Genomic DNA, 461,373 nt, shown 5'->3' with positions numbered 1-461,373 from the left:
TGGATTGTCGATACAGTGGAAAAATTCAATTTCGCCTAAAATTGTAAATGGACATTTTATTGTAACCATTAATGACATGGGCGTTGAGAATAATGTAACAGTAAAGCCATAATGACCGGCTTTAAAAAATAGAGGCATTTAAAGCCATAAATCTAACAAACACGTAATGGTAGTAGTGAATAATGAGTGAAGCTGTTCCCTCGGTTGTGGCGATTGACATTGGGACACACAAAGTTTCAGTTTTGATTGGCAAGGTACACGCGCCAGACAATATCCAAGTGATTGGTATGGCCACCGCTCGTAACCGAGGCATGAGTAAAGGGAAAATTGTCAGTCTCGATAAAGTTATTACTGCAATTAAAAATGCCGTTCAAGAAGCAGAAGATATGGCAGAATGTCGAGTACATTCTGCCTGGGTTTCTATTCCAAGTGCCGAATTAAAAAGCTTTTATGCATCGGGGCGTACCTCGATCGACAATAGCGAACATGCGATTACCACCAGCGAAGTGGTACGTGCACTGGAGTTGGCCAAAGCCAGTCATTTGACTTCAGACCATTATCTGGTCAGCGCTGTGCCTCTGGGCTTTGAGCTGGATGATTCACCGGAATGGGTGCTGAATCCGATTCGGATGTCGGCACATAGCATGACCGGACATTATCATCTGATGATGCTGCCGATCAGTACCATGCAGAATATTGACCGTGCCCTGAAAGGGGCCAATATCGGCGTAGAAAAAATGGTGGTGTCGAGTCTGGCCACCGCTGAAGCCAGCCTGCTCAAAGACGAAAAAGAATATGGCGTATGTCTGGTAGATATTGGGGCTGGCACGACCAATGTTGCAGTGTATGTAGATGGCCGTCTGGCCTTAACCCATACTTTCCAGCGTGGCGGTGAACATGTGACCCGTGATATTGCAGCAGTATTGCAAACCACAACCGAAGAAGCTGAACGTCTGAAATTGCTGTACGGCTGTGTTGACCTGAAAGTGGTCAAGCCTGACCATATGATTCAGTTCCAGGGCATTGATGGACCACAGACCATCAGCCGGATCGAGCTGACTGAAATCATTATGGCGCGTTATGAAGAAATTCTCGGACTGGTGCGTGATGAGCTGGTGAAAAACGGTGCTCTCCAGGGCTTATATCATGGGGTAGTCCTGACCGGGGATGCCAGTCATATTGAAGGAATGGTGAGTTTTGTCCGCCGTACCATGGGAGTCTCGGCGCATTTAGGTAATCCGCCGACTCAGGTGTATGCGGATGAACCTCATCAGGCCGCTTTGCGTCGTTCGCAATATAGCACTGTGGCTGGTTTGTTGATGTTTAGCCAGAGTGATACCCAGGACACGATAGTGGAGCAGGATGATGTAGAACGGTTGTCATTGGCTCAGCGGGTGAAAAGAGCCTGGTCTGGCTTTAACGACACCTTGAAATCCATCTTTTAAGTCGATTTTTATTGTGAATATTGTTGAGAAGATGTAGTTAATCGGGCTTGTACTTGACAAGTGAACGCATGAGCAGCATTCTTAAAAACAATTTTATCAAGATTAAGGCAGTATACGGGCTTAGTGACTGCCAATTATGAATTAGGAATTTTATAGGTCATGGCCTCATTTGAATTTTTCGAAGACGATCATAGCGATAGCAATGGTCAAGCCCGTTTCACTGTATTTGGTGTAGGTGGTGCGGGTGGTAATGCTGTACAGCATATGTTGCAGTCCGATATTCAGGGTGTAAAGTTTGTTTGTGCCAATACGGACAAGCAGGCACTGGATCGCATGGAAGCTGAATTTAAAATTCAGCTGGGCGAGCAGAGTACCCGTGGTCTGGGTGCCGGTGCAAATCCGCAAGTGGGCCAGACTGCAGCGGAAGAAAGTCGTGAACTGATCCGCCAGCAGCTTGAAGGCACAGATATGGTATTTGTGACAGCAGGTATGGGTGGTGGTACCGGTACCGGTGCTGCGCCAGTCGTAGCTGAAATTGCCAAAGAAATGGGTATCCTGACTGTAGGTGTGGTAACTACGCCCTTCAACTTCGAAGGTAAACGTCGTTTACAGTCTGCTGAAAAAGGTATCGAAGCCCTTGAGCAGCATGTAGACTCATTGATCATCATTCCAAACCAGCGGTTATTGAAAGTCTTTCGTGATATTTCAATGAAAGATGCATATAAAAAAGCGGATGATGTGCTACTGAATGCTGTACGCAGTATTTTTGATTTAGTGGTACGTCCAGGTCATATCAACCTTGACTTTGCTGACTTGAAAACCGCTATGAGCACACGTGGTTATGCCATGATGGGTGTTGGTCTGGGTCGTGGTGAAAACCGTGCCCGTCAGGCAGCTGAACAGGCGATCCGTAGTCCATTGCTCGATAACGTGACCATCATGAATGCCAAAGGTATTCTGATCAATGTAACCGGCGGCGATGATGTGACTTTTGGTGAAATTGAAGAAATTACCGATGTTGTCAACCAGATTGTCGATTTAGATGAAGGTCAGGTGTTCTACGGTACCGTTTTTGATCCGGATGCACGCGATGAAATCAGTGTGACCGTAATTGCAACAGGTCTCACCCGCCATGCAGCCGATTCAGTTGAGCCGACCAAACGTACCAATGTACAGGCAACTCGTCCAGCTGCTGCACAGGCCGTGGTTGAAGATGACGATGTGCCGGCAATTCAGCGTCAGCAGCATGAAACAGGAGCAGCAGCGAACCCGGCAGCAGCTTCAGTTTCCAGCCCGCGCCCAACGCCAATGAGTATTCAGGATTATCTTAAGAATCAACAACGTAAATAACATGTAACATGATGTGTTTACTTGGATTACACAGTAAAGGTGGCTTAAAAGCCACCTTTTTGTTTTTTATCAATGGCCAAATATGCTAACGTATAGCGGTTTTATAGATGAACAGATGATAAAAGCATGTTGAAACAACGCACCCTGAAACGTATCGTGAAAGCGAGCGGAATCGGTCTTCACAGTGGGCAGAAAGTCATGATTAACTTTGTGCCGCACCATGCCGATGGGGGAATTGTGTTTCGTCGTATAGACCTGAACCCACCAGTGGACATTCCGGCTGATGCCATGCTGATTCAGGAAGCCTTTATGTGCTCGAATCTGGTTCAGGAAAATGCCAAAGTGGGTACGATTGAGCATGTCATGAGTGCGATTGCCGGTTTGGGAATTGATAATCTGATAATTGAAGTCTCTGCCTCTGAAGTACCGATTATGGATGGCAGTGCAGGTCCGTTTATTTACCTGTTAATGCAAGGTGGATTACAAGAGCTGGATGCTGCCAAAAAATTCGTCAAGATTATTAAACCGGTTGAAGCACTGATTGATGACAAGCGTGCCGTTTTTAGCCCCCATCAAGGCTTCCAGCTTAATTTCACCATCGATTTTGATCATCCTGCCTTTAAAAAAGAACATCAGTCCGCCAGCATCGATTTTTCTACTGAAACTTTTGTTTATGAAGTCAGTGAAGCACGTACCTTTGGTTTTATGAAAGATCTGGATTATCTCAAAGCCAATAATCTGGCGTTGGGAGCCAGTCTGGAAAATGCGATTGGAGTGGATGAAACCGGGGTCGTTAATGAAGAAGGCTTGCGTTTCTCGGACGAATTTGTACGGCATAAAATTCTGGATGCCGTCGGTGATTTATATCTGCTCGGACATCAGATTATTGCCAAATTTGACGGTTATAAATCTGGACATGCCTTGAATAATCAACTTTTACGCAATGTGAAAAGTGATCCAAGCTGCTATGAAATTGTAACATTTGATGACGAGTCTAATTGTCCAATCATGTATGTGAATGTGACATAAGTCATTGTGTTTGTGTCTTTATGTTTTTATTACTGCGTTAATACTGTGATACAGGTCACATAATGGTTACTTTTTAATTTATTACATTTGATTGCTATGTTACTTTTTATTGCTTGCCAAACGTAGTAAAGCTTGGCTAAGCTTAGGGTCGCTTATAAAGTCAGCCGCACTACGAAGTAATTCCTGTGTTTCTGCATTTAAGGCTCTTTCAGGTGTTACTGGAGCAGGGGGCATTTGCGAAGGATTCCGCAAGCAAACTTGAATTTTAGTGAGATCTGTTAATTCATTTATTTGAGAGAGTTGTGAGATGTATTGCTTTTGAAGATAGGCCAGTTGACTGATCATGGCCTGGTTTTCACCAGTAATCGTTAACACACCATTTTGATAGCAAACAACTTGCCAGCGTTCCGGTTGGGGCAACAGCGGTTGTACGAGTTTCGTAAGTTTCTGCCAAGCGGCAACTTGTGATGAGAGAAACGAAAAGTTTCCTGTTTTTATCTGCTTTCTTGTTTGTTGAAAAACGTTGACAGGTTCAGACATACATTGTTCCTACATATTTATGTCTTAATCTTATGCGCTTCTTTTAGTGGATATCAAGGATAGAGATCTTCAAGAAACTCGATTAAAGCAGTTTAGAGAGGTTTTTTATGCATATGCGACGTATTTTGTTGGCATTTTCTTTGTCGGCTTCAGCTGCCTCGGTAGCGTTTGCAGATTTAGTCAATCTAAATCAAGAAAATGGTTCAACAGATCGTATCGAGCAATTGACACGGACTTTGGCACAGGGTGCATATACTCATCCAGATGATATGGATATCCCAGCGCAAACCAAATTAAATGTTCAACTGCGTGAGAAACCTGTTGAGCTTAACAATCGAACACTTGCTCAGAAGTATGCCAGTACTTCCTCTAACAAAGCGGCAGCAAACAGCACTTACTCTTGGTTGATTTCCCATCCTTTACCTAATTCTCGCATAAGTTCAAGTTACGGCGGGCGTACCATGGGTGGCCGTGCTGAAAATCATTCAGGCCTTGATCTCGCTGCACCAAGCGGTACACCGATCTATGCTACTGGTCCCGGTATTGTGACCAAGTCAGGTTGGGGTACAGGTTATGGCCAATATGTTGAAATCAATCATGGCAACGGCTATTTAACACGTTATGCTCATGCTTCACGACTTATTGCACGTGTGGGAGAACAGGTGCAAGCGGGTGATCATATTGCCAATGTAGGCTGTACTGGTCGCTGTACCGGTCCACACTTACATTATGAAGTAGTAAAAGACGGTCAACGTAAAAACCCATCGACTTATTTGGCCATGTTACCTTAAATATAGTCTGGGATAGCGAGATATATCTCTATACATAAATAATCTCCATTAAGCAGTTTTAAACACTTAATCTGAAAGCTCTTCAAATCAAATTGAGGGGCTTTTTATTTAATCGCTTTTAAATATCATATTATCACCAACTATTATAATGATTGTATAATAAATCGCCTTTATTGGCTGTTTTTTGTTATGTAGTGTAATTATACGTCACCAATCATTTAGTTCCTAAATAGTACTGCCAAATCGCATTCAGCTAGGGCCATACCAGCTGAGGTCTCAAATATGGTACATATAGGCTATTAGATTAGGCTTTTAGGAACTGTAGATTATGGCGTTTTATGGTGATACAGACGCGCAAGAAACCCAGGAATGGCAAGATGCATTTGATTCGGTTTTGCAGCATATGGGCACTGAGCGTGCAGCATTTTTATTAGAAAAACTTTATCAACGCGCAATCGCAAAGCATGTTCCTATTCAGCGTTTAAATACTCCCTACTTAAATACGATTTCTGTTGAAGAACAGCCTGCCATGCCGGGTGATCAGGATATGGAGCGTCGTATTCGTGCGCTGATCCGTTGGAATGCTCTGGCAATGGTATTGCGTGCGAATAAAACCGGTGATGACCTCGGTGGTCACCTGGCGAGCTTTGCTTCTTCTGCGACCCTTTACGATGTCGGCTTTAACCACTTTTTCCGGGCCAACAGTGACCACTTTGGCGGTGACATGATCTATTACCAGGGCCATTGTGCACCGGGTATTTACGCGCGTTCATTTTTGGAAGGCCGTCTGACCGAAGAGCATCTGAATAATTTCCGTCGCGAAGTCGGCGGTAAAGGTCTGCCATCTTATCCGCATCCTTATCTGATGCCGGACTACTGGCAGTTCCCGACTGTATCGATGGGTCTGGGTCCAATCATGTCAATTTATCAGGCACATATTCAAAAGTACCTGATGAACCGTGGCCTGATCAAAGAAGAAGACCGTAAAGTCTGGGCTTATCTGGGCGATGGCGAGATGGATGAGCCGGAAAGCTTGGGTGCAATTTCTCTGGCCGGTCGTGAAAAGCTCGATAACCTCATCTGGGTGGTGAACTGTAACTTGCAACGTCTGGATGGTCCGGTACGTGGGAATGGCAAGATCATTCAGGAGCTTGAGTCGCTATTCCGCGGTGCAGGCTGGCGTGTAATTAAAGTCGTGTGGGGCCGTCACTGGGATCCATTACTAGCGAAAGATAAATCTGGTGCACTGAAAGCAGTGATGGAAGAAGCGGTGGATGGCGATTTCCAGCGCTACCAGGTAAAAGGTGGTGCTTATGCACGCGAAAAGTTCTTTGGTAAATATCCGGAAGCCAAAGAGCTGGTGAAAGATTTAAGTGATGAAGATATTGATAATCTGAACCGCGGCGGTCACGATCCGTACAAAGTCTTTGCGGCTTATGCCGAAGCTTGTACTGCCAAAGGTCAGCCGACCGTGATCCTGGCGAAAACCGTGAAAGGTTATGGTTTGTCGGAAGAAATCGAAGCAGTTAATAAAACGCATCAAATCAAGAAGATGCAGATTAATTCTTTGAAATATGTGCGCGACCGTTTCAATCTTCCTTTCACTGATGAACAGCTGGAAGAAGTGCCGTTCTATCGTCCTAGTGAAAATTCTCCTGAAATTAAATATATGAAGGCTCGTCGTGAAGCGCTGGGTGGTTATCTACCTGCACGTCGCAAAGACAGCGAGCAGTTGGCAATTCCTGAGCTGTCTGTATTTGATTCGGTCTTGGCGGGTTCGAACGGCAAAGAACAGTCCACCACGATGGTGATGGTGCGTTTAATCTCGGCACTTCTTAAAGAGAAAGCGATTAAAGATCGTGTTGTGCCAATCGTACCTGATGAAGCACGTACTTTCGGTCTGGAGGGCATGTTCCGTCAGTTGGGTATTTATGCCGCGCATGGCCAGAAATATACTCCGGAAGACCAAGAACAGCTGATGCATTACCGTGAAGCCAAAGACGGTCACATGTTGCAAGAAGGGATTAACGAAGCCGGTGCCATGAGTGCATGGGCGGCATTAGGCACCAGTTATTCAACCAATAACCTGCCAATGATTCCGATGTACATGTACTACTCGATGTTTGGTTTCCAGCGTATCGGTGATATTGCATGGGCTGCAGGTGATGCACAGGCACAAGGTTTCTTGCTGGGCGCAACAGCAGGCCGTACCACACTGAACGGTGAAGGCTTGCAGCATCAGGATGGTCATTCACATATCCTGGCCAGTACCATTCCAAACTGTGTCGCTTATGACCCATGTTTCGGTTATGAGTTGGCAGTGATCGTGCATGACGGTTTACGACGTATGTATGTGAATCAGGAACGTGTGTTCTATTACCTGACCGTAATGAACGAAAACTACGAACATCCTGAAATGCCAAAAGGTGTTGAAGAAGGTATCAAGCGCGGTATGTACCTGCTTGAAGAAGATGAGAAAGCTACCGTTCAGTTACTGGGCTCAGGTGTGATTCTGCGTGAAGTGATCAAGGCAGCGAAGATCCTGCGTGAGGAATACCAGATCCACTCGAATGTCTACAGTGTGACCAGCTTCAATGAACTGGCACGTGACGGCATGGCATGTGAAGAATACAACCGCTTGCATCCGCTGGCTGAAGACGTGAAAGAAGCATGGGTATCGAAACAGCTCCGTGGTACTGAAGGTATTGTGGTATCTGCAACCGATCACATGCGTGCCTATAGCGAACAGATTCGTGCTTATCTTCCAGATAACCGTCCGTTCGTAGCGCTGGGTACTGACGGTTATGGCCGTTCAGATACACGTGGCAACTTGCGCAGCTACTTTGGTGTTGATGCTGCACATATTGTAGTGGCCACCCTGAAAAAACTGGCAGATGAAGGTGAAGTTGATCCACGTCTGGTTAAAGATGCGATCTCGACTTTCGAGCTTGATACCGATCGTCCAGTGGCTTGGGCACCGCAAGAAACTCCATCAGTACATGCTGTTGCTGACTACAAAGAGGAGAACTAAGCAATGCAAATTATGACTCCCGATATTGGTGTAGATAAGGCAACAGTGGCCGAAATTCTGGTCAAAGTCGGTGATACGATTGCGGTCGATGACAGCATCGTGTTGCTTGAATCTGATAAAGCCTCTGTTGAAGTGCCTAGCACTTCCGCAGGTGTGGTGAAAAGCATTCTGGTCAGCCAGGGTGATGAAGTGGCTGAAGGCGCGGTACTGATTGAACTGCAAGCTGAAGACGGTAGCGCTGATGTGGTCGAGCCACAGCAAGCAGATGCATCGCAAAAAACTTCAGAAAATACGCCAACCGCATTGCCTGATCAGGAAATCATGCAGGAAATCGCTTCACATCAGCCCAAAGCTTCTGCTGCTCCTGAAGCGCAAGCAGGCTCACAAGTGGTCGATGTGCAAGTACCTGATATTGGTGTAGAGAAAGCCACAGTGGGTGAAATCCTAGTCGCTGTCGGTGATGAAATCGAGGTGGATCAAAGCATCGTAGTGGTGGAATCAGACAAGGCGACTGTTGAAGTGCCAAGTACGGTTTCAGGTACGGTGGAATCGATCGAGATTAAAGATGGCGATACCATTAAAGAAGGTGTAGTCATTCTGAAAGTGAAAACCGCTGTTTCGGCAGCACCAGCACAGACAGAAGCACCTCAAGCACCAGTTGCTCAAGCGGCGGTCCAAGAGAAAGCAATTGAAGCATCACAAACGCCAGCAGCACCTGCGGGTGATGTTGAAATTGCCGTGCCTGACCTGGGTGTAGACAAGGCGGCTGTGGCTGAAATTCTGGTTCAGGTCGGTGATACGGTTGAAAAAGACCAGAGCATCATCGTGGTTGAATCAGACAAGGCGACTGTTGAAGTACCAAGTACTGCGGCCGGGGTGATTAAAGCCATTCATGTTGAACTGGGTCAAAATGTCTCTCAAGGTCTTGCACTGGTGACGATCGAAGCAGAAGCTGCTCCTGTTGCAGCCAAGGCAGAAGTAGCAAAAGCAGCAGAAGAATCAAAAGTGCCTGCTACAAAAGCAGTACCGGCACCTGCGGCATCTTCTAATCAGGCAGTCGCGACGTCGGATAATGTCGACAAGCTGACCAAAGAGCAGAATGCGGCCAACTCGAAAGTCTATGCCGGTCCTGCTGTGCGTAAACTGGCTCGGGAGCTTGGTGTCGTGCTGGCAGATGTCAAGGCCTCTGGTCCACATGCGCGCGTCATGAAAGAAGACCTGAAAGCCTATGTCAAATCGCGTCTTACTGCGCCGCAGGCGGCTCCTGTCGCCGCTGCTGCCCAAGTCGCAGGACTGCCAAAACTGCCAGACTTTAGCGCTTTTGGTGGAGTGGAAGAGAAAACCTTGACGCGTTTGCAACAAGTGTCCATTCCACAGTTGTCGCTGAATAATTTCATTCCGCAAGTGACCCAGTTTGATGCAGCAGATATTACGGAACTGGAAGCATGGCGTAATGAACTGAAAGGCAACTTCAAGAAAGACGGCATTGGTCTGACCATTATGGCGTTCATCATCAAAGCAGTTGCGCACTTGTTAAAAGAAGAGCGAGAGTTTGCCGGTCACTTGGCTGATGATGGCAAGTCAGTATTGTTACGTAACGAGATCCATATGGGTATCGCGGTCGCAACGCCAGATGGTTTGACCGTGCCTGTGCTGCGTCATCCAGATCAGAAGTCAATTAAACAGATTGCAGTTGAGCTGGGAGAACTAAGCCAGAAAGCGCGTGACAAGAAATTGTCACCGAAAGATCTGCAAGGCGCGAACTTCACTATTACTAGCCTGGGTTCAATTGGTGGTACGGCATTTACACCGTTGGTCAACTGGCCACAAGTGGCGATTCTGGGTATTTCACCTGCAACCATGCAACCGGTCTGGAATGGTGAAGGTTTTGATCCACGCTTGATGCTGCCGCTTTCATTGTCATACGATCACCGTGTGATCAATGGTGCAGATGCTGCTCGTTTCACCAACAAGCTGACCAAGCTGCTTAAAGATATTCGTACTTTGCTCATCTAAAACCTTATCTCTAGGCCTTTGTTTTTCTCTCTGGGAGAAAGACAAAGAGGATATAAAAAACCCTGCTTCGGCAGGGTTTTTTCTGCTGCATTGAAAAATAATCTATTTGATTCTATACTTGGCGCACTTCATTGGGGAGTAGCCGCCTTTTGCGCAAAGCAGAAGGGTGATGGTCAACATATTTGCTCAACCGGGCATGGTCATCATAGCAAAGAACCAAGTCAGCTTTTCCAAGCTTTCTTTTGTTGGCAAGACCTTTGATTTACCACTCTGCAGATTTTGGCTAGCAGGAGCGGTGAGTCATTGGTATTGGATGCTAGCCAGAGAAAAACCTCATGTATGAATTCCTACTGTCGACTGCAATCGTAGCACTGGCTGAAATGGGTGATAAAACCCAATTGCTGGCATTGCTGCTTGCCGCACGCTTTCGCAAACCTGTTCCTATTTTAGTTGCCATTTTATTGGCGACGGTGATTAACCACGGCCTTTCTGCGGTATTGGGACAATGGGTCACTACAGTGATTGGGCCAGAGGTACTGATGTGGATCGTTTCGCTTGGCTTTATCGCGATGGCTATCTGGATGCTGATTCCGGATGAACTCGGGGATGAAAATGCCAGCATCAATAAATGGCAAAAATTCGGGGTATTTGGTGCGACCTTTATTCTGTTCTTTCTGGCAGAAATTGGCGATAAAACCCAGATTGCCACAGTTGCACTGGCGGCACGTTTCGACAGCGTATTCTGGGTCATGCTTGGGACCACTTTGGGTATGATGCTGGCCAATGCACCTGCGGTCTTTTTAGGTGATAAACTAGCCAACAGATTGCCAATCAGCCTGATTCATAAAATTGGTGCGGCGATTTTCCTGGTGATTGGTGTGGCAACCCTGGTTCAACATTATTTCTTTTAAAGAATAAAATAATATTTATGTGAATCCTGAGCTAAAAACTCAGGATTTTTTATGCTTAAAATGCTGTCGAAATGTTGATAAATAGCATGATATGGTCAGTTCTATTGATTGTAAGTTTGACTAATTCCATATATTTTATACGGGTATAAAAGTGTCATTTTTATTATAAATTGGGGAATTTACATGGCTTTCGAACGCACCACATCGCAGGTTCTGTTTGATAACGGGACGCATAAATGCATCAGCTTTACCAGCCTGGTTAAAGGTGAAGGCGTTCAGGCAAACCAGTTTCTGATCATTGATCATGAACGTGCTGCGGTGCTCGATCCGGGGGGTGATTTAACCTATGTGCCGCTGACCATGGAACTGAATAAATATACCCGTTTGACCAATCTGGATTATGTCATGGCCTCGCATCAGGATCCGGATATTATTACCTCGATGCCACGCTGGCTGGTCTATACGGATGCCAAAGTCGTCGCATCCAAGCTCTGGGCACGTTTCTTGCCCCACTTAAACTCAGCTTTTATGAGTGACCGGATGAAAGGTAACTGGCTGGACCGCCTAGTAGAGCTTCCTGATCACGGTCAGATCGTTCCGCTCGGTCAATCTCATATTGTGGCGGTACCGGCGCATTTCCTACATTCGGTTGGGAACTTCCAGTTTTATGATCCGGTTGCCAAAATCCTGTTTTCTGGTGATATGGGCGCGTCCATGGTTGAAGATGCCGCAAAGCCACTGGAAAACTTTGCCGCGCATATTCCGAAAATGAAAAATTTCCATCAGCGCTATATGTGCAATAACAAGGTCATTCGTCTCTGGGTGCAAATGGTGCGCGGCATGGAGATCGAGATGATCGTGCCGCAGCATGGTACGCCATTTATCGGCAAAGAACAGATTACCCAGTTTCTCGACTGGATTGAAACGCTGCAATGCGGTACCGACCTGATGGATGAAACGGTTTTTACCTGTCCTGAATAGTTCATCCAAAAGATAAAATTTTTCTTGTATGGAAAAACAACATTTTTTATATTTCTTCTTCAAAAAATTTTTTTGATGACGAGAACTTATAAGAAATGTTGTCTCAAATTCCAACACCGGATGCGTGTTTAAGCTGTGGGGCGTGTTGCGCCTATTTCAGGGTTTCTTTTTATTGGGCTGAAGGGATTCATATGCCTGAGCACTATACTGAACCTGTTAATGCAGTTTATTCATGTATGGCTGGAACCAATCAAAAAAATCCACGCTGTATCGCACTGGATGGCACCATCGGCCAGCAGGTAAGCTGCGGTATGTATGAGCTGCGCAGTTCATCCTGCAAAGAAGTGCAGATTGCCGATCAGCAATGCAACAAGGCACGTGTGGCACACAATATGTTGCCCTTTGTTCAGATTGAAACTGATGAAGCCGAGAATGATGACAGTTTTGAATATGTCAGCTGAATCCATCCGTAGCAGAGCTTAGGCTCTGCTTTTTACAACAGTCTCGAAGGATCAGGGTATATTAAGTTAGGAAACTCGATTATTAAGCATAAGGGACTACCCCAGAATACAAATCGCTCTGCTGGTACAACGCTTGAAGAAAAAAATAATTTTGCAATTACAATGAAATTTAAGCCGATATTTGTTTATAATAGTGCACGGAAATTACCAGTGAGACTGTTATGTTGACCATCGTTCAAGACGCGTTAACCTTCGATGATGTCCTATTACTCCCTGCCTATTCTACTGTTCTTCCAAAAGATGTCTCCCTAAAGACACGTTTAACTCGTGGCATTAACCTGAATATTCCTCTTGTGTCCGCAGCAATGGATACGGTGACTGAGTCCCGTATGGCAATTGCAATGGCGCAAAATGGTGGTATCGGTATTTTGCACAAGAACATGGATATCGCTGTTCAGGCTGCAGAAGTGCGCCGTGTGAAAAAATTCGAAGCGGGTATGGTTAAAGACCCGATTACAGTCACTCCTGAAACCACAGTACGTGAACTGATTGCCTTGACTCAAGCCAATAACATCAGTGGTGTGCCAGTTGTGAAAGACGGCAAAGTGGTCGGCATTGTGACCGGTCGCGATACACGCTTTGAAACCAATCTTGAGCAGCCAGTCAGTAATATCATGACCGGTCAGGATCGTTTGGTGACGGTTCGTGAAGGCGAATCGAAAGAAAACATTCAAGCCTTATTGCAACAGCATCGTATTGAAAAAGTATTGGTAGTTAATGATCAGCAAGAGCTGAAAGGCTTGATTACGGTAACTGATTTCCGTAAAGCTGAATTGTATCCAAACAGCTGTAAAGATGATCTGGGTCGTCTGCGTGTTGGTGCTGCTGTCGGTACCGGTGCAGAAACGCCAAGCCGCGTAGAAGCCCTGGTTGATGCAGGTGTGGATGTGATTGTAGTCGATACTGCACATGGCCATTCTGCAGGTGTGATCGAGCGTGTACGTTGGGTGAAAGCCAACTATCCACAAGTTCAGGTGATTGGCGGTAACATCGCCACAGGTGATGCTGCATTGGCTTTACTGGATGCAGGTGCGGATGCAGTAAAAGTCGGGATCGGTCCTGGCTCAATCTGTACCACACGTATTGTGGCCGGTATTGGCATGCCGCAAATCTCTGCGATTGATTCTGTTGCCAATGCACTAAAAGACCAGATTCCTTTGATCGCGGATGGCGGTATTCGTTTCTCTGGCGATATGGCCAAAGCCATTGGCGCTGGTGCAAGTACCATTATGGTCGGTTCATTGATGGCAGGTACTGAAGAAGCACCAGGCGAAGTTGAATTCTTCCAGGGCCGTTACTACAAAGCCTATCGTGGTATGGGTTCATTGGGTGCAATGGCGGGTGCAACCGGTTCTGCAGACCGTTACTTCCAGGACGCTAAAGCTGGTGCCGAGAAATTGGTTCCTGAAGGCATTGAAGGTCGCGTACCGTACAAAGGTCCAATGGGCAATATCGTGCATCAGATGATGGGTGGCCTACGTTCTTCGATGGGTTATACCGGTTCTGCGACAATTGAAGACCTGCGTCAAAATGCCAAGTTTGTAAAAATCACTTCTGCCGGTATGTCGGAATCGCATGTACATGATGTGACCATTACCAAAGAAGCACCAAACTATCGTGTGGGTTAATCTCCTGTGATTTAAAATTTGAAAAAGCCGTCATGCAAATGACGGCTTTTTTATTTTGGTGTAAAGTGTGGCACAAGGAAAAAAATGGGTGATATCAATCATCCGCGAAGAAGTGAGATAAAGATGAGTTATTTTGGTACGGACGGTATCCGTGGAAAGTTTGGCGAATTGCCGATTACCCCTGAGTTTGCCCTGAAACTGGGATTTGCAGCCGGAAAAGTTTTAAAACGTCATAGCAAAAAATCCAAACCGCTGGTGGTTTTAGGTAAAGACACCCGTTTGTCGGGCTATATTCTGGAAGCGGCCTTGCAGGCAGGTTTAAATGCTGCCGGTGTGTATGTTCATCTCTTGGGTCCATTACCGACACCAGCGATTGCCCATTTGACTCGTGCTCTGCATGCCAGCTTGGGAATCGTCATTTCTGCGTCACATAATCCTTACTTTGACAATGGGATCAAGTTCTTTTCTGCGGAAGGCAAGAAATTGCCAGATGCTATCCAAGAAGAAATTAATCAAGAACTTGATAAAGAAATGGTCATTGAGGATACTGCGAATCTGGGTAAAAGTGTCCGGGTCAAAGATGCCAACGGCCGTTATATTGAGTTCTGTAAATCGACGTTCCCATATCACCTGGATCTGAATGATTTAACTATCGTGGTGGATTGTGCCAATGGCGCGGCCTATAACGTCGGACCTGCAGTGTTCCGTGAACTGGGTGCCAAGGTCATTGCCATTCATGATGAACCGACCGGTTTAAATATTAATGATAATTGCGGTTCCACCCATCCTGAAAGCTTGCAACAGGCAGTACTTGAGCATAAAGCGGATCTGGGGATTGCGTTTGATGGCGATGCCGACCGTGTGGTCTTGGTGGATCAATACGGTAAACTGATTGATGGCGACCATATACTGTATATCTTGGCAACTCAAAGCTCGAAAAAACCGGCTGGAATTGTGGGCACCTTAATGAGCAACATGGCACTGGAACTGGCGCTAGAAAAAGCGCAAGTACCATTATTGCGTGCCAAAGTGGGCGACCGTTATGTATTGCAGGGTCTGGAAGAAAATGGCTGGACCATTGGTGGTGAGCCTTCAGGTCACATTCTGACTCTGGACAAGAGCACCACAGGCGATGCGATCATTGCCGCCTTGCAGGTCTTAACGGTGATGGTGGAACAGAAAAAAGCCCTGCATGAACTGGTAGCTGACTTTAAACTGCTACCAAATGTCCTGGTCAATGTACGTTTAGATGCCATGTTTGATCCTTATTCAGTACCGGCACTGGCAGCTGAATTTGAAAAAGCCGAACAGCAGCTGAAAGGCCGTGGCCGTTTGTTGATTCGCAAATCAGGCACAGAACCAGTCATCCGGGTGATGGTCGAAGGTGATGATCTGGCTGAAGTTACCACACTTGCAAATAGCTTGGCAGATGCTGTACGTGCCAATGCTGCTTAACGGGAGCATAAATGATGAGTGATCTGATCAAGGATCTGAGTGAGCTACGCCTGAATTATGAAAAAGGCGAGTTGCAGGAACAGCAAGTCAATCCGAATCCGCATATGCAGTTCCTGCAATGGTTTAACCATGCACTGGAAGCGAAATCGCATGAACCCTATGCCATGTCACTGGCGACTGCCAATGCACAAGGGCGTCCGCATGTGCGTACTGTGCTGTTACGTGGAGCCACTGAAGCGGGCTATGACTTCTATACCAATTATGACAGTCAGAAGGGTCTGGATCTGGCTGAAAATCCGTATGCCGAACTGTTGTTTTACTGGCAGGATCAGGAGCGCCAGATTCGTATTTCGGGTCGTGTAATGAAAATCTCGGAAGAAGAATCTACCGATTACTATCATAAACGTCCACGTGATAGCCAGATTGCCGCACATGTCAGTACGCCGCAAAGCGGGGTGATTGGTAGCCGTGAAGAGTTGCAACAGCGTTTCTGGGATTTGCATCATCAGGTCGCGAATCAGCAAGAGCTGGACAAACCGGTCTTCTGGGGTGGCTATCGTCTCGAGCCAGATTATTATGAATTCTGGCAGGGTCGCCCCAACCGTTTACATGACCGTCTGAGTTATCGTAAAAGCGATGATGGCTGGACTTTAGAGCGCTTAATGCCATAACCATGCAAAAACTGGAAATCAAACAGCGACCTTTTGTAACTCGTCCTGAAAACTTATCGGGTGTTCCTGCATTTGTAGCCGAGATTCTGGCCCGGCGTGGGGTGGCATCTGGGCAGGAGCTGGAACTCAAGCTGAAGCATCTGCTGGCACCGACCATGAAAGGATTGCCTGAAGCCATTCAACTGATTGATCAGGCGATTGATCGTGGCCAGAAAATCGTGATTGTCGGTGATTATGATGCTGATGGCGCGACCAGTACTGCTTTGATGGTGCTGGCACTTCGGGATATGGGTGCAAAGGTCGATTATCTGGTACCGGACCGTTTTAAATATGGGTATGGACTGACACCCGCAATTGCAGACCTGGCCTTTGTCAATTTTACCCCTGATTTACTGATTACCGTGGACAATGGCATTTCCAGCCATGACGGAGTAAAACAGGCACAGGATCACGGCATGCAGGTGATCATTACCGATCATCATCTGACGACCAAGCCGACACCTGAAGCTGAAGCGGTGGTCAATCCCAATCAACTGGGTTGCGACTTTCCAAGTAAAGTCTTGGCCGGGGTCGGGGTGGCTTTTTACGTTCTTGCTAATTTGTCTACACATCGTAAAAAACTGGGAAAATCCACCACCTCAATTATTAACTATCTTGATCTGGTGGCGCTCGGTACTTATGCCGATGTCGCGAGTCTGGACTACAACAACCGCATTCTGGTCGATGCAGGTCTGAAACGGATTCAGCAAGGGCAGTGCCGCGCAGGAATCAGTGCGCTACTTGATATTGCCAAACGTGATCCCGCTGGTCTGAAAGCTCAGGATTTGGGCTTTGTGCTGGGCCCGCGGATTAATGCCGCTGGACGCATGGAAACCATGGACATCGGCATCGAATGTCTGCTGGCTCCTGATCTGGCCACGGCCTATCCACTGGCTGAACAACTCAATAAGCTCAATGTTGAACGCCGTCAGGTGGAAGGAAAAATCAAGCAGGAAGCGCTGCTTGAGCTGGATAAAATTCAGTGGGATGCAACTGAACTGCCTGCTGCACTGATCATGTTTGAACAGCATTGGCATCAGGGTGTCATCGGGATTGTAGCAGGACGTTTGAAAGAGCAGTTTCATCGTCCAAGTATTGTCTTCGCTGCTGATGAAGATGGCATTCATATTAAAGGTTCGGCACGCTCGATTGAAGGTATTCACATTCGGGATAGCATTGAACGGGTTGCGGAACAGTATCCGCATCTGGTCAGCCACTTTGGTGGACATGCATCTGCGGCAGGTTTGACGATAAAAAAACAGTACTTTTCTGAATTTAAACAGGTTTTTGAAAATCTCGTTGCACAGATGGATGAGGATTTATTCACTGCAACTTTATGGACAGATGGGGAATTGCCAAGTTCTGCTTTTCAGATTGAAACAGTCGACTTGTTGCAAAACTTAAGTCCTTGGGGGCAAAAATTTCCCCAGCCGACTTTTGAGGGTGTATTTAAAATTATGGACTATCGCTGGCTCAAAGATGTCCATCTGAAATTGCGCGTGGCTTTGGAGAATGGTCAGGTGGTGGATGCGATTGCCTTCAATGCAGCGGATAAATATAGTTTTGACCCAATGAAAAATACGCGGTTGGTCTATGAGCTGGATAAAAATATCTTTAACGGCAATGTCAGCCTGCAGATGCGGATTATTCATTTAGAACAGTAGCTAATAGGCCATAAAAAACCGCTCACTAGAGCGGTTTTTTCTTTTCAACGGAGAGATTAGAAGCGGAAAGTACCGTTAATTCCAAAAGAGTCAGCACCGTCAGTAGTCGTATAATTTACGCCAGCTGCAATAGCAGGGGTAAAGAATTTTTGTGCGCGTACTGAGAAGACAGTATCAAAATCTTCTAAAGTTGTATCGTTAATAGATACACCAACGCTTAACGTTGGATCAATATAAAGATCAGCAGCAACACCATATGCTGTTTCATCACCGAAAGCAGTTGACGCTTCAAAGTTAGCGTAGTGGTTGCCAATGAGAGTTACATATTTAGCACGTAGAGTAAAAGCAGTATCATCTGCTAATGCAGAAGCAGAGCTAAAAGTATTGATAAAGCCTTTTTTGCCTGCTTGATACGCATCGATATTTTCTTTTGAAACACCAACCGCTAAAAGTAGGCCATTAATCGGTAAATAACCAGCTTCAACAGCGTAACCTGTATTGTCATCAGACACTTTACCAAATTCATTTTCAACAGTTACTTCTGCACGGTTTAAGCTACCAGCAACGTAGAATTGCGAATCTGGAATAAAGAATTCACCATTGATGCCCACACTATCAATTTTAAGCTCAGCGCCTTCATCGTCAGTATTCGCATGAGCATAAGCTAAACCAATATTACTTGCTCTACCTAAAAAAGCTGCTTCAGCAAGAGGTGAATTTTTAACTTGCACTCCGTTTAAATAATATTTTCCACCAATAGAAAATGTATTTACATCATCACTAAAACCATCAAGATCTGTGTTCTCATATCCAGCATTGAGTTCAGCTTGATAAGCATGTGCAGTTCCTAGGCTAGCAATAAGTGCTGTAGTAAGAGCAAGTTTCTTAAGCATTTAGATTTCTCTCTTTGTTATAAAAATACAACTGTTTGATTAACAGTTGTAACGAATTGTACGGTTTATATTTGGTCCGTCAATGTGCAAAAAATACCTAAATGCCTGTTAAAAGTGCAATAAAAGAACCCATCCGAGGATGGGTTTTTTTTGAATGAAAAGTATCGTGGTTTAAATTAGAAGCGGTATTTCGCAGCTACACCAAATTTGTTGTAGTCATTATTTCCTACTTCACCAAAACCTACGCGACCTTCCAGGCTCACTTGCTGGTTAATGAACTTACGTGCACTGATACCAAATTCATTGGTATCTGCAAAACCATGATCTTTACTATAATAATCTACACCAACACTGAGAGTTTTATCGATGAAGTAGTCTGCTGCCAGATTCCATTCATCTAGATCACCAAATCCTGCACCTGCTTCCAGGTTAATGTCTTTACCATTGCTTAATGTAGTCACATATTTAGCGCGAAGTGTTGGATCTACGCCATCATCGTAGTCATTATCATAACCTTTCAGACCCGCAGCAATTAATAAGCCTGGTGCTGGAAGATAACCGATTTCGGCGCCATAGACAGTTTCATCAAAATCACGGCCGTTGTCGCGTTTGATATCATCACGACCCACGTTACCACTTAAATAAAAATCGGAATTTGGTACAAAATATTCAACGCCTACACCATAACGATGACGATCATCATCACCCACTTCATCATATTGGTATTGAGCGCTTACATTGCTAGCACGGTCAAGGAATGCCGCTTCTGCTAATGGGGCATTACGAGTTTGAACTGGATTGAAGTAATATGTACCATCAACACCGAAAGAACCGCTGGTTCCACCGTTGTCCGGATCAATTACTCCCGCTGATCCACCAATTTCAGCTTGGTAAGCATGTGCTGCTGTTCCAGTCATGGCTATTGCTGAAAGTAGTGCTGAAGCAATCGCTAATTTTTTCATGGTTAATACCCCTCAAATCGTGAGTTAAAATATTACACTTTTTGTTACAACTTTAAGTGTAGACCAATTCCAAAGATCGTCAATCACAGGAAAGTTACCGCAATGTGAATAGCGTAATCTTATGTAATTTTATCTAAATAAGTCACTGAATAATAAGGGTAAATTTATAATGTAGTGTTTTATTAAAACTGTGTAGATATTGTGGAATGTATTGAAATTGCTACTTTTTATTTTTTTTAGTATGCCTTTTAAAAAAGAAAAAAAGATCCACAGTCTTCAGAGACTAACTGAATAAATAGCAGCAAAAAATAATAGAAACCATTAAATAAAAAATAACTAATAAAGGGATTGTAGGGCGGTACTGAGTGCTACAAATAAGTCCTAAGAAATAATCATTTGAACTTTTAGCCAACATTGAGGACGCGCAAACTGCAAAAAAAGACTGTGCTATAATCGCGGGCTAAATAATTTGTGCCTAATTCTGATTGAGAGAAATTCACGTGGAAATTAATCCGTATCTAAACCAATTAAAAGACTTAAACGAACGTGGTCAGACACTACGGGGGTATCTTTGACTACGATCTGAAAAAAGAGCGTTTAGAAGAGGTCCTGCGTGAATTAGAAGATCCGGCCATCTGGAATGACCAGAGTCGTGCCCAAGCCATGGCTAAAGAAAAAGGCGAACTGGAAAACGTATTAAATGTACTGGACGGGTTAGAGACCCAGCTGGAAGATGCGCAAGCGATGCTTGATCTGGCTGTTGAAGCAGATGAAGAAGCCATGCTTGAAGATGTGCAGGCTGAGCTGAATGCTGCTGAAGAAGAACTGGCCAAACTTGAATTCCGTCGCATGTTTAGCAATCCGATGGACCCGAATCCATGTTATGTGGAAATTCAGGCAGGTTCAGGTGGTACAGAAGCACAGGATTGGGCGTCCATGCTGCTGCGTATGTACTTGCGCTGGATCGAACGTCATGGCTTTAAAGCTGAACTGATGGAAGAGTCTGACGGCGATGTAGCCGGGATCAAGTCTGCCACGATTCGTGTAGAAGGCGAGTATGCTTATGGCTGGTTACGTACTGAATCTGGCGTACACCGTTTAGTGCGTAAGTCGCCATTTGATTCGGGTAACCGCCGTCATACTTCATTTTCTGCCGTGTTTGTGTCACCTGAAGTGGATGACAACATCGAAATTGAAATCAATCCTTCAGATGTGCGTACCGATACTTATCGTGCCTCAGGTGCCGGTGGTCAGCACATTAACAAAACTGATTCTGCGGTGCGTTTGACCCATATTCCGACCGGGATCGTGGTGGCCTGTCAGAACCAGCGTTCACAACATGCTAACCGTGACCATGCCTGGAAACAGTTACGTGCCAAGCTTTATGAGCTGGAAATGAACAAGCGTAATGAAGCTGCTCAGGCGCTGGAAGATTCCAAGTCTGATATCGGTTGGGGTAGCCAGATCCGTTCTTATGTACTGGATGATTCACGTATCAAGGATTTGCGTACTGGCGTAGAAAATTCCAATACAGGTGCCGTACTGGATGGTGATCTGGACAAATTTATTGAAGCAAGCCTGAAACAGGGCTTGTAACAAGTCGTTTAAAGCTGGCGTAACAATGCTTTAACAGTTTGTGACTTTTATATCTAAATTTATCGATATATAAATCGAAAAAATACGATATAATGATTGCAGATGCTGAATGAAGTTTCGTTGCGCCACTGATTGTGATGTGCTTATGGATCTTGATCTAATTTTTAAAGCCTTGGCCAATCCGACCCGTCGGCAGATTCTGGAGTGGTTGAAATCTCCAGAACAATATCTGTCTGTGGAGGAGTGTGGCGGCTTTCAGCGTGGTGTCTGCGCGGGCCAGATTGAAAAATTAGGACAAGTTTCTCAATCCACCATGTCCAACCATTTGTCCGTGTTGCAACAGGCGGGTTTAATTACCGCCACCAAACATGGGCAATGGTCTTATTTCTCCCGCAATGAAGCTTTGATTCAGCAATTTATCGAACATTTACAACAACACCTTTAACCGGTGGGAGTAACGATGGCTGAATTAAATTCTCCTTTAACGCTCGGTGCGTTAGAACTCAAAAACCGTGTCATTATGGCACCGCTGACCCGTAGTCGTGCCACTGCTGACCGTGTGCCAACGCCAATGATGGCCGAATACTATGCCCAGCGTGCAAGTGCAGGTCTGATCATCTCTGAAGCAACTGTTATTTCTGAAGAAGCCAATGGTTATCTGAATACGCCAGGACTGTTTAGCGATGCCCAGGTAGAAGGCTGGAAACAGGTGACAAAAGCGGTTCATGAGAAGGGCGGCCTGATTGTTGCCCAGCTTTGGCATGTCGGCCGTGTATCGCATCCGGATTTGTTAAAAGGTGAAACACCAGTATCGGCGAGCTCGGTACAACAGGCTGGTCACGTCAGTCTGTTACGTCCAAAACGTCCATACGTCCTACCACGCCCATTAGAAATTGCTGAAATTCACGCAATTACCGAGCAGTATAAACAGGCTGCAGTTCGTGCCAAAGCAGCCGGTTTTGATGGCGTTGAGTTGCATGCAGCCAATGGTTACCTGATTGACCAGTTCCTGCAAACGAAGACCAATAAACGTGAGGATGAATACGGCGGTTCAGTTGAAAATCGTGCGCGTTTCCTGCTAGAAGTCATGGATGCACTGATTGAAGTCTGGGGTGCTGATCGTGTGGGTGTACATCTGGCACCACGTGGCGATGAGCATGATATGGGCGATAATGATCCACGTGAAACCTTCGGTTATGTTATGGAGCAGCTGGGCAAACGTCAGATCGCATTTTTCTTTACCCGTGAGTACTTGGCAGAAGACAGTATTTCCGAGTATATGAAACAGCGTTCACATGGCGTACCGTATATTGCCAATATGCGCTTGAGCCGTGAAGATGCGATTGAACTGTTAGCGTCTGGCAAAGCTGATGCAGTATCTTTTGGCAAAGCCTATATTGCCAATCCGGATCTGTATGAGCGACTGCTTGAAGATGCACCATTGAATGAACTAAAACTGGAAAACATGATCGGCAGCCAGGCAGCTGAAGGATATATTGATTATCCAACCTTGGCTGAAGCAGAAGCTTTAAGCATCGCAGAATAATCTAAAATTGAGCCACATTGATTAACATGTTGATGTGGCTCTGCTATATTCTGCCCATTGAATCTTTGGACAGGGGCGCAAAGTGGCCACTCCATTTTGGTACAACGCAGCCTTGGCGCTGGTTAAACCCTTATATCAATCGCGTATTCGTAAACGTACGACCGAGCCGGAACAATTACAACAAGAAATGACAGAACGTTTCGGTCCATTTCAATCCCCCAAAAACCTGCATGCCATCTGGTTTCATGTAGTGTCGGTAGGTGAAACCAACGCGGCCCAACCTTTAATTGAGCATTATTTAAAACTCGGTCATCCAGTGCTCGTCACCAATACCACCAAAACCGGTCAGGCCCGGGCCAAATCGCTGTTCTTAAAGCCACCTTACTTAGACTTATTTCAGGCCGTGTATTTGCCTGCTGACCAGAAAACACTGATTCAGGATTTCTATCGGAAATATCAGCCTAAGTTACTGTTGTTAATGGAAACTGAACTCTGGCCGAATCTGATTGATCAGGCACCAGATTTTAAGGTGCCCTGTTTACTGCTGAATGCCCGACTTTCTGAAAAATCCGCCAAAGGCTATGCCAAGGTCAAAGGTCTGACCCGTGGCATGCTGAAAAATTTAACTGGCCTTTTGGCACAGGATGCTGTTACCCGGCAACGCTATATCGAACTGGGAATTGCAGCGGGGAAAACCCAGGTTTTGGGCAATATCAAGTTCGATATTACTGCACCTGAGCACTTTATCCAGCAGGCAGATCAGTTAAAACAGCAATGGTCTTTAGCAGGTCGTAAAGTGATCACGCTGGCCAGTACCCATGCTCCTGAAGAAAAAGAAATTCTGAGTGCTTTAAAAGCTGCTTTAGAGGCTGATCCTAAGTTGGTCTGTATTGTGGTGCCGCGTCATCCGGAACGTTTTGATGAGGTGTTTCAGGCAACACAGTTACTAGGTTTAACAACCCGGCGCCGTAGTTTGGGGCAACATATTGAAGCAGATACCCAGGTTTATCTGGCCGACTCTATGGGCGAAATGTGGCTTTGGTATGCTTTGAGTCAGGCATGTTATGTTGGAGGTTCTTTAAATGAACCAGGTGGTGGACATAATATTCTGGAGCCGATTGCGCTGCATGTACCTACCATTTTGGGCAAGAACTATTTTAACTTCCAGACCATTGTGGGTGAGTTTTTAGAAGCTCAAGCTGTAGAAGTGGTCGAAAATGCTCAACAGGCAGCGACGACTTTATTGGAGCTTTTAAATACTCCAGAAAAGGCTGAAAGTTTGAATACGGCAGCGCAGCAAATTATGCAGCAAAATCAGGGGTCACTGACAAAGCATATTCAGGTGATTGATCAGTATCTTTAATTTACATTGATAAGTAACAGATATTGGATTTACCAAGACGGCAGGGATGCCGTCGTTAGGCTGTGATACAGGGAAGTGTCATCAGCCTAACAAAAGCGTTTTGCCTACTTTTGCGCTGTCAAAAATAGGGAGAAGCCTACACGATGATAAGTCGCTATAGCGCTTTATTTAAGGCTTGTCCCACAATAATCGAGATTCGATTTGACTTAGTATTTATTTTTCAAAGTGATTATCTTACTTTTGTCGGGCCAAAAGTAACAAAAGCCTTTTGCAGCGCTGAAGGGACGTCCTGTCCCTCAGCACTGCAGGCGACATCCCTGTCGCCACCCTCTAGCCAATAGAGGGATATATCATATTTTTTTGGTCTTCTTTTTTATGAACATCGTCCTGCTTGATCCACGTCAAACCGAAACTGAACTTTGGTCCATTACCTCAACTCGGCAACTGGAACATTTACAGCAACATCTACAGATTCAGGTAGGGGATACTTTAAAAGTCGGAATACGGGAAGGTCAGCGTTACCTAACTGAAATTGTTGAAATCTCTGAAAAATCAGTACAACTAAAACCGCTGCAAGAGGAAGCTGTTCCAGAAAAATTACCTGTGACCTTAATTGTGGCCTTGCCACGACCCAAAGTCCTGCGTCGTCTGATCATGGATGCTGTCACGATGGGAGTAGAAAAAATCATTTTACTGCACAGCTATCGGGTAGATAAAAGCTACTGGCAGACACCGTTTTTGCAGCAGCTGGATCATTATGTTGAACTGGGACTGGAGCAGGCAGGGGATACGCTCGCTCCAGAAATAGCGCTATATAAACGCTTTAAACCTTTTGTGGAAGATGTCTTGCCGGGTTTGATTAGTACGGATTGTCCAGCTTTTGTGGCACATCCTTATGCCGAACAGCCTATGCCATTTGCGCTTCAGCATCCTTGCAGTATCGTGATTGGCCCGGAAGGTGGTTTTATTCCCTATGAGATCGATCTGCTCATAAAAAACGGCTGCCAGGCAGTGAGCCTTGGCAACCGTATTCTGCGTACCGAGACGGCAATTCCTTATATTTTAGGTCGGCTGTTTAGCGCGAGCTGAGGCATCGTCATGACCATCCCCACGATAGACCTTCACTTCCTGAACGGGATAAGGAATTGAAATATTGTGTTCTGCAAAAGCTTGAATCACGCGTTCCTGCACCGCACTGATCGAAGTTCCGGTTCCGGTATCTGTGGTGTCGACCCACCATAAAGCTTTCAAGGTAATCGAGAAGTCTGCCAGTGCAATGACATTGACGCTAAAGGCAGGTTGACTCAGGATGGTTGGATCCTTATCCAGAATTGCAGTAATAATATCTTTGGCTTTCTGGATGTCATCTTCATAGCCAATACCGACCGAAAACTCACAGCGGCGACGGGTATAGGCGGTATTTACAGTCACTGCACTGGTGTAGACCGTGGCATTGGGAATGACGATACGCCGGCCATCTGGTGAGCGTAAAAAGGTCGCGCGAATCTGGATATCTTCAACTGTACCTTCCATGCCATTCACGATAATGTCATCGCCAATCTTGAAGGGTTCACCCAGTAAAATCAGTACGCCGGAAAGCAGGTTCTGGAAAATATCCTTGAAGGCGAAACCGATGGCCACTGAGCCAATTCCGAGGGCACTCATCAGCTGAGCCGGGGTAAAGCCAGGAATTGCAATCACCAGCCCGATTAATACACCGAAAAATATAATGAAAGTACTACCTACACGGTTCAGGACCAGCACCAGATTCTGCCGGGTATAAGAGCGGTTTTCTAAAGTCTTGCGAATAAAAAACTTGAATATTTTGGAGAGTAACCAGAAAATCGAAATCACCACCAAGGCAATACAGAAATAGGGCACACGCTCCCAAAAGCCTTCTATGATCTTGTCAATGGCACTATAAGCATCATTATACTTGGCGGTATGTTCAATTACAGTCTGTGCTGTTTTTTCAGTTGCCTCGTGCAACAGCTCAGTCGTGCCTTCAGTGACCTGATTCAAAGTATTTTCTTTTTCTGCCACGAAATTTCCCGCATTTAAATTTTGCCTATTTTGCCTGATGTTCAGCAAAAAATTAACCAGAGTTTGCCAGCATGGCCAGGTATTTCTCCCAAGGCTAAAGTCAATATTAGAAATATTTTGTGGTTTTCTGCATCATTTCTGCCGGAGTCTGCGGCTGTTCTCCACCACTCATATAACCGAATAAAGCCAGTGAACCCAACAGGCTAAGCAAAGTCAGGATAATCATCAGCCAGGCCAGGACCTTTTCCCAGAACAAGGTGATCCGTGCCGGACCATAGTGATTTATGCCACGATCACCCGAACCAAAGATTATATAAAGCCATACAAAAATGTTAATTACGGGGAGCAATAATAACAGCGCCCACCAGCCGCTCCTGTTTAAATCATGGAAACGGCGAACAGTAACGACTAAAGCAAAATACAGGTAGGCCAGAACGATGAGCAGTACACCAATGCTGCCCAAGCCTTGTAATGAAATCAGCCAGTTAGGATCCATTGAAACGGTAGCAATATTTACAATATCAATACTAAGGCCCAGTGCGAGCGTGCAACATAAAAAAATGAAATGCAGAAACGCCGACCAGGCAATAAAGCTCAAGCGCCCGAAACGCCCTTTCATCGACAGGGGATGATCTGCTATAGGCAGATCAGGCGGACTAAAGTAGGGAGATTCAGGCGATGTCATAAAGAGAGTGTCCTGCTAAACCAGACCCAATAACAATGAGAGGGCAATTTTATTTTAAAGGGAATTACTACAGATCATACACAGTTGTGTAGAAAATTCTGTACTGTAAGTTGTGGTTTATTTTGATTGAATTTGTATAAATAATCTACGACGAAAGCATGATTGCCGGATTTGAAATAAGCAGGCCATACTGCCATTATGCATAAAAAACAATCAACCACGCCGCATTAACCTCTCGTGATGAGATAGAACAAAATCAAGGAAGTGAATTATGCAAGAGATCTATCCAGTACCTGAAGAATTTAAAAAAACAGCACGTACGCTCGAAGAGCAGTATTTCGAGCGTTATCAGTATTCTATAGAACATCCAGATCAATTTTGGGCAGAGCAGGCGCAACGTCTGGACTGGATCAAACCCTTTACCCAAGTCAAAAATACCAGTTTTAACAAAGACGATTTTAAAATCGAATGGTTTGCCGATGGCCAGCTGAATGTCAGTGCCAACTGTCTGGACCGGCATCTGAAAGAACATCCCTATAAACCGGCGATCATCTGGGAAGGTGACCATCCTTCAAGGCACAAGATTATTTCCTTTGCCGAGCTGCATGATGAAACCTGCCGTTTCGCCAATGTGCTGAAGAAAAATGGCATCCAGAAAGGCGATCGGGTCATGCTGTATATGCCGATGGTCTCCGAAGCTGCGATTGCCATGCTGGCCTGTGCCCGGATCGGTGCGGTTCATTGTGTGGTATTTGGCGGTTTCTCGCCGGACTCCTTAGCCAGTCGGATTGAAGACTGTCAGGCCAAAATGGTGATTACCGCTGATTCTGGCATGCGTGGCGGTAAGGCCATTCCACTGAAAGCCAATGTCGACGAGGCACTGAAACTTGCAGGTACAGAGTCCATTCAGAATGTCATCGTGGTACATCGCACCGGTAACCCGATCGAAATGCAGGAAGGGCGTGATCTCTGGTATCACATGGAAATTATGTCAGTGAATGACATCTGTCCACCCGAACCGATGAATGCCGAAGATCCGCTGTTTATCCTGTATACCTCAGGTTCTACCGGCAAGCCCAAGGGAGTATTGCATACCACTGGCGGCTATCTGACTTATGTGAACTGTACCTTCCGTGAAGCATTCGATATCAAGCAGGATGATGTGTTCTGGTGTACTGCAGATGTCGGCTGGATTACCGGGCATTCCTATGTGCTGTATGGTCCGCTTTCAAATGGTACCACCACTGTGATGTTTGAAGGGGTTCCCCAGTATCCGAGCTGGGCACGTACCGGGCATATTGTCGATAAGCATAACGTGACCATTCTCTATACCGCGCCGACAGCGATCCGCGCCATGATGCGTGAGGGAGATGCTTTTGTACGGGAAAGTGACCGTAGCAGCCTGAGAATTTTAGGATCAGTGGGTGAGCCAATTAATCCGGAAGCCTGGAACTGGTACTACACCGTGGTCGGTGAAGGTCGCTGTCCAGTGATTGATACCTGGTGGCAGACCGAAACCGGCGGTTTCATGATTACGCCATTGCCGGGTGCGACTGCCTTAAAACCGGGTTCGGCGACACGGCCTTTCTTCGGCGTACAGCCGGCCATTGTCGATGCTGACGGCAAGGAACTGGAGGGAGAAGCCGAGGGTAATCTGGTCATTAAGGATTCCTGGCCGGGTCAGATGCGGACCATCTGGGGTGATCCCGAGCGTTTTATCGAAGCCTATTTCTCGACCTATCCAGGCACCTATTTTACCGGGGATGGGGCACGTCGTGATAAAGATGGTTATTACTGGATTACCGGCCGTGTCGATGATGTCCTGAATGTGTCCGGACATCGTCTAGGTACGGCAGAAATTGAAAGTGCACTGGTGGCGCATGAATCGGTGGCCGAGGCTGCTGTTATTGGTATGCCACATGATATTAAAGGACAGGGAATTTGTGCCTTTGTCACTTTGCAGGCCGCTGTAGTAAGTTCAGATGAACTACGCGGTGAGCTGGTGAGCTGGGTGCGTAAGACTCTCGGTCCAGTGGCTACACCAGATGCCTTGCACTGGGCACCGGCCTTGCCAAAAACCCGCTCCGGCAAAATCATGCGTCGGATCCTGCGAAAAATTGCAGCCGATGAGCTGGACAGTCTGGGAGATACTTCAACCTTGGCTGAACCGCAGGTGGTGGAGCATCTGATTGCAGAAGTACAGCGTAATAAAGTTTAAATTTAAGCGGTTCCAATACCGGCATTCTGCCGGTATTTTTATATCAGTCATAAGCTCTGCATGCTTTCGGATATAGGTCAGTACCCTGATCTGCTAAGCTGTTTCCATGCTGAACATGAGTTAAAATAATGAATGCACAATCCCCATATTTAAATCAGTCTCCTGTCGATATTGCCCAGAAACTTGCTGAAAATTTTGCTCTGACTGCCGCAGAGCGGGACAAACAGGGGGGTAATCCCAAAGCCGAGCGTGACCTGATTCGCCAGAGTGGCTTGCTTGGCCTGTCCATTCCAAAACAGTATGGCGGTCAGGAGGCAGATTGGCAGACCATTTTTAAAACCATTCAAATTATGGCCCAAGTGGACAGTTCACTGGCGCATGTCTATGGCTTTCACCATTTGCTGATTGCGACCGTGCAATTATTTTCCCAAGCGGAACAATATGGCCCGTGGTTTGAACAGACGGCCCAAAATAATCTGTTCTGGGGTAATACTCTAAATCCGCTGGACCGTCGCACCACAGCCACAAAAGTTTCAGAAAACGAATATATTTTTCATGGAGATAAAAGCTTCTGCTCAGGTTCGATCGATTCAGATATGTTGCTGTGTTCAGGCTATAACGATGCCGGAAAATTGCTGATTGGTGTGATTCCTACCCAACGCAAAGGAGTAAGTTTTCTGGGCGACTGGAACAATATGGGCCAACGCCAGACCGACAGTGGTACCAGTCATTTTGAGCAGGTCAAAATTCATCAAAATGAACTGCTGTTAAATCCAGGCCCATTGAGTACGCCGTATTCCAGCCTGCGTCCTTTGATCGCCCAGCTGATTTTCGTGCATCTGTTTTTGGGTGTGGCAGAAGGGGCATTTGACGTCGCCAAACAGACCGTACAAACCCAAAAAGCCTGGTCCAAATCACTGGTAGAAGATGCGGTGAATGATCCTTTTATCCAGAAGCATTTCGCTGAGTTTTATGTACAACTAGAAGGTGTACGCTTACTGGCAGATAAAGCAGTTCAGGCTTTACAGGCAGCCTGGGAGCTTGGGAATGATTTAAGTGCCGAACAGCGCGGTGAAGTCTCGGTTGCCATTGCCACCGCTAAAATTGCCGCAACCAATACCTCTCTCTATATTACCCAGAATATTTTCCAGGTGATGGGTGCGCGGGCTACCACGGCCAAGCTCAATCTGGACCGTTTCTGGCGCAATGTCCGCACCCAGACCTTGCATGACCCAATAGATTATAAGTATCAGGAAGTGGGGGAATGGGTGCTAACTGGAAAAGTGCCTGATCCAAGCTTTTATTCCTGATCTGAAAATAAAACAGCCTCTTTATCGGAGGCTGTTTTATTCGGGATGAAAAAGTTTGGTTTTAAATTTGCTTAAACGCTTCAATCGCTCTTACACGAGAGGCTTTTAAATCCACAATCGGTTTTGGATAATCCAGTGCAAGATCCGGATTTTTGGCATAAGGTTCATGAATAAATTTAGCATCCAGATGCCCCAGTTCCGGCACCCAGCGGCGAATATAATCCCCATTCGGATCAAACTTCTGTGACTGGCTGACCGGATTAAAAATCCGAAAATAGGGCACGGCATCCATGCCGGTCGAAGAACACCATTGCCAGCCGCCATTGTTCGCCGCCAGATCACCATCAATCAGCTGCTGCATGAACCATCTTTCTCCCAAGCGCCAGTCTATCAGCAGGTTTTTACATAGAAACATCGCAGTAATCATGCGCACCCGGTTATGCATCCAGCCAGTGGCTCGCATTTGCCGCATACCGGCATCGACAATCGGAATCCCGGTTTGTCCTTGTTGCCAGGCAGCCAGATCTTCAGGTGCATTACGCCATTGGATGTTATCGGTATTTTCCTTAAAAGGCCGATGTCTGGATACACGGGGAAAATCAAACAGGGTATGCAGATAAAACTCGCGCCAGAGCAGTTCATCCAGCCAGGTCTGCTGACCGATATCATCAATCTGGAAATAACCGTCGTTAAACAGGGGCTGCATACATTGACGGATCGAGAGAATACCGATATTCAGATACGGTGACAGGCGGCTGGTACCATCGACTGCAGGTAGATCTCGCTCGGTTTTATAGTGAGCCATTTTCTCCCCGATAAAATCATTGAGCAGCTCAAAGGCAGTTTGATCTTCTGCAGGCCAGAGCTGGGCAGCATGATCGACCTTATAATCAGCCGCAAATTTTTGCAGATCAAAGCTGGTCAGCTGGTCTGGTAATTCAAGCGGATCTTGAGTCTGAATGGCAGGATAGCAGCCCGGTATATTATGAATCAGTCGCTCATAGCATTTTTTCTTGAATGCGCTATAGACCTGATAGGGTTGATTGGACTGGTTACGGATACTGGTTAGTGGAAACAGGCTGCGATCATCATACAGCTCGACCCGGATCTGCTGCTGTTCCAGCATCTGCTGTACCTGTGCATCACGTTGCAGTTCATTCACGCCCACTTCAATATTGGCATGTAGCGTATCAATCTGCAGTTTTTGGCACAGGCTTCGCATTTCGGCAGGCAGGTCTTGCCATAAGGGAATATTTAAAATGATTAATGGAATATTCAGCTGCGTTAACTGCTGCTTTAAGACGTCGAGGCGGCGCAGATAAAAATCGATTTTAATCCGGGCATCCTGATGCAGCTTCCATTGTTCGGGAGAGAGCACCACCACTGCTATACAGCTGCCTTGCTGGGTGGCATGCCAGAGCGCGGCATGATCATGAATGCGGAGGTCTTGACGAAACCAGATCAGTTGCATTGTTAAAATTCTTGGAAAGTCGTTAGTGCAGAATTTTAAGGAATTGATGGTTTTAAACCTAGCCAGACAACAATTTTATCACATAAAAAATCCCCCAAGCCGAGCCTTGAGGGAGGGAGTGAATCTGCTGAGATTTATTGGAATGATTATACGGGCTCAGCTTCTTCTTGCTGCACAGGCGTTGCCTGTTGTGCTTCAAGCTCACGAACCAAAGGCAATACCTTCTGGCCAAAATATTCAATTTCTTCAATAAAATGCAAGAAACCTGACAGAATCAAATCTACGCCCACTTTTTTCAGTTCGATAATCCGTTCAGCAATCTGCTGCGGTGTCCCGATCAGATTGGTGCGGAACCCGTCATTGTATTGCACCAGATCTTCAAAGGTGGATTGGGCCCAGTTGCCTTCGCCTTCCTGACTTGCTGCGCCAGCTTCACGGGTCGCTTCACTAAAAGATTTCACCGCCTGCACATTGGCTTTGCTAATAATTTCCTGCAATACAGCCTGCGCTTCTTCTTCGCTATCTCGTGCAATCACAAAGGCATTTACACCAATTTTCACCGAGTGATGATTTGCCTTGGCTTTTTCACGAATATCATCGATCTGTTTTTTCAGTTCTTCCGGGGTATTGCCATTGGTGAAGTACCAGTCGGATACACGGGATGCCATATCACGTGCTGCCCGGGAACTGCCGCCCTGAAAGATTTCTATATGAGGCTTCTGCAATGGTTTAGGACTCAAGGTATAGTCTTTAAATTGATAATATTTACCCTCAAAATTAAAATTGTTCTGGGTCCAGACTCCTTTCAGGCTACGGATAAACTCTTCCGAACGGGCATAACGCTCGTCATGTTCCGGCCATTCTTCACCAATCGCATCAAACTCACCGCGGAACCAGCCACTGACCACATTGATCGCGATCCGGCCATTGCTCAGATGGTCAATTGTCGCCAGTTGTTTGGCGGCCAGTGCTGGCTTCCACGGACCCGGTAGAATCGCGGCAATGACTTTCAGGCGTTCAGTTTTGGCCAGAATGCCATGACTGAAGCTCACCGATTCATGCTGGTTTTCTGCGTTATAGCCGGCAGTAAAACGGATCTGGGTCAGAGCATAATCAAAGCCTGCCTGTTCAGCTGTTTGTGCCAGACGCACGTTATAATCATAGCTCCAGTCGGTGCGCTGCTCGATGTTACTGACCACCAGCCCACCACTGACATTCGGCACCCAATAGGCAAATACGATATTTTTATCATTCGACATGCTGATTACCCTCTGCGTGCATATTTAAGCCACTTGAGCCTTTGGTGCTTTCTTGCTGTGTAAACGCGATTCTGCTGCATCCAGGCTAGGTACTACTGCAGATGGTAATACTTCTTCCTGTTCAATCTGCTTGTTAATACCCAGATTTTGACTGGCCTGAATGGTTTTTTCTTTAATCACTTCAGCACGCTGTCCTTTAGCAGGCGCCCATTCCAGAATGGGTAATGCTCGCGCCACAGCCAGGGTAATCCGGTCACGTAGCAATTCACTGTGAATGGTATATTCAGGGGTGAAATCGCGGTCGGTGGCATAAACACCAATCGGCAAAGTCTGCGCCTGAAAGAAGCTGAATAAAGGACGCAGTTGATGTTCCAGAACCAGGGCATGACGGTCACTACCGCCAGAAGCTGCTAACAATACTGGCACATCGACCAGTGCCGTTTGCTCGACAAAGTCAAAGAAATGCTTGAACAGGCCGGTAAATGAAGCGCGGTAAACCGGGGTGCCAACAATCAGTGCATCTGCGGCTTCTACGGCTGCCAGATCATCCTGAATGCGTTGTGGCAGTTGATTGCGGTAAATCGCGCCGCCTAGCAGTGAACCAATTTCACTAAATTTAATGAAATGTACATTGATCGGTGTGGCTTCCCCCAGTTTATCCAGAATCGCCTGAACCAGGGCTTCGGTTTTTGAAGGAAGATTTAAACCGCCAGATACGGCCACAATATTTAAGGGTTTTTGCGCATTAAAATTAGACATATTTAGAACCTGAAAATAGGGTTAATCTCGGAATGTCCTTATTAATCCTGATTCAGCGCAGGACTGTAAAATAACGAAAAGCAGAAAAGTTATCTGATTTTTTGATATACAAAAAAAGCCTGATTTATAAGTAAAAAATATTTAATAAACCTATGATATTTATACTTATATTGAATAAATATAAGCTTTTTCAGTGAGGAATAAGATATATATAAAAAAGTGATGAGAATTAAATAATTATTGAAATACTGCAAAAATGGGCAGTTTAAAAAGAAAAACTGCATATTATTTTAAAAATAATAGTGTCTTGCATATCCTTAAACCGGGTTGTGTGGTTAGAATAGGGCCTACCGTGCCAAGATCTTTCTCACGTTGCCTATGAATATTTTAATCGTTGATGATCATCCACTATTTCGTCATGCCCTGATTCAGGCTGTACGTTATAGTCTGCCCCAAGCCCAGATTCATGAAACTGCGGCAGTCAATGAATTTTATGAACGTCTAGAAAATGGCCCTGAGCCTGATCTTGTACTCTTGGATTTAAACCTGCCAGGCGCATCTGGCTTTTCTGCTCTGGTGCATGTTCGCGCACAGTATCCGTCTTTACCGATTATCGTCGTGTCTGCACATGAAGAGGTCAGCATCATCCAGCGTGCTATTGCGCATGGTGCGATGGGCTATATTCCTAAATCTGCCCACCCAAGCCATATTGGTGAAGCGATTCGTGAAGTACTCGAAGGTGAAATCTGGTTACCACCCAATCTGTCGGCCAATATGAACTTTGATCCGCGTGCTGCCGATGAAACGGCTTTGGCCGAACGGATCCAGTCTTTGACACCGCAACAGTTCCGGGTGTTGATGATGGTAGCTGAAGGTTTATTGAACAAGCAGATTGCTTATGAACTGGATGTATCCGAAGCCACCATTAAAGCCCATGTCACGGCAATCTTCCGTAAGCTGGGTGTACAGAACAGGACGCAAGCAGTATTGGCCATTAATGCGCTGAATATTGAAGACCGCAAAATGTAAGCTCTGCATAGCTGAATTGAAGAAGACCTCCTAGGAGGTCTTTTTTTATAGGCGAAATCTGCAAAACTGAGTGCAAAGGCCTGAATCCGCTAGGCGATATAATCCTGTTTGCGAGTAAAATCATCACAAAACAGCGGATTTAAGGCACATTGCAGTTCATCAATCTGCTCTTCGGTGACATAACCTTTGGATTTCAGATATTCTGCCACGCGATCATCACGCAGACTCAGGAAGGTCGCGTCATATACCCCTAGATCTACAAACAGTGCCGCAGTTTCCAGACTGTTGAAACGGTCCAGATAAACTTCATTGTCATACATCAGGAAGATGTGATCGTCCGGTGCAGTCGGGTCAACATGTAAACGCTGTGCCAGCTCATGTGGGCAGGTTTTGATAAATAACAGATCAGATAGCTCGTCGAACTGGCTGGTATCCAGGCAATCTTCTTCATTTTTGACCTTGCCCAGCCACGCTTTAAATACCAGTACTGCACCACCACGCAGTAGCATGCTCCAGATCTGCTGCCGGGTTGCTGCGGGGAGATCCCTGGCTTCAGCTTCAAGAGACTGAATTAATTTATCTTCCTGTTCAGCAATCTTTTCAAATAAACCCAGACCTTGTGGCTTGTAGGCATAAGGTTCAAAGACATCAAAATGTAATTCATCAAAGACTTGCAGCGCCAGCGGGACTGCACTCTGATACAGCGTTTCCAGTGCCTGATACTGGGCATCATTCAGCTTGCTGTATTTAAAAATCTGTGTCCAGTCAATGTTTGGCAATAGGGCATTGGCACCATATTGACGGTGAAACTGCTGAGTCTGATTCAAGTCATGGTTTTGATCTATGTTCATGTGAAGAACTCCGATATACAGAAAAATAGATCAGCTGCCAAAGGAATCAAGGCATGTATATGAGATGGAAACTGATCGTTTCTTTTCCTCTATTTTTAAAGCCAAGTGCAGGGGATAAAACATACGACTAAAGTTATAGGAATAAAAAATCGATCTTTAATTTTTATAAAAAACATCAGCATAAATAATTGTAACTAAGTGTACACATGACCATTAATACATTCGTCAGTTTTTGCCATAGTGAATTGAAAAATGATCATTTTGGTCAATTTATTGAGCGATATTTTCGGAGTTTTTACTGCTTTTAGCACATTGGAATAAATTTTATGCAATTAAAGTAATTCTATGTAGCAGATGAGTATAAAAAATGCCCATTTCAGGAGCTGAAATGGGCATTGATCGCGGTCAAAATCTGCTCAGGTGTCAGAAATTTTCAGTCCGGATAGCCAAGAACGTAACGAGGCCGGTTTTAGCGGCTTTTTCAGCAGAACAATGTTCAGCTCTTTGAGACGCTGTGGCAGTTCCGGATCGGAATCGGCCGTAATCAGGGCGACCGGAATATCGCTACGACGATGTTCCAGAATAAAATCCAAACCAATTTTGTCTTGGTTAAGATGTTGATCTATCAACCAGACCTGAATATTCTCCTGTTCAATCAGCTGCTGTGCCTGTTCCGGTTCAGTAGCCTTGAAGACCTGATAGCCCCATTTACTTAATAAGGTGGACATGCCTTCGAGGATGGTTTCATCATTGTCCAGACACAGAATCCTAAAGGCTTTGCTCTTTAAAGGAACAGTCTGGATTGGTGCTGCCACAACTTTCGGTGCTTCAACCACAGGGACTTCAATCATAAAGCAGGAGCCTTTACCCAACTCGGAGAAGACATATACCGGATAGTCCAGCATGCTGGTCATACGCTGTACGATCGCCAAGCCTAAACCAAGACCCTGTTCACCCCAAGGTGAGGTATGGCCGCAACGCTCGAATTCCTGAAACAGCTTGATGCGCTGTTCTTCAGCAATCCCCGGTCCGGTATCCCAGACGCCAATGCGGATATGATCTGGCTTGCTACCCGAACGTAACACGCCGACCACGACTTTACCTTTGGCGGTATAACGCAGCGCATTGCTGACAAAGTTCTGGATAATGCGGCGAATCCATTGCGGATCGGTATCAATCCAGAACTGCGCATCATGCACACTGAACTGGATGCCACGCTGTGCAGCAATCGATTTGAACTGGAGTTCCAGATCGCGCAGCAGGTCATGCAGCGGATAAGCCTGACGTTTAGGCTGAATGGTGCCGCCTTCCAGTCGGGCAATGTCCAGCAGGGCAGACAGCATGCTTTCGGCACCATGCAAGGCACGATCCAGTTGTTGCAAGGTCTTGCGGTCTTCGTCATTCTGTACACTTTGTTCAAGTGCGGTACTGAACAGCCGCGCAGCATGCATTGGCTGCAACAGGTCATGACTGGCTGCAGCAATGAAGCGGCTTTTTGACATATTGGCCTTATCTGCCTGTTCCCGTGCCAGTTGCTGCTCGGACAGGGCATCGGCGAGCTGCTGGGTACGGTCCTGAACCCGCGCTTCAAGTACGGCTTCATTTTCACGGAAAGCGGTAATATCGGCAAAAGTGGTAACGAAACCGCCCCCTTCAATCGGATTACCGCGCATCTGAATCACCCGGCCATCTTTACGAATCCGTTCAAATTCATGGGCACTGCCGACCTGCATCCAGTGAATCCGCTTACGGACATGTTCTTCGACCGAACCCGGACCACATTCACCACGTTCAGCGTTATAACGGATCAGGTCAGCGATCGGACAACCGACATAGACAATATCGGTAGGATAATCAAACAGTTTCAGATACTGATTGTTCCAGGCCACCAGACACATGTTTTCATCGACCACGCTGACCCCTTGGGTCATGTGATCAATCATGGTCATGATCAGGTTCTGGTTAAAGCGTTGCCATTGTGAGGCCTGATCGAGAATATTGGCGACCTGACCTAAGGCCAGGCCATTATTGACCATGGCGGTAGTAAGCAGGGTACGTGCTGACGCTGCCCCGATGGTTCCGGCCAGATACTGTTCGGTAAAACGCCACCACATACCATTGGCACTGCTGTTTTCATTCAGCTCAACGCTATTTTGGGTACAGAACTGCTGGAAAGCACGTGTGGTTGGGCCTTCACCGGTAATCCGTTTGGCTAGGGTAATTAGGTCACCGACTTTTAAACGTGCGACATCCTGATGGGAATAGCTGACCTCGGTAGAAGGACTCTGTGAAGGCAAGGGCTTGGTTTCATAATAGAAGAAACTTTCAGCCTGAATCTGCTCGGCCACACTTGGACGGAAAATACGGGAAATCCAGATATACAGCAGGGTGTTTAAACCCAGCGCCCAGACCACCCCATGCGTCAGTGGGTCAAAAGATTCAAAACCGATCAGGGCTTCTGGTCGTAACCAGTTCCAGCCAAAAGGACCATGAGTGAGCAGGCTTTGGCTGAAGCCTTTATAGGCTTCAGGCAGGCTGCGCAAAATGGTTGGAAACAGCAAAGTATAGGCCCACAGGGCAAAACCAGTTAACAGTCCGGCATATACGCCCTGTTTACTGCCACCGCGCCAGTACAGGCCGCCAATCAGGGCAGGAGCGAATTGTGCCACCGCACTAAACGCCAGCAGGCCAAAAACCGAGAGCTGATCAATATCATTGAAGAAGTTGAAGAACAGAAAGCCCATCAACATTACACCCAGAATGCAGACCCGGCGGGTAAATTTCAGTACCAATGGTAAGCGCTTGTCATGCCGTGAAATCAGTTTTAAGCGCCATAATGCCGGCATAATCAGGTCATTGCTGAGCATGATCGACAGGGCTACGGAAGACACCAGTAGCATGCCGGTAGAGGCAGAAAAACCGCCCAAGAAGGCGAGTAAAGTGAGCCAGTCCTGATTATAGCTGAGTGGTAAAGACAGTACGGCTACATCCGGAATGGCCAGATATTGGGGGGCCGCATGCAATGCCCAGCTGGCAATTGGAATAATCGCCAGGGTAGTTAATATCAAATAAACTGCGAACCAGCGCCGTGCACCGCGGATATGTTTTTCATCGCGCAGTTCCACCACTGCCACATGGAATTGGCGCGGCAGGCAGATAATCGCCAGTGCCGCCAGCAGGGTTTGAATCCAGAAGCTTTGTGGTACGCCAAACAGTTGTACCTCACGAAAAGTGGTGCTGATATCATGACTGATCTGTGCCATATTTCCTGGCGCTTCAAACATGAAGAAACAGGCCACAGCCAGTAAGGCAAAGAGCTTTACAAACGACTCAAATGCTACGGCCAGCATCAGACCGCCATGCTGTTCAGTATTGGCAATCTGACGGGTACCAAACATCATGGCCAGTATTGCCAGAATACCGGTCAGGAAAAGCACGCCATTGGTGGTGCCTGTTACGCCTGCAGAAGGTTCCAGAATGACGGCGGCACTCAGGGCAATGGCACGTAACTGCAAGGCCAGATAAGGTATGATCGCCACCACGGCAAGAATGGTGACCAGCGAGGCGAGGGGGCCACTTTTACCATAGCGGGCAGCGACAAAGTCTGCGATTGAAGAAATAGCATGATGCTGCCGAACCCGTCCCAGTCGGCGCCAGATATCATAGCCAACAGCAACAAATAACAGTGGCCCCAGATAGATCGGCAGGAAAATAATACCTTCACGTACCGCCGCACCCGTGGCGCCATAAAAGGTCCAGGATGAACAGTACACTCCTAGAGTTAAACTGAACAATAACATGCGGCCGCGGGTACTTAGCCGGCTGGCATGTTTTTCCCCGTAAAAAGCGCAGATAAAGAGTAATGCGATATAGAGGGCAAGGATCCCTATGATGAGCCAACTGTTCATATAGCCTGATGTGTACTGAGCATGCCGCTATGATAGCGCATCACGAAAGCGACAGTTTAAATTGATCATTTTTTAACGACCAAAGTCTAAATTACAAGCACCTACGATTCTTGTTAATTTGTAACAGTGATAATTCGAATTAAAAAATAGTCGGCCCAAGGTTGGGCTACAGGAGTGTAATTATGGATGAGGTACAAGTAGATCGAATTCTACAGAATCCAAAATTCAAGGAAATGGTCCACAAGAAAAGTATGCTTAGCTGGACGTTGACCGGAATCATGCTATTTGTCTATGTAGGTTTCATGTTGCTGGTGGGCTACAACAAAGAATTTCTACTGTCTTCAATTTCAGGCGGTGTCACCACGTGGGGGATCCCACTAGGGTTAGGCATCATTGTCCTGTCGTTTATTTTGTGTGGTGTGTATTCGTACATTGCCAACAACAAACTTGATCAATTGACCGAAGAAGCGATACGTGAAGTCGAAGCGATTGCGCATGAAAAAGGACCACATTAAGATGAAATGGAATTCTCTTATTGCCTTGGTGACTACAACAGTCGCTTCAGGCATTGCATTGGCTGGTCCTGATCTGGGGGCAGCAGAACAGCAGGCAACCAACTGGTCTGCCATCATCATGTTTGTGATTTTCGTTGGGGCAACGCTGTTTATTACCAAATGGGCAGCAAAGCAAACCACCAATACCAAAGACTTTTATACGGCCGGTGGCGGTATTTCCGGTTTCCAGAATGGCCTGGCGATAGCCGGTGACTTTATGTCAGCGGCATCTTTTCTGGGTATTTCCGCGATGGTGTTCCTGTCCGGTTTTGATGGCCTGCTCTACTCACTTGGTTTCATGGTGGGCTGGCCGATCGTATTGTTCCTGATCGCAGAGCGTCTGCGTAACCTGGGTAAATATAACCTATCAGACGTGGTTTCTTTCCGGTTGCAGGAAAAACCGGTACGTACCCTGGCTGCTGTGAGTTCACTGGTTGTTGTTGCGTTCTACCTGATCGCACAGATGGTGGGCGCAGGTCAGCTGATCAAACTGCTGTTCGGTCTTAACTATAATATTGCAGTGGTCATTGTGGGCTTGTTAATGATGGCCTACGTAATGTTCGGCGGCATGCTGGCGACCACTTGGGTACAGATCATCAAGGCGGTGATGTTATTGTCTGGTGCAACCTTTATGGCTTTCATGGTCATGAAGGGCGTAGGCTTCAGCTTTACCAACATGTTCGAACAGGCCATTGATGTCTACGCAAAAGTGCATGACTTGAGCCTGGCAGATGCGACCAAGATCATGGGGCCAGGTAGTCTGGCGTCTAACCCGATTGATGCGATCTCTTTGGGTCTGGCATTGATGTTTGGTACGGCAGGTCTTCCACATATCCTGATGCGTTTCTTCACGGTAAAAGATGCGAAAGAAGCACGTAAATCAGTAGTGGTAGCAACAGGCTTTATTGGTTACTTCTACCTGCTGACCTTCATCATTGGTTTCGGTGCGATTCTGTATGTCTCGAATAACCCACAGTTCCTTGATGTTGCGAAAATGGCAGTGACTGGCAAGCTGGAGCTGGTCGGTGGTAATAACATGGCGGCGGTTCACCTGTCTGACGCAGTCGGCGGTGACCTGTTCATGGGCTTTATTTCTGCAGTTGCATTTGCCACGATTCTTGCAGTGGTTGCAGGCTTGACTCTGTCAGGTGCCTCAGCTATTTCGCATGACTTGTATGCCAACGTCCTGAAGAAAGGCCAGACTACACCTGCCTCTGAACTACGTATGTCTAAGATTGCGACTTTAGGTCTTGCGATCTTCGCGATGATTCTCGGGATTCTGTTCGAGAAACAGAACGTAGCCTTCATGGTAGGTCTGGCGTTCTCGGTTGCAGCATGTGCCAACTTCCCGGTACTGGTATTGTCCATGTTCTGGAAAGGTTTGACGACACGTGGTGCCGTGATTGGCGGTGTGGCAGGTCTGGTGACTGCTGTAACCTTGATTGTACTGTCTAAAGCAGTATGGGTAGATACTTTGGGTATTTCCGATACACCAGTGAATCCGTTCAATGGCCCAGCAATCTTCGCGATGCCATTGTCATTCTTCTGCTGCTGGTTGTTCTCTGTGACGGATAGCTCGGCACAGGCTCAGGCAGAACGCAAAGCCTTTGATGCCCAGTTTGTACGTTCACAAACCGGTCTTGGTATCTCCGGCGCATCGGATCACTAAGATTGGCGTTACACAAAAAAAGTCCCGTGAGGGGCTTTTTTTATGGAGGCATGATTATATTTCTTGTTAAAAGAAGTCCCGTATTGGAATGGATGAGCCAGATTTCTATAGTGTGCTATTTCAGTAATTTTCATACAAATCGCATATCTGCAAGCTGTTTTGAACATGCTATGTTAACGCTGCTTATAACAACAATGCGTTCCCTGCATGACAATAGCAACTAGAAGGTCATTATGAAGCAAACTTTACAGCAGTTCTGGAACAGCTTTACACAGCTGCCTTCTGCATGGCTGTTATGTCTGCAATTGCTGATCCTGATCTTGTCCGTTTTAAGTTATGAAAGTGTGTCTTACCGGGCGGGAACCTGGGTGCTTGGTGTGCTGGTATTACTGGTGATTGCTCGGGTCATTCGCCAGACCCCGATGTTTACTATTCTTGGACTCAGCTTTGTCGCCGGCGCGATTTTATTTTCCTCCCTGATTGTACTGGGGCTGCGTTATACCTGGATCCATGTTACCGCCAACCTGTTTGAAGCCGGGGCTTATTTCAGTGCAGCCTATGGCCTGCTGCGTTATATGTTTCATGATCGCTATCTGACCAAAGATGAACTCTTTGCTGCTGGTGCAGTATTTACCTTGCTGGCCTGGGGCTTTGCCTTCCTTTACAGTATTTGCCAGCTTCTGGTGCCCTACAGTTTTTCGGATCCTGACCTGCACGCCTATCAGCCTTGGCTGGACCTGCTTTTTCTCAGTTTCAGTGTACAGTCTGCAACAGGACTGTCCGATATGATGCCGGTCAGTCCGGTCGCCCGGATGCTGGCCATTGTCCAGATGTTTGTCGGGGTGATGTATCTGGCGCTGATTGTGTCACGCTTAATTGCCTTGCAATATATCTCGCGCCTGCCGCATAAAAATAACGTCAAAGACAGAGAGCACCCATCTGAACACTAAACCTTATATTTTTTATTTTATTTGTTACAGGAACTTAACGGCTTTATTTTTTCTAACCTCCTAAAATAACAGCAGATCTTGCTCTCATAGACTGAATCTGTTCCCGTATTTTAACTTTCTTAATAATTATTTGACGCTGTTTGTCGATCCAATTTTAAAAATGGAGGATGTATGCCTTCTGCGAAACCATCCTGGTTTGCCAATATCAATCCAAATGTTTTTATCAGTACTGTAAGTATTATTGCGATATTTCTAGCGCTGGTCATATTTGCGCCCGATGCTTTTTCACTTCTCACCCAGCAACTGAACCAGTGGATTACTACGTCCTTTAGCTGGTTCTATGTCTTGTCTGTGGCGATATTTCTGATCCTGCTCATTTATATTGCCCTGTCAGACATGGGTAAAATCAAGCTGGGACCTGACCATAGTCAGCCTAAATATAAAAATACCTCCTGGTTTGCGATGTTATTCACCGCAGGGATGGGGATTGGCCTGATGTTCTTTGGCGTAGCTGAACCGGTGATGCACTATGTCACGCCGCCGGCCGGAACGCCTGAAACGGTGCTGGCTGCACAGCAATCTATGCGGGTTACTTTTTTCCACTGGGGTCTGCATGCCTGGGCAATTTATACGCTTGTTGGCCTGTCGCTGGCTTATTTCGCTTACCGGCATCAATTACCCTTAAAAATCCGTTCGGCCCTATATCCGCTGATTGGTCAAAAAATCTATGGTCCGCTTGGAGATGGGGTCGATACGTTTGCCACCATTGGTACGGTATTTGGTGTCGCCACAACACTGGGTTTCGGGGTTACTCAGATCAATTCAGGTTTGAATTACCTGTTTGGTATTGAACAGGCACCTAGCACTCAGGTGATCCTGATCATTGTGGTGAGTGCCATGGCAGCGACTTCTGTGTTTTTTGGATTAGATAAAGGAATTAAACGCTTATCTGAACTAAATTTAGTGCTTGCACTACTGTTGCTGATCTTTGTCTTTGTGGCAGGTCCAAGTATTTACCTGTTGCAGACCACTATTCAGAATGCCGGACAGTATGTTTCAAATCTGTTCAGTATGACTTTTAACCTGTATGCCTATCAGCCAAGTGGCTGGATTGGGGGCTGGACCATCATGTACTGGGCCTGGTGGATTTCTTGGTCGCCATTTGTCGGCATGTTTATCGCCCGGGTTTCAGAAGGACGAAGTATTCGTGAGTTTATCGTTGGCGTACTGCTGATTCCCACTGGATTTACCCTGATCTGGATGGGTTTTATGGGCAATGCCGCACTTTACAGCATTATGCATGAAGCCAATACCAGCTTGCTAGAAGCAGTTCAGCGTGATTCTTCAGTTGCCCTGTTTGAGTTTCTCAGTCATCTGCCTTTCAGTTCAGTGACCAGTATCATTGCGACGGTGCTGGTGATGCTATTCTTTGTGACTTCTGCCGATTCAGGAGCATTGGTGACTGATTATCTGACAGCAAAAAGTGAAAATTCACCGACCTGGCAGCGTCTGTTCTGGACCGTACTCATGGCTTTACTGGCGATCATCCTTTTACTGGCAGGCGGCTTAGAGGCACTGCAATCGGCCACGATCATGAGTGCCTTGCCATTTACCTTCATTATGCTGCTGATGTGCTGGGGTTTAATCAAAGCTTTGCATCTGGATGTCACCAAAATGCATGCACTGCAAGCAGCACGGATCACCCCGCGTGCCATCCAGAATCCGCGTAGCTGGCAACAGCGCTTAGGTCTAATCATGCATTATGCGCATAGCCAGGGTGAAGTACGTGATTATATTGAGACCACGGTCAGCAAAGCATTTAGCAGTTTTCAGGCTGAACTGAAACGGCGGCAGATACAGGTAAAAATTGCTCAACTGGAGGACGGTCTTGAGTTGCGGGTCGATCATCAGGATGAAATGAACTTTATCTATCAGGTCATTGCTACGCAGACTGTAGTACCAAGTTTTATGCCGGATGCTGACTCTCCCCAGTCTTATCAGGCAGAAGTCTTTTTAAGAGAAGGCGGGCAGGGCTATGATGTGATGGAATGGACACAAGAAGATCTGCTTCAGGACATCATTGATCAGTATGAACGTCATCTGCATTTTTTAAGTCTGGTGCGCACACCTGAGTAAACAGCTTCATAAAACAATAAAAAGGACGCATATTGCGTCCTTTTTTACTTCAGTATCTAATCAGAAATTAGAAACGGAATTTCGCATTAAGCGCACCTAGGTGTGCATCATTCGCACCGTATTCACCATCAGCATAAACGTAGCTTGCGCCAAGTGATACTGCTGGAGTCACAAAGTAACTTGCATTCACGCCAACTGCAGAGGTCGGCACGGTAGAGCTCTTGTAGCTGCCATCTGTATAAGAAACACCTAGACCCAGTTTAGGCGTTACATAAAGATCTGTTTTCAGTTGATACATCGTATCTTCGCCAGAAACTAAACCAGCTTCAAAACCGATAGCCATGTCAGTACCATCGATTGGACCTACATATTTAGTTCGTGCGGTGACTGCATCTTTCTTTTCACGGATCGCGCGCGATTCCATAGTTGCACTCATCAGACCATTATTTAAAATGTTGAAAGTATCTAAGGATTCTGTAGCAGCAATATTGGTATAACCTACCGCCATCAGGAAGTTTGGTAAAACCATGGCACCCAGCTCTAGTGCATAACGATCGCCAGAATCATCATTTTGAATTAAAGCAGTGAAATCATTTTTAGCGTCAGTTTTAGAGTGGTTATAAGATGCGCTTGCATATACTGGCACAACACTTGTAGGAATATAGGCTTCACCCTTAATGCCATAAGTGTGTTGTTCTGCATCAAACTCTTCATTTATCGTAACTGAATTACCATTCACATTAACTGTGCGGTTAATATCGGCAGTCAGCTGGCCAAAATTGTAGCCAGCAGAAATGCTGCTTGCTTGATTCAGGAAAGCAGCTTCAGCTAATGGTCCTTTAGAAGCGTCGACATCTTTAAAATAATAAGTCCCTTGTACCCCAACGTTATAGTTACCATCGTTAAGTTCGGCATCGTAATAGCCTACAGTACCTTGTACTTCAGCTTGGTAGGCTTGGGCACCTGTCACAGCAAGTAATAATGCTGATGCTAAATAAACCTTTTTCATACGCATTCCAATTAAGTTAATGAAAAAACATTTGAATTTTCATGAATAAAAGTCAAAAGGTCAACCTTTAATCAGTAGTAAATTGCTAACAAAAAAGGACGCATATCGCGTCCTTTTTTATTTTCAGCATCTAATCAGAAATTAGAAACGGAATTTCGCATTTACACCGATCGTCTGTGTATCACGAACTTGAGCCGTTTGTGCAAGATTCGCTTCATAGTTAGCATTTACATAAGATGCGCCAACTGCAACAGCAGGGGTGATGAAGTAGTTAACGTTCGCGCCCCATGCTTTGTCTGGAGAACCCGTAAAGCTAGATTCCATATAAGAAGCACCTACGCTTAACTGCGGGTTAAGGAAAAGAGTTGTACCTAAGTTGTAGGCAGTGTCTTCGCCATAAACCAGACCGCTTTCAAAACCAACTGACATGTTGGTTCCGTCAATCGCGCCTACGTATTTAGTACGGGCAGTGATTGCATCCTGGTCTCCATTGATTGTTTGAGACTCTAAGCCTGCTTTAATAACACCGTTATTAAACATGTTGAACGCGTCATAAGACGTTTGGTCTGCGACGCTGGTATAACCAACAGCAACCAAGAAATTAGGAATCGGTAATACACCTACTTCTAATGCATAACGGTCGCCATTGTCATCCGCTTGACCACCTTTACCATCAGTAATGGTATGGCTATAAGATGCACTTGCATAAGCAGGAACAACTTGAGTCGGGATGTAAGCTTCACCTTTCACACCAAAAGTATGAGAAGTCTGGTCTTTGGCATCAGCGTCTACATCGTATTCGCCATATGTATAAGCAGCAGAAACGTTTGATGCCTGATTAAGGAAAGCAGCTTCAGCTAAAGGACCTTTAGTCGCATCAACATTTTTAAAGTAGTAAGTACCTTGAATAGCCCCAGTGAAATCTTTGTCATTTACAGTATTGTCGATGAACTCTGACTGACCTTGAACTTCGAATTGATATGCTTGAGCACCGGTCATGGCTAATAATAAAGCAGTGGCTAAACCGAGTTTTTTCATGATATTTACCGTTTTGTTACAAGATGTGTACAGCTTGGAACATATTGTATTGTAACAATTTATTAAGTCAATCTGGTCTGCGATAGCTAAATTTTTAAGCTAAATGATTGTATTATTTTTGTGTAAATTTCATGTTTTTGATGAATCTGCTATTTGTAGAAAAAATTCTTTTATAACAAAAGGTAAACTTTAAAATTAAAATCAAGTTCTAAAATTAAGGAGAAATTATGTTGATATTTTTATTTATTAATTCGATTAAATTTAAAATTTAGATTGATAAAAACAATTAATAAGAGGTGAAATTTTCCATAAATATGTCAACAAACTTAAACTATTTAGCTCATCAAATCTTTGATTGGGTTGATTATTTTTTAGCCTAAATAGGTCGGATGGCATGGTGGATGCCTATTTTTTAAGCCAAATAAGAATGTTTTATAATCTTGAGCGAAGCAATCGGCTTTACTTTTTTAAGAGAATTTTACATAATATAAAAATCAAGTTAGAGTTCACACTTTCAGGGTGATTTAGCCTGATTCTCCACAATTTTTTGTTTTATCGGCCCAGCTTTCCCCAAGGTTGGGCTTTTTTTTGCCCCGAATTTTTAATTTTAACGATCCTCGGTTCCTGAGTTAAAACACTCAAGACAAAAGCAGATATATTAAGAATTGGATGGCACTAAAATGGTGCAATTTGAAAAGTAAAAATAGAATGAAAAAACTTAATAGTTAAAAAAAACCCCAATTTTCATAGAAAACTGGGGTTTTTTCGCCAAAATTTGCGGGTAAACTAAAATATCTGCTGAGGAATAATTTAACTCGCCCTAATGCGGTGCATTATGCACCTCTTTGTTGCATGTGTAAATAGTGCAGAAAGCAAGTTTTTATATTTTTTTAACTATAAATATCTTCTTATTTTGATATGCGTTTATGTTGGGCTATAGATATAAAACTCTGCTGTATCGTCTGAAAGGAGCAATAGTACAGATTTTAAGAAGTTTAGATTAAAAAAATTATGAAAAACATAAGCTAACTAAGACTAAAGACTTTAAGAAAATCTGTTTTTATTTGTATAATAAACATTCTATTTGGATTTGTTTGTAATATTGGGGCGTAATACAACAGCATGAATACATTACGCTCTGAGTGGATCAGTAAACGTTTATACTGGTCGATGTCGATTATTATTTTGTGCTTACTCTGCATCTGTATTCCCTTGATCGTCAGTAGCAGTCAAAGCTATTTAAAATCCAGACAAACTTATCAACAACTGAATGCCTTGCAACAGGTCGCTGATCTGGCAAATAAAATTTCGCGTGAGCGCGCACCTGCCAATAAAGCCATGTCCAGTTCGGTGCAAGAATTTGCCAAGCATCAGCAAGAGTTAATCCGCTATCGGCAGCAGGTAGACCAGCAATTGTCCCTGACGACTGAAGTATTGGCAAAAGTCGGTTTTAACGATCTGAATCAGCAACTTTCACAGCTTGAAATCAGTCTGAAAAAAGGACGTGCACAGGTTGATGCTTATACCCGGATGCCACGTCAGCAACGTAATGCACAGGAAATGGATCAGGCAATTCTGGCGATGTTCGCTGCCTGGGAAAGTTGCCGCGAACTTTTGCGGGGTGTGGCAATGACTTCAGATAGCTCATCAACTCATCTAAAGAACTATATTAGCCAGATTCTATTTTTATCTGATTTGCGCGATCAGGCGGGGCGGGTTGCCTCGTCTGTCATGGCGCATGTGACATTTGACACCCCGCTCCCGACAGAAAATATTACCCGCTCTTTACAGACCCAGCATCAGGTGCGTTATCTGTGGTCATTAATTGATACCCTTCAACCTGCTCAAGATAAGACCGAGGAATTCATCCGTTTGCATCGGCGGGTAGAAACCGAGTTTATTCAGCAAGGTTTACCGATCGTCAGCGAGCTGATCGATGATAGTCTGGAGCAACGTGATTACCATTTAAGCGGAACCCAGCTGACTGAAGCGATCGTAGACAAATTTGCGACCGTGGTGGATCTGCAAAATTACCTGCTGCAATACAGTAGAGATGCAGCGATCCGGGAAATGAACAGCAATATGCAGCGTTTGACCTGGAGCATATTGTTGTCGTTGATTTCATTGCTGACCGCTATTTCTACCATGGTCTTTGCACGCAAACAGGTTTTTCTGCCGCTGATTCAGGCGCGTCGCCTGCTGTTGAATTTATCTAAAAATTCGGGTCGTCAAAAAATTGATATGCCGCTGCGTGACACGAGCCATTCGGATTCTCTATTTGCAGCCATTCAGAAATTGCAGCAGATGTTGCAGGAACGCGATGCCCTGGAATTTCGTTTAAAGAATATTGCCCACTCCGATTCTTTGACCGGATTATCCAACCGTTTTGCCCTGGAAGAATATATCCGCTTTCTGGAAAATCAGCCGGGTCAATTGAGCCAAACCTGTCTGATGATTATTGATATTGATCATTTTAAACAGGTAAATGATCAATATGGACATATTATTGGTGATCAGGTCATTCAGCTGGTGGCCGAGCGTTTAAAAGCCAATGTCCGTGCTACAGATTTGCTAGTGCGTTATGGGGGTGATGAGTTTCTGGTACTGATTGAAAATATCCAGATGCAGCAGGCACTGATTGTGGCTGATAAAATCCGTGCTGAAGTGGCTGAGCGTCATATTGTGACTGCAACAGGAGATGAGATTAAGGTTTCGGTCAGTATTGGCGTAGCGATTGGTGCTGGCTCTTGGATAGCTTTATTGTCAAATGCAGATGATGCTTTGTTTGCGGCAAAGGCCAAAGGACGCAATGCGGTGGCTGAGGTTTAAATACACTGAATAGAATATTTAAAATTAATGTTTTGAAAGCAATCATCCTTAGATTTGGTAATGATAAAAATAGAATAAGTATCGTCCATTTAAATGATTGAAAATTATAAAATTCAGAAAGGTTTAAAATGAGTGAAAATTGTATCTTCTGTCAGATTGTGAAAGGTGAATTACCTTGTCATCTGATCGATGAAAATGAGGATTTTTTGGCTTTCCTCAGTATTTATCCAAATACCCTGGGCGTAACAGTTGTTATTCCAAAACAGCATTATTCTAGTTATGCATTTGAACTGAGCAATCAGGTTCTGGCAAATCTGGTTCTCTACACCAAACAGGTGGCATTAAGGCTGGATCATTATTTTGAAGATGTGGGTCGAACCGGCATGGTATTTGAAGGTTTTGGTGTTGATCATGTGCATGCCAAGTTATTTCCGATGCATCAGACTCAAGGCCTGCATAAGAATTGGCAACCTGTGAATTCGTCAATCGATAAATATTTCGATGCCTATGAAGGATATATTTCATCGCATGATGCGCAAAGAGCAGATGATCAAGAACTGGCGCAATTGGCTAAAGCAATTCGTTCAATAGTCTAGTGAAAGATAAAAAACGGTGAACGAATCACCGTTTTAGCATACTTATTACCTGAATAAAAAATCTCCCTAGCCCTAAGTCCTATATGACGTCAGATAAAGAAGAAAAATCCCTCCTTTTTCAAAGGAGGGTTGGGGAGGATTTAAAAAATAAATCACTTCAACAACGGCTTCAAGAATTTACCTGTATGTGAAGCTTTGACTTTCACTACTTCTTCAGGCGTTCCTTCCGCGACAATCATACCGCCACCCGAACCGCCTTCAGGTCCCAAATCCACCACCCAGTCGGCGGTTTTAATTACGTCCAGATTATGCTCAATCACCACGATGGTATTACCCTTGTCACGGAGCTGATGCAGGATATCCAGCAGTTTGGCAATATCATGAAAATGCAGACCTGTGGTCGGTTCATCCAAAATATACAGGGTTTTACCAGTATCACGTTTGGCCAGCTCGCGTGCCAGTTTGACCCGCTGTGCTTCACCACCGGAAAGGGTGGTAGCAGACTGACCCAGACGGATATAACCTAAGCCCACCTGATTCAGCGTTTCCAGACGACGGTGAATCACTGGAATGGCATCGAAGAAATGCATGGCATCTTCAACGGTCATTTCCAGTACATCGGAAATGTTCTTGCCCTTATAGTTCACTTCCAGCGTTTCACGGTTATAGCGTTTGCCATGACAAGCATCACATGGCACATACATATCCGGCAGGAAGTGCATTGCCACCTTGATCATGCCGTCGCCTTCACAGGCTTCACAGCGACCACCTTTCACGTTAAACGAGAAACGACCGGCTGCATAACCGCGTGCCTTGGCTTCCTGCGTCTGGGAAAACAGTTCACGAATCGGGGTAAATAGACCGGTATAGGTTGCCGGATTGGAACGTGGGGTTCGTCCAATTGGACTCTGGTCAATATCCACAACTTTGTCGAGGAACTGTAAACCATCAATCGATTCAAACTTTTCCGAAGTTAAAGTGGTGGCACCATTGAGCTGGGTTGCCGCCAAAGGTAACAAGGTGCGGTTAATCAAGGTCGATTTACCTGAACCGGACACCCCGGTAACACAGGTCATAATACCTAAAGGAATGGTCAGATCGACTTTTTTCAGGTTATGCCCGGATGCACCCATCAGCTTGATTTGCTGTTCAGGCTTAGGCGGTTGAATCCGTTTTTTCGGGACTTCAATTTTTAACTTGCCAGATAAATACTTTCCGGTCAGCGAGTCAGGATTGGCCAGAATTTCGTCATAAGTTCCTTCGGCAATCACATGTCCGCCATGTACGCCGGCACCTGGACCAATATCAATAATATGGTCAGCGGCACGAATCGCATCTTCATCATGCTCGACCACCAAGACGGTATTGCCCAGATCACGAAGACGGATCAGGGTCTGTAACAAACGGTCGTTATCACGCTGATGCAGACCAATTGACGGTTCATCCAGCACATACATGACGCCCATCAAACCGGCACCGATCTGTGAGGCCAGACGAATTCGCTGTGCTTCACCACCCGACAATGTTTCGGCAGAACGCGACAGGCTGAGATAGTTCAGACCGACCGAAACCAGAAAGTGCAGACGTTCACGGATTTCCTTGAAAATCTTGTCGGCAATTTCACCCCGTGCACCTTCAAGATTTAGACCTTGATAGTAACTTTCTGCATCGCCGATCGACATGCGGGTAATGTCAGCAATGGTCTTGTCCAGAATTTTCACATTACGCGAAATTTCATTTAGACGGGAACCATCACAGGCATCACAGGCAGCATTGGATAAATACTGCGCCAGATCATCACGCACATAATTACTTTCAGTTTCACGATAACGGCGTTCCAGATGCGGCAAAATTCCTTCAAAAGGAATGACCCGATTGTGACGTCGGCCACGTTCATCGATATAACTCAGATCAATTTTTTCTTTGCCGGTGCCGTACAGAAATTTTTTCTTGGTATCGGCATCCAGTTCATTCCACGGCGTTTCTAGAGAAAAACCGAAATGCTCGGCGACTTTCTGGATCATGCTGTAATAGTAAGGACGCTGACGGTCCCAGCCACGAATCGCGCCTTGACTAACGCTGACTTCAGGATTAGGAATCAGTTTGTCGGCACTGAAGTGGCTGCGAGTCCCCAGACCGTCACAGACCGGACAGGCACCAAAGGGATTGTTGAATGAAAACAGGCGTGGTTCCAGTTCAGCCACAGCACGGTCACATTGCGGGCAGGAGTGCTTGGCTGAAAACACGCGATCGCTATGCTCGCCCTTCATCCAGGATAAAATCGCGATATCACCACCGAGACGTAGCGCGGTTTCAAAACTTTCGGCAATACGGTTACCCAGATCATCACGTACTTTAAAGCGGTCGACCACCACTTCAATGGTATGTTTTTTCTTTTTATCCAGCTCAGGTGGTGGATCAATTTCCATGATCTCGCCATCCACACGGGCGCGGACAAAACCCTGACTTTGTAGCTGTTCAAACAGCGCTGTATATTCGCCCTTACGTTCGCGCACGACCGGTGCTAACAATAACAGAGCAGTGCCTTCTTCCAGTGCTTTGACTGCATCGACCATTTCAGTGACTGTTTGTGCCACCATTGGCAGGTCATGTTCCGGACAATAAGGCGTTCCGACCCGTGCATAGAGTAGACGTAAATAGTCATAAATTTCGGTAATAGTACCTACAGTCGAACGTGGGTTATGACTGGTAGATTTCTGTTCAATAGCAATAGCTGGGCTTAAGCCTTCGATCGAATCGACTTCCGGTTTTTCCATTTGGGAGAGGAACTGGCGGGCATAGGCTGACAGCGACTCGACATAACGGCGCTGACCTTCGGCATATAAGGTATCGAAGGCCAATGAGGACTTACCTGAACCAGACAGTCCCGTAATCACCACAAACTTGTCGCGTGGTATATCAAGGTTCACATTTTTCAGGTTATGGGTACGTGCGCCTCGAATACGGATGTGGCTTTGGCTCATGCAAGAATCCTAGAATATTCATCAAAAACTCTTATATGATACCGGATGAAAAATGTTCAAGTGCAAATAAAAGTATTTTAAACGTCAAGTTATGTCGGTGATTGGTCAAAAGATCAGTATAAAAGCAACTATTTAGAAACGGATGATGTATTTTTCCATTGAAATTCTGGCCAACCTTTTTATCAAGACGTTTAAATATGGATTCGACCTCTGCAAAAGGTTGAGTGCATGGAAGTGCAGAGTATCAATCAAGATGAATATTAAAACTATTTTGCATTATTTAAAATTTTTTAGAAAAAAAGCCCTGTATTGAACAGGGCTAAATTTAGCTTAAATTAATCCAGACCAGGCCACTGGCGTTGCTCAAAGGCGCTGTCCCAGAATAGCCATTCCAGGCGCGCTGCATGGGTATAAGCTGCATGCATTTTTTCTAGTGTATCGGCATCGACACGCGCTGCCACCCGATCCACGGTTGCAATCACATTACGCACGGCGGTATGGAAATCTTCCCCGGCATAGGTATCAATCCAGGCCTGATAAGGATTATTTGCTGCAGCATTGTCGACAATATCCTTGCCGACTTCTGCATAAATCCAGAAACACGGCAGCAACGAAGCCAATACCACCGGATAACTTTCGGCCCAAGCCGTCGCCTGCAAATAAGAAGTATAATGATGGCATGCCAGCGTCAACGGTGTCTGCTCAAATTGCGCCTTGCTAATACCAAAATCCTGCATAAAGCCATCATGCAGGCTGCGTTCTACCACAATTGCAATTTTAGCTGCTTCACTAAACTGGATAACGTCATCTGCCTCAAAAGCTTTGGCTGCACAGACTACCAGCGCACGACCATAGGCCAGCAGATAATGCGCATCCTGAATCACATAATGGCTAAAGGCGTCACGGCTTAAGGTGCCCTGTGCCAGCTGCTGGTTAAAAGGCAATGCTAATGTCTTCTGATAAAGTTCGAGATTACGTTGCCATACATCTTGAGAGAAACTCATACTAAAATCCTGAGCAGTTGAAGTCTAAGCATGCAGCACTATAGCAAAGAACGCCCTGTTTAAAAGATCAACAACCTGGAAAAGCAGAAAATACTCAAATATGGCTCAGGAAGTGCTTTGGTTTAGATGACAAAAGTTTCATAATTGAGACAACTTCTGGTTTTAGTATTTCCCTGTAATTAAAGAAATACATTCAATGAAATTTATCTAAGGTCGATATGTATGTTGAAACATTTTGGTTTCTCAATTGCATTTTCGATTGTGTGTCTTGGTTTGTCTGCTTATTGGGGTTATACCCACGGTCCGGAAGCGGGCCTGCAAACCATGTTCACAGCACTGACCATCACCGCTATTCTGGCGATTATGGAAGTGTCGTTATCTTTTGATAACGCGGTTGTCAATGCATCTGTCCTTCGCGGCTGGGATCATTTCTGGAAAATGCTCTTCCTGACGGTCGGAATTTTAATTGCCGTTTTCGGGATGCGTCTAATCTTCCCGGTGGCCATCGTCGCGGTAACCGCAGACATGGGCTTTATGGAAGTAGTCCAGCTGGCCCTGAATGATCCAAAAGAATATTCGGCGCGTTTAATGGCACATCATCCTGAGATTGCAGCCTTTGGTGGTGCCTTCCTGTTGATGGTGTTCCTGAACTTCTTCCTGGACGAAGAAAAAGACACGCACTGGTTCAGAAGTGTAGAACGCCGTCTATCCAATATAGCCAGTGTTCCTGCAATGTCGGTCTTTATCGCCTTGGTGGCGCTGCTGATTATGGCGGCCAATGTGGTAGAGGCCAAGCGTCTGGTCGTGACGATGGCGGGGATCTGGGGTATTGTGATCTACATCGGGGTACAGGTCCTGAGCCATCTATTGGGTGGTGAGCCGGAAGTCGATGAAAATGGCAATGCAGTTCGTCATGACGAAAATGGCGTGCCTACTGGCGTGGTAAAAGCCGGTATCGGTGGCTTTCTCTACCTCGAAGTTCTGGATGCTTCCTTCAGTTTTGATGGCGTGATTGGCGCCTTTGCGATTACCTCGGATGTGGTGATTATCATGCTGGGTCTGGCGATTGGTGCGATCTTCGTGCGTTCCATGACCATTTATCTGGTCGAAAAAGGTACACTGGATGCTTATATCTATCTGGAACATGGCGCACATTATGCGATTGGTGCCTTGGCCTTTATCATGATCGCCAGCGGGACTGGCGTGCATGTGCCAGAAGTCGTGACCGGTCTGATCGGTGTGGCCTTTATTGTCTGGGCTGTGATTGCCTCGATCCAGTATAAAAAACGTCAGGCAGCTTTAGACAAATAAAATGTTGCTCTTGACTGAAAAGCGTGGCTCCGGCCGCGCTTTTTTATTTTTAGATCGGCATCATCTTTATTTCAACTAAAATTCTTGTCTTATTAATGAGCTGAATGTCCTATAATCTGGGCTCCAGATTAATTAACCCAATCGCCATAATTTATGATGAATGCTTTAGAACGTCGTTCAACCTTTGCCCTGAGCAGTATTTTTGCACTGCGCATGCTGGGGTTGTTTATGATTATCCCGGTATTTTCGGTGGCAGGGCAGGCATATCAATATGCGACACCTGCACTGATCGGTTTGGCGGTCGGGGTCTATGGTCTGACCCAGGCACTGTTACAGATTCCATTCAGCCTGATTGCGGACCGTTATAGCCGTAAGCCGCTGGTGGTTTTAGGGCTGCTTTTATTTGCATTAGGTGGGGCAATTGCCGCCATGTCGGACACCATTTATGGTGTCATTATCGGCCGTGCGATTGCTGGAGGCGGGGCAGTATCTGCTGTGGTGATGGCATTGCTGGCAGATGTGACCCGTGAAGAAAACCGTATGAAAGCCATGGCAATCATGGGGATGAGTATCGGTCTGTCTTTTGTGGTGGCCTTTAGTCTGGGGCCTTGGCTCACAGGTCTGGTCGGTATCTCGGGATTATTCTGGGTGACCACGGTGATGGGCCTGGCGGCGATTGCCATGCTGTTGATGGTGCCGAAAGTCACGCGCCATCATCAAAACTTTCAGCAGGGCTATCTGGCACAGCTGAAACAGGTACTCAAAATCGGTGATCTGAACCGGCTGCATGTATCGGTCTTTACCCTGCATTTATTGCTTACCGCCATGTTTATCTATGTGCCTTCGCAGCTGATCGAATTTGCAGATTTGCCACTAGCCAGTCATGGCTGGGTGTATTTACCGCTATTGGTGCTCAGTCTGTTTTTTGCTTTTCCAAGTATTATCCTGGCAGAAAAATACCATAAAATGCGCGCGATTTTTCTGGTCGCCATTACTGGCATTATTCTGGGTTTAATGGTGATGGCATTTGGTTTTGAATCCAAATATGTCTTGCTGACCGGTCTGGGCCTGTTCTTCATCGCCTTTAATGTGATGGAAGCCCTGTTACCATCCTGGTTATCGAAAGCGGCACCGATCCAGTCCAAAGCGACGGCAATGGGCGTGAATGCCAGCAGCCAGTTTTTAGGGGCGTTCTTTGGCGGTATGATTGGCGGACAATTGCTGCTGCTCAATAATACCTCAATGGGCTGGAGTATCCTGACAGGGATCGCGATAATCTGGCTGCTGATGAGTTTTGGTCTGGCTCAGCCGCGTTATCTGTCCTCATTGGTACTGCGATTGCCGGAAAGCAGACAAACTGACGAATGGACTTCTCAGCTTTTGGCGATTCGTGGTATTGAAGAGGTCGTGGTGATGTCTGAACAGCAAGTTGCCTATGTAAAAGTCGATAAACAGCAAATAGATGATGCTTCGCGACAACAATTAACGCACTTGTTAGGTAAAGAGGTAGCCATTTAATCATAACTCTTATAAAGTAAAATACAGAAATATATAGGAAGTAGACGGCAGATGCGTGGTGTAAATAAAGTTATTTTAGTGGGTACTTTGGGTAAAGATCCGGAAACCAAAACTTTTGCAAATGGTGGTTCTCTCACTCAATTTTCGATTGCAACCAGCGATTCGTGGACAGATAAAAGTACGGGTGAGCGCAAAGAACAAACGGAATGGCACCGTATCGTGCTGCATAACCGTTTAGGTGAAATTGCACAGCAATATCTTCGCAAAGGCTCAAAAGTGTATATTGAAGGTTCATTACGTACCCGTCAGTGGACTGACCAGAATGGTCAGGAACGCTATACGACGGAAATCCGTGGTGAACAAATGCAGATGCTAGACTCTAGCCGCCCTCAAAACGATCAGGGTGAGAGCAGCTTTAATCAGCCACGTTTTAATAATAATCAGGCCAACAACAACCAGGGTGGTTATGGCAATAACCCGCAATCCGGTTATGGTTCAGCGCCACAGCAAGGTGGCTTTAACAACAATAATCAAGGCGGTGGCTATGGCAACAATAATCCGAGTGGTTTTGCGCCGAAATCTGCACCTGCTCCAACAGCAGCGCCTGCAGCAGATCTAGATGATGACCTACCATTTTGATGTCTAACTCAAAAAGGTAAATCGTCATTAAAACCCACCTGAATATGGTGGGTTTTTTATATCTTAAAGATTTGTATTAAGTTTGAATAAAGCCCTGATTTATTAAAATATTAAGAAGTCTTAAAGCATGACGTTGCTTTTGATCAGAACAACTCTGCATCGAGAAAATAAATGAGATAAGCAATACCGATAGAAATTTATGATCTAAAAAAGCGATCATTTTTATAAAAACTTACGGTTTTACCTATTTGAAGATCTTTCGTATTCTAGCTTCACAACATAAGCAATCCCAGAAATAAGCGAGAGGAAATATCTCATGAGTTTAATCAATACTGAAATCAAACCGTTCAATGCAACTGCTTACCACAATGGTCAGTTCATCGAAGTTTCTGAGCAGGACCTGAAAGGTAAATGGTCAGTGGTGTTTTTCTATCCTGCAGATTTTACCTTTGTTTGTCCCACAGAACTTGCAGATTTAGCTGATCAATATACCGAATTCCAGAAAATGGGCGTAGAAATTTATTCTGTTTCTACCGATACCCATTTTACTCATAAAGCTTGGCACGATACCTCAGAGGAAATCCAAAAGATTCAATATCCAATGATCGGGGATCCGACCTGGACATTGTCTAAAAACTTTGAAGTATTGATTGAGGCTGAAGGTCTGGCAGATCGTGGTACTTTCGTGATTGATCCTGAAGGTAAAATTCAGATTGTTGAAATCAACGCGGGTGGTATCGGCCGTGATGCACAAGAACTTCTGCGTAAAGTGAAAGCAGCACAATATGTCTATGCACACCCAGGTGAAGTTTGTCCGGCAAAATGGAAAGAAGGTGAAGCAACACTTGCACCATCCATCGATCTGGTGGGTAAAATCTAATTCATACCTGCTTTTTTGCAGCAAAAGATCCAGCACAAGTTGCTGGATTTTTTAATTCTTAATTCAGCTATTTGCGCCTTATTTGAAGATAAATCAAGAAAGGTAGAGTTTTATTATCCGCCTTTCAAGTTACTTATTCCGGTTAATCAGGTGAGTCCAGTACCACGCTACGTGATTTATAAAGTATGAAAACAAAGAAGCCTCTGCTTTCGCAGAGGCTTTTATTTAAAAGGCGCTGTAGTTTCTTGTCGTTTTAAATAATTTTCGCATAAACCCATCTGAGTCTAAGCAGATAAGTTTAAGCTTTTATTATGCTGCGAATCATAGGTATTCTAAAAGTATTTGTCAACCAAAGGTTATAAAAATGGTTAACTAAATTATTTGTTTTTAAAGTGTATTTTTAGTCAATTAGGGAAAAATATGATTAAAATCCTAGATTTGATGTAACTGGGCTGATGCTAAGAAATAGATAAAAAAACAGCAGCACGTCAATCCAAAAGCTTTTACGAAAAACATATATTCTGGAAGATTTTAATAACCTGTTTGACTGGCGCATGGTACATAATTTCTGTAGTTTTTCAATGACGGATGATCAGTTTGGATATTGCAGTAATAGGTAGTGGCATGGCCGGACTGGCTACAGCCAGAATGCTCCAAGATGCGGGGCATCACATCACGATTTTCGAAGCACTTCCTGGTCGCGGCATGGACAGTCATAGCCTTGAATTTGAAGGGGGACTGATTGATGCACCTTTACGTGTGATGAACCCCTATCTGTGGAAAAACACCCTGAGTCTGGCCACACATCTGGGCATTAAAACTTATCCGGTGCGGACCTATATGGCCTGCAGCTGGTTATTTGAAGATAAAACTGAAACCTGGCTGACCACATCGCGCAGCCGTATTGGCAATATCCCGATTATCAACAACCGTAAAGGCTTGCAGCAGTATGGCTGGCGTCTGGTCAAAGGCCTGTTGCAGTTAAAAGTTGCATTGACCAAATTCTTTAAATCAAAAAATCAGGACATCAGCCTGGCAGAATTCATCAACCGCAACGAGATTGAAGAAGTATTCTGGCATGGTGCAGTGATGCCGGTGCTATATACCATCTGTACCTGCAATCCGAAAACTATTGGTGAATGGCCAGCTAAACCCTTGTTGATTTTCCTGCGCCAACTGACCGATGGCGATGCTTTACTGCGTCTGCAAGGCGGTACACCGGCGCTGGTCGACAAGCTGATTGAAGGCATTCAGATTGAAGATGGTTCAGCAATCACATTGGTACAAGAGCAAGGCGATCAGGTCAGAGTGGAAAATGCAGCCGGTTATTCAAAACTGTTTGACCGGGTGATTGTCGCGACACCGACCACCAAAATTGAGGAGTTCCTGGATCCAGAACAGTTTGCCAGTGAAATTGAGTTATTGAAAAAATTCAAATTCGAACAGGGCGAACTGGTGATTCATACCGATGCCAGCGTGATGCCGCCAAAACGTAAAGACTGGGCCGTACTCAGTTATATGATGGACCGTAAATTTACCCGTCAGCAATTTACCGTGTGGCTCAACTCGATTGAGCCTTCTCTGGTTGGCAAATCGGCCGTATTTCAGACCTGGCGTCCAGTGACTGACATTGATCCGAAGAAAGTGATCAAATCGGTAATGCTGACGCGTGCAGTTGTTGATGCCAATACGGTGGCACTGAATAAAGAATTGCAGCAACGTCATCTAGAAGCCAATCGTAAGGTCTTCTTCTGTGGCTCATGGTCATGTGATGGTTTACCGATTCTGGAATCGGCGGTGACCTCAGCGATGAAAATTGCGGAAATTTTTGGTGCACCTTTACCATTTCAGGGTTTAAAACCTGTGGTCGAGGTTGCCCCGCAACTGGGTTATTAATCCATGCAATGGCTTCAGGCACTGCGTCAGCGTCTTCCCCAGCACAAATATGCAATTGATGCCGCTGTGTTGGGTGATCATGCACAATTGCCCTGGAGCAATTTAGGGTATTGGCAAGCAGGTCAGCAGGATTATGCGGCTGCCTGTCGAATGCTCGCCGATCACCTTGCACAATCTGTAAATTTAAATTCAAAAGATAAACTGCTGGATTTAGGCTGTGGTCAGGGTGCCAGTTTGCTGTACTGGCAACAACACTATCAGGTGCAATATCTGGCCGGGGTTGAGCTGCAAGCTGCCTGTGTAGCCAATATTCAGCAATATTTACCAGAACTGAATGCCATTTATCAGGCGTCATTTTTGCGTTTAAAAGAATTGCCATTTTCCCGGCGTTTTGATGTGGTGTTATGCCTGGATGCAGCCTATCACAGTCCTGTGCCTGTATTCTTAGAGCAGGTCCGCAGTGTTTTAAATTCAAATGCGCGGATTGGTTTTCATCATCTGGTTTTGTCCGAGCGCTGGAAAACTTTAAATGCATTACAACGACGTAAGTATCAGTTCTTATTGAAATCTGCCGATGTGAATTTAAAAGATTTAATGACAGTAGGTGCGTTATATGCCTGTCTGGATCGTTTTGAATTTAAAAATATTGAGATTCAGGATCTGTCCGAACCGGTATTTTCCGGCTTTGCTGATTATGTGCAACAGACTTTGAATTCAAAGCCATCAGATGCTCAGGCTCAAGGCTCCAAACTGGATCAGTTTAAAATTCAGATGACAGTGAAACTGTGCCAGAAATTATATCAGGAAGGGATCGTGAGATATGTGCAAGTGACGGCACAATCGAAGCACTAGAAAGTGCAAGAAGGCTCAGTTCAAAATACCAAAACCCAGAAACATCAAAGCCTCACTAAAAAGCGAGGCTAAGATATGGTGCCGGCACACGGATTCGAACTGTGGACCTACTGATTACAAGTCAGTTGCTCTACCAACTGAGCTATGCCGGCATGGTGGAGTGCATTTTACAGATTTTTGATAGCCACGCAAGCCAAAAAATAACCGTTTAATCAGTTTCGGCAGAATTTGCTTATTTCAATCTAATGATTGAAAAGTTCTATGTTTGGGCATGTGTAAGGAAATTGCCCATATATCAAAATATGGGCGAGGGTGAAATTATAAGATTTGCTATGGATATGAGTTCGTTAAAAGGGTTATCTGTTTTTCAGGATGCGATCTAATTCTTGTGCACATTCCTCTAAAGTAAAGGCCATATCAAACTGCATTTGAGGTTTGAGTTCTTGAGCGAGGCTTCTCCACTGTTCGATGAGTCTTAAGGCTTTTTGAATTTTATGTTTATTGATGTCCTTGGCAATGGTTGGGGTATAACCGCCACGTTTTGCATTTTTAATCTGTTTTGCATAGTTTGCGCTGTTATTCATGTTCGCTCTCCGAATAGCAGTGTATCTATTTTTAACTTCAAATTTGAATGGCTTGGTTCACTTATTGATTTCTTTCTATCCTGTGGTTTTTATTCTCCTTTTAGATGATTTACCAGCAACATAACATAGCTTTGATGACAATGAAATTAAGCTATTTCTGTGCCAGTTATTTGCCTGAATACATAAATAACAGGCTGAAATAGATAAGGTATAGAAACTGTACGGTTCATTATATTTTGTAGCGGAGGGGGATGAAGATTCCAAGACCATCATTTCATTTTAAATGCTGATTCACTGTAGGCTTTTAGGAGAAAAAATATTTGTTATTTCAATAAGTTGGCTAGGATGAGTTATAGCTATATGTGATGCAAGAGCAGATAAGTTTTTGATTAATACAAGAATAATAGAAAAATTGAATACAAAAAAACCGAATCATGGGATTCGGTTTTTTAAAATTTTGGCGGTGAGAGAGGGATTCGAACCCTCGAAACGCTATAAACGTTTACACACTTTCCAGGCGTGCTCCTTCAGCCACTCGGACACCTCACCATAGGCCGAGGATAATAGCGAAAAAAACCAGCTATGCCAAGCTGAAACAATTGATTTGAAGAAAAACTTTTAACGTAGTGCTATGATTCGCAAAAATGCTTGTTAAAAACGAAGACAATTTATGCAAAGCACTGCACAAAAGGCAGCTCTTCCGGTCATTACACTGGCTGCGCTTGGAGTAGTTTTTGGAGATATTGGGACCAGTCCGCTGTATGCACTGCGCCAATGCTTCCTCACTGCACATCTCGCCATTAGCGAAGCTTCAGTACTCGGCATCCTGTCCCTGATTTTCTGGTGCATGATGCTGACCATCAGTTTTAAATACGTCACCATCATCATGCGTGCTGACAACAATGGTGAAGGCGGGATCATGTCACTCCTGGCATTGAACCTGCGTACCACACGAATTTCCGATCAAAAGAAAATTTTCCTGATCGCCTTGGGCTTTATCGGGGCATCACTATTTTTTGGTGACGGAATTATTACTCCGGCAATCTCCGTGCTCTCAGCCATCGAAGGCCTGAGTATTGCGACGCCCATTTTCAATCAATGGCTGGTGCCGTTATCGATCGGAATTCTGGCTGGACTGTTTATAATTCAGCGACATGGTACGGCGACGATGGGCAAGTTCTTCGGACCTTTAACCCTGCTCTGGTTTCTGTCCATTGGTGGCTTTGGTTTATGGAGCATTATCCAGACCCCATTTGTACTCTGGATGGTAAACCCTTACTGGGCTTATCACTTTGTGGTTGATCAGCCTTATGTGGCTTTTCTGACCATGGGGGCGGTGATCCTGACCATGACCGGCGGTGAAGCAATTTATGCCGATATGGGGCATTTTGGCCGTCTGCCGATTCGTCTAGCCTGGTTCATTATTGTCTTGCCGTGTCTATTGCTGAATTATGCCGGGCAAGGAGCATTGTTGCTGCGTAATCCTGAAGCACTAGAGAACCCTTTTTATATGCTGTTACCTGAGTGGGCCTTGTTCCCGATGATTGGACTGGCAACAGCAGCAGCGGTGATTGCTTCACAGGCAGTTATTACCGGGGTGTTTTCTATGGTCAATCAGGCCATTCAGTTGCGTTATTTGCCGCGCTTGTCGGTCAAACATACTTCGGCAGTGGAGCGCGGTCAGATTTATCTGCCTTTCATTAACTGGATGCTGTTTATCTCGGTCCTGATCCTGATTTTACTGTTTGAAAATAGTGCCAGTCTGGCCAGTGCCTATGGTGTTGCAGTGACCATGACCATGCTCTGCGGCACAATTCTGATCTCAATTCTGGCGTATGGCTTCTGGCGTTGGCCGGTATGGAAAGTGGCTTTATTTGCTGTGCCATTTTTGGCACTGGATTTGATCTTTGTTGCTTCAACTTCCTTAAAAATCGCTTCGGGAGGTTGGGTACCAATTCTGATCGGTGCAGTACTGTTTACAATTCTCATGACCTGGAAAGACGGGCGTGCTTTGGTGCTGACACGGCTTGAGCAGGATGCTTTGCCGATAGACTTATTTATTAAAAGTATCTCAATGGGGGACGGTACCAAGTTTGTACCAGGGGATGCTGTTTTCCTGACGGGCACACCCAATATTGTGCCGCATGCCATGCTGCATAACATTAAGCATAACAAAGTCTTACATGAAAGAAATATCATGCTCACGGTAATTACCCGCGACATTCCTTTTGTCGACAGACAAGATCGGATTGAGGTAGAAAAACTGAGTGAACACTTTTACCGGGTATTTATCTATTACGGTTTTAAGGATCAGCCCAATATTCCGGATGCGTTACAACAGGCCTATGAGCAATGGAATTTTGAATATGACCTAATGCAGATCAGTTTCTTTATTTCACGTGAACGGATTATGCATACTGTGGGTGAGGGCATGGCACCGTGGCGGGAAAAGCTGTTTATTTCCATGCAGCGTAATACTAGTCCGGTCAGTGATTTTTATCAGATTCCAACCAACCGTGTAGTCGAGCTGGGCACCCAGATCCAGATCTAAGTAAGATGAGAAATCAAAAAAACCAGAGCCATACTCTGGTTTTTTTATACAGAAAACAATAAACCGGCGAGTTTGGTTTATTGCTCAAGCTCTACCGCAGCTGGCATTTCAGGTGCCGCATTCAAAGGTTCTTCCATCTGTACTGGCTCTGCATCCGATTGCACCGCAACTTCAGCCTGTTCATTGCTTACCTCTGCTTCAATCACAGCGGCTTGCTGTTCTTCCTGTGCTGGTTGTGGTTGAGGCGCAGCCATAGACATGTTTGCCTCTACACCTGCCTCATTCATGCCAGGTTCTACCATAGCTGGTTGAGGAACAGTACCTGAATTTGGTGCCTGAGTCATTGCTGGATCATTAGACATTGGGGCGGGTGTATTTGGCATTGCGGGCTGTGGTGCCACTGTACGCGGGTCAACTAGGCGGATCTGGCCCGAATTTACCAAACTTTCTAAAGAGCCTTCCTGGCCATTCACTTTTGTACTGATTTTAGCTTTAGAGAGGCTTTCAAGTGTTTCACCCGGTTGAATGGTGGGTTCGGCAAATGCCCCTACGCTCATCACACTTGTAAATAATCCTAAACTTAATATTTTAGAGAATTTGGAATTCATAATTAACACCATTACTAATAATTGTACGAATTGGATAGGCGCTTAGCTTTACATACTCAGTCTATGAGGCCAAACAAAGCTACGTAAACACCGTGAAAATTCATTTAAAAAGAAATAAAAACCAGACAGTTTGTTACAACGAATGCGGTTTATACACAGTTATTGTTTATTTAGTAAACGAATAGTGGAGCCAAGATATACTTCGCTTATACAGCTTGTTAAGCTCAATTAAAGTCGGTGTTGATCTAAAAAGTACGTGTAAGAATGGCCAAGAAGCAGCGTAAATCCAAAAATTCATTTTTTCAGTTTTTAAATGATAATAGTATTAAAGTCATTCTGGGTGTAGTGGCTTCGAGCAGCTTCGCCATCGCTTTTGGTCAAGAAAAAATCAGTCAATGGGTATCACTGTCATCCTCTACCGATTCTGCCTGCCTGAACCAGTTTTACCGTGATGTACCCCCTTACCTGATGAGAGAGAGCCTGAAAAAAGACAGTTATTCACTGTGTTTTAATGGCTTTAATGTAGAGTATTCCGGAGTATCCAAGACCCCGCTCTGGGTGGCAGAAGCTTTAACGCCGGCACGCTTAAGCAAGAAAATTCCTCGTGAAGACAGTTTTCATGAAGAAGAGCGGGTTAGTGCGAAACATCGTGCCACATTGGCGGATTATCGCGGGTCGGGCTATGACCGGGGGCATATGGCACCCAATGCTGACATGCCGACTAAAGCGGCACAGTTTGACAGTTTTTCCTTGGCCAATATGGTGCCGCAGGCGCCCAAGAACAATCAGCAGGTCTGGCGTGAGCTGGAAGAGGCTACCCGTGCGATTGTGACCAAGCAAAAGCAGGATGTCTATGTCATCACCGGTCCGGTATTTGCAGGGAAAAAACTCAAAACCATCGGCAATGGTGTAATCGTGCCGACTGCGGTCTATAAAGCAGTTTATATGCCGAAAACCGGTGCCATTGGTGCCTACTATGCTCCGAATGATAATTCACTCAAAGTACGTATAGTCAGTGTCTGTTATCTGGAAGAACAGTTGGGAATTAACCTGTTCCCGCAGCTCACTGAAGAGCAGAAGCGCAATACTTATCGCCTGCCATTGACAGCCAAGGCAGTAAAAGCCAACCAGAAAATTGAATATTCGAACTGGGATGCGGAAAGCCAGTGTGCCGAAGACGTTTCCAAAGAAAACCTGCAGGCGCTGCAACGCCAGTTCAAATTTGCCTCAAGCGGCTCGACCTCACCTGCAGCTGGCAGTGCGATGGATAGCGCAACGCAAGATACTATCGTGAAACAGCTGATTGATGCCTTATTGCAATATATTTTGCAGCTGTTGAAATAAGTTTGCTGAAAAAACCGGAATTCAGGTAGCATCGATATCACAGCTTGATTAGAAAATAACAAAGACAGGTGAAAAGGATATGTTTAAAGCATTTGAAAATGGCAACGAATCCCATGCCATTCATGATCTGACTTTGGAAAATGATCTGGACTGCGTCAGCCTGTATGGTAACTTGCAGATCACCAAGGATCAGCAGGGGCTGAAAGTGGCCAAAGCCTTGCAGGCTTTTATCGATGATGTCGTGCAGCAGCTCGAGAACACACCTGACCTGCCAGAAAAAATTCAGCGTAATGACCTGGATGAAATTGAAAATCCATTTTTATAAAACGTGCAGCTCTGTTTTTCTGCACGTTCTAAGGGAAACATGCAGAAAATGAACTTATAAATTAGATAGAGATTTTTATATCTCTATCCCTGCAAGCACTAGTTTTTCTTTTCCAGCAGGGTCTTGTAAATCAATGCGCCAATAATGCCGCCAACTATCGGGGCAACCCAGAATAACCACAATTGACTCAATGCTGCAGTCTGTGCAAAAAGTGCTACACCTGTACTACGCGCAGGATTGACCGAAGTATTGGTCACGGGAATACTGATAAGGTGAATCAGGGTCAGGGCAAGACCGATGGCAATTGGCGCAAAGCCAACAGGTGCACGACGATCAGTAACTCCCATAATTACAATCAGAAAGATTGCAGTCAGTATAATCTCGATGATTAATGCCGACCCCATAGAATAATGGGCGGGCGAGAGTTCAGCAAAACCATTGCTGGCAAAAGCACCGGTACCGGTAAATCCTAGCTGACCTTGTACAATCACATACAGTAACCAGGCGGCCAGAATTGCACCAATCACCTGTGAGACGATATAGGGAAGCAGCTGTTTAGCTTCAAAACGTCCACCTGCCCATAAGCCCACACTGATCGCAGGATTAAAGTGTGCTCCCGAGATATGACCGAGGGCATAAGCCCCGGTGAGTACGGTTAAACCAAATGCCAAGGCGACGCCAGCGAAACCAATTCCCAGTTCCGGAAAAGCCGCTGCTAATATCGCGCTGCCGCAACCACCGAAGACCAGCCAGAACGTACCGATCAATTCTGCAATATATTTATCCATAGTGTATTCCTTTATTGTTTTTATTTGCTTTTTTTAAATTTTATATCAGTAAGCTGCAATAGGGAGAGCAGATTGCTGCTGTCTTTATTCGTGCCTGTCAGGGTTCACGACATTGAGATGCTTTCTAATCGCCATTGTTGTGGCGTCAGCTTGGTCCACTGCTTGAATGCCCGCTGAAAGGCACTCTGTTCAGAATAACCGAGTAACATTGCGGTTTCTTGCAAGCTCAAGTGTGGATCTTTCAGGTATTGCATGGCCATCATGCAGCGGATTTCCTGCATCCGTTGCTGGTAGGTTTTGCCCTGTTTCTGCAAATGGCGCTGTAACTGACGCACTGAAAAATTCATCTGCTCGGCAATATGCTCAATCTGGAACAGGTTTTTTTGCAGGCCAATCAGAATCGCCTGTTGCAGTTGCTGATCAATCAGGGTGGAGTGCGGGAATTTTTCTAACAGTGCGTTGGCCTGTTGCATCAACAGTTTCTGCAAGGTCTGGTCGCCCTGTTTCAGTGGCATGGAAAGTTCACTTACATGTACCAATACCTGATTTTTAGCTTGGGAAAAACGGACCTTACAGCGGAAATGCTGTTCATAAAGGGAAATTTTTTTGGGCATTGGATGCTGAAAATGTACTTCATATAACTGTACACCACGCGGATCCTGAACAATGGTCTTAATGAACTCGGTCATCAGTGCAATGGCGATTTCATCGGTCAATTGGGTATTCAAATTAAAAGGGACTTCGGCCCAGCCAATCGACACATAATCACCTTCCCACTGCAGCTGGAGTGGACCGCCATCATAGATCAGGCGATGATAATCATGATAGCGCATGAACGCCTCCCCCAAGGTTTCACTTGAGAGGGTCAGATAGCCAATGATCCCGAGATGTTTGACTTCTACCAGTTGGGCTATTTCCAGACCCAGAGCAGGTCGTTGCAGCTGTTGATCAAGTGTTGTTAACAGCTCACGCCACAGGACGAAATCGAAGCATTCGAGGTTTTGAATGGCCAATAATTTCTTAGGGACCTCAAGCTGTTTCAACTGATAATAGTCCAAAAGCAAATGTCCTAAACCCCCGTATACCGAGCCTACGTAGTCTTTTAGAACCAGCATTTTTAATTCTTTTATTTTGTCGTATTTTGTCAATCATATTGAATATTTTGGTCAATATCTAGTCCTTTATTTAGCCTATATTCAAAATAGACCAAGAGGTAAAAGATCATGTGGAAAGGTTTTCTGGTAGGACTCGTCGTTGCAAATGGGTTTGAATGGTTTGCGCATAAGTATGTATTGCATGGTGTTCACCGGCCGGGACAGAGCCGCTATAGTCCGGTGCCGGAAAGTATGCGCTCCCATTGGGAACATCACCGGGTTGTGCGCAAAACGGAATTTTCCGATTTCGGTTATGTAGAAGGACTGGATAACTGGCGTACCCGTAATGAAATAGCTTCACTTGCAGTGGTCGCAACCGTTTTTGGACTCAGTTTTTATCCTTTTTCCAAAGGCATGACACTGGCCGCCCTATATAGTGCAGGCAACTATTATTATTTACATCGCCGGGCTCATCTGGAACCGGAATGGGCCAAAAAGAAATTGCCCTGGCATTATGATCATCATATGAATAGCAATCAGGATGCCAACTGGTGTGTCACCAAGCCCTGGTTTGACTATCTGTTCGGTACCCGGGTGATTTCCTCGGCAGATTTGCAGGAGCAGAACCCTTTGGGTTTGATTTTACCTGCACCGATCTCGAAAAAACTGAACAGCTGGGCAGAGCAATATTTTCCGGTTAAATGGGCTGATGCCTCTAATAAAATGCTGCAAAAGACTACAAAAATACGGTAATAAAGCAGCTAAATACAGAGTCGGCAGACTAAAACTGGCCATTGTCGTGATTTGTCAATAAAAGGCAATTGTAGTGTCAATATTGTAGAGCTGATTTCACTTATATTTGCTCATGTCGGTGAGCAAAAGCCTCCTACTGATATGTTTCTGGGTGTAATGAGTTATTTTGAATACCAAGTGCTGTAGTCTTATCTTGGTTTTATAAGGAGTCGTAAGACTCCTTTTTTTTTGTCTTGTATTCGTCTGTCTGCTTGAGTCCACGCATAAAAAAAAGAGTGTTTATAAAAACACTCTTTAATCAAATCATCATCTGAAATGTCTTAAAGACGCATTTCAATCCCTTGGGCTGCCATATAGGCTTTGGCTTCCGGAATGGTATGCTGGCCAAAATGGAAAATTGAAGCGGCCAGTACCGCATCGGCACCACCATGAATAATGCCGTCTGCCAAATGCTGTAAATTACCTACACCACCAGAAGCAATAGTAGGAACCGTGACGCAGTCATTGATGGCACGCATCAGGGCAATATCATAACCGGCTTTGGTGCCATCAGCATCCATCGAGGTAATCAGCAATTCGCCAGCGCCGTAACTGGTCATTTTCACCGCCCATTCAATCGCATCAATCCCGGTTTCCTTACGGCCACCGTGGGTGAAAATTTCCCATTTATGGTCACCGGTTTTTTTGGCATCGATCGCCACAACGATACATTGTGCGCCAAAGCGTTGAGAGGCTTCCTGCACAAACTCGGGATTATAAATGGCTGCCGAGTTAATGCTGACTTTATCTGCGCCGGCATTGAGCAATAAACGGATATCTTCGACTTTACGGACACCACCCCCGACAGTCAGAGGCACGAATACAGATTCGGCCATACGTTCCACGGTACGGTAAGTCGTGTCGCGTCCATGATGTGTAGCGGTAATATCAAGGAATGTAATTTCATCGGCACCTTGTTCATTATATCGGCGCGCCACTTCGACCGGGTCGCCCGCATCACGAATATCAAGGAACTGGACACCCTTGACCACGCGGCCGTTATCCACGTCCAGACAAGGAATAATACGTTTAGCTAGCATAAATTTTTCCAATTATTACAGCCGATTATGAAACTCACCCACGCAAGCGCTACACCTTGGCAGATGGAAACGGTATTCTAGCAAAATTATGTAAGTTTTTTCGCAGGTTTTCTATGTCGGTTTATACCACTTTGACTTTAAAGGAAGTTCAGGATTTTGCAGCGCCTTATGGTTTAAAGGCGATTGATCTGATTCCCATTCAAGGCGGTATTCAAAATACCAACTATTTTTTAGTCTGCGAAGACCAGCAATATGTGCTGACCGTATTTGAAGATATGGATGAACAGGCAGCAGGCGAACTGGTTCCGGTTCTGGAACATCTGGGGCAGGCTGGGTTGGCTGTTCCGGTGCCTTTATCGCATTCAGGCAAAGCGATTCACAGTATTAAAGATAAACCGGCACAAATTGCACCGCGCCTGATGGGTGAACATCCGATGCCATCTACCATCGGACAAGTTGAAGCGATTGCAGTGGCTCAGGCGAAAATGCACGTGGCGTTACAAGACTTTAAACTGCAACGTAATTTCGTACGTGATCATGCATATTGGCTGGCAGTGTCTCAAGAGATCAAACCAAGCTTGAGTCCGGCAGATAAAGTCTTGCTGGGTAAACTGTTAGGTTTATATGAGGCTTTAACGGCGGTATATCCGGACCGTCCACGCGGTTTTATTCATTCAGATCTGTTCCGTGACAATACTTTATTTGAAGGCGATCAGCTGAATGGTATTCTGGATTTTTATGAGTTGAATCAAGATGAATTCCTGTTTGACATCGCGATTACGTTAAATGATTTCTGTACTGAATATCCTGACGTGGTCCTTAATAAAGAAAAGGCCAATGCCTTTTTAAAAGCGTATGAAACCGTTCGTCCCTTAACTGAGGATGAAAAATCCTGTCTGGAACTTTATCTGGCCATGGCGGCTGGGCGTTTCTGGATGATGCGCCTGCAGGTGGCACAGCGTAATGCAGCACTGGGTCGGAATGGCGAAGATATTTTGCAAAAAAATCCGGACGAAATGCGTAATATGCTGATTGAACGCTTAAAATTCGTCACTGCTTAAACAATCAGATTAAAAAGGATAGGGGATATGCGCGATCAGGGACGCTTAGTGGAATGGTTTGATGAACAGGGCTATGGTTTCATTCAGCCCAGTGACCCCGCCAAAGATCGCGTATTTCTGCATATCAAGGATTTTGCCAAGCCTGGCCCACGTCCAATCGTGGGCTGTGCGCTGGATTATCTGGTCGTTCTAGATGAACGTGGACGTTATCGCGCGCAGCAGGTGATGTACCTCAAAGCATCGCAAAGCAAAGGTCTGCAAGCCAAACTCAAGCCGTCCAAGCCGCAGCAGACACAGAAATTACAACCCATGCAAATTGCCTGTGTGGGTTATCTTCTGTTTCTGGTCGTTCTGACGCTGGCGGGTTTACTGAATGGATTGGTCTTATTGCTGGTCAGCCTGATGAATGCACTGAGCTACTGGCTCTACGCACAAGACAAGGAAGCAGGACAGCTGGGTAATCGCCGTATTCCGGAAAATACCCTGCATCTGGTGGCCTTCTTGGGCGGCTGGCCGGCAGCCTGGCTGGCACAGCAGAAATTACGCCATAAAACACAAAAACAACCGTTCCGGCAGATATATTTTTGTACCATAGGCTTTAACATCATTTTGATTCTATGGCTGATTTCCCCATTCAATAGCTTAAATATCTAGGGGAAAATACGAGGAGGGGATGTGAACTATTCCATTGATAAAGACCCAAACCGCACACTGACTTTTGCATTATACATTTTATATATCGTGGCCATTTTTAGTGCTGGCCTGCTGGCTGTTGTAGCCCTCATCATTAACTATGTAAAACGGCGCGATGTACGTGGTTCCATCTTTGAAAGCCACTTTACCTGGCAGATCCGCAGTTTCTGGTGGTATCTGTTCTGGAATATTATTGCTTTTGTTCCCTTCCTGTTCCTGTTCTTTACTCATGAAGATCCCGATCTATTTGCCGGCGTAACCTTTGGTGCTTCCGCTTTCTGTTTGATTGTCATTTTTGTTTCCTGGATCTGGATTGTCTATCGGGCGATCCGCGGTATCATGCGTTTAAATGACAACAAGCCGATGTATAACAAATAATTTTAGCCGTATTTCCCCAGAGAAAAAATCCCCCTTTTAAGGGGGATTTAGTGGAATTAAGAAAGATCTTGCTTTAATTCTTCTGTTGGTTCTTTTCTTAAAAACTTTGGTTTCCATTCACTGACAATCACGCCAAGCACCACCATCAATCCACCGACTAGCGCGAGCGCAGGTAGACGTTCTCCGGCCAGACGACCAAACAGGGCTGCCCATACCGGTTCGCCGGCATAGATAATCGCTGCCTGCGAAGGATTGACCATGCGCTGCGCCCAGTTCATCACCAGTTGAATCAAGGCACTGGCAATACCTAAACCGACTAAAATTCCTGCCAGATGCCAGTGAAATTCGGGTAGCTGAGATTCACCTAAAACGGGTGCGATCATAAAACAGAACAATGATGCAAAAATCAGTTGCAGCACTGTAACCCGGCGTACATTGACCCGTTCAGCAAAATGGCTGATGAAAATAATCTCCAGTGCAATTGCAATCGAACCAAGCAACGTCAGGGTTTGCCCGAAACTGAGCTGAATTGCAGCAAAGCCATTGCCTGTCAAAAATACCAGACCGGTAAAGGCAAACAGCGCTCCGATCCAGGTCATCACCTGTGGTTTTTTAGCAAACAATAGCCAGAGCAGGATCGGGACCAGCGGCACATACAAGGCGGTTAAAAAAGCCGATTCACTGCTGCTAATGGTCTGTAAACCCACTGTTTGGGTGCCATAACCAATGGAAATCATAAATCCAATCACCGCGCCGGCGAACGCCTCTTTCAGGTTCATGCCTTTTAGCGACTTCAGTGAAATCAGGGTGACGGCAAGCGCTGCTGCAGCAAAGCGCAGACCGACAAATATCATCGGACTGCTAAAATTCAGCCCGTATTGCACAGTAATAAAACTGCCTCCCCAGATAATGGTGATCAGGATCAGGGCGAGTTGCGGCGCTTTCACCATCCAGCCGGAGTGATTTTTGGAAATAAGTGTAGACATGCGAGGAGATCAGAAAAATAAAAAATAAAAAAGAGGTCCGAAGACCTCTTTTACAGCAGGCTTAATTATAGCGCTTGTTGCTCATCTAGCAATAACTGTGCTTCACGTAAACTTAAGGTACCTTCGTAAATTGCACGACCGGTAATTGCGCCTAAAATACCCGGTTGGTCTTTCAGGTTACGTACGTCATCCAGATTGGTCACGCCACCTGAAGCAATCACAGGCAGGCCTGAATATTGTGCCAGGTTTACGGTCTGTTCAATGTTTACACCCTGCATCATGCCATCACGCGCGATATCCGTATAGACAATGCTCGATACGCCAGCATCGGCAAAACGTTTCGCCAGGTCAGTGGCTTTAACATCAGTCACATTGGCCCAGCCATCTGTTGCCACCATGCCATTCATGGCATCAATACCCACAATAATGTGGCCAGCAAACTTTTGACAGGCTTCTTCAACAAATTCAGGGTCCTGAACTGCTTTGGTGCCAATAATCACAAAAGAAACACCAGCTTGCAGATAATGCTCGATGGTTTCCAGAGAACGGATACCACCACCAATCTGGATCGGCAAGTCAGGCTGGGATTTGACAATGGCTTCAACCACTGGCTTATGGATTGGCGTACCTGCGAAAGCACCGTTTAAATCTACCAGATGCAAGCGGCGAGCGCCTTCATTTACCCAATGCTGTGCTGTTGCGACCGGATCGTCTGAAAATACGGTATCGTCTTCCATACGACCTTGTTTTAAACGGACACATTTGCCATCTTTCAGGTCAATTGCAGGAATGATCAGCATGCTTTCGCTCCTTGCTCAATCTTTAGAATGAATTTCAGTGGCTTCATCTTAGCAAATAAAGTCGAAATTTCTAACTCTTAAACGGTATGAATAAAGAAAACCTGTACACAGACAGGTAGGAGTTAGGTAATTTATTTTAATGGCATTAATGAGTCTGCGAGTGAATGGAGATCAGATCTTTATAGTAGGTCGCGTATCGAACTGAGCATCAGTCAAAATGGTAAAAAGACATTGCTGTTGAAACTCCGTTTCCGACCTTGCTCATCCTAGCTTTCATTCGTATATCAAGCAATATCGAAGTCATCCTTGTCATGCCAGACGCAATACGTGGCTCAAGTGCTTAAGCCGTCGATGAGGGGCGGATTCTCAATTTCAGTGACGTATTGGGAATCTCTTTGGGTAAAAGGCCCCGCCGCAACAATTCTTCAAATACCAGCATGGGCGCATAGGCATCTGCTGCTGCATAATCAATTTGTGCCGGGCTGAGCTTCTTGCTGGCCCAGTTCGAGGTACTAATCCGTTTGGATTTAGGAAAATTTACTTGAAATAGCAAAGCCATGGCATTTTTTAATCCGACCGGATTATTGAAGCCAAAAGCTTTAAAACATTTGGACAGTTCGACCACGCTGTTGAGTTCAATGCCTTTTTTACGGAACAGGTGCGCATCATTTTTCAGGCCAAAACCAACCTTGATCTGGTCTCGACTGGCAAAGATCGGTTTAAGAAAATCCCAGATCGAATCATTCATTTGAAATAAATAGGCTTTATCTAAAGTAGCTAGCTGAATCAGATGTGGCCCAGTGGAGACTTCACCGACTTTAAAGGTGGGCTTGGATTCAGAATCGAAACCCAGGACTGCACAGCTTTTTAGCTCCTGTTCAAGGGCATGACATTGTTCCAGACGATTAATCACCTGAATCTGTTGCATCGGAAGATTTTTAAATACAGGAAAAGTCTGAATTTGTTCCTTGCTTGGTAAAGTATCCAGCAGCTGTTGCATAAGCTTCAATCATGAAATGAATGCGTTCAGCTTAATCACTTTTGTTGTTCTAGGCAAAAATAAAGCCCATGAAGAATGGGCTTTATGCAAAATTTAACAAGGATTAGTCAGTGTGATAGCTACTCTGTTCCATCTGCGCCTGTTGAGCCTGAGCCACATAGTCTTGATATGCCGGAAGCGCAATCGCAGCCAGAATAGCTAAAGGGAAAATTAAAAAATAGAGCCAGCCTAAAACCTTTTCCCATGTTCGGGTGCTGCGTCGAGGGCCATATTGGTTGGGACGGTCATCCCCTTTGGCAAAAATTAAGTAAAGGATAAAAATCAGATTGACCAGCGGAATGAGGATAAGTAAGGATAACCATCCTGTGTGATTACGGTCATGTAGACGGCGAATAGTAAAAACAAAACTAAAATACAGCATGACCAAGTAAGCGAGTCCGATGAGAACAGTTGCAACCATGGATGAGCCTGCCAGGGTAGAGCTATCCATAAATAGGCCAGGTGAAAAAGCTGCAATCATCCCAATGATGATCAGGAGCGAAAAGGTCATTAGCATGTTCCAGCCGAGATAAGACAAGCGGCCAAAACGACCATTTGGGCTTAAAGCTGATCCATTACTTGGATAGTGTGGATTCATTATTGTATTTCCCCTGAATTTAATTATTTTTAAATATAATGAGTTACTTCAAAATAATAACAATTTTAATGACTAAAAAATAGTCAGAATTCTGGCAGTGAACTAATCTAAATGAATAAAAAAAGCCCGCAGATGCGAGCTTTTTAGAAACTTTAAAAATCCTGAGATTAGATCTTCCAATCCACAAAGTTTTTCAATAACTGTAAACCGGCGGTATGGCTCTTTTCCGGATGGAACTGGGTCGCAAACAGGTTTTCTTTATGAATTGCGGTACAGAACTCAATGCCATAGGTACAAGTCGCTGCCACCAGGTCTGAATCTTGTGGTTCTACATAGTAACTGTGCACAAAGTAAAAACGCGCGTCCTGTTCGATATTGTTCCACATCGGATGATCAGGATCGGCCTGATGCACCTGGTTCCAGCCCATATGTGGCACTTTTAAGCCCGCCATTTCCGGAAAATGCTTAACCGCACCTTCGAAAATACCCAGTGCATCGGTACCACCATTCTCTTCAGAATATTGCATCAAGGCTTGCATACCCACACAAATGGCCAGTACCGGCTTGTTAAATACGGCGCTGCGTACCACTTCATCAATCCCGGCTTCGTGCATACCTTGCATGCAGTCACGCATCGCGCCTACGCCCGGAAAAACAATCTTGTCTGCTTGTGCAATCAGTTTTGGATCATTGGTCACATCTACTGTAGCACCGACATGTTCTAATGCTTTTGCCGCAGAGTGCAAATTTCCCATGCCATAATCAAGAAGGGCAATACGGGTCATTACAGCGTACCTTTGGTTGAAGCTACCGTATTGGCAGCACGTGGATCGACTTCACAGGCCATACGTAGCGCACGCGCAAATGCTTTAAATACGCTTTCGATCTGGTGATGGCTGTTTTTGCCCTTCAGATTGTCGATATGCACGGTCATCAGCGAGTGGTTCACAAAGCCCTGGAAGAATTCAGAGAACAGGTCTACATCAAAACGGCCGATCATGGCACGGGTAAATGGAATATCCATAAACAGGCCTGGACGACCCGACAGATCGACCACGACACGGCTTAAAGATTCATCAAGTGGCGCATAGAAATGACCATAGCGTTTCAGGCCTTTTTTATCGCCCAGCGCTTGCGCGAAAGCCTGACCCAGCGTAATACCGCAGTCTTCTACAGTATGATGATCGTCAATTTCCAGATCGCCCTCACAATGAATATCAATATCAAACAGGCCATGCCGCTTGATTTGATCAATCATATGATCTAAAAAGGGAATACCCGTGTTTAAGGTGCCTTGACCAGTACCGTCGAGATTCAAACGAACTCGAATTTTGGTTTCGTTGGTATTTCTTACCACTTCACTGATACGATCTGTCATAGACACGTTCCTCAAATACGTCAAAATGATTGATGTAGAAAATATTTTCGCCGTGACGAAGTCACCGCATATTAGATTGCTCAGGAGGGTTTATCAATGCCTATCACCGTACATGCTTATACTTCTTTAGAAAATGACGAAGTGCGCAGCCAGCTTGAGCGACTGTATGACACGAGCCCGGAATTTAGCGACGGGTCAGATGCCATGGAACAACTAGAGCAAAACCTTGCACAGTATACCTCAGTTTATAGCGCAGAATTTAATAGCAAAATTATTGGGGCAATCTGGTGCACCGGGCAGGGCGAAAGCCGGATTCTGGAAAATATCGTGGTGCATCCGGCTAACCGTGGTCGGGGTGTGGCAGAAAGGCTGGTGAGTGAGGTCTGTCGCATGGAAGAAGACAAAGGCGTGAAAAATTTTGTACCGGGCTGTGGGGCCATTCATCGTTGTCTGGCCAATCTGGAAAAGATCTAAAGATAGAGCAGTCAGAAGCAGCCTTAAGGCTGCTTTTTTATGTAAGCAAGCGTCTAGATCTGTTTTAATTGCTAAGGTCTTTGGTAAAAACTGTTTGAATTATGACTCAAATTTACCGGAGTTGATGGAAAAGTAAACATTTGATGAAAATTATTCTCTCCGCTCTTGACGATTTATAATGGAGACTGTTTAATACGCGACATCGGCGTGATAGCTCAGTAGGTAGAGCAACGGATTGAAAATCCGTGTGTCCCCAGTTCGATCCTGGGTCTCGCCACCATATTTTAAAACGATTTAAAAGTTTTCAATCCCTGATCCCATCAGGGATTTTTTTTAGGACAAAAATCAGTCACTCAAATATTTTTTTCATAATTTTGATTGACTAATGAAGCCAGATACGGCTTAATACACCGCATCGGCGTGATAGCTCAGTAGGTAGAGCAACGGATTGAAAATCCGTGTGTCCCCAGTTCGATCCTGGGTCTCGCCACCATATTCAAAAAAATCCTCAAACCATGTTTGGGGATTTTTTTTGTCCGCACTAAAGTCATATCAAGATTTTTCCTAATTTTTCAGTCTTTTTAATTCCTTCTTTTTTAGTTTAAGCTGTTTTTATTCGTCATTTACCGTTTATCAAACTTAACAATAGGCGCTGGTATTATTTGTAAGCTTTCAGTCAGATGCTTTCCCTTTTCCAAACGAGGGTGAATATGATGAATCTCCTGAAACCCATAATACGAAGCCTGATAGCCACCTGTATGGCTTTGACTTTACCGTTATTAGGTCATGCTGGCTCTACGAGTGAATCTGATTCCGTGATACTGCCTATGCTTACCGTAATGGCAGAACCTGAACTGCGTGCGGTGATTGAAGTTGTGCCTTACCAAGAAGATGCAGCTCAACAACAGGCCTTGCAAATGCGCCTGATGGAAATTGAACGTGATATCCAGTCTTATAGCGTCGATGCTGATTTTGTCGCAAATATTGATGTCATGCGTGCACCTGCTCCTCCAGATCTGGACAGCCTGCCTGTGATCTTCCAAGAATATGTGCTGGCTGTAGCACAGGGCTTATTGTCTTCAGATCCACGAAATGGGCTGTATGTGGTGTTGCAACCTTTTGGTATTAATCGCGATGCCACCACCGTCCAGATTGCCCGTGAGCAGTTTAATTCCTACCGGAACCAGCTTAATCTTTCACTGCCATCTCCTTCCAGGTAAGCCGTGCCCGGCATTGGACTTTACTAGTTGCGGGCTTGTGTAGCAGCAACTAAAGATCAAAAACAAGCAGGAAGTTGAAATAAATTTCCTGCCAAATCGGTGTTTTATCTTCATAGTTAAATATTGCTGGAAAAATTGAACATCTTGAATTGTGTCTAAAAAATAAGCATAGTGGATAGAAGTCTACAAGATCTGACGGATAGAACTGGAGCGTGTACATGCCGCGTGTTTTTATGATTTTAGCTGCTGTGACACTGGCAATTTTTATTGGGCTGTTTTATCAGCATTCTGTCCAGCAAAAACATCAGGCCGAGCTGCTGGAATATGAAACAGTACTAGAAGAAAAAACCGAAAGCATTGCACAGCAGGCACAGGACTGGTCTAAACCGATTCAGATCGAGCTGGAAGATGACCGTCTGGAGGGCGACTATGCCATTATGGCCGAATTTATGCTGGGGCAATTGCGTGACAGTGCCGAGGAACGTAACCAGTATCTACGGGATCTAAAAGCGGCCAACTGGCAGAATTTTCTGGATATTAACCGCTTGGCCAAGGACCAGACCCAAGATTATAAAGAAACTGAAGCCATGCTTAAGCAAGTCCATCAAATTATGGACATCTATCAGCAGAAAATCCAGCAACGTGATGCTGAGCTGATCGACAAGGCACAGCAACTGGATATTAAAAACCGTTATCGCCAGCAACTGACCCAGAATCTGAAAGATAGTCAGCAAAATAGTAATGCGCATGTCATTTTCGAAATCGAAAAACAGAATTTAGCCAAGGCAGATGCTTTATTTGCAGTCTTAAAAAAGTATAAATGGCAAAAGAAAAATAACATGTTTATGTTCTATGACGATAAAGCGGTGAAAGAGTTTAATGCGCTGTACAAGGAAATTCTGGACCTGAACAAGCAGATGCAACAAGTCGCGAGCGCTAACCAGAAAGCAGTAGAAAACAAGTTATGACCTGTCTTGGATGGTCGGCCAGATTACTGTCATCCACTGCTCAATACGGGTTACTGAATTGAAGCTGTCAAATCCAGGCAGCTTTTTTTATTTTCTGGATAGTCCTCATCTTGCTATTGTATGGACACAGCGTACATAAGCATGATTTTAATTCCGGCATCAACAGTCTATGCTCGAAAGTAACAGCCGCTGCTTAAACAATAAAAGGTGGCATATGGGCTAAGTGGAGGGAAGTCAATCATGCAAGAACTGAAATGTTATAAGGAGTTTCCGGTCTGGACACAGCAGAGTATTCCTCAGGGTTTCAAAAATAAGCACAATACCAAAGCAGGCACCTGGGCAAAACTGACCGTCTTAAAAGGTAAGGTACATTTTGCCATGCTGGACCAATCTGGCGAGGTGCAATCCGAGCATGTGTTTACTCCAGAGCAGCAACCGCCATTTATTGAGCCTGAGGTATGGCACAAAATTGTCTCTGCCAGTGAGGATGCCGAATGCCAGCTGCGTTTTTATTGCCGGCCTGATGATTATTTCAGCAAGAAATATCATTTGAATCCTACCCATTCTGAAGTATTGGCCGCCATGCCCTATTTAAAGGGTGGTCGTGCCCTGGATATCGGCTGTGGTACAGGACGTAATGCGCTTTATTTAAGCCAGAACGGCTTTAAAGTAGATGCCTGGGATGTCAATGAAAACAGTTTGCAAACCTTAAGACAAATTGTGCAGACGGAGCAGATTGAGCATATTCAGGCGCAGCGTCGCGATCTCAACACGGATACCAGTATTACAGGCCAATATGACTTTATCTACTGTACTGTAGTGATGATGTTCCTTGAGGCAAAAACCATTCCGCCGCTGATTGCACAAATGCAGCAGGCGACAGTTCCGGGTGGTTATAACCTGATTGTCTGTGCCATGGATACAGACGATATTCCGGTACAGCCAGACTTTCCATTTAGTTTTAAACCGGGTCAGTTAAGCGAGCTGTACGAAGGGTGGAAGCTGATCAAATACAATGAGAATGTTGGCGAACTGCATCGGGTGGATGAACAGGGTCATCGGATTAAACAGCACTTTGCCACCATGCTAGCGCAGAAGGTTGAATAGAAGATTGAGGATTTTTTTAAATTCCTGAATTAAATCATCCAAAACAAAAAAAGATGTCAGGCTGACATCTTTTTTATGCTTAAAAAAATACTAAGCCGCTTTTTTAAACCAAGAGAACCAGCCTTTTTTCTCAGCTTTTACTTCTGCTTTTTCAGCAGCAGCGTCTTTGGTTTCTACTGCTTCAGTTTGCGCAGCTTCAACGTGTTGTTCTGCTGTAGCTTGAGCTGTTTCTACTTGAGTTGTCGCTTCTGTTTTTACTGCTTCAGCTTTAGTTTCAGCCGCTTGTTGAGTTGCAGCAACAGTCGCTTGAGCAGCTTCAACTTTTGCTTGTACAGGTGCAGCAGTTTCTTTAGCAACAGTTTGGGTTGTTTTAGTTACAACAGTTGCTGGTGTAACTTGAGCTTCAGTTGCCATTGCAGATGCAGAAGTCGCTAAGATTGCAGTCGCGATCATTGTTTTAAGCATGTTCATATAAATCCTTTTAAGGAAATAGGAAAAAAGAGGCTTGATCATACATATATAAAATTTAAGTGATTCATAAATAGGATTTTATTGGTTGATTATTCAACTGAAATTACAAAGGGATAACATTGCTTAGAAAGGTACAAGTTCAAAAGAACTTGATAAGTTGGTTCAGGTACATTTCGGTGGCCTCCGAAATCATTCATACGGCTTAAGTTATTTTTATAAAACCAATTAGAAATCATAGCTAGCTTATAGCACTGATAATTTAGAATTTCTTTTAATAAAAAACCCCGCACTAAGCGGGGTTTCTTTTATCGAGGTATTTAAAAATTAAACACGTTCGATCACTGTTGCAATACCTTGGCCAAGGCCGATACACATCGTCGCAAGACCGATTTGCGTATCTTGTTGTTCCATTACGTTTAACAACGTTGTTGTGATACGCGCACCAGAACAACCCAATGGGTGACCCAATGCAATCGCGCCACCGTTTAAGTTTACGATGTCTTGCTTGTCATACAGACCTAAACCTTTAAGAACAGACAAGCCTTGTGCCGCAAATGCTTCGTTTAACTCAACCGTTTGCATGTCTTCAATTTTAAGACCAGCACGTTTAAGTGCTTTGTGTGTTGCTGGAACCGGACCGTAACCCATGATCGCAGCATCACAACCTGCAACTGCCATAGAGCGAATCACAGCACGTGGTTTAAGACCTAAAGCTTGAGCACGTTCAGCAGACATCAGCAGCATGGCAGATGCACCGTCAGACAAGGCTGAAGAGGTTGCTGCAGTCACTGTACCGCCTTTCGGATCAAAGACTGGGCGTAAAGCACGGAAGGTTTCGATATTGGCATCCGGACGGATCACTTCATCGATATCACACAGCATTTTGTAGCCATCTGCATTGTGACCTTCAATACCAACAATCTCGTTCTCGAACAGACCATTTTCAGTCGCAGCCCAGGCACGGCGGTGAGATTCCACACCAAACGCATCCTGTTCTTCACGGGTAATGCCGTTCATACGACCCAACATTTCAGCAGTCAGACCCATCATGTTCGACGCCTTAGCATAATGCTTAGACGCTTCAGGGTTCAGGTCGATACCGTGCATCATGCCAACATGGCCCATGTGCTCAACACCACCGATGATGAAGATATCACCCTGGTTCGTCGCAATTTGCGCAGCCGCAGTGTGAATCGCCTGCATAGACGAACCACAAAGACGGTTTACCGTTTGACCTGCAACAGTCTTCGGCAAGTCTGCCAGTAATGCGATATTACGGGCAATATTCATACCTTGTTCTAGGGTTTGGTTCACACAGCCCCAGATGACGTCTTCAACTTCATTCGGGTCGAATTCGTTACGTACCAACAGGGCACGGACAAGCTCAGCAGACATTGAGTCGGCACGTACATTGCGGAACATGCCGTTTTTGGATTTACCCATTGCTGAACGCACGCCATCAACGATGACAACGTCACGTGGATTTAAAGTAGCCATTCACGTTGCTCCTTAACCGTAGAATTTTTTGTTGTTAGCAGCCATTTCACGCAACATTTCTGGCGCTTCATAAGCTTTACCAAGGTGTGCATATTTATTGCAAAGTGCCACATACTCAGCTACACCGGTTTGATCGATGTAACGGCATGGACCACCACGGAATGGAGGGAAACCAACACCCATGATCATTGCCATATCTGCTTCAGCAGGTGTTGCCACGATATTGTCTTCCAGGCAGCGAACAGTTTCATTACAGAAAGCCAGCATCATGCGGTCAATGATTTCCTGAGCGTCAAACTCACGTTTTTCCGCAGTTGCAACAGATGCCACAAGCTCATATGCAGTTGGATCAACCACTTTGGCTTTTTTGCCTTTACGGTCAAGTTCATACTTGTAGAAACCAACGTCGTTCTTCTGACCAAGACGGTTGTTTTCATACATCACCTGGATCGAACCTTTGTAATCAGGTTTCATGCGATCCGGGAAGCCTTCAGCCATGACTTCTGCACCATGCACGCCCGTGTCGATACCGACAACGTCCATCAAGTAGGCAGGACCCATTGGCCAGCCGAATTTTTCCATGACTTTGTCGATTTGCTGGAAGTCAGCACCATCTTTAAGTAACAGGTCAAATGCACCGAAGTAAGGGAACAGTACGCGGTTCACCAGGAAGCCCGGGCAGTCATTGACCACGATTGGCGTTTTACCCATTTTCTGTGCAAGCACGACAGTCGTTGCAATCGCTTCAGCAGAAGTTTTCTCGCCACGAATCACTTCAACCAGTGGCATCATGTGTACCGGGTTAAAGAAGTGCATGCCCACGAAGTTTTCAGGACGTTCCAGATTTTCAGCCAGACGCGTGATTGAAATCGTCGAGGTGTTAGACGCAATAATAGTGTTGTCACGTACTTTAGATTCAGTTTCTTTCAGTACGATGCCTTTGACTTTCGGGTTCTCAGTCACTGCTTCGATCACGATGTCAACTTCTTTAAACTCGTCATAGCTTAAAGTAGGACGGATGCGAGCAAGGGTTTCACCCATTTGTGCCGGTTTCATTTTCTTGCGTTCAACCTGCTTGGTCAGCAGTTTGTTCGCTTCAGACATACCCAAGGCAAGTTGCGGGTTACCGATGTCTTTCATGATGATCGGCGTGCCTTTGCTTGCTGCCTGGTAAGCAATACCGCCACCCATGATACCTGCGCCGAGAACGGCCGCCTGGTTCACGGGATGTGCACCTTGTTCATATTTCTTGGAAGTTTTCTTCACCACCTGGTCGTTCAGGAACAAACCGATTAATGCACCTGCCTGTGGTGTGACTGCGGCTTTAGCAAAACCTTCAGCTTCAGCTTTTAGCGCGTCATCACGATGCAGGCTAGCACCTGCTTGTAATGAATCCAGTAGTAATTTTGGCGCAGGATATTGAGCCGGGTTGGCTTTGGCCAGCACCATACCTTTAGATGAATTAAACGCCATCATCTGTTCGATCGGACTCAGTCTAACCGGATCAAGTTTTTCCTGACGCTTGTTCTGCCAGTCTAAACGGCCATGAATCGCCTGTTTCACCAGGTCAATCGCAGCATCTTTCAATTTGTCTGCAGCAACCACTGCATCGACTGCACCATCTTTCAGCGCAGCAGCAGGTTTTTTAGGATTGGCCATTGCCATCCATTCTACCGCGTTATCGATACCGATCAGACGGCTTAAACGTACTGTACCACCGAAGCCCGGGAAGATACCCAGCTTGATTTCAGGCAGGCCTACTTGCGCTTGTTCTGACATGACACGGTAGTCACATACCAGGCACATTTCGAAACCGCCACCCAGTGCCATGCCGTTAATGGCCGCCACTTTAGGAATGTCGAGGTCTTCGAAGCTGTTAAAAATTTCATGTACTGGCATTGCCCAGTCAACAATCGCTTGTTCACCCTGAGCAAAGTTGTCGCCGAATTCAGTGATATCAGCACCTACAATAAATGTAGATTTACCTGAAGTAACGATTAAACCCTGAATGTCTGCTGCGGAAACTGCGTCAATCGCAGCCTTGAAATCTTCAATCGTTGCACGGTTGAATTTGTTAACGGACTCACCTTGTAAGTCAAAGCGGAATTCTGCAATCCCGTCCTCAAGCATTTGGACGGTAATGGCATTGCCAGCGTGGATCATGCCCTGATCTCCTTTATTTTGGAGGACTTCTAAGTTGATGTTGTGAAGCAAGTGCGCATGTCCCGCGCACTTTTTGACTTCGCTAATCTTACGATAACTATATCCAAAAAGAACATAACAAGTTGTATCAAGCCGTGACGCAATGGTCATCAATTTCTGCCGGCTTGATCCGACCGGTTATAATTTTTCCTTTCAGTTTCTTATAGCCCGATGAACCAAAGATTCTGTTTCAATTCATTATTTTTCATTGATCAGCCTGACTGATATGGAGCAGAATGCCTGATTTTCAAGGCAAGCATCTCGCTAAGCTGCGTCAATTTAGTCAATTTCAGTCTTGAGCACAGGATTTTTCTCGCCGAATCTGGCTGATTGCAGGGCTTTCAGGTAGTGGTCGAGATTTTTCTATCGGCACAAATAAAACTGCCGTATCTCATTTCCGGTTACAGGAATTTGCTGAAAGTAGCCAGGAAGATCACGGCTCAAACGATATCTGGATTGAAATAATTTTCATCCTTCCAGATCCAGGCCCTGTCATCTGTGCCGGAATTGTTTATGATGATCCTGCACCTGGATATGGGGGATATCGATGCACGTGTTTCGTTCTAAAAAAGACTGGTGGTTGCTGGCTTTTGTGATTTGTATGAGTGGCCTGCTGCTGCAACTGCTGTTTACCATGCAGGCCAAAGGGACCATGCAGCAGTATCCGCTGCATACCGCTGTGTATATTCTGACTATTATTATCCTGTGGTGGCCGCTGTGGAGTACGCGCTATTTGGTGGACAATGGGGTATTGACCATAAAAAGCCTGTGGTTAAGCTGGAAGATTCCGTTAAGTGCAATCCAATCCATTCAGCCCACCGAGCACTCTATTATTGCACCAGCCTTGTCCTTAAAGCGTCTACGGATTGACTATACGGATGCGGGCGTGCAGAAATTTATATTGGTTTCACCCAAAAATCAGACTACTTTTATGCAGGCCCTCCAACCAAATAAAAACGGAGAGAGAGTCTACCTTAGTTAAGCTTTTGCCTGCTCAGGTACAACCACAAGCTGTGCCTTAATACAGTCCAGGTGCAGGCTCAATTGCTCGGGCTGGTTTAAAAAAGACAGCGCCAGAATTGGCTCCAGTTCGGTACGCATCTTGCGGCCCAAATGCCGGGCGCCGTAACGGATATCATGACCCTGATAGAAATAGGCTTTGGCTGAAGCGCTTAAATGCACGCTGCGTTGCTGATGTTGCAAGCGCTTGTTCAGTTTATCCAGTTCAATTTCGACCAGACGTGGCAGGGCATCATGCTGTACCGCCTGATAATGTAGACTGCGGTCAATCCGGTTCAGAAACTCGGGATCAAATTTACGCTGCATGACTTTTTCAATGATGCGCTGGGTGGGCACCCGTTTTAAACACAAGGCCTGCATTTTCTGTGGCAGGTAACTGAGTTTGTCCAGATATTGCTGCGCTGCCTGTGCACCGACATTGCTGGTCATAAAGACCATGCAGTTGCGAAAATCGATAGTTTTAGTGCCCGCTGTCAAGGTCAGCCGGCCAGTATCCAGCACGTTCATCAAGCCGCGAATCACTTCGTTACTGGCTTTTTCCAGTTCATCAAACAGCATGATGCCGGGCCGGGTATGACTGCCGGCAATCGCAGTTTCATCAAACAGGCTGTGACCTTCCTTGGAGCCGACATAACCCGGCGGTGCACCGGTCAAAGCCGCTGCATAATGTTCCTGTGCCAGAGTATTCATATCAATCCGGCAAAAGGCATCCGGGCGGCCATAGATCGCTTCGGCAATCAGACGTACGGTTTCAGTTTTACCGACGCCAGTAGGGCCCAGCATCAAGGTCACCGACAAAGGGCGATCCGGACTGGAAAAATCTGCCTTGACCACATGCAGCATTTTTTCAATTTCATTCAGGGCTGCATCCTGCCCAATAATCCGTTCACGTAGCAGCTGCATTACATTATTTGGCTCGAAATGAAAACGCGGTTTGCCAATCAGACGATCACGTTCAGACAGGTGATGGGTGGAAGTGGAGGGTTGAACAATATGAATGTCCGATTGCTGCATGGTCATGCGAATCATCTCAAAACTAGACTTTTTGAGCATAACAAAGTTAAAGGTTGAAATTTATAGCTTTTAACAATCAGTTTATGTCGTGAGGATTATAGATTGGGGGGATAACCTGACAGGAACTTTAAGATTAGGTGGCAGCTTCAGGGGAATTTTGTGTTTTTGCTTGAAAATGACGCAACAATCATCACATATATCTGCAGATTGTAGGTGAAAAATAGGCTTTAGGTGAACGAAAACGCACGCCCCCATATTGAAAAAATCCTGGCGAATATGACCAGCCTGCCCGGGGTCTACCGGATGTATGGCAAAGACGGCGAATTATTGTATGTGGGTAAAGCCAAAAACCTGAAAAACCGGGTCTCCAGCTATTTTGTCAAAACGCTGGATCATCCCAAAACCCAGGCCTTGGTGGCACGGATTTATGATATCCAGACCCTGGTGGTACGTTCTGAAACTGAAGCCTTGTTGCTGGAACAGAACCTGATCAAGCTGCATCATCCACCGTATAACATCATGCTGCGTGATGACAAATCTTATGTCTATATTTTTGTTTCGGCAGATAAACCCTATCCGCGTTTAGCCAGTGGACGTGGCAAGGGCAAGCACCAGGTGGGCAAGTTTTTTGGACCTTATCCGAGTGCTTATACGGCACGGGATACTCTGGTGGTGCTGCAAAAACTGTTCAATGTGCGTTCCTGTGAAAACAGTTTTTTTGCCAACCGGACCCGGCCATGTCTGCAATACCAGATCAAACGCTGCTCTGCGCCCTGTGTCGGATTTATTTCTCCGGAAGACTATAAGGCAGATGTCGATAACTCGATCCGCTTTTTGCAGGGTGATACCAAGGAGCTGAATCAGGAACTGATCGCAAAAATGGAAGCGGCCGCTGAAGCGCTGGAATTTGAAAAAGCGGTGTTCTATCGGGACCGGATGGCGCTGTTAAGAGAGGTACAGTCACAGCAGGCGATTTATAAGCTCAAAGGCGAAGCCGATATCCTGTCGATTGCTTATCAGGCCGGAGTGACCTGTGTGCAGATCATGCATGTGCGCAACGGTAAAATGCTGGGTGGGAAAAGTTATTTCCCGGATATGCTTAGTGATGACCTGGGGCAAATGCTGGCCGATTTTATTGCCAATTTTTATTTTCAGGTGGCAGATGAAATCCCGGCTGAACTGATTGTCAATCTGGAAGTGGCTGATCGTAAGGAACTGGAAGCAGCACTGTCGCAGCATTTTGGCAAGAAAATCCAGATCAAGTCTAAAGTCCGCGAAACCCGGGCCGAATGGCTGGAACTGGCGCAGATGAATGTACAGCACGCGATTCAGGGCAAGCTAGCCAATCATATAGAATTAAATGAGCGTTTTCATCAGCTGGAGCAGGTGGTCGGCCGTCCTGTAGACCGGATCGAGTGCTTCGATATTTCACATACCATGGGCGAAGATACCGTGGCGTCCTGTGTGGTCTTTGATAGTGGTGGCGCGCGCAAGCGCGATTATCGCCAGTTTTCCATTCAGGATATTCAGGCGGGCGATGATTATGCTGCCATGCGTCAGGCGCTGACCCGTCGTTATAAAAAAGCCCTGTTGCCAGACTTGCTGCTGATTGATGGTGGCAAGGGGCAATTGCACATGGCGATGGAAGTTATGCAGGAACTGGGACTGGATGCTTTTATGGTTGGTGTGTCCAAAGGTGAGGGACGTAAGCCCGGTCTGGAAACCCTGCACTTTACCGATGGCAGTAAAATTCAATTACCGGAGGATCATAAGGCGCTGCATCTGATTCAGCAGGTGCGTGATGAAGCACACCGTTTTGCGATTACCAAGCACCGTGCCAAACGTGACAAGAAACGGGGTTCATCAGTGTTGGAAGTCATTCCGGGGCTGGGACCAAAACGCCGTCGTGACCTGCTGACTCATTTTGGCGGAATTCAAGGGGTGCTGAAAGCCTCAGAAAAAGATCTGCAAATGGTGCCGGGACTGGGTTCAGTCATGGCCAGAATGATTTATAAAGTACTGCATGAATGACGCGTGACTTAAATGCAAGGGCCAAAGTGCGCATTGACGCTTGGGTCACGTGACATTCACAACCTGATGAATTTTGCCCAATATACTAAGCATCAAGACTTACTGAGGGACCAACATGTCTTTGCATGCACTTTATGCACAAATTGCCGAACAGGAATGGGTGGAATTTCCACAGGGATGGTTACAGGGCCGTACCCTGTATGGTGGTCTGGCTGCCGCGATGATGATGCAAAAAGCGGTTACACAGATCAATGATCCTGCCAAGCATCTGCTGAGTTGTAGCGTGACCTTTGTCGGCCCGATTCAGCAAGCCAAAGTACGGTTGACGGCTGAAATCCTGCGGCAGGGTAAATCTGTGACGACTATTGAAGTACGTTTATGGCAGGATGATGCCGTGCAAAGTATTCTGGTTGCCAGTTTTGGAATTTCCCGGGATTCCGCCATTCAGGTGCAGCAACAAGCCCAAGCTCCTGACTTTGCTGCGCCAGAGCAGTTGTTTCAGATTCCTGCGGGTTATGGCATGCCAGACTGTTATAACCATTTTGAAATTGCCTGGGCGGATGTCAATCTGCCCTGTAGTGGCAGCCCTCGTCCAGACTTTAGCGGCTGGTGCCGTTTTCATCCCGAAAAGCATCGTAACCGTGAATTTCTGGTCGCAGACCTGATGGCTATTTTTGATATCTGGCCACCCGGGGTGTTACCGATGTTTAAAAAAATGGCACCTGCAAGTAGCTTGACCTGGACCGTGACGTATGTGCATCCGGTGCAACACCAATTGCATGATTGGTTTAAATATAAAGTATTTACTGATCATGCTGCAGATGGTTATGCGACAGAACATGCTTGTCTGTGGGATACCGAAAATCGCCTGATTGCGATGGCAAGACAAACAGTGACGGTGTTTGCCTAGTGACACTTTCGGTCAATTCGTATAAAGTGAAGCCTATTAATGATGGATCAAACCTCTAAAAAAGTGTGCATTTTCATCGTACATGAGGGGAACAATTGGCGGTGTCTATGACTACAGGTCGTATCCTGAATATTCCAAATATCTTGACCTTGGCGCGTATCGCTCTTATTCCGGTATTTTTATTGGTGGCTTACTGGCCACCTGCAATGGGCTTTGATGCTCATAACCCCGATATGACGCGGCATATCATTTTAACCACGATCTTTGTGGTGGCTGCGGTAACGGACTGGTTTGATGGCTATCTGGCACGTACATTAAATCAGACTTCCGCTTTTGGGCGGTTTCTCGATCCGGTTGCAGATAAATTAATGGTGGCGGCTGCACTGATTGTACTGGTGCAATGGCAGCCTTCCATGTCGATGGCTTTTGCTGCGATTGTAATTATTTCCCGTGAAATTACTGTTTCAGCCTTGCGTGAATGGATGGCAGAATTGGGTGCACGGACCAATGTTGCGGTTTCAACTGTTGGAAAATACAAAACAGCGTTCCAGATGATCGCCATTACCGTATTCCTGCTGAACTGGCCACCGCTGGAAATACTGGCATATGCCTTGCTATATACAGCAGTTGTCCTCACTTTATGGTCAATGTTTATTTATCTGAAAGCGGCTTGGCCATATCTGAAACAGCCTTAATTGAAATAATCCAAATAAAAAAGCTCCTGGAAAAGGGGCTTTTTTTATGGGTATGAATCAGTAAAAAATGGACAAATCACAGGTAAAAAAATACCCAGCCTTTGGGGGAAGGACTGGGATTAAATCGGGGTATTTATTACTTATTATTATAGTTATTCAAAGATGTCTCATCTTCTTAGGACTCATTATAGAGAGCCAGTTTTTCAAAATCATATGACTTCTTGTAGCAGATTGTTGTGTTTTGTGATTGCTCTGTATATTGAATTTACAATTTCTAATTTTGATACAAATCTGAATGTTTTTCAGCAGGATAGTGGCTGACTATCTTAAGCAGATAGAGTAGGTAAAAATGCTTTTGGCTAATTCAGTTCTTGGCCCATCATTACAAAGCAGATAAGAGGGATAAGCAAAATTCAGTACTAAAGGAATAACTTCTTTAGTGTGCTTTTATTAACCTATTCTTAATATTCCAGTTCATGCCAGTGCAAAGCCTCTAGAATAAGTAAAAGTCTGAAAAGATAATCTTTCCAGCGTAAAGCCTACATACATTTTGAAGGTTGATATTGTGGGGAGCGGAGTAGTCTGGAGATCAAGAGAAAAAAGCCTGTAACAGGATTTTTTAACTGTTAATACTGGGCACTTCGCCTGGTTTATAGAAAAAAAGGCCATGTTAAGAATAAAAAAGAGTCTCAAAAGAGACTCTTTTTTGATTAACGCCTACGCGCGCTTTCAGCGCTTGTCTTGCGTAATTTTTAAAGCAACATATAAAAAAGAATCCCCCAAAGATGAGGGATTCTTTTAAATTAAAGCCTACGCACAGCATAGCTACTTGTCTTGCGGCGTGGCGGAGCAGTGCTCCGCTAAATCACGCCTCAGGCTTCAGACCTTCGGCTTTTTCCAATGATTCATCATTGTTAAAGAACTTTTCACGCTGTTCTTCAAGAAACTTTTTCGCATCAGGTTCAAACACATTTAAACGCTTTTCATTAATCAGCGTGGTCTGGTGTTTTAGCCATTCTTGCCAAGCCTGTTTCGACACGTTATCAAACAGTTCCTGACCCTTTGGCCCCGGAAAGGGTGCAAAGTCTAAGCCTTCCATTTCTTGTTGATACTTACGGCAAAATACTTGTCGAGACATATCGGTCTTCCTTAAGCGTAAAGGTTTTCTAGGCGAGTGTAAGCACGTGCAATCGCAGCTTCCACCTGGGCAGGTGCAGTACCACCAATGTGATTACGGGCATTCACCGAGGCTTCAAGGGTTAGGGCCTTTTCAAATACGTCTGCCTGAATCAGGTCAGAGAACTGTTGCAGTTGCTCAAGGCTAAGTTCAGAGAGATCTTTACCTTCCTGAACGCCGAGTGCAACCGCTTTACCTACAATCTCGTGTGCATCACGGAAAGCCACGCCGTTTTTCACGAGATAATCAGCCAGATCAGTCGCAGTTGAGAAACCACGTAATGCTGCTTCGCGCATTTCGGTAATGTTTGGAACCAGCGCAGGAATCATGTCGGCAAATGCCATGAGTGAACCGCGAACGGTATCAATGGCATCAAACAATGGTTCTTTATCTTCCTGATTGTCTTTGTTATAGGCTAGCGGCTGGCCTTTCATTAAAGTTAGCAGGCTCATCAAATCGCCATAGACACGACCGGTTTTACCACGTACCAGTTCAGGTACATCCGGGTTTTTCTTCTGCGGCATGATGGAAGAGCCAGTACAGAAGCGATCTGGAATGTTGACGAATTTGAACTGCGCCGAAGTCCATAGAATCAGTTCTTCAGACATACGTGACAAGTGCATCATGATTAAAGATGCAGCAGCATTAAATTCAATTGCAAAGTCACGATCCGATACTGCATCTAAAGAATTTTCAGCAACCGCTTCAAAACCTAGCAGTTCAGCAGTATAAGCACGGTCAATTGGATAAGTCGTTCCCGCAAGTGCAGCAGAACCAAGCGGCATACGGTTGACACGCTTACGGCAATCAATCAAACGCTCTGAATCACGTACCAGCATTTCAAACCAGGCCATGAGATGATGGCCAAAAGTTACTGGCTGTGCAGTTTGCAAATGAGTAAACCCTGGCATGATGGTGTCGGTGTTTTTAGCTGCCAGGCTTAAAATACCTTTTTGTAATTTTTTCAGTAATTCTAAGATCGTATCAATTTCATCACGCACATAAAGACGGATATCCGTGGCTACCTGGTCATTACGGCTACGACCAGTATGCAATTTTTTACCAGTAATACCGATACGCTGAGTCAGGCGTGACTCAATGTTCATGTGTACATCTTCTAAATCAATGCGCCATTCGAATTTGCCTGCTTCAATATCGGCTTGAATTGCAGTCAGACCTTCAATAATGTCATCGCGTTCTTGATCGGTCAGTACGCCCACTTTTGCCAGCATGGTTGCATGCGCAATCGAGCCTGCAATATCTTGTTTATAAAAACGTTGGTCAAATTGAACAGATGCTGTAAATTCAGCAACAAAAGCATCAGTCGCTTCAGAGAAACGACCGCCCCACATACCCGAAGTCTGGGCGTGTGATGGATTAGAGGAATTAGAAGATGTGGTCATGTCGGCTCAATCAGATTAAAAGCAGTAGAACGAAAAAGAGTATAACAAATTCAAAGCCCATTGCCGAAGTCACATCTGCTCAATCTTTCGCATCGATGAACGAACAAACGCAAAATTCCTATTTTTTTAGCCAGATCGGCAATTTGCACTATTTGCTGGAACTCTTTGTTGGCGGCAATATTCTGGCCATGATTTTAGCACTCGCAGAAGCACAGTCTTGGCAGGCTTTGAATGGAATGCACCTGCTGCAATATATCCTGTATATCAACTGGGTGCTGTTATGTTTTGCAGCATTGGTAGAATTGTTCCATCAAGCCTTTCAGCGTATGGGCATTAAGCTGGCGTTAATTTCCGGATTTTTACTGTTACAGGCAATTGTGCTGCTGACCACAGTGAATCTGAATATTTTGATACATTTTGGGCAGAATTTTAATTTTCAGGATTTAAACCTGGCAATTGTTCTGGATCAGGTCGGACTCCATTTAAGTCTGGGGATTTTGCTGGGAACTTTCTGTTTTCGCTATCTTTATTTGCGTGAGCAATGGGAGCAGCAACAACATAGTGAGCTGAATGCCCGGATTCAGGCCATGCAGGCGCGGATTCAGCCGCATTTTCTGTTTAACAGCATGAACAGTGTGCTCAGCCTGATCAGTATTGATCCGGATAAAGCCGAGCACATGCTGTTGAATTTGTCACGGCTGTTTCGCGCCAGTTTTCAGGAGTTAAAACTGGTCAGCCTGCAGGAGGAAATTGATCTGTGCCAGCGTTATCTGGAGATTGAGCAGATCCGTCTAGGTGAACGCTTACAGGTAGAATGGAAGTTAGAAAACAAAGACTTATACTCACAAGTTCAAATTCCATTATTAACTTTACAACCTTTGCTAGAAAATAGTATTTTCCATGGAGTTGAAAAAATTCTCACAAAGAGTACCATAAGCATATTGGTTGAAATATTGCAAAATCAAATTAATATCATCATAACCAACCCTTATGCACAGGATAATAAAACTTTAAAAAAGGGACATGGTATTGCAATAGAAAATGTCAGACAGCGTCTGCAAGCTTATTACGGATCCAGTGTGACTTTTCAGACCTTTGCCGGCGAAGGGATGTTTACGACGGTAGTGCGATATCAATATAAATAAAAATAAATCAAAGAAATCGCAGTTGGCTTTATCATTGATTTGATAATGTTAACTGGGGAAGGAGGAGAAATGGACATCCTGATTTGTGATGATGAGCCTCTGGCCGTCGAGCGTTTATCACGGTTGGTCTCTCAGCTGGGGCATGATGTGGTGGCGACAGCAAGCCATGGTCGTGAGGCGATTGATCTGGCTCACCAGTACGAACCCGATGTCATTTTATTAGATATTCAAATGCCTGAAATGAATGGACTGGCTTGTGCGCAACATTTGCGTCAACTGGATCCAATGCCGGCCATTGTCTTTTGTACGGCTTATGACCAACATGCGCTGGATGCATTTAAATCAAATGCCGAAGGCTATTTGCTTAAACCGGTGATGCAACAGGAATTGGCACAGGTTTTAGAGCACTTAACTAAACTTACCCAAGCTCAAATGAGCCAACTAAAACAAAAAGAAAATATGGAAGAAATTAATATCAGCCGCCAGCAGATTGCGGCAAAGACCTATCGTGGTGTGGAATTGGTGCCAGTTGAAAATATCTATTATTTTCTGGCAGATCAGAAATATGTCACTGTACGTCATAAAAATGGCAGTGTACTGATTGATGAAACCTTAAAGGAGCTAGAGCAGGAGTTTGGGGACCAGTTTATCCGGATTCATCGTAATGCCTTGATCTCGGTGCATTATCTGGATGGTCTGGAAGTGGTTAGTTCAGGTCAGTATCAGGTACGTTGTCGTGAACTGGACGACCGTTTAGCAGTAAGCCGGCGACATTTGCCGTTCTTAAGAGACCGGATTCAAAAGCTTTAGCAGGGGGCAAGTAAGAGCATTCAGTTGAAACTTGTATAAATTCACTTGCATTTTCAAGTGAGCAGGTTAAGTTTAGACTATTGTTCTCATTAACTGCTATTGAAATTTATGAAGACCCTAAAAATTGCAACTCGACAAAGTCCACTTGCGCTTTGGCAAGCGGAACACATCCGTGCGCGCCTACAAGATTTGCACGCTGGTTTGCAGGTCGAGTTAGTCACTTTTGTTACACAGGGCGATAAAATTCTCGATACGCCACTGGCCAAAATTGGTGGAAAAGGACTGTTTGTAAAAGAATTAGAAGCCGCCTTACTGGATGGTCGTGCAGATCTCGCCGTACATTCCATGAAAGATGTTCCGATGGCTTTGCCGCAAGGCTTAAGTCTGGCGGTGATCTGTGAACGTGAAGATCCACTGGATGCTTTTGTGTCGAATACTTATGCCAGCTTTGATGAACTACCACATGGTGCCAAAGTGGGAACCTCAAGTTTGCGCCGTAAAACCCAGATTTTAAAACAGCGCCCAGATCTGGACATTATCGATTTACGCGGTAATGTCGGCACGCGTTTATCCAAACTGGATGCAGGTCATTATGATGCGATTATTCTGGCCAGTGCCGGTTTAAAACGCTTAGGTCTGGCAGAACGTATTCGTCATACCCTGACACCTGAAATCAGTTTGCCGGCCGTGGGTCAAGGTGCGCTGGGCCTGGAATGTCGTACTCATGATCAGGCAGTGCTGGACTTGATTCAGCCACTCCTGCATGCAGATACAGATGCTTGCGTACGTGCCGAACGTGCCTTTAATGCCTATCTGGAAGGCGGATGTCAGGTGCCGATTGCAGGTTATGCCACGCTCAAAGAGGGTGTGATTTCAATCGAAGGTCGTGTAGGCAGTATCGATGGAGCAGTTTTGCTTCGAGCACAGCAGACTGGGAAAATTGCGGATGCTGAACAATTGGGGATACAGCTGGCAAAAGACTTGCTTGACCAAGGGGCTGGCGAGTTGCTCAAAACAATTTATTCAAACTGATGTTATTGATTAATACCCGCCCCAGTGACCGTGCTATAAGCTTGACCCAGCAGTTACAGGCAGCGCAGGTTGCTGTTTTAGAATTGCCTCTGCTCGAGCTGCATGCCATGCCTTATTCCGATGAGCTGTTGCACTTGTATCAGCAGCTGGAACAGGTACAGATTATTGTAGTAGTCAGTCCGACGGCAGCCAAAATTGGCATGCAATATTTGCAACAGGCGGGCGTTGAGTTATCGGCTCTGGGGCAGGTACATTGGGTTGCGGTGGGTAAGGCCACTGAACAGGCACTAGCGAGATACGGTATTCACAGCGATGTACCAGAAGTTGAAACCTCGGAAGGTATGTTGCAATTGCCGGTGCTGAAACAGCTGGCTGTTGGCTCGAGTGTGGCTTTCTGGCGCGGAGAGGGTGGTCGTCAATTTATGATGGATCATTTACGTGCCAGCAATATTAAAGTTTTAAACTTTATTTTGTACCGGCGGCAATGTCCTGAAACGGCAGCCAAAATTCTGGCAGGGAACCTGGGATTGCTTGAGGCACAGCAACATTTTGCAGTGCTGATCACCAGTGAAGCGAGCTGGTTAAACTGGCTGACACTCCTGCAAAAGGATGCGGAGTTTATACAGCGAGCCTGTTATTTGGTTTTGGGGCCACGTTTGGCCGCTATTCTTGGGGAATATCAACAGCAGCATCAGGCAAGTTTTCAATTCATACAAATCGATGATTTAGACGCAAACACAATCTTGCAGAAAATGGGGCTGATATTAGGGAACGCATGAAGAAACTATTCATTGTATTGTTCATCTTAAGTTTGTCGTGGCTCGTCAAGCTTAGCTATGACCTGCATGTTCTGAATACAGCACAGGCTGAATTGCAGCAGAGTATTGGTCAGTTACAGCAGCAAAATGCCATGCTTAATGATCAGTTCGTGGCTTTAAAGCGCCAGATTTCTGCTCAGCAGGAAAAGACTGGAGTCACTGCAGCAAAAGCATCCGTAGGGGAGCCGATAACGGCTGAAATGCAGAATGATATTGCCTTGGTACAGCAACATCTGGACCTGATCGAATTTGCATTGCAACAGCAACAATATGCCACTGCCATTGAAAAATTAAATCAGTTATCCAATGAGTTGGATGATTATGTTCTGGCGCCCGCTTTGGTGAGCAGTTTGCAGCAAGTGATTGCAAAAGATCAGGACATGCTGAAAAAATTCGTGAATAACCGATTGGTGCAGCAAGGCAAATTAAAAGAAGTTTTAGTGAAGATGGATGCTGAAATTGAAAAGGAAATTCAGCAGCCATATCGTCAACCGCCAGTGTCTCAACGTTCTTTCTGGCAGCGCTGGATTCAGATCGAACCTGCAGATCAGCCAAGTACAGTCTTGATGCAACGGCATCTGGTACTTAAAGAAGCCCAGCTACGTTTGCTTATTGCACAGAGTGCCTTGCAGCAAGATCAATCTGTTGCTTTTCAGCAGGCGCTGAATGCGGTGATTGAGGTCTTGGAGCAATTACCAGATGCGCAGAGCCAGCAATGGATTCAGCAACTGAAACAGATCAAGGCGACACCGATCACTCCGATTCCATTGTTGAACACACGCACCCTAGTGGGCTAATTGCTTATGAAACAGATTCTGCAGGCCTATTTATTTATATGCTTACTTGGCATTGCTGGGCTAAGTATCCTCAGTTATGGACATGGGGCTGGCTATGTCTATCTATATTGGCGTGAATGGCAGCTGCAGACCACGGTCTGGTTTTTGGCCGCATCCCTGGTGAGCGTAAGTTTTCTGATACAGTGCATCTGGTATGCCATCAAGCAATATCGCAATCGTGAACAGCGTAAGACGGAAACAGTATTTAATTTTTCCCGCTTACATCCTTATGAACAACTGGCAGTTATCTGGTTATTAAATGCTGCACAGGATCAGCGGGATTTTATTCAGCAGTCTTTTAGTAAATCGGGCTTACTCAAGCATATTATAGATGCACGTTTATCTTGGGGGCAGCAGCAGTATAATGAGGCATTAACTGCATTGAATCAGTCCAGCCCAATGGCATTTGAATTGGCAGAATTGCAGCGGATTGAAATTTATTTATCACAACAACAAGGTGAACAAGCACTCACCCATTTAGAGTTTTTAAATCAGCATGAATTATCACCTTGGTTAATTCAGGTTAAATCAGCCTATGAACAGCGTCTTGTTGCGTTATGGGGGGTATTTGCCATACAGTTTCCCTGGTTATATTTACGCTCGACCCAATACGGACATTTAGACCAGAAAGTAAAAAAAATATGGCTTGAACAATTATTGCTGGCCTATGATCAAGCCACACAGGAAGATTTATTTTATTTACAGCAACGTTATTTAGATTTAAAACCGCAAATATTTGATCGTGACTATTCAATAAAATTATTATGGTTGAAGTTATTATTCAGAATGCCGGAAATGAGTGCTGAGCATGAGGTGCTTGCAATTCATTTGATGGAGCAGCAGTTTAATCAGGATGTTTTTTATTTGTGGTTCCAGCAACAGTTATTACGGCAAAATCCGGATTATAATGCGATTGCACAGCAGATTTCGTACTGGGAGGCGAAATATCCGGCATTGCCGATTTTAAGCTTTGCAAAGTGGCATGTACTGCAAGCGACAGGCTATACAGATCAAGCCCAGCAACTACTCGACTTATATCCCGATGATATTCGTATGAGTTATTTAAGAATTAAAGCTGCCTTGCAGGATCGGGAGGACTTACTGCAGCAGCTGAATGCAGTATTTGAATCCAATGTAAACTTTATAGAAATTAAGACTTGAAAATAATAATGTCGGAATTAGACCAATATCCAGTCATTTATGAGCAAACTATAGCATGGGGTGATATGGATGCCTTGGGACATGTCAATAATGCCATGTATTACCGCTATGTCGAAAGTGCCCGCCTGGTATATTTGAATTTATTGGATTTAAACAATGGATCAGTAATTACAGTCGTCGCTTCAAATCAGTGCCGTTATTTAAGCCCCGTGGTTTTTCCTGATCATTTGAAAATTGCAGCGCGTATTGAAGAAATCCGAAATAGTGCAGTCAGAATGCAATATCTATTATGGAGTGAAAAACAGCAGGGTATTGTGGCTACTTCTGAAGCAGTGATTGTTTGCGTGGATAAAATAACCATGCAGAAAACTCCAATTCCAGATTATATTCGTGAAAAGATCAAAGCAATTGAATTAACTGTTCAACATAAAATCTAAAAATGAATGAATTATTTTGATTTGTAATTTTTTTTAAACTTTATTGTTGTTGCCTCAAGATTTTATATTGAATGTTTTATTTAATATAAATATGATGGGTTATTATTTAACAAAACGAATAATATTATTTTTCGGAGAGCCTTATGCCAGATATTACTCATTTATCAGTAGAAGAGTTAAAACGTTTACAAGCAGAAGCAGAATCACTTATTGCTTCAAAAAAAGATCAGGAAATTGAAGATGCTTATCAGCAAATCTTGGCAGTTGCCGAGAAAGTTGGTATGACTGTTGAACAGTTACTGGAATTTGGTGCATCTAAACGTAAGAAATCATCACGCAAGTCGGTCGAACCACGTTATCGTAGCAAAACCAATCCGGATGACACCTGGACTGGCCGTGGTAAACAACCGCGCTGGTTGGTGGCAGAGCTGGAAAAAGGTGCAAAGCTGGACGATTTCCTGATCTAAGCTTCTATCTGATCTCGTCATTAGTCTGTCATACAGACAGACTATGATAATTAAACCAAGCATCCCTGCTTGGTTTTTTTATATCTATGAATTGGCGTTAGGAGAAAAGTGTGCATAATGTGTAGGTATAAGGAAAAAATTATAAATGAGGATTTGGACTTGAGTGATTGGTCGTGGTGGGGATGAGCAATAAACCGAAAACTTTAAGATGGTTGATCCTTGCTCTTGTTGCATTTTTTGTTTTTGTTGTATTACAAGTGCCAGCGGCCTGGTTAATTTCAAAATTTTATAAAAATAACCAGACCTTGCATAATGTAAACGGAAATATCTGGCAGGGAAGTGCGGACTGGAAAAAAGGTAATCTTCGGGGCAGTCTGAACTGGAAAGTGCGGCCTCTGGATTTACTGTTGCTGCGAGTTGGGGCACATGTGGATATACATAGTGGCAATACTCAGCTTTCCGGGATTATGGCCTATGGTCTGAATAAATCTTTTATTGTGAAAAATCTTGAAGGGCAGGTTGCTGCTGAAACCTTAAAAAAAATTGCGGACTGGCAATGGCCAAGCACTGCAATTCAACTCAAAGATCTGGATTTTAAATATAAGCCACAGCAGGGTTTTAGTCAGGTGGCCGGACAAATGCAATGGGCGGGTGGCGAGCTGATTTATACCTTTGCCCAGCGCCAGGAGCGCATAAACATCCCCGCGTTGACCGGCACATTGACCGATGAAAATGGACAGTTGCTACTCGATGTTCGCGACAGCCGTGAGCAACGTATGCTGAATATCAAGCTTGATCCCGGCATGATGCTGGATATCCAGCTTACCCAGCGCTTTTTATTGAATGCCCCATCCTATCAGGGTAAAGCAGGACTGGATACTTTTGTGATTAGTACCCGTCAGCCTCTTATGGGAGGCATTAACTGATGGCAGTTTCACTTGAAGCTTTAAAAAATATTGACCTTAAACAGGTAAATCGTGCTGCACCTGTGGTTTTACTGCTGCTGATCCTGTATTTGTGCTGGAAGCTGGCTGCACTGTTCTGGTTGTTGGTGGCTCCTCCACAGGCGATGCAGCTGGAGCGGGTCGAGCTGGGCTCACAACAGCCGCAAATACCGAATATCGGTGCTTTTTCCCTGTTTCAGGAAAGTGTGCAAAGTGTAGTCGTGGTGGAAGCTGCGAATATCATTTTACAAGGTGTGGTGGTCGCTAATCCACGTTATAACTCGTCTGCGGTCATCAAGATCAATGATCAGGCGGAGCTGTACCGGGTAGGAGATCAGCTGGGCAACAGTGGCTTGGAACTGGCTGAGGTGTACTGGGATCGGGTAGTGCTGCGCCGTTCTGGCGGAGCGACGCATGAAGTTTTCTTTAAAGGGCTGGAAAATGGTCTGAATCAGCCTGTGATCCCTGAAACTCAAGCAGCTCCTGCTATGAGTCCTCCGGCTGGCGGCGGTGCAGGACAGGAAAATACTGTTTCCCCTCAGAATGAAATTGGTCGGGCAATCCAGCAGATGCAGGAAAACCGCGAACAGTATTTACAGAATATGGGGGTAAATGCATCGGAAGGCGGGTATGAGGTGACGGCCCGCACACCGGCCGCACTGCGTAATCGGCTGGGCTTGAGACCTGGAGACCGGATATTGTCTCTGAATGGTCAAACCTTAAGCCAAGGACAGACAGAAGCACAATTACTGGAACAGGCCCGACGCGAAGGTCAGGCTAAACTCGAAATAAAACGTGGTGATCAGGTGATGACCATACAACAAGATTTTAAGTGATGTGTCATCACATATAGGGTTAGGAAACACATAAGTTTATGGCTTTATTTAATAATAATCGATCAGCGTGGGTCTTCTGCGTGGCGACACCACTGATGGCTGTAGTCAGCACGGCAGCTTATGCGCAAACCTGGAAAATCAACCTTCGGGATGCTGACCTGGCTGCATTCATTAATGAAGTGGCAGATATTACTGGCAAGAACTTCGCAGTCGATCCACGGGTACGTGGCAACGTGACGGTCATTTCCAATAAAGCACTGAATAAAAATGAAGTCTATGACCTGTTTTTAGGCGTGTTGAATGTCAATGGCATAGTGGCGATTCCTTCCGGCAATACCATCAAGCTGATTCCGGACAGTAATGTTAAAAACTCGGGTATTCCCTACGATCCCCGAAGCCGTGCCCGGGGTGACCAGATTGTGACTCGGGTGCTCTGGCTGGAAAATACCAATCCGAATGACCTGATTCCGGCACTGCGTCCCCTGATGCCGCAGTTCGCCCATCTGGCTGCAGTACCGGGTACCAATGCCCTGATTGTATCGGATCGTGCCAGCAATATTTACCAGCTGGAAACTATAGTCCGGAATCTGGATGGTACAGGCCAGAATGATATTGAAGCGGTGACTTTGCAGTCCAGTCAGGCAGAAGAAATGATTAGCCTGATTGAGTCCATGACGTCAACTGGTGCGGCCAAGGATGTCCAGGGCTCACGGGTACGGGTGATTGCTGATATACGTACCAACCGGATCATCATCAAGGGCGATCCCACCACACGTAAGCGGGTGCGGCAGATTATTGAAACCCTGGATGTCCCGGCTGCAGACCGTTTAGGTGGCTTAAAGGTTTTTCGTCTGAAATATGCCAGTTCCAAGAATCTTGCAGAAATCTTGCAGGGACTGGTGACCGGACAGGCGGTGAGCAGTAATTCAAATTCGGGTACGACCTCATCAAGCTCGTCTTTACTCAGCTCCAGCAGTGATTTAAATAATAGCAATAGCGGGAATAATACGGGAAACCCTACTTCTTCTTCAGGGATTCAGCTGAATTCAGGCATGAATAATGAACAGGGTGGGATTAGCAGCTTTAATGCCAATGGGGTAAGTATTATTGCTGATGCGACCCAAAATTCTCTGGTGGTGAAAGCCGATCCACAACTGATGCGGGAAATTGAATCGGCGATTAATCAGCTCGATATCCGCCGTCAACAGGTACTGATTGAAGCGGCCATTATTGAAATTGAAGGCACCGATGCCGATCAGCTTGGGGTACAGTGGGCTTTGGGTGATATCAGCAGTGGTGTTGGCCTGGTTAATTTTGATAATTTTGGGACTAGCCTGAAAAATATTGCGGCCGGTTATCTGACGGGTGGCGGTGCGGGTGCATTAAGTTCAATCGGAGCGGGCAGTTCACTGGTACTGGGTGATTATCGTGAAGGCAGTGATGGTTCGCGCCGTCTGTATGGAGCGATTATTCAGGCCTTGAAAGAAAGTACCAAGTCTAATCTGTTATCTACACCTTCCATTGTGACCATGGACAATGAAGAAGCCTATATTGTGGTGGGTGAAAACGTACCTTTTGTCACCGGCTCAGTGTCCACAGGGGTTGGCGGTGTGGTCAATCCTTATACCACTATTGAACGTAAAGATGTCGGTGTCACTTTAAAGGTAGTTCCGCATATTGGTGAAGATGGCACGGTACGTCTGGAAGTCGAACAGGAAGTGTCTGATGTCAAGAGTAGTAAAGGACAGGCACAGGATCTGGTGACGAGCAAGCGTGCAATTAAAACCTCGATTCTGGCTGAACATGGACAAACGATTGTTCTTGGCGGGCTGATTTCGGACAATACCCGCTATGGCCGTCAGGCCGTACCTGGTCTGGGTGCGATTCCCGGAATTGGACGTTTGTTCCGTTCGGAAGGTCAATCTAACCAGAAGCGTAACCTGCTGATCTTTATCCATCCAACTATCGTGGGCGATAAAAATGCAGTGCACAGACTGACCCAGCAACGCTATAGCCAGTTATATAGTCTGCAACTTGCATTAGACTCAAATGGAAACTTTGCCAAATTGCCAGAAAGTGTTGAAGATGTGTATCAGCAGCGAATTCCAGTATCCAAAACGCCACTACAAAATTCAACCTATCAAACTGTGCCGACAGCTCCTGTTCAGGTGCAGCCAGCTGATGTGATCGTCACGCCGGTTGCGATTGAGCCTGTGATTCAGCGTCAAGTAGTACAGCCCGTCCAGCAGGTGGAAAAAAGTAAAAATACCGTTACAACAACTACACTTAGACCAAAAAGCTAAGACATTCTCATTTGTAGACAGCATGTTATGATAATGTCAAAGAGAACAGAGAAGTAACTTTCATGACTTGGAAAATACACGCAATTACAGGCGACTTAACAGGACAGGAAATTAGCATTGACCGTGACATGGTGGTAGGACGTCATCAGGCAGCAGATATCGTATTGCAGGCTGCGGAAATCTCCCGCAAACATGCGGCATTTTTACTGAAAGATGGTGCGCTCTGGGTACAGGATTTGGGTTCATCCAACGGTACTTTTGTTAATGATGTACAGATTGAACAGGCAACCTTATTAAAGCAGGATGACATTGTTCAGTTCGCCAGCTTGAAATTTTCGGTACTGGCACCTGTGGCTGCGGTAGAGGTTCCAGCAGAAATTGAAGCAACAGCAGAAAAAGTTGTGGATCAGGTTGAAGTGGCGGAGCCTACACCTGCCCAGAAAATGAATGATCAGGGAATGCCGGAACTGAAACAGCGTGATGCTTCGGTACAGTTGACCCGTGACGGTATGCCAACCAGTGTTGGTATTCCAAAACCGGCACCTATTCCAGAAAACGTAGATATTAGTGCAGTAAAACCTGAGCCAGCGCCAGTTCCGGTTGAGCAGCCTGTATCACGTGTAGAACAGGAAAAAGAAACCCAGAAAAATGTATCTGTTGGTTTGATTTCAGTGATTGTGCTGATTATTTTGGCAATTATGGCTTGGTTGTTGTTCAAATAAGCTGATGATTGGTTACAATCAAGGCATGCATAGCGCATGCCTTTTTTGTGGCTGCGCACATTATAAAAGAGGGTCGGGATGTCTATTGCACAATTAGAAAAGCGTGAACTGATCTTGTTCGATCTGGATGGTACCCTGGTGGATTCAGCTCATGATCTGTATCGCGCCATGAATATGAGCCTGAACGTGCTGCAATTGCCGCTGGTGACCGAAGGGCAGGTGCGGACCTGGGTGGGCAAGGGCACCTCGATATTTTGTGAAAGTGTACTCCAGCATCTGGTGGGCGAAGTTACGCCGGCACAGCATCAGGAGCTCTTAAGCACCTTTCTGGATATCTATAATGTTGATCCCTGTGTAGATACCGTTCCTTTTCCAGGAGTCCTGAAATTTCTGGATTGGGCCAAAGCCCAAGGTAAAACCCTGATTTGTGTCACTAACAAGCCTGAACTTCCTGCCCGTAGTATTTTGGATACCTTGGATATGGCCCATTATTTTGCCGATACCATTGGTGGCGACCGTTTTACTGAACGTAAGCCACACCCACGTCAGTTGCTGCACTGTGTTGAACATTATGGCGTAAACAACGAACAGGTGTTACTCATTGGCGATTCTTCCAATGATGTTGAAGCCGCACGCCGCGCCGGGATTGATTGTGTTGTGGTCAGCTATGGCTATAATCATGGTGAAAATATTGCAGATTGTCAGCCGCAGCAGATTGTGGATGATCTTAGAGAATTACTTGCCTAATACGCGTACTAAGGAAAGAAAATGAATAGTTGTAAGGTTTTTCGATGGCGTCGCTCAGTTCAATTCTATTTACATACTGAGTAACCCTAATTTAAAGAGAAAAACCGCATGACCACTCAAGCACAATTCCAGCAACTTGCTGCACAAGGCTATAATCTCATTCCTGTTTACCGTCAGCGTCTGGCAGATACCGATACACCACTTTCTATTTTTGCACGCCTTAAGCAGCATCAGCAGGCTTATTTATTTGAATCCGTAGAAGGTGGAGAGAACTGGGCGCGCTATTCAATTATTGGACTAGGTGAATCTACCGTATTTTCCTGCAATGCCGGTGAACTGACGGTACAGCACGCAGATGCTTCGATTGAAAAACAGCACTGTGCTGACCCATTTCAATATATCCGTGACTTTCAGGCGCAATTTAAGGTGCCTATCCAGGCAGAATTGCCGGACTTGCCGAGTTTTACTGGCGGGTTGGTAGGTTACTTTGGCTATGATGCCGTGCGCTATATTGAGCCGAAGTTAAAAAATGTCCCTGAAGCTGATCCGGTCGGATTACCTGATATCTGGATGATGCTGTCTAAAACAGTCATCGTGTTTGATAACTTGAAAGACACCTTGTTTCTGATTGTGCATGCCGATGCCGCTGATTCTGGAGCATATCAGAAGGCACAGCAGCAGCTCGATGACTTGGAGCATATTCTGGCAACGCCGGTTAGCCTGAAAGCAGAAAAACATACCCCGCCGCATTTTGAGTCTCTCACTGGACATGACAACTTCATTGCCTCGGTAGAAAAAGTCAAAGAGTACATTCGTGCTGGCGATGTGATGCAGGTCGTTCCTGGTCACCGGATGGTCTCTGATTTTGATGGTGAGCCACTGCAGGTATATCGTGCACTACGTCATCTTAATCCATCACCATACTTGTTTCTGGTGCAAGGCCGGACTTTAGAAAATAACACGCCGTTCCATATTGTCGGTTCTTCACCGGAAATTCTGTCCCGTTTGGAAAATGGAATTGCCACCGTACGACCGCTTGCAGGTACCCGTCCACGCGGCAAAACCAAAGAAGAAGATCTGGCGCTTGAGCAGGACTTACTCTCTGACGAAAAAGAAATTGCTGAACATGTCATGCTGATTGATCTGGGACGTAATGATGTGGGACGCATTGCTAAAATCGGTAAAGTGCAAGTCACTGATCAAATGGTGATCGAGCGTTATTCACATGTGATGCATATTGTCTCCAATGTCCAGGGTGAAGTACGTGATGATGTTGATGCTCTGGATGTTTTTAAGGCAACTTTTCCCGCAGGCACACTTTCAGGCGCGCCAAAAATCCGTGCCATGGAAATTATTGACGAAGTTGAGCCGGTAAAACGTGGAATTTTTGGTGGTGCTGTTGGTTATTTAGGCTGGCATGGTGAAATGGACATGTCGATTGCAATTCGTACCTGTGTCATTCGCGAAAATAAGGTCTATGTACAAGCCGGAGCAGGGCTGGTTGCCGACTCAAATCCTGAATCAGAGTGGAATGAAACCCAAATAAAAGCTCGCGCAGTGATCAAAGCGGTTGAATTATCATCAAATGGTTTGATTTTATGAGTTTTTGAGGTTTTTTTTGAAAAAAACACTTGCATGGTTTCTGAGTTTTGCTAAACTGCACACCGTTCCGATACGAAACGTACGAAACACTAAGAAACGCCGGCATAGCTCAGTTGGTAGAGCAACTGACTTGTAATCAGTAGGTCCACAGTTCGAATCCGTGTGCCGGCACCATCTTAGAAGTTTGGTAGTGTAAAGTAAAGAACAGCACTGATGTAAGTGTAAAAAATGGTGAGGTTCCCGAGCGGTCAAAGGGGGCGGACTGTAACTCCGCTACGAAAGTTTCGAAGGTTCGAATCCTTCCCTCACCACCAATTTTAAGACTTCAATAAGTGGTTTGTACCAACATCGTGCGGGAGTAGCTCAGTTGGTAGAGCGGTAGCCTTCCAAGCTACATGTCGCGAGTTCGACCCTCGTCTCCCGCTCCATTGAAGTACTAATATTTGCTCTTATAGCTCAGTGGTAGAGCACTCCCTTGGTAAGGGAGAGGTCTCGAGTTCAAATCTCGATAAGAGCTCCAGATTACAGTTTAGCAACTCTAGTTGCAAAGAAATTCCAAAAAGCAGGCTATTTAGTCTGCTTTTCAAGTATTTGATGTTCGGTTTTTTTAAACGATATGTCGGAGCTGGGTTTTACTCAGAATTGTGTTCGACGTAAACGAGGAAGATTAACATGGCTAAGGCTAAGTTTGAACGTAATAAGCCACACGTTAACGTGGGCACAATTGGTCACGTTGACCATGGTAAAACAACTTTAACAGCTGCGATTGCAACTGTATGTGCGAAGAAATTCGGTGGCGAAGCGAAAGACTACGCTGCAATTGACTCTGCACCAGAAGAAAAAGCACGTGGTATTACCATCAATACTTCTCACGTAGAATACGATTCTCCAACTCGTCACTACGCTCACGTAGACTGCCCGGGCCACGCCGATTATGTTAAAAACATGATTACTGGTGCTGCTCAGATGGACGGCGCGATCCTTGTATGTGCTGCGACTGATGGTCCAATGCCACAAACTCGTGAACACATCCTTCTTTCTCGTCAGGTAGGCGTACCTTACATCGTTGTATTCTTGAACAAATGCGACCTTGTAGACGACGAAGAGCTTCTTGAGCTGGTTGAAATGGAAGTTCGTGAACTTCTTTCTACTTATGACTTCCCCGGTGATGACACTCCAGTGATCCGTGGTTCTGCTCTTCTTGCACTTAACGGTGATGACAGCCAATACGGCGAGCCAGCGGTAGTTGCGCTTGTTGAAGCTCTTGACTCTTACATCCCAGAGCCAGAGCGTGCAATTGACCTTCCGTTCCTTATGCCGATTGAAGACGTATTCTCAATCTCTGGTCGTGGTACAGTAGTAACTGGCCGTGTAGAGACTGGTATCGTTAAAGTAGGCGAATCAGTTGAAATCGTTGGTATCCGTGATACACAAACAACGACTGTTACTGGCGTTGAAATGTTCCGTAAACTTCTAGACGAAGGTCGTGCGGGCGAGAACTGTGGTGTTCTTCTTCGTGGTACTAAGCGTGAAGACGTACAGCGTGGTCAAGTATTGACTAAACCAGGTGCGATCAAGCCACATACTAAATTCGATGCGGAAGTATACGTACTTTCTAAAGAAGAAGGTGGTCGTCACACTCCATTCCTTAACGGCTACCGTCCACAGTTCTACTTCCGTACTACGGACGTAACTGGTGCGATCTCGCTTAAAGAAGGCGTGGAAATGGTTATGCCTGGTGACAACGTTGAGATGTCAGTAGAGCTAATTCACCCGATCGCAATGGACCCAGGTCTACGTTTTGCGATCCGTGAAGGCGGTCGTACAGTTGGTGCTGGTGTAGTTGCTAAAGTAACTGCATAATCATAGAATAAGACAGGCGAGTTGGGGTTTAGGCTCCAACTTGTTGTTTTGCAGGTCAGTAGTTCAATTGGTAGAGCGTCGGTCTCCAAAACCGAATGTTGGGGGTTCGAGTCCCTCCTGACCTGCCAAGTTTTTAAAAAGACGCTTGATGTCGGCAAAATTGGTCATATAATAAGTCGCGAAACCTACGACGAGTACAAAAATGTCGAATGAAAAATCACGCGACGCATTAGGCGAAGCGGCAATTCCTCAAAGAAATAATCCTGCAGTAGATGTAAATTCTGGTTCTCCATTAGACATAATTCTATGGGTTATCGCCTTGATTTTATTGGTGGGTGCAATGATGGTAAACCAATATTTACCAGCGTACTGGGCACCCGCAAATGATATTTGGGTGCGCGTTGGGGTGATTTTGGCTTGTATCGTTGCGGCATTCGGTTTATTATACGCCACCCATCAAGGCAAAGGCTTTATTCGCTTGCTGAAAGACGCGCGAATCGAGTTACGTCGAGTGACCTGGCCTACTAAACAAGAGACCATGACCACATCTTGGCATGTCCTTGTCGTTGTTGTCATTGCATCTATATTACTGTGGTGTTTTGATTATATTTTAGGCTGGTTAATCAAGTTTATTATCGGGTAAGAGAGCTATGAAACGTTGGTACATTATTCATGCCTATTCGGGCTATGAAAAACAAGTGATGCGTTCGCTTAATGATCGAATCCAGCGTAGCGCTGTAGCCGATAGCTTTGGTGAAGTCCTGGTTCCTACCGAAGAAGTGGTGGAAATGAAGGATGGCAAAAAGCGTAAATCAGAGCGTAAGTTCTTTCCTGGCTATGTTCTAGTCGAAATGGAAATGAACGATGATACTTGGCACATTGTTAAAGAATGTCCAAAAGTTTTAGGCTTTATTGGTGGGACGGCTGAAAAACCGGCACCGATTACGCAAAAAGAAGCAGATGCGATTCTTGCGCGTGTACGCAATACTGGTGAAGCACCTCGTCCTAAGACGATGTTTGAACCAGGCGAAGAATTACTCGTTATTGACGGTCCATTCACAGACTTTAAAGGTGTGGTGGAAGAGGTTCAGTACGAAAAGTCACGCTTAACGCTGACAATTAATGTATTTAACCGACCAACTCAAGTTGAATTGGAATTTCGCCAAGTCGAAAAATCAGTCTAATTTGTATGGGTTGAAAACGCCTGGCTTATTTATAAGTCAGGCATTGTTGTTGTAACGGTATCGTTACTTGAAATCATTGGGGAGCCTTCACCGGCGTTTGCACCCAGAGGTAATTTGAAATGGCTAAGAAGATTGACGGCTATATCAAGCTGCAAGTTCCAGCTGGTAAAGCGAATCCATCTCCACCGATTGGTCCTGCACTAGGTCAACGTGGTGTGAACATCATGGCATTCTGTAAAGAATTCAATGCTGCTACACAAAAACTTGAAGCTGGTCTGCCAATTCCAGTCGTGATCACTGTGTACAACGACAAGTCGTTCACATTCATCATGAAAACTCCACCTGCTGCTATTCTTCTTAAGAAAGCTGCTGGTATTCAAAAGGGTTCAGCTGTACCTAACAAAACTAAAGTTGGTAAGTTGACTCGTGCTCAGTTAGAAGAGATCGCGACTACTAAAGAACCAGATTTAACTGGTGCTGACTTAGACGCGCGTGTGCGTACCATTGCTGGTTCTGCACGTTCTATGGGCTTGGAAGTGGAGCTTTAAGACATGGCTAAATTAACTAAACGTCAAAAAGCGATTGCGTCTGCTGTAGAAGCGCACAAAGTTTACACACTAGAAGAAGCTGTTGCAGTTTTAGAGAGCCTTCCAGCTCCTAAATTCAAAGAGTCTCTAGACATCGCGGTAAATCTGGGTGTTGATCCTCGTAAATCTGACCAAGTTGTTCGTGGCGCGACTACACTTCCTGCAGGTACTGGTAAAACTGTACGTGTAGCTGTATTCGCTCAAGGCGCTGCTGCTGAAGCTGCTAAAGCTGAAGGCGCAGATGTTGTTGGTTTCGACGATCTTGCTGAAAGCATCCAAGCGGGTAACCTTGACTTTGATGTTGTAATTGCTGCTCCAGATGCAATGCGCGTTGTAGGTAAACTTGGTACAATCCTTGGTCCACGTGGCTTAATGCCAAACCCTAAAGTGGGTACTGTAACTCCTGACGTAGCAACTGCAGTTAAAAATGCAAAAGCTGGTCAAGCACGTTACCGTGTAGACAAAGCGGGTATCATCCACGCTGCGATCGGTCAAGTAGGTTTTACTGCTGAAGCTGTTCGTCAAAACGTTGAAGCACTTGTGGCTGACTTGAAAAAGTTAAAGCCTGCTACTTCTAAAGGCGTATACATTCAAAAGATCACTTTGAGCTCAACTATGGGTCCTGGTTTGATCGTTGATGTAGCAAACGTATCTAAGTAAGTCTCGACTTATTACAGAATTTTAAAGCCCTGAAGATGTCTCCTTCTCCCTCTGGGAGAAGGTCGGGAAGAGGGTTAAACCTCTCCCTAGCCCTCTCCTATAAGGAGAGGGGATAATTTAGGCAAACTTTGAATTGATAAATGAAAATTTATCAGCGTCAAAGACCGCAGGCGAGGGGAGTTTTATGCTTCGCTCTTAATAGCTCAGCCTGCGTAGACGCGGTGGTGTGATTTGTTCATCCTCCGCGTGTGAGTCCAGTGATGGTCTCGCGAATTGGGAGTGTACTTCGCGTAAGTACATAAATCACCATTAGGAGGTTTTACAATGGCTCTTCTTATCGAAGGCAAAAAACAGATCGTAGCTGAAGTAACTGAAGTTGCTTCTACTGCATTTGCTGCTGTTGTTGCTGACTACCAAGGTTTAACTGTTGAGCAATTGACTGCTCTTCGTGTTGAAGCTCGTAAACTAGGTGTTCACACACGTATCGTGCGTAATACTTTGGCTAAACGCGCTCTTCAAGATACTCCATTCAATATCTTGAACGACAACCTTGTTGGCCCAACAATCTTAGCTTTCTCGACTTCTGAAGACGACATGGGCGCTGCTGCTCGTGTGTTCGAAGAATTTGCGAAAACTAATAAAGCATTTGAACTTAAAGCTGCTGCATTTGATGGCAAAGTGTATCAAGGTGCTGAAGTTAGCGTTATCGCGAACCTTCCGAACCAAGAGAAAGCACTTACTATGCTTGCAAATGTACTTCAAGCACCTATTTCGAAATTGGGTCGCTTGCTTACAGCGCTTCAAGAGAAAAACGGTTCAGAAGCTGCATAAGCTCAAACTTACACACACATCATTCAATACCCATTTGGAGTTACTCTCATGGCTTTAACAAACGAAGAAATCCTAAACGCAGTTGCTGAAAAAACTGTTCTTGAACTTGTTGAACTTATTTCTGCTTTTGAAGAGAAATTCAACGTTTCTGCTGCTGCTGTAGCTGTAGCTGCTGGTCCTGCTGCTGCTGCCGCTGAAGAGCAATCTGAATTCAACGTTGAGTTGACTTCATTCGGCGCGAACAAAGTTGCTGTAATTAAAGCAGTTCGTGAAGTAACTGGTCTTGGCTTAAAAGAAGCTAAAGATATGGTTGAAGGCGCTCCAGCGATCCTTAAAGAAGGCGTTTCTAAAGAAGAAGCTGAAGAACTTAAAGCTAAGCTTGAAACTTCTGGTGCAACAATTACTGTTAAGTAATTTTGCCGGGAGCCGGTTTTTTTATAATCGGCTCCAAAAATTGGCTGATGGCTCTTGGGTCATCAGCCTTTTTGCGTTACAATAATCGGCTCGATTTTTGTTTGCATGATATAAAATTCATACAAATTAAAAATAAACATAATGAACAAACGCTTACCAATATTTTTCATTAAAAAAATATTGATAAGCGTTTTAATACCACTAAAAATTGCAGCATTTGTAAAGAGTGGTGGCCATATCGGCCAGCGTAATTCCTTCTGAGCCCGTTCTGCAGGCGGGCTTGGTTTACACTTTCCGAGGACTCCAGATGGCATACTCATATACCGAAAAGAAACGGATCCGTAAGAATTTTGGTAAATTGCCTAGCGTCATGGATGCTCCGTACTTGCTCGCGATTCAAGTCGACTCGTACAGAACATTCTTACAAGATGGCAAATCACCAAAAAACCGCGAAGATATCGGTCTCCAAGCCGCATTTCGTTCAGTTTTTCCTATTGAAAGTTATTCTGGCAATGCTGCTTTAGAATTTGTTGAGTATAGTCTTGGTAAGCCTGAGTTTGATGTACGCGAATGTATCCTTCGTGGCTCAACTTATGCAGCACCAATGCGTGTAAAAATTCGTTTGATCCTGAAAGATCGTGAAACGAAGTCAATTAAAGACGTACGTGAACAAGAAGTCTATATGGGCGAAATGCCATTGATGACGGATAACGGTACCTTTGTGATTAACGGTACCGAGCGTGTGATCGTGTCACAATTACACCGTTCACCAGGCGTATTCTTTGACCACGATAAGGGCAAGACTCACTCAAGTGGTAAAGTTCTTTATTCAGCACGTATCATTCCTTACCGTGGTTCATGGTTAGACTTTGAATTCGATGCGAAAGACCTGGTTTATGTACGTATTGACCGTCGTCGTAAATTACTTGCGACTGTAGTACTTCGTGCCTTGGGTTATAGTAACGAAAACATTCTCGATATGTTCTACGAGAAAGTACCTGTGTATCTTGACATGGGTAGCTACCAGATTGACCTGGTGCCTGAACGTCTGCGTGGCGAAATGGCACAGTTTGACATCCTGGACAAGGATGGCAAGGCAATTGTTGAGCAAGGTAAACGTATCAATGCGCGTCATGTACGTCAAATGGAAGCTTCGGGTCTTGAAAAACTTGCAGTACCTGATGAGTACCTATATGAGCGTATTACTGCTGAAGACATCCCATTAAAAGATGGTGATGTGATTGCAGCCAATACTGTATTAAGCCATGAAATTATGGTGAAAATTGCAGAAGGCGGCGTGAAGCAGTTCAATATTCTGTTCACCAATGATATCGACCGCGGTTCATTCATTGCAGATTCTCTACGTGCAGATACGACTACAAGCCGTGAAGAAGCATTGGTAGAAATCTACAAGGTTATGCGTCCGGGCGAGCCACCAACCAAAGAAGCTGCTGAAAACCTGTTTAACAACTTGTTCTTCTCTTCTGAGCGTTATGACCTGTCTCCAGTGGGTCGTATGAAGTTCAACCGTCGTTTGGGTCGTCCTTACGAAGTGGGTACAGACCAGAAGTCACGTGAAGTTGAAGGTATTCTCTCGAATGAGGATATCACTGATGTACTGAAAACATTAGTTGAAATCCGTAACGGTAAAGGTGAAGTCGACGATATCGACCACTTGGGTAACCGTCGTGTTCGTTCTGTTGGTGAAATGACAGAAAACCAATTCCGTGTGGGTCTGGTTCGTGTAGAACGTGCTGTTAAAGAGCGTCTGTCACAAGCTGAAACTGATAACCTGTCTCCGCAGGATTTGATCAACGCGAAGCCAGTGGCTGCTGCAATCAAAGAATTCTTTGGTTCAAGCCAGTTGTCCCAGTTCATGGACCAAAACAACCCGTTGTCTGAAATTACACACAAACGTCGTGTATCAGCGCTTGGTCCGGGTGGTTTGACACGTGAGCGTGCAGGCTTTGAAGTACGTGACGTACATCAAACTCACTATGGCCGTGTTTGTCCAATTGAAACACCGGAAGGTCCAAACATTGGTTTGATCAACTCGCTTTCTGTATATGCTAAAGCGAACGAGTTCGGTTTCCTGGAAACACCGTATCGTAAAGTGGTTGATGGTCGTGTAACAGACGAAGTTGAATACTTATCTGCTATTGAAGAAGTGGGTACTGTGATTGCACAGGCCGATTCTGCAATTGATAAAGATGGTCATTTAACTGAAGAATTCGTATCTGTACGTCATCAAGGTGACTTCGTACGTATGCCTCCTGAAAAAGTAACGCATATGGATGTATCTGCTCAGCAGGTAGTCTCTGTAGCAGCCTCACTGATTCCATTCCTAGAACACGATGATGCCAACCGTGCATTGATGGGTTCAAACATGCAACGTCAGGCAGTTCCGACGTTGATCGCTGACAAGCCGCTTGTTGGTACAGGTATGGAAGCGAACGTAGCACATGACTCTGGTGTATGTGTGATCGCGAAACGTGGTGGTCGTATCGAATATGTAGATGCGTCACGTGTGGTTATTCGTGTGAATGAAGACGAAATGATCGCAGGTGAAGCAGGTGTAGATATCTACAACCTGATCAAGTACACCCGTTCGAACCAGAACACTTGTATCAACCAGAAAGTTCTTGTGAACATGGGCGATAAAGTAGGTCGTGGCGATGTGCTTGCTGATGGTCCATCAACAGATGGCGGTGAGCTGGCACTGGGCCAGAACATGCGCGTTGCGTTCATGACCTGGAATGGTTACAACTACGAAGACTCGATCTTGTTATCTGAGCGTGTACTTCAAGAAGACCGTTTAACGTCTATTCATATCCAGGAATTGTCATGTGTTGCACGTGATACCAAACTGGGTGCGGAAGAAATCACTGCGGATATTCCGAACGTAGGTGAAGCTGCTCTGTCTAAACTGGACGAGTCAGGTATCGTTTACATCGGTGCTGAAGTAACTGCCGGTGACATCCTGGTTGGTAAAGTGACACCTAAAGGTGAAACGCAGCTTACTCCGGAAGAAAAATTGCTACGTGCAATCTTCGGTGAAAAAGCGGCTGACGTAAAAGACTCATCTTTACGCGTTCCATCGGGTACGAAAGGTACTGTGATTGACGTTCAAGTGTTTACACGTGACGGTCTTGAAAAAGACGAACGTGCTCAAGCAATTGAAAAAGCACAGCTTGATGCATACCGTAAAGACTTGAAAGAAGAGTTCAAAATCTTCGAAGAAGCTGCACGTGAACGTGTGATCCGTCTACTCAACGGCCAAGAGTCGAATGGTGGCGGTACAACTAAACGTGGCGACAAATTGTCTGAAGACGTGTTGTCTGGTTTAGAGCTCGTTGATCTTCTTGAAATTCAACCAGTTGATGAAGCAATTGCTGAACGTTTAACGCAAATTCAAGTGTTCTTGAAAGAGAAGGGCTTTGAAATTGACGAGAAATTTGCTGAGAAAAAACGCAAACTTTCTACAGGTGATGAACTGACTACTGGCGTATTGAAAGTTGTTAAAGTTTATCTTGCTGTAAAACGTCGCATCCAGCCGGGTGATAAGATGGCGGGTCGTCACGGTAACAAAGGTGTTGTATCTAACATCTTACCGGTAGAAGACATGCCACATGATGCCAACGGTGTACCTGTTGATATCGTGCTTAACCCGCTGGGCGTACCATCGCGTATGAACGTGGGTCAGATTCTTGAAACTCACTTGGGTATGGCTGCAAAAGGTCTTGGCGATCAAATCGACAAGATGATGAAAGAGCAACGTACTGTACTTGAGCTTCGTGATTTCCTAGACAAGATTTACAACAAAGTGGGTGGCGAGCAAGAAGATCTTGATAGCTTGACCGACGAAGAAATCTTGAAACTTTCTGGCAACTTGCGTGCTGGTGTGCCTTTGGCAACGCCTGTATTCGATGGTGCTGAAGAGGGTCAGATCAAAGAGTTGTTACAACTTGCAGGCCTATCTAGTACTGGTCAGACTGTATTATATGATGGTCGTACAGGTGAACGTTTCGACCGTCCGGTAACTGTCGGTTATATGTACATGCTGAAACTGAACCACTTGGTTGATGATAAGATGCATGCGCGTTCAACTGGTTCTTACTCGCTAGTAACGCAACAGCCGCTTGGTGGTAAAGCACAATTCGGTGGTCAGCGTTTCGGTGAGATGGAAGTCTGGGCACTAGAAGCTTACGGTGCAGCATATACGCTACAAGAAATGCTGACTGTGAAATCGGATGACGTTGAAGGCCGTACCCGTATCTACAAGAACATTGTAGATGGCAACCATTATATGGATCCGGGCATGCCTGAATCGTTCAACGTATTGACCAAAGAGATCCGTTCTTTAGGTATCAACATTGAACTGAAAAATGGTGACTAAGTAACCATCCAATCCCCCCAACCCCCTTGATAAAGGGGGGGATTTACTCCTCTTAAATTTAAGGGGAGTTTCCCGCTTAGAGATAGGCAGGATGGTGGGGGGATTACTCAGTTAAAAAACAATATTTGTGACCCAGTTGTTGAGTGAAAATCTCCACAACACACGGAGAAAAAAATTGAAAGACTTGCTCGATATCATGCGCAAAAAGACGGATTCAGACGGTCATGCTCCTGTAGAGTTTGATCGCATCCGTATTGGTCTTGCGTCACCAGAAATGATTAAGTCATGGTCTCACGGTGAAGTTAAAAAGCCAGAAACCATTAACTATCGTACGTTCAAGCCTGAACGTGATGGTTTGTTCTGTGCCAAAATCTTTGGTCCAGTAAAAGATTATGAATGCTTGTGTGGTAAATACAAGCGTATGAAATACAAAGGCGTCATTTGTGAAAAATGTGGCGTTGAAGTGACTACTGCGAAAGTTCGTCGTGAACGTATGGGTCATATTGACCTTGCTTCACCGGTTGCGCACATCTGGTTCTTGAAATCATTACCAAGCCGTATCGGTCTTCTTTTAGACATGACGCTGCGTGATATTGAACGTGTATTGTATTTCGAATCTTATGTAGTGACCGATCCGGGTATGACTCCATTTGAGAAATACCAGCTTCTAAACGATGAAGAATACTTCAATGCATTAGAAGAACACGGTGATGAATTCACAGCGAAAATGGGTGCTGAAGCGGTTCAAGACCTGTTGAAAGACATCGATCTTGAAGCTGAAATTGCACGTCTTCGTGAAGAAATTCCTGTTACAACGTCAGAAACCAAGCTGAAAAAGGCCTCTAAACGTTTGAAGTTGATGGAAGCATTCAACGATTCAAACAACAAGCCAGAATGGATGGTATTGACTGTACTTCCAGTTCTTCCACCAGATCTTCGTCCGCTTGTACCACTTGAAGGTGGTCGTTTCGCGACTTCTGACCTGAACGATCTTTATCGTCGTGTGATCAACCGTAACAACCGTTTGAAGCGTCTTCTTGACCTTGCTGCGCCAGACATCATCGTACGTAACGAAAAACGTATGTTGCAAGAGTCTGTAGATGCATTGCTGGATAACGGTCGTCGCGGTCGTGCAATTACCGGTTCGAACAAGCGTCCACTTAAATCTTTGGCAGACATGATCAAAGGTAAACAGGGTCGTTTCCGTCAAAACTTACTTGGTAAGCGTGTTGACTACTCTGGCCGTTCGGTAATTACTGTTGGTCCAAACCTGCGTTTGCACCAATGTGGTCTTCCGAAAAAAATGGCACTTGAACTGTTCAAGCCATTTATTTTTGCGAAACTACAGGCATCTGGTCAAGCAACCACCATTAAAGCTGCGAAGAAAATGGTTGAGCGCGAAACCCCAGAAGTTTGGGACGTACTTGCTCACGTGATTCGTCAACATCCAGTGATGTTGAACCGTGCACCAACTCTTCACCGTCTGGGTCTTCAAGCATTTGAACCGATCCTGATCGAAGGTAAAGCGATCCGTCTACATCCACTCGTATGTGCTGCGTTTAACGCCGACTTCGATGGTGACCAGATGGCGGTACACGTACCATTAACACTTGAAGCTCAGCTTGAAGCTCGTGCGTTAATGATGTCGACAAACAACATCTTGTCTCCAGCGAACGGTGAGCCAATCATCGTACCGTCTCAGGACGTTGTCTTGGGCTTGTATTACATCACGCGTGATGCAATCAATGCCAAAGGTGAAGGCATGGTGTTCGCGGATACTCACGAAGTAAACCGTGCACTGGCAACAGGTCAGGTTGATCTACACGCTCGCGTTAAAGCACGTGTACACCAGACTGTGATCGACGAAGACGGTAACCGCGAACAGCAAACCATTATTGTAGATACGACGCCTGGTCGCTGCCTACTTTGGGAAGTTGTACCTGAAGGGATGGATTTCCAGCAAATTAACGTTGAGATGACCAAGAAAAACATCTCTAAGTTAATTAACTCTTGCTACCGTAAATTGGGTCTGAAAGATACTGTTATCTTCGCTGACCAATTAATGTACTTGGGCTTCCGTCAAGCGACGCGTTCAGGTGTATCTGTCGGTATGGAAGACATGGTTATTCCACCGCAAAAACAAGCAATTATTGGTAAAGCGGAAGCTGAAGTTCGTGAAATCGAACAACAGTTCGAACAAGGTTTCGTAACTGCCGGCGAACGTTATAACAAAGTGGTCGATATTTGGGCACGTACCAATGACCAGGTTGCTAAAGCGATGATGGACAACTTGTCTTTCACCACTGTGAAGAACAAACAGGGTGAAGATGAGAAGCAAAAATCATTCAACTCGATCTACATGATGTCTGACTCGGGTGCCCGTGGTTCGGCAGCTCAGATTCGTCAGTTGGCGGGTATGCGTGGTTTGATGGCGAAGCCGGATGGCTCGATCATTGAAACCCCAATTAAAGCGAACTTCCGTGAAGGTTTGACCGTACTTCAGTACTTCATCTCGACACATGGTGCGCGTAAAGGTTTGGCCGATACAGCACTTAAGACTGCAAACTCTGGTTACTTGACTCGTCGTCTGGTAGACGTTGCGCAGGACTTGGTCATTACCGAGCCAGATTGTGGTACCTTCGACGGCCTAGTAATGACTCCGTTCATTCAGGGTGGTGATGTCATCGAGAACCTGGGTGCACGAGTATTGGGTCGTGTAGTTGCTGAAGATGTCAAGAAAGTGGGTACAGATGAAGTTCTGCTTCCACGTAATACTTTAATTGACGAGAAACTGGCTGCGTTTATCGAAAGCCAGGGTGTCGACGAAATTAAAGTGCGTTCAGTCGTGAACTGTGCATCTACCTTCGGTGTATGTGCGAAATGTTACGGTCGTGACCTGGCACGTGGTCATCAGGTGAACCCGGGTGAGTCTGTTGGTGTTATGGCAGCTCAATCGATTGGTGAGCCAGGTACACAGTTAACCATGCGTACCTTCCACGTGGGTGGTGCTGCGAGCCGAACTTCTGCTGCAAACAGCGTACAGGTTCGTAACCAGGGTACAGTACGTTTCCACAACGTGAAAACAGTACAACATGCCAAAGGTCACTTGGTATCGACTTCACGTTCAGGTGAAATCGGTATTGCGGATGACTTAGGTCGTGAGCGTGAGCGCTATAAAATTCCATACGGTGCATCTATCTTGCTCAAAGATGGCGAAGCTGTAGAAGCAGGCGGTATCGTGGCGACTTGGGATCCGCATACACATCCATTGGTAACAGAAGTTGCTGGTAAAGTGCGTTTCAGCCAGATTGCTGATGGCGTGACGGTTACTTCTAAAACTGATGATGCAACAGGTATGTCAACCATCGAAATCTTGCCAGTGACTTCACGTCCTGCGTCAGGTAAAGATTTGCGTCCTGCTGTTGTATTAGACACAGTCGATGGTGGTGAGCAGTTCTACTTCCTGCCACAAAACACGATTCTTTCTGTTCGCGATGGCGAAACAATTGGTGTCGGTGACGTAATCGGTCGTGTACCACAAGAATCTTCACGTACTCGTGATATTACCGGTGGTCTGCCACGTGTAGCTGACTTGTTCGAAGCACGTAAGCCGAAAGAGCATGCAATCCTTGCAGAAGTGTCAGGTGTTGTGAGCTTTGGTAAAGAGACCAAAGGTAAGAACCGTCTGGTGATTACGCCGGATGATGGCTCTGAAATCTATGAAGAGCTGATTCCGAAATGGCGTACCATTAACGTGTTCGAAGGCGAGCATGTAAACCGTGGTGAGACGATTTCTGATGGTCCACAAAACCCGCATGACATTTTACGTCTGAAAGGTGAAGTGGCATTGACGAATTACATCGTGAACGAAGTTCAGGACGTATACCGTCTGCAAGGTGTAAAAATCAACGATAAGCATATTGAAGTGATCGTACGTCAAATGCTGCGTAAAGTTGATATCACTGACGGTGGAGATACTAGCTTCATCAAAGGCGAACAAGTGGATTACATCCGTGTTGTTCAGGAAAACCAAGCAGTTCTTGCGCAAAACAAGTTCCCTGCGAAGTTTGAACGTCAATTGATGGGTATTACCAAAGCATCGCTTTCTACTGACTCGTTCATCTCTGCTGCATCGTTCCAGGAAACCACACGTGTGTTAACTGAAGCGGCTGTAACAGGTAAAGAAGATGATTTACGCGGCTTGAAAGAGAACGTGGTTGTAGGTCGTCTGATCCCAGCGGGTACAGGTTTGGCTTACCACTTAGAGCGTCGTCGTCAAGAAGCAGAAGCTGCAGAATTTGAACTGCATAATAACTTCTCTGATGTGGACCAAGCTTTAAGCCAGGCATTTAACGAAGAATTCTAATTCAAGTTAAAGCTTAAAAAAGAGACGCCTTCGGGCGTCTTTTTTTATACAAAACTCATCCAGATAGCTTCCTCAACATGGGAATTATCCACTGATACTTACAAAAATCAGCAGGAATACCGAGAGAAATAACACGCTGCAGATTTTAGTTCCATAAAATGAAGATAAGCTTAATTAAAACAAGACAAGACAGGAAGGCCAAGGTCATGAAAAAGTTAATCGGTGTTATGGCAGTTGCCACGCTTTCCACCTTTATGTTGGCAGGTTGTGAAAACATGTCGAGCAAAAATCAACGTATTGGTGCTGCTGCCTTAGGTGGTGCCGTCGGTGGTGGCGTAGGTAATAGTGTCGGTGGTGGTGTCGGTTCTGCGATTGGTGGTGGTGCCGGTGCTGCAGTAGGTAGTAAATCCCAAGGTGGTTCCAACCGTAATGCAACCTATAGTGGTGTAGGTGGTGCGGTAGGATCAGCAGTCGGTAAAAGCATCTTTGGTGGTAATGCCGGTGCTGCAATCGGTGGTGCCATCGGTGGTGGTGCCGGAGCTGCCATTGAACAGGATAACCGTCGTCGTTAAGTCCTGTTTCACTTGTAAAATAATCTAAATTTAAAAGCGCCATATGGGCGCTTTTATCTTATTTGACAGATAGGCTTTTCCCTTTGCTCTGTTTTCGCCGGATATAAACCGTTTTCTCTACTTCCGCAATCCTGACCCCGGCTTCATCATAGATATTTAGCTGATAATTGCGGTATACAGGTGCATTGTTGGCCGCCAAATTGATAATTGTGCTGATTTCTTCAGCAGAGATCCGGATGTCCGCGATCACGGTGCCGCGGCCAGGAGCCAAAAACTGAATACTGGCACCTTTATCCCAGACCAGATATTTCGGCCCCAAATGATGCATCAGCAGTAACATATAAAAAGGATCGACCATCGAATACAGGCTGCCACCAAAATGTACGCCGACAATATTCTGGTTTTTACGGGTTAGCGGCATTTTGACCCGCACGTGATAATTATTAAAATCAATCTTATCAATTTCGATACCTGCACCCCGGTAAGGAGCATAGCGGTTCAAAATAAATTTTGATACCAGCGGCAGTTGTTGAATTTTCTGGAATAGGTTCATACTGACATTCTTTTTGTGGCTTTGATTATGCATACTAGAGCAACAAAAATGCGCTAGCATTGATCAATCATGCCGATTTATAAACTAAGCGGTCAATAACAAGAACAGGATTAAAAGATGGAAATGCAAACACAATGGGTCGATACCACGGATCAGCAGCGGCTCTGTGTCAGAACTTATGGACAGCCCACACAGCCGGCATTGGTGCTGGTTCATGGCTATCCCGATCATCAGATGGTTTGGGAGCCAGTCATTCATTATTTAACTCAGAACTACTTTATTGTGACCTATGATGTACGTGGTGCAGGTGAGTCCAGTATTCCTAAAAAAATCTCGGATTACCGTCTGGCACGTTTAAGTCAGGATCTGGAAGAAGTAGTGAATAAGGTATTGCCGAATCGAGCTTTTCATTTGGCTGCACATGACTGGGGCTCAATTCAGTCTTGGGAATCTGTCACAGATTTTAGATTCAAAGGCCGAATTTTGTCTTATAGCACGCTGTCCGGCCCCTGTCTGGACCATGCAGCTTTCTGGATGCGCGAACAGTTCCAGCAAAACAGAACAAAATTCTTAAAGCAGATGAGCAAGTCTTGGTATATCGCGGTGTTTCAGCTGCCCTGGGTGGCACCTTTGGCCTGGAATTTTTTTAATCCGCAGCGTTGGGCCAAGATCGTTGAGCAACTGGAAAAACGCGATGATCTGCCGCTTAATCCCTATATTGTCAAAGATGGAAAATATGGTGTGAATCTGTATCGGGCTAACTTTTTGCCACGTTTAGCTCAACCACGGCAGCGCTTTGCAATCTGTCCTGTACAAGCGATTGTGTTGCAAAATGATAAGTTTGTCGGCCCTGATCTGATCGATGAAGTGTCTAAATGGGTGGATGATTTTTCGAGAGTAGAATTGGCTGCCAATCACTGGGCGATTCTGAGTCAGCCAGAGCAAGTTGCTCAATTAATTGATCATTTTATTCAGAAGAAGTCTGCGGTCATCGATTGAGAAGCCGCTTTGTGAAGCATGACCCGGCGAGGAGAAAGTGGCGGAATTTTTATCCGTATTTTCTGATAAAATAGCGGCTTTCTCTCTATCTCCGATTCATTATGTTCGCAATTCTTGCTGCTATTGGAGTCATGTTTGGACTCTCATTGGCACGTGTACCTGTGGTTTTTGCCCTGGTCATTGGTGCTGTTACAGGTGGTTTATTGGCAGGTCTTGGCCTGCAGGGTACCTTAGACGCATTTAACAATGGTTTGGGTGGTGGGGCCAAAATTGCCTTGGCTTACGGTATTCTAGGTGCATTTGCTTTGGCCTTGGCACGTTCGGGTTTACCGGATTTACTGGCCTATAAAATGATTAGCACCTTAAAGGGTGAGGCGGATTTTAAAGCACAGAACCGGATGAAATATCTGATCTTTTTCACCGTCGCTATTGCTGCAGTGTTCTCACAGAATGTCATTCCTGTGCATATTGCTTTCATTCCGGTACTGATTCCACCGCTATTGATTGTATTTAACCATTTACAGCTGGATCGCCGTCTGGTGGCCTGCCTGCTAACCTTTGGCTTGGTTGCAACCTATATGCTGATTCCAGTGGGTTTTGGTGCGATCTTCCTGAATGATATTCTGGGTTATAACATCAATACTTTTGGTAAGCCTTATGGTTTTGAAATCAGCTATGACCAGATTCCATCTGCCATGGCGATCCCGGTATTTGGAATGTTCGTTGGCTTATTGGTGGCTATATTTATCAGCTATCGTAAACCGCGTCAGTATAAAGACATTCAGATTGAAAAGCCGCAAAGTATTTCATCTGAACTCGGGGTAGAGCCACAGCTTAAACCTGAAATTTCGAAATTCACTATCTGGATGGCCGGTCTGGCTGTTATTTTAACCCTGGTAGTGCAACTGTACTCAGATTCAATGATTCTAGCAGGTCTGGTCGGTGTGGCGATTCTCAGCTGTGCCGGTATTTTCAAGTGGAAAGAAGCGGATGATGTGATAATTACCGGTATGCGCATGATGGCGCTGGTCGGTTTTATCATGATTGCAGCACAAGGTTTTGCAGCCGTGATTGAAGCCACCAATCAGGTGCCTGCGCTGGTCGAGGCATCGGTCCACTGGATTGGTAATAGTCAGGCACTGGCCGCATTTTTGATGCTGCTGATCGGTCTGCTGATTACCTTAGGTATTGGTTCGTCTTTCTCAACCATTCCGATTCTAGCGATTATCTATGTGCCGCTTTGTATCCAGTTCGGTTTTAGTCCTGCAGCGACTATTGCGATTATCGGGACTGCAGCAGCTTTGGGTGATGCCGGTTCCCCAGCATCGGATTCAACTTTAGGTCCGACTTCGGGTTTAAACATGGATGGTCAACATGACCATATGAAAGACAGCGTAGTCCCTACCTTTATTCATTTTAATATTCCGCTGATCATTTTTGGCTGGATTGCAGCTATGGTCCTCTAAGGAAATTTTAATCTGCCCTGATATAGATCAGGGCAGATTAATCTGGATTTAAAATAAATTATAAGATGTATTTTAAATATTTTTATTAAAGATTAAATTAATATAAACCTGATTGTTTTACTCTGAATAAAGCCTGTTAATCTGATTAATTCACTTGGTATTTAAAACCAACCTTTCCAGTCAATTTAAAATAAATTTAAAGTTAAAACAATATCTTAAATAATAATTGAAAATTAGTTTTATAATCTGTATTGCATATTATTTTCTATCGTGTTTATTATTAATTAGGGTTTATTTTTTAATAATTATTCTTCCAGTGGGGTGTTTAAAATGTTAAAGCAAATTACTTTAATTGCATTAATGGGTCTTTCTGCATCTGCGATGGCAGGTCCGTGGCAAGTTAAAGTGGGTGCGAGTTCTTTGGCACCAACAAGCGATACTGAAATTGCACCAGGTTTAGTCGTAGAAGCCGATCAGGAATATGGTTTTACTCCTTCTGTTGAATATTTCTTCAATGACAATATTTCGGCAGAATTATTATTGGCTGCCCCGTTTAACCATGACATTTCTGCTCAGGGTCTAGGGAAAATTGCCAAGATTAAGCATCTTCCACCAACCATTACCGCAAAATATCACTTTAAAAACTCTACACGTTTTACGCCATACGTAGGTTTGGGTGGAACAGCCTTTATTGCTTGGGATGAAGAAGGTGCAGCAAAAGACGTCAAAGAGGAATTTGGTATTGCTGGACAAGTCGGTTTTAACTATCAACCGGCAGATGCTAAAAACTGGGGTGTGTTTGTAGATGTGCGTTATGCGGATTTGAGTCCTGAAGTGACTTTAGATGATGCAACAGCTGCAGCAGTTGGAAAATCTAAATTTAATTTAGATATTGATCCGATTGTTTATACATTGGGTTATAGCTACAAATTCTAAAAAGTTTAAGCTTCCACATTCCTGGATTGATTTTCCAATAGCCTCATCTTGTATGAGGCTTTTTTTTCAAAATAACAACGATTTATAACGTGTTGAAATTGAGCAGATCGGCAATGTTCAACTATATTAAAACGAATAAAGTAAACATTAATTGAATACGACTTAATAATTGAATAATAAGGAAGATCAGCATGAAGTTTTTAATCCAAGGTATTGTGATCTTCTCCAGTCTGCTGGCAGCATCTGCCTATGCAGCAAGCTTTGAGTGTCAGAAAGCTGTAACTGGTACAGAAAAAACGATTTGTGAGCATCGACTGCTCAATGATGCCGATGTCAAGATGAGCACCAGCTACCATATTTTACGCCGTATGGTACCGATGGGAACGCGCTCGGTGATTCAGCGCGATCAGGTCAAATGGTTGCAGTTTCGCGACCGCTGCCAGGAATCGGTGTCTTGTCTGAGTCAGGTCTATAACATGCGTCAGCAGCAGCTGGACCTGCAGTTTGAGCGTATCTATAAAATGGGACCTTATTAAGATTCATTGATTCAATCTATTAATCTGATAAAGATAAAAAATCTAAATTTTTTTGAGAAAAAATCCACTTCAGACTATTGAAAATTATTGAACTCACTCCATTCATATAGGCAGCAGTTAATATCTGTATTTACAATAATAGGAGTGATTCATGAGCGATTTAAACGTACAAAAACACAGTTTCCAGGCCGAGGTAGCACAGTTACTGCACCTCGTGACCCATTCGCTTTACTCAAATCCTGAAATTTTCCTGCGCGAACTGATTTCCAATGCCTCGGATGCATGTGACAAATTGCGTTTTGAAGGCATTAATCATCCTGAATATTATGAAAATGATCCAGACCTACATGTTCGGGTCAGCCTTGATCCAGAAAATAAAACTATTACCATTTCAGATAACGGGATCGGCCTGAGCCAGCAAGAAGCGATTGATAATTTGGGGACTATTGCAAAGTCTGGTACCAAAGATTTTATGTCTAAACTGACTGGAGATCAGAAAGCCGATGCCCAGCTGATTGGCCAGTTTGGGGTAGGATTCTATTCAGGTTTTATCGTGGCAGACAAGATTACGGTAGAATCGCGTCGTGCCGGTACAGATGCCTCAGAAGGTGTGCGCTGGATCAGCGAGGGCACGGGTGAGTTCGAAGTTGAACAGATTACAAAAGAAAGCCGGGGTACCGATATTATCCTGCACCTGCGTGAAGATGCCCTGGATTATCTGCAAAGTTATAAAGTAAAGCAGATCATCAACAAGTACTCGGATCACATCAGCTTACCAATCCAGATGCAAAAAGAAGTCTGGCAGGAAGATGAAGCTGCTGAAGGTGAAACACCGAAAGGCGGTCACTATGTGAAGACTGATGAATGGGAAGCCATTAACTCGGCCAGCGCGCTCTGGACCCGTAACAAGTCTGAAATTAGCGAAGAGCAGTATATCGAGTTCTATAAAAACCTGACGCATGATTCTGCTGCACCTTTGGCCTGGGCGCACAATCGGGTCGAGGGCAGCACGGAATACACCCAGCTGCTTTATATTCCAAGCAAGGCACCACAGGATATTTTTACCCGTGAAGCCAAAGCAGGCATCAAGCTGTATGTCAAACGCGTCTTCATTATGGATGACGCGGATAACCTGATTCCAAACTATCTGCGCTTTGTACAGGGTGTAGTGGACAGTGCCGATCTTCCGCTCAATGTCAGCCGTGAGCTGTTGCAGGAAAGCCGCGATGTGAAAACCATCCGTGAAGGCAATACCCGCCGTATTCTGACCACTTTAGATAGCCTGGCAAAATCTGAAGATGAAAAAGATCAGGAAAAATTCAAGACTTTCTACCATGAATTTGGTGCGGTACTGAAAGAAGGTCTGGGTGAGGACTTTACGAACCGTGAACGTATCTTAAAGCTGTTGCGCTATGCTACCTCGACCAACGACGAAGTTAGCACTTCATTGGCGGACTATAAGGCACGCATGAAAGAAGGCCAGAAGGCCATTTACTACATCACTGCAGAAAGCCTGAACGCTGCGAAGAATTCGCCACAACTGGAACTGTTCAAGAAAAAAGGCATTGAAGTACTGTTGATGTCTGAGCGTGTCGATGAATGGGCCATGAACTTCGTACATGAATTCGATGGTACGCCATTGCAGAACGTGTCCAAGGGTGCAGTTGACCTCGGTGATTTGCAAGACGCCGAAGAGAAAAAAGCGCTAGAAGCTGCGGCTGAACAGTTTAAGCCAGTAGTTGAGAAACTGACTGATTCTCTCAAAGACAAAACCAAAGAAGTGCGTGTGACTACTCGTCTGGTTGATTCTCCAGCCTGTCTGGTCACAGGTGAAGGCGAGCTATCTCCGCAGTTAATCCGTATACTGAAAGATGCCGGACAGCCTGTTCCTGACATTAAGCCGATTCTTGAAATTAACCCTGAACATCCGCTGGTGAAAAAACTGGAAGGTTCGGCCCAGTTTGATGATCTGGCCAATGTGATTTTTGATCAGGCCATGATTGCAGAAGGGGGGTTGCCAGAAAATCCGGCTGAGTATGTGAAACGTATTAACAGCCTGCTGTTAGGTTAATTTTCTAGGCTTCAAAAATCCCTCTTCGGAGGGATTTTTTCATAGCTTGAATTCATTCCTGAAAACTTTAATTTTCTTTGCATAATTTTAAAAAGCGTGAGCTCATATAAAGAAATACCTTTAATTTTATAATCTTTAAATGGGATAGATTATTGAATATTAATTCATAATGGAGATTATTGAGATTGAAGAGTTCTTCATGAAAAAATTGCTAGTAATAAGTCTAGGTACAGATCATGCTGATCTCAATGAGTGCATTAGCTTTGGCCGACACGGCATCTAAGAAAAGTGTTGCATAATGATCATATTGGCTTTCAGGCATCGGTCAAAAAAGACGTACCAAAATTACAGCGTATCCAGTGTGCTAATCGTGTGGAATTCAATATGTCACAGATGGGGCTCATCCTTGCAAGAAAAGCGCGTATAGGGGGCAGCAATCGTCTTGTCTCCACGACACATTACTCTCCTGAATAAGCATTGATTTTATCCAAACATGAAAAAGCCCATATTTTATGGGCTTTGATGTTTTCAGGACAGTTTGGGTTTAGAAAATGGCTTCCATACGCACTAACGCACCCAGATAATGGCTACGGTTCAGTCGGTCATCATTCAGGTAGTTCAGGTCAGCCTGTACAAAAAACCATTCGCGTAGAAACGGCTGTCTCCAAGATACATAAGGGCCCCAGCGATTCAGACGCAGATCTTTATCCTCCAGATAACCGCCTGTATAGATACCGTAATTGAAGCGGTTTTCCTGAAAAAATTGATGCTGTCTGAAGGTGTAATTGTCCCAGGTCAGATCATCTTCCTGTTCATCCGCATAAGTCAGACTCAGCTGATTGGAAAAAAAGGCCTGATTGGGCCGGGCATGGATCAGCTCAAGATTGGTCCGCAGGTAGTTTTCACTCTGCAATCCATAACGGTAAATCTGTTCCGCATGAAAGGAGAAGTCATTCTCCATGGTCCAGTCTCTACTGATTTTGGCACGTGCATAGATATCATCGCCAGAACGTACCCCGAGGTCCAGATCGGTATCGAAAGGCAGGCCATCGGCGAATTCTGACCAGCGCAAGGCAAATGAGCTGTTGTTTTCACGGGTACGGCGAATATCCAGATTTTTATCCCTGGCATTGTCAAGATTTTCATTGGTAATGGCAGCATTGGTGTCCAGTTCGTTATCCAGACTGTCATCACCAAAAACCAGACTTAATTTCTGCTCCAGAGTCGGAAGTTTAATTTTTCCTCGAATTCTGGGCTTGATCTCATAAGTTTCATATTTGTCCCAGCTATTATCCAGAATGATTCGTAAAGTCGCATTAGCTGGCTGGTCTGGGTCAGTCTTGCCAAACCAGTTGTCAATTTTATGTGCGGTCCTGTCTGCCCATTCACGGATTCCTTTCTGCCTTTTATCGGCCCATGAGTTATTTTCAGTTTCTGTCATGGAGGGCACAATTGCTTCATCAGACTGTTCCGGTAAGATCGTAGGTGTCGCATCGATCAAGCGCGGAATCTGATCCAGTAATCCTGAATGATTTGGCTCTGTATCTGCCGGATTGTCAGGAGCATCTGTTACTGAATTTGCCCAAGACATACTACTGCTCATTCCTATACCGAGAGAGAGCAGTAAGATTGGAGTAATCCTGTTTATTTGCATGAGTTATTTGTTGCTCTTGTATTCTTATATCTAGGTGTAGTTTTCTAAAAAATGGCCTTGAAAAGCAAGTTAAAGCTACAAAATAACAGCAATTATTCAATCATTTGAGCCTGAATCTCCCGATAAAGATCCATCACTTGGATGGGCTGTGGCATTGATAAAATAATATTGTGAATATTCTGCCAATTTAGCTGTTTGTCACGTTGTAGCAACAGGTGCGGATAGGCCAGCTCATCTTCTGCAAGCGATATACGTGCTTCACCATGAATCACTCGAATTTTCTGATGTTCTTGTAGTAAAAGTATTGGGGTAGAAAAATCTGCAGCAGCTTCTTTAAATAAGATAAATTTCTGCTTCTGGATTAAATGCGAAAATATAAACGGGTAATAATCTGGCGATGTCCAGACCGTTTCTGCCTGTTGCAGGTAAGCTTTTGAAAAGAGCTCCACTTGCAGGAAACTGGTAGCTAAAGCAGACCATGCCAGTGATTTAATTGCAGCAGCCTGACGTTGATGCTGGGCCAGCCAGTGCTGGATGCAATAGTGTGCCTGCAACTGACTTGGTACGCCTAAAAGCATCAGATATTTGACAAACTGGCCTTGCAGATTCAATTGCTCAGCCACAAAGACCTGACGTGCCTGCCAGTTGTCTTCTGCGGCATAATATAGGGCAATATCCAGGTAGGCGGGATGTCCGTCATCGGGTGCCAGTTCTAAAGCACAGAGCCGTTGTATATTGGCTTCTTCTAAGCCCAAAGAGCGAACCTGGGCGATCATGCTACCTATCTGGATTTCTGCAGGAAACTGAATGAGTTCCATGGCTAGGCCCGGTTCTTGATGACTTATTGTTTCTGTTTCTGGATGAGGATTAAGATCCTCAAGTAGGGTTTTTACTTGAGTAGCTGGTTCATTAGGGTGACTTGATTCCGGCACCTGGATTATTGCTCTTGGCTGACCACGATGGTATTTGCTTTTTTCTTCCACTTTTAAGCTGCTTTCAGCCTCATTCAGGGATAGAGCCGGTACCGTCAATAATGGTGGATCTTCTTTCAGACAAGCCGACTGCTGCTGTTGTTGCAACAGCCAGATATAACATTGTTGCAGTTCAGCCCATGGACTGTGCAGGGCAGGAGAGTGGGGAGCCGGAATCAGCCAGAGCTGCCAGCCATGTTCAGGACGATGTAAAAGTGCCCAACCTGAATCCGGATAGGCATACAAGGCTTTTTCCAGCACCTGGCTTTCGATGAAATAACCACGGAAGCTGAGATGATAGGCGGTATTTTCAGAAAACTGGTAGGCGACAAGCTCAGGTTGGGTGCGGGCTTTAAAAGCTAGAATCTGGGCTCTGAAAATAGGCTCATCACATAGATCAAAAATATCGCGTATTCTTTTTTTTGAGCGTGCAATTTCATACAAAGGCAGGGCTTTATACTCAAGTTGTCGTGTTAGTTGCTGTAATTCTTTAATTAATTGTGCTTTTTCTAAAGCATTCATTTTTAGATCTCTAGAGATGTTGCAATGCCTGATCCAGTGTGTGGGCGAGTATCATGTTGACTGCCAGTTCGATCAGCTTATATTCAGCAGAATTTAGATTTGTATGGCGTTCAGCCATTTCAATTAAAAAATCAACAGAAATCGCCTGAGGTGGAATTTTGCCCTGTAGCAATGCTTGAAGTTCATGCATAGCAGAATTTCTTGATATCAGTATATTTATGCTGCAATTATAAGCAGGGATCATATAAAATAGTGATTTATTTTGAATATTTTATAAACAAAATTTTTAATAAAAAGTGATAAAAATCAATAGAAAAAAATCAGAATGAGAAATAGTCGAAATTTTTAGCTTGATCGGTTTTTAATCTGGATATGATTCACCTGATATTAAAACAGGCTGAATCAATCAGCCTGTTTTAATACAAATAGCTTCTGCTTTTAAGCTGTATATTTGGCGCCTATATTCGCAGAATCTGAATTTACTGTTTCAGCAGGCGCTTTGGTCGCCGGAAAATCTGGCAGATAAACGACTTGTGCTGTTTGCAGGGATGCCTGAACAGGAGTGGAATCTGAATTCACTGGTTCAGCAGGTGCTTTAGTCACCGGAAAATCTGGTAGATAAACCACTTGAGTCATTTGCGCTGATGCTTGAACAGAAAAAGCCATAATGATTGCTGCGAAAGCAAATTTAAGAGCATTCATAAGATGACCTCTAATATCAGGGCGTTCAATAACTTGAACATGGGAGAATATTTAAACTTACTGCGAGTAAAATAATAGCAAATCAGCCTGAATAGAAAATGATAGTTTCGGCAAATTTAAGCAGTAAATTTTAGATTAATTACTCTATAAAACAATGAATTAGTGGATTTAAATTATTCGATTTTTTACGATTTTACAGGGCATTATGCTTTGTTTTTATAGTCAGAATATGGATCTGGTTGAGTACTAAAAAAGCAGCTAGCTGTTTTTTTTAATATCACAACTTAAAGCTGATTTTCGAGATTCTACAATTTTTTAGGAATGGACTAAGCGGGACTTTTATTTATTTTCAGCCTGAGCGTTTTATGGGGTTTATAGAGCAATCCTAAAAGCTATGGCAATCAATTCATTGAGTAATCAAGACTTTTAGGCGGCAATTGAAAATATTCAGTTAACCTGAGTTGAGGTAGAGAAAATTGTGTTTAATGACAATAAAATTACGGATTACTCTGTCAATCTAAAGATGAATTCTTTGATGGAATAAATTTATAAAAAGCATAAAAAATCCCCATCTTGGATGAGGATTTCTCTAGTTGAATTTATCTTTATTCAGGCTTCACCGGAACATCACAGGTTTCTGTAGTGCATTGATTGGCAGATGATTGTTGCTGCGGCTGCTCTAATGCTTTTTCAAGAACTTGCAGGAAAACTTCCTTAGGCTGAGCACCCGCCAAAGCAATGCGCTGATCAAAAACAAAGAAAGGGACGCCTGTGACCTTAAGCTGGTCATGGGCCACTTCCTGATCAAATTTAACAAAGTCAGCAAATTCATCCGAATCAAGAAGGTCATCAACTTCGACCGGATTCAGGCCAATTCGCGCTCCAACATCTTCCAGCGTTTCACGTTCACCAATCGGCAGGCCTTGAGTCATATAACTGTAGAATAACGCTTCCTCAGCTTCATTGCCCAGACCTTTGCTTTGTGCCAGATGAATCAGGCGATGTGCATTAAAGGTATTGCCTGAGTTGGCACCTTCCCAGTTAAATTCAATGCCTTCTTCTTTGGCCATCGCAGCAATATTGCGCTGCATCTCTTCGACTTCAGCCACGGTGCGGCCATATTTTTGCGCCAGACGTTCAGAGTTGGACACTTCCTGACGAACTGGTGCTTCAGGATCGAGCTGGAAACTGTGCCAATGTACTTCCAGTTCAATACCGGCTTGTTGTGCAGCAGCTTCCAAACGTTTTTTACCAATATAGCAGAAGGGGCAAACCACGTCAGACCAAATATCTACACGCATGATAAATCTCTATTCCATATTCTTTAGGAGTTATGGGGGCAAATCCTAAATTTTAAAGCCCAGGAATGCAAACCCTTTTTGATCTTCGGCTCATTTCTAGAGAATGTAGAATTAATCCATTTTCAAGTACACAGTGATTACTATTGCACATCAATTTTGTGATGCAAAGTAAGGGTGATTAAATAAAATTAGACAGGCTTTAATCTTGAATTAGGCGCTTACCTAAACAAATGACTTCAATTTCGTTATAGCCCAATTGTTCATAAAAGCTTTGTACATCAATATTATCTTTACGTATAAGCAGTTGAAGCTTTGGACAACCTAAAGCAATCAAACGTTTTTCTAGTTGTTGCACTAATGCCGTTGCAACACCATTACGTTGAAAATTGGGATGAACAGCCAAGTAGTTGACCCATCCGCGATGACCATCGTAGCCGTCCCATGACGGTTGCAATCAGTTGGTTATCTTTGACCGCCAATAAAAACAGTTGATCGCGCTGTGCCAATTTACGAAAGATATCTATTTCAGGGTTATTCCACGGACGGGTCAATCCGCACAGTTCCCAAAGTGCAATGACATCATCTAAATCGGATTCTAAATAGGGGCGAATAATAAACATAATTATAGTTTTGCATTTATTTTGAGCAATTTAGATTAATCGATTTTTGAGCCCTTGATAAGCTATGTTGAAAAATAAAAACCATAAAAAAACGCCCCGTAGGGCGTTTTTTTTAATGCAGTTAATTATGCAGTTTTTACCGCAGCTTCAACAGCAAGCATATGACCATTTTCTTCGAAATTTGAGTGCCAAGACAGCGCTTCACGAAGAAGGTGAGGCGTATGTCCGCCTTTTGCACATGCACGGTCAAAGTAATCATTTAACGCATCACGGTACATTGGGTGTGCACAGTTATCAATCACTGCACGTGCACGCTCACGTGGTGCCAGACCACGAAGATCTGCCAGACCCTGTTCAGTTACAAGGATATCTACATCGTGTTCCGCATGGTCGATATGTGAAGCGAACGGTACCACAGAAGAGATGTCACCACCTTTTGCGATTGATTTGGTCACGAAGATCGCCAGATGTGCATTACGCGCAAAGTCGCCAGAACCACCGATACCGTTCATCATTTTGGTACCACATACGTGGGTCGAGTTCACGTTACCGTAAATATCAAACTCAAGCGCAGTATTGATACCGATAATACCTAAACGACGTACCAGTTCAGGATGGTTTGAAATTTCCTGTGGACGTAATACCAGTTTGTCTTTGTATTGCTCAAGGTTGTTAAATACTTTCTCGCCGTATTTTGCAGAAAGCGTAATAGAAGAACCTGAAGCAAACTTCATTTTACCTGCATCGATCAATTCAAACGTACAGTCTTGCAGAACTTCTGAGTACATGATCAGGTCTTCGAAGTTTGAATCTTTCAGACCGGTCAATACGGCATTTGCGATTGAACCAATCCCTGCCTGAAGAGGCCCGAGGTTTTTCGGTAAACGCTCTTCAGCCACTTCTTTTTCAAAGAAAGCGATCAAATGGTTGGCAATGCTTTGTGTCTCATCATCTGGCGCAGTTACAGTAGATGGAGAGTCATGTAATTCGCTGTTAAATACGATACCCACAATTTTAGATGGATCGATATTGATCGCATGCGTACCGATACGCTCATCAACTTGAGTCAATGGAATCGCTTGACGCGTTGGACGATACGTCGGGATGTAGATATCGTGCAAGCCTTCAAATGCCGGGCTTAGGTTGGTATTGATTTCTACAATCACTTTTTCAGCAAAAATGGCAAAGCTTGCAGAGTTACCAACAGATGTTGTTGGAATGATGCCGCCATCTTCAGTAATCGCTACAGCTTCAATGATCGCAACGTCTGGTTTTTTCAACTGCAGGTTACGCATTTGCTCAACGGTTTCAGACAAATGCTGGTCAATGAACATCACTTCGCCATTGTTGATGGCTTTACGTAAAGTGTTGTCCACTTGGAAAGGTAAGCGACGTGCCAATACGCCGGCTTCAGTCAATTGTTTGTCTAGATCGTTTCCTAGTGATGCACCAGTAATCAACGTGATCTTTAATGGATTTGCTTTTGCCTGTTGAACTAAAGCTAGAGGAACCGCCTTCGCTTCACCAGCGCGAGTAAAGCCACTCATACCCACAGTCATGCCATCTTTGATGAATTCAGCCGCCTGTTCTGGGCTGATGACTTTGTTGTGTAGGGAGGCTAAACGGATACGATCTAAAGACATTTTAACTCTCATTAATTCTTAAACTATGATACGGATTGTACCGCTCAAAAAAAGTATTGTGCATAGGTGTTAGGCTAAGGTCTAATTTTTTAGCTAAATGTAGGTATAATAAAAAATGATGATTTTTAAATTATTGATTTAATGAAATATAAAATGAATTGTATAGAAAAACTAAAAAGTTGTTTGTTGGATTATTGATCACTTCTTAAAAGTGATCAGTCAAGGTTTGTCGGATTTTATCGAGTGTGGTGGCAGGGGGAGGCGTCTCTGTACCAGCCTGATTTAAGGGCAATGAAATGATGGCTTCGAGTCCGCCTTCAGGACGATTATGAATACGCAACTGACCATGGTGAATATCGACAATCCGTTTAGCAATCGCCAGGCCCAAGCCGCTGCCTTGTACAGTCCGTGCAGAATTACCCCGTACAAAGGGCTGCATCAGGGCTTCAATCTGATCTTCCGGGATGCCTTCTCCATGGTCTGCAACACAAATCAACAGGTGCCCGTCTTCTACATGAGCAGACAGTTCAATCGGTTCTGAACCATAACGTTTCGAATTATTGATCAGATTACCAATCAGTCTTTTTAGCGACATGCTGCGCGCCTGAATGGTCGGGATGTCTTGTGGCGTAAAGCGGATATCCAGCGGTTTAAACTGCTTGACCAGTTCCTGGAGCAGCACATTGACATTGGTATCCTGCGGCTCTTCATCAGAACCATCACGCATATAGGAGATGAACTGATTCAGGATGGCATCCATATCTTCGACATCATAAATCAGGCCTTCTTTGAGAAAGTCTTCATCCGGCATCATTTCGGCACTCAGGCGAATCCGTGTTAGCGGCGTGCGCAAGTCATGTGAAATACCGGCCAGCATGATGCGGCGTTCGCGTTCAGTCTGGTCCAGCGTGTAAATCATCTGGTTAAAAGCATGATTGACCTGACGGATTTCCAGTGGACCATGATTGGTATCCAGATAGGGCGCCGAACCGATACGACTATAACTGTTGGCAGCATCCTGCAAACGGCGTAAAGGCCGGTTCAGCTGACGTACCAAAGTCAAAATAATGATGCCGACAATAATCGGTGTACCGAGCAGCCAGCCCAAAATCAGTTCATTGCTATAATTGGCATAGGTCTTTAAAGGTTCCTGTACCCAGTGACCATTCATTTCAGGAGTCTGGATCCAGATACGAGGACTTGGCTTGAACTGGAAATAGACCGTAGCTTCCTTAATGCGTAACTCTTTGGCCAGTTTGGTTTCGATCTGGCGGGTAAAAAATTCTGCGATCAGTTTTTCACGGACTGTAGGATATTCTGCCGGATTGGTGACATATTCAATGCCGACCCGATTTTTTAACCAGTCATCGATATCGACTTCCTGCTGTTTGTGATACAGGCGTAGATCCGGATTATTGAGAATTTCCAGTTCCATGGCCAGATAACGCGCATGTTGCTGAATTTCAGGTAGAAACAAGGTACGCCAAAAGAACCACAAAGACATAAACAGGCTGAAACAGACCACAAAAACCACCAGTACTGTGGTGCGCATGGCCGCAGAACGCGGTTTGATCTTGTCCATAAAGCGTTCCCAGCGGGTACGTTTTGTTTCCGAGTAGCTGACAAAATCGGTAAATTTTTGCGGGTCGATAGGATCGAGTTTCACGCCAGCTTCCTATGGGCAATTTTGTTCTGAAAATCAGCAGTGATGTTCTGGGTGGAGTATTACTGCATTGACATTTAATTGAAGGATTTTCTCATGTTACTTTCTTAAAAAAGTAACCAAAAAATCTTGCCATTCGCTAAACTCACATATTTCCATGCGAGCCTGTGAAGTAGTCGATGCTCAAACAGCGGCGAATGGCTTGATGGACAATAAATCGAAGTGATCTTTATCCTATAATTTTTCCTTTATTCCGCACCATCTGGAACAAAGACATAACCCACTCCCCATACGGTCTGGATATAACGTGCACGCGCCGGGTTCTCTTCAACCAGACGACGTAAACGTGACACTTGCACATCAATCGAGCGTTCCATTGCACCCCATTCACGGCCACGGGCCAGATTCATCAACTTGTCGCGGGTCAGGGGTTCACGTGGATGCTGAACCAGGGCTTTTAGTACCGCAAATTCACCGGTAGTCAAAGTCACCACTTGACCTTCACGGGTCAGGGTGCGGGTAGACAAGTCGAGCGACCAGGGACCAAAGGTGACCACTTCCATTTGCTGGCTTGGTGCACCGGGTACTTCGCGCACCTGGCGGCGCAATACTGCACGAATACGTGCCAGTAATTCATTCGGGTTAAATGGTTTAGGCAGGTAATCGTCGGCACCCGCTTCCAGACCAGCAATACGGTCAGAATCGCTACCACGAGCAGTCAGCATGATAATCGGGGTATCGATGTTGGATTGGCGTAGGCGACGGCAGATACTCAAGCCATCTTCGACAGGCAGCATAAAATCGAGTACGATCAGAGAAAACAGTTCCCGCTGTAAAAGTCGATCCATCTGTGTGGCATCATGTGCGGTTTTAACCACAAAACCTTTGTCTTCGAGGAAGCGCTGCAATAGAGTACGCAGACGAACATCATCATCAACTACTAATATCCGTTCGACTCGGTCCGTTTCGGTATGTACGGCATCGGATTTTTCAGCAGGCACAACTAAACTCATGAGATGCTCCTTTATTCTTTATTGTCGTCATAAACAAAAATCAGATAGGCTTTGAGTATACGATTCATAGATATTAATTGACTATGCTCTAAAGCACCAAATATTGCAGTTAAAATCAAGACATAGATACCAAATATATACATCTATATGCGAAAAAAACCGTCTTGGGAAAAGAATAAAATGCAAAGTTCATGCAAATTTTAGCCAAAAAACTGAAAATCGATCGTATGCCTTTATCTGAAGCTTATATAAATTAATAAAAACAATGGTGGATTTTATAGACCCGGTCTTTATAATCATGCCATTTAGTACTTATCCTTGTGGGATCAAACACGATGACTGACTTAGTTCAGCAGTTGGCAAAAGAACTTGCCGTACGTCCAAATCAAGTTGAGGCTGCCATCAAGCTTATTGATGAAGGTGCCAGTGTTCCTTTTATTGCACGTTACCGTAAAGAAGTAACGCAAGGCTTAGACGATACGCAACTACGTCAACTCGATACGCGTTTATCATACTTGCGTGATTTGTATGAGCGCCGTGAAAAGGTGATTGAATCACTCAAAGAACAAGATAAATTGTCTGATGATTTATTGGCGCGTGTGAATGCCGCTGAAACCAAAAATGCATTAGAAGAAATTTACGCGCCGTACCGTCCAAAACGGACCAGTAAATCATTCAAGGCCAAAGAAGCTGGTTTAGGGCCAATTGCCGAAAAAATCTTTAACGAAGCCGTTGATCCAGCTGAAGCTTTGGCGGGCTTTAGCCATGAAGATTATCCAGATCAAGAAAGTCAGCTTGATGCGATCCAGCACATTCTGATTGATGACTGGGCACAAAATATTGCTTTAACTACCGAGCTCAAAGCAATGTTTGCCAAAACTGCCGTGCTGAAAAGTCTGGTGGCGAGTGAAGAGAAAAAAGAAGTTGGCAAGAAATTCCGTGATTATTTCGATTTCTCTGAAAACCTGAACAAAGTTCCTTCACATCGTTTACTGGCCATGCTGCGTGGCCGTCAGGAAAATGTCCTGGGTCTGAAAGTGGATGGCGAAGATGACGCACCATTGGCGCGTATTGAAACCGAATATAACCTGGATGCCATTCAGCCACAGTCTCGTCAGGATTTCCTGAAACAGACTGCAAAGCTGTTCTGGCTGGGTAAAGTCCGTCCAAGCATCGAACATTCTTTATTGACTGAAAAACGTCTGGCTGCTGAAGCAGAAGCGATGCAGGTCTTTGCTGAAAACCTGCGTCATTTGCTGCTTTCTGCACCCGCTGGTGCTCGTACGACATTAGGTGTAGACCCTGGCATCCGTACTGGTGTGAAACTGGCAGTCGTAAATGAGTCAGGCGATGTTCTTGCATACAGCACCATTTATCCGTTTGCACCAAAAGATGATAAAGAAGGTTCACTGGCCGAGCTGGCACGTTTATGCCGCGAGTTCAATGTCGACCTGATTGCGATCGGTAATGGTACAGCAAGCCGTGAAACTGAAGCGCTTGTGGCTGAAATGATGGCTGCCAATAGCGACCTGAAACTGACCCGTGTGTCTGTATCGGAAGCTGGTGCATCAGTATATTCAGCATCTGAACTTGCATCACAAGAATTGCCAGATTTAGACGTTTCAATTCGTGGTGCAGTTTCAATTGCACGCCGTCTGCAAGACCCTCTTGCTGAGCTGGTTAAAATCGATCCTAAATCAATCGGTGTAGGTCAGTACCAGCATGACGTGAACCAGACTGGTCTGGCGAAAACGCTGGAAGCGGTCGTTGAAGACTGTGTGAACTCGGTGGGTGTCGATGTCAACACTGCCTCTTCTGCAATTCTGGGTTATATCGCCGGTCTGAATAAATCGATTGCCCAGCAAATTGTAGAATTCCGTAAGGAAAATGGCCGCTTTGATAACCGTCAGTCCTTGAAAAAAGTGCCACGTTTAGGTGAGCGTACTTTCGAGCAGGCTGCAGGTTTCTTACGTATTCAAAATGGTTCTGAGCCACTGGATGCTTCTGCAGTTCACCCAGAGTCTTATCCACTGGTATCTAAAATTGTCGAAGCGAAAGCAACAACGGTAAAAAACATCATTGGCAACACGGAAATCATTCGCCAGGTGAATCCTGAAGAATTTGTGGATGATAAATTTGGGCTACCTACGATTCAAGATGTATTGAGCGAACTTGAAAAACCGGGCCGTGATCCGCGTCCAGAATTCCGTACCGCCAAGTTCCGTGACGATATCACTGAAGTTGCACAATTGACTGAAGGCATGCAACTGGAAGGTGTAGTGACCAATGTGACTAACTTCGGTGCTTTTGTCGATGTCGGTGTACATCAAGACGGTTTGGTACACATTTCTGAACTGGCCAATGAATTTGTCGCTGATCCGCATAAAGTGGTGAAACCAGGTCAAATCGTGCAAGTACGTGTTTTGAATGTGGATGCTGAACGTAATCGCGTGAATTTGTCGATGCGTCCTGAAGGTTCGGCAGCCCCAGCGAAAGCACCACGTCAGCCACGCCGTGAAAACAATGAAGCACGTGGTGAACGTAAGCCTCAAGGCAAACGTCCACAGCAAGCACGTCCGCAAGGTGATCGCCCGCATGGCAAGAAACCGCAGGCGGCTAAACCACAAGAACAAAAAATTGGTGGTTTGGGTGCATTGTTATTGCAAGCCGGGATTAAAGGTTCGAAATAATCTTTAATTAACCAATAAAAAAACCTCCCAATAGGAGGTTTTTTTATGTCTGATTTTATGAATTGATCATCGGCACAATCCAGCTGGTAATAATCAGTAAAATACCAAGATGCCCCAGTTTTCGTGTCACATAGACCAGCTTAGACGGTGGCTGTTCCAGTCTTTTTGCATATTCTTCCATGCTAATGCCAGACTTACCTTTACTGGTATATAAAAACACCCCCAAATCCAGACAGATCAGGATGGTACCAATATCGGCCACCAGTTCCATCAGCTCAAATTGCTGGGTATACAGCGACATGCCGACGCTATACATCAGATAAAGACCAAAGGCGATACAGGCATATTGCAGGACAACTAAAAACTTCTGCATAAATCTCAACAGCTCAAAAAATTAAGGCAATTATACAAATAATCGGGCAGCTGCGGCCAATTACAAGGTCTGTATCACTTCAGCAAAATTCTGCTTTTCGACCAGTTCCAGAAACTCATCTCCCAGGCGCTGGCTTTCAGCAATACATTGTTTCCAGAGCTGAATCCGCTGGGTTTGATCTAAACCTTTTAAAGTGAAGTCTTTACGGTCCGGTAAGCGACCCAAAGGCAAACTTTGCAGATATTCCTGAGAAGGAGAGATGAGCAAAGTTCGTGCCTGATTCTCCGGATTTGAGGTACGTTTAAATAACTTGTCAAACCAGCCGGGCGTGATACTGTCGGTAAAATGCGGATACAGCACAATGCCTTTGCTCTGGAAGGGCAGGTCTATGTGATAGTCGATCAGGCCACCATCACGGTAATAGCCCTGCGGTGCATCCGGGATATTATTCACCGCTGCCATCACACCCGGAATGGAGGCAGAAGCCATCAGCCAGGACAACACACTTTGCTCGGTCAGGGGATGGTAATGCGTAGTGAAGCCATCATCGGTAATTTTAAACTGTTCACCGATATTCGGCTGGCTGATGACCCGCTGCATGAAATGCCGGCTATGTTTGCGCGCCACTGCTGTGGTTCCGACAATTCCCGCTACAGAAGCCAGTAATGGTAAAGCTTTATCACTCTGGAAAATATGCTGGGCCTTGATCGACAAAACTGTCAGATGGTAATCAGGATGATTAACCAGATCAGTTTCCTTACCCTGGACCAGATCCAGCAGCATGCCACGGCAAACTTCGCTGACCTCTTGGCGGGTCATTTTTTTATGAAAATAAAGGTTTGTATACAGCTCACCCAAGCGTTCGGTTCCCTGTTGAGCTCCATGTGCGGCAATACTGGCAAAACGCCAGCTACCAATGGATGAGCCCACCAAAGTTCTACGCTGAGGAGCACGTGAAAAAAACTCGCCAAAAATGGCCTGATCCAGTCCTTGAATACCGATGCCTTTGGGGCCGCCTGCCGCACCTGGCACAATATCGACCTGTTCGGGTTGCAAACCTTGTTCCAGAATCAGCTCACGTGCCAGATGTCCGGCCCGGATTCTCAGGGCAGGCGCATGTTTTTGTAAAATCTGCATAGAGGTTCAACCCATATTCGATCAGTGAGGCTTATTTTAAGCCTCTGCTTACCAGACCCAATGGCAAGATGTGCCCGAAGGTGACTTTGCAGTCATGCTATGTCCAGAAAACAAAAAACCTGAACAGTGTCAGGTTTTTTAAAGCTCATTTAGTTATTTCGCAATCCGCCAGACTGCCAGAACGCTTGCCAGCGCAATCAGAATGACTGAGACAAACCAGGGTGAAATAATTGCAATTGAAAGCAGAATCGCCATGATACTGCCAAACATCCAGCTGCGTTTCTGCTGATGTTCCATTTGCAGACGCATGCTTTGCAGTTCATTGAGCTGTTTGGCATGCCAGGCCGACTGGTTTTTCAGACCATTCAGGCTGTCGATCATCAGGGTGGGTAAATCCTGCGCCCCTAACAGTAGATCCGGGATTTTCTGTCCCAGTTCTTTCAGGTTCTTTTGTGGATTTACCTGAGCCTTGATCCAGTCCGTCAGAATCGGTTTGGCCAGACTCCAGATATCCAGTTCTGGATAAAGATCCGTACCCAAACCTTCCACATGAACCAGCGTTTTCAGTAACAGCATCAGTTGTGGAGGAATTTCCAGGTGGAAACGACGGGCAATATCCATGACCTGAATCAGAATACCGGCAAAGTCCAGCTCATGCATCGGTTTGGAGACCATTGGGCCAACAGTACGACGCATTTCGCGGGCCAAGGCATCCTGATCGGTACCTGGTGGAATCCAGCCTGCCTGATGCACAATCTGGATCAGCTGCATAAAGTCACTGTTCATGACCGCCAGCAGCATACGCGCCACAGTCATCTGGTCATGCTTGGACAGTTCACCCATAATCGCGCAGTCCAGCGCAATAAAGCGCGGATTGGCCGGATTGATGGTTTCCACAAAGACATTGCCTGGATGCATGTCGGCATGGAAGAAGTTGTCACGGAACACTTGGGTAAAGAAAATGGTCAGACCTTTACGCGCCAGATCAGCACGGTCCATGCCCAGTTCATCAAAGGTGGCAATATCTGAAATCGGCACACCGGTAATCCGTTCTGCGACCAGTACATCCTTGCTGTCCATATAGACTTCAGGCACATACATCATGCTGGAGCCGGTGAAGTAATGACGCATCCGGCGGGTATTATCGGCTTCCAGCGTCAGGTCCAGCTCGTTCAGAATAATCTGTCGATAGTCCTGAATGATCTCCGACAAATGTAGGGCACGTGCTGCTTCCAGACGCTTTTCCAGAAAATCACCCAGCCAGTTCAAAATCTCAAAATCCTGCAAGATCTGCTGGCGAATATTCGGGCGGGTGACTTTGACCACGACTTCCCGGCCATCATGCAGTGCTGCGGTATGTACCTGCGCAATTGAAGCAGCTGCCAGAGGCTGGGCATCAAAACGGGCAAACAGGGTATTTACATCGGCCTTTAACGATTCCTGAATACGCATTTTGGCGACGTCGTTGTCAAAGGGCTTGACCTGGTCTTGCAATAACACCAGCTGCTGTAAAACTTCAGGTGGAATCAGGTCACGACGGGTCGAAAGCAATTGCCCCAGCTTGATCGCCAGTGGCCCCATTTCCTCTAAAGCTTCTTTAAGCTTGAGTGGATTTTTACGCTCACGGCTAGACCAGGCTGCCGGGTGCATACGAATCAGGGACAGGACATGACGGCTTTTTTCAGGGAGTTCTTCCGCAGGAAACAACGTGTCGAGTCGATAATGCGCGGCAATGCGCCAGAGTTCGAGTAAACGTGAAACATGCGGAATCATAAAGTGGTGTACCTAGTTCTGAGTTGAATCTTGCTGATTTTCAATCTGGGCCTGAAGCTGATGGATTTTGGCTTCGACACGGTCTAAATTCTGGTTCAGGATACGGGTATCCTGATTCAGGTCATCCATTTGCCAGCGTGGAGCAAACAGGCCACTGTCTTCTTTCAGGGCATCTTCGACAAAAAATAACTGGCTTTGCAACGTACGCTTCAAATATTTTGGCGCAAGTTGCAATTTGCCGATTTCATGTGCCAGCGCAGGGCCAATCCAGGGGCTTAAATGCGTTGCCAGATCAGGTTCAGCCTGCTGCATGATGCGCTGGATCTCTTGCAAGAGCTTATAGTCGCCTTGCAGTGGAATATTACCGACTTCGTCAGCAAGCAGCAGCTTGAGCAGTTCTACGACATTGCTGACCTGTAAAGTCGCTGTTGCTTCAGAAATCTGCGCACTGTTCGCTTCATAAGGCCGCTGTTCGAAGATGGAAGATACTTCAGAATGACCGGTTGCGGTCGGTTCCAGACGAACCTTGCCGTCATCGAAAAAGACATCGACTGACAGTTGCGGTGAGGCGATCACCACCCGCAACATTTTACCGGCCAAGGCATTGAGCTGAATACGGGTAATTGCATCCAGATCAATCACATGATGAATCACGCGTTCAATAGTACCTAGGGCGAGAATTGACCACATTGGCTAAGGCCCTTAAAGCTTGAAGCCACGGTGAACGGCAACAATACCACCAGTCAGGTTGTGGTAGTCACAGTTCTGGAAGCCGGCATTTTCCATCATGCCTTTCAGGGTGCGCTGATCTGGATGCATACGGATCGATTCAGCCAGATATTTATAGCTTTCTGAATCATTGGCAATGATTTTACCCATGATTGGTAGCGCGGTGAACGAATACAGGTCATACAGTTTCGAAAATGGTTCAAACACCGGTTTAGAAAATTCCAGAATGAGCAAACGGCCGCCTGGCTTAAGCACACGGTACATTGCAGCCAGTGCCGCATCTTTATCTGTTACGTTACGCAGGCCAAAAGAAATCGTCACCAGGTCAAAGCTGTTGTCGGCGAACGGTTCTAAAGTTTCAGCATTGGCCAGGACGAAGTCGACATTGGTGCAACCTGCATCGATCAGACGGTCACGACCAACATTGAGCATTGATTCGTTGATGTCAGATAACACCACATGACCGGTTGGGCCGACTTCACGGCTAAATACTTTTGCCAGGTCACCCGTACCCCCTGCGATATCCAGCACATGCTGGCCACGGCGCACACCTGACATGTTAATCGCAAAACGTTTCCATAGGCGGTGAATACCAAAAGACATCAGGTCATTCATGATGTCATATTTGCTGGCGACCGAATGGAACACTTCAGCCACTTTCTGGGCTTTTTCATCGCTGTTTACGGTCTGGTAGCCAAAATGCGTGGTAGTTCCGACATTGCCGGTATTGGCACCGCGTGGCAGGTTATATTTAGGGATAGTGCCCGTCACAGGCGTATCGGTCAGGCGTTGTTCTAGAGATTGTTGCTGACCTTGTGGAGCACCTTGTGGAAGCGGAGTGGTTAAGAATGGGCTCACTTTGTCTGTCTGTTGTGCCGACTCGGGTGTAGGGGTAGGCGTTGTATTTTCATTTGACATTGGAGTCACTCCTAACATATCAATCGGGTTAATCTTGCATTGTCTGCATAATGACAGATTCTTGGATGTTATTCAGCAGTCATGATGCAATTGTTATGAATAATATACAGAAAAATAGGAATGTGGGCGGAAATCTTCATGGCCAGTGATCGAATAATTCATATGATTTGTCACTTGCGCTGTCCTGCCACAAAAACCTGAAAATATCAGGATCAGACAGGACGGTGAATAGCATCCATTGTAGATCAGCAAAGAAGCTATTATTGGAAGGGTAATGGATCGCCTGAATGTACCTTGTCAATGATACCGCGTTCGATTGCAGTAAAATCGGTTACAAATTTTTCTGCCGACTTTAACGGTTTCATAGCCTGAAATCCGTCCTGCATAAACTCATACATCACCTGAAAATGATACTTGTTGGCCGCGCTTTTACACATTTTAAAGGCAGTATAGACCACAAAAGAACGCATATATTTATCCAGGCTGACCCCTAGCTGGTCCAGTAGAGCCAGCTGTTTTAAGCGTGCTTCACCCTGATCCAGTTTCAGGTAGGTCAGGCGCATCATTTCATCAGTTAATGCTGTGTGGGCTGGGTAATCCTTTAGCAGCTGAATCGCGACCTGTTCGTCCAGCTGCACCGCCAGGATCGCCAGTTCTACGCCTGAAGTTCCAGTTTTAATTGCATTTTCTGGAATAATTTTTTCTGCCTTGTGTGCATATTTCATCAGCCGTGCAATCTGTTCAGCCAGTGCATCAAAGTCTGAGCCACCATAAAGCCGGTTCAGGAAATATTCTGCCATCAGCTGATTGTTTTTTTCAGAAAAATGCTGCTGATGGGTACGCTGCATTCGTGCTTTCTGCCATGCCTGTACATCCTGTAAACGGCTTAAAATTTCAGGCTGAGTGTGATACTTGAGCTGATAATATTGTTCTAAAAGTTCATCTAATCGGGCAAGTTTGGACATGAATTTTTCAAATATGATTTTTGCGATGTCAGAATCTTAGAGGGTGTGGCTCAATCTCGCTATGACAAATTGGTCAATGATTACTTATTTGAATGTCAATTTGTTGTTTAAACAGGCAATCTAATCGTGTGAAAAACGTTGCCAACGCTATTTTTGGCCCAAAGCTCCTCGCTATACTGCAACAAGAATAAAAGATAAAGGTTGAAGATACAGATGGAACAACCACAATTCCAGTTAATGGATGAAGATCAGTTATCGGCCGAGCTAATTGATGCCCAATACGATTTAAGAAAAACGCGCGGCCAGAAAAATGCTAAAAGTCTGCTTATTCTGGTCAATGGTATCGAGTTGGCTGGCAAGGGCGAAGCGGTCAAACAGTTGCGTGAATGGGTCGATCCACGTTATCTGAGGGTGAAGGCCGATGAACCACAAGCGGTCAGTCCCAAACAGGTGTTCTGGCAGCCTTATGCGCAATTTATTCCAGCCGAAGGGCAGATCGTCGTGCTGTTTGGCAACTGGTATACCGATTTACTTAACAGTGCAATGCGGGTATCTGACCCAATTAATGAAGCACAGTTTAATGAATACCTGAAAGAAATGCAGGACTTTGAGCAGGATCTGAAAAATAACCATGTGGATGTAGTCAAGGTCTGGTTCAATCTGTCATGGAAGGACCTGCAAAAACGTTTGAAGGCCATGGACCCAAGTGAAACCCACTGGCATCAAATGCAGGGGGTAGACTGGCGGAACAGAAAACAGTACGAGAACTTGCAGCGTTTGCGGCAGCGCTTTACTGAGGACTGGTTTGTTATTGACAGCAAAAATGAAAAATGGCGCGACCAGCAATTTGCCCAGTACGTTCTGAATGCGATGGAAAACTGTCCCGAACATCGAGTCAGAGCCAGCGGGAAATGGAAACAGGCCAAGATTCCCGAGCAGTTGAAACATCCTGCCAATACGCGGGCTGCACCAGAAGAATATAAACCGGAACTGAAAAAGTTAAGCGCTAAGGTTGCCCAAGCCATGCGTTCCGATCCGCGTAATGTGGTAATTCTGTTTGAAGGCATGGATGCTGCGGGGAAGGGGGGAGCCATCAAGCGCATTGTCAAGAAACTTGATCCGCGTGAATATGAAATTTACAGTATTTCGGCACCCGAAACATATGAACATAGCCATCCCTATTTATGGCGCTTCTGGACCAAACTGCAAACCGATGATGACATCTGTATTTTTGACCGTTCCTGGTACGGGCGGGTCCTGGTCGAGCGGGTCGAGAGGCTGATCAGTGCGGCAGAATGGCAGCGTGCCTATGGAGAAATTAACCGTTTTGAGCAGAGCCTGGTCAAGCATCAAACCGTTATCGTAAAAATCTGGTTGGCGATCTCCAAAGATGAACAGGCAGTACGTTTCAAGGCACGTGAAGAAACACCGCATAAACGTTTTAAAATTACCGACGAAGACTGGCGAAACCGGGCACGTTGGGATGATTATCTAAAAGCAGCAGCGGACGTGTTTGAACGTACCTCAACCGATTATGCGCCTTGGCATATTATTGCCACCGATGATAAAAATACCGCACGGGTCGAAGTGTTAAAGGTCATTTTAAAACAGCTTCAGGCAGAATAAATCTGCCTGAAGTAAAGGAAAGCAATTGTCTAAAATATTCAGCTTGCGCAGGATTAAGCCTGTGCTACCTGTTTTTGCTGGATACTTTTGGCCGTGCGATAGCAGTCTTGCACATGGGCATCGGCAATTTTTTTCATGACAAAATAACCCAGACTTGCAGCAACCAGTTGACCCCCTAGCGGAATGAATTTTGTGACTTGCTTTATCAGCACTTTCGCTGCAACATTGTTCAAAGATTTTTTAACTGCCGTCCGTGCGACCACCAGACCAGAAAACTCTACGCCACGTTTACGCAGCTCCTGCCAGTGGATCTGACGGGTTTTTGGATCGTAAACACTGATCTGGTCAGGGGCCAAGCCAAAGCGGGCATTGATCTCGGGAATTAATTGCGACAAGATACCGACATCAATGACCACGTCCATAAAAGGTACCGGAATAACAGCGGCACCGGCAGAATAGTAGGCGCGTTTTTTGGTGAGTTCCAGGCATTCGTCGCGGATTTTTTCCAGATCCAGGTTCGCGTCGAGACGTTCAGGAATTTTATCTAATTTCATGGGCACTACCTAAGCTCTATGTTGTTTTTTTCCATTCAAGCATCTTTAAGATGCTTTTTTCAAAGAAATTTTTCGACTGAAGTGTGGTTTTAAGGTGTCATAGCGCGCTCGGGATGTATAGTAAATAATCTTTATCGTTTTGTAGTAAAAACCACATTCAGCAGTTCAGGGGAACCAATGGCCATCCATGTTATTCAGAGTCAACGTATTGATGTACTTTTGGATAGTATGCTGCATATTGTCAACCAGACTGCCCGAAATCCGTTTGAAGTGTTACAGACCCGGCACTTTATTGTGCCGTCTCCGGCAGTAGAAAGCTGGCTGACCCAGAAAATTGCCGAGAAAAAAGGCATTAGTGCCAATACCCAGTTTCATCACCGGATTCGCGCCTTTCAATGGGCTTCCTATCAGTGGGTATTGAATGCACCCAAAGAGGTGGAACAGGTGCGCGAAGCCAATATTCCGCGCATTATCATCAAATGGCGGGTATTTCAGGCGCTACGTAAATATATTCTGCCCGAACAGATTTCCTTAGACATGGATCATCCGCTGTATTCTATTATCAAACGGATTTATGACAGTGCTGATCGGCTGGAGCAGGGTACAGAGAAGCAGCTGAAAAAACAGAGCATGCTGTACTGGGTAGCCGAGCAGGTATCGCGTTTGTTCAGCCATTATATGGATTATCGCGGTTATTGCGCGCGTAACTGTCCTCCAAAACACTGTAGCTGCCCGACCAACTGGCTCGAGGCCTGGGGGCAGGATATTGCGCTTGATATCGAACAGATGCTCTATAGCCCCAAAGATGAAAATGGTCATGAGATGCAGGTGGCGGATTTTGTCAAGATTCAGGCACGTGAACTGGAAGCTTGGCAACGCTGGTTGTGGCAGCATGTATTTCAAGATGATTATGCCAAAATCCTGGAGATTGAACGCCTGTATTGGGAGCGGCTGGAGAATGCAGAAACCCGCGCCCAGGCTCTAAAACGCCTGCCGGCCCAGATTGTGGTATTTAGCCTGCTGGAACTACCACCGAGCCAGCTGGATTTTTTACGTCGTCTGGGGCAATACATTGATATCTATATTTTTCACTTCAACCCCTCGCAGGAATACTGGGCGGACAGTGTCGATCCTGACTGGAAAGCCAGATTTGATTTGCAGCGCGAAGAGCGCTTTATTCAGCGTTTTGAAAAAACCCGTCAACGTAAACCAAATGATGCGGAAATAAAAGACTTCAGGATCAAGCAACTGAATTTTAATGCCGAAGACCGGGAATCGCGGCATCCGCTTCTGACCCGATTCGGCAAGCAGGCACGTGATCATTTTTCTCTACTCTCTAAACTGTCTTCGGGGGAAGAGGGTCTCTGGGCTGATGTCTTTGTCGATGAATATCAGAATAAACTGCTGGCCAAAATCCAGTCAGATATTCTGTATTTACTCGAGCCTGAACAGCATCAATATGCTTTAAGCCCTAATGATGAGTCGGTACAGATTCATGTCTGTCATTCTTCATTACGTCAGCTGGAAGTCCTCAAAGAACAGCTGATTCACTGGCTGGCTCAAGAGACTCATGACGCGCCGCGTCAGCCGAGTGATATTCTGGTGCTGACGCCAAGTCTGAAAGAACTGGAACCGGCAATTCGCAGTGTCTTTGCGCCACCACCGCGTGAGCGCGAAACCGGCAGCAAACGCCTGCAAAAAGATAACCTATATTTACCGATCCAGATTGCCGGGGTGTCGCGTCTGGATGTCAGCAATGCCTGGCGCGCGGTACTGGGCCGGATTCAGTGGGTACGGCGCCGTTTCAGTATTGAGGACTTTGCCGACTGGCTCAGCCTGAATGCGACCCAGCAGTATTATGGTCTGGACTATAGTCAGGTAGAGCGGATGTTACAATTGCTGACAGATGCTGGCTTCAAGCGTGGATTGGACCAGCAGCATTTACAGCAAAGTCTGAGCGCAGGCGATGAGGATTACCGGTTTAGCTTTAAATTCGCGCTGGACCGTCTGGCGTTGGGTCTGGCGATTCCTGAACATACCCTGTTTCAGGACACCTTGAGTTATGCCAAGGTTCTGACCAGTGATTTTCCCTTGATATCCACCCTGATCCGGATTTATCAGGATCTGGTAGAGCGCCGTGACTGGCTGACTTTGCATGAAACCGGACAGCGCACGCCAGTCAAAACCTGGCTGGAATATCTGCGCGCCGATCTGAACGAGTTCCGTGATGCTGGCGTGGAATCGCTCAAAACCGTTGCCGAGATTATCGACAAGCAAATGCGGATGCTGACCTTGGCCGATTATCATGACCAGGATGATCCGCATGCCAGTCAGGAACTGGTGGCACTCAGTCTGCCTCTGCCTTATGTGCTGGAAGAAATTCAGAATACCCTGGAGATGCAGCTGGATCAGGCCGAACCGACCGGACAGATTACTTTTAGCCAGATTGGTCAGATCCGGCCATTGCCTTATAAACTGGTAGTGATGCTGAATCTGGATAGCGGTAAATTTCCGAGCCGTAATCAACAGGTTCCGTTTGACCTGATGCGCAGCCTGAAGCCGCAACTCGGTGACCGTTCCCGTCTGGATGACGAGCAGGGCGCCTTTCTGGATGCCTTGCTGCTGGCACAGGAAAATCTATGGCTGTTCTATAATGGCTTTGATCTGGAGGATGGTGAAGCTCGCGATCCATCCACTGCCTTGCAGGAACTGGTTCAGCATCTCGCGCTGATCTGCCAGTCTGAACAGCCGGATGCCGAAGTCGATCCGATGGTGGATATGCATGGTCTGTCCGTGGCTCAACATATCCAACAGCTTTATCATGTACATCCCTTGCAGCCTTTTGATCCGGCCGGATTTACAGATATGCAGACACCACGTTATCAGGATCAGTGGTTTGCGGTAGCAGAGTATATCCGTAGTGCCGAAGGCAAACGCAGCAGTTGGATTAATGCACATTATCCGGCACTAGAACAAAAAGAAATCCGGGTACTCAAAGGTGATGAATGGATCCGCGATATGATTTTCCCGGCACGTCTATTCCTGAAAAGTGTCGGGGTTTCCACAATTCGATTTGCCGATTTGCCGAGTTCCCGGGAACCCTTATTATTGAACAAGCTAGAACAGTATCAGGTACGGGATTTCCTGTTGCAACAAGAGCAGGAGATTGAGCCGAACCTGATGCTGGACCGTTTGCCGGTGGGCAAAACCCAGCAAGCCACCTGGCTGGGCAGCCAGCAGGAACAGCAGTTATTGCAAGAACGTTTGCTGCAGTTGGGTAAAGAACTGACGCCAGTTACCCAGCAATCCCTGCAGTTCAGTCCTGAACTGATCATTCATATTAACGTGCCTCAGGTTCCACACAGCAGCTACTGGCTGAGTATGCAATCCTCTTCAGCCTCGGAAAAACGCCGTGCCCAGATCTGGCTGGAGTATCTGTTGTGGCTGGCTTACTTAAATGACGATGCACGCTCACCAGAACTGGAGCGCATTGTCATTTTCAGTAATAAAACCCTGAAGTTTTCTGGCTTGAGTTCGAGCAAGGCACATGAGTATTTGCAGCTCTGGTTAAAGGCCTGGGAAATTGGTCAACAGCAGCCGCTGGTCTTGCCGGCAGAATTACTGATGAAAAAAGAGTGGCAGTGGGCCGAGAATGAACAGGGCAAGATGACCATTGTGGAAATGCCGGAATTGCTAAAGGCCTGGAACAACAGCTATGAGAGTGCCAAGCCTTTGGCTTCGGATGAATCCAGTCTGCTGCATCAGGACTGGCAATTTATTTTGCAGGATCAGGATCCGGATCTGGCCTTGCAAAATTGCTGCCATGATTTTGCCCATGGCCTGTATGCGCCGATTCATCAACATCTGGAGTGGGTGAAATAGCCGTATGACTTTATTAAAGCAGCAGATGCAAACAGCCATTTCCACCAATCCGATTCAAGACATGAAATTCCGTGGCCTGCACTGGATTGAAGCATCGGCAGGAACCGGCAAGACCTATACGCTCTCCAGCCTGATGGTGCGGATTTTTATGGACCAGTATTATCCGCATCAGGTGATTGCGACTACATTTACCCGTAAAGCCACGGCTGAACTGAAAAACCGGGTACGACTTCGCGTCGAGGAAACGCTGGCTTATATTCAGCGTCATCAGCAGCTGAATTCAGTTGAAATTACAGCAAAAATCCAGAATGAAACCGATCCTTTATTTCAGCAGGTACTGAAAGATTATGGTTCACGGCTGGATTATGCCCGTCGCCGTTTACGTCTGGTGCTGAACCAACTGGATGAACTGTTTGTCGGTACCCTGGACAGCTTTAGTCAGAAACTGTTACGTGAATTTGCCTTTGAAAGTGGCAAGATTGAACGTGCAGAACTCACCGAAGATCAGGATCTGTATATCCAGCAGTTGATTCATGATGTGCTGCGTGACTGGATCCAGCAGCAGCCACAATATATGGTCAATTATCTCTATGTTCAGAATCTGCTGAAACCGGTGGAGCATTATACCGGGCTGGTGCGTGATGCCCTGAATTTCAGCAAGCAGCATTTCCGCAAGATCGAACCGGCTGAATGTGACCTGAACAAATTGGAAGCCTGCATTAGCCAATTAGTGAGTATTCAGGAGCATGATCTTGCCCTTATGCGGCGTTATTGTCAGGAAAGTCCGAAGTATTTTCACAAGAGTTTTTTGACCAAGTTAACCGAAATTTGTGAAAACTTTATGACCTGGAGCGCAGCCCTGGAAAATCAGGGTGGCATGAGTTTCTTTGATGCTGAATTGCAGCCGATTTTACTGAATCTGTGCCATTTGCGCCGCAAGAAAACCGGTTTCCAGCCGACCACTCAGGTCTTTAACAAAAGCTGTCCGGATGCAGAGCAGCAGCTGATTTTGCAACATCGTCTGATCGTGGCAATTGATGCGCTGTGTGAGGTTAAACAGTATCTGGATGAGCAGCTGCAACAGCTTACGACCTATCTGGAATTTCATATTATTCAAAGTGTGCAGACCCGTTTGCCACAAACCTTGCAGCAGCAGGGTGAAACCACTTTTTCCCAGCAAATCCGTACATTGGCAGAAGCATTGCAAGGCCAGCAGGGACAGCGTTTTGCCCAGTTTGTGCAGGCACGTTATCCGCTGATTCTGGTTGATGAATTTCAGGACACCAATCAGGATCAGGATGATCTGCTGGCCAAGATCTGGCGTGATGTCAACCGGGTGCAGTCCGGTTGCATGATTATGGTTGGTGATCCGAAACAGGCAATTTACGGTTTCCGCGGCGGCGACATGCTGACTTATAACAAGGCACACGCTGACGTACGCCACAAGCAGGGTCGTGAATATACCTTGATGCAGAACCATCGTTCAGTCAAACCGCTCGTAGAAGTGGTTGATGCGCTGTTCCAGCGGCAAATGGATTTTGGCGAACAGGTGCAGTACACCCTGATTCAGGCGGGTAGTCGCCCACATCCAGATCTGGTCGATACAGGAATCACTAACCCGCAGCCCTTACGATGGATTCAGCTAGGTGAATCGGACCTGGAAGCAGATCAGGTGGCCTGGAAAATCCGTGCATTGCTGAATCAGTCTGCCCAGCAACAACTGTACTTTCAGCAGCAAGAGCATCAGCAAAGCCTGAGCGCAGATGATATTGCCGTACTGGGGTTTGGACATTTTGCTCTGGAACAGGTGAAGCAGCGTCTGCAGCGTATGGGCATTCCCTGCTATAAAGAATCCAAACAGAGCGTGTTTGCCAGTCCAATCGCTCAGGATGTCGCAGCAGTATTGACGGCAATCATGGATCCTTTCAATGAGGCCAAGGTCAAGCGGGCTTTACTGACCCGTCTGCTGGGCTTCAATCTGAAAAAACTGATCGAATTACAGGAGCAGAGTGAAGGCCTCAGTCGCTATATTGCGGATCTGGATATCATTCGGGAAATGTGGTTTGAGAAAGGCTTTTTGACCGCATGGAATTATGCACTGAACCTGTTTCAGGTCTGGACCAATCTGGTGGCCAGTCAAAGTTTGGACAATGAGCGGGTAGTGGTTAATCTGCGCCATCTGACCGAGATGCTGAGCCAGCAGAGTGAATATTATCAGGGGGCGCAAAAACTCTATCACTGGTATTTGCGCCAGCTTCAGTCACCTTCAGGCAAGGACAGCGAAAAAGAACGCAAGCTGTCTGGGGATCATGGGGTGCAGCTGATGACCATTCATGCCTCCAAAGGGCTGGAATTTAAAGTGGTGTTTTTATTGGGAGCAGATGCTGCTTTTGATGTGAATAAAGGCAACCTGAATTTTTCCCTGTCTGCGCCTGAACAGGACAACATTCTGGAACAATCCCGGGTGATTGCAGTCAATCACAAGAATTTACATGAGCAGGCGATTCTGCAGAATGCAGCGCGTAATGCTGCCGAAAACCACCGGCTTTGGTATGTGGCGCTGACCCGTGCCAGTCACCGGGTATATGCCATGCTGCAGGACCAGAACGCACAGTCCGATTCCGGGCTGGCCTTCTGGCGTGGTCAGGGAGATCAACTGTTTCAACATGCTTTAAGTCTGGTCGAGCCGTCCCTGTCTCAGGAACCACCGCGTCTGGTGGAGCAGTCGAACCATCATCAGATTGACATGCGGGCGCAACCTTTGCCAGAGCGGCAGTTTTATCCGCGAACCAAAACCAGTTTTACTGCCTTGTCACAGCATCAGCTACATGGACATATCTTGCAGGATGACCTGGTCATGGCTTCTGAACAGCTCGATAGTGCTGCCGATGAAATTCATTTTACTGGTCTGGAAGAACAGCCAGCAGCCGTACCCTTAAACTGGATTAGGCTGAATTTTCCTAAAGGCACCGTAGCCGGAACTTTCTTGCACAGCATTTTTGAACATATTGATTTTCAGGACAGCAGTTACTGGAATCTGGAAATCCGGCGCCGTTTTAAAAATACCGCACCGCAAATCTGGCAGGAACTGAAAGAAAAATTTGAACAGGCTTTTCATATACGTAGTGTACTGGAACAGGCCTTTTTCCCTCATTATCAGGCCGCTGTGGTGAATCTGCGAACCCTGTTTCAGGCCACAGCTCAGGCAGATTTCAAAGCCGAGGAATTGCGTCATAGTATGCAGCGCGTATTGTCCAGCCTGAACTATAAGTTATTGACCGGAATTCGCCTGCATGATCAAAGTGAAGCTTATCGCCAGCAATGGCAGCAGCTGTTTCACTCGGCACAACAGCTCAAGCGTTCAGCTCTGCTGGAATTTTTAGGTCAGTTTAGGGTGTATTTTGATGGGCTGGAGGATGACTCCTTTATCCAGTTTTTTGAACAGGAAGTGGCCCAGCTCACACGCTCTGCAAGCACTGAATCGCTGAATGTGGACAGTATTTTCCAGACTGCTTTTGAGGGATTGCTGGACGAGATCACAGAAGATATTTTGCTGAATCTGATGCATGACTGGGTACATGACATTCTGGCCACTCCGATCCAGACAGATTTTGCCTTGGCACAGCTGGAGGCTAAACAGTATCTGTCAGAATTTCCTTTTTATCTGTCCTTGACCGATGCCCCTTTGCAGATTCGGCAAATCCATCAGCTTTTTCTCGAACATGACATGGTCATGAGCGATTTTAATGAGGCCAAATCGGCGCGATATCTGACCGGTTCCATCGATCTGGTGTATTTCGATGGTCAGCGCTACCATATTGCCGATTATAAAAGTAACTTCCTCGGGCCGGATCAGCAGCACTATAGTGCTGAGGCGATTCAGCAGAATATGAGCCAGTCCAGTTACTGGTTGCAGGCTGCTTTGTATTTGGTGGCGCTGCATCGGTACTTGAGTGCCAATATGCAGACTTATTCGATTCAGCAGCACTTGGGCGGCGCAACCTATCTGTATTTGCGCGGGATGAATGGACAGGCGCAGCAAGGAGCCTATCATTGGCAACCGGACTCTGAATTCATAGAAAGACTGGATCAAATATTGGGCTATTGTGAGCAGAAAAAATCAGCATGATTTTGCGATTTTATAAAATATGTATAGATTAAACATGAAATTATCCTGTGGATAACTTTGAGGATAACTGTGTGGAAAATGAGCAGAATCACGTGTCACAGCAACATTCCGATTTAATGGCCTGGATTGACTATCTGTGTCAGCCTCCATTCAGTACAGCTGCATTTGATCCGGCAGCAAAATTATTGATCGAGCAACTGCTGGAAGCGATGCAGGCGGGAGATAGCTGTATCGAAGTTAATCCTCAGCAGGTTGCCTTACTGCATAATCTGGTTCTAGACCGCCATCAGCAGAGTGCAGGAATTGCACCATTTATTTGTGCAGATCAGCATTTATATCTGTACCGCTACTGGCAACTGGAACAGGCAGTGGCTACACAGTTGGTACGGATCAAGTCACAAACGGTGACTCCGGTGAATTTAAGCGAGCATAATCGCAATCTTCTCTCAGATCCACAGCAGAAACTGGCACTGGAAATGGTTGCGCAGCAGGCGCTGAATATTATTACCGGTGGGCCTGGAACAGGTAAAACCTATACCTTGGCGCATATTATTGCTGTGCTGTATGAAGCCTTGCCGCATATACGGATCGCTATGGCAGCACCTACCGGAAAGGCCGCGCAGCGAATGAAAGAAGCACTGCAAAAAGCCTTGCACAGTGAAGCGTTACAACAGTTTGAGCTAGAAGCATTAAAACAGTTACAACCAGTGACCCTGCATCGCTTACTAGGTCTGGGTACTCGCGGACAGCCACGCTTTCATGCCAAACAGCCTTTGCCCTATGATGTGATCGTGGTCGATGAAGCCTCAATGCTGGATTTGAATCTGTCCCAGATGTTGCTGGCCGCCGTACCGTCTCATGCACGGCTGATTTTACTCGGTGATGCAGACCAGCTGGCCTCTGTGGATGTCGGAACGGTACTGGCAGATTTACAGCAAGTGACGACTCTGGAGGATAACCGGGTCAATTTAATCACCACGCGACGTTTTGCGGCTGGAGCCAGGATTGGGGCAATGGCAGAGTTTATCCAGCAGAGTCATGAGCCTTCAGCAGTACTACGGAAATTTGAGCAGCAGATTGTGGCAGCTAGTGAGTTACAGGCGATCGATTTGGATCAGGTTGAGATCGACCAGTTGCAGTTGCAATACCTGCTCGCTGGCGCCGAACAGACCGCGCATAACTTGAATCAGTATTATGACCAGCTTATGTATGGTTATCAGGCTTATGTACAGGCCATAAAAACAGAAGAAAACTCAGCTGATTTTGAGCAGTATGTACAACAGGTAGTCAAAACTTTTGATCATTACCGGATTTTAACTGCAATCCGTTCTGGTGATCTGGGTCTGCTCAAGATCAATTTGCAGATTGAGCAACGTTTTCTGGCAGCCCAAGGTCAGTTGAAACAGGGCGACTGGTATGTCGGACGACCCGTGATGATGGGGTATAACGACTATCAGTTGGGGCTGTCCAATGGTGATATTGGCATCTGTTTTTTACGTGAACAGTCTGGTCAGCGTCAGTTTGAAGTGTATTTTCCGAGTCTGGAAAAATGGGTATTAGCCACCCGTTTACCTAAAAGCATTGAAACTGCTTTTGCGCTGACCATTCACAAATCTCAAGGTTCAGAGTTTGCCCATACCGCAGTGGTACTGGATCAATATGCAAAAAACTTATTGAGCAAAGAGTTGATTTATACCGCAATTACTCGAGCTAAAAAGGTGGTCAGTTTATTGGTGGATTATGACGCTTTTACACAAGCACTATGTGTTAGAAGCATAAGAAAAAGTGGTTTGAGTCAGAAAATTATTGAACAATCTAGTAATTTGGTTGGCAAAAAATAATCAAATCGTGTAGGTAAAAGCTTACAAGGATTCAGGAAATTGACGCATAGAGCTTTTACTCAGTATTTGAGAAGATTGGTCCTACAAAATAACTCAACATGGAAAGTTGAGCATAATCGCATAATGATAATAATAATGTCGGTAGACAGCGAACTTACAGTGAAGTAAGTAAAAGAGGAAACTTACAGCCGCTAAGCCTTGTAGTTTTGGGAGAGACTACAAGGCTTTTTTATATCCTGTTATTTTTTAACTTCTAAGTTGTTAGATTATTATCTTAATTCCTTAACCTAATTTATATAATTTATTGAGTAGATTTAGGTAACTAAAGTTAAATAAAACGAGATTAATGTAACATTGTGCAACTTTCAGGCGAGAAATTGTACGCAATGGCTTACACCGAGATGCGCTAAATACCTCTATGTGTCTGGAGAGAGTGTGGCAAAATCTACCATACACGGAAGATGAATTTTCAACAGGATGTTTGAAAATAATAATAAGCGTAAAACGCTATATAACAATACAATAAATAATAATGATAAGAGAAAGAACTACAGCGCCAAAAAGCCCGAGTTTACTCGGGCTTTTTTTTATTCATTTTTTCGGAGCAGGCTGACGATGCGGGTAAATTACATCACGCTTGAGCTTTACAGAAAAATTTCAGTCACATTCATTTCATCATTTTTCCCTTAATCATACTGCAGTATATAAATACTTCATGAACCGGAGCTTAACGGATCAGCACCCAGAAAATGAGCGACCAAAACTATGCGAAAGTATGGATCTCTTTTTGCAATTTGACGCATTTTCCCTTAAAATATGCAACTTGCTGTAGTGATGCACGGCAGTCAAGGTTTTGAATTCTCATTACTTTGATTTTTATCAAAATATATAAGCATCTCGGAGAAATCGAATGGCTTTAACTAACGCAGATCGCGCAGAGATCATTGCTAAATTTGCTCGCGCTGAAAACGACACTGGTTCACCAGAAGTTCAAGTAGCTCTTTTAACTGCTCAAATCAATGACTTACAAGGTCACTTTAAAGAGCACAAACACGACCACCATAGCCGTCGCGGTTTGATCCGTATGGTTAACCAACGTCGTAAGCTTCTTGACTACCTAAATGGTAAAGACCACGGTCGTTATGTAGCTTTGATCGGTGCTTTAGGTTTACGTCGTTAATTCGATTTAAACTTTATTTTCGGGTTTATTGCATGCTTTGTGCTGTATTGCTGAAAACTAAAGTTGGCTTGGCTTATGGCTAGGTCTGTGGAAGGGGCGAATATTTCGCTCCTTCTTTGTGTTTAAAAATAGTATTTAATCTGGTGAGGTCGGCTTCTAAGCTTTGTCATTTATTCGTCCAGTTGGTCGTGAATGCCAAACCTTAGGGGTCTCCACTAGAATAAAATTAGGAAAAAATAAAACATGTCGATGTTTAATATTGTTCGTAAAGAATTTCAATTCGGTCAGCACACTGTAACTTTAGAAACAGGTCGTGTGGCCCGTCAGGCAAACAGTGTTGTAATCACCATGGGTGGTGTACAGGTGCTTGTAGCAGTTGTTGCACAGCCTAAAGCAAAAGCAGGTCAAGACTTCTTCCCATTGACTGTAAACTATCAAGAAAAGCAATATGCTGCTGGTCGTATCCCGGGTGGTTATGGCAAGCGTGAAGGCCGTCAGTCTGAAGCTGAGACTTTAATTTCACGTCTGATTGACCGTCCAATCCGTCCGTTGTTCCCGGAAGGTTATTTCAACGAAATTCAAGTAACCGCAACCGTTATTTCTTCTGACAAAACGATGGATGCTGACATTGCTGCAATGTTAGGTACATCTGCTGCATTGTCTATCGCTGGTACACCATTCCGTGGTCCAATCGGTGGCGCACGCGTTGGTTTGATCAACGGCGAATACATTCTGAACCCGAACCTTGAACAACTCAAAGAGTCTGATCTTGATCTTGTGGTTGCCGGTACAGAATCTGCAGTGTTGATGGTTGAATCTGAAGCGAAAGAGCTTTCAGAAGACCAGATGCTGGGCGCTGTATTATTTGGTCATGACGAAATGCAAATCGCGATCCAGGCGATCAAAGAATTTGCTGCCGCTGCGGGTGCAACTGAGTCAACTTGGGTTGCTCCGGTTAAAAATGAAGAACTTCTTGGCAAATTGAAAGAAGCATTCGAAGCGAAAATTTCTGAAGCATACACCATTGCAGTTAAGCATGAACGTTATGCAGCACTTGATGCACTTCAAGAAGAAGCATTGGCTCAATTCGTTCCTGAAAATGACGAAACTGGCATTGCTGATGAAGTTAACGAATTATTCGAAGATCTTAAATACCGTACCGTACGTGACAATATCCTGTCTGGTAAGCCACGTATTGATGGTCGTGATACCAAAACTGTTCGTGCAATTGACGTACAAGTGGGTGTTCTAGATCGTGCACACGGTTCTGCATTGTTCACACGTGGTGAAACTCAGGCGTTGGTAACAACAACTTTGGGTAATACTCGTGATGCACTGATGGTTGATACCCTTGCAGGTACCAAAACTGACAACTTCATGTTGCACTACAACTTCCCTGCATACTCTGTAGGTGAAACTGGTCGTGAATCTGGTCCTAAGCGTCGTGAAATCGGTCACGGTCGTCTGGCACGTCGTGGTGTTCAAGCTGTACTTCCTGCGGCTGACCGCTTCCCGTACGTGATCCGTATCGTTTCTGACATCACAGAGTCAAACGGTTCGTCTTCAATGGCGTCTGTATGTGGTGCTTCATTATCGTTAATGGATGCAGGTGTTCCACTGAAAGCACCAGTTGCGGGTATCGCGATGGGTCTTGTGAAAGAAGGCGAGCGTTTCGCAGTGCTTTCTGACATCTTGGGTGATGAAGATCACTTGGGCGATATGGACTTTAAAGTAGCTGGTTCTGCAAACGGTATTACTGCGCTACAAATGGACATCAAGATCGAAGGCATCACTGAAGAGATCATGGAATCTGCATTGAACCAAGCTTATGCGGGTCGTATGCACATCCTGAATGAGATGAACCAGGTGATTTCACGTGCGCGTCCTGAAATTTCGATGCACGCACCGACATTCCAGGTAATCAACATCAATCCGGATAAAATCCGTGATGTGATCGGTAAAGGCGGCGCGACCATTCGTGCGATTACTGAAGAAACCAAAGCGGCAATCGATATCGAAGATAACGGTACAGTTCGTGTATTTGGTGAAACTAAAGCGGCTGCGCAAGCGGCAATTGCAAAAATCCAGGCACTTACTGCTGAAGTTGAGCCAGGTACCATCTATGCAGGTAAAGTCATTCGTATCGTAGAATTTGGTGCGTTTGTAAACATCCTTCCAGGTACGGACGGTTTACTTCACATTTCTCAAATCTCGAACGAGCGTATTGCGAATGTGGCAGATGTTTTAAAAGAAGGTCAGGATGTGAAAGTACAGGTTGCGGATGTTGATAACCGTGGTCGTATTAAACTGACTATGAAAGACATCGAACAAGCATAATTGATTGCACATTCACATGGCTGAGTCCATGTGAATAAAAGATCAGTAAAAGCCCTGTACTTTGCCAAGGTGATTGCTTTGGCAGGTACAGGGCTTTTTTGTACCTTATTTTAAGCTGCTTAGTCATGAAGACTTATAAATAAAAGCATTATGTGATTGCTTAAGGTTTCAGCCCGACTCATAATTTTAAGGCTGATAGATAAAGTGGCTTAAGTTTCTATTCAGTCATAGAGCAATTAAAATAGTGAATAGAGAATAGTTTTAATGAAAATTTATTATTTTTATCAGCATCTTTCAGATCATTATCTTTCTGTACAAAAAGAACGCATTACAGATGCTGAAACTCAACTTGAATTTATCTGGATTGATTGCACCCGCATAGATGTTGTAAATCGTGTAGAAACTTGGCAAAAAGAAATATATCAACATGCTCATATGTCTTTAAATGAATTTCATGTAAAAGATATTTTAAATTTAGAGCATCCCTGTTCATTTGATACGATGGATGATTATAACTTGCTGATTTTCCGTAAGCTCATTACTCCGGATGATGAGATAGGGACGACAGATGAACAGCATGAACAAATGTTTGGTCTGGCTACCACACCTGTCAGTTTTATTATCACGCCGCAAGTTCTGGTTACGGTACGTGAACAAGGAAATAAAGTCCTACAAAACTATATTTCCCGGATTGAGCTAAATTTTATTCATTCTAACAGGGAACAGAATAAGTCACGTAAACTTCCAGCTTCACCTTTTGATTTGTCCTTGCGCCTACTAAACAGCATGGTGGATGGTTATCTGGATTTGCGTGTACCGCTGACCCGACGGGTTGGATTCTGGCAGCAAGAATTGTTGCAAGGGCGTCGCCGATTTAAGAAATGGGATCAGTTATTACAAGAAAGCATCTCGTTTCAGCAGGTTGAAGATTTATGTGAAGAGCAGATTGATACTCTACAAGAATTCAGGGATGAAATTATAGATAATTACCCGCATGCGAAAGGTAAGAAAAAGTCTGAACGACTGGATATATTGCTAGTCCGTATCAATGATTTGATCAGTCATGTGGAACGAATTCAGAAACATATTGTTCGTCTGCGTGCTTCGATCCAAGCTACTATAGATTTACATTTTTCTGCAATCGCCAACCAAACCAATGAAAACATGCGTATATTGGCCATTATCACGGCCATCTTCGCACCTTTGAGCCTGTTAACCGGTATTTATGGGATGAATTTTGAGTTTATTCCAGGTTTGAAATCTCCCACCGGATTTTGGATGATGCTAATCGTCATGGGTATTACGACCATATTATTAATCTATTATTTTTATCGCAGACACTTGGTGGGTTTGGGCGAGAAAAGCGTGATTGATCTGTTAGCACAGCAAAATAAAGATCAACACATCAACCTGCTCTGGTTGCTGGACTATAAGCCCATCAGGCAGTCTGTCAAAAAAACCGTAGAAAAAGTCGAAAAACTGACCAAATTAAAATAAATACAGTGATATCTTTTTTATATACAAAGATAACATTTTTAAGCATAGCCAAGCGGATTCAAACGTTACGCACAATGTGCAGAATGATCCTGGCTTGGCTTGCCTGGCTCCTACTTAAGACAAGTTTCCTGCCTCAGCCGTTTGCGTCAGTATTTTATATATTTCATCTTTTATTTTTAACTTCTTACGCTTAATCAGTTCAATATCACTATTGATCTGATTTACTGGATCCAGTTCCAGCTGAGTGATTTGCTTGTCCAGTTCACTATGCTCCTCAAATAACTTGGCAAAGTGTGGATCTTCCTCCCGAAGCTGGACAATTAAATCGCGATATTCGGGGAACATATATTTGATTTTCTTATTACAATCTTTGGTTTTCATAGTAACTCTAATACTCTCATTTTAAAATTAAATAGATAGCTCTGAGCTACCGCAAAAGCATGCAGATAGACAGAGCATTAGAGGATTTACTTGAGTTGCAAATGTTTAACCTCACGGCGTAACTCTTGCACTTCATCGATCAAATCCAGCATCATGGCAACTGCAGTAAACGAAGCATCGAAATCGCGTTGCAGACGGTAGGCGCGTTGTGCGCGTGAGATATCTTCACCCAGGAAGATACTGTGCTGGGTTTTGGAACGGTCCGGCAATATTCCATATTCAATCAGTTGCATGACCCATTCCGGGCTTTGTCCGCATGCTTCGGCAAAGTGAGCCAGGTCAAATGAACGATCATCCACAATTTCCGATGGAATATAACCGTGTGAAAAACTTTCTTGGTATTGAATCGTAGTCATGGATCTACTCCTTAAACCGCCTAACTATGCAAAATGAAAGGAAAATTACGGTGCTGGTATAAAGCACCATCTTTTTCCTGATCTGCATATTTGGCATGATGATTCAGCTGATCATAAATGCAGAGAGAATATACGGGAGCATGCAATGATGCGGCCTCTCTGACCAAATCTGCTTCAGTAACATCTAAATACAAAAGGATGGAGGCTGAACCTGTTTTTATAGTTTTATATTCGATCAGCAGGGCACGTATATTGACAAAGCTGCGATGAACAGGTAGCACCAAATGAGGATGACATAACAGCCCGAAAGGCAGAATTGAGGTTGAACGAGGCTGAAGATTGATCATCATATATACATGAATAAAAAATAACCGTCTTCAATCCATTATTATAATTTTCCGCCCTAGGAAACAGTTTTTATTTGTACCTTCTTGTTTCAAATCATGACAAAGTAAAAAGCCCCTGAAAACAGGGGCTTTAAAATCTATATTTTAAATTAATATTTTACCCAGGTTACACTGCGTCCGATCACTGATACGCCGACGTAACCACGTAAGGTCAGACGTTTACCATTCGTGCTTAAGCGTGCTTTACCTTTGTATACTTTGCCGCTGATCGGATCGAGCACTTTGCCATCATGGTATTCACGCGGTTTTTTTGGATCTGCTTTAAAATCCCAGATAAATGGCAAACCTAGGAAAGGCTTGTTCTTGAGCTGACCTGGACACTTATGGCAGATCCCCATTTTTTCTGCACCTGGCAGGCTGCGTGTTTCAACAATAATTCCTTCATAGCTACCATCCGCTTTCTTGCGAATTTCTACATCTGCACGGGAATAGCCAGATTGATCATCAATGGTTTTCCATTTACCCACTAGCGGATCTTCATAGGCAAAGGCCAAACTTGAAACTACGGCCAAACTCATCCCCATTACTAGAGTATTCAATAATTTCTTCATAACATGCCTGTTGGTAAGATAATCTATTCGTTTTAGAATTATTGCTCTAATTTATTTTAAAAGTGTAATTAAATCAAGAAAATAAAATGTGATTATTTTCTCTTAAATTTTCTGAAAATGAGAAATGTTAGGCTTTTATTGATGTGAATAATATCGTAATTTAAGTAGAAGTCTGGGGTGAGATTTACCAGAGGGTGGAACTTAAGGAACGGGCGAATTTTCTACTGTAAGGACATACTTTTTTCTATTCTTCAGCGTTGTAGAGATTCAAATGCAAAAAAAGCATTCCTAAAGAATGCTTTTTAAAACAGAGAAGTAGGGCTGATTAGCTCAGATGCTCACCGAAAAGCCCCAAGGCTTCTTCAGCCGTAAACGTATACTGGCTATTACAGAACTGACAATCCATCTCGATCGGATTCTGGAATTCCAGCGTTTCACGGATCGACTCTATGCCGATTTGCTGCAAGGCAACGGCACAACGCTCTTTAGAGCAGGTACAGCCAAACTTCAACACTTCCGTATCTGGCAGACGCACTTCTTCTTCGTTATATAAACGGTACAGAATATCAGTGGCTTGCAACCCAACCAGTTCTTCAGCCTTCAATGTTTCTGTAAGCATGGTCAGACGTGGCCATAGGTCTTCATCTACACGGCGCTGTTCTTCTTCACTATTACGTGGTAACAGCTGAATCAGTAAACCGCCCGCACGCTGCTGGTCACTTGCCAGTACGATGCGCGTCGGAATCTGTGCCGACAGATCGTAATACTGCATCAGACAGCCCGCCAGGTTTTCTTTATCAAGCGGTACGATACCCTGATAGCGTTCCCCCATTTCTGGTTCGATATTGATGAACAGAACCGGAGAGTTTAGTGCCTTCAAAACCGTACTGCTGTCTTCGCCCACCAGAAAGTGCGGGTCTTCTTCATAATCCGCCAAAGCACGAACTTCACCCAAATGGTTGCATTCTGCCATGGCCCATTTAAATGTACCTGATGCCTGAATTTGCAGGCTGATACGGCCCTTAATTTTCAATGTACTGGCCAGCAGGGCAGTGGCACTGAGCATTTCACCTAACAGGATTTTAACTGCAGGTGCATAGTCACGTTGCGCTAAAATAGTTTGTAAAGCTTCTTCAAGATGCACCACTTCACCACGAACAGGGCTATCTTCAATAAAAAAGCGTTGGCGTAAATCAGACATAAAATTCTCCATAACCCTGTTTTAATGGTGTCATTATTGTAAAACACAAGTTATGACAGATCATCCCTTAACATATCAATTGTTACGCTGTTTGTATCTGGTTGCTGCGACGTCTCTGGTTTTGGCACTTTATAGCGTTGATCTTGAGCAAATAGATACTCCAGTTCAGCCAAACTGTTCCGGTAGTTTTTATCCGCTGAATGTTGTTCTGGATCCAGATCATACTGGCTGCTTAAAAGCTGTTCATCCTGTTCACGGAAGTTCTGGATCTGTAACTGGCTGTCTTTTGGGTTAGTATTGAGCTGGTCTAATAAAGCGCGACTCAATTCTAATGCAGAAAGATAGGTTTCACGCCAGATGTGTTGCACGCCCAAATCCTGTAATAACTGCACATGATGCCGGTCACGGGCGCGAACCCATAAACTGATTTCAGGATAATTCAGCCGAAGATGCCGCACGATCAACATTGAGTCTTCAATATCATCAATGGCGACAATGACCTGTTGTGCCGTGGCAACCCATGCCTGCATCAAGGCTGCCGGTTCTGTCGCATCTGCCTGATAGAAAGGGATATCGTACTGCATCAGAAGCTCAGTGGCTGGCACAGTGCTGTCCATGACACTAAATGCATGCTGCTGTTGCAGTAAAATCCGGGCAATGATCTGTCCGAAGCGGCCAAAGCCAATCAGCAGGATTGGCGTATGGGCTTGAGGATTAATATCAGTTTCAAAAGTCGCTGCCAGATGATTGTGGCGATCCAGACGCGGTAAGATCTGACTGTGCAATAACCAATAAAATGCGGGGGTCAGCAGCAAGGAAAAACTCATCATCCACAGCAAGGGAGAGAGCAGATCACCCGTAATAATCTGGTCGGATACTGCAATCATCAGTGCTAGTAAGGCAAATTCACCGCCCTGTGCCAAGCTGCCAGCCAGCAGGGTAGTATTGCGCCAGCTATTTTGATAATAGCGTGCCAATACCAAAGTAACAGTAAACTTGATCAAGATTAAAGCCAAAGTTCCACCCAGAATCATCCAGGGAAAATCCAGCAGATCAGACAATTTTAGTGACATGCCCAGACTGATAAAGGCCAGGCCCATCAACAGGCCCTGAAAAGGCCGAATCGTGCTTTCTACCGCTGGCCTGAAATCTGAATCTGCCAGTAAAATGCCAGCAAACAAGGCCCCCAGGAATAGATTTATTCCGAGGGTATTCATTAATACCAATAATGCCAAGATCACTGTAACTGTCACAATGACATGTAGTTCATGACCGCCGCTTTTGGCAATCCAGCGATACAACGGCTGCATCAGATAGCGGTTACACAGAAACAGACCACTCAACGTTGCGATGATCGCAGCAAAGTAGGCCACGCCATGTTCAGTGGAGCGAACTCCGGCAAATAAGGGAATGGCTGCAATCACCAAAATGGCCAACAGAGCATGAACCAGCAGAATCGAATAGGTCTGTTGACCATAACTGGTGGCAAACTGTTGCTGGTTGTTCAAATGTTGAATGACCAGTGTCATGGCGGACAAACTGCCGGCGAGCCCAATCACGATACTAGCAAGCAGACCTTGCTGCAAAAAAATCCATGCCATCAAACTGAAAATCAGCGCGCTGGTCAGTACTTGTAAAGTTGCCATCATCCATAGGGTGGGATGGATCTGGAGGATGCGTTGTGGTCTAAGTTGCAGGCCGATCCAGAACATGAGCGCCATCAGGCTGACTTGCATGAAGCTACGCATGACTTCGGGTGCCTGAATCAGATGCAAAAGGCCTGGACTCAAGATAATTCCTGTTAACAGATAGCCCAGCACACTTGGCAACCTGAGTCTCTTACTCAGTGGCACCATCAACAGTGCAATGACCAGAACCAGTGTTATTTGTAACAGTATCGACATTTTCCTGCCCTAAATTTATGCTTGATCCAGACTGGGAGCTTCATGTCCCAGAGTGATCCTCAGGCGCAATATCTCTTAGCTCAGTTCCTGAGGGTCGATGTCCAGCGTGAGCTTCATGCTGGAAGGCTTGTCCTGCAGCATGTTTTGCCACCAGCTGCGCACATAGTAATGCAGACGTGGACGATCCGCTGACAATAGCACCATATGTGACTGATAGCGTCCCGCCTTACGTTCCATTGGCGCAGGAATCGGTCCCCAGATGTCCAGCACCAGATCGGGATATTGCCTGAGAAGAGCTGCATGTTTCTGTAAGAATTCGGTATTTTGTGCCTGATTCTTGGATTCACAGCGAATCAGGATGGCATAACGATAGGGCGGCATCTGGGCAATCTGCCGTTCTTTTAAGGTTTGCTGGGCAAACACGCGATAATTTTCATTCACCAGCGTATTTAGTAGGGCATGATCAGGCCTGAGCGTTTGTAGATAGACATCGCCTTTATGTTCACCACGTCCAGCCCGGCCTGCAACCTGCACGATCAATTGTGCAGTCCGTTCAGTAGCACGGAAATCAACACTGAGCAGACCGGAATCGATATCCAGAATCGCCACCAGCGTCACATAAGGAAAATGATGGCCTTTGGCCAGCATCTGGGTGCCGAGCAGAATTGCCGGTTCGCTTTTCTGAATCTTGTCATAGATTTTCTGCCAGCTGCCGACCCGACTGGTGGAATCGCGGTCGACCCGAATCACCTCAAAATCCGGAAAGAGTTCATTCAGATGTTCTTCGACTTTGCCGGTGCCCATACCCAGTGTAACCAGTTCCTGATGCTGACATTGCGGGCAGTGTTCCGGCATGCGGTGAATAGTACCGCAGTGATGGCAATGCAGATGCTGATAAGGTTGGCGGTGTACAGTGAAGTTGGCATCACAGTGCGGACATTGCGCCTGCCAGCCACAGCTGCCACAAAGCAGAACGGGGGCATAGCCACGACGGTTTAAAAAAATCAGCACCTGTTCCTTTTTCTCCAGACGCTTTTTGATGTCCTGAATCAATTGCAGGCTAATCCCATGCTGCTTCTGTGCGACTTTTAAATCCAGAATATGGATTTTGGGCATCAAGGCCGTGCCGGCACGCTGGTTCAGCTCCAGTGCCTGCATCTTGCCATGTTGCACCAGCGCATAACTGTCAATGCTTGGTGTGGCTGACCCTAAGATTACCGGACATTGCTGTAAATGGCCGCGGTACAGGGCGACATCTCGGGCATGATAGCGGAAGCCTTCCTGCTGTTTAAAGGACAGGTCATGTTCTTCATCCAGAATGATCAGGCCCAGATTCGGCATTGGCGTATAAATGGCGGAACGTGTACCGAGTACGATTGAGGCTTTGCCGGTTTCCGCCGATTGCCAGGCTTGTAGCCGTTTGGAATCATTCAGCCCGGAATGCAGCAGCGCAATATGGCAATGAAAACGGGACTGAAAACGGCTGATGGTTTGCGGCGTCAGGCCGATTTCCGGTACCAGCACCAGCACCTGTTTGCCCTGTTTCAGTACCTGCTCCATGATCTGCAAATACACTTCAGTTTTACCGCTACCAGTCAGACCATCCAGTAAAAAAGCCTGATATTGATTGCGATATTTTAATACCTGTTCGACTGCATGTTTTTGTTCAGGATTGGCCGTTAGCGGCATCTGTGCCAGCTGCATCGGCTGCGGACGGAAATCTTGTGGCTCCAGCACACAGGCGCAAATCTCTTTTTTCTCCAGTGCTTTTAAGGTCGCGGTTTCAATCCCGGCCATGTTGAGCACAGTTTCAGTGGTCCCGACCGGATGCAGTTTTAAAATCCGGTAGGCTTCCTGCTGCTTGTCTGAACGGCGTACTTTGGCCTCGGCATTAGTGTCCAGGAGCTTCCAGGTGCGAGCCAGAAGGTTATAAGGCTTACCCTGACGCAGCAGGGTTGGCAGGGCACTGTGGACGACTTCACCGATCGGAAACTGATAATACTGTGCTGACCATGTCAACAAACTTAAAACTTTGCTATCTATAATGGCACGTTCATCGAGCAGTTCGGTCACAGCCTTAAGTTTAAAGCGCGGGTCGAGAGGAGTGTCTGCGGACAGTTTTACGATAATCACCCCGACCAGATTCTGCCGGCCAAACGACACCAGTACACGTGCGCCAATCTGCGCCTGTTCAAATTGTTCTACACTCATTGTGTAATCAAAACAATCAAATACATGCACAGGTACAGCAACGCGTACGCGATAAAGTGGACTTGAATCTGGGTGAGAATTTTGCATATCTGGGGGTGGAGATCCTGAAGAAATTTCGTCGTGCTTAAAGTTCGATTATGTTAGAGTGAGCAGATAATTTATATCAAAGAATATGAATGATTTGGGTGGTCTGACGCAACAGCGTTAAGCAAAATTTTGGAAAATTAGAGCATTACAATGCCTGCATATCAGTTTATTGCGCTTGATGCTTCAGGGAAGCAGCAAAAAGGCGTGCTGGAAGGGGATTCTGCGCGTCAGATCCGGCAACAATTACGGGATAAAGCGCTTATTCCAGTCTCTGTCGATCCTGTAGAGAAAAAAGACCGGCATTATCGACGAAAATGGTTTGAAAAAAGCCTTACCGCCTATGATCTGGCTCTGATGACCCGGCAGTTATCCGTACTGGTCGCCGCCGCAATTCCACTGGAAGAAGCGATTCGCGCCGTCGGCAAGCAAAGTGAAAAAGTACATGTGCAAAACCTGCTGATGTCAGTGCGCTCAAAAGTACTGGAAGGGCATAGTCTGGCGCAAGGCTTGCAGCAATCAGGACGGTTTCCCGAGCTGTATATTGCCACGATTGCGGCCGGTGAGCGTTCCGGGCACCTGGATCTTATTCTGGACCAACTGGCAGACTATACCGAAAATCGTTTCGCCATGCAGAAAAAAATTCAAGGTGCAATGATCTATCCGATCATCCTGATGCTGATGTCCTTTGCAATCGTGATGGGACTGATGACCTATGTGGTGCCGGATATTGTCAAGACCTTTGACCAGAGTAAAGATGCCTTGCCTTGGATTACCGTGGCCTTGATGAAAGCCAGCGATTTTATCCGTCTTGCCTGGCCATTTTTATTGATCGGTGCTGCCGTGGGGATTTTCCTGTTGATCCGTTTTTTAAGAACTACTGCCGGGCATTATGCCTTTGACCGTCTGACTTTAAAGCTGCCGCTATTTGGGAAATTGTCACGCGGGATTAATGCCGCTCGTTTTGCCAGTACCTTATCCATTTTGACCCAGTCTGGCGTGCCTCTGGTCGATGCATTGCGCATTGGTGCTGCAGTCAGCAATAACTGGGTGATCCGTGATGCGGTGAATCTGGCAGCGGAAAAAGTGACCGAAGGCGGTAACCTGGCAACCCAACTGGAACGCAGTGGTTATTTCCCGCCGATGATGGTACAAATGATCAGAAGTGGCGAGGCATCCGGTGAACTCGACCGAATGCTGGAGCGTGCTTCACAGATGCAGGATCGTGAAGTGACCACCCTGATTTCAACTTTACTGGCTTTGCTGGAACCTTTAATGCTGGTTCTGATGGCCAGTATTGTTCTGGTCATTGTGATAGCAGTGATGCTGCCAATTGTGAATATGAATAATATGATTTAAACAGTAACCAGTTAGAATTTTGCTGTGATCAAGATTCAAGTGGTCTGAATAATGCAAATGAATGAGAGAGAATGAATGAAAAGGAAACAATTAAATAAACAGACTGGCTTTACCTTAATCGAAGTCATGGTAGTGATTGTTATTCTTGGTGTGCTTGCTGCGCTGATCGTTCCGAACGTGATGGGGCGCGGTGAAAAAGCCAAAGTAGATACCACCGTGATCAAGTTGCAGAGTATTGCAGGTTCACTGGATCAATATAAGCTCGACAATGGTAAATATCCAAGCATGCAGGAAGGTGGTCTGGATGCACTGGTGAACCAGCCAGCGACTGCAAAAAACTGGATGCCGGGTGGTTATGTCAAAGGCGGTTTTCCAAAAGACAGCTGGGATAATGAACTGCAATACGTGATTCCGGGTACCGACGGCCGAAGCTTCGATCTGTATTCATTTGGGGCAGATGGTCAAGCGGGCGGTGAAGGAACAGATGCCGATATTTATTATCAGCCATAATCGAGAATCATTATAAATTCTCGCTGAATGGAATATATCACTTCACTTCATAGCTTATTTTTGTGTTAAGTGAAGTGATAATAGGTATTAATTATAAAATATAATATAAGTTTTTGAAAATTATATAAATTAAATAATAGATACGATATGCGAGTTATAATAAGAATTATTCCCATGTTTATCTATTACAATTCTCGTAAGATATGAATAAAGCTACACTTTCTATTTATTTGAAAAAGCTCATAATGCTCTGAAAGGCACCTGACTCGCCAACGGAGAAACATATGAAAGCATTTATCTTGAAAGATGAAATCAACCAATTTCACTGGTTGATGCTGAAATCTGTTCTTCTGGTTTTAAGCATGTTGCCGGTCAGTCAGGGAATCGTTCATTTATGGCAGAGCACCGAAGGTAGCAGCCAGATTATGGTGGCTTTCTTTGCCATCAGTTTGATGAGTAGTTTAATGGCCCTATGTTTCTGGTCAGCATTAAATGCGAGTGTTATTCGCATTCAGGCCGAGCAGAGCTCCGCATTTGAACAGGCTGTAGTTCACATTTATCGTCATGTACCGATGCTGTCTTTAGCCAGCATGCTCTGTTATCTGGCAGTGCAGTTTTAAGTCTTAAAGAGATGAAAAAACCGAGGCTTTGACCTCGGTTTTTATTGCCTTGAGTGTTTCTCCCTTTATTAAGGGGAGCTTAGGAGAGATTGATAAGATACTATATTCAGGAATCTCCTAAATCCCCCCTTTGTAAAAGGAGGACTTGAAGAAATTACCGTCTAGATTTAAAGCTGACATCCACTTTACGTGGACGGAAACGCCAGCCCACTAGCAAGAGCAGAACCGAGAAGATCAGGACCGGCCAGTCGCTGAGTTTCATATACGGGGTTTCGCCCTGCATGGCTGGAAGTTCACCGCGTAATACCGCTTCCTGATCCATCGGGGCTTTTTTCACAATATGACCATTGTGATCAATAAACGCAGTCACACCAGTATTGGTGGCACGGATAAACCAGCGGCCATTTTCTTTGGCACGCATTTGCACCATCTGCAGATGCTGTAGCGGCCCTGCTGTACCGGTAAACCAGGCATCATTAGATACGGTTACCAGAAAATCACTCTGGCTGGCATTGCGGCGGGTCAAATTAGGATAAGCCACTTCATAGCAAATCGCAGAACCCAAAGGATGGTTTTTTACATTTAACGGTTCTTGATGATCTGTACCCCGGGTAAAACCACTCATGGAAGGATCATTCTGTAAACCCGGCAATACCCAGCTTAACCAGCCTGATAAGGGAATGTATTCACCAAACGGAACCAGACGCTGTTTCTTGTACAGCCCATCCGATTCATCTCCGCTCGCCATAATGCTGTTGTAATATTTTGGATAGCCCGCAGTCTGCGATTCGGCCAAATCCCAATACGGTATGCCAGTCACCCAGGCAGTTCCGGATTTTTCGGCCTGCACTTTCATGGCTTCCAGAAAGGCTTCAATATCAGTCTGGAACATGGGAATCGAAGATTCCGGCCAGACGATCAGATCTCGGCCCCATTCTGTTTTGCTCAGATTGGCATAAATCAGTAAGGTCTTTACCTGATATTCTGTCAGCCATTTCAGGTCCTGCGGAATATTGCCCTGAATCAGGGAAACAGTTAAAGGCTTTTGATTTTTCTGCTCAACAAACGTCAGCTGTGCTGCACCCCAGGCACCGAGTAACAAGATGGCTGAAGGAATCGCCCAGAACAGGCGTCTATTAAGGATTTCAACCAGCGCACAGGCCAGAATGATCACCACAAAAGAAACCCCGAATACGCCGAATAAGGGCGCATAGGCATCTAGGTAGCGTTCGGTAAAGGCATAACCAGCAAACAGCCATGGGAACCCGGTAAATACCCAGGTCTTGGCCCATTCAAACAGTACCCAGAGCGGGGCAAAGGTTAAAGGGGTTTCCGGGAAAAAGCGCCGGTAAACAAAACATTGAACAGCACTAAACAGACCCATCACCAACGCCATGATCAGGATCATCACAATGCTCAGAAAGGCACTGGTATCGCCATAGACATGGATGGAGGTATAGAGCCAGAAAGCACCCACAAACCACAAGCCGATCCCGTAAGCCCAGCCAATACCAAAGGCCTGTTTTGCACTACGTCCACGCAAGCAGGCATAGAGCAGGGCCGGAGACAGAATGGCTAGCCACCAGTAATGATAGGGAGCCAGTGCCAAGCTGAAGATGGCACCTGCAAATAAGGCAATTAAGACAGGATAGATCAGCGGCAAGGTTTTCTGCCGCTGAGAAGAACTCAACAGCTTATCGAAATACGCTCTCATTGGCGCACGGCTCGAATCAGGTGAATAGAACGCGAATCTGCCTCAAGAATGGTAAACTGCCAGTTTTCCAGTTCAATGGTCTGACCTTCAAGATCATTCACCAGACCAATTTCCTGTAATAACAAGCCGCCCATGGTTTCCACTTCATCATCAGGGAAATTCGTATCCAGCATATTATTGAAATACTCGATCGGAGTCAGGGCCTGGACTATCCAGGTATTGGCGGTAGTCGGGTCGTTATCCGGAACAATGTACTGTGCTTCTTCATCGATATTGTCATGTTCATCTTCAATTTCACCGACAATCTCTTCCAGAATATCTTCCAGTGTCACCAGACCCGAAGTCGTACCGTATTCATCAATCACTACGGCAATATGTGTCTGGGTGTTTTTCAGCATGCGCAGTACCTGATCGGAACGGGCACTTTCTGGAACAAACAAAGGCTGGCGCATGAGCGCGCGAATATCGACTTTGGTGGTCGGCTCGGTCAGAAAAGGCAATAAATCCTTGGCCAGCAGAATTCCGACTACATTGTCGGTCTGATCGGATGAGAATACCGGAAAGCGTGAATGTGCAGACTCGACCAGCACATGCAGGATATCCAGTAGTTGGTCATCTTCCTGCAAGCTGATCATGGACGTACGGGGCGTCATGACTTCACGAATTTTGGTTGCCGGGAGGTCAAGTACACCCTCAAGCATGGCAACAGTATCGGGTTCTAAAAATCGACGTGAATCTTGTACTAATTTTAGCAGTTCGTCGCGAGTTTCGGGTGCAGTTCCCAGCCATTTGCGTAAACCGCGCATACCCCACGACGGGCCTGATTCCTCGTGCATGATTTTTCCTGAAGACTCTTAATATCTAAAAAAACGTGGTTTTATCATACCGCAGAAAATACGCTTGTCTATTGTAAATATGATGTGCAGTCTTGATCGCGTAAGTCAGTGCCGATTTTAAACCTGGACCCACCTCCAAAGCAGTCCTGTAATCGCAGGTTTATGTTAAAATATGATGTCTTTTCATCCTGAGTGTTTCGATGTCCCCCACTGAAATTATTCCAAGCCTGCAATTGAATACCCGAGGTTTACGTTGTCCCGAGCCGGTAATGATGTTGCATCAGGCGATCCGTAAATCTAAAGCTGGCGACGTGGTTGAGGTATTTGCTACGGATAATTCAACGTCTTGGGATATTCCAAAATTCTGTATGCATCTGGGGCATGAATTGCTATTGCAGGAAGAGCGACTGGATGAAAATGGCAATAAAGAATTTCATTATTTGGTGAAAAAAGGCGGCTAATTCTGCCAAAATTTTATGCATTTCGTGTACTGATAATTTTGAATTGATCTTGAAAATAAACCCGCTCTGAGGCGGGTTTATTTTATCTTGATTTATAACTTACATATTCGGGTAATTCGGACCACCACCACCTTCCGGTGTTACCCAGGTGATGTTCTGGGACGGATCCTTGATGTCACAGGTCTTGCAGTGCACACAGTTGGCTGCATTGATCTGGAAACGTTTGGAACCGTCATTATTTTCCATGATTTCATAAACCCCCGCCGGGCAGTAACGCTGTGCAGGCTCATCCCATTTCGGCAGGTTCACTTCAACCGGAATGGATGGGTCAGTCAGTTTCAAATGCGAAGGCTGGTTTTCTTCATGGACCGTGTTCGACACAAACACTGAAGACAGGCGGTCAAAGGTCAGCTTGCCATCCGGTTTTGGATAGGTCGGCTTGAAGTTCACTGCATCGACAGTTTTTAATGCCTTGAAGTCAGGCAGCAGATCATGCAAGGTGAACGGTACTTTAAACACGTTCTGGTCGATGAAGTTGAATGCACCACCCATCCATTGACCGAACTTGTGCATCGCAGGACCGAAGTTACGCGAGCTGTACAGCTCTTCTTTCAGCCAGCTATGGTTGAACTTGTCGGTATACGCGGTCAGTTCCTTGACAAAGAAATCTTCGCCCTCTACAACACGCGCCACCGCCAGATCACCGCCTTTTTCTACACCCGCAGCAATGGCTTCAAATACCGCTTCACCGCAGAGCATGCCGGATTTCATTGCTGTATGAGAACCCTTGATCTTGGCGAAGTTCAGGAAGCCGGCATCATCCCCAATTAACGAGCCACCCGGGAAAGTAAATTTCGGCAGCGAGTTAAAACCACCTTTGGTCACGGCACGGGCACCATAAGAAATGCGCTTGCCACCTTCCAGATACTGCTTGATCAGCGGATGGGTTTTCCAGCGCTGCATTTCCATGAACGGATACATATGCGGGTTTTCATAAGAAAGATCCACGATCATACCCAGGGTCACCTGGTTATTCTCGGCATGGTAGAGCCACCAGCCACCTGAAGAACCGGTTTCATTCAATGGCCAGCCGGCACCGTGCATCACCAGACCCGGCTTGTGCTTGGCCGGATCGATTTCCCACAGCTCTTTAATCCCGATGCCGTAATGCTGCGGATCGGCGTCCTTGTCCAGGTTAAACTTCTGGATCAGGCGCTTGCCTAAATGACCACGGCAACCTTCAGCAAATAACGTGTATTTGGCATGCAGTTCATAACCCGGAGTAAAGTTATGTGTCGGTTCACCATCTTTACCAATACCCATATCACCGGTCTGGATGCCTTTTACCGTGCCATCTTCATGATAAAGAATCTCCGAGGCAGCAAAGCCCGGGAAGATCGACACTTCCAGTTCTTCGGCTTTCTGGCCTAACCAGCGCACCACGTTGCCGAGCGAGATGACATAGTTGCCATCATTATGCATGGTTTTTGGCACCATCCAGTGTGGTGCTTCCTGTGATTTTTCATCTGACAGCAGGAAGAAGGTTTTATCTTCAGTCACCGGGACATTCAGCGGGGCACCCTGTTCTTTCCAGTCCGGGAACAGCTCGTTCATGGCACGCGGTTCAAGCACCGCACCAGACAGAATATGTGCACCGACTTCGGAGCCTTTTTCTACGACACAAACGGACAGATCGTTTAAGTTGTTTTCAATTGCAAGTTGACGGATTTTGATCGCAGCAGAAAGACCCGCAGGGCCTGCGCCTACGATGACGACGTCAAACTCCATCGATTCACGTTCGATGTGTTCCATGTAGGACTCCTCATATTACTATTCGGTGGCAACCATAATCATATGATTGGGTGCTGCCATAAGTGTTCTTGGTTCCTAGACACAAAAGTACTGGTGTCTTTGATAATCTGGGCTAGTATAGTTTTAAACCCAGTTTTAGCCAATTGGCTGAAACATATTATTTTTCCGTCATTAAGGTCTTCTTTTATGGATAAGCCAGTACCCAGCACAAATCCGACGAAAAAAGTAACTTCTTCCGATGATAAAAATTTAATGGATATCGCACAATACTTAAAAGATGCACAGGGCAGTCACAAAAGGTCAATACCCCCTTTGGAGCAATGGCAGCCAAAGCATTGTGGCACAATGGATCTCAAGGTTTTAGCCAATGGAGAATGGTGGCACGAAGGTCAATTGATCAAGCGTCAGCCCATGATTGACCTGTTTGCAACGGTGCTCTGGAAAGAAAACGATAAATTCTATCTAAAAACACCGGTAGAAATGATTGAAATTGAAGTTGAAGATGAACCTTTATTTGTCAATCAGGTCGATCGGGTGGAGATCAATGGAGTGAACTATCTGCAACTGGGCACGACTACCCAAGACCTGATTATTGTCGATGCCGAACATCCGATTTTCATGCGTGAATACAAAGGTGAGTTACGGCCTTATGTGCATGTGCGTTTCGGGATTAATGCCCTGATTCAGCGTGCGGCATTTTTACATCTGGTCGAGATGGGAGAGCTTGGGGAAAATCCGGCAGGTGAAACCGTTTTAAGTTTGAAAAGTGGTGATTTAGACTTGCATTTGAGCACCTGAGGTTTAAGCTTGTTCGCTAGAATTTTAGCAACAAGCCCCCTGCAACGTTATGAGCGCTATTCAACCAATTTCCAAGCTATTGGACCCGATGCCCAATGCCACGGCAGATGCCCCGATTGGTATTTTTGACTCAGGCGTAGGCGGCTTGTCGGTCGCCCTAGAAATTGCCCGGTATTTACCCAATGAGCGCTTTGTCTATTATGCAGATACTGCCCATGTTCCTTATGGGCCGAGAGAGGATCAGGAGATCCGCACCCTGACGGCTCAGGCGATTGAATGGCTGTATCGTCAGGGTTGTAAAGTTGCAGTGGTGGCTTGCAATACCGCTTCTGCTTTTAGTCTGGATTATTTACGTGAGCATTATGGTGAAAACTTTCCGATTATCGGTTTGGTGCCCGCACTTAAACCGGCCGTCCTGAATACCCAGTCAAAAACGGTTGCAGTACTGGCCACACCTGCAACCTTCCGCGGCCAGCTGATTAAAGATGTGATTACCCGTTTTGCCGAACCTGCTCAAGTCAAAGTCCTGCCGGTCACCAGTCTGGAGCTGGTGCCTTTTGTGGAGGCCGGAGAGCAGATGAGTGAAGCCTGCTTGCAGACATTAAAAGAGATTTTACAACCTGTTATAGATCAAGGCGCTGACTATTTAGTGCTTGGATGTACACATTACCCCTTCCTAAAATCGTCAATTCAGTATATTTTTGGTCAAAAGCTGACATTAATTGACTCAGGATTCGCAGTTGCAAGACAAACAGCCCGAATTTTAATTAAAAATGGGTTATTATTTGAGCATAAGTCTGGCAAAAGTGTAACGATTGAACTGGTGGTGAGTGGGCAGAATGCTGAACAGCTCCGACCGATTTTGCAGCACCTGATTCCAGCCGATATAAAATGGCAGGTCAGTAACATGAGTGCAGTCTAAAGCTCATTTTTATAATTTAAAAAGAACTATATTTTTTAATTGGGGTGGCCATATTGCGTAAGGAAACATGTACTTATGCATGTTTACGCAAATGTACAGGAGAAGAGGATAGCCCATGCTGGATAAACGATACCAAGTGTTCATCTCAACCTCTGGGGCAGAAATGCAACCGGAGCGTATCATTTTGTCTCAAACACTGGTGGGAATGGGATTTTTCTCGTGGGGGCTGGAACAGCGTACACCGCTGAATACTGCATTTGCACGCCGCCAGATTGATGACTGTGATTATGTCGTGATTTTACTGGGTAGCCAATACGGGGAGCAGTCAGTTTCGGGCGTCGGCTATATGCATCTCGAATATATTTATGCAGTGACCAAGCAAAAGCCGATTATTGTATTTATGCATGATGATCCGGCTTCACGTGAAAGTGCATTGCATGATGCCAAACCGGAATTAAAAGAAAAATTCAGGGAATTCCGTCAACTGCTACAGCAGGAAGTGGATCAGGTATTTACTTATCGCAGTTTGCGCGATCTGGAAATGGCAGTGCGTTTTAACATGCCACAGATGCTGGAGCGCTATCCGGTAACCGGCTGGGTACGCCCGCAAAATACCCAAGCCCTGCATGACGAGATTGACCAGCTTAAAGCGAAAGTCGCGCAACTGGAACGTGATGGCGGAACAGCTCAGCTCGATCCATTCTTAAGCTTGCCCAAAGTGGCGATGCATGAAGTTTTTTCTTTTGAATACCGGATGCATGCCTATCAGGATGGTAACTTCAAGGAAATTAAAGTCCAGAAAAAACTCACCTGGGCACAATTATTGGCATTGCTGGGCTCAACCTTTGTCAATCCCACGCCTGAAGAGTTTTTCTCAAAGCGCATGAATGAATATCTGAATGAAACCGGCCTGCCGGATGCGCGGGTGCAGATGCCGCGAGCACATGCTGTCGCGCGTGCCCAGATGAATATCCGTGCCTTGCATAGCTTGAAAATTCAAATGCGCCAGAATGACTGGATTGTGCCATCCGGTCGTGATGACCGCCAGCGCATGCTGTGGCAGATCACGCCAAAAGCGCAAAAGTTGCTGGACAGCAGCTTGCTGGATTTAGATCGCACTTTTCAATATAAGTCAGCGTATTAATCCATATAAAGAATAAATAAAAAGCTGTTAAAGTACAGGGGTTGATATCCTGACGGACGAACTGAATGTATTCTACTGCTAAAGCGAAAGTGACGATTATATTGGCAAACTTGGGCACACCAGATGAGCCTACGATTCCTGCGGTACGCCGTTTTCTCAAGCAGTTTTTATCCGACCAGCGTGTGATTGAGATTCCCAAACCGATCTGGCAAATCATTCTGCGTTTATTCATTTTGCCCTTCCGTCCAAAGCGGGTTTCACAGGCCTATGCACAAGTATGGGGACAGGATTCACCGATGCGTGAAATTCTGTTTGAGCAGGTCAGCGCAGTCAAGACACATCTCACCCAGCTGTATCCACAGTTTGAACTGAATGTGGTACCCGCCATGACCTATGGCAATCCCAGCATTCAGGATGTCTTGGCACAAGTCTCCGCGCAGCCACAGGAACACGTGATTCTATTTCCCCTGTTTCCCCAATATTCAGCCACGTCGACTGCACCTTTATACGATGCAGTGGCGAAATGGGTGGTTCAACAGCGCAATTTACCCGGTTTGACAGTGATCCGGGATTATTATCAACATCCTTTATTTATCCAGTCGCTGGCTCAAAGTGTACGGGACTATCAGGCAATTCATGGTCAGCCAGAAAAATTGTTAATGTCTTTCCACGGCATTCCACAGCCCTATGCCGATAAAGGTGATCCTTATGCCGACCGTTGCCGCATCACGGGTAAATTGGTGGCGGAAGCACTGGGTTTAAATGAAGATCAATATGCGATCAGCTTCCAGTCGAGGTTTGGTAAACAGGAATGGATCAAGCCCTATACCGATGTTTTACTTGAAGATTGGGCCAAGCAGGGGGTGAAATCAATTCAAGTGATGAGTCCTGCATTTTCTGCGGACTGTCTGGAAACGCTTGAAGAGCTGGCAATAGAGAATGCCGAGACCTTTAAAGCAATGGGTGGCGAAAGCTATAGTTACATTCCGGCATTAAATAGCCGTGAAGATCATTTGCGATTGCTCAATAGCCTGCTTCAGGCTAATCTGGATGCATTGACACAGACACTTGCCCATTAACTTGCCCGAGGTTTTTCACCCCATGTTACAAGTCAAAATTGTTCCAGTTACTGCCTTTCAGCAAAACTGTTCGATCGTTTGGGATGCGGACACTAAAGAAGCCATTTTGATTGATGCAGGAGGGGAACCTGAAAAACTGAAAGCTGAAGTGGAAGCGCTGGGTTTAAAGGTTAAAGCCTTATGGCTCACTCATGGCCATCTGGATCATGCCGGGGCGGTGGGTGCATTAAAAAAGGCCTGGAATGTACCGGTAATCGGACCGCATAAGGAAGATGCATTCTGGCTTGACATGATTCAGGAAGTTTCGGCACGTTATGGTTTTCCGATTCCGGAAAAAGTCGAAGTGACCCAGTGGCTGGAAGGTGGTGAAGTGCTGACCCTTGGCAATGAAGAATTTGAAGTGCGTTTTGCCCCCGGCCATACGCCGGGTCACGTGATGTTCTATAACAAAAATTATGACTTGTTATGGACAGGTGATGTCTTGTTTAAAGGCTCAATTGGCCGCACCGATTTCCCGCGTGGCAACCATCAGCAGCTCTTAGATTCAATTCAGCGTGAATGTTTCAGCCTGCCAGATGAAACTCGATTTATTTCAGGACATGGGCCGATCAGTACCATTGGTTTTGAAAAGCAGCATAATCCTTTTGTTGCAGGTAAAGCGGGTTAAAACTTTGAGCCCGGGATTGATGAGCCAGCTTTATCAGTCCCGTTGAAAGGGCCCGCTATGTAACTGTCTTAATTCCAGCACAATCAGAATGGCTACCAGAATCAGTAAAAAACCAATTGTAATGATCAGAAGATCGAAAAGATAAATCCCAAAACTCAAACTGGCTAGACTGCAGCCGATAAATAGAAAAAATAGGATTTTTAAGCACCAAAGCCCTCTCGCTTTCTCCGTTACATAATTTTTTAATATTTATAATTATTACGCCTGTTCGCCCAGATAGTTCATTATTTAAATAGCAGTTATTAAAAATTATCTAGGAGGTATTATTATCTTGAGAGTATAGCTTTAAAATATTAGTTATTGTTTTTTATTGATAAACAATTAAATTTTTTACTTGCGGTAAAATGGGTACACTTGTACTTTTATCGGGCAAGGTGAAAACTAGGAGACCTAGTCTATTAACAGGAAAGGATGAGATTTCTCCAAAAATGAATCTGATTGAAGGCTAGGGAACAGCATGCAGTATGATTTAAAAGGGCCAGAAACTACTCATATTCTATTTATTTAAGGTTAATCAATGGACTGATTAACCTTGGGATGAATGATTTAAATATAAAGAGCATCTAGCATTTTATTCTTCGCTATTATCGGCTTGTGGTGCATCCTGGGTAGGCAAACTATATTCTTCATTGGCCCAAGCACCCAGATCAATCATCTTGCAACGTTCTGAGCAAAAAGGACGGAATTCATTATCTTCCCATGTGGTCAGCTTGCCACAGCGCGGACAGTTTAAAGTGGTGGGCATGACAATAACTCCAAAGAAAAATAAAGGTTCGATTAGGCAAATATAGCCGCACTTGTTAGACTTATGCGGTTTTTATTAGTTTGATCTGATTATGCCGATTCGTCAATTTCAAGCACAGCGTATGCATGCGCCCCGTGAGTTTCAAAGCATCAGTCCTGAACCGGTCTGCGTCGAAGTGGGAGCGGGTAAAGGTAAACATGCCTTGTTATTCAGCAAGAACAATCCCGACACTCAACTGATTGCAATTGAACGTACCCGTGAAAAATTTCTGGCGATGCAAAAACAGCATGCTGTTGAGGGTCAAACTAATTTACAAACCGTTCATGCCGATGCTTTACCGTGGATCGTGCATGCACTGTATCCGCAGCAGGTAGAACAATTCTTTATTTTATATCCAAATCCTGAACCGCATAATCCGGCACAGCGCTGGGTCAATATGCCATTTTTTGAGTTTCTGCTTTCCCGCCTGAAAACCGGGGGAACGATTACTTTGGCCAGTAATATTCCTGCCTATATCGAAGAAGCAGAAATACAGGTGCGAGAGCTCTGGAAGCTGCCTTTTGTCAAAGAAGTGATTGCTGCAGATTCGGCGCGTACCCATTTTGAAATCAAATATCTGGAACGTGGCGAATTATGCCAGCAACTGATCATCAGCAAGCCGGAAAGCTATGTAACGCGCTTTGATGATTTCCAGCCTTTACAAGGGCAGAATGCCACCGTAGCGGAATAAGCAGATGAGCAAACGCATTGCTATTGTGGGCGCAGGCCCTGCGGGGTTAATGGCGGCAGAAGTGCTCAGTCAGTTTGGTTATGAGCTGCATGTCTATGAGCAAAAACCGTCTGCTGCACGAAAATTCCTGATGGCAGGCAAGACCGGCCTGAATATTTCCCATGCCGAGCCTGTGCCACAGTTTGTACAGCGTTATGATGAGGTGGAGTGGTTGTCTCCCTGGATCAAACGCTGGGATGCGTTCTGGATTCAAGACTGGATGAAACAGCTCGGTATAGAACCTTATATCGGTTCGTCTGGCCGGGTATTCCCGACTGAAATGAAAGCCGCACCCTTGCTGCGTGCCTGGCTCAAGCGTTTGGCCCGTGATGGCGTTCAGTTTCATTACCGGCATAAAGTCAGCCAGTTGCAGCAGCAACAGCTGGAGCTACATGATCTGAAAAATAATGAACGCCGCACTGAAGATTTTGATGCCATTATTCTGGCTTGTGGTGCAGTGTCCTGGTCAGCGTTGGGGAGTGATGGTGCATGGCAAGCTTGGTTAAAGCCGGATGAAATTGAACCTTTCCAGGCCAGTAATGCCGGAGTGGAATATCCTTGGTCTCGGTTTATGCAGCCAGTCTTTGGTCAACCGCTGAAACGTGTTGCAGCATGGGTCGGGCAAGGTGAAAAGGCCGTTGGTGATATCGTAATTAGCCATTACGGTCTGGAAAGTGGCCTGATTTATAAGCAGGGTCGGAGCTTACGTGAGCAGCTGAAACAGGGCCGAAACATGCAGCTTAGCCTGGATATTTTTCCTGACCAAAATGTTGAACAATTGACGAAAAAACTACAGCCAAGCAAGAAGCAGTCTTTAACTAATGTCTGGCGTAAAGCCGGATTGGATGGTGCCAAGGCGGCTTTAGTACGGGAATTGGTAGCCAAGGCATTATGGCAAGATACTGCTGCATTAGCCAAGCAGATGAAGCATTTGACCATTCCACTCACCGGCTTTCGTCCGATTGAAGAGGCGATCAGCTGTGCCGGTGGCGTCAGGCGTGAAGTGTTGTCAGAACAGCTGCAACTTAAATCCAACCCGTATGTTTTTCTTTGCGGGGAAATGCTGGACTGGGATGCACCAACAGGCGGCTATCTGCTGACCGCCTGTTTTGCTACAGGTCGCGCGGCAGGTGAAGGTGTACATCAGTTTCTCACAGCACATTAACTTATTTTATGGTCAGGATGGACAGGCATTTATACTGCAATACAGCATCAATAGATCTGGCCTTGTTGATCCATGCTGTTTTAAAGCTGCGATTTCAGCTTAGATTATTTTTGTATTTTATCTAAGCTGTGTGCCATTCTCGCATCCTGGACTATTCCTTCACTTGCCGGGAAGCTGGTTCTTTCTTGGCAAGGTCGGGGTATTGCAAACGCCAGTGTTCCAGCTGCTCTTGGGCATGCAGGTATTTCCCCAGTCCTTTGACGTTCTCACTGGCTTCATTTACAGTCGCTGCCTGAGACGGCGGACTATTGAGCAACTGTTCCTGATGTTCCCAGTATTGGTACATCAGCCCTTGAATATAACGGCCCTGTTCGGTTTTCAGCTCTAAGGCTTTTAGCATGTTCAGGGCAGACTGGACATGATCCCGCTGACGTTGCTGGACAAATTCTGCTGTCATATTTTCATCGTCGCGCATGCTGTTTAACTCTTTTTCCAGATCACTGCTCATTTCCTGAAAACGCTGTTCATAATCCATCAATGCGGCAATATCGTGCGGATCATCGGCAGTTTTGGGAAATTCTTTGAGAGGTTCGGTTTTCAGTTCCTGCATGACCTGATCTGAAGCCATGTTATCTGTTGGAGTTTCAGCTGGAGTTTCGGTCGTTTTCTGGTCACATGCCATCAGAAGCACGGCTGCGGCGAACAGTAGCGTTCGTGTTATTCCTGGTATTTTTTGCATGATCGCCTCCTGTTTTTAAGTACTTTTCTTGAACACATAGATATGGGTGATATACGGAAAATCTATCATTTCTTCTGCGCGTTTGGCGGTATATTGCTGAATGATCTGTTCAAATTGTTGTTTTAACTGGGCCTGCTGCTGTACGGGCAGGGCTGCAATAAAGCTGGTCGAAAGCAACCGTTTGGATACTACCTGTTCCACACAGCCATGCTGTTGCTGAGCCATTGTGGTTTCTGCATAGGGCTGAAATAGTGTTTGCTGTGTAAAGACATGGCGCCAGGCGCCGCTATGATAGCGTGGCGTATCGCCTTCCAAGGGGGCTATACAATCGGCTAAGGCCTGAACCCAGTCGACCCGAGTATCGCGCTGATTCCAGATTAACACCAGATAACCCTGCGGTTTGAGTACCCGGGCGAGTTCTTGCAAGGTCGCAGCGTCGGCAAACCAGTGAAATGACTGTGCACAAAATATTGCATTCAGGCTATGATCGGGCAGGGGAAGCTGCTGGCTCGCTCCTTCAATCGCATGAATGTCCGGATGGGCCAGTTTTAATTGAGCCAGCATTTCCGGGACAGGATCAATCGCGTTAATATGGGTGCTCAGCGGGCGTAAATAGGGGATAAACTTGCCGGTGCCACAGCCTAAATCCAGAAGATGTGCATCTGCAGGCAAAGCCAGCGTTTCACTGAGCCACTGGCTGATTTCTGCCGGATAATCAGGACGCACTTGCTGATATAGCTCAGCCGACGCACTAAAACCCCGTTTTGCTGCCGGATGTAATGATTGTGTCATATTTTGCGCTTTTTAATCTTTTCGATCCCTATAAAATAGCATATTCACTTTTTTGACAGCGTTCATTGACTGAATTGTTGTGGAAGGGTTCGATTTACCAGTACGGGAAAGTTATGGACAAGCAGATTGTTTTTGAAGATGAACATATACGCGCGATTTTTATGCCGGGATCTTCTTCAGAACTGATTTTTTCATTTGGCGATTTGATTACCCGTGCCAAGGGCCTCAACATCAATGCAGAAAAGTCACTGTCAAAATTTGAATTTAATGTCATTGGCATTATGCCCAAGCATAAATCCTGGTTTCCACAAGGTTCCATGTGGAACATGCTACAGGCAATTGCTGAACTGATCGCGCCGTTTCAGCAGCGTATTGCATATGGCGGCTCTATGGGTGGCTATGCCGCGATCAAATATTCCCGTGCCTTGGGCGTGCAACGGGTGGTGGCGATGGTGCCACAATATTCGATTGATCCGGAAGATGTACACGATGCCCGCTACAACATGTTCTATCAGCCAGAGCTGAATGCCGGAATGCGGATTGATGCTGAAGACATTGATCCGGCCTGTGAATATATTATTGTCTATGATCCTTACTGTGCCGAAGATCGGGCGCATTATCTGAAATTAGCAGCGTTGATCCCGCATCATCATGTGTTGCATTTACCTTTTACCGGGCATGATGCCATCGCGGTTCTGGCCAGTTCCGAGTTGCTGTATGACTTTTTGCTACATGAATATGAGCCCACTTATTTCTACCAGAAAATGCGCCGGGTCAAGAAAAACAGCAAGTTCTACTACCGCAAGGTGATCGAAAATGTCTTGCCACGGCACCGCATGGCCTTGGGGCAGATCCTGAAAAATAACGATCTGCAACTGGATAACCAGTTTTTTGATGCCACACAGAAACAGGTGATTTTGCGGGAACTTTTGCGTAATAAACAGGTCGATCAGCATGACCTGCTCAAGCTCGGCATTCATGTGAATTTGCCGCAGGAAAATCGCCAGTTGCTGTTGGACCAGTATGGACATGGTCTGGTATTTAATGTCATCAGTCATAAAATTGAAAGTTATGCAGAAGGTGCAATTGCACTAAACCATAAATTCCTGATTCCGATTTATGCCAAAGGTAACGGTTTGTTGAGCATTAACCTGAATGATGAACGTTATCTGGTGGTGATGAATGACCGGCATATCATGAAACTGATCAAGGAACAGGATGAACTCAATGTGGGCATGCATCCGATTTTAATGAAGCGCTATAGCGATTTTTATATGTTTAGCTATAAGCAGCTGAATCTGAGTACCAATGAATATGGGGCTGCTGTTTTTATAGACGATAGTGACAAAAATACGCATTTTGTGACACACAGTGAGATAAATTAACTAAAAATTTATATAAAAAACAATTACTTGACATGTGATAGACTTGGCATAATATAGAGATAAGCGGTATAAATAATAAATCAATAATACCGTTCCCGATGGTTAAAACGAAGAAGGGGATCTCTATGATGCGAGCAACTTGGATGATGCAAGTATGTTTTATCTTCGGTTTGGTTCTGCCCAATCTGGCATATGCAGAAAGTGTGCATCCTGCGGTGATTATGGTCAGTGCATCCGTCATTTTTATGATTATTCTATCCGTGTATGTGGTGTATCGAATCCGCAAGTCATTACGCAACCATATGGATAAACCGCTGGATTAATTGTTCCAGGCTGGAAACAGGTTGAAAAGACTCAATGACTCGTTTTAAATCACCGGAATAGATTGTCAAACAGGATTGAGGGAACAGCCGTGAAAGCCGTTTATTTAGATTATGCTTCTTTAGACCAACAGGATTTGGACTTTCAGGAACTGCATGCAGCATTTGACCAGCTTGTCTTGTATCCTGCCACCTCGGCCGAAGAGGTGCAGTTTCGTGTAGCCGATGTGGACGTCATCATAACCAATAAAGTCGTAATCGATGCAGCTACCATTCAACAATGCCCTGAGCTTAAACTGATTTTAATCTCGGCAACCGGCACCAATAATGTCGACCTTGCGGCGGCCAAAGCACGCGGGATCGTGGTGTGTAACTGTCAGGCCTATGGCACTTCGGCAGTCGCGCAGCATACCATCATGCTGATGCTGAATCTGGCAACTTCATTCCTGTCTTACCAACGTGCGTTACAACAAGGCGAGTGGCAAAAAGCCAGCCAGTTCTGCTTGCTGGATGCGCCCATTGTCGAGCTGGCCGGAAAAATATTGGGTATCGTCGGTTATGGAGAACTGGGCCATGCAGTGGCAAAACTGGCCGAAGCTTTTGGTATGAAAGTTCTCATTGCCGCGCTGCCAAACCGTACCGCTGATGCCTCCCGTGTGCCATTTGCAGAGTTGCTTGCTCAAGTTGATTTTCTCAGTCTGCATTGTCCACTTACCGATGATACCCGACATTTAATCAGTCATGATGAACTGGAAACAATGAAAAGCAGTGCATTTTTAATTAACTGTGCGCGTGGCGGTATTGTCGATGAAGCTGCTTTGGCTGAGGCGTTGCGAGCAGGCAAGATTGCCGGTGCAGCGACGGATGTACTCACGGTAGAACCACCGAAACAGGGCAATGTACTACTTGATTCAACGATTCCCAACCTGATTGTGACACCACATAATGCCTGGGGCAGTGTTGATGCACGGCAACGCATTGTGGATCAAATGGTCGAAAATGTAGCAGCATTTAAACAGGGTCAGCCGATTCGACAGGTCAATTGATAGATCGCGTCGATACAAGGTAATAGTTTTATTTTTAGAAAATAAAAAAGCCCGTGATGGGCTTTTTTTATAAATCGGTTACCGCATAACTGGTGGCTGAACCTGAACCAGATTGAGGCTGCATTTGTGGGGTGGTTGTTTGCTGTGGGGCAGCAGAGGACTCACTTAAAGGTTGCTGCACAATTGGTGCTGCTTGCTGTGAATTGCCACGCCAGACTTCTTTGGTCTGCTGGATTTTCTGACCAGTTTGCTGGGCTGCCTGAGTTGCGCCCTGATCTACTTTCTGAATCGTATCTGATGCAGTGGTCTTGGTATTGTTCCAGGCGCGATCTACACCCGGCTTGATTTTAGCAATACCTTTTTCCGTTGCTTCACCGACTTTCTCGGCAGTATTCACTACGCCTTCCTGTGCTTTATATGCAAATACATGCAGCAGGTTCGGATTTTCACCATAGGGTTTAACCGGTTTAGCAGACTGAGTCGTAGTTTGTGCGAATGCTGGAACAGAAAGCATTAAAGCAGTCGCTAAGATAATTGGGGTTTTGATATTCATTATGCATCGACCTCGTATTCGTCTGAGTGCGGTCTGAGTTTGTTTTTCAGTGTAACGGATAATGGGTCAAAAACAATGAATATCCTGTGAAGAGTGCAGGGCTTTCAGTTGGGGCTGTGCCAGAATATTGTAATTTTAAAGAAAATTCGGAAAGGATCTGGAGAAGGCTGGGGTCGTTTTTAACAGAATAAATCGCCCTATTTTTATATGAAAGTTATATTAAAAATAGGGCGGTCTTTTTAGTCACATTGTGTCAGGGCATCTTTGGCAAAATGCTCGCGTAAGCTGACAAAGTTCTTTTGTACGCCTGCATCGTGCAGGTTAAATTTTTGTGCGGTGCTGGTGCCATCGCGCTGGAAAGTCGCTGAGCCGGCATCGATTAGAGTCATGCCTTTAAATGACCATTGTTCAATAACACGGTTATTGCCAATATCGCCGGTGAATTCAATCACGCATTTATCGAGGAATTTGGTCAGTTTTGCCTTGTTGTTGGTTGTGTCTGGAACCACTTCAATATTTTGGACTTCCTGTAAGACACCGACCTGAAGCTGTGGGATTTTTGGCGCAGATGTACAAGCTGTAACTGCGATACTCGCAAGACCAGTCAGAATGAGTGTTTTAAATTTCATATGATTCTTTCTTGTTGAGTGGTGTTAGGTTGAGTATATGAAATATAAGGTGAAATGCCTATAGCCGTCCTTTGAAGAATGATAGAGACCAACGATAAATATATAAATTTTTTATTACTTATAATAAATATTTCTAGCTTGCTTAAATGGGAAATACTTGAAGAGTCAGGTAATTACTCTTTCAAGTCTGAAGAGGTGGGTGTAGTGCATAAACATTATTCTATATAAATACTAAATTGATGAACTATTAAAATATAGGGTAAGTATTTGCATAAGATGTTAATATTTATATAAATATTTTGTGATGAATATTTGGGAGGGTTTTTTTAATGATAATATTATTCAAATGAAACTGGTTTATCTCGTATTCTCTTTCAGTCACGGAAGATTAGTCTTTCGGGCCTTATCATATACTTTTATATAGCTTTTAGACCCATAGACCCAGTTATTACTGAATGATCTGTTCCGCTTTATTGAAAACACCTGAATTGTGAAATTGGATTGGTTGTGTGGAGTCTACGCTTTGTTGATATTCAGCTCTTAACCCCAGCCCGGCAAGGTTAATTGAACCAAGTGTATTGATATCAATTTTGCTTAACATTCCTGCAACCTGGATTTTATTAACGGTATTGGCTTTCACACTATTTCTCATGCCTGCAACTGCCATAGAGTTGGTGTGATCTGTATGCAGTTTATTGCCTGTTCCCGCCAACTGTACGGTTTTGGCCTGTTTCACATATACTGTATTTTTAGTGCCTGAAACTTGTAAGGATTGGGTATTGGCAATAATAAAGGTATTGTTTTTACCAACAATTTGCACGCTTTCGCACTGTCCGTCCAAGGTAATATTGCTATTTTCCTCACGAAATTTCATTTTACTTTGCTTATTACAGTCAAATGTCGCCACGGTATTTTCGTTGGCTGGTGTCGTAGAGGGGTCATCACTAGATATCGTGATATCACAGGCTTGCAAACCCCATACACACAGTACTATACAGCCTGTTATTAAGATGTTCTTTTTCAATGTTTTCTCAAGGATTTAATTGTTTATTATTTCTCCAATTTCTAGCATGATCCAAGAGTAAATTGCAAATATTATTTATTTTTCATTAGCTTATGAGCGCTTTAAATTTTATGTGATTCTTTCTTGTTGAGTGTTGTTAGGTTGAATATAGGGAATATATAGTGAAATGCCTACAGTTACTCTACTTTTAGCTAATCCATTCTATAGCATCTCTCAAATGTTCATAGTCACTTACTAAATCTTCAATAGAGTCATTGTTTATAAGTGCACTATTAAATCTACGCCATTCATGTTCTCTTTTAGAGTTAAAGCCATAAATAGCTTCAATATCCCCTGTACACCATACGTATATACCTTTAACTTTTAAAGAATTATGAATATTTTTTAGTATTGGTCTTGCTTCAGGTAGTTGGGCGAGAATTTTAAACTTTTTTGCACTGATTTGTCTTAAGGATGAACAATCTTTGACATGATCCTGACAGATATTTAAATCAGGTAAGTCTTTATTTCTTTCTACTAAACTTCTAAATTCTTCAAAATAATGAGCGTTAGAATTATCGATTAGATCCCAATCCTTGCAATTACCAATGAAATCAAGATCAGTTAGAATTCTTGAAGGTATTCCAAGAGCACCTAAAACTTTTTGAATAGGTAAAAGACTAGTTTTACTATCAGCAGAAACTAGAGATAGTTTTTTTAGATGAAAAGGGCGTTTATGTATTTTGGTATATATATTGGGAAGAACTCTAAGCTCAGTTTTCCCCTCTACTAGAAGGACTTCATCACTAAAAAAAATTTGAGAAGCATTATTTAGTTTAAACACTTCATGAAAATGACTAGGGTACTTAGTATTAAGAGATTCAATAATTTCTGAAATAGGCTTTCTTGCTTGTGTGCCTAACTCAGGTGATTTATAAATTTGTAAGGCATTGATTGCATGTTCAGAAGAGAGAAGGCTTGCTGAATGTGTAGAAAATACAATCTGATAACCTGAATTACTGAGAGTCATTAATGCATCACGTACGAGTTCAATAGTTGTAGGGTGTAAATAGAGTTCAGGTTCATCAATACAAATAATAGTATTTGATCTTCTTGAGCTAGGATTCTTTTGTTGTAAATCAGCCAAATATCTAATAAGGGCCATTTGTATTGAACGTTGAGTACCATGACCAAAATTATTAAAATCTCTTTCTGTGTGCTTATCTTCAAATATTTTTAAAGTTCCACTTTTAAAAATATCCTCAATAGTGGGAGTTGGGAAGTGCAGCTTTACAGATATATTTGGAAAGAAGTCATTAATTATTTCATTTATACCTGTATCGACTTTACTTAATGCAGGAATTCTATTAATTCCATCATGCGATAAAAGGTTAGAAACAGATTCCAAACTATTTATAAAATCTTGTTGATATTTTTCTTGGATCTCTAAGGAAATCAGTTCAAGAAGTTTAGATATTGCTGTCCCACTTTTATTTTTTGTTGAATCCTCATGAGCATCTGTCATAGCTTCAATATGAATGAATTTTGGAAAAATTTTTATAATAGATTGTTCAATACCGGAAGGGATAGACTTCCACTCCTTGCCATCAAATAAGGTAGCCACTATTTTCTGTTTTTCATTTTTATCGAGGAAGGTTGTTCTTTTAACTTTTAATTCTTCATTATGTATGAATGGGCGAAGTTTATTTGCATGATCTTCTTCTAATAAATTCAATAAATCATCTTTAATATTAGTTAGGAGAGCTGTTACTTCTATCGGTTCTTCACAATTATTGGCATTTGCATAGTAGTTAAAAGATTTAGCGCTTAAGCCTTCCAAAAGAAATTTAATAGCTAAAATGATATTTGATTTCCCCGCATTGTTATAACCAATTAGAGCTGAAAAATTATTCAAAATAATCTTAGTATTTTTACATGATCTAAAATTCTCTATTTCTAGTCCTTTAATTATTACGCTCATTGTTTTCCCCCATTAATTTTTTATTATTTAAATAGAATTAAAAAACCCCACTAATTTATAGCGGGGTTTTCTTTAACTTACAAGAAGTTATGGATTAGTGTTGTAACACTGAAATATCAGCCACTTTCGTGAACAACTCACGAAGTTGAGCAAGCATACGTAAACGGTTTGCTTTCAAGTCAGTATCATCAGCCATGACCATTACACCGTCAAAGAACGCATCCACTGGCGCACGAAGTGCAGCAAGCACAGACAATGCAGCAGTGTAATCTTTCGCAGCAAATAATGGCTCAACTTGAGGCGCAATTTTCGCAAGTTCAGCGAACAATGCTTTTTCAGCATCTTCAACCAAGTTTGCTTCAACCACAGCGCCTTCAGGAGCAGTTTCTTTTGCAAGAATATTCGCAACACGCTTGTTGGCAGCAGCAAGCGCAGCCGCTTCAGGCAAGGCACGGAAGTGGTTGACTGCATTTACACGCTTGTCAAAATCAAGCGGAGATTTTGGTGAAAGCGCTTGAACAGCTTGAATCACATCAACCGCAACGCCTTGGTCTTCGTATTTCGCACGGTAACGACCTTCAAGGAATGCAACAGCATCTGCCAAAGTCTTGTCGTGATCTTTCAATACATCGCCATAAGCAGCCAAAGCCAGCTTGATCAGATCTTCAATTGAAACATCAAGCTCGTTTTCAGTGACAAGACGAAGAATACCAATGGCAGAACGACGTAGTGCAAACGGGTCTTTAGAACCTGTCGGTGCTTGACCAATACCGAAAATACCTGTGAGCGTGTCTAAACGATCGGCAAGGGCAATGGTTGTACCTGTTTTGGTTTTCGGTAAAACGTCACCCGCGAATTTAGGCAGGTATTGCTCACCTAGAGATTCAGCCACTTCATCATTTTCACCTTCAAGACGCGCATAGTAAGTGCCCGCGATCCCTTGAAGTTCTGGGAATTCACCCACAAGCTCAGAAGTTAAATCGCATTTTGCAAGAAGGGCAGCTTTTTCAGCATCTTGAGGATTCGCACCGGTAATTGGCGCAAGTGCAACAGCCAATTTCGCAATACGTGTCGATTTGTCCCAAAGCGTACCGAGTTCTGCCTGGAATACCATGTTTGCCAGTTTCTCTTTACGCGATGCAAGCGGTTGCTTTTGATCTTGCAAGAAGAAGAATTCAGCATCAGACAAACGTGGACGAACCACTTTCTCATTACCTTCAATGATTTGTGTCGGGTCTTTCGACTCGATGTTCGATACAGTAATGAAGTACGGTTGCAGTTTGTTCTCAGTATTTACCAAACAGAAGTACTTTTGGTTGTCCTGCATGGTGGTAATCAAGGCTTCTTGAGGAACTGCAAGGAAGCGTTCTTCGAAGCTTGCACGAAGTGCAACAGGCCATTCAACCAGTGCCGTCACTTCGTCACGAAGATCAGCAGGCACAATCGCAATTGCATTCACTTCATCAGCAAGTGCTTTGACTTGCTGGTCAATGATCGCTTGACGTTCTTCAAAAGAAGCCACAACGTGCGCTGCTTTAAGCTTGCTTAAGTATTCATCAGCATGCGTTAAAGTGATCGCTTCAGGTGCATGGAAACGGTGACCATAAGTCACATTACCTGCTTTGTGATCCTGAATGGTTGCATCAATCACATCGTTATCTTTTAACAACACCACCCATTTCACAGGACGTACGAATTCGGTACGGCTTGCCGCAGAACGCATACGTTTTGCAATTGGCAGGTTGTCTAAAGCTGCTTGTAAAATTTGTGGCAGTAAAACGTCAAGGCTTTGACCTTTTACGTCTTTTAAGTAGCACACTTTTTCAACTTTACCGGCCTGGAAAGTAGAAACCTGATCTACAGTAATGCCTTGCCCACGCATAAAACCTTCCAAAGCTTTGGTTGGTTTGCCTTCAACATCAAACGCTGCCTGTTTGGCAGGGCCGTCAAAACGTTTTTGTGTGTCTGCCTGTGCGCCGTCCACATTGACGATTTTAAGTGCTAAACGACGTGGTGCTGCATAGGCTTCGATTGAATCAAAAGCCAGACCTGCATCTTTTAAGCCTTTTTCAGTTTCAGCTTTAAGTGCATCACGTAATTTTTTCAGGCTTTTTGGTGGAAGTTCTTCACAACCCAATTCGAACAAAACGGTATGTTTAGACATTATTTGCTCTCCTTAGATTCAACTTTTGCTTCCGCTTCAACTTGCGCTTTCAATTGTGCCAACACTTCATCACGTAATGCAGGTTCTGCCATCGGGAAACCGAGTTTCGCACGTGCAGCCACGTAGCTGGTCGCGATTGAACGGGCCAATGTACGTACACGTAAAATATAACGCTGACGTTCAGTCACAGAAATTGCGCCACGTGCATCCAGCAGGTTGAAGCAATGTGATGCTTTAATCACTTGCTCATAAGCTGGTAATGGCAGTTCCGCTTCGATTAAACGCGTTGCTTCAGCTTCGTAGAAATCGAACAGTTCGAACATCTTGTCGACAGGCGCATATTCGAAGTTATAGGTCGATTGTTCTACTTCATTTTGATGGAACACATCGCCATACGTTACGGTACCGAACTGGCCTTTGGTCCAAACCAGATCATAAACCGAGTCTACACCTTGCAGGTACATGGCAAGACGTTCAAGACCGTAGGTGATTTCGCCTGTAACCGGGTAGCATTCAACACCACCAACTTGCTGGAAATACGTGAACTGAGTCACTTCCATACCGTTCAGCCAAACTTCCCAGCCTAAGCCCCAGGCACCCAGTGTCGGAGATTCCCAGTTGTCTTCTACGAAACGGATATCATGTACCAGTGGATCAATACCGATCGCTTTTAATGAATCAAGATAAAGCTGCTGGATGTTGTCCGGGTTTGGCTTAAGCACCACCTGGAACTGGTAGTAATGTTGCAGACGGTTCGGGTTTTCACCATAACGACCGTCTTTTGGGCGACGTGATGGCTGAACATAAGCGGCATTCCAGGTTTCAGGACCTAGGGCACGTAAGAAAGTTGCGGTGTGGAATGTCCCTGCACCCATTTCCATGTCGTAAGGTTGTAAAACGACGCAGCCTTGCTCCGCCCAGTAGTTTTGTAAGGCAAGAATTAAGCCTTGGAAGGTATCAATATGCGATATGGCGCGACTCATGGTCATCCACTTAAAATTAGAGAAAAATTGTGCTCAATTATAAGGACTTTGCAGGGGAGTGGCAAAGGGTTAATGTGTCTATCCTTTTTTGAAAAAATAAAAGAGGCGGGAATGATAGGGCTTGCTGAAAGGCGTAATACGATTTTAACTTTGCCAATAAATGCCGGCCGAACTGAAAACCAGGAATAAATCAGATGGATGACCTGCTGTAAACTCGAGAGTTATAAAGTTCAACGGATCTCATACGATTGCGATCCTAAAATTAGTTTAATATTCACGCAATATAATAATGTTTAAAAATAAGGAACTTCATGACCACTTACCGTATTCACTGCCATTTAAAATACAAGATCGTACAACCGACAGAATTTATTTTTATGCTCCAGGCGGCACATCACCCCGATCAGAAGATTCTTGAAGAGCAGCTGCACTTTAATCTGCCGGTGGTCTGGCATGAATTTCAGGATGCACAGCATCAAAACCGTCATGTTCGCTTGCAGGTCGAAACCTGTGAGGTCTTTGAGGTGAATTATATTGCGAACGTGGCTCGGCAACCGGGTATTTCTTTTGAACGGCAGCAAAGTCTGAATGAAGTGCCTATTCCTGATCTACCTGATGAAGTATTGCCTTATTTGCTGGCCAGCCGTTATTGCAATTCGGATTTATTGCTGGAAATGGCAAAACGTTCGTTTGGCTGGATGACACCCGGCTATACGCGGGTCAAAGCGATTGAGCAGTGGATCTATAACAATATTTTTTATGCTTCTGGCAGTTCTGACCAGTTTACCACTGCTACAGATGTCCTGGTGCATCGTGCAGGCGTATGCCGTGACTTCGCCCATTTAGGTATTGCGTTGTGCCGTGCCTTGGGAATTCCGGCACGTATGGTGGTTGGCTATGTGGAAATTGAAAAGTTTTTACCCGATTTTCATGCCATTTTTGAAGCGTATTTGGACGGAGGGTGGGTGCAGTTTGATCCGACCCGTCTGGCTCCGGTCGAAAATCTCATTCGGATTGGCACTGGCGTCGATGCCGGTGATGTCGCATTTTCAACCTATTATGGTCAGGTCGAGCTGCTAAAAATCCAGCCACTGATTCAACCTGAAATCAGCCATTAAGCTGCTTTAAAAAGATTTGAACAGCTATTTAAGCAGAAGGTTAGCAAGGATTTTTCCATGCAAATGACTACCGGTGATGAAGTGATCATTCTATAAAAAGCCGAATGAATGTTTTAACCTGAGTGAAATATTTTTTTAAAAAACATGTATTCGCGAATGGTGAAAAGATGTAAAACAGCGATGCCTTTCATCTGGCTTGGTTCTATAATGCGCAAAATCTGCAAACCATAAGATCAGGCGCACTGTGTTTCATTCCCATCTCGACTGGCTCAATACCCTAAAACCAAATTTCAAAGTCCTTCCGCTCAAAGACCGCCTGCTCTGCGGAATAGGGGCATTGCTAGGTCTGGTGGTTTCCTCCCTGCTGAGTTTATGGATTCTGGGGGATTTTGAAGCCTGGTACATTGCCCCGATGGGTGCCTCTTCGGTATTGCTGTTTGCGGTACCGGCCAGTCCTCTGGCACAGCCCTGGAACATTCTGGTCGGCAATACCATTGCTGCCGTCATTGGGGTGAGCTGTGCCTTGCTCATTGCCAATCCGACCGAAGCCTTTAGTCTGGCTGTCGCTGCCGCAATTGTCCTGATGATGACCACGGATTCCCTGCATCCACCGAGTGGCGCCGTGGCCATTACCGCAGTGCTGGGTGGTCATCCGGTGCATGAACTGGGTTATGCCTTTGTATTTTATCCGGTGCTACTTAATTCAATTTTGCTCATGGGGATTGCCATTGTCTTTAACCGGATGATTGGCAAGAACTATCCGCAGCAGGCCCAGTTAAATAGCCGTTCCAAGGACCCGACGCCGACCCAGAAAGTGACGATTCAACCGCAGGATATTCAGGAAGTGCTGGACCAGCATACCGAGCTGCTGGACATCAGTGAATATGACCTGCAAAAAATCATTCTGGAGGCACAAAACCGTGCCAATGCGCGTGCGGTGCATGAATTTAGCTGCCAGGATATTATGACGAAGGATGTGGCAACCCTGCATGAAAATGATGATATCCAGCATGCACTGGACAAGTTCAAGCAGATGAACCTGATGAGCCTGCCCGTCGTTAATGCAGATGAACAACTGGTCGGTACGCTGGCAATGTATCAGGTGGTGGAATGGTTCAAGCGTGCTGTCGATGTACGCAGTAGCTGGGAGCATCAGGTTAAACATATCATGACCCGCAAAGTGATCACGGTACAGCCCTTACAGCCCATTCAGGATCTAGTGCCATACTTTGTCGAGCGTTCCTTCAACTATATTCCGGTGGTAAGCAAGCAGCAATTGGTGGGAATTATCAGCCGGGCAGACATGATTGCTGCCCTCAACCAGGAGCTGAATCATTTTAAAATGAAAGCTTAAAACCAGATTGAAATGGAATATAAGCGACCATACCTGATCAGGTCTGGTCGACTTGCCAGCTGAGTAAACTGTAAAACAGTATCATTGGTAGAGAGAAATTCAGTAAAAACAAAAAATGGGTACTAAAAGCTTCGCTTGGAGGATGCGAGATGTAGGCCAGAATCAGGGTTTCCAATGCTGCTCATTAAAATCGTGAGGATATTAAACAGCTGATAACGGCGTAGCAGCAGGTGAGTCACTCATAGATAAAGACCATCGTCCAATATGTCAGGTAGATGAAAAAACTGAGGAAAAGTGCCGAAAATAGACTCTTGAAAATGGAGAAATCCCATAACTGACTTCATGAAATAGCGCATAAGAAAATAAAATTAGGGTCATGAGCAAAGGTGCAAGCACGAGATTGGGTGTCATTTTCCAGAGAGAGTTTCGGATCGGTTGAGAGATTAAGTGAAATATCCTGTCCAATATCTGTTTGCCACTTTTTGATATTTCATCTAGGGGCTTTATCTTTAGCATTGTTAAAAGCATATTATTTTTCGATGAGAGAAAGATTCAACATATAGGCGAATAATACGACAAAGCACACCGGAGTGTGCTTTGTAGAGGGTGTGATGCTTAAGAGCTGTAATGATTAAATAAAGAACCAGTAAATAAACAGTGAAATAATAAAGATACACATAATATTCAGCACAAAACCAACTTTCATCATTTCGCTTTGCTGGATATAACCGGTTCCAAAGACAATCGCATTTGGCGGGGTCGCTACCGGCAGCATAAAGGCACATGAGGCACCAATACCAATGACAATCACCAGGATTTCTTTGGGCATTCCCATCTGATCCGCAATTGCGGCAAATACTGGTACCAGCAGGGCAGCTGAAGCGGTATTACTGGTAAATTCAGTCAGGAAAATAATAAATGTAGCGACTACAAAAATAATTATCAGTGGGGAGGCATCACCAAAGGCATTGGCCAGTGTTTGACCCAGTACCAGCGAACTACCTGAATCCTTCAGAATGGCACTCAAGGTCAGACCACCACCGAACAGGTACAAGACCCCCCAGTCGGTATTTTCTGCAATCTGTTTCCAGCTTGCGGTACCCAGAATCACCACCATACAGGCAGCCAAAATTGCAATCCAGGTATCCGGCTGGGAAATACCAAAAATCTCAGTGAATTTTTTACTGAAAATCCAGGCAATTGCAGTACAAAGAAAGAGGATCATGGTGGCTATACGGGTGCCGGTCCAAGGAATATCTTCAGTTACAAATTGTACTTTGTGATTCAGTTTTGGACGTAGTACCAGATATAAACTGACCAGCATGGCGGGAAGAATAATGAACATCATCGGCAAGCCGATTTTCATCCAGTCGGCAAAATCATAGCCGAGGGCCTTGGCGGCAATGGCATTCGGAGGTGAACCGACCATGGTGCCCAGTCCGCCAATACTGGCCGAATAGGCAATGCCGAGCAGGATAAAGACAAAAGTTTTACGATCTTTGCTGACATCCAGATGTGAAAGCAAGCCTAAGGCCAGAGGCAGCATCATGGCAGCAGTCGCCGTATTGGAAATCCACATGGACAGCAGCGCCGTCACCACAAAAATCGCCAGTACAGAAATACCCAGATGCCCTCTGGACAGGGAGATGATCCACATGGCAATTTTCCGGTCCAGTTTCTGGATATGCAACGCTGTGGCCAACGCAAAACCACCAAAAAACAGGAAAATGACAGGATCGGCAAAAGTAGCCAAAGCGGCTTGTGTGGTAATCGGAACCAGTTCCTCACCAGAGGCCATTGGCATGGCCAGCAATACTGCCATCACGGGGACGAGTAATGCTGTAATTGTGATATGAATGGCTTCAGTCAGCCATAAGATACCGATAAAGGCTAAAAGGGCCAGTCCTTTATTGGCATTCTGGTCATAGGGCAGGTAAAGATATAAGCTATAGGCTACAATGGCTGCGACAAGAATAAGAATCCAGCCTTTCAGCAGCCCTTTGGGCATGGCATTGGTCGGGGTAGCTAGGTTGGTCTGAGTCATATGCTCTCCTTGCAAGGTTTTTATTTACATCATTTTTTATATTAACTTTGAATTTGTAATTTGGTTTTGCTTAAAAAATATCCTATTTAAAGATACTATAACCAGATTGTTGTAATAATCCAGTACTTTGCCATAGGGCATACAGGCCCAAGCCAAAGAGTAAAGCCAGGACAATCCATTTGAAGTGCTGCTGAGACAAACGATGGCGTATTTTGCCTCCGATCCAGACACCAGCAAGGGCGAATAGGCTGATCCCGATCAGAATATGCTGTTGATGGGTTTCCAGCGTGATCAGAATTGGAAACAGTAAAAACAGCTGGATCAGTTTACCTGCAATGAAATTGAGATTGCTGATAATGACAATATCTGTTTTAGACAGCTGGCAACTCATCAGATACATCATCAGAAAAGGTGCCATGGCATTGGTCGCACCTCCAATGATGCCGGCCAGTAAACCAAAACAGAGCATGCTGGAAATATGTGGACTAACTTGCAAGGGTCGTGCCCGTAACTGGTCCAAGACATAAAATACAATCACCAGACCCAATAACAGTTTTAAATAAGCCTCATTTAGCCAAAGTAACAGCTTGACCCCGAGTACACTGCCGATCAGGCTACTGAGTATCAGTGGCCAGTAGCGTTTTATATAATAGCCAATGCTATTCAACATGCTATGTGCAGGATCGGCATTTAGCATGATCAGATTCAGCAGCAGGCAGGGCAGAATGACAAGAGTAACCGCGATACTAAGCGGATATGCACTGGATAGAACAGCCGTACTCATCATGGGAAAGCCAAAGCCGCTTAAACCATGCAGCAGGGCTGCTACGGCACAGAGCCACAGCATTATCCATTCTGCCTGAGTCATGTGAAATCCATTTCAAAAATTAGAACATTGAACTTATCGTGAATTCAACTGAGAAAGAAAGTGAAAAGCTGTAATACAGCTAAGAAATAACAAAAAATATAGGCAAAAAAAAGCCACGATAACTTGGGGAAATTACCGTGGCATCAAAATTTCATCCCATTTAACTGGGGTGAAAGGAGGAAGCTCTTCGATGAAACCTATCAGGAACGCTAGTTAAACCTTCCTATACACCTTAATAATCGCGCTTATCCTGATTAACGGTACGTACAGGATTTTTATAGCCCTGGGATTGATAAGCGCTATCATGTGCAATACTGTACGGTTGTTTTGGCATGATTAACCAAAGTACCAGATAAACCAGAATACCCGGAAAAGCGGCACTCATCACTGAAACCAGCACAAAGATAAGACGTAATAAATTTGCGTTCCAACCAAAACGTTCAGCAATACCGCCCATCACACCTGCAATCATGTTTGAGCGGTTAGAGCGATATAAACCAACATTGGCCATTAAAATCTCCTGATAAAATACGTTTGAATCCACAAAATAGATCCATATTATTAAAAGAAATGGCGTTAGATCGAACTTTTTAAAGTGCTGATTACAAATAAAATCGTTAAGTAATGTTAAGAAAGATTAAAACCCGGTCTAAGAGTCACTAACATATAGAAAATTCTATTGAACTCTTATGTAAAGTTCATCAGCTTTGCTGTGTGTTTTTTACTCGCCATGTTTTAGGTCTGGGTCGGTTAAAAAAATGAAAGTAGATATATCACGTTTTACATCAAGCAATTTTCTTAAATGTAGCCTGATACTGGGAAGCGTGGTGATTTTGCAGGCCTGTGACCAGCATCAAGTCAAGCCTGAACAGGAAGATCAGCAAGAGGCTGTAGAAGAAGAAGGGGTCAAGGTTTCTGCTGCCAATACGACCGCAGGTGTAGTCGCAGTCAGTGCCAAATCCTTAACTCAGGCCGTAGGGCAGGCTGCTGTTCCAGTTGAGGCAGATCTAAATCCGACAACTGTACCCGATTATGCCAAAACATTTGTTGGTCGCTATCATACCGAAATTGACTGTGATGGGCGTTTCGCACCTTGTACAGAAGGTAAGGCAGAATATATTTTGGCTTTACTGCCGGATGGTACGGTACACCGTAGTATTTTTCAGTATGGCAAAGTATTTATTGATAATACGAGAAGCAGCACAGCTCATAATACCACCTATCGTAAGGATCGCTGGTCGATCAACCCGGAACGTACTGAATTGGTCGTAAACCGTAAAGAAGGGGCGAGTTTTTATTATACGATTAAGGATTCGAACCATCTGGTTATGAATCTGGAAAAAATTTACAGTGAGAAGGAAAAGACCAACCGCGAATTATTTGAGCGGGGTTATCCGGCACCTTCGAAAGCCTATGAACTGGTCAAAGATACTTCCTTTCATATCGAACCATAATGTCAGATAAAGTTGGTCGATCCAGTCTAAGACGTTATTCAAAGAAGATTTAAATTAATACAATAAATATGAGCTGTTAGACACGTGAGCTTAAAATCTGGATGCAGAAATACACGAGCAGAAATCGTATTTAATAATTAAAATATAAAGAGGTAAATCTGAGAGGGCATTCTTGGAAAAGAATGGTGGGCCGTCCGCGACTCGAACGCGGGACCAATGGATTAAAAGTCCACTGCTCTACCAACTGAGCTAACGGCCCATTCTGGGTAATCAAAATGAATTTGATTATTGAGGTTTCTAAAACTTGATGTTTTAGAATGATGGTGGGCCGTCCGCGACTCGAACGCGGGACCAATGGATTAAAAGTCCACTGCTCTACCAACTGAGCTAACGGCCCATCAAGGGATATCAAAGAAATGGTGGGCCGTCCGCGACTCGAACGCGGGACCAATGGATTAAAAGTCCACTGCTCTACCAACTGAGCTAACGGCCCTGAACCAGTATTCAAACTAGGTTTGAATATGCAGTGCAAGTCAAGCTAAATAGCTCAAAGCACCACTTTGTTTGATGGAGCGTATTGTAGCAAGATCTCATTGCAGCGCAAGTAAAAAATAACAAAGTTGCCCATGTTTGATTATAAATACAACAATTATGCTTTATCTAAACAAAAAACAGGCAACTTCAGTACTTAGAAGCGATATTGATAGGCCTGGATATTGGAAAAAACCTCTGCTGTAAGCTCCGAATACGCAGTTGCACCTGGCAATAACACCAGCAGGCGTTCATCGGTTTTACTTGGATCAAATGCTTGCTCTTTCAATTTATTTTTCTGGTATTTGAAGGTGCCTGTAGTTTCAACCTGCTGTTGTATACGCAGAAATACGGGTACCGCATAAGCCGGTAAGCATTTTTTAAAACAAGCAGCCATGGCGGCTAAATCTGCATCATTTAATTCTACCTCGGGCTTCAGGGTAATCGCAGCCATACCGGCACGACCATTGGTATTTGGAATTTCTACACCATAAACTACGGCTTCAACGATTTTGTCATACTCAGTCAGCATGTTTTCCACTTCAGTTGTAGAAACATTTTCACCTTTCCAACGGAAAGTATCACCTAAACGATCGACAAACTGGGCATGACGGAAGCCGATATTGCGTACCAGATCTCCGGTATTGAAATAAGCATCACCTTTGCTAAATACATCCTGCATGATGACTGACTTGTTTTTTTCAGGGTCGGTATAACCATCAAAAGGTGAACGACGGGTAATTTTACCAATCAGTAAACCAGTTTCACCTTTTTTCACCCGCTTGCAGTGTCCTTTGGCATCCCGTACCGGCTCGTGTTTATCTTTATCAAAAGCAATAATGGCATAAGGTGTCGGGGAGAAACCGACGGTATTGTCAAAATTGAAAATATTGCTAAAACCGACATTGCCTTCACTGGACGCATACAGTTCCAGCACTTCCTGAATGCCAAAACGGGATTTAAATTTGTCCCAGATATTCGGACGCATCCCGTTACCAATCATCTTGGTCACGCGGTGACCTTTCTCCAGTTCAGATGGGGGAGCGTCCATCAAATAGCGGCATAACTCACCGACATAGCCAATCGCAGAGGCATCAAATTTTTTCACATCCTTCCAGAAAGAGGAGGTTGAAAATTTACGCCGAATGGCCAGGGTGCTGCTCCCTGCAATGACACCACACCAGCACACGACCATGCCAGTAGCGTGATAAAGTGGCAGGGTACAGTACATGACATCATCTTTATGGAGATTCAGCACATGCCCATAGGTGCCATAAGCGAGGGTCCAGCGACCATTGGTAAAAATGACCGCTTTGGGCAGGCCGGTAGTGCCTGAGGTATAAATATAGAACAGCCCGTCTTTGCCTTGTACTGAATGGGTAGTCGGCGGATTGAATTTTGGAGCAAGATCAATTTTTTCAGCCAGGTTAACGAAGCCTTCCGGTGCCTGACCCGGATCGGTTTGAGTATTCTGATCTGCAAACCAGTGCAGGCGTTCACCACTAATATTCAGGTCATTACGAATTTCATTCACAGCCTCACCGCACTCTTCACCGACGATCAGGGCAATTGGTTTGACCAGATTAATACTATGTGCCAATACCTTGCCTACTTGTGAGGTATTGACCAAAGCGCTCGTCACACCCAGTTTAGCCAGACCAATCACACTGGCAATCAGTTCAGGTCGGTTCTCGATCATTACAGCTACGACATCACCTTTCTTGGCACCCAAAGACAGATAGAAATGTGCAATCTGGTTGGCCCAGGCATTGAGAGCGGCATAGCTGTAGCTTTGGTCTTCAAAACGCAAGGCGATACCGTCCGGGTTGCGCTTGGTTGCTTTTTCAAAAGCCAGACCCAGCCCGGCTGGTGTATTCGGAGTACGTAAATACGCCTGTCTTAGACCAGTAAGTAAATGGGGTACTTTGGTCAAGAAAGTCGGGAGTTTGGCAGCAACATCTGCAATACCAATAAGATCATGTGGTTTCATTTGGGTCATGAGAATCCTATTTATTTTTCATATCCGATACGTTCGATTTATATACAGTAGGCGAGCTATCCATCTTTTAGCGTTAAAAAGCTAGTGCAATCAACCTATTCTGACTAAATCTAGCAAAAAAAACCTAGTCACCGAAATGACTAGGTTTTTTTATATGACTGCAATTGAGCAAATTATGATTCAGTTGCAGTATTTGCTTTTTTCGGTGGACGACCACGTGGACGACGTGGGCGAGCGGCCTGCTTCTCCACTTTTTCAGCTTCGCTGGTTTCAGTTTTCTCTGCCTCTACTTCGGCCTGGTCTTGGGTCTCTACCATAAGTGCTTCTGATTCAGATACTTCTGACTCAGTATTTGCTTCAACTGGGGTAGTATCTTCAGCCTGAGTTTCAGTAACTACTACTTCAGTTTCAGGAGCAGCCTCCACTTGTGCCGTGGTTTCAGTTGCTTGTTCAGCTGGCTGAGTATTTACGGTTTGTTCAGTAGTTACTTCCTGCACTGCAGCTTCAGTTACCATAGGTGGGGCAGGCTCTGCTTGCGCTTCAGTTGCTACAGGCGCAGTTTCAACCACCGGAGCTGTTTCTGTTTTAGCCTGTTTGGCTTGCTGTAAGGCTTGTTCAGCAGCCAGTTTAGCCAGACGGCGGCGCTCACGTGGATCGTTTGCGACACGTTTGTCCGACACCGGTTTTGGTGGTGTCAGATCTAGAACTGGAGCCGGTTCTACTTCCACCTTGGTTACTGTCACCTGAACATCACGAGTAACTGGCTTTTTCTCTGTGGCAGGCGTTGCTGCACGCACCAGACTCGCGTTGTACTCTTTTGTGAACTTCTCTAAAGCGCGGTTGAACGTTGGCAACAAACCAAACTGCTCAATCAGCACCGAGCAGTCTTCACCATAGACATGGCGAATCAGGCTGCCAATGGTGAACTGGCCCAGAGTTGGCACTTGTGACGGGGTCAACTGCTGAACTGCCGGCTGTTGAGAGTGTCGTTCACGTTGCTGGCGACGACGCTGACGCGGATCGTTGCTGGCACGTGGTTTTTCAGCACTGATTTCAGCTGGCACAGCTTTCTCGTCGACTGCTGTTAGTGTAGCTTCCACCACATTTTCAGCAGCAGCTTCTTCAACTGGCGCATCTGCTGGAGCAGTAACTTCAACCGCTGGCGTTACAATTGCAGCATTGTCATTCAATGCCACGATTTCGCTTTTCGCCTGGTCAATATTCACCACCATAGCTGTTGCCATCACGTCTTGACGTGGCGCATCGACCAATTCAACACGAAGCTGTTTGTCATCGACTGCTGGAGCCTCAACAACAGCAGGTACAGTTTGTGATGCCTGCTCATTCAGCACGCTTGGATCGCGGTGGCGATTTGGACGTTCCTGACGTGGCTGGTTACGGCGGTCGCGACGTGGTACAGCCTGTTGTGACTGTTCATTGGTTTGAACATCATTTTGCTGAGTTGGCTCGTTGTGATGCTGACGGCGAGAATTACGCTTGTTTTCACGTGCTTCATGACGTTGCTCTTGACGAGATACCTGAACGACTTCTTCATGCACCTGGTGTTGCTGAGGAGCAGAGGCTTCAGACTGAACCTGCTCACGCGGCTCTCTGTGCTTCGGATTGCGCGGCTTTTTATTGTTGTGACGAGGCGTTCTTTCCTCACGCTCTGCTGGTTTTTCTGTAGCATCACGTTCCTGCTTATGGGCTACTGTTGATGGTACCAAATAAGCATTGTTCGCAGGTGCTACAACTTGTTGTTGTACAGGTGGCTGTACATGATTTTGTACCTGTTGTGCAGCGGGCTGTGCCACCACAGGTGCTGCGACGTGACCAAACTGACCACGACTTACTGCACCGCCATTGATCATCTGTTCAATCGCTGCTGCTGCATTGTTGGCGGTACGCGATTGATCAACAGTCGTAGCTTGCTTTTGTACAAACAGGTTTTCTAACCATGCACATGGGCTGGTTGCAGGTGCAGCAACTTGCGCTTGGACAGGAGCCGGTTGAACAACAGGGGCTTGCTGTACACTCGGGTTTTGCTGATTATTACGGCGTTTATTGTTTCTGCCGTTATTTTGCTGTGGGGCAGGCGCTGGCGCAGCAGCATGCGTATGTTGTTCTTCTTCTAAATGCCATTCAGACGACTCATAACCCAGCTCTTTTTCACTTGAACGAGTTGCTTCAGTACGTTCATAGCTGGTTGGTGCAAAGCCTTCGGCATTATAGGTAATTTCATAATGCGGTGTTTCCAGATGCGGATGCGGCAACACAGTAACACGCACATTTGACGTCTGTTCCAAATATACCAGGGTATGACGCTTTTCATTCAATAAGAAAGCCGCGATTTCGACTGGAACTTCGACTTGAACTTCACCATGACGTTCACGCAGGGCAATCTCTTCCACTTTACGCATAATCGACAGGGATAAAGAACGAAGATCACGTACCATACCGGTACCATGGCAGCGTGGGCAAACGTAGCCAGTCGCTTCTTCCAGAGAAGGACGCAGACGTTGACGGCTCATTTCCATTAAACCAAAACGTGATAATTGACCGAATTGAATACGGGCACGGTCACTTTGAGTGGCTTCACGAAGTTTCGCTTCAACCATGCGCTGGTTACGATCTTTGGTCATGTCGATAAAGTCGATCACCACCAGACCGCCGATATCGCGTAAACGCAGTTGACGCGCGATTTCTTCTGCTGCTTCAATATTGGTGTTCAACGCAGTGTCTTCAACGTCGCTACCGCGGGTTGATTTTGCTGAGTTAATGTCAATTGACACCAACGCTTCAGTCTGGTCAATCACGATCGAACCACCAGAAGGAAGTTTCACCTCACGTTCATAAGCCGTTTGGATCTGGCTTTCGATACCGAAGTGAGCGAATAGAGGCTCATTTAAGGTATAAGTTTTTAATTTGTCTAATTGAAGTGGCATCACCGCTTTTACAAAGTTATAGGCTTCGTTATAAGCTTGCTCAGAGTCAATCAGGATTTCTGCAACGTCATCACGTAAGTAATCACGAATGGCACGTGTTACCACGCCCGCTTCCTGATGCACCAACATTGGAGAAGGGCCAGAACTTGCTGTTTTCTGGATTTGTGCCCAAAGGTCGAGCAAGTGTTGCAAGTCGAGTTGCAGTTCTTCCTGTGAACGACCGATCCCGGCTGTACGCACGATGACGCTCATGCCGCGTGGCACGTTTAAAGAAGCCAGCATTTCTTTCAGTTCTTCACGCACTGAACCCGAGATCTGACGGCTGATACCACCACCTTTCGGATTGTTTGGCATCAAGACCAAATAACGGCCGGCGAGAGAGATAAAGGTAGACAGGGCAGCGCCTTTGTTGCCACGTTCTTCTTTTTCCACCTGAACCAGAAGTTCGGTGCCTTCAGTGATCAGTTCACGGATATTTGAAGTCTGGCGAGGGTCGGCTTTGTAATAAGAATTTGCGATTTCACGCATTGACAGGAAGCCTTGGCGACCTGCACCGTATTCAACGAATACAGCTTCTAAAGACGGTTCAACGCGAGTCACGTGACCTTTGTAGATATTGGATTTTTTTTGTTCACGGGTACGATTTTCTAAATCAAAATCGTAAAGACGCTGACCAGTGACAAGTGCAACGCGAATTTCTTCGGCATGTGTTGCATTAATCAACATACGTTTCATGGGTGTAACACCTTATAGTGATACACAGCAAAAAATCGCTATACACGTAGCAAACATCACACATCACGGATCAATGGCTCAAATCTGCAATGAATTTCATTGTGGTTTGAGTCTTTTATGACCGAGCTCTATTTAATATAGATGGGCTTCGGTTTTGATTCACGTATTGATGATGGCAATACGGCTTCAATCTTTAAACGGATTAAAGTCACCTGAACGCTTCACTGGCGGACGAGCGGTACATTGGATGTGTGTAACTTTCACTGTCACATTGCTCGAAGATCATCCCTTCTTTATAGAAAGTGTCTTGATACGGAATTGTCGTCGTATCTTTACAAACTGTGCAGATCCAATGCATCAACGCTGTAGCCTGAAGTCGTCTTCAGGTTGCGACTAATCTGATGTGTATCAGTTTACGTTTAAAAACCAACTAGGTTGGCGACATATTTTTTAAGACAAACTGATTTATGTACCTGAGGTACAATTAAACGCAACAGTTTGCTTTGTTTGCCGATATAATAAGCCTTCGGCGTGGCATAATTCTTTGGGGACCTTCTCGTATCATGTGAGTCTTTAATTGAACAATCAAGTTCAGAAAAATCTGAAATGATTTAATTTTTACTCACAAACGATGGTTTCCGTGCGCTGACTATATCAAACCTTGCATCATCTGCCTATGGGCTAAGCTTATGTTTCTTGTGTAAAGCATAACCTAAATGATCAGTTTTTAATCAATTTTAGTATTTTTTAGGTCATAGTAACTGTATGAATTCTACGCAACAATGGCAAAACGTCACTTGGTTTGAAGTGGATGAACATCAAGATGGACAACGTATCGATAATTTTTTGTTTAGTCGTCTGAAAGGTGTGCCAAAAAGTCGTATCTATCGTCTGATTCGTGAAGGCCAGGTTCGCGTCAATAAAAAACGCATTAAAGCAGAAACCAAACTCGCAATCGGCGATCAGATTCGCGTTGCACCGATCCGCTATGAGCAGAAAGACGAAACCGCGGCCCCTGTTTCGGACAAGGTCGCACAAGGCCTGCTTGCTCGCGTGATTTATGAAGATGAGGGCCTGATGGTCGTCAACAAACCATCAGGAATTGCCGTGCATGGCGGTAGCGGTGTAGCCTATGGCCTGATTGAAGGCTTGCGTGCCGCAACCGGTAAAAAATATCTGGAACTGATTCACCGGATTGACCGTGATACTTCCGGTTTGGTGATGATTTCCAAAAAGCGCAGTGTGCTTAAAAATCTGCAAGACATGCTGCGTGAACATAAGATCAAAAAAACTTATGCAGCGGTGGTAAAAGGACAGGTCACTTTAGACAAGCAGCTGATTGATGCGCCTTTACATCGTTATGAGCTGGCCAACGGCGAACGCCGGGTCTGCGTGTCACCGAAAGAAGGCAAGGAGTCTAAAACCCAGTGGAACGTGCAAGAACGTTTTATGCATGCCACATTGGTTTACGCATCTCCGCTTTCTGGTCGTACCCATCAGATTCGTGTACATGGTTTAAGTATTGGTCATCCGTTGGTCGGTGATGAAAAATACGGTCATGAAACAGAATATCGTGGTCCAAAACCACGCCGTTTATGCTTGCATGCAATGCGTCTGGAAATTCCGGGGTATCCGACCATTGAAGCGCCATTGCCAGAAGATATGCAGAGTCTGGTGGCGCAGTTAAGAGCACAGAAAGCGGATAAGGTTGTAACGACCGTAGCAGATGATGAGTAATTTTTAGCTTTTTAATGAATCCTCTTTGATGTCCTACTTTTTTCAAGAGGAGTGAGGGGGATTTGAAAAGTTATCGTAATGTGAAATTAAGGCAATGCTGCAATAGGTATTTGTTTTATTCGAATAGCATTGTGTGGGCGTTGGCTTACTTTTCAGAGATGAAAAGTAACAAAAATCTTTTGTAGATCTGATGGCGCGTCCTTGCGCCACAGATCTACAGCGACATCCATGTCGCAATCGAGTAGCGAATACCTGTATGCCGTTCTCCCTCCTTTTTCAAAGGAGGATCGGGGTGGATTTAGACTGAATCAAATATTAGGAACCTTAGATGAACTCACCTGTAAAACTGGTCATTTTTGATTGGGATGGCACTTTATTTGATTCTGTCGGTCAGATTGTGGCAAGCCTGCAATTTGTCGCACAGCAATTTCAGCAGCCTTTAACTGCTGCAGATGCGAAGAGTATTATTGGGCTGGGTTTACCTGAAGTTGCACAGCGTCTTTTTCCAGGTGTGCCAGAATTACATAGCGATATTTTACAGGCCTATTCAGAACACTATGTCGCGAACTCGGTTGAGGATGCCTGGTTTGAGGGCATATCTGAAATGTTATATGCATTAAAAGATCAAGGTATCAAGCTGGCAGTGGCCACAGGAAAAAGCCGTAAAGGTCTGGATCGTGTATTAAGACAGACCAACAGTGAGGCCCTGTTTATCAGCACGCGTGCTGCCAGTGAGACCCGCTCCAAACCTCATCCACTTATGCTGCAGGAAATTCTGGCTGAAACCGGTGTAGAGACACATGAAGCGATCATGGTTGGCGATACCTCCTATGATCTGGAAATGGCCATGAATATAGCCATGCCAAGTATCGGCGTAAGTTATGGCGTGCATCAGCCTGAACTTCTGGCGCAATTTAATCCGGCCAGTATCGTGGACGATGTGGCTGCTTTACATAAAGAACTATTGGCTAAAGTCCAATGGAAACAGGCCGTTTAATTTATTATCTTGGTTACAGTAAAAAGAACTGATTTCCCAGGTTTAAATTGGCTGGGGAATGCTGCAGATTTAAGCATTTATTCTTATCTTTTAGTCTAAGGCCATAATTATACTGATTTTCTGGAATCAGGTTATGGTCACTATTCTGCTAAATGATGATTTACTCTAAGATTTAAGATTTTGTTTTATATTAATTTTTATAATTGGTCCTTATAGATAATAGCTATAGCAAAAAATAAAATAACTATTGGCACAAATGCCGGATTTTTCCCATCCTAAAACCGTTTACTCCTATGCTCACTCTGATAAAGGTAGGTCATGCACGTGATCAGCCTGATTATGTGCATATTTTCTGTCCTGTCAGATTCCAGCATAAGCCTAATTTTTGCAGTTTAAGGAAACATTGATGTCGAATTCTGCTGTCGTTGAATCAGTTGCACAAGCACTGCGTAGCGCTGAATTATCACAAACCGCGATCACACCAATTCGCCCGGAACTTGGCGGTGAAAGTGCTGACGTAGATATCGCCTATGCCGTTCAGGAAGTGAATACCGAACGTGCTTTGTCTGAAGGTCGCCGTCTGGTCGGTCGTAAAATTGGTTTGACTTCTAAAGTCGTTCAAGCACAACTGGGTGTAGACCAGCCTGATTTTGGTATGTTGTTCGCGGATATGGCATACGGTGACGGTGAAGCGATTCCGGCCGGCCTTCTGATTCAGCCGAAAGTTGAAGCAGAAATTGCATTGGTGATCAAAGCAGATCTAACCAAAGAAAAACACACTTATGCAGACATTATCAGTGCCACCGACTATGCACTTCCTGCAGTAGAAGTCGTGGATAGCCGTATCGAAAACTGGAAAATCAGTCTAATCGATACGGTTGCTGATAACGCATCTTCAGCGGCTTTCGTGTTGGGTTCACGTCCTGTGAAACTTGATAATCTTGACCTTGTAAATTGCAAAATGACCATGACTCGCGGTGAAGAAGTCGTGTCTCAAGGTGTAGGTAAAGCGTGTCTTGCAAACCCATTAAATGCCGCAGTTTGGTTGGCTGACGAAATGGTACGCCGTGGTCGTCCATTACTTGCAGGTGACATCATTTTGACTGGTGCGCTTGGTCCAATGGTTGTAGCCCATGCAGGCGATGAATTCGTTGTTGAGATTGAAGGCTTTGGTTCAGTAACAGCTGCATTTGCTGCTGAATAAGAAAATATTGAGAGTACATTCATGAAAAAGATTAAATGTGCAATGATCGGTCCAGGTAATATTGGTACGGATCTGCTTTATAAATTACAACGTAGCGAATGGTTAGAGCCAGTATGGATGGTGGGGATTGACCCAACTTCTGAAGGTCTTGCGCGTGCTGCGAAAATGGGTTTAAAAACCACTGCTGAAGGTGTAGACGGTCTTCTTCCTCACGTTCTTGAAGATGACATCAAAATTGCATTCGATGCGACTTCTGCATACGTTCACGCAGAAAACAGCCGTAAGTTAAATGAACTTGGCGTGCTCATGATTGACTTAACACCTGCTGCAATTGGGCCATTCTGCGTGCCACCAGTCAATCTTGAAGCATTGCTTGAACAAGGTGAAGTGCCAAACGTGAACATGGTGACATGTGGTGGTCAGGCAACGATTCCGATGGTTGCTGCAATTTCACGTGTTCAACCAGTTGAATACGGTGAAATCATTGCAACTGTATCTACAAAATCTGTAGGTCCAGGTACACGTAAAAACATCGACGAATTCACACGTACAACTGCAGGTGCAATTGAACAAGTGGGTGGCGCGAAACAAGGTAAGGCAATCATCATTATTAACCCGGCTGAGCCACCGTTAATGATGCGTGACACTGTTCACTGCCTAGTTGAAGGCGAGCCGGATCAAGCAGCGATCACTGAATCTGTTCACGCGATGATCCTCGAGGTTCAAAAATATGTACCAGGTTACAAACTGGTGAATGGTCCAGTATTTGATGGTAACCGTGTTTCTATCTTCCTAGAAGTAGAAGGTTTGGGTGACTTCTTACCTAAATATGCAGGTAACCTTGACATTATGACTGCAGCAGCTGCACGTACAGCAGAAATGTTTGCAGAACGTGTTTTAAACGCAGCTGAAGCTTAAGGAGTTACCACATGTCTAAAATTATTATTAATGATATGACTTTACGTGATGGTATGCATCCAATGCGCCATCAAACTACACCTGAGCAAATGGTTGCGATTGCAACTGCACTTGATGACGCGGGTGTACCGTTAATCGAAGTGACACATGGTGATGGTCTTGGCGGTAACTCTGTAAACTACGGTTTTGCCGCAGCAACTGACGAAGAATACCTGAAAGCGGTGATTCCAAACCTTAAACAAGCGAAAGTATCTGCACTTTTACTTCCTGGTATTGGTACGGTTGATCATTTGAAAATGGCACATGACGTTGGTGTAGCAACGATTCGTGTTGCAACACATTCAACTGAAGCAGACGTATCTGAACAGCATATTACTGCTGCACGTAAATTGGGTATGGACACTGTGGGCTTCTTGATGATGGCGCACATGGCTTCTCCAGAAAAATTGCTCGAAGAAGCACAAAAAATGGTGTCATACGGTGCAAACTGTGTGTATGTGACTGACTCTGCGGGTTACATGCTGCCACAAGACGTGACTGATCGCGTTGGTATTCTACGTGAAAACCTTGGTTCTGATATCGAAATTGGTTTCCACGGTCACCATAACCTAGGTATGGGTGTTGCGAACTCTGTTTCAGCAGTACAAGCAGGTGCAACTCGTGTTGACTTGGCCTCAGCAGGTCTTGGTGCAGGTGCGGGTAACACGCCACTTGAATTGTTTGTTGCGGTAGCGAACCGTATGCAAATGGAAACAGGCGTTGACTTGTTTAAAGTGCAGGACGTTGCAGAAGACCTTATCATTCCAATGATGACACATCAAATTCGTGCGGACCGTGATGCGGCGACTTTAGGTTATGCGGGTGTTTATTCTTCATTCCTATTGTTTGCTAAACGTGCTGAAGCGAAATATGGCGTATCTGCGCGTGAAATCCTGATGGAACTTGGTCGCCGTGGTACGGTTGGCGGTCAGGAAGACATGATTGAAGATTTAGCTTTGACGATGTCTAAAGCACGTGAATTACAAGCTTAATGGCTTGAAGTTGATGTGAAAAAAAGCGTCCGAAAGGGCGCTTTTTTATTGCTTTCAGCATTGCCATCCTTAAGAGTTGGATGATTATTTGAGAACTTTTTCTTCAATGAGCGATGATGCCCATGCCGCGGTCAAATAAGATGGCCGGCCGAAGTGTAAGTAAATCCGTACTGGTTCAGCAAGGCTCAATACTGCCATCAGTAAAGAATAGCCAGCCTTGAACTCAAAAGTAGGAATGCTATAGCCAGGACCACAACAGCTAAATGTCGTTTGAGATGCAATAAGGTAAGTCCTCATTCATGTTTTTATTATAAATTTTGAGCTGTATTGATATCTTTGTTGAACTTGGCATGAAGAAGAAACATTCGTAGATAAAATATTTATTTTTGGATATTTAAATCAAAATGTTGAGGAGTTGAAAGAGATCTAGCGAGTTATATTTGGATATTAGTAATATATTAAAACGATAGCATGAGATATTATTTTTATTAAACTTTATTTATTAAAGATAATTCTGATAATTTCCTTAAACATAAAAACGATAAATAAAAACTGGTATTTTAAAGTTTTTTAAAAATTTGCTCTTATTAATAGAAGAAACAAAAAATTGAATTAAATGTCTGGTCAACTTTTTATTTTTATTAATCGCTTTAAAATCTAAGAGATTTATCGCTTAAATAGGACTCGGTAATATGAAGAGTCAAAGGGGGAAAACTTTAATACTGTAGTCGGATTTTTTATTGAAATTGACTTACGCATGATGGCGGCATGGATTTTATCTGCTGAATGGGGAACTCATCATGCATCGTCACAATTTATGGATAGCAATACTTGCTGCGACAGCAACTTTAGGGACAACTGCAACGAATGCAGATTTTATTGACGACAGCAATGTTCAACTGAAGTTTAAAAATTTCTATTTAGACCGCCAATATCAGGATAATTATTCGGCACGTAACTGGGGTTCATGGTCGCAAGGTATAACGCTGGATGCCAAGTCTGGCTATCATGATATCGGTGCCGGGGTGCAGGTCGGGGCTGATGTTCTGGTTCAGCATGCAGTCAAACTCAAAGCTCGTGATCGCAATCCAGACTGGGTTTTACCGCATGATGGCAAGGAGTCAAAAGACCATTTCGGTAAAATTGGTGCAACGTTGAAAGCCAGAATTTCACAGACTGAATTAAAAGTAGGGGAGTTACTTCCGGTATCTCCTGTTCTGGTATTCGATCCATCGCGTCAGTTATTGACGACTTATAGCGGTGCCTGGTTAGAATCCAAAGAGATTAAAGATACTAAACTGACTTTGGCGTATGTGGATAAAATCAATAACCGTTACGACAATCAGTTCCGTGATTTAACCTTGTTTGCGCCTGCTAGAGGCAAAGACTATTACGATAATGGTGAAGTTTCTGACGGTATGTGGATTGCAGGTGTAGACCATCAGCTCAGCAAAGAAGTGGGCGCAAGTTACTGGTATGCCGATGTTCAGGACATTTACCAGCAGCATTATCTGGGCCTGAGTTATAAAACCCAGTGGGGTGAAAAAACCAGATTAGACAGCAATGTCCGTTATTTCAATAACTCCGAATCTGGCGATAAGCTATATGGTGAGATCGACAATCAGGCCTTATCTGTAGCTGCAAAAGTGAATCATGGAGCACATACCGTCGGTGTGGGTTACCAGCAAATGTTTGGCGATAGTGCATTCCCGACGTTAGGTGGCTGGGTGCCACAGCCTTATCTGGCGAACTGGGGAGTAGCAACCTTTACTGCACCAGAAGAAAAATCATGGAACGTTTCTTATGGCTATGACTTCTCTGAAGTCGGTTTGAAGGGCCTGAATGCTACAGCGATTTATTTTAAAGGATACGATCAGAAAGGTACTGGGGCTTATCAAGGTCAGAACTTCAATACCGATGAGGTGAATGCGATCATCAACTACACTGTGCCAGAAGGTAAATTAAAAGGTTTAGGCGTACAGGGGATGTATATTGATGTGAATTTTGCCAATCCGGCAAAACCAGATCTGCAGGAATACCGTGTAGCCACTACTTATACCTATAAATTCTAATATCAGCGTATTTTCAAGGCAGTCAGTTTTCTGGCTGCCTTTCAGGTTTAAGAATCCAATTAAAGCCTTAAATTTAGTAAGGTTTATTTTAAATTAACAATGAAAACAATGACTTAAATTATATCTATTTTATAGGGTGCAATCGAAATTTTGTATCAGTTGATTGCAGTTGAGCGGTTAATATAAGGGTGTACACAAGTCATTTTAATGAGTCAACTTGACGTGGCGTTCTTGAAAATAGAGGGACACGCAAGCTAAAGACTGTAAGAGGAAGCAATATGAGCACTGTTCAAATCCCTGACTATCAAACAGATCCATTCTTTGGCTTAGAAGACAAATGGATTGAAACCGCTGAAGGTGAGTTGACCCATTACCACGAAATTGGTGAAGGTACACCAATTCTGTTTTTGCACGGTTCAGGTACAGGTGTATCGGCTGCAGCGAACTGGTGGTTGAACCTGCCTTCAATTGGTGAACAAGCACGTTGTATCGCAATTGACACGATTGGCTATGGTCAGACAGTGGTTGCTCCAGGTACACAATATGGTATCCGCGCATGGGTAGACCATGCGATCCGGACTTTAGATGCGTTAGGTATCGAAAAAACCTGGCTGGTGGGTAACTCTTTAGGTGGCTGGTTGGCATTCCAGTTGGCACTGGATTATCCAGAGCGTGTACTCGGTATCGTATCTATGGGTACGGGCGGCGCAAAACAGACTGCTGCATTGAAAGCACATGCAAACCCAGTTCTTACAGAAGAAGGGATCAAGAAAACCCTGTCTATGTTCGTAGTGAACAAAGACCTGATTACAGATGAACTGGTAAAAGTACGTTTTGCTTCAGCAGCAAATGACTATGCTTCAAACCGTTTGATGGATGTGGTAGGCGCACGTGACCGTGACCGTTTTGAATTCCCGCTCGACTTTGAGAAAATGAAAGACATCACTGTGCCAGTACTATTGATTCACGGTACGCAAGACGTAGTAATTCCAGTATCCCGTACATGGGATATCTTGAATGTGGTACCAAATGCTGATGCGCACATCTTCAGCCAATGTGGTCACTGGTCTCAAGTTGAAAAATCAGATGAATTCAACACTGTAATCAAAAACTACCTGGCTGTTCACGGCGTAAAATAAGTTTGATACAGTTTTAAAAAAAGGATGGCTCGGCCATCCTTTTTTATACGTTATATATTCAACGCACCGTATATAAATGAATATGATTCTCATTCACCAAAGTGGGTTCGAAAAAATCATGATTTTTAGATACTTGTTGAATTTAAACCGAGAAAAACCTGAATTAAGTTTTATTAGACTTAAGTTGTAAACGGAGCACATTTAGAGTGAAAAAGATGCATGATTGGACGGGGCTAAACTATAAACTTAAGTACTCGCCAAGCAGTCCTTATCAAAAAATAGAATTAAAAATAAATCTTTAAGCAAAAAATAATAAAACGAAAAAAGCATATGTCTACCAAAATTCGAATGACATATGCTTAACCAAGAAGGAGTTTAATTCTGTTCGTTGCGGTTAATATCGAGATAGAACACCCGGGTCAGAAGCTCAAGAAATTTGCTGACTGCATAGGATTTATTGTTTTTGTGGTAACTGACATACAGGTCCAAATATGGCAGCTCTACGTCCAGAGGGCGAATCACAGTATTTTCCATAGTCAGCGGTGCGATATAACCAGGTAAAATCGTGCACCCCAATCCGATACCGATCGAGTTGATATTAAACAGGATATTGTCAGCTTTTTGGACAATATTAAGTTCAATGCCGTTAGCCTTGGCAAAATCCAAAATTGTATGGTGCAAGGTAAAAGACTGCTCTGCTGATGGAATGATAAAATCAATACCATTCAATGCCTTAACTGGAATACGGTCATATTTTGCCAGCGGATGGTCTTTGGGTAGCAGGAAAATCAGCGGTTCACGAATCACGAACTGACTTTCAATTTCATCGCTATTGAAATTATGACGGGTAAAGGTCAGATCCAGATCACCTTTTTTTAACAGGCGCATTTGCTCATTGTTGTTCAGACTGAGCAGTTCAATTTTTAAATCCGGATTCTGCACCCGCAGATTAGGCAAGATATACGGGAAAATTTTCATTTCGGCTACTGGAACAAAGCCAATCCGGAGCATTTGCTGCTTGGCCTGTGACACCTGACGCGCCATGGCAACGGCCTTGTCTGCTTGTGCCAGGGTCAGGCGAGCCTGTTCCAGGAATACGGCACCTTCTTCGGTCAGCTCCACTTTACGTTTGGTTCGGTTCAACAGCTTTACGCCGACGTCTTCTTCCAGGTCCTTGATTTGCTGGCTAAGAGAGGGTTGAGCCGTATAAAGTTTAAGTGCGGCCTTGCTAAAGTTCAGTTCTTCAGCAACGGTAATAAAGTAGCGGAGGTGTCGTAATTCCATGTCATCAACCCAAAGAGTAATCCAAAAAATGTCTTACTATAATTTCATCAAAGTATAATCTATAAATAACTATGTCGTGAAGATTATTTTGCCATTCATAAACTAAATGCTCTGAAAGGATTAATGGATGTTTTAATATAAAAATCCACGTCCTTAATAATTGCTTTAAGCTATTAATTGAAACAAAAAAAATATTTCCCCAAATCCCGCCTAAAATCCATTATCCATTCGAATTGAGTCTATTTACTTTGTGCCTTGATGGGTCACAGGAGATTTTCATGAGTGGAAAAATTGATGTGCGTGAAATCGACGCTTTAGTCGATGCACAAAATGGACGTATCACTCCATCTATTTATACAGATCCAGATATTTACGAATTAGAACTTGAACGCGTTTTCGGCCGTACCTGGTTGTTCCTTTGTCATGAGAGCCAGATTCCTAAGGCTGGTGACTTTTTCAACACCTACATGGGTGAAGATCCGATCATCGTGGCACGTCAAAAAGATGGCTCAATCAAAGCATTCTTAAACCAGTGCCGTCACCGCTCAATGCGTGTGAGCTTCGCAGACTGTGGGAATACACGTGCATTCACATGCCCGTACCACGGCTGGTCTTACGGTATTGACGGTTCTTTAAAAGACATCCCGCTTGAAGAGCGTGCTTACCCACAAGGCGCATGTAAAGAGCAATGGGGTCTGGTGGAAGTTAACCGTGTTAAATCATACAAAGGCCTGATATTCGGATGCTGGGATGAAACAACTCCAGATCTAGAAGAATACATGGGCGATATCGCCTGGTACCTAGATGGCGTTGTTGACCGTCGTCCAGGGGGTACAGAAATCATCGGTGGTGTCCACAAGTGGGAAATCGAGTGTAACTGGAAATTTGCAGCTGAACAGTTTGCATCTGACCAATACCACGCATTGTTCTCTCATGCATCTGCAATTCAAGTGCTTGGTGCGAAACCAGACGACGAATCATCTAAGAAATTAGGTGCTGCGCAAACTGCTCGTCCTGTTTGGGAAACTGCCAAAGATGCAATCCAGTACGGTTCACGTGGTCACGGTTCAGGCTTCTTCTTCACAGAGAAACCAGACGCAAACGTATGGGTTGACGGTGAAGTTGCCAACTACTTCCGTGAAACTTACGAAGAAGTAAAAGAGCGTCTAGGCGAGACTCGTGCATTGCGTCTTGCAGGTCACAACACCATGTTCCCAACATTGTCTTGGTTGAACGGTACTGCAACACTTCGCGTATGGCATCCACGTGGTCCAAACAAAACTGAAGTTTGGGCATTCTGTATTGCGGATGCTGAAGCATCTCAAGAAGTGAAAGAAGCATTCGAGCGTTCTGCAACGCGTGCTTTTGGTCCTGCTGGTTTCCTAGAGCAAGATGACTCTGAGAACTGGATCGAGATTCAAAAAGTTTTACGTGGTTACAAAGCGCGTCAAAACAAACTCATTATGGAAATGGGTAAAGGTAACGAGAAAGTACGTGAAGATGGTATCCCGGGTATCACCAACTACATTTTCTCTGAAACTGCAGCACGTGGTATGTACCGCCGCTGGGCAGATTTATTGATCCATGAAAAATGGGAAGACGTGGAAAAAGCGGCTGACGAATATGAGAAGGAGCTTATGAAATGAGTCAAATCAGCTTAGAACTTCATCATCAAATTAGCCAGTTCCTTTACCGTGAAGCAAAGCTGCTTGACGACTGGAAATTCCGCGAATGGTTGGACACGTTAGCTGAAGACATTTCTTACACGCTACGTACCACACCAAACGCACAAACCCGTGACCGTCGTCGTTCAGTTGAACCACCTACCACTTGGGTGTTCAACGATACGAAAGATCTTTTAGAGCGTCGTGTGGCTCGTCTTGAGACCGGTATGGCTTGGGCTGAAGAGCCTCCGTCACGTACAACTCATATGGTTTCTAACGTGATTGTTGAAGCCACTGAAGTTGAAGGCGAATACGACGTGTACGTAACGTACCTGTTGTACCGCACGCAAAAAGAGAAAGACGTCGTGATTTACTGTGGTAAACGTCATGACAAGATCCGTAAAGTTGAGGGTGGCCTAGGCTTCCAGATTTTCAACCGTAAGATCATGCTTGACCAAGTTACTTACAGTTCACATAACCTGAGTGTGTTCTTCTAATGAATAAGATTTTTGTATGCCAAGTTGACGAATTAGACGAAGGCGAAGCATTGAAAGTAGATTGTGGCGTAAACGGTATCGATGCGCTGGCAGTATTCAACAACGGTGGTGAGTTCTTTGCAATGAACGACCGTTGCTCACACGGTAACGCTTCAATGTCTGAAGGTTATCTGGAAGATGACGGTACTGTTGAATGTCCACTTCATGCAGCACGTTTCTGTTTAAAAACAGGTCAAGCACTTTGCTTACCAGCGACTGATCCAATCCAGACTTTCCCAGTGATTGTTGAAGATGGTCAATTGTTTGTAGAGATGGCAGGAGAGTAATCATGGGTTGGCTACAAGGCGAAGTTGCACTTATTACCGGTGGTGGTTCAGGCTTAGGCTGGGCATTGGTTGAACGTTTCCTGGAAGAGGGCGCACAAGTTGCCGTTCTTCAGCGTTCACAATCAAAAGTTGATGCACTGAAAGAACATTTTGGTGACCGCGTGCTTGCGATCGCAGGTGATGTGGCCAGCTATGAAGATAACGTTCGTGCAGTTCAGGCAACTGTGGAACGTTATGGCAAACTCGATTGCTTCGTAGGCAATGCCGGTATCTGGGATCATTATGCAGATATCGTCAATACCTCAGGCGAGCAGCTAGAGAAAGCCTTTGACGAGATTATGGGGATTAATACCAAATCTCTGATCCTCGGTGCGAAGGCTGCACTGGATGCATTGATCGCTTCTGAAGGTTCTATCATATTTACTTTGTCTAATTCAGCACTGTACTCCGCTGGCGGAGGCCCTGTATATACTGCATCTAAGCATGCCGGTGTCGGAATTATGAAAGAACTGGCCTACGAGCTTGCGCCTAAAGTACGAGTGAACGCTGTTGCACCATCAGGTATGAATGTGAATATCAAGGGTGCTGCATCTTTAGGCCAGGAAAATCTTGGTCTGCTGGATGCACGCGATCCTGAGAAAATCGCACGTGGCATGCCACTGAACTTCTTACCTGAACCGGAAGATATGACAGGTTCATACGTGCTCTTGGCATCTCGTCAAAATAACCGTCCTCTGACCGGTGTTCTGATCAATGCAGAATGTGGTCTGGGTATCCGGGGCTTGCGTCAGCCACGTGCTGGTTTCTTTGACGAATAAAATCTAGTCTGAATCAAATGGACTTATCGGCAGCCTGTTCTAAGGCTGCTTTCCTTTTCAGGAGTCTCTCATGGCCGTTAAACTCATTTGTGCATCGCACAGCCCCTTAATGGAATTTGCTTCCCCGCAAGAAAAACGTCAGGAAGTCGCAGTACGCGAAGCTTTTGACCAACTTGCAGCTGAAGTGAAAGCTTACGACCCAACCTTAATCATTACCTTCGGTCCTGACCATTTCAATGGTTTCTTCTATGACCTGATGCCAAGTTTCTGCGTGGGTATCCGTGCCAAAGCGGCAGGTGACTGGGATTATGGTAAAGACAATGACCATATCGATGTACCAGAAGACAAAGCCTTGGCGATGGTGCGTCGTGTACTGGACGAGGGTGTGGACGTGGCATACTCCTACCGTATGCAGGCCGACCATGGTGTGACTCAGCCACTGCATTTCTTGTGCGAAGGTCAGTTGGACCGTTATCCAACCATTCCTGTGTTTATTAATGGTGCTGCAGCTCCAATGCCAACCACCAAACGTACCATCGCTTTGGGTCGTGCAGTCGGTCAATACATCAAATCTTTAAACCTTGAAAATGAGCGGGTACTGGTTTTAGGTACAGGTGGTCTGTCACATGATCCACCTACACCGCAAATGGGTTCAGTACCACCAGAAGTGGAAGAGTTCCTGATTGCCGGTCGTCATCCGACTCCGGAAGCACGTTCAGCACGTCAAGCGAAAATCATTGCTGTGGGCCAGAAACTGGCAGCAGGGGATACCTCTGTTGCAGTTCCTCTCAATGCAGAATGGGATATTGCACTGCTGGAAAAATTCAAGAATGCCGATTTTGCTGCACTCGAAGCGATGACTGAAGCTGAAATCCGCCGTGAAGGTGGCCGTGGTGGTCAGGAAGTCCGTTCTTGGATGGCTGCTTTTGCTGCTTTAAGCGAGATGGGCGAATACGACATGACAACACACTGCTATGAAGAAATCAGTGAATGGATTGCGGGCTTTGGCATCGTATCTGCAGAGTTAAAAGGTTAATGACATGAGCAACATCGAAACTATCGTAATTGTAGGTGCTGGCCAGGCAGGTGCAAGTGCGATTTTAGAACTTCGTGGCAACAAGTACGAAGGCAAAATCATTCTGATCGGTGATGAAACGCATCTGCCTTATGAGCGTCCACCACTGTCTAAAGACGTGATTCTAAAACCTGAAGAAACCAAGATTGAAATTCTGTCAGAAGAAAAACTGGCTGAACTTGGCGTAACAACTATCCGTGGTAATGGCGTTGCAAAAATCAATGCTGAAGCCCACACGGTTGAACTTCAACATGGTGACGTTGTTGCTTATGACAAACTGTTACTTGCCACTGGTGGTGCAGCACGCCGTTTGCCAAACTTCGATGCACTAGGTAAGCATGTTTATACCCTGCGTAACCTGGAAGATTCACAGGCACTGGTTCCTGTACTTCAAGCAGGCCGTCGTATTGTCCTGATCGGTGGTGGTGTGATCGGTCTGGAACTGGCTTCTTCTGCACGTTTCAAGGACTGTCAGGTAACTGTAATTGAAATGGGTCCTATGGTCATGGGTCGCTGCTCGCCGCGTATCCTGAGCGAGTTCCTGTTAGAGCAACAGCGTCTGGCCGGAATTGACGTTCGTCTGGAAACCAAGATTGCAGACTGCAAGCTGGATGGTGAAGAAGTTGTGATTACCCTTGAAGGTGGTGAAGAACTTCGGGCTGATGCTGTAGTGTACGGTATCGGTATTGTGCCAAATGCACAGCTGGCTGTAGAGGCCGGTCTGGATGTTGATTTTGCAATTAAAGTGAATGAAAACTGCCAGACTTCAAATGCAGACATTTACGCTGCGGGTGACGTAGCAACTCAGTTACGTGACTGTGGTAACCACCGTCGTGTAGAAACCTGGGAAAATGCCAACCTGCAAGCAGGCATCTTTGCACGTCATGTGATGGGTGTCGAGCATCCAGTGGCCAATCCAGCATGGTTCTGGACAGACCAACTGGATATCAACTACCAGTTTGTTGGCGATATGGCTGCAGCTGAATGGCAGGTTCGTGGTGAAATCAATCCAGAACTTCGCGCTGAATCCTCATTCGTGATGTTTGGTGTGACTGACGGTGTGATCGTTGGTGGTATCACGGTGAATGCTGCTAAAGAAATGCGTCATCTGAAAAAGCTGATCAGCAAGCAGGCTGCATTTGAAGCAGACAAATATCTGGATCTTAGCCAGGATCTTCGTAAGCTTGTGAAGTAATCTCGGTTTACAAAGGAGCAGACCTCGGGCAACCTGGGTCTGCTTTTTTATGGCTACTTTATTTATTGTTTTGGCATGATCACTATTTATATTGCGACGTTTAATTACTTTGTGCAGGTGTGTCTTACTTTTCAAAGATGAAAAGTAACAAAAATCTTTTGAGCGTTTGAGGATACTTCCTTGTATCCCAAACGCTCGAGCGGCATCCATGCCGCTTGTAATATTGCTAATCGTGGATTTGAACAGAACTTTTGGTTTAATTCTTTTTATTATATTTAATTGAGTTGTATATGAATTCAAACTCATCTCCCATGATTTTAACAGCCAGCATTTATGCCTTGTTGGTGCTCATTTGGGCCGCCACACCATTGGCCATTGTTTGGAGTGTGGCTGAAGTGCATCCGATGTGGGTGCTGGTGATTCGTTATTTTGGTGCCTGTGTCATTGCTTTGGTTTTATTGGCAATTATGCGTAACCCATTGCCATTTGATCAAACGTCATTAAAAAGTTATGTGGCAGGTAGTCTTAATTTAATTGGGGCACAATTGTTTATTTATCTGGCTGCCAACTATTTAACGTCAGGTCTGATGGCGCTGATTTTTGGATTCTCGCCATTGATTGCCGGTTTAATCGGTCATGTGATTTTAAAAACTCATAAACTGATCTGGGTACAGTGGCTTGGTATGGCAATTGCAGTAGGTGGCCTGTGTTTTGTTTTCGCTGACTCGGCAGACAGCAAGATTAACCCATGGGGTGTGGTACTGATGCTGATCAGTATGGTGTCCTATATCAGTTCGATCTTCTGGGTTAAACAGATCAATGCACCATTAAAGCCAATGTCGCAAGCCACGGGTTCGCTGCTGGTTTCTGCGCTGGGTTCTTTATTACTGATTCCATTTATCTGGCAGCATTTTCCAACCCAGATGCCAAGCAGCCATGCCATCATCGGATTTATATTTACCATGATTCTGTCTTCGATTGTGGCGATGCTGTGCTATTTCTGGCTGATTCGTCGTCTGGCCGCTTCAACAGTCTCTCTTAGTAATGTCATGACGCCAGTGATTGCCTTGGTACTGGGGGCTACATTGAATAATGAAATCATCAGCAGCCATGCTTTTGCGGGTGTTGCTGTGGTGATGTTCGGGATTATCCTGTATTTCTCTAAAGAATGGCGTGAGCAATATTTTTCCAGACACTAACCCTTCCATGAAGGGAAAGGGAAAATTTTTTTATTAGGTCTAGATATTTTCCAAAAGCAGACTGGAAATGCTAGACCATCACGACGAAACAACAATTTGTAAAACAACTCGGTAGTCAAAACACTTTAAGATGCAAGACATAAGATCAATAAAGCTTGATCAAGATTATTTGGGACAGTGTCAAGATGTCTGAATCCAATAAAATTGTCGTTTATGCAGCCATGTTCGGCAATTTGGCGATTGCCCTGGTTAAATTTGTCGCAGCCTATATTACCAACAGCTCTGCAATGCTGAGTGAGGCTGTTCATTCGGTAGTCGATACCTTGAATGAAATTCTGCTGTTATACGGAATGAAAAAAGCCAAAAAACCTGGAGACGTTAAACATCCGTTTGGTTATGGCCGTGAACTATATTTCTGGGCTTTTATTGTGGCATTGCTGGTATTTGCACTGGGTGCCATTGTCTCTATTTTTCAGGGTATTTATCACATTATTCAGCCTGAAGAAATGCAGAATCCTATGATCAACTATATCGTGCTTGGCATAGCCATTTTATGTGAAGGGTTTTCATGGTCAGTGGCACTAAAAACATTTCGTAAACAAAAAGGAAATATGGGATATTTTGAAGCCTTTCGACGGAGTAAGGACCCAACTACCTTTACCGTTTTATTTGAAGATACTGCTGCACTGATCGGCTTGGTGATTGCCTTGGTCGGTATCTTTCTTGCTCATCAGCTAAATATTCCCGAACTGGATGGGGTAGCCTCAATCTTAATTGGGGTGGTGCTTGCCGTATCGGCCTGGTTTTTGGCACGTGAAACCAAGGGCCTGTTGCTCGGTGAGACTGCGGATCCTAAACTGCGGGAAAATGTATTAAATATTGCGCAACAGGATGCTGCAGTTTTTAGTGCCAACGGGGTATTAACGGAACAGATGGGCGCGCATCAAGTCATTGCATCCTTAAGTCTGGAATTTAAAGATGATTTAACATCCGATCAAATTGAAGCCTGTGTAAACAGGATCGAGACCCAGATTAAACAATTGCACCCGGAAATTATTGCCCTGTTTGTAAAGCCACAAACCAAGGCCGTATGGTTGGAGCGAACCTTAGGCCGTGTATAACCCATATAAAAAATCGCTTGAGCCCATTTTTTCTGATTTCAGCCTGTCTCTCCGGTATGCTTAAGCTGATGAAACTGATCCTCGTCTGGGGAGCAGATGCACTCTGTCAGAAAGTTACCCATAGGAGTCATGACTTTGTCAAAATGAGCCTAAAAGGGTTTGGCATCATTTTGTATGTTTAGGCAGAAGGCTGCGAGCAGTATTTTTCTTATAATCTGTGACTTTTATAAGCTGAAAGATTTTTACATGGTGTTTTTATTAAAAATAACAAAAACATACATGATTAACGATATTGGATTTCATACTATATTGCTACGCGCCTGTTTTAAGTTTGTATGCTCATTTAAACGCTGCTGCACTTGACGATTTCAAGCGGTAGCTAACTTGCATATAACGAATAATAAATAGTGGATATTTATGCAAGATTTTTTTAAAACTAAAAAATTTCAGTTACCCACACAGTCCAGCTGGAAACATGTCTGGTCTAAGCCGGTATTTGAGTATCTGCATTCCGATCATTTTGATGGTCAACGCTTTCATAATCTGGAATATTCCCCATTATCGCGCAGTCGTTTTGATTTATATAAATGGCTGGTTACCCGAAAATCCAGTACCTGGCAAGTCAACCTTGATGAGGAGCGTGCCGAGTTTTTTGCACGTCCACGTGCTTTGCCGCAGCATCGTCCTGATGCTCCCCTAGATGACTGGCAAATCTGGTTTATTGGTCATGCCACCGTACTCATTCAGATTGGACCTTATAATTTCCTGACCGATCCGGTCTGGGGCGAATATGCTGGTCCTTCTGCATCTACCGGGCCACAGCGCGTCATTCCGGCAGGTATTGCCCTGGATGAACTACCCCATATTGATGCTGTGTTGCTGAGCCATAACCACTATGACCATATGGATCTGGCCAGTCTGGAATGGCTGCATACGACTTTTCAGATGCCGATTTATACAGGATTGGGCAATGCCTGGTATTTGCCAGAACATTATACCGTGCATGAAATGGACTGGTGGGAAAACGCCTTTTTTGAAGAGATCAGGATTGTCTATACACCGGCGCAACATGCTTCTGGGCGCGGCATACGCGATCAGAACTGTGCCCTCTGGGGAGGTTTTTCTTTATTGCATGGCAAGGAGCATTGTTTCTTTGCCGGAGATAGTGGCTATGCCTCACATTTTAAAGAAATCCGCAAACGTTTAGGTGCGCCGCGGATCGCCTTGCTGCCAATTGGTGCGTATGAGCCACGTGAACTGATGCGCGCGATTCACATGAATCCGGAAGATGCTTATCATGCCCATCACGATTTGCAGGCCAAATGCTCACTGGCCATTCATTACCGCACTTTTCAGCTGACTGATGAAGACCGTGATGCACCAGAGCATGACTTGCATGAGATTATCAAGCATTCCTCCAAGTTAATTAATCCGTTTTACTGCATACGTGAAGGCAAACGGATTATTGTCTAAACGCTATGCTTGTTCTTGCCAAATGAGTTGAATAGCCACTACAGAAAGCATGAGCATGGCGATATTCATCACCACGGGATTGAATGCCGCAGTGAGTTGTAAAGGTGCGGTAAGTACAATCAGCAGCAGTAATCCTGCAAGTCCCATTATATTTAATCCATGCAATAGAATTGATCTGTTCCATTTCAGAAAGCATACACCCCACAGCATTTCACATCCCCCAGAAAAGCCCACCAAGGTCTTGGCAAATGCCAGCTCAAAACCCATATTTTGCCAGATTGTGATTTCAGCAGGGGACTGGAACAGAATTTTTGGAATCAGTCCTTGATAGAACCAGAGCATTGCCAAACTTAGCCCAATGCTACACAGTACCTGATTGAAAACGGGCTTAGGATTCACGAAGCGCATTTTCCAGAAAATGGCGTTTATTTTCGCCGGAGGGGATCAGGCAATATTCAGTTTTGCCGAATAGCGTGTAGCGATTTAAAGCGATCACACGATACAGAAAATCCCGGATAAAACGCGGAACCAAATAACCTGCGCTCATTAAATTAAATGGAAAACCGAGATGCTGCAGCGCCTTCAGTAATGCAGTCGATTCGGTATACAGTGTGCCATCTCGGATGACAAGCATGGTGGTGCAATGTTCAGTGGACATCTGATAGTGCTCAAGCAGGGCAATACCTAAAGGAGATTGGGCAGAGACCAGTTTAAACTGTATTTTTTTATCGTATTGAATTAAAAATCGTGCCCAGCCATTACAGATCACGCAAACGGCATCAAACACAATGATGTCGTGCTGTTGAATGATGTCTTCAATATTTGGATGCATTCTGGTATTTCTTTTTGTATGAGCTTGCTTCTATAGTGCTGGATACCGCAATAAAAAACCACCCGAAGGTGGTTTTTCTATACATATCTAAAGTGGCTTAGATGAAACTAGGTAGCCCTTTGGCTGGGTCGCTTTCACGAGCCGCTTGAGCATCTGCTACAGTCATCCCCAGTGCTTGTGCTACGCCTTCACCGTAAGCGGGATCACAATGATAACAGTTGCGGATGTGACGGTATTTGATGAAATCCAGGGCATCGCCCATTGCTCTAGCCGTATTATTGAACAGCGCCTGTTTCTGCTGGTCATTCATTAGATTGAACAGGGCACGAGGTTGGCTGAAGTAATCACTGTCATCTTCACGAAAATCCCAGAAATCGGCATCTCCGGTAATTTTTAGTGGCGGTTCCCTGAATTCCGGCTGCTCCTGCCACTGGCTAAAACTGTTTGGCTCGTAATGCGGCAATGAACCATAGTTGCCATCCATGCGGCCTTGACCATCACGGCGGTTCGAATGTACAGGACAACGTGCCGCATTGACTGGAACCTGTGAATGATTTACTCCTACACGGTAGCGCGCTGCATCGGCATAGTTCACTAAACGTGCCTGTAACATACGGTCTGGTGAATAGCTGATACCTGGTACCAGATTGCTTGGTGCAAAGGTGGCCTGTTCCACATCCTGGAAATAGTTCTCCGGATTGCGGTTCAGCTCGAATTCACCGACTTCAATCAGTGGATAATCGCCTTTCGGCCAGACTTTGGTCAGGTCAAATGGATGATAAGGCACTGTTTCAGCTTCCAGTTCCGGCATGATCTGAACGTACATTTTCCATTTTGGATAGTCACCACGTTCGATGGCATCAAACAGGTCGGTCTGGCTGCTTTCACGGTCTTTAGCGATTAAGGCTTCAGCTTCAGCATCGGTCAGGTTCTGGATACCTTGCTGGGTACGCATATGGAATTTCACCCAGAAACGTTCATTATTGGCATTGATAAAACTGAAGGTATGACTGCCAAAACCATGCATATGACGGTAGCCGGCCGGAATCCCACGGTCTGACATGACAATAGTCACTTGATGAAAGGCTTCAGGCAGTAATGTCCAGAAATCCCAATTATTGGTGGCACTGCGCTTGTTGGTTTTCGGATCACGTTTGACTGCTTTATTCAGGTCCGGGAACTTGCGGGCATCACGCAGGAAAAATACTGGAGTATTGTTGCCGACCAGATCCCAATTACCTTCTTCAGTATAGAATTTCAGGGCAAAACCACGAATATCGCGTTCTGCATCGGCGGCGCCACGTTCACCTGCCACTGTTGAGAAACGTGCAAACATTTCGGTTTTTTTGCCGACTTCCGAGAAAATTTTAGCGCGGGTATATTGGGTAATATCGTTGGTCACAGTAAAGATCCCAAAAGCACCGGAACCTTTGGCATGCATACGACGTTCTGGAATCACTTCGCGGACAAAGTTGGCCAGTTTTTCATTCAGCCATAAATCCTGGGCAAGTAAAGGTCCACGCGCACCTGCCGTCATACTGTTCTGGTTGTCGACTACAGGTGCCCCAGCCTCAGTAGTCAGGTGGGTAACAGGACATTTTTTAAAATCTTGGCTCATCTTTCTCTCCAAGTTTTGAATATTTTGTAGCCTCTATTCAGTATTCACAAAATATTGAGTAATTTGCCAAGGGCATGAGGTGTTACTCTATTTTCAATATTTTTATATAAATACTGTTAAGGCCCAAAATGGGATTCACAGGATATGATTGAGTAAAGTTACTCAAATAGGATTTTAAAGGTCAATGAAGACTAATATATTGAAAATTAAAAGTTTACTTTTTGAAAAGTAACGACTTTTCTGCACTCTGACAATATCAAATTCTACTTATTTTGCATAATTCGAATAATGAATGGGATTAAACGAAAATAACAATATTCAAGTCCATAATATATTTTTAACCAAAGATTAAGATAATAACTGTAGAGCATTGTTTAAAATAAATTTTATAACTATTTTATTTTAAATGGTTTTTGACTGGGTCTTGCTCGGCTGAAAGAAAGCATAAAAATGATGAATAAAATAATAAGGTGTTCTGGTTATAGCCCTCATTTTTGCCTCATGTAAAATTCTGTCTAAATGAACTTTTTTTTAAAAAAAGCATTGGCAAATATGCTTGAAAATTAATCAGTCAGCCTTATAATTATCTCACTCCTTCCTCCAAATGATATAGAGAGCAAGATGGCCAAGAAGAAAACAGCCGAGCAGGTGGTGATCCATAATTTTGTGGCAAAACACATGCATGAAGTCAACAAAAGCCAGGTCTTTGTAGATCGAAAGAAAAATGCAAAACGAGGCTACAACAAGCACAGACAAGGGCGATATTCCATGGAAGATCGCCCTTTTTTAATGGCAGCTTAAGGTTTATAAGGTGGTTGGGGGCGATGTGGTGGCTGTTTGGGGTTGGATTTGAGTGGAGAAAGCGGGGCGACTGGCCGGGTACGACGGGTTTGTGAATATTGATTTGGACGACGGGACTGGGTTGAAGATTCATCCGTGATTAAATCACTGAAAAGTTTATGTAGTCTGGTGTGAACAGGCGCTTCAGGGTGAGGGGAATGAGGCTGCGGCCTGGCCTGTTGAAAACTGGCAAATTGATGTTTTTGTTGCTGATAAAGTTTGGCGGCCATCACGGACGGGTCATGTCGGCCTAAACGCCGTCGTTGCGATGCCGAAATTTCAATGCCCAGTAGTGGCGACATTTTAGGCCGTTCGGTAGAGTTGCTGGTCCGATTGCTGGCAGGGCGGGAGCGAGATGAATACGAATCATCAGTATTTTTTCGGGCTTTTAAGGCAGGTGCAATAATAACAATATAGAACACTACACCTACCATGAACAGAATGACCAGAAATTCCATAACCACCTCCACCAATGTCGAGAGTGAGGGGGCTGGAAAAGCCCCGTATTAAGCACCTACCATACGCGTGGCTGATTTCACTATATCTCCCAGACCATGAGTTCTGAAATAATATTCTAACCAGCTTTTTACCATGAGTGGATTGTCCATTTTTAACACATGTTGTAGCAATTCCTGTGCATCACTCATCGGAACATGACAAATGGTTTTACGAACCCGCAGAATATTACTTGAACTCATCGACAGGGTATTAAAGCCCATGGCCATGAGTAAAACGGCAGACAGCGGATCACCCGCCATTTCCCCGCAGATACTGACCGGTTTTTCATTGCGATGACAGTCCTGCACCAGACGGGTCAGGGCACGCATTACTGCAGGGTGCAGGTGTGAATAGACATTGGCCACCCGTGGATTATTACGGTCGACGGCCAACAGATATTGGGTCAGATCGTTGGAGCCGACCGAGAAGAAATCGACCAGTTCGGAAAATTCATCAATCTGATATAGCACGCTGGGAACTTCCACCATAATACCGAGTTTAGGCTTGTTTACCTTGACCTGTTCCTCTTCCTGAATCGCCGCATGATCACGTTCCAGCAGGTAGAGCGCTTCTTCGACTTCACTGACACTGGTCACCATCGGCAGCAGAATATGCAGGTTATTCAGTCCGATACTGGCTTTGAGCATGGCGCGAATCTGTGAAGAAAAAATTTCCGGATGGTCTAGGGTAAAACGAATACCACGCCAGCCGAGTGCGGAATTTTCTTCTTCAATCGAGAAATATGGCAGGTCTTTGTCGGCCCCAATGTCCAGCGTTCGCATCACCACCGGTTTATTGGCAAAGTGACTGAGCTGCTGACGATAAATCGCACGTTGTTCTTCTTCACCTGGGAAGCGGTCACGTAACATAAACGGAATTTCAGAGCGGTATAGGCCAACGCCTTTGGCACCACGTTGCACACCACGGACTACATCAATCATCAGGCCGGTATTGACGAATAGTTTTACCGCTATGCCATCCGGGGTAATCGCATCTTTGGTTTCGTACTGGCGCAGATCTTTAGCGATTTGTTCTTCTTCTTTTTGAATTTCTTTATAGCGACTGCGCAGGCGACGTGGCGGATTAATAAAGACCCGGCCCTGATGCGCATCGACAATCATTTCCACATCATCGAGGGTATTGATTGGCAGTTCGGTTACGCCGACCACAGTCGGAATACCGAGAGCACGCGCTACAATCACCATATGTGAGTTCATGGCACCTTCAGTGGTGACAATTGCGGCAATTTTATCTACTGGTAATTCAACTAGTGCTGCCGTCGAAATTTCTTCACCAATCAGGATGCTTTCATCGGTCAGTTCACGGTGACTGGCATCTGCTTCCTGTAAACGGGCCAGAATACGGCGGCCCAGATCTTTCAGGTCTGCCACCCGCTCACGTAAATAATCATCTTCCATCTGGGAAAATTGTGCCACATGATTGTCAATGACAATCCGCACCGCGCCTTGTGCCCAGTGGCCTTCACGGATAAAAGCCTTGATTTCTGCAGGCAGTGCATTTTCATCCAGCATCCGCAAGAACACACTAAACAGTGCGCGCTCTTCAGCCATGAGTGCATCCTGCATCTTGTCATCCAGCCACTGAATTTCTTCACGGACTGAATTCAGCGCGCTATCCAATAACATTAGTTCTTCACTGATATCGTCGGCTTCACGTTCCGGTACGGCAGTCAGATCCGCTGGCGGATAAAGAATCACTGCACGGCCTAAGGCAATACCCCCTGAACCGGAAACCCCCTGAAAGGTTTTATAGGCAGGCAGGTTACTCGGTTTACGGAATACATCAATATTGCCGACCGCATGGGCATGCGCAATTACGCCTGAAAGCTGGGCACAGAGCGTAACCAGAAAAGATTCGGCAGCTTCGGAAAAATCCTGTGGCTCCTTGTTTTGAACAACCAGTACGCCCATGACCTTGCGACGGTACATGACTGGAACGCCAAGAAAAGAGTTATAAAGCTCTTCACCGGTTTCTGGCAAAAACAGGAACCGTTCATGTTTAGGAGCATTGTCCAGATTGACAATTTCTTCACGCTGGCCTACCAGCCCTACCAGCCCTTCCCCTGTCTGCAAGGATACATGGCCGACGGATTCCGCATTCAGGCCCTTAGATGCCATGAGTAGATAGCGCTGATTACGTTCATCGAGGAGATAAATCGAGCAGACATCAACCTGCATGGCTTCGGCTACATGATTGACCATGATGTCAAGTGATTCATGCAAACTGGTGGACGCATTGATCTCCTGAACAATACGTCTCAAGGTGTCCAGCTGCATATTCGACATAAGGTCTGCTCCATCAATTCAGAATTTCAGTAATTAAGTTTATTTATAACAATAGCCAAGTAAAAAATCTGCATTATTTATGCGATTTTTTAAGGTTTTTGCTGTGGAAGTTGCTGACACAATTCCACCAAGGCTTTACGATAAACATCACGTTTGAAATTCACGACTTGACCAAGTGGATACCAGTAACTGACCCATTGCCATTGATCAAATTCGGGCGGATCAGACAGATTCAACTGAATATTCTGTGCCGGGGCCGTCAGTTTGAGTAAAAACCACTTTTGTTTTTGACCAATACAGACCGGATCGGAATCCGTACGAATGTATCGATGCGGCAAACGATAGCGCAACCAGCCTTTGGTTTGCGCAATAATCTGGACGTGTTCGGGCAGTAAGCCAATTTCTTCTCTCAGCTCACGATAGAGTGCCTGTTCAGGGGTTTCTCCATACTGGATACCTCCTTGTGGAAATTGCCATGCATTATGACCAATGCGTTTTGCCCATAAAACCTGTCCAGCATCGTTTGCCAAAATGATCCCGACATTCGGTCGGAAACCTTCAGAGTCGATCATTTGGCTACCTAAAAATTGTTTAATTTATGCCTTTGCCATCGGGGAGCATTATTTCGTTATCCAACTCGAAAAAAGCAAAGTTTAAAAATGTTAAAATTGCTATGATCTTAACGAATTTCTATCGACTAGCGGAGATAGATTTACAATTTTTTTCTTAAATTTCAGTTTTAACGAGTATTTTCATGAAATTGGCGCTATTTGATCTCGATCACACCTTGTTAAACACGGATTCGGATCATTCCTGGGGAGAGTTTTTGGTCAGCGAGGGCCTGGTCGATCCAGTTCAGCACCGTGCCATGAATGACAAGTTCTATGATGATTATAAAAAAGGCCAGCTGGATCCTTATGCCTATAATGAATTTGTATTCCAGTTTCTAACCCAACATGACAATGATTATCTGGTTGAATTACATCAACTGTTCATGCAAAAAGTCATTCGTCCACAAATGCGTCCTGAAGGTTTTAAAGCCATTGAGCGCCACCGTGAAGCAGGGCATGCCTTAGTGGGGATTACCGCGACTTCAGACTTTATTACCGCACCGATTTTTCGTGAATTCGGAATTACTGAAATTATTGCCACCAATGCTGAAGTCATTGATGGGAAATATACCGGTAAAGTTATCAATACGGCGTGCTATCAGCAAGGCAAGCTGGTGCGACTGGAACAGTGGCTGGAAGGCCGTGACGTAACTGAGTCTTGGGCCTATTCAGATTCGATTAATGACCGTTTCTTGCTGGAATATGCGGATCATGCCATTGCCGTCAATCCGGATGATCGTCTGGAAACTCTGGCAAAGGAGCAGGGTTGGGAAATACAGGACTGGTCAATCTAAACAGCCCAATCTCAGTGATATAGTCAATCTAGCACAACTCCGGTTGTGCTTTTTATGTGCCTCACTTGAATATTAATGTTTTTTCACAGTCCGGCCCAATCAGGCATGCTATGCTCAAACAACAGGACATGATAACAATAGTAAACTCTGAGGTATAAGATATGACTCACGTTCGACCGCGTATGACACATCTGTTCCAGCAGCTTGGCCTGGATGCCAGTGCAGAAGGTATTGCAACATTTATTCACGAGCATCAATTGCATAAAGACCTGACTTTACTGGATGCGCCGTATTGGTCAGAAGCACAACGTCAATTTTTAAGCGAGAAAATAGCCTCTGATGGCGAATGGGCGATTGTGGTAGATCAACTCAATGAATCCTTACATGAAAACTCAACCATTGAAGGATAATTAAAAAGCCAATCCTATGATTGGCTTTTTTAGGTCATCACTTTTAGCGAATCCTTCTCCAGATGGTGACTTGTGACAGCGTGTGTTGATACTTTCTGGCCGTTTCCCGAATCACAAAAGGCACATCCTGTGGCTCGGCCACCAATTCAAAGTGCTGGGTTAAGATATTGGTTATACCTGCCAAGGTCGTAATATTTTCCCCATCCTGCTGAAAACCACCCAGCCATTCACTACGCGCCGTATGTTCTTCCAGCCAGGTATAGGGCGAGCTCAACATTAAAATACCCCCCATATTGATACGCTCATGAATCTGCGCCAAAAAGTCTTTCGGATGATGTAACCGGTCAATCAGATTTGCTGCCAGAATAAAATCATAGCCGCTAAAATGTGCTTTAAGATTGCAGGCATCAGCCTGAAAAAATTCCGTTTTAGATGCAAACTGATCCAAAGCGACATCTTCAAGTGAACAGCTTTTTTCTTCGCTTAATTCACCTTCTAGTGGCAGTTGATAACGTACTCTGTTGCCTTGAGCCAAATAAACTGCCTGCTGGATAAAGCGTGCAGAAAAGTCCAGACCGGTTACCTGATCAAAATAGTGTGCCAGTTCAAAGCTGGCGCGACCGGTGGCACAGCCAATATCTAAGGCACGATGACATGGCGTTTGCTGAAAATAGGGTTGCGCCAGATGGACCAATGTTTTAGCAAAATTGGTGACACCAAAATATTCAGTGCCATACTGGAATTCTAGATATTGAGAGACCAGCTGGTCGCTTTCATAGTTCGAAGGGAAATGTTGCACTGCTTGATCAGAGGCGACATAGCGAAAACCGGCATGCTGGAAGAAATGCCGTCTGAAGGCGTAGCGGGAACTATATAAAGCTTCATTGCCCGCCGAAATCCAGGAGCCACCTTTCATCAGGTTATGGCGACCGTCAAAGGTCGGTGTACTGAAATCATCATAAAACGGATGCACCTGAAAACCCTGAAATGGATAGATCGGGGTTTCAGTCCACTGCCAGACATTGCCCTGAATATCGTAAAAATCACCCTGCTTGAAATGATCCACCGGACAGGAGCTGGTGCCGTATTTCAACTCGATATTGGCCTGTTCAGGACTTGGTAAATGTGGATCCAGGTCTGAAATCGCATACAGGCGATACCATTCGTCTTCGGTCGGCAAGCGAATATTTTTCCCCAGCTGTTGCGATTTCCACTGGCAAAAGGCCTTGGCTTCATGATAATTCACTTCTACAGGCCAATCCCAAGGCATCGGTACCTCTTCCAGCATCAGTCGCAGTGACCAGCCCGATTCAGTTCTGCGCCAAAAACAGGGGTAAGCAGCTTGGGAAAATTGCAGCCAGCCTAGACCTTCTTCATTCCAGTAGTGTTCGATCTGATAGCCACCAGCTTCGACAAAAGCCAGAAATTCCTGATTGGATACCAGATATTTGGAAGCTGCAAAAGCCGCTACCTGCGCTTTATGCTGGCCGTATTCATTGTCCCAGCCATAAAATGGATCGTTAAAATCTTTCTTTAGATGGATCTCACCTTCAGGCACAGGCAGCAAGCTGTTATCCGGAGCCATGCCGGTAATGATATTGGCACGCCACTGCGGATGCTGGCGTACATGTTCCAGAGCATGCTGGCGGATCAGTACGGAAGAAGTTTCCAGATGAATCCGTTCATGCTCAATGCCCATGATGATGGTCCACCAGGGATTTTGCCAGTTTAAGGGCAGAGTCAATGGGGCATGTTCAAGAATGTTCAAGATCAGGGCACGCACCTGATGACGATAATTGCGGACTTCCTGCACACTGGGCCAGTCATAATGTACTTTATCCAGATCATCCCAGCTCATCTCGTCCACACCGATTGCAAAAATACTTTCAAAATGCGGATTCAGGCGTTCGCTGATCAGTTTGCTGAGCAGCAGTTTGTTGACAAAAAAAGTGGCAGTATGCGCAAAATAAAAAATCAGCGGATGACGTAAGGTAATCGGTTTAATGAAAAAAGCATCTTCATGCTTGAGACATTCAAACAGTTGCTCATAGGTGTCAAAAGTATTCAGAAAATATTCACGTAAGTGCTGTCGGGCGGTCTGTTCATCGGCAAAATCAAGCGCCGGCGTGGGTAGCAGCATCGGTTTAGCCGAAAGCCATGGGCTGCTGGTACTTTTTTTATCTTTAGAATGGGGTTTTAAGGCAAAATCGAGCTGCATCCGTCAGGCTCCATGGAATAGTTTTAAGCATCCTTCTGCATCGCAAAAGAATGGAATTGTCTTAAAAATACTCGAAAGATATCGCCAAATGGGGGGTATTTAGGTAACAAAATGCTGCATCGTGCTTGATGCAGCATGTTCAGCTACAGCTTAACTTAAATAGGCTAAATAGGCAGAGCACTGTCTTGCATGAGCTGAACCAGAGCCTGTGCCGCTTTGGACTGCGTACGACCAGGATGCCAGACCATGCCCAAACGGCGGTTCATTTCCAGATTAATGTCTAGTTGGTGCAGGTCATGATTTACTAAAGTTTTTGGTAGCACAGACCAGCCCAAACCAATCGATACCAGCATCCGGATCGATTCCAGCGGATTGTTACTCATGCTGACTTTCGGTTTAATACCCTGTTTTTCAAACTCTGCCAAGGTGATCTGCGAGGTATAAGTTTGTGAAGAGGGCAACAGGCTTGGATATTCGAGCAAATCTTCCAGAGACAGATTTTTTTGCTGTGCCAGCGGATGAAACGGTGCCACCACAAAGACCAGAGGATCATTCCAGATGGTCACGTAATTCAGGCGTGCATCACCCCGTGGCGGCAGGGTTAAAAATGCCAGTTCCAGATCACCGGCAATCACCTGTTCATGTGCCTGTTCGGAATCGACAAAATGCACATCCAGGGTCACGTCCGGATAGGCTTGGACATAACGGCGCAAATGGCTCGGAAGATGATGCAGGCCAATATGATGACTGGTACCAATTTTCAGTTTACCCTGTACCAGAGCCTGTTCATGGCTCAAGGTATAATGAATATCACCGAGCTCGTTCAGCCAGTTTTTCACTTTAGGCAACAGGGAATGTGCCGCATGGGTGGCCTGTACGCCACGTCCGGCAGATTCAAACAGTTTGACTCCAAAGTATTCTTCCAGACTGTGAATACGTTTGGTGACGGCAGGCTGGGTAATAAAAAGCTGATCTGCAGCCAGAGATATCGAACCGGTTTCCATGACTTTTACAAAGGCTTCAAAGGCTGCGAGATTCATCTTAATCACCTATAAAGAATTTTTATGCTTAAGGTTATTATTGTTATATTTTAAGAATAAATCAAAGTAAAATTAGTTTATTTATATTAGGTTGCTGAATTACTAAACGTTTTCAACGTATTGTATTTTTAAGAAGTTAAAAAAAAGACCGCCTCTGCAGACGGTCTTTCATCAGGAACCCCGACAGAAGATCTTAGACGGTAATGTCCTCATTCTGCTGTTGGTTATTACGCTCCCAGATTTTTTCATGAAAGAAGAAAGCAACTGCTTGTACGGTGGGTTCTAACAAACTCAAGGCAATGGCCATGGTTAAACTGCCGGTCACCAAGTAGCCCACAATCATCGCCACAGTAATGTGCATGATGTAATAGCTGAAAGTCTTTTTAAACATGCGCTGATTGTTGTCTACAAAACGTTGAATATGTGCCATGTCGAAGTTCCTCGAAATAAGTTATCTCTGCCGATGAATAAATAATAATAATTCTCATTTAATTTGTAAAAACGAATATTTTTTATAAAATGATCGGAAAATTAGATTTATAGAAGTAAATAGAAATAATCTGAAAGTCTGATTTAATTCACTTTTTAAAATATTCCAAAAAGTTTTTTAACTAATAAAAATGATAAATTAGATTTATGTGATTGCAGCGATATAATCAAAATCAGAGAAAGAATTTACCCAGTCCAGTGGAGTATATCGACATGGCAGGCGAGACCCAAACAGTACAAAAGCAAAATGCAAAAACACTATATGACAAGTTGTGGGATGACCATTTAGTAACGCAACGTGACGATGGTTCTGCCTTACTCTATATCGACCGTCACCTGTTGCATGAAGTAACCTCACCACAGGCATTTGAAGGGTTGCAATTGGCCGGGCGCAAGCCATGGCGTTTAAGCGCCAACATTGCTACACCGGATCATAACGTACCAACCTCGAAAAAAGAGCGTGAGCAGGGCGTAGCCGGAATTGAAGATGAAACCTCGCGCATTCAGGTGCAAACCTTGGATGATAACTGCAAGACCTTTAATATTGTTGAATTTGATATTAACGATATCCGTCAGGGTATTGCGCATGTGGTCGGGCCGGAGCAGGGCTTGACCTTGCCGGGCATGACCGTGGTATGTGGTGATTCGCATACAGCAACCCATGGTGCTTTTGGCTGCTTGGCGCATGGGATCGGGACATCCGAAGTTGAACATGTATTGGCGACCCAATGCCTGGTTCAAAAGAAGATGAAAAACATGCTGGTGCGTGTTGATGGCAAATTAGGTCAGGGTGTAACACCAAAAGATGTGGTCTTGGCGATTATTGGCAAGATTGGTACCGCAGGCGGTACTGGTCACGCGATTGAATTTGGTGGTCAGGTCTTTCGTGACATGTCTATTGAAGGTCGTATGACTGTGTGCAACATGGCGATTGAAGCCGGTGCCCGTGTCGGCATGGTGGCTGTCGATGAAAAAACCATCGAGTATGTTAAAGGCCGTCCGTATGCGCCGACCGCAGAGCAGTGGGATCAGGCAGTTGCTTACTGGAATACTTTACATTCAGATGATGACGCATACTTTGACACGGTTGTTGTATTGCAAGGTGAAGAAATCGAGCCACAAGTGTCTTGGGGTACTTCCCCTGAGATGGTGATTCCGGTCTCTCAAGCAGTACCGACTTTAGAACAAGCCAAAGATGATGTACAACGCAATGACTGGAACCGTGCTTATCAATATATGGGCTTAAATGCAGGTCAGGCATTAGCAGACATCCAGTTAGATCGTGTATTTATCGGTTCATGTACCAATTCGCGTATTGAAGATATCCGCGCTGCAGCCGAAGTGATTAAAGGTCGCAAAGTCGCATCTTCAATCAAACAGGCGATGGTGGTTCCTGGTTCTGGACTGGTCAAAGCCCAGGCAGAAGCGGAAGGTCTGGACAAGGTATTTGTCGAGGCTGGCTTCGAGTGGCGTGAACCTGGCTGTTCAATGTGTCTGGCGATGAATGCCGACAAGTTACAACCAGGCGAGCATTGTGCCTCGACTTCGAACCGTAACTTTGAAGGTCGTCAGGGCAATGGCGGTCGCACTCATCTGGTGAGTCCAGCCATGGCAGCCGCTGCTGCGATTGCAGGTCACTTTGTTGATGTTCGTTCATTTTAATTGGTACGTAGGAGCACAGACATGAAAGCTTATACCGTTGAACAAGGTATCGTTGCACCTTTAGAACGTGCCAATGTCGATACAGATTTAATTATTCCAAAACAGTTTTTGAAATCGATCAAACGTACCGGTTTCGGTGACAATTTATTTGATGAATTGCGTTACTTGGATGAAGGTTATCCAGGTCAGGACAATTCAGTTCGTCCGATCAATCCGGACTTTGTCTTGAACCAGCCACGTTATCAGGGTGCGTCTATTTTAATTTCACGTGCCAACTTTGGATGTGGTTCTAGCCGTGAACATGCGCCGTGGGCTTTGAGCGAATATGGTTTCCGTACCGTAATTGCGCCAAGCTTTGCTGATATTTTCTTTAATAACTGTTTTAAAAACGGTATGTTGCCTGTGATTTTGGCTGAAGATATTGTTGAGCAGTTATTTAAGGAGTGTGCAGCAGCTGAAGGCTATCAGTTGACCATTGACTTGCAGGCACAAGAAGTTCGTACCCCTACGGGCGAAAGCTTTAAGTTTGAAGTGGATCCATTTCGCAAGCATTGCCTGTTGAATGGTCTGGATGATATTGGCTTAACTTTGCAGGTAGCGGATGATATCCGTGCCTATGAGGAAAAAACCAAACAATCACGCCCTTGGGTATTTGCCGAAATTCACGAATAAATCAGCAAAAATTGTCATAGCGTGACTGCGAGGCTCTTGCTAATATCGGAAGATTATTAGGTTTTTTGATTGGGTAAGACAGACATTATGGCGAATTATTGGAAACAGTGGCTTGCTTTAAGTGCGGTATCGGTGATGTTGGCTGCATGTCAAAGCATTGACACGATGAAACTCAAGCATGCCAAAGCAAGTACTGAGAGCAAAAATAATGTCCTGATTTACTGTACAGGGACACCTGATTGCCAGTTTGAGCGTTTCAACCAGACCATTATCGTCCATGCCGACAATGGCCGCATTGGTGCTGAAGCATTGAAGCAGAAACTGGTACGCTTGCAGGCTAAAAACTTAAATCAGGCCAATCCGGTTTATCTATCCGTGCCAGCAGGACAGCATGAACTGGTCGTGCGTTTTTATCCAATCAGTAAGGATAAAGCAGAAACCTTGCATGTATTCCATCGCTTTCAGGCCAATAACCGCTATAGCTTAAAGATGTTCCGTGATCGTAGTGCGCGTAGCAGCAGTTTATTAAATGCTTCGGCACCGGATCCGCTTTGCGTAGATCTGGTACAAGAGCAAAAAACCATTCGTCGTTTTTGCAAACCCTATAATGCAGTCACCGGGATTGCAGAGTTTGTAGAAAAGAAAATTTAACCTCTGTCAGGTCTGAATCTGACGTTTTAAACGGAAAATCTCATGTCTAAACAAATTTTGATTTTAGCTGGTGACGGTATCGGTCCTGAAATTGTCAAAGCGGCAGAGCAGGTGCTGACTCGTGTAAATGAGAAATTTAATCTTGATTTGACATGGGAGCAGGGTTTACTCGGTGGTGCAGCCATTGATGCGCATGGTTCACCGTATCCAGACGTAACATCTGAGCAGGCTAAAAAAGCTGATGCGATTCTACTGGGTGCCGTGGGCGGTCCAAAATGGGATACGATTGAGCGTTCAATCCGTCCGGAACGTGGTTTATTGAAATTGCGTAGCGAACTGAACCTGTTTGCTAACTTGCGCCCAGCGATTCTTTATCCGCAACTGGCTGATGCTTCAAGCTTAAAACCTGAAATCGTCGCAGGTCTGGATATTCTGATTGTGCGTGAATTAACGGGTGGAATTTACTTCGGTCAGCCACGTGGTATCCGTGAACTGGAAAATGGCGAGAAGCAAGGCTATAACACCGACGTTTATTCAGAGTCTGAAATCAAGCGTATCGCCAAAGTCGCTTTTGAAATGGCCAACTTGCGCGGTGGTAAAGTGTGTTCAGTGGATAAAGCCAACGTGCTTGAAGTAACTGAGCTGTGGAAACAGACAGTGACTGCGCTAAAAGATGCTGAATATCCTGAAATTAATTTATCGCATATGTATGTCGATAATGCTGCGATGCAACTGGTACGTGCACCGAAGCAGTTTGACGTGATTGTAACCTCGAATCTGTTCGGTGATATCTTGTCGGATGAAGCAGCGATGCTCACAGGTTCAATCGGTATGTTGCCATCGGCATCTCTGGATGAAAATGGCAAAGGCATGTATGAGCCTTGTCATGGTTCTGCGCCAGATATCGCTGGTCAAAACCTGGCAAATCCATTAGCGACGATTCTTTCGGTTGCAATGATGCTACGTTATACCTTCCGTGAAGAAGCAGCTGCAAAAGCGATTGAAGATGCAGTTGGTCAGGTCTTGGATCAAGGCTTGCGTACAGCTGACATCATGTCTGAAGGCATGCAAAAAGTCGGTACGGTTGAAATGGGTCAAGCGGTAGTGGCTGCATTAAATTAAGCCAGTTTTGATTAAAAAACGCAGCTCAAGGCTGCGTTTTTTATGGCTGGAATTTCGAATCTGAAAATAATTAACAGGTTCGACCTGAAGTACGGACAGCTGTTGCAATATTATTTTTTAGTAAAAAAGTAATTTTACATTGCAGATCAACATCATAACTGTCTGCAGGGCTGATAGGGATAGGAACGGGTCCATTCCCTGCTGAAGGCAGAGGAATAGAAATAGGACGTTGTACCACATAGCTTAATTGCCGGGCGCTGAGTATGGGGCCACTGACCTGTTGATAACCCAAGCGTTTCAGATCCAGATTTTGATCGATAAACTGACTGCTTTGACCAATAAACTGCTGCAAGTAAGCTTCCCGTTCAGTCGGGGTGGTAGTTGGAGAGTGTGTACAACCGGTCATGCTGATGCATACACCCAAGAGAATCACGGATAGTCGATGAGAAGATAACAACATAATATAATTCACTCCTGCACAGGACTGACTGAAGACTAGTTTAGGCAGAAAATGGCAGGGTGATTGTTGTAATTTGACACACGGTAAAAAGAGGTAGCGTAATGAGTTGGGATGTCTTCATTTAATCCGATACAGGCTCTGAACTTAACTGGAGAAAGTCAGCAAGCTCTGCCGGTATAGCGAATCTCCTGAACAATGTCATCTTTCAAGTCAAACCAGATTTGGCATTTCATCTCGATGTTATAACCTCCATTTGAGGGGGTTGGCATGGGTGCACCGATTGAGATACTTTGACTAATATTCGGTGTGCCCATTGGAATATTCATATCCCGAAAAATCGTGTAGCTGAGAGATTCTGCGGTTTGAATCGGTTTCTGCGAGGTTTTGAATCCCATGGCACGAAGATCAAGTTGACTGCGAACCTGTGTTGCAGTTTGACCGACATAGGGTTGGAGAGACTGATGCAGATGCTGATTGCCGCCAGTGGCACAGGCAACGAGAAACAAGCTGGAAAGCAGGATTAAACACTTCATATTCATTGTTTTTATGCATGTACTTTAATTAAATGAATAATCCAGAAATTATTAGCTCCTGTCAAATTGATTTATTCGTGGGTAAATAATTAAAGTCATAAAAAAAGCCACTAACAGTGGCTTTTGCTTGCGCTAAAACTTAGCGTGCACGATAGGTGATACGACCTTTAGTCAAATCATAAGGTGTCATTTCAACCTTCACACTGTCGCCAGTTAAAATACGGATATAGTGTTTACGCATTTTACCAGAGATGTGGGCAATCACTTCGTGACCGTTCTCTAAACGTACACGGAACATAGTATTAGGAAGCGTCTCGGTGACAACGCCTTCGAACTCGATGAGTTCCTCTTTATTGGCCATAGCCTACCTGAATGAATAAATTGGGAAGGCGCAAATTATAGTCAATTTTTTTGTAAAAAACAAGATGAAACGGGCGTTAGACTGATCATCTGCCAGTAAAATAAGCGAACTGTCACGATAATTTTTTAACTAAAAAGACACCAGTTTCTGTTGTCAGTTTGGTCAATCACAGTTAATCTAAAATTAATCTTTTTAAGTATAAATGAAGTACATACAAGGAAGGCTTTTGAGTGAGTCAGCTAACGGATGCATCAGTCGTATTACGTTTGGGCTATCAGGCGATTCGTCGTGCAGGGTTGCCAACAGAAGAACTTTTGACCAAAGCAGGAGTTGCTTTAAATCAGGTCGAGGCCAATGACCGTACGCCGCTAAGCGCCCAGTATGCCTTCTGGGTAGCCGCAGAGGAAGTTAGCAAGGACCCGGACATTGGATTGCATCTGGGTGAGCACTTGCCACTTTATCGTGGTCAGGTCATTGAACACCTGTTTGTTTCATCTGAAAACTTTGGTGAAGGACTGAAACGTGCTTTGGCCTATCAGCGACTGATCAGTGATGCATTTGCTGCCAAGTTAGTGATCGAAGATGATCGCTGCTATTTAACCAATGGTGAACAGCCTTTTGCTGAAAGTCTGGTGAATCGTCATTTTACTGAATGCGCCATGTCAGGTGTACTCCGGTTTTTTAAGTTTATTACTGAAGGGCGTTTTGAACCGATTTATATTGATTTCAATTTTTCCAAAGGAGCTCCTGATGAGGAATACTTCCGGGTTTACGAGTGTCCCGTGAGTCTGGGCCAGAAAGAAACCCGTCTGTATTTTGACCCAAGTATTCTGGAATATCCGTTATGGCAGGCTGAACCTGAGCTATTACAGCTGCATGAGCAACTGGCCATTGAAAAGCTGCAGGAACTGGCACGATATGACCTGGTTGGTGAAGTGCGCCGTGCGATTGGCTCTACTTTGGAAAGTGGGGACACCACGCTGGAAACTGTAGCTGCACAACTAAATATCACGCCACGGCGGTTGAGAACGCAACTGAGTGAGGCATGTACCAGTTTTCAGCAGATTCTGTCGGATTATCGCTGTCGTTTGGCCAAGCGTTTACTGGCAAATACCAATGAAAGTGTTGAACGAATTGTGTATCTAACCGGTTTTTCCGAGCCAAGCACCTTCTACCGGGCTTTTAAGCGCTGGACCAATGAAACACCGGTGGAATATAGAAAGCGCAAGCAGCGTTAAACGACCTCCCTGAGTCCCTCCTGAAAGGAGGGATTTTTCATTACGGTATTTTCGTAGGTTGTAGTTCCTCCCTCAAGTAAAGGGAGGTTAGGAGGGATTTAAAAATTAAGCTTTTAATTCGGCATGTTCAACCAATGTGGTCCTAAGGGTAATTCCGGTAATTCAAACTGCGCCGGATAGTCGGCATGAATAAAATATAAACCATCTGCAGGTGCGGTCACGCCAGCAGCTTTACGGTCTTCTGCCGCGAAAATAGTATCAATATGCTCGGCAGCATACATCCCCTGACCAATTTCCAGTAAACAGCCCATAATGTTTCGTACCATATGGTGCAGGAAACCATCGGCTTGAATGTCGAGCACCAGATATTGACCATGCCGGATCAGACGGCAATGACTGACATGGCGGACTGGCTGATTGGACTGACAGGCGGCAGCGCGGAAGCTTTCAAAATTATGTGTGCCTTCAAACTTTTTTGCGGCCCGTATCATCTGTTCGACATCGAGCGGTGCATAGACATGGGTGACCTGTTTATGCAGCAAGGCAGGACGGACAGGATGATTATAGACCACATAACGATAACGGCGCGCCTGCGCCTTAAATCGGGCATGGAAACTCTGCTCCATTTCCTTGATCCACTGGATCGAGATATCTTTAGGTAGCTGGCTATTGCAGCCCATCAGCCAGCCACGTTCAGAACGCACAGCATCGGTATCAAAATGCGCCACCATATTGGTGGCATGTACACCCGCATCCGTACGGCCGGCACCATGCAGGCTAATGGGTTGATCGGCAACTTTGCTCAGGACCTTTTCAATGGTTTCCTGTACGCTTGCAACTCCCGGCTGTTGAGTCTGCCATCCCCGATAATGCATTCCACAAAACTCAATTCCCATCGCAAAACGCTGCATAATGACCTCAAACCTTATTGATCGTACCAATGACGATGCCATTGCTCTACAGTGTCGTATTGTAAATACATTTTCAGGGCTTTTGCATACAGATCTGCATGTCCATAACTTTCATTCAGTAAAATTTTGCAGTGATTGACCCATTCTGCAATGGCATAGCGCTGATCTGTCGCACCAAAAGGAACTTGGGTGGTCAAGACAGAAATACAACCCCGATCATACAGCTGATCAAGGAGCGCAATCAGGGCATCATTGACTGCAAGATTGCCAGTACCGAAACCTTGCAGAAATAAAAAATGGGGTGGTCGCGCCAATAAGGTATTTAGATTATTCAGCTGCTGAGCCAGATCGATTGGCTGCATCATGATACTCATGCAGTTAAATCCAGCCGCTTTTGCAATATCTTCTGCCCTGACCTGATAGCATGTTTGACCGGTTGGGATGGCAATGCTGGCATCAAGACCGGAGAAGGCATTGAGCTCGGTAGTATGCTGTTTGAGGGCAGTTTGTGCATGTAGCAACCGATGATGGAATGCCAGGTAGACCCCGGCGCTACAGGTGTTGACCGAATCTAATGCAAATCTAAGGTTATCCAGAGCATCACTGAATTCGCGCTGTTGATCCCCTTGAGCAGTCAGCAGCGGGTACTGGCTACCGGTCAGCACCACGTGTGCTGAGTCTGCAGTCAGGTGTGCGAGAACTGCACTGGCATAACTCAGGGTATCTGTACCGTGAATAATCACAAAATGCTGGATCTGCCGGGATTGCAGTTGCTGAATAAACTGTACCAGTTGCAGCCAATCAGTTGCCGTACAGGCACTGCTGTCCTTAATGACGGGTGCCTGATGGTATTCGACGAAATGCTGCTCTGCAAGCACCTCTTCGAGTTTAGGAATAAATAAATCAGCAGGCATTGGTGCGAGAGGATCTCCCACGCAGCCGAATGTGCCGCCCATATAAATTAATGCAATATTTTTTATCATAAAAAAAGCAGCCAACTTTTGACTGCTTTAGTTTAAATCGAAATGCATCAGGATGCGATTTGATTCAGTAATTGCTCTGCTCGTTGTTTCTGATCAGCTGTATATTCGGCTTCTCGTTCTGCAATAATTTCACGTGCAGCAACATAGGCACCGAGCTGAATATATTGCTGGGCAAGGTCCAGGTTAAGACTTGCTTCATTAACATCCAGTAATTCCGGGAAAGATTGCACCAGCGGATCATGCTGGTTGACCGCTACAGAACTCTCGAAATTCATTGCTGGGGCAGCAGGTGATTCTGGTATGGTTTCTAAATGATCTAATTTAAAATCCATTCCTGACAGATCTGGCTGTGCAGCCGGTTCTGCTACAGGAGTTGTCGCTGTCAAGCTGGACAGATCCAGCTCAGTCGCTGGTACCGCAGTTTTTTCAGCTGTTGGAGCTGGCGTGTCAAGCGAAAAAGAAAAATCTAGAGGTTTGATGTCTTCTGTTACTGCTGGCGCTGCTTCAACCTGCGCAGGCGGTTCCACATCCAGTTTAAAGTCCAGAACAGGTGCTGTTTCTGTTGCAGCTGCAGGCGTAGTTTGAGAGAGGGTGGTGGAAATATCCTGAACTTCAAAATCTACAGAAGGCGCAGCAGGTACAGGTGTATCGTCAGCTTTTGCTGTTTCTACTGGCGTGGTCTTTGGTTCAAAATTGAATTCAAGCGGCTGAATATCTGCTACAGGTTCTGCAACAGGAGCTGGCTGGCTTGATTGAAAGTCCTGCTGCAATTGTTCAAATGCCAGTTCATTTGAAGGCGCCGGTGCAACCAGGTTATCAAAGGCATCTGAAGCGGCTTCTGGTGTAGAGGAAGTTTTAGGCTGGGCACTTGGAAAATCAATCGTTTCTTGAACAGCAGATAACGATTTCTCAAATTCACGCTGTTTCGCTTCAGCCTGAGCCAGAATATCTTCTAGTCCCAGAGAGCGGACATGGTTAATCAGCTGTGAAATCGCAAACTCGTCTTTTTGCAGGATATGGATATCCAGTAGCAGCAGATATAATTCGTGTTGAGAGTTATCCCGGTTCAGTGCCTGATTGATCTGTGCTTCAGCTGCAAAAAAATTACGTTCCTGAATCAGGCCTTCAATTTTCTTGCGTGTTTCTGCTGATAATGGTGTTGCTGATTTTTTTGCGACCGCGACTGGCTCAACCACTTTAGTTTTTTGTGGGGCTGCTTTTGATGCAGAGCCAGTTTTTTTCGCTTTTACCGTTTTAGTTTTTGCTTTATCTGATTCTTGAGCATCTTGTCTTTTTTTAAAGACAATTAATACGATGATCAATATCACTAATGGAATCACATAAATCAGCATGTTTTACCCCTTGGGGATAGAGTAGTTTAAGTTCGCCTATCCCAATAAATCGTCATGTGTAACTTTTTAATTAATTGGCTTTTTATCTGCTTGTTGGGCTTTGAGCTGTTGTTGTAGCTGGGCCAGACGCGCATTTAATAACTGAATTCTGTGATCCTTCTGATTGAGTGCCAATTCTAATTCAGTTACGTTTCTCTGTAATTTAACGGTTTTTTCTCGGGCTGTCATAACTTTTAATGACAATTCCTTTGATGTTTGATTGCGTTCTGTGTTCTGGTTTGCAGAAAGCTGTCCAGAATTGTGCTGGTTCTCAGCCACCAGACTCATTTCTGCCTGATTCAAACGGTATTTTGTTTTGCCAGCAGGCTTGGAAGGTCGCTCTGTCTGAGATGCTGCAGAGACTTTAATGGGTGCAGGTGTGGTATGGGCCGAGTTTAAGTTGAGTGCTGCACCCTTACGTAGACGATTGGCATTTCCACCAATAAAGGCATGCTCATTGTCTTTTTTAATTTGCTGCATGACTTCATTGACCGGACGCTGCTGCTGTTCGGCAATTCTTGAAGCAATCTCCCACAATGACTCATTAGATTGAACCACATAAGTCGGTTTAACCTGGTTTGAAGTTGCTTGGACTGGTTTAGCTTTGGCAGTTGCGGGAGGTGGAGTTTTCACCGGATGGGCAGAAGCAGCAGCTTTTCTGGCTTGCTCCTCAGCAAACTTCTTCACCAAAGGATCACTGGAGGCTGTCTGGTGATCAGAACCGGATTCTGCAGCTTTCTGTACAGCTTCTTTATTTTGCCCTGACGTGGTTTGATTTTCTGGCAACATACTGGCTGATTTGCTTGGAGTTGATGCTGCAGTAGCGGGCTTTGGTACGGCATCTGAAGCTTGGGTCTGGGATGCCGTGACAGATTCGTTTTTAAGCACGGGAGCGACCGTCTGAGCATGAATTGCTGTCGTGACAGTTGGCGCAGACGATGCAGTTTTAGGAATCGAAGTGTTCGATAAGGCAGGGGGTGTTGTCGATTGTAATGCCAGCGGCTTTTCTAAAACCGGTTGCTTGTTTAGGGATGTGGAGGCTGCAATATTGTAATGGCTGCTTACGGGTAAGTTCAGCGCAATATCTTTTTCACTGACGACTACAACTGGCGCAAGCGGACGTTCATTCTGTTTTAGGCTTGCCTGTAACAAATCGGTTTTAGGTCTTAAAGTGGTACGCACATGTTGCAGGCGTGCAGCATTACCTTCCTTGATTTTGACAATAATATTAAGTTCCCGATCCGTCATTGGTCGTGAAGAGGTAATGGTAATAACACCTGTGCCATTATTGCTGCGCCGGGTAAAAAAGTTCAGATGACCCGGTGGCTGATGCGATGCACCAATTGACATTAAATCTTCAGGCGAAGCCAGACTGACCTCAATGGGTAAATTGATGTCAGACTGCCGGAAGGTCATTTCTGCATAAAGTAATTCCCCAGGTGCAGACTGGATTTGTACTGGATCTACATTTATCGCATGAATATTTTGTGAAGCAACAATGGCTAAAATGGCAAGCTTTAATTTGTTATATACAGTCATCTGTGAGCTCAGTCATTATCGCATAGCGAAAATTATAGATTAACGGGATGTTTGTTTTTTGTAAAATACTTACTTAATAGTTACACAAAAAAGCCGATCAATAAAGATCGGCTTAGGGCTTTATTTCCTGACGGAAACTTAAGCGTTCTTATAGTCAATCAGAATACGCAGCATACGGCGTAATGGTTCAGCCGCACCCCAAAGTAACTGGTCACCTACAGTGAACGCACCCAGATATTCTTTACCCATATTCAGCTTGCGCAGACGGCCGACTGGAACGCTTAAAGTACCTGTTACAGCAACAGGAGTCAGATCTGTCATGGATGCTTCGCGAGTATTTGGAATCACTTTAGACCAGTCATTGGCACCTGCAATGATGTCTTCGATCTCATCCAAAGGTACATCTTTTTTCAGTTTCAACGTCAATGCCTGAGAGTGACAACGCATAGCACCAATACGCACACAGTGACCGTCAATCGGTACGATCTGCTGGTTGCCCAGAATCTTGTTGGTTTCAACCTGGCCTTTCCATTCTTCTTTCGACTGGCCGCTTTCCAGCTGCTTGTCGATATAAGGAATCAATGAACCTGCCAAAGGTACGCCGAAGTTTGCAGACGGGAAGCCTTCACCACGTTGTAATTCAGCTATTCTGGAGTCGATATCCAGAATTGGAGAACGTGGATCATCCAGCAACTCTTTGGTATTGTTATATAAATAACCCATACCATTGATCAGCTCACGCATGTTTTGCGCACCAGCACCGGAAGCTGCCTGATAAGTCATAGAAGTTGCCCATTCCACCAGATTGTTCTGGAACAGACCGCCCAAGCCCATCAACATCAGGGAAACCGTACAGTTACCACCGACAAAAGTTTTGGTGCCTTTGACCAGACCATCTTTGATCACGTTCATGTTGACCGGATCAAGTACGATAATCGCTTCATCATCCATGCGTAAGGTGGATGCTGCATCAATCCAGTAACCGTTCCAGCCTTCCGCTTTCAGTTTCGGGAAAACTTCAGAGGTATAGTCGCCACCTTGGCAGGTAATAATGACATCCATTTGCATCAGACTATTGATGTCTGTCGCATCCATAAGTGCTGGGGCAGTCTTACCGCCAAATGCCGGTGCTTCACCACCCGCATTACTGGTAGAGAAATAGAAGGGCTCAAAATGAGCAAAATCATTCTCTTCAACCATACGTTGCATAAGGACGGAACCAACCATCCCGCGCCAACCGACCAGACCTACTTTCATGTCACTTTGCCTCGGTGCGTTAAAAAAATCAAAAGGGATTCGAGTGTATCAAAAAGGGAGGTGACTGCAAGTGCTACACAATCAAAACATCAATATTCTTGAGAAAAATATCTACTTTATGATACATACAAAATTGATAACGTCACTTTTCTTTTAGAAAAAATAACAACTTATTAAAGAGCGCACTTATGATATGGGTTATCCAAATTATGGCAATCATTGTCATTTGGTTAAGTTTCTGGTCACTGATCCCGAGTGACCAATGGTGGATTCGAGGTGCGGATTTCCCAAGGTTACAAATTCTGGTTGTGGGCTTTATCACCTTTGTGCTGTTTTTAGTGCTTGAGCATCCCTGGACGTGGTTTAACCAGCTACTTTTTATTGGTCTGATTGCTGCCTTGGCCTATCAGCTCAAAATGGTATTGCCCTATACCTTTGTCTGGAAAAACCAGGTCAAACAGGTCAAGCAGGATCAGCTGGATCCGCAGCGACAAATCTCCCTGATTGTTTCAAATGTACTGACCACCAATAACCAATATCATCTGCTGATTGAACAGATCCAGACCCATCAGCCAGACTTGGTCTTAACGCTGGAAACGGATCAAACCTGGCAAAATGAACTGTCAGTGATTGAAGCAGATTATACTTATCGTGTAGCCGTACCTTTGGATAACTTGTATGGCATGCACCTGTATAGCAAGCTCAAACTCAGCAATACTCAAGTCAAGTTTATTTTAAGTGATGAGATTCCTTCAATTCATACCACTGTGATCTTACGCTCGGGACAGCCGGTACGACTTTACTGTCTGCATCCAAAACCACCGAGCCCGACCGAGGCCAAAGATTCCACCTTGCGTGATGCTGAATTGTTGATTGTGGGTGATCAGATTAAAGATATGGATGAAAGCTGTATCGTCATGGGTGATCTGAATGATGTGGCTTGGTCACGTACCACACGGCTGTTTCAACGCATCAGCGGACTATTGGACCCCCGGGTGGGACGTCATTATGTAAATACTTTTCATGCCGATTATCCTTTTTTCCGCTGGTCGCTCGATCATGTTTTTCATAGTACCGATTTTGCCCTAGTACATATGGAGCGTCTCCCCCATGTAGGCTCTGATCATTTTCCGGTGTTTCTGATTTTACAAACTGGTCGGGTGTTCGAGCATATTCAGGAAGAATTAGAGCAGACCGAAGATGATGAAGAAGAAGCCCAAGAAGCTATCAAAGAGGGGATTCAGAAAGCAGATAAAGAGGAAAAAACAGTGACTGATGAAATTGCGATGGCTTATAAAGAAGGCGGTAAAATTTCTTAGGTTTTTAGAAGAAAAGTGTACGATATTGCTTACAGGAGTTTGCGCTTCTTGCGAATGGGAAAAGCTGTGGAATCTGGGTATTCTAGGTTTATCAGCACAAGGAGTCGAGAAAGGATATTCTCATAAGGAAGACGAAGCTGAATGAAAACATCATGGACATGATGATGAAAGGGAAATCACAAATAAACAGAACTAATTATAATATGTGGAAGCACAACCTCATTAACCCGAGTTTTACAGGATGTAGAGCTCGGGTTAAGTTATTTTAAGTGCCTATTTTTATAATATATTCTTGATGATAAGAATAATTTATTTAATTTAATGCCGTATTTTGAGAGTAATGGGTATTAATCCCTAATTACTCATGAAAACGCAGTCAATGAAGCAGCATATTTCAGCGCTACTTTCTGAATCAGTGGCCTGTCACTGAAAACTGTAAAGTGATCCAGGATTTTAAGTTATGGTTTAAAACCCCGGAATTAAACCAAATCAGTAAATTGATTTATAGCCTTCAGGGCGGGTCTTAAAGCGGCGGTGGAACCACATATACTGGGTCGGTGCGATGCGTAACTGCTGCTCGATCACCCGGTTCACGCGAGTGGCATCCTCGACTTCATTTTCACCAGGGAAATTTTCCAGTGCTGGTTCAATGAGCACATGGTAGCGCGGATTTTTGATATCGCCATGACGATAGAAATATAAAGGAATGGCAGCCGCTTTAGTCATTTTCAGTAAACGACGATGTGCGGTGACAGTTGCTGCCGGGACGCCAAAAAAGGGTGCCATCACCCCTTGTTTTAACCCATAATCCTGATCCGGACTGTACCAGATGGCATGGCCATTTTTCAGGTTGCGTACCAGACCACGCATATCGTCATGATCAATCTGATGAGCATAAATTGTGGCACGACAACGATAAATCAGCATGTCCAAAAGAGGGTTGTTCTGCGGACGATAAACCACATCTGGTTCAAAATACTGTGCGCAAAGATAACCGCCAGCATCCAGCAAGGTGGAATGCGTACCTAAGAGCAGCATGCCTTGACCTTTATCCTGCGCCTGCTGAATATGTTCCAAGCCTTCGATACTGACACGACCCTGAAACCATTTCGGGCTATACCAGGCATTTAAGGTCTCAAACAAACCCAGCATTTGGTCAATAAAGACCTGACGTGCATTGTCCTGTACCTGCTCTGCAGACCATTTCGGAAAACAGACTTGCAGATTGCGAAGTGTAGTTTCACGGCGCGATTTAAGGTATTTAAAGGAAAGCTTGCCTAGCCAGACAGCCAGACGGTGCTGAATGGCCCAGGGTAAGATTGCCAGAATCATCAGGAAAATAATGCCTAGCCAGTTACCCCAGTATTGAGGTAACAGGAATGACCATTGAAATTCACCGGGTTGATATGCAGGCTGGGTACTCATAGAACAACATAGGGCTAAAAGATTAGCAGCAGTCTAACAGAGAAGATTCTTGAAATAAAAAAGCATCTGTCCGAATACAGATGCTTTAATAAAGACTGGGAGAATATTTAGCCGTTATTCATATTGTCCAGCTCTTCCCAGCGCTCTAATTTTTCCAGTAACAGCTCATCAATTTCTGACAAACGGTTAGAAAGTTTCAGGGCTTTATCAGAATCGGTTACGAATAAAGCACCATCAGCCAGTTGAGCATTGATCTCGGTCTGCTCTTTTTCTAGTGCTTCTATTTCAGCCGGAAGTTGCTCAAGTGCGCGCTGGTCCTTGTAGCTAAGCTTAACTTTCTTAGCAGCGACCGGCGCCGCCTCGGCTTCCGCTTTGGCCATGGCCTTTTTCACGGCACTTTTTTGGTCAACTACAGTTTGGTCCGGACGCTGTTCCAGATAATCCTGATAACCGCCAACATATTCGTCAATATTGCCCTTACCATCAAAGACCCAAGTAGATGTCACCACATTGTCCATGAAGGCCCGGTCATGCGAGATCAACAGTAAGGTGCCTGTATAGCCACTGAGCATTTCTTCAAGTAACTCTAACGTTACCATATCCAGGTCATTGGTTGGCTCATCCATCACGATCAGATTTGATGGTTTAAGTAACAGTTTCGCCAACAGGATACGGTTACGCTCACCACCCGACAAAGCTTTGACTGGTGTACGGGCACGTTCTGGCGAAAACAGGAAATCTTGTAAATAACTATAGATATGACGGCGGTTACCATTCACATCCACATGGTCAGAACCTTCTGACACGTTATCTTTCACTGATTTTTCCAGATCCAGGGCATTACGTAACTGGTCAAAATAGGCCACTTCAAGCTGCGTACCGGTCTTCACCGTGCCGCCGTGTTCTATCTCACCCAGAATGGCTTTAATGAGGGTAGTTTTGCCCACACCGTTATCACCGACCAGACCGATACGGTCGCCACGGAGTACAAGTGCAGAGAAGTTGTTAATGATCGGTGCGTTGTCACCGAATTTCACACTCAGATTCTCAATTTCAAACACCAGTTTGCCTGAGCGGTTGGCATCCTGAGTTGCCATCGTCACTTTACCTTGCTGTGAACGACGTGCCTTAGATTCTTCACGCAATGCTTTCAGGGCACGGACACGGCCTTCATTACGGGTACGACGGGCTTTGATGCCCTGACGGATCCAGACTTCTTCTTCAGCCAGCTTTTTATCGAAGAGCGCATTTTGTTTTTCTTCAGCTTCCATTTGCTGCGCTTTCAGGTCTAGATAACGTGAATAGTTACCTTCATAACTGCGCAGTTGACCACGATCCAGCTCTACAATACGGGTGGCAATGCTATCGACAAAGGCACGGTCATGCGAAATAAATAGTAAGGTTAAATTATTCTGATCGAGCAGAAATTTTTCCAGCCATTCGATACTTTCTACATCCAGGTGGTTCGTCGGTTCATCCAGTAACAGGACATCGGGTTGGGTAAGTAAAGCACGTGCCAGCAGGACACGACGTTTACGACCACCGGACAAATCGGCAAGATCTGCCTCCGGGTCCAGGCCCATTTTACTTAAAATCGAATTGACTTTGGTTTCCAGCGCCCAGCCATCCAGCTGATCCATTTTGTGTTGCAGGTTCCCCATACGCTCACAGGCGTCCATGTCACCTAGCACACAGGCTTCACTGGCTTCATGATAGGCACGCAACACTTCGGCAGCTTCACCGGCACCGTCTGCCACGATATCGGCCACTTTACCTGAATCCATCGGCACATCTTGTGCCAGCATGGAAATGGTAATGCCATTTTGTAAGGAAACTTCACCGCTATCCGGCAGCAAGCTTCCTTCAATCAGCTTAAGTAAGGTAGACTTACCCTCACCATTACGGCCAATCAAACACACTCGTTCGCCGCGTTCCAAGTTAAAATTCGCGCCGTTGAGCAGGGCAGGTCCACCAAACGCAAGTTGGACATCCCTAAGGGTAATATAGGCCATAATGTTTCCTGAAATCCCCCAGTGAGGACTTTAAATGACTAAACAACAAAATCTAAATGATCAGGCGTCATTTTCCGCACCCATTGAAGATTTGCAAGTGCGAATTGCATTTTTAGACGATTTAGTTGAACAGTTGAATGATCAGGTGGCCAAACAGACTCTGGAAATTGCTGACCTGAAACAGCAAATGCAGCTGTTATATCAACGTGTTGAGTCCTCCGATCTGTCTAAAGGTATTGCAGAATTTGATCCAGTTGCAGATCGGCCACCGCATTATTAATTTGCAAGCAATGATTTAATTACAAGAATGACCCTTAGCTGATCTAAGGGTTTTTTAATCAAAAATAAAGATAGACCAATCTATAAGTCTCAGAACAGAGGAATATTTTTTTGACTCAGACTTTAAGTCGTTTTGCATGAGTATATAAAATTAATAAAGTGCAGTGTAATCATCAGACGTAAAAGAAATTTTCCTGTTAGCCACCCCCGTATTCCCGTTGGTAAAAAAAGCTTTCTTGCCGGCATTTCCTATCTTGGGGGAGATTCTGTCAAAACAGGTCTATAGCAGTGCCATCGGCAGATTATCCATAAAATTATTTGACCTTTCACTCACTTCCTACTCTAATAATGGCTCTCAGGTACATTCCGGAATTGCGTCCCATGCACCCAAAAGTTGTTCTACTCGATCTCGAAAATAATTTCCCCACCGCCAAGCTAATGCGTGAGATTGTGGCGCATTATTCGACTTTATACCTGTTTAGCTGTGCCGGAAAATTTGAATTCTCCTTAGAGGATTTAACCGAGCTGGCTGGCTGGGTGAGTAGTGGTCAGGTTGTAGTACTGGACACGCCTGATTCACCTCAGAAAGAATATGAGTATGCCGTGATCGTCGGACAGCTCATGGCGCTATTAGAGCCGGAAACCGAGGTTGAACTGATTTCTGCGATGGACAGCAGCGAGATGTTGCAGCAGATGCTACAGGCTTCTGATATTCCGTGTCACCTGATTCAGATCCAGCCTGATGAAGTCACTATTGCAGTAGATCATGCCAAAAACTACCTTCCTAGTCTGAAAGCCATCAAGAACAAGCCTGCCTTGCAGCTGGTAAAAAAATACTGTGATGCTTTAGGCAAAATGAGTGGCAAGCCCCATACAGTGGAAAGCCTGAAAAATTCAGTAGCGAATATTCTGCAAGTGATGCCGCTAAAAGCCCAGCATGTAGTCGGCATGTTGATTAACCTGAAAATTGTCAAACGTTATGACGAGCAAATCAGCTTCCGGAAAAAAGTCCTGAAGCAATGGCTGCAACTCGATTTAGATGAACAAAGTCCGGTTGAAAATCCAAAACTGGATCAGATCATTTCCCAGCTAAAAGTTGATGAGGCTCCTGTTGAATCTGAATCACTCAAGTCACCGATCCAGTCGGCCCAGCAGGACCTGTTCAAGAACTTTGGCCGGATTGATCCGGTACAACTCGAAGTGGCGCGTAAACTGCGTGAACTCCAGGGTGATAAACCCAAAGACATTTATGAATTACGTGATTTACTGGAACAGTTATTTCCCAAATCGGATATCCGCCTGCTGCTTAAAGAGCTGATCGAGAAAGGTTATATTTACTGGAATGGTCATGAAATTTTATATAGTCATGAAATGTTCCTGAATTAATTTCATCGTGCAAACTTGCGTTTTATATTCTGCTTATGCAACTCTAATAATAGAACATAAAGGTTGAACTATGGAAAACACTGGAATCTGGGTAACGGTGGTCATCATCATTTTCGTTATAGGGTCGATTTTCGGGTTGCGTGTAAGTCCCCGGGAAAAAGCCTTGGGACTGATGCGTGACAAAGCCCGTAAAATGGGTCTGCATCCACGTTTGGTAGTGGCACCGGATTGGACCAAAATCCCGAAGGCGACTGAAAGCCGTGCCAGTATGGTTGCGTACTACAGTGTGCTGATGCCGGAAGCCCGTTTGCCCCTGATGCGCGCCCGTGTTGTCGATAATAAACTCGAAATTGTGCAGGGTGATGAGAAATTTAAAGATTTTCCCATTGCATTAAAAGGCATTTATGCTATTGATATGCAGGCCAACTGTGTCGGCATGTATTGGGATGAAGAATCTGACCTTAGAGCAACACAACTTGATGACATCAAGGCACTGTTACATGCTTTGGCTGAATTTTAATTTAGAAATAAACAGGATTAACGGTTAATTATGGCGAACGCTCCTCGGTCCACATCAAAAAGCAGCACAGCGAAGTCTCCCGACGCTGGAAGTAAGCGTGCCCTAGTGATTGTGGAGTCGCCTGCAAAAGCGAAAACAATCAATAAGTACCTTGGTCCGAACTACATCGTAAAATCATCGGTGGGTCATGTACGTGACTTGCCGACAGGCGGTTCTGTAAAATCGACAGAGAAAAAGCCGGCGACACGTACCAAACTGACAGATGCAGAAAAAGCTGAAAAATCACAACTGGCCCTGATTAACCGCATGGGGGTTGATCCGGAACATGACTGGAAAGCCAAATACGAAGTCCTCCCTGGCAAAGAACATGTGGTTGCCGAACTAAAGAAACTGGCATCGCAAGTCGATGAAGTCTATCTGGCAACGGATATGGACAGGGAAGGGGAAGCGATTGCCTGGCATTTAAAAGAAGTCATTGGCGGTGATGATTCGCGTTATCAGCGTGTAGTGTTTAACGAAATCACCAAAAATGCCATTCAGGATGCCTTCAAGCATCCTGCACGTCTGGATACCAACAAAGTTAATGCGCAGCAGGCACGCCGCTTCCTCGACCGCGTGGTAGGCTTTATGATTTCGCCATTGCTGTGGGAAAAAATTGCCCGCGGCTTATCGGCAGGCCGGGTACAGTCGGTTGCTGTGAAACTGGTGGTAGAGCGTGAACGTGAAATTCGTGCCTTTATTCCTGAAGAATACTGGCAGGTATTTGCTGATACCAAGACGAAAAAAGATGAGATTCGTCTTGAAGCAGTCAAGCAAAATGGCAAGTCGCTCAAACTGCGCAACAAAGATGAAACTGATGCACTTTTGAATCTGATCAAAGATGCCGAATACAAAGTCATCAGTCGTGAAGATAAACCGACCAAGGTTAATCCAAGCGCACCGTATATCACTTCAACCTTGCAACAGGCCGCCAGTACCCGCTTGGGCTTCTCGGTGAAGAAAACCATGATGCTGGCGCAGCGTTTGTATGAAGCCGGTTTCATTACCTATATGCGTACCGACTCCACCTTCTTGAGTGATGATGCAGTCAATATGGTACGTGGTCATATCGAAGCCGAGTTTGGTGAAAAATATTTACCTGCCAAGCCGAACCGTTATGGCAATAAAGCCGGTGCGCAAGAAGCACATGAAGCCATTCGTCCATCGAATGTCGCACTCAAAGGCGATAGTCTTGCCGGTGTAGAGCGTGATGCACAGCGTCTGTATGACCTGATCTGGCGTCAGTTTGTGGCCTGCCAGATGACACCTGCAGAATATTTATCATCAACGATTTTAGTGGATGCTAATGGTGTAGAACTCAAAGCCAAAGGTCGTACCTTGGTGTTTGACGGTTTCACTAAAGTACGCGGTCAGAACAAGTCGGATGATGATGTGCTGTTGCCTGCTGTGAAAGTGGGTGAAGTATTAAAGCTTGAAAAGCTCGATCCTTCTCAGCATTTTACCAAGCCACCGGCACGCTTTACTGAAGCCTCGCTGGTGAAAGAACTCGAGAAGAAAGGCATTGGCCGTCCATCGACCTATGCTGCGATTATCTCGACCATTCAGGATCGCGGTTATGTGAAACTGGACAACCGTCGTCTCTATGCCGAGAAGATGGGCGAGATCGTGACGGATCGTCTGGATGAAAGCTTTAACAACCTGATGAACTATGACTTTACCGCAGACCTTGAAGGTCAGCTCGATAAAGTCGCAGATGGTGAACGTAACTGGAAAGAGCTGTTAGACAGCTTCTACGGCGACTTCAAGCAGCGTTTGACCACGGCACAGGGTGAAAACGGCATGCGCCGCAATCAGCCTGTGGAAGTCGATGCGGTACATTGTAAGGAATGTGACCGTCCGATGCAGATCCGTACCGGAACAACGGGTGTATTCCTGGGTTGTTCGGGTTATAACCTGCCACCCAAAGAACGTTGTAAAGGCACGCTAAACCTGACTCCGGTTGAATCTCTGGCAGCTTTGTCAGATGATGATGCGGCAGAAACTGCAGACCTGATGTCAAAAAAACGTTGTCCAGTCTGTGGCACTGCAATGGACAGCTATGTGATTGATGGCGGTCGTAAACTGCATATCTGCGGAAACAACCCGGATTGTGATGGTTATGAGCTGGAAGAAGGCGAGTTCAAGATCAAGGGCTATGATGGTCCGAGCATTCCATGTGATAAATGTGATGGTGAAATGCAGCTGAAGACGGGTCGTTTTGGTCCATACTTTGCCTGCACCAGCTGTGAGAATACCCGTAAAGTTCTGAAAAATGGTCAGCCTGCGCCACCACGCGTTGATCCGATCAAGATGGAACATCTGCGTTCCACCAAGCATGACGATTTCTTTGTGCTGCGTGACGGTGCAGCCGGTTTGTTCCTGGCAGCAAGCAAGTTTCCGAAAGTCCGTGAAACCCGGGCACCGAAAGTGGCAGAATTGCGTACCGTGGCCGACCAGCTCGACCCGAAATACCAGTTTATCTTGCAGGCACCGGATGTTGATCCTGAAGGGAATCCAACGCTGGTGAAATTTAGCCGTAAGAACCAGTCACAATATATTGGTTCAGAAAATGCTGAAGGCAAGCAGACCAAATGGTCTCTGGTTTATCAGGACGGAAAATGGGTGGAAGCCTAAACTTCAAGATTGAAAAAATGCTGACGAAAGTCGGCATTTTTTATGTCAGAATCATTTATAGAAAAAATTAAAAATAATATTTTGGGGTAAATGTGGATATTCAGACCAAAAAGTTTGCTGTATTAATTGATGCCGATAATTCTTCCATCAATGCGATTTCATCAGTCTTGGAAGAAGTTGCGAAATATGGCATTGCCAGTGTCAAACGTGTGTATGGGGACTGGAGCAGCGAAACTTTAAAGAAATGGCGAGATGTGCTACTTCCACTTGCTATTACTCCGGTACAACAATTCGCCTATACCAAGGGTAAAGATGCCACGGATATGATCCTGATTATTGATGCCATGGACTTGTTATATGCAGGTGCTTTGGATGGTTTCTGTATCGTCTCCAGTGATAGTGATTTTACCCCCTTAGCCTCAAGAATCCGTGAAAATGGCTTGAGTGTGTATGGTTTTGGAAAGAAAACGACTCCAGAAGCTTTTAAAAAAGCATGTGATAAGTTTATTTATGTGGAAAACTTGATTGCAGACATTGACATCAAGCAGCAGGAAGAGGATGAACTCGCTAATACTTCCCCGAAGAAAGGAGTAAGCTCTGACAAATCTTTAGACCATAAGATGGTGACTCCACCTAAGGAAAATTCAAATCTTCCTGAAGGGATGGATCGGGCTACGCTGAATCTGATTTATAAAGCTGTAAAAGATAATGCGGATGAAAATGGTTGGGCGAATTTAAGTATGGTCGGGCAGTATATCAGTGCAGTAAAACCTGATTTTGATTCTCGTAACTATGGTAGAGCCAAATTGTCAGGTTTAATTAAAACTCTAAATCTTTTTGAAACCAAGATTGAAATGAGCCAGATGTATTTAAGAAAAATAAAAAAACAGAGCGTGTAACTGCCATGTGGAAAAAGATTCGGATTCTGATTTTATTAATCATCTTGTTGATTGTTGCAGTCAATGCCTATCGGGACCAAAATCAGAACTGGTCCAAACCGGTTATGGTGTTGCTACATCCGATTAATGCCGATGGATTGCCGACCACACAGCAATATATCCAGCAACTGTCGGGTCAGGACTTGAATGGAGCCAGGGAATATCTGGAAAAAGCCGCGCAGCAATATCGTGATCAGCCAACTTATTTTTATTTTAATTTAGGCCGTGAACTTAAAGCTTTACCACCGAAAGTCCCTGAGCAGGCCTCACTCATCGATACCGTTTTATGGAGTTTGAAATTCCGTTTTTATGCCTGGAAACAGCATCAAAGTGCTGACGGTTCACCTAGTGTGACTTTATATTTAAATTATTATGATCCTGCACAAACCAAACAATTAAAGCATTCAACTGCCTTGCAAAAAGGCCGGATTGGATCAGTCAATTTATTTGCCTCCAAAAAACAGGCTGAACAGAATAAAATTGTCTTGGTACATGAGTTGCTGCATGCTTTTGGGGCCTCGGACAAATATGATTTAGCGACAGGACAGCCGCTTTATCCGGTGGGTTATGCATTTCCAGATCAGCAACCTTTGTTTCCGCAAGCCAAAGCAGAGCTGATGGCAGGTCATATTCCCACTTCTCAAACGACCAGCAAAATGCCAGATAGCCTGGAACAGACACTAATTAATGCGATTACAGCCATTGAACTTGGGTGGAAAGAATAACAGCATCCTTGTCACTGACCTCATAGCTGTTGTCAGCTTGAAGTCATGACATGAAAGCTGCATTTTTTATACAGTATGGTCAATTGAATCGCTTAAGATAAATTAAACGAACAGCATCAAGAAGAATAAAAATGAAAACAGTAGGTAATGACCTTGTATTCGATTCCTTACATCGAAACCGGAAATGGTATCTGGCCTTTGGTATCTTGCTGGTTATTTTTGGTTTGATTTTAATGGCGACCTTACCTGTGGCAACCTTATCTGCAGTATTCATTTTCGGCGTACTGATGATGGTCGGTGGGGTCTTACATATTATCGCATCCTTCAAGATTTTTGAGGGCGGTATGCGCTGGTTCTGGGCCTTATTTGGCTTGCTGTATTTAATTGCCGGATACTTTGCTTTTACCACGCCCGTGCAAACCGCGATCGTTCTAACCAATGTTCTGGCCATTATCCTGATTATTGCAGGAGTCATCCGCTTGATAAATGCCTTTGTATTCCGGCCAACGGCGGGATGGGGCTGGATCCTGTTTTCCGGCATACTGACTCTCCTGGCTGGAATCATGATCTTGCGAACACCAGATGCTCCGTTCTGGGTGTTGGGCTTATTTCTAGCCGTTGATATTTTATTTCAGGGTATTAACTACCTGATGCTTGCTTCCTATATTCGCCGTGAGGTTCCGAAAAGTTCATCTAAGGTTTAATCTTTTGTTTTAAGAGCATTATATACACTCTTTTTGATACTGTAGAGATACCAAAAAGAGTGATCGTTTCTATGTCAAAAATCTTTGTTCTTGCACCAGATGCCTTTAAAGAAAGTATGAGTGCTGAACAGGCCTGTCAGGCCATGCAGCGGGGTATCCAGAAAGTCATTCCGGATGCCTGTATCATACAGGTACCGATGGCTGATGGTGGTGAAGGAACTGTCGATGCGCTAATTTCAAGCCTAAGGGGTCAGCAAATCCCATGCGAAGTGACCGGGCCACTGCCTGAACAACGTATCCATACCTATTGGGGTTTAATGGATGCAGGTCAAACCGCCGTGATTGAAATGGCCAAGGCCAATGGCATTCATTTATTACCGCCTTCACAGCGTAATCCGATGCTCACGTCAACCTATGGCACAGGAGAGATGATTAAACAGGCATTGGATCTGGGAGTGAAAAAAATCATCATTGGACTGGGTGGCAGTATTACTAATGATGGTGGTGCCGGCATGGCACAGGCACTGGGCGTGCGGTTTTTAAATTATGTAGGTGAGCCAATTCGGGTCTGTGGTGGAAACTTATATCTGGTCAAATCAATGGATTTATCTGGACTGGATCCACGTTTAGCAGATACTGAAATAATCATTGCATCAGATGTCAATAATCCACTGCGTGGACCACATGGCGCATCAATAATCTTTGGACCGCAAAAAGGGGCAATGCCTGAAATGGTCAAGCAGCTGGATCAAAACCTCGGTCATTTTGCCGATGTAGTCGCTGGGCAGATTGGCCGTGATCATCGTCATGTTGCAGGCGCGGGTGCAGCCGGTGGACTGGGTTTTGGTTTAATGGCATTTACCGCTGCCTCTATTCGGTCCGGGGTGGAACTGATGATTGAACAGGTTAAACTGAGCGAGAAAATAGCTCAGGCAGATTATGTCCTGACCGGTGAAGGTAAAATTGATAGTCAAACATCTTTGGGCAAAACCCCTTTTGGGGTGGCACAGCTCGCCAGGCAGTTTAATAAACCGGTAATCGCTTTTGCGGGTCTAGTCGGTGAAGGAATTGAGGATCTGTTTGAATCAGGATTTAGCCAGATTATTGGTATTAATCCACCAGATTGTCCTTTAGAGGAAGCCTTAAAAAATGCAGAAATGAACTTGGAGAAAGCTGTCGCTGAGATAGTCAAAAATCTTTTGACAGAGTGAAAGTATTTCTCTCTCCTGCAATCCAGCACGCTTCATTATCAGGTAATAAATCAAGAAATAAAATTGGAGACAGTGTCAGGACAACTGAAAAGCCATAATTCTGGAAGCGATCTGTTAAACTATATACATCCACAAAATGATGAGTGAAAATGAGTTTAGCCACCCTGATTGATGAATTAAACCCCCAACAAAAGCAAGCAGCGACCACAGAAGCAAAACACAGTTTGGTGCTGGCCGGGGCAGGTTGTGGCAAAACCAAGACCATCGTGGCACGCGCAGCTTACTTGATTGAACAGGGCGTGCCTGCCAACCAGATTCAGATTCTGACCTTTACCCGCCGGGCTGCCAGTGAAATTGTGGCGCGTGTCGAACTGGCACTTGGTGAAGAAGCCAAGGGACTGCGGGCCTCGACCTTTCATACCTTCTGTATGTATCTGCTGCGCCGTATTCCGAAAGCTTTTGGTCTGGAACAGTTTTCGATTATTGATCGTGATGATCAGCTGATGATGTTCCGCCTGATTCGCGGTCGTGATGACAGGAAGAACCCCAATCATTTGCCTAAGCCTCAGGAATTATGTGATTTGTATTCCTTTGCACGGAACACCCGGCAAAAACTCAGTCTGGCGCTGGAAAAACAGATGCCGGAATATCTGGCCTTAAAGGACCAGATTGCCGAAATCATGAAAGAATATGAAGCACGTAAGCAGGCGCGAAGTTTTCTGGATTATGACGATATTCTGGCGATAGTTGCCACGGCGCTGGCACAGTCCGAAGGTCTGATCGACTATGTCGCTTCTATATGCCGACATATGCTGGTGGATGAAATGCAGGATACCAATCCATTGCAATGGGCTTTGCTGGAGCCACTCAAAGACCGGATCAGCCTGTTCTGTGTCGGTGATGATGCCCAGTCGATTTATGGCTTTCGTGGTGCAGACTTTGAAAATATTCACCATTTCAAAGAACGTGTGCCAGATGCGCAAATTTTTAAATTAGAAAAAAACTACCGCTCGACGCAGGAAATTCTGGATCTGTCCAACTGGCTGCTCGATCAGTCTGAAATCAAATATGATAAACGTCTGGAAGCGTATCGCGGAGAAGGCATTAAGCCGCGTATGCATATCTTCCCGAATGAGTTTGATGAAGCCAAATGGATTGCGATTGATATTAAAGAACGCCATTATCTGCAAGGCAGCAAATGGGGCGAGCATATGGTGCTGGTTCGTTCCAGCTTTGCCGCACGGCATATTGAAGCAGCCTGTATTGCAGCCAATGTACCGTATCGCTTTATTGGTGGCATGAAGCTGCTGGAAACGGCGCATGTCAAAGATTTGCTCAGCATGCTGCGGGTGGTCGCCAATCCATTGGATGATATTGCCTGGATGCGTTTCTTAACCCTGTGGAATGGTGTAGGTGATGTGGGTGCCAGCAAGCTGTCACAGCAGCTATTGGCTGAACCTGAAATGGATCAGATTGCAAAGAAATTAGAACAGTTTGGCAAGATACCGCTAGAAACCATTCTGATTATGCAGCAGATGAATGTGCTCCAAGGCGAAGTGCAAGCCTGTGTCAGTCTTGCGATTCAGGCGATTGAATCTCAGTTGGCGGAAAACTATAAAAAGGACTGGTCACGTCGCCAGAGTGATTTTGAACTGGTCAAACAGCTGGCGTCCAAGCATTCGCAGCTGAGTGAATTTTTAGAGGAATATGTACTGGATCCGGTGTCAATCTCGGAAATTGAACGTCAGTCCGATCATGATGTGGTGACGCTGATTACCATTCACTCAGCCAAAGGCACCGAGCAAAATGTATGTTATGTAGCCAATGTCACGCCGGGGAATTATCCGCATGCACGTGCCCAAGGTGATTTTGATGATGTCGAAGAAGAGCGTCGTGTGCTGTATGTAGCATTGACCCGGGCAAAAAATGAATTGATTCTGACCAAACAGAACCTGAATCATTGGGCGCGGGAAACGGTCGATGAGCAGGGGCGTAAAGTCGAGAGCTATTTCCTGAATGATCTTACCCGGCAGTTCTGCACCACGGAAACTCATTACAAAACCCGGCAGCAAACCGTCAAAAGTGCCTTGATTGAACGCAAGTCGATTAATTTAGATTTTGGCATTGATCTCGATTAAACTATAGCAAAGTTGTTTCATGCAAAAAGTAGAGTAGGCGCGTGCTTTTTGATATTTTTTGCCTATCTTCTTAAGGTTATTAGATGAAAATTTTAGTTCGTAATTTAGAACGTACAGTCACAGAAGCCGAATTGCTGAAACTGTTCCAGGAATACGGCACAGTAGAAAACTGTACTTTGGTGCTGGATGCTGAAACTGGTAAATCTAAAGGCTTCGCCTTTGTAGAAATGCCACATGGTCGTGAAGCAGTTAAAGCGATCAAAGGCTTGAATACCTTACGCTTACATGGCACAGGTATTCGTGTCAAACAGGCTGAAGAAAAGCCACAGGCGTAAATAGAAAAAGGAGCAGATGATGCTCCTTTTTTATGGCTGTAATTTAGGATATTTCAATTTGCTCAGTGGGCTTAATGCTTTGAAGTCGGATCTGGATGAATTCAGTTTAAACATCTTTTGATTGCGAAATGCAGGCGAACCTTTTACTTTATAAAAGCCAAAATTTGTTTTAACCCTTAGGAAATCTCGATGACCCGTGTTGCTCGCTATCATGCGGACCGTACCAATCAAAAACTGTATTTTGCCCGTCTTTCCTGCCAGCAGGCAGAGCAAACCGAACATGTACAACAGGCTCAAGCACAGCGTGAGGCAACTGTTTTTCATTTGCATGGTGCCTTGTTAGCATTTTTACAGGAACTGGTACGTTACTATCGCCTGAATGATCCTAATCCAACCCTCAAATCAATTGAAGAACTGATGGCGGCCAAAGGCCAGATTTCGCCAGAAGTCACTGTGCTACAGCATTTATCTAAAAGCGGTTTCATTGCTGAACTGAAACGCGCCTATCGTTTATGCCAGTATGCGCCAGAACCAAGTACCCCAGAACCTGAAGACGAAACTTCTTCAAATCTCATCATTAAAGTCACACAGTCTCCACAAGCATGGTTACCTGATACTGCTATATTAAGAGAGTGGCATCGTGACCTGACCCAATTAATTGATGGGTTTCGTAATGAGATGATTGAATTTTAATCAGATCGGCTGTACTTGAAATTACAATTTTTAACCCTATATCAATTACTCTAATGATGCAAAGTGCATTCAGCTCTTTGCCGCCATGTTGAACGTGGAGGATATATGTCTATAGAACAGTTGAAAGACTTATTTGGTAATCAAGACGCGATTTTAGAACTCGTTCAACTTGAAGGTGGCGCATTGGCTTTACGCAATGCAGGTTCACATAAACAGCCTTTGGTGATGATTCAGTTTAATGACGAGGTAAAAGCTCTACTTGGAGAGCAGACTCCTTTTGTTGCGCAGCAGATGATTCAGGCGGCCTTATATGGCTTGCTGGAACAGCAGGTCAATGAATGGCAGGCTGAGGTTGTGGATGAAGAGCCAAAGTATATGAGTTAATCGTTAAAACCCATTTAAAAAGCACACGATCAGTGTGCTTTTTTGGTTTTATCAGAAATGCAGTGATGCGGATTTATAAGTACAAGAAAGAGCTTCAGTGCCTGCTTTCCTATAAAAAAGTTGCCGGATCTGGCAACTTTTTTATAGGGAGGAATTCAAAGAAAAATTTTAATGAGAAGGCGTATGCTGATGCGCGATTTCAATCTGGTTTAAAATATGATTACTCATATTTTTTGCCATTTCCTCTTTGGCATAATATACCTCACCAATATTATCCCGACGGATCGCTTCAGCTTCTTCCTTACTTTCTGCACAGACCAGTACTTGAATTTGCGGATTCAAAGTCTTGGCAATGTCGACAATTTTATGGATATCGATAATATCCATAGGGGAAATGACCAGTAAGCGCGCGTGCTGAATATGCGCCTGAATGAGAACGCCAGCTTCAGTGGCAATACCGGAAACCGCAGCAATACCTTTTTTACGCAGATTTTCTACGATGTCACGGTTTTCTTCGGCAATCACCACCTTGATGTTCTCTTCCATCAATGACCGGGTAATACGCCTCCCAACCTCACCATGGCCAATAATCACCACCTGATCGCGCAAATAATCTTGTGAAACTTCATCGGGTAACATCGCCAGTGGGTCACCACTGCGTTCCAGTAAGCGGGCCAAAGTTGAACGCTCCCGGATCCATTTTTGTACGGGTTCAATCGCAGAGAAAACGAAAGAGTTGAGGGTGATTGAAATCAAGGCACCTGCCAGAATCAGGTTTTGTCCTTCTAACGATAGCAGGTTAAGGGATACACCAAGCGCAGCCAGAATAAAGGAGAACTCACCAATCTGTGCCAGCGAAGCACCGACGGTCAAAGCCGTATTGATCGGATAACGAAAGAACAGTACCAGTGCCATGGCTGCAATAGTCTTACCAATCATGATAATGCCCACTACTGCCAGTACATGTAAGGGCTGTTCCAGCAAGATGCGCGGATCAAACAGCATGCCGACGGAGACAAAGAATAAAATCGAGAAAACTTCACGCAGTGGCAAAGTTTCCTCTTCGGCGCGATGACTGAAATCAGACTCTTTTACCACCATACCGGCAAAAAACGCACCCAGAGCCATAGAAACGCCAAAAATCTTGTAAGCGCCGAAGGCGATAGAAACAGCAGCAGCCACCACGGTTAAGGTGAACAGCTCACGTGAACCAAGACGTGCCACTACCTGTATGATCATTGGAATCAAGCGCTTACCAATAATCAGCATGAAGGCAATAAAGCCTGCGACTTTAAGTAGGGTAATGCCTAAGGTGAGCCAGATATTTTCATCGCTTGCACCTTCCAGGGCCTGACCACCGAGTAGCACTGCAGTCGCAGGTAACAAGACCAGCGCCAATACCATCACCAGATCTTCGACCAGTAACCAGCCAACTGCAATTCGGCCATTGATCGAATCCAGCAGGCCACGATCTCCGAGCGCTTTGAGTAGAACCACGGTACTGGCACAGGACAGGCTTAGGCCGAAGACCAGCGCTGAACCAAAGCTCCACCCCCACAGCATCGAAACTCCGACCCCGAGCAAGGTGGCAACTGCAATCTGTAAAATCGCACCAGGCAGGGCAATCCGGCGTACCTGCATCAGATCGTTCAGAGAGAAATGCATCCCGACACCAAACATCAGGAACATGACGCCTAGTTCTGCCAACTGGTTGGCCAGATGAATATCACCGACCACACCCGGCGTATGAGGACTAATCAGCACACCGGCAATCAAATAGCCGATCAAAGGGGGAAGACGCAGCCGTGCTGCGAGATAGCCAAAGACTAAAGCTAAGCCAAAACCAACAGCGAGTAATATAATGAGCTCTACATCATGTGGCACTAAATACTCCTTTAGTTAGGTTTATTGGGAAATAAGCACAAAAAATGCCAAAACATTCAGAAAGTTTATCAAGCCGGATAAAAAAAGTGCAAAAAAAAACGACCTGAAAAGGCCGCTTTTTTAAAGAAACTAAAATTATTTGATTTTAGCTTCTTTGAAGATTACGTGTTGACGGATTTTTGGATCAAATTTTTTGATTTCCATTTTTTCCGGCATAGTACGTTTGTTCTTAGTCGTGGTATAGAAATAACCTGTACCAGCTGAAGAAACTAAGCGAATTTTATCACGCATGGTTCAGACTCCTTAGATCTTTTGACCTTGAGCACGCAGGTCAGCAACAACCTTTTCAATGCCCAATTTGTCGATAATACGCATACCTTTAGTGGTTAAACGAAGACGTACAAAACGTTTTTCGCTTTCTAACCAGAAACGGTGGTGGTGCAGGTTCGGCTCGAACCGGCGCTTAGTTTTGTTGTTGGCGTGTGAGACGTTGTTACCAACGACTGGACGCTTGCCGGTAACTTGGCAAACCTTAGACATGGTGTAACTCCATTGATTTAGCCAACAGCAAATCTGTATGGCCAGTCAAAAATAAACGGATTGAAATCATTCAAGGGGCGTTTTATATCAAAAATGCGCTTAAAAGACAAGCGATTTCCGTCAAAACGCGGCACGAACTATGTCGATAGCTCATGCCTTGATCATTTAGCGGAGAAGGGTCTTCGAAATCAGCTTGTGAATCGGTTTATTGAACGGCGGCAGAATGTATTTCAAGCTATACAGCTTTGGATTCGACATTACTGAGCGTTCATGCGACAAACTGAAGAAGCCCTCTGGGCCGTGGTATTTACCCATACCTGATGCACCGACACCCCCAAATGGTAAGTCGTCCTGTGCAACATGGGTCAGTACCGTATTTTGCCCAAAATGCCCTGAATGGGTACGCTGTGCGACATAATCAGCACGCGCCTGATCAAAGTCGAAGTAGTATAAAGCAAGTGGACGCGGACGGCTATTAATAAAGTCGATGACATCATCAATTTGATCATATTCCATGATTGGAAGCAGTGGGCCAAAGATTTCATGCTGCATGATCTGCATCATTGGAGTGACATTGGTCACGATGGTCGGTGCAATCTTGCGCAGATCAGCCGAATTTTCACTGCGCGGATTAATTTCAATGACTTGCGCACCCTGCTCGCGTGCATCATCCAGATAACCTTGCAGACGATTATATTGTTTGTCATTGATAATCGAAGTGTAATCCTGGTTATGGGTGATATCCGGATACATGCTTTCTACGCAAGCCTTAAAATGATCAATAAATTCAGCCGTCTTGCCACGTGGCAGGAACATATAGTCGGGTGCCACACAGGTCTGGCCAGCATTCCAGAGCTTGCCAACGGCGACACGCTGAGCCACATCACGCAGATCAATGGATGGATGCACCAGTACCGGTGATTTACCACCGAGTTCCAGAATCACTGGCACCAGATTTTCGGCAGCCGCCGCCATCACGGTTTTACCGACTGCCGTCGAGCCGGTGAAAATTAACTTATCGAACGGCAAACGGCAGAATGCATCCGAGATGACACCGCCACCATTCACCACCGCGACCAATTCTTTCGGAAAGGCTTCGGCCAGGGCTTTTTCCAGCACTGCACCAAAGGCAGCCGATGCACTGGAAATCTTGATCATGGCATGGTTACCTGCAGCCAGAGCGCAGATCAGCGGACCGATAGACAGTAGTAGCGGATAGTTCCACGGTGCAATAATTCCGACTACGCCCAAAGGCTGATATTGTACCCATGCTTTGGCTGGCTGGTGAATAATGCCGACATGACGTTTGGAGGGTTTCATCCAGCGGGTCAGGTTTTTACTGTAATATTTGACATGTTCCAGACAGGTGAGCAGTTCACCAATTTTGGTTTCCCCGATCGAACGGTTACCATAGTCCTGATTAATTGCTTCAGCAAATTGATCTTGATACTTAACTAAGATACGCTTAAGCCGAGCTAAACGATCGATACGTTCCTTTGCAGTTGGCAGAGGGTAGTGTAAGTAAGCGTGTTTTTGTTGTGCCAAGACTTCATTGAGGTACTGGCTATCAAAGAAATGTGGTGTCATTGATGTTGTTTTTGTGTGACTGTTCATGCCGCACTACCATATTCAAAAATCGATTAATTAATTTTTAGAGCAAATACTCTAATTAGTCAAGTGACTTTGTGTGTTAGCCTGCTAATGCACGAACTGAATGGTTATTTTAGGATGTCCCAAACCAAAACCTTAAAAACTAAAGAGCGTATCTTGCAGCTTAGTTTGCAGCTGTTTAATGAGCGTGGCGAACGGTCCGTCACCACCAATCACATTGCGGCTGAACTCGGCATGAGCCCAGGCAACCTGTATTATCATTTCCGCAATAAAAATGAAATTATTAAAGAATTGATGGAACAGTACCAGCAGCAAACGCTAGAGATGCTGGCCTTGCCAGATGACCGTGCGCTGGACGCCAATGACAAGGTACATTACTTTCAGGTACTGAGTAGTCAGCTATGGGCTTATCGTTTCCTGCATCGGGATGTCTATCATCTGGTAGAAAATAACGAAGATTTTCGCAAGTTGTATCCCCGCTTTGCCGGACAGGTGATGCAGCAGGGCCAGAAAATCTATAAAGGCTTTGTCAATGCAGGCTTGATGGAAATGACCGATTCAGAAATTGAAGCCCTGATCATCAACCTATGGATTGTACTGACCAACTGGACCAACTTCCTGTATATGTCAGGCCATCTGACCGATTCCAATACGCTGGAAGAAAAATGGGTCTGGCAGGCACTGCGCCAGATGGTATTCCTGGAAGGGGCCTATTTGCGTGGCGAAAGTCGTCAAACCTATGAAGGTTTATTGAATAGTCTGGGCTCTTCCGAACTTTTTGCCAGCCTGTCGGCTGCTAAAGATGCTGAATCTGAACAAACTATTCAGAATATCCAAGAAACGCGCTAGAATACTCGGCTTATTTTTTAATTTAACTGATTAGTGACTTAAACCAACATGAATATGACGACTGCTAACACCGCACGTTTATTGATTACTTGTGAAGACAAGCCGGGCATCGTGCAGGCTGTTTCAAGCTTCTTGTATCATCAAGGTGCTAACATTACTGCGCTTGACCAATATGCGACAGCAGCGCAGGGCGGACGTTATTTCATGCGCGTTGAATTTGAATTAGATAATCTTCAAAGTCGCAAAGAAAGCATTATCCAGACTTTTGCAGCGAATGTAGCGGAACGCTATAGCATGCAATGGCGTCTGGCTCTGGTCAGTGATGTGAAGAAAGTCGGTATTCTGGTGTCCAAGGTTGATCATGCCTTGCTGGAACTGTTATGGCGTCATGCACGTGGTGGTTTACCTTGTGAAATTACCAAAGTGGTATCGAATCACGAGACCTTACGCGAAGCAGTTGAAAACTTTGGTATTCCATTTGAAGTGGTGCCAGTAACCAAAGACAACAAGCGTGAGGCTTATGAAGAAATTGACCAGTTGATGCAGGGCAATGACCTGTTGGTACTGGCGCGTTATATGCAGATTCTGGATGAAGAGTTTGTCAGCAAGTGGGAAATGAAAGTGATCAATATCCACCATTCATTCCTGCCAGCTTTCGTGGGTGCCAATCCGTACAAGCAGGCTTATGACAAGGGTGTCAAACTGATTGGTGCAACTGCCCACTATGTGACAGCTGATCTGGATCAGGGGCCAATCATCGAGCAGGATGTGGAGCGCGTGAACCATGACTTTACTGTTGAACAGTTACGTGAACTGGGTCAGGATGTAGAGCGTAATGTATTGGCCCGTGCGGTCAGATGGCATCTGGAAGACCGTATTATTGTCGATGGTAACAAGACTGTCGTGTTCCAATAAGACTTGCATTGGATTTTAAAAAGGCATACTTTTAGTGTGCCTTTTTTTGTTTTGATGCAAAAAAAACAGTCAAAGCTAAGATTAGCAGTTGCAAATGAAAACACTTCTCATTTATTATTGCCATACTTTAATTGTGCTAACCGATGAGCTTGATAGTTTGTTTCACATCATCTCCTCAAGGTAATAGATTTAATGAGTCAAGTTGCTGCGCCCCAAATGCCTACACCGCCGAATCAGATGAAAAAGAAAGTCATCTCTATCGTTGCGGCTGTACTTGTTGGGCATGTGGGTGTGTTATATGCGATCAGCCAGATGCAAGCGCCTGAACTGACACCCATTGATAAGCAGCCCTTAAAAGTGCGCTTTGTCAAACTTCAGGAAGCACCGAAACCTTTACCGCCAAAGCCAAAGGCCGAGCCACAAAAAGAGCCACCTAAGCCTAAAAAAGAAGTCAAAATTGTAGAAAAACCGCTGCCACCGCCACCCAAAAAAGTAGAAAAAATTGAACAGGTGAAAAAGGTGGAAGCGCCTAAAGTAGTTACAGCACCGCCAGTTGAAGCAAAACCGGCTCCGGCTCCGGTAGTGCCAACCGTGGTCACTGAAACTAAAGTAAAACCGGCACCCGCTCCAGTTGCACCACCTGCACCTGTGGCGCCCCCTGCACCTGCTGCACCTCCATCACCGAAAAGTGTATCGATTGGCGGAGGTGTTTCTTGGCAGCGTTCACCGAAAGTTTCATTATCTTCGAGTGAATTAAAATCAGCCTGTTCGCTGGTAGTGGACGTGGCAGCAAATGAACAGGGCAAAGTGGTCTCCGCGACTGCACGAAACTCAGATTGTAGCCCGGCAGTAACGCGCAAAGTAGAAGCAGCGGTACGTCGTGCACAACTCACCAAATATGTTGAAAATGGTGTGGCTTATCCAACCCGTGTGGAACAGCCTTTCGATTTTCAGGTTAAATAACGGCTAACCCATTAGGAGTTCGAATATGAACTTTTCAGTTTATTGGCAACACGCTGATGCAGTCAGTAAAACGCTGTATTTCGTGTTATTGGCAATGTCGATTGCGACATGGACCATTTTTGTGCTTCGTTTGATGGGCACTCGCCAATTGAAACAGATTGCCTATGCTCAGTTATCTCAGGCATTGGAAAAACTGAAAACCAAACTGGCTCCTTTGGGCTTTGAACAGCGTAAGGCAGTGGCAGAACAGGCGCTGTTACGCCAGATTTCAGCAGAGAAAGCCAATGCCGAAAAAGGTGTATCGGTTCTTGGTACAATTGCTTCAATTTCACCTTTTGTCGGTTTGTTCGGTACGGTATGGGGAATTTTCCATGCGCTGGTTGCGGTTGGTAAAAGTGGTCAGGCTGGCCTTGCACAAGTAGCAACCCCAGTCGGTGAGGCCTTGATTATGACCGGATTGGGTCTGGCCGTCGCGATTCCTGCGGTACTGGCATATAACATCTGTGTGCGTATGAATCGTGGCCTGGCACATGAACTGCAAGATCAGGCGCATGGTCTGTTGATTGATACCATGCTGCAACAGGAATCTGCTGCAAAAAAATCTGATGCGCAGATTACGCAACAAAGTTTCGTGGGAGGTCAAGCTTAATGGCTTTTCAACTGGGTGAAGACAACGATGTAGGCATGAATGAGATGAACCTCATTCCACTCATCGACATTATGTTGGTATTGATGATCATCTTTCTGGTGACAGCGACCGTTGCGAACCCGTCAATTCCATTAACCTTGCCACAAACTACTGCGGAAATTATCGATCTGCCGCCTGAAAATGTCACGATTAGCATCAATGCAGAAGGTGACATTGCCTGGAATGCCGATGTACTGACGCTAGAGCAGCTTGAAACCCGCTTCAATGAAGCCGGACAGTCTGAACGTCAGCCGACGATTGTGCTGAAAGCAGATAAAGAATCACGTTATGATACGGTGGCGCAAGTCATGTCGCGCGCGAGTGGAGCCGGACTCAGCGATATTGCTTTTGCAACTGATAACTAAGATTCAGTAAGTAAAAAAAGCGACTGATTGCAGTCGCTTTTTTTATGCCTATTTTTCATGAAACTTAATGAGTTTTTAACAAGGTTGTAAACTTGCTGCGTAATTTGTTCAATTTTGGCGGAATGGCAAAATTGCAATAGCCTTGAGTGGGATTCTTGGCAAAGAAGTTCTGATGATATTCTTCTGCAGGATAAAAAGTCGGGGCAGGGCTGACTTCAGTCACGATATTGATGCCATCGGCTTTCAGGGCATCAATCGCCTGCTGTGCCTGTTGTTGTTGCTCATCATTCAAATAAAAAATCACAGAACGATATTGGGTGCCAACGTCATTGCCCTGACGGTTCAAGGTTGTTGGATCATGGGTTGCAAAAAATACATCAAGTAACTGTGTATAACTGATCTGGTTTTCATCGAAATCGATCAGAATCACTTCAGCATGTCCGGTTTCACCCTCGCACACGTCATCATAATTGGGATTAGTTGTATGACCACCTGCATAGCCACTTAGAACCCGCTGAACTCCCTGGATTTGTAAAAATACCGCCTCGGTACACCAAAAGCATCCACCACCGAAAAGTGCTTGTTGCATGGTTGATTCCTCATTCAATTGAAATAGGCTGATGGTTTAATTCTAGCCCACCAGTATGAAAGATAAAAAAGCCTGTAAATGCAGGCTTTTTGTAGGAGGCTTATTAGCGTGGCTGAACCGCATTTTCCAGCTGGATTAACAAGTTGCCATGTCGATCCAACAGTTTCAATGTTTTTCCATATACTTGATAATGCGTCACTTTGCTTAAAGCTTCATTAAATTTTTGATCTAGCTGACCATTATTCATACAGGCCATGCGTGTAGTGGCCATTTGACTCAGATTCAAGGTGTCTTTACCTGCTATATAGCTACCCATGATCCGGTTACAGCCATCTGAACCTGAAACACGCTGGGTGCTGGCATCAAATTGCAGGCTTGGAATATTGCTTGCTGCTGGTACTGTTTTGATTTCAGTATTGCCAATCTGGGTCGCAATCCAGGTACGATTCTGCAAAAGTTGTAAATGATTCGCGGTTTGTGTGGTGGCGGTAGATGGGACAGTTTCACAACCCATGACCGTTAAGACCGAACCTAAAATGGCGATGGCAGTTAATTTTTTTAGCATGAGAGATACCCTGATCATAGATTAGCCATTTGTATCTAAACAAAAAAATGATTAAGGTTCCAGTTGATTTTGTATCTTTATTGAAGTGGATATTACTGTAGAGTTATCACATGTCTGGTTTTGGCAGGCCCTGCCGGATCAGATGTGAATAATCCTGACTGGACAGCTCGGCGGTCTGTTTCACCCGTGGATTAACGTGTGCTCGCTGATACCAGGTATGCATATCCCAGGACTGATCCAGTACTTTCAGATCATAAAGATAGTTCGGTAAATAGCCGGAGGCAAGTAACCGATAATCTGAGGGCAATTGTTGTTGCGAAACTGCCTGCACCATATCAAAGACCAGCGTAGTACAGTTACTGGTCAGGGTATTGTACCATTTCGGCTGTTTGGCCAGTGCATCGACCTGATGGAGATATTCCACAAATAATGCTTTGGCTTGAGCTTGTGGCATCTTTACCGGAAAGAAATAGACCTGTTCGCCGCGGACATTGCTGCGAGTATAAATAATATCCTTTTCGTCCGATGCTACCAGATTCAGTTCGTATTTTCGGAAAAAACCACCTATCGCTGAAAAATTCTCATTCTTCTCCTTGCGGATTTCAATTGAAAAGGTGAGTGGCTTTTGATTAGCAAAATCGAAGCTGACCAGAGTATGAGCAATTTTTGGTCCCATCCAGTAAGACGTGATGATATTCACTCCGGTAATCTGGTTCAGATCAAAACTGCGGCTTTCCCAGCGCTCAGTATAGCGGCCATCCGGTTGCCAGTCGAAATTACGGATATTGTGCAGGGTGACCAGATTGCCTCGCTGTTCATAGGAGAGCAGCCTGGAAACTTCAGGGTTCCAGTCACGATCCTGACGTGGCTCCATGCTGAAGTAAGCCAACAAGCTGAACAGAAAGGCCAGCAGATAGAGTACGGTATCCACCTGGCGGGAAATCAGATGCCGAGTAAAATAAATTCCGAGGACGACCAGTGCAAATGTGAGCCAAAGACCTATCAGAATTATGCTGCCAATTTTACCCACAGGCTGTTGTACCCAGAGCATCAGGCTTAACCACAAGCTTGAACCCAGGACAAATAAACTAAACAGACTGCCGAGTAACCACAGGCTCCAATGCTTTTCCGGTTTTTTGCGTCCTTGCATGCTCAATCTTTTATAGAAAATAGGCTTTATTTTCTGTATGTTGCGAACTCAAATGCAATACCGGTTTTGTCATCAATATGTTGTTCTGATGCAACTTTTTCAAACTCGGCCGGAATCTCCGGGTAATAGGCATGACCTTTTACATCAAGTTCGACATGGGTGAGTTCCAGACGATCAGCGATATCCAGGGTCTGTTTAAATATTTCGCCGCCGCCAATAATATAAATGGACTTCGGATTTTCCGAGGCTTTTACATCTGCTACAGCCTGGTTCAAGGCATCCTCAATCGTATGCGCAACTTTAGTGCCCTCAAAAGACCAGTCGGCATCCCGGGTAATCACCCAGTTCACACGTTTGGGCAGGGCACGGCCCATGGATTCAAGCGTTTTGCGACCCATCACAATTACGCCGCCCTGGGTGATTTCCTTAAAATGTTTAAGATCTGCTGAGATGTGCCAAGGCAGGTCATTGTCCTTGCCAATACAGCGCTGCTGATCCATTGCCACGACGTGTACAACTTCTAAATCTTGAAATGACATGTATTGAATCCTTCTCATCAAACCCAAAGTCCTTCGTTTAATATTTTACTTGTACGAAGGAAAGGTTAAAAATCTATATTGACTGCCTTTATGCTTTAGGCCCGGGAATATATTTGGAAAGGAAGAGAGGTCACGCATGGTAAAAGGCCTCTTCCTAGCCCTCTCTTGAGAGAGGGGGAACTTTATAATAAAGAATATTAAACAGCGACAGGTGCTTTGATGCCCGGATGTGATTCATAACCGACAACTTCAATATCTTCAAATTTAAAATCGAACAGGTCTTTGACTTCAGGGTTCAATTTTAACTGGCACAGGCCAAGTGGCTCACGACTTAATTGTAATTGTGCTTGTTCAAAGTGGTTGGCATATAAATGGGTATCGCCACCGGTCCAGACAAAATCACCGACGTCCAGATCACAGACCTGCGCAATCATATGCGTCAGCAGGGCATAGCTGGCAATATTAAACGGGACACCCAAAAACACATCGGCACTACGCTGGTACAGCTGGCAAGAGAGTTTGCCGTTATGCACAAAAAACTGGAACAGGGTATGACAGGGTGGTAATGCCACTTGCCCCGCTTCATTCGGATTCCAGCCAGAGACAATCAGACGACGTGAATTTGGATTGGTCTTGATTTCATTGATCAGCCATTGGATCTGGTCAAAACCGTCCTGTTTAAAGCTGCCATCTGGATTTTTGGTTGCGCCAAAGTTACGCCATTGATGACCATATACCGGACCAAGTTCGCCTTCAGGACGGCCAAAACGTGCTGTCTGTTCCGCAGTTGCCCATTCATCCCAGATCGTGACTTTGTTGTCCTGAAGATACTTTACATTGGTATCACCTTTCAGGAACCACAACAATTCAATCACGATAGAACGGAAATGAACTTTTTTGGTGGTGAGTAGGGGAAATCCCTTAGAAAGATCAAAGCGCATCTGATGACCAAATACCGAGCGTGTACCTGTTCCGGTACGGTCGCCTTTATCACCGCCGTGGTCGAGGATATGTTGTAGAAGGTCAAGATATTGGCGCATAGGTCTCTCTTAAAATTTGTTGAAAATTGCTTTTCTTTGAACTGAGCAACTCAAAATTGCGCTCATCATAACATTTTTTTTAGTACTTCCGCATAGCGATAAAACTGATTCAACCAGAGAGTAATCGCAGTAAAAAAGGCATCCTTGAGAGATGCCTTTGAATGGTCCAATTTATTTTGTTTAAGCAGTGGGTTGGCCCGTATGAACGGTATTAATCAGATCAGACAGGTCATAACCCAGTGATTCTGCATAGGCCAAATATTGCTGTTTGGTGGCTTCATCTAGCGTTGGTTTACGATGCAGTAGCCATAGATATTTCATATGCGGCTCCCCGACCAGAGCAGTTTCATACTGTTCATCCAGTTTGAGTACCCAGTAATCTCCTTTGGTAAAAGGCACCCAGCGCAAACCCTCAGGCAAGAAGCTGACTTCCAGCTTGCCATGCTCTGCATCAACAATGCTGGCCTCTCCAATTGCTTCATCCAGCTTTCCAACACCATCCAGACAACGGTTCTGGACCCGAACGGTACCATCTTCGTTCAGGCTATAAACTGCAGAAATATCAGTGCTGTCTTCAGGTTGGTGCTTCATCGGCAAACGCGCGATTTCATACCAGGTTCCTAAATAATGTTCCAGATCAAAATTAGAAACAGTAGCTAAATCCTGAGTCATTTTTTTCTTCTCCGTTCACTTCAATTATTTGTACTGAATCAGTCTAATACATGAGCTAAGGCTTACAGCGATGTAATCCTGTAGAAAATTGTTATCCTTTTTTTCGATAAGTAAAATTGGCAATAATGCTGCCTATAAATAGTTAAGAGAATAAATATAGGAGGAAATCTAAGATTGTAATAATTTACTTTGATGGGATTAATATTAAAAAAAACTAAATTAAATCTTATTTTTTATAAAAAATTTCCTAAAAATAATACGAAAAAAAATAATAGTTTAGTTTCATTAAACGAACAATAGAAAAATTTTATTACATATTGAATGTGAAAAATAACATTTAACCGGCTAGTATTCTCCGTTCGTTAACAAATGAAAGCCGATATTTACGGCGTGGAGTAAAAGGTAAAGCATGGTTTATGATCAACCAATGGACATGAGTGCAATACATGCACCTGCTCAAGCGAACATCATATTACGTTCTCAGGCTGAACAAAATCCCAAAAAACCTTCAACAGGTTCTATCCATAAAGCCGTAAGTTCAAGCAACGGCCATCGTATCAATATCGAGAAATTCACAAGCTATTTGCAGGGTATTACCCGTCGAACCAGTACTCAAAAATGTGCGCGCAGTATTCGTGTCGGGCTGCAATCTTCGGGTGCCAAAATCGTGAATCATCCGGTCGCCGCAGCAGACTGGGGAAATACCCTGATGCAATTGGGTTATAAGAAAATTAATGCTTCTTTTGACCGCCCTAAAAAAGGTGATATCTATATTATTGATCGTACCTCAAATCATAAATATGGACACATTGCAGCATATTCAGGAACTGCCTGGGTATCAGACTTCAAGCAGAATAGTCATGCAATCTATCGCACCAAAAACCTGACCTATAGTTACTATCGTCTGGAAACATACTTCTAAAAAAGTGTGCAAAGTTCACTCTTTGAAACGTTTCGCACGGTTTTCATAGACTGAGACTATAAATAGTCCAATCGCGGTAAAACCAAAACATTGCAGACCCAAAGCAAATTTTGTCCATTGCGCATATTGCTCGGGCAAATAGCCGAATAGGGTAATTAAGGCAATGATGGGAATGACCCGGCTCAAGGCGTTAAAGCCATTTGCATAGGGATTGGACTTCGAAATTTTCAGGCGGGAATGGTGCAATAAATGCACAACAATTCCAATCGCTAAACTCACGCCAACAAATACCGAACCTAACTGAGCCACAGTTGATGCTGCATAAATCAAGATACAGGTCGCAATAATGACCATCAGCTTGATTTGACGGGTACAGCGTTCCGAATACCACAACTCAAGCATGGGGTGAACCCGAATCTGATTTGTTCTGATTGAGCAGGGACAGGGGAGAAAACAGGCAAATCGCCAGAGCCATAAAGGCAATACCCTGCGCGCCTGGAATCAGGATTTCACCCTGCTGCATGTTCATAAAAACTAAAGCAAGCAATAAGGCAATTGGAATCCAGGTCAGGAGTCTATACAGCAAGCCAGTCGGATTTTTACTGGCAAAGTGGATTTTACAGTAACGGCAAATCAGAAAAACAATGCCGGTACCGATAAACATCAGAATCGCATCTAAGGGCAGCGGCTCCATCCAGTACAAGCCTGCAGCTGCCATGGCAATCACAATAAAGATCAACAGTTTTTTGAAAACAGATACCTGCGGATTAAACCAGAACTCAAGCATAATAATGAAAGAATAGAAGAGATAATCGGCACTTTAGCATATTTTGGATATAAAAAAGCGAGGCCTCTGCCTCGCTAAATTCAGCTCTTTTCTTAGCTGTTTTTTTGTGGACCCCAGTCATAAATTTTCTTCTGGTAGGCATACCACATCATCCACAAGCCAATCAGGATCATTGGCAGGCTCAGGAATTGTCCCTTGCTCATCCAGCCAATAAACAGCTGGCCATTGTCCGGCTCACGGAAGAACTCGACCACAAAACGTGCCAGACCGTAACCGATCAGGAACAGTGCCGAAACTGCCATACGCGGACGCGGCTTGGAACTAAACCACCACAGCACAATAAACAGGATCAGACCTTCACACAATGCCTGATAGAGTTGAGATGGATGACGCACCAGTTGCAGCGGATCGGTCGGAAAAATCATACCCCAGGCAAAGTTTGGATCGGTCACCTGACGGCCATACAGTTCACCACCAATAAAGTTACCAATCCGGCCAAACATCAGCCCTGTCGGCACGCAAGGTGCGATAAAATCCAGGGTCTGGAACCAGGTCATCTTATATTTCTTGCACCACCACAACATGGCCAGAATCACACCGAGGAAGCCACCATGGAAACTCATGCCGCCAGTCCAGATCTGGAATAGCCATAAAGGATCGGCCAGGAACTGGGAAAAACCGTAGAATAAAACATAGCCCACACGGCCACCAATGATTACACCCAAAGCACCAAAGAAAATCAGATCCGAGACCATATCTGGCGTCCAGCCACGCTGTTTAGCGCGATAAGTTGCCAGTCCCCAGGCAAATAGAAAAGCCAGGAGGTACATGAGTCCATACCAGTGGACTTGCAAAGGCCCGAGCGAAATCGCAACGGGATCAATGTTTGGATAGGTGAGCATTCCTGTTCCTTGTGATTCTGTTTTGCACAGATTTTAGCTGAAAGCAAAGAAAAATGTTGTACATTCAATGTGTAAAGATCGAGGGCATCAATTATGTGTATTGTGGCACTGGCTTGGCAGGTTCTGGATCAGACCCCAGTATGTCTGATTTCAAATCGTGACGAATTTTATCAACGTCCCACGCATGGCTTATATGAATGGGAAAATAGTCCGATTATTGCTGGGCAAGATTTACAGTCTGGTGGTACCTGGATGGGCATTACGGCCTCAGGAAGATGGGCGGTGATCACCAATTTCCGCGACGGACAGGACAAAAAACACTATCCAACTTCACGTGGACATATTATTCAAGACTTTTTAAATTCTGACTTAACTCCGATTCGTTTCGCGCAAGATCTGGAACAGAGACAGTGTGATTATGCTGGTTTTAACCTGTTTGTGGGAGACCAGCAGCAGGCGGTGTATATGAGCAATCGCGGGGAAGCACCGCACGTACTGGCCTATGGGGTCTATGTCGTTTCAAACGGATTGATGAGTGAAGACTGGTACAAGACCCGGCATTTGCGGAAACGCTTTACCCAGGAACTATTACCGATGCTGCAACAACAAAAGATTGCAGAAGCGGAGCTGTGTCATGCAGTCTGGGATATTTTGGAAGATGAACGCAAGGTGATTCCGGAGCTGTTGCCAGATACCGGTATCTCAGTGGAAATGGAACAACTGCTGTCTTCGACTTTTATCCAGAGTCCGGCCTATGGTACCCGTTGCTCCAATTTTTTGAGAATGCAGCAGGGACAATGGCACTGGATCGAAAAGTCACAACAAGGTGCGACCGCTGGCCAAATTATTGAAAAAATAATCAAACTAAAATAAGTACCAGATATAAAAAATGCCGACATCTGCCGGCATTTTTTCACAACCGCTGTTTATGCTGTCGCTTGCTCCAAAGCTTCACCCGCAATAGCGCCGCCATCTTTACGGGTAATCACCACAGTCGCAGAGCGAGGCACTTTGCCTAAACGGCTATAACGCTCGCTTTGGTTGGCTGGCCATGCGCCCCCTGGATGCTGAACGTTTACGAAAATCGCCTTGTAGTCCGGGGTAATGGTCACACCGGTAATTTCACAGCCTGATGGGCCAGTGAGGAAACGGCGAACCCGATCATTCTTCAGCTTGGCACCGACAAAGGTTGCTTGTCCTTCTGCCTTGGTGCTGGCAGCAAGCGCTTTGGTTCCATCACCTACTTTACCTGGCAGTGCTGCCAGCATCATACAGTTGGTTTCATCGGTATACTGACCATCATCGGTCTGAATCCACAGAATTCCGCGCGGATCGAACCACATGCCATCCGGGCTGGAGAAGTCATTTAAATCATCCAGACCTGACAGGTTGATGTTGGATGCAGCACGCGCTTCTGCACCGAACAGGAAGATATCCCAGGCAAATGCAGTGGCATTGACTGTATTTTCAGTTTCACTAAAACGGATGATATGACCATTCATATTGCCTGAGTTGCTGGCACTTGAACCCTTGAAATCAATATAGCTACGCGGATTGGCTGCATCAGTCGGGTAAGCACGCCCACGGTTACCGTTGTTGGTCAGCGTTATATAGACTTCGCCATTTTCCGGGTTTACTGCTACCCATTCCGGACGGTCCATTTTAGTGGCTTGAACATAGTCGGCTGCCAGACGTGCATGCACGACAATATCTGCCTGGTCTTTAAATGGATACACCGGATTTGATGCATCCAGGCCATTTTTACCATGGCTGAGTTCTAGCCATTGACCGGTACCATCCTCCTTGAACTGGGCGACATATAAGGTGCCTTGATCCATATATTTATCACCGACTGCATAACCGCCGTTGACGTCTTTAGGATCCCATTTTGCATCCGATACAAATTTGTAGATATATTCACCGGTTGCATCATCCCCCATATAGAATGCGAGCGGCTGACCGGGTACAGGATTACTGCAACGGCAATCTTCATGGGCAAAACGACCCAAGGCAGTACGTTTTACCGGACGGGCACTGGCACTGAACGGATCAATTTCAACAATAAAACCACAGGTATTCATGGCATTGCGATAGTCAGTAAGGGCACTGCCATCCGCCTGTGCAGTAATATTCCAGCGGTCATACAGATCGCGCTCACCCGTCAGTTCAGCATCGGTTTTATCCCAGCGATACTGGCTGGTTGCCGGACCGCCACGACCATAACGCGACAAAGCAACTTGTTCGGCATCTGTACGTACATCGCCTTCGTCACGGGAGAAATAGCCGCTCCAGTTTTCTTCCGCGGTCAGATAAGTTCCCCACGGGGTATAACCATTACCACAGTTGGCAAAGGTACCGCGCGTCAGGGTGCCTGCAGGCGAAAAACGGGTTTTCATCAGGTCTGAACCGCGTGCCGGACCACGTAATTCCATTTCAGTGGCAGCGGTAATACGGCGGTTAAATGGCGAGTTCAGGTTGATTTTGACGGCCTGAGTGTTCGGGTCTTTCTGGATTTCGACCACCGATACCCCGTGTGCATTTACTTCACGTAAAATCTGGTCTTCAGGGCGTTTACCATCTACCGTAATCGTACCGCCTGGCGTGTGTAACTGCGATTGTTGCAGATACTCATGGTTCAGCACCAACAAACCTTGTTGTGACTGTTTTGCAGCATAATTTTTCTTCTGTGGATCCATACCGAAGAAGGACATGCCGTCATGGTTGTCCCCGGCACGGAACTGATAAGAAGCGCCTGATGGAAGTTCTGTATCCAATTTTTCTGGCACACTGCTATTGATTGGATCGCCGACGGCATAGAATACATTTAACTCATAGCCTTCTGGCACCGTAAAAAAGTTCTGGGTGTTTTTCTTGACCCCCTCAAACGCGAACTTGCTTGGACGTTGCGCCAGATCGCTCCAGGCGTGCTGATCTACTGGTTTTTCATTGGCTGGTGGTGTTTCTGGTGCAGAATTATCATCGTCATTGTCATCTGAACAGCCACTGACCGACGCAGCAAATGCCAATGCCATGGCACCACTGCCTGTTTTTGCAATAAAGCTACGGCGGTTCATGTGTTGATTCAGGATCGTTTGGAAGTGGGTATTGTTGGAATTATTACTGTCTTCAATCAGATCCTGGCAAGGTATCATGTCTTCGTTTTTCATTTTAAAGTCCCAATTAAAAAGTAAGTGCTTGGTGGTGTAGAAGTTTTCAATACCTTAAGCTTGGGATGTGACAGTAATCTTAAGAAAATATGACATTAAAATTAAATAAATCAGTGTTTTATTAATTATATAAAATAAAAAGACAGCCAAGGCTGCCTGAACAGATAGATGAGTTCTTGTTTTGGCGGGTTGTTATTATTCAGTCTTTAAACGACGTTTTTCGATCAGTTTTCCTGCCAGTAAACCCAGTTCAAACAGTAGCCACATGGGAACAGCCAGCATAATCATCGACAGGGCATCTGGAGGTGTGACGAACATTGCCACAAAGAAGCAGCCCACAATAATAAAGCGCCGTTTCTCGATCAGCGTCTGTGTTGAAACTGCGCCAATCAGGATCAGAACCAGGGTAATAATGGGGATTTCAAAGGTAAAACCAAACACCAGAAACAGCTTTAAACAGAAGCTGAGATAACTGTTGATATCGGTCATCGGGGCCACAGTTTCCGGCGAAACACTGATAAAAAAATGCAGTATCGAAGGTAATGCCACAAAATAGGCGAAGCTGATGCCGGTATAAAAAAGCACGATACTGCCGACCAAAAGCGGCAAGGCCAGACTCTTTTCCCTGACATACAGTGCAGGCTTAATAAAGCTCCAGAGCTGATACAAAATAAACGGCATCGCGATCATCAGCGCGACAAAGAAGTTCAGCTTAAACGGGGCCATGAAGGTTGCGGTGACATCTGTGGCAATCATGGTCGAGCTGGCGGGTAATTGTGCCCGCAGTGGCTCAGACAGCCTTTGATAAGTCTGATTGGCAAAGGGTAGTAGACAGAAAAACAGGCCAATCAGGATCACAACCACTTTAAAAAGATGCTTTCTTAATACCACCAAATGCTGGGTGATTGGCATCTGTTCCAGGTTCAGCGCTGCAGCATCATTGGAGGCTGGTGTGGTTGGCAAGGTTGTCATACGGCCACCTTTATATCTGTATAGCGAGGTTTAGACATTACGTTTTGAGTTTGAGGTAAATACACGAAGGATACGGGCTGTTGCACCGGCTTATAGCTAAGCAAGGGTTGAGCAGGCTGAGGTTTTATTTTTAGTTGATCAGCTGCAATCGGCTGCTGTAAATCTGCCATTTGTGCCTGCATCCTGGCTTCCAGCTCCTGAATCCGTTGCATTTCAGCTTGCATCTGTTCACGCAATTCGGACAGGCGTAATTCACGATCAAGATCATTCTGAACATTGCTCACCATACGCTTGATCTTGCCATACCATGTTCCGACAAAACGTACTGCTTCAGGAAGCTTATCTGGCCCAAGAACCAAAAGCGCAATAATTCCGAAAATCAGCAGCTCGGTCATTCCAATATTGAGCATAGCGAACTCTTAACTTTTAGCCGAATGTTCAGAGGTTTTGACCTGGGCATCAATGGTACGTGGCTCTGCAAGCTTGGCCTGTTCAGCCTCTTCATCCTTGACTGATTTTTTAAAGTCTTTAATCGCGCCGCCCACGTCTTTACCCAGATTTTTAAGTTTGGATGTGCCAAATAATAAAATCACCACAATTGCAAAAATCAGCACATGCCAAATTGATAATCCTGCCATTAGTTTATCCTCTATATTTCATGCACCTATCTCAGCAGGCTTGTATGACAGTGGAGTGACGCTTTGATGACAGTTTGCCGACACGGCAGCAGGGGAATGAATCACTCATATAAAAAATTTCATAATTCAATGAAAAATATACTGTGCTAGCATACAGCCTGATCTGGAAATCTCAGCAGCATTGTCATGGCCTTGATTCTTCCCCTCCTGTCTTTTCTGACTGGTTATTGGGGGGTGCAATATTTAAAACCGATTCGACCTTTTTTGGCTGCTTTATTGGCCCGAGTACTGATTCCAGTACTGATTATCTATAACATGGTGTTTTACCAAGAGGGCAGTTTGTGGCTGATAGCCTTCAGCTTTTTCTGTTCCTGCGTATTCTTTGCCTTGTTTTATTTCACCCTAAAAAATAAACTGCGTGCTTTATGTTTGAGCTATTTAAACGGGGCATGGCTGGGGATTCCTTTTGCACTGGCAGTTTTTGGCCCGCAAGCGACCAGTACCGTGGTGGCCCTGTACATCGGTGGTTCCTTGTTTGGCAATGTCTGTGCGGTAATGGCAGTCAGTGAAGCCAGACAAGATAGTGGCTATATTTTAAAAAATGTACTGCTCTCACCACCTGTGGTAGCACTTTCGGTGGCAGCTTTATTGTCATTTTGGGATTTGAGTCACTGGCAGCAAGTGCCTTGGATAGAGATACTGTATCAGGCCAATAAAGTGCTGGTGACTTTTAGCGGCATGTGTGTGCTGGGAATGTGGCTGAGTAATGTGCGGATCAGCCGCTTCGATTTAATGCGTAGTCTGCAAATGATTTTTTATAGAGGGCTGTTTGCAGTTTTGCTGTGTGGCGCAGCTTATTATTATTTACCTATTCCGCAGCAGACGCTGACTTATGCGGTAATGCTGATGTTCTTTTTATTGCCGCCTGCAGCCAATATTGTGGCGCTGGAAACCCATTATCAGGGAACAGGCCATTCCGCCAAATATATTGCTTCGGGAACTTTGGCCAGCGTGATCTTGATTGCCTTATATGGGGCAGTGGTGCATGTATTGATGCCTCATCTATAAAAGTTCACCCTTTGCAAAAGGGGATTTAGAAATCTCCCTCTGCCCTATGGGAGAGGGTCGGGGTGAGGGTAGAATCCCTCCCAACCTCTCTTTTTAAAGAGAGGGGGCTTTTTCGATTTTCCTAAGGGTGAGTGATATTTTTATAATTACCTCCCCCTTGCGCAGCAGTGCTGCTCATCTCCTAGAAGGAGAGGGGAAAAATATGGAAAACTTATTTCGCCAAACTCGCTTTAAACAACTGCATCGCCTGACCACGATGACTAATTTTATTCTTTTCTTCCTTGCTCATTTCTGCACTGGAAATCCCCAGTTCCGGTAACCAGAACAAGGGGTCATAGCCAAAACCATTTTCACCACGTGCAGCTTCCAGAATTTCCCCGTGCCAGATACCCTGAAAGACTTGCGGTAACGGATCTTCGGCATGTTGGACCAGTGCCAGTACACAAACAAACATACCCTCAATTGCTTCACCCTCTTGGCGTAAGGGTTTGAGATCGGCCAGCAGTTTTTCATTATTGGCGGCATCGTTGCCATGCTCACCGGCATAACGAGCCGAATAAATGCCGGGAGCGCCTCCAAGAACCGGCACACAAATGCCTGAATCATCTGCAATAGCAGGTTTTCCGGAAATTTTAGCGGCATGACGTGCCTTGATAATCGCATTTTCGACAAAGCTTAGACCATCTTCGATCGCATCTTCGATATTCAACTTGCCTTGAGCTACGACTTCAACCGGCAGTTGTAGCTCGGCAAACAGTTTTTCAAACTCGGCAATTTTACCTTTGTTATTACTCGCCAATACCAGTGTACCTTGGGATAACCAGTCAGTTGCAGCCATGTCAAAAACTCATTATTAGATAAAGAATGGGTGCTATTTTAGCAATGGATGAAGAATTTGCGGCAATAAAAAAGCACCCGAAGGTGCTATTTATACCATTCAGCTTATTGTGCCTGAATCCATCTGTCGGCACGGTCACGTGCCTGACGGATCTGCTCTTGGGTTAAATTCGCTGCCAAGGCAGTTTTTCTGCCTTCCGACAGCGTAATCACCTTATTGTCGAGCATGCCATCACGGGTAGACAGTTCATACCACTGGTAAGCGCCCATATAGTTTTTCTTTTTCTCTTCCATCATTGCCAGGTTAAAGCTGGCACGGTTATCGCCACGGCTAGCCGCTTTTTCAAAATACTGACGCGCCAGCACTTCATCTTTTCTGGTGCCAATGCCATCGGCCAGCATACGGCCAACATTCAGCTGTGCAACTGCCAGACCTTGATCCGCAGCAGCTTTATACCAGGCAAAGGCCTGTCGTTCATCTTTTTGAATGTCTTTACCATACTGGTATTTGGTAGCCAGATAAAACTGTGCACCGGCCTGACCAGCTTTCGCTGCTTTGGTCAGACTGTTGATATCCATGATGGAATACTGAGCCGCCTGACTGGCAACAGATGGACTAGGTGCAACATAATCTGCATGGGCTTGCATGCCAAAAAGTCCCGCCAGTAGCGTCGTACTTAATAATAATTTTTTCATAGCGCGCTCACTCGATAAATTGCGACTTCACCAAATAGATTAGGGAGATGCTTGCTCAGCAAACTATCTTCTTGATTCCCGTTCACAGCGAGTCGATTAATAATTTTGATATTATTTTCCGCACAAAGTGCTTCAAAATCACGAAATGTACATAAGTGGATATTCGGGGTGTTATACCACATATACGGCAAGGCTTCAGAAACCGGCATTCTCCCTTTGATTGCCAAGAAAGAACGGGTCTTCCAATGCGCAAAGTTCGGGAAGGTAATAATGGCCTGTTTCCCCACACGCACCATATCACGTAATAATACGTCAGGCGCATCTACAGCTTGCAAAGCTTGTGCCATGACCACATTGTCAAAAGACTGGTCAGCAAAGCGGCTTAAGCCGAGGTTTAAGTCTTGCTGGATGATATTTAACCCGCGACTGACTGCAATTGCAATCTTTTCCTGATCAATTTCTAATCCGTATGCACGAATATCGTGCTTTTTGCTCATTTGTGCCAGCAGTTCACCGTCACCACAACCGAGGTCAAGTACGCTAGAACCCGGCTTGATCCACTTTTCAGCGAGTTGTTGATCGATACGCATTATATGGTCTCCTTCGGTGTTGCTTTCAGGTGTTCTTCACCCCCGAGAAATGCACGCAAAGATTTTACATAGAGCGGAATCGGGAACAGGAAGGAGTCATGGCCTTGTTCCGCATCAATATCCAGATAGCTGACAGGTTTGTGATTGCTGATCAAGGCATCCACGATTTCCTGTGAGCGGGCAGGGGTAAAACGCCAGTCAGTGGTGAATGACACCACCAGGAATTTGCACTGGGTATTGGCCATGGCTTTTTTGAGCGACTGTTCATATTCACGCGACGGATCAAAGTAATCCAGTGCCTTGGTCATAATCAGATAGGTATTGGCATCGAAGTTACGGCTGAACTGTTCGCCCTGATAACGCAAATAGCTTTCGACCTGAAATTCAACGTCAAAACCATACATAAATTTGCCTGATTTCAAATCGCGGCCAAACTTCTGCTTCATGGCCTCTTCGGACAGGTAAGTAATATGGCCCACCATACGCGCCAGAATCAGGCCACGTTTTGGATAGCTGTCATTTTCCAGATAACGACCATTATGGAAATCCGGGTCTGACAAAATCGACTGACGTGCCACTTCGTTAAAGGCAATATTCTGTGCAGAAAGCTTTGGAGCGCTGGCAATGATCACGCATTTTCTTAAACGGTTTGGATAATCCACTGACCATTGCAATGCCTGCATGCCACCCAGTGAACCGCCAATGATGGCATCCCAGGTATCAATCCCTAAACGGTCAGAGAGCAGGGCTTGGGTTTTGACCCAGTCGCGGACCGTAACTAATGGAAAATCAGGGCCATAAGGACGGTTGTCATGTTCAGGATTGGGTGAGGTCGGGCCGGTAGAGCCATTACAGCCACCAATATTATTCAGTGAAACCACAAAGAATTTTGACGTATCAATGGCTTTGCCGGGGCCAATACATGAATCCCACCAGCCGGGTTTTTTATCATCTTCATGATGATAGCCTGCAGCATGGTGATGCCCGGAAAGCGCATGGCAGATCAAAATAGCATTGGACTTATCGGCATTGAGTTCGCCGTAAGTTTCAACCATCAGTTCAAAACGGGGAAGGATGCGACCGCATTCAAGCTCTAACGGCTCTTCAAATTGGAACTTTTGTGGGACAACAATGCCCACTGAGTCAGCTGGAAAAGACACGGGAGGGATTCGCCTTAAAATCTTGAGTATGAATAATAAAAGGATACCATTTGCAGGTATCCTTCTAAAGTCTTTTTAATGCTATGGATTATTGCTAATTCTAATACCGTGTTTAGACGGCAGCAGCAATCACCTGATCAGTGCTTAACACACCCTGATCAATCAGACGGTTGGTACATGCGATAATCGCTTCGATGGAAGAGGTCACGATGTTGTCATGTACCCCTGCACCAAAGGCAGATTTACCGGTACCTTTCACTTGAAGTTCGATCAAGGCCAATGCTTTGGCATGGGCACCTGAACTGATGCTGCGCTCTTCATAGTTTACGACATCAATTGGCAACTGAAGTGCATCCAGAATTGCAGAAATTGGACCATTGCCTTCACCGCGGATACGACGGGACTGACCGTCAATTTCAAGGTCAAGCTCAATCACCTGATTGCCGTTATCATCTGACAATTTGTAGTTTTTCGCAGAATAGTGAACGTTTTTAGCATTCACATAGGTTTCCTTGAATAACTTCCAGATTTCGGTCGCGCTGATTTCAGTGCCTTGTTCATCGGTACGTTTTTGTACGATCTGAGAGAATTCAATCTGTAAACGACGCGGCAAGATCACGTTGTAGTTCGATTCTAACAAGTAGGCAATACCACCTTTACCTGATTGTGAATTCACACGGATTACGGCGTCATAATCACGGCCCAAATCTTTCGGGTCGATTGGCAAATACGGCATATCCCAGATTTCTTCGTTTTTCTGGAACTCGAAACCTTTTTTGATCGCATCCTGATGCGAACCCGAGAATGCAGTGAAGACCAAATCGCCGGCATATGGATGACGCGGGTGCACAGGTAAACCGGTACATTCTTCCACAGTCGCAATGATTTCATTGATGTTGGAGAAATCCAAATTCGGTGCTACACCCTGGGTGTACATGTTCAAGGCAATCGCAGCCACGTCAACGTTACCGGTACGTTCACCATTCCCAAATACGCAGCCTTCAACCCGGTCAGCACCGGCCATAATCGCCAATTCTGAAGCGGCAATGCCACAACCACGGTCATTGTGACAGTGAACTGAAATAATCACGCCGTCACGCCGCTCGATGTTACGGTGCATCCATTCGATTTGATCGGCATAGATGTGTGGTCCTGAAACCTCTACGGTTGCAGGCAAGTTCAAAATGACTTTATTGGTCGGTGATGCTTCCCAGATTTCAGTGACTGCATCGCAGACATCTTTCGCGACTTCTAATTCGGTTGCTGTAAAACATTCCGGGCTGTACTGGAAGATAAATTCAGTTTCCGGCTGTTTTGCGGCGTATTCTTTCACTTTTTGTGCAGCATTAATGGCAAGCTGTTTTGCACCTTCTACATCAACATTCAAGACTTTGTTGCGGAATGTCGGCGAGTTGGAATTATAGATATGCACAATGGCACGTTTCGCACCTTGTAAAGATTCAAAGGTACGTTGAATCAAGTGATCACGGGCTTGAACCAATACCTCGATATAAACGTCATCCGGAATATGACCTTCTTCAATCAATTTACGGGTGAAATCGAAGTCAATTTGCGAAGCTGATGGAAAGCCGATTTCAATGTGCTTGAAACCGATTTTTACCAGCATCTGGAACATCTTGAATTTCTGCTCCATGTTCATTGGCTCAAAGATCGCTTGGTTACCGTCACGCAGGTCGGTACTCATCCAGATTGGCGCTTTATTGATTTCGTTATTCGGCCATTGACGGTCTGGTAAGTCCACACGTTGATACATGCGACGGTATTTTTTACTTGGATCAGCCAACATCATGAGAGAGCTCCTTGTGTAACCTGATACAGCCTGTGTTTGGTTGAAGCACTGGCAAAGGTTGCGGAATAGATTTTGTCTATAATCATTTTCATGCAGGTTGGAACCAGGATTAAAACTAAAAAACTTCCGAAATATGTGAAATTTAGTTTTAACCACAAAACCTGCATGTATCACTTATACAATTTAGTTTAATCCAGTTAAATCGAAAAGTTTTTGCTTTTTTTATGGATTTTAGTCGTATCTCAATAAAGATTTTCTTATAAAGTTTAAGTCATGGAAAATATTTTCGCTAATTTTAAATATTTTATTTTATATTTTCTTAATTTAAACTTAATGCATGATTTTTTACACTTAAATACCCGATGATGCAGTATTTTTTTACAAAAAAATAAATCTGCTTATGTTCACAGATCACTAAATTCATGCTGGCTTTCAAAGCTCGGCCCATTTACGCATTAAATTATGATACAGATTGGTCAGTTTCATGACTTCGTCGTGCTGATCACCTAGCTCAATTCTCAGATTTTGAATACTCTGATCCAGATTAAACAGCATATGCCGTTCTGCATCATCCCGAATCATACTTTGTACCCAGAAAAAAGAGGCTATTCGGCAACCAGAAGTAATCGGAGTGACTTCATGCAGGCTGGTCGACGGATATAGAATCATATCGCCAGCAGGCAGTTTCACTTCGTGATAACCGTAAGTGTCTTCGACCACCAGTTCACCACCGACATATTCTTCCGGCTCACTCAGGAAAACCGTACAGGATAAATCCGTTCTGAGGCGTTCATTGCTCCCGCGAATACGACGAATCGAATTATCGACATGAAAGCCGAAAGATTCATTATTTTCATAGCGGTTAAACAGAGGAGGAATAATATCCAGAGGAATTGCAGCTGATAAAAATAAAGCATGCTGTCCCAGGGATTCCAGAATAATATTGCTGAGATGATGAGTGAGTGGATGATCTTCAGGTAATTGCTGATTCTGTTTCACGCTGGCAGAGAGTGTACCAGCGGTGACTTTGCCATTGACCCACTCAATCTTCTTCATCTCCTCACGGAAATATTGCACCTGTTCTTTGCTCAGTACATTTGGAATATGATGCAGCACTGGAAACCCTCGAATAATTGCATTTTCAAAATAGCATAGCCTCCCATCAGGAGGCTATGCGCTTATATCGAATTAATATTTAAAGTTGACTGCCAGCACTGCACTGCGGCCTTCTGCTTCAGTGGCATAGTGAGAGGCATAAGCTTTAGTGAAGTAACGTTCATCAGACAGGTTGTTGACGTTTAATTGCAAATCAACATTTTCATTCACGTTATAACGCGCCATGGCATCATAACGGACATAACCTGGAACCCACTTGGTATTGGCTGCATCACCATAAACTTTATCCATTGCAACAGCACCCGCTCCTAAAGTTAAAGCAGGTGTTACAGCATAGGTAGTCCAAAGGGTTGCAGAATTTTTAGGTACATTCTGCATTTGCTTACCTTTGGCAGGATTGTCAGGTGTACATACCCCTTGACGGTTACAGGATGGGCCCGGGTTCACAGTTTCACTGTCGAGATAAGTATAACCAGCAGATACAGCCCATTTATCCGTAATTTGGCCATTTACGCCCAGCTCAAGACCGTCTACTTGGGTTTCGCCGCCATTGGTATATGTAGCAGCATCCAGTTGAATCCGTGTATTTTGTTTTTCAGTACGGAACACGGCAGCGGTTAAACTCAGTCTTTCATTTAATACATCCCACTTTGTACCGATTTCAAAGGTACGGCTCTCTTCTGGATCTAAGTCCATATAGACTTGGCCAATTGCTTCTGAACCATCCCCGCCATCTACACCGACCGGATTGGCAGAAGTCGCATAACTTGCATAGATAGAACCATTTTCAACAGGTTTAAAGATTAATCCAGCCTGATAGGTCAGGAAATCGGTATTATTTTCAATAGAGTCGCCAGTCGCGTTTGTGGTTTGCTTGGTATCAAATTTATCCCAACGTAAACCCAAATCTAATAACCATTGCGGGCTAAACTCGATATTATCTAAGAGATAGACAGATGTAGTCTCGGTCGTGGTTGTCGTGAGATTTTTGTTGGCTGCGGAAGAGCCCAACCATTGATCACGTGAGTCTGGATTAGTTAATGATGTACACCATGCATCGTTGATAGCACAGTCGCTGTTGAAACCACCTGTGGTGGTACCTGGATAGCCTGGATAACTTGTTAAGTAGTTACCTTTGTCAGATTTTTGATCTGAGTACTCTGCACCTATATTAAAGCTATGCTTGAATGCACCTGTATTAAACTTACCTGTCAAAGCAAGCTGGTCGGTAAAGATGTTGGTATCAGTAATACGTGAGTTTATACGACGCCAGACTTTATCATTCAGCACGTTCCCTTTGGAGTCATCTGGCTGGGTCCATAAGTAGTCATTTTTGGCAGTGCTATATACCGCTGTATTACTCAGGGTCAGGTTATCCGTTAAATCGTGTTCCAGTTTGATGGTACCGATCTGATTTTCCTGTTTCTGGAAATCACGACTTAATAAACCATAATAAATGCCCTGTTTTACATCGACAGGTTTACCGACGGTGGCTTTTTTTGCCGCATCATACTTATAAGGAACCCCTGAATCCGGCGTGTCATCCGATTTTAAATAGTAATAACTTAAAGTCGCACGGGTAGGGGTGTCCAGACCAAATACAATACTCGGTGCAATACCGGCACGTTTATATTCGGCACCATTTTTCTGGCCAGCTTTTTCATTATGGTGACCCATCACGGCCACACGTGCTGCTATACCATTTCCAAAATCTTTATTGCCATCCAAGGTTATGCGTTGATAGTTGTCAGTACCACCCGCGACAGAACCTTCTAGAAAGTCACCCGCTTTAGCAACTTTAGAAATCATGTTGATACTACCACCAGTCGTTCCTGCACCGCCCATGGCAGATGCAGAACCTTTGGTGACTTCAACCTGTTCGACAGCAAACATTTCACGGTTCTGTGAAGTGGCGTTGCGTACGCCGTCTACATACATGGAGCTTTCAGAATTATAACCCCGAATAAAAGGACGATCACCGTTTGGATTGCCACCTTCACCCGCGCCCAAGGTAATCCCTGGAACTGTACGTAAGGCATCACTTAAGGTAGTGACTTGTGTATCTTCAATTAACTGTTTTGAAATGAGCGCAACTGACTTGGGGGTATCGAGTAAAGGCGCTACAAATTTGCTGTTTGCAGATTGGCTTACTTTGAAGCTAGGTGCCGGTTCAGCTTTGACTTCTTGATGAATCGTCTCTAACTGGATCACCTGTTCTTCTGCCATCGCAGATCCAGCCACCATTGATAAAGATGAAACAATTGCAGAGGAAACGATTTTTTTACGTGTTTTAATGAAGGTCATGTTAAACCTAAAAAATGAATATTAAAAAAGTATGAGAATAATAATGATTCTTGTTTTTATTTTTATCCTTTTGTCATAGGAATTCATGATCTTTAAGAAAATATTAAATGAGATTTCAAATGTAATGTTATATCAATACTTGATTAAACAATTGATTTTAATAAATATTGATAAATAAAGCTGATTGTTAACTTTTTATTGAGAATAATGATGTTTATTAGAAGGGCATGAATTAGCAATGTTTTGGGAAGTGCTGATCTAGCGACAAGAAAAAAACCCTGCCGAAGCAGGGTTTTGAATCATGACTTTTATATTAGAAGTCGTATGAAACAGATAACCAGTAGTTACGGCCTGGAATATAAGTACCTGTTGTACTAGAACCGATATCTAAATATTTATAACCGGTGGCAGTTTGGGGACGACCACGGTTGTCTAAATATTCATATGATTTTGCACCTTCGGTAAAATCTTTGTCCAGCAAGTTGTTCACAGCCATATTCAGACGTAATTGATCACTGACGGTATAACTTGCACCGAGGTTGAATACGCTATAGCCCGCTAACTTGTCACCAAATAATTTATATTCTTCATAGTCGCTTGAGCCTAAACCTGAAGCAGGTGCTGTTGGCGTAGTCAGGAAGCGTTGACGATCAGATTTATATTCGTACTGTAACCATAGGTCTACAGCAGGCACCAGATGCCATGTTGAAGTCAGGTTAAGCGCATTACGTGGCTGGTTATTGTAATAAGTGCCTTCGTTTTCTCCATCCGTAATTTCACTTCTGGTATAGGTATAGGCAGCTTTCATATCCCATTCAGGCAAAATGCTGTATTGCAAAGTTGCTTCTGCACCATAAACTTTGGCCTTATTCGCATTCACGCTGGTTGAACATGAGCTTGCAGTCAAGCATTCAGCGGATACAGGAAGATTCTCTGAAACAATCGCATCTTTAATCTGGTTGTAAAAACCGGTTGCCGTGAAATTGATATCATCTGTCGGCTGTAAATTAAAACCTAATTCATAGTTGGTTGAGGTTTCAGGCTTTAAGTCCGGATTACCAAATGTCAGGTTTTGTCCCTGTCCACTGAGGCCAACAACGCCGTCATAAAGGGCTTTCGCAGAAGGTGCTTTATAACCTGTGCTTACACCACCTTTCACGGTCAGCATGTCATTGGTATTCCAGACTAGATAGGCACGTGGACTAAAATGACCGCCAAAACCGGAGTGATCTTCAAAACGACCGCCATAAGTTAAACTTAAACTATCCAAAAGACGCCATTCATCTTCAGCATACACTGACCAGGATTTTTTATCGAATTCGTCTACACCAGTCGAATACAGAGCGATATTATCTTTATTGGTTTGCTCTTTGTATTCCGTACCCACAGTGAGCTTATGCGCACCCAAAGTTGAAATAATATGGCTGTCTGCAATTAAATCGGTATTTTTTAACACACGATCTGCACCAATTTGTGCATTTCCGACGGGTAATGCAGCCGAAGGTATCGTACGACCTTTGGTTTCAGTTTCTGAGTGGCTGATATAAGTATTCCACTGACCAAAGCTATAGTCGCCATCATGCCCGATTGCAAACTGGGTACGATCAAAAATTAATTTATCTTTATAACCATTTGCTGTTGTTGCAGTATCTAAAGTACCTAAACGGCTATTTTCATTCTTATAGTTTTGATGGCTGTAGAATGAGTCAAGCCACAAGGCATTTTGATCATCTACTTTGTATGTAAGTTTACCGCCTACATCATAATTATGTGCGGTGGTCGGGCGTGGATCACGGCCAGTTGAACCTTCGACACGCTCAGACTGGCCCCGGTCATAATAACTGCCGCGAAGTTGCAGACCAAGCACATCATTGACCAATGGACCATTCACCAAGAAGCTGGTTTTCCAGGAATCTGCTTCAGCACCATGCTCCATAACGTTGCCACTGACAGTAACGTTCCCATTCCACTCGTCTGAAACTTTTTTGGTAATGATATTAATCACACCACCCATGGCATCTGAACCGTAGAGGGTCGACATAGGTCCACGAATCACTTCAATACGCTCAATGGCTGAAAGAGGGGGCATAAAGCCTGTCGCTGCTTCACCAAAACCATTCGGGGTAACATCGGTAGAAGTTGTTTGGCGACGACCATCAATCAAAATAAGAGTGTCATCAGCGTTCATACCCCGGATGCTGACATTTAATCCTGCAGTTTTACCTACGCCATTACGCACATCCACCCCAGGGACATCAACCAACAGGTCAGCAATATTGGTGGCATTCTTACGTTGAATATCTTCTTGAGTGATCACGCTAATTGAGGCAGGGGCATCTTTTAATTGTTGTTCAAAACCCGATGCAGAAACTACAATGGTAGACAAGGTGGTAGTTGGGATGTTTGAGGGGCTATGTGTCTCTGCAAAAGCAGATGTTGCTGTGACCCCAAAAATTGCCAATGTAAGCGGACGAAGACTAAAACTATGCATGACCAAATTCCCGAACCGAAGAATAAATTAGTATTGTTGCTCAAATAAGAAACTGGATATTAATGATAGTACTTATCATTTGCAATAAAAATATACATTTTCTGCATTTAAGTGGGGTTGACTGAATATCTGAAAGGGTAGCAATTCGAATAAAAAAGACTTAAAAGCTGGAACTCGCGCGTATTTTTTGTATATCCTTAAATGTTGTCATATAATGTGGCACATTTTTATAAACCTGTTATTACCAAATATATAGAGGAAGCCATGCAAGTAACTTCTGAAGCGGTTTCGGGCGTTGCCCGTCGTTTAAATGTTTCTGTACCGACGAGCCGTATTAATGAGCAATTTGAAGCTCGTTTAAAACGCACTGCTAAAACTGCGAAGATCAACGGCTTCCGTCCAGGTAAAGTGCCTGTAAACGTTGTTCGTCGTGAATACGGCGCTGGTATCTACCAAGAAGTTGTCAACGACATCATTCGTGATACAGTTTTCGAAGCGATCCAGCAAGAAAAAATCAATGCTGTAGGCATGCCGAACATTGAAAAAACTGAAATGAAAGACGACGCTTTAGTTTATGAAGCGACCGTTGAAGTTTATCCAGAAGTTGACGTGAAATTCGAAGGCCTGGAAGTTGAACGCAAAGCTTCAGAAGTGAATGACAAAGATGTTGAGAAGATGATTGAAAATCTTCAAAAACAACGCGCTTCTTGGGCTGAAACCAAAGGCATGGCGAAAAAAGACATGCAAGTGACTTTTGACTTCGAAGGTTCAATCGACGGCGAAAAATTTGAAGGCGGTTCTGCAGAAGACTTCAAACTTGTTCTAGGTTCTGGTCGTATGATTCCTGGCTTCGAAGATGGCATCATCGGTATGAAGAAAGGCGAAGAGAAAGTGATTGATGTTACTTTCCCTGAAGACTATCAAGCTGAAAACCTGGCTGGTAAACAGGCTCAATTCAAAATTACTGTGAAGCTTGTTGAAAAACAAAAACTTCCAGAAATTGATGCTGAATTTCTGAAAATCTTCGGTGTATCTGAAGAAGAAGGCGTTGAGAAGCTGAAAGCTGACGTTCGTAAAAACATGGAACGTGAAGTGAAAAACGGCCTGCGCAACCAGGTTAAAGGCGCAACTTTTGATGCACTGGTTGCTGCAAACGAAGTTGAACTTCCAGCTGCCATGCTTGCTCAGGAAATTGACCGTCAACGTCAACAAATGATCCAGCAGTTCACTCAACAGTTTGGTGCTCAAGGCGCGAAAGCATTTGATTCAAGCATGCTTCCAGATGATCTGTTCAAAGAACAGGCTGAAAAATCTGTGAAACTTGGCGTGCTAGTAAGCAAAGTACTTGCTGATGCGAAAATCGAAGTTGATCAAGCACGTGTAGAAGCTTACATAGAAGACATGGCTTCTTCTTATGAAGATCCAAACGAAGTGATCGAATACTTCAAGAATGACAAGCAGCAACGTGCTCAAATCGAAGCTGTAGTACTTGAAGATCAAGTGGTTGACTACATTCTGAACTCTGCGAAAGTGACTGATGTAACTGTAAGCTATGAAGACTTATTGAAAGAGCAACAGGCTCGTCAACAAGGCTAATTTTAGCTTTCCATAAAAAGGCGCTTCGTGCGCCTTTTTTCATATTATTGATATATCTGTTTTTCACAAAACTAATGCAAAAAATATGAGAGATTTATTGGCGATTATTTTGCAATTTCATTGATTATCCCTCATATTGTAATTATGGATTAAGTCACAAAAATTTAGGAATAAATAAACCTATGTATGTTCCAACGATTGAAAACGCTTTAGTGCCAATGGTGGTAGAACAATCCTCTCGTGGTGAGCGTTCTTTTGATATTTATTCACGCCTTTTACGTGAGCGGGTAATTTTTTTAACAGGTGAAGTTGAAGACAATATGGCCAACTTGATCGTTGCGCAAATGTTGTTTTTGGAAGCGGAAAACCCAGATAAAGATATTCATTTATATATCAATTCACCGGGTGGCTCGGTGACAGCTGGCATGGCAATCTACGATACCATGCAGTTTATTAAACCGGATGTCGTGACTTATTGTATGGGTCAGGCAGCCTCAATGGGGGCATTCCTGCTGAATGCAGGGACCAAAGGCAAGCGTTATTGCCTGGAAAATGCCCGCGTCATGATTCACCAGCCTTTAGGTGGTTTTAAAGGCCAGGCATCAGATATTGAAATTCACGCACGTGAAATTCTGTTCATTAAAGAACGTTTAAACCGTTTAATGGCTGAACATAGTGGTCAGGAATATGAAAAAGTGGCACGTGATACAGACCGTGACAACTTTATGACTGCTCAGCAAGCGAAAGAGTACGGTCTTGTGGATGAAGTACTTACTAAACGTCCATAAGTTTTAAAGATTGAGATATTGGAGTAAATATGTCCGAACATCCTCAAGGACAAAAGCATTGTTCATTTTGCGGTAAAACGCAGTCTGAAGTCGGAAAGCTGATTGCAGGCGAGGACGCATACATTTGTAATGAATGTGTGGACGTATGCTTAGATTTGGTTCAAACCAGTCAGCAGGTAGAAACCAATGACTGGGCGAACCGTCCTTTGCCGAAACCGCATGAAATCCGTGCGGCGCTGGATCAATATGTGATTGGTCAGGACGTAGCGAAGAAAACCTTATCTGTTGCGGTATATAACCATTATAAACGTCTGAAAGTGCAGACCAATGGTAAGAAAGCAGATGATTCTGTTGAAATTGCTAAAAGTAATATCCTGCTGGTCGGACCGACTGGTTCAGGTAAGACCTTGCTGGCCCAAACACTTGCCCGTCTTCTCGATGTTCCATTTGCCATGGCAGATGCAACCACACTGACCGAAGCGGGGTATGTGGGTGAAGATGTAGAAAACATTGTACAAAAGCTTTTGCAAAAAGCTGATTACGATGTCGAAAAAGCGCAAAAGGGCATTATCTATATCGATGAGATCGACAAGATTACCCGCAAGTCGGAAAATCCATCGATCACACGTGACGTATCGGGTGAAGGTGTACAGCAAGCCTTGCTGAAAATGATCGAAGGTACGGTGGCTTCCATTCCTCCTCAAGGTGGGCGTAAGCATCCGCAGCAAGAATTTATTCAGATCGATACCTCGAACATCCTGTTCATTTGTGGTGGTGCATTCTCAGGTCTTGAGAAAATTGTCCAGCAGCGTCAGGAAAAAGGTGGTATTGGCTTTACTGCGGAAGTCCGTAACAAAGATGAAAGCAAAAAGCTGTCTGAGCTGTTCCGTCAGGTCGAAGCAACTGACTTGGTGAAATTCGGTCTGATTCCAGAATTTATTGGTCGTCTGCCAGTGATTGCAACGCTGGATGAACTGGATGAAGAAGCGCTGATGCAAATTCTGACTGAGCCAAAGAATGCATTGACCCGTCAATATAAACATCTGTTTGAGATGGAAAATGTAGATCTGGTCTTTGAAGACTCGGCTTTACGTGCTGTGGCGAAAAAAGCCCTGGAGCGTAATACCGGTGCGCGTGGTCTGCGTTCGATCCTGGAAAATTCATTGCTTGAAACCATGTATGACCTGCCGAGCCGTAGTGATGTAGGTACTGTGGTGGTGAATGAAGCAGTAATTAATGGTAAAGCTGCACCAGAGTTTCGTGCTGAGCGTCAACCACATGATGAACCAGAAACAGCAGCAAAAGTTGATTTAAAAGTGGTGAATAGCAAATCTGCCTGAGAGTTGCTATTCGTCAGAAACGTGTGAAAACCCCGTGTTTTCACACGTTTTTTATTTCCAAAAATAAAAGCAGATGCTAATCTCAACATCTAGGCGTGGACGCCGAAAGTTATAAAAAATATATCGCAAAGCACTTGCATACAAGAATAAAGACGCAGTGAGGGATAAGCATGCGTGGAGTCGCCATCGTACTCATCGGCAGTTTGGCGCTGATGGGGTGTCACGGTAAAAAAGCCGTAGTTGAACCTACACAGGTAGTTGAACCTACACAGCCGCTCAGTACTTTAAAAAATATTGATCTTGAAAAAAAACCAGGCTTCGTCGAGAAGCACAAGGTAGGCATGTTCACGATTGGTGGTTGGGTGAACCAGAAACAGGGTCATCATTTCCAAACGGTTAAGCCACAGCATGAAGAAGCAGCTATTGTTTATTTATATCGTCCAGATTCAAAATGGAACCGTCAGGAAATTGTAGCTGCGAGTCTGTTTATCAATCAGCATCGCATTCCAAGTTTACTGCATAATCACCATTACTGGATCGAGCTACCTGCAGGCACTTATCGTTTAAGTACTAGCCGTCCTTTGGGTACTCTGCACTTTCAGACACCTAAATATCTGGACCTTACGGTAGAAGCAGGACAGTCCTATTTTATTAAATATGATGAGGAAAATCTCAGCACCCGTCGTAGTGTAACGGGACCGCTGATGCTAATGCCGAATAATGTGGGTTTAAATGAAATTGCTTTTACCCAGTTAAAGTCAGACAGTTTTAACTTTTTTGCACAGGATCAGCAAACAGGAAAAATCCGCAAAAAAGCCCAGAAGATTAAACCGACTGCTTATGATCCAAGCCTAGACGTACAATTGACCACGCCTTTTAAACTGTGGGATCCGCGGACTTGGTAATTTGGATAGTTCTTTGAGGAAAGATAATAAAAAAGCACCCTAAATGGGTGCTTTTTTATACAGCTTTAATTAGCCTGCAGCAGCATCAACTACTGGAATCTTGCCAATTTTAGCTTGCCAGATTTTCGGTGCAGTGGCATGAATAGAAGTACCATTCACATCAACCGCGACAGAGACCGGCATATCTTTCACAACAAACTTGTAGATCGCTTCCATACCCAGGTCAGCAAAGGCAACCACTTCAGCTTCACGGATCGCTTTAGACACGAGGTACGCAGCGCCACCTACAGCCATTAAGTAAGTCGCTTTATTGTCTTTGATTGCTTCAACGGCAGCAGGACCACGATCCGCTTTACCGATCATGCCAAACATGCCAGTCGCTTCAAGAACTTGACGTGTGAATTTGTCCATACGCGTAGCCGTTGTTGGACCTGCAGGACCAACGACTTCATCACCGACTGGATCGACTGGACCTACGTAGTAGATGAACTTGCCTTTAAGATCAACAGGAAGTTCTTCACCATTGTTCAGCATGTCCACCATGCGTTTGTGCGCAGCGTCACGGCCAGTGTAAATTGTACCGTTAAGAAGCAGCGTATCGCCTGGTTTCCAGGAGTTCATTTCTTCTTGCGTGATGTTGTCCAGGTCAACGCGTTTAGACGTTGAAGAATCCCAAGTCACAGATGGGTAGTCTTCAAGTTTTGGTGCCTGAATATGTGCAACACCTGAACCATCAAGGGTGAAGTGTGCATGACGAGTCGCAGCACAGTTCGGGATCATACCGACTGGTTTACCTGCAGCATGACATGGATAATCTTTGATTTTAATATCAAGTACAGTGGTTAAACCGCCAAGACCTTGTGCACCAATACCCAAAGCATTTACTTTTTCGAAGATTTCGATACGAAGCTCTTCCATTTTGCTTTGTGGACCACGACGAAGCAATTCGTCCATGTTGATCTCTTCCATCAATGCTTCTTTGGCAAGCATCATGGCTTTTTCGGCAGTACCACCGATCCCGATCCCCAGCATACCTGGTGGACACCAGCCTGCACCCATGGTCGGAACAGTTTTCAGTACCCAGTCTACGATTGAATCAGATGGGTTCAACATTGCCAGTTTAGATTTATTTTCTGAACCGCCACCTTTGGCTGCAACAGTGATATCTACTTTGTTACCCGGAACAAGCTTGTGATAGATCACAGCAGGGGTATTGTCTTTGGTGTTTTTACGGCCAAATGCAGGATCGGCCAGAACTGATGCACGAAGTACGTTCGAGTTTTCAAGGTAACCTTGACGCACACCTTCGTTGATTGCATCATCCAGGCTCATGGTTAAATCGAATTTAACGTCCATGCCCACTTCAACAAATACGTTGACGATACCAGTATCTTGGCAGATAGGGCGGTGGCCTTCTGCACACATGCGTGAGTTAATCAAGATTTGCGCGATTGCATCTTTCGCAGCTTTGTTCTCTTCACGGTCGTACGCACGGCTCATCGCTTGGATGAAGTCTTGTGGATGATAGTAAGAAATGAACTGAAGCGCATCTTTAACCGATGTGATCAAGTCATCTTGCTTGATAATAGTGGTCATACAAATATCTCTTGAGCGGGCTGTTAGCTAGCGGGCTAAATTATAAGATAAATAAATCCAGTTGTGGGTGTTTTACAGGGACATTGGCCAAAAGTTTATAGTTTAAGCAATTTATCGTCTTGTTCTGGTCACTAGCATAGTTAAAAAAGACAAGTTCGTGACATATTTATTGTCATATTTCAGCTTGTATTTCACCTCAATAAAGCTTATAAAAATTTAAGTTATTGATTTTTATTTAATATTTAAAAATATAAAAAATCCTGATTGTCATCTAAATGTCATAAAACTTTTACATAATGCAGCTATCAAATAAAGGAGATCCTAACAATGGTTACAGGTATTTTGATGGCAGCTGGTTTTTGTGTATATATCGCTGCAACTTGGATGTATGGTCAGAAAGAAGAGCAAGCCTAAGCTTATCTTCTTTCTCCTATTTTAAGGTTTTATTGGATTACGCTATCTTCAAATCTTCAAATCTTCAAATCTTCAAATAATATTAATAAAAAACAATATTTCAAACATCTTCCCCTTGTCACAATACTCAGGTAACTCACACATTTTATAGAATTACATTATTAACCCAGAAAAACCCAAAGCCTGAAAACCCTTACACATGCAGCGTTTTTTATTGCTTAGACTGTTTTTCTCAACTTCTAGAAACAGGCAAGTAGAATGAACAATTTTAATGCAAGTGATATTAAAGAACATGCTTCAGTCATTGCTTCATGTGGTACTCAAGTCGGGAAGGTGGATCATCTGGAAGGTCAGGATTCAATTAAATTAACGAGAAGTGATGATGAAAATAATGAACATCATTTAATTCCATTAAGTTGGGTAAGTGAAATCAAAGATGGAAGTGTAGTTTTAAATAAAACAGCAGAAGAAGTGCGTCAGCAGTGGACCACCGTGTAAAAGTGTTTGATGTCTGATTGATGCTGGTTTAGGCGAAAAAGTAAAAACCAGCTATAAGTTTAGGCCGACAGAATTGATCGGTTAAAGTGCTAAATGCCAGCCTGATAGGCTGGCATTTATTATGTGTAACAAAGCTTTTTACGGCATTTATTTTATTCATATAAGGGATTTCGTGCCTGCATCATGATTTCATCTGAATATTTATCTTGGTATTCAAAAGCCTCTTTTTTAACTTCCATCACTTGGAAACCGCATTTTTCATAGGCACGAATCCCGCGTGGATTATGTCCAAACACTTGTAAAGATAGTGTTTTTAATCTTAATTGCTTAAAGGCCCACGTTTTGATGAGCTCGATGGCTTCACTGCCATAACCTTGGCTAGTGAACCTGATTTGAGAGAGCGCAATGCGAAATTCTGCTGTTAGGTTTTCAGGATCAATCTCTAAGACAGATAATTCCCCAATCATACGGTGATCAGCCTGCAGACAAATGGCAAAATCATAACGGAGCGGATGATCAAGGCAGCGTCGAATATGGGCTTCAATTTCAGCCAGGTTAAAGTTCCGCTTTAAGCCTGTCATATGACGAATCTCATCGACTTGCGTAGCCTCCAGGAAAATGGGTGCATCTTCAACTTTTAGAGGCCTTAAGTAGATACGAGCGCCATTTAACTGAAGTATAGGTTTAATGATATTTGGCGACATTTTTTATTTTCGAGATAATCCGTGTGTAGATTATAGAAAATCTGCTCAGTCATGAGAAAAAAATAAAATGATTAATAAAAAAACCACCTGATTTTTCAACCAGGTGGTTTGGAAAACTTAAATTCAAGAAAATTCAAGAAGTATTAAGCTTCTTGCTGCTCGGCCTGAATCGCAGTTAAGGCAATGGTAAACACGATGTCATCGACCAATGCACCACGTGACAAGTCATTCACAGGTTTATTTAAACCTTGCAGCATTGGCCCGACACTGACCACATTGGCAGCACGTTGTACCGCTTTATAGGTCGTGTTACCGGTGTTCAGATCCGGGAAGATAAACACATTGGCACGTCCGGCCACTTGTGAATCAGGCGCTTTCTGGCGCCCCACGCTTTCCACCGATGCTGCATCATATTGTAATGGCCCATCAATCAGCAGATCAGGACGACGCTCTTTGGCAATACGTGTAGCTTCCGCGACTTTTTCCACATCTGCACCGGTACCTGAAGTTCCAGTCGAATAGGAAATCATGGCTATACGCGGGTCAATACCAAAGGCTTTGGCAGAATCGGCGGACTGAATTGCAATTTCGGCGAGCTGTTCTGCATCAGGATCCGGATTGATCGCACAGTCACCATACACATAGACTTCATCTGGCAATAGCATAAAGAATACGGAAGAGACCAGTGAATAATCCGGAGCAGTCTTGATCAGCTGGAAGGCAGGGCGCACCGTATTTGCGGTGGTATGTACTGCGCCCGACACCAAACCGTCAACCTGATCCAGCGCCAGCATCATGGTGCCAAGTACTACCGTATCTTGCAGTTGTTCACGGGCTTGCAGTTCGTTGAGCCTGCCTTTACGCAGCTCGACCATCTTGTCGATGTAGTTTTCACGCACCAGATCCGGATCAAGAATTTCCAGATCTTCAGGCAATTCAATGCCGCGCGCTTTGGCTACTTCTAGTACAGCTTCAGGCTTGGCCAGCAGAATACACTGTGCAATACCACGCGCCTGACAGATGGCGGCAGCCTGTACGGTACGCGGTTCATCTCCTTCTGGCAGTACAATACGTTTTTTTGCGGCAATCGACTTCTGTACCAGTTCATGACGGAAAGCAGAAGGTGACAGACGTGGCTTATACGAACCATTCAACATTTGATTCAGCCATTCCGGATTGATATGGCTTGAAACAAAACGCGTGACCTGATCCGCACGTTCAGTATCATCTACCGGAATTTCATTGCTGAGATTTGCCAGTTTTTGTGCGGTTTCAAATGTGTTGAGTGGTGTATGTAAAATCGGTAAACCTTGCTTGATGGCAGTCTGGCAGAATTCCAGCACATGATCATTTGGCTGATGATGCTCAGTCAGCACCAGACCTGCCAAAGGAATCCCATTACTGCTGGCCAGACTGCTCGCCAGTAACACATCAATTCGGTCGGATGCACTGATGATCAGTTCACCCGCTACAAACTTATGCAGTTCATGCTCGATATTGGCTGAAATCAGGCTGCTATTTTGTACACGGCGCTGCTTGGCTTCGCCTTCATTAATCCAGTAACCAGAAATATATGCAGCAAGATCAGACATACGCGGTACGCTTAAGGTTTTACTGAAAGGTACCAAGCCAATCACTGGTAATTTTTCAGAACCAATATGCGGATGAGTCTGCTGAATGGCTTTAATAAATTCTGCAGTTTCAGTCTTGAGGCGTAAATCCGGATTCAGCGTGACAGGAATCTGTGCAGATTCTTCAGGCAAGCCCTTGGTACGCATCAACATGATACCTGCCAGACGGGTAGAGCTGGCACCACCAAAGTTACGAAGCTGATGTTCAATTTTATCCGCGGTTTGGCTTGGCTTGAGAATATTGGCATTGCTGACCACAATAACTTTGGCATCGAGGGCCTGTGCCAATGCAGCATTCAGATCGTCGGCAAAACTGTCTTGAGTATTTGGCAGCAAACCTTCGACAATAATCAGGTCATGCTGTTTGGCAATTTGACGATGCAGACGTACCGCTTCCTCAAGCAGTTCATCCTGTTCCCCCAGATTGATCTGCTGCAAGACTTTGCTATAACGGATGGGTTCAACAGTTTCACTCTGAGAAATATGACGATACAAAGCCGTGGTGCGGTCTTCGATTTCATTCAATTCCTGAGCAAAAGGTTTGAGGAAGCCAGCTTTTACCCCTTGGCATTCCAGCGCATAAATCAGGCCCAAACAGGCAGAAGTTAGGCCTACGCCTTCCCCGGTGGGTACCAATAAAATTGTTTTCATAAGTTATGTCAGTCGCAAAATAATAGAAATCAGTTAAAAAGTGGCCGGGCCTGCTTATGCAGGCGTTGCCTCAACTTTAGACTTTTTTGCAGTATGTTGCTCGATTTCGAGTTCTATAACACTCTGAACTTCCTGGGCAATGCGGCCTTCTTCATCGGTTGGTACCACCCAGATTTGTGGGCCTGTACCTGAGTCGATCCGGCCTTCGGTACCGCGTTTCAGTTCATTATTGGCATTCTTATCCAGATTGAAACCAAAATGAGGCAGGTAATTCATGGTCTTTTCACGGATATACGCCGAGTTTTCGCCAATGCCACCCGTAAAGAACAGACCATCGATGCGTGGCAGACCACAGCTCAATGCTGCCAGGGATTTAGCCAGGCGATAGCAGAATACTTCAATCGCCAGGCTGGCATCTTCATTGCCTTGCTCTGATGCTTCAATCAGGGTGCGCATGTCATTGGACAGATCAGACAGACCCAAAAGACCACTTTGGCTATTCAGCATCTTGTCAATTTTATAAATGTCCCAACCCAGATTTTTCGCCAGGAAGCTATGCAGGCTTGGGTCGACATCGCCACTGCGTGTGCCCATGACAATGCCTTCAAGTGGGGTTAAACCCATAGAGGTATCTACACTTTGCCCATTCCAAACGGCACAGGTCGAGCTACCATTGCCAAGATGCGCGGTTAACCAGCCCCCTTGCTTGAAGCTGCCTGCCAGTTCAGAACCACGGTCTGAAACATAGGCATGGCTGGTTCCGTGGAAACCATAGCGACGTACACCATGAGCAGTATATAAAAATTTCGGCAGGGCATAACGATAAGCATGCGCTGGCATGGTTTGGTGGAAGGCAGTATCAAATACTGCAACCTGTGGTAATTCCGGGAATAAGCGTTTGGTGGCTTCAATGCCAATCAGGTGTGCCGGATTGTGTAACGGCGCAAGCGGCGTTGCTTCACGGATTTTTTCAATAATTTCGTCATTGATCAGTTCGGCCTTGGTCAGGCTGCCGCCATGTACCACACGGTGACCGATCGCGTCCGGACGGTAGTTGGCCAGACGCTCCAGACCCACTTCAAGTGCCTTTTTATGGTCAGCAAATGGAATGTGGATATCCACCGGCTCATTGCCGACAGTCACGCCTTTAATGCGAGCATTCTCTGTGCCTAAGTTCTCAGCTAAACCATGAATACGGAAATTCTGCTCCTCAAGAAGTAATGCGAACTTGATTGAAGAAGAGCCACAATTAATAACTAATACTGATTTAGACACGATTGATTACCCAATTTTTAATTAAAATTCTCGTCCATTTGCTTGATCCAATTGCAAACCATGAAGCTGCAATATTGATCAATACCTATCTTTTAACATTTGTTTTTTTTCTGTCCTAGATAGACTTTAGCAGATTAGACTTAAGCATTATCGACCAAGTTAATAATAATAACTAAAATTTATCAGTTCATAGTTTTCATTTATAAATAAAATGATGCTGAAAATACGATCAATAAAATGTTAAATCCTGCTTAACGTTTATTTTGCAACAGATTGATTTTCTAGTTTAGCGCCTGAAATTGCAAATTTTGTTCTTACATACAATTTTATAAAGAGATTCATCAATAAAATGACCCGAAGGTTCTGGTCCCTCTATTTCAGTGTCGATTTTTCTGTGCATAAAAAAACAGCCTCACACATGAGGCTGTTTTAAATGAGCGATCTGAAGACTTATTGGCGAATCTGACCATCACCAAAGACGATCCATTTCTGGGAAGTCAGGCCTTCAAGCCCGACTGGACCGCGAGCATGGATCTTGTCGGTCGAAATGCCGATTTCTGCACCAAGACCATATTCAAAACCATCAGCAAAACGGGTAGATGCATTGATCATGACCGAGCTGGAATCTACAGCCGCTAAAAATTCACGGGCAATACTGTAGTTCTCAGTAATGATAGAGTCAGTATGGTGGGAGCCATATGTGTTGATATGTTCAATGGCTTCCTCGACACCCGATACAATCTTGATGGCCAGAATCGGTCCAAGATATTCGGTATACCAGTCTTCTTCAGTGGCAGCAATTACCGCATCACCGAGGATACGCTGAGTTTGTTTACAACCACGTAGCTCTACTTTTTTCTCTTGATACAGTTCTGCAATACGCGGCAAGAACTCTTCAGCAACTTTTTCATCGACCAGCAGGGTTTCCATGGCATTACATACGCCATAGCGATGGGTTTTGGCATTGAAAGCAATCGGCAATGCTTTTAACAAGTCCGCTTGTGCTTCCACATAGACATGACAGTTGCCATCCAGATGTTTAATGACCGGTACACGTGCTTCTTCAGTAATGCGCTCGATCAGGCTCTTGCCGCCACGGGGCACGATCACATCTACATATTCAGTCATGGTAATCAACTGGCCTACGGCAGCACGGTCAGTTGTATTCACGACCTGTACGGCAGCTTCGGGCAAGCCTGCCACTTTCAGCCCGTATTGAATTGCGGCTGCAATTGCCTGATTCGATTCCAGTGCTTCCGAGCCACCACGTAGAATAATGGCATTTCCTGATTTCAGCGCAAGTGATGCAGCCTCCAGCGTGACGTTAGGACGTGATTCATAGATCATGCCCACCACACCCAAAGGTACACGCATCTTGCCCAGCTGAATCCCGGAGGGGCGATAGGCCATATCCGTAATTTCACCAATCGGATCTTTCAGGCCAATGACATCTTCGAGGCCTTGTAACATTCCTTCGAAGCGTGCGGGGTTCAGTTCTAAGCGATCAAGCAGAGCTGTATCCAGGTTGTTATTATGTGCCTTGGTCATATCTTTCTGGTTAGCAGCCAAAATAGCAGCTTGGCTATTTTCTAAAGCCGTATAAATAGCAGATAATGCATCGTTTTTGGTTTGGGTAGACGCACGAGCCAAAATGCGAGACGCTTGGCGTGCCTGCTGTCCTACCGTTTGCATATATTGTTCAATAGACTCTTGCATAGCGGTTTGATCACTTAGAAATTTCATTTCGATATTAACAGTCTGCTGCTGCACAATGAAGCCCATCTGTTAAAAATCATCTGTTTTCGCAGACTTCTAAACATTTTGAAATTTTTTTCTGTTTAAAAGCAGATAAGTGGTCAATCAAGCGGTTGCTTGTGAAAAGCAGCTCTGTATAGAATGAAACACGCGACATTGAAGTCATTTATAACTATTAAAGAGCAGGATGCGTGTTCAGGCACACCGGAATGCGCCTGAAATATAAGACTGTTCATCATGACTTGCACAATAAAAATAAGGCAAGGACGGAGGAAAAGGAATATGAATTCCATCATTCATATGGATGCCCAAGTATTGGAACAACCTAGCCATAAGGGCTTTTTTGATCTTTATGATAAGCACAGTTTTAAGCAGCCGCCACGTACCACCTGGATGAATGGCTGGAAAATTGAATATATGGCGATTGCCCGTCCAGATACTCTGCATTTAAGACCTATGGTGATTATTGGGGGAGCTTTTCAGAATTTTAATTCCTACAAATATTGTGTAGAACAGCTTTTTGATGCAGGCCCCATCATTCTGATTGACCTGCCCTCCATGGGGGCGAACCAGCAGATTAATAATGTCGACACAGGCCTGTCTGCAGGAACACTGGAGCTCGAAGATCTTGCTGCGATGCTGGGACGATGGCTGGAGCAGATGCAGCTGCCGCAAGTGGCAATTCTAGGCATGTCCTTGGGGTCAGTGGTGGCCTCCTGTCTGGCAGATCAACGTCCTGAACTCGTAGACCGGATGATCCTGATGGGTGTCATGCAGAAAACCCGTAAAAGCTGGCGCATGCTGCTGGAAGAATCCTTACATCTGATGAAAGAACAGCGTATGGATGAATTTGGTCAGGCTGTCATTTTATATCTGGTCAATCATGCACGTTTGGCCGAAACCCGGATGTCACCCACTGCAAAGCGCCTGTTCTTTAAACAGATGGCGGAATTTACGGCAACCGAACAGGACCGCTATGAGATCAATTGTAACCGTTTATTGCGTCTGACCAATGTACCAATTCCACAGTGCAAAGTACTGGTAGCATGTGGCCAATATGACAGTTTTACTTTGCCACATGAGAATGCCGATTTTGCCCTGCAATGCCCGGATATGCAGTATGTGCAAATTGCAGGTGCTGACCATGTACCTCAGCTGCAACGTCGTAAAGAAACCATGCATTTATTTGCAACCTTTTTACGTGATGAAGCGGTTGATCAACTAGACGGCATTATTCCGTTCACGCGCGAACAGATACAGCAAATTGAACGTCGCGGTGAAGAACGGATTCAGGTACAAGATCCACAGCGCTATTTAAGTCATCGTCATTCTGATCTCATTTTAAAAGCAGAGATAGTGAACATGAATTTCTTTGGAGTATTGCTGGAGTTAGATGCAGGACAGGTTGCGCGTGCAGCAACTCATCCACGTGATCTGGCTTTGCATCTTGAAGATGAACAAGGGGAATTTCGTATAGAATGCCTGCTCTTTGAGCAGGCTGACACACAGCTGCGTGCCTTATTCAAACATGGTAGCTTTGAGGTTGCAGAACGTTTATTGCAATTTATACAAGTACAAAAAATGCTGTTACAGGCAGAAGTATTGGATGCAGTAATTTAAAAACATCATCTTTAAAAAAACAGCGTACTTAAACGCTGTTTTTTTTCACTGCATGAATCATCCAGACCAGATCACCTAAATGTTCATCCTGTTCTGGTCGTGGATTTTGCTGGCCTGGCTCGGCAAAATAACGTTGAGGTTGTTGTACCTCAACCTGGTCAAATCCTGCATCTTGAAAAAAGTGCTGCAGTTCTTGGGGGGATTTAAAATGAAAGGTAAACGCACTTCGAGACATGAATTTAAGCAGACGGCTACTGCTCCAGATAAAGTTCGCCAGTTTATTTTTCACCGGTTCAGGATAAATATCGCTGAAATAGTGAACTGCCGGGAAATACTGCGCATTTTCTGTAATACCCTGCATCAGAATGCGTAACATCTGCTGATCAAAATAATTAATCAGTCCTTCGCTAATGACCACTAAGGGCTGGTTGCGGTCAAACATCTGAAAAATACAGTCCAACTCTTCACTAAAAATATCGGCAGTCAGGACTTCAGGAGCATACTGATCGATTTGCTGTAAAGCCTGAGTCTTGATCTTGGCCATATCGGGAAGATCCAGTTCACGATAATTAATTTCTGGAAATTTCTGTCTAAAATTCCAGCTACGTGGAGATAGTCCACAGGCAATTTCAAGAACCTGAAGCTGGGGATATTGCTCAAGCAGTTGACACAAATGCTCATCAATCATCTGATGGCGCTGCTTCAGTGTCGTACGCATACTACCGCCGACATAACGCTCTGCCCAGGACTCAAGTGGGTGAAGCAGTTTGGCCAGAATTTTACCTTTAGTGGTCGCAAAGGCTGGATGCGAGATCCCCATTTGATACCAGATATAGCCGGTATAGTGCGCAGTAAATGAAATATGGCGATGTTGTGAAAGTGTTTCTGTCATATCGTTCTTACCTTATTTTTATTTTTAAGTTAATTACATAATAGTGTAACCTTTTCATTACTATAATTAAAAAGGAACACTTTGTCGTGTTCCTTTTTTTGTGTTGACTGGATTAAAAAAGCTTTAGCTCATCTGCTGTTTGAATGCCAGTATTTCGTCACGGATATTGCGCCATGCTTCTCCCAGATCAAGCTCTGCACCAATCTGGATGTTTGGGATGTTGCCGCGCATGCGTTCCAGACGTTGCTGGTTCGGGAGGGGCAGATCAACAATCCCTTCCAGTGCAATGCATTGTGCTGCACGGTCATTGCAGACTAGACCCATGTCACAACCGGCTTTAAGGGCGGCCTGAATTCGGGCATCGGCATCGCCTGCAACACAGGCAGCCTGCATGCTTAAATCATCCGAGAACAGGACGCCGTCAAAGCCGAGCTCCTGACGCAAAACTTTCTGAATCCAGAATTCCGAGAAACCTGCCGGATTGGGATCCACCTGGCTATAGATAACATGAGCCGGCATTAAAGCATCCAGCTGTGGTTGTAACTGGATAAAGGTTTGCATGTCTTTTTGCTGGATCTCTGCGTAGGAACGCGTATCAATTGCTGCAGCAACATGCGAATCTGCTTTGACCGAGCCATGACCCGGGAAATGTTTACCGGTTGAAGCCATGCCGGCACGTTTCATACCTTTTAGAAATGCGCTGGCGAGTGGAATAATGTCCTGGATATTTTGGGCAAAGCTACGATCACCGATCACATCACTGATACCATTCAAATCCAATACTGGTGCAAAGCTGAAATCAATTCCGACAGCTAGTACTTCAGTCGCCATTAGCCAGCCGCATTTTTCAGCCAGTTCCAGAGCGCGCTGTGGATCGCTTGTATAAAGTTCGCCAAATTTTCCCATGGCAGGCAGCAGGGTAAAGCCCTGTCTTAGACGTTGGACACGACCGCCTTCCTGATCGACCGCAATTAAAATATCCGGGCGAACCTGACGCATATGATCAGTTAAGGCACGGACTTGAGCTGGAGATTCGATATTGCGACCAAATAAAATGACTCCACCGACTTGCGGCGCACTTAATAGTTCAATATCTTCTTGAGTCAGGGTGGTGCCTGCGATGTCGAGCATCAATGCGCCAATCATATGTGGATTCCATTTTAGAATTTTTCGGGGAAACAATACCTGATTTCTGCAATGATTTGCTACACTTTGTCAGCACAGAATATGATAAAACTACACGACATAAACATATTAAGTTGTTTAAGATGCTGAATACTTTAAATTCTGGTCGAAAAGCAACACGGTCACATTGGTCTCTAGGCCAAGGAAGTACGAATTATTTATGAAATTTCAAACGATAGCTTGCGCCGTTGCGATTGCGACAGGTGGATTCTTTTTTACCCATGTAGTGAATGATGCGATTGCGGCCAATAGTACAGAAGTGCTCAGCAAGGCGATTCAGCCATCTCAAGAACAGGCACTAGTGTCACGCCAGCTGGCAACCCTAGTGGACCGTCAGCACTATTTGAATATGCGTCTGGATGCTCAGACTTCACAGCGCATTTTTGATTTCTATATCGATAGTCTTGATCCGGAACATAGTCTATTTCTGGCTCCAGAAGTTGAAAACTACAAGAAACGTTATGGTGCCAGTTTTGGTGCCAATCTGAAAGCCGGCAATTTGTCGGGTCCTTATGAAATACATGAACAATATCGTCAGCGTCTGACCCAGTTCTATACGTATATGTTGAATGAGCTGAAAAAACCGCAGAATCTGAACCAGCCGAATGTTTATATCGAAACGGATCGTGAAAAAGCACCGTTCTTTAAAACAGAAGCTGAACAGCGCGCGCACTGGTCAAAAATGCTGGTGTCTCAGCTGATCAATCTGACTATCAGCAAAGAGGAAGAACAGGCCAAGCAGAAAGCCCTGAAAGCCAATCCGGAACTGGCCAATGGACAGGATCTCACAGGTCCTGAAGATCTGACGCCTGCGCAAACCTTGACTAAGCGTTACACCCGTCAGCTCGAACGCCTCAGCCGCATCAAGAGCGATGATGTGCTCGACAAGACACTGAACGCGATGATGCTGACCTATGATCCGCACAGTAATTACTTCCCGCCTGTCGATGCGATGGAACTGAATCGTCAGACGACTTTGCAGTTAGAAGGGATTGGTGTGTCGATTCGTCCGGAACGCGGCAATGAAGATTACACCAAGATTGAAACCATTGTCGAAGGTGGTCCAGCCAGTAAGTCAGGCCAGGTCAAATCAGGGGATCGTATCATTGGTGTAGCTCAAGATGGCGAGCAGATGGTCGATGTTATTGGCTGGCCAAGTAATGAAATTGTCGGTTTGATTCGCGGCAAGCGCGGCACCAAAGTCACTTTACGCTTACTCGGTGCAGGCGCTCCTATGGGACAGGCACGTAATGTGACCATTACCCGTGATGTGATCCAGGAAGAAGATGCAGGTGTACGTACACGTGTAGTTGAGATTCAACGTGACGGTAAAAAATATCAATATGGTGTGATCGAAATTCCGTCTTTCTATCTGAACTATCGTGCACGCCGTGCGGGTACGGATTATCGCTCGGTCTCTGAAGATACCAACAAGGCCTTGAAAGAGCTGGCAGCGAAGAATGTTGCCGGGATTATTGTCGATTTGCGCAATAACCCAGGCGGTTCACTGGAGGAAGTGGCACGTATGCTCGGACAGGTGATCAAGTCTGGTCCAGTGGTACAGATCCGTGATGGTAATGGCAACGTTAGCGTCTTTGAAGATGATGATGGCGGCGCACAAACCTATGCAGGTCCACTGGCAGTGATGGTCAATCTGGCATCTGCTTCAGCCAGTGAAATTTACTCTGCTGCGATTCAGGATTATGAGCGCGGGATTGTGATTGGCAGTACCACCACAGGTAAAGGTACGGCACAGGTACAACTGGATAGCTTGGCACATGGACAGGCGACACTGACCCAGCGTAAATTCTACCGTGTGACCGGTGGCAGTACCCAAAATAAAGGGGTCATTCCGGACATTAAACTGGTTGATATTTATAACGAAGAGTTCGGTGAGCGTAAGGCCAAAAATGCCTTGCAGTGGGATACCATTCCAACTGCGCCATTTAAACGTGAAGGCGCAGTACAGAAATATGTCCCTGAACTGGCTAAACTTTCTCAGCAACGGGTTTCACTTGATTCTCAGTTCAAGTATTTGGAACAGCGTAAAGCCGTAATGAAGAAAGCTGAAGAAGAAAAGCGTCAGGTACTGGACTTGCAACAGCGTAAAGCCGAGCTGATTGCAATGGAGCAAAAAACGCTGGAAGCAGAAAATGCCCGCCGTATTGCTACAGGTCTTAAGCCTTATCCGAATTGGGAAAGTTATCAGGCTTCGATGGATGCCTTGATTGAAACGCGTGCCAAGATGAAGGCCAAAGAACGTCCGGCTTTGCCTGAAGAAGAAGCTTTTGTGATTGAAGCGGCAAATGTGTTACTCGATTATGCCAACCTGCAGAAAAAATCCTAAGATTTAACTTTATTTATCTTTTATTAAAATAGCCTGTTTCGACAGGCTATTTTTTTATTCGGCCAGTTTGCACAAAAGACCAAATTAAATTTTGCTACGAAGTGCCATCTATCTAAATAAAAAGAAAAAAATTGTGACGGTGGTCGAATAAATGAGCTAAAAAAATGAAGCTAAATATTTGCTTAAATTTGAAACACTTCTAATATATAAGTCATATTTTATTTTTATGTTGAGTCAGATTTTAGGGGCAATTCTCAACTTCAAAAGAAAGAAATATAAATTCTAAGTTTGAGTTAAGACTGATGCTGTTGCAGATGAATTCACTTGCATTGATGTTCAGCTTGATGATTTTAATAAGTTCAAATTTGACCGGATGAAAATGGAAATACCAGTGCAGAGTATTATAAAAATGGTCACCGATGGGGAGCATTTTATATGATTGAAATTCAGCATGATATTACTCTGGTCACCGCTTCCATTCTTTCAGCATTGATTGCTTGTTATCTGATTATCCGGATTAAAAAATTTGCTTCAGGGGCTGCGCAGCCAAATGTTAAAACTTTCAGTTTAATGCTAACAGCTATGCTATTGGGACTATTGATCTGGTTGATCCATTTTATCGGGCTGACAGCAAGTTTTATGCTGCATACATATGAAATAGATTGGGGGATACTGCTCCTTTCTGTTCTGGTGGTATGCTTTGCCGCTATCTTTATCTTCTGGTTGAGTACACGGAAGACTTGGTCGTTTTTTCGAATAGTTCTTGTCACCGGGATAATCGCGCTTGGTATCTTTGGTATGCATTATATCAGCATGATGGCATTCAATTTTACTGCTAGCAATGTGCTACAGTTCCCGCAATTTACCCATACACAGGATCAGCTTTTTCTGGCCATAATATTAATGAGCGGGCTGTTACTGCTAACGCTGATTTGTATCGTTGTGTCCGAACTGCGTGTCGGTTCACGCAATCGTCAGCTTGCTTGGGCCAATCAGCAAATTGAAAACCAGACCATTCAGGATAATCTGACCAAATTACCCAACCGTCTATATCTGGCTGAGTATGCAAATAAATTATTTTCTGATCAGCCCCAGCAGCATGAAATTGCTTTTTTATACATTGATCTGGACCGTTTTAAGGCGGTCAATGATGTGTTTGGCCATCTGGTCGGTGACCAGTTGCTGATTCAGTTGACCACACGGATTCACCAGTTATTGGGTCATCACTCCAAGCTGCTCAGAATCGGCGGCGATGAATTTCTGCTGGTACTGGAAAATACCTCTGTTACCAAAGCGGCAAAAATGTCAGAAAAGATTCTCGAGCTGATCCAGGAAAGTTTCCTGATTGAAGGCAAGAGTATTCATATCTCGGGCAGTATCGGCATTGCCATGTATCCGGAACATGGCAAAAATTTACAGGATTTGTTAGTCAATGCCGATGCTGCCATGCTCAGCTCCAAGTATCAGGGGCGCAATACCTATTCGGTGTTTAACTATTCTACCGATCAGGATGAAAGCAAGAGCCAGAGTACCCTGATTAATGATCTGTATAAAGCGGTGGAAGAACAGCAGTTTGTACTGTTCTATCAGCCAAAATTTAGGACCAGGGACCGCAGCTTGTGTGGGGTAGAGGCATTAATCCGCTGGAACCATCCCCAGTTTGGACTGCTCGGCCCGAACCTGTTTATCAATGCAGCTGAAAAAACCGGACTGATTATTCAAATGGGCTATTGGGCATTAGAGCTGGCCTGTCAGCAGATTCAAAAATGGCAAGATACACATACCGAATTTTTCCCTGTTGCGGTTAATTTGTCTGCGGTACAATTTGAGCATAAGCAGCTTTTTAGTACCTTGGAAAAGTTGTTTGCCCAATATAAAATTAGTCCTCGGCATTTAATGATCGAGATTACTGAGTCGACTGCCATGCATCATATTGATGTGAGTATTCGCAGCTTCAAGCGCTTAAGACAAATGGGCATCCGTCTGGCCATTGATGATTTTGGTACGGGTCATTCAAGCTTTCTCTATTTAAAGAATTTAGCCGTTGATGAATTAAAAATTGACCGGGAATTTATCAAAAATCTGGAAGTCGGCTCCAAAGAAGAAATAATTCTGGAAAGTATTATCCAGTTGGCTATGAAACTGGGGTTGGTGGTGACTGCAGAAGGGGTTGAAACTGAAGCGCAAGCGGAAATTTTAACCCGGCTCGGTTGTGAACAGTTACAAGGTTTTTTACTGGGCTTGCCGGTAGATGAACAACGTTTAGAAAATTTACAATTCCATTAATAGCGCTCAAATTGATTGAGCGTCAGGATAGACAATATGGCTCACGGAACTCCACCCTGAAACTCTGCTACAATATCGCCAATTTTTTTCATATTGATCGAATTTGATCTCGAATGCTGTGCATTGAGCAGTAGGTATATTTCATGAGCTTTAAGCAAGAACTGGCGGCACAAGTCGCCCAGCGACGTACGTTCGCTATTATTTCCCACCCCGATGCCGGTAAAACCACCATGACAGAAAAATTGCTGTTATGGGGTCAGGCCATTCAGGTAGCCGGGATGGTAAAAAGCCGTAAATCTGACCGGGCCGCAACATCGGACTGGATGGAAATGGAAAAAGAGCGTGGTATCTCGATCACGACTTCGGTGATGCAATTTCCTTTTAAAGACAAGATGATCAATCTTCTGGATACCCCGGGACATGAGGACTTCTCGGAAGATACCTATCGTACCTTAACCGCAGTAGACTCTGCGCTGATGGTGATTGACGGGGCAAAAGGTGTCGAAGACCGTACCATTAAACTGATGGAAGTGTGTCGGATGCGCGATACCCCGATCATCTCATTCGTCAACAAAATGGACCGTGAAATCCGTGAGCCGCTCGAACTTCTTGATGAAATTGAAAACGTTCTAAAAATTAAATGTGTACCATTAACTTGGCCATTGGGTACAGGTCGTGACTTCGCTGGTGTTTATAACCTGATCGAAGACAAGTTTTATGTTTATAAAGCGGGCTTCGGTTCAGTGATTACCGACATTGAGGTACGCGATGGTTATGACTATCCGGATCTTCGCGAGAAAGTAGGTGATCTGGCTTGGGCAGCATTTGAAGAATCGCTGGAACTGGTACAAATGGCCAATGAGCCTTTGGATCGTGAAGAGTTTCTGGCGGGTCGTCAAACACCTGTTCTGTTCGGTACAGCCTTGGGTAACTTTGGTGTCGACCATGTTCTGGATGCTTTCAGCCAATATGCACCACCACCGAAAGCTCATCCGACCCAAGATCGTGTTGTAGAAGCGAATGAAGAAGGTTTTACCGGTTTTGTCTTTAAAATTCAGGCCAATATGGATCCAAAACACCGTGACCGTATTGCTTTCATGCGGATATGTTCAGGCAAGTATGAAAAAGGCCTGAAGATGAAGCATGTGCGTCTGGATAAAGATGTGCGCATCAGCGATGCCTTAACTTTCCTTGCAGGAGACCGTCAGCATCTTGAAGAAGCCTGGCCGGGTGATATTATTGGTCTGCATAACCATGGCACTATCCAGATCGGTGATACATTTACCTCGGGTGAGAAACTTCAGTTTACCGGTATTCCGCACTTTGCGCCGGAAATGTTCCGTCGTGTCCGATTGAAGGATCCATTAAAATCCAAGCAGCTGCAAAAAGGTCTGAAAGAGCTTTCAGAAGAAGGGGCAACCCAGGTATTCATGCCGCAGAATAACAACGATCTGATCGTGGGTGCTGTGGGTGTGCTACAGTTTGAAGTGGTGGCTTACCGTCTGAAAGAAGAATATAAGGTCGACTGTGTTTATGAACCTGTCAACATCAACACAGTACGTTGGGTATCTTGTGATGATGAGAAGAAATTCAATGAATTCAAGAAAAAAGCCCATGACCAGTTGTCTGTCGATGGTGGTGGTCATTTAACTTATCTTGCCCCAAGCCGGGTGAATTTACAGCTGATGCAAGAGCGCTATCCGGATATCGTGTTCCGTAATACACGCGAACACTAAAATTTCAGGGTTCGCAGCCAAAGTCTAAAAATATGAAGCAGCTTCTCCGGAAGCTGTTTTGTTTTATGCTACATTTAAGCAGTTAATAACTCGATAGATATAGTAAAGAGAATGAAGCTCAGTAAGGAAGTCGTCCTCGGTTCTGTGATTGGTTTAAGCCTTGTCCTAAATGGCTGTGATCAAGGTGAAAAAGAATCCCTTACTACTCCAAAAAATGAAAAAATCACTGTAGCGAAGAATGCTGATGTCTTGCCGTATCTGAATATTCAAGAGCAGCCGGCCAAGATTGCCTTGCCATTCTGTGAAAATAAAAACTGTATCAATCTGGATATTCAGACCTTAGATACGGTTGATCCATGGATGAACCAATGGATTGAAAAGCAGCAGGCAAAAGTGATTCAGGATCAAATTGGCTTGAAACAGGACATGAATTTACAGCAGGCCATCAATGCCTATGTGAAAAAATCGGATGCTTGGCAAGCTCAGTTCAATTTGAACAAGGCTTATGAACTGTCGCTTTATACCCGTATTCCTTACCAGCGCAATCAGTATGTGCTGATGCAAATCGGGGTGGATTCCAAACAGGAAAATGTCAGCGTGCATGAGCGCTATTATTTTTTTGTGGCCGATCGCCGCCAGCAGAAAATGCTGACCCCACTTGATATTATCGACTCTAAACAGCAGTTGCTGATGGATCAGATTATTCAGCAGGCTTATCAAACCTGGTTAAAAGAAAACAATTCGCAAGTTCAGCAAAAAGCACCAAAAAAACTGTATTGGGGCCAAGCTGACTGGTTCTTTGATCAGGAAGGCATCGGTCTGCATTTTCGCAGTCATGAAATCAGTAAAGACGCCAAGCAACTGGATATTTATTTAACAAAACAACAAACACAACAGGTCTTGAAAGCTGAGATCTATCAGCATATGTTTTAAAGCTGATGATCTTGCAAGATGATTACAGGTTCCGAAAAGGTGAGTGAATGCCAAGATATAAGAATATTTTTTGTCTATCCATACTGGCATCAGCGGTGCTGCTGAGTGCCTGCCAGCCAAAGGGCGATGCCCCAAAAGAGTCGACTGCTCCTGAAGTGGTACAAGCCGAGCCTGAAGTAATTAAACTCACGGGTGAGACCGAAAAACTCAAGCTGACAATTCCGGAATGTGAAGACAAAAGCTGCCCGGAAATCTCGATCGAACGCCTGAACAGTAATCAAAGTTTTATTAATGAATGGATTGATCAGCAGATTCTCCAACAGTTGAAAAGTATCCTGTCTGTAGATGCGATTGAACCGGCAAAAGTGACTGCGGCTAGTGAAGCAGAAACGGCTGCCTCTGAGCCCAAAGCAGCTTTGACAACAGTAGCAACACCAAAACAGCAGCTTGAACAGCAAATTCAGCCCTATATACAGACTTTTTTGAATCTGGATAAAGAACTCAAAGCCCTGAGTGCCAGTCATAGCATCAGCCTGATGATTAAACCCAAGATTCTGAATTCAGGGGATCCCCTTGCGACCGTGGTTCTGAACAGCAGTTATTATCTGGGAGGAGCACATGGGGCATCTGCACAGACTTATTATAACTTTGATCTCGAACAGCAAAAACTGGTCAAGTTGGACGACATTATTGCGGCCAAGCAAAAAACCAAACTCGAAACGCGTGCCTATGAAGCTTTTAAAGACTGGGTGGTAGAATCCAAGCTTGCCAAAGATGTGGCCGAGTATGAACAGGCCTGGAAGTTCAAGCTTAGCGATAATTTTTATCTGGCCCAGCAAGGTCTGGTCTTGCAATATGCCGAATATGAAATTGGACCTTATGTCGCCGGTTTGCCACGTTTGATGATTCCGTATGAGCAGTTACAAGGTGTGCTGAAACAGGAATATTTGCCACACACAGAAAACGCTGCCTCTGAAATAAAGCCAGCACCTGCTGCAAAAGCCAAATGACCTTAAAGCTATTTGATACGCATACCCATTTTGATGTTCCCGATTTCGACCCTGATCGGGAACAGTTGGCCTATGCGGCCAAAACTGCCGGTATTGAGCATCTGGTTTTAATAGGTTTTTTGCAAAACCGTTTTGCCGACCTGCTAAGAACCCACGACTTTATCAATGACCTGGAAAATGCACCGCAAAGTCATTTAGCACCGGGCTTGCATCCGTTTTATATTGAACAGCATCAGATTGCTCATTTGCAGGAGCTGGAACAACTGCTTCATCATGAAGGATGTATTGCTATTGGTGAAATCGGTCTGGATACCTTTTTAAAACAGCACAAACAGGCTGAAATTTTCCAGAAACAAAAAGATTTTTTTGCTGCACAACTGGAACTGGCGCAGCAATTCGATAAGCCGGTTTTGCTGCATATCCGTAAATCACATGCGGAGGTTTTGCAGATGTTAAAACAGCACCGATTTAAACAGGGTGGCATTGCACATGCCTTTGGTGGTGGAATTGAGGAAGCTAAAGCCTTTATCAAGCTGGGATTCAAACTGGGTATTACTGGGCAAATCACCAATCCAAACGCCAAAAAACTGCATCAAGTGGTGCAGTATGTCGGACCAGAACATCTGGTGCTGGAAACCGACTGTCCGGATATGACGCCGCTTTGTTGTCAAAGTTCAAGCGAGCATCGTACTAGAAATACGCCTGCCAATTTACCTTATGTGTTGCAAGGGCTGGCAAAAAGCCTGCATATGCACAAAGAGGAGCTGGCTGAACAGCTCTGGCAAAATACCCATCAGGCCCTGCATTTGACCATTTAAATTAATACTCTTAACTCGGTCTTAAATTCCCAGTTCATCATAAATAGAAAAAAAGGTGCATTATGCAATTTCTAAAATGCTCCAGACTTGGCATCATGCCATATACATTTTTTTAGGTGAGATTCACATGGCACAAGGACTTTTGGCGGGTAAGCGCTTCTTGATTGCGGGCATTGCGAGTAAATTATCGATCGCTTTTGGTATTGCTCAAGCATTGCATCGTGAAGGTGCTGAATTGGCTTTTACTTATCCAAATGAAAAGCTGAAAAAGCGGGTAGATGACTTTGCTGAACAGTTTGGTTCGAAACTGGTTTTTCCTTGTGATGTGGCAGTAGATGCTGAAATTGACAATGCATTTGCTGAATTGTCTAAACACTGGGATGGTCTGGACGGCGTAGTGCATTCTATCGGTTTTGCACCGGCACATACGCTGGATGGTGACTTCACCGAAATCACGGATCGTGAAGGTTTTAATATTGCGCATGACATCAGTGCCTATAGCTTTATCGCAATGGCACGCGCGGCAAAACCTTTGCTGCAAGTCCGTCAAGGTTGTTTGCTGACATTGACTTATCAAGGTTCTGAGCGTGTAATGCCAAACTATAACGTCATGGGTATGGCCAAAGCCTCTTTAGAAGCTGGCGTACGTTATTTGGCGTCTAGCTTGGGTCAGGAAGGGATTCGTGTGAACGCGATCTCTGCGGGTCCAATCCGTACCTTGGCAGCTTCAGGTATTAAATCATTCCGTAAAATGCTCGACCTGAATGAGAAAGTTGCACCATTAAAACGTAATGTGACGATTGAAGATGTCGGTAATGCTGCCTTATTCCTGTGCTCGCCATGGGCCAACGGGATTACGGGTGAAATCCTGTATGTTGATGCCGGCTTTAACACTGTTGGTATGAGCGCTGAATTGATGGCAGATGCGGAATAAAAATCTGCTTTTCACCTTCTCCCTTTGGGAGAAGGTCGGGATGAGGGAATTTTTATTTACCTCTCCCTTACTAGCAGTGCTTGTCATCTTCTAGAAGATGAGAGAATTCCTCCCTTTTTAAAGGGAGGTGAGGAGGGATTGAGTTAAGAAATTAATCTCCCCAAATCTCTCTTTAAAAAGAGGGGCTCAAAAAAAGACCGCATAAGCGGTCTTTTTTAGATTTTAAGGGCAGCGATTAAGCTTGACCATCCACAGCAGCGGCTTGGGCACGTTGCATATTGGCTTCAAATTCAGCATCGAAGTTGATTGGTGTAAGCAGTAACTGTGGGAAACTGCCTTTAGTCACCATATCATTCACTGCCTCACGTAGGAACGGGAACAGGATATTCGGGCAATAAGCACCCAGGATATATGGCAGACGCTCTTCTTCAACGCCATCAATCAGGAAAATACCGGCTTGAGTGACATCAACGATAAACGCGGTATCACCTTCGTTGGTTGCTTGAACCACGACTTTCAACGTCACTTCAAAATGAGTTTCATCAATTTTTTCTGCAGAAGAAGAAAGATTGATGTTTAACTCAGGCTGCCATTGTTTGGTAAAAACTTGCGCCCCAGGAACTTCAAAAGAAATATCTTTGGTATAAATACGCTCTAATGCCAATTGTGGTTGAGCTTGTTGTTCTTCACTCATTTTTTGATCCTTAATATGAAGTGATAATTTTAGTAAGGTTAAGCCAGTAATTCATCAAGTTTGCCTTCACGCTCTAAAGCATAAAGCTGGTCGAAACCACCGATAAACTGATCATTAATAAAAATTTGTGGCACGGTACGGTGATTGGTACGCTGCATCAATTCAAGACGGACTTCTGGTGCTTCCTGAGATAAATTAATCTCTTTATATGCCACACCTTTGCGTTCCAATAGCTGTTTCGCACGTACGCAATAAGGACATACAGTCGTCGAATAAATAGTCACTTCAGCCATGATCAATCTCCTGTTCGTGGATTATTTGCTTTTCACCAAAGGTAAACCTTGAGCTTTCCAGTTGCTGATGCCGCCATCAAGACGGTAGGCATCGGCATGACCGACCTGTTGTAACGCAGTACCAGCCACCTGTCCAAGGTTGCAAATGAACACCAAAGGGCGATCAGATGCTTTAAGCTCTTCAACATGTTTTGTAATCTGGCTATATGGAATATTACGGCTGCCACTGATATGACCTTCACGGAAGTCTTTGGCATCGCGTAAATCAATCAGCATGGCATTTTTTGCTTTGACTAAAATTCCCAGCGATTGCGGAGAGATTTTGCGACCGTTACGTTGGCCTTCGACAATGAAGAACAAAACCACTAATACCGCGAGTGTTCCAAATAAGAAGGGGTGATTCCCCATAAACTCGAACCAACGTTCCACAATTCACCTAATTACAATTTTAAAATTGCCAAGAGTATAGCTCATAAATATGGTGATCAAAATCACCGCTTCAAGGGCGAGGCCTTAAGAAAATTAATTTTTTTGCTGTGCTTCAGTAATTTCGTCGATTAAACGCAAATAGCTGTCCAGTCGGCGCGGCAAAATTTCACCTGCTGCTGCTGCCTGACGTAAGGCACACTGCTTTTCATGTTTATGGGTACAGTTGCGGAACTGGCAGTGACCGAGCAGATTTTCTATTTCAGGAAAACCAGTCTGGATCTTGTCTAAAGTCAGATGCCAGAGACCAAATTCCCGGATTCCCGGTGAGTCGATCAGCGCAGCATTTTCCCCGAATGGAATCAGGCGCGTCGAAGTCGTGGTATGTTGACCCAGTGCCGAGTTTTCAGAAATGATATTGGTCTTTTGTGCAGCATCCGGCACGATCGCATTAATCAGCGTACTTTTACCGACACCCGATTGACCGACAAAGGCCACAGTTTCATTTTTCAGACGATTAGACAGTGCAGTCAGGTCGCCATCGGACTGGGTCTGCATCACTTCATAACCGAGATCCTGATATTCTTGTAACAGATTCAGAATCGGATCGTTTTCTTTCAACAAATCGGCTTTGTTCATTACCAGAAGCGCAGGAATGTCGGCATCGGCACAGGCCACCAGATAACGGTCGATCAGACCCGGCGCCGGCTCAGGCAGAGGAGCGAATACAATCACAATCAGTGAAATGTTGGCCGCAACCGGTTTAACCTTGTGATAGCGGTCGGGGCGTGTCAATAACGATTTGCGGGGATGAATCGCGGTGATAATCCCCAAACCGGTATTTGGATCGGCTTGCCATTTAACCCGGTCACCAGTGACCAGTAAATCCAGATTGGTCCGGGTATGACAGCGCCAGACACTGCCTAGCTCGATTTCTTTCCAGAAAGGTTCAGGTTCGCCCTCTTGTACCACCGGTTTTTCAGAATGAATGTCGGGGGTAGACAAGGCCTGCACTTCAAGTTGACGACCATAATGTTGCACCACTAGACCTTCGAGATCGCTGGAGGTATCGAGATCTTCTTGACGTGTTTTCTGTTGTTTCTGAATGCGGCGCTGTTGTTGCTCTGTCAGACGACGCTTACGTATTAAGGCCATTCATATCCTAAAAAACCGGGTAAATCAGATGGCAAAAATAGCATGAAGCAGCCCCCGAATGACACCCAAGATGTAATTAATTTGCTACTATAGTTGTTTTTAAACCCAATAAGATTGCACATTTATGAGCAGTACCGCTGATACCCGCCTGATTTGGATTGACCTGGAAATGACAGGTCTAGACACAGACAATGACCAAATTATTGAAATTGCGACGATTGTAACCGATGACAATTTAAATATTCTGGCTGAAGGTCCTGTGCTTGCGGTGCATCAGCCTGCCCGTCTGTTAAATGCGATGGATGAATGGAATACCCGTCAACATGGTCAGTCTGGCCTGATTGAACGTGTGCGTCGCAGTAAACTGACCGCTCAGGATGCCGAGCAGCAAACGCTTGAATTTCTGAAAAAATGGGTGAATCCAAAATCATCACCAATGTGTGGTAACTCGATCTGTCAGGATCGTCGTTTCCTGCACCGCCTGATGCCTGAACTGGAACAGTATTTCCATTACCGTAATCTGGATGTTTCTTCAGTGAAAGAACTGGCCAAACGCTGGCGCCCGGAAATCATGAGTGGCCTCAAGAAAAATGCCTCGCATCTGGCGATGGATGACATTCGTGATTCAATTGCTGAACTGAAATACTATCGTGAATATTTTTTCATCATGAATAAAGACTAATTCCGATAGATGAAAAAGAGGCGTAAGCCTCTTTTTTTATGGTGCTGAGGCTTTTTTCTTTTTAAAAAGACCCTCTATGATTTCAAATATGGCCCAAGATACAAGCACCGAAATCAAATGGGTCTGGGTTTCATAACGATCCAAGATCACAAAACCAAACAAGCCTAAAGTCAGCAAACGAATAAAAATACTCAGCCCATAGTTTTTCTGCTTTTGGCTACTGTAAAAATATAAATGTAACGCAATCAGTATAAAGTTGAGAGTCAAAAGAGCATTGATGAGCACAGGGTTTGACTCCTTATTTAAAATTATGTGTATAAATTTTATTCAATTATAAAGTGTTCCTGAATTTATCTTTCTGATTTTCCTGAAGGATTTTGTATCGAAATTTTAGGAGCAGTAAAACAATGCTGACTTTGCTAAAATAAACCGTGATTTAACTGCTATTGATGACTTATGACTGATCTGCTTCAAGACGATGAATATGAGCGCCGCTTTGCCGGTGTTGCCAAAATTTATGGAGAAGACAGCTTTAGCCATTATGAAAAAAGTCATGTGATGGTGATCGGTATCGGCGGTGTCGGTTCATGGGCAGTAGAAGCTCTGGCACGTAGCGGAATTGGCGAGCTGACCTTGGTCGATATGGATGTCGTCGCAGCATCAAATATCAACCGTCAGTTACCTGCCATGAGTACCACCTTAGGTCATGAAAAAATTGAAGTTATGGCTGAGCGGTGTCGTGCAATTAATCCACGGATTAAAATCAATCTGATTGATGACTACCTGACGCCTGAGAATATCAAAGAAATTTTAGCTCCGACACCGGATCTGATTTTAGATTGCATCGATGATGTCAAAGCCAAATTCGCCTTGATGTTACATTGTCGCTTTAACAAGATTCCGTTAATCGTATCGGGCGGGGCAGGGGGTAAACTGGATCCACTGAAAATTCGGGTCGCCGATTTATCTAAAACCGAACAGGATCCGATGCTGGCCAAATTGCGTGCCCAGTTACGTGCTAAAGGCATCTGTAAAAAGCCCAAAGAAAAATTCGGTATTACCTGTGTCTATTCAATTGATAATCCATTCTCAAGTGCTGAGGTCTGTGCCAGTGCCGGTTTGCGATGTGGAGGGTATGGGTCGGCTGTGGTGGTGACCTCCAGTTTTGCCATGGTCGCCGTGGCAGAAGGGCTGAAAAAGCTCGATAGTAAAAGAGCAAAATCCTGATTTGAAAAATAAAAAGCACAGTATCTGTGCTTTTTTTCAAGTGACGTTTAGAATGAAAGGATTCATTCACAGAACAAAAATAATGTTTTGGAGCAGCTATGTGGTTTTTGCTGGTATTGATTTTGGGGACAGGAGCTTTAGCGGTGTGGATGTGGAAACGTCCGGATCCGGTGAAACGTGATCAGGCCAAAGCCGAGTATCATGATTTATGGATTGAGCAGGTTGATGCGCAGCTTAAACATGCAGCACGATTGAGTTCAGATCCGGAGCATCCGAACTATGAACGTGCCTATCAGATTTATCAGGGACTGGCTCAGCAACAGGAAATCCCACAAGCCTATGTCGGGATGGGTCTGATGCATCTGCAAGGTCTGGGACATGAGCAAAATACTGAAAAAGCCATCAGCTACCTGGACAAAGCCTTTCGTTTGGGCAGTGATGAAGCAGCTTATCATCTGGGTCAAATTCATGAAGGAGAGGCGTATCAGCAGGCTGACCCGGAAAAAGCCCTGTACTGGTACCGTCATGCGGTAGCACGGGGTAATCTGGATGCCCAGTATCGTATCACTGAACTTTCTTCTGCCGAAGACCATCAAAACGAGATGATTGCAGAAAAACAGCGTCTGGCATTATTCATTCAAAATGCCGGGCAGGGTCATGCCAATTCGCAGTATCAGCTGGCCCAGTATTATCTGGCTGATTCTGCAGCCCAAGATTTAGTGCAAGGAATACATTATCTGTTTCTGGCGGCTCGGCAGGATCATTTGGCTGCCAATCAGCAGATCGCCGATGATTATGCGCATGGACAGATTCTCCCCCAAGACTTGACGCAATCGCTGCAATTTATTAAACGCTGTATCAGTCTCGGTGACCAGAAAGGTCTCTATGATTATTATGCCGGTGTGTTGCAAGGCCGTATCGATCCCGACCAGCGTCAGCGCGTGTTTCAGCATTTATTGCAGCAGTCCAAAGATCACGCCGATGCACACGCCAAGGCTTTAATCGGGCTGGCCTATTTTCATGGCTGGTATGTCGATAAAAATGAAACCATGGCATTTCGTTACTGGTCGGAAGCGGCCAACAGCAAACATGTGCCTGCCTTATGCATAATTGCTGCGCTGTATTTTGAGCAGCATCTGGTTGCCAACGAACCGCAAAAAGCATTTGAGTTATATCAGGCTGCTTATCAGCTCAGTCCTGACGATGTGTCTGCACAGATGGGGATGGCGCTGTGTTATTTAAATGGTATTGGTACGGCGAAAGATACGGGTAAAGCCACACAAATGATTCAGAGCGCGGCACAGCAGTATTGGCAGATTGTGGCTCAGTCTGAAGCGGATTTAATTTATAGCGTCGGCCGGTTTTATAGTCTGGCTGAATATCCATTGTCGACACGTGATAAAGCTGTCCAGTACCTGAATCAGGCAGTTGCGAAAGGTTCGAAAGAAGCGGCATGGTTCCTATACCAAGCTCTCTCAGGTATTTATCCTGTGTTTAGCAATAATGCAGAGCTGGCCAATCGTTATCTGCATCAGGCTGCACAATTGGGGCATGCCCAGGCACAAGCAGAAGTGGGCTTGAAGTATCTTAAAGGGCAACAGATTGCGCAGGATATTGCCTTAGGCTTGAGCTATCTGCGAAAAGCAGCTGCTCAGCAGAATGGTGTGGCACTAAATGCTTTGGGCGAAGCATATGAGCAGGGTCAAGGAGTTGAGAGTAATATTGAACAAGCCGTACAGTATTATCAGCAGGCGGCAGCGCAGGTGAATGTGGATGCTTATAGCCATCTTGGACGTTTATATACCAAGGGCATTGGCGTGGAGCGTGATATCGGAACCGCACGAGACTGGCTGGAAAAAGGCAGTTTACTCGGACATGAGCGATCCAATGAATTATTGAAAAATGTGAATGCTTATTTGCAAATGCAATAATTTTCCTCGAATCACACGCACTAAAAAACCGCTGTTGGACAGCGGTTTTTTTATGATTCAGGTTGGATTCAAGGCAATTCCCGGAGGGGGCTACCACCCAATGCCTGCATTAAAGTTACATAGGCATTGTACTGGTTTTGTCTGGTTTGCACCAAAGCCAGCCGGGCATTTCGTGTGGTCTCCTGTGCATCCAGCAGGTTTTTCAAAGCTATAGCTCCATTACGATAACGCACTTCAGTCAGACGTTCTGTACGTTCAGCCAGTTCAACATTGCATTGCTGTAATGCGACCTGTTTGGTTAGCTCAGTACGGTTCGACAGGGCGTTTTCGACATCAGCAAAAGCCTGATATATAGTCTGACGATACTGGATAATGGCTTTTTCATATTCCAGTTCATTCACCTGTAAATCACGCTTCATGTCATTCCATTGCAGGAAAGGCAAGCTCAGACCGGCACCTAAAGTCGCAACCGGATTTTTTAATGCATCTGACAATGAGGTGCTGCTGCCCACACCGGTACTCAAACTGCCGGTCAGGCTAATAGACGGATAATAACTGGCTTTATTGGCATCCTTGTTGGCCAAAGCCCTGCGTAAACGCAGTTCGGTTGCTCTCAGGTCAGGACGACGTGCCAGCAGGCTTGCCGGCAAGCCGGCTTCAATCGCAGGCAAGGCAATGTTGGGTAAACGTTGTGGTTCCTGAAGAGAGAGTTGCTGCACCGGTATATTCAGCAGTACCGCAAGTGCTGTACGCGTTTCTACCCGTTGCTGCGCTATCTGGCTTAAGGTCGCCTGCTGGCTTTGAATGGCCTGTTCGGCTTGGGTCAGATCAAGACCGGATACTGCACCGGCACGATACTGGACATTCACCAGATCATAAGTACGCTGTGCAGTCGCCAGATTTTGTTGCACCACACTATAACGCTCATTCAGATAGGCCAGTTGCCAATAGAGTTGCGCCGTGGTGCCGATCAGGCTTTGTGCGGTTGCCTGCAAGTCTTCTTCAGAGGCTAGGGCTTCCCAGCGAGCGGCTTCGGTCTGATTGGCCAGTTTGCCAAACAGATCCAGCTCATAGCTTAAACCTGGATAATTAATCCCAAAACTAGATGAACTATCACCATCTTCTAAATCAAAACTTCTACGTGTTGTCAGTCCGGCATCACCAATACGCACCCCTTGCTGGCTTTGCGTTTGTCTGGCTTGAATCCGGGCCTGCTGCAAGTTAATCCCGGCCACGGCCAGGTCACTATTGGCTGCCAGAACTTCATTCACCAGATTATTCAATTGTGGATCTCTAAATAAAGTCCACCACTGATCTGTCAGGATATCGGCATGGATCTGCCGGCTTAAAGCCTGACTATTTTGAAAATTGTTAGGCACCTGAAGAGCAGGTGGCTCATAGGGTGTTTTTACTACTGCGGCACAACCGACCAGCGAGCTTCCTAGCAACAGGGCACTGGCAAGCTTGGTTAAATTCATTTGCATATCAGATTCCTTATTCGCGAGAGAGTGCATCGACTGGATTCAGACGAGCGGCATTACGTGCCGGGATAAAGCCGAACACAATCCCGATCAAGCTTGAGCAGACAAAGGCGGCTATGATCGAAGTGGTTGAATATGCCATCTGGAATGTACTACCAGCAAAATGGGTGATCAGTTGGCCAATCCCGAGGGAGAGCAGCACACCTAAAATGCCGCCTAAAATACATACCAGTACTGCTTCAATCAGGAACTGTTGCAGAATGTCACTTTGACGTGCACCCACCGCCATACGTACCCCAATTTCCTGAGTACGTTCAGTCACTGAGACCAGCATGATGTTCATCACCCCGATCCCGCCGACGACCAGTGAAATCACGGCAATCGCTGAAATCAGCAAGGTCATGGTGGCTGTAGTTTGCTGAATGGTTTCACGGATACTGTCGGCATTCTGGGTAAATACATCCTGTGCCCCATGGCGCTGTACCAGCAGATTCAGAATTGCATTCTCCGCTGCTGCACTTGGGTATTCATCCTTAATCCGTACAATGATACTGCGCACATTGGATTGTCCCAGCATACGGCTCATTACGGTGGAATACGGCAAATACACATTCAGGCTGTCATTATTACCCATCATGCCTTTTTGCGCGTCGATCACACCGATAATCCGGCTCGGGACACTGCCCAGTAAAAGCACCTGTCCTACCGGATTGGTACCATCCTTAAAAAAGGTATTTTTGGTATTGGTGTCAATCACCACGTCTTGTGCCTGTTGCGTGACACTGTTACGGTCAAAGGGCTGACCAGACTGGAAGGTCATGCCACGTACATAGAAGAAATCTTCACTCACCCCATTTACCGTGGTTGAGGCTTCAATTTCTTTATAACGTCCGGTGACGTTGGTATTTACTGACGGGCTGACCCCATCTACATAAGGCTGTTCGGCCAGCGCATCGGCATCGGCTGGAATCAGGGTTTTGGCTTGTGAGGAGCGGGAATTATCTCCAAAACCCCGGCCCTGAAATACGGTAATGGTATTGGTTCCCAGACTGCTGATATTTTCCAGAATCTGCTTTTGTGAACCATTGCCCAGTGCGACGACTGAGACTACCGAAGCAATACCGATAATAATCCCGAGCATGGTCAGGAAAGTCCGCATCCGGTGCGCATTCATGGCCAGCAAGGCCATACGGAAGGCTTCACCCAGACGGTCAACCGCGGAACGCCATGAAGAAATCTTCTTTTTTTCATTCCGGATCAGCGGCTGTTTTTCCAGCTCGTCTTCGACTTCAGGAACATTCGGCTGATCGGAAATGATATTTCCGTCCGAAATTTCAATGATTCGTGTCGCGTTTTTTGCCACATTATGGTCATGCGTGACCAGAATAATGGTATGACCCTTGGCATTCAGTTCACGCAGAATCCGCATTACCTCTATACCGCTATTCTTGTCCAAAGCTCCTGTCGGTTCATCGGCCAGAATCACGTCACCACCATTCATCAGCGCACGGGCAATCGAGACACGTTGCTGCTGACCACCTGACAGTTGGCTCGGACGGTTCTGGGTTTTTTCACCCAGACCCAAATCGGTCAGAATCTTGACCGCACGCTCACGGCGTTCCGATGAATCCTCACCGGCATAAATCGCGGGGACTTCGACATTGCCGGCTGCACTTAAGTCACCGAGCAGGTGATAACGCTGGAAAATAAAGCCAAAATATTCACGGCGTAATTGTGCCAGTTCATCCGCTTCCAGTTCCCGGGTTTCACGACCTTTGACCTTATAGCTGCCAGTGGTTGGTTTATCCAGACAGCCCAGAATATTCATCAGGGTCGATTTACCCGAACCAGACTGGCCGACAATCGCCACCAGCTCACCCGGATAAATTTCCAGATTGACCCCTTTTAAAATCTGAACCGTGCTTTCACCCGCAGGGAATTCACGTACCAGATTTTTCACCTCCAGAAGAGGCTGTTGTTGTGAATTCATGCTTACATTCTCATTGGGCCACGGCTATTGCCACCGCGTTTTGCTGCATCATTGGAAGTGTCGGAACCATCTGCAATCACCACCTGATCGCCGCGTTTCAGGCCTTTAATCACTTGCGCTGTCACACGGTTATTTAGTCCGATCAGTACAGGGGTTGGTTTTGCAGTACCATCGGCTTGCAACACACGAACCATGCCACGCTGTGCTTTACCTTGTTCAATCAGGGCACGTTCAGCATCGGAAAGCACCAGACGGGCAGGGCGATCACCTGCAGCTCGTTCATCACCACGGGCTTGATTCTGAGCTTCGTTAGGTCCAGATGGGGCACCGGCACCGCGAGATCCTTCACCACGATTTGGACGTTGTGGACGGTTTGAACTTTGAATGGCAGCAGCTGGAATAGTCAGCACATTCCGTGCCTCATCCAGAATGATATAGACCTGCGCTGTCATATCAATACGCAGCTTGCCATCTTCATTGGGTACATCAAACAGGGCGTTATAGTACACCGCAGAGCCTGAAGTTGAGCTTGAGGTATTGTTATCGGTATTGATTGAATTTGGTGCAGGCTCAACCTGACGCAGTTTGGCGTAAATCTTTTTGTCAGTATTGCCCAAAGTTGTGAAATAAACAGTTTGGCCTTTATGGACTTTCATTACATCTGCTTCAGAAATTTCAGCTTTGATGGTCATGGTGTCGAGTTGGGCCAGTTTGACTATAGTCGGTGCACTCTGGTTGGCATTCACGGTTTGACCTTCTTCGGTCACAATCGCCACGATAGTACCATCCATCGGTGCCACAATCTGGGTGTAGCCGAGGTCTTCCTTGGCAGTGGCTAAAGTCAAACGCGACTGTTCAATCTGCGCATTAATAGCAGTGATATCCGCCTGGGCAGTTTTATAGTTTGCCAGTGCAGATTCCAGTTCAGAGCGTGAAGTCGCATCTTGTGCATACATGGCCTGCTGACGCTTATACTCAGCTTCAACTTTGGCCAGATTGGCCTGTCTGACCGCCAGTTGAGCCATCTGATTTTTAATGCTGGCTTCAGCCGTTTTTAACTCATTTTCCTGACGGACAGAATCAATCTGGGCAATCAGCTGACCTTGCTTGACCTGATCTCCGAGTTGCACATACATTTTCTTGACCTGACCAGAAACCTGGGCGCCGACACTGACCATTTTTGTGGCTTCTAAAATACCGGTTGCCAGTACAGAGCTTTCAATGTCTCCTACAGTCACCTCAGCGGTAATATATTGCGGAGGCTGTTCTTTGGGTTTGAGGAAATACCAGCCTGCAGCGATTAACGCAATGGCAATCACGGCGACCATAATCAATTTCGTCGGTTTTATTTTTGGCATGATCAATATAGTTTCAAAATCAGATAATTGTGAACAATTATAAGAGTGAAATTAGGATAAATCGTGTATTTTTTTAATTTATAATGAGAATTGTTTTCTATTGTCGGGCTAAAAAACAACATGGCATAAAGTCTGATTTTATATAAAAGATTCATTCAGCTGTTCATGCTGGCATAGTTAAATTTGATCAATTCTGAGACAGAAGAAGTAATTTATAGTATTTATCACATGACTGTTTAATTAAATAGTCACTGTTTTGAGCGGTATTCCTGAAATCTGGTTTCTGTTTAAAACTCTACAACGAATAACGATAAAAATTTCCCCTAAAGCCAAAAAAGTTATAGAAAGATTTAGTGATATCTGCTGTAAAAATAATTATTTTTTAACGGCAGGCTTTTTTTATTTTTTCTTGTGATTAGCTCATGCCTTCTTTTAAAAATTAAAAAAATCTATGTTTTACATATAGATTTAAATAAATAAAGCTTGTAATATTTAATTCCATAAAAAAATTATGGTTTTATTTGTGCGGAAAAAATCGCCTATTTGTCAGCAAAAAATAATACGACTTTACTAATAAAATTAATGAGGTGTATAGATGGAATGGAATGAAAGTTACAATATTGGAATTGAGGTGATTGATCACCAGCACCGGCAAATTCTGGATTATATAAATACTTTGGAACAAGTTAAAAATACGGGGAAACGCGATAAAATCAAGGAAATTCTAGATGATTTAATTGACTATACCCAGTCACATTTCAGCTTTGAAGAAAATTTGCTGCAACAGGTAAATTATCAGTATTTACCTTCACATCGCGGTATTCACGAATTATTTGTCAAACGGCTCAATGATTATCGTCTGAGATTTGAACAAGGCGAGTCCATTGAAAAAGATTTATATCGTCTGCTATCTAAATGGCTAATTAACCATATTCAACATGATGATCAGGACTATGTCGATGCAGTACGTGACAATATGTTGAGTTACCTGCGAACGCAGGAAAAGAAAAAAGGCAAAGGCTGGTTTGCACGTTTCTTCAGTTAGGCATGCTGGGATGCAAACAAGGTTTGACCGCACATTTCAGTAATGGCCTGTAAGATCAGATGTTCAGGGTTCTCTCTGGACATCCCTTTAATAGCGGCATCAATCCGGATTAAAAGCTGTGGCCAGGTCAAAAAGCGTTGTGGACTCAAGCGACGCAAGGCCTGTTGATACAAGCTCACTTTTGTCTTCCAGATGCCGATTTGTAACGCATTTTGAGGTTGTTCAAACAATTGCATCAACAGACGCATTTCTTTGCTGATGCTCCACAAAATCAGGCTCATCGGTTCACCTGAAGCAATTAGATATTGAAAGATTTTGATAGATTGCAACAGGTTGCCATTTAGCAGGGCATCACTCAGGTCATAGGTACTGTAACGGGATTGGTCCTGTAAGCAGGCATACAGATGTTCAATCTGGATTATCTCTACTTCAGCAAAAGTATCAGCCACGCGCATCAGACTGTTTTTGGCTGCCAGTAAATTATGCTCATGATGCTGTTCCAGCCATTGCCAGGCATCATTCGCCAGTTTAATACCAAGCTTTTCTGCTTCAATACTGAGAATTTGCTGACGGTCTTTGGGATAGTTTGCCACCAGTGAGACATTCACACCATTGGCATCCATCACCTGAAAAAAGCTGGATTTCAGACTGTTGGCATCCTGCTTCGGCATGACCACCAAAAGCAGGTTATCGCTGTCTTGCTGTAAATAGCTTTTCAGCAGTTTTAGCCCGCTGGCATCCGGCTTGATATTGCCATGTACTTCAATTGCCAATTGTGTTGAAAATAGTGACAGGCTGTTTAAGGCATTAAAAACAGTTTTCCAGTCTGCGACCGAACTAATATCATAGCGCTGACGTTCAATATCCTGCTTTTGCCAGCTGGAATGGAAGGCATCAATTAAATTCTGTTCCAATAGAGGCTCTTGACCATGCAATACCCAGGCACCGCGAGCTGTATCGACACGTTTGAGGGCTTGCAGATAATCAAGTTTCATATGGCAGTCTTATTGAGCAGGTTGTGGTGGGGTATTTTGTTTGACTAATGGTAAGCGGTTTGATGAGATCTGACGTGCAATCTGCTGAGCCACATCATCAATAATCACATGATCCAGAAACTTTTGTTCCTGGTCATCAGTGTTTACTGTTTCAATGTCGTATTGATAAGAACGTGTGGCTACTACAGTTCGTGGTTCAGTGATCGGATTGCCTTGTGCATCTTCAATCTGAAACGTCACATTTAAGCGCAACAAGGTTTCGACCAGTTTACCATTCAGTTCCAGACGGCGAGGAGCATAATCCAAGACACGCAACACATATGCATTCGGTGCATTACTCAGTTGTATGCCTGCTGCACCGAGGTAAACCGCCAGTTTTTCTTGCAGCTCATCCGTATCGGGTGGTAAAGACAGGCTCATAACAGAGTAAGCAACAGGTGCGGAGCTCGGATTGGTTCCTTTCAGATGGAAGCCACAGCCGGTCAAGCCTGCACTCAGACCACAAGTTAAAACAATTGCTGCTAAACGTTTGCCCAAATGCATGTGTTGCCCTCTATGCTTCCCAAAGGGAAAATATTTGAAATTCTGAACTGGATTGTAAAGTCAAAGCCCGTTGACTGGCAACGGGCTTTGTTTGGGAATTGTTTTTTTAATCCCTACCTTTTTCTATGTAGAGATTAAATCCCTCCAAACCTCCCTTTAAAAGGGGAGGCTTTCCCCCTCTTTTTAAAGACGGGCTAGGGGCGATTTTTAAACCACCAAGTTCACTAATTTATTTGGTACAACAATTTCTTTCTTGGTTGGACCTGTCAAGAATTGTTGAACCTCAGGTAATGCTTTTGCTTGTGCCAAGATGTCATCTTTAGATGCATCTACAGATACTTCTAGTTTGCCACGAAGCTTACCATTTACCTGAACCACGATGGTTTGGGTATTCCGGGTTAATGCAGATTCATCTACAGTAGGGAACAAGAGAGTTTGCAATTCAAGGCCAAATTCAGCCAATAAAGTCTGGCTTAAGTGCGGTGCAAATGGTGCAAGTAAAGTTAACAGCGTGGTGATCGATTCACGTGCAACAGCCACGTCATTGTCATCTTTTGCTTCAAACTTGTTGTTCGCGTTTAGAAGTTCCATCATCGCTGCAATGGCAGTGTTAAATGCATGACGACGTTCGATGTCATCACCCACTTTTTGGATAGTTTCGTGTGTTTTACGACGCAAGTCTTGCGCAGCAGTTGAAAGCGCAGCTTTGTCGATAGTTGATGCGTTGTTGCCTTTTTCAAGGAAGCCAGTCGCCAAACGCCATACACGTTTCAAGAAGCGGTTCGCACCTTCCACACCAGCATCTGACCATTCCAGTGACTGATCTGGTGGCGCAGCGAACATCATGAACACACGTGCAGTATCTGCGCCGTATTGATCAATAATCGATTGTGGGTCGATACCGTTGTTTTTCGACTTCGACATTTTTTCTTGACCGCCAACGACAACGTCTTGACCATCTTCTTTGTATTTCGCAGAAGTGATACGACCTTTTTCGTCACGTTCAAGTTCGATATCGGCAGGGTTGAACCATGTTTTCTTACCTGATTCCGCTTCGCGGTAATACGTATCAGCCAGCACCATACCTTGGGTTAACAAGTTGGTGAATGGTTCATTGCCTTGTACCACACCTTCATCACGCATCAATTTGTGGAAGAAGCGTGCATAAAGCAAATGTAGAATCGCGTGTTCAACACCACCGATGTATTGGTTCACTGGAAGCCAAGTTTGACCTGCTTCAGGTTTTACCATGCCACCCGTAAAGTCTGGAGATGCATAACGTGCATAGTACCAAGAAGATTCTACGAAAGTATCCAGCGTATCTGTTTCACGACGTGCGTCGCCACCACAGCATGGACAAGTCGTTTCATAGAATTCAGGCATTTTGTTGAGTGGGTTACCTGAACCATCTGGAACAACGTCAGTTGGAAGAACCACTGGAAGTTGATCTTCAGGCACTGGTACTTGACCACAAGTGTCGCAGTTGATCATTGGAATTGGACAACCCCAATAACGCTGACGAGATACACCCCAGTCACGTAGACGGAATTGAACTTTTACATTGGCAAGTTCTTGAGGTTCCAGTTTTGCAAGGAAAGCATCAAATGCACCTTGGAAATCTAAACCGTCAAATTCGCCTGAATTAACCAGTTTGCCATCTTTAGAACCATACCATTCTTGCCATTCTGTCGCAGAGAACTCAGCGTCATCTGCGCCTTTGGCATCAATCACCTGTTTGATGGTCAGGCCATATTTATTGGCAAATTCGAAGTCACGTTCATCATGTGAAGGCACCGCCATCACCGCGCCTGAACCGTAAGACATCAATACATAGTTCGCGATCCAAACAGGAACTTCTTCACCAGTCACAGGGTGTTTTACAGAAAGACCTGTTGCCATGCCTTTCTTCTCGGCAGTCGCAAGGTCAGCTTCTGCCACAGAACCCATACGGCATTCTTCAATAAATGCAGTCAATTCAGGATTGTTTTCAGCCGCTTTAAGCGCCATTGGGTGTTCGGCTGCAACTGCAACATAGGTCACACCCATTAATGTATCGGCACGTGTTGTGAAGACGGTTAAACCATCGGCATAGATTGCTGGATTTGCTGAAGGGAAGGTGATTTCCATACCCTGTGAGCGACCAATCCAGTTACGTTGCATGGTCAGAACTTGTTGTGGCCAGCCGTCTTTGAGTGTGTCTAAATCATCAAGTAATTCTTGCGCATAGTCGGTAATTCGGAAGTAGTACATTGGAATATCACGTTTTTCAACCAACGCACCTGAACGCCAGCCGCGACCATTTTCAACTTGTTCATTTGCAAGAACAGTTTGATCCACTGGATCCCAGTTCACGGTAGATAACTTGCGGTAGATCAGGCCTTTTTTATACAGCTGAACGAATAACCATTGTTCCCAGCGGTAGTATTCTGGTGTGCAGGTTGCGAATTCGCGATCCCAGTCCACTGCAAGACCTAACTTTTTCAACTGATTACGCATGTAATCAATGTTTTCAAAGGTCCATTTTGCAGGAGCAACCTGATGCGCAATTGCTGCGTTTTCCGCAGGTAGACCAAAAGCGTCCCAACCCATTGGTTGAAGCACAGTTTCACCTTTTAAACGATGGAAACGGCTGATCACGTCACCAATCGTATAGTTACGCACATGACCCATATGCAGTTTGCCACTTGGGTAAGGGAACATCGAGAGGATATAACGACGTGGACCTTCTACAGTGTCGGCAACTTTAAAGGCTTTGCGAGATTCCCAGTCCTGCTGGACTTGAGGCTCAATCGCACTGGCTTGATATTCTGAGTCAATGTGAGTAGTCATATACGTAATACAAGAGAACGGTTAAAAAATTATGAGGCACAGCATAGCGCAAAATGCACCTAAAAGTGAATTTTGCACCCGCATTTCCCGAAGAAAAATGACTGTTGTATAGAGGGATGCCTTATAAAGCGACTGCACGATTTTTAGATTGTTGCAATGCTTCATTGGCTTCGCGTTGCTGCTGGTCTTGATTCGCTGGAACTTGAGGTGATTGTTGCAGCTGTTCCTGAGTAATATTCTCGGTTTGTTCTACAGATTCAGCAGTTCTAGGCAGTGTTGGAGCTGAATTTTTCCAGCCATAGGTGTCTACTGTGGTGGCTTTCCTTGCGGATTTTGGTGGTGGGGTTTTGGTATAATGCGTGACACCTTTTGCATCGACCCATTTATGATACTGGATCGCGGAAGCGCTGCTGCTACAAACGATCAAAGAAACTGCACAACTCAGACTGAAGGCAGTTAAAAAAGATATTTTCATTGTTCTTGGGCCTCGTCTTTCTAGGCGTAATATACTGCAATTATTGTAATAATTTTTTAGTAAAAATGATGGATTTTTATCTGTTTTATTCACTATTAATTAAAAAAACCAGTACAAGCTTGAATTTAAATAATCATTAACAAATTTTCATATTCAAAATTTATTAATAAGCAGTTTACTTTGATTTAATAAAAATTCATTCATTTTTTTTATATAAGACATATTAAAAATTTATAAAAATAAACTATTAAGTATATGAATTATATTAAATTAATTGAGGTTGTAGGAAGCTGGGGAATGGCTGCAAGCAGTAATTGCTGTTAAAAACAGCAAATTTGAATGCTATAAGTACAGATTGCCTGTTTTTTAAACTTGACTTTAAAGCCTGAAAACACAAGAATGCTGCAATAGTTTTATATGCCTTAGATCGATCACCCTTCGACTAAGAGTCATTTCATGCAGTGGGCGATTTCTCTAGCCGAGAAATTGAACAAAGCTAAGCAAAATATGTTTATCCCAACATGTTTTAGGTCTCGTATTGCTCGAACAGCGAAGAGATCAGATTTTTTTCCTATTGCTATGAAAACTATGAAATTTGTGTGCTATAACAGTGCAGACAGTTAACAAATGAAACACTGCAAATGCCTCCCATTTGTGCAGTGAATAATATTAGGGTGAATCACGTTGGAACTTCTATCTGGTGGTGAAATGCTCGTTCGCGCATTAGCGGATGAAGGCGTTGAACATGTTTTTGGATACCCAGGCGGCGCAGTACTACATATTTACGACGCGCTATTTCAACAAGACAAAATCAATCATTACCTCGTACGTCACGAACAGGCTGCCGGCCACATGGCAGATGCCTACTCGCGCGTGACAGGTAAAACCGGTGTTGTGCTGGTGACTTCAGGTCCGGGCGCAACCAATACGGTAACCCCAATTGCAACAGCCTATATGGACTCAATCCCGATGGTGATTTTGTCTGGCCAGGTTGCGAGTCATCTGATTGGTGAAGATGCATTCCAGGAAACCGATATGGTCGGGATTTCCCGTCCGATCGTGAAGCATAGCTTCCAGGTGCGTCATGCTAGTGAAATTCCTGCGATTATCAAGAAAGCCTTTTATATCGCGTCCTCAGGCCGTCCAGGCCCGGTGGTGATCGATATTCCAAAGGATGCGACCAATCCTGCAGAAAAATTTGCTTACGAATACCCAGAAAAAGTGAAGATGCGTTCGTATCAACCACCGTTCCGTGGTCATTCGGGTCAAATTCGTAAAGCGATTGAAGAATTGATCAACGCTAAACGGCCAGTGATTTACTCTGGCGGTGGTGTAGTTCAGGGCAATGCTTCAGAACAATTGACAGAGCTAGCGCATTTATTGGGCTATCCAGTAACCAATACCTTAATGGGTCTTGGCGCATTCCCGGGTGATGATGAGCAGTTCATCGGTATGTTGGGGATGCACGGCACCTATGAAGCCAACATGACCATGCACCATGCAGATGTGATTCTGTGTGTAGGTGCGCGTTTCGATGACCGTGTAACTAATAACCCTGCAAAATTCTGTCCGAATGCCAAAGTCATTCATATTGATATCGATCCGGCAACGATTTCAAAAACCATTATGGCGCATATCCCAATCGTGGGCGCTGTAGAACCGGTATTGAATGAAATGCTGAACCAGTTGAAGCAGATGAATGTATCCAAGCCAAATCCTGAAGCGATTGCGGCATGGTGGAAACAGATCAATGAATGGCGCAAGGTTCATGGCGGTCGTTTTGAAGCGGGTACTAATGGCGTAATGAAGCCACAGCAAGTGGTTCAGGCATTGGACAAGGTAACCAATGGCGAAGCGATCATCACTTCTGACGTAGGTCAGCATCAGATGTTTGGTGCGATGTATTACAAGTACAAGCGTCCACGCCAATGGATCAACTCAGGTGGTCTAGGTACGATGGGTGTCGGTCTGCCATATGCGATGGCGGCGAAGCTTGCCTTCCCGGAACAGCAGGTGGTGTGTATTACTGGTGAAGCATCAATCCAGATGTGTATCCAGGAACTTTCGACCTGTAAGCAATATGGTCTGAACGTCAAAATCCTGTGCTTGAATAACCAGTCTTTAGGAATGGTGAAGCAGTGGCAAGATATGAACTATGAGGGACGTCATTCAAGTTCTTATGTAGATTCATTGCCTGACTTTGCAAAGCTGATGGAAGCTTATGGCCATGTCGGCATTCAGATTGACCATGCAGACGAGCTTGAATCCAAGCTCGAAGAAGCGATGGCAATCAATGACAAATGCGTATTTATTAACGTAATGGTTGACCGTACCGAACACGTATATCCGATGCTGGTTGCAGGTCAGTCGATGCAGGATATGTGGTTGGCTAAAGGGGAGCGCACGAAATGAGACATATTATCTCTGTACTCGTAGAAAACGAATCAGGCGCGCTTTCCCGCCTCGTCGGCTTGTTCTCACAGCGTGGCTATAACATCGAAACATTGAATGTTGCCCCGACTGAAGATCCAACACTTTCACGTTTGACATTGACCACCTATGGCGATGATCACAAGATTGAGCAGATCACCAAACAGCTTAACAAGCTGGTTGAGGTGGTTAAAGTGGTGGACCTGTCTGAAGGTGCACACATTGAGCGTGAATTGATGTTGATCAAAGTGAAAGCATTGGGCTCCTCTCGTGATGAAATCAAACGTACGGCAGATATTTTTCGTGGTCAGATCGTTGATGTAACACCAACGACCTATACCGTTCAAATCGCAGGGACTACTGAGAAAGTAGATGCGTTTATTGATGCACTTGCAGAACACACAATTTTAGAAGTGGTACGTTCTGGTGTATCCGGTATCGCACGTGGCGAAAAAGTTCTAACAATCTAAATTTTTAAATATTTCCTCATCTGAACAAGAAGAGGGGGTCAGGCAATGTGAATTTAAGGGACATTGCCTGATTTAACAGATAAACAAGCATTCAAGCGGAGACAGCAATGCAAATTTTTTACGATAAAGACTGTGACTTATCTATTATCCAATCTAAGAAAGTAGCGATTATTGGTTACGGTTCACAAGGCCACGCGCATGCGCTTAACCTTAAAGATTCTGGCGTTGACGTAACTGTAGGTCTACGTGCGAACTCTACTTCTTGGAAAAAAGCTGAAAATTCAGGTCTTAAAGTTGCTGAAGTTGCTGCTGCTGTAGCGCAAGCTGACGTTGTTATGATTTTGACGCCAGATGAATTCCAATCTCAACTTTACCGTGACGAGATTGAGCCAAACATTAAGCAGGGTGCGACTTTAGCGTTTGCTCACGGCTTCTCTATTCTTTACAACCAAGTTGTTCCACGTAAAGATCTTGACGTAATCATGGTTGCGCCTAAAGCGCCTGGTCATACAGTACGTTCTGAATACCAACGTGGTTCAGGTGTTCCTGACCTTATCGCGATTCACCAAGATGCTTCTGGTAACGCTCGTAATGTTGCACTTTCTTATGCTTCAGGCGTAGGTGGTGGCCGTACAGGTATTATCGAAACTTCATTCCGTGAAGAAACTGAAACTGACCTATTCGGTGAGCAAGCAGTTCTTTGTGGTGGTGCAGTTGAATTGGTTAAAATGGGCTTCGAAACTCTTGTTGAAGCTGGTTATGCGCCTGAAATGGCATACTTCGAATGTCTACACGAACTTAAATTGATCGTTGACTTAATGTTCGAAGGCGGTATCGCGGACATGAACTACTCAGTATCTAACAACGCTGAATATGGCGAATATGTAACGGGTACTGAAGTAATCAACGAACAATCTCGTGAAGCGATGCGTAATGCGCTTAAACGTATTCAATCTGGCGAATACGCGAAGATGTTCATTAACGAAGGTGCTTTAAACTATCCTTCTATGACTGCTCGTCGTCGTCAAAACGCGGCTCACGGTATCGAAGTAACTGGTAACAAGTTACGTGCAATGATGCCTTGGATCCAAGCGAACAAGATTGTAGATAAAGAAAAGAACTAAGGTTTCGTGCCTTAAAAAGAGGAAAGCAGCGCTTTCCTCTTTTTTCGTACCTTGGATCCAAACAAACAAAATCGTTGATAAAGAGAAAAACTAATTTCTCGTATCAATTGATTTTGAATGCGAAAAACCCACTCTTTTAGAGTGGGTTTTTTTTAAACCTAACATTGCGTGTCTTTTGCTTCATACAAAGCAATGCTTTTTGATAGTGAAAGAGAAGTCTTTTTTTATTTCACATTCAGTAAGCGAAAGCAAGATGAATTAAAATAATAAAATTTTGAATAAGGTTGTAATAAATTAATTAAGAAGTAGCTGCTATCTTGTTTAATTCAAGTGAATAATAATTAAACAGAGAATAATGAAATAAAATCGCGTATTTGACTTTTTAATTAAAAAATAATTTGAGATTTAATATTACTTGGGTAGAATTACTAGGAGAGCAAGAAGCCAATATTTTAAAATCAGATTTTATTTGAAAACTAATTAAAAAATATCCCTATAATCAAAATTTATATTGGATTTAATTGTAAATTGTAAGACTTTGTAAAATTTAAAAATGAGATTAATATAGTCAGATATTTTTATTTAAAATAATATCAATATCAATATCTTATATTTTTTAAATAAGATTCTGAGAAAATCATTCTTATATATAATATATAAACATAAGTTTAACAGGATTATAGCTGTTTTATATATATCATTGTAAAAAAAGAATTTTTAATAAAAATTTAAAAAATATAGTATAAGCAAATGTAGTGTGAATAATAGAGCTTCTATATGTTTTTTAATGAAAAATAATAAGATGGCTGCACGCCTACAGTAACATTACTCATAATAATAAGAGTCCAAAATGTAAGCGTAAAACTTAATAAATATATTCTTCCAAAAAGGAATGGAGCATACTTATGAATAAAATAACTCAAGTAGTATTAGCCACCGTAGTATTGAGCTTTGGTTTAGGTTCAACAGCAGTTTATGCAAATCAGACTGCAGGAAAACCGGGTTCCCAAACACCACATAAGCCAGGCAAACATGGATGTGGAGATAAGTGTGACGGAAAAATTGATATTGTCCTGGAAGTTCCAAGACATTGTGATTTGGATGTGGAAACACCACAATTGACGCTTGCGCAAACAACGGGAGGTAACTGGAGCGATGCAGGTTTCTTTAATGTAAGCACAAATGCTCCTTATCGATTAAATATTAATGCACCAAATAATTTGCGCAGTGGCCAGAACTCTGTACCTGTATCTGTGACAACTACACGTGGTGGACGGGCTTATTCTGGAGCTCAATCAAGTACTAAAGGGCAAGCCCATCGTTGGGATGTAGCAGCTACAGTGGCTGGTAGTGCGATTGCAGCAGCTGATGCAGGTACTTATCGTGGCACATATAATGTCGAAGTTCGATTCTAATAATAAGAAATTTACTCTTAATAAGTATTGAACGTATAGGAGGTGTGTGAATCATCTCCTATTTTAATAATTTTTTTTATTGAATAATAACTATAATAAGTTTTTGGAGTAAAAAATGCATAAAAAAATAATTGGATTTTTATTATTATTGTTATGTAGTGCTACTCTCTCTGCGGGAATAAAGTTTAGTCCAATCCAGTTATATATTGAAAATTCTAAAAAACAGAGAAGTACAACGGTTAATATTGAGAGTACAGGGTTAAAATATTCAAAAATATATGAAATTTCTGCATTTAAATGGCAACAGAATGAAAGGGGGGATGATGTTCTCGTCGAAGATAAAACATTATTATTTAATCCAAGAACCTTTGAGTTAAAACCGGAAAGCAAACAGATAGTCCGGATCGGATTTAGTCAGCCACTTACAGGTACTGAAAAGCAGCAAGCATGGAGAGTTATTTTTAAAGAAGTTACACCTGTAGAAGACACTTCATCGATCAACTTTTTATTTAATTTTTCCTTGCCGCTTTTTACAGAAAAACACTCAGCACCGCAACTTAATGTAAATCTGGAAAAGGTAAATGGTTTAACTTATTTGAAAGTGGGAAATAAAGCCAAATCACATGCAAAAATTGTAGAGGTTATAGTATTAGATAATCTGAATAATGAAGTATTAAAAAAAGATTTTACCCAATATGTTTTGAGTGGGAATGAAATTAAATTTGAAATTGGGGAAATAAAAACTACTGGAAATCTGAAGTTGAAAATAAAAGTAGAAGAATATGGGGAATATTTAGAATACCCTATCAGTGCTTAGAACGGATTGGCAAAAGAATAAAAATAGTCAAAGGAAGTGCTATGAGAGCCACTAAAATTCTTATGATGATAGTCTGTGGTATTGGGGTGACGCCTGTAAAAGCAAATACTAGTCCGGTACAAGGCCAGACACAAGATCCAGAGATGTTAATCGTAAATATATGGATAAATGGCCTGGATTATAAAACTGAAGCAATTACTTTCACGGAGGACAGGAAAAAATTTATTGAATGTGAACCCTTGCATAGTTTAGGAATTAAAGTAGAAAATTTTCAACGCCATTTAAAGAAAAAAGATTTCTGTTTAATCACTCAAACAGGAATTACAGTCGAGGATGACTATAGCCTTCAGGCAATTAAAATTAATTTTCCAGTCAGCTATTTTGAAGATCAGGCTTATGATCTAGAAGTATTGCAGCCTGCAAAGGCGGATTTTGGGGGATTCATTAACTATAATTTATTCTACAGTAGAGATAGTCGTGATCAGGAATTTAATACATTTTCAGAAGTTGGAGTATTTAAAGATTACTGGTTATTTAAAAATGCCTTTTTATATCGGAATGAACCTGAAGGCCAAGAAAAGAAATTCTTAAGAGTAAGAAGTAGTTTGGACTTTGAATTTCCTGATAGGTTTTTAAGATTAACACTAGGGGATACTACCAGTCCTTATAACACTTTAAATAGTTCTTTTCGTTTTGGAGGTTTAAGTCTTGGGACCATTTATACTGATCGTCCAGATTTTGTTTATTGGAATATCCCTGCTTTGAATGGCAGTGCCAGCCTGCCTTCAACTGTAGATTTATATATTAATGGCATAAATTTATATAAAGATTCAGTTGTACCAGGTAATTATAATCTGCCTGCAGGCTCAATTGTAAATCAGGCAGGTGATGCGCAAATTGTGGTGGAGGATATTTTAGGGAATAAAACAGTTAGAAGCTTCCCTGTATATATTAATAACCGTTTATTAAAGCCTAGACTCAATGAATATAATATTTCCTTGGGAAAGCTAAGATATAATTATGATTATGTGGATGATGATTATCGCGAGTTTTTTACTAAACTGTTTTTCCGGAGAGGACTTACCTTTTCAACTACCTTGGGCGGAGATCTTTTATATAGTGAGAAAGTAAGTAACTTTGACTTGTTATGGACTCAAGGGGTGAGTAAGTATTTTTTGCTTGATACGGCATTTTCAGTAAGTAAAGATGATAAGGAAAACCAGTGGGGCTATGCAGGATCTGTTGCCATAACACGGGATTTTGAAAACTGGTCATTAGGGATTAATAGCCGGTATTTTACTAAAAAATATGAATACTTAAGTGAGGATGATTACAGTTCTAATCTTAAAACTTCAGATATTATCTATTTTAATTTTTCTAATTTAAAAATTATTGACAGTTTAAATCTCAGTTATATTCAGCAGTCAAGTTACGCTACTGAAGATTTTTTCGAAGATGATCGTAAAATTTTTGATATTAGAGCATCAAAAAAACTAACAGATAATTTATATACAAGTTTTGGTTTTTTTAAGGACTTTGGAGAAGGTGATGATGGAGGGTTTAACATTGCTTTTTCTTACGATTGGGAGGGGAAAGGTCAAGTTTATCTAGATCATGATACTGATAATAATGAAACTGGCTTAAGTTATAGTAGAAGAACCATGACTCAAAATGGTTTCGATTATGTTCTCGGAGTAAATCAGCGCGATAATGAAGTTAATTATAATGCCTATGGTTTATGGAAAACCAGCATCGGGAATTTGCAGCTGTCACATGATGAGTTTGAAGACCAGCGCAATTCACAGGCCGTGTTTGACGGGGCCTTAGTTTGGCTGGGGAATAAGGTAGCATTTACCAAATATGCAGATAATGCCTTTGCATTGGTCAATGTAGATCAGCATCCAGAGTTAGATATCTATCGCTCTGCCACTTTGGTAGGAAGTACCAATAATAACGGTTATATGTTTATACATAATATTATCCCTTATATTAATTATGATATTTCTTTTGACCATAACCAATTGTCGATGGAAGAAACTTTTACACATTCTTCCAAGAAAATAATTGGTCTGGATCAACGCGGATATAAATTAGATTTCCCTATTCATAAAACCAAGCGGATTCCATTAAGAATAAAAGACTTTAAACAAAATAATTTAATAGCAGGTTCAGAAGTGGTGGTTGAGGGCTTAAGCGGTGATCCATCTTTTGTGGACAGTCAGGGGATTGTCTATTTATATCTGATTCAACCCGGCCAATACCGGCTTAAAATAAAAACACAAGGTGGCCAGCAATGCCAGGCTCAATTGATTGTTCCTCAAAATCAATTTCAAAATTCAGAAAATCAAATTTTGGAAACCATATGCAGATAGGTGTAAAAATGAAAAAACTTTTTTTATTTATTCTAGTGAGCATGGGGGGGATTGCGAATGCCCAACATTGCTCAATTGATGGATTTACGAATCCGGAATTGCGTCTGGCGAGTTACCAGCGTAGTCAGTCCGCCACTTCATTTAATATTTCATGCGATACTGGCTATTCGATCCTGTTTAATAGTCAGAATCTGGTCAGTTCAAGTGGTGTGAGCTATGTTTCCAATGGCCCTTATAAATTACGTACCAAATTAAATTTGACTGGTGCCAACAGTAATTTGTGGGGGGTGAGGCTCAATCAGGGGGCAGCCCAGCGACAAAAATACATTGTTTCAGTTCAGCTTGAGGATAATCCTTTAAATGGAGTTCCCGCAGGCAGATACAGCGATCGGGTTTCGATAGATATTTCCTTCTAATTTTCACAGGCTGTTGCTCTTGAAATAAGATCATAACTGGTGCACTTCATTTGAGGTGGGCATCAGGTTGAAATACAGATTTATATAAAAATGCGTCCCTATGGCGAGTGAGATGAAGTTGATAGAGATTTATTTATTGATCCGCTTAATAATTTTAAAAATAATCCTCTTTTTCTTTTCTTTTTATGATTCATGAGTTGGTCATATCTTTTGCTTATAGTGGATCAAATATACAAATAAAATAGGTGCGAGATGCAGCCCATGTCCATCTCAGAATTATTAAAGTAACAGCCTGTTATGCAAAAATCCGGTTTGATTTAAAACAACAACGTAAACAGGCTACTCATGACAAAATGGTCTTAGATGATCTGACCCGTTCCCGTTTGAAAATTGCCATTGTTACTGAAACCTGGCCTCCTGAAATCAATGGTGTTGCCCATGCGTTATTACAACTTTGCAAAGGATTGCAAAAGCAGGGACATAAGATTTTATTAATTCGTCCTGAACAACATCACGTCTGTACCGAATTCAAACCATATAACGAATGTTTGGTTAAGGCACATTGCATTCCCAAGTACAGCAATTTGCAGTTTGGCAGACTACAATTCCTGAAAATTCATCAAGCTGTTGAAGCTTTTGCACCGGATATTATTCATATTGTGACTGAGGGACCTTTAGGATTAGCGGCTCAGCAGCTTGCAAAATTTCATAAAATTCAAGTATCTAGCGGATTTCATTCGTCATTTCAGGAGTTCAGCCGGTTTTTTGATCTGGTTTTTTTGCTTAAACCCATTCAGGGCTATTTAAAGTGGTTTCATAACAATACTGACTTAACCTGTGTCCCAAGTCGGGATACTGCTCAAGCCTTAAAGCAGTTTGACATATCCTGTCCAGTGGCAATCGTAGGCAGAGGTGTTGATCCAGATACATTTTCACCAAAGTGGCGCTCATCGGATTTGCGTTATGCTTGGGGAGTCTCAGGCGATACCCGTGTGATGCTGTATGTTGGGCGGCTCTCGCCTGAAAAGGAAATTGACGTGCTGATCAAAACCTACTTTGTTCTGCGCCAGCTTCACCAGCAAGATATACGTTTGGTGATTGTGGGAGATGGACCAGACCGGACCCGACTGCAACAGCTGAATCAGGATGGCAGCATTCTTTTTACTGGCAGCTTAACCGGGAAAAACCTGTCTGAAGTTTATGCCAGTGCCGATGTTTTCTGTTTTGCCAGTCAGGTAGAAACCTTTGGAAATGTGGTGCTGGAAGCGATGGCCAGTGGTTTGCCGGTGATTGCTTATGATTATGCCTGTGCAAATTTACATGTGCGACATGGTCAAACAGGATGGTTAAGCAGGCTTGGCAACCAGCAGGATTTTATCCAGCAGTTGCTTGGATTGCCTGATCTGTACAGATTGCGACAGATGGGCGTACAAGCACGTAAAAAGGCAGAAACGGTCGGCTGGCAGTATCCTGTCCGGCAGTTTGAACAAGCATTGTATTCACTGGTACGGCATCAGGAATACAATATATAAAACAAGAAAGGAGCAACAGTGTGAAACTCCAGAATGTAAAAATTAAGTTTTTGGAAATTGATTTAAAAGGCTGTGTCTATCTGAATCATTTTTCGCATTCAGCACGAATTGCTACTTTTTTTAAAATTATTAGTCGCTTAGGGAATGGCGCATTTTGGTATTTCATGCTGTTACTGGTTTGGATCATGCAAGGCCTGATCTATACCTCACAAATTGTTTATCTAATTCTGGGAAGCACCGTAGCGACTATCATTTACAAGATGCTAAAAATTAAAACGGTGAGACCACGTCCTTATCAGGTGCATCAGGTCATCCGTCTAGGTGAACATCCCCTGGACCATTTTAGTTTTCCCTCCGGGCATACCTTGCATGCTGTCATGGCAACCACTGTTTTAGGCTATGTCGCCCCTTTATTGCTGATGCTGATGTTGCCTTTTACAGTTCTGGTCGCAGTGTCCAGAATGGTGTTGGGCTTGCACTATCCAAGTGATGTCGTGGTTGGGGCTATTCTGGGTGGCATGATGGCAATTGCCATTGTCCTGACTGCACCTTATTTAAATATTGTGTTGTAAAAATAAATGAAAGCCGGGACAAAGGCTCGCAGATTTTTACAGATTTGTTAAAGTACAGCATCAAAGCAATTATGGTGAGAAATAGAGATGGGTTTACGTTGGACAGATACTCTCGATATCGCGATTGAACTCTACGAAGCGCATCCTGATGTGGACCCGCAGTGGGTTCGTTTTACCGATTTACATGCCTGGGTATGTGCCTTGCCTGAATTTGAAGATGATCCGACCAAGTCGACTGAAGGTCTGCTGGAAGCTATTCAAATGGCATGGATTGACGAGGCACGCTAAGCCCTCATCTTAAAAAAGCATTTTTTTACAGATGAAAAGCAGAAAAATGCGCATTATCTCGGTATAATGCGCCAAAATTTCATGTCAACAATTGACTTAAGGAGCCATCATGGCTATCGAACGTACTTTATCTATCGTTAAACCAGACGCAGTTGCTAAAAACCACATCGGCGACATCTTTGCTCGTTTTGAAAAAGCTGGTCTTCAAATTGTTGCAACTAAAATGAAACATTTGACTCAAGCTGAAGCTGAAGGCTTCTACGCTGAGCATAAAGAACGTGGTTTCTTTGCTGACCTAGTTGCATTCATGACTTCTGGTCCAGTTGTTGTTTCAGTTCTTGAAGGCGAAAATGCTGTTCTTGCTCACCGTGACATCCTTGGCGCGACAAATCCTAAAGAAGCTGCTCCTGGTACAATCCGTGCAGATTTCGCTGTAAGCATCGACGAAAATGCTGCTCACGGTTCTGACTCTGTAGCATCTGCTGACCGCGAAATTAACTACTTCTTCGCGCAAACTGAGATTGCTCCACGTACTCGTTAATTCGCAGTATTCAAGCCAGATAAGTGTTATTATACTTATCTGGTTTTTTTATTCTCTGAATAATTCTTTGCTCACATATTGAGCTTCTCCTTTCATCTTTAGGCATGGTTTAGGTAATACACATGAGTACTGAAGTCGTCGCTGTATCTGCAGTTTCAGCTGCACAGCAACCATCTCCGTCCACTCCGGCACAGCAAAATGCTGTAGAAAAAGTGAACCTACTCGGCATGTCTCGTCCGCAAATGGAGAAATTCTTTGAGGATATGGGTGAGAAGAAGTTTCGTGCCGGGCAAGTCATGAAATGGATTCACCAGTTCTTCGTGACCGATTTTGCTGAAATGACCAATATTTCCGGCAAACTACGTGAAAAACTGGAAAAGATTTGTGAAATTAAAGCACCGGAAGTGGTGCATAAAAACTATTCCAAAGATGGAACCCGTAAATGGGTATTCCGTGTTGGCGATGGTGAAGGTTCTCTTGTTGAAACGGTACTGATTCCTGCTGAACATCGCAGTGGTTTACGTCGCACTTTGTGTATTTCTTCACAAGTGGGCTGTGCACTGGACTGTTCATTCTGTTCGACCGGTAAACAGGGTTTTCAGCGCGATTTGACCCAGGCGGAAATTATCGGTCAGCTCTGGATGGCGAATTATTCGTATATGGAAGATGTGCCTGTACTTGAGCGTGAACGTTCAGTCACAAACGTGGTGATGATGGGCATGGGCGAGCCATTGCTCAACTACGATGCAGTATTGAATTCAATGCGCATTATGCTGGATGACTTTGCATACGGCATGTCAAAACGTCGTGTGACTTTATCGACTTCTGGTGTGGTGCCGAAAATCGATCAGATGGTCAAAGATATTGACGTGGCGCTGGCTATTTCATTGCATGCGCCAAATGATGAACTGCGTAACGAGCTGGTGCCGATCAATAAAAAATATCCGCTTGAGCAGCTGATTGCTGCATGTCAGCGTTATATTGCCAAAGATGGGAATGAAAGTTCACGTAAACATGTAACGATTGAATATGTGATGTTAGATGGCGTGAATGACCATCCTGAACATGCGCAGCAAATGATTAAGCTGTTGAAGAATTTGCCAAGCAAGATTAATTTGATTCCTTTTAATCCGTTCCCGCATGCGCCATATGGCCGCTCAAGCCGCAACCGGATTATTTCTTTCCAAAAAACTTTGTCTGATGCCGGTTTTGTGTGTACGATTCGTCAGACACGCGGTGATGACATTGATGCCGCGTGCGGACAGTTAGTCGGACAAGTTGCTGACCGTACCCGTCGTGCGGAACAGTGGAAAAAGAAAATTGCGCAATCGAATGAGATCATGCGCTCACAAGGATAATAAGAGGTCGCCAGTTGAGAAATCTAACATCAAAGTTTGCTTTGATTTCAACAGTATGTGTGTCTTTGGTTTTAGTCGCGTGTCAGACGCCAGATCTGGGTCAGAAAGACCCTGAAAAGGCCACCAAAGTCCGTACCCAATTGGCGGTAGAATATCTGAGAACAGGTGACCTGGATGCAGCCAAACGTGCGCTGGATCAGGCACTTGAGACTACTCCGCGTGATTCTCAAGCAAATATGATGATGGGCGTGCTACTGCAACAGGAAGGTAGTAAGCTTAATCTCGAAAAAGCAGATCATTATTTCAAGCGCGCGATTTCGGCCGATCCGAAAAATGCGCAGGCGCGAAATAATTACGGCACCTATTTATATCAGCTTGAACGCTATAACGATGCGATCGAGCAGTTTCAAATTGCTGGTGCCACGTTGGGTTATGATCAGCGATTCCGCGCACTGGAAAATATGGGGCGGATTTACCTGAAACTGGGTGATACAGCAAATGCTGAAAAATCATTCAAACAGGCACTGCAAGCCAATCGCGATTCTTATATTTCAATGTTAGAGTTGGCAGAAATATTTTATTTGAACCAGCAGTTCCCGGCGGCGACACAAATGTATCAACAGTTTGTGCGTGGTGTGGGGCAGAAAAATCAGGGTGCCCGTGCACTCTGGATTGGCATTCGCACTGCGCGTGCCGGAGGTGATCAGTTGGGTATGCAGGTATTGGTCAACCAGTTACGTGCACTCTTTCCTGAAAGCCAGGAATACCAACGTTATTTGCAATTACAGTACAGTACTGAGGCCGTATGGAAGTAAATCCTAATTCACCATCGAATCATTCGAGCGTAGCTCCAAATGCGTTAGGAAATATTCAACGTCCGGGCGAGTACTTGCGCCAGATTCGTATCAATCAGCAACGCAATCTGGAAGATGTAGCGAAAGAGTTGAATATTCCGCTCAAAACCCTGACTGCACTGGAACAGGACGAATATAAGTCTTTGCCTGAAGCGACCTTCATTAAAGGTTATTACCGGACTTATGCCAAATTTCTGGGTGTTGATGCTTCAAGCATTATTCAGCGTTTTGATGAAATTTATACCAATGATACCGGGTTGCTGCCGAATCATGCCCTGAACAATTCTCCTATTAAAATTATGGGGAAATTGCCAGGCTCCAAGCGGGACCGCAATCGTAAGTGGTTAAAGCGCATTTTTATTACGCTGGTAGTGCTACTGATTTTGGGCGCACTGTTTGCCATGATTCAGAACTGGTCAAGTAGTAATTCACAAAATAGCAGTGAAGTCTCTGGAGTGGGCGCTTCTAATGTCGAGATTCTGAATCTGGATACAGGTAACGCGCTTTCGGGCGACCAGTTGAAACTTGAGTTTAAGCGTCCGACCTCTGTGCATATTGTAGACTCGGCGGGCAATGTTCTGGCAACTGGCCGTCAGGCATCAAGCTTGCAGCTAAATGGCGAAGCGCCATTCCAGATTCGTCTGGATGATGCATCGGCTGTATCGCTCAGTTTGAATAATGAAAATATTTCATTGTCACCCTACACTGTGAACGGAAAAGCAGAATTCCGTTTATCACCTTAACAGATCAAGAGTAGAGCAGAACAATGATCATAAATCCAATTAAACGTCGTCCAACACGTAAAATTCGTGTGGGTTCAGTTTATGTGGGTGGTGATGCACCAATCAGTATCCAGTCCATGACCAATACTGAAACCTGTGATGTGGCAGCTACGGTTGCTCAAATCCAGCGCTGCGTCGATGCTGGTGCAGACATCATGCGGGTTTCTGTGCCAACGATGGAAGCGGCGGCGGCATTTGGTGAAATTCGCAAGCAGGTTAATGTGCCTTTGGTCGCCGATATTCACTTTGATTATAAAATTGCTTTAGCAGTTGCCGATTTGGGTGCAGACTGCCTGCGTATTAACCCGGGCAATATCGGTTCTGAAGCGAAAATTCGTGAAGTCGTGGCCGCAGCACGTCATAACGACATTTCCATGCGGATCGGTGTTAATGCCGGCTCCCTGGAAAAAGATATTCAAAAGAAATATGGCGAGCCGACAGGTCAGGCATTGCTTGAATCTGCGATGCGCCATATCGATATTTTAGACCGTCTGGATTTCCAGGAATTCAAAATTTCAGTCAAAGCATCGAATGTGTTCCTGACCATGGATGCGTATCGTTTGCTGTCACAGCAAATTGATAATCCGCTCCATCTGGGTGTCACGGAAGCGGGTATTTACCGTACCGGTTCGGTTAAATCTGCGATCGCTTTGGGCGGCCTGCTGATGGAAGGCATTGGGGATACTATGCGTATTTCCTTAGCTGCCGAGCCTGAAGAAGAAATTAAAATTGGTTTTGATATTCTGAAATCGCTGGGTTTGCGCTCCAACGGGATTAACTTCATTGCCTGCCCAAGCTGTTCACGTCAGGAATTTAATGTGATTTCAGTGATGCAGCAACTTGAAGAGCGTTTAGAAGATATTCGTACCCCAATGGATGTTTCTGTCATTGGCTGTAAGGTCAATGGGCCGGGCGAAGCCAAAGAAGCCGATATTGGTGTAGTGGGTGCAAGTCCACGTTCACTGGTGTACCGTAATGGTGAAAAGAGCCATTTAATTGACACGAATCAATTGGTTGATGAAATCGAAACCATGGTTCGTCAACGTGTTTCCGAGCTTGAAGAAGCTAAATCTAAAGAAATTATTCGTACAAGTTTTCCTGAGTAGATCATGAGTTCAATCGTCGCAATCAAAGGTTTTAATGACATTCTCCCAACGCAAACCCCAGCTTGGAGACGTCTTGAACAGCATCTATCCGGTTTGATGGATGCCTATGGCTATCAACAAATCCGTTTGCCTATGGTTGAGCAGACCAATCTGTTCAAACGTTCGATCGGTGATGCAACCGATATCGTTGAAAAAGAAATGTATACCTTCCTCGATAAGGGTAATCCGCCTGAGTCGTTGACGCTGCGTCCTGAAGGGACGGCAGGTTGTGTACGTGCCATGCTGGAGCATAACCTGCTGCGCGGTGCGACGCCTCGCGTCTGGTATATCGGACCCATGTTCCGTTATGAAAAACCGCAAAAAGGCCGTTACCGTCAGTTTCACCAGTTTGGTGTAGAAACCTTTGGTGTGGCAACGCCAGATATGGATGCAGAACTGATTCTGATGACAGCGCGTCTGTGGAAACGCATGGGTGTGGCAGACAAGGTTCAGCTTGAGTTAAATACACTCGGTGAGTCGGATGAGCGTGCAGCATATCGTGCGGCACTGGTTGAATTTTTAGAGTCACATAAATCGGATCTGGATGAAGATTCTCAGCGTCGTTTAACCACCAATCCACTGCGTATTCTGGATTCTAAAGATGCCAAAACACAAAGCATCTTGGAAAATGCACCAAAACTTCATGACTTTATGGGTGAAGAAACGCTGGCGCATTTTACCCAGCTACAACAGTACTTGACTGATGCAGGCATCAGTTTTGTGATCAATCAAAAACTGGTACGTGGTCTGGACTATTACAACAAAACTGTTTTTGAATGGACCACAACCCATTTGGGTTCACAGGGTACGGTATGTGCCGGTGGCCGTTATGACGGTCTGGTGGGACAACTTAAAGGTAAGCCTGATCAATCTGTCCCTGCTGTGGGTTTTGCCATGGGGATCGAGCGTTTATTGCTTCTGCTGGAACAGGTTGAAGACAATACCCCGACACGTGATTGTGAAGTATTCCTGGTGGCTGAACCGGCTGCTCAAGGTAAAGCTTTGGTCATTGCGGAGCAGATTCGTGATCAGCTGGAAGCAGCAGGCAGTCAGATTCGACTGAAAGTGGGCTCACAGGGTTCAATGAAATCGCAAATGAAAAAGGCTGATCAAGCCGGTGCTTTATATGCGGCGATTTTAGGGGAACGTGAACTGGAAGCTCAGGCATTTACCGTGAAAGAGCTGGCAACCGCAGAGCAATCGAATGTACCATTTACGGACTTCGTTGCATTTTTTAGTACTAAAATTTCTTCAAAATAATCGATAAAACATTAGGAAAAGGGTAATCTCATGAGCGCAATGAGTGGTGATGAACAGTTTGAAAGCTTAAAATCCTTTACGAAGAAATATGGTTCTTCGATGATTACCGGGATTTTAATTGCGCTGATTGCCTTTTTCGGATGGGAATATTGGCAGAAGAAAAACCTGGCAGAGTCGCAAATGAACACTGCCAGAGTTCAGCAGTTGATGGATGATGCACAAGCATCGAAAGGCGATGGTTTTGCTCAGCTGTCTGAAACTGCAGATAAAATTGTCAAGGAAGCCCCTGATTCAGCGCAGGCGATTCAGACCCAACTGGTGATGGCAAAACTGGCTTATGACAAAGAAGATTATGCTGCGGCTGAGAAAGCGCTACAGAAAGTTGAAAACTCGAAAGTAGACGATAAAGGCCTGGTTCAGGTAGTCAAACTTCGTCTGGCTTATGCACAATTGGCGCAGAAAAAATATGATGCGGCATTAAAAACTTTAGAAGCAGTCACTGAACCTGCATTCAAAGCAACCGCCGATGAAGCTCGTGGCGATATCTATGTTGCCAAAAATGATATTGAAAATGCTAAAAAAGTATATCAAAGTGCATGGGATGCTTTGATTGAACGTAAAGAAGAACGTCAGATTTTACAGATGAAGCTCGAAAGCGTAGGCGTATTGGTCGATGATCCTGAAATCGAACGCCCAATTATAGAAACACAAGCGGAAGAAGCTGAATGAATAGAAAATACAAAATTACCTGTGCCTTGACTGTTTTAACGCTTGCATTGGCTGGCTGTGCAGGTAAAACCAATAAAGTTCCAGAAGTAAAACCAAATCCACTTCCAAAACTGACCCAAGCCAAAACACTGGTGCCCGTATTTTCCACTAGTGTGGCTGCGACAGAGGCTGCCGATCCATTACGTTTGCGTCTGGATGCAGATAATGGCGTGGTTTTTGCGATAGATCCAAAAGGTGAGGTTTCTGCTTTTAATGGTAAGCAGCGTCTGTGGCAGAAAAAAGTCAGCAAAGATGGTTTAAGTTCCGGTGTGGAAGCAGCTGAGGGAATCGTGGTTGTCGGTAACCAGAAAGGCCAGCTTTTTGCACTGGACCAGCAAACTGGTGAACAAAAATGGACTGCGCAATTGACCGGTGCCTTACTGGCACCCTCATTAATTCATGCCGGGCGTGTCATTAGCGTGACCAATGACGGTACTGTGTATGCGCATGAAATCGCGACAGGCGCACAAGTCTGGACTTATAATTTGCCTAATGTACAATTCAGCCTGCGCGGCATGGCTGCACCGGTTGCATTAGATGCGCGTAATGTGCTGATAGGCTCTTCCAATGCTTACATCTATGTGCTGGATGCCTTAAGTGGTATACCGAAATTACAGCGCCGTGTAGCAGTGTCTGACGGGCGTTCTGATATCCAGCGTCTGGTGGATATTGATGGTGAACCAGTGGTTGCAGGCCAGTTTGTGGTGACTACTAGCTATCAAGGTCAGGTGACTGTACTGGATCTGGCTTCACAACAGGTGGTCTGGAGTGAAGATGCCAGCAGTATCCAGCGTCCAGAAGTTGTGGGTAATGGTGTATTTGTGGCGCAAACTGATGGCAAAATCAAAGCCTTTGAGATTACTTCAGGTCAACTTCTTTGGGAAAATGACCAGCTGCTGAATCGCAAGTTAAGTAACCCGGTGATGCTGGGTACTGACTTGGTGGTCGGCGATCTGGATGGCGTTTTGCACCTGATTGATCCGCGTACCGGACAGATAACCGGTCGTGCAAAAACTTCTGGAGAAGTGCGTAACTTACGCGTCATCGACAACCAGCTGTATGTTTCCACACGCAAGGGCGCATTAAGCATTTGGCAGAACCGTTAATTTTAACGAGCCTTATGCTAAACTAGCCACAACCGTATTTTTTGAACGCGGGGTGATTGAAAAATCAATGCCCCGTGTTTTTATTTAGGGTATTTACCCCTTATATCTTCCTATGCTTTCTGATGTTCAGGCCACTTTGACGCCTGATATTAAATAAAGGTTACTCTATGAAACCCGTAATTGCGCTCATTGGTCGTCCGAACGTCGGAAAATCAACGCTATTCAACCAGATTACCAAGAGCCGTGACGCATTGGTGGCAGACTTTGCCGGTCTGACACGCGACCGTAAATATGGCGATGCAACTTATCAAAATAAATCTTTCATTGTGGTCGATACTGGCGGTATTGGCGAAAATGAAGGTGGGATTGACTCCTACATGGCAGAGCAGTCCAAGACTGCTATTCATGAAGCCGACATCATCATTTTTGTGGTTGATGCGCGTGCCGGATTGCTGGCATCTGATGAGCAGATTGCCCGTGAATTGCGTACTTTAGGCAAAAAAGTCTTTCTGGTTGCCAACAAAGTCGATGGTGTACATGCTGAAGCTGCCTTGGTTGAATTCTACAAACTGGGTATGGGCGAGCCGTTACAAGTCGCAGCCAGCCATGGTCGTGGTGTCCAGCAAATGCTGGAAGATGTACTTGCCGATGTACCGGAAGATGAAAATCCGGAAGAGCATGACAAAAATACGGGTCTGCGTTTAGCCATTATTGGTCGTCCAAACGTAGGTAAATCAACGCTGGTAAACCGCTTGCTCGGTGAAGAGCGTGTGGTGGCATTTGACCAGCCGGGTACAACACGTGACTCGATTTATATTCCATTCGAGCGTGATGGCCGTCAATACACTCTGATTGATACTGCCGGGGTGCGCCGTAAAGGTAAAGTTGATGAAATGATTGAGAAATTCTCGATTGTTAAAACTTTACAGGCAATGAAAGATGCCAATGTCATTGTTGTTGTGGTTGATGCACGTGATGGTATTGTTGAGCAGGACTTGCATTTGATTGGCTATGCACTTGAAGCGGGTCGTGCCATGGTTATTGCAGTCAATAAATGGGATAACATGACTGAATATGATCGTAAGCAATGTAAGCTCGATGTAGAGCGTCGCTTCGATTTTATTCCATGGGCGAAGGTGCATTTGATTTCTGCATTGCATGGAACGGGTGTGGGCGATCTTTATCCATCGATTCACCGTGCTTATGATTCATCGCGTTTAAAAGTGTCACCGGCAAAAATCACCCAGATTTTAAATGATGCGACAGAGGCCCACCAACCGCCTATGGTTCAGGGCCGTCGTATTAAAATGCGTTACGCACATATGGGTGGACAAAATCCGCCAACGATCGTGATTCATGGTAACAAGGTGGATAAAACTCCTGCAGATTATCGTCGTTACCTGGAAAACGTGTTCCGTAAAGTGTACAAGCTTGAAGGTACACCGATTAAAATCGAGTTTAAAACTTCTGAAAACCCGTTTGAAGGCCGTAAGTCTCAAGTGGATGAGCGTGCAGCTGCGCGTAAACGTCGTTATGTACAGAAATTCAAGAAAGCCGAGAAGAAATTTAAACGCTAATTCTATAGTTTAAATTTTTCGGATAAAAAGCCTGCGTACAGCGGGCTTTTTGTTTAGAGACATAATAGAATTTCTCTTCCAATAAAAGTGTAAATTCTTTTACACTCAAATCAATTGACATCTTTTTAATGGATTCACGTGGCTCGGCTGATTCAAATTCATCTGCATCAACTTTCTGATCTGGCATGTGATCAATTGTCAGACCGCAAAACCCAGGTTGCCGAACGGAAACGCGAAGTGGCATTTTTGCGCAATCAGCTTTTATCCCAATCTTTTGAATTGCCAGTTAGCGATCAACAGGTGGTGCGGACGAATTTTGGCAAGCCTTATTTAAATGACTATCCAGACTTCAGTTTTAATCATAGCCATAGCCAGAATTTCTACGCCTTGGCCACGAGCAAGCAAGTTCAGAACTTGGGAATCGATATTGAAGAACTGAGCCGTAAAGTCCGTTTTGAAGCCTTGGCACAACATGCCTTCCATCCTGAGGAAATCAAAAAGTGGCAAGTGCTGGATTATGATCCCGAATACTGGTTCAAGGTCTGGACGACCAAAGAGGCCGTGTTAAAGGCATCAGGCTTGGGAATCCGGATAAACCTGAATGAACTGAATACCAATCTTCATCCTGAGCAAAATGGCGGGCGCTGCGAACATCCAGAGATTGGCGTCTATGCCTATCAAAATTATACGCTTGCTGGCTGCATGCTCACCGTGGCCTGGCAAAGTGAGCACTCTTGCAACGGGCTGAGATTTCCGGTGATTCAGCTTCATCACATTGTCTAGGCCAGAATCAATCTCAGATTTTATTTTCTGGCAATGATCAGGTTGCTCAGCCGATTCACAAATTGCGGACTCATTCGCGATAAATGAAATAAAAACTGGCTTTTGAAACCAACCGGATGATGGGTTGCCTGCCAGATTGAATCTTTGAGCTGTGCCAGTTTAAGAATCTCTTGCGCTACATCCTCTGCTTTTAAATGCACGCCCATTTTTTTAATACTTTCTGCCTGCATATCTTTGACCATGGCCGTACTAACGAAAAGCGGCATCACATCCAATACCCGGATTCCATAGGGTTGCCACTCAATATCCAGACTTTCAGTCAGGCCACGCACTGCAAACTTGCTGGTGGAATAACTGCTTAAATCGGCCTGTCCATAAATTGCCGAAGCTGAAGATAGATTAATGATGCGGGCAAATGCAGACTCTTTTAAATAAGGAAAAGCGGCATGACAGCCGTTTATGACTCCTTTAACATTAATATCCAGAGTCCGATGATGCGCCGTAATATCAGTTTCTTCAAAAGGGCCTGAATATAAAATCCCGGCATTATTGACCAGAATATTGATTTCCCCCGCCCAGGCCGAAAATTCAGACAAGGCTGTTTCCCAGGAAGCATAATCGGCCACATCGAGAAAGCCGGCTTTGGCATGTTCGCCCAGTTGCTGGGCCAGCTGTTCAGCCTGTGCCGTATTGATATCATAAATACCGACTTTATAGCCGTGCTGGTAAAATAGCTGGGCGGTTGCTGCCCCAATTCCTTGTGCTGCGCCACTAATCAATATACTGTGCATGTGTTTGATCTCCTTATTGTCTTTTTTTTTGAGCATAACAAGAAACCGGCAGATTGACGCGACTATTTGGTAAAAAAAAAGAGGTTTTTGAAAATGGAACAACTACTTCAGGTCATGCGCGAATTACGTGAAAAATGTCCATGGGATCAGCAGCAAACTCCCGAATCGCTGATCAAATATGCGATTGAGGAAGCTTATGAAGTCGAAGCAGCTGTGCGCTCAGGAAAGGTTGATGATGTCCGCGATGAACTGGGTGACTTGCTGTTACAGGTCGTGTTCCAGTCGCAGATGTATAGTGAGCAGGGCGCTTTTGATTTTCAGGATGTGGTGCAGGCTATTACCGAGAAACTGATTCGTCGTCATCCTCATGTATTTCAGGCAGAACAGTTTAAGCAGCTTAGTCCGGAAGATGTGTCCAAGCTATGGAAAGAAATCAAGCAGCAAGAAAAACAAGGCAAGCCACGTTCACGTTTAGACGATGTTAAGCACGCACCTGCACTGCAGCAGGCGGATGAGATTCAGAAAAATGTCGCCAAAATCGGTTTTGATTTTCCGGACATGGCGGGTGCTTATGCCAAGCTGGAAGAAGAACTGGCTGAATTAAAAGCAGCGGTAGCCGGACAGAATTCCGATGAAATACAGGAAGAATTTGGCGACTGCTTATTTTCTCTGGTCAATGTTGGACGTAAACTTGGCATCTCCAGCGAGATGGCATTATTAGGAACAATCCATAAATTCCGGACCCGCTTTGCCCTGATGGAAGATCAGGCACAATTACAACAATTAAACCTGGAAAAACTGTCACTGGCTGAACTTGATCAGCTCTGGGAACAGGCAAAATTACAATTAAAACAAAGAGTGGGACATGAAAAAAATATCTTATCAAATCGGTCCGACATGGATTAATCTTGTTCTGGGTTGCTGGCTCGGCTGTATTTCTATCGGGACTGTGCATGCAACTGCCACCGATTATATGGAATGGAAGACCCAACAGCAGCAACATGATGCGCGGCTGAAGAAAAAAGCCGCTGTTACCGCCACATCAGAAAGCGATCATTATCTGGCCAAGCCTGCATTGTCAGATTCGGCTACTGACAAAATCAGCCTGAATCGTGCCAGCCTCGAACAGTTGCAGGAATTGCACGGGATTGGTCAGAAGAAGGCTGAAGCCATTATTCAGTATCGGCAAAAAAACGGTAAGTTCAAAAGCATTGAAGATATTCAGCAGGTCAAAGGCATTGGACCAGCTTTATTTGCTAAAAACAAGGCGAAACTCGCTTTGTAGGGCGACCATATGGATCATGGATTAGTTGATTGATTTGACTCGTAGGATTGACATAATCAAATTGCCCTTTAGTCGTGTAAGCGATATGATTAGCGTCATCTTAGAATTTTACGTTCAGACGTAGGAGACAGCGTCTTTTGCAAACTTTGCGCGCGTCAAAATGTGGTTTATCAACCGCTCAATTACCTTCTTATATTCTCGATGTGATTGATGCCTTAAACAAGGCAGGCTATGAAGCTTATATCGTGGGTGGTGGTGTTCGAGATCTAATGTTAGGTTTGAATCCTAAAGATTTCGATGCAGTTACCAATGCCACCCCGGCTCAGGTCAAGGAAGTTTTCGGACGGCGTTGTCGAATTATCGGGCGACGTTTCGAACTGGCCCATGTCTATTCGGGACGGGAACTGGTTGAAGTAGCAACTTTCCGTGCACCACCCAAAAAAGCAGTGACCTCGGCCGCGGGGATGATTCTGCGTGATAATAACTGGGGTAGCATCGAACAGGATTTTTCCCGTCGTGATTTCTCCATCAATGCGATGTACTACCAGCCGCGTAAGGGCATTGTGCTGGATTTCTGCAATGCAGTGGATGATATTCACAGCAAAACGTTACGCTTACTGGGTGATCCAGCTTTAAGATTTGAAGAAGATCCGGTACGGATGCTACGAACCTTGCGTTTTGCCGCCAAACTGAACTTCAATATTGATGAAGCCATTCTGGAGGTTTTCACTCCGGAAATGACCCAGTTGCTGCGTGATGTTTCCCCACATCGACTTTATGATGAATCACAGAAACTGTTCACCATGGGACATCTGAATCGTGTCTTGCCGATGCTGATCGATTTTGGAATCTGGCAGCAGTTATTTGCAGATATCAAACCTAAAATTACGCCGTTTATGGAACGCGCTGCAAAAAATACTGATCAGCGCATTTCTATCGGCAAAACCATCAACCCGGCATTTTTCTATGCAGTGCTGTTATGGCAGCCATTTCTGGAACGTTGCGAATTCTATCTGAATAAAGGTGTAGTAGCGGCTGAAGCACGTGCCCAAGCTGGTCTCGACGTGTTAAAACGCCAGGCAACCCGTACTGTTATTCCGCGCTTTGCAGAAACTTTTATTCGTGAAATCTGGGAAATGCAGACCCGTTTGCTAAATCCTAAACCACAGCAAATCGAAGCTTTGTCCAGCCATGCACGTTTCCGTGCCGGCTTTGACTTTTTGCTGTTGCGTGAAAAATCAGGTGATGCGACTGCACAGGAGATGGGCAGCTGGTGGGATGCTTACCAGCAAATGAGTGGTGACGAGAAAGAGCGTGCTATTAGCCAATATAACCGTCAGCGTGCCAAGAGCCGGCGTAAGGCAAGTCAAGAAGAACCTCTGGAACAGAAACTGAAGCAGCAAGATTCCATTGAGATCGAACCGTTGGTAAATGAACCTGAGCCGCGTAACCGCCGGGCGCGTAAAGCCAAGTTTGAAGACAAGGTAAAACCTCTGTCGCATGTGGCAGCCAGTGCCAGTGGTGAAATTGGCGCAGATCATCCGATTATGAAACGCAAGCGGGTAAAACGTGATCTGAGTCAGGTGGTATTTGGGCCAACACAATGATCGTGACTTATATTGGCCTGGGCAGTAATCTGGGCGATTCACGCCAGATTCTGGCAGAAGCTGTACAGAAACTGGCGACATTGGGTCAGGTAAAAACCTCGCATCTGTATCAAAGTCCACCCATGGGACCACAGGACCAGCCAAACTATCTGAATGCCGTTGTACAGTTAACGACTGATCTGGCCGCTTTAAGCTTGCTGGATCGTTTGCAAGCTTTTGAGCAGGAAGCAGGTCGGGTACGTTTGCGGCATTGGGGTGAACGTACGCTGGATCTGGACTTACTGATCTACGGTAACAAGCAGATTCGAAATGAACGTCTCACCGTGCCGCATGTCGGGGTATTAGAGCGTGATTTTGTCTTGATTCCACTTCTGGATATTGATTCTGAAATACAGGTCAATGACACATTCTTAAAAGACCTGGACATCGTCAAACAATCGACCCTCACGGTACTCGATGACAGCAACTGGGCAAATATTTAATTTTTGAGTTATTGGTATGTTCGAGAGAACTTCAATCATAGAGGAACATCTTCATGGTCAGTCTGAGTGATTTAAGACGCTTCAAAGCAGATCGACGCAAATTTTCATGCCTGACTTGTTATGATGCCAGTATGGCCAAAGCCATGGAAATTGCCCAAGTCGATAGCATTTTAATTGGCGATTCTCTGGGAATGTCAATTCAGGGCCGCGATTCGACTTTGCCTGTTACGGTTGCTGATATGGCTTATCATACGGCTGCGGTACGCCGTGGTAACCAGCATGCCTTTATCATGACTGATTTACCATTTATGAGCTATGCCACCTTAAATGATGCCTTGCAAAGCTCGAAAACCGTGATGCAAGCCGGCGCACAAATGGTGAAAATGGAAGGTGGTGCATGGCTGGCAGAAACAGTGCAGGTACTGACCCGAAACGGTATTCCGGTATGTGTGCATCTGGGTCTTACTCCGCAATCGGTACATGTTTTTGGTGGTTATAAACTGCAAGCCCGTACCCGTGAAGCGGCTGATCAGCTCATTGCAGATTGTAAGGCAGTAGTAGAGGCGGGAGCTGCACTATTGCTACTTGAATGCGTACCGGCACAACTTGGCCAGGAAATCACCGAACTGTTTCCGCAGATTCCCGTGATTGGTATTGGCGCAGGTGCAGCTACAGACGGCCAGGTACTGGTGGTTCAGGACATGTTGGGTCTGACCTTTGGCCATACCGCAAAATTTGTACGTAATTTTATGCAGGAACAATCGGGTGCTACTGCCATTCTGGATGCTTTTAAAGCGTACCATGCTGCAGTTTTAGATGGATCTTTTCCGGCACCAGAACAGACTTTTCAGGTTGAATTGTAAGATGAAAACAGAAACCACCATTCAGGGATTAGCCGCATCATTAAATCCCGCACGTGCCAAGCGCAAGATCATTGGTTTTGTACCGACCATGGGCAATCTGCATCAGGGACATTTAAATCTGGTACGTGAAGCGCGTAAGTTGTGTGATGTGGTGGTGGTCAGTATCTTTGTCAATCCGATCCAGTTTGGACCCAATGAAGATTTTGACAGCTATCCGCGCACGCTTGAACAGGATCAGCAGCTTCTGGCTGAAGTCGGTTGTGACATTGTCTTTGCTCCAAGTGTGGAACAGATGTATGGCAAAAAACCGCGTCTGACCAATATCAGTGTGTCTGAAATTACCAATGATTTATGCGGTTCGCAGCGCCCTGGCCATTTTGATGGTGTGGCGGTGGTGGTTACTAAATTATTTAACATCATACAGCCGAATTATGCTTTCTTTGGCCAGAAAGATTATCAGCAGCTGGCGGTCATTCGGCAGTTTGTACAAGACCTGAATATTCCGCTGGAAGTGATTGGTGTGCCGATTGCCCGTGCAGAAGATGGTCTGGCTTTAAGTTCTCGTAATGGTTACTTAAGCAAAGAACAGCGTGCAATCGCACCGGTAATTTATCAAAGTTTAAAACGGGCTGAACAGCAGCTACACGCAGGCGTAGAACTGGATACGGTATTGGCCGAAATTCGCCAGAGCCTAACCGATGCCGGTTTCGTTATTGATTATGTTGAAGCCCGTACTCCGGAATTACAAAAAATTCATACGTTTAATCAAGATCTTGTGTTATTTGTAGCTGCAAAGCTGGGGAATACGCGTCTAATCGACAACTTGCAGGTCAAATATACTGCCGGCTAAGATGAAAGGGTAGCATGCATGAAGCGCATTTTAATTGTCACAGGGCAATCTGGTTCAGGTAAATCATCTGCATTACAGGTGCTTGAAGATCTGGGTTATTACTGTATTGATAATCTGCCTTTGGCATTGCTTCCCGAAATCGTGGCAAAACTGGACAGTGAAAACAATCTGGAACAGTTGGCGCTGGGTGTGGATGTACGCAGTACCCGGGCAGATTTACAAGAATTTGATCATGTATTTGAGCAGCTACAACAGCATGGTTCGGTCGATATTATCTATCTGACTACGCAGGATCAGGAGCTGATTGCACGCTTCAGTGCCTCGCGTCGCCCACATCCTCTGGCATCACGCTTTAAAAGTCTGAATCAGTGCATTCAGGAAGAGAAAATCCTGTTGATGCCGATTCAGTTGCGTTCTACGGTGCATATCGATACCACCGACAAAAGCGTACATGACTTGAAACATACTCTGTTGTCCAAACTGGGACAAGCCGATAACCTGATCCTGATTTTGCAATCATTTGGTTATAAGCACGGGATTCCACTCGATGCGGATTATGTCTTTGATGTCCGGCATTTGCCGAACCCGCATTGGGAGCTAGAACTGCGCAAATTTTCAGGATTGGATCAGCCGGTGCAGGAATTTTTACAAAAGAGCGATCAGGTCGAAGAGATGTTTAATGACCTTTATCATTTTCTGGATAAATGGTTGCCAACTTTTGCCGAGGGACACCGTCATTATATGACCGTGTCGATTGGCTGTACCGGTGGTCAGCATCGTTCTGTTTATATTGTGGATAGACTAAAAAAAGCGCTTGAGGCAAAATGGTCTATTCAAGTCCTCCATCGAGAAATGAAGCACTGGTCATGATAGATACGACAGTTGACGTAATTAATAAACTGGGTTTACATGCACGCGCATCTGGTAAACTGATAGAAGTTACCACCAAGTTTCGTTCCAGTATCCAGATTGGCAAGACTGAAAAACTGGTAGATGCTAAAAATATCATGTCCTTGCTCATGCTTGGTGCAGGCAAAGGAACAACTTTACGCTTAGTGATTGAAGGAGCAGACGAGGACAAGGCCTTATCTGAAATTCAGGCACTATTTGCAGCAAAATTTTATGAGGCAGATTAATCGTGGCACGTCGACCGAACAGTTTAACTGAAGAAGATTTTGAGTCTTTAGAGGGGCGCGCAAGTAAAACCGAACAGAAAAAAGCGGTCCAGCGTATGGCCGCTTTAGGTGCACAGCTTGCAGAGCTGAGCGCTAAACAAATTAAAAACCTACCTGTGGATGAGCGTTTGATTGAGGCTTTGCTTGATGTGCAAGCAATTAGTTCTCATGAAGCACGTCGTCGTCAATTTTCACGGATAGGCAAATTGCTGCGCAATGAAAATGAAACCGTGATTTTGTCTTATCTTACCCCGAAGCAAGGTTTGAAAAAGACAGCCCAATTACAGCGCTGGGTTGATCGAATTGTCAAAGATGGTGATCCAGCCATCAATGAGTTTACCAAAACCTTTAATGCGACAGAGCGTCATACCTTGCGCCAGCATTATCTTCGGGTGCATCGTGATTTAAAAAATCAGGCTGCTGAAGAAGAAGTGAATGCGTCTAAATTAAAGCTATTTAACTATGTACAGCAAGTAGCGCTGATTTCAGATAACTAATCGCTACTTTTTGAAAAAGTGGTCTTTATAGGCCGCTTTTTTATGCCAGATTTAATTTAATTTTCTTAAATATGAATTACCTATAGCCTCTGTCTTTTCTTCTCCTGATTTTCATTTCTATCACTGGATAGATCAATAAAACAAAAAAATTCCGCAATTAATTTGTTAGCGAATGTAATTCATTTACAATTCTCAGCTGATTTTGTGAATTTTTTTTGATCGAAATTCTAAATTTCAAAGATGTTCTACCGTATAATTGTTAAGATAATTTAAATAATTAAAAACTCATTCTGAGTTAGATAGGAGTGAAAATAATCGGTGGGAAAGTAATTTATTTGATCTCACTCTAAAGCTATATCATTGAAAAAAGATTAGCTTTTATTTAAAGCACGGTAAAAAGCGATGCTGGGTATTTTTTGGTCAATAGTATGTTAAGATGAGTACAAATAAACATGTTTACTTAAGGTGAGATATATTAATTTCAAACACTTATGGAGCATTTTTTTTGAATAACAAATTTTCAAGTTATTCTTAATTAATTAAATATCAGTGCCTTGGGGTTGTCAATGTATCTGGATAGAAACAGGTTAACAAATCCTTTAATCTATATGTGAGTTTTCATCGTTGAGTAAATATAGAATCTTTGTTATTGATTGTATAAATTTGGTCGGCTGTGTTTCCTATATTCTATAAACATTCAAAGAGGCAGACATGGAACTAAAACTGCTAGAGGTCGGTCAGAATACGGAGCTCTTAAGCTCGTGCCGTATATCTCTCATTTTAGGTGTCTATACCTCTGATAATTTATTAGACACCTTCTGTAATGTTGCCCGTAAAGTCCTGGATGTTAAAACCAGTATTATCGGCTTTCATACGGAACCTTATATCTGGTACAGCTGTCCGCGTGGTTTCCGGGGTCTGCATGCTCCCAAGGATATTAGTATACCTGCATATCTGCTACAGGCAGATGTGATAGATTGCCTGCATCCCGCATATGCAGAACTGTCGGACTACTTGAAAAGTCTTGGCGTGATGCATCAGCGACTTGTCGCATTTAATTTAAAATCGGGTCAAGGTGATTCTTTAGGCCAGGTTGTATTCTTTGATGATCAGACTGACCTGTTTGATCAGGAAGATATTGCCACTGTAAAACAATTTGCTGAAAGTTTAGTGAATCGTATCAGACTCAATCAGGAACATAATAATCTGAAAGAGTTATATGAACAGCAATGTGCACAAAACTTCAGTAAAACCAAATTTTTCCAGATTATCGCGCATGATCTGCGTGCGCCATTTCATGGCTTGCTGGGCTTTTCCGAAGTTCTGGCACAGGAACGTGACACACTGGATGAATCCAGTATTCAGAGCATTGCGGATTACTTATATGATAATGCACAAGCTACCTATAATCTGCTGGAAAGCCTGCTGACCTGGGCGATGGCAGAGGGTGGACGCTTTGTTTATCATCCGATTAATTACGAGCTCAAACAGTCTAGTAAAATTGTCTGCAGTGTACTGAAAAGTCTGGCTTTGAAGAAAAAGATTGAATTAATCGACAATATCCCGGAAGACATTAAGGTCCACGCGGATATTAATATGATTACCTCTGTATTGCAGAATCTGGTGTCCAACGCGCTGAAATTTACGCCAGTCGATCAAGGCGGAAAAGTCATTTTAGCAGCTGAAATGGAAGGCGAGCAGGTTAAAATTACCATTCAGGATACAGGTTTGGGTATGACTGAAGAGCAGATGCAGAATCTGTTCAAACCGACGCTGGGTGTCAGTGTCAGAGGTACGGCTGAAGAGAAAGGTGCCGGTTTAGGCTTGGTACTGTGCAAGCGCTTTATTGACCTGAATCATGGTCAAATTAGTGTGGATTCCAAAGAGGGCAGAGGCACTATCTTTACCGTGTATTTACCGATGGTCACCAATGATCATCAGGCACTGGTGCTTGAAGACCTGCAGGCCGAGCAGTCTTAAAAATAAATTTCAAACTAAAACATTCCCCTTGAGACAAAACTCCTGCTATAACTAAGCAGAATGTTTCAGGGGAAGAGTTGAGTGATGAATGCAGTACAATTGCAGAAAACCTTAAGAGCCAGCCAATATGCGGAACAGGTATTGGCCAATCACCAGAGTTTACTGGAACAGGATTATGCAATTGACCAGTTTCAGGGCTCACTCAGTCGGGAATACATTGATCAGCTGGTACAGGACTGCATCCTGAATATTACTGATGAAGCCGCCTGGATGCGTGCAATGCGTATTCTGCGGGCCCGTCTGATGTTTCGCTGGATCTGGCAGGATGCCAACCAACTGACCGATGTTATCACTCTGACCCAAGAACTCTCCGATTTTGCTGATGCCAGCATCTGTGCAGCAAAAGATTTTGCCCGTATTCCGCTTGTTGCCAAGTATGGTCAACCGATTGGCTATAATGGAAAAGTACAGGATCTTATTGTCATTGCCATGGGGAAACTCGGGGCACAAGAACTTAATCTTTCCAGTGATATTGATCTGATTTTCGCCTTCGACGAGCAGGGTGAAACCGATGGGCGTAAATGTATTGATGTACAGCAATTTTGCATACTCTGGGGGCAGAAACTGATTCATTTGCTGGATCAGATCACTGCTGACGGTTTTGTATTTCGCGTCGACATGCGCCTGCGTCCCTGGGGAGATGGTTCAGCACTGGCAATCAGTCACGTGGCCTTGGAGAAATATCTGAGCCAGCATGGGCGTGAATGGGAACGCTATGCCTGGATCAAAGCACGAATTGTCAATCCAAGTCCGGAAGGCGATGAGCTGCTGGAGATGACCCGACCATTTGTATTTCGTAAATACGTCGACTACAGTGCTTTTGAAGCCATGCGCGAAATGAAAGCCATGATCGAGCGTGAAGTACAACGCCGGAATATAGAAGATGATATCAAGCTCGGAGCTGGCGGCATTCGCGAAGTCGAGTTTATCGTGCAGGTTTTCCAGTTGATTTACGGCGGCGCCAAGCTTGAATTGCAGGATCGCCAGTGTCTGGTGAATCTGAATCATCTGGATGATGCCGAATTGCTGGACGAACAGGCAGTACAGGAACTGGAAGATGCCTATCTTTTTCTGCGCCGGGTTGAACATGCGATTCAGGCACTGAATGATCAGCAAACACAATCATTGCCGACTGAGCCAGAATTAAGGGCGCGTATAACAGATACCCTGGGTTTTGCCGATTGGGACAGCTTTATGGCGTATCTCAATGCGAAGCGTAGCAAGGTGATGTATCAGTTTGATCATTTGATTAAGGAAAATGGTCCGGATACCCTGATTGAAAGTTTTTCACAGCTAGAAAACCGACTGCAAGAAGTTTTGGATGACAATGCAAAAAATCTTGTCTATGAGTTTTGGAATGGGCATGCCTTAAAAAAATTACCAGCCAAAGCAGTGCAGCGTTTAAAAACTTTTTGGCCACATTTAATCGAAGCAGTTTTACAGTCAGATGATCCGCAGACAGCACTGGTACGACTGATGCCCTTGGTGGAATCGGTAATGCGCCGTACGGTATATCTGGTGATGTTAATTGAGAGTAAAGGGGCTTTGCAGCGACTGGTGAAGATGGCCACGGTCAGCCCATGGATTTGTGAAGAACTGACCCATTATCCGGTGCTACTGGATGAATTCCTGTCGATGGATTTTGAATTGCCAAAACGTAAGGATCTGGAAGATTCCTTGCGCCAGCAACTTTTACGGATTGAAATTGATCAGGTCGAAGACCAGATGCGGGTTTTGCGCCTGTTTAAAAAATCCAATGTACTTGCTGTAGCCGCCAGTGATGTGCTGGCTGAAAGTGCTTTAATGAAAGTTTCCGATGCCTTGACCGATATTGCTGAAGTATCGGTGAATGCAGCGCTGCATCTGGCCTATCAGATTGTTGCGAAAAAACATGGTTTTCCTCTAGATGCCGAAGGGCAACGCTGTTCAGTCGAGCATACGGCTTTTGCAGTCATTGGTTATGGTAAAGTCGGTGGAATTGAATTGGGTTATGGCTCGGATCTGGATCTGGTCTTTATTCACTATATGAGTGAGCAGACCGATACAGATGGACTCAAGCCGATTAGTGGCTTTGAATTTGCCATGCGTGTGGCGCAAAAATTCATGTCACTGATGACCACACAAACTCTGGATGGGCGTGTTTATGAGGTCGATACCCGCTTGCGTCCATCGGGTGAAGCTGGACTTTTGGTAACCAGTTTGAAAGCTTTTGAACAGTATCAGTTTAAAAGTGCCTGGTTATGGGAGCATCAGGCCATGGTACGAGCCCGTCCAATTGCGGGTGAAATGAGTTTAAGGAAAAAGTTCGAAGTTTTACGGCGAGATATTCTGACTCAGCCTCGCGATGAAAATTATGTACGGGCAGAAGTACTGAAAATGCGTCAGAAAATGAAGGAGCATCTCGGTTCTTCTAAAGAGCAAAAAAAAGATGGTATTTTTCATTTAAAACAAGATGCAGGTGGTATCGTAGACATCGAATTTATGGCACAGTATGCGGTGTTGGCTTGGAGTGGGACGAATAAAGATCTCGCCCATTTCTCCGACAATGTACGAATTCTTGAGGATGCCGCAAAATCAGGTTGCTTATCCAGCGACGATGCGACTGCTCTGATTCAAGCTTATCTCCGTGAACGCGCCGAGAGCCATCGCTTAGCCCTTGCAAATCAATCCATGCAAGTGTCTGCAAGCGATTGGCACGATACCCGAATGACCGTTTGCAAGTTATGGCAAAGACTGATTGATCCAAGTGCAGACTTTGTACTGGATAGTGAATAATTGTGAGAAATTGGAGTTTGTGGCATGAATTTGGCTGATCGTGATGGTTTCATTTGGCAAGATGGACAACTAGTTGACTGGCGTGAGGCAAAAACTCACGTATTAACACATACTTTGCATTACAGCATGGGTGTGTTTGAAGGCGTCCGTGCTTATGAAACCCCGAATGGAACGGCTATTTTCCGTCTAAAAGAACATACGAAGCGTTTGTTGAATTCTGCAAAAATTTATCAAATGAAAGTTCCATTTGATCAAGCAGCATTAGAGCAAGCTCAAATTGATGTTGTTCGTGAAAACAAATTAGCGTCTTGCTATTTACGTCCAATTATTTTTATTGGTTCTGAAAAACTCGGTATTGCTGCAACTGACAATACCATTCATGCCGTAGTTGCGGCATGGAGCTGGGGTGCTTATCTCGGTGAAGAAGCAATGGCGAAGGGTATTCGCGTAAAAACTTCTTCATTTACCCATCATCATCCGAACGTGACCATGTGTAAGGCCAAAGCATCAGGCAACTACACGCTGTCGATTCTTGCACATCAGGAAGTGGCGCATTCAGGTTATGACGAAGCAATGCTGCTCGACCCGCAAGGTTATGTGTGTCAAGGTTCAGGCGAAAACGTATTCCTGGTACGTGATGGCGTGATTCATACGCCTGACATCGCAGGTGGTGCGTTGGATGGTATTACCCGTCAAACCATTATTACCATTGCTAAAGACTTGGGTTATGACGTAATTGAACGCCGTATTACCCGTGATGAATTTTACATTGCAGATGAAGCATTCTTTACCGGTACTGCTGCAGAAGTAACACCAATCCGTGAATACGATGATCGTCAGATTGGTGAGGGTGTACGTGGTCCAATCACCACTCAAATCCAGAAAGCTTACTTTGATGCGGTTCAGGGCAAAGATCCTAAATATGCACACTGGTTAACTTATGTGAAGTAATTCAGAATTTACTGCTTGAAAAAACCTCTCATTTGAGAGGTTTTTTTTAACTGATGTACTTATTCTGCCGAACTTATGTCATCATATTCAGCATCAAGAAGATTTTAAGATGAGCTTAGGCATACGCAATGAGTAACATCGTTATTTGTATGAAATGGGGAACCAAATACGGTTCGGAATACGTCAATCGTTTATACAATATGGTTAAACGACATACGACAGTGGACTTTAAAATGGTCTGTCTGACGGATCGTACTGAAGGCATTGATCCTGCAGTACAATGTTTCCCTATTCCACCTTTGGCATTGCCTGAAGGTGCGCCTGAGCGTGGCTGGAACAAGCTGTCCACTTTTGAACCTGATCTTTATGGTTTGGAAGGCAATGCACTCTTCCTCGATCTTGATGTGGTGATTGTCGATAATATCGATGAGTTCTTTACCTATCCGGGCGACTTTCTGATTATTCATGACTGGAAACGGCCGTGGCGTATTACCGGTAACAGTTCGGTTTACCGGTTTAAACTGGGTGCTTTCCCAGGTCTGTTACCTTATTTCCGTGAACATTTTGATGAAATTCGTCAAAAATTCCGTAATGAGCAGGCTTATCTGTCTTGGTATGTAGATCGGGAGAAGAAACTGAGCTACTGGCCAGAGAGCTGGTGTAAGAGCTACAAATATCATTGCCTGCAAAAAATTCCGATGGCTTATTTTAAGCCGCCGGTAAAACCTGAAGGTGCCAAAATCATTGTTTTTCATGGCGAGATTAATCCGCCAGATGCAGTGAATGGTGGGGGTGGTAAATGGTATCGTTATGTGTTGCCATCGCAGTGGATTAAGGATGCGTGGCAGTAAGCGGAATAAATGTAGGATTGGAAGAGACTTGATTTCAAATGCCTGTGAGAAAAAAAAGTAAATTCGAACAATGGTTTTCATTTAGTCGCCATCAACGTCGATTTGGGGCAGACAAGGTCTACGCTCAGTTTAATGACGTAGACCTCGATGCACTTAAAAACCAGATGATTGGTGGTGAAGAAGTTCGCTATACCTATGGTTCGGCTAAAGATTTAAATGAACATATTGAACAGCTTGAACAGGAATTTGTGGGTCAGTCTGCGCTCAATCATTATCATGCCAGCTTGATTGTACTCATTCGTCGTGAAGTTGATGTTCAGAATAACTATGCAAGATTTAAAGAATTATGGTTGAGTGAGCGTGACTATTTACTGGCTTCATTAAATACACGCTGGTTAATTTCTGCCTGTGATACTTTTATTGATTTAGAAGATGATCCGCTATTACAAGCAATTCTGATGAATGCAGTGGTACTGATCAACACTATTAAACTACAGGAAACTGAACGTTTTTTATGTGACCAGTCTTTAACAGTAAATCCGGAACATCAGCAGTTATTGCAGCAACAGCGTTATGCCTTGTTTGATGGTACGGCTGCATTTGCGGTTGGAACTGATGATACTTTACGTAATATGCGCTGGCGTCTCGAGCAAATATGTGAGGCCCATGAACTGGGTCAAATTGTAATTGAGATTTTTGACAGATTACAGCTTGATCAGAATAATAATGTATATTCACGTTTTAAACAGCGTCACACTCGTGAAAAGACGAGATGGTGGTAATTGTGAATACTTTAATTATCAATTTAAAAAGTTCACAGAATCGTCGTGATTTTCAAAAAAGACAATTTGGGAAATTAGGACTGGATTTTGAAATATTAGAGGCATTTTCAGTTGCTGATCTGAGTGAAGAACAATACCAAAAACTTGGTTTTGGCTGGCAAAGGCCTTTGCGTAAAGTTGAGGTGGCTTGCTTTCTCAGTCACCAAAAAGCCTGGGAAGAAGTACTAAAAAAGAGTCAGCCCTGTTTAATTCTTGAAGATGATGCAGTACTGGCTTCCAATGCAAAAGAAATTTTAAACGAAATTGAACAGCAACAATTTCCAGATGTAGACTTAATCAATCTGGAAGTAAGAAGCCGTAAAAAAATTATAAGTCGCACACCCGTGTGTACCTTAGATCATACTCAGGTCGAATTATATGATTTATATCAAGATCGTACCGGAGCAGCAGGTTATATCCTCTACCCGAGTGGCGCGCAAAAATTATTAAATCGTTTAGCAAAAACCGCACCGGCAATTGCAGATGGATTTATATTTTCTGCTTATGAATTACATTGTTTGCAAGCTGAACCTGCAGTGATTATTCAAGAAGACCAGCTTGGCGCATATGGCCTCCTGCAACAAGGGCGTTTTGATTCGACCATTGGCCGTTCTGAACACTTTAAGCCTGAATTCAGCTCTATCAAAGAAAAATACACGTTTAAAAAAAGACGGTTAGCGGGACAAATTGCGATGGCGATACGATATTTACAAGTTATGGGAAAAGCAGAAAAAAGAATGATTAAATTGAATCAAGAAAAATTTATTCAGGATTAATACTGTATGAAAAAAACCATCGTATTGGCTATTTTTACTTTACAGGGAAATGGGGCGGAACGTTTTGCTCTAACTTTGGCAAAGGGTTTAATTGATGCGGGTCATGAAGCGCATATTGTCTATTTTAAAAATATTATAGATTTACCGATACCTGAAGGCGTAAAACTCCACTTTTTTGATTATCAAAAATATCGTGCAATTCCTAAATTTATGCGTTCCGGTATTGCAGCCAAAGCATTTGATAAATTTGTACTAAAAAATATCGGCACACCTGATCTAGTGCTTTCAAACTTATTGCCTGTCGATTTTATTTTGTCTAAAAGCCAGTTGCCTAATGTTCATTTAGTCATTCATAACACGACCAGTCTGGAATATGGTGAAAGACTGGAAGGGATGCGAAAAGAGCTGACCAAGATTTATTTGGCGAAACCATGCGTAGCAGTCAGTCAAGGTGTTGATAAAGATTTTATTGAGGTTTTTGGCCGTAAAAGTAAAATAACCACTATTTATAACCCGATTGATGTTAAGCAAGTCGTTTCAACAGCTAACGAATATGTGCCAGATATTGATCCACCCTATATTGTGAATGTTGGAAAATTTAAACAACAGAAGCGCCATGATGTTTTAATTAAAGCGTATGCAAAAGCGAATGTTCAGGAAAAATTGGTTTTGGTGGGTACGGGCGAATTATTAGAGGCATCTCAAAGACTAGTTAAAGAGTTAGGTATTGAAGATAAAGTTGTTTTTACAGGTTTTAAAAAAAATCCCTATCCCTATATGAAGCATGCAAAATTTATGGTGTTGTCATCTGATTTTGAAGGGTTGGGGTTGGTCATTTTAGAATCTTTAGCTTTGGGTACACCTGTAATTAGTACTGATTGCCCATCAGGTCCCAATGAAATTTTGCCATCTGATTGTTTGGTTAAACCTGGCGACATTTCGGCATTATCAGATAAAATTTCTGCATATTCACAGCAAACAGATAATAATCCAGTTAGGTTGGATCGAAAATTTTTACCTGATTATGCAGCCAGCCAATATTTAGATCTCATTATTTAAATTATTTAAAGCTGATTATTGATGATAAGGCTTCCTTAAGCGCTTTTTGAGGGAACGTAAAAGGCGACTCATTAATTTGGACAGGTAAAACCCATTTATTCCCAAATTTAAGCACTGGTATAAAAGTCGATTATGCTCATTTTTGATTAATTTGCCAGAAAAAGGCAATTGCTGAATTTGTTGAGAAAATTTTTTCCAGTTCAGTTTTGCAGTCTGCTTATTTTTGTATTTGGTACTTTGATGGATATAAATATAAAAAAAATGCATTAATGGAATGATAAAAATCGCCTGTACCTTGGTTTTCTCAATGAGTATTGGAATAAGTTGTTCGAGACAGGCCAGCGACTTATCAATATTAGCACCTTGTTTAGAGTTTGTAGCACTACTTGAGCGTATCCGGTATCCATATAAGGGTTTAGGAATCGTATAAAATGATGTGGCTTTTATCATTATACTTGGAATGGTTGCTGCATCTTCATAGTGAGTTAGTTCTGGGAATTTAGTATCTTTAAACAGGCTGGTTTTATAGACATGAATTCCAGAAAACCAGCGATTATAGTTGAAAATTTCAATGAGAGCATTTTCACTGCTGGGTAAATTACTAATCTGTTGATTGACAAAGTGAGGAATAAATTGATCAGTACTTGATTTTAAATCTTCAGAAAGCTTTTTATATCCAAAACTCACTACATCTACATTATTTAAAAGAGCTAAATTTATCTCTTTAACGTAAGTCTCTAAAAGTACATCGTCTGGATCCACGAAAGTAAGATATGTACCTTTTGCATGTGAAATACCGAGATTCCTAGCAGAACTGACACCTGAATTTTTCTGTTGAAAGATTCTGATATTTTTTACGAGAGATTTAGGTTGCTGATTCAAATAATCTTTTAAAATTTCAATAGAATGATCTGTTGAGCCATCGTCAATACATAGAATCTCAATCCGATCATCTAACTGGTCGATGATGCTTTGAAGACAGTCAACAATATACTTCTCAACATTATAAATGGGGATGATGATAGTTAAATAAAGCATTTTAGTAATGATCATTCTTGATAAGGTTTAAAAATTTATTAACCATCGTTTCATTTGAGAGCAGTTTTTTCTCAAAAGAAGTACGATAGGTTTGATTCAGATTTTGATCTATTTTCTCTGCCAATTCATCTATATTTTGGGGAGTAACCAAATTTTCTTCTAAATTTGCGATGCTCAATTGGTGAGAAATCGCATCGCTTACATTATAGGCAATTACAGGAACATCAAGGTAAAGTGCTTCTGAGATGACTAAACCATAACCTTCACTGCCCGAGCTGGAAATTAATAACCGACTTTGCTGAATATATGGATACGGATTGTTGACCCATCCCATAAATTCTACGCGACTTTCAATATTTAGTTGTTTACATAAATCCTGTAGTGAAGGCTTTAAATCACCCTCTCCTACAATGAGCAGGTTTTTCGCTTTTTCAGATTTTGCAAATGCCCTGATAGCATGTTCTGGCTGTTTTTCCTGGCTTAAACGACCAACAAATATGCAATCCCAGATCTTTTGGGCTTCTATTAATTTTTGTTGCTCAATATGTTTTATATCAAGACCATTATAAATTGTTAAAATTTGTGAGTGGGGTAATAAGTGCTTATAATCTTTTTCCAGATTCTGGTTAACGGTAATAATATTTTTTCCGTCAAAAAGTTTAATAAAATATTTCTTATCGAGATAATGTCTTCGGTATTCTTTATACCATCTGAAAGGATTATTGGTCTGTTTTCTGGATGATTTGAAAATCTCGCCATGTATCCATAACCATATATTTCCACTGATAAAATCGGAAAGACAGAATGCAAATGCATGCGATAAAATAATAAGATCCGGCTGTATATCTGAAATTATTGTATTAATCTTTTCTATATCGGCTGTTGGTGTTTCTCGTTTTCTGAGTAATTTACCTGAACAAATACACTGATTAAAACTTTCTTTTATGAAGTTAAGATTCGTGGGAATGTCCATTTTAATCTCATGATGATTTAATGGTACAACCGTGACTTGATGCCCAGTCTTTTCTAAATTTGTAGCGGTATCAAGAAGAATTTTTTCTGCACCCCCTCCTTTAAGATGATCCACTATAAATAATATATGGTATTGATTAAATTCTTTTTTCATCAGACGCTATAGATTTATTAAGTAGAAATTTATTGATAATCTTTATTATAAAGATTTTTAGGTATGTCTTGTAAGGCTTTCCACTGATTATATCCTGACAAATACTGTTTTAGAGTGATATAAATCACACATTCTGTTTTTGATTTAAGATATTGACAGAGAAATGTAAATCTTTTGATGAAATGTCACCGTAAATTTGGGCGGTCACAATATCATAACCTGCTAATGAACTGTGTCTAAGGTAACTTGGCCTGATCACTGAATATTGAGTTTTTAGATGCCATTTGATAAATACAGACTGTTTTGATTTTTAAAGCTGCTTAAGCACCAGACATCAGATTATTTTCATCAGCTTTATAACCCGCATGTATAAGTCATAATGGCGTCTATGGCTTTCGAAGAGTTGTAGTACTGCTATTTTGCGTGCCTTGGCATTAAACGACAGTCATCACTATGATTATCCATCCGAACCAAAGGGTGTAAGCTGCAAAAGTATGGCTCCTTTGCATGATGCTTCTATATTGATTATAAAGTTAGCTATATTTGTATACGGGTACTTACACTTAACGCTCCGGCTAGAACAAAAATACCTCAATAAGAAGAAAAATTTCTGATAAAAGCAATAATAAAGGCTTAGTTAAATTTGAGTGAAGAAAAAAAATGAGTTCAAGCTATCCTTATGTGTTATCTATCATTATCCCTGTATATGGGGTAGAGGACTATATTGAAGCTTGTATTACATCATTATTACCCCAGCTGAGTTCAGAGGTCGAATGCATTATTGTCGATGATGGCTGTAAAGACCGTTCAATAGAAATTTTGGAAGACTATCTTGCTACCCATTCATCTCAGGCCAATATCCGTATTATCCACCAAGAAAATCAGGGTCTTAGCATGGCGCGTAATAATGGTTATGCGGTAGCGAAGGGGCAGTATATTGCCTATCTGGATTCTGATGATTATGTTGAGCCTCATTTTGTAGCGCGTATTTTAGAGGTCATTAGGCAGGCACCAGAGGTGGAATTAATTCACTTTAATGCGCTGATGGAAAATAAACAGTATGGGACTAAACCGCTGGTGCTGGCTGAACAGACAGGCCTGGTTTATGCCGATACAGATTATTTAAAACGCGTGTTTCTTAAAAACTATTGGTATACATGGTTAAGAGTGTATAACCGTAAACTTTTAAAGGACTTTCAGTTTCCACCAAATCATTTCTACGAAGACATGCTGTCGATTCCATTCCTGTATCGTAAAGGCCTCATCATTTATGAAATTGCCGAGCCTCTGTTCAGGTACCGTTATAGGGCAGACAGTATTACCAATGGTGAAATTAAGCCAGAACATATCAAGAGTCTGGAATATGGCTTAAGCCTGTATAGAGACAAGCTGGAAAATCCCTATTTCCAGATATTGTATGAGCACCTCATTTTGGCCCTGTTTGAACGAAACCTTAAACTGGGTTTTGCTATCTACAGCAAATTTTTACATCGTATTCATCACGATCTGGATTATTTACAGGATAAATTACAGCATTTGAACTGGGAAAAGCGACTGATGTTACAATATCCAAAACTGTTCTACTGGTATAAAAACTGGCTCAGTTCGCGACGGTCTATCTTCTGACAATTATTACACCGCATGATTTCAATGAGTCGGTTTATAAAGATTAACACCGCCTGCTAGACGTCTGAATCTCTTGTAACCCCACAAATACTGTTCTGGCGCGACATTAATAATGCGCTCCATTTCTTTATTTAAGGTATCTACAGAAAGCTGTAAATCTTTCGATAAAATATCGTCAGAAATTGGGGTCACCACAATATCATAGCCTGAAAGATCCTTGCGTCTGAGGCAACTCAGCCCGACCACTGAACATTGTGTTTTAGCTGCCAGTTTAGAAAGCAAGGTAGAAGATAAAGCGTTCTGGCCATAAAAATAAGAATAAATTCCCCCGGATTCTTTAGGAACATGGTCTGGCAAAATTGCAGAAAAACCGCCTTGCTTAAGATGCTTAAACACAGCACGCACACCAGAATCATCTGTTGGAACAAGGGTCGCCTTGAGCCGTTGTCTGGCTTCCAGCATAAAACGATCGATGTCTTCATTCTTGCTGGGTTTGTACATAATCACAGGAGAGGTGTGTTGATTCACCCAGACATTCAACAGCTCCCAAGTACCAAAATGTGGTATCACGGCCAAACAGCCATGAGGATTTTGCAAAGCTTGCAGGAAAATATCTTCCCCATGCACATCCTGAATTAAAGACAGCGCGTATTCAGGAGAGGAGCCCCAAATCTTGACTGATTCTGCATAGGTCATGCACTGACTTTTCAGACTGCGTTTGGTCAAGTCAGACCGTTCAGCTCCAGAAAGTTCAGGATAAGCAGAGGTCAGATTAATCTCAGTCACTCGGCGTGCAGAAGAATGGCTGAGATACAAAAGAGATCCGGCCAGTTGTGCAAGATTTTGAATGAATCTTAACGGAAGCTTGGAGAAATTTTTGAGTAGGGTGTACATGTGATCCAGACAGTCAGATTATAGATCTTTATCTGGATTGCCCTTCAGCACCATATAAATCAAACCCACAAAAATCAGCAGGGCACCTAAAATACTACTCAGGCAAAAATATACAATACGGTCGTTGGTATCGAGATTGAACAGGTTGTTGGCAAGGATATAGCGCATGAACAGCCATTGAACCACTGAAAATACAATAAGCATAATGCTGCGATTACGAACTGCAGGACGCATAGCCATTGCTAATTACCTTAGATTAAAAACTATGGCTATTATGCCACTGTTCCAGATGCGACTCAATCTTACAAAAAAGCCCCGCTCAAGGCAGGGCTTTTTCACTTAAAACATCAAGAATTATTCTTGAGATTCAGCTTTTGGTTTTTCACGCAAGCGAATACCAAGGTCACGCAGCTGGTTTGATTCAACTGGTGCTGGTGCTTGAGTCAATGGACATTCAGCAGTTTTGGTTTTCGGGAATGCAATCACGTCACGAATTGAAGATGCACCTGTCATCAACATCACCAGACGATCAAGACCGAAGGCCAGACCACCATGTGGAGGCGCGCCATAACGTAAGGCATTTAGCAAGAAGCTGAATTTCTCTTCTGCTTCTTCTTCAGAAATACCTAATGCTTCAAAGATGGCTTTTTGCATTTCAAGGTTATAGATACGCAGTGAACCACCACCGATTTCAGTACCATTCAATACCATATCGTACGCAACTGAAAGTGCAGCACCTGGGTTGTTCTTCACTTCTTCAACGCTTGATTTAGGCAGCGTGAACGGGTGGTGAACAGAGGTCCATTTGCCGTCATCTGTTTCTTCGAACATTGGGAAATCAACTACCCAAAGCGGAGCCCACTCGCAAGTCGCAAGATTCATGTCATGACCGATCTTCACACGAAGCGCGCCCATTGCATCATTTACAACTTTGGCTTTGTCCGCACCAAAGAACACGATATCGCCATTTTCAGCGCCCACACGTTTCAACAGATCCAGCACGATTGGCTCGATGAATTTCACGATTGGAGATTGAAGACCCTCGATACCTTTTTCAAGTTCGTTGACTTTGATATAAGCCAAACCACGCGCACCGTAGATGCCTACAAATTTGGTGTATTCATCAATCGCGCTACGTGGAAGTGAGCCAGCACCCGGTACGCGAAGCGCAACGATACGGCCTTTAGGATCTTTCGCAGGACCTGCGAATACTTTGAACTCAACGTCTTGCATCAAGTCTGCAACGTCAACCAATTTCAAAGGAATACGCATATCTGGTTTGTCAGATGCATAGTCACGCATTGCATCGTTGTATGTCATACGTGGGAATTTATCAAACTCAACGTTTAGAAGTTCTTTGAACATCTTGATCGTTAAAGTTTCCATTAAATCCATGATGTCATCGTCACTCATGAACGATGTTTCAACGTCGATTTGTGTGAATTCAGGCTGACGGTCAGCACGTAAGTCTTCATCACGGAAACATTTAGCAATTTGGTAGTAACGATCAATACCACCGACCATCAACAACTGTTTAAACAGCTGCGGAGACTGTGGTAGTGCATAGAAGCTACCGTTCGATACACGGCTAGGCACTAAGTAGTCACGTGCACCTTCAGGAGTCGCACGAGTTAAGATCGGAGTTTCAACGTCCAGGAAACCATTGTCCTCGAAGTAGTTACGAATCAGGTTAGTCAATTTAGAACGGAAACGTAGGCGATCTAGCATTTCTGGACGACGAATGTCCAGGAAACGGTATTTCAAACGAATTTCTTCAGAAATATTAGTGTTTTCGTCATTCAACGGGAATGGCGGAGTTTCAGACGCAGCAAGAACTTCAATTTCTTTACCCAGAACTTCGATTTGACCACTCACCATATTGGCATTTTCTGTGCCTGCATAACGGCGACGTACACGGCCTGTAATTTTTAAGACAAATTCTGAACGTACTTTATCAGCAGTTGCGAATGCTTCAGGAGTATCCGGGTCAATGACCACTTGAACAAGACCATCACGGTCACGCATGTCAAGGAAGATGACACCACCGTGGTCACGGCGACGGTGCACCCAACCGCATAATGTTACGGTCTGGTCAATTTGAGCTTCGGTTAAAGAACCGCAGTAATGAGTTCGCATCATAGCGTTAGAAATCCAACTATATGGTTTAAGGTCAGCGAATACGTAAACAGCGTACCGCTTTGAGTAAAGTTAAGATTATGCCTCTTTGGGCATGTTGTCACAAGAACTTGAGTCAAAAACAATATTATTTTACGGTGAAAGAACCTGGAGCCAGTGCTTTATTTAACCCATCCGGCGATCTCTGTCCAAAAATAAAAACAATAAACAACCCAGACTGAAGGTGATCAGAAAGCCCTGACTAAATTCATTGATCGAGCGGCCAGTAAAATAGTACAGATCCGATCGCCAGACATCTGTAGGAATATAGCGTGCATAATCCCAAACAGAAAACAGGCCGGTCAATACAGAAAACAGGACTGAGCTCCACGCAAACACTTTGATTTTTCGGCTGACTGCCAGATATTGCTGATGCTTTTTATAGTAGTGCACACTCATCCACAGCATAAACGGCAAAACAATCACGGACGTGCCGATCTGTAAAATCCGATGCAAGGGATAACTGTTGCCAAATAGCTGAAACTGTTGGGCTAAAAAATCATGAAAGGCAAAAGTACGAAAGTCGACATGCGTTAGTCCATCCCAGATTAAATGGCTTGCTATGCCAACAATCAGTGCCAGACAAACTGCCAAGAAAAACTTTAATGCAGAAAGGATGCTGCAAATCTTTAACTCATGCTGAATACCGATGAAACGGTAAATGGCTGGGCGATATAGACCATACCAGATCATGCAGAAAATAAGTCCAATCCACAGGTCAGGATGAATCAGCGAAGACCATAAATGCGTGATATTTGAATTGCTCGAAGTAAAGAGACGATATAAATCGGGCACCATACAGCCAATCGCCAGTGCAGCAATCGGAAGCCGGTTTCCGCTTAAACGTGAAATGGGTGGAGCAAGCACAGCATGCGACAAGGTAAAGGGCATAAAAATAGTGTTTTTAATGTAATAAAAAATATTCAAAAGACATTCTAATAAAATATTCAGCTCATTATCGTAAAGGATTGCAAAAATAATGAAATGTTATATTATAACATTCATCCAAAATACTGAATTTGAGCTTCGGTCATGTCCTTTCCTAAGAATCTAATAACACTGTCAATTTTTGCTATCACTGCGCCCACGGTATTTGCAGAACAAACTTTATCTTCAATACCTGTACAGACTTTGGATACCATTCAGGTGCAAGCTCATCCATTGGTGCAAACAGCGGCAGATTTTGCGGTTGCAGATCATGTTGTAGACCAGAAAGCGCTGTCTGAACGGGCGACGACCATTGGTGATGCCTTGGCAGATGAGCTGGGGGTTTATTCCAATCAGTTTGGCAGCGGTGCCAGCCGTCCCGTTATTCGTGGTCAGGAAGGCCCACGCGTAAAAGTATTGCAGCATGCGTCTGAAACAGCGGATGTGTCCACTTTGTCTCCTGACCATGCTGTCACCGTTGATCCGATTCTTGCCAAACAGGTTGAAGTGATTCGTGGTCCATCTACGCTACTTTATGGTGCCGGTACAGTCGGTGGTCTGGTAAATGTCACCGATCAGAAAATTCCGACCCAAATGCCTGAAGATGGTTTGGAAGGTACAGTCGGTCTACGTTATAACTCAGGCAGTGACGAGAAACTGGCGAGTGCTGGTGTGACAGCAGGTATTGGTGAAAACTTTGCTTTGCGTGTAGAAGGTTCAAAACGTAAAGCTAATGATTATATTGCCCCGGATTATGTGGTCGAAGAGCCGCATGGAGATCACTCCCATTTTCATAAAGAACGCCGTGTAGGCAATACCTTTGCCGAAGGGCAAACGGTGAATATTGGCGGTTCATGGATTCATGACCGAGGTTTTGTCGGTCTGTCCTATAGCAACCGTCAGGATCAGTATGGCTTGCCTGGTCATAGTCATGAATATCACGGTTGTGAAATTCATGGAGATCATTTTCACTGCCCAAAACCAGATGAGGATGCGCACGATCATGAAGAAACAGCTGGACCTTGGGTGGATTTAAAATCCGAGCGTTATGAGGTGCGTACCGAACTGGAACAACCATTTGCCGGTGTTGAAAAACTGCGTGCGCATGCCAGCTTTACTGACTATGAACATGATGAGCTTGAAGAAAGCGAAGTGATCAGTAATTTTAAAAGTAAGGGCTATGATGGTCGTTTAGAACTGGTGCACGTGCCAATTGCAGGCTGGGAAGGGGTGATTGGAACCCAGCTTTCACAGCAGAAAATTAATTTATCCGCTCCAGAATCCCATGGCCATGACGAGCATGATGATGAAGGACATGAGCATGATCATAGTGAACATGCTGGTCATAATCATGATGTGTTCATGCCAGACACCAAAACCCAGAAATACAGCTTATTTGCTTTGGAACATAAACAGTTTGGCGATGTGCATGTCGAGTTGGGCGCACGCGTTGAACATCAAAAAGTGAAAGTGGATTCGGAGCAGAAAGATTATTCAGGTACTGGCGTATCTGCATCTGCTGCGGCCAACTGGGAATTTGCACCGAACTACAAGCTTTCTATGGTGGGATCACATCAGCAGCGTTTGCCTTTGGCGCAAGAGCTGTACGCGGATGGCCTGCATTTTGCCACCAATACGTATGAACTCGGTAACCCTGACCTCGATAAAGAAACTTCAAATAATCTTGAATTGGGTCTGCATTATGAAGGTGATCAACTGGATTACCATGTGCATGTGTATCACAACTGGTTCGATGATTATATTTATGGCGAAACAATAGCGCAGAAAGGTAATTTACGCGGTGTGCAGTATACCCAAGACAAAGCCAGATTCTATGGGACTGAGGCACAGGCAGGTTACCAGATCAATGACATGTATAAAGTCAGTGTTTTTGGTGACTATGTGCGTGGCAAGATTGAAGGTGAAAATGCACCACGTGTACCCGCGGGCCGCTTAGGAACCAAAGTCGAAGCAGACTTTGCCGATGGCTGGTCAGGTCTGGCTGAATATTATCATGTCTTTAATCAGGACAAGATTGCCAGTTATGAAAATGAAACCCAGGGCTACAATATGGTGAATGTTGGCTTAAGTTATGCCAATAGCATTGCAGATAAAAATGCTTACCGGGTTTATTTCAAAGCCAACAATCTGCTTGATGATCAGGTGTATTCACATACTTCATTCCTGTCCAATATTCCTCAGGTGGGTCGCAACTTTACCGTTGGCCTGCAGTATGATTTCTAATACATTCATAAACTAACAGGTCAAATCAAATAGAGATCACTGAAATCTACTTGAAAAATCATCAGATAAAACCTAGCCTGAACATATTGGGTTAGGTTTTTTCTTATGCGTATCTTTCAACGAATTCACAATAAACTGAACTGGTCGACTCGCCGTTATGTGGCCTTAGCCATCAGTCTGCTGGCGGTCAGTTATCTGGCATCTGCCATTTATCATACTTATAAGCCTTTACCGGAAGGCTTGAATTACACGGGCAAGCTGCGTCATGCCGAAGTCAAGTTTCTGGCCGATCAGACCTATCTGGATGCAGAAGGAAAACAGCATCTGGATCATCGCATTTTCAATGAAATGCTGAAAATGATTGAAGAGGCCAAATCACTGATTGTGCTGGATATGTTTTTGTTTAATCAGCAAACCGGAACCTCGAAACAGGAGCATCAGGCATTGAGTCAACAGCTGACGGATGCTCTGGTCAGTAAACGTCTGGTACAGCCCGAGGTGGAAATCAAGTTTATTACTGATCCGATCAATTCGGTCTATGGCGGGGTCAAGTCCGAACAGTATCGGGAGTTGCGCCAGCACGGCATCGATGTCATTGAAACCAATCTTCTTCCTTTACGAGCTTCCAATCCGGGCTGGTCAGGCTTCTGGTATTTATGTTGCCAAGGCATTGGCAATAACCCGGAAAAAGGCTGGTTACCAAATCCATTTGGACCAGAAAAAATTACCCTGCGCAGTTATTTTGATTTATTTAACTTTAAAGCCAATCATCGTAAAACTTTAGTGGTGGATACCGATCAGGGCTGGAAAGCTCTAGTCACCTCCATGAACCCGCATGATGGCAGTTCACGGCATTCCAATATTGGCTTGTTAGTCTGGGGGACTACAGCCGTAGACATTCTGAAAACGGAACAGTCTGTAGGCATGATGTCACATGCCAATATGCCAGCGATCGTTGCGGGGGATTTTCAGGCAGAGAATACCCAGCCACAGGTGCAGGTGCTGACAGAAAAAGCCATTTATGACGCGATTCTGAACCTGATCCAGACGGCAAAAGCCAATGAACAGATTGATCTGGCGATGTTTTATCTGTCTGAACGCAAAATTATTAAAAGCCTGATCGCGGCTCATGATCGTGGTGTCAAGGTTCGGGTTTTGCTCGATCCCAATAAAGATGCTTTTGGCCGTGAAAAGAACGGGATTCCAAACCGGCAGGTGGCTTGGGAACTGCATCAAGCTGGCATTCCGGTACGTTGGTGTAATACCCAAGGGGAGCAATGTCATAGCAAGATGATCATCAAGCGTAATACCCAGCAAGCTGAAATGATTTTAGGTTCAGCCAATTTCACGGCCCGTAACCTGAAAAACTATAATCTGGAAACTGATTTGCGTGTAGTTGGGTCATCACAGGCGAGTGTGTTCGTCGATGCCCAGCGTTATTTTAATAGTTCTTGGTCGAACCAGAATGGCCAAAAAGCAAGTCTTGATTATGCTGCCTATCAGGATGATTCACGATGGAAATACTGGCTGTATCGCTTTATGGAATGGAGTGGCTGGTCGACGTTTTGATTTTAAATTCCTCCTGACCTCTCTTTAAAAAATGGGAGGAAAGTCCCTCTTTGAAAAAGAGGGACTTAGGGAGATATTTTATGATCAGCTTTTTGATTCTGGATTTGGCGGAACCAGCTGATCCAGCTCTTTATCCGTTAATTGATCCAGTTCAGAAATATCAGTTTTAATTTTCCATTGGGTTTCATCATCGACCGGATTGGGTAGACGCGCTTCTAGCCAGTCACAGACCACGTCTGGCGGGAAATCTGCATGATTACACTGGATCACCCAGGACAGGAAATCTTTGGCAACACCATTCATGTACGGTGGAGGTGATACGGGAAGAAACTGAGTCGGAAGACGTTCATTTTTAGAAATATAATTCAGGACATGTCCCAGCTCTTGCACAGTTTGCCACGCCAGCGGATGATCTACATTAATCTGAAATTTAAACCACCATGCCTGTTTGCCATCTGAGCCATAGCTATCAATTCGCTCTTTCTGAACACTCGGCACTTTAGAAAAATATTCATATAAACGATCGAAATTTAAATCAGCCACGGTATTCAACTCGAAACATTAAAAAATCAATTTTAGCATAAAGCAGCCGCCTGCCGATGTGCCTGCCAGAATGAAAACATGCAAGCGCATTACAAAAAATTGCAGGTCCTACAAGCTTATTCATATTTCCTGCATTTATTTTGTTTAAAATATAATCAGGATATTTAGAGGAAGCTCAAATGAAAATAGTATTATCGGGTGCAATATTCGCTACATTGCTATTGGGAGCTTCTGCACAGAGCATGGCTGGAAATGCCTGGGTGGGCTACAGTGGTGTAGACCGTTCTGTACCGAATTATCGTAGTGCACCACCAGCTTATGATCCACCACGGCAGCATCATCCGCAACGTCCGGTGCCACCAAGACCGTATTATCCGCAACGACCTGCACATGGCGGCCATCCACCGGTGCAGAGTCAAAGCGGCCTCAATATTCAGTATCAGGCACCGACCACCATTTACCAAAATTCGAACAGTTATAGCTGGGTCAATGGTGATCCGAACGTGGCTCGAATTGAAAGTTCCAGATATACCATGATCAGTGACTGGCAGCGCCTGGGTTTACCTGCACCTCCGTGGGGAAGCTACTGGATCTATGAAAATGGACGTTATGTGCTGATGTCGAATCGTTGAACTGTTTTAAATTCTGAACGGATAATTCAGTTATAAGCGTAAATAACCAGAAAGACCAAAATAGTTTCCTCTCCTGTCAGGAGAGGGCTAGGGAGAGGTTGCTTGAGATAAATAGTCCTAAACCCTGAACGCGGCTTAAGTATTGCTTTAAGCTGAAGTGTAAAAAAAAAGAGGGCTTAAAAGACTATGCCAGTTCATCATCTTCTGGACGTGGCGTTTTGCCGGGCGGTAGGGGCTTTTCACTATGTTTGTCACGCATCACCGATGGATAGGTCCATGAAGCATAACGCACCACCAAGATTGCAAAAGCCAGAATCAGGATTGAACCGGTAATAATGACCAGATCCATGCTGGCCTTATGGGTATGTTGAATATCTGCAATCAGCAAACGGGTCAGCGCGGTAATGGCAATATAAATCAGGAAGCGTACTGGCATATGGTTGGTCTTAAAATAGATGCCGACCATGGCGCCAAGTTCCAGATAAATAAACAGTAGAAGAATATCATCAATGGTGGCGAACTGTTTGACAGTCAGAATATCGATGACGGTATGGCCCGCAGACCAGATCACCATACAGCCAATAATAAACAGGGCAATATAATGGAAGCTTTCTACAGCAAGATTACCAAAACGGTCGAGGAGGGCTTCAAATTTTTCAATTTTCGAACGAGAAATGGACATATTATCCTCCTGATTTTCCATGTGATATAAACGATAGTTACAGAATAACGTGCAAAGATCATGCACAGAATGATTGAATGAAAAATAAAGATTAAATTATTTGAACTTTTGCGCTTTTTTTAGACTAAATTGCTATATTGTATGAGTGGTACATTGAATAAATAGGAGAAAAAAGTGTTAGATAAAATTCAAACAAAAATTAGCCAATTAGAAGCCGGAAAAAAATTAATCCTCGGCGTAGGCATTAAGGCTGAAGATATGCAAAAGGTGGTGGAACTTTGTGAATCATTGGAGTCAGAGGGGAATATCAAAATTGTAAATAAACATTTAAACCCGAAAACGAATAATCAACCAGATACACTACTGATCCAAAAAGTTTAATTTTGAAGTCTAAAAAAACGCCTGCAGCAGCAGGCGTTTTTTATTGCGGTTTTTTCAGTTTAAGCTTGAGTGGTAAAATAATCTTCAGAGAAGTTCATGATGACGTCAGCACCTGATTTTATTTTAGTAATACGTACTGCCAGTTCAGGCAGGATACGTTGCACAAAGTAGCATGCCAAAGCGAGTTTATTTTTATAGAACTCACCCTCTTTATCTTTTGCTGCATTGGCAATGCGTGCAAACATGTAAGAGAAGCTCAATAGACCTACTGCATGCAGATAGTCAACCGCAGCCGAGTTTGGAAAGTCATGACTTTCTTTTGCTGCTTCCAGAATGTACTGAGTCACTGATTCAACTTCAGTGGCTGCATCCAGAGTGGCATCTTTAATGAAGTTCAGGTCTGCATCCAGGCTGTTGGCAAAGTCACGGATTTCAGAGATATATTCAGAGATATATTCACCGTCGCATTTAATGGTTTTACGACCGATCAAGTCTTGTGACTGTACGCCGTTGGTGCCTTCATAGATCTGGGAAATACGCAGGTCACGGATGCATTGCTCCACGCCCCATTCACGGATATAGCCATGGCCGCCGAAGACCATTTGTGCATCCAGTGTCGCCTGGAATGCAGTATCGGTCAGATACGCTTTTGCGATTGGTGTTAATAGCGCAACACGGTCATTGGCCTTTTTCACAGCTTCCGGATCGGTCGAGAACTTGGTGATATCCAGCTGTTGACCTACATATACCGCGAATGCGCGCGAAGCTTCATTGTTGGCACGTGCATTCAGCAGCATACGGCGTACATCACCATGTACCAGAATACTGTCTGCAGGTTTGTTTGGCGACTGAACGCCAGCCGCACTACGACCCTGTAAACGGTCTGTGGCATATTGCGCAGCATTTTGATAAGCAAACTCAGAAGCGCCCAAGCCCTGGATACCCATTGACAGGCGTTCATAGTTCATCATCACGAACATTGCCGCTAGCCCTTCATTTTCTTTACCAACCAGGTAACCTTTCGCACCGTCGAAGTTCATTACACACGTTGCAGATGCCTTGATCCCCATTTTGTGTTCAATCGAACCAGGGCCAACCGGATTGCGTTCACCCAGTGAACCATCTTCATTCACCAGGAATTTTGGTACGATGAACAGGGAAATACCACGAGAACCGGCAGGCGCATCAGGCGTTTTTGCAAGAACTAAATGAATGATGTTTTCAGCAAGGTCATGGTCACCGCCAGTAATGAAAATCTTGGTACCAGTAATGCTATAAGTACCATCATCATTACGTTCAGCTTTGGTCTTGATAATACCAAGATCGGTACCTGCATGCGGTTCAGTTAGGCACATGGTACCTGACCATTCGCCAGAGTAAATTTTAGGCAGATAGGTTTCTTTTTGCGCTTGAGAACCATAGCTGTTTAAAGCCATACCCGCACCCACTGAAAGAAGCGGGTAGAGCATGAAAGATGGATTGGTGGCAAACAGCATTTCATCAGAAAGTACTGTCAACATTTTCGGCATTTCCTGGCCGCCCCATTCTGCATCGGCACCCAGCCCGATCCAGCCGCCCTCAGCATATTGTTTGAATGCTTCTTTAAAACCAGCAGGTGTGGTGACATTGCCATTTTCATATTTTGCACCTTCTTCATCACCTGTACGGTTCAGAGGAAGCGTGACATTTTGTGCAAACTTCGCCATTTCTTCAAGAATAGCTTCTGCTGTAGCAGTATCCAAGTGGGCAAGGTTTTCATTGGCTTGCCAGAACTGTTCTGCATTGAAAACATCGTTCAGAATGAATTTCATGTCAGCAAGTGGCGCGTTATAAATTGGCATAGTGTGTCACCTGTTTTATTGTTTGATTGGGTTGTTTGACTCAGTCTAAAGCATTAAAAATCTGAATGTTAGACGACTAAAGGTTAATTCTGTAACGCTTTATAAAGAAAAAGGACTGCCTGATGATGACCGTCCTTTTTCTTATTATGCATTTAAAACTGCACTAACTTAGAATGCGAAGTGTTCAGCATCTAAAGTCATTAACGGCTCTACACCTGTTGCAATTACGTCAACGTGTGCACGAACACGTGGCAGGATTTTCTTGAAGTAGAAACGTGCAGTAGTCAACTTGGCATTGTAGAAGTCTGCTTCAGTTGTACCAGCAGCAAGTGTTTCCTGAGCAACCAGTGCCATGCGTGCCCATAGGTATGCAAGGGTTACATAACCAGAGAAGTACAGGTAGTCAACCGCAGCTGCACCCACTTCTTCAGGGTTTTGCATCGCACGCATACCAATCTGCATGGTCAGGTCGCCCCATTCCTTGTTCAATGCCGCAAGCGGTTCAACAAACTCTTGCATTGCAGCATTGTCTTTGTTTGCTTCAGCAAATTTATGGATGATCTTGGTGAAGTCTTTCAACATTGCACCTTGAGTACCCAGAACTTTACGGCCTAACAAGTCCAGTGCCTGGATTTCAGTCGTACCTTCGTACAGGCAAGCAATACGTGTATCACGTACAATTTGCTCCATACCGTGCTCAGAAATAAAGCCATGACCACCGAATACCTGTACACCGTGTTTCGCAGCTTCAGAACCGGTTTCAGTCAGGAACGCTTTTGCGATAGGTGTGAGCAGTGACAAGATGTTGTCTGCAAATTTACGGTCTGCTTCTTCCGATGCATGTTCAACCACGTCAGCGTATTGTGCTAACAGGTAAACCAGGGCACGACCACCTTCTGCATATGCTTTTTGCGTCAACAGCATATTACGTACCGCAGGATGCACAATGATTGGATCTGCGTCTTTTTCAGGTGCTTTAGGACCACTTAAAGAACGCATCGCCAGGCGGTCTTTTGCATATGCAAGTGCGCCTTGGAATGAACCTTCAGATGCTGCAAGACCTTGAACTGCTGTACCGATACGTGCTGTGTTCATGAACGTGAACATGCAGTTTAGACCACGGTTTTCAGGCCCAATCAGGTAACCTTTTGCGTTATCAAAGTTGATCACACACGTTGCGTTACCATGGATACCCATTTTGTGTTCGATCGAACCACAACGTACGCCATTGCGGTCAGCGATTGAACCGTCAGCATTCAGGTTGAATTTTGGTACGATGAACAGAGAAATACCTTTGGTACCTTTCGGTGCGCCAGGAAGGCGAGCCAGTACAATGTGGATGATGTTCTCTGCCATGTCATGTTCACCAGCAGAGATAAAGATTTTCTCGCCAGAGATTGCATAGCTGCCGTCAGCTTGTGGCTCGGCTTTGGTACGGATAATACCTAAGTCAGAACCTGCGTGAGATTCGGTCAGACACATCGTACCCGTCCACTCGCCTGAAACCAGTTTAGGCAGATAGGTATCTTTTTGTTCTTGAGAACCGTGGTGTTCTAAAGTACGAACTGCACCGTGAGACAGACCCGGGTACATACCCCATGCCCAGTTCGCAGTACCGACCATTTCAGAAATTGTGATGCCTAAAGAGTTAGGAAGACCTTGGCCGCCATATTGCTCTTCAGCAGAAAGAGAAGGGAAGCCCAGCTCGATATATTTTTGGTATGCTTCTTTAAAACCAGTTGGAGTGGTGACAACGCCATCATTCCAGGTACAGCCTTCACGGTCACCGGTCTGGTTAATAGGAGATAATTCATTTTCACAGAAGTCTGCTGCAGCTTCTAAGTACTGATCCACCAGCTCACGGCTTACGTTTTCTTGGAATGCAGGGAGATTTGCATAGTGTTGTTCAGCATTTAATAACTCATGCAAAACGAATTGCATATCACGTAAAGGCGCTTTGTATTGTGGCATATCGGGTTCCTCAATACTGGTTGAACCAGCGTTATAATCTTAGATGAACTAAAACCTGTCGTCACTGACATGGTTTGGAATAGTCTAATCGTGCAACAACTTCCCTTGCGGTACAAGCTTTTTGAGGTGATTTGTTGGTGACTGTAAAGTCAAAGATTAATCTGAATAGTGCCTTAAATGTCTTGCGTATAAAGACTTTAGTCATATTCTGCAGGAAAGGAATAGTCAACTGTATGCAAAAAAGTGCACACAATAAAAAAGCACCCGAAGGTGCTGATGGTGACGCATTGATTCCTATGTATTAATAGGCAGGCGCTTTAGGCTGGAAACGAACAAGGCATTTGCCATTGATGGTGTGTTCACCCATCTTGATCTGTACTGCAGTACCGTCTTTTTTACCTTGACAGGCTTGGCGCATTGCCTGTTGATGTGCCTGACGTTGAGCCAGACGCTGATCAAACTGTTTGGTTAATTCTGCACGTTGGGCATCAGTCAGGACTTCGCCACGCATCATGCTTCCACGCATGTCACCACGCATTGGACCATATTCAGCTTGCATGCCGCGATATTCGCCACGTTGACCTTTCATCTCTTTACGATCTGCTTTAAAGACCATCTGGCAGGTACCATCTATAGTTTTATCGCCACTCTTGACCTGAATGGCTGAACCAGCAGCTTTATTGTCGCAGGCCTGTTGAAGCTGTTTGGCAAACTGCATCCGTTCTGCACGTTTCGCCTTAAACTGCTCACGCTGTTCAGGGCTTAGATGATGTTTTTTACCTTCATGATGTTTCATCATGTGGGGGTGATCACTACTTTGCACATTGCTGGTAGATTGACAGGCAGTCAAGGCACCCATTGATAAAACACTGGCACTGATTAATGCTATTTTTGTCATGGTTTGCATATGATTTATCCCGTTAAAGGTCTGATTCTTTTGATCGTTAAAGATTAAACAATAAAGATGTAGAAACAATGAAGGGTTTTTTGATGCAGTGTTCGCTACAATAATGAATATAGAAGAAAAATTGAGATTTCTATTTTGAACATTCGCCGTATTCCCATTGCATTACGTCTATTTTTGACTGTGCTGTTGACCACGCTGGTCATTACCACGGTGAGTCTGGGTGTATTGCATCTGAATATGCAGCGTAATTTTGCCCGCTATGTCGCCGATGTCGAAATGCAGAAGCTGGATTATGTGATTGAAAATCTGGCAGATGTTTATGCGGTCTATCAGGACTGGGGTAATGCGATTCAGGCACAGATTCTCCAGATAGAAGGTGAAGCCGCACCGGATGATTATGACCGTTTATCACGTTGGTGGCTGCGCCGTCAGTATGATATTGCCTTGCAGCAGCGTTATTTTCAGGAACAGACCCTGGCTCAGGTCGCACCCAGTATGGTAGATCCGGCGCTGCCACAACGTCAGGTCAATGAAGAAGAATTACGTGTGCTGGCATCTAATTTGCCTTCACAGTTTCAGCCCTTTGAAGGTTTGAAATTCCCGCTCAGCTCCAATCAGAATCTGTTTAGATCTGACCGCAAGAATGGGGAACAGCCAGCACAGCAACCGACTGGCAAGAAGCAGTTTATCCAGATGCCGGATCGTCTTGGTCTCAGTTCACGTCTTTCCCTGTATGATGCCAAGCGTCGTTTTGTGGTCGGTGAGGCTTCGGATGAGCAGGTCTCCTATCGTCCGATTATGGTAAATAACCAGATTGTCGGCTATTTGGGCTTAAAACCGGTACTAGACCAAGATGATGCCTTAAGTATCAATTTCTTTAGTAACCAGAAGCGTTATTTATTTCTGGTATATGCACTCAGCGTTCTGGCAAGTCTGATTGCTTCTTTGTTACTGGCGACTTATTTTAAAAAGCCGATTCAACGTCTGCTGAATGGTACGCGAGCCTTAACCCAGGGTAATTATCAATATCAGATTAAAGTGAACCGCAATGATGAACTGGGTGATTTATCCAATGAACTAAATGCATTGGCAGTAATTCTGGATCAGCATGAAACCTCACGCCGTCAGTGGGTGGCAGATACTTCGCATGAATTAAAAACCCCACTGGCAGTATTGCAGGCACAGATTGAAGCAATGCAGGATGGAATCCGTAAACCAACCCCTGAGCATTTTGCTTCCATGCTGGCGCAGGTGAGTAGCCTGAAAAAGCTGACTCAAGATCTGGCTGCACTGGCACAGGCAGATGCCCAGCAATTGCAATTTTATTTCTCGACGGTCAATCCTTGGGAAGTGGTACAGCAGGAACTTATCAACTTCCAGCCGAACTTTGAACAGGCTGAATTGACAGTCACTGCAGAGGGTGAAGGTACTGAGTTAAATCTGGATCTGGATCGTTTTAAACAGATTGTGGCGAACTTGCTAAGCAACAGTATTCGCTATACTGAAGCAGGCGGGCAGGTTTATATTCATACCACACAGGATGATAAAGAATGGACCCTGTATGTCGATGACAGTCCATATGGCCTGACCGATGAACAACTGGCACGTATTGGTGAACGTTTCTACCGTGTCGATGATTCACGTACCCGGGCCACTGGCGGAACCGGCCTTGGTTTGGCATTATCATGTAAAATTACGCAGGCGCTGGGCGGCAGCTTAAGCTTTGCACATTCACCGTTGGGTGGTTTGCGATGCAAGCTGAGCTTTCCTAAACAAATGAAACCATGAAGGGAATATATTGATGAAACATATCATGCTGGTTGAAGATGAAATCGAACTTGCACAGTTGGTGCGAGACTATCTGGAAGCTGCTGGTTTTGAGGTCAGTATGTTTCATGATGGGCAGGAAGCATATAACAGCTTTACCCAGCGTAAACCGAGTCTGATGATTCTGGATCTGATGGTGCCGCGTATGGACGGTCTGACCATTTGCCGTAAAGTGCGAGAACAGTCAGATTTGCCAATTATCATGGTGACCGCGCGTACCGAAGAAATTGACCGCGTACTGGGGCTGAATATGGGGGCTGATGATTATATCTGTAAACCATTTAGTCCAAAGGAACTGGTAGCACGGGTACAGGCTGTGTTACGTCGTCTGGACCGTAAATCAGAACCGGAAAGCAATGACCTGTTCCGCATGGACAAATCCCAGCAACGGATCTGGTACCAGCAAAAAGCTTTGAACCTGACGCCGACTGAATTCCGTTTACTGGAATTATTCCTGGAACATGTTGGACAGGTCTATTCTCGTGCGCAATTGCTGGATCATATCAATCCGGACAGTTTTGATGTCGCAGACCGGGTCATTGACAGTCATATCAAAAACCTGCGCCGCAAGATTTCCGATGCAGCTGAAACCGGTAACCGTCATGAGTGGATTCAGGCGGTGTATGGGGTCGGTTACCGTTTTGAATATCCTGAAGACTGATTTTTAGTCCGGCTTAAGAAAAGCGAATGGGTGAGTACTTATTCGCTTTTTTTATAAAGCATTATTTTTTTGATTTTATGAAAAGAACAGGGCACTTGTATAATGCCTCCTAGATCATTTTTAGAGGGTTCTAAAACCTATGGTTTGGATGGTTAAGAACTTATTTTAATCTAAATTATTTATTACTTTTTTAGATTCTGAGTGAGGGCGAAAAACTGTTGGCCATAAATATTTTAATTTATTTCAATATAATAATGAAGGCAGTCTCTAGTATTCTCACCGATTAAAGGAAATCTTGCCCAATTTTTTAAAATGCCTGTTTGGGTGAAACCTGATTTAATCAGGGTATTGTTTGATCTGCTATGTTCTGCATCACAAAAAGTCTCAATTCTTTCAAGAGTGCTATTATTTTTTAAATAAGTAATTACAGCTTTTAGTGACTCTTGCATGAACCCTTGTCCTTGAGATTTTTTCCCTAGCCCAAAGTGGATTTCCCCACCATTCCCTTTATTAAAAAATAGCACAATCCCCAGAGCCACATTGGTTTTCCGGTCACTGACGATCCAGGCAAAATCTTGATCTGGGTTTTCCCAGTTGGCCCCACACCAATTTTCCAACATGTTTTTTGTCTGACTTATATTTTTATGTGGCATTCTCTGCAGGTATTTACTCGATTCCCAGTCTCCGAAATATTCAGTAAAGAGAGAATTTTCATCCCCAGTCTGAAATTTACGTAAATTTAGACGATCAGTTTTTATAGGCGAAGCTAATACTTTGCGAGTTTTCATAGTTATTTAATTTAAAATTCTAGCCTTAGTTTAAAAAAATATGATCAGTTTATTCAAGTACAGCTTAAATGCTCCTAAGTAACTTAATTCTTTGCTGATCTACTTTCTTTAACTTTTCAGTTGATAAAAGTTCATCGTTAAATAGTTATACCTTACATCAATAGACATTCGGTTGGTGGTCAAATGACATTAGGACAAAATATTTTTAAAGCAAAAACGTTGAACATCCTTAATTTTACTGAATGTTTTACCTTTTACTGACTTGAATATGTCCGTGTTTTTTAATAATTCTTCTGCCTGAGGGTAGCTCAGTTGATTTTTACGTAATTGATCAATTGTAGTGCTCTGTCTCACCTCAAACACAGATTCAGTCCAGCTTCCATATTCTGGAAGGTAAAAAATTCGATCTCCATATGTCCAAAAACTCCCTTTGAGTGAAATCCCTTTATATAAGGGATGCTGAATGAACAGATCTTCCTCTTTTTTCCATTGAGAGAAGGGCATATTGTTTAGCATTCTAATTTCTGAAGTTGTTGAGCATAATTCAGAAAAAAACATGAATAAAGTGCTTGAGAAGGTTTGATATTTTCTAAAAAAATAAATGTGCTTACCATTACTGAATACACTTGGGGATAATCTGTGAAGGTCTGAGATAAAGGGATTTTTGTTGAGGACTTCAAGTTGAAGCTTTTGAGTATTAAAAAAAGCGATTTGATCCTCAGAAGTAAAAATTGGGAAAAAGGTATGATTGTCATCTTTTTTAATTATCTTTAGATTTGGCTAATCAATTTTATGTGATTGATAAAAATAGCGATCGCTTAGTGGGTCATATAAGTAAATTTCGAAGTCAAATGGAATGGATTTTAAAGCGTCATTGTAATTTAAATCTAAAATTTCATGTTTATAAAAAACATTTTTTTGATCTGTGATATAGCTGTTTTCTTGCCAGATTTTTTCATGGGGTTGAAAGGAGGTTAAATATCTTAAGTGATATGGATCTGTTGATTTTAACTGTTGTCCTTCAACATAAGTCGATTCACCATTCGTCACGATATTTTTAATTATTAGCTTATAGTTTTGCTTACCATTTTTTAACTGATATAGAGGGTAGTGGTATCCTGATTTTGCAATTTTTCTCCCCAATAACATCGAATCTATTTTTTCAGATAAAGTAGGATCGATCGAATCTGAACTTGCCCTAAAACTCCAATCACAAAAATAAGTATTTTGATGATCAGTCAGATAGCCCCCTCCCAGATAAATTAAACGAGAAGGGCTTAGATTAGGAATTTTTTGAAATCCACAATACACATTGTTCTTATCTAGGGCTATATTTTTTCTTCGATTTTGATCTTGATCAAAAGAATCTTTCCAATGGAAATGTTGAGCCAATGTTTTAAATGAGTTTACATCCGCTTCTGGAATGGGAACGCCATATCGAGCAAGTGGAATGGGGAAAAAGTAATAAATTTGATTATTAAATTTTTGAAAATGAGACGATTCATTTTTAACAAGAGCGACCCCTGTACGGTCAAAATAATCTGTGATGAGTCCTGGAGGGGAGAATTGCGCTAAGCGTTCCTCCTTGCTTAAAGTGGGTTTGGTGAATTGAGGAAATAGATAGATTAAAACTAGTATGGTTAAAGCAATCCCTATCATTTTTATATTTGACATGCATCCTCACATGAGCAATGAAATTTTATTCTTGAAGTATTAGGTTATTTAATTTTTAGTATTTAATAGAGAAATTCTCTGTCTTTCAACTTTCTTCAATTTTGCCACAACCAGCTCATAAGAATTCAGCACCAAATCTTTAATCAAAAATTCATCCAGATATTTACTCTCGTAAACTGAAATCCAATGCTGTTTATTCATATGCCAGCCAGTACGAATATATGGATAAATATCCCGCAGCATTGCACCGTGCTCAGGCTCGACTTTTAAATTAATGGCAGCTTTACCTTGTAAATGAAAAGTCAGCATAAAGACTTTATCCATGACTTTATAAACATCACAGCCCTCGCCAAAAGGCTGGGTGACTTTTAGTTCAGGAAGTTTTAAAGCAGTTTGGGCAGCAAGAGTGTGTAAGGTCATAAGCTGTGAATAAATAAAAAAACTGTGGATAGTGTTTAAATTATCCACAGTTTTTATTTTAGATGTGAATAAATTAAGAAGAACAACTCACCATCACTTCAGGCACATCACTTGGCAATGGTGCTAAATCTTCAGGCTGTTCCAGATCTGACTGTTTCTGATAAGGCTGACTCAATAATTTAAACAGGCGGTCTACTTCAGAAAAATCATCACGCTCTGCCAGTTCAATGGCTTTCTGTGCCATATGATTTCGCAGAATATAATGTGGATTGGCCAGTTGCATGGCGGCATCCAATTCTTCTATATCCTGGTGTTCACGGATAGATTCATATTGCACCAGGAATGCTTCAAACTGGCGTCGGTCCAGGCAGTCGTCTTTAAGGGCTTCATAGTCTTTATTTTGCAACCGGATAAAACTCTGGGTGTAGTCCAGTTGCTCACTTTGCAAAATTCGCAGGAATACCATTGCACAGTCAAAACTGTCTTTATGGAAACTTGGCAACCCCATTTTCTGGTTTAAACCATGTTCATAATGTTCCAGGAAAGTTGGTTCATAGTGTTCCAGACATTGGGACAGATCTTGTTTCCATTGTTCTTTATCATAGTCTATAGGGCAGAGCGAAATCAGGTTATTCAACCACATCCATAAATTCCAGTGTCCGATACTGGGCTGCTGCTGATAGGTGTAACGGCCTTGATAATCGGAATGGTTATTGATCCAGTTCGGACGGAAGCGTTCCATAAAACCATAAGGGCCAAAGTCGAGTGTTGAGCCGGTAATATTCAGGTTGTCGGTATTCATCACGCCATGTGCAAAACCGACCAGTTGCCATTTGGCAATCATGACGGCAGTGCGCTGAATGACTTTGGTGGCAAAGGCTAATATTGGCTGTTCAGCTTGCAGACATTCGGCATAATGCCACTCAATACATTTTTGCGTGAACTCAGCTAATACATCTGGTTGATATTGATTGATCCACTCGAAATGACCGAAACGGATATGACAATCCGAAGTGCGCAACATCATCGCGCCCGGCTCAAGCTTCTCGCGCTGAATTCCCTGCGTGGACGAGGTGAATCCAACTGCATTACTGGATGCGACACCCAAAGCATTCAAGGCATGACCTGCCAGATACTCACGGATCACTGAACGCAGCACCGCACGACCATCTCCCATACGCGAATAAGGCGTAGACCCAGCACCTTTTAAATGTAGATCAATGGTCTGATTATTTTTATCCAGAATTTGCGCAATCAGCAGCCCGCGACCATCTCCCAACTGTCCTGCCCATTGTCCAAACTGATGGCCTGCATAGACCATGGCTAAGGGTTCAAACTCAGCAAAGACTTTCTGAGCACTACAAATCTCGACCCATTGTGCCTTGTCTTCGTCCGACCATTGCAGCTGTTCTGCCAATGCAGCATTAAAATGTCCAGCTTTTGCGCCTTTTAACGGAAGAGGAAGCTGATGATGATAGAGGCAGGACGGAAGTGTTTGATAGCGAGAATTAAAATACATGGCATTCAGTACAGGCTAGGAGTAAATGAACTATAACAAAGATAGTTGTATAAAACTGTTGTATAAGCGAGAGTTCACGTTATCTTTCAGCATAAAAAAAGCCCCGAGCGGGGCTTTTCGTTTTGACAGATTTTTATTGAGAAACTGCAGATTTTTTCAAATTACGAACCAGTAAGTTCAAGGTCTCACGGTGATGGGAAAGACGTTGTTCTACCAGCTGGAACTCAACTTTCAATTTGTCATCCATCTGGTGAATCTTTTCAGCCATCGATGCTTTCTTGACCTGAATTTCCTGTTCTTTCAGCTTCGCCCAGTCATTTAAAGTTTGGGTAAAAGCATCATATTCCTGTGCAATCTTGGTTTTCACTGTCGAGATATCTTCAGAAACGTCATGGCCATAAACTGCAAGATCCTGTTCAGCATATTTAAACTTCATGGCCAATTCCGCTTTTTTAATATTAAAGCTAGGAATACGGCGCAAGTTTTTTGCTAAACCGAGTTTAGAGCAGGTCCAGATCAACCATTTGGTCGGATCATACTGCCACCATTTCACGCCGTTACGGTAGTCGTACTGGAAAATGTGGTGGTAGTTATGATAACCCTCACCCCAGGTTGCGATTGCGAGTACAAAATTGTCACGCGCAGTATTTTCGTCAGTATATGGACGATTCCCCCACATATGGCACAGTGAGTTGATGAAGAACGTGACGTGATGGCTCAGGATTAAACGCATTAATCCGCCTAATAGCAATACACCCCAGACATCGCCTACCATCAAGCCAATAGGTAATAAAATTGCGGCATGAACGGCAATCACTAATGGAACGTAGTATTTGTCCTGAAACATCACTACTTTATCTTTCAACAGATCTGGCGCATTTTTGTAGTTGGCTACACCGGATGGATAATCACGTAACATCCAGCCAATATGAGCATACCAGAAGCCTCGATTGATCGAGTACGGGTCTTGCTCCACGTCATCAACATGACGGTGATGGGTACGGTGACCAGATGCCCAGAATAAAATACTATTCTGTACTGCAAATGTACCCATGATCATCAAGATGATCTTTAATGGTAAGGTGGCTTCATAAGCACGATGTGCCCACAGGCGATGGTATCCTGCTGTAATGCCAAGGCTGCTTACGCCCAGTAAAACAAACATACTGATCCAAGCGGCAACACTAAAATCATGGTGATACGCATACAACGGAATCGCAATCAGGGCTACGATTGGTAAAAATACCAAGGCAAACACAGCAATCCAGTTGATGGGGGCTTTGGGTAAGGGAGCATTCATCTCCAACAGCACTCCTAGAACCTCGAAAGGTTTTAACAATAAGCAGAAACCGCTGTTCGTTTTAACAGCAGCCTATCTTGTTCATATTAGCATGTGGTCTAGGGCTGCACTAGCATTATTGTACGGTTGTATTGTACTTGTGAGTCTTGGAATAAGCCGACAAAAACTGCCATTTTTCCAAGCTGGATAAGCCCTGATTTCTGCCTAAGTGACTGAGGATCATCAACCTTTTATTTTTTTATTTTTGGGTTAGGATAGCTCAAAGGGTTGTTCATAATTTCTACAAGATTGCATATCAGTTTGCAGACAGATGCGGAAAATAAACCTAAGTTAACCTAGACTTAGCATAAGTTTAAGCAGATTCTCTATTTTTAAAAAATTGATGAGGGTAAAGATATAAACAAGAAGATAACTGCAAATTTATTATGTAAATGAGGCTAGTACTTTAAAGCTGTTGCAGCATCAGTTTTGGATAATCTGTAATTAAGCCCTGAATACCCCAGTCCCGAAGCTGCTTGGCACGCGTCACATCATTGACCGTCCAGACACTGATATTTAGCTCGGCTGCCTGCGTAGCCTGGATCAGGTCTTGGCTAACCAGTTCATTCATCCAGCCAATATGACAGCATCCCAGTTCCAGCGCCTGATCAATGGCTTGGTGTTTGACATCGGTTTCAATCAACAAACCGCGTTTTAAGCGGGAGTTTTGCTGTTTCAAGGCATTCAGGATTTTCGCATCAAAGCTGGTAACAATAGCTGCCTGCTCATAGCCTTGCAGTTGTTGTTCGACTTCTAATGCTATTTTTTCGGCTGCTGCTTCGGAGTCAACGCTTTTGATTTCAACTTCAATATGTTCAAAATTTCGAATGACATTTAAGGTTTGATCAAGGAGCGGAGTGGCTTCGATTTTATTCCATTCTGACCATTTGACTGCATGATTATATTGGACAAGATCTTGACGGTTACACTCATACAAAGGTTTCTGCAAGCCGGTGGTACGAACAAAATTGTCGTCATGCATGATGATTAAAGCATTGTCTTTGAGTTGACGAACATCAAACTCAACGGCGCGAATGCCGATTTCCTGAATATACTGAAAACCGCCCAAGGTATTTTCAGGGGCTTCGCCACGTGCACCACGATGTCCAATTATGCGCATAAGATGCTCATGAGTGGGAAAGTTAAGTTCATTTTGCGAGGGCTACGTGACAGAAGGATGACACTATCTATTTTCGTCAGATGCCCTATAAAATCAAGACACATCTGACGCGTATTTTTAGATGCTAATCTGGAAGCTGATTTTACTTTTCGATGCTGTCATTGATATTTTTTTGCCAGAGCACTTCAGAACCACCCTCAGCGCGTTGCAGGGTACGTGATGCGACAAATAACCAGTCGGATAGACGGTTGAGTAGTTGCAATGATGTTGCCTGAATATTTTGGTCACGGTGGTGGACTGACATCACGCTGCGTTCGGCACGACGACAGACTGCGCGAGCCTGATGGGCAAAGCTGCACACCAGCGTTCCAGCAGGCAGAATGAAGTCTTTTAACATCGGCAAAGCTTCATTCATACGGTCGATATCATTTTCCAGAAACTCAATCGATACCGGTTGCACCAGATTAAAACCCGGAATACACACTTCACCACCCAGATCAAATAGCCAGTGCTGGATCAGACTTAGGGATTTATCCCAAGGAGTTTTATCTTCAATAGTGCTTGTAGAAATCTGCGCGCGTAATACGCCAATTACGGCATTCAGCTCATCGACATCACCCAGCGCGGTAATACGCAAGTCATCTTTGGCAACGCGTGAACCATCGCCCAGTCCTGTAGTACCCGAATCGCCTGTGCGCGTGTAGATTTTGCTTAAACGGTGACCCATTTGAATTCCTTAATTTTTTTAAATGCTGAATATAAAAAGAATCATGCCATAGGCATGACATGATTCTCAAAAGTATTTCTAAAAAGGTTGAACTTAGTATTTAAAAGTTACACCCGCAGAAGCTAGGCGGCCACCGTTCACATAGTACTGGTCGCCAGCGCTATGTACAGTTTTGTATTTCACATCACCGACATTTTCAATGTTAGTAAACAGTTTAACAGTTGGATTTATATTCCAATAGGCATTTAAGTCAACACGTGCATAACCTGGAATATCACGACTAAAGTCCTTCGCTTTCGATTTTGCTACCAGTGCAGCACTTAAACCGTAATCTGCATTTTGTAGACCTGTCGATACAGTGAATGACTGACGAGGGCGACGTAATAGCTCTGAATTCTGTTTCGTATCTTCAGTTTTGATATAAGTGTAACCGGCATTAATAAAGAACTGATCTTTTGCCCATTGTGCCGTCAATTCGCCGCCAGTCATCCTGGCTTCATCAATGTTTTGGTTTTGGTAAACGGTCGTTGGAAACCATCCTTCTCCACAATCAATAATACATATCGAATTAATTAAATTATCGACTTCCGTATAGAAAACGGAAGCACCTGCCAAAATATTTAATGGAAGTTTTTGATCTATCCCCATTTCATACGAAATGCTTTCTTCAGGCTTCAATTGATCATTGCCGCCAAAAGCATACATATCATTTAAAGTTGGTGCCTTAAATGCTGAACCAATATTGGTATAAATGCTGGTATTAGGGAGCAGTTGATAACGGATACCACCTTGTGCAACGGTATGTGAGCCAAATTTTTCGTTATCTTCGATACGCACACCCACCTGCGTGCTTAAGCTATTTGTCTGATATTGATGCTGAATATAGTAGCCTGTTGAATTAATGTCTTCATCAAGAGCCTGGGTTTTTGCATCGGTATTACGCTGGGTAATGCCCAGTAAAACATTTTGTGCTGCTGTGAAATTCCATTTGCCATAGATTTCTGCTTCTTGCGTGGTGCTATGTACAAAGCTGCTTGAGGTGACCTGATCTAAGTCATCTTTAAACTGAGATAGACGTGCATTAATTTCAGTAGTTTGTGTTGGGTTAATACGACCTTTTAAATTTACAATTTCATTTTCAAAATCTTGGCTGGAAAATGCACCCCAATTACTGTATTGCACATTTCCTGAATTTTGACTGTAATCGAGTGATGTTGCATAACGCTCTTTTTCAATACCGAATTTTGCACTATAGCCTTTTTGATCATAACTGTAGTTACGGTTGTCATTGATATTGAATACAGGTGTGCCATCAGTTTCTAAAACCTGACCGCGAATCTGTGCATACACCCCATTTTCTGCCAAGTCAGCACCAATAATTGATTTGTAGGTTTGATTCTCGCCAATTTCACCTGTTACAAAGGCACCTGTTTTTTCAGGCGTTTTTGTTACAAACTGTACTACACCACCAATTGCATCTGTACCATAAAGCACAGATGCAGGGCCTTTTAAGACTTCAATCTGTTTAAGATCTGTGGTGTCTAAAAATGGAATAGACGCTGCACCTGTGGTGGCTGTATTTAAACGAACACCATCACGTAGTACCAAAACTTGATTGGAATTGGTGCCGCGTAAGAAAATAGAAGTTTGCTGGCCATAACCACCCGATTGCACGACATTAATACTTGGGTCTGTTTTTAGTAAATCTGGTAGTGCTTTAAGAGGTGACTGCTCAAGAATTGCAGGTTCAATAATCGAAATACGCGCTGGCACATTTTCAATTTTTTCTCCAGAGCGAGTCGCAGTGACTACAATGGTATCTAAAGATGCTTTTGCAACTTTTTGCTCGGCGGCATGAACAGATGAAGTGGTACCCAACGCAAGTGCGATCGCACCTACCAAGGCAGTAGGTTGAAATTGAATAGACATGAAATGCTCCATACATTCACTTCCCCGTGAATGATTGAGTTATAGAACACAACAAGCAGGTTTCCGGACTTAAATGTGCAAAGCAGCAACTTTGCTGTATATCCACCTTCCCACATATAAGATGCAGTGGTGTAAACCGAAGGGTTTAAATTGAGATACGTTTCATTTTTTACCGTTGCGGGGGCAGTGCTGGATTTACACCAGCTTCCCTAAAGCCTGAAGGCTTGGACTTGCTGCAAAGTGAGCGCAGTATAAAGTCAGGATGGCGGATACACAATCTGCATCAAGAATAATCCGGATGAACTTTACGCAAGTCAGGAAAATTGCATTACAATGATTTGCCCCAATCTTATAGATTGTTCAATACATTGGTAGATATAGAGCCAACATAATATGCGAACCCGTGCCAAAATTTGTGGAATCACCCGAGTTGAAGATGTACATGCCGTAGTCAATGCTGGCTGTGATGCGATAGGGTTTGTGTTTTATCCACCGAGCCCGCGGCATGTCACTTTGGCACAGGTTGAAATCCTGATTCGGGCGGTTCCAGCTTATGTGCAGGCCGTAGGTTTATTTGTAAATAGTCGCGCAGATGAAATCCAGGCGATTTTAAATAAAGTACCGCTGGATATTTTACAATTTCATGGCGATGAAACACCTGAACAATGTCAGGCTATCGCCCAACAGGTCGGACGCCGTTGGTATAAGGCCATTCAGGTGAAACCTGATCTGGATGTGGTTGCAGAAATTCAGCGTTATCAAGATGCAGGCGCAAGTGCAGTACTGTTAGACGCATGGCATCCTGACCTGAAAGGCGGTACAGGGCACAGCTTCGATTGGGATACATTTCCCAAACTCAATATTCCCTTGATCTTGGCAGGCGGTTTAAATCCTGACAATATCGAACAGGCAATTCTCACTACACAGGCCTATGCCGTGGATGTGAGTGGCGGTGTCGAGTCCGCAAAAGGTATTAAAGACCAACAACTCATAGAACGCTTTATGCAAGGAGTCCATCGTGGATCAGCAAAGTACTAGCCAGAACAGTCAGGCAGTTGACTATACCCAATTCCCGGATGAACGCGGGCATTTCGGTATTCATGGCGGACGTTTTGTGTCAGAAACACTCATGGCGGCTTTAGAAGACTTGGAAAAGCTCTATTTCCGTATGAAAGATGATGCGCAGTTTTTGGCAGAATTTGACCGTGACATGGCGTTTTACGTCGGTCGTCCGAGTCCTTTATATCATGCTGAACGATGGTCGAAAGAGTTGGGTGGCGCACAGATTTACCTGAAACGTGAAGACCTGAACCATACCGGTTCGCACAAAGTAAATAATACAATCGGTCAGGCCTTACTGGCGAAGCTTTCTGGCAAGAAACGTATTATTGCCGAAACAGGGGCAGGCCAGCACGGTGTAGCAACGGCAACGATTGCAGCACGTTTAGGTCTTGAATGCGTAGTATTCATGGGCGCAGACGATGTAAAACGTCAGGCGATGAACGTCTACCGTATGCGTTTATTAGGCGCGACGGTTGTGCCGGTAGAAAGTGGATCTAAAACATTGAAAGATGCCATGAACGAAGCCATGCGTGACTGGGTGACCAATGTGGATTCAACTTACTACGTCATTGGTACCGTGGCAGGTCCACATCCATATCCGCAACTGGTTCGTGATTTCCAGTCGATCATCGGTCGTGAAGCACGCCGTCAGATTCAGGAACAGGCAGGCCGTCTGCCAGATGCACTGGTCGCATGTGTCGGTGGTGGATCCAATGCCATGGGCTTGTTCTACCCATTCCTGAATGATCAGGACGTGAAAATGTACGGAGTAGAAGCAGCAGGTCTGGGTATTGAAACTGGTAAGCACTCTGCGCCGTTAAATGCCGGACATGTCGGTGTACTGCATGGTAACCGGACTTACCTGATGTCTGATAAAGAAGGTCAGATCATTGAAACTCATTCAATTTCTGCTGGTCTGGACTATCCGGGTGTGGGGCCGGAACATAGCTTCCTGAAAGATATGGAGCGTGTGAACTATGTACCAATTACAGATACTGAAGCGTTACAGGGTTTCCGTGACTTGACCAAGATTGAAGGCATTATTCCGGCGCTGGAAAGCGCACATGCCATGGCATACGTGACCAAGCTTGCACCGACCATGGACAAGGATCAGATTATTATTGCGACGGTTTCAGGTCGTGGTGATAAGGACTTGATGACTGTGGCACGCATTGATGGCGTAGAAATGGTTGAGATGTAAGTTCCTTAAAGTCCTCTCCTTATAGGAGAGGATTTGGGAGCGTTTATTTCAAATAAAAAATCGTGCTAATAAAACTTATAAAACTTAGCACGATTTTTTTATTGGATAAGCTTTGAAGGGATAAAACTGCCCTCTCCCGAATGAACCTAATAATTTATAGATCTATTCAGGAGGAGTGTAATCTTTTAAGAAAACTCACCTTGAGCGCGTTCTTTGGCCCATTCACGTAAAACAAATTTCTGCAGTTTGCCGGTCGAAGTTTTTGGAATCGCGGTAATCACCACATCTTTGGGCACTTTAAAGCGGGCCAGATGCTCACGGCAGAATTCCATAATTTCTTCTTCAGTGGCCTGGGTACCTTCTTTAAGTTCAATAAAGGCACATGGCACTTCCTGCCAGCGTGGATCAGGCTTGGCAACTACTGCTGCAGTGAGTACGGCCGCATGTCGATATAATACTTCCTCGACTTCAAGCGAGGAAATATTTTCCCCACCGGAAATAATCACGTCTTTGGAGCGGTCAGTGATTTTGGCATAACCATCCGGTTGGCATACCGCCAGATCGCCAGTATGAAACCAGCCTCCTGCAAAGGCTTCCGCGGTGGCTTCGGGATTTTTCAGATAGCCTTTCATCACGATATTGCCACGGAACATGATCTCACCCATGGTCTGTCCATCGTGTGGTACTTCCTGCATGGTGTCGGGATCAAGCACTTTCATGCCATCCTGCAACGGATAAGGTACGCCCTGACGGGAGTGCAACTGTGCCTGTTCCTGAATGGATAAATCACTCCAGCCTGCCTGAGATGCACATAGTGCAGAAGGGCCATAGGTTTCTGTCAAGCCGTAGACATGCGTTACATTAATGCCGATATTGCGCATGCCCTCAATAATGGCCGCAGGAGGAGCGGCACCTGCCACCATGACCTCGACCCGGTGCTCAAACTTGGTCTTTTTCTCTTCAGGTGTGTTGATCAGCATCGACAGGACAATCGGTGCACCACAGAAGTAATCGACCTTATGTTCAGCGATCAGCTTAAAGATCAGTTCAGCATCGACTTTACGCAGGCAGACATTGGTTCCGCCGTTGGCCGCCATGGTCCAGGCAAAGCACCAGCCATTACAGTGGAATAGCGGCAGGGTCCATAAATAGGTGGCGCGGGGTGTCATGCCACAGGCAATGATATTGCTGGCTGCGTTAATGTAGGCACCGCGATGATGATAGACCACACCTTTCGGGTTGCCGGTGGTGCCGGAGGTATAGCTTAAACTGATGGCATCCCATTCATCTTGGGGTAAATGCCATTCAAAGTTTGCGTCGCCTTGGGCAATCCAGTCTTCATATTCGATTTGACCAATACGCTGGTCTTCACCTTCAAACTCTTCATCAGCCACATCAATGACATAGATATCGTGTGAAATCAGGGCGAGGGCTTCTGCTGCAAGTGCAGTAAATTCGGGGTCGACCAGCAAGACTTTGCTTTCAGCATGTTCCAGCATGAAGGCAAGGGTTTTGGCATCCAGACGGGTATTTAATGTGTTGAGGACTGCACCTGCCATCGGTACGGCAAAATGTGCTTCAATCATGGCAGGGACATTAGGCAGCAGGACAGAAACAGTGTCATTTTTACCGATGCCTAATTTCTGCAACTGGTGAGCAAACTGACGGCAACGGTTATATTTCTCACGCCAAGTGATCCGACGCTTTCCGTGGATAATCGCATTCTGATTTGGATAAATATAAGCTGCACGATCCAGATAGCGTAAAGGTGACAAAGCTACAAAATTCGCGGGTGTACGCGGTAATTCATCATATGCGCTAACCATGGTAAAACTCCGTTCTATATTTATTTTGATATCCTGCTGAAAAGATATGTACTTCTTGGAAATCTTGCATTTATGCTTTAGTCGAGTACGATTTTTATAATTTTAAGTAATTGAATATTAATAAAAATATTTAATCCTGTTTAAATGTTTTGAACCCAAGGGTTCTCATGTTTGATTTTTTAGGTATTTTACTCTAATTGAGCCATTCAAATTATATGAGCCAAGGAATAATAATGAAAATACAACAGGCAGATGCCACATGGCGAAACTGGTCAGGAAGCCAGTTGAGTTCTCCTCACATTTTTCAGCCTGGAGAAATAAATGAATTACAAAATTTGGTGAAGTCCCAGGCGCAGATGCGTACAGTGGGTGCAGGGCATTCCTTTAGCCCACTCGCCAAAACAGATAAAGGATTGCTTAATCTTGATCAGTTCACAGGTGTGGTTGCCTTTAATCAAGCGAAATCCCAATGCACTGTCCAGGCCGGTACCCGGTTATATAATCTAGGTAAAGAACTGGCAGCCATTAATCAGGCTTTAATCAATCAGGGTGATATTGACCAGCAAAGTCTGGCTGGTGCTATTTCCACCGGAACCCATGGCACCGGGATCGATTTACCCTGTTTATCTGCTTTTGTGGAAGGCTTTGAATTACTGACTGCAGCGGGAGAGCTGCTGCAATGCGATGCCCAGCAGAATACCGAGATATTTCAGGCTGGACGGGTAGCGCTGGGTAGTTTGGGGGTGTTGACCAAAATTACCCTGCAAAATCGGCCATGCTATAAATTAAAAGAACAAATCCGTTTGTGTTCATTAAAAGATGTTTTTACGCATATTGAGCAATGGAAATATCAGCATCGACATATTGAGTTTTGGGCTTTTCTGCATGCTGATCAGGTGATGCTGAAAACTCTGGATGAAACAGAAGATGACATTCAGCCGAGGCAAGAGAGCTGGCCTTCGGAAGATGCTTTATTGAGCTTATGTTCCGAGTTGACACGGCTTTTCCCCCCGACGAATCCTTATCTGCAAAAACTGCTCGGTGTATTTGTCAAACCGACTCGTTATGTAGACTGGTCATCCAAAATTTTTCCAACTCCGCGTAAGACCAGATTTAATGAAATGGAATATCAGATTCCGGTCGATTCGGGATTGCAGTGTCTGGACGAGATTCTGCATGTTTTACGCAAACATCAGGTGCCGATGTTTTTTCCCATCGAGTTCCGTTATGTCAAAGCTGATGATATCTGGCTGAGTCCTTTTTATCAGCGTGATGCGGTTTCGATTTCGATTCACCAGTTTTATAAACAGGATTACCGGACCATCTTTGATCTGATTGAACCGATTTTACAGAAATATCAGGGTCGGCCGCATTGGGGCAAGTTGCATAGCATGAGCGCTGCTTCGCTACCTGATCTCTATCCGAAATGGGATAATTTTATGCGAGTACGTCAGCAACTGGATCCACAGAAAAAATGGCTGAATCCGTACCTAAAACAATTATTTTTATCTGGAAACTGAGGCTTGGGTGATGCAAACAGAGTATTTTCAGCAACTGACGCAGGACTTAAAACAGCAGGGGACTGGTACACCGCAACTGATTCTGGATTTGACCCAATATCAGCATAATCTGGGTCTGGTACAATCAAGATTACCTGCGCAGTTAAAACCACGTCTGGTAGTAAAATCCTTGGCGAGTCCCCCGTTACTTCAACTGGCCAGTGAGAAACTGAATACCCGGCGCTTTATGGTCTTTCATTTGCCCCATCTGCTGGAGATTATAGGGACATTTCAACAGGCCGATATTTTGCTGGGAAAACCCATGCCGGTTCAGGCGCTAAAACATTTTTACCAAAAATCCTCTAGTCAGAATAAAGCAAATATCCAGTGGCTGATTGATGATATAGAGCGTCTGAAGCAATATCTGCAACTCGCGCAGAACCTGAATCTTTGCCTGAATGTCAATATTGAAATTGATGTGGGCCTGCATCGCGGAGGTGTAAGCAGTCAGGCACAGTTTGTCGGCTTACTTAAACTGATTCAGCAATATTCCTCATACCTGAAACTGTCTGGCTTGATGGGTTATGATGCGCATGTGGCAAAACTGCCAAAAATACTGAAATGTCCTGAAAAAAGCTATCGGCGATCGCAGCAGATTTATCAGCACTATAAAACTATTTTGCAGCAGCAATTCCCTTATTTATGGCATGAAGGTCTGTGTTTGAATGGTGGGGGAAGCGCTACTTTTATGCAGCATTGCCAGCAAAGTGTCTGCAATGATCTGTCTTTTGGTTCCATGCTGCTCAAACCCAGTGATTTTGATCTGGATCATCTCTCTACCTTGAACTGCGCTTTATGGATTGCTGCGCCAATTCTAAAAGTATTGCCTTATAGTCAGCTTCCCGGTCTCGAAGTACTTGATTATCTGCCACATCCGTATAAAGCATTATTTATTTATGGCGGTTATTGGCAGACAAGTTACTGTTATCCTGAAAAAAGTCGACCGCATATGTTGTATGGTCGCAGCAGTAATCAGGAAATGGTTTTGGTGCCTAAATACTGCGGGCTACAAGTGGATGATTATGTCTTTTTGAGACCGACACAAAGTGAAGCTGTCATTCCGCAATTTGCCCAGCTTTATAGCTACAGCAAGAGAAAATTTATGGCATGGGACACTTTTCGGGAATAATAAAATTCTGAACTAAAAAATGAGCTTAAGTTTTTTTAAATCAGATATGGTTTTGGTGATAAATCTTATTTTTATTGGGGAAAAGGTTTAATCATGCGGCCAAGCCGTGTAAAATTCGAATCGATTTTTATTTATCCACCGTTTTTATCTTTTGAGGTTTTCCCTCGATCATAATCTCGCGGTGATATGCTCCATGGTACGGGGCATCACTCCTTAAGGATTTTCTTATGCCAATTATCACTTTGCCAAATGGCGATCAAAAACAGTTTGATCATGCCGTATCTGTGATGGAAGTTGCTCAAAGCATCGGTCCTGGTCTTGCAAAAAATACAGTCGCTGGACGCGTTAACGGCCGTCTGGTTGATGCATGCGATTTAATTACCGAAGACGCAACTTTACAGATTATCACGCCTAAAGATGATGAAGGCGTCGAAATTATTCGTCACTCATGTGCGCACTTGGTGGGTCATGCGGTTAAACAGCTGTTCCCAGAAGCGAAGATGGTGATTGGTCCTGTCATTGAAGATGGTTTCTATTACGACATTTTTAATGCAAAACCATTTACCCCAGATGATATGGCTGCGATTGAAGAGCGCATGAAAAAGCTCATCGATCAGGACTACGATGTCATCAAAAAAATGACGCCACGTGATGAAGTGATCAAAGTGTTCACCGAGCGCGGCGAAGATTATAAATTACGTCTGATTGAAGATATGCCAGACGAGACCCAGATGGGTCTTTACTATCATCAGGAATATGTAGATATGTGCCGTGGTCCACACGTGCCAAACACCAAATTCTTGAAATCGTTCAAACTCACCAAGATGTCAGGTGCGTACTGGCGCGGTGATGCGAAGAACGAGCAGTTACAGCGTATCTACGGTACAGCTTGGGCAGACAAGAAACAGCTTGCAGCTTATATCAAGCGTATTGAAGAAGCAGAAAAACGCGATCACCGTAAAATCGGTAAAGCGCTTGACCTGTTCCACATGCAGGAAGAAGCACCGGGTATGGTGTTCTGGCATCCAAATGGTTGGACGATTTACCAAGTCCTTGAACAGTACATGCGTAAAGTGCAGCAGGACAATGGCTACCTAGAGATTAAAACACCACAAATCGTAGACTTTAGCTTGTGGGAAAAATCAGGCCATGCGGCGAACTATGCAGACAACATGTTCACCACGCATTCAGAAAGCCGTAACTATGCGGTGAAACCAATGAACTGCCCATGTCACGTGCAGGTGTTCAACCAGGGTTTGAAATCTTATCGTGATCTTCCAATTCGTTTGGCAGAGTTCGGTTCATGTCACCGTAACGAGCCATCGGGTTCATTACACGGCATTATGCGTGTTCGTGGCTTTACTCAAGATGATGCGCATATCTTCTGTACCAAGGAACAGATTGGTTCTGAAGTTGCAGACTTTATCAAATTGACACTAGACGTATACAAAGATTTTGGCTTCGAAGAAGTACAAATGAAGTTGTCGACACGTCCTGAAAAACGTGTAGGTGATGATGCGCTTTGGGATATGGCTGAAAAATCTTTGGCTGATGCTTTAGATGCAGCAGGTCTTGAGTGGGAGCTTCAACCGGGTGAAGGTGCATTTTATGGTCCGAAGATCGAATTCTCATTAAAAGACTGCTTAGGCCGTGTCTGGCAGTGTGGTACCATTCAGTGTGACTTCAACTTGCCAGAACGTCTGGATGCATCTTATGTAACTGAAGACAACGATCGTGACCAACCTGTGATGTTGCACCGTGCAATTCTTGGTAGTTTCGAGCGTTTTATTGGTATACTGATTGAACACTATGCGGGCTTCATGCCACCTTGGTTGGCACCAGTGCAAGCCTGTGTAATGAATATTACCGATTCACAAGCAGAAGCCTGTGAGTCAGTCGTCGCAAAACTTAAAGAAAACGGTATCCGTGCAATTTCTGACTTGAGAAATGAGAAAATCGGCTTTAAGATTCGTGAACGTACATTAGAGCGTATTCCATACTTACTGGTACTTGGGGATCGTGAAGTAGAGGAAGGTACAGTAAACGTACGTACCCGCTCAGGAAAAAATTTGGGTACTATGTCAATCGATGCTTTCGTTGACCTAGTAAAAACAGCCGTAGCCGAACGCGGCCGGTACATTGTGGAGTAACAGCGATTAAACAGCCTGACCGTAATCAACAGGGCGGTAACAAATCAAACCGTCCTGCCTTGAATGATGAAATTCGTGCGAAAGAAGTCCGTCTTGTAGACGAAAATGGTGAGCAAAAAGGGATTGTAAGCTTAGCTGAAGCCCTACGTGCAGCAGAAAGTGTTGAACTTGATCTTGTAGAGATCGTAGCAAATGCTGAGCCACCTGTATGTAAGATCATGGACTTCAACAAGCATTTGTTTGATCTTAAGCAAAAGCAGAAAGAAGCGAAGAAAAAACAACATCAAGTCCAGGTGAAAGAAATCAAGCTACGCCCGGGTACTGATGTTGGTGATTACAACGTAAAATTACGTGCAATCATCAAGTTCCTTGAAGAAGGTAATAAGGTGAAAATCACGCTTCGTTTCCGTGGTCGTGAGATGGCGCACCAACAGTTGGGTCTAGCTCAATTGCAAAAAATTGAAGCTGACGTGGCTGAATTCGGTACTGTTGAACAGATGCCGAAAATGGAAGGCCGTCAAATGGGTATGCTGCTTGGTCCTAAAAAGAAAAAGTAAGCTCTCATTAAGCGAAAAAAGCCCTGCATCAGCAGGGCTTTTTTTATTAAAATCAGAAAATGTAGAGTATAAAACAATCAGATAGATTAAAATTGTTATAGCCTGATTCGTTTATTATTTAATAATTTTTTTATGATGCAGTGGGTTAAAGAGTTTTTTAAAAATGATTCGATGATAGATTATCAGCATCACTTGCCCTATCAAGTGGTGATTTTTGATGTGGATGGTACTTTGGTCGATTCTTTCCCGCTCTTCATTGGTTTATTAAACCGGCATGCTAGCAAGTACCAATATGCTGAGTTGAATGCTGAGCGCATTGAATATTTAAGATCTTTTCCACCGCGTACCATTCGTAGAGAGTTGGGTTTGTCACGTTTAAGCGCGATTCGTTTAGCCTTGGATTGTAAACGGAGTATACAGCACAGCCCGCAACCTGTTGTGTTCGACGGAATAGATCAATTGCTGCAACAGTTAAAGCAAGCTGGTATATGCTTGGCGGTCGTGACCTCCAATTCGCTGGAGAACTGTCATGCCAGTCTTGGCCAACAGCGTCTTGCTCTGTTCGACTGGATTATGCCAAATGCCTCAATTTATGGTAAACAGCGACAAATTAGAAAGGTATTACGCCATACCCATTGTTCTCCACAACGCGCCATTTATATTGGTGACCAAATTTCAGATATTCATTCCGCACAAGCCTTGGGTATGCCTGTGACAGCGGTGACATGGGGATTTAACCATGCACATGCATTGGCAGAGGCCAAACCAACCTATTTGTGTCAAACAGTGGATGAATTGACAGCGTGTTTATTACTATAACCTGTTCACCCGGTATAAAAAAGTATTCAGTTGATGGCTTTTTTATGCTCTGAAATTCCAGGCACTTTGTATGGCCTGCATAATCTGTTGAGCCTGCTGACGAGAAAACATCGACAGTTGAATCCGGAAAAATCCAAGACAAAATTGATTTATCCGACCGGGGTGGTGCAATTTAAAATCCAAAGTGCCATCGCGTTGACTGATGACATGCGCTGGCATGTTATAGAGCCAGCGTTTGAGATGTGCTTTGAGAGAATCATAGCGTGGATTCAGAAAACTATACTGTACCGAGTGCCGTTTTAAGCACAGGCTGATTCGGAAACCTGCCAAAGTATAATAAATGGCGTGTGAGGTAATTTTTAATTTAGTTCCAAGCATAAATACGGCAAGACCAAGAAAGCCACCAATATAAATATAAAAGCCAGGAGCCTCCTGCCATAAAAATAGCAGCCCTTGAAGAAAACTGGAATTGCTACCCATACTGCTCAAATAGAAAATGCCGAATATTCCAACCGGACAGCACAGTAGCAGATATCCAGTTGCGCGTATGATCGGGCTGGCTTGATGAAACAGGATATTTTCTGGCGCATTCATGGCTTATTTTAATGATCAGAAAGCGTATTGCCTCAATGAGCTTAGGTAATCCGTAGCCAAAAAGAAAGGCCCTTTCGGACCTTGCTTTTTAGCCTAATCAAGCTTATTCCACTGATTTTTCACTATTTTCAATGAGCAGTTTCTTGCCGATCGGAATTTGTCGAGGTAATTTCTCTTCTGGAATAATGCGCTGCAAGTCAATGATCAGCAATCCATTTTCATAATCTGCCTGTTGTACCTCAATATACTCATCCAGGCGTAAAGACAATTTAAACGCGCGTCGTACAATTCCTTTGTGCAGGAATTCGATAGCGTTATTGTCCTGATTTTCAGGTTGCCCCAAGATGGTCAGCAACTTGTTTTCCAGACGAATGTCGAGTTCTTCCTGACGAAAACCCGCAGTTGCCATCACGATGCGGTAATTATTCTCCCCATGCTTTTCGATATTATACGGCGGATAATTCGGTGTATCGCTTTGCGTGGCATAATCAATAAAGTCATTCAAGCGATCAAAACCAATACTACGACGAAACAAGGGATGAAGATTTAAGTTACTCATGATTAGAACCTTCTCACTTAAGCAAAGTTATAAAAACAAGAAAATAAGATCTGTCATGTCAGACATCGACAGTGCAGAAGACTGACTTAATTCTTATGCAGAAATAAATATGTGTATGTGGCTGAAATTTTCAAGATATCCAATATAAAAATATAAAATTTCAATAATATGTTGATTTTTATTATAAAATAATTTTTATCTCCAGGCTTGTTGTTTCCTTCTAAATCCTCTATGTTGGAGACATCATCGCACGTGACAAGTGCAGGGAGTATTAAAAGAAAATGATCGATTTATATTACTGGGGCACCCCGAATGGCCACAAAATCAGTATAGCCCTGGAAGAAATGGGGCTGGAATATCAAATTATTCCCATCAATATTCTAGAAAATGACCAGTTCCAGTCCGATTTTCTGGCTATTTCTCCCAACAATAAAATCCCGGCAATCGTTGATCAGAATGGGCCGAATGGTCAGCCCATTTCAATCTTTGAGTCAGGCGCGATCTTGCAGTATCTGGGTCGAAAAACAGGTTTGTTTTATCCAGTTGATGAAGTAAAGCGTGTTCAGGTGGAACAATGGCTGATGTGGCAAATGGGCGGTCTGGGACCAATGCTCGGACAAAATCATCACTTTAGCCGTTTTGCGCCTGAGCGGATTGCTTATGCAACAGATCGTTATGTCAATGAAAGCAAACGTCTGTATGGTGTGCTGAATAAACAGCTGGTCGGGCAGGAGTATGTGGCTGGCGAATACTCGATTGCCGATATGGCGATATTTCCGTGGTTATTGCGATATGACTGGCAGCAGATCAACCTGGAAGATTATCCTGAGGTTTCCAAATATATTGATCGCTTGAATGCACGTCCTGCAGTTCAGAAAGCGCTGGCGATACAGGTCAGTTAAGCTGTAGCCTTTATGCTAAAATAGTCTTAAGCAAATAAAGCCACCCTTACGGTGGTTTTTTATTGGATGGATATATGAACGATTTTCTTCTGAACTTTACCAAGATTATTGAAAGCAATACCCGAATTTACTGGAGTATCCTCTTTGGAATTGCTGCATGTTTGGTGCTTTATATTGCTGAAATTGTGCATATTGATCAGGTGATTGCAGCCTTGAATACCAAAGATCAGCAAATTCTCCGTGCAGCGATTGAACCCATTACTCAGCAGTATAAAGGGGGGCGGATTATTGTCATGGTAGCAGCAGTAATTTGGTCGAGTTGGGAATACAGCAAAGCCAAGAAAAAGTTGGGTTTGAGCCGTTAATAGCTGTATGAGTCTGTTGCTGCTATTTCTGTCGGCCTTTGGTGCAGCGACCTTATTGCCTTTACAGTCTGAAGCTGTTTTGCTGGGGCTTTTAGTGCAGAACAAGCAGCATGCAGTGCTGTTAATTGCGGTGGCCAGTCTGGGGAATATTCTGGGGTCGTGTGTGAACTGGTATCTGGGCCTCAAGATTGAACATTATAAGAATAAAAAGTGGTTTCCGGTTTCGGCAGACAAGATGCTCAAGGCGCAAACGACCTATCAGAAATATGGTTACTGGTCTTTACTGCTGAGCTGGGTGCCTATCATTGGTGATCCGATTACCCTGATTGCGGGACTATTAAAAGAAAACTTCGCCCGTTTTCTGCTGATGGTCAGCATCGCTAAAATTGGACGTTATCTGTTTGTCTATGCGGCCTTTGCCTTGTTCTAAGTCTGAAGCTATTTTCTTGATTCAGTCTTGGATATTATTTCAGAGCGAAATCATTCTTTAAATTCGCTTATTGGGTGAAGATGCTTTTGTTTTAAACAAAGATGCTTTAGAATACTCGCTCCCTTACCTGCAGGTCGTTTTGTAATGGTGCAAACGAGCCGAACAGGTGTTCAAAAGAGGTTGTTATGCCTAAGATGAAAACTCGCCGTGGTGCAGCTAAACGCTTTAAAGCGACTGCTAACGGTTTTAAGCGTAAACAAGCGTTCAAACGCCACATTTTGACCAAAAAATCTGCTAAGCGTATTCGTCAATTGCGCGGCTGTGTAATGGTTCACGTAAGTGACGTTGCTTCAGTTCGTCGTATGTGCCCGTACATCTAAGGAGATTATAAATGGCTCGTGTAAAACGTGGTGTACAGGCTCATCGCCGTCACAAAAAAATTCTTGCTCGCGCTAAAGGTTACTATGGTGCTCGTTCACGCGTTTACCGCGTAGCGTTCCAGGCGGTAATCAAAGCTGGTCAATATGCTTACCGTGACCGTCGTCAGAAGAAACGTCAATTCCGCGCTTTGTGGATTGCACGTATCAACGCTGGTGCTCGTCAAAATGGTTTGTCGTACAGCCGTATGATCGCTGGCTTGAAAAAAGCTCAAGTGATTATCGACCGTCGCGTACTTGCTGACATCGCTATGCATGACGCAGTTGCGTTTGCTGCTTTAGCTTCTAAAGCTAAAGATGCATTGGCTGCATAAGTCTTTATGACTTGAAAAAGACCGCTTTTAGCGGTCTTTTTTATGCTTAAATAAAAGTAGTCATTTTAAATATTATTTAAAAATCAGTATTGTAAATCCTATATTTTTTAGTCATTGTTAAATTGCATAATCAAAAATAAGGCTTAAAAATAATGATTCGACTTGCCACTCAACAGGATGTCCTGCCGATTGCTCAAGTGCACGTACAAAGCTGGCGTGAAAGCTATAAAAACATCATCAAACAAGAAATTTTAGATGCATTATGTGTAGAGCAAAGAGCCGCCTTGTGGCGTTCTGTTCTTGAAGGGGCGAATCGACGGGTATTTGTCTATGAAGAAAATGCTCAGGTGCTGGGCTTTGCTGCTTTCAATTTTCCGGTGGATGCACCAATTAGTGAATTGAGAGCACTTTATTTGCTTCAAAATATTCAAGGTCGCGGCATTGGACGTGATTTGGTTCAATTGGGTCTGGGTTTAAGTCGAGAAAAATCCTACCAGCATATGCAATGTAGCGTATTGAACCTGAATTCCAGTCGTTATTTTTATGAAAAGACCGGCGCCTATTTTGTCAGTGAAGGAGATGCCAGTGATCTGGGTGAGAATCTTAAAGATTTATATTATCAGTGGGACATTTAATTTTTGAAGACTCTGGGCAAGCTGGCTCAACGTAGAAAAATCTAAACCCTGGAAAAAGACGATGGGAAATAAATCAGCCCTTGCACTGTAGGGCTGATTTATCCTTTTATCTCAATATCTCCACCAGTCAATCAAAAGGGCATTTCCGGGCGATCAGCATAAATAACAGCTTTGGTCTCATTCCGACAATGCTGCAATTTTCAGACAGCTGCTTGACCTTAATTCCATCATAGGTTGGATAATCAAAACCTATCACAAAATCTTCAGCATTATTTCAAGCTGATGTCTGCTCCTGAGTATCAACGTCTCTATTGAATTCTGCCCGGGATGTAAGCTTTTCTGGCAAAATGTTAAAGGCCGAAATAGTAGCCAATCAGACAGATAATCACGGTAATCACAATTAAGGTCAGCACATTTGCAGACGAACTGGATTTTCCTGGGTCCTGAGGTTTTTCTGCTTTAGAAATTTTTGGTGAGCGGTCTTCGGTACTCATACCCACAAATGGATCAGGCGCAACTTTAGGTGTTAGCTGTGCCGTTTTATAGTGGTTGGCGACTTTGCTGATGAATTTAGCACTTAAATCATCAATTTTTTGCGAAAAATGTCGCAGGTTAAGTTGCTGCTCCGGGCTGAGTACTTCGCCATCTGCACGATAGGGATGCTGGATTTTCGTTTGAATAAAGTCATTTAAGGCATCTAGGCGGTACAAAGTCTGGTGAGCATAATCCGCTGAATAGTCAGTGGGAATTAAGGCCAAATGACTTTCGTTATCGGCCTGAATGGCAGGCATGGTGCCGTAATAGGGCAAATTGGTATACGCTGGTTCGGTAAAATCTTGGGCAAGGCTACTTTCAAACAGTTCATGATCGGTATAAGCCTGGATATCATCCCAGTTTGGGGCTTCCAGATCGACATCAATGCGCTTGGCCAGTTTAGGATTTAACTCATAACACCAGAAAGTTTCATGGCGTAAAGGGGACTGCTGTGATTTAGGAGCTTCGTAATCATTGTCTGCGCTGTACCATTCAGGCAGTTCCTTGCCGATGATCCAGGCTGTTTTGGTTTTGGCACCATGACTGACAATAAAATGCGCCAGTGGTAATAGCTCGACATTGGCATTCGGATTTTTTTCATCAATCAGTAAATCAGAGCGATGCAAGCTCAGTCGGCGTACGCCTTGTTTTTTCAGGCCTTCCAGCCAGATCTGAAAATGCTGAGCCAGCAGGTGTTGTGACATCAGATCCCGAAAGGCAAACTGATGCTGATTAAAAATGGCATGTTGAATCCAACGATTGAAACTCAGGCCCTGAGACAAATATTCATTGCCATAAGTGACCAGGGTCAGTTGCTGTTTCCAAATTTGATCGAGTGCCATAGTGATTTGATCTGATTGATATTGTGTTTATCTTATACTTTTTATATTTAATCATGCCAATCTAATTTTCCTTAAAACGCATCTTCATCAAAGTGTCTAAAAACTGTTAGAATGTGGGGTTTTTAAAATATTTTTTAACCTGTTGCTTTGAGAGTTACTATGTCACTGGAAGCCCTGACCACTGAAGCGCTCGCTGCGATTGCAGCAGCTCAAGACCTTGCTGCACTTGATCAAGTACGAGTGCAATTTACGGGGAAAAAAAGCCAGCTCGCGGAACAATCTAAGTCGCTTGGTAAAATGGATCCTGAAGAACGTAAAGTCTTCGGCGCACAAATCCATGCTGTACGTGAAACCATTACCGCTGCATTGACATCACGTCAGGCAGAACTGCATAAAGCTGCCTTAGAACAAAAACTGGCAAGCGAAACCATTGATATTACTTTACCAGGTCGTGGTCAGCAGGTGGGCAGTATCCATCCAGTGACCCAAGTGCAAGAGCGTATTTGCCAGTTCTTTACCAAGGCAGGTTTTACGGTTGCAACAGGTCCTGAAGTTGAAGATGACTATCACAACTTTGAAGCACTGAACATTCCAGGTCATCACCCAGCGCGTGCTATGCATGATACTTTCTATTTTGATGTGAACCATTTGCTGCGTACGCATACGTCTGGTGTGCAGATTCGTACCATGGAAACCCAGCAGCCACCAATCCAGATCGTGTGTCCAGGCCGTGTTTACCGTTGTGATTCGGATCAAACCCACTCGCCGATGTTCCATCAGATCGAAGGTTTATACGTGGCTGAAAATACCAGCTTCGCGGAACTGAAAGGTTTGCTGATTAACCTGCTGAACGAATTCTTCGAAAAAGATTTGAAAGTACGTTTCCGTCCATCTTATTTCCCGTTCACCGAGCCAAGTGCGGAAGTGGATATTATGGATGAACGGGGTCGCTGGCTGGAAGTACTGGGCTGCGGTATGGTGCATCCGAATGTGCTGCAAGCTGCAGGCATTGATCCTGAAAAATACAAAGGCTTTGCTTTTGGTCTGGGTGTTGAACGTTTTGCAATGCTGCGTTATGGCGTGAATGACTTACGTATGTTCTTCCAAAACGATGTGCGTTTCTTACGCCAGTTTGCTTAAAAACAAATTTATACCTCTCCCTAACCTCTCCTAAAAGGAGACGGGTGTCTAGATATGACATAGGGCTCTCCCTCTTTGGAAGAAAGTGGGAGTTAGAGGGGATTCTAGAGATTTGAATTACAGGTTTTATATCAATGAAAATTAGCGAAAATTGGCTACGCACATGGGTCAACCCAGCCATCGATAGCGAAAAACTTTCTGATCAATTGACCATGTTGGGTCTGGAAGTGGATGAGCTTGCACCTGCAGCAAAAGCATTTACTGGTGTAGTGGTTGGTGAAGTCCTGACAGTAGAACAGCATCCAGATGCTGACCGTTTACGTGTGACTACTGTCAATATCGGTTCAGGTGAGCCACTGCAAATTGTATGTGGTGCGCCAAACGTACGTGCCGGCATGAAAGCGCCAGTTGCGACCATTGGTGCAGTACTTCCAGGCGATTTCAAAATCAAGAAAGGCAAGCTACGTGGTATCGAGTCACAAGGTATGCTGTGCGGCGCTTCAGAAATCGATTTGGAAGATAAAATCGATGGTCTTTTAGAGCTGCCTGCAGATGCACCGGTTGGCGTCAATATCCGTGAATATCTGGATCTTGATGACAACGTGATTGACATCAGCATTACGCCGAACCGTGGGGACTGCTTCAGTATTCGCGGGATCGCACGTGAAATTGGGGTGATCAACCAATTGCCAGTGACTGCCCCTGAAATTAAAGAAGTAGCTGCGACTATTAGCGACGAAAAGAAAGTCGTTGTGTCGACTGAAGGCTGCCCACGCTACTTGGGTCGTGTGATCAAGAACGTAAATACCAAAGCGCCAACCCCTGAATGGATGGAGCGTGCATTGGCGCGTTCAGGTATCCGTCAGCACAGCATTCTGGTCGATATTACCAACTATGTGCTGATGGAGCTGGGTCAACCGCTACACGCATTTGATGGCGGTAAAGTGAAAGGTGCGGTACATGTACGTCAAGCGACGGAAGCTGAAAAGTTAGTTTTGCTCAATGAACAAGAAGTTGAACTTAACGAAAAAGTGATGGTGATTGCAGATGATGAAAAAGCATTGGCCATTGCCGGTATTATGGGCGGCTTGTCTTCAGCAGTCAGCGATGCAACCACTGAAATTTTCCTAGAATCTGCATTCTTCGCGCCACTGCATATTGCCGGTCGTGCACGTAGCTTTGGCTTGCATACCGATGCTTCTCAGCGTTATGAACGTGGTGTCGATTTTGAATTGCCATTGATCGCTATGCACCGCGCATCACAATTGATTGCGGAACTTGCCGGCGGTGAGTTCGGGCCAATTACGGTTGCAGAAAATGCAGCCCTATTGCCAACACGCGATGCAATTGAGTTGAATCAAGCCCAAGTGGATCAACTGCTAGGTTATAGTGTTGACTCAGCGTTCATTACTGATGCTTTAACCCGTTTAGGGTGTGAAGTCACAGTAAAAGCAGAAGGTGAGTGGTCTGTAGTGCCGCCATCACATCGTTATGATATGGTGATTTACCAAGACTTGATTGAAGAAGTGGCTCGTATTCATGGTTATGACAATATTCAAATCAGTTTGCCTGTGATTGATGTGAAGCTGGCCAAATATCAAGATCAATTCGAATTGGGCCAACTTCGTCAAACCGCGGTAACTTTGGGTTACCAAGAGGCAATCAGTTTTAGTTTTGCAGACCTAAAACTTGAAAAGCAACTTAATTCTCATGTGAAACCTTTAGCATTAGCGAATCCAATTTCAAGTGATTTAGCGGTAATGCGTTCAACCTTGCTCTCTAGCCTGATTCCTTGTGTTCAATACAATATCAATCGTCAGCAAAGTCGGGTACGTTTCTTCGAGCTAGGTCTGCGTTTTGACTATCAAGAAGCGAACAGTATTCATGATTTAAAACAGATTCCAACCTTTGCCCTGATTGCAACGGGTGCACGTACCCCTGAGTCTTGGCATGGCAAGGCACAGCCAATGGACTTCTTTGACTTTAAGGGCGATATAGAGGAAATTCTGGCTGCTGGTCGTGTCAAAGTGGAATATATACGTTCAGAGCGTAGCTGGTTGCATCCAGGACAATCCGCAGAGATTCTCGTGAATGGTCAATCAATTGGTTACTTGGGTCGTTTACATCCCTCACTTGAAGACGAGCTTGATCTGGCAACCACATGGGTAGCAGAATTGGATCAAGCGGCTGTTTTGCAAACTTATGTATCTAATTTTACAGAATTATCACGTTTTCCATCGGTTCGACGTGATATTGCTCTTTTAATTAATGATAAGATTAATGTTAGCGAAATTCAGGGACTTATCGAAAAAACAGGCGGAGAGCTTTTAGACTCAACTTGGTTGTTCGATGTGTACACTGGACAAGGAGTAGAAGAAGGGAAACGCTCACTGGCATTTGCACTTCTCTGGCAGCATCCAAGCCGTACACTGGAAGATGCTGAAATTAAATCAGGTATGGATAATATCCTTCAAGTGTTAGAAAACACTTACCAAGCGACATTGAGGGCTTCATGACAGCACTAACTAAAGCAGAAATGGCTGATCATTTAAGTGAGCTCACGAGTTTAAACCGTCGTGAAGCAAAACAAATGGTTGAGTTGTTCTTCGATGAGATTAGCCAGGCGCTAATCTCAGGCGAGCAAGTAAAACTTTCGGGTTTTGGTAATTTTGAGTTGCGTGACAAGCGTCAACGTCCAGGCCGTAACCCGAAAACGGGTGAAGAGATTCCGATTTCTGCACGCCGTGTAGTGACCTTCCGTGCGGGACAGAAGTTTCGTCAACGTGTGGGAAATGAGCAGATCAACTGATCTGCTTTTTTTAAATTCTGCTATTTTTTAAATTTCAGTATTTAAAATAAAAAAAGAGAGCCCAAGGCTCTCTTTTTTTATACTGAATAATCTAAAAGATTATTGAGCAGCAGCTTCAGAAGCAGCAGTAGCGTCAGCAGCAGCGTCAACAGCAACAGCAGCAGCAGCGTCAGCTTCAGCAACAGCAGCAGTTTCAGAAGCAGCAACTTCAGAAGTAGATTCTACAGCAGCAGCGTCAGCAGCAGCTTCAGCTTCAGATGCAGCTTCTACAGCTTCAGATGCAGCTTGGTTAGCGTCAGCAGCAGCGTCGTCAGCTTTTTTAGCACAACCAACGAAAGCTAAAGTAGTAGCAACTGCAGCAGCAATAGCGATTTTTTTGAATAACATGGCATCACTCTCTAAAAATTGAGATTAAAAAAAACCTAAGTTAGTCTGTTAAGTGCTTTTATTATTCCTAATTATGTTAGGTACTAACAATGCAGGAGCAGTCTAACTGGTCTGCAAATATGCTATCACTGCGCCTTTTTAAATGCTACTAGCAAGGCTTAAAAAAGTACTGAAATATGCTAAAAAGTAAGAAGTTTTTAACAGAAAATAACAATGGAATGAAACATTTAGATTGGAGAAAGGCTTGGTAAGTTTTTAAAAGTTATACAATTTTTAATCTGATTATTTTATTAATCAAAAACTTAAAAATAAGTTTACATAAATAGAGCTCGATTGTTTCATTGTGTAATTCATGTCAACTTAAAAAAGGCCACCGCTTAGGTGACCTTTCATTTGAAATTTTAATTTGAAGCTTTACGTTTCATCTGATCAAAGAAATCATCATTGGTTTTGGTTTCTTTCATACGGTCCAGCAAGAATTCCATTGCCGCCAATTCATCTTGCGTATGCAGCAGCTTACGCAGAATCCAGACCTTACGAAGATTATCTTCTGACATCAGGCGCTCTTCACGACGAGTACCAGATTTCTTGATGTTCATTGCAGGGAAGACGCGTTTTTCAGCAATACGGCGATCAAGGGTAATTTCCTGGTTACCTGTACCTTTGAATTCTTCGTAGATCACTTCATCCATTTTACTACCAGTTTCAATCAGGGCAGTAGAAATGATGGTTAGAGAGCCACCTTCTTCAATATTACGTGCCGCACCAAAGAAACGTTTGGGACGTTCTAGGGCATGTGCATCCACACCACCGGTTAATACCTTACCTGATGAAGGGATCACGGTATTATAGGCACGTGCCAGACGGGTAATTGAGTCAAGCAGAATCACCACATCTTTTTTATGCTCAACTAGACGTTTCGCTTTTTCAATGACCATTTCTGCAACCTGAACATGGCGCGCAGGTGATTCATCAAAGGTAGAAGCCACGACTTCACCGCGAACCGTACGTTCCATTTCGGTTACTTCTTCTGGACGTTCATCAATTAACAGAACGATCAGGATGACTTCAGGATTATTGCGAACGATCGATTGAGCAATGCTTTGCAGCAGCATGGTTTTACCGGCTTTCGGCGGAGCCACAATAATTGAACGTTGGCCTTTACCAATCGGTGCGACTAAGTCGATCACACGCGTGGTTAAATCTTCAGTGGTACCATTGCCTAATTCCATCACCAACTGTTCAGTCGGGAATAATGGCGTAAGGTTTTCAAACAGAATCTTGTTACGTGAGTTTTCAGGAGTGTCGTAGTTAATCTGGTTGACTTTAAGTAAGGCAAAATAACGTTCGCCTTCTTTTGGTGGACGAATGGTGCCGGTAATGGTGTCGCCAGTGCGTAGGTTAAAACGACGAATTTGAGAAGGGCTGACATAGATATCGTCAGGGCCTGCTAAATAAGAACCTGCGGCTGAGCGTAAAAAGCCAAAACCATCTGACAAAATTTCTAGAACGCCATCACCAAAAATCTCTTCGCCATTCATTGCATGACGTTTTAAGATGGCAAAAATAATGTCTTGCTTACGGTTACGGGCCATACCTTCAAGGCCCATAAACTCGGCAATCTTGATGAGTTCGCCAATCGGTTTTTTCTTGAGTTCGGTTAAATTCATAGGTGGTCAGATAGAATCAAAGTTCTGAGGTACAGGTTGGAAAGGGAGTAACATTCGGCCGCATACAAGCATTCAAACGAAAGCCATTGAATTTGAAAAAGAACAATTCAGAGATCTGTTTGAGTGTTTCAAAGAAAAATGTGAAAAACAATTTCTATTGCCGAGCGGCATCTTATGTAATGTGTCTTGTAAGAAATTGGCAGGATTTAGGATCCTTTATCTCTTGAGTAGCAAATATAAGAGAAAATGCTGACTTTGTCAATTTATAGCCGAAAAAAATACGCGAGCATAAGTCGCGTATTTTTTTACTAAAAAATGATCTGCTTAGATATTGTCATCAATAAATGCAGTCAGTTTAGATTTTGGTGCAGCACCGACTTGAGTCGCAACAACTTCACCATTTTTGAACATCAGCAAAGCCGGGATGTTACGAATGTTGAAATTTACAGCAGTTTGTTCGCAAGAAGTTACGTCAACTTTCACGATTTTAACCTTGCCTTGATATTCATCAGCAAGTACTTCTAGTACAGGTGCAATTGCTTTACATGGTGCACACCAACCTGCCCAGAAGTCGACCAGTACAGGAACGTCTGATTGAAGAACGTCTGCTTCGAAGTTTTCGTCAGTAGTGTTTACGATGTTGCCAGACATGGAATGTGCTCCAGATTAATATTTTAAAGATAACTAATTATTAGTATTACATAGCCATCTTTAACAATGTAGGGGAATCTGTAAATTTTCAATGCTTAATGTTATTTTGTCTAATGGATGATCACGATAGTGATGATCGTGTCTCACTATTATTCCCGATGCATAAAAAGAATAAGGCATAAAAATGTCGTTACAAATGGCTTTTAAATTGCATGCATGTGAATTACTCTAAGCACAATTCGTTAAAGGTTTATTTCTGGAATGTCTGACTTTTTGATTGATGAAGAATTACTTGCCGCCATCGATATGGGATCAAATAGCTTTCATTTGGCCATCGCTCGGGTGGATCATGGCGAAGTGAAGAAAGTGGCATCAATGTCAGAAAAAGTTCAGCTTGCCGCAGGACTAGACGAAAATAAAAATTTAACGGAAGCCGCACAGCAACGCGGTTTGGCCTGTCTGGCCCGTTTTGTCGGGCGTTTAGGTGCGGTTCAGCCGAACCGCTTGCGGATCGTGGCAACGAATGCTCTACGGCAAGCCAAAAATGGTCATGAGTTTATCCAGAAAGCCGCAGAAATTTTGCCGAAACCGATCGAAATTATTGCCGGTCGTGAAGAAGCCCGCCTGATTTATCTGGGGGTATCGCATACTATGGCCAACAGCGGCCGTCGTCTGGTGGTTGATATTGGCGGTGGTTCGACTGAGCTGATTATCGGTGAAGAATTCGAGCCTATTTATACTGAATCAGTACAGATGGGCTGCGTAGCCTTTACTAAGGCCTATTTTCAGGATGGGGAAATCAGTGCCAAAGCTTTTGACAAAGCAGTCACTGCGGCACGTAAAGAAATTTCCGGAATCGCCAACACCTATAAATCTGCCGGTTGGGATGCTGTCGTCGGATCGAGTGGTACAATTAAAGCCTGCCGCCAAATCTGCATTAATATGGGATGGAGCAATGATCGCGAACAGCTGACGCGAGAAGGCTTGGAAAAGCTTAAAGATAAGCTGCTCAAATATAAATATGTTTCGGATATGGAATTCGAAGGTCTGAAAGAGGATCGCCGTGCAGTTTTGCCGGCAGGAATTGCCATTTTATATGCGGTCTTTGATGTGTTGGATATTGAGTATCTGACTTATTCTGACGGGGCATTACGTGAAGGTGTCATGTATGACCTGTTAGGCCGTTTCAAACATGAAGATATCCGTGATCGTTCAGTCCATGCCCTGATTGGTCGTTATAATGCCGATGCCAAGCAGGCAGAACGTGTGGTACAAACGGCGCAAAAACTGTTTGATGATGCCGCAGCCGATCTTGGTCTGAATAGTGATGATAGTGACCTACTCCGTCGTGCCGCGTATCTCCATGAAATCGGTCTGGCGATTAGTCATAGTGGTTATCATCGTCATGGTGCCTATTTATTGCAGCATTCTGACATTGCCGGTTTTTCACAGGTTGATCAGAATCATTTGTCACATTTGGTCGCGCATCATCGGCGTAAATTGCGCACTGATGCCAAGCATGACGTGATGAAAGTGGGTGGAACTAAACTTTTACAGCTGTGTTTACTGCTTCGTCTGGCGGTTTTGGTCAATCACAGCCGTAGCGATGAGATGCTTCCTGCCATTGAACTCAAGGTCAAGAATGCGCAACAATGGCAGCTCAGTATTTCGGGTGATGCCAAACAATGGCCATTATTGATTGCTGAACTGCATGATGAACAGTTGCAGTTTAAAAATTGGGAGATTGAGCTCTCGGTTCTATCTGAACAATTTGTTAATTAATACCTTTATAGGGATGAAAACGGTTGACCTATGAAAAATAAAGCTACCCCATCAAAAGCATGGACGACAGTACAGATTGCTCGTCATCCGGAACGTCCACAATTTCTGGACTATGTTGGTGAAATATTCACTGAATTTGATGCTTTACATGGCGACCGTCTCTATGGTGATGATGGTGCAATGATCGGTGGCCTGGCACGTTTCGATGGACAGCCAGTGATAATCGTAGGTCAGCACCGTGGTCGTAGTACCCGTGAAAAATTACAGCATAATTTTGGCATGAGTAATCCGGAAGGTTACCGTAAAGCACAACGTCTGCTAGATATGGCAGAACGTTTTAATCTGCCTGTTTTCACCTTTATTGATACCATGGGTGCCTACCCGGGTGTAGGTGCAGAAGAACGTGGTCAGGCTGAAGCCATTGCAACCAGTCTGGCGCAACTGTCTAACCTGAAAGTACCTGTAATTGCGACTGTCCTGGGTGAAGGCGGTTCAGGTGGTGCACTCGGTATTGGCGTAGCTGACCGTGTGGTAATGCTCTCTCATAGTATCTATTCGGTAATTTCACCGGAAGGTTGTGCCTCCATTCTATGGAAGACTGCAGAAAAAGCGGAACAGGCCAGTGAAGCCTTAGCCTTGACTGCAGAAAAACTGCAGAAGATGGGTATTGTAGAATATGTGGTGGATGAGGGTGAAGGTGCTCATTTAAATCCGGATCAGGTCATGAACAGCTTGAAAGCGGTACTGAAAGAAGCCTTAAATGAACTGCAAGCTATGGAACCACAAGCACGATGCGAAGCACGTTACCAGCGTTTAATGAAGTTTGGCAGCGACAATTTAGGTCTGGCATCTTAAAGCAGCTGCAGGAATTTCCTGCAGGAACAAAATTTCTCATCGGATGCAGTGGCGGCGTAGATTCTATGCTGCTTCTGCATCTGATGTTTTTTTTGTGCCCGGGAAAAATTCGGGCAATCTATGTGGATCATCAGCTGCAAAGTATCAGCAGTGCATGGGGTACTTTTGTCCAGCAGCAGTGTCAGCAACTGGATATTCCCTGTATTCTCCAGCCTGTTCATGTCGCTCAAGGCAACTTGGAACAGCAAGCGCGTAATTCACGTTATCAGGCCTATCTACAACATTTACAGCAAGATGAAATTCTGGTGCTCGGACATCATCAGCAGGATCAGGCGGAAACCTTGATGCTGCGTCTATTATCGGGTGCCGGTATAGATGGTCTGGCTGCAATGAAACAGCTTGATATACGTGAAAATCTCACGATTTGGCGGCCACTGCTGGATGTTTCCCGTGAGCAGATTTGCCAATGGGCATCGGGTCTGAATGTTCAGAATATCGAAGACCCGACCAATCAGGACATACACTATGACCGGGCTTGGGCCCGTCAAACTCTTTGGCCGATGTTAAGTGAACGTTATCCTAAAATGCAGTCTGCTCTGGTACGTACCAGCGAGCTGATGCAGGATGCACAGCATATTCTGCAGGAAGTGCTGGAACAGGATTTACAATGCTGTGGCAATGCCGAAAGTCTGAATTTATCTGCATTTTTAAACCTATCTAAAGCCCGGCAGCGCCAACTACTATCTGTCTGGATGAAAGGAGAAGGGCAATATCGTCCTTCTCTAGAAATGGTTGAGCGAGTACAGAATGAAGTAATTGCGGCAAAACTGGATGCGCAGGCAGCTTTACATTGGCAAGGCTTTTATTATGTGCGTTATCAGCAGCAGTTGCATCGTTTAAAAGCTGAGGTCTATCGGGCGGATCAGCAACCGAAGCTAGCGGAACAGCAGATTATTTTACGTGAACAGGATCAGATCCAGCTGCCTTCAGGACAATTTAAGATTCAAACAGCTACTTTCGGATTATCTGCCGCCTTATTCGGTCAACGCTTATATTTGCGCACACGCAAAGGCGGGGAGAAAATTCATCTGCATGGCCGGATTGGACACTGGCCTCTGAAGAAAGCCATTCAGGAAGCGCAAATATTTCCATGGACTCGGCATACTATTCAAATATTAAGCACAGATAATGTTATGCTAGGCGTGTTTACACCTAAAGGATTTTGGTTAGCTCAATCTGCATATTGTGAAGCAGGGGGGTGGCTACCCATTTCGGTTTCTTCAACTTTAGAATTCAACGACGAGCATTAAACATGAGTGCAGCTTTAAATTGTAATATTGGCTTTATTGGTGGCGGTAATATGGCTCAAGCCTTGATTGGCGGGCTGATTTCACGGGGATTGCCACCAACACGTATTACAGTTTCTGATCCGGTCGAGAAAGTACGTTCACTGCTTGCAGAAAAAGAAGTGAATGTCACCGATGATAATCGTGCTGCCATCAAGAATGCGGATATTGTCGTGTTTGCAGTCAAACCACAGGTATTAGCTGAGGTATTGAAACCATTACAGGGTTTGCTGGACGGCAAGCTGGTTATTTCGATCGTTGCGGGTGCCGAGATTGCAACATTGTCTGCACTATTGGGGACTGACCGTATTGTCCGTGTCATGCCAAATACACCAGCACTCGTACAAACCGGTGCACATGGTCTATTTGCTAAAGATGAAGTAAAGGCAGAAGATCGTGAGCTGGCGAGTCAGGTTTTAGCTTCTACCGGCCTGACAATTTGGGTAGACTCTGAAGCTCAGATTGATGCGGTCACTGCAGTATCTGGTTCGGGACCTGCTTATTTTTTCTATATGATGGAAAGTATGATTCGTGCTGGCAAGAATTTAGGTCTGGATGAAAAAGTAGCCACAGCACTCACTTTGCAAACGGCTTTGGGGGCGGCACAAATGGCCATCACCAGTTCAAATACACCGGCTGAGCTACGTAAAAACGTCACCTCTCCAAATGGAACGACTCAGGCAGCACTAGAAGTGTTCGACCGTGCGCAAATTTCTCAGAATATTCAGGCAGCACTTGCTGCTGCGCAAAAACGCAGTCAGGAACTGGCTCAAGAGCTCAGTGAAAGCAGCAAATCTTCAGTTTAATTTTTAGGAAAGTTCAAGTATGGGTGCAAATTCTGCGCTAATTTTTGGCATTATCATTAACGTCGCGATTTTGCTCGTATTCTTCCGCTTTTTAATGCAATTGGCTGCGGTAAGTCCTTACAATCCCGTCGTTCTGTCTACCGTCAAAGCAACCAAAATTGTAGATGTATTCGGGCGTATTTTCCCGACGATGGGCAAAGGGCGGGTTAATACTGCGGCATTGGCACTTTTAGTGGTGCTGTATTTGCTGAAAATTTTCGGCATGATGTATCTGTCGGGTGGCATGCCGAATGGTCCTGTGCATTTGCTCATTCTGACTTTTGTCACCATGATGCAGGATTTGATCCGTTTCTGTCGTTACTTGATTTTCGCTACCATTATTTTAAGCTGGGTGGTGATGTTTACCCAATCCCGTTCACCTTATATTGAAGTAGTTCAGGAACTTGCCGAGCCATTGCTGGCACCTTTCCGCCGGATTATGCCGAATATGGGCATGATTGACCTGTCTCCAATCCTGGCGATTCTGGCCTTGATTGTGATTGAAATGATCATGAACCAGGTAGCAATTGTATTGTTAACGGGTTTTTAATCTGAATGAAAAGAAAAGGACGCTGAAGCGTCCTTTTTTATTTGCTCCTCCCTTTAGAAAAGGGAGGTTGGAAGGGATTTGTTAAACTTCCCCAACCGTGAATAAGTTTTAAGCGCAGTACAAGAAGAAGATGGGATATTAACCTCTCCCTAACCCCCTCCTGAGAGGAGAGTGGATACCTTTAATATATTGGTTTTCACACTCTCTCCCAGAGGGAGAAGGGCTGGGGTGAGGAAACCCTTTAATGCGCCTCATCCCAGTTTTTACCTTTACCGACTTCTACCACTAACGGTACAGAAATCTGTAGTACCGATTGCATCACTTCAGCCAGTTTAGGTGCCAGTTCATCGGCAATGTCTTCATCGACTTCAAACACCAGTTCATCGTGCACTTGTAGCAGCATTTTGGCCTGATCTTTTGGCAACATCTTGTCGACTTCAATCATCGCCATTTTAATGATATCTGCAGCCGAACCTTGTAGCGGGGCATTAATTGCGGCACGTTCTGCCGCTTTACGCACCATCATATTACGGGCATCGATATCTGGGGTATATAAACGGCGTCCGAGCAGGGTTTCAACAAAACCCTGTTCTAATGCGACCTGGCGGGTACGCTGCATATAGTCATAAATGCCCGGATAACGGTGGAAATACTGCTTGATATAATCCTGTGATTCCTGACGGGTAAAACCCAACTGTCGGATCAGACCAAACTCAGACATGCCATAAAGTAGGCCGAAGTTAACAGCCTTGGCCTGACGGCGCTGGTCATTGGTGACATCTTCCAAGGCAATGCCCAAAACTTCAGCCGCAGTACGGCGGTGTACATCCTGACCATGAATAAATGCATCTAGCAGGGCTTCATCCTGAGATAGATGTGCCATCAGACGCAATTCAATTTGTGAGTAATCGGCTGCCAGCAAAACACGGCCTTCCGGTGCCACAAACGCCTTGCGGATTTGACGGCCAATTTCGGCACGAATCGGAATATTCTGCAGGTTTGGATCAGTCGATGATAAACGGCCAGTTGCAGTCAGTGCCTGATGGTAACTGGTATGCACACGGTGGGTATCAGGATTGGCCTGTTTACATAAACCATCGGTATAGGTACTTTTCAGCTTGGACAAACCACGATATTCCAGAATCAGCTGGGCAATCGGATGTTCAATTTTTTCCAGTACACTTTCACTGGTGCTGTATTGTCCAGTAGTGGTTTTTTTACCACCTTTTAGGCCCAGCTTTTCAAATAACACTTCACCGACCTGTTTAGGTGAGCTGACATTAAAGCTTTCACCGGCAATTTCTATAATCTGGTTTTCCAGATTTTGCATGGTGTTGGAAAATTCGCCCCCAAGCTGATCCAGAAAAGCCAGATCCAGTTCGATGCCGTTTTCTTCCATTTGCGTCAGTACACGTGCAACTGGAACTTCAATATTGTGCAGAATATTGACCAGTTCAGGATGTGCCTGTAATTTGCTGCTTAAGACTTCATAAAGACGATAGGTGACATGTGCATCTTCTGCAGCATAATGCGCTGCAGTTTCAAGTGGAATCTGATTGAAGGTCTTCTGTTTGGCACCTTTACCGGCCACCTGTTCATAAGTCGTGGTCAGATGACTCAAATACAGACGGGCCACATCATCCATGCCATGACGGGTCGCGACAGAATTCAGGACATAGGAAGCCAACATGGTGTCGAAATACCAGCCTGCCAGATGAATGCCATGATTTTCTAGGACATGTGCATCATATTTCAGATGATGACCAATTTTTTTTACAGACTCATCTTCCAGAATTGGTTTGATCTGCGCCAGAATTACTTCACGATTCAGTTGCTCCGGTGCGCCTTCATAATCATGTGCCAAGGGAACATAATAAGCATCCTGCGCATCGAAGGCGACCGAGAAACCGACAATCTGTGCAATACGATAATCCAGACTGGTGGTTTCGGTATCAAAGGCAAAACGTTTTTCGGTACTTAAGCGCTCAAACAGTGTGTCCCAATCTTGTTGGCTTAATACCGTGTGATAGGTGGCTTGTCCTAACTGGTCATCACTGCTGGTCACAGACGCATGGTCTTCCAGAGGTTCTGGTGCTGTAACCGCTTTGGCGTTAATAGATTTTGCCGCCTGCTGGTAGTTTGAATTATTCGGGTTGTTCGGGTGATCTAAGGACTGCAGCTGGTTACGGAATTCCAGCTCGGTGTACAAATGACGTAAGGTCTCGACATTCGGCTCACCCAGTTTTAAATCGTCATAACCAAAGTTAAGATCCAGATCGATGACAATACTGGCCAGTTGATGGTCCAGTGCAATGCCATCGACATGTTCTTTAATATTTTGGCCGACTTTGCCTTTGATCTTGTCGACATTTTCTAAAATGCCGCCAATCGAGCCATATTCAGTGAGCAGTTTTGCTGCAGTTTTGGCACCTACACCTGGCACGCCCATGATGCCATCTGATGCATCACCCATCAGGGTCAGATAGTCAATAATCTGATTTGGCCAGACGCCAAACTTTTCAAACACGCCGTCGACATCCAGCGGTTTTTCTTTAAAGCTGTCTTCCAGGGTAACTTTTTCGGTCACCAGTTGCGCCATATCTTTATCGCCCGTAGAGATCAGCACCTGATGTCCCATCGCCTCGGCACGTTTGGCCAGTGTCCCGATAATGTCATCGGCTTCGGCACCTGGCAAGGTATGCAGGGGAATGCCCAAAGCGCGGATCAAGGCATGCAGATAAGGAATCTGTTCGGATAATTCCGTTGGCATGCTGGGACGGTCACCTTTATAAATCGGTGACAGCTCGTGCCGGAAGGTTGGCTCTGGGGTATCGAAAATTACCGCCATATGGGTCGGTTGGGTCCGGCGCATCAGTTTTTGAATAGCAGAAATCGCACCACGAATTGCATTGGTATGTAAACCGGTTGACGTGGTTAATGGTGGCAGTGCGTGAAAGGCACGAAATAAAAAGTAAGAGCCATCGACCAAGACAAATGGTGGCATGTAATCAATTCCTTATTCAAAATACAGCGCTATTGTACGTGATTTTTACCGCGCTCGCTGAGGCGAGTCTGAGTTTACAGCTTAGCGAATATCGGCCGAAGATGAAATAAGCAGCACAAGCTGTTGTATGATGGAACGATTCAGGAAAGAGAAATATAAGAATGGCTGCAGGACGGAATGAGTTGCGCATGATCTGGCTGATTACCCTGCTGATTGCCGGGATCAGCGCTTGGTATCTGGGTTATCAGATTGTGACTTATCTGTGTGGTTTGGGGTTTATCTTTAGCGTGATGCAATATGTCACTGCGGTAGAAGCACCGCTGAATCAATTGGCCGGACAGCAGCAGATGTCCTTGGAGCGTAACTCTAAAGTTCCTTTATATATTTCTTCAATTACTGCCATTGTTGGTGGACTGGCTGAACTGGATTGGCTGATGGGCATTGGAATTACGGCATGGGTATTCTTTTTGCTCAGGTGGCTGCAACGTCTGGAAGGGCGTTTGATACAGCTGCAATCACAATCCCATTCTGACGATCCCTTACAGCGATCACCAGATCGATCCGATTCTGTTCCATTGGTGAAAACTGAGCCTGCCCAAGAAGTAAACGACTCTCCTCATCTTTTAGATCAACTGCAGCGCTGGCTTTTTCAGGGGAATCCTGTTCTCAAAGTCGCAATCAGTATTTTGGTGATTGGGATTATTTTACTGCTGCGTTTTGCCACTGAGCACTGGCAACTCAGTCTGGCTGCAAAATTGGGCCTGGTTGCACTGGCAAGTGGCTGTGTAACAGGTCTGGGTTATCACCTGATGCAGAAAAATCGGAGTTTTGCTCTGGCACTGGAAGGACTGGGTTTGGGCAGTCTGTTCCTGACCTTATTTTTTGCCTATTACAATCTGGTGATTCCCACGTTACCGTTGGCGACTTTGCTATTCCTTATCATTCTGGTTATTACCCTGTATTTAAGTCTGAAACAGGAAAGCATCGAACTGGCCTTGATGGCTTTGCTGATTGCTTATCTGGCGCCGTTTACCTTGCCGACCCGCGATGCTTCTGCTGTTGAGCTGATCAGCTATTATCTTCTGATCAATATCGGGGTAGCAGTGCTGAGCAGTTTCCGGCCGTGGAAGATTCTCAATCAAATTGCCTTTTTAGTGACTGTGGTCGTTGGCGGGATATATAGCCTGATTCATGGTTATACATATGAGCGTTATGCCATGACTGCGCTGATTCTGGCACATACTGCACTGTTTATCTGGCTAGGTTACCGCTTTAGCCAGTTGCTGGCACGACAGGATCTCTCACGTTTTCAGTTAAAACCGGTATTGGACTTAGCGCTGATTTTTGCTGCTCCTATTACTGCTTATATTTTTCTGTATCTGATTCATTTTAATCAGCCCAATCAAAAACTCTGGCAAGCTGGATTAAGCCTGTTCTTTGCACTGGTCTTTGCCGCTTGCTGGACACTGTTGCGCCGTAAAAAAACTATCCAGCTCATTTCGCAGAGCTATCTGAGCCTGATGCTGATTTTCCTGGCCTTGGTGCCACCGATCTTATTGACAGAACAATGGAGTGTGATTGGCTGGGCAGTTGAAGGTGTGCTGATTTATTTATGGGCCTTGGAAAAAAATGTCCGGGTAGCACACTATCTGAGCATGGGCTTATTACTGATGGCCGGATTCAGCAGTCTGTATTATCTGGTCGAGATTAATCCAACACCGCGAATCATTTTCTGGATTTTGAGTCTGTGCTATGTGGCAGTCGTGGTCATCAGCCAGCTTAAAAAGCAATACCAGCAGCAGATGGATAGTCTGAGTGTCAGTTTTTTAAGCAGCGTGAGTGTCGCGGCCAGTCTGATGCTATTTGCCTTGCTAGAAGATGAATTCCCGAGTCAGCATGCCTATGTGCTGAGTTTATTTATCATCACACTGGGTTATGTACTGTTCAATGAAATGATCCTGCGCAAAAATCAGGAATGGTCCTGGTTACTGCCGAAGTGGAGCGGCATCTCGCCCTTGCTGGTCATTGCGGCAATTCTGACCTTGGATCGTAGTCAAAATGCAGTTATTGTCTGGAATAGTGATCTTGAACGTGGGGTTTCTGCACTTTCAGCGATATTATTGGCCATTCTGTGGCTTAGACCGCTGGCTGGCTTGCAGCTCTCCAAGGAATGGATGAGCTTTGGCGTTTTTAGCAGTCTGGCTCTGGCAAGTTTATGTCTGATCCCGAACATGCCTTATCTGAGCATGGTGATTTTACCTTTATTATTCTGCCTGTGGTGCTATCGGCAGGATGTGCAGTCAGGCTGGCAGCAGCTTTGGCAAACCAAGAGCTGTTTATTGCTGATGGCGACTTGGCTGGTTTGTTCACAGTTATTTAGTCAGCAAGCCTTTCAGTATTACTGGCTGCCGATTCTGAATCCTTTTGATCTGATCAGTATCGCCATGTTTGCCAGTTTTATCTGGATGCTGTTACAGCAAATCAAGGCGGGACGTGATAAAGGCATGATGGCAGTTTTAATGGTACTAAGCCTGTTATGGCTTTCCAGTTATATAGTTTTAAGAGCTTTACATGTGTATCTGCAGACACCGTTTAATGAGCTGGCATTATGGAACAATGCAACAGTTCAGCTGAGTCTGACCATACTCTGGGTATTGCTGGCTTGGATTACCATGTGGACAGCAACACTCAAAAAACTGAAACCGATGTGGATTTTAGGCGGCAGTATTCTGGTGATTGTGACCTTGAAGCTCGTGCTATTTGACCTGTCACATATTGGCACCCTGACCCGGGTGATTTCCTTCTTGCTGGCGGGCGGGGTGATGCTGCTGATTGCGTATATTGCGCCGATGCCGGAGAAGGAGTATTGAATTCTCTCCCTAACCCTCTCCTTTAAAAAAGGAGAGGGAATCTAAGGATTATTTCAGACCAGGCTCTCTTTTGAGGGCCTTGTCATTGGCGTATTGATCAATTTCTTCATTTTCCAAAGGACGGGAAAGTGGAGGATCGACAAAGCCCATTTTTGGCACCGGAATTTCAATCTGGTTATCGACAAAGCCGTTACGAATCCGCTCCTGCATTTCATCACGTACTTTCAGATAGTTTTCCTGTTGGCACCACACCGCAAACAGCAGTTCAATCGAAGATTCACGGAACGCAGTAACGGTGACTGCCGGTTTCGGGTCGGCCAGAACCAGTGGATACTTGTTGGCAACATCCAGCAGAACTTCGCGCACCTTGATAATATCTTCATGAAAATTGATCGCCAGAGTAATTGGAATACGCCGTATCGGAAATTTTGACAGGTTCTGCACTGGTGCCCGAATCAGCTGTTCATTTGGCAACCGTACATAAATATTATCTTGGGTCAAAAGTTTAACCGAGAGCAGGTCAATCGAAATCACTTCACCTTCAATGGTATGCCCACGAATCAAGGTAATCTGGATAGTATCACCAACTTCAAAAGAACCTTCACCAATCAGGAACAGACCACTGATCAGGTTGGATGCCGAGGTTTGTGAAGCGAAACCCAGTGCGACCGTTAGAATTCCGGCAGCGCCAAGGAAGACACTGAGTTTAAAGCCAGCCTCTTTCAGGCTGGCCATCACAAATAGCAGGAAGATAAAATAGAAAATCCCGCGGCGCCAGACCAGTTTCTGATGGGCATTAAAACGTACCCCGATGGTCCGGATAAAGGTATTGGAAATAAAGCGTGCGATCAGGAAACCAATAAAGCACAACACCACCGCTACCAGAACTTCAGTCAGGCGGTCGGTATTGATACTGGTAAACACTCCCTTCAGGCTGTTGGTGACTTCGGTCGGAATATTTGAACTTGGCATCAGACGCCCTTAGAAAAATGAATCAAACATATTAAATAACGCACCTGCCGGATCGCGCGGTGGATGCAGATAGGCCACTTCACCAGCATTCGGCGGCGTGCGGTTTTCCACCCGAATCCGCGGTGGACGGTCCGAACTTTCATGCAAGACCCGGATTTGTGAGGTCCATAAGCGGCCGGTACTTTCACTATAAAATAAAGGTAGAGCCGGTACAGGAACATTCATCCGGTCAAAGCGCAATTGCTGGTTGCTGGTATTGTGAAATTCAATCGGTGTGACTGCACGAAAGGCCCGTGGATGTAACTGTTTCAGTTCAGTTCTGCCATCGACTGCAGTGGCATAGCAGATTTCCCCCGAACGGTGATTCGGTCCAAACCAGGTGTCTTTTGGCAAGATTACCGGTAAATCGAAAATGGGTGCACGCTGACCTTCGACAAAACCTGCAATCCATAAGGGAGTGCTGATGTAAAGCGTACCGCGTTGTCCGGCAGGAATATAAATCGGATCGACTGGCTTGATCACTACAGAGCGGTCTGCAAGACGTGGCATGAGTTGCAGTTTATTTTGTGTGGATTTGAACATATAGCGTTCAATTTTCACGGGCGGTGGAAAGGCAAAATTTGGATCATCAATCTGATGCCATTGCTGCTCATAATCGTATTGTACGGAAGGACGATAATATTCCAGTCGCCACTCCTGAATGCCTCGGGTCAGACGAAACAGCAAGGAGCCAAACTGCCAGGCTTTGGATTGATTTATTTCAAAATTCTGTTCTCCCCACCAGCGTATTTTCGCTATATTCGGGATTAATTCATCTTTATCTTGCGGCAATCTTGGCACCCTTTCTTGCTAAATCTTTGAAAACATACTTCACGCTGTCATATGCTTAGAGTACACTCAATTTAAATTTTTTCATCATTATTATAATTCGCGATGCAAGTACTTAAACAATTACAAATCCCATATGGCTTCGCCAAGCGCCATGGAGTGCTTTTGCGTTATGAGGGAGATCAGGCCTTTATTCTGCGTCGTGACAATACCTCCATGCTTGCGTTGCAGGAAGCTCGCCGTCTGCTCGGCTATCCGGCCCATTTTCAGCTGTGTAGCGAACAGGAATTTAACCAGTTGCTCAGTTCCAGTTTTGCCGGCGATAGCGGGGAATCACAACAGGTGGCTGCCGGCCTAGAAGATCATCCGGATTTACTCAGTCTGGCCGATTCCGTACCTGAAGCTGAAGACCTGATGGATCAGGAAGATGATGCGCCGATTGTGCGTCTGATCAATGCGCTATTATCCGAAGCAATTCGTGTCGGGGCTTCTGATATTCATATTGAATCTTTTGAGAAAAAACTGTCGGTGCGTTTACGGGTCGATGGCCAGTTACGCGAAATTGTCCAGCCACGTCGTGAACTGGCACCACTCCTGGTTTCACGGATTAAAGTCATGGCCAAACTGGATATTGCCGAAAAACGTATTCCGCAAGATGGCCGTATTTCCTTACGTCTGGCGGGGCGTGAAGTCGATGTGCGTGTATCCACTTTGCCTTCTTCTTATGGTGAACGGGTGGTGATGCGTCTGCTGGACAAGCAGGCTGGCCGTTTAAACATGACCCATTTGGGCCTAATGAATAAGGACTATGATCGACTCAAGACCCTAGTGCATCGTCCACATGGAATTATTCTGGTGACCGGCCCGACGGGTTCGGGTAAAACCACCACCTTATATGCGGCACTTTCTGACCTGAATGATGGTTCCAAAAATATTCTTACGGCTGAAGATCCGATTGAATACCAGTTAGAAGGCATTGGACAAACGCAGGTCAATACCAAAGTGGATATGACTTTTGCCCGTGCGTTAAAAGCAATGCTGCGTCAGGACCCCGATGTGGTGATGGTCGGCGAGATTCGTGATCTGGAAACCGCAGAAATTGCGGTACAGGCTTCATTAACGGGGCATCTGGTGTTATCCACCTTGCATACCAATACTGCCATTGGTGCAGTGACCCGTCTTAAAGATATGGGAATTGAACCATTTCTGCTTTCAAGTTCCCTGATTGGCGTGATTGCACAGCGTCTGGTCAGAACCCTATGCCCACATTGCGCAACCTGGCGTGAAGCAGATGCTTTTGAGAAGAATCTGTTTGAACATATTGAACATCCCCAGGATTTAAAACTCCCTCAACCGCAAGGCTGTGAGCGCTGTGGCAATATGGGCTTTAGCGGGCGTACCGCAATTTATGAAATTGTGTCCGTCGATGATCATATGCGTCGTTTAATTCACGGCAATGCGGCTGAATATGAAATAGAAAGCTATGCCCGACAGTCATCAGGCTCCATTCGTGATGATGGTTTACGCAAAGTATTGGCAGGTAAAACTACGATTGAAGAAGTATTGCGAGTGACCAACGAAGCGGCAGATTAATCTTTTAATCTATTACTTTCATTATAAGGATCGTCAGGACTTTTGGAAATTTACCAAAGGCTGGCGATTTTTTTCATGAGCTGGGCACGAAGTGGTGCAGTCGGATTGCCCGGATTGCGCAGAGTTTCATTTTCATAAAATGTCTGCCAAGTCTGAATCATTTCTAAAGTCAGTCCCTCCTGTTTCATTGTTTCAACATCTGCCTGAGTGATATTGAAAAAACGGGCTTGCGCACCATCGGGACCTGTTCCCCAGCCGATAATTCCTTGACCAAATTCGGGTAAGTTCATGTTGTTTGGGGTAGGTGGAATGGGCAAGCGTTCAATCTCTGTATTGATCAGAGAATTTACCTGTGGGCGGATTTTTTCTGAGAGATGAAGATCTGCAAAAGAGGCGGTAGCAACGGTCAGTAAGAAAGAACTTAAAAGAACAGGTTTGAACATCAATATAAATCAGATAAATGAAAATAAGAATCATTATATATAATTTCTTAAGTTTTTGCTGTTGTTTTGAAAAGGAAGTTGGATGTTCAGGGAAAGTGAAGCAACTAAAAGTTGAAATTTATAATTGAAGCTTGGCTATCCTGAAACTCTTTTTCAGGATAGCAGTTAAGCAAAAGAGTTTAGGTAATGACGTTTAAGTTCACATCAATATTATTACGGGTCGCATTTGAGTATGGGCAGACGATATGAGCCGCGTCTACCAGTTTTTGCGCTTCTTCCTGATCCATGCCTTCAAGATGAATATTTAAGGTCACTTCAATACCAAACCCGGTAGGAATCGGTCCAATACCGACATCACCTTCAATAAAAGCATCTTTAGTCATATTGAGCTTGTCGCGATTGGCCACAAACTTCATGGCACCCAAAAAGCAGGCTGAGTAACCTGCAGCAAACAGTTGTTCTGGGTTAGTTCCACCGCCTGGGCCGCCCATTTCTTTGGGCACCGCCAATTGTACATCCAGAATCTGATCGTCAGAGGTCGCATGGCCATCGCGACCGCCGGTGGCTTTGGCATGTGCGGTATATACTGCTTTTTCTAATGACATGAGATAAATTCCTGCTTATTTTTTATGGAGCTTTCATGCTCAGCTATTTTGCTCGAAGAATAAGCAGGGATTTTGTTATTTTATGCAAATATAAAAAAGTTTTTAAGAGAGCTGGAGCAATTTACGATGTTGCATTAAAGGCATGGATTCACGCACTTTTTGTTGTTCGTTTAAATCAAAGTCTACCGTAATCAGACCTGCACCCTCTGCATGGATCATCTGCAGAAGCTGACCGCGACTGTTGGTGGCAGCTGCATGACCCCAAGTCTGACGTTTTTCACCATGCCAGCCTTGCTGGGCTGCACCAAGCACCGAGCATTGGGTATCCATAGCACGTGTTTGCAGCAGAAGCTGCCAGTGCATTTCACCGGTGGTATAGGTAAATGCAGAAGGTGCAGTTAAAAGATTTGCACCTTTGGCCCGCAGGTTTAAAGCCAGTTCCGGAAAGCGCAGGTCATAGCAGACCATTAAACCGATATTGCCAAAAGGGGTCTTTGCTACTACCACATCTGTACCAGGCTCAAAGAACTTGGATTCCTGATAACCACCAACTGCATCACCAACTTGTACATCAAACAGGTGAATTTTGTCATAACGCGCTTCAGTGCGTTCTGGACTGATACAAAGGCTGACAGTACGTACCCGACCGTCTTCAATGACTGAGCCGTCTGGGCGATAGGGACAGGGTAAGGTCCCAGCCACAATCCAGATTTCATATTGATGGGCAAGCTGTTCAAGACGTTGCTGAATGGCTTCAAACTGGGCAGCAGTTTCGCGCTGTTTTCCTGCGGCAAAACAGACAAAATTTTCAGGGAACACAATAAGTTCAGCGCCATTGGCCTTACTTTGTTGAATTAAAGATTCAATCTCCATGAAATTGGCATTAATTTCATTTTGAGAATTCATTTGTACAACAGAAAGTAAAGTCATAGTGTCCTCTTGGAAGATGGTTATACCTTTTGTTCGGAAACTTTATCCAAACTATCTTGCTCTTTCTGTAACTGTTTGACTAAAGGTTCAAACATGTTTTTGTTGCTTTGATTCAGCTTCATCAAGGTTTTATGCGCATCCAGAACAGTATTCAACATATTCTGATGGGTAATATGTTCTTCCATCAGGGCGCGTGTGCATACATTGGGATCGCCACAATAATTCAGGATTACAAACACTTGGCTCAGTCCCATACTGTTGGCCAGAGTGGTAATGTCAGAATTGGTAGAAAGCATAACAGCTTGAATATTATGTACTTGTTTGAGCTTTAGGCCTAGCTTTGCCAGAACACCCAGTACAGTACTGTCAATAAAAGTGGTTTCGGTTAAATCAACGATAGCGCCAACTACGTTGTCTTGCTGTTCAATTCTGTTCAGTAATTTGTCTAGACTAATACAAGACTGGGCACGCACTTCGCCGATAAGCTTAAAAATATGCGTTCCATTCAGACTTGCATATTCAACATGACCTGTTGACATATAAATGCCATTTGCAGAGAAGGATATTAAATTATCCCATAGGGTCCATGGATACTCAAGTGGCTGAAAGTAGTAATCAAATTAAGTGCTTATAAAGTCTGTAAATATAGTATTAATTCACTCTTATAAAACTTAAAAAGGCGATATCATCGGCCACATGTTCTGGTACCTGAAAAGACTGATGCTGTAAATGGTGTAATAATTGCGAGAATTGTTCATTTAATCCGCCATCAAAAGGCTCCAGTGCACCATCTGAACAAATAATAAAACGGGAATTTCGGCTTAATACCCATTCATTTTCCTCAACCTCAAGCTCTTCAGTCAGACCTAAAGGGAAGCTGCTCGTAGCAAAAATTTTAGGTTCTTGATTGGGTTCAAATATAATGGGTGGCGGATAATGTCCGGCACTGGACCATTTCAATACGTGGGTTTCCAGATTGAGAATTCCAGCAATCATGGTGATGTGTTTTTCAATATTCTCCTGCATCAGCATTCCGTTAAGCTTCTTGATCAGCTCGCGCGGGGTTTTGGAGCGTCCATGAAAAGCAGCCATCCAGGAGGTCAGCAAACTGCTCGTCACTCCATGTCCCGACACATCGGCTAAATAGAAAATGACTTCTTTATCGCTAATTTTCCAATAATCATACCAATCTCCTGAAAGATAGGCAGAAGGCTGAAAATAGGTTTCGACCTTATAATTGTTTAGTTCAATCGCATTCGGTAACAATCTTTTTTGTAATTCTGCTGCAGAGGGAAGATCCCGGCTATCCTGGTTACGCTTGTATTGTGCGTCAATTTTTTGCAGCGCCAGATCTGGATTATCAGGAAGTTTATTCCAGATCCAGCCGGCTAAAGCTCCTTGTTCCCAAGCTTGAGCCAAAGCGGTACCTTCATTCTCTAAGGCCAGTACAATCGTAGGCAAATTCCATTTGTATTGCAGATAGTCATGCACATCTGCAATCGCGATAATCGTAGAGTCATAAAGTTCATGATCATCCAGATAGATCATCTGAACATGCGGAAGCGTATCAAGTACTTGATCTAAATAAGGAATATCACGAGTCGGTTGAATGAAGTACATAAAAAAGTGATTCAATCCCGGGATTGGTTATAAGAGCTACTATAACAAGCAAAAGATGGCTAGCGAAGAGATTTCACTAGCAATCATACATGAAACATAAACTTAAGGAGCGTCGGGGGAAGATTCAATAGTGTCCTCACTAAAAGGTACATCATCCGAATTTTCGTCTTCAAAATCATCTTCCAGGAATAGAGTATCCTGTTCTGTGCCTTTCTTTTCTGCAATCGTATAGTTGGTGCGTTGCAAATAAATATCGCGAATCTGTGCATAACGATCACCCGTCAGTACCCCTTCAACATCCAGTAGTTCCGACCGAGTATCAACCACACGCCAAAACTGGTCACTCCAGTAAAGACCGTCGTTATCTTCGAGAATATATTTTTGTGGGCGGGCCTGGCTATCTACAACGCTACCAATTACTCCACGAACAGAACTTGGACCTAAAAATGGCAGCATGATATATGGGCCGGAAGGCACCCCATAATAACCTAAAGTAATTCCAAACTTTTCATCTTCATGACTTAAGCCCAGACGACGTGCCGGGTCTGCCAGCCCTAAAGTAGTTAAGGTATTAATCGTGAAACGGCCCAAAGACTTGGCGGCACGAGCAGGACGACCCTGAATCAACTGGTTGACCACATTCCAGGGTTCACCTAGGTTACTGCGGAACTGGTTATAACTGCCGCGAACATCTTGAGGAACCTTTTCCACATATTGTACGGCTACAGGACGTAACACAGTGCGGTCAATTACATCATTAAACTGATAGATCTTTCGGTTTAATGGCTGAAAAGGATCTTTAACCTCTTCGGCCTGTGCTGCTCTAGCATCGACTTTCAATTGTGTCTGTAATTGTTGGGCTTTATTCGAGATTTTCGTTCTAAGCGGTGTTTTTGCAGGCTCGTCGTTTAGATTTTCCACATCGGTAGTCGTCTCAGCAAAAACCTGTGGGGTTATGGCTAAAGAAAATAAACATATAGAGAAGTAAATAGAACGATGCATAAAGTAACCTGAGGCCTTTTCTGGGTAAGTAGCACTACTTATTAGGATGAAAATAATAAACGTTATATTCACGAATAGACATCATTTAAGCAAATTTGTATAAAAAATGAATGAAAACACACGAAAAGATTAAAAAATATACATACAAGATGATTTTTTCAAAAATAGGGTTGCAAGCCTCCTGAAATGCTGTAGAATGCACATCCATCGGCGGTGATGAAGATTAAAACTTCTGATAAAACAGTGACTTAGTTAAGATTGACTAAGTTGGGTTTTAGAAAGAAAGTTTAAAAATAGTGTTCATGACTGGTTGACTTTCTAGAGATAGAGAGTAATATAGCCGACCTAGCTTGCTGGTGACGAATCAGCAAGAAGATCATTAAGAGATTATGAAGAACAACTTGTGTGGATTTTTACTGGTTGATTGATCGAAATTATTTTCATTGATTGATGGTAGAAATTACTCGAAGTTTATTTGAGAAATATTTGTCAGAAAATTGATGAGCCAAGATTGGCACCCTTTAAGGTGCTACATAGTATTAAACTGAAGAGTTTGATCATGGCTCAGATTGAACGCTGGCGGCAGGCTTAACACATGCAAGTCGAGCGGGGAAATGTAGCTTGCTACATTACCTAGCGGCGGACGGGTGAGTAATGCTTAGGAATCTGCCTATTAGTGGGGGACAACATCTCGAAAGGGATGCTAATACCGCATACGTCCTACGGGAGAAAGCAGGGGACCTTCGGGCCTTGCGCTAATAGATGAGCCTAAGTCGGATTAGCTAGTTGGTGGGGTAAAGGCCTACCAAGGCGACGATCTGTAGCGGGTCTGAGAGGATGATCCGCCACACTGGGACTGAGACACGGCCCAGACTCCTACGGGAGGCAGCAGTGGGGAATATTGGACAATGGGGGGAACCCTGATCCAGCCATGCCGCGTGTGTGAAGAAGGCCTTTTGGTTGTAAAGCACTTTAAGCGAGGAGGAGGCTACCGAGATTAATACTCTTGGATAGTGGACGTTACTCGCAGAATAAGCACCGGCTAACTCTGTGCCAGCAGCCGCGGTAATACAGAGGGTGCAAGCGTTAATCGGATTTACTGGGCGTAAAGCGCGCGTAGGTGGCCAATTAAGTCAAATGTGAAATCCCCGAGCTTAACTTGGGAATTGCATTCGATACTGGTTGGCTAGAGTATGGGAGAGGATGGTAGAATTCCAGGTGTAGCGGTGAAATGCGTAGAGATCTGGAGGAATACCGATGGCGAAGGCAGCCATCTGGCCTAATACTGACACTGAGGTGCGAAAGCATGGGGAGCAAACAGGATTAGATACCCTGGTAGTCCATGCCGTAAACGATGTCTACTAGCCGTTGGGGCCTTTGAGGCTTTAGTGGCGCAGCTAACGCGATAAGTAGACCGCCTGGGGAGTACGGTCGCAAGACTAAAACTCAAATGAATTGACGGGGGCCCGCACAAGCGGTGGAGCATGTGGTTTAATTCGATGCAACGCGAAGAACCTTACCTGGTCTTGACATAGTAAGAACTTTCCAGAGATGGATTGGTGCCTTCGGGAACTTACATACAGGTGCTGCATGGCTGTCGTCAGCTCGTGTCGTGAGATGTTGGGTTAAGTCCCGCAACGAGCGCAACCCTTTTCCTTATTTGCCAGCGGGTTAAGCCGGGAACTTTAAGGATACTGCCAGTGACAAACTGGAGGAAGGCGGGGACGACGTCAAGTCATCATGGCCCTTACGACCAGGGCTACACACGTGCTACAATGGTCGGTACAAAGGGTTGCTACCTCGCGAGAGGATGCTAATCTCAAAAAGCCGATCGTAGTCCGGATTGGAGTCTGCAACTCGACTCCATGAAGTCGGAATCGCTAGTAATCGCGGATCAGAATGCCGCGGTGAATACGTTCCCGGGCCTTGTACACACCGCCCGTCACACCATGGGAGTTTGTTGCACCAGAAGTAGGTAGTCTAACCGCAAGGAGGACGCTTACCACGGTGTGGCCGATGACTGGGGTGAAGTCGTAACAAGGTAGCCGTAGGGGAACCTGCGGCTGGATCACCTCCTTAACGAAAGATTGACGATTGGTAAGAATCCACAACAAGTTGTTCTTCATACGATGTATCTGAGGGTCTGTAGCTCAGTTGGTTAGAGCACACGCTTGATAAGCGTGGGGTCACAAGTTCAAGTCTTGTCAGACCCACCA

At 44.4% G+C, this 461,373-nt stretch carries 404 protein-coding genes, 13 tRNA genes, 1 rRNA gene, 1 pseudogene and 2 riboswitches (1 of these 421 cut by a window edge); of the genes and pseudogenes, 240 read left to right on the top strand and 179 right to left on the bottom strand.

Annotation, left to right across the window (positions count from 1 at the left end):
- The 4 genes from AY605_RS03495 to lpxC form a co-directional block, all read left to right on the top strand.
- A protein-coding gene (locus tag AY605_RS03495; protein WP_064095067.1) for a cell division protein FtsQ/DivIB crosses the window boundary here: on the top strand, positions 1–112 show its final stretch. Its footprint begins 743 nt before the window's first position; 112 of the gene's 855 nt are visible here — the last part of the coding sequence; its start codon lies off the left edge, out of view; it ends in the stop codon at positions 110–112.
- Positions 113–182: 70 nt separating this feature from the next.
- The gene (ftsA, locus tag AY605_RS03490) at positions 183–1,445 is read left to right on the top strand and encodes a cell division protein FtsA (protein WP_064095066.1); all 1,263 of its coding nucleotides are present in this window, start codon (positions 183–185) and stop codon (positions 1,443–1,445) included.
- Positions 1,446–1,604: 159 nt separating this feature from the next.
- Entirely contained in the window at positions 1,605–2,795 is a 1,191-nt protein-coding gene (ftsZ, locus tag AY605_RS03485) for a cell division protein FtsZ (RefSeq protein WP_064095065.1), read from the top strand.
- Between the two features lie 126 nt (positions 2,796–2,921).
- Entirely contained in the window at positions 2,922–3,824 is a 903-nt protein-coding gene (gene lpxC / locus AY605_RS03480) for a UDP-3-O-acyl-N-acetylglucosamine deacetylase (RefSeq protein WP_064095064.1), read from the top strand.
- 99 nt (positions 3,825–3,923) lie between these two features.
- Here the strand turns inward: lpxC and AY605_RS03475 are convergent, their stop codons facing one another.
- Positions 3,924–4,364, bottom strand: a complete 441-nt coding sequence (locus AY605_RS03475; RefSeq protein WP_064095063.1) for a DciA family protein — start codon at positions 4,362–4,364, stop codon at positions 3,924–3,926.
- A gap of 107 nt (positions 4,365–4,471) precedes the next feature.
- On the opposite strand from AY605_RS03475, the gene AY605_RS03470 reads away from it, so the two are divergent.
- The 10 genes from AY605_RS03470 (at position 4,472) to recJ (ending at position 18,072) form a co-directional block, all read left to right on the top strand.
- Positions 4,472–5,155 carry a M23 family metallopeptidase gene (locus tag AY605_RS03470; protein ID WP_064095062.1) on the top strand — a complete coding sequence of 228 codons (684 nt, stop codon included), beginning with the start codon at positions 4,472–4,474 and terminating at the stop codon, positions 5,153–5,155.
- Positions 5,156–5,483: 328 nt separating this feature from the next.
- On the top strand, positions 5,484–8,186 hold the full coding sequence (gene aceE / locus AY605_RS03465; RefSeq protein WP_064095061.1) for a pyruvate dehydrogenase (acetyl-transferring), homodimeric type: 2,703 nt from the start codon (positions 5,484–5,486) through the stop codon (positions 8,184–8,186).
- 3 nt (positions 8,187–8,189) lie between these two features.
- Complete coding sequence (locus AY605_RS03460; protein ID WP_064095060.1) at positions 8,190–10,202, top strand: 2-oxo acid dehydrogenase subunit E2; 2,013 nt, start codon at positions 8,190–8,192, stop codon at positions 10,200–10,202.
- A gap of 121 nt (positions 10,203–10,323) precedes the next feature.
- A riboswitch (yybP-ykoY riboswitch) is annotated at positions 10,324–10,464 on the top strand.
- A gap of 73 nt (positions 10,465–10,537) precedes the next feature.
- The gene (locus AY605_RS03455) at positions 10,538–11,113 is read left to right on the top strand and encodes a TMEM165/GDT1 family protein (RefSeq protein WP_064095059.1); all 576 of its coding nucleotides are present in this window, start codon (positions 10,538–10,540) and stop codon (positions 11,111–11,113) included.
- 183 nt (positions 11,114–11,296) lie between these two features.
- Positions 11,297–12,094 (top strand): MBL fold metallo-hydrolase, encoded by a 798-nt coding sequence (locus tag AY605_RS03450; RefSeq protein ID WP_064095058.1) that lies wholly within the window; start codon positions 11,297–11,299, stop codon positions 12,092–12,094.
- Between the two features lie 95 nt (positions 12,095–12,189).
- Positions 12,190–12,555, top strand: a complete 366-nt coding sequence (locus tag AY605_RS03445; protein ID WP_081406316.1) for a YkgJ family cysteine cluster protein — start codon at positions 12,190–12,192, stop codon at positions 12,553–12,555.
- Between the two features lie 221 nt (positions 12,556–12,776).
- Positions 12,777–14,243 (top strand): IMP dehydrogenase, encoded by a 1,467-nt coding sequence (gene guaB / locus AY605_RS03440; protein ID WP_064095056.1) that lies wholly within the window; start codon positions 12,777–12,779, stop codon positions 14,241–14,243.
- 123 nt (positions 14,244–14,366) lie between these two features.
- On the top strand, positions 14,367–15,698 hold the full coding sequence (gene glmM / locus AY605_RS03435) for a phosphoglucosamine mutase (RefSeq protein ID WP_064095055.1): 1,332 nt from the start codon (positions 14,367–14,369) through the stop codon (positions 15,696–15,698).
- Between the two features lie 14 nt (positions 15,699–15,712).
- On the top strand, positions 15,713–16,369 hold the full coding sequence (gene pdxH / locus AY605_RS03430; protein WP_064095054.1) for a pyridoxamine 5'-phosphate oxidase: 657 nt from the start codon (positions 15,713–15,715) through the stop codon (positions 16,367–16,369).
- A 2-nt stretch (positions 16,370–16,371) separates the two neighbouring features.
- Positions 16,372–18,072: a single-stranded-DNA-specific exonuclease RecJ gene (recJ, locus tag AY605_RS03425; RefSeq protein WP_064095053.1), complete on the top strand. Its 1,701-nt coding sequence runs from the start codon at positions 16,372–16,374 to the stop codon at positions 18,070–18,072.
- Positions 18,073–18,128: 56 nt separating this feature from the next.
- On the opposite strand, the gene AY605_RS03420 is transcribed toward recJ, so the two are convergent.
- Together AY605_RS03420 and AY605_RS03415 are read right to left on the bottom strand one after the other, a co-directional pair.
- Complete coding sequence (locus tag AY605_RS03420; protein ID WP_064095052.1) at positions 18,129–18,965, bottom strand: putative porin; 837 nt, start codon at positions 18,963–18,965, stop codon at positions 18,129–18,131.
- Between the two features lie 176 nt (positions 18,966–19,141).
- Entirely contained in the window at positions 19,142–19,927 is a 786-nt protein-coding gene (locus tag AY605_RS03415) for a putative porin (protein WP_064095051.1), read from the bottom strand.
- Positions 19,928–20,427: 500 nt separating this feature from the next.
- On the opposite strand from AY605_RS03415, the gene prfB reads away from it, so the two are divergent.
- From prfB to AY605_RS03390, 5 genes are all read left to right on the top strand, one after another.
- Positions 20,428–21,523, top strand: a protein-coding gene (gene prfB / locus AY605_RS03410) for a peptide chain release factor 2 (protein WP_144724157.1) whose coding sequence is annotated in 2 segments (ribosomal slippage) — positions 20,428–20,499 and positions 20,501–21,523 — 1,095 coding nt in all. Because the reading frame shifts where the segments join, the coding sequence is not laid out codon by codon here.
- Positions 21,524–21,668: 145 nt separating this feature from the next.
- Entirely contained in the window at positions 21,669–21,968 is a 300-nt protein-coding gene (locus AY605_RS03405; RefSeq protein ID WP_064095178.1) for an ArsR/SmtB family transcription factor, read from the top strand.
- Between the two features lie 15 nt (positions 21,969–21,983).
- Positions 21,984–23,069 carry an alkene reductase gene (locus tag AY605_RS03400; protein WP_064095049.1) on the top strand — a complete coding sequence of 362 codons (1,086 nt, stop codon included), beginning with the start codon at positions 21,984–21,986 and terminating at the stop codon, positions 23,067–23,069.
- A gap of 82 nt (positions 23,070–23,151) precedes the next feature.
- Complete coding sequence (locus AY605_RS03395; RefSeq protein ID WP_064095048.1) at positions 23,152–24,432, top strand: 3-deoxy-D-manno-octulosonic acid transferase; 1,281 nt, start codon at positions 23,152–23,154, stop codon at positions 24,430–24,432.
- 375 nt (positions 24,433–24,807) lie between these two features.
- Positions 24,808–25,521 carry a 16S rRNA (uracil(1498)-N(3))-methyltransferase gene (locus tag AY605_RS03390; protein ID WP_064095047.1) on the top strand — a complete coding sequence of 238 codons (714 nt, stop codon included), beginning with the start codon at positions 24,808–24,810 and terminating at the stop codon, positions 25,519–25,521.
- Here AY605_RS03390 and AY605_RS03385 read toward each other — a convergent pair.
- Both AY605_RS03385 and AY605_RS03380 read right to left on the bottom strand, forming a co-directional pair.
- Complete coding sequence (locus AY605_RS03385; protein ID WP_064095046.1) at positions 25,495–26,475, bottom strand: mechanosensitive ion channel family protein; 981 nt, start codon at positions 26,473–26,475, stop codon at positions 25,495–25,497. The genes AY605_RS03390 and AY605_RS03385 overlap by 27 nt on opposite strands.
- 106 nt (positions 26,476–26,581) lie before the next feature.
- Positions 26,582–27,160 (bottom strand): DUF805 domain-containing protein, encoded by a 579-nt coding sequence (locus tag AY605_RS03380; RefSeq protein ID WP_064095045.1) that lies wholly within the window; start codon positions 27,158–27,160, stop codon positions 26,582–26,584.
- 271 nt (positions 27,161–27,431) lie between these two features.
- On the opposite strand from AY605_RS03380, the gene acs reads away from it, so the two are divergent.
- On the top strand, positions 27,432–29,378 hold the full coding sequence (gene acs, locus AY605_RS03375) for an acetate--CoA ligase (protein ID WP_064095044.1): 1,947 nt from the start codon (positions 27,432–27,434) through the stop codon (positions 29,376–29,378).
- A gap of 128 nt (positions 29,379–29,506) precedes the next feature.
- Entirely contained in the window at positions 29,507–30,688 is a 1,182-nt protein-coding gene (locus tag AY605_RS03370) for an acyl-CoA dehydrogenase family protein (RefSeq protein WP_064095043.1), read from the top strand.
- A 61-nt stretch (positions 30,689–30,749) separates the two neighbouring features.
- Here the strand turns inward: AY605_RS03370 and AY605_RS03365 are convergent, their stop codons facing one another.
- The 3 genes from AY605_RS03365 to msuE all read right to left on the bottom strand — a co-directional run bounded on the left by AY605_RS03365 (position 30,750) and on the right by msuE (position 34,177).
- The gene (locus AY605_RS03365) at positions 30,750–32,159 is read right to left on the bottom strand and encodes a cryptochrome/photolyase family protein (protein ID WP_064095042.1); all 1,410 of its coding nucleotides are present in this window, start codon (positions 32,157–32,159) and stop codon (positions 30,750–30,752) included.
- Positions 32,160–32,305: 146 nt separating this feature from the next.
- Positions 32,306–33,418, bottom strand: coding sequence for a dimethylsulfone monooxygenase SfnG (gene sfnG, locus AY605_RS03360; RefSeq protein WP_064095041.1), 1,113 nt, complete (start codon positions 33,416–33,418; stop codon positions 32,306–32,308).
- Between the two features lie 24 nt (positions 33,419–33,442).
- Positions 33,443–34,177: an FMN reductase gene (gene msuE, locus AY605_RS03355; protein WP_064095040.1), complete on the bottom strand. Its 735-nt coding sequence runs from the start codon at positions 34,175–34,177 to the stop codon at positions 33,443–33,445.
- 378 nt (positions 34,178–34,555) lie between these two features.
- On the opposite strand from msuE, the gene AY605_RS03350 reads away from it, so the two are divergent.
- Positions 34,556–35,206 carry a response regulator gene (locus tag AY605_RS03350; RefSeq protein WP_064095039.1) on the top strand — a complete coding sequence of 217 codons (651 nt, stop codon included), beginning with the start codon at positions 34,556–34,558 and terminating at the stop codon, positions 35,204–35,206.
- A gap of 89 nt (positions 35,207–35,295) precedes the next feature.
- Here the strand turns inward: AY605_RS03350 and AY605_RS03345 are convergent, their stop codons facing one another.
- On the bottom strand, positions 35,296–36,057 hold the full coding sequence (locus tag AY605_RS03345) for a hypothetical protein (RefSeq protein ID WP_064095038.1): 762 nt from the start codon (positions 36,055–36,057) through the stop codon (positions 35,296–35,298).
- A gap of 416 nt (positions 36,058–36,473) precedes the next feature.
- On the bottom strand, positions 36,474–39,965 hold the full coding sequence (locus AY605_RS03340) for a PAS domain-containing hybrid sensor histidine kinase/response regulator (protein WP_064095037.1): 3,492 nt from the start codon (positions 39,963–39,965) through the stop codon (positions 36,474–36,476).
- A 182-nt stretch (positions 39,966–40,147) separates the two neighbouring features.
- Between AY605_RS03340 and AY605_RS03335 the strand changes: the two genes are divergently transcribed.
- The 4 genes from AY605_RS03335 to AY605_RS03320 all read left to right on the top strand — a co-directional run bounded on the left by AY605_RS03335 (position 40,148) and on the right by AY605_RS03320 (position 45,274).
- A complete protein-coding gene (locus AY605_RS03335) occupies positions 40,148–40,480 on the top strand; it encodes a DUF485 domain-containing protein (protein WP_064095036.1) in 333 nt (110 codons plus the stop codon).
- Position 40,481: 1 nt separating this feature from the next.
- Positions 40,482–42,188, top strand: a complete 1,707-nt coding sequence (locus AY605_RS03330) for a cation acetate symporter (RefSeq protein ID WP_064095035.1) — start codon at positions 40,482–40,484, stop codon at positions 42,186–42,188.
- A gap of 233 nt (positions 42,189–42,421) precedes the next feature.
- Positions 42,422–43,138 (top strand): ion channel, encoded by a 717-nt coding sequence (locus AY605_RS03325; RefSeq protein WP_064095034.1) that lies wholly within the window; start codon positions 42,422–42,424, stop codon positions 43,136–43,138.
- Positions 43,139–43,309: 171 nt separating this feature from the next.
- The gene (locus AY605_RS03320; RefSeq protein WP_064095033.1) at positions 43,310–45,274 is read left to right on the top strand and encodes a BCCT family transporter; all 1,965 of its coding nucleotides are present in this window, start codon (positions 43,310–43,312) and stop codon (positions 45,272–45,274) included.
- Positions 45,275–45,341: 67 nt separating this feature from the next.
- Here the strand turns inward: AY605_RS03320 and AY605_RS03315 are convergent, their stop codons facing one another.
- Together AY605_RS03315 and omp33-36 are read right to left on the bottom strand one after the other, a co-directional pair.
- Positions 45,342–46,283 (bottom strand): putative porin, encoded by a 942-nt coding sequence (locus tag AY605_RS03315; RefSeq protein WP_064095032.1) that lies wholly within the window; start codon positions 46,281–46,283, stop codon positions 45,342–45,344.
- A 141-nt stretch (positions 46,284–46,424) separates the two neighbouring features.
- Positions 46,425–47,321 carry a porin Omp33-36 gene (gene omp33-36, locus AY605_RS03310; RefSeq protein WP_064095031.1) on the bottom strand — a complete coding sequence of 299 codons (897 nt, stop codon included), beginning with the start codon at positions 47,319–47,321 and terminating at the stop codon, positions 46,425–46,427.
- Positions 47,322–48,443: 1,122 nt separating this feature from the next.
- Between omp33-36 and AY605_RS03305 the strand changes: the two genes are divergently transcribed.
- Positions 48,444–50,150: a sensor domain-containing diguanylate cyclase gene (locus tag AY605_RS03305; protein WP_064095030.1), complete on the top strand. Its 1,707-nt coding sequence runs from the start codon at positions 48,444–48,446 to the stop codon at positions 50,148–50,150.
- A gap of 128 nt (positions 50,151–50,278) precedes the next feature.
- Positions 50,279–50,746, top strand: coding sequence for an HIT family protein (locus AY605_RS03300; protein WP_064095029.1), 468 nt, complete (start codon positions 50,279–50,281; stop codon positions 50,744–50,746).
- 152 nt (positions 50,747–50,898) lie between these two features.
- On the opposite strand, the gene uvrA is transcribed toward AY605_RS03300, so the two are convergent.
- On the bottom strand, positions 50,899–53,730 hold the full coding sequence (uvrA, locus tag AY605_RS03295; RefSeq protein WP_064095028.1) for an excinuclease ABC subunit UvrA: 2,832 nt from the start codon (positions 53,728–53,730) through the stop codon (positions 50,899–50,901).
- A 335-nt stretch (positions 53,731–54,065) separates the two neighbouring features.
- The gene (tenA, locus tag AY605_RS03290; protein ID WP_064095027.1) at positions 54,066–54,734 is read right to left on the bottom strand and encodes a thiaminase II; all 669 of its coding nucleotides are present in this window, start codon (positions 54,732–54,734) and stop codon (positions 54,066–54,068) included.
- A 222-nt stretch (positions 54,735–54,956) separates the two neighbouring features.
- On the opposite strand from tenA, the gene AY605_RS03285 reads away from it, so the two are divergent.
- The 6 genes from AY605_RS03285 (at position 54,957) to AY605_RS03260 (ending at position 61,830) form a co-directional block, all read left to right on the top strand.
- Entirely contained in the window at positions 54,957–56,045 is a 1,089-nt protein-coding gene (locus AY605_RS03285) for a DUF475 domain-containing protein (protein WP_064095026.1), read from the top strand.
- A gap of 153 nt (positions 56,046–56,198) precedes the next feature.
- Positions 56,199–57,563 carry an MFS transporter gene (locus AY605_RS03280; RefSeq protein ID WP_064095025.1) on the top strand — a complete coding sequence of 455 codons (1,365 nt, stop codon included), beginning with the start codon at positions 56,199–56,201 and terminating at the stop codon, positions 57,561–57,563.
- Between the two features lie 51 nt (positions 57,564–57,614).
- The gene (gene ssb / locus AY605_RS03275; protein ID WP_064095024.1) at positions 57,615–58,202 is read left to right on the top strand and encodes a single-stranded DNA-binding protein; all 588 of its coding nucleotides are present in this window, start codon (positions 57,615–57,617) and stop codon (positions 58,200–58,202) included.
- A gap of 316 nt (positions 58,203–58,518) precedes the next feature.
- Positions 58,519–59,082 (top strand): alkyl hydroperoxide reductase subunit C, encoded by a 564-nt coding sequence (gene ahpC / locus AY605_RS03270; protein ID WP_064095023.1) that lies wholly within the window; start codon positions 58,519–58,521, stop codon positions 59,080–59,082.
- Between the two features lie 588 nt (positions 59,083–59,670).
- Positions 59,671–60,978 (top strand): FAD-dependent oxidoreductase, encoded by a 1,308-nt coding sequence (locus AY605_RS03265; RefSeq protein ID WP_064095022.1) that lies wholly within the window; start codon positions 59,671–59,673, stop codon positions 60,976–60,978.
- A 3-nt stretch (positions 60,979–60,981) separates the two neighbouring features.
- A complete protein-coding gene (locus tag AY605_RS03260) occupies positions 60,982–61,830 on the top strand; it encodes an SAM-dependent methyltransferase (RefSeq protein WP_064095021.1) in 849 nt (282 codons plus the stop codon).
- A 76-nt stretch (positions 61,831–61,906) separates the two neighbouring features.
- Here the strand turns inward: AY605_RS03260 and AY605_RS03255 are convergent.
- The 3 genes from AY605_RS03255 to AY605_RS03245 form a co-directional block, all read right to left on the bottom strand.
- Positions 61,907–61,982 (bottom strand) — tRNA-Thr (locus AY605_RS03255).
- Positions 61,983–62,186: 204 nt separating this feature from the next.
- Positions 62,187–62,414: a hypothetical protein gene (locus AY605_RS03250; RefSeq protein WP_004647282.1), complete on the bottom strand. Its 228-nt coding sequence runs from the start codon at positions 62,412–62,414 to the stop codon at positions 62,187–62,189.
- Between the two features lie 458 nt (positions 62,415–62,872).
- A tRNA-Ser gene (locus AY605_RS03245) sits at positions 62,873–62,963 on the bottom strand.
- Positions 62,964–63,084: 121 nt separating this feature from the next.
- On the opposite strand from AY605_RS03245, the gene AY605_RS03240 reads away from it, so the two are divergent.
- Entirely contained in the window at positions 63,085–64,965 is a 1,881-nt protein-coding gene (locus tag AY605_RS03240; protein WP_064095020.1) for a potassium transporter Kup, read from the top strand.
- Positions 64,966–65,042: 77 nt separating this feature from the next.
- Here AY605_RS03240 and AY605_RS03235 read toward each other — a convergent pair whose 3' ends face one another.
- Complete coding sequence (locus tag AY605_RS03235; protein WP_064095019.1) at positions 65,043–65,573, bottom strand: hypothetical protein; 531 nt, start codon at positions 65,571–65,573, stop codon at positions 65,043–65,045.
- Between the two features lie 264 nt (positions 65,574–65,837).
- On the opposite strand from AY605_RS03235, the gene AY605_RS03230 reads away from it, so the two are divergent.
- Positions 65,838–66,917, top strand: coding sequence for a DNA/RNA non-specific endonuclease (locus AY605_RS03230; protein WP_064095018.1), 1,080 nt, complete (start codon positions 65,838–65,840; stop codon positions 66,915–66,917).
- 79 nt (positions 66,918–66,996) lie between these two features.
- On the top strand, positions 66,997–67,242 hold the full coding sequence (locus tag AY605_RS03225; RefSeq protein ID WP_064095017.1) for a hypothetical protein: 246 nt from the start codon (positions 66,997–66,999) through the stop codon (positions 67,240–67,242).
- 98 nt (positions 67,243–67,340) lie between these two features.
- Here the strand turns inward: AY605_RS03225 and aqpZ are convergent, their stop codons facing one another.
- Both aqpZ and AY605_RS03215 read right to left on the bottom strand, forming a co-directional pair.
- Positions 67,341–68,030 (bottom strand): aquaporin Z, encoded by a 690-nt coding sequence (aqpZ, locus tag AY605_RS03220; RefSeq protein WP_064095016.1) that lies wholly within the window; start codon positions 68,028–68,030, stop codon positions 67,341–67,343.
- 104 nt (positions 68,031–68,134) lie between these two features.
- On the bottom strand, positions 68,135–69,145 hold the full coding sequence (locus AY605_RS03215; protein WP_064095015.1) for an AraC family transcriptional regulator: 1,011 nt from the start codon (positions 69,143–69,145) through the stop codon (positions 68,135–68,137).
- A gap of 108 nt (positions 69,146–69,253) precedes the next feature.
- Between AY605_RS03215 and AY605_RS03210 the strand changes: the two genes are divergently transcribed.
- Positions 69,254–69,877, top strand: a complete 624-nt coding sequence (locus AY605_RS03210) for a sterol desaturase family protein (protein WP_064095014.1) — start codon at positions 69,254–69,256, stop codon at positions 69,875–69,877.
- 320 nt (positions 69,878–70,197) lie between these two features.
- Here the strand turns inward: AY605_RS03210 and hisF are convergent, their stop codons facing one another.
- The gene (gene hisF, locus AY605_RS03205; RefSeq protein ID WP_064095013.1) at positions 70,198–70,956 is read right to left on the bottom strand and encodes an imidazole glycerol phosphate synthase subunit HisF; all 759 of its coding nucleotides are present in this window, start codon (positions 70,954–70,956) and stop codon (positions 70,198–70,200) included.
- Positions 70,957–71,069: 113 nt separating this feature from the next.
- On the opposite strand from hisF, the gene AY605_RS03200 reads away from it, so the two are divergent.
- From AY605_RS03200 to AY605_RS03190, 3 genes are read left to right on the top strand one after another with little or no spacing between them, the layout of a single operon-like run.
- Positions 71,070–72,017: a homoserine kinase gene (locus AY605_RS03200; RefSeq protein ID WP_064095012.1), complete on the top strand. Its 948-nt coding sequence runs from the start codon at positions 71,070–71,072 to the stop codon at positions 72,015–72,017.
- Positions 72,018–72,044: 27 nt separating this feature from the next.
- Entirely contained in the window at positions 72,045–72,671 is a 627-nt protein-coding gene (locus tag AY605_RS03195; protein WP_064095011.1) for a DUF1294 domain-containing protein, read from the top strand.
- 21 nt (positions 72,672–72,692) lie between these two features.
- On the top strand, positions 72,693–73,088 hold the full coding sequence (locus AY605_RS03190) for a DUF4870 family protein (RefSeq protein WP_064095010.1): 396 nt from the start codon (positions 72,693–72,695) through the stop codon (positions 73,086–73,088).
- A gap of 56 nt (positions 73,089–73,144) precedes the next feature.
- Here AY605_RS03190 and AY605_RS03185 read toward each other — a convergent pair whose 3' ends face one another.
- The 6 genes from AY605_RS03185 to hisB all read right to left on the bottom strand — a co-directional run bounded on the left by AY605_RS03185 (position 73,145) and on the right by hisB (position 77,889).
- Complete coding sequence (locus tag AY605_RS03185; protein ID WP_064095009.1) at positions 73,145–74,074, bottom strand: DMT family transporter; 930 nt, start codon at positions 74,072–74,074, stop codon at positions 73,145–73,147.
- Between the two features lie 65 nt (positions 74,075–74,139).
- Positions 74,140–74,874: a 1-(5-phosphoribosyl)-5-[(5-phosphoribosylamino)methylideneamino]imidazole-4-carboxamide isomerase gene (gene hisA / locus AY605_RS03180; protein ID WP_004729237.1), complete on the bottom strand. Its 735-nt coding sequence runs from the start codon at positions 74,872–74,874 to the stop codon at positions 74,140–74,142.
- A gap of 340 nt (positions 74,875–75,214) precedes the next feature.
- Entirely contained in the window at positions 75,215–75,874 is a 660-nt protein-coding gene (locus AY605_RS03175) for a 3'-5' exonuclease (protein ID WP_064095008.1), read from the bottom strand.
- Positions 75,875–75,977: 103 nt separating this feature from the next.
- Positions 75,978–76,511 (bottom strand): DUF805 domain-containing protein, encoded by a 534-nt coding sequence (locus tag AY605_RS03170; protein WP_064095007.1) that lies wholly within the window; start codon positions 76,509–76,511, stop codon positions 75,978–75,980.
- 167 nt (positions 76,512–76,678) lie between these two features.
- Positions 76,679–77,296: an imidazole glycerol phosphate synthase subunit HisH gene (gene hisH, locus AY605_RS03165; RefSeq protein ID WP_064095006.1), complete on the bottom strand. Its 618-nt coding sequence runs from the start codon at positions 77,294–77,296 to the stop codon at positions 76,679–76,681.
- Positions 77,296–77,889 (bottom strand): imidazoleglycerol-phosphate dehydratase HisB, encoded by a 594-nt coding sequence (hisB, locus tag AY605_RS03160; RefSeq protein ID WP_005095198.1) that lies wholly within the window; start codon positions 77,887–77,889, stop codon positions 77,296–77,298. The genes hisH and hisB overlap by 1 nt, the downstream gene beginning before the upstream one ends.
- Before the next feature lie 96 nt (positions 77,890–77,985).
- Here hisB and AY605_RS03155 point away from each other — a divergent pair, with 96 nt between their 5' ends.
- From AY605_RS03155 to tehB, 6 genes are all read left to right on the top strand, one after another.
- Positions 77,986–78,363: a GNAT family N-acetyltransferase gene (locus AY605_RS03155; protein ID WP_064095005.1), complete on the top strand. Its 378-nt coding sequence runs from the start codon at positions 77,986–77,988 to the stop codon at positions 78,361–78,363.
- A gap of 204 nt (positions 78,364–78,567) precedes the next feature.
- A tRNA-Phe gene (locus tag AY605_RS03150) sits at positions 78,568–78,643 on the top strand.
- Between the two features lie 137 nt (positions 78,644–78,780).
- Positions 78,781–78,856, top strand: a tRNA-Phe gene (locus AY605_RS03145).
- A 220-nt stretch (positions 78,857–79,076) separates the two neighbouring features.
- Positions 79,077–79,583: a hypothetical protein gene (locus AY605_RS03140; RefSeq protein ID WP_064095004.1), complete on the top strand. Its 507-nt coding sequence runs from the start codon at positions 79,077–79,079 to the stop codon at positions 79,581–79,583.
- A 218-nt stretch (positions 79,584–79,801) separates the two neighbouring features.
- Positions 79,802–80,551 carry a hypothetical protein gene (locus AY605_RS03135; RefSeq protein WP_064095003.1) on the top strand — a complete coding sequence of 250 codons (750 nt, stop codon included), beginning with the start codon at positions 79,802–79,804 and terminating at the stop codon, positions 80,549–80,551.
- 240 nt (positions 80,552–80,791) lie between these two features.
- On the top strand, positions 80,792–81,658 hold the full coding sequence (tehB, locus tag AY605_RS03130; RefSeq protein ID WP_064095002.1) for an SAM-dependent methyltransferase TehB: 867 nt from the start codon (positions 80,792–80,794) through the stop codon (positions 81,656–81,658).
- Between the two features lie 90 nt (positions 81,659–81,748).
- Here the strand turns inward: tehB and AY605_RS03125 are convergent, their stop codons facing one another.
- From AY605_RS03125 to fadB, 3 genes are all read right to left on the bottom strand, one after another.
- Positions 81,749–82,129 (bottom strand): hypothetical protein, encoded by a 381-nt coding sequence (locus AY605_RS03125; protein ID WP_064095001.1) that lies wholly within the window; start codon positions 82,127–82,129, stop codon positions 81,749–81,751.
- Between the two features lie 324 nt (positions 82,130–82,453).
- Positions 82,454–83,626 (bottom strand): acetyl-CoA C-acyltransferase FadA, encoded by a 1,173-nt coding sequence (gene fadA, locus AY605_RS03120; protein ID WP_064095000.1) that lies wholly within the window; start codon positions 83,624–83,626, stop codon positions 82,454–82,456.
- A gap of 12 nt (positions 83,627–83,638) precedes the next feature.
- Positions 83,639–85,789, bottom strand: a complete 2,151-nt coding sequence (gene fadB, locus AY605_RS03115; RefSeq protein WP_064094999.1) for a fatty acid oxidation complex subunit alpha FadB — start codon at positions 85,787–85,789, stop codon at positions 83,639–83,641.
- 586 nt (positions 85,790–86,375) lie between these two features.
- Between fadB and AY605_RS03110 the strand changes: the two genes are divergently transcribed.
- The gene (locus AY605_RS03110) at positions 86,376–86,810 is read left to right on the top strand and encodes a PH domain-containing protein (RefSeq protein ID WP_064094998.1); all 435 of its coding nucleotides are present in this window, start codon (positions 86,376–86,378) and stop codon (positions 86,808–86,810) included.
- Here AY605_RS03110 and AY605_RS03105 read toward each other — a convergent pair.
- Positions 86,807–87,868, bottom strand: coding sequence for an AAA family ATPase (locus AY605_RS03105; RefSeq protein ID WP_064094997.1), 1,062 nt, complete (start codon positions 87,866–87,868; stop codon positions 86,807–86,809). The genes AY605_RS03110 and AY605_RS03105 overlap by 4 nt on opposite strands.
- 225 nt (positions 87,869–88,093) lie before the next feature.
- Here AY605_RS03105 and uvrC point away from each other — a divergent pair, with 225 nt between their 5' ends.
- The 3 genes from uvrC (at position 88,094) to pgsA (ending at position 91,498) form a co-directional block, all read left to right on the top strand.
- Positions 88,094–89,893, top strand: a complete 1,800-nt coding sequence (gene uvrC / locus AY605_RS03100; protein ID WP_064094996.1) for an excinuclease ABC subunit UvrC — start codon at positions 88,094–88,096, stop codon at positions 89,891–89,893.
- 115 nt (positions 89,894–90,008) lie between these two features.
- Positions 90,009–90,803 (top strand): thioesterase family protein, encoded by a 795-nt coding sequence (locus tag AY605_RS03095; RefSeq protein WP_064094995.1) that lies wholly within the window; start codon positions 90,009–90,011, stop codon positions 90,801–90,803.
- Between the two features lie 107 nt (positions 90,804–90,910).
- Positions 90,911–91,498, top strand: coding sequence for a CDP-diacylglycerol--glycerol-3-phosphate 3-phosphatidyltransferase (gene pgsA / locus AY605_RS03090; protein ID WP_064094994.1), 588 nt, complete (start codon positions 90,911–90,913; stop codon positions 91,496–91,498).
- 865 nt (positions 91,499–92,363) lie between these two features.
- Here the strand turns inward: pgsA and AY605_RS03085 are convergent.
- Together AY605_RS03085 and argH are read right to left on the bottom strand one after the other, a co-directional pair.
- Positions 92,364–92,636: an oxidative damage protection protein gene (locus AY605_RS03085; protein WP_064094993.1), complete on the bottom strand. Its 273-nt coding sequence runs from the start codon at positions 92,634–92,636 to the stop codon at positions 92,364–92,366.
- An 11-nt stretch (positions 92,637–92,647) separates the two neighbouring features.
- Complete coding sequence (gene argH, locus AY605_RS03080; RefSeq protein ID WP_171254891.1) at positions 92,648–94,078, bottom strand: argininosuccinate lyase; 1,431 nt, start codon at positions 94,076–94,078, stop codon at positions 92,648–92,650.
- Here argH and AY605_RS03075 point away from each other — a divergent pair.
- The 26 genes from AY605_RS03075 to rplL all read left to right on the top strand — a co-directional run bounded on the left by AY605_RS03075 (position 94,069) and on the right by rplL (position 113,477).
- A complete protein-coding gene (locus tag AY605_RS03075; RefSeq protein ID WP_064094991.1) occupies positions 94,069–95,223 on the top strand; it encodes a sensor histidine kinase in 1,155 nt (384 codons plus the stop codon). The two genes, argH and AY605_RS03075, sit on opposite strands and share 10 nt — an antisense overlap.
- 69 nt (positions 95,224–95,292) lie before the next feature.
- Positions 95,293–96,033, top strand: coding sequence for a LytR/AlgR family response regulator transcription factor (locus AY605_RS03070; protein ID WP_064094990.1), 741 nt, complete (start codon positions 95,293–95,295; stop codon positions 96,031–96,033).
- Positions 96,034–96,141: 108 nt separating this feature from the next.
- Positions 96,142–97,065 (top strand): hydroxymethylbilane synthase, encoded by a 924-nt coding sequence (gene hemC / locus AY605_RS03065; RefSeq protein WP_064094989.1) that lies wholly within the window; start codon positions 96,142–96,144, stop codon positions 97,063–97,065.
- Entirely contained in the window at positions 97,065–97,844 is a 780-nt protein-coding gene (locus AY605_RS03060; RefSeq protein ID WP_064094988.1) for a uroporphyrinogen-III synthase, read from the top strand. The genes hemC and AY605_RS03060 overlap by 1 nt, the downstream gene beginning before the upstream one ends.
- Positions 97,841–98,680: a hypothetical protein gene (locus AY605_RS03055; protein WP_064094987.1), complete on the top strand. Its 840-nt coding sequence runs from the start codon at positions 97,841–97,843 to the stop codon at positions 98,678–98,680. The genes AY605_RS03060 and AY605_RS03055 overlap by 4 nt, the downstream gene beginning before the upstream one ends.
- Before the next feature lie 6 nt (positions 98,681–98,686).
- Positions 98,687–99,880, top strand: coding sequence for a hypothetical protein (locus AY605_RS03050; RefSeq protein ID WP_064094986.1), 1,194 nt, complete (start codon positions 98,687–98,689; stop codon positions 99,878–99,880).
- A gap of 8 nt (positions 99,881–99,888) precedes the next feature.
- Positions 99,889–100,317, top strand: a complete 429-nt coding sequence (locus AY605_RS03045; protein ID WP_064094985.1) for an acyl-CoA thioesterase — start codon at positions 99,889–99,891, stop codon at positions 100,315–100,317.
- A gap of 143 nt (positions 100,318–100,460) precedes the next feature.
- Positions 100,461–100,784: an H-NS family nucleoid-associated regulatory protein gene (locus AY605_RS03040; protein WP_064094984.1), complete on the top strand. Its 324-nt coding sequence runs from the start codon at positions 100,461–100,463 to the stop codon at positions 100,782–100,784.
- 182 nt (positions 100,785–100,966) lie between these two features.
- Entirely contained in the window at positions 100,967–101,710 is a 744-nt protein-coding gene (gspN, locus tag AY605_RS03035; protein ID WP_064094983.1) for a type II secretion system protein N, read from the top strand.
- Positions 101,710–102,564, top strand: a complete 855-nt coding sequence (locus AY605_RS03030; RefSeq protein ID WP_064094982.1) for a type II secretion system protein N — start codon at positions 101,710–101,712, stop codon at positions 102,562–102,564. Before gspN ends, AY605_RS03030 begins: the two co-directional genes overlap by 1 nt.
- 38 nt (positions 102,565–102,602) lie before the next feature.
- The gene (gspD, locus tag AY605_RS03025) at positions 102,603–104,867 is read left to right on the top strand and encodes a type II secretion system secretin GspD (protein WP_064094981.1); all 2,265 of its coding nucleotides are present in this window, start codon (positions 102,603–102,605) and stop codon (positions 104,865–104,867) included.
- Between the two features lie 62 nt (positions 104,868–104,929).
- Positions 104,930–105,589: an FHA domain-containing protein gene (locus tag AY605_RS03020; RefSeq protein ID WP_064094980.1), complete on the top strand. Its 660-nt coding sequence runs from the start codon at positions 104,930–104,932 to the stop codon at positions 105,587–105,589.
- A 78-nt stretch (positions 105,590–105,667) separates the two neighbouring features.
- A complete protein-coding gene (locus AY605_RS03015) occupies positions 105,668–106,336 on the top strand; it encodes a phosphoglycolate phosphatase (RefSeq protein WP_064094979.1) in 669 nt (222 codons plus the stop codon).
- 108 nt (positions 106,337–106,444) lie between these two features.
- Entirely contained in the window at positions 106,445–107,938 is a 1,494-nt protein-coding gene (trpE, locus tag AY605_RS03010) for an anthranilate synthase component I (protein ID WP_064094978.1), read from the top strand.
- A gap of 98 nt (positions 107,939–108,036) precedes the next feature.
- Positions 108,037–108,112 (top strand) — tRNA-Thr (locus tag AY605_RS03005).
- 56 nt (positions 108,113–108,168) lie between these two features.
- Positions 108,169–108,252: transfer RNA gene (locus AY605_RS03000), tRNA-Tyr, on the top strand.
- A gap of 38 nt (positions 108,253–108,290) precedes the next feature.
- Positions 108,291–108,366, top strand: a tRNA-Gly gene (locus AY605_RS02995).
- A 17-nt stretch (positions 108,367–108,383) separates the two neighbouring features.
- Positions 108,384–108,458, top strand: a tRNA-Thr gene (locus AY605_RS02990).
- A gap of 152 nt (positions 108,459–108,610) precedes the next feature.
- Positions 108,611–109,801: an elongation factor Tu gene (gene tuf / locus AY605_RS02985; protein ID WP_064094977.1), complete on the top strand. Its 1,191-nt coding sequence runs from the start codon at positions 108,611–108,613 to the stop codon at positions 109,799–109,801.
- 52 nt (positions 109,802–109,853) lie between these two features.
- A tRNA-Trp gene (locus AY605_RS02980) sits at positions 109,854–109,929 on the top strand.
- Between the two features lie 74 nt (positions 109,930–110,003).
- Positions 110,004–110,444 carry a preprotein translocase subunit SecE gene (gene secE, locus AY605_RS02975; RefSeq protein WP_064094976.1) on the top strand — a complete coding sequence of 147 codons (441 nt, stop codon included), beginning with the start codon at positions 110,004–110,006 and terminating at the stop codon, positions 110,442–110,444.
- Between the two features lie 7 nt (positions 110,445–110,451).
- Positions 110,452–110,985, top strand: a complete 534-nt coding sequence (gene nusG, locus AY605_RS02970) for a transcription termination/antitermination protein NusG (protein ID WP_064094975.1) — start codon at positions 110,452–110,454, stop codon at positions 110,983–110,985.
- A 119-nt stretch (positions 110,986–111,104) separates the two neighbouring features.
- The gene (rplK, locus tag AY605_RS02965) at positions 111,105–111,533 is read left to right on the top strand and encodes a 50S ribosomal protein L11 (protein ID WP_004813566.1); all 429 of its coding nucleotides are present in this window, start codon (positions 111,105–111,107) and stop codon (positions 111,531–111,533) included.
- A gap of 3 nt (positions 111,534–111,536) precedes the next feature.
- The gene (rplA, locus tag AY605_RS02960) at positions 111,537–112,232 is read left to right on the top strand and encodes a 50S ribosomal protein L1 (RefSeq protein WP_064094974.1); all 696 of its coding nucleotides are present in this window, start codon (positions 111,537–111,539) and stop codon (positions 112,230–112,232) included.
- A 324-nt stretch (positions 112,233–112,556) separates the two neighbouring features.
- Entirely contained in the window at positions 112,557–113,063 is a 507-nt protein-coding gene (rplJ, locus tag AY605_RS02955; protein ID WP_064094973.1) for a 50S ribosomal protein L10, read from the top strand.
- Between the two features lie 48 nt (positions 113,064–113,111).
- Entirely contained in the window at positions 113,112–113,477 is a 366-nt protein-coding gene (gene rplL / locus AY605_RS02950) for a 50S ribosomal protein L7/L12 (RefSeq protein WP_064094972.1), read from the top strand.
- A 62-nt stretch (positions 113,478–113,539) separates the two neighbouring features.
- On the opposite strand, the gene AY605_RS14985 is transcribed toward rplL, so the two are convergent.
- Positions 113,540–113,791: a hypothetical protein gene (locus AY605_RS14985; RefSeq protein WP_064102178.1), complete on the bottom strand. Its 252-nt coding sequence runs from the start codon at positions 113,789–113,791 to the stop codon at positions 113,540–113,542.
- Here AY605_RS14985 and rpoB point away from each other — a divergent pair.
- From rpoB to AY605_RS02935, 3 genes are all read left to right on the top strand, one after another.
- Complete coding sequence (gene rpoB / locus AY605_RS02945) at positions 113,785–117,873, top strand: DNA-directed RNA polymerase subunit beta (protein WP_064094971.1); 4,089 nt, start codon at positions 113,785–113,787, stop codon at positions 117,871–117,873. The genes AY605_RS14985 and rpoB overlap by 7 nt on opposite strands.
- 175 nt (positions 117,874–118,048) lie before the next feature.
- Entirely contained in the window at positions 118,049–122,239 is a 4,191-nt protein-coding gene (gene rpoC, locus AY605_RS02940) for a DNA-directed RNA polymerase subunit beta' (protein WP_064094970.1), read from the top strand.
- A gap of 206 nt (positions 122,240–122,445) precedes the next feature.
- On the top strand, positions 122,446–122,811 hold the full coding sequence (locus AY605_RS02935) for a hypothetical protein (RefSeq protein WP_064094969.1): 366 nt from the start codon (positions 122,446–122,448) through the stop codon (positions 122,809–122,811).
- A gap of 58 nt (positions 122,812–122,869) precedes the next feature.
- Here the strand turns inward: AY605_RS02935 and AY605_RS02930 are convergent, their stop codons facing one another.
- Entirely contained in the window at positions 122,870–123,364 is a 495-nt protein-coding gene (locus AY605_RS02930) for a DUF4442 domain-containing protein (protein ID WP_191730312.1), read from the bottom strand.
- A gap of 117 nt (positions 123,365–123,481) precedes the next feature.
- Between AY605_RS02930 and AY605_RS02925 the strand changes: the two genes are divergently transcribed.
- The 5 genes from AY605_RS02925 (at position 123,482) to htpG (ending at position 129,372) form a co-directional block, all read left to right on the top strand.
- Positions 123,482–124,363: an alpha/beta fold hydrolase gene (locus AY605_RS02925; protein WP_064094967.1), complete on the top strand. Its 882-nt coding sequence runs from the start codon at positions 123,482–123,484 to the stop codon at positions 124,361–124,363.
- Between the two features lie 101 nt (positions 124,364–124,464).
- The gene (locus AY605_RS02920; RefSeq protein WP_064094966.1) at positions 124,465–125,829 is read left to right on the top strand and encodes a Na+/H+ antiporter family protein; all 1,365 of its coding nucleotides are present in this window, start codon (positions 124,465–124,467) and stop codon (positions 125,827–125,829) included.
- A gap of 330 nt (positions 125,830–126,159) precedes the next feature.
- Entirely contained in the window at positions 126,160–126,765 is a 606-nt protein-coding gene (locus AY605_RS02915; RefSeq protein WP_064094965.1) for an OmpW/AlkL family protein, read from the top strand.
- 191 nt (positions 126,766–126,956) lie between these two features.
- Positions 126,957–127,301 carry a lysozyme inhibitor LprI family protein gene (locus AY605_RS02910; protein ID WP_064094964.1) on the top strand — a complete coding sequence of 115 codons (345 nt, stop codon included), beginning with the start codon at positions 126,957–126,959 and terminating at the stop codon, positions 127,299–127,301.
- A 151-nt stretch (positions 127,302–127,452) separates the two neighbouring features.
- Complete coding sequence (gene htpG, locus AY605_RS02905; RefSeq protein WP_064094963.1) at positions 127,453–129,372, top strand: molecular chaperone HtpG; 1,920 nt, start codon at positions 127,453–127,455, stop codon at positions 129,370–129,372.
- Positions 129,373–129,916: 544 nt separating this feature from the next.
- Here htpG and AY605_RS02900 read toward each other — a convergent pair.
- The 9 genes and pseudogenes from AY605_RS02900 to ompR all read right to left on the bottom strand — a co-directional run bounded on the left by AY605_RS02900 (position 129,917) and on the right by ompR (position 139,461).
- Positions 129,917–131,026 (bottom strand): hypothetical protein, encoded by a 1,110-nt coding sequence (locus AY605_RS02900; protein ID WP_064094962.1) that lies wholly within the window; start codon positions 131,024–131,026, stop codon positions 129,917–129,919.
- Between the two features lie 92 nt (positions 131,027–131,118).
- Positions 131,119–132,519, bottom strand: a complete 1,401-nt coding sequence (locus AY605_RS02895) for a hypothetical protein (protein WP_064094961.1) — start codon at positions 132,517–132,519, stop codon at positions 131,119–131,121.
- A 10-nt stretch (positions 132,520–132,529) separates the two neighbouring features.
- Positions 132,530–132,709: a hypothetical protein gene (locus tag AY605_RS02890; RefSeq protein ID WP_064094960.1), complete on the bottom strand. Its 180-nt coding sequence runs from the start codon at positions 132,707–132,709 to the stop codon at positions 132,530–132,532.
- Positions 132,710–132,957: 248 nt separating this feature from the next.
- The gene (locus tag AY605_RS02885; RefSeq protein ID WP_064094959.1) at positions 132,958–133,221 is read right to left on the bottom strand and encodes a hypothetical protein; all 264 of its coding nucleotides are present in this window, start codon (positions 133,219–133,221) and stop codon (positions 132,958–132,960) included.
- A 605-nt stretch (positions 133,222–133,826) separates the two neighbouring features.
- Positions 133,827–134,522: a DsbA family oxidoreductase gene (locus tag AY605_RS02880; RefSeq protein WP_064094958.1), complete on the bottom strand. Its 696-nt coding sequence runs from the start codon at positions 134,520–134,522 to the stop codon at positions 133,827–133,829.
- Between the two features lie 199 nt (positions 134,523–134,721).
- A pseudogene (locus AY605_RS02875) lies at positions 134,722–135,142 on the bottom strand (GNAT family acetyltransferase).
- A 125-nt stretch (positions 135,143–135,267) separates the two neighbouring features.
- A complete protein-coding gene (locus AY605_RS02870; RefSeq protein WP_064094957.1) occupies positions 135,268–136,785 on the bottom strand; it encodes an acetyl-CoA hydrolase/transferase family protein in 1,518 nt (505 codons plus the stop codon).
- A gap of 205 nt (positions 136,786–136,990) precedes the next feature.
- Positions 136,991–138,451 carry an ATP-binding protein gene (locus tag AY605_RS02865; protein ID WP_064094956.1) on the bottom strand — a complete coding sequence of 487 codons (1,461 nt, stop codon included), beginning with the start codon at positions 138,449–138,451 and terminating at the stop codon, positions 136,991–136,993.
- Positions 138,452–138,696: 245 nt separating this feature from the next.
- Positions 138,697–139,461, bottom strand: a complete 765-nt coding sequence (gene ompR, locus AY605_RS02860; RefSeq protein WP_064094955.1) for a two-component system response regulator OmpR — start codon at positions 139,459–139,461, stop codon at positions 138,697–138,699.
- A 335-nt stretch (positions 139,462–139,796) separates the two neighbouring features.
- Between ompR and AY605_RS02855 the strand changes: the two genes are divergently transcribed.
- A complete protein-coding gene (locus tag AY605_RS02855) occupies positions 139,797–142,151 on the top strand; it encodes a Tex family protein (protein WP_064094954.1) in 2,355 nt (784 codons plus the stop codon).
- A 55-nt stretch (positions 142,152–142,206) separates the two neighbouring features.
- Here the strand turns inward: AY605_RS02855 and AY605_RS02850 are convergent, their stop codons facing one another.
- From AY605_RS02850 to AY605_RS02825, 6 genes are all read right to left on the bottom strand, one after another.
- Entirely contained in the window at positions 142,207–142,524 is a 318-nt protein-coding gene (locus AY605_RS02850) for a hypothetical protein (RefSeq protein ID WP_064094953.1), read from the bottom strand.
- 60 nt (positions 142,525–142,584) lie between these two features.
- A complete protein-coding gene (locus AY605_RS02845) occupies positions 142,585–143,661 on the bottom strand; it encodes a patatin-like phospholipase family protein (protein ID WP_064094952.1) in 1,077 nt (358 codons plus the stop codon).
- 153 nt (positions 143,662–143,814) lie between these two features.
- Positions 143,815–145,434, bottom strand: a complete 1,620-nt coding sequence (locus AY605_RS02840; RefSeq protein WP_064094951.1) for an ABC1 kinase family protein — start codon at positions 145,432–145,434, stop codon at positions 143,815–143,817.
- Between the two features lie 12 nt (positions 145,435–145,446).
- The gene (locus AY605_RS02835; RefSeq protein WP_064094950.1) at positions 145,447–146,124 is read right to left on the bottom strand and encodes a ubiquinone biosynthesis accessory factor UbiJ; all 678 of its coding nucleotides are present in this window, start codon (positions 146,122–146,124) and stop codon (positions 145,447–145,449) included.
- Positions 146,125–146,136: 12 nt separating this feature from the next.
- Complete coding sequence (gene ubiE, locus AY605_RS02830; RefSeq protein WP_064094949.1) at positions 146,137–147,081, bottom strand: bifunctional demethylmenaquinone methyltransferase/2-methoxy-6-polyprenyl-1,4-benzoquinol methylase UbiE; 945 nt, start codon at positions 147,079–147,081, stop codon at positions 146,137–146,139.
- 260 nt (positions 147,082–147,341) lie between these two features.
- On the bottom strand, positions 147,342–148,046 hold the full coding sequence (locus AY605_RS02825; RefSeq protein WP_064094948.1) for an FFLEELY motif protein: 705 nt from the start codon (positions 148,044–148,046) through the stop codon (positions 147,342–147,344).
- A 207-nt stretch (positions 148,047–148,253) separates the two neighbouring features.
- On the opposite strand from AY605_RS02825, the gene AY605_RS02820 reads away from it, so the two are divergent.
- The gene (locus tag AY605_RS02820; protein ID WP_081406322.1) at positions 148,254–149,672 is read left to right on the top strand and encodes a phosphate--AMP phosphotransferase; all 1,419 of its coding nucleotides are present in this window, start codon (positions 148,254–148,256) and stop codon (positions 149,670–149,672) included.
- 53 nt (positions 149,673–149,725) lie between these two features.
- Here AY605_RS02820 and AY605_RS02815 read toward each other — a convergent pair whose 3' ends face one another.
- Positions 149,726–150,226 carry a hypothetical protein gene (locus AY605_RS02815; protein ID WP_064094946.1) on the bottom strand — a complete coding sequence of 167 codons (501 nt, stop codon included), beginning with the start codon at positions 150,224–150,226 and terminating at the stop codon, positions 149,726–149,728.
- Positions 150,227–150,403: 177 nt separating this feature from the next.
- Here AY605_RS02815 and AY605_RS02810 point away from each other — a divergent pair, with 177 nt between their 5' ends.
- From AY605_RS02810 to AY605_RS02785, 6 genes are all read left to right on the top strand, one after another.
- Positions 150,404–154,108 (top strand): exodeoxyribonuclease V subunit gamma, encoded by a 3,705-nt coding sequence (locus AY605_RS02810; RefSeq protein WP_064094945.1) that lies wholly within the window; start codon positions 150,404–150,406, stop codon positions 154,106–154,108.
- 4 nt (positions 154,109–154,112) lie between these two features.
- The gene (locus tag AY605_RS02805; RefSeq protein ID WP_064094944.1) at positions 154,113–158,237 is read left to right on the top strand and encodes a UvrD-helicase domain-containing protein; all 4,125 of its coding nucleotides are present in this window, start codon (positions 154,113–154,115) and stop codon (positions 158,235–158,237) included.
- A 116-nt stretch (positions 158,238–158,353) separates the two neighbouring features.
- The gene (gene recD / locus AY605_RS02800; RefSeq protein ID WP_416202337.1) at positions 158,354–160,078 is read left to right on the top strand and encodes an exodeoxyribonuclease V subunit alpha; all 1,725 of its coding nucleotides are present in this window, start codon (positions 158,354–158,356) and stop codon (positions 160,076–160,078) included.
- Positions 160,079–160,988: 910 nt separating this feature from the next.
- Positions 160,989–161,258, top strand: a complete 270-nt coding sequence (gene rpsO / locus AY605_RS02795) for a 30S ribosomal protein S15 (protein ID WP_004637724.1) — start codon at positions 160,989–160,991, stop codon at positions 161,256–161,258.
- Between the two features lie 249 nt (positions 161,259–161,507).
- The gene (gene pnp, locus AY605_RS02790) at positions 161,508–163,595 is read left to right on the top strand and encodes a polyribonucleotide nucleotidyltransferase (RefSeq protein WP_171254907.1); all 2,088 of its coding nucleotides are present in this window, start codon (positions 161,508–161,510) and stop codon (positions 163,593–163,595) included.
- 264 nt (positions 163,596–163,859) lie between these two features.
- Positions 163,860–165,092 (top strand): magnesium transporter CorA family protein, encoded by a 1,233-nt coding sequence (locus tag AY605_RS02785; protein WP_064094941.1) that lies wholly within the window; start codon positions 163,860–163,862, stop codon positions 165,090–165,092.
- A 114-nt stretch (positions 165,093–165,206) separates the two neighbouring features.
- Here AY605_RS02785 and AY605_RS02780 read toward each other — a convergent pair whose 3' ends face one another.
- The 7 genes from AY605_RS02780 to AY605_RS02750 form a co-directional block, all read right to left on the bottom strand.
- Positions 165,207–165,473, bottom strand: a complete 267-nt coding sequence (locus AY605_RS02780; protein WP_064094940.1) for a YdcH family protein — start codon at positions 165,471–165,473, stop codon at positions 165,207–165,209.
- Positions 165,474–165,559: 86 nt separating this feature from the next.
- The gene (locus AY605_RS02775; RefSeq protein WP_064094939.1) at positions 165,560–165,889 is read right to left on the bottom strand and encodes a chaperone modulator CbpM; all 330 of its coding nucleotides are present in this window, start codon (positions 165,887–165,889) and stop codon (positions 165,560–165,562) included.
- A gap of 20 nt (positions 165,890–165,909) precedes the next feature.
- Complete coding sequence (locus AY605_RS02770; RefSeq protein ID WP_212839202.1) at positions 165,910–166,236, bottom strand: hypothetical protein; 327 nt, start codon at positions 166,234–166,236, stop codon at positions 165,910–165,912.
- 149 nt (positions 166,237–166,385) lie between these two features.
- Positions 166,386–166,847, bottom strand: coding sequence for a DUF2147 domain-containing protein (locus tag AY605_RS02765; RefSeq protein ID WP_064094937.1), 462 nt, complete (start codon positions 166,845–166,847; stop codon positions 166,386–166,388).
- Between the two features lie 325 nt (positions 166,848–167,172).
- On the bottom strand, positions 167,173–168,048 hold the full coding sequence (locus AY605_RS02760; RefSeq protein ID WP_064094936.1) for an Hsp33 family molecular chaperone HslO: 876 nt from the start codon (positions 168,046–168,048) through the stop codon (positions 167,173–167,175).
- A gap of 50 nt (positions 168,049–168,098) precedes the next feature.
- A complete protein-coding gene (locus AY605_RS02755) occupies positions 168,099–169,952 on the bottom strand; it encodes a cation:proton antiporter (protein WP_064094935.1) in 1,854 nt (617 codons plus the stop codon).
- 75 nt (positions 169,953–170,027) lie between these two features.
- Positions 170,028–172,250 (bottom strand): primosomal protein N', encoded by a 2,223-nt coding sequence (locus AY605_RS02750; protein WP_064094934.1) that lies wholly within the window; start codon positions 172,248–172,250, stop codon positions 170,028–170,030.
- Between the two features lie 150 nt (positions 172,251–172,400).
- On the opposite strand from AY605_RS02750, the gene gspF reads away from it, so the two are divergent.
- The 3 genes from gspF to AY605_RS02735 all read left to right on the top strand — a co-directional run bounded on the left by gspF (position 172,401) and on the right by AY605_RS02735 (position 174,736).
- Positions 172,401–173,606, top strand: a complete 1,206-nt coding sequence (gene gspF, locus AY605_RS02745; protein WP_064094933.1) for a type II secretion system inner membrane protein GspF — start codon at positions 172,401–172,403, stop codon at positions 173,604–173,606.
- Between the two features lie 75 nt (positions 173,607–173,681).
- Entirely contained in the window at positions 173,682–174,116 is a 435-nt protein-coding gene (gspG, locus tag AY605_RS02740; RefSeq protein ID WP_064094932.1) for a type II secretion system major pseudopilin GspG, read from the top strand.
- Between the two features lie 284 nt (positions 174,117–174,400).
- Positions 174,401–174,736, top strand: coding sequence for a hypothetical protein (locus AY605_RS02735; protein WP_064094931.1), 336 nt, complete (start codon positions 174,401–174,403; stop codon positions 174,734–174,736).
- A gap of 154 nt (positions 174,737–174,890) precedes the next feature.
- On the opposite strand, the gene lnt is transcribed toward AY605_RS02735, so the two are convergent.
- Together lnt and AY605_RS02725 are read right to left on the bottom strand one after the other, a co-directional pair.
- Positions 174,891–176,450: an apolipoprotein N-acyltransferase gene (lnt, locus tag AY605_RS02730; RefSeq protein WP_064094930.1), complete on the bottom strand. Its 1,560-nt coding sequence runs from the start codon at positions 176,448–176,450 to the stop codon at positions 174,891–174,893.
- A complete protein-coding gene (locus AY605_RS02725) occupies positions 176,447–177,286 on the bottom strand; it encodes an HlyC/CorC family transporter (RefSeq protein ID WP_064094929.1) in 840 nt (279 codons plus the stop codon). Before AY605_RS02725 ends, lnt begins: the two co-directional genes overlap by 4 nt.
- A gap of 200 nt (positions 177,287–177,486) precedes the next feature.
- Here AY605_RS02725 and tusA point away from each other — a divergent pair, with 200 nt between their 5' ends.
- Positions 177,487–177,747: a sulfurtransferase TusA gene (gene tusA, locus AY605_RS02720; protein WP_004729361.1), complete on the top strand. Its 261-nt coding sequence runs from the start codon at positions 177,487–177,489 to the stop codon at positions 177,745–177,747.
- Between the two features lie 99 nt (positions 177,748–177,846).
- On the opposite strand, the gene AY605_RS02715 is transcribed toward tusA, so the two are convergent.
- Complete coding sequence (locus AY605_RS02715) at positions 177,847–179,559, bottom strand: electron transfer flavoprotein-ubiquinone oxidoreductase (RefSeq protein ID WP_064094928.1); 1,713 nt, start codon at positions 179,557–179,559, stop codon at positions 177,847–177,849.
- Between the two features lie 186 nt (positions 179,560–179,745).
- On the opposite strand from AY605_RS02715, the gene AY605_RS02710 reads away from it, so the two are divergent.
- The 5 genes from AY605_RS02710 (at position 179,746) to AY605_RS02690 (ending at position 184,169) form a co-directional block, all read left to right on the top strand.
- Positions 179,746–180,357, top strand: coding sequence for a DUF1285 domain-containing protein (locus AY605_RS02710; RefSeq protein ID WP_064094927.1), 612 nt, complete (start codon positions 179,746–179,748; stop codon positions 180,355–180,357).
- A 49-nt stretch (positions 180,358–180,406) separates the two neighbouring features.
- The gene (gene murI, locus AY605_RS02705; protein ID WP_064094926.1) at positions 180,407–181,279 is read left to right on the top strand and encodes a glutamate racemase; all 873 of its coding nucleotides are present in this window, start codon (positions 180,407–180,409) and stop codon (positions 181,277–181,279) included.
- Between the two features lie 115 nt (positions 181,280–181,394).
- Positions 181,395–182,423: a DUF4062 domain-containing protein gene (locus AY605_RS02700; RefSeq protein WP_064094925.1), complete on the top strand. Its 1,029-nt coding sequence runs from the start codon at positions 181,395–181,397 to the stop codon at positions 182,421–182,423.
- Between the two features lie 65 nt (positions 182,424–182,488).
- Positions 182,489–183,502: a ferrochelatase gene (gene hemH / locus AY605_RS02695; protein WP_064094924.1), complete on the top strand. Its 1,014-nt coding sequence runs from the start codon at positions 182,489–182,491 to the stop codon at positions 183,500–183,502.
- Between the two features lie 22 nt (positions 183,503–183,524).
- The gene (locus AY605_RS02690; RefSeq protein WP_064094923.1) at positions 183,525–184,169 is read left to right on the top strand and encodes an MBL fold metallo-hydrolase; all 645 of its coding nucleotides are present in this window, start codon (positions 183,525–183,527) and stop codon (positions 184,167–184,169) included.
- A 631-nt stretch (positions 184,170–184,800) separates the two neighbouring features.
- Here the strand turns inward: AY605_RS02690 and AY605_RS02685 are convergent.
- Positions 184,801–184,974 carry a DNA gyrase inhibitor YacG gene (locus AY605_RS02685; protein WP_004278554.1) on the bottom strand — a complete coding sequence of 58 codons (174 nt, stop codon included), beginning with the start codon at positions 184,972–184,974 and terminating at the stop codon, positions 184,801–184,803.
- Between the two features lie 85 nt (positions 184,975–185,059).
- Here AY605_RS02685 and AY605_RS02680 point away from each other — a divergent pair, with 85 nt between their 5' ends.
- A complete protein-coding gene (locus tag AY605_RS02680; RefSeq protein ID WP_171254905.1) occupies positions 185,060–185,704 on the top strand; it encodes an SAM-dependent methyltransferase in 645 nt (214 codons plus the stop codon).
- Positions 185,705–185,708: 4 nt separating this feature from the next.
- Complete coding sequence (locus AY605_RS02675) at positions 185,709–186,908, top strand: TIGR03862 family flavoprotein (protein ID WP_064094921.1); 1,200 nt, start codon at positions 185,709–185,711, stop codon at positions 186,906–186,908.
- A gap of 151 nt (positions 186,909–187,059) precedes the next feature.
- Here AY605_RS02675 and AY605_RS02670 read toward each other — a convergent pair whose 3' ends face one another.
- Entirely contained in the window at positions 187,060–187,647 is a 588-nt protein-coding gene (locus tag AY605_RS02670) for a hypothetical protein (protein WP_064094920.1), read from the bottom strand.
- A gap of 15 nt (positions 187,648–187,662) precedes the next feature.
- Entirely contained in the window at positions 187,663–188,439 is a 777-nt protein-coding gene (locus AY605_RS02665; RefSeq protein WP_064094919.1) for a class I SAM-dependent methyltransferase, read from the bottom strand.
- A 113-nt stretch (positions 188,440–188,552) separates the two neighbouring features.
- On the opposite strand from AY605_RS02665, the gene AY605_RS02660 reads away from it, so the two are divergent.
- From AY605_RS02660 to AY605_RS02650, 3 genes are all read left to right on the top strand, one after another.
- A complete protein-coding gene (locus AY605_RS02660) occupies positions 188,553–189,824 on the top strand; it encodes a hypothetical protein (protein ID WP_064094918.1) in 1,272 nt (423 codons plus the stop codon).
- A 125-nt stretch (positions 189,825–189,949) separates the two neighbouring features.
- Complete coding sequence (locus AY605_RS02655) at positions 189,950–190,147, top strand: hypothetical protein (RefSeq protein WP_081406315.1); 198 nt, start codon at positions 189,950–189,952, stop codon at positions 190,145–190,147.
- Between the two features lie 89 nt (positions 190,148–190,236).
- Positions 190,237–191,190 carry a 2-hydroxyacid dehydrogenase gene (locus tag AY605_RS02650; protein ID WP_064094917.1) on the top strand — a complete coding sequence of 318 codons (954 nt, stop codon included), beginning with the start codon at positions 190,237–190,239 and terminating at the stop codon, positions 191,188–191,190.
- A 67-nt stretch (positions 191,191–191,257) separates the two neighbouring features.
- Here the strand turns inward: AY605_RS02650 and AY605_RS02645 are convergent, their stop codons facing one another.
- The 6 genes from AY605_RS02645 to glyQ all read right to left on the bottom strand — a co-directional run bounded on the left by AY605_RS02645 (position 191,258) and on the right by glyQ (position 198,503).
- Positions 191,258–191,743 (bottom strand): hypothetical protein, encoded by a 486-nt coding sequence (locus tag AY605_RS02645; RefSeq protein WP_064094916.1) that lies wholly within the window; start codon positions 191,741–191,743, stop codon positions 191,258–191,260.
- A gap of 239 nt (positions 191,744–191,982) precedes the next feature.
- Complete coding sequence (locus tag AY605_RS02640) at positions 191,983–192,372, bottom strand: hypothetical protein (RefSeq protein ID WP_064094915.1); 390 nt, start codon at positions 192,370–192,372, stop codon at positions 191,983–191,985.
- 448 nt (positions 192,373–192,820) lie between these two features.
- A complete protein-coding gene (locus AY605_RS02635; RefSeq protein WP_064094914.1) occupies positions 192,821–193,246 on the bottom strand; it encodes a DUF3060 domain-containing protein in 426 nt (141 codons plus the stop codon).
- Positions 193,247–193,583: 337 nt separating this feature from the next.
- Positions 193,584–195,356, bottom strand: a complete 1,773-nt coding sequence (locus AY605_RS02630) for an ATP-dependent nuclease (RefSeq protein WP_064094913.1) — start codon at positions 195,354–195,356, stop codon at positions 193,584–193,586.
- 94 nt (positions 195,357–195,450) lie between these two features.
- Positions 195,451–197,520, bottom strand: coding sequence for a glycine--tRNA ligase subunit beta (gene glyS, locus AY605_RS02625; protein WP_064094912.1), 2,070 nt, complete (start codon positions 197,518–197,520; stop codon positions 195,451–195,453).
- On the bottom strand, positions 197,520–198,503 hold the full coding sequence (glyQ, locus tag AY605_RS02620) for a glycine--tRNA ligase subunit alpha (RefSeq protein ID WP_064094911.1): 984 nt from the start codon (positions 198,501–198,503) through the stop codon (positions 197,520–197,522). The genes glyS and glyQ overlap by 1 nt, the downstream gene beginning before the upstream one ends.
- 311 nt (positions 198,504–198,814) lie before the next feature.
- Between glyQ and AY605_RS02610 the strand changes: the two genes are divergently transcribed.
- Positions 198,815–199,621, top strand: coding sequence for a transglutaminase-like domain-containing protein (locus AY605_RS02610; RefSeq protein WP_064094909.1), 807 nt, complete (start codon positions 198,815–198,817; stop codon positions 199,619–199,621).
- Between the two features lie 244 nt (positions 199,622–199,865).
- On the top strand, positions 199,866–200,975 hold the full coding sequence (locus AY605_RS02605) for an HPP family protein (RefSeq protein WP_064094908.1): 1,110 nt from the start codon (positions 199,866–199,868) through the stop codon (positions 200,973–200,975).
- A 631-nt stretch (positions 200,976–201,606) separates the two neighbouring features.
- Here the strand turns inward: AY605_RS02605 and AY605_RS02600 are convergent.
- The 3 genes from AY605_RS02600 to AY605_RS02590 form a co-directional block, all read right to left on the bottom strand.
- Positions 201,607–203,019, bottom strand: coding sequence for an SLC13 family permease (locus AY605_RS02600; protein WP_064094907.1), 1,413 nt, complete (start codon positions 203,017–203,019; stop codon positions 201,607–201,609).
- Between the two features lie 82 nt (positions 203,020–203,101).
- The gene (locus tag AY605_RS02595; protein WP_064094906.1) at positions 203,102–203,887 is read right to left on the bottom strand and encodes a sulfite exporter TauE/SafE family protein; all 786 of its coding nucleotides are present in this window, start codon (positions 203,885–203,887) and stop codon (positions 203,102–203,104) included.
- A gap of 232 nt (positions 203,888–204,119) precedes the next feature.
- Positions 204,120–204,398: a PspC domain-containing protein gene (locus AY605_RS02590; protein WP_064094905.1), complete on the bottom strand. Its 279-nt coding sequence runs from the start codon at positions 204,396–204,398 to the stop codon at positions 204,120–204,122.
- A 247-nt stretch (positions 204,399–204,645) separates the two neighbouring features.
- Between AY605_RS02590 and AY605_RS02585 the strand changes: the two genes are divergently transcribed.
- The gene (locus AY605_RS02585; RefSeq protein WP_064094904.1) at positions 204,646–205,341 is read left to right on the top strand and encodes a hypothetical protein; all 696 of its coding nucleotides are present in this window, start codon (positions 204,646–204,648) and stop codon (positions 205,339–205,341) included.
- Between the two features lie 183 nt (positions 205,342–205,524).
- Here AY605_RS02585 and AY605_RS02580 read toward each other — a convergent pair.
- The 5 genes from AY605_RS02580 to AY605_RS02560 all read right to left on the bottom strand — a co-directional run bounded on the left by AY605_RS02580 (position 205,525) and on the right by AY605_RS02560 (position 211,551).
- A tRNA-Lys gene (locus AY605_RS02580) sits at positions 205,525–205,600 on the bottom strand.
- A gap of 62 nt (positions 205,601–205,662) precedes the next feature.
- Positions 205,663–205,738: transfer RNA gene (locus tag AY605_RS02575), tRNA-Lys, on the bottom strand.
- 20 nt (positions 205,739–205,758) lie between these two features.
- Positions 205,759–205,834, bottom strand: a tRNA-Lys gene (locus AY605_RS02570).
- A gap of 195 nt (positions 205,835–206,029) precedes the next feature.
- Complete coding sequence (locus tag AY605_RS02565) at positions 206,030–207,871, bottom strand: long-chain-acyl-CoA synthetase (RefSeq protein ID WP_064094903.1); 1,842 nt, start codon at positions 207,869–207,871, stop codon at positions 206,030–206,032.
- Between the two features lie 173 nt (positions 207,872–208,044).
- Positions 208,045–211,551, bottom strand: a complete 3,507-nt coding sequence (locus AY605_RS02560; RefSeq protein WP_064094902.1) for an Rne/Rng family ribonuclease — start codon at positions 211,549–211,551, stop codon at positions 208,045–208,047.
- A gap of 765 nt (positions 211,552–212,316) precedes the next feature.
- Between AY605_RS02560 and AY605_RS02555 the strand changes: the two genes are divergently transcribed.
- The 7 genes from AY605_RS02555 to AY605_RS02525 all read left to right on the top strand — a co-directional run bounded on the left by AY605_RS02555 (position 212,317) and on the right by AY605_RS02525 (position 220,649).
- The gene (locus AY605_RS02555) at positions 212,317–213,288 is read left to right on the top strand and encodes an RluA family pseudouridine synthase (RefSeq protein WP_064094901.1); all 972 of its coding nucleotides are present in this window, start codon (positions 212,317–212,319) and stop codon (positions 213,286–213,288) included.
- 328 nt (positions 213,289–213,616) lie between these two features.
- Positions 213,617–214,285, top strand: coding sequence for an HAD-IA family hydrolase (locus AY605_RS02550; protein WP_064094900.1), 669 nt, complete (start codon positions 213,617–213,619; stop codon positions 214,283–214,285).
- A 406-nt stretch (positions 214,286–214,691) separates the two neighbouring features.
- Complete coding sequence (locus tag AY605_RS02545) at positions 214,692–215,489, top strand: 2-keto-4-pentenoate hydratase (RefSeq protein WP_064094899.1); 798 nt, start codon at positions 214,692–214,694, stop codon at positions 215,487–215,489.
- Between the two features lie 21 nt (positions 215,490–215,510).
- Positions 215,511–216,407, top strand: coding sequence for an acetaldehyde dehydrogenase (acetylating) (locus AY605_RS02540; protein WP_064094898.1), 897 nt, complete (start codon positions 215,511–215,513; stop codon positions 216,405–216,407).
- An 11-nt stretch (positions 216,408–216,418) separates the two neighbouring features.
- Positions 216,419–217,438 (top strand): 4-hydroxy-2-oxovalerate aldolase, encoded by a 1,020-nt coding sequence (gene dmpG, locus AY605_RS02535; protein ID WP_064094897.1) that lies wholly within the window; start codon positions 216,419–216,421, stop codon positions 217,436–217,438.
- Between the two features lie 800 nt (positions 217,439–218,238).
- On the top strand, positions 218,239–219,510 hold the full coding sequence (locus tag AY605_RS02530; protein ID WP_064094896.1) for an OprD family outer membrane porin: 1,272 nt from the start codon (positions 218,239–218,241) through the stop codon (positions 219,508–219,510).
- 278 nt (positions 219,511–219,788) lie between these two features.
- A complete protein-coding gene (locus AY605_RS02525) occupies positions 219,789–220,649 on the top strand; it encodes an alpha/beta fold hydrolase (RefSeq protein ID WP_064094895.1) in 861 nt (286 codons plus the stop codon).
- Positions 220,650–221,024: 375 nt separating this feature from the next.
- Here AY605_RS02525 and hcaR read toward each other — a convergent pair whose 3' ends face one another.
- The gene (hcaR, locus tag AY605_RS02520) at positions 221,025–221,933 is read right to left on the bottom strand and encodes a DNA-binding transcriptional regulator HcaR (RefSeq protein WP_064094894.1); all 909 of its coding nucleotides are present in this window, start codon (positions 221,931–221,933) and stop codon (positions 221,025–221,027) included.
- A 278-nt stretch (positions 221,934–222,211) separates the two neighbouring features.
- On the opposite strand from hcaR, the gene hcaE reads away from it, so the two are divergent.
- The 9 genes from hcaE to AY605_RS02475 all read left to right on the top strand — a co-directional run bounded on the left by hcaE (position 222,212) and on the right by AY605_RS02475 (position 231,301).
- The gene (gene hcaE, locus AY605_RS02515) at positions 222,212–223,579 is read left to right on the top strand and encodes a 3-phenylpropionate/cinnamic acid dioxygenase subunit alpha (RefSeq protein WP_064094893.1); all 1,368 of its coding nucleotides are present in this window, start codon (positions 222,212–222,214) and stop codon (positions 223,577–223,579) included.
- On the top strand, positions 223,576–224,094 hold the full coding sequence (gene hcaF / locus AY605_RS02510) for a 3-phenylpropionate/cinnamic acid dioxygenase subunit beta (protein ID WP_064094892.1): 519 nt from the start codon (positions 223,576–223,578) through the stop codon (positions 224,092–224,094). Before hcaE ends, hcaF begins: the two co-directional genes overlap by 4 nt.
- Positions 224,094–224,420, top strand: coding sequence for a 3-phenylpropionate/cinnamic acid dioxygenase ferredoxin subunit (gene hcaC, locus AY605_RS02505; RefSeq protein ID WP_064094891.1), 327 nt, complete (start codon positions 224,094–224,096; stop codon positions 224,418–224,420). Before hcaF ends, hcaC begins: the two co-directional genes overlap by 1 nt.
- Positions 224,421–224,422: 2 nt before the next feature.
- Entirely contained in the window at positions 224,423–225,238 is an 816-nt protein-coding gene (gene hcaB / locus AY605_RS02500) for a 3-phenylpropionate-dihydrodiol/cinnamic acid-dihydrodiol dehydrogenase (RefSeq protein ID WP_064094890.1), read from the top strand.
- A gap of 70 nt (positions 225,239–225,308) precedes the next feature.
- Positions 225,309–226,274 (top strand): 3-carboxyethylcatechol 2,3-dioxygenase, encoded by a 966-nt coding sequence (locus tag AY605_RS02495; protein ID WP_064094889.1) that lies wholly within the window; start codon positions 225,309–225,311, stop codon positions 226,272–226,274.
- A gap of 4 nt (positions 226,275–226,278) precedes the next feature.
- Positions 226,279–227,508, top strand: a complete 1,230-nt coding sequence (gene hcaD, locus AY605_RS02490; RefSeq protein ID WP_064094888.1) for a 3-phenylpropionate/cinnamic acid dioxygenase ferredoxin--NAD(+) reductase subunit — start codon at positions 226,279–226,281, stop codon at positions 227,506–227,508.
- Positions 227,509–227,798: 290 nt separating this feature from the next.
- The gene (locus AY605_RS02485) at positions 227,799–228,707 is read left to right on the top strand and encodes a DMT family transporter (RefSeq protein WP_064094887.1); all 909 of its coding nucleotides are present in this window, start codon (positions 227,799–227,801) and stop codon (positions 228,705–228,707) included.
- A 185-nt stretch (positions 228,708–228,892) separates the two neighbouring features.
- Positions 228,893–229,828, top strand: a complete 936-nt coding sequence (locus tag AY605_RS02480; protein ID WP_064094886.1) for a cation diffusion facilitator family transporter — start codon at positions 228,893–228,895, stop codon at positions 229,826–229,828.
- Positions 229,829–230,245: 417 nt separating this feature from the next.
- A complete protein-coding gene (locus AY605_RS02475) occupies positions 230,246–231,301 on the top strand; it encodes an MBL fold metallo-hydrolase (protein WP_064094885.1) in 1,056 nt (351 codons plus the stop codon).
- 3 nt (positions 231,302–231,304) lie between these two features.
- On the opposite strand, the gene AY605_RS02470 is transcribed toward AY605_RS02475, so the two are convergent.
- From AY605_RS02470 to AY605_RS02460, 3 genes are all read right to left on the bottom strand, one after another.
- Positions 231,305–231,700 (bottom strand): DoxX-like family protein, encoded by a 396-nt coding sequence (locus tag AY605_RS02470; protein ID WP_228138631.1) that lies wholly within the window; start codon positions 231,698–231,700, stop codon positions 231,305–231,307.
- A complete protein-coding gene (locus AY605_RS02465) occupies positions 231,690–232,133 on the bottom strand; it encodes a thiol-disulfide oxidoreductase DCC family protein (protein WP_064094883.1) in 444 nt (147 codons plus the stop codon). Before AY605_RS02465 ends, AY605_RS02470 begins: the two co-directional genes overlap by 11 nt.
- A 97-nt stretch (positions 232,134–232,230) precedes the next feature.
- Positions 232,231–233,751 (bottom strand): catalase, encoded by a 1,521-nt coding sequence (locus AY605_RS02460; protein WP_064094882.1) that lies wholly within the window; start codon positions 233,749–233,751, stop codon positions 232,231–232,233.
- 621 nt (positions 233,752–234,372) lie between these two features.
- Here AY605_RS02460 and AY605_RS02455 point away from each other — a divergent pair.
- Positions 234,373–234,552, top strand: a complete 180-nt coding sequence (locus AY605_RS02455) for a hypothetical protein (RefSeq protein ID WP_004729442.1) — start codon at positions 234,373–234,375, stop codon at positions 234,550–234,552.
- Here the strand turns inward: AY605_RS02455 and AY605_RS02450 are convergent.
- From AY605_RS02450 to AY605_RS02440, 3 genes are all read right to left on the bottom strand, one after another.
- Positions 234,549–235,049, bottom strand: a complete 501-nt coding sequence (locus tag AY605_RS02450) for a hypothetical protein (RefSeq protein WP_064094881.1) — start codon at positions 235,047–235,049, stop codon at positions 234,549–234,551. The genes AY605_RS02455 and AY605_RS02450 overlap by 4 nt on opposite strands.
- Before the next feature lie 48 nt (positions 235,050–235,097).
- Positions 235,098–237,395, bottom strand: a complete 2,298-nt coding sequence (gene ptsP / locus AY605_RS02445) for a phosphoenolpyruvate--protein phosphotransferase (protein WP_064094880.1) — start codon at positions 237,393–237,395, stop codon at positions 235,098–235,100.
- A gap of 89 nt (positions 237,396–237,484) precedes the next feature.
- A complete protein-coding gene (locus AY605_RS02440) occupies positions 237,485–237,967 on the bottom strand; it encodes an RNA pyrophosphohydrolase (protein ID WP_064094879.1) in 483 nt (160 codons plus the stop codon).
- Between the two features lie 182 nt (positions 237,968–238,149).
- On the opposite strand from AY605_RS02440, the gene AY605_RS02435 reads away from it, so the two are divergent.
- The gene (locus AY605_RS02435; protein ID WP_064094878.1) at positions 238,150–238,800 is read left to right on the top strand and encodes an HAD family hydrolase; all 651 of its coding nucleotides are present in this window, start codon (positions 238,150–238,152) and stop codon (positions 238,798–238,800) included.
- Between the two features lie 161 nt (positions 238,801–238,961).
- Entirely contained in the window at positions 238,962–239,210 is a 249-nt protein-coding gene (locus AY605_RS02430; RefSeq protein ID WP_064094877.1) for a DUF2789 family protein, read from the top strand.
- 43 nt (positions 239,211–239,253) lie between these two features.
- Here AY605_RS02430 and ovoA read toward each other — a convergent pair whose 3' ends face one another.
- The 3 genes from ovoA to AY605_RS02415 all read right to left on the bottom strand — a co-directional run bounded on the left by ovoA (position 239,254) and on the right by AY605_RS02415 (position 242,898).
- Positions 239,254–241,428 (bottom strand): 5-histidylcysteine sulfoxide synthase, encoded by a 2,175-nt coding sequence (gene ovoA, locus AY605_RS02425; RefSeq protein WP_064094876.1) that lies wholly within the window; start codon positions 241,426–241,428, stop codon positions 239,254–239,256.
- A 164-nt stretch (positions 241,429–241,592) separates the two neighbouring features.
- Positions 241,593–242,468 carry a LysR family transcriptional regulator gene (locus tag AY605_RS02420; protein WP_064094875.1) on the bottom strand — a complete coding sequence of 292 codons (876 nt, stop codon included), beginning with the start codon at positions 242,466–242,468 and terminating at the stop codon, positions 241,593–241,595.
- 193 nt (positions 242,469–242,661) lie between these two features.
- On the bottom strand, positions 242,662–242,898 hold the full coding sequence (locus AY605_RS02415) for a DUF2061 domain-containing protein (RefSeq protein ID WP_005107971.1): 237 nt from the start codon (positions 242,896–242,898) through the stop codon (positions 242,662–242,664).
- A gap of 272 nt (positions 242,899–243,170) precedes the next feature.
- Here AY605_RS02415 and leuC point away from each other — a divergent pair, with 272 nt between their 5' ends.
- From leuC to leuB, 4 genes are all read left to right on the top strand, one after another.
- Entirely contained in the window at positions 243,171–244,619 is a 1,449-nt protein-coding gene (gene leuC / locus AY605_RS02410) for a 3-isopropylmalate dehydratase large subunit (RefSeq protein WP_064094874.1), read from the top strand.
- A gap of 21 nt (positions 244,620–244,640) precedes the next feature.
- Positions 244,641–245,291 (top strand): 3-isopropylmalate dehydratase small subunit, encoded by a 651-nt coding sequence (leuD, locus tag AY605_RS02405; protein ID WP_064094873.1) that lies wholly within the window; start codon positions 244,641–244,643, stop codon positions 245,289–245,291.
- Between the two features lie 87 nt (positions 245,292–245,378).
- Positions 245,379–245,942: a hypothetical protein gene (locus AY605_RS02400; RefSeq protein WP_064094872.1), complete on the top strand. Its 564-nt coding sequence runs from the start codon at positions 245,379–245,381 to the stop codon at positions 245,940–245,942.
- 42 nt (positions 245,943–245,984) lie between these two features.
- Entirely contained in the window at positions 245,985–247,064 is a 1,080-nt protein-coding gene (gene leuB, locus AY605_RS02395) for a 3-isopropylmalate dehydrogenase (RefSeq protein WP_064094871.1), read from the top strand.
- 70 nt (positions 247,065–247,134) lie between these two features.
- Here leuB and AY605_RS02390 read toward each other — a convergent pair whose 3' ends face one another.
- The 3 genes from AY605_RS02390 to infA all read right to left on the bottom strand — a co-directional run bounded on the left by AY605_RS02390 (position 247,135) and on the right by infA (position 248,418).
- Positions 247,135–247,524: a hypothetical protein gene (locus AY605_RS02390; protein WP_064094870.1), complete on the bottom strand. Its 390-nt coding sequence runs from the start codon at positions 247,522–247,524 to the stop codon at positions 247,135–247,137.
- Positions 247,525–247,682: 158 nt separating this feature from the next.
- The gene (locus tag AY605_RS02385) at positions 247,683–248,063 is read right to left on the bottom strand and encodes a hypothetical protein (RefSeq protein WP_064094869.1); all 381 of its coding nucleotides are present in this window, start codon (positions 248,061–248,063) and stop codon (positions 247,683–247,685) included.
- Between the two features lie 133 nt (positions 248,064–248,196).
- Positions 248,197–248,418 (bottom strand): translation initiation factor IF-1, encoded by a 222-nt coding sequence (gene infA / locus AY605_RS02380; protein WP_001284370.1) that lies wholly within the window; start codon positions 248,416–248,418, stop codon positions 248,197–248,199.
- Between the two features lie 230 nt (positions 248,419–248,648).
- On the opposite strand from infA, the gene AY605_RS02375 reads away from it, so the two are divergent.
- Positions 248,649–249,656 (top strand): AraC family transcriptional regulator, encoded by a 1,008-nt coding sequence (locus tag AY605_RS02375; RefSeq protein WP_064094868.1) that lies wholly within the window; start codon positions 248,649–248,651, stop codon positions 249,654–249,656.
- 113 nt (positions 249,657–249,769) lie between these two features.
- Here the strand turns inward: AY605_RS02375 and truA are convergent, their stop codons facing one another.
- From truA to asd, 5 genes are all read right to left on the bottom strand, one after another.
- Entirely contained in the window at positions 249,770–250,567 is a 798-nt protein-coding gene (truA, locus tag AY605_RS02370; protein ID WP_064094867.1) for a tRNA pseudouridine(38-40) synthase TruA, read from the bottom strand.
- 14 nt (positions 250,568–250,581) lie between these two features.
- Positions 250,582–251,550, bottom strand: a complete 969-nt coding sequence (locus tag AY605_RS02365; RefSeq protein WP_064095176.1) for an asparaginase domain-containing protein — start codon at positions 251,548–251,550, stop codon at positions 250,582–250,584.
- Positions 251,551–251,597: 47 nt separating this feature from the next.
- Positions 251,598–252,902 carry a hypothetical protein gene (locus AY605_RS02360; RefSeq protein ID WP_064094866.1) on the bottom strand — a complete coding sequence of 435 codons (1,305 nt, stop codon included), beginning with the start codon at positions 252,900–252,902 and terminating at the stop codon, positions 251,598–251,600.
- Between the two features lie 66 nt (positions 252,903–252,968).
- Positions 252,969–254,480, bottom strand: a complete 1,512-nt coding sequence (locus AY605_RS02355) for a hypothetical protein (RefSeq protein ID WP_064094865.1) — start codon at positions 254,478–254,480, stop codon at positions 252,969–252,971.
- Positions 254,481–254,618: 138 nt separating this feature from the next.
- Positions 254,619–255,737, bottom strand: a complete 1,119-nt coding sequence (asd, locus tag AY605_RS02350; protein WP_064094864.1) for an aspartate-semialdehyde dehydrogenase — start codon at positions 255,735–255,737, stop codon at positions 254,619–254,621.
- Positions 255,738–255,925: 188 nt separating this feature from the next.
- Between asd and AY605_RS02345 the strand changes: the two genes are divergently transcribed.
- Positions 255,926–257,056, top strand: a complete 1,131-nt coding sequence (locus AY605_RS02345; RefSeq protein ID WP_064094863.1) for an endonuclease/exonuclease/phosphatase family protein — start codon at positions 255,926–255,928, stop codon at positions 257,054–257,056.
- A gap of 489 nt (positions 257,057–257,545) precedes the next feature.
- Here AY605_RS02345 and AY605_RS02340 read toward each other — a convergent pair whose 3' ends face one another.
- On the bottom strand, positions 257,546–258,481 hold the full coding sequence (locus tag AY605_RS02340; protein WP_064094862.1) for a lauroyl acyltransferase: 936 nt from the start codon (positions 258,479–258,481) through the stop codon (positions 257,546–257,548).
- 107 nt (positions 258,482–258,588) lie between these two features.
- A complete protein-coding gene (locus AY605_RS02335; protein WP_064094861.1) occupies positions 258,589–260,493 on the bottom strand; it encodes an ATP-binding cassette domain-containing protein in 1,905 nt (634 codons plus the stop codon).
- A 34-nt stretch (positions 260,494–260,527) separates the two neighbouring features.
- Here AY605_RS02335 and AY605_RS02330 point away from each other — a divergent pair, with 34 nt between their 5' ends.
- From AY605_RS02330 to AY605_RS02275, 12 genes are all read left to right on the top strand, one after another.
- Positions 260,528–260,773 carry a SlyX family protein gene (locus tag AY605_RS02330; RefSeq protein WP_064094860.1) on the top strand — a complete coding sequence of 82 codons (246 nt, stop codon included), beginning with the start codon at positions 260,528–260,530 and terminating at the stop codon, positions 260,771–260,773.
- A 380-nt stretch (positions 260,774–261,153) separates the two neighbouring features.
- On the top strand, positions 261,154–262,158 hold the full coding sequence (locus AY605_RS02325; protein ID WP_064094859.1) for a hypothetical protein: 1,005 nt from the start codon (positions 261,154–261,156) through the stop codon (positions 262,156–262,158).
- 70 nt (positions 262,159–262,228) lie between these two features.
- Positions 262,229–262,678, top strand: coding sequence for a hypothetical protein (locus tag AY605_RS02320; protein ID WP_064094858.1), 450 nt, complete (start codon positions 262,229–262,231; stop codon positions 262,676–262,678).
- Between the two features lie 30 nt (positions 262,679–262,708).
- Positions 262,709–265,351: a type I DNA topoisomerase gene (gene topA / locus AY605_RS02315; protein WP_064094857.1), complete on the top strand. Its 2,643-nt coding sequence runs from the start codon at positions 262,709–262,711 to the stop codon at positions 265,349–265,351.
- A 92-nt stretch (positions 265,352–265,443) separates the two neighbouring features.
- Entirely contained in the window at positions 265,444–266,250 is an 807-nt protein-coding gene (locus AY605_RS02310; RefSeq protein WP_064094856.1) for an NYN domain-containing protein, read from the top strand.
- A gap of 5 nt (positions 266,251–266,255) precedes the next feature.
- Positions 266,256–267,014 carry a hypothetical protein gene (locus tag AY605_RS02305; protein ID WP_064094855.1) on the top strand — a complete coding sequence of 253 codons (759 nt, stop codon included), beginning with the start codon at positions 266,256–266,258 and terminating at the stop codon, positions 267,012–267,014.
- A gap of 131 nt (positions 267,015–267,145) precedes the next feature.
- Entirely contained in the window at positions 267,146–267,718 is a 573-nt protein-coding gene (locus AY605_RS02300) for an HdeD family acid-resistance protein (RefSeq protein WP_064094854.1), read from the top strand.
- Between the two features lie 71 nt (positions 267,719–267,789).
- Positions 267,790–268,929, top strand: a complete 1,140-nt coding sequence (locus AY605_RS02295) for a glycerate kinase (RefSeq protein ID WP_064094853.1) — start codon at positions 267,790–267,792, stop codon at positions 268,927–268,929.
- A 149-nt stretch (positions 268,930–269,078) separates the two neighbouring features.
- Entirely contained in the window at positions 269,079–271,067 is a 1,989-nt protein-coding gene (locus AY605_RS02290; RefSeq protein WP_064094852.1) for an ATP-dependent helicase, read from the top strand.
- A gap of 83 nt (positions 271,068–271,150) precedes the next feature.
- A complete protein-coding gene (locus AY605_RS02285; RefSeq protein ID WP_064094851.1) occupies positions 271,151–271,402 on the top strand; it encodes an RNA recognition motif domain-containing protein in 252 nt (83 codons plus the stop codon).
- Between the two features lie 189 nt (positions 271,403–271,591).
- Positions 271,592–272,095 carry a DUF6586 family protein gene (locus tag AY605_RS02280; protein ID WP_064094850.1) on the top strand — a complete coding sequence of 168 codons (504 nt, stop codon included), beginning with the start codon at positions 271,592–271,594 and terminating at the stop codon, positions 272,093–272,095.
- 105 nt (positions 272,096–272,200) lie between these two features.
- On the top strand, positions 272,201–272,479 hold the full coding sequence (locus tag AY605_RS02275; RefSeq protein ID WP_064094849.1) for a hypothetical protein: 279 nt from the start codon (positions 272,201–272,203) through the stop codon (positions 272,477–272,479).
- Between the two features lie 168 nt (positions 272,480–272,647).
- Here the strand turns inward: AY605_RS02275 and AY605_RS02270 are convergent, their stop codons facing one another.
- The 4 genes from AY605_RS02270 to AY605_RS02255 form a co-directional block, all read right to left on the bottom strand.
- Positions 272,648–274,363, bottom strand: a complete 1,716-nt coding sequence (locus tag AY605_RS02270; RefSeq protein ID WP_064094848.1) for a cation:proton antiporter — start codon at positions 274,361–274,363, stop codon at positions 272,648–272,650.
- 135 nt (positions 274,364–274,498) lie between these two features.
- Positions 274,499–274,654 carry a 50S ribosomal protein L33 gene (rpmG, locus tag AY605_RS02265; protein WP_001205031.1) on the bottom strand — a complete coding sequence of 52 codons (156 nt, stop codon included), beginning with the start codon at positions 274,652–274,654 and terminating at the stop codon, positions 274,499–274,501.
- A 12-nt stretch (positions 274,655–274,666) separates the two neighbouring features.
- Positions 274,667–274,903, bottom strand: a complete 237-nt coding sequence (gene rpmB, locus AY605_RS02260; RefSeq protein WP_000048256.1) for a 50S ribosomal protein L28 — start codon at positions 274,901–274,903, stop codon at positions 274,667–274,669.
- A 165-nt stretch (positions 274,904–275,068) separates the two neighbouring features.
- Entirely contained in the window at positions 275,069–276,517 is a 1,449-nt protein-coding gene (locus AY605_RS02255) for a coniferyl aldehyde dehydrogenase (protein ID WP_064094847.1), read from the bottom strand.
- A 114-nt stretch (positions 276,518–276,631) separates the two neighbouring features.
- Between AY605_RS02255 and AY605_RS02250 the strand changes: the two genes are divergently transcribed.
- From AY605_RS02250 to AY605_RS02230, 5 genes are all read left to right on the top strand, one after another.
- Positions 276,632–277,363, top strand: coding sequence for a TetR/AcrR family transcriptional regulator (locus AY605_RS02250; protein ID WP_064094846.1), 732 nt, complete (start codon positions 276,632–276,634; stop codon positions 277,361–277,363).
- A gap of 48 nt (positions 277,364–277,411) precedes the next feature.
- A complete protein-coding gene (purU, locus tag AY605_RS02245) occupies positions 277,412–278,278 on the top strand; it encodes a formyltetrahydrofolate deformylase (RefSeq protein WP_064094845.1) in 867 nt (288 codons plus the stop codon).
- Positions 278,279–278,470: 192 nt separating this feature from the next.
- Positions 278,471–279,241 (top strand): hypothetical protein, encoded by a 771-nt coding sequence (locus tag AY605_RS02240; protein WP_064094844.1) that lies wholly within the window; start codon positions 278,471–278,473, stop codon positions 279,239–279,241.
- Positions 279,242–279,266: 25 nt separating this feature from the next.
- Positions 279,267–279,890, top strand: coding sequence for a MotA/TolQ/ExbB proton channel family protein (locus AY605_RS02235; protein WP_064094843.1), 624 nt, complete (start codon positions 279,267–279,269; stop codon positions 279,888–279,890).
- Positions 279,890–280,294, top strand: a complete 405-nt coding sequence (locus tag AY605_RS02230) for an ExbD/TolR family protein (RefSeq protein WP_064094842.1) — start codon at positions 279,890–279,892, stop codon at positions 280,292–280,294. The genes AY605_RS02235 and AY605_RS02230 overlap by 1 nt, the downstream gene beginning before the upstream one ends.
- A gap of 64 nt (positions 280,295–280,358) precedes the next feature.
- On the opposite strand, the gene msrA is transcribed toward AY605_RS02230, so the two are convergent.
- From msrA to AY605_RS02200, 6 genes are all read right to left on the bottom strand, one after another.
- Positions 280,359–280,883, bottom strand: a complete 525-nt coding sequence (gene msrA, locus AY605_RS02225) for a peptide-methionine (S)-S-oxide reductase MsrA (protein ID WP_064094841.1) — start codon at positions 280,881–280,883, stop codon at positions 280,359–280,361.
- A gap of 103 nt (positions 280,884–280,986) precedes the next feature.
- A complete protein-coding gene (locus AY605_RS02220) occupies positions 280,987–281,448 on the bottom strand; it encodes an META domain-containing protein (protein ID WP_064094840.1) in 462 nt (153 codons plus the stop codon).
- A gap of 106 nt (positions 281,449–281,554) precedes the next feature.
- A complete protein-coding gene (locus AY605_RS02215) occupies positions 281,555–282,598 on the bottom strand; it encodes a DUF4105 domain-containing protein (RefSeq protein WP_064094839.1) in 1,044 nt (347 codons plus the stop codon).
- A gap of 26 nt (positions 282,599–282,624) precedes the next feature.
- The gene (locus AY605_RS02210; protein ID WP_064094838.1) at positions 282,625–283,137 is read right to left on the bottom strand and encodes a dihydrofolate reductase; all 513 of its coding nucleotides are present in this window, start codon (positions 283,135–283,137) and stop codon (positions 282,625–282,627) included.
- A gap of 197 nt (positions 283,138–283,334) precedes the next feature.
- The gene (gene thyA / locus AY605_RS02205) at positions 283,335–284,177 is read right to left on the bottom strand and encodes a thymidylate synthase (RefSeq protein ID WP_064094837.1); all 843 of its coding nucleotides are present in this window, start codon (positions 284,175–284,177) and stop codon (positions 283,335–283,337) included.
- A gap of 180 nt (positions 284,178–284,357) precedes the next feature.
- A complete protein-coding gene (locus AY605_RS02200) occupies positions 284,358–284,849 on the bottom strand; it encodes a lipocalin family protein (protein WP_064094836.1) in 492 nt (163 codons plus the stop codon).
- A gap of 409 nt (positions 284,850–285,258) precedes the next feature.
- Between AY605_RS02200 and AY605_RS02195 the strand changes: the two genes are divergently transcribed.
- On the top strand, positions 285,259–285,771 hold the full coding sequence (locus AY605_RS02195; RefSeq protein ID WP_064094835.1) for a CHAP domain-containing protein: 513 nt from the start codon (positions 285,259–285,261) through the stop codon (positions 285,769–285,771).
- 15 nt (positions 285,772–285,786) lie between these two features.
- Here the strand turns inward: AY605_RS02195 and AY605_RS02190 are convergent, their stop codons facing one another.
- The 3 genes from AY605_RS02190 to lgt all read right to left on the bottom strand — a co-directional run bounded on the left by AY605_RS02190 (position 285,787) and on the right by lgt (position 287,460).
- Positions 285,787–286,173 carry a hypothetical protein gene (locus AY605_RS02190; protein WP_064094834.1) on the bottom strand — a complete coding sequence of 129 codons (387 nt, stop codon included), beginning with the start codon at positions 286,171–286,173 and terminating at the stop codon, positions 285,787–285,789.
- Entirely contained in the window at positions 286,166–286,558 is a 393-nt protein-coding gene (locus AY605_RS02185; RefSeq protein WP_064094833.1) for a hypothetical protein, read from the bottom strand. Before AY605_RS02185 ends, AY605_RS02190 begins: the two co-directional genes overlap by 8 nt.
- A gap of 92 nt (positions 286,559–286,650) precedes the next feature.
- Positions 286,651–287,460, bottom strand: coding sequence for a prolipoprotein diacylglyceryl transferase (lgt, locus tag AY605_RS02180; RefSeq protein WP_064094832.1), 810 nt, complete (start codon positions 287,458–287,460; stop codon positions 286,651–286,653).
- 93 nt (positions 287,461–287,553) lie between these two features.
- Between lgt and AY605_RS02175 the strand changes: the two genes are divergently transcribed.
- Complete coding sequence (locus AY605_RS02175; protein WP_064094831.1) at positions 287,554–288,333, top strand: NRDE family protein; 780 nt, start codon at positions 287,554–287,556, stop codon at positions 288,331–288,333.
- Between the two features lie 53 nt (positions 288,334–288,386).
- On the opposite strand, the gene AY605_RS02170 is transcribed toward AY605_RS02175, so the two are convergent.
- The 4 genes from AY605_RS02170 to tatA form a co-directional block, all read right to left on the bottom strand.
- Positions 288,387–290,627: a PhoX family protein gene (locus AY605_RS02170; RefSeq protein ID WP_064094830.1), complete on the bottom strand. Its 2,241-nt coding sequence runs from the start codon at positions 290,625–290,627 to the stop codon at positions 288,387–288,389.
- Between the two features lie 195 nt (positions 290,628–290,822).
- The gene (tatC, locus tag AY605_RS02165; RefSeq protein WP_064094829.1) at positions 290,823–291,599 is read right to left on the bottom strand and encodes a twin-arginine translocase subunit TatC; all 777 of its coding nucleotides are present in this window, start codon (positions 291,597–291,599) and stop codon (positions 290,823–290,825) included.
- Positions 291,596–292,009 carry a Sec-independent protein translocase protein TatB gene (gene tatB, locus AY605_RS02160; RefSeq protein WP_064094828.1) on the bottom strand — a complete coding sequence of 138 codons (414 nt, stop codon included), beginning with the start codon at positions 292,007–292,009 and terminating at the stop codon, positions 291,596–291,598. The genes tatC and tatB overlap by 4 nt, the downstream gene beginning before the upstream one ends.
- Positions 292,010–292,018: 9 nt before the next feature.
- The gene (tatA, locus tag AY605_RS02155; protein ID WP_064094827.1) at positions 292,019–292,237 is read right to left on the bottom strand and encodes a Sec-independent protein translocase subunit TatA; all 219 of its coding nucleotides are present in this window, start codon (positions 292,235–292,237) and stop codon (positions 292,019–292,021) included.
- Positions 292,238–292,423: 186 nt separating this feature from the next.
- On the opposite strand from tatA, the gene AY605_RS02150 reads away from it, so the two are divergent.
- Positions 292,424–293,305 carry a hypothetical protein gene (locus tag AY605_RS02150; RefSeq protein ID WP_064094826.1) on the top strand — a complete coding sequence of 294 codons (882 nt, stop codon included), beginning with the start codon at positions 292,424–292,426 and terminating at the stop codon, positions 293,303–293,305.
- Between the two features lie 211 nt (positions 293,306–293,516).
- On the opposite strand, the gene rdgB is transcribed toward AY605_RS02150, so the two are convergent.
- From rdgB to AY605_RS02110, 8 genes are all read right to left on the bottom strand, one after another.
- Positions 293,517–294,143 carry an RdgB/HAM1 family non-canonical purine NTP pyrophosphatase gene (gene rdgB / locus AY605_RS02145; RefSeq protein ID WP_064094825.1) on the bottom strand — a complete coding sequence of 209 codons (627 nt, stop codon included), beginning with the start codon at positions 294,141–294,143 and terminating at the stop codon, positions 293,517–293,519.
- A gap of 104 nt (positions 294,144–294,247) precedes the next feature.
- Complete coding sequence (locus AY605_RS02140) at positions 294,248–294,838, bottom strand: tetratricopeptide repeat protein (RefSeq protein ID WP_064094824.1); 591 nt, start codon at positions 294,836–294,838, stop codon at positions 294,248–294,250.
- The gene (metW, locus tag AY605_RS02135; RefSeq protein WP_004278415.1) at positions 294,835–295,428 is read right to left on the bottom strand and encodes a methionine biosynthesis protein MetW; all 594 of its coding nucleotides are present in this window, start codon (positions 295,426–295,428) and stop codon (positions 294,835–294,837) included. The genes AY605_RS02140 and metW overlap by 4 nt, the downstream gene beginning before the upstream one ends.
- Positions 295,428–296,588: a homoserine O-succinyltransferase MetX gene (gene metX / locus AY605_RS02130; protein ID WP_064094823.1), complete on the bottom strand. Its 1,161-nt coding sequence runs from the start codon at positions 296,586–296,588 to the stop codon at positions 295,428–295,430. The genes metW and metX overlap by 1 nt, the downstream gene beginning before the upstream one ends.
- 112 nt (positions 296,589–296,700) lie before the next feature.
- Positions 296,701–298,398, bottom strand: a complete 1,698-nt coding sequence (gene leuA, locus AY605_RS02125; RefSeq protein ID WP_064094822.1) for a 2-isopropylmalate synthase — start codon at positions 298,396–298,398, stop codon at positions 296,701–296,703.
- 432 nt (positions 298,399–298,830) lie between these two features.
- Positions 298,831–299,514, bottom strand: coding sequence for a Fe2+-dependent dioxygenase (locus tag AY605_RS02120; RefSeq protein ID WP_064094821.1), 684 nt, complete (start codon positions 299,512–299,514; stop codon positions 298,831–298,833).
- 72 nt (positions 299,515–299,586) lie between these two features.
- Positions 299,587–301,818 carry a TonB-dependent receptor gene (locus AY605_RS02115; protein ID WP_064094820.1) on the bottom strand — a complete coding sequence of 744 codons (2,232 nt, stop codon included), beginning with the start codon at positions 301,816–301,818 and terminating at the stop codon, positions 299,587–299,589.
- 313 nt (positions 301,819–302,131) lie between these two features.
- Positions 302,132–304,309, bottom strand: coding sequence for a TonB-dependent receptor domain-containing protein (locus AY605_RS02110; RefSeq protein ID WP_064094819.1), 2,178 nt, complete (start codon positions 304,307–304,309; stop codon positions 302,132–302,134).
- Positions 304,310–304,573: 264 nt separating this feature from the next.
- Here AY605_RS02110 and tig point away from each other — a divergent pair, with 264 nt between their 5' ends.
- The 4 genes from tig to AY605_RS02090 all read left to right on the top strand — a co-directional run bounded on the left by tig (position 304,574) and on the right by AY605_RS02090 (position 308,938).
- Positions 304,574–305,905 (top strand): trigger factor, encoded by a 1,332-nt coding sequence (tig, locus tag AY605_RS02105; protein WP_064095175.1) that lies wholly within the window; start codon positions 304,574–304,576, stop codon positions 305,903–305,905.
- A 182-nt stretch (positions 305,906–306,087) separates the two neighbouring features.
- Positions 306,088–306,693 carry an ATP-dependent Clp endopeptidase proteolytic subunit ClpP gene (clpP, locus tag AY605_RS02100; RefSeq protein WP_064094818.1) on the top strand — a complete coding sequence of 202 codons (606 nt, stop codon included), beginning with the start codon at positions 306,088–306,090 and terminating at the stop codon, positions 306,691–306,693.
- Between the two features lie 29 nt (positions 306,694–306,722).
- On the top strand, positions 306,723–308,033 hold the full coding sequence (gene clpX, locus AY605_RS02095) for an ATP-dependent protease ATP-binding subunit ClpX (protein ID WP_064094817.1): 1,311 nt from the start codon (positions 306,723–306,725) through the stop codon (positions 308,031–308,033).
- A gap of 170 nt (positions 308,034–308,203) precedes the next feature.
- Positions 308,204–308,938 carry a DUF2846 domain-containing protein gene (locus tag AY605_RS02090; protein WP_064094816.1) on the top strand — a complete coding sequence of 245 codons (735 nt, stop codon included), beginning with the start codon at positions 308,204–308,206 and terminating at the stop codon, positions 308,936–308,938.
- Positions 308,939–309,007: 69 nt separating this feature from the next.
- Here the strand turns inward: AY605_RS02090 and AY605_RS02085 are convergent, their stop codons facing one another.
- Positions 309,008–310,534, bottom strand: a complete 1,527-nt coding sequence (locus AY605_RS02085) for a fumarate hydratase (protein ID WP_064094815.1) — start codon at positions 310,532–310,534, stop codon at positions 309,008–309,010.
- A gap of 672 nt (positions 310,535–311,206) precedes the next feature.
- Here AY605_RS02085 and AY605_RS02080 point away from each other — a divergent pair.
- Positions 311,207–311,446 carry a DUF2171 domain-containing protein gene (locus AY605_RS02080; protein WP_064094814.1) on the top strand — a complete coding sequence of 80 codons (240 nt, stop codon included), beginning with the start codon at positions 311,207–311,209 and terminating at the stop codon, positions 311,444–311,446.
- Positions 311,447–311,598: 152 nt separating this feature from the next.
- Here AY605_RS02080 and AY605_RS02075 read toward each other — a convergent pair whose 3' ends face one another.
- From AY605_RS02075 to AY605_RS02060, 4 genes are all read right to left on the bottom strand, one after another.
- The gene (locus AY605_RS02075; RefSeq protein ID WP_064094813.1) at positions 311,599–312,150 is read right to left on the bottom strand and encodes a GNAT family N-acetyltransferase; all 552 of its coding nucleotides are present in this window, start codon (positions 312,148–312,150) and stop codon (positions 311,599–311,601) included.
- A gap of 143 nt (positions 312,151–312,293) precedes the next feature.
- On the bottom strand, positions 312,294–314,432 hold the full coding sequence (gene pta, locus AY605_RS02070) for a phosphate acetyltransferase (protein ID WP_064094812.1): 2,139 nt from the start codon (positions 314,430–314,432) through the stop codon (positions 312,294–312,296).
- 54 nt (positions 314,433–314,486) lie between these two features.
- Entirely contained in the window at positions 314,487–315,707 is a 1,221-nt protein-coding gene (locus AY605_RS02065; RefSeq protein WP_064094811.1) for an acetate/propionate family kinase, read from the bottom strand.
- 450 nt (positions 315,708–316,157) lie between these two features.
- Positions 316,158–317,423: a glutamate-5-semialdehyde dehydrogenase gene (locus AY605_RS02060; RefSeq protein ID WP_064095174.1), complete on the bottom strand. Its 1,266-nt coding sequence runs from the start codon at positions 317,421–317,423 to the stop codon at positions 316,158–316,160.
- 321 nt (positions 317,424–317,744) lie between these two features.
- Here AY605_RS02060 and AY605_RS02055 point away from each other — a divergent pair, with 321 nt between their 5' ends.
- Entirely contained in the window at positions 317,745–319,082 is a 1,338-nt protein-coding gene (locus AY605_RS02055; RefSeq protein ID WP_064094810.1) for an alpha/beta fold hydrolase, read from the top strand.
- 28 nt (positions 319,083–319,110) lie between these two features.
- Here the strand turns inward: AY605_RS02055 and AY605_RS02050 are convergent, their stop codons facing one another.
- Together AY605_RS02050 and nagZ are read right to left on the bottom strand one after the other, a co-directional pair.
- Entirely contained in the window at positions 319,111–319,974 is an 864-nt protein-coding gene (locus tag AY605_RS02050; protein WP_064094809.1) for a class I SAM-dependent methyltransferase, read from the bottom strand.
- Between the two features lie 123 nt (positions 319,975–320,097).
- On the bottom strand, positions 320,098–321,120 hold the full coding sequence (gene nagZ, locus AY605_RS02045; protein WP_064094808.1) for a beta-N-acetylhexosaminidase: 1,023 nt from the start codon (positions 321,118–321,120) through the stop codon (positions 320,098–320,100).
- A 199-nt stretch (positions 321,121–321,319) separates the two neighbouring features.
- Here nagZ and AY605_RS02040 point away from each other — a divergent pair, with 199 nt between their 5' ends.
- From AY605_RS02040 to AY605_RS02010, 7 genes are all read left to right on the top strand, one after another.
- Positions 321,320–323,506 (top strand): carboxy terminal-processing peptidase, encoded by a 2,187-nt coding sequence (locus AY605_RS02040; RefSeq protein ID WP_064094807.1) that lies wholly within the window; start codon positions 321,320–321,322, stop codon positions 323,504–323,506.
- Positions 323,507–323,941: 435 nt separating this feature from the next.
- Complete coding sequence (locus AY605_RS02035) at positions 323,942–325,792, top strand: putative bifunctional diguanylate cyclase/phosphodiesterase (RefSeq protein WP_064094806.1); 1,851 nt, start codon at positions 323,942–323,944, stop codon at positions 325,790–325,792.
- Positions 325,793–325,935: 143 nt separating this feature from the next.
- Positions 325,936–327,528 carry a peptide chain release factor 3 gene (locus AY605_RS02030; protein WP_064094805.1) on the top strand — a complete coding sequence of 531 codons (1,593 nt, stop codon included), beginning with the start codon at positions 325,936–325,938 and terminating at the stop codon, positions 327,526–327,528.
- A 111-nt stretch (positions 327,529–327,639) separates the two neighbouring features.
- Positions 327,640–328,461: a hypothetical protein gene (locus AY605_RS02025; protein WP_064094804.1), complete on the top strand. Its 822-nt coding sequence runs from the start codon at positions 327,640–327,642 to the stop codon at positions 328,459–328,461.
- 47 nt (positions 328,462–328,508) lie between these two features.
- The gene (locus AY605_RS02020; RefSeq protein WP_064094803.1) at positions 328,509–329,471 is read left to right on the top strand and encodes an RsiV family protein; all 963 of its coding nucleotides are present in this window, start codon (positions 328,509–328,511) and stop codon (positions 329,469–329,471) included.
- Positions 329,468–330,289: a TatD family hydrolase gene (locus tag AY605_RS02015; RefSeq protein ID WP_064094802.1), complete on the top strand. Its 822-nt coding sequence runs from the start codon at positions 329,468–329,470 to the stop codon at positions 330,287–330,289. Before AY605_RS02020 ends, AY605_RS02015 begins: the two co-directional genes overlap by 4 nt.
- A 127-nt stretch (positions 330,290–330,416) precedes the next feature.
- A complete protein-coding gene (locus AY605_RS02010) occupies positions 330,417–331,223 on the top strand; it encodes an enoyl-ACP reductase FabI (protein WP_064094801.1) in 807 nt (268 codons plus the stop codon).
- A gap of 235 nt (positions 331,224–331,458) precedes the next feature.
- Here AY605_RS02010 and secB read toward each other — a convergent pair whose 3' ends face one another.
- From secB to rsgA, 4 genes are all read right to left on the bottom strand, one after another.
- Positions 331,459–331,917: a protein-export chaperone SecB gene (gene secB / locus AY605_RS02005; protein WP_064094800.1), complete on the bottom strand. Its 459-nt coding sequence runs from the start codon at positions 331,915–331,917 to the stop codon at positions 331,459–331,461.
- Positions 331,918–331,955: 38 nt separating this feature from the next.
- On the bottom strand, positions 331,956–332,210 hold the full coding sequence (grxC, locus tag AY605_RS02000) for a glutaredoxin 3 (protein ID WP_004278388.1): 255 nt from the start codon (positions 332,208–332,210) through the stop codon (positions 331,956–331,958).
- A gap of 21 nt (positions 332,211–332,231) precedes the next feature.
- Positions 332,232–332,639: a rhodanese-like domain-containing protein gene (locus tag AY605_RS01995; RefSeq protein ID WP_064094799.1), complete on the bottom strand. Its 408-nt coding sequence runs from the start codon at positions 332,637–332,639 to the stop codon at positions 332,232–332,234.
- Between the two features lie 93 nt (positions 332,640–332,732).
- Complete coding sequence (rsgA, locus tag AY605_RS01990) at positions 332,733–333,791, bottom strand: ribosome small subunit-dependent GTPase A (protein WP_064094798.1); 1,059 nt, start codon at positions 333,789–333,791, stop codon at positions 332,733–332,735.
- A 124-nt stretch (positions 333,792–333,915) separates the two neighbouring features.
- On the opposite strand from rsgA, the gene orn reads away from it, so the two are divergent.
- Positions 333,916–334,473, top strand: a complete 558-nt coding sequence (gene orn, locus AY605_RS01985) for an oligoribonuclease (protein WP_005103209.1) — start codon at positions 333,916–333,918, stop codon at positions 334,471–334,473.
- 36 nt (positions 334,474–334,509) lie between these two features.
- Here the strand turns inward: orn and AY605_RS01980 are convergent, their stop codons facing one another.
- A complete protein-coding gene (locus tag AY605_RS01980) occupies positions 334,510–334,758 on the bottom strand; it encodes a hypothetical protein (protein WP_064094797.1) in 249 nt (82 codons plus the stop codon).
- A gap of 171 nt (positions 334,759–334,929) precedes the next feature.
- On the opposite strand from AY605_RS01980, the gene AY605_RS01975 reads away from it, so the two are divergent.
- Positions 334,930–335,700, top strand: coding sequence for a ThiF family adenylyltransferase (locus tag AY605_RS01975; protein ID WP_064094796.1), 771 nt, complete (start codon positions 334,930–334,932; stop codon positions 335,698–335,700).
- Between the two features lie 98 nt (positions 335,701–335,798).
- Positions 335,799–337,631 carry a tetratricopeptide repeat protein gene (locus AY605_RS01970; protein ID WP_064094795.1) on the top strand — a complete coding sequence of 611 codons (1,833 nt, stop codon included), beginning with the start codon at positions 335,799–335,801 and terminating at the stop codon, positions 337,629–337,631.
- A 68-nt stretch (positions 337,632–337,699) separates the two neighbouring features.
- Here the strand turns inward: AY605_RS01970 and AY605_RS01965 are convergent, their stop codons facing one another.
- Genes AY605_RS01965 through AY605_RS01955 form a run of 3 tightly spaced genes read right to left on the bottom strand, consistent with a single transcriptional unit; the run spans position 337,700 to position 342,460 of the window.
- Entirely contained in the window at positions 337,700–339,115 is a 1,416-nt protein-coding gene (locus tag AY605_RS01965) for an efflux transporter outer membrane subunit (protein WP_064094794.1), read from the bottom strand.
- A gap of 10 nt (positions 339,116–339,125) precedes the next feature.
- Entirely contained in the window at positions 339,126–341,102 is a 1,977-nt protein-coding gene (locus tag AY605_RS01960) for a MacB family efflux pump subunit (RefSeq protein ID WP_064094793.1), read from the bottom strand.
- Positions 341,103–341,104: 2 nt separating this feature from the next.
- Positions 341,105–342,460, bottom strand: coding sequence for a MacA family efflux pump subunit (locus AY605_RS01955; RefSeq protein ID WP_064094792.1), 1,356 nt, complete (start codon positions 342,458–342,460; stop codon positions 341,105–341,107).
- Positions 342,461–343,055: 595 nt separating this feature from the next.
- On the opposite strand from AY605_RS01955, the gene AY605_RS01950 reads away from it, so the two are divergent.
- Positions 343,056–343,505, top strand: coding sequence for a bacteriohemerythrin (locus AY605_RS01950; protein WP_064094791.1), 450 nt, complete (start codon positions 343,056–343,058; stop codon positions 343,503–343,505).
- Here AY605_RS01950 and holA read toward each other — a convergent pair.
- The 4 genes from holA to AY605_RS01930 form a co-directional block, all read right to left on the bottom strand.
- Positions 343,502–344,500, bottom strand: a complete 999-nt coding sequence (gene holA / locus AY605_RS01945) for a DNA polymerase III subunit delta (RefSeq protein WP_064094790.1) — start codon at positions 344,498–344,500, stop codon at positions 343,502–343,504. The genes AY605_RS01950 and holA overlap by 4 nt on opposite strands.
- Before the next feature lie 9 nt (positions 344,501–344,509).
- The gene (gene lptE / locus AY605_RS01940; protein ID WP_064094789.1) at positions 344,510–345,043 is read right to left on the bottom strand and encodes an LPS assembly lipoprotein LptE; all 534 of its coding nucleotides are present in this window, start codon (positions 345,041–345,043) and stop codon (positions 344,510–344,512) included.
- Between the two features lie 207 nt (positions 345,044–345,250).
- On the bottom strand, positions 345,251–347,872 hold the full coding sequence (leuS, locus tag AY605_RS01935) for a leucine--tRNA ligase (RefSeq protein ID WP_064094788.1): 2,622 nt from the start codon (positions 347,870–347,872) through the stop codon (positions 345,251–345,253).
- 121 nt (positions 347,873–347,993) lie between these two features.
- A complete protein-coding gene (locus tag AY605_RS01930; protein ID WP_064094787.1) occupies positions 347,994–348,347 on the bottom strand; it encodes a DUF4124 domain-containing protein in 354 nt (117 codons plus the stop codon).
- Positions 348,348–349,031: 684 nt separating this feature from the next.
- Between AY605_RS01930 and AY605_RS01925 the strand changes: the two genes are divergently transcribed.
- The 20 genes from AY605_RS01925 (at position 349,032) to AY605_RS01830 (ending at position 369,957) form a co-directional block, all read left to right on the top strand.
- Positions 349,032–350,759, top strand: a complete 1,728-nt coding sequence (locus AY605_RS01925) for an acetolactate synthase 3 large subunit (protein WP_064094786.1) — start codon at positions 349,032–349,034, stop codon at positions 350,757–350,759.
- Entirely contained in the window at positions 350,756–351,247 is a 492-nt protein-coding gene (ilvN, locus tag AY605_RS01920) for an acetolactate synthase small subunit (protein ID WP_064094785.1), read from the top strand. Before AY605_RS01925 ends, ilvN begins: the two co-directional genes overlap by 4 nt.
- A gap of 107 nt (positions 351,248–351,354) precedes the next feature.
- Complete coding sequence (ilvC, locus tag AY605_RS01915; RefSeq protein ID WP_064094784.1) at positions 351,355–352,371, top strand: ketol-acid reductoisomerase; 1,017 nt, start codon at positions 351,355–351,357, stop codon at positions 352,369–352,371.
- A 944-nt stretch (positions 352,372–353,315) separates the two neighbouring features.
- The gene (locus AY605_RS01910; protein WP_225215684.1) at positions 353,316–353,786 is read left to right on the top strand and encodes a hypothetical protein; all 471 of its coding nucleotides are present in this window, start codon (positions 353,316–353,318) and stop codon (positions 353,784–353,786) included.
- A gap of 115 nt (positions 353,787–353,901) precedes the next feature.
- A complete protein-coding gene (locus AY605_RS01905; protein ID WP_064094782.1) occupies positions 353,902–354,603 on the top strand; it encodes a molecular chaperone in 702 nt (233 codons plus the stop codon).
- A gap of 41 nt (positions 354,604–354,644) precedes the next feature.
- Entirely contained in the window at positions 354,645–356,975 is a 2,331-nt protein-coding gene (locus AY605_RS01900) for a fimbria/pilus outer membrane usher protein (RefSeq protein WP_064094781.1), read from the top strand.
- Between the two features lie 8 nt (positions 356,976–356,983).
- Positions 356,984–357,391, top strand: a complete 408-nt coding sequence (locus AY605_RS01895; RefSeq protein ID WP_064095173.1) for a hypothetical protein — start codon at positions 356,984–356,986, stop codon at positions 357,389–357,391.
- Positions 357,392–357,666: 275 nt separating this feature from the next.
- Entirely contained in the window at positions 357,667–358,923 is a 1,257-nt protein-coding gene (locus tag AY605_RS01890; protein WP_064095172.1) for a glycosyltransferase family 4 protein, read from the top strand.
- A 20-nt stretch (positions 358,924–358,943) separates the two neighbouring features.
- Positions 358,944–359,495: a phosphatase PAP2 family protein gene (locus AY605_RS01885; RefSeq protein WP_064094780.1), complete on the top strand. Its 552-nt coding sequence runs from the start codon at positions 358,944–358,946 to the stop codon at positions 359,493–359,495.
- Positions 359,496–359,582: 87 nt separating this feature from the next.
- Complete coding sequence (gene iscX / locus AY605_RS01880) at positions 359,583–359,783, top strand: Fe-S cluster assembly protein IscX (protein ID WP_064094779.1); 201 nt, start codon at positions 359,583–359,585, stop codon at positions 359,781–359,783.
- A gap of 109 nt (positions 359,784–359,892) precedes the next feature.
- The gene (gene ndk / locus AY605_RS01875; protein ID WP_064094778.1) at positions 359,893–360,324 is read left to right on the top strand and encodes a nucleoside-diphosphate kinase; all 432 of its coding nucleotides are present in this window, start codon (positions 359,893–359,895) and stop codon (positions 360,322–360,324) included.
- A gap of 122 nt (positions 360,325–360,446) precedes the next feature.
- Positions 360,447–361,682 carry a 23S rRNA (adenine(2503)-C(2))-methyltransferase RlmN gene (gene rlmN / locus AY605_RS01870; protein WP_064094777.1) on the top strand — a complete coding sequence of 412 codons (1,236 nt, stop codon included), beginning with the start codon at positions 360,447–360,449 and terminating at the stop codon, positions 361,680–361,682.
- A gap of 14 nt (positions 361,683–361,696) precedes the next feature.
- The gene (gene pilW / locus AY605_RS01865; protein WP_005261820.1) at positions 361,697–362,497 is read left to right on the top strand and encodes a type IV pilus biogenesis/stability protein PilW; all 801 of its coding nucleotides are present in this window, start codon (positions 361,697–361,699) and stop codon (positions 362,495–362,497) included.
- On the top strand, positions 362,488–363,279 hold the full coding sequence (locus tag AY605_RS01860) for a helix-turn-helix domain-containing protein (protein ID WP_064094776.1): 792 nt from the start codon (positions 362,488–362,490) through the stop codon (positions 363,277–363,279). Before pilW ends, AY605_RS01860 begins: the two co-directional genes overlap by 10 nt.
- 23 nt (positions 363,280–363,302) lie before the next feature.
- Entirely contained in the window at positions 363,303–364,424 is a 1,122-nt protein-coding gene (gene ispG / locus AY605_RS01855; RefSeq protein WP_064094775.1) for a flavodoxin-dependent (E)-4-hydroxy-3-methylbut-2-enyl-diphosphate synthase, read from the top strand.
- A 3-nt stretch (positions 364,425–364,427) separates the two neighbouring features.
- Entirely contained in the window at positions 364,428–365,723 is a 1,296-nt protein-coding gene (gene hisS, locus AY605_RS01850) for a histidine--tRNA ligase (RefSeq protein WP_064094774.1), read from the top strand.
- Positions 365,724–365,753: 30 nt separating this feature from the next.
- Entirely contained in the window at positions 365,754–366,452 is a 699-nt protein-coding gene (locus tag AY605_RS01845; RefSeq protein WP_064094773.1) for a YfgM family protein, read from the top strand.
- A complete protein-coding gene (bamB, locus tag AY605_RS01840; protein ID WP_064094772.1) occupies positions 366,449–367,597 on the top strand; it encodes an outer membrane protein assembly factor BamB in 1,149 nt (382 codons plus the stop codon). The genes AY605_RS01845 and bamB overlap by 4 nt, the downstream gene beginning before the upstream one ends.
- Before the next feature lie 167 nt (positions 367,598–367,764).
- A complete protein-coding gene (der, locus tag AY605_RS01835) occupies positions 367,765–369,174 on the top strand; it encodes a ribosome biogenesis GTPase Der (protein WP_005103252.1) in 1,410 nt (469 codons plus the stop codon).
- Positions 369,175–369,312: 138 nt separating this feature from the next.
- Complete coding sequence (locus tag AY605_RS01830; protein ID WP_064094771.1) at positions 369,313–369,957, top strand: 4'-phosphopantetheinyl transferase family protein; 645 nt, start codon at positions 369,313–369,315, stop codon at positions 369,955–369,957.
- A 20-nt stretch (positions 369,958–369,977) separates the two neighbouring features.
- On the opposite strand, the gene AY605_RS01825 is transcribed toward AY605_RS01830, so the two are convergent.
- On the bottom strand, positions 369,978–370,748 hold the full coding sequence (locus AY605_RS01825) for an SDR family oxidoreductase (protein ID WP_064094770.1): 771 nt from the start codon (positions 370,746–370,748) through the stop codon (positions 369,978–369,980).
- Between the two features lie 93 nt (positions 370,749–370,841).
- Between AY605_RS01825 and mazG the strand changes: the two genes are divergently transcribed.
- The 16 genes from mazG (at position 370,842) to AY605_RS01745 (ending at position 386,780) form a co-directional block, all read left to right on the top strand.
- Entirely contained in the window at positions 370,842–371,654 is an 813-nt protein-coding gene (gene mazG, locus AY605_RS01820) for a nucleoside triphosphate pyrophosphohydrolase (protein WP_064094769.1), read from the top strand.
- A complete protein-coding gene (locus AY605_RS01815; RefSeq protein WP_064094768.1) occupies positions 371,614–372,033 on the top strand; it encodes a ComEA family DNA-binding protein in 420 nt (139 codons plus the stop codon). The genes mazG and AY605_RS01815 overlap by 41 nt, the downstream gene beginning before the upstream one ends.
- A gap of 137 nt (positions 372,034–372,170) precedes the next feature.
- Complete coding sequence (gene pcnB, locus AY605_RS01810; protein WP_064094767.1) at positions 372,171–373,640, top strand: polynucleotide adenylyltransferase PcnB; 1,470 nt, start codon at positions 372,171–372,173, stop codon at positions 373,638–373,640.
- On the top strand, positions 373,637–374,122 hold the full coding sequence (gene folK / locus AY605_RS01805; RefSeq protein WP_064094766.1) for a 2-amino-4-hydroxy-6-hydroxymethyldihydropteridine diphosphokinase: 486 nt from the start codon (positions 373,637–373,639) through the stop codon (positions 374,120–374,122). Before pcnB ends, folK begins: the two co-directional genes overlap by 4 nt.
- A gap of 53 nt (positions 374,123–374,175) precedes the next feature.
- Positions 374,176–374,985 carry a 3-methyl-2-oxobutanoate hydroxymethyltransferase gene (gene panB, locus AY605_RS01800; protein ID WP_064094765.1) on the top strand — a complete coding sequence of 270 codons (810 nt, stop codon included), beginning with the start codon at positions 374,176–374,178 and terminating at the stop codon, positions 374,983–374,985.
- Position 374,986: 1 nt separating this feature from the next.
- Positions 374,987–375,835 (top strand): pantoate--beta-alanine ligase, encoded by an 849-nt coding sequence (panC, locus tag AY605_RS01795; RefSeq protein WP_064094764.1) that lies wholly within the window; start codon positions 374,987–374,989, stop codon positions 375,833–375,835.
- 18 nt (positions 375,836–375,853) lie between these two features.
- A complete protein-coding gene (gene rapZ, locus AY605_RS01790) occupies positions 375,854–376,705 on the top strand; it encodes an RNase adapter RapZ (RefSeq protein WP_064094763.1) in 852 nt (283 codons plus the stop codon).
- Positions 376,702–376,971: an HPr family phosphocarrier protein gene (locus AY605_RS01785; RefSeq protein WP_064094762.1), complete on the top strand. Its 270-nt coding sequence runs from the start codon at positions 376,702–376,704 to the stop codon at positions 376,969–376,971. The genes rapZ and AY605_RS01785 overlap by 4 nt, the downstream gene beginning before the upstream one ends.
- A gap of 2 nt (positions 376,972–376,973) precedes the next feature.
- Positions 376,974–377,507: a ribosome biogenesis factor YjgA gene (yjgA, locus tag AY605_RS01780; protein WP_064094761.1), complete on the top strand. Its 534-nt coding sequence runs from the start codon at positions 376,974–376,976 to the stop codon at positions 377,505–377,507.
- 711 nt (positions 377,508–378,218) lie between these two features.
- The gene (locus AY605_RS01775) at positions 378,219–379,487 is read left to right on the top strand and encodes a sensor histidine kinase (protein WP_064094760.1); all 1,269 of its coding nucleotides are present in this window, start codon (positions 378,219–378,221) and stop codon (positions 379,485–379,487) included.
- 84 nt (positions 379,488–379,571) lie between these two features.
- Positions 379,572–382,322: a bifunctional [glutamate--ammonia ligase]-adenylyl-L-tyrosine phosphorylase/[glutamate--ammonia-ligase] adenylyltransferase gene (gene glnE / locus AY605_RS01770; RefSeq protein WP_064094759.1), complete on the top strand. Its 2,751-nt coding sequence runs from the start codon at positions 379,572–379,574 to the stop codon at positions 382,320–382,322.
- Between the two features lie 24 nt (positions 382,323–382,346).
- Positions 382,347–383,273 carry a branched-chain amino acid transaminase gene (locus tag AY605_RS01765; RefSeq protein ID WP_004278329.1) on the top strand — a complete coding sequence of 309 codons (927 nt, stop codon included), beginning with the start codon at positions 382,347–382,349 and terminating at the stop codon, positions 383,271–383,273.
- Positions 383,274–383,401: 128 nt separating this feature from the next.
- Positions 383,402–384,124 carry a hypothetical protein gene (locus AY605_RS01760; protein WP_064094758.1) on the top strand — a complete coding sequence of 241 codons (723 nt, stop codon included), beginning with the start codon at positions 383,402–383,404 and terminating at the stop codon, positions 384,122–384,124.
- Positions 384,125–384,162: 38 nt separating this feature from the next.
- On the top strand, positions 384,163–384,906 hold the full coding sequence (locus tag AY605_RS01755) for a hypothetical protein (RefSeq protein WP_064094757.1): 744 nt from the start codon (positions 384,163–384,165) through the stop codon (positions 384,904–384,906).
- Positions 384,907–384,908: 2 nt separating this feature from the next.
- Positions 384,909–385,721, top strand: a complete 813-nt coding sequence (locus tag AY605_RS01750) for a glycosyltransferase family 25 protein (RefSeq protein WP_228138630.1) — start codon at positions 384,909–384,911, stop codon at positions 385,719–385,721.
- 6 nt (positions 385,722–385,727) lie between these two features.
- Positions 385,728–386,780, top strand: coding sequence for a glycosyltransferase (locus tag AY605_RS01745; RefSeq protein WP_064094755.1), 1,053 nt, complete (start codon positions 385,728–385,730; stop codon positions 386,778–386,780).
- Between the two features lie 15 nt (positions 386,781–386,795).
- Here the strand turns inward: AY605_RS01745 and AY605_RS01740 are convergent, their stop codons facing one another.
- Positions 386,796–387,818 (bottom strand): glycosyltransferase family 2 protein, encoded by a 1,023-nt coding sequence (locus AY605_RS01740; RefSeq protein ID WP_171254890.1) that lies wholly within the window; start codon positions 387,816–387,818, stop codon positions 386,796–386,798.
- A 1-nt stretch (position 387,819) separates the two neighbouring features.
- Positions 387,820–388,944, bottom strand: a complete 1,125-nt coding sequence (locus AY605_RS01735; protein WP_064094753.1) for a glycosyltransferase — start codon at positions 388,942–388,944, stop codon at positions 387,820–387,822.
- A gap of 660 nt (positions 388,945–389,604) precedes the next feature.
- Between AY605_RS01735 and AY605_RS01730 the strand changes: the two genes are divergently transcribed.
- Entirely contained in the window at positions 389,605–390,570 is a 966-nt protein-coding gene (locus AY605_RS01730; RefSeq protein WP_064094752.1) for a glycosyltransferase family 2 protein, read from the top strand.
- A gap of 21 nt (positions 390,571–390,591) precedes the next feature.
- Here the strand turns inward: AY605_RS01730 and AY605_RS01725 are convergent, their stop codons facing one another.
- From AY605_RS01725 to AY605_RS01710, 4 genes are all read right to left on the bottom strand, one after another.
- On the bottom strand, positions 390,592–391,464 hold the full coding sequence (locus AY605_RS01725) for a lysophospholipid acyltransferase family protein (protein ID WP_064094751.1): 873 nt from the start codon (positions 391,462–391,464) through the stop codon (positions 390,592–390,594).
- An 18-nt stretch (positions 391,465–391,482) separates the two neighbouring features.
- A complete protein-coding gene (locus AY605_RS01720; protein WP_004278319.1) occupies positions 391,483–391,704 on the bottom strand; it encodes a hypothetical protein in 222 nt (73 codons plus the stop codon).
- A 114-nt stretch (positions 391,705–391,818) separates the two neighbouring features.
- Positions 391,819–393,603, bottom strand: a complete 1,785-nt coding sequence (gene aspS / locus AY605_RS01715; RefSeq protein ID WP_064094750.1) for an aspartate--tRNA ligase — start codon at positions 393,601–393,603, stop codon at positions 391,819–391,821.
- Positions 393,604–393,765: 162 nt separating this feature from the next.
- Positions 393,766–394,530 carry a DUF4184 family protein gene (locus AY605_RS01710; RefSeq protein WP_064094749.1) on the bottom strand — a complete coding sequence of 255 codons (765 nt, stop codon included), beginning with the start codon at positions 394,528–394,530 and terminating at the stop codon, positions 393,766–393,768.
- A 141-nt stretch (positions 394,531–394,671) separates the two neighbouring features.
- Between AY605_RS01710 and znuD the strand changes: the two genes are divergently transcribed.
- Together znuD and AY605_RS01700 are read left to right on the top strand one after the other, a co-directional pair.
- Complete coding sequence (gene znuD, locus AY605_RS01705; protein WP_064094748.1) at positions 394,672–396,810, top strand: zinc piracy TonB-dependent receptor ZnuD; 2,139 nt, start codon at positions 394,672–394,674, stop codon at positions 396,808–396,810.
- Between the two features lie 105 nt (positions 396,811–396,915).
- The gene (locus AY605_RS01700) at positions 396,916–398,379 is read left to right on the top strand and encodes a phospholipase D family protein (RefSeq protein WP_064094747.1); all 1,464 of its coding nucleotides are present in this window, start codon (positions 396,916–396,918) and stop codon (positions 398,377–398,379) included.
- An 84-nt stretch (positions 398,380–398,463) separates the two neighbouring features.
- Here AY605_RS01700 and AY605_RS01695 read toward each other — a convergent pair whose 3' ends face one another.
- Positions 398,464–398,922 carry a hypothetical protein gene (locus AY605_RS01695; RefSeq protein ID WP_064094746.1) on the bottom strand — a complete coding sequence of 153 codons (459 nt, stop codon included), beginning with the start codon at positions 398,920–398,922 and terminating at the stop codon, positions 398,464–398,466.
- A 179-nt stretch (positions 398,923–399,101) separates the two neighbouring features.
- Here AY605_RS01695 and AY605_RS01690 point away from each other — a divergent pair, with 179 nt between their 5' ends.
- Entirely contained in the window at positions 399,102–399,554 is a 453-nt protein-coding gene (locus tag AY605_RS01690) for an RcnB family protein (protein ID WP_064094745.1), read from the top strand.
- Between the two features lie 184 nt (positions 399,555–399,738).
- Here the strand turns inward: AY605_RS01690 and AY605_RS01685 are convergent, their stop codons facing one another.
- Positions 399,739–400,236, bottom strand: a complete 498-nt coding sequence (locus AY605_RS01685; RefSeq protein ID WP_064094744.1) for a phosphate-starvation-inducible protein PsiE — start codon at positions 400,234–400,236, stop codon at positions 399,739–399,741.
- Between the two features lie 174 nt (positions 400,237–400,410).
- Between AY605_RS01685 and AY605_RS01680 the strand changes: the two genes are divergently transcribed.
- Positions 400,411–400,617: a hypothetical protein gene (locus tag AY605_RS01680; protein WP_064094743.1), complete on the top strand. Its 207-nt coding sequence runs from the start codon at positions 400,411–400,413 to the stop codon at positions 400,615–400,617.
- Positions 400,618–400,676: 59 nt separating this feature from the next.
- Here AY605_RS01680 and AY605_RS01675 read toward each other — a convergent pair whose 3' ends face one another.
- From AY605_RS01675 to AY605_RS01665, 3 genes are all read right to left on the bottom strand, one after another.
- Complete coding sequence (locus AY605_RS01675) at positions 400,677–402,458, bottom strand: acyl-CoA dehydrogenase C-terminal domain-containing protein (protein ID WP_064094742.1); 1,782 nt, start codon at positions 402,456–402,458, stop codon at positions 400,677–400,679.
- Positions 402,459–402,626: 168 nt separating this feature from the next.
- Positions 402,627–404,429: an acyl-CoA dehydrogenase C-terminal domain-containing protein gene (locus AY605_RS01670; RefSeq protein WP_064094741.1), complete on the bottom strand. Its 1,803-nt coding sequence runs from the start codon at positions 404,427–404,429 to the stop codon at positions 402,627–402,629.
- A 301-nt stretch (positions 404,430–404,730) separates the two neighbouring features.
- Complete coding sequence (locus tag AY605_RS01665) at positions 404,731–405,336, bottom strand: hypothetical protein (RefSeq protein WP_064094740.1); 606 nt, start codon at positions 405,334–405,336, stop codon at positions 404,731–404,733.
- 135 nt (positions 405,337–405,471) lie between these two features.
- On the opposite strand from AY605_RS01665, the gene baeS reads away from it, so the two are divergent.
- Positions 405,472–407,124: a sensor histidine kinase efflux regulator BaeS gene (gene baeS / locus AY605_RS01660; protein ID WP_064094739.1), complete on the top strand. Its 1,653-nt coding sequence runs from the start codon at positions 405,472–405,474 to the stop codon at positions 407,122–407,124.
- Positions 407,125–407,137: 13 nt separating this feature from the next.
- Complete coding sequence (locus tag AY605_RS01655; RefSeq protein ID WP_064094738.1) at positions 407,138–407,824, top strand: response regulator; 687 nt, start codon at positions 407,138–407,140, stop codon at positions 407,822–407,824.
- A 233-nt stretch (positions 407,825–408,057) separates the two neighbouring features.
- On the opposite strand, the gene AY605_RS01650 is transcribed toward AY605_RS01655, so the two are convergent.
- From AY605_RS01650 to AY605_RS01610, 9 genes are all read right to left on the bottom strand, one after another.
- Entirely contained in the window at positions 408,058–408,612 is a 555-nt protein-coding gene (locus AY605_RS01650) for a GNAT family N-acetyltransferase (RefSeq protein ID WP_064094737.1), read from the bottom strand.
- Positions 408,613–408,801: 189 nt separating this feature from the next.
- The gene (locus AY605_RS01645; RefSeq protein WP_155857651.1) at positions 408,802–409,170 is read right to left on the bottom strand and encodes a hypothetical protein; all 369 of its coding nucleotides are present in this window, start codon (positions 409,168–409,170) and stop codon (positions 408,802–408,804) included.
- A gap of 222 nt (positions 409,171–409,392) precedes the next feature.
- The gene (locus AY605_RS01640) at positions 409,393–410,286 is read right to left on the bottom strand and encodes a DKNYY domain-containing protein (protein WP_064094735.1); all 894 of its coding nucleotides are present in this window, start codon (positions 410,284–410,286) and stop codon (positions 409,393–409,395) included.
- Between the two features lie 48 nt (positions 410,287–410,334).
- Positions 410,335–410,706 carry an MmcQ/YjbR family DNA-binding protein gene (locus tag AY605_RS01635; protein WP_064094734.1) on the bottom strand — a complete coding sequence of 124 codons (372 nt, stop codon included), beginning with the start codon at positions 410,704–410,706 and terminating at the stop codon, positions 410,335–410,337.
- A 73-nt stretch (positions 410,707–410,779) separates the two neighbouring features.
- Positions 410,780–412,225: a protein adenylyltransferase SelO gene (locus AY605_RS01630; protein ID WP_064094733.1), complete on the bottom strand. Its 1,446-nt coding sequence runs from the start codon at positions 412,223–412,225 to the stop codon at positions 410,780–410,782.
- Between the two features lie 133 nt (positions 412,226–412,358).
- Positions 412,359–413,525 (bottom strand): acyl-CoA desaturase, encoded by a 1,167-nt coding sequence (locus AY605_RS01625; protein WP_064094732.1) that lies wholly within the window; start codon positions 413,523–413,525, stop codon positions 412,359–412,361.
- Positions 413,526–413,970: 445 nt separating this feature from the next.
- The gene (locus tag AY605_RS01620) at positions 413,971–414,684 is read right to left on the bottom strand and encodes a glycerophosphodiester phosphodiesterase (RefSeq protein WP_064094731.1); all 714 of its coding nucleotides are present in this window, start codon (positions 414,682–414,684) and stop codon (positions 413,971–413,973) included.
- Between the two features lie 142 nt (positions 414,685–414,826).
- A complete protein-coding gene (locus AY605_RS01615; RefSeq protein ID WP_064094730.1) occupies positions 414,827–415,411 on the bottom strand; it encodes a cob(I)yrinic acid a,c-diamide adenosyltransferase in 585 nt (194 codons plus the stop codon).
- A 93-nt stretch (positions 415,412–415,504) separates the two neighbouring features.
- Entirely contained in the window at positions 415,505–417,340 is a 1,836-nt protein-coding gene (locus AY605_RS01610; protein ID WP_064094729.1) for a TonB-dependent receptor plug domain-containing protein, read from the bottom strand.
- A 36-nt stretch (positions 417,341–417,376) separates the two neighbouring features.
- Positions 417,377–417,589: riboswitch (cobalamin riboswitch) on the bottom strand.
- A 144-nt stretch (positions 417,590–417,733) separates the two neighbouring features.
- Here AY605_RS01610 and AY605_RS01605 point away from each other — a divergent pair.
- The gene (locus AY605_RS01605) at positions 417,734–418,378 is read left to right on the top strand and encodes a phosphoribosylanthranilate isomerase (RefSeq protein WP_064094728.1); all 645 of its coding nucleotides are present in this window, start codon (positions 417,734–417,736) and stop codon (positions 418,376–418,378) included.
- The gene (gene trpB, locus AY605_RS01600; protein ID WP_064094727.1) at positions 418,359–419,603 is read left to right on the top strand and encodes a tryptophan synthase subunit beta; all 1,245 of its coding nucleotides are present in this window, start codon (positions 418,359–418,361) and stop codon (positions 419,601–419,603) included. The genes AY605_RS01605 and trpB overlap by 20 nt, the downstream gene beginning before the upstream one ends.
- 185 nt (positions 419,604–419,788) lie before the next feature.
- Here the strand turns inward: trpB and AY605_RS01595 are convergent, their stop codons facing one another.
- A complete protein-coding gene (locus AY605_RS01595; protein ID WP_064094726.1) occupies positions 419,789–421,429 on the bottom strand; it encodes an acyl-CoA synthetase in 1,641 nt (546 codons plus the stop codon).
- Positions 421,430–421,662: 233 nt separating this feature from the next.
- Between AY605_RS01595 and AY605_RS01590 the strand changes: the two genes are divergently transcribed.
- From AY605_RS01590 to AY605_RS01570, 5 genes are all read left to right on the top strand, one after another.
- A complete protein-coding gene (locus AY605_RS01590) occupies positions 421,663–422,949 on the top strand; it encodes a D-arabinono-1,4-lactone oxidase (RefSeq protein WP_064094725.1) in 1,287 nt (428 codons plus the stop codon).
- 10 nt (positions 422,950–422,959) lie between these two features.
- A complete protein-coding gene (locus AY605_RS01585) occupies positions 422,960–424,117 on the top strand; it encodes an alanine racemase (protein ID WP_064094724.1) in 1,158 nt (385 codons plus the stop codon).
- 227 nt (positions 424,118–424,344) lie between these two features.
- Positions 424,345–426,267 carry a threonine--tRNA ligase gene (thrS, locus tag AY605_RS01580; RefSeq protein ID WP_064094723.1) on the top strand — a complete coding sequence of 641 codons (1,923 nt, stop codon included), beginning with the start codon at positions 424,345–424,347 and terminating at the stop codon, positions 426,265–426,267.
- Positions 426,268–426,326: 59 nt separating this feature from the next.
- Positions 426,327–426,824 (top strand): translation initiation factor IF-3, encoded by a 498-nt coding sequence (infC, locus tag AY605_RS01575; protein ID WP_004647518.1) that lies wholly within the window; start codon positions 426,327–426,329, stop codon positions 426,822–426,824.
- A 132-nt stretch (positions 426,825–426,956) separates the two neighbouring features.
- On the top strand, positions 426,957–427,643 hold the full coding sequence (locus AY605_RS01570; RefSeq protein ID WP_064094721.1) for an HAD hydrolase-like protein: 687 nt from the start codon (positions 426,957–426,959) through the stop codon (positions 427,641–427,643).
- 42 nt (positions 427,644–427,685) lie between these two features.
- On the opposite strand, the gene AY605_RS01565 is transcribed toward AY605_RS01570, so the two are convergent.
- A complete protein-coding gene (locus tag AY605_RS01565) occupies positions 427,686–428,237 on the bottom strand; it encodes a hypothetical protein (RefSeq protein ID WP_064094720.1) in 552 nt (183 codons plus the stop codon).
- 103 nt (positions 428,238–428,340) lie between these two features.
- The gene (locus AY605_RS01560) at positions 428,341–428,796 is read right to left on the bottom strand and encodes an Hsp20 family protein (RefSeq protein WP_064094719.1); all 456 of its coding nucleotides are present in this window, start codon (positions 428,794–428,796) and stop codon (positions 428,341–428,343) included.
- A gap of 281 nt (positions 428,797–429,077) precedes the next feature.
- Here AY605_RS01560 and AY605_RS01555 point away from each other — a divergent pair, with 281 nt between their 5' ends.
- The 6 genes from AY605_RS01555 (at position 429,078) to AY605_RS01530 (ending at position 431,879) form a co-directional block, all read left to right on the top strand.
- A complete protein-coding gene (locus tag AY605_RS01555) occupies positions 429,078–429,698 on the top strand; it encodes a glutathione S-transferase N-terminal domain-containing protein (RefSeq protein WP_064094718.1) in 621 nt (206 codons plus the stop codon).
- Positions 429,699–429,772: 74 nt separating this feature from the next.
- Positions 429,773–430,063, top strand: a complete 291-nt coding sequence (locus AY605_RS01550; RefSeq protein ID WP_064094717.1) for a hypothetical protein — start codon at positions 429,773–429,775, stop codon at positions 430,061–430,063.
- Positions 430,064–430,070: 7 nt separating this feature from the next.
- Positions 430,071–430,493 (top strand): YqaA family protein, encoded by a 423-nt coding sequence (locus tag AY605_RS01545; RefSeq protein WP_004278284.1) that lies wholly within the window; start codon positions 430,071–430,073, stop codon positions 430,491–430,493.
- 185 nt (positions 430,494–430,678) lie between these two features.
- Positions 430,679–430,873, top strand: a complete 195-nt coding sequence (gene rpmI / locus AY605_RS01540) for a 50S ribosomal protein L35 (RefSeq protein WP_004278281.1) — start codon at positions 430,679–430,681, stop codon at positions 430,871–430,873.
- An 11-nt stretch (positions 430,874–430,884) separates the two neighbouring features.
- Positions 430,885–431,244 carry a 50S ribosomal protein L20 gene (gene rplT / locus AY605_RS01535; protein ID WP_004647525.1) on the top strand — a complete coding sequence of 120 codons (360 nt, stop codon included), beginning with the start codon at positions 430,885–430,887 and terminating at the stop codon, positions 431,242–431,244.
- A gap of 152 nt (positions 431,245–431,396) precedes the next feature.
- Positions 431,397–431,879 (top strand): GNAT family N-acetyltransferase, encoded by a 483-nt coding sequence (locus AY605_RS01530; protein ID WP_064094716.1) that lies wholly within the window; start codon positions 431,397–431,399, stop codon positions 431,877–431,879.
- 350 nt (positions 431,880–432,229) lie between these two features.
- Here AY605_RS01530 and AY605_RS01525 read toward each other — a convergent pair whose 3' ends face one another.
- On the bottom strand, positions 432,230–433,255 hold the full coding sequence (locus tag AY605_RS01525; RefSeq protein WP_064094715.1) for a hypothetical protein: 1,026 nt from the start codon (positions 433,253–433,255) through the stop codon (positions 432,230–432,232).
- Positions 433,256–433,414: 159 nt separating this feature from the next.
- Here AY605_RS01525 and pheS point away from each other — a divergent pair, with 159 nt between their 5' ends.
- From pheS to AY605_RS01510, 3 genes are all read left to right on the top strand, one after another.
- Positions 433,415–434,395 carry a phenylalanine--tRNA ligase subunit alpha gene (gene pheS / locus AY605_RS01520; protein ID WP_004278272.1) on the top strand — a complete coding sequence of 327 codons (981 nt, stop codon included), beginning with the start codon at positions 433,415–433,417 and terminating at the stop codon, positions 434,393–434,395.
- Positions 434,396–434,529: 134 nt separating this feature from the next.
- Complete coding sequence (pheT, locus tag AY605_RS01515; RefSeq protein WP_064094714.1) at positions 434,530–436,911, top strand: phenylalanine--tRNA ligase subunit beta; 2,382 nt, start codon at positions 434,530–434,532, stop codon at positions 436,909–436,911.
- The gene (locus AY605_RS01510) at positions 436,908–437,204 is read left to right on the top strand and encodes an integration host factor subunit alpha (RefSeq protein ID WP_004783565.1); all 297 of its coding nucleotides are present in this window, start codon (positions 436,908–436,910) and stop codon (positions 437,202–437,204) included. The genes pheT and AY605_RS01510 overlap by 4 nt, the downstream gene beginning before the upstream one ends.
- Before the next feature lie 99 nt (positions 437,205–437,303).
- Here the strand turns inward: AY605_RS01510 and AY605_RS01505 are convergent, their stop codons facing one another.
- The 3 genes from AY605_RS01505 to trxA form a co-directional block, all read right to left on the bottom strand.
- Positions 437,304–437,591 (bottom strand): hypothetical protein, encoded by a 288-nt coding sequence (locus AY605_RS01505; RefSeq protein WP_064094713.1) that lies wholly within the window; start codon positions 437,589–437,591, stop codon positions 437,304–437,306.
- Positions 437,592–437,992: 401 nt separating this feature from the next.
- Entirely contained in the window at positions 437,993–439,261 is a 1,269-nt protein-coding gene (rho, locus tag AY605_RS01500; RefSeq protein WP_004278267.1) for a transcription termination factor Rho, read from the bottom strand.
- 324 nt (positions 439,262–439,585) lie between these two features.
- Positions 439,586–439,912 (bottom strand): thioredoxin, encoded by a 327-nt coding sequence (gene trxA / locus AY605_RS01495; protein ID WP_064094712.1) that lies wholly within the window; start codon positions 439,910–439,912, stop codon positions 439,586–439,588.
- A gap of 261 nt (positions 439,913–440,173) precedes the next feature.
- Between trxA and ppx the strand changes: the two genes are divergently transcribed.
- Genes ppx through AY605_RS01470 form a run of 5 tightly spaced genes read left to right on the top strand, consistent with a single transcriptional unit; the run spans position 440,174 to position 445,290 of the window.
- Positions 440,174–441,694 (top strand): exopolyphosphatase, encoded by a 1,521-nt coding sequence (gene ppx, locus AY605_RS01490; RefSeq protein WP_064094711.1) that lies wholly within the window; start codon positions 440,174–440,176, stop codon positions 441,692–441,694.
- A gap of 30 nt (positions 441,695–441,724) precedes the next feature.
- Positions 441,725–442,549, top strand: coding sequence for an acetyl-CoA carboxylase carboxyltransferase subunit alpha (locus AY605_RS01485; RefSeq protein WP_064094710.1), 825 nt, complete (start codon positions 441,725–441,727; stop codon positions 442,547–442,549).
- Entirely contained in the window at positions 442,486–443,859 is a 1,374-nt protein-coding gene (tilS, locus tag AY605_RS01480; protein WP_081406313.1) for a tRNA lysidine(34) synthetase TilS, read from the top strand. The genes AY605_RS01485 and tilS overlap by 64 nt, the downstream gene beginning before the upstream one ends.
- Positions 443,860–443,861: 2 nt before the next feature.
- A complete protein-coding gene (gene proC / locus AY605_RS01475; RefSeq protein ID WP_064094708.1) occupies positions 443,862–444,701 on the top strand; it encodes a pyrroline-5-carboxylate reductase in 840 nt (279 codons plus the stop codon).
- A 19-nt stretch (positions 444,702–444,720) separates the two neighbouring features.
- On the top strand, positions 444,721–445,290 hold the full coding sequence (locus tag AY605_RS01470; RefSeq protein ID WP_064094707.1) for a YggT family protein: 570 nt from the start codon (positions 444,721–444,723) through the stop codon (positions 445,288–445,290).
- A gap of 241 nt (positions 445,291–445,531) precedes the next feature.
- Here the strand turns inward: AY605_RS01470 and polA are convergent, their stop codons facing one another.
- Positions 445,532–448,294, bottom strand: coding sequence for a DNA polymerase I (gene polA / locus AY605_RS01465; RefSeq protein WP_064094706.1), 2,763 nt, complete (start codon positions 448,292–448,294; stop codon positions 445,532–445,534).
- 161 nt (positions 448,295–448,455) lie between these two features.
- On the opposite strand from polA, the gene AY605_RS01460 reads away from it, so the two are divergent.
- On the top strand, positions 448,456–451,164 hold the full coding sequence (locus AY605_RS01460) for a DUF2339 domain-containing protein (RefSeq protein ID WP_064094705.1): 2,709 nt from the start codon (positions 448,456–448,458) through the stop codon (positions 451,162–451,164).
- Between the two features lie 48 nt (positions 451,165–451,212).
- Here the strand turns inward: AY605_RS01460 and AY605_RS01455 are convergent, their stop codons facing one another.
- Positions 451,213–452,136: a mechanosensitive ion channel family protein gene (locus tag AY605_RS01455; RefSeq protein WP_064094704.1), complete on the bottom strand. Its 924-nt coding sequence runs from the start codon at positions 452,134–452,136 to the stop codon at positions 451,213–451,215.
- Positions 452,137–452,145: 9 nt separating this feature from the next.
- Positions 452,146–452,967 carry a hypothetical protein gene (locus AY605_RS01450; RefSeq protein ID WP_064094703.1) on the bottom strand — a complete coding sequence of 274 codons (822 nt, stop codon included), beginning with the start codon at positions 452,965–452,967 and terminating at the stop codon, positions 452,146–452,148.
- Between the two features lie 102 nt (positions 452,968–453,069).
- Here AY605_RS01450 and gspE point away from each other — a divergent pair, with 102 nt between their 5' ends.
- Complete coding sequence (gene gspE, locus AY605_RS01445; RefSeq protein ID WP_064094702.1) at positions 453,070–454,557, top strand: type II secretion system ATPase GspE; 1,488 nt, start codon at positions 453,070–453,072, stop codon at positions 454,555–454,557.
- Between the two features lie 50 nt (positions 454,558–454,607).
- Here the strand turns inward: gspE and AY605_RS01440 are convergent, their stop codons facing one another.
- From AY605_RS01440 to AY605_RS01415, 6 genes are all read right to left on the bottom strand, one after another.
- Complete coding sequence (locus tag AY605_RS01440) at positions 454,608–455,000, bottom strand: DUF4951 domain-containing protein (RefSeq protein ID WP_064094701.1); 393 nt, start codon at positions 454,998–455,000, stop codon at positions 454,608–454,610.
- Between the two features lie 179 nt (positions 455,001–455,179).
- Positions 455,180–455,605 carry an organic hydroperoxide resistance protein gene (locus AY605_RS01435; RefSeq protein ID WP_064094700.1) on the bottom strand — a complete coding sequence of 142 codons (426 nt, stop codon included), beginning with the start codon at positions 455,603–455,605 and terminating at the stop codon, positions 455,180–455,182.
- A 102-nt stretch (positions 455,606–455,707) separates the two neighbouring features.
- Positions 455,708–456,535 carry a carbon-nitrogen hydrolase family protein gene (locus AY605_RS01430; protein ID WP_064094699.1) on the bottom strand — a complete coding sequence of 276 codons (828 nt, stop codon included), beginning with the start codon at positions 456,533–456,535 and terminating at the stop codon, positions 455,708–455,710.
- Positions 456,536–456,555: 20 nt separating this feature from the next.
- Entirely contained in the window at positions 456,556–457,074 is a 519-nt protein-coding gene (gene gigB, locus AY605_RS01425; protein ID WP_064094698.1) for an anti-anti-sigma factor GigB, read from the bottom strand.
- A gap of 112 nt (positions 457,075–457,186) precedes the next feature.
- Positions 457,187–458,155, bottom strand: coding sequence for an RsbU family protein phosphatase GigA (gene gigA, locus AY605_RS01420; RefSeq protein WP_064094697.1), 969 nt, complete (start codon positions 458,153–458,155; stop codon positions 457,187–457,189).
- 102 nt (positions 458,156–458,257) lie between these two features.
- A complete protein-coding gene (locus tag AY605_RS01415; protein WP_064094696.1) occupies positions 458,258–459,157 on the bottom strand; it encodes a VacJ family lipoprotein in 900 nt (299 codons plus the stop codon).
- A gap of 541 nt (positions 459,158–459,698) precedes the next feature.
- On the opposite strand from AY605_RS01415, the gene AY605_RS01410 reads away from it, so the two are divergent.
- Both AY605_RS01410 and AY605_RS01405 read left to right on the top strand, forming a co-directional pair.
- Positions 459,699–461,236 (top strand): 16S ribosomal RNA (locus tag AY605_RS01410).
- Between the two features lie 60 nt (positions 461,237–461,296).
- A tRNA-Ile gene (locus AY605_RS01405) sits at positions 461,297–461,373 on the top strand.

Origin of the sequence: Acinetobacter sp. SFD (assembly GCF_001647575.1) — a bacterium.
In the GTDB taxonomy this organism is placed as follows: domain Bacteria; phylum Pseudomonadota; class Gammaproteobacteria; order Pseudomonadales; family Moraxellaceae; genus Acinetobacter; species Acinetobacter pecorum.
Note: the sequence above shows the minus strand (reverse complement) of the source record. Positions and strands in the feature narration are given on the sequence as shown.

Excerpts from the sequence above, each read along its gene's own strand:
- AY605_RS01895 (WP_064095173.1), top strand. The coding sequence starts at position 356,984 with ATGAAAAAACTTTTTTTATTTATTCTAGTGAGCATGGGGGGGATTGCG.
- AY605_RS03335 (WP_064095036.1), top strand. The coding sequence starts at position 40,148 with ATGGATGAGGTACAAGTAGATCGAATTCTACAGAATCCAAAATTCAAG.
- AY605_RS02250 (WP_064094846.1), top strand. The coding sequence starts at position 276,632 with ATGTCCCAAACCAAAACCTTAAAAACTAAAGAGCGTATCTTGCAGCTT.
- AY605_RS03265 (WP_064095022.1), top strand. The coding sequence starts at position 59,671 with ATGATCAGTTTGGATATTGCAGTAATAGGTAGTGGCATGGCCGGACTG.
- hcaD (WP_064094888.1), top strand. The coding sequence starts at position 226,279 with ATGAGCAACATCGAAACTATCGTAATTGTAGGTGCTGGCCAGGCAGGT.
- AY605_RS03325 (WP_064095034.1), top strand. The coding sequence starts at position 42,422 with ATGAAGCAAACTTTACAGCAGTTCTGGAACAGCTTTACACAGCTGCCT.
- AY605_RS01565 (WP_064094720.1), bottom strand. The coding sequence starts at position 428,237 with ATGAATGCGCCAGAAAATATCCTGTTTCATCAAGCCAGCCCGATCATA.
- mazG (WP_064094769.1), top strand. The coding sequence starts at position 370,842 with ATGGAACAACTACTTCAGGTCATGCGCGAATTACGTGAAAAATGTCCA.
- AY605_RS03225 (WP_064095017.1), top strand. The coding sequence starts at position 66,997 with ATGTTTAAAGCATTTGAAAATGGCAACGAATCCCATGCCATTCATGAT.
- AY605_RS01735 (WP_064094753.1), bottom strand. The coding sequence starts at position 388,944 with ATGAAAAAAGAATTTAATCAATACCATATATTATTTATAGTGGATCAT.
- AY605_RS02415 (WP_005107971.1), bottom strand. The coding sequence starts at position 242,898 with ATGGCACATATTCAACGTTTTGTAGACAACAATCAGCGCATGTTTAAA.
- AY605_RS03345 (WP_064095038.1), bottom strand. The coding sequence starts at position 36,057 with ATGAACATAGATCAAAACCATGACTTGAATCAGACTCAGCAGTTTCAC.
- AY605_RS02855 (WP_064094954.1), top strand. The coding sequence starts at position 139,797 with ATGACTGACTTAGTTCAGCAGTTGGCAAAAGAACTTGCCGTACGTCCA.
- AY605_RS01785 (WP_064094762.1), top strand. The coding sequence starts at position 376,702 with ATGATAGATACGACAGTTGACGTAATTAATAAACTGGGTTTACATGCA.
- proC (WP_064094708.1), top strand. The coding sequence starts at position 443,862 with ATGAGTGCAGCTTTAAATTGTAATATTGGCTTTATTGGTGGCGGTAAT.
- AY605_RS02325 (WP_064094859.1), top strand. The coding sequence starts at position 261,154 with ATGCACCCAAAAGTTGTTCTACTCGATCTCGAAAATAATTTCCCCACC.
- ahpC (WP_064095023.1), top strand. The coding sequence starts at position 58,519 with ATGAGTTTAATCAATACTGAAATCAAACCGTTCAATGCAACTGCTTAC.
- AY605_RS01555 (WP_064094718.1), top strand. The coding sequence starts at position 429,078 with ATGATCGATTTATATTACTGGGGCACCCCGAATGGCCACAAAATCAGT.
- dmpG (WP_064094897.1), top strand. The coding sequence starts at position 216,419 with ATGTCTAAAATTATTATTAATGATATGACTTTACGTGATGGTATGCAT.
- AY605_RS02725 (WP_064094929.1), bottom strand. The coding sequence starts at position 177,286 with ATGCACGAGGAATCAGGCCCGTCGTGGGGTATGCGCGGTTTACGCAAA.
- AY605_RS02555 (WP_064094901.1), top strand. The coding sequence starts at position 212,317 with ATGAATTCTACGCAACAATGGCAAAACGTCACTTGGTTTGAAGTGGAT.
- AY605_RS01595 (WP_064094726.1), bottom strand. The coding sequence starts at position 421,429 with ATGGTTAGCGCATATGATGAATTACCGCGTACACCCGCGAATTTTGTA.
- AY605_RS02440 (WP_064094879.1), bottom strand. The coding sequence starts at position 237,967 with ATGATCGACTCTGAAGGTTTCCGACCGAATGTCGGGATCATTTTGGCA.
- lgt (WP_064094832.1), bottom strand. The coding sequence starts at position 287,460 with ATGCTCACCTATCCAAACATTGATCCCGTTGCGATTTCGCTCGGGCCT.
- AY605_RS01430 (WP_064094699.1), bottom strand. The coding sequence starts at position 456,535 with ATGACTTTACTTTCTGTTGTACAAATGAATTCTCAAAATGAAATTAAT.
- AY605_RS02285 (WP_064094851.1), top strand. The coding sequence starts at position 271,151 with ATGAAAATTTTAGTTCGTAATTTAGAACGTACAGTCACAGAAGCCGAA.
- AY605_RS02550 (WP_064094900.1), top strand. The coding sequence starts at position 213,617 with ATGAACTCACCTGTAAAACTGGTCATTTTTGATTGGGATGGCACTTTA.
- AY605_RS02010 (WP_064094801.1), top strand. The coding sequence starts at position 330,417 with ATGGCACAAGGACTTTTGGCGGGTAAGCGCTTCTTGATTGCGGGCATT.
- AY605_RS03370 (WP_064095043.1), top strand. The coding sequence starts at position 29,507 with ATGAATGCACAATCCCCATATTTAAATCAGTCTCCTGTCGATATTGCC.
- tig (WP_064095175.1), top strand. The coding sequence starts at position 304,574 with ATGCAAGTAACTTCTGAAGCGGTTTCGGGCGTTGCCCGTCGTTTAAAT.
- AY605_RS02475 (WP_064094885.1), top strand. The coding sequence starts at position 230,246 with ATGCAAGATTTTTTTAAAACTAAAAAATTTCAGTTACCCACACAGTCC.
- leuS (WP_064094788.1), bottom strand. The coding sequence starts at position 347,872 with ATGACTACTCACATTGACTCAGAATATCAAGCCAGTGCGATTGAGCCT.
- pdxH (WP_064095054.1), top strand. The coding sequence starts at position 15,713 with ATGAGTGATCTGATCAAGGATCTGAGTGAGCTACGCCTGAATTATGAA.
- leuD (WP_064094873.1), top strand. The coding sequence starts at position 244,641 with ATGAAAGCTTATACCGTTGAACAAGGTATCGTTGCACCTTTAGAACGT.
- AY605_RS02030 (WP_064094805.1), top strand. The coding sequence starts at position 325,936 with ATGAGCTTTAAGCAAGAACTGGCGGCACAAGTCGCCCAGCGACGTACG.
- AY605_RS01615 (WP_064094730.1), bottom strand. The coding sequence starts at position 415,411 with ATGGGTCACCGTTTAAGCAAAATCTACACGCGCACAGGCGATTCGGGT.
- ubiE (WP_064094949.1), bottom strand. The coding sequence starts at position 147,081 with ATGTCAAATGAAAATACAACGCCTACCCCTACACCCGAGTCGGCACAA.
- ndk (WP_064094778.1), top strand. The coding sequence starts at position 359,893 with ATGGCTATCGAACGTACTTTATCTATCGTTAAACCAGACGCAGTTGCT.
- lnt (WP_064094930.1), bottom strand. The coding sequence starts at position 176,450 with ATGAGAGCGTATTTCGATAAGCTGTTGAGTTCTTCTCAGCGGCAGAAA.
- AY605_RS02600 (WP_064094907.1), bottom strand. The coding sequence starts at position 203,019 with ATGACTCAGACCAACCTAGCTACCCCGACCAATGCCATGCCCAAAGGG.
- AY605_RS03415 (WP_064095051.1), bottom strand. The coding sequence starts at position 19,927 with ATGAAAAAATTAGCGATTGCTTCAGCACTACTTTCAGCAATAGCCATG.
- AY605_RS03455 (WP_064095059.1), top strand. The coding sequence starts at position 10,538 with ATGTATGAATTCCTACTGTCGACTGCAATCGTAGCACTGGCTGAAATG.
- truA (WP_064094867.1), bottom strand. The coding sequence starts at position 250,567 with ATGCAGCGTTTTGCGATGGGAATTGAGTTTTGTGGAATGCATTATCGG.
- AY605_RS02635 (WP_064094914.1), bottom strand. The coding sequence starts at position 193,246 with ATGAAATTTCGTGAGGAAAATAGCAATATTACCTTGGACGGACAGTGC.
- tehB (WP_064095002.1), top strand. The coding sequence starts at position 80,792 with ATGCAAGAACTGAAATGTTATAAGGAGTTTCCGGTCTGGACACAGCAG.
- rplT (WP_004647525.1), top strand. The coding sequence starts at position 430,885 with ATGGCTCGTGTAAAACGTGGTGTACAGGCTCATCGCCGTCACAAAAAA.
- AY605_RS02715 (WP_064094928.1), bottom strand. The coding sequence starts at position 179,559 with ATGGAACACATCGAACGTGAATCGATGGAGTTTGACGTCGTCATCGTA.
- gspN (WP_064094983.1), top strand. The coding sequence starts at position 100,967 with ATGAGCAATAAACCGAAAACTTTAAGATGGTTGATCCTTGCTCTTGTT.
- AY605_RS02870 (WP_064094957.1), bottom strand. The coding sequence starts at position 136,785 with ATGTCTTTAGATCGTATCCGTTTAGCCTCCCTACACAACAAAGTCATC.
- grxC (WP_004278388.1), bottom strand. The coding sequence starts at position 332,210 with ATGGCTGAAGTGACTATTTATTCGACGACTGTATGTCCTTATTGCGTA.
- AY605_RS02140 (WP_064094824.1), bottom strand. The coding sequence starts at position 294,838 with ATGAAAAAATTATTATTAAGTACGACGCTACTGGCGGGACTTTTTGGC.
- thyA (WP_064094837.1), bottom strand. The coding sequence starts at position 284,177 with ATGCGCCAATATCTTGACCTTCTACAACATATCCTCGACCACGGCGGT.
- AY605_RS02590 (WP_064094905.1), bottom strand. The coding sequence starts at position 204,398 with ATGGCCAATGTTGGTTTATATCGCTCTAACCGCTCAAACATGATTGCA.
- der (WP_005103252.1), top strand. The coding sequence starts at position 367,765 with ATGAAACCCGTAATTGCGCTCATTGGTCGTCCGAACGTCGGAAAATCA.
- AY605_RS02690 (WP_064094923.1), top strand. The coding sequence starts at position 183,525 with ATGTTACAAGTCAAAATTGTTCCAGTTACTGCCTTTCAGCAAAACTGT.
- AY605_RS02655 (WP_081406315.1), top strand. The coding sequence starts at position 189,950 with ATGATGCGAGCAACTTGGATGATGCAAGTATGTTTTATCTTCGGTTTG.
- AY605_RS02525 (WP_064094895.1), top strand. The coding sequence starts at position 219,789 with ATGAGCACTGTTCAAATCCCTGACTATCAAACAGATCCATTCTTTGGC.
- rapZ (WP_064094763.1), top strand. The coding sequence starts at position 375,854 with ATGAAGCGCATTTTAATTGTCACAGGGCAATCTGGTTCAGGTAAATCA.
- holA (WP_064094790.1), bottom strand. The coding sequence starts at position 344,500 with ATGAAACTTGATTATCTGCAAGCCCTCAAACGTGTCGATACAGCTCGC.
- AY605_RS01955 (WP_064094792.1), bottom strand. The coding sequence starts at position 342,460 with ATGCCAAAAATAAAACCGACGAAATTGATTATGGTCGCCGTGATTGCC.
- AY605_RS01720 (WP_004278319.1), bottom strand. The coding sequence starts at position 391,704 with ATGGCTATGCGTCCTGCAGTTCGTAATCGCAGCATTATGCTTATTGTA.
- AY605_RS02090 (WP_064094816.1), top strand. The coding sequence starts at position 308,204 with ATGCGTGGAGTCGCCATCGTACTCATCGGCAGTTTGGCGCTGATGGGG.
- tuf (WP_064094977.1), top strand. The coding sequence starts at position 108,611 with ATGGCTAAGGCTAAGTTTGAACGTAATAAGCCACACGTTAACGTGGGC.
- ftsA (WP_064095066.1), top strand. The coding sequence starts at position 183 with ATGAGTGAAGCTGTTCCCTCGGTTGTGGCGATTGACATTGGGACACAC.
- AY605_RS02660 (WP_064094918.1), top strand. The coding sequence starts at position 188,553 with ATGGACAAGCAGATTGTTTTTGAAGATGAACATATACGCGCGATTTTT.
- AY605_RS01590 (WP_064094725.1), top strand. The coding sequence starts at position 421,663 with ATGAAAATACAACAGGCAGATGCCACATGGCGAAACTGGTCAGGAAGC.
- AY605_RS01505 (WP_064094713.1), bottom strand. The coding sequence starts at position 437,591 with ATGTTATTCAAAAAAATCGCTATTGCTGCTGCAGTTGCTACTACTTTA.
- hisS (WP_064094774.1), top strand. The coding sequence starts at position 364,428 with ATGAGTTCAATCGTCGCAATCAAAGGTTTTAATGACATTCTCCCAACG.
- AY605_RS02235 (WP_064094843.1), top strand. The coding sequence starts at position 279,267 with ATGAACTTTTCAGTTTATTGGCAACACGCTGATGCAGTCAGTAAAACG.
- AY605_RS02290 (WP_064094852.1), top strand. The coding sequence starts at position 269,079 with ATGAGTTTAGCCACCCTGATTGATGAATTAAACCCCCAACAAAAGCAA.
- AY605_RS02150 (WP_064094826.1), top strand. The coding sequence starts at position 292,424 with ATGGCCTTGATTCTTCCCCTCCTGTCTTTTCTGACTGGTTATTGGGGG.
- AY605_RS02890 (WP_064094960.1), bottom strand. The coding sequence starts at position 132,709 with ATGCATGAACTTCAAGCATTGCTACAGGGCAAAATTCCACCTCAGGCG.
- AY605_RS02595 (WP_064094906.1), bottom strand. The coding sequence starts at position 203,887 with ATGACTCAGGCAGAATGGATAATGCTGTGGCTCTGTGCCGTAGCAGCC.
- AY605_RS02340 (WP_064094862.1), bottom strand. The coding sequence starts at position 258,481 with ATGAGTACCCAGCCTGCATATCAACCCGGTGAATTTCAATGGTCATTC.
- AY605_RS03405 (WP_064095178.1), top strand. The coding sequence starts at position 21,669 with ATGGATCTTGATCTAATTTTTAAAGCCTTGGCCAATCCGACCCGTCGG.
- AY605_RS03285 (WP_064095026.1), top strand. The coding sequence starts at position 54,957 with ATGTTGAAACATTTTGGTTTCTCAATTGCATTTTCGATTGTGTGTCTT.
- pgsA (WP_064094994.1), top strand. The coding sequence starts at position 90,911 with ATGACTACAGGTCGTATCCTGAATATTCCAAATATCTTGACCTTGGCG.
- rsgA (WP_064094798.1), bottom strand. The coding sequence starts at position 333,791 with ATGGCCTTAATACGTAAGCGTCGTCTGACAGAGCAACAACAGCGCCGC.
- rpmB (WP_000048256.1), bottom strand. The coding sequence starts at position 274,903 with ATGTCTAAGGTTTGCCAAGTTACCGGCAAGCGTCCAGTCGTTGGTAAC.
- panC (WP_064094764.1), top strand. The coding sequence starts at position 374,987 with ATGAAAACAGAAACCACCATTCAGGGATTAGCCGCATCATTAAATCCC.
- AY605_RS02230 (WP_064094842.1), top strand. The coding sequence starts at position 279,890 with ATGGCTTTTCAACTGGGTGAAGACAACGATGTAGGCATGAATGAGATG.
- bamB (WP_064094772.1), top strand. The coding sequence starts at position 366,449 with ATGAATAGAAAATACAAAATTACCTGTGCCTTGACTGTTTTAACGCTT.
- ftsZ (WP_064095065.1), top strand. The coding sequence starts at position 1,605 with ATGGCCTCATTTGAATTTTTCGAAGACGATCATAGCGATAGCAATGGT.
- AY605_RS01570 (WP_064094721.1), top strand. The coding sequence starts at position 426,957 with ATGATGCAGTGGGTTAAAGAGTTTTTTAAAAATGATTCGATGATAGAT.
- AY605_RS03125 (WP_064095001.1), bottom strand. The coding sequence starts at position 82,129 with ATGAACATGCTTAAAACAATGATCGCGACTGCAATCTTAGCGACTTCT.
- AY605_RS02075 (WP_064094813.1), bottom strand. The coding sequence starts at position 312,150 with ATGTCGCCAAATATCATTAAACCTATACTTCAGTTAAATGGCGCTCGT.
- AY605_RS02880 (WP_064094958.1), bottom strand. The coding sequence starts at position 134,522 with ATGCGTGTAGATATTTGGTCTGACGTGGTTTGCCCCTTCTGCTATATT.
- gigB (WP_064094698.1), bottom strand. The coding sequence starts at position 457,074 with ATGTCAACAGGTCATGTTGAATATGCAAGTCTGAATGGAACGCATATT.
- ovoA (WP_064094876.1), bottom strand. The coding sequence starts at position 241,428 with ATGCAGCTCGATTTTGCCTTAAAACCCCATTCTAAAGATAAAAAAAGT.
- aqpZ (WP_064095016.1), bottom strand. The coding sequence starts at position 68,030 with ATGGATAAATATATTGCAGAATTGATCGGTACGTTCTGGCTGGTCTTC.
- AY605_RS01930 (WP_064094787.1), bottom strand. The coding sequence starts at position 348,347 with ATGAAAATATCTTTTTTAACTGCCTTCAGTCTGAGTTGTGCAGTTTCT.
- iscX (WP_064094779.1), top strand. The coding sequence starts at position 359,583 with ATGGGTTTACGTTGGACAGATACTCTCGATATCGCGATTGAACTCTAC.
- AY605_RS01730 (WP_064094752.1), top strand. The coding sequence starts at position 389,605 with ATGAGTTCAAGCTATCCTTATGTGTTATCTATCATTATCCCTGTATAT.
- AY605_RS02735 (WP_064094931.1), top strand. The coding sequence starts at position 174,401 with ATGAAAGCATTTATCTTGAAAGATGAAATCAACCAATTTCACTGGTTG.
- rdgB (WP_064094825.1), bottom strand. The coding sequence starts at position 294,143 with ATGGCTGCAACTGACTGGTTATCCCAAGGTACACTGGTATTGGCGAGT.
- AY605_RS02935 (WP_064094969.1), top strand. The coding sequence starts at position 122,446 with ATGAAAAAGTTAATCGGTGTTATGGCAGTTGCCACGCTTTCCACCTTT.
- AY605_RS02200 (WP_064094836.1), bottom strand. The coding sequence starts at position 284,849 with ATGACTCAGGATTTAGCTACTGTTTCTAATTTTGATCTGGAACATTAT.
- AY605_RS02805 (WP_064094944.1), top strand. The coding sequence starts at position 154,113 with ATGACTTTATTAAAGCAGCAGATGCAAACAGCCATTTCCACCAATCCG.
- ppx (WP_064094711.1), top strand. The coding sequence starts at position 440,174 with ATGTCTGACTTTTTGATTGATGAAGAATTACTTGCCGCCATCGATATG.
- AY605_RS03045 (WP_064094985.1), top strand. The coding sequence starts at position 99,889 with ATGTCGGAATTAGACCAATATCCAGTCATTTATGAGCAAACTATAGCA.
- AY605_RS01645 (WP_155857651.1), bottom strand. The coding sequence starts at position 409,170 with ATGTTTTTTTCTGAATTATGCTCAACAACTTCAGAAATTAGAATGCTA.
- AY605_RS02365 (WP_064095176.1), bottom strand. The coding sequence starts at position 251,550 with ATGATAAAAAATATTGCATTAATTTATATGGGCGGCACATTCGGCTGC.
- AY605_RS02400 (WP_064094872.1), top strand. The coding sequence starts at position 245,379 with ATGGCGAATTATTGGAAACAGTGGCTTGCTTTAAGTGCGGTATCGGTG.
- uvrA (WP_064095028.1), bottom strand. The coding sequence starts at position 53,730 with ATGAGCCAAAGCCACATCCGTATTCGAGGCGCACGTACCCATAACCTG.
- rlmN (WP_064094777.1), top strand. The coding sequence starts at position 360,447 with ATGAGTACTGAAGTCGTCGCTGTATCTGCAGTTTCAGCTGCACAGCAA.
- AY605_RS03235 (WP_064095019.1), bottom strand. The coding sequence starts at position 65,573 with ATGAATTCCAAATTCTCTAAAATATTAAGTTTAGGATTATTTACAAGT.
- AY605_RS02465 (WP_064094883.1), bottom strand. The coding sequence starts at position 232,133 with ATGCATCCAAATATTGAAGACATCATTCAACAGCACGACATCATTGTG.
- AY605_RS02665 (WP_064094919.1), bottom strand. The coding sequence starts at position 188,439 with ATGACACAATCATTACATCCGGCAGCAAAACGGGGTTTTAGTGCGTCG.
- AY605_RS01860 (WP_064094776.1), top strand. The coding sequence starts at position 362,488 with ATGGAAGTAAATCCTAATTCACCATCGAATCATTCGAGCGTAGCTCCA.
- AY605_RS02215 (WP_064094839.1), bottom strand. The coding sequence starts at position 282,598 with ATGCAAGGACGCAAAAAACCGGAAAAGCATTGGAGCCTGTGGTTACTC.
- AY605_RS03445 (WP_081406316.1), top strand. The coding sequence starts at position 12,190 with ATGTTGTCTCAAATTCCAACACCGGATGCGTGTTTAAGCTGTGGGGCG.
- AY605_RS02750 (WP_064094934.1), bottom strand. The coding sequence starts at position 172,250 with ATGCAAAATTCTCACCCAGATTCAAGTCCACTTTATCGCGTACGCGTT.
- aspS (WP_064094750.1), bottom strand. The coding sequence starts at position 393,603 with ATGATGCGAACTCATTACTGCGGTTCTTTAACCGAAGCTCAAATTGAC.
- AY605_RS01545 (WP_004278284.1), top strand. The coding sequence starts at position 430,071 with ATGAGTCTGTTGCTGCTATTTCTGTCGGCCTTTGGTGCAGCGACCTTA.
- hisB (WP_005095198.1), bottom strand. The coding sequence starts at position 77,889 with ATGACAGATCGTATCAGTGAAGTGGTAAGAAATACCAACGAAACCAAA.
- AY605_RS01950 (WP_064094791.1), top strand. The coding sequence starts at position 343,056 with ATGGAATGGAATGAAAGTTACAATATTGGAATTGAGGTGATTGATCAC.
- AY605_RS02435 (WP_064094878.1), top strand. The coding sequence starts at position 238,150 with ATGAAATTGGCGCTATTTGATCTCGATCACACCTTGTTAAACACGGAT.
- rpmG (WP_001205031.1), bottom strand. The coding sequence starts at position 274,654 with ATGCGTGATAAAATTCGCTTAGTTTCTTCAGCTGGTACAGGTTATTTC.
- hcaB (WP_064094890.1), top strand. The coding sequence starts at position 224,423 with ATGGGTTGGCTACAAGGCGAAGTTGCACTTATTACCGGTGGTGGTTCA.
- AY605_RS03155 (WP_064095005.1), top strand. The coding sequence starts at position 77,986 with ATGCCTATCACCGTACATGCTTATACTTCTTTAGAAAATGACGAAGTG.
- thrS (WP_064094723.1), top strand. The coding sequence starts at position 424,345 with ATGCCAATTATCACTTTGCCAAATGGCGATCAAAAACAGTTTGATCAT.
- AY605_RS03085 (WP_064094993.1), bottom strand. The coding sequence starts at position 92,636 with ATGTCTCGACAAGTATTTTGCCGTAAGTATCAACAAGAAATGGAAGGC.
- AY605_RS03300 (WP_064095029.1), top strand. The coding sequence starts at position 50,279 with ATGAGTGAAAATTGTATCTTCTGTCAGATTGTGAAAGGTGAATTACCT.
- AY605_RS03015 (WP_064094979.1), top strand. The coding sequence starts at position 105,668 with ATGTCTATTGCACAATTAGAAAAGCGTGAACTGATCTTGTTCGATCTG.
- AY605_RS01755 (WP_064094757.1), top strand. The coding sequence starts at position 384,163 with ATGCCTGTGAGAAAAAAAAGTAAATTCGAACAATGGTTTTCATTTAGT.
- pnp (WP_171254907.1), top strand. The coding sequence starts at position 161,508 with ATGTTTAATATTGTTCGTAAAGAATTTCAATTCGGTCAGCACACTGTA.
- AY605_RS01765 (WP_004278329.1), top strand. The coding sequence starts at position 382,347 with ATGAATTTGGCTGATCGTGATGGTTTCATTTGGCAAGATGGACAACTA.
- AY605_RS01845 (WP_064094773.1), top strand. The coding sequence starts at position 365,754 with ATGAGCGCAATGAGTGGTGATGAACAGTTTGAAAGCTTAAAATCCTTT.
- AY605_RS01510 (WP_004783565.1), top strand. The coding sequence starts at position 436,908 with ATGACAGCACTAACTAAAGCAGAAATGGCTGATCATTTAAGTGAGCTC.
- gspF (WP_064094933.1), top strand. The coding sequence starts at position 172,401 with ATGCCTGCATATCAGTTTATTGCGCTTGATGCTTCAGGGAAGCAGCAA.
- AY605_RS01685 (WP_064094744.1), bottom strand. The coding sequence starts at position 400,236 with ATGTCCATTTCTCGTTCGAAAATTGAAAAATTTGAAGCCCTCCTCGAC.
- AY605_RS02785 (WP_064094941.1), top strand. The coding sequence starts at position 163,860 with ATGAAAATTTATTATTTTTATCAGCATCTTTCAGATCATTATCTTTCT.
- AY605_RS02925 (WP_064094967.1), top strand. The coding sequence starts at position 123,482 with ATGGAAATGCAAACACAATGGGTCGATACCACGGATCAGCAGCGGCTC.
- AY605_RS02220 (WP_064094840.1), bottom strand. The coding sequence starts at position 281,448 with ATGCTAAAAAAATTAACTGCCATCGCCATTTTAGGTTCGGTCTTAACG.
- AY605_RS02610 (WP_064094909.1), top strand. The coding sequence starts at position 198,815 with ATGACCACTTACCGTATTCACTGCCATTTAAAATACAAGATCGTACAA.
- AY605_RS02815 (WP_064094946.1), bottom strand. The coding sequence starts at position 150,226 with ATGAAATTAGATAAAATTCCTGAACGTCTCGACGCGAACCTGGATCTG.
- AY605_RS03420 (WP_064095052.1), bottom strand. The coding sequence starts at position 18,965 with ATGCTTAAGAAACTTGCTCTTACTACAGCACTTATTGCTAGCCTAGGA.
- AY605_RS02430 (WP_064094877.1), top strand. The coding sequence starts at position 238,962 with ATGACTCACGTTCGACCGCGTATGACACATCTGTTCCAGCAGCTTGGC.
- AY605_RS01640 (WP_064094735.1), bottom strand. The coding sequence starts at position 410,286 with ATGTCAAATATAAAAATGATAGGGATTGCTTTAACCATACTAGTTTTA.
- AY605_RS03280 (WP_064095025.1), top strand. The coding sequence starts at position 56,199 with ATGATGAATGCTTTAGAACGTCGTTCAACCTTTGCCCTGAGCAGTATT.
- AY605_RS02330 (WP_064094860.1), top strand. The coding sequence starts at position 260,528 with ATGACTAAACAACAAAATCTAAATGATCAGGCGTCATTTTCCGCACCC.
- tatB (WP_064094828.1), bottom strand. The coding sequence starts at position 292,009 with ATGCTCAATATTGGAATGACCGAGCTGCTGATTTTCGGAATTATTGCG.
- gspD (WP_064094981.1), top strand. The coding sequence starts at position 102,603 with ATGGCTTTATTTAATAATAATCGATCAGCGTGGGTCTTCTGCGTGGCG.
- AY605_RS02335 (WP_064094861.1), bottom strand. The coding sequence starts at position 260,493 with ATGGCCTATATTACCCTTAGGGATGTCCAACTTGCGTTTGGTGGACCT.
- AY605_RS03400 (WP_064095049.1), top strand. The coding sequence starts at position 21,984 with ATGGCTGAATTAAATTCTCCTTTAACGCTCGGTGCGTTAGAACTCAAA.
- clpP (WP_064094818.1), top strand. The coding sequence starts at position 306,088 with ATGTATGTTCCAACGATTGAAAACGCTTTAGTGCCAATGGTGGTAGAA.
- AY605_RS01690 (WP_064094745.1), top strand. The coding sequence starts at position 399,102 with ATGAAAATAGTATTATCGGGTGCAATATTCGCTACATTGCTATTGGGA.
- AY605_RS02775 (WP_064094939.1), bottom strand. The coding sequence starts at position 165,889 with ATGACTACGATTCAATACCAAGAAAGTTTTTCACACGGTTATATTCCA.
- AY605_RS02390 (WP_064094870.1), bottom strand. The coding sequence starts at position 247,524 with ATGTTGTTATCTTCTCATCGACTATCCGTGATTCTCTTGGGTGTATGC.
- AY605_RS02810 (WP_064094945.1), top strand. The coding sequence starts at position 150,404 with ATGGCCATCCATGTTATTCAGAGTCAACGTATTGATGTACTTTTGGAT.
- nusG (WP_064094975.1), top strand. The coding sequence starts at position 110,452 with ATGAAACGTTGGTACATTATTCATGCCTATTCGGGCTATGAAAAACAA.
- AY605_RS03075 (WP_064094991.1), top strand. The coding sequence starts at position 94,069 with ATGTGGTCATGTCGGCTCAATCAGATTAAAAGCAGTAGAACGAAAAAG.
- AY605_RS01620 (WP_064094731.1), bottom strand. The coding sequence starts at position 414,684 with ATGCGCATAATTGGACATCGTGGTGCACGTGGCGAAGCCCCTGAAAAT.
- AY605_RS02565 (WP_064094903.1), bottom strand. The coding sequence starts at position 207,871 with ATGACCCAAATGAAACCACATGATCTTATTGGTATTGCAGATGTTGCT.
- AY605_RS02210 (WP_064094838.1), bottom strand. The coding sequence starts at position 283,137 with ATGTCATTTCAAGATTTAGAAGTTGTACACGTCGTGGCAATGGATCAG.
- AY605_RS01655 (WP_064094738.1), top strand. The coding sequence starts at position 407,138 with ATGAAACATATCATGCTGGTTGAAGATGAAATCGAACTTGCACAGTTG.
- AY605_RS02175 (WP_064094831.1), top strand. The coding sequence starts at position 287,554 with ATGTGTATTGTGGCACTGGCTTGGCAGGTTCTGGATCAGACCCCAGTA.
- ispG (WP_064094775.1), top strand. The coding sequence starts at position 363,303 with ATGATCATAAATCCAATTAAACGTCGTCCAACACGTAAAATTCGTGTG.
- AY605_RS01970 (WP_064094795.1), top strand. The coding sequence starts at position 335,799 with ATGTGGTTTTTGCTGGTATTGATTTTGGGGACAGGAGCTTTAGCGGTG.
- AY605_RS03320 (WP_064095033.1), top strand. The coding sequence starts at position 43,310 with ATGCCTTCTGCGAAACCATCCTGGTTTGCCAATATCAATCCAAATGTT.
- recD (WP_416202337.1), top strand. The coding sequence starts at position 158,354 with ATGGCCTGGATTGACTATCTGTGTCAGCCTCCATTCAGTACAGCTGCA.
- AY605_RS02760 (WP_064094936.1), bottom strand. The coding sequence starts at position 168,048 with ATGTCTGATTTACGCCAACGCTTTTTTATTGAAGATAGCCCTGTTCGT.
- AY605_RS01550 (WP_064094717.1), top strand. The coding sequence starts at position 429,773 with ATGAACGATTTTCTTCTGAACTTTACCAAGATTATTGAAAGCAATACC.
- AY605_RS01440 (WP_064094701.1), bottom strand. The coding sequence starts at position 455,000 with ATGTTCAAACCTGTTCTTTTAAGTTCTTTCTTACTGACCGTTGCTACC.
- AY605_RS03040 (WP_064094984.1), top strand. The coding sequence starts at position 100,461 with ATGCCAGATATTACTCATTTATCAGTAGAAGAGTTAAAACGTTTACAA.
- AY605_RS02755 (WP_064094935.1), bottom strand. The coding sequence starts at position 169,952 with ATGTCGATACTGTTACAAATAACACTGGTTCTGGTCATTGCACTGTTG.
- AY605_RS02835 (WP_064094950.1), bottom strand. The coding sequence starts at position 146,124 with ATGTGGTCAATTCTCGCCCTAGGTACTATTGAACGCGTGATTCATCAT.
- AY605_RS01760 (WP_064094758.1), top strand. The coding sequence starts at position 383,402 with ATGAGTAACATCGTTATTTGTATGAAATGGGGAACCAAATACGGTTCG.
- AY605_RS03110 (WP_064094998.1), top strand. The coding sequence starts at position 86,376 with ATGCACGTGTTTCGTTCTAAAAAAGACTGGTGGTTGCTGGCTTTTGTG.
- rplL (WP_064094972.1), top strand. The coding sequence starts at position 113,112 with ATGGCTTTAACAAACGAAGAAATCCTAAACGCAGTTGCTGAAAAAACT.
- clpX (WP_064094817.1), top strand. The coding sequence starts at position 306,723 with ATGTCCGAACATCCTCAAGGACAAAAGCATTGTTCATTTTGCGGTAAA.
- AY605_RS03250 (WP_004647282.1), bottom strand. The coding sequence starts at position 62,414 with ATGAATAACAGCGCAAACTATGCAAAACAGATTAAAAATGCAAAACGT.
- AY605_RS03030 (WP_064094982.1), top strand. The coding sequence starts at position 101,710 with ATGGCAGTTTCACTTGAAGCTTTAAAAAATATTGACCTTAAACAGGTA.
- ssb (WP_064095024.1), top strand. The coding sequence starts at position 57,615 with ATGCGTGGTGTAAATAAAGTTATTTTAGTGGGTACTTTGGGTAAAGAT.
- pheS (WP_004278272.1), top strand. The coding sequence starts at position 433,415 with ATGTCACTGGAAGCCCTGACCACTGAAGCGCTCGCTGCGATTGCAGCA.
- AY605_RS03340 (WP_064095037.1), bottom strand. The coding sequence starts at position 39,965 with ATGAACAGTTGGCTCATCATAGGGATCCTTGCCCTCTATATCGCATTA.
- AY605_RS02355 (WP_064094865.1), bottom strand. The coding sequence starts at position 254,480 with ATGACTGTATATAACAAATTAAAGCTTGCCATTTTAGCCATTGTTGCT.
- secE (WP_064094976.1), top strand. The coding sequence starts at position 110,004 with ATGTCGAATGAAAAATCACGCGACGCATTAGGCGAAGCGGCAATTCCT.
- AY605_RS03195 (WP_064095011.1), top strand. The coding sequence starts at position 72,045 with ATGCGCGATCAGGGACGCTTAGTGGAATGGTTTGATGAACAGGGCTAT.
- AY605_RS01900 (WP_064094781.1), top strand. The coding sequence starts at position 354,645 with ATGAGAGCCACTAAAATTCTTATGATGATAGTCTGTGGTATTGGGGTG.
- AY605_RS03365 (WP_064095042.1), bottom strand. The coding sequence starts at position 32,159 with ATGCAACTGATCTGGTTTCGTCAAGACCTCCGCATTCATGATCATGCC.
- rplJ (WP_064094973.1), top strand. The coding sequence starts at position 112,557 with ATGGCTCTTCTTATCGAAGGCAAAAAACAGATCGTAGCTGAAGTAACT.
- AY605_RS03055 (WP_064094987.1), top strand. The coding sequence starts at position 97,841 with ATGAAGAAACTATTCATTGTATTGTTCATCTTAAGTTTGTCGTGGCTC.
- hcaF (WP_064094892.1), top strand. The coding sequence starts at position 223,576 with ATGAGTCAAATCAGCTTAGAACTTCATCATCAAATTAGCCAGTTCCTT.
- rplA (WP_064094974.1), top strand. The coding sequence starts at position 111,537 with ATGGCTAAATTAACTAAACGTCAAAAAGCGATTGCGTCTGCTGTAGAA.
- AY605_RS01815 (WP_064094768.1), top strand. The coding sequence starts at position 371,614 with ATGAAAAAAATATCTTATCAAATCGGTCCGACATGGATTAATCTTGTT.
- orn (WP_005103209.1), top strand. The coding sequence starts at position 333,916 with ATGAGCAGTACCGCTGATACCCGCCTGATTTGGATTGACCTGGAAATG.
- AY605_RS02025 (WP_064094804.1), top strand. The coding sequence starts at position 327,640 with ATGAAGCTCAGTAAGGAAGTCGTCCTCGGTTCTGTGATTGGTTTAAGC.
- AY605_RS02060 (WP_064095174.1), bottom strand. The coding sequence starts at position 317,423 with ATGCAAGAGTCTATTGAACAATATATGCAAACGGTAGGACAGCAGGCA.
- AY605_RS02020 (WP_064094803.1), top strand. The coding sequence starts at position 328,509 with ATGCCAAGATATAAGAATATTTTTTGTCTATCCATACTGGCATCAGCG.
- rplK (WP_004813566.1), top strand. The coding sequence starts at position 111,105 with ATGGCTAAGAAGATTGACGGCTATATCAAGCTGCAAGTTCCAGCTGGT.
- tenA (WP_064095027.1), bottom strand. The coding sequence starts at position 54,734 with ATGAGTTTCTCTCAAGATGTATGGCAACGTAATCTCGAACTTTATCAG.
- trxA (WP_064094712.1), bottom strand. The coding sequence starts at position 439,912 with ATGTCTGGCAACATCGTAAACACTACTGACGAAAACTTCGAAGCAGAC.
- argH (WP_171254891.1), bottom strand. The coding sequence starts at position 94,078 with ATGACCACATCTTCTAATTCCTCTAATCCATCACACGCCCAGACTTCG.
- AY605_RS02825 (WP_064094948.1), bottom strand. The coding sequence starts at position 148,046 with ATGTCCAAACTTGCCCGATTAGATGAACTTTTAGAACAATATTATCAG.
- trpE (WP_064094978.1), top strand. The coding sequence starts at position 106,445 with ATGACCACTCAAGCACAATTCCAGCAACTTGCTGCACAAGGCTATAAT.
- AY605_RS02685 (WP_004278554.1), bottom strand. The coding sequence starts at position 184,974 with ATGCCCACCACTTTAAACTGTCCGCGCTGTGGCAAGCTGACCACATGG.
- AY605_RS02040 (WP_064094807.1), top strand. The coding sequence starts at position 321,320 with ATGAAATTTCAAACGATAGCTTGCGCCGTTGCGATTGCGACAGGTGGA.
- AY605_RS02420 (WP_064094875.1), bottom strand. The coding sequence starts at position 242,468 with ATGAATCTCGCAGCCTTTGAAGCCTTTGTAAAAGTCATGGAAACCGGT.
- rpsO (WP_004637724.1), top strand. The coding sequence starts at position 160,989 with ATGGCTTTAACTAACGCAGATCGCGCAGAGATCATTGCTAAATTTGCT.
- AY605_RS03140 (WP_064095004.1), top strand. The coding sequence starts at position 79,077 with ATGAATCTCCTGAAACCCATAATACGAAGCCTGATAGCCACCTGTATG.
- AY605_RS02275 (WP_064094849.1), top strand. The coding sequence starts at position 272,201 with ATGTCTATAGAACAGTTGAAAGACTTATTTGGTAATCAAGACGCGATT.
- AY605_RS01745 (WP_064094755.1), top strand. The coding sequence starts at position 385,728 with ATGAAAAAAACCATCGTATTGGCTATTTTTACTTTACAGGGAAATGGG.
- AY605_RS02080 (WP_064094814.1), top strand. The coding sequence starts at position 311,207 with ATGAACAATTTTAATGCAAGTGATATTAAAGAACATGCTTCAGTCATT.
- AY605_RS01455 (WP_064094704.1), bottom strand. The coding sequence starts at position 452,136 with ATGCCAAGTTCAAATATTCCGACCGAAGTCACCAACAGCCTGAAGGGA.
- AY605_RS02455 (WP_004729442.1), top strand. The coding sequence starts at position 234,373 with ATGGCCAAGAAGAAAACAGCCGAGCAGGTGGTGATCCATAATTTTGTG.
- AY605_RS02885 (WP_064094959.1), bottom strand. The coding sequence starts at position 133,221 with ATGAATGCTCTTAAATTTGCTTTCGCAGCAATCATTATGGCTTTTTCT.
- AY605_RS02460 (WP_064094882.1), bottom strand. The coding sequence starts at position 233,751 with ATGAGCCAAGATTTTAAAAAATGTCCTGTTACCCACCTGACTACTGAG.
- AY605_RS01460 (WP_064094705.1), top strand. The coding sequence starts at position 448,456 with ATGGCTGCAGGACGGAATGAGTTGCGCATGATCTGGCTGATTACCCTG.
- AY605_RS02115 (WP_064094820.1), bottom strand. The coding sequence starts at position 301,818 with ATGACCTTCATTAAAACACGTAAAAAAATCGTTTCCTCTGCAATTGTT.
- AY605_RS01650 (WP_064094737.1), bottom strand. The coding sequence starts at position 408,612 with ATGAAAACTCGCAAAGTATTAGCTTCGCCTATAAAAACTGATCGTCTA.
- AY605_RS03240 (WP_064095020.1), top strand. The coding sequence starts at position 63,085 with ATGCAAAGCACTGCACAAAAGGCAGCTCTTCCGGTCATTACACTGGCT.
- AY605_RS02645 (WP_064094916.1), bottom strand. The coding sequence starts at position 191,743 with ATGAATATCAAAACCCCAATTATCTTAGCGACTGCTTTAATGCTTTCT.
- AY605_RS01415 (WP_064094696.1), bottom strand. The coding sequence starts at position 459,157 with ATGCATCGTTCTATTTACTTCTCTATATGTTTATTTTCTTTAGCCATA.
- leuB (WP_064094871.1), top strand. The coding sequence starts at position 245,985 with ATGTCTAAACAAATTTTGATTTTAGCTGGTGACGGTATCGGTCCTGAA.
- lptE (WP_064094789.1), bottom strand. The coding sequence starts at position 345,043 with ATGCATTTGGGCAAACGTTTAGCAGCAATTGTTTTAACTTGTGGTCTG.
- hemC (WP_064094989.1), top strand. The coding sequence starts at position 96,142 with ATGAAGACCCTAAAAATTGCAACTCGACAAAGTCCACTTGCGCTTTGG.
- AY605_RS03315 (WP_064095032.1), bottom strand. The coding sequence starts at position 46,283 with ATGAAAAAGGTTTATTTAGCATCAGCATTATTACTTGCTGTGACAGGT.
- hisH (WP_064095006.1), bottom strand. The coding sequence starts at position 77,296 with ATGACCCGTATTGCCCTTCTTGATTATGGCATGGGAAATTTGCACTCT.
- murI (WP_064094926.1), top strand. The coding sequence starts at position 180,407 with ATGAGCGCTATTCAACCAATTTCCAAGCTATTGGACCCGATGCCCAAT.
- AY605_RS03050 (WP_064094986.1), top strand. The coding sequence starts at position 98,687 with ATGAAACAGATTCTGCAGGCCTATTTATTTATATGCTTACTTGGCATT.
- AY605_RS02385 (WP_064094869.1), bottom strand. The coding sequence starts at position 248,063 with ATGAATATGAAGTGTTTAATCCTGCTTTCCAGCTTGTTTCTCGTTGCC.
- AY605_RS02240 (WP_064094844.1), top strand. The coding sequence starts at position 278,471 with ATGAGTCAAGTTGCTGCGCCCCAAATGCCTACACCGCCGAATCAGATG.
- AY605_RS03350 (WP_064095039.1), top strand. The coding sequence starts at position 34,556 with ATGAATATTTTAATCGTTGATGATCATCCACTATTTCGTCATGCCCTG.
- AY605_RS01605 (WP_064094728.1), top strand. The coding sequence starts at position 417,734 with ATGCGAACCCGTGCCAAAATTTGTGGAATCACCCGAGTTGAAGATGTA.
- znuD (WP_064094748.1), top strand. The coding sequence starts at position 394,672 with ATGTCCTTTCCTAAGAATCTAATAACACTGTCAATTTTTGCTATCACT.
- AY605_RS02840 (WP_064094951.1), bottom strand. The coding sequence starts at position 145,434 with ATGATTCCGCATGTTTCACGTTTACTCGAACTCTGGCGCATTGCCGCG.
- AY605_RS02930 (WP_191730312.1), bottom strand. The coding sequence starts at position 123,364 with ATGAACCTATTCCAGAAAATTCAACAACTGCCGCTGGTATCAAAATTT.
- AY605_RS02585 (WP_064094904.1), top strand. The coding sequence starts at position 204,646 with ATGAAAGTAGATATATCACGTTTTACATCAAGCAATTTTCTTAAATGT.
- AY605_RS03230 (WP_064095018.1), top strand. The coding sequence starts at position 65,838 with ATGGCCAAGAAGCAGCGTAAATCCAAAAATTCATTTTTTCAGTTTTTA.
- fadA (WP_064095000.1), bottom strand. The coding sequence starts at position 83,626 with ATGGCTACTTTAAATCCACGTGACGTTGTCATCGTTGATGGCGTGCGT.
- AY605_RS02845 (WP_064094952.1), bottom strand. The coding sequence starts at position 143,661 with ATGCAGATTTTACAAAAACATGCGCCTGCCCTGAGAATCCGGGCCGGA.
- AY605_RS01960 (WP_064094793.1), bottom strand. The coding sequence starts at position 341,102 with ATGAATTCACAACAACAGCCTCTTCTGGAGGTGAAAAATCTGGTACGT.
- AY605_RS02280 (WP_064094850.1), top strand. The coding sequence starts at position 271,592 with ATGACCCGTGTTGCTCGCTATCATGCGGACCGTACCAATCAAAAACTG.
- AY605_RS02190 (WP_064094834.1), bottom strand. The coding sequence starts at position 286,173 with ATGCTTGAGTTGTGGTATTCGGAACGCTGTACCCGTCAAATCAAGCTG.
- hcaC (WP_064094891.1), top strand. The coding sequence starts at position 224,094 with ATGAATAAGATTTTTGTATGCCAAGTTGACGAATTAGACGAAGGCGAA.
- AY605_RS02540 (WP_064094898.1), top strand. The coding sequence starts at position 215,511 with ATGAAAAAGATTAAATGTGCAATGATCGGTCCAGGTAATATTGGTACG.
- asd (WP_064094864.1), bottom strand. The coding sequence starts at position 255,737 with ATGAAAGTAGGTCTGGTCGGTTGGCGCGGGATGGTTGGTTCCGTCCTT.
- AY605_RS01435 (WP_064094700.1), bottom strand. The coding sequence starts at position 455,605 with ATGTCATTAGAAAAAGCAGTATATACCGCACATGCCAAAGCCACCGGC.
- lpxC (WP_064095064.1), top strand. The coding sequence starts at position 2,922 with ATGTTGAAACAACGCACCCTGAAACGTATCGTGAAAGCGAGCGGAATC.
- AY605_RS01965 (WP_064094794.1), bottom strand. The coding sequence starts at position 339,115 with ATGCAAATGAATTTAACCAAGCTTGCCAGTGCCCTGTTGCTAGGAAGC.
- AY605_RS02495 (WP_064094889.1), top strand. The coding sequence starts at position 225,309 with ATGGCCGTTAAACTCATTTGTGCATCGCACAGCCCCTTAATGGAATTT.
- AY605_RS03070 (WP_064094990.1), top strand. The coding sequence starts at position 95,293 with ATGGACATCCTGATTTGTGATGATGAGCCTCTGGCCGTCGAGCGTTTA.
- AY605_RS02255 (WP_064094847.1), bottom strand. The coding sequence starts at position 276,517 with ATGAACAGTCACACAAAAACAACATCAATGACACCACATTTCTTTGAT.
- rpoB (WP_064094971.1), top strand. The coding sequence starts at position 113,785 with ATGGCATACTCATATACCGAAAAGAAACGGATCCGTAAGAATTTTGGT.
- aceE (WP_064095061.1), top strand. The coding sequence starts at position 5,484 with ATGGCGTTTTATGGTGATACAGACGCGCAAGAAACCCAGGAATGGCAA.
- AY605_RS03450 (WP_064095058.1), top strand. The coding sequence starts at position 11,297 with ATGGCTTTCGAACGCACCACATCGCAGGTTCTGTTTGATAACGGGACG.
- glnE (WP_064094759.1), top strand. The coding sequence starts at position 379,572 with ATGAATGCAGTACAATTGCAGAAAACCTTAAGAGCCAGCCAATATGCG.
- AY605_RS01470 (WP_064094707.1), top strand. The coding sequence starts at position 444,721 with ATGGGTGCAAATTCTGCGCTAATTTTTGGCATTATCATTAACGTCGCG.
- AY605_RS03390 (WP_064095047.1), top strand. The coding sequence starts at position 24,808 with ATGAACATCGTCCTGCTTGATCCACGTCAAACCGAAACTGAACTTTGG.
- AY605_RS02710 (WP_064094927.1), top strand. The coding sequence starts at position 179,746 with ATGGATAAGCCAGTACCCAGCACAAATCCGACGAAAAAAGTAACTTCT.
- AY605_RS01525 (WP_064094715.1), bottom strand. The coding sequence starts at position 433,255 with ATGGCACTCGATCAAATTTGGAAACAGCAACTGACCCTGGTCACTTAT.
- AY605_RS02640 (WP_064094915.1), bottom strand. The coding sequence starts at position 192,372 with ATGAAATTTAAAACACTCATTCTGACTGGTCTTGCGAGTATCGCAGTT.
- AY605_RS03020 (WP_064094980.1), top strand. The coding sequence starts at position 104,930 with ATGACTTGGAAAATACACGCAATTACAGGCGACTTAACAGGACAGGAA.
- AY605_RS01825 (WP_064094770.1), bottom strand. The coding sequence starts at position 370,748 with ATGCACAGTATATTGATTAGTGGCGCAGCACAAGGAATTGGGGCAGCA.
- AY605_RS02895 (WP_064094961.1), bottom strand. The coding sequence starts at position 132,519 with ATGAATGCTTTAGAAAAAGCACAATTAATTAAAGAATTACAGCAACTA.
- recJ (WP_064095053.1), top strand. The coding sequence starts at position 16,372 with ATGCAAAAACTGGAAATCAAACAGCGACCTTTTGTAACTCGTCCTGAA.
- AY605_RS03475 (WP_064095063.1), bottom strand. The coding sequence starts at position 4,364 with ATGTCTGAACCTGTCAACGTTTTTCAACAAACAAGAAAGCAGATAAAA.
- AY605_RS01975 (WP_064094796.1), top strand. The coding sequence starts at position 334,930 with ATGACTGATCTGCTTCAAGACGATGAATATGAGCGCCGCTTTGCCGGT.
- AY605_RS01725 (WP_064094751.1), bottom strand. The coding sequence starts at position 391,464 with ATGTACACCCTACTCAAAAATTTCTCCAAGCTTCCGTTAAGATTCATT.
- AY605_RS03095 (WP_064094995.1), top strand. The coding sequence starts at position 90,009 with ATGTCTTTGCATGCACTTTATGCACAAATTGCCGAACAGGAATGGGTG.
- ilvC (WP_064094784.1), top strand. The coding sequence starts at position 351,355 with ATGCAAATTTTTTACGATAAAGACTGTGACTTATCTATTATCCAATCT.
- AY605_RS03460 (WP_064095060.1), top strand. The coding sequence starts at position 8,190 with ATGCAAATTATGACTCCCGATATTGGTGTAGATAAGGCAACAGTGGCC.
- AY605_RS03305 (WP_064095030.1), top strand. The coding sequence starts at position 48,444 with ATGAATACATTACGCTCTGAGTGGATCAGTAAACGTTTATACTGGTCG.
- AY605_RS02085 (WP_064094815.1), bottom strand. The coding sequence starts at position 310,534 with ATGACCACTATTATCAAGCAAGATGACTTGATCACATCGGTTAAAGAT.
- AY605_RS01585 (WP_064094724.1), top strand. The coding sequence starts at position 422,960 with ATGCAAACAGAGTATTTTCAGCAACTGACGCAGGACTTAAAACAGCAG.
- AY605_RS02170 (WP_064094830.1), bottom strand. The coding sequence starts at position 290,627 with ATGAAAAACGAAGACATGATACCTTGCCAGGATCTGATTGAAGACAGT.
- tilS (WP_081406313.1), top strand. The coding sequence starts at position 442,486 with ATGCGAAGCACGTTACCAGCGTTTAATGAAGTTTGGCAGCGACAATTT.
- folK (WP_064094766.1), top strand. The coding sequence starts at position 373,637 with ATGATCGTGACTTATATTGGCCTGGGCAGTAATCTGGGCGATTCACGC.
- AY605_RS02675 (WP_064094921.1), top strand. The coding sequence starts at position 185,709 with ATGAGCAAACGCATTGCTATTGTGGGCGCAGGCCCTGCGGGGTTAATG.
- htpG (WP_064094963.1), top strand. The coding sequence starts at position 127,453 with ATGAGCGATTTAAACGTACAAAAACACAGTTTCCAGGCCGAGGTAGCA.
- tatC (WP_064094829.1), bottom strand. The coding sequence starts at position 291,599 with ATGACAACCTTGCCAACCACACCAGCCTCCAATGATGCTGCAGCGCTG.
- msrA (WP_064094841.1), bottom strand. The coding sequence starts at position 280,883 with ATGCAACAAGCACTTTTCGGTGGTGGATGCTTTTGGTGTACCGAGGCG.
- AY605_RS02450 (WP_064094881.1), bottom strand. The coding sequence starts at position 235,049 with ATGGAATTTCTGGTCATTCTGTTCATGGTAGGTGTAGTGTTCTATATT.
- AY605_RS03330 (WP_064095035.1), top strand. The coding sequence starts at position 40,482 with ATGAAATGGAATTCTCTTATTGCCTTGGTGACTACAACAGTCGCTTCA.
- infA (WP_001284370.1), bottom strand. The coding sequence starts at position 248,418 with ATGGCCAATAAAGAGGAACTCATCGAGTTCGAAGGCGTTGTCACCGAG.
- nagZ (WP_064094808.1), bottom strand. The coding sequence starts at position 321,120 with ATGATTGGCGCATTGATGCTCGACATCGCAGGCACCACCCTGACTCAA.
- AY605_RS02295 (WP_064094853.1), top strand. The coding sequence starts at position 267,790 with ATGTCAAAAATCTTTGTTCTTGCACCAGATGCCTTTAAAGAAAGTATG.
- AY605_RS01710 (WP_064094749.1), bottom strand. The coding sequence starts at position 394,530 with ATGCCCTTTACCTTGTCGCATGCTGTGCTTGCTCCACCCATTTCACGT.
- topA (WP_064094857.1), top strand. The coding sequence starts at position 262,709 with ATGGCGAACGCTCCTCGGTCCACATCAAAAAGCAGCACAGCGAAGTCT.
- AY605_RS03135 (WP_064095003.1), top strand. The coding sequence starts at position 79,802 with ATGCCGCGTGTTTTTATGATTTTAGCTGCTGTGACACTGGCAATTTTT.
- AY605_RS03105 (WP_064094997.1), bottom strand. The coding sequence starts at position 87,868 with ATGACCATGCAGCAATCGGACATTCATATTGTTCAACCCTCCACTTCC.
- hisA (WP_004729237.1), bottom strand. The coding sequence starts at position 74,874 with ATGCTGATCATTCCTGCAATTGACCTGAAAGATGGCAAATGTGTCCGT.
- AY605_RS02485 (WP_064094887.1), top strand. The coding sequence starts at position 227,799 with ATGAATTCAAACTCATCTCCCATGATTTTAACAGCCAGCATTTATGCC.
- AY605_RS02055 (WP_064094810.1), top strand. The coding sequence starts at position 317,745 with ATGAATTCCATCATTCATATGGATGCCCAAGTATTGGAACAACCTAGC.
- rpmI (WP_004278281.1), top strand. The coding sequence starts at position 430,679 with ATGCCTAAGATGAAAACTCGCCGTGGTGCAGCTAAACGCTTTAAAGCG.
- msuE (WP_064095040.1), bottom strand. The coding sequence starts at position 34,177 with ATGTCTAATTTTAATGCGCAAAAACCCTTAAATATTGTGGCCGTATCT.
- AY605_RS03470 (WP_064095062.1), top strand. The coding sequence starts at position 4,472 with ATGCATATGCGACGTATTTTGTTGGCATTTTCTTTGTCGGCTTCAGCT.
- AY605_RS03210 (WP_064095014.1), top strand. The coding sequence starts at position 69,254 with ATGTGGAAAGGTTTTCTGGTAGGACTCGTCGTTGCAAATGGGTTTGAA.
- leuC (WP_064094874.1), top strand. The coding sequence starts at position 243,171 with ATGGCAGGCGAGACCCAAACAGTACAAAAGCAAAATGCAAAAACACTA.
- pheT (WP_064094714.1), top strand. The coding sequence starts at position 434,530 with ATGAAAATTAGCGAAAATTGGCTACGCACATGGGTCAACCCAGCCATC.
- AY605_RS02670 (WP_064094920.1), bottom strand. The coding sequence starts at position 187,647 with ATGCAAAAAATACCAGGAATAACACGAACGCTACTGTTCGCCGCAGCC.
- AY605_RS01675 (WP_064094742.1), bottom strand. The coding sequence starts at position 402,458 with ATGCCAATTTATAACGCGCCACTTGCTGACATGAAATTCATTCTGAAC.
- AY605_RS03260 (WP_064095021.1), top strand. The coding sequence starts at position 60,982 with ATGCAATGGCTTCAGGCACTGCGTCAGCGTCTTCCCCAGCACAAATAT.
- leuA (WP_064094822.1), bottom strand. The coding sequence starts at position 298,398 with ATGATGTTGGCTGATCCAAGTAAAAAATACCGTCGCATGTATCAACGT.
- AY605_RS01625 (WP_064094732.1), bottom strand. The coding sequence starts at position 413,525 with ATGAATGCTCCCTTACCCAAAGCCCCCATCAACTGGATTGCTGTGTTT.
- panB (WP_064094765.1), top strand. The coding sequence starts at position 374,176 with ATGGTCAGTCTGAGTGATTTAAGACGCTTCAAAGCAGATCGACGCAAA.
- AY605_RS01905 (WP_064094782.1), top strand. The coding sequence starts at position 353,902 with ATGCATAAAAAAATAATTGGATTTTTATTATTATTGTTATGTAGTGCT.
- metW (WP_004278415.1), bottom strand. The coding sequence starts at position 295,428 with ATGCGTATCGATCAACAACTCGCTGAAAAGTGGATCAAGCCGGGTTCT.
- AY605_RS01485 (WP_064094710.1), top strand. The coding sequence starts at position 441,725 with ATGAAAAATAAAGCTACCCCATCAAAAGCATGGACGACAGTACAGATT.
- sfnG (WP_064095041.1), bottom strand. The coding sequence starts at position 33,418 with ATGTCGAATGATAAAAATATCGTATTTGCCTATTGGGTGCCGAATGTC.
- AY605_RS02780 (WP_064094940.1), bottom strand. The coding sequence starts at position 165,473 with ATGAAAACCAAAGATTGTAATAAGAAAATCAAATATATGTTCCCCGAA.
- AY605_RS02560 (WP_064094902.1), bottom strand. The coding sequence starts at position 211,551 with ATGAAACGTATGTTGATTAATGCAACACATGCCGAAGAAATTCGCGTT.
- AY605_RS02915 (WP_064094965.1), top strand. The coding sequence starts at position 126,160 with ATGTTAAAGCAAATTACTTTAATTGCATTAATGGGTCTTTCTGCATCT.
- AY605_RS01775 (WP_064094760.1), top strand. The coding sequence starts at position 378,219 with ATGGAACTAAAACTGCTAGAGGTCGGTCAGAATACGGAGCTCTTAAGC.
- hcaE (WP_064094893.1), top strand. The coding sequence starts at position 222,212 with ATGAGTGGAAAAATTGATGTGCGTGAAATCGACGCTTTAGTCGATGCA.
- fadB (WP_064094999.1), bottom strand. The coding sequence starts at position 85,789 with ATGATCCACGCTGGCAATGCCATTACCGTCCAAATGCTTGAGGACGGG.
- AY605_RS03215 (WP_064095015.1), bottom strand. The coding sequence starts at position 69,145 with ATGCTGGTTCTAAAAGACTACGTAGGCTCGGTATACGGGGGTTTAGGA.
- AY605_RS01610 (WP_064094729.1), bottom strand. The coding sequence starts at position 417,340 with ATGTCTATTCAATTTCAACCTACTGCCTTGGTAGGTGCGATCGCACTT.
- hisF (WP_064095013.1), bottom strand. The coding sequence starts at position 70,956 with ATGCTAGCTAAACGTATTATTCCTTGTCTGGACGTGGATAACGGCCGC.
- acs (WP_064095044.1), top strand. The coding sequence starts at position 27,432 with ATGCAAGAGATCTATCCAGTACCTGAAGAATTTAAAAAAACAGCACGT.
- AY605_RS01665 (WP_064094740.1), bottom strand. The coding sequence starts at position 405,336 with ATGCAAACCATGACAAAAATAGCATTAATCAGTGCCAGTGTTTTATCA.
- AY605_RS03175 (WP_064095008.1), bottom strand. The coding sequence starts at position 75,874 with ATGCAACAGCTGCTGGATACTTTACCAAGCAAGGAACAAATTCAGACT.
- AY605_RS02110 (WP_064094819.1), bottom strand. The coding sequence starts at position 304,309 with ATGCATAGTTTTAGTCTTCGTCCGCTTACATTGGCAATTTTTGGGGTC.
- AY605_RS03185 (WP_064095009.1), bottom strand. The coding sequence starts at position 74,074 with ATGTCTACACTTATTTCCAAAAATCACTCCGGCTGGATGGTGAAAGCG.
- AY605_RS02530 (WP_064094896.1), top strand. The coding sequence starts at position 218,239 with ATGCATCGTCACAATTTATGGATAGCAATACTTGCTGCGACAGCAACT.
- AY605_RS02305 (WP_064094855.1), top strand. The coding sequence starts at position 266,256 with ATGTGGAAAAAGATTCGGATTCTGATTTTATTAATCATCTTGTTGATT.
- AY605_RS02770 (WP_212839202.1), bottom strand. The coding sequence starts at position 166,236 with ATGATCAATCTTCAGCCTCGTTCAACCTCAATTCTGCCTTTCGGGCTG.
- AY605_RS02185 (WP_064094833.1), bottom strand. The coding sequence starts at position 286,558 with ATGCTTGAGTTCTGGTTTAATCCGCAGGTATCTGTTTTCAAAAAACTG.
- pta (WP_064094812.1), bottom strand. The coding sequence starts at position 314,432 with ATGAAAACAATTTTATTGGTACCCACCGGGGAAGGCGTAGGCCTAACT.
- rho (WP_004278267.1), bottom strand. The coding sequence starts at position 439,261 with ATGAATTTAACCGAACTCAAGAAAAAACCGATTGGCGAACTCATCAAG.
- AY605_RS02035 (WP_064094806.1), top strand. The coding sequence starts at position 323,942 with ATGATTGAAATTCAGCATGATATTACTCTGGTCACCGCTTCCATTCTT.
- AY605_RS02920 (WP_064094966.1), top strand. The coding sequence starts at position 124,465 with ATGTTCGCAATTCTTGCTGCTATTGGAGTCATGTTTGGACTCTCATTG.
- hcaR (WP_064094894.1), bottom strand. The coding sequence starts at position 221,933 with ATGGAATTACGACACCTCCGCTACTTTATTACCGTTGCTGAAGAACTG.
- omp33-36 (WP_064095031.1), bottom strand. The coding sequence starts at position 47,321 with ATGAAAAAACTCGGTTTAGCCACTGCTTTATTATTAGCCATGACCGGT.
- ompR (WP_064094955.1), bottom strand. The coding sequence starts at position 139,461 with ATGAGTTTAGTTGTGCCTGCTGAAAAATCCGATGCCGTACATACCGAA.
- AY605_RS01670 (WP_064094741.1), bottom strand. The coding sequence starts at position 404,429 with ATGCCACAATACAAAGCGCCTTTACGTGATATGCAATTCGTTTTGCAT.
- AY605_RS02320 (WP_064094858.1), top strand. The coding sequence starts at position 262,229 with ATGGAAAACACTGGAATCTGGGTAACGGTGGTCATCATCATTTTCGTT.
- AY605_RS02545 (WP_064094899.1), top strand. The coding sequence starts at position 214,692 with ATGTCGAATTCTGCTGTCGTTGAATCAGTTGCACAAGCACTGCGTAGC.
- AY605_RS02300 (WP_064094854.1), top strand. The coding sequence starts at position 267,146 with ATGAAAACAGTAGGTAATGACCTTGTATTCGATTCCTTACATCGAAAC.
- guaB (WP_064095056.1), top strand. The coding sequence starts at position 12,777 with ATGTTGACCATCGTTCAAGACGCGTTAACCTTCGATGATGTCCTATTA.
- AY605_RS02630 (WP_064094913.1), bottom strand. The coding sequence starts at position 195,356 with ATGAGCGTAATAATTAAAGGACTAGAAATAGAGAATTTTAGATCATGT.
- gigA (WP_064094697.1), bottom strand. The coding sequence starts at position 458,155 with ATGTACTTCATTCAACCGACTCGTGATATTCCTTATTTAGATCAAGTA.
- AY605_RS02900 (WP_064094962.1), bottom strand. The coding sequence starts at position 131,026 with ATGCAAATAAACAGGATTACTCCAATCTTACTGCTCTCTCTCGGTATA.
- AY605_RS03060 (WP_064094988.1), top strand. The coding sequence starts at position 97,065 with ATGTTATTGATTAATACCCGCCCCAGTGACCGTGCTATAAGCTTGACC.
- AY605_RS01560 (WP_064094719.1), bottom strand. The coding sequence starts at position 428,796 with ATGAGTAACTTAAATCTTCATCCCTTGTTTCGTCGTAGTATTGGTTTT.
- AY605_RS02345 (WP_064094863.1), top strand. The coding sequence starts at position 255,926 with ATGATATGGGTTATCCAAATTATGGCAATCATTGTCATTTGGTTAAGT.
- ptsP (WP_064094880.1), bottom strand. The coding sequence starts at position 237,395 with ATGTCGAATATGCAGCTGGACACCTTGAGACGTATTGTTCAGGAGATC.
- AY605_RS14985 (WP_064102178.1), bottom strand. The coding sequence starts at position 113,791 with ATGCCATCTGGAGTCCTCGGAAAGTGTAAACCAAGCCCGCCTGCAGAA.
- hemH (WP_064094924.1), top strand. The coding sequence starts at position 182,489 with ATGTATTCTACTGCTAAAGCGAAAGTGACGATTATATTGGCAAACTTG.
- AY605_RS02765 (WP_064094937.1), bottom strand. The coding sequence starts at position 166,847 with ATGAAGAAATTATTGAATACTCTAGTAATGGGGATGAGTTTGGCCGTA.
- tusA (WP_004729361.1), top strand. The coding sequence starts at position 177,487 with ATGTCCCCCACTGAAATTATTCCAAGCCTGCAATTGAATACCCGAGGT.
- glyS (WP_064094912.1), bottom strand. The coding sequence starts at position 197,520 with ATGTCTAAACATACCGTTTTGTTCGAATTGGGTTGTGAAGAACTTCCA.
- AY605_RS01635 (WP_064094734.1), bottom strand. The coding sequence starts at position 410,706 with ATGACCTTACACACTCTTGCTGCCCAAACTGCTTTAAAACTTCCTGAA.
- glmM (WP_064095055.1), top strand. The coding sequence starts at position 14,367 with ATGAGTTATTTTGGTACGGACGGTATCCGTGGAAAGTTTGGCGAATTG.
- secB (WP_064094800.1), bottom strand. The coding sequence starts at position 331,917 with ATGAGTGAAGAACAACAAGCTCAACCACAATTGGCATTAGAGCGTATT.
- ilvN (WP_064094785.1), top strand. The coding sequence starts at position 350,756 with ATGAGACATATTATCTCTGTACTCGTAGAAAACGAATCAGGCGCGCTT.
- AY605_RS03380 (WP_064095045.1), bottom strand. The coding sequence starts at position 27,160 with ATGACATCGCCTGAATCTCCCTACTTTAGTCCGCCTGATCTGCCTATA.
- AY605_RS02050 (WP_064094809.1), bottom strand. The coding sequence starts at position 319,974 with ATGACAGAAACACTTTCACAACATCGCCATATTTCATTTACTGCGCAC.
- purU (WP_064094845.1), top strand. The coding sequence starts at position 277,412 with ATGAATATGACGACTGCTAACACCGCACGTTTATTGATTACTTGTGAA.
- AY605_RS01630 (WP_064094733.1), bottom strand. The coding sequence starts at position 412,225 with ATGTATTTTAATTCTCGCTATCAAACACTTCCGTCCTGCCTCTATCAT.
- gspE (WP_064094702.1), top strand. The coding sequence starts at position 453,070 with ATGCAAGTACTTAAACAATTACAAATCCCATATGGCTTCGCCAAGCGC.
- AY605_RS01740 (WP_171254890.1), bottom strand. The coding sequence starts at position 387,818 with ATGCTTTATTTAACTATCATCATCCCCATTTATAATGTTGAGAAGTAT.
- AY605_RS02480 (WP_064094886.1), top strand. The coding sequence starts at position 228,893 with ATGTCTGAATCCAATAAAATTGTCGTTTATGCAGCCATGTTCGGCAAT.
- polA (WP_064094706.1), bottom strand. The coding sequence starts at position 448,294 with ATGCCACCATTTGTCTTGGTCGATGGCTCTTACTTTTTATTTCGTGCC.
- AY605_RS02195 (WP_064094835.1), top strand. The coding sequence starts at position 285,259 with ATGGTTTATGATCAACCAATGGACATGAGTGCAATACATGCACCTGCT.
- AY605_RS03200 (WP_064095012.1), top strand. The coding sequence starts at position 71,070 with ATGTCGGTTTATACCACTTTGACTTTAAAGGAAGTTCAGGATTTTGCA.
- AY605_RS01700 (WP_064094747.1), top strand. The coding sequence starts at position 396,916 with ATGCGTATCTTTCAACGAATTCACAATAAACTGAACTGGTCGACTCGC.
- AY605_RS02015 (WP_064094802.1), top strand. The coding sequence starts at position 329,468 with ATGACCTTAAAGCTATTTGATACGCATACCCATTTTGATGTTCCCGAT.
- AY605_RS02360 (WP_064094866.1), bottom strand. The coding sequence starts at position 252,902 with ATGCTGATTTATGTGATTCCATTAGTGATATTGATCATCGTATTAATT.
- AY605_RS03170 (WP_064095007.1), bottom strand. The coding sequence starts at position 76,511 with ATGAATCCACACTATCCAAGTAATGGATCAGCTTTAAGCCCAAATGGT.
- AY605_RS01530 (WP_064094716.1), top strand. The coding sequence starts at position 431,397 with ATGATTCGACTTGCCACTCAACAGGATGTCCTGCCGATTGCTCAAGTG.
- AY605_RS02850 (WP_064094953.1), bottom strand. The coding sequence starts at position 142,524 with ATGCAGAAGTTTTTAGTTGTCCTGCAATATGCCTGTATCGCCTTTGGT.
- tatA (WP_064094827.1), bottom strand. The coding sequence starts at position 292,237 with ATGGCAGGATTATCAATTTGGCATGTGCTGATTTTTGCAATTGTGGTG.
- glyQ (WP_064094911.1), bottom strand. The coding sequence starts at position 198,503 with ATGAGTCGCGCCATATCGCATATTGATACCTTCCAAGGCTTAATTCTT.
- AY605_RS02700 (WP_064094925.1), top strand. The coding sequence starts at position 181,395 with ATGCTGGATAAACGATACCAAGTGTTCATCTCAACCTCTGGGGCAGAA.
- AY605_RS02910 (WP_064094964.1), top strand. The coding sequence starts at position 126,957 with ATGAAGTTTTTAATCCAAGGTATTGTGATCTTCTCCAGTCTGCTGGCA.
- gspG (WP_064094932.1), top strand. The coding sequence starts at position 173,682 with ATGAAAAGGAAACAATTAAATAAACAGACTGGCTTTACCTTAATCGAA.